Genomic DNA, 449,861 nt, shown 5'->3' with positions numbered 1-449,861 from the left:
TCGGCCTCCTCCTCGGCGCTTTCAAAACGCAGCCCGAATTCAACCGAAGGATCCACGAAAGTTCGGATCGCGTCATAGGGAATATAAAGCGGCTCCGGCGAGTCGCCGAAGTTCAGCGTGACTGCAAATCCGTCTTCATCGACGGTCAGATTGTCGAACCAATGCTGCATCACCACGGTCATTTCGCCAGGATAGCGGTCGGACAGCCAATCCGCCAGTTCCACGTCCGGGTGGGCGGTGTCGAAGGTGATGAAAAAGTGATGGTTGCCGGGCAAGCCATTCTCAGAAACGTCCTGCAGCACGGTCCGGATCAGGCCGCGCATGGCAGAGTGCATCAGGTTGCCATAGTCGATTTCACGGGACATGCAGTCACCCTTTGTTCATTTGCTGTTAAGCATAAGAGATTTTGCCGGAAACAAAAGGGCAGCCTTCTGGGCAGTTAAATTATTTTTGCCGCAGTGCGGGTCTGCCGGTCTGCCTCAGTCAGCTGATTGCAAACGGGAATTCCGCAATCGCCAATCCGCTTGCGGCCATGATCGCCAGCAGCAGCAGCATATTGCCGCGCACGGCCCAGGCGGCCAGCGGTGCGGCCAGCACCAGCGCTGCAGCAGCGCTGTTGAGGCTGCTCCAGACCGGCAGCGGAACATGCAGGATACCGGCCTCGAACACGCCAGTTTCTGCAAAGGCCACATGGATCAGAAACCACACCGAAAGATTCAGGATGACGCCGGCAACAGTGGCGGTCACCGCTTTCAGCGCCATGCCAAGCCGGGGGTGAGCCGCGATGCGTTCGACAAAGGGGGCGGCAGCAAAGATCCACAGGAAGCAGGGCATGAAGGTGGCCCAAAGCGCCACAGCGCCCGCGGCCATGAACTGGCTGAAGCCGCCGTCCAGAAGACCTGCCAGCATGGCAACAAACTGGGTGACCAGAATCAGCGGGCCCGGCGTGGTCTCCGCCAGCCCCAGCGCGTCGATCATCTGGCCTGCGCTGATCCAGCCGAACTGGCTGACAACCGTCTGGCTCATATAGGCCAGCACTGCATAGGCGCCGCCAAAGGTGACCACCGCCAGCTTGGAGAAGAACCAGCCGACATCTGCCAGGAAGCCCGCGCCAGAAATGCTCAGCGCGGCCAGCGGCAGCAGCCACAGCGCGCCCCAAACCCCTATCGTGCGCAGGGTGCTGCCATTGCGGGCGGGCGGGTTCTGCAGGGGGGCGGGGCCGCTGGCGTCCTTGCGCATCAGGCCAAAGCAGGCGGCCGCAAGCACCACCAGCGGAAACGGCAGGTTGAACAGGAACAGCGCGGCGAATCCAAATCCGGCCAGCGCCCAGTCCAAACTGTGTTTCAGTGCCTTGCCTGCCAGCCGCCGCAGCGCCTGCAGGATGATAATAACCACAGCAGCCTTGACCCCAAGAAAGGCGGATTGAACCGCGGGCAGGGTGCCGTATTGCGCATAAAGCCAGACCAGCGCCGCAATCACTGCCGCCCCTGGCAGAACGAACAGCAAGCCCGCCAGCAATCCGCCGACGGTACCGCGCATCCGCCAGCCGGTATAGGTAGCCAGCTGCATCGCCTCTGGTCCCGGCAAGAGCATGCAAAAGGACAGCCCCCGCAGAAAGCTGTCCTCGCTCAGCCAGTGGCGGTCTTCCACCAGTTCCTTGTGCATGACTGCGATCTGCGCGGCCGGGCCGCCAAAGCTCAGCACCCCTATGCGCCCAAAGACGCGCAGCATCTCTGTCCAGCTGGGATTGCTCATGCTTTCCGGTCCGCCGGCCAGTTGTGGCCTTCCCCCTGGCCGTCCCGGGCCCAGCGGTAAAGGGCGTCATAAAGTGCCATGCCTGCCTCAAGCTGCTGATGGTCGTCCTTGTACTGGCGCGACAGCCCCACCGAGATGGCCAGAAGACCCGCGGCCTCAGGGGCCAGTTCATGCCGGTTGGTGTCAGCGCCCCTCACAACACGGGCCAGGGCGTCCAGCGCCGGGGTCCTGAGGCCGAACTCATCCAGCATGGTGTCAAAGGTGCACAATTCACCGCGGTGCGACCAGAAAACACCCTCGGTATCAAACGGCGTGGCACCGAACCGCTCGGCAATGCCTGCGACCTCAGCGGGAGAGACAAACAGGAACCGGGCGTCTGTATCCACAAAACGGCGGATCAGCCAAGGGCAGGCAATGCGGTCGATCTTGGGCCGGTGCCGTGTCACCCAAAGGGTGCTGCCGCCCGCAGGGGCGGGCAGGGCGCCGGCTGGTATGCGCGGCCCCTTGAAGGCGCGCCAGCCGTACATGCCGCCCTGCAGGTACTCCGCTCCGATCCCGTCATTGCGCAGCCAGGCGGCCACGCCCTGCGACAGCTTGAGGCCCTGCTGGCAGATCACCACGCAGCGGCGCCCCTTGATCCGGGCTTTGAGGCCGTCGATATCCGTATGAGGATGCCGGAAGGATCCGGGGATCAGGTAAGGATCTTCTGCAAAGTCTTCGCTGGTGCAGATATCTGCGAGTACTGGCGTATTCGGGGTGCCGATCAGGCGCAAGAGCTGGGCGGGGGTGATTTCATTCGGGGCAGCCATAAGCATGTCTCCTCGCGGGCAAGCAAGATTAACATGCGAACCTTGGGCTGTCGCCTCACGGGGCGTTCGCGGAGGACCCCATACCCCTTAGAACCCTATTGCCTGCTGGATTGTCAAGCACCGGGGCGCCGGGTTACTTCAGCCGCTCGCCCGTCATGCAGATTGCCAGGGCTTCGGGTGGCAACTGGCCAAGCTTTTCGAACATGCGGAAGTAGTCCATGTTGGAATGCAGTTCCGTGATCTTGCCATCCTGAACCTGCGCCAGGATTTGACCGGAGATCTGAAAAGGCGCGCCGTCCCTCGGATCACTGGTGCTGACAAGCAGCCGCACGGACACCCATTCGGCGGTTTCCATCGCATGGGTGAAGGTCACGCGGAGCGGACCCAGCAGATTGCGCAGGGCTGACACCACTTCGCCGTAATCGCATTCAGGCTCGGCCAGCGCCGAAACCGCGCCGCTGATCACCGTGGCCGGGGTCATTACTTCTGCAACCGCATCCATGTTGCCTTTGCACCAAACTTCTTCGAACCAATAGTGCAGCAGGCGGGTCAGCGGCATGTCCGGTGCGGCCGCCGGGTCATAGGGCGCGGCCATGGCAGGCTGACGCATCCTGGGCAGCTTCTGATGGCTTTCTTCGGGCTGCCGGCGGCGCGGCGACACCTGGGCGGTTTGGACGGATTGCGGGGAGGTGAGAGTCTTGGTCATTGTCAGCGCCACATCAAGCCTTGCCCGGTCAGGCAGGCGGCAAATGTGTCCGGGGGCAGCTGGCCAAGCTGCTCGAACAGGGAAACATAGTCGAACTGGCTGAAGGTTTCTGCCATCTTGCCGTCTTCAAAGCGGATCATCACATGGCCCGTGGTGCTGACGGGTTGCCCGGTCGCGGCGCAATGGGCAGAAAATGCGGTTCTTGCCGCCAGCCAGCTGTTCTGCTCCACGCTGTGGGTGATGTGGATGCTGATTCGGTCCAGCCGGCTGCGCAGGGCGGTCACGAAATCCTCGAAATCCTCCCGGGACAGCTGCAGCGACGGCATCGCCCCGGTCGCCGTGGAACCAGACAAAAAGTAATCGTCAATTACACTTAGGTCGCCCTTGCTCCAGGCCTGGCTGTACCAGGATTGCAGTATTTCAGTTTTCGAATGTGAAGCAGTCACTGGCAATGGCGGTCTTTGTGCAAAGCGTTTTGTTTCGAGCCATAGCTGTATAAATGGCGCAGCCGGATTTGGAACCACCAAAACTAAAGTTTTAGCCGCAAGCCTGGCGGCGGGGGGCTGCGGTACCTGAAAAGGCGGGAAGTGCAGGTTTCTGTTGCCAGGTACCTGCGAACCCCGCCTTACGCGGCTAGGCGCAAGGGCTTAGATTTCGATTCCTCGAACTGCTTACGCAGCCAGAGCAACCGGAGCACGATTGTCGTTTGCAATTGTACTGTTTGGGCCGGTACGGTGGCACCCCGCCGAGACAAAGCAAAACCCCTTTAGACGTCCGTCGATCCTGTTTCGGCCCCATGATCCCCAAACGAAGGATTTTGGTGGAGCCGCCGGGTACCGCCCCCGGGTCCGATCCGCTTATTACGAGCGCGTTTATGTCCATAGTTCCGCAAGGGAACAGGGGTCATATAATCGGCTTCTGGCTGATTGCAAAGGGGGAACCGGAATCCTGCGAGGATTCCGGCCAGTTTTCCGGCGCGGAAAACTGGCGCCTGCGGCAACCGGTGCGCCATAAATCCTCGCAGGATTTATGGCCGTTTCCCGCGCCGGGAAACGGCGGTGCTAGCTTAGTATCCGGATCGGGGCGCTGTTACAGAAAACTACAACCTGCTCGCGGTTTTGAATGGCCTGGAAACCGCGGGCGCGGACTTCGGCCAGAAAGGCCTCCATCCCGGCATAGCGCTCGATGTCGCGGGTCTTGCGCCGCACGACCCCGCCGGTCTGCACCGCCTTGCAGGCGAAAATATCGCGCAGCCAGATGTCGGGTGAAAGGGCGGAACCGGGTTTGACCATGCCGCAGATGCTGACGGTTCATGGTTAACAAACTGTTATGACTTGGCCCGTGCCGCAAAAACGTCCGAGGCCAGCTTGCGGGTTTCGCTTTCCAGGTCCTGCAGCCCGGATGCGGCTGCGCCTCCGTTGCCAGCTTCGATTGCGTCGGCAATCCGGCTGTGGATTCCGGTGATCACTGCCCGGTCGCGGGCGGTGAAGGTGATCATGTTCATCAAGGGCTGCATCGCCTCCACCGCGCCGGCCAGCTGATAGGACAGCACTGGATTGCCAGCCCCGTCCACCAGAGCCCGGTGAAACGCCACGTCGGATGCGCAAAAGGCCACATCCGTCAACCCCGGCTGGCCCTGGCGGAAAATCTCCGCCCGCATTGTCGCCAGCTGATCCGCAGTCCGGCGTTCAGCCGACAGTGGCGCGCAGGCGCGCTCCAGCGCGTATCGTGCCTCGCAGGCAGTATCAAAGCTGACGGCGTTCATGCTCAAGAGCAACGTGGAGGTGGTGATCTGCTGTGAATAGGCGTCCTCAAAGCTGAGACGGTTCACAAAGGCCCCGCCCGAGGCGCCGCGCTGGGTGCGGATCAGCGACTGTGCCGCCAGCCGTTTCAGCGCTTCGCGGACTGTCGGGCGGGAGACCTGAAAGTGATCGGAAAGCTCCGCCTCCGACGGCAGCCGCTCGTCCACGTTCAGCTCGCCGGAAATGATGGCATCCTTGATCGCCTGGGCTATCTGAACCGAAAGATCGGCGGAACTGTTGGGGTCAATCTTCATGCCCGGGATCCTGACGCTGCGTTACGCCGGAGACGGCCCGGCGAGAAATCATTTGTCTGACATTTAAAAGTCTGACATTTAAAACTCAAGACGTGAGTCGCAGACCCTCTTACCCGGAGCGCGCCATGAAAGCCATTCTGGCACAACGGATCAGAACCATGGGAGGCTGGCATTGGCTGGGCCTGTTCGGGCTGATCCTGGGGGCGTGGGTTCTTCTCTATGCGATGTCGGTGCCGGCCGACCTGCGCCAGGCGGGGGCCATCTACGGCCCTGATTTCTGGCGCGACTTCTGCACACTGACACCGGATGCGGCGGGTTTTGGCAAGATGCTGATGATGTGGGCGCTGATGTCGGCGGCGATGATGGCGCCGACCGCGCTGCCCGCCTTCGCCACCTACGAGGACCTGTCCCACACCGCGCCGGACACCAGTTTCACCCGGCTGGTGGGGGGGTATCTGGCCGTGTGGCTGGGCTTTTCGGCGCTGGCCGCCGTGCTGCAGCTGGGGCTGTTTCAGGCAGATCTGCTCACCGCATTTGGCGACAGCAACTCGCGCTACCTGTCGGCAGGGCTGCTGCTGGTCGCGGGCGGCTACCAGTTCTCGCCAGTCAAGGAGGCCTGCCTCAGCAAGTGCCGCCGCCCGCTGGTGTTCTTCATGCAGCACTGGGACGAGGGCCCGCTGCGCAACGGGCTGCGGCTGGGACTGGTGTGCCTGGGCTGCTGCTGGGCGCTGATGCTGCTGGCATTCGCGGGCGGCACCATGAACATCGCCTTCATGGGACTGGCGACCGTGATCATGATTTTGGAAAAGCTGCCGGACCTTGGCCGCTTCATCACCAAACCGCTGGGTGCGGGGCTGGTGAGTGCGGCACTGGCGCTGGCAGCAGGAATTATCTGAGAGGGAGACTAAGACATGGCCTTGGACGGCGAAGTGGGCACCGTGCCCTGGACGATCAAAGGGGAACTGATCCTCAACTGCAATTGCACCGTGTTCTGCCCCTGTGTGGTGTCGCTGGGCAAGCACCCGCCGACCGAGGGCCATTGCCAGGCTTGGGCCGGGGTGCGTATCGACAGCGGCGAATACGGCGAAACCGACTTGTCCGGCCTGAACGTCGGCCTGTTCCTGGAGATCCCGGGAAACATGGGCCGCGGCAACTGGAAGGCGGCGGCCTATATCGACGACCGCGCCTCGGATGACGCCTATGACGCACTGGTTGCGATCTTCTCGGGCGCGGCGCGGGGCACCACCGGGCTGTTCTCGATGCTGGTGGGTGAATTTCTGGGCGCCGAACGGTCTCCGGTCAGCTTTGAAACCGAAGGCAAGGAACGCCGCCTCATGGTCGGCAAGAAGATCCAGGGCGCTGTGGTCCCGGTTGAGGGCAAGAACGGCAAGGATATCGTTGTCACCAACACTGAATACTGGATGGGCCCTGACATTACTGTCGCCACCGCCACCAAGGGCCGGGTGCGCGCCTTTGGCCGGGTCTGGGACTTCGATGGCCGCTCTGCCGAGATCTGCCAGATCGACTGGCACGGGCCGAAGTAATCAATGCTTGCAGGCCGGATCATCCCGGCTTGCCACCGACTGTTTCCGGAGACTGCCGCAATGGCACATATCTTCCCCTCGCGCCGCGTGCGCAGGACGCCCTTCAGCCCCGGCGTGGAGGCCGCGGGCGTCAAGGCCTATACCGTCTATAACCACACGCTGCTGGCCACTGTGTTTGACAGCCTGGAATACGATTGCGCCCATCTGAAGGAGCATGTCCAGGTCTGGGACGTGGCCTGCGAACGCCAGGTCAGCATCAAGGGCCCCGATGCGCTGCGGCTGATGAAAATGATCAGCCCGCGCGACATGGACAAGATGGCAGACGATCAATGCTATTATGTGCCGACCGTGGACCATAAGGGCGGTATGCTGAATGATCCGGTGGCAGTGAAACTGGCGGCGGATCACTACTGGCTGTCGCTGGCGGATGGCGACCTGCTGCAATTTGCGCTGGGGATCGCCATTGCCAAGGGGTTGGATGTGGAGATCGCCGAGCCTGACGTTTCGCCGCTGGCGGTGCAGGGCCCCAAGGCGGAGGACCTGATGGCCCGCGTCTTTGGCGAAGCGGTGCGCGGTATCCGCTTCTTCCGCTACAAGCGGCTGGCCTTTCAAGGGGTCGAGCTGGTGGTGGCGCGCTCCGGCTGGTCCAAGCAGGGCGGGTTTGAGGTCTATGTCGATGGCTCGGAATTGGGGATGCCGCTGTGGCATGCCTTGTTCGAGGCTGGCGAGGACATGCACGTGCGTGCAGGCTGTCCCAATACGATCGAGCGGATCGAAAGCGGGCTCTTGAGCTACGGCAATGACATGACCCGCGAAAACACGCCATATGAATGCGGCCTGGGCAAATTCTGCAATTCGCCCGAGGATTACATCGGCAAGGCTGCCCTGGCAGAGCAGGCCGTAAACGGCCCCGCCCGCCAGATCCGCCCGCTGGTGATCGGTGGCGAGATTCCGCCGTGTCTGGATGCCTGGCCGCTTTACGCGGCTGGGAAACAGGTGGGGCAGGCTGGCTCGGCCATATTCTCCCCCGAATTCGGGGTGAACGCGGCAATTGGCATGGTGGACCGGTCCCATTGGGCGCCGGGCACCGTGATGGAAGCAGAAACCCCGGCAGGGATGCGGCCCGTGACCGTGCAGGAGCGGTTCTGGCGCTAAGCGCAGGCGGGCAGGGGGCGCTGCCCCCGCCGCGGCAGGCCGCGGCTCCCCCGGGATATTTTTGGCAAGAGGAAAACACCTCTGGGAAAGGAAAGTTGAGATGTTCAATGCATTGGTCGTGAACAAGGACGAAGAGAGCGGCAAGACTTCTGCCGCGGTCCAGCAGATCGGCGTGGATCAGCTGCCCGAGGGCGAGGTGACCGTGGCGGTGGACTATTCCACTGTGAACTACAAGGACGGTCTGTGCATCGGGCCGGGCGGCGGGCTGGTACGCAAATACCCGCATGTGCCGGGCATCGACTTTGCCGGCACGGTCGAGGCGTCCAGCGATGACCGCTACAAGCCGGGCGACAAGGTGGTGCTGACCGGCTGGCGCGTGGGCGAGGCCCATTGGGGCGGCTACAGCCAAAAGGCCAATGTGCGCGCCGACTGGCTGGTGCCGCTGCCTGAGGGGCTGGACACCCGCCAGGCGATGGCCGTGGGCACCGCAGGCTTTACGGCGATGCTGGCGGTGATGGCGCTGGAGGATCACGGCCTGGAGCCGGGCCACGGTCCGGTTCTGGTCACAGGTGCTGCGGGCGGCGTCGGTTCGGTGGCCACCGCAATTCTGGCCAATCTCGGCTATGAGGTCGCCGGGGTGACCGGCCGCCCGGAAACGGCCGACTATCTGAAGTCGCTTGGCGCCACGCAGATCGTGCCCCGCGAGGAGATCAACGAGACCACCAAGCGCCCGCTGGAAAGCGAAACCTGGTCCGGCTGTGTGGACGCCGTCGGCGGCACCATGCTGGCGCGGGTGCTGGGGCAGATGAAATACGGCGCTTCGGTCTCGGCTGTGGGTCTGGCGGGCGGTGCAGGGCTGCCGGCCACCGTCATTCCGTTCCTGCTGCGCGGTGTGAACCTGCTGGGCATCGACTCGGTCATGCAGCCCTACGCCAACCGCGTCCGCGCCTGGCAGCGCATTGCCAACGATCTCCCCATGGAAAAACTGGAGGCAATGATCCAGCCCGCGGTGCTGAGCGACCTGCCGCAACTGGGGACGGACATCCTCAAGGGCCAGGTCAAGGGCCGGGTGGTGGTGGACGTCAACGCCTGAGTTCCTATATAGTCAGTTATCAAATGGAAGACGCGCGGCACTCCCGCGCGTTTTTCTTTATGGTCCAGGCTTCGGCTTGGCCCCGGGATGCGGGCAGCGCCGCCGCTGAGCGGTTTGGGCTTGCTCCGCCCCCGCCGGTGTCTGGCTGCATGTGCCGGAGGCCGGAAAAAACTGAAGCAGAGGTCAGGACGTCCGGGCGCAGACCCCCGGATGCCCCCCAATCCGCCCCTTGCACCGCAAGGGGCCGGCCTGCTGCTTTCTTTGACCGCGCAAGCCCCGGCTTGCAAAGCAAATACGAGTAGGGAAGGAGGCCGTTAATGGCTGACGAAACCACAAACCAGGGTATCCCCGCCCCGGAGGGCGAAGCGGATATCATTGATACTGACTATGAGATCGGACAGGACAATATCGAGACGCAGATCGGCCCGTTCGGGGTCGATATCCACAACCCGGTGTTCCATGTCTCCGGCCTGGTCATCGTGGCCTTTGTGTTCTACGCGCTGGCGCTGCCGGAGCAGGCGGCGGGGTTTTTCAACTGGCTGCGCCCGGCCGTGACCAGCAGCTTTGACTGGTTTTTCTTCGGCGCGGCAGATCTCTTTGTGCTGTTCTGCCTGTTCCTGATTGTCTCGCCCTGGGGCAGCGTGCGCCTGGGCGGCAATGAAGCCACGCCGGACTACAATTACTTGGGCTGGTTTGCGATGCTTTTTGCGGCCGGCATGGGCATCGGGCTGATGTTCTATGGCGTCAATGAGCCAATGAGCCATTACTCCACTGCATTCGGCGGCACGGCGGTTCCAGAAGGCGGCGGCGCCCGCACTGACTGGGCACCGCTGGGCGGTGCAGCCGGGGATCAAGCCGAAGCCGTGCGCCTGGGCATGGCCGCAACGATCTTTCACTGGGGGCTGCACCCCTGGGCGATCTACGCCATCGTCGCCCTGGCCCTTGCCTTGTTCACCTATAACAAGGGGCTGCCGCTGACCATCCGCTCTGCCTTTTACCCGCTGTTCGGCGAGCGCGTCTGGGGCTGGACCGGCCATGTGATCGACATCCTGGCGGTGTTTGCCACGCTGTTCGGCCTTGCGACCTCTCTGGGCTTCGGGGCAACCCAGGCCAACGCAGGCCTGAATGAACTGTTCGGCGTGCCGACCGGTGCCACTACTGAGGTGATCCTGATTTCCGCCATCACAGCCGTTGCCCTGATCTCGGTCCTGCGCGGCCTGGATGGCGGCGTCAAGGTTCTGTCGGAGATCAACATGGGGCTGGCCTTCCTGCTGCTGGTCTTTGTTCTGCTGGCTGGCCCGACGCTGAACATCCTGACCGGCTTCTTTGCCAGCCTGATGGCCTATGCGGAATACCTGCCGGCGCTTGCCAACCCGTTCGGGCGGGAGGATGTGAACTTCAGCCAGGGCTGGACCGCCTTCTATTGGGCCTGGTGGATCAGCTGGTCGCCCTTTGTGGGCATGTTCATTGCACGTGTCAGCCGCGGCCGCACCGTGCGTGAGTTCGTGATCTGTGTACTGCTGATCCCCAGCCTGGTCTGCATCCTGTGGATGAGCGTTTTCGGAGGCACTGCGATTCAGCAGGTGGTTTCGGACGGGTTCACTGGCGCCCAGGATGCCGCACTTGAGCTGAAGCTGTTCAAGATGCTGGGAGAGCTGCCGCTGGCCGGGATCACCTCCTTTATCGGGATTGTGCTGGTGATCGTCTTCTTTGTCACCTCGTCCGACTCCGGCTCATTGGTGATCGACACGATCACCGCGGGCGGCAAGGTGGACGCGCCGCTGCCGCAACGGGTGTTCTGGTGCATCTTCGAGGGCGCAGTGGCCATCGTGCTGCTGCTGGGCGGCGGCCTTGGGGCGCTGCAGGCGATGGTGATCTCTACCGGCCTGCCGTTCACGGTTGTTCTGCTGCTGATGTGCTGGGCGATTTTCCGCGGGCTCCAGACCGAAGCACGCTGAAACCTGCCCCCTGCGCGAGAGGCCCCGGTTTTTCACCGGGGCCTTTTGCCTTTTCAGCTGTTGTACTTGAAAAAACCCAGCGAATTGCCGTCCGGATCAGTGGCGTAAAAAAACCGACCGGGCGGAATTTCGATGGTCTCAGAGATCACTTTGCCGCCTGCATCCGTGACACGCTTCATGACGTCTTCCAGTTCACCCTCGGCGGTCAGATGCAGGGTGGGGCCGCGCCCGTCGCCCGCGGGCTGTCCGGGGTAGAGATGCAGCGCGATGCCAGTGGCCTCATCGGCGGGTTTGAACATCGCAACAGGGTTTGGCCCGCTATTGTCGATGCTGAGCGCGGCCCCGGTCACTTTGGAATAAAACGTCACCGCTGCATCCAGGTCGCTGACGGGCAGCTCGCCCCAGACCAGGAAATCCTTGGGGGTAAAGGCCATAACAAATCCTCCATGTTTGCCTGCCTGCAGTCTTGCACAGCCTCCTGACAGTTTCCGGCATGAGCGCAGTGCCGTGAAACGCGCTTCTCCGGCCCGTTTGCGCTTCTGCCTTCCTTGGAGTGATTCCGGCTTGCAGGGCCGCGGGTGATCCCTCAATCCTTGTGCGGGAAGGCGGTGAGGCCCGGGAAGCTGCCAAACACCGGCGATACCCGTAGCTGAGGAGAGGCAACAGAATGACTGCATTGGATATTGATTTCGTCCGGACCCAGTTTCCGGCCTTCAAAGAACCCAGCCTGCAGGGGCAGGCGTTCTTTGAAAACGCGGGCGGATCCTACACCTGCCGCCAGGTTATTGACCGTCTCACCCGGTTCTACACCCAGCGCAAGGTGCAGCCTTATGCGCCTTACGAGGCTTCCCGCCTGGCCGGCGCCGAAATGGACGAGGCCCGGTCCCGGCTGGCCGCGCTGATGGGCGTCACAGCAGAGGAGCTGAGCTTTGGCCCTTCGACCACCCAGAACACCTATGTGCTGGCTCAGGCCTTCCGCCGGTTCATGAAGCCGGGGGAGGCGATCGTCGTCACCAACCAGGACCATGAGGCCAACAGCGGCCCCTGGCGCCGCCTGGCGGAAGAGGGGATCGAGATCCGCGAATGGCAGATTGACCCGCAGACTGGCCATCTGGACACTGCCCAGCTGGAAAACCTCCTGGATGAAAACGTGCGCCTGGTCTGCTTCCCGCATTGCTCCAACGTGGTGGGGGAGATCAACCCGGTCTCCGAGATCACCGCCCTGGCCCATGCCGCGGGTGCCTTTGTCTGCGTCGACGGGGTTTCCTATGCGCCGCACGGGCTGCCCGACCTGGACGCGCTGGGCGCTGATATCTACCTGTTCTCCTCTTACAAAACCTATGGCCCTCATCAGGGCATCATGGTGATCCGCAAAGCGCTGGGCGAGTTGCTGCCAAACCAGGCGCATTATTTCAACGCGGATGTGCTCTATAAACGCTTTACCCCGGCAGGCCCCGACCATGCCCAGGTAGCGGCCTCGGCCGGGATGGCGGATTACTTCGAGGCGCTGGCCGCGCACCACGGGCACAGCGGCACCGCGGCAGAAACCGGTGCCTTTGTCCACGACCTGATGCGCGCGCATGAAATCCAGCTGCTGCAGCCGCTCCTGGACGCGGTGAAGGACCGCAACGACATGCGGCTTTTGGGGCCTTCTGCCGCGGAAAACCGCGCGCCCACTGTTGCCTTGGCGCTGAACCGTGCCGCCGCCCCGGTGGCTGCGGCCCTGTCAGAATACGGCATTATGGCCGGCGGCGGTGATTTCTACGCCGTCCGGGCACTGGAGGCGATGGGCGTTGATCCAAACCAGGGCGTGCTGCGTATGAGCTTTACCCACTACACCTCCAAGGCAGAGGTGGCAAAGCTGATCGAGGCCTTGGACCGGGTTCTGTAACGCGGACGGGATAAGGAAAACAGTATGAACAGACGTCCGGTGGTCTGGTGGATCCGGCGCGATCTTCGCCTGTGCGACAACCCGGCGCTGACGGCTGCTGCCGCCGGTGGTGCGCCTGTGCTGCCGGTCTATATCCTCGACGGGCAGGAGGAGGCGCTGGGCGCCGCGCCCAAGTTCCGCCTCGGCCTGGGGCTGGAGCATTTCGCGCGGGAACTGGAAAAGGCCGGATCGCGCCTGATCCTGCGCCGCGGCAAGGCGATGGAGGTGCTGCGGGAGCTTATCAGTGAAACCGGGGCAGGGGCTGTGCATTGGTCCCGCCTCTACGACCCGCAGGCCATCGCCCGCGACACTCAGGTCAAGCAGCTTCTGAAAGACCAGGGCATAGAGGCCAAATCCCACGGCGGACGCCTGCTGTTCGAACCCTGGACGGCAGAGACCAAGACCGGCGGCATGTTCAAGGTCTACACCCCGTTCTGGAAGGCGGTGCGGGGCCGCGATGTGGACAGCCTGCTGCCGGCTCCCGCCACTCTCCAGGCACCGGACAGCTGGCCAGCGAGCGCCGAACTGAAGGATTGGCACATGGCCGCCGCCATGCGTCGGGGCGCGGATGTGGTGGCCCGCTATTGCCGCGTGGGCGAGGCCGCGGCACGGGACCGTCTGGACGAATTCCTGGAGAACGCGGTTGATGCCTACAAGTCCCGCCGCGACTTCCCGGGCGAGGACGCGACCTCCGGCCTGTCGGAAAACCTGGCCTGGGGCGAAATCAGCCCGCACCGCATGTGGCATCTGGGCCGTGCCGCGCTGGAGCGCGGCAGCCAGGGCGCAGAACACTTCCTGAAGGAAATCGTCTGGCGCGAGTTTGCCTATCACCTGATGTACAACTCGCCGCATATCCTGGCGGACAGCTGGCGCGGGGAGTGGCAGGCTTTTCCCTGGTCGCAGGATATCACACCGCAAGTGCAGGCCTGGCAGCGCGGCCAGACAGGCTACGGCTTCATCGATGCCGCCATGCGCGAGCTTTACGTGACGGGCAAGATGCACAACAGGTCCCGGATGATCGTGGCAAGTTTCCTGACCAAGCATCTGATGACGCACTGGAAAACCGGGATGGACTGGTTTGCGGACACACTGGTGGACTGGGACCCGGCCTCAAACGCCATGGGCTGGCAGTGGGTGGCGGGGTCCGGCCCAGATGCCGCCCCCTTCTTCAGGATCTTCAACCCCAGCGGCCAGCTGGAGAAATTCGACCCCGCAGGCATCTACACCCGCCGCTGGATCGCCGAGGAGCAGGGACAGCAGCCGCAGACAGCGCTGGACTTCTTTGACGCGGCGCCGCTGTCCTGGGCGCTCTCTCCAAGTGATGCGCGGGCCTGTGCCATGATTGATCTGAAGGCGGGCCGCGAACGCGCGCTCACGGCCTATCACGAAATGCGCCAGAACCGCTAACGCACAGTTTTCTTGCCAGAAAGCCCCCTGCGGCCTAGCTTTTTCCCTGTAGCACGTCCTTGCCGCATACAGGGGGAAGCGAATGAAGCTCACGTCCGTTGAGGGCCAGAAAGACCTGCCGCGCTATTTTCCGGCAGTATTTGCCAAGGTCAGGGCCATGGAGGTCGGGCAGCTGGATATCCATCTGCCGGACGGGCGCATATTTACGGCCAAAGGCCGTAATCCCGGCCCGGCGGCCGATCTGCATATTCATAACCCGGAGTGTTTCGCCCGGCTGATCCGCGAGGGCGATCTGGGCTTTTCCGATGCCTACCTCGAAGGCTGGTGGAGCACCTCCGACCTGCAGGCCTTTATGGATCTTGTGCATATGGGGGCCAATACCGTCTATGACGGCTTCCCAGGACAGGGGCTGGCGCGCGCCTATGAGCGTTTCCGCTTCTGGCTGCACCGCAATCATCGCAAGCAGGCGAAAAAGAACATCTCTTATCACTATGATCTGGGCAATGATTTCTACGGCCTGTGGCTGGACGACACGATGACCTATTCCAGCGCTCTGTTTCGCAGCGGCCAGGACAGCCTGGAGAAGGCGCAGACCGCCAAATATGCCTCCATGGTGGATCAGATGGGCGTGCAGCCCGGCGATCACGTTCTGGAAATCGGCTGCGGCTGGGGCGGCTTTGCCGAATATGCCGCCAAACAGCGCGGACTGCGTGTGACCGGCCTGACCATTAGTGAAGAACAGCTTAACTATGCCCGCCAACGTATGGAAAAGGCAGGGCTTTCCGACCGGGTGGAGCTGCGCCTCCAGGATTACCGTGACTGCCGCGGCCAGTTTGACGGCATCGCCTCCATTGAGATGTTCGAGGCGGTTGGCGAAAAATACTGGCCCGCCTATTTCAGCACCATCCGCGACCGGCTGAAGCCCGGAGGTAAGGCCACGCTGCAGATCATCACCGTTGCCGACCGCCGCTGGGAGATCTACCGTAAAGGTATTGATTTCATTCAGAAACATATCTTTCCGGGCGGCATGCTGCCATCCCCAAAGATCCTGCGCGATCAGGTGGAGCGGGCAGGCCTGGGAGTCGTGCGCTCAATCGAATTCGGCGACAGCTACGACCAGACTCTGCGGCGCTGGCATGACACATTCAACGCCCGCTGGGACCAGATTGCCCGCATGGGCTTTGATGAACGTTTCCACAAAATGTGGAACTTTTACCTCACTTCCTGCGCCGCTGCCTTTAAGACTGGCAATTGCGACGTGACGCAGATTACAGTTGCTCATCGCTGATTGAACTGCCTGCACGGATCTAATCTGACATGCCCAACGGTGCCCGACTGACCGCCGCCATCTGCCTGGCACTGGTTGCGTTCTTCGTTTCTTTCCTGGTCATGCCGCTGATGCCCGAAGGCACCGATTTCGGCTATTTCGTGCATGTGAACGTGATCTTGGGCCTGCTCTGCGGCTGGATCTTCATGGGCAAGCGCGCCGGTCGCGGCCTGGTGCCCGCCATCAACAACGGGCTGACCGGCATGGTGGTCATGGTGCTGTGGGCGCTGTTCATCCAGGGCGCCTGGGAAATGTTCCGCCTTGCCATGCGCCACCGCTACGGCGGCCCGTTTGAGGCGCTGTCGCAGATTTTCGTCATTGCACTGGATTATTTCTTTGTTATCGCTGTGCCATCGGTGCTGGTGCCGCTGGTTGCCGGTGGTGTCCTGGCCGGGCTGGCGACCGAAAACGCCTCCCGCCGCTGGCGCTGAAAACATTCATTAACAACAGGTTGCATTCCGTGGCTGATCTTTTCTTCTTTGGCACGCTGCGCCATCGCCCCTTGCTTGAACTGGTGCTGGACCGCAGCGGCCAGGCACTGAACGCCCAGGACGCGATCCTGCCGGGCCATGGGATCTATCAGGTGGTCGGGCAGCCCTTTCCCGCCATCGAAGCACGCGAGGATGCCACCGCGCAGGGGCTGCTGGTGCAGGACCTGTCGCAGGCCGATCTCGATGCGCTGAACTTTTATGAGGGCGGTTTCGGCTATGCGCTGAAACCCGTCCGGGTGGAGCTGGCCGATGGCGGCACCGCCCCGGCTGAGGTCTATTTCCCGGAGCCCGGCCTGTGGCAAACCGGGGCGCCCTGGGATCTGGCGGACTGGGTGGATCAATGGGGCGCGCTGTCCCTGCGCGCGGCCGGGGAGGTGATGGCGTATTTCGGCCGGATGAGCGCGGCGCAAGTGGCCCAGTCCTTCCCTGCAATCCGCCGCCGGGCCGCCTCCTGGCTGGAAGCTCAGGCGCGGCCTGCAGATCAGACGCGCGACCTGTCCAGGGATGTGGTCGTCCACAGCCATACCCGCGCTTACTTGAACTTCTTCGCGATGGAGGAAATGGACCTCCAATACCGCCGCTACGACGGCAGCCTCAGCCCGGTTGTCAATCGTGGCGCGGCGATGGCAGCCCATGCGGCTGTGGTATTGCCCTATGATCCGGTCCGCGACCAGGTTCTCCTGGTGGAGCAATTCCGCGCACCGGTCTTTATGGCCGGCGACACCCGCCCGTGGATGTGGGAACCGGTGGCGGGCCTGATCGATCCGGGCGAAACGGCTGAGGACACCGCGGTCCGCGAGGCGCAGGAAGAGGCCGGCGTCAGCGTTCTGCGGCTGGAACCGGTGGCGCAGGTTTATCCTTCCAGCGGCGCGCTGACTGAATTTGTTCACGTTTTCATCGGGATATCGGACCTTTCTGATATCAATGGCGGTGGCGGACTGGCGGGGGAAGGCGAGGATATCCGCAGCCGGATCCTGAGCTATGATGAGCTGATGAAGGGCGTGGACGGGCAGGTTTACCAGGACATGCCGCTGGTCGCCGCAGCGCTGTGGCTGGCCCGGCACCGCGGGCGGCTGCGGCACAAGGGGTATTGAACGCTTCCCGCCTTGTGATCATCTGAACCCTTGGATACACCTTGGGGGAACGATCGAAAGGGATACCATGCGCATTGCACGCGATCTGGCTGATGCCATCGGCCACACACCTCTTATCCGCCTGAACCGTGTCAGCGAAGAGACCGGCTGCGAGATCCTGGGCAAGGCGGAATTCATGAACCCGGGCCAGTCGGTCAAGGACCGTGCGGCGCTTTACATCATCAAGGATGCCATCGCCCGCGGCGAGCTGAAGCCGGGCGGCACCATTGTCGAGGGCACCGCCGGCAACACCGGCATCGGCCTGGCGCTGGTCGGCGCTTCGATGGGTTTCAAGACGGTGATCGTGATCCCCGAGACCCAATCGGAAGAGAAAAAGGACATGCTGCGGCTGGCAGGCGCCCAGCTGGTCCAGGTCCCGGCGGCCCCCTACCGCAACCCTAACAACTACGTGCGCTATTCCCAGCGACTGGCGGATCAGCTGGCCAAAACCGAACCCAACGGTGCCATCTGGGCCAACCAGTTCGACAATGTGGCGAACCGTCAGGCCCACGTCGAAACCACCGGCCCGGAGATCTGGGAACAGACCGGCGGCAAGGTCGACGGTTTCGTGTGCGCGGTCGGCTCCGGCGGTACCCTGGCAGGCGTCGCCGAGGCGCTGCAGCCTAAGGGCGTCAAGATCGGCCTCGCCGATCCGCTGGGGGCGGCACTTTATTCCTATTACACCACGGGTGAGCTGGCCTCCGAGGGCAGCTCCATCACCGAAGGCATCGGCCAGGGCCGGATCACCAAGAACCTGGAAGGCTTCACGCCTGACTACAGCTATCAGGTTCCGGACGGCGAAGCGGTCCCCTATGTCTTTGATCTCCTGCATGAGGAGGGCCTGGTGCTGGGCGGCTCCTCTGCGATCAACATTGCCGGCGCTGTGCGTATGGCCAAGGATATGGGCCCGGGCAACACCATCGTCACCGTTCTGTGCGACTATGGCACCCGCTACCAGTCCAAGCTGTTCAATCCGGATTTCCTGCGGGAGAAGAACCTGCCGGTGCCGGAGTGGATGACCCACACGCCCGCGTCGATTCCCGGCGTATTTGAGGACGTATGACACCCATTATAACCGCTTTGCGGACTGTTTTTCTGGGGCTGGCCTTTATGGCCGGCCTCGCTTTGCCTGCTCTGGCGCAGCTGAACGCTGAATCCAGGGCGATTTATCAGGACTGGCTCAAGACCGCCAACCGGGCGGAGGAAGTGATTGACGCCAGACGGGCCTCCAGCGCCGCCTTGGAAGCGCTGCGCAAAGAGCTCACCACCTACCGGCAGAATTTCCTGGAGGCGCGCACCGATAACGGCGACCGCATCCAGACGCTGGAGGGCCAGCTGAACGCGCTTGGCCCGGCACCGGCCGAGGGCGAAAGCGAGCCTGAGGACATTGCCCAGCTGCGCCGCTCGCTGGAGCAGCAGTTGAAGGACCTCAAGGTGCCGCGCATCGTCTCCGAGGAGGCCTACAGCCGCGCCAACGGCCTGATCACCGAGATTGACAAGATCATCCGTGAGCGCCGCACCCGCAAGCTGCTTGAGCGCGGACCGTCGCCGTTCAATCCGGAAAACTGGGCGGGGGCCTGGCGCACTCTCAGCCGCTCCGGCAGCTCGCTGGTAAATGAAACCACGTCCCGCGTGGGCAGCGCGACCACGGCGGAACGGGTGCAAAACAGCTTGCCCGCGCTGCTGCTTCTGCTGCTGATTGCGGCGCTCCTGGTGTTCCGCGGCCGGCCCTGGGCCCATGCGGCAGGCGATTACCTGCGCCAATTCGGCAGCAGCGGCCGCGGTGTCTGGGGCTTTGTCGTGTCCCTGCTGGAGGTGATTCTACCCTTCATTGGCATCATCTGCCTGGTGGCAGCGGTGGATCTTTCGGGAATTCTGGGCATCCGCGGCTCCATCCTGCTGGATTTCGTGCCAGGCTGGGCGCTGCTGATCCTGTCGTTCCATTGGCTGGGCAACCAGCTGTTTTCCAGCCGCATCGAAAATGATCTGGTGCCGGTGCAGGAAGGCCGCCTGAACGAAACCCGGCTGATGGTCGATATCCTGGCGGTGATCCTGGTCCTGCAGGACGCGCTGTCTCAGCTGGAAAACATCGAAAGCATCCCGCCAGAGGCCCACGCCGTCGCCAGCTTCCCGCTGATCATGGGCGCCGCCCTGGTGCTGCTGCGGCTGCACCGCATCGGCGCCAAGCGCCGCCAGGTCAAAAGCGGAACCGAAGCCGAAGAAGACGGCGCCATTGCTGCCGGCGCCAACCGCATCATGACGCTGGTGCGCCGCGGTACCTACCTGCTGGGGTTTGTTTCTCCGGTGCTGGCGGCCTTTGGCTATGTAAACGCGGCTGAGGCGCTGATCTACCCGGCGGTCTCCACCCTGGCGCTGCTGGCGGCGCTGCTGGTGTTTCAGCGCTTCCTGGGCGACCTTTACGGCTGGCTGTCGGGCAAGGGGTCCGAGGCGCGGGAGTTTCTTTTTGCGGTGATGATCGGCTTTCTGCTGGCCGCTCTGGCGCTGCCGCTGCTGGCGCTGATCTGGGGCGCGCGGGTGGCGGATCTTACGGAACTGTGGTCGCGCTTTCTGGAGGGGTTCCAGGTTGGCGATACCCGGATTTCGCCAACCGCCTTTTTGACCTTCGCCATCGTGTTCGCAGCCGGCTACGCGCTGACGCGGCTGGTGCAGGGGTCCCTGCGCAATTCGCTGCTGCCTAAGACCAATATCGACCCGGGCGGCCAGAACGCCATCACTTCCGGGCTTGGCTATGTCGGTATCTTCCTGTCCGCCGTGGTCGCTATCTCCATGGCCGGCCTCGATCTGTCTTCGCTGGCCATCGTCGCCGGCGCCCTGTCGGTCGGTATCGGTTTTGGCCTGCAGACCATCGTGTCGAATTTCGTCTCCGGCATCATCCTGCTGATCGAGCGCCCGATCTCCAAGGGCGACTGGATCGAGGTCGGCGGGCTGATGGGTTATGTGCGCGACATCTCGGTGCGCTCCACCCGGATCGAAACCTTCGACCGCTCCGACGTCATCGTGCCGAACTCCGACCTGATCAGCGGAACCGTCACCAACTACACCCGCGGCAATACCGTGGGCCGGGTGATCGTGCCGGTGGGCGTGGCCTACGGCACCGATCCGCGCAAGGTGGAGGCGATCCTGAACGAGATCGCCAAGGCGCATCCTATGGTGCTGCTGAACCCTGCGCCCTCGGTGGTGTTCCAGGGCTTTGGCGCCGACAGCCTGGATTTTGAAATCCGCGCCATCCTGCGCGATGTGAACTGGGTGCTGTCGGTGAAATCCGACATGAACTATGAAATCGCCAAGCGGTTTGAGGAAGAAGGGATCGAAATTCCCTTTATGCAGCGCGATATCTGGATCCGGAACCCTGAGGCCCTGACCGCGTCCAAACCGGCCGCCTCGGGGCAGGCTGCAGCAGCCGCTGCGCCGCTGAAACCGGACCTGGAAGATCTGCAGCAGGACGCGGGCGATGATGCTGATGGAGATGGCGATGCCGACAAGTGATAAACTGTTCCTGAAAGACGCCTATGCCCGCATGACTGAGGCGCAGGTGCTGGCCCATACAGACCAGGGCGGGATCATCCTTGACCGCAGCCTGTTCTACGCCACAGGCGGCGGCCAGCCCGGCGACAGCGGCCAGCTCTTGTGGGGCGATGGCCAATGCACCATCGCCACCACCGTCAAGGGCCAGGACGGCGCTATCGTGCTGGTGCCGCATGAGGGTGAGGTACTTCCCGAAGAAGGCACCACCGTCACCCAGGTTCTGGACTGGGACCGCCGCTATGGCCACATGCGCATCCATACCGCGTTGCATCTGTTGTCGGTGGTGATCCCGCTGGAGGTCAGCGGCGGCTCCATCAGCGCTGAGAAGGGCCGGCTGGATTTCAATATGCCCGAGGCGCCGGAAGATAAACAGGCGCTGCAGGACCAGTTGCAGGCGCTCATCGACCGCGATCTGGAGGTGACAGAGGACTGGATCACTGACGCCGAACTGGATGCCAATCCGCAGCTGGTGAAAACCATGTCCGTCTCGCCGCCGCGCGGGGCAGGGCAGGTGCGCCTGGTGCGCATCGGCACAGCGGATGAACAGACCGACCTGCAGCCCTGCGGCGGCACCCACGTAAGGCGCACCGGCGAAATCGGCCGCATCCGCCTTGGAAAGGTTGAAAAAAAGGGCAAGCAGAACCGCCGCGTCTACCTGCATCTGGAGCCCTGAAAAAGAATAGGGGCCGAGGTGCATTTTTTGCCATTTCGGCCCTTGCAATTCCCCCGGCAATCCTTCAAAAGCCCCCTCAACGGAGAGGTGGCCGAGTGGTCGAAGGCGCACGCCTGGAAAGTGTGTAGGCGGGAAACCGTCTCCAGGGTTCGAATCCCTGTCTCTCCGCCATAATCACAGCATGACAAGTATTTTGCCGGATGTCGGCTGCATCGCGTTTGCCAGACAGTCTGTTCGCAGCCGCGTGCTCGTGATTGCCAGAAGCCTGTATCAGCGGACTGATGCCGGCGGATTGAATAAACTCTTCAGTGTTATTTACTTTCCGCTGCGGCTGCGATGATCTTCCGTACAGGCTGAGCGATTCGAATGCGCGCAGTCCTGTTTTGGCCTGGAGAGGAAACAAAGACTGCAAAAGCCTGTGATTGGCTGCAAATCCAGTCCATTTCCCCAAACGCTGACCCGGCGGCAAGCGGAAAGAAGGCGCTTTCGCCTTAATTTCCGGCTGTTTCAATTTTGTAAACAATTCCAGCGCGGAACGCCTTGTTTTCGGAGTTCGGCGCGGATTTTGTGCTTTTGCCTTCGGAATTGCCTGTGATTGTGGAAACAATTCTCCCCTCTCAACCTTTGTTTTGGGGACTGTTCCGCGGTCCGGTGTGCTCAATGCGGGGAATTTTAGGCAACTTTTTGGCTTTGTGGCCCGAGGTACCTAAAGTATGCATGTTTTAGCCCATTTGGGGGGGCGAGTTCTGCGAGCTGCTGGACTGTGGTGGACTGCTAAAATTTAACTTAAGTCCATGTGCTGCTGAGAAGCGCACACCGCTGATCCGATAGCTTTAGGTAATCGGCTGCGCGCTGTTTCGGTGCGCACTCCAGTCCGCTTGCGCGGTCTGGCCCTCTTCCCGCATGGGCAAGTGTATTGACTGCGGGGTTCCGCATTTCTGTGCGGCTGTCCGGCTGGCCCGAAAGTTGGGGCTTGGGGCCAGACCGGTGAGGAGAGGGTAAAGACAATGAGTGGCAATAATCCGAATCCGGGGCTGGACGGAATTGTAGAGGGCACCGCGGGCGACGACCTGATCGACGCGGCTTACACCGGTGATCCCGAGGGCGACATGGTCGACAACGGCGATGCCATCGACCCGGCTGCAGGCCCGGACGATGATGTCATCATCGCAGGCAGCGGCAACGACAGCATCTATGCCGGTTCGGGCGACGACACCGTCGACGGCGGCAGCGGCGATGACCTGATCCTCGGCGACGGCGTCTCCGGCGCTAATGAACCGGTCAAGATTACCATTTCCTCGACCAGCGCGACCTTCCAGAACCAGGTGTTTGCCTACATTATCGACCCGGAAACCGGCGCCATCAGCAATGTGGTTGTGCTGTCGCAGGATGCCAATTCGGATGTGGGCCAGACCTATACCTATGACGCGCCCGAAGGCGCGGTTGTCGGGGTCGGTATCATCAGCCCCCATGGCACCTACTATTCCTCCGGCTACGGCGCCAACGCCGGCTTGAACCCGGACGGGCTGGACCACACCAAGGGGATCTACCAGTTCCCGGACGGCTCTGTGCAGCTGGGTTTTGAAGACCTGCGCAACCTGGGCGACAAGGACTTCAACGACGTCAAGGTGATCGTTGATCTGGGCACCTCCGGCACCTCGCTGGACACTGCGCATTTCGACTATTCCTCCGACCCCTCCGATCCGGTTGTGCCCGGCGACGACAGCCTGACCGGCGGCGAGGGAGACGACACCATTCTCGGCGGCGGCGGTGAGGACACCATTGACGGCGGCGACGGCTCCGACTCGGTTGAGGGCGGCGAGGGCGATGATGTGATCGACACCTCCAAGGACAGCGGCATCCCGCTGCCCGACCGCGGCTTTCCGGGCTATACCGGCACCGATCCCGATATCCCGTTCATCCCGGCCGATGCCGATCCCTATGACGACCGCGACACCGTTCTGGGCGGCTCCGGCAATGACACCATTTCCACCGGGGATGATGCCGACCTGATCGACGGCGGCACCGGTATGGATGTGATCGACGGCGGTATCGACGACGACACCATCGACGGCGGCTCCGGCGCGGATGAGATCACCGGCGGCGAGGGCTCTGACTCCATTCTTGGCGGCGGCGGTGCCGACACCATCTATGGCGGTCTGAACCCGGCCTTCCCCGATGGGCTGAACATCACCGATGACGGCAGCGACGGCCGCCCGGCTGACCCGGACCCCACCAACGGGATGGACACGATCGACGGCGGCGCGGGAAATGACCTGATCTTTGGCCAGGACGATGACGACGATATCTCCGGCGGCTCCGGCGATGACACCATCGACGCAGGCATCGACGACGACATCGTCAGCGGCGGAGCAGGCAATGACCTGATCACCGGCGGCCAGGGCGCCGACACCCTGTCGGGCGGTGCAGACCGCGATACCTTCCTGGGCGGCAATGACGGCGATGTTGTGGACGGTGGCTCCACCGGCGACGACTTTGACACGCTGGACCTGTCCGGCACCGGCCCGTTTGAGCTGGCCGATGTGACCGTCGACGCCGATGGCAACAGCCTGTCGGGCACCGTCAACTTCCTCGACGGCGACGGCAATGTGACTGGCTCGATGCAGTTCGGCGAGATCGAGCAGATCATTCCCTGCTTCACACCGGGCACCCTGATCGCAACCCCGATGGGCGAGCGCAAGGTCGAAGACCTGAAAGCGGGCGACCGTGTGATCACCCGCGACAACGGCATCCAGGAGATCCGCTGGATCGGCACCCGCACCTTGGAAGGCAAGGCGCTGGCGTCTGCCGCACATCTGCAGCCGGTGCTGATCCGCCAGGGCGCCCTGGGCAATGGCCTGCCGGAGCGTGACATGATGGTCAGCCCCAATCACCGGGTGCTGGTCGCCAACGACAAGACCGCGCTCTATTTCGAGGACCGCGAGGTTCTGGTGGCGGCCAAGCACCTGACCGGGCTGGCCGGCGTCGACCGGGTGGAGACCTCCAAGGTGACCTATATCCACTTCATGTTCGACCAGCATGAGGTTGTGCTGTCCGATGGTGCCTGGACCGAGAGCTTCCAGCCTGGCGACCAGAGCCTGCGCGGCCTGGACAATGCGCAGCGCAACGAATTGTTCGAGCTGTTCCCGGAGTTGAAATCGGAGCAGGGCCGCGCGGCCTATTCCGCGGCGCGCCGCTCCTTGCGCAAACACGAGGCGCATCTGCTTGTGCATTGAGAGATGCAGCTGCTGTTTTGGGGGAAACGGCAGACAAGAGCGAAGCGCAGGAAGGCAGGGCCTTGTGCCCTGCCTTCTCTGTTTTTTGCAGGAGTCAGCGGCTGCGGCGCCAGGCGGCCCAGTCTTCAGGCGTATCCAGATCGGTCAGCGCGCGGCTGCCGGGCAAAGCCACGGTGCGGACCGTTTCGGATTTTAGGATACTCCGGGCGCCTTGATCGCCGCTGAGCGATTTCAGGGCGCCAAAACAGCGGCGGGGAAACAGGACCGGGTGGCCGGGGCTGCCGTCCTCTGCTGTGGCGCGCAGAACGGGGCTGTCCGGCCCGGAGAAATGCGCGGCGAGCGACAGCATGTCCTGGGTTGTGATTCCCGGCATGTCGGCAGGCAGGATCATCACCGCCTGTATTTGATCCGGCAGCGCCGCGGTGCCGCGGCGGATCGAGGCAGACATGCCATCCTGCGCGTCCGGAACCTCAACCGCAAGGGCCGTTCCGGTTGCTGCGGCCCGGGGGTGGGACAGGCTGGGCAGGGTCACATAGACCGGCAGTCCGGTCAGCGCCGCGCGGCGGCTCATCAGGGTAAGCAGGGGCTGGCCGTCTACATCCTCCATCAGCTTGTCGCGGCCCCGCATCCTGGATGAGGCGCCGGCGGCAAGGAGGAGAATGGCGATGGCGGTCATGACTGTTCGTACCTCGGCTTTTGCCGGGCTGATGGGTGCCTCCGGCGGGGATATTTTTAGCCAGAAGAAGAGGGGGATCCAGTGAAAGCCGCATAGGTCAGCAGGGTTGACCAAATGTTTCGCGCGCGAAACATTTGGGTGTGGTCGCTGACGTATGTGTTGCGCAAGTTCCGCGGCGTCAGCGTGCGCTGCTGTGGCAACGGGAGGGATTCAGGTCAGGCAGGCTGACCTGAATCCGGTGTTTTTTGGCTCAGCCGCGCATCCGGGCGCCATCGGCGTCAAACAGCGGGTCGCTGATCAGCCGGGCCTTGTACATCTTGCCGAGGATTTCGATCTCCACCTCCAGGCCAGCCTGGGCACGGTCCGTGGGGACAAACCCCAGCGCGATGGATTTCTGCGCGTGGTGCGAATAGCCGCCGGAGGTGCAGAACCCCACGACCGCGCCGTCGAGCCAGATCGGCTCATAGGCGACCACATCGGCGTCGTCTGCCGCGACCTCAAACGCGCAGAGCTGGCGGGCGGGGCCAGTTTCGCGTTCGGCCTCGGCGGCGGCGCGGCCGATGAATTCCGCCTCCTTCTTGAAGGAGATGAAGCGGTCGAGGCCTGTTTCCGCAGCTGTGTAGTCGGGCGAGAATTCCCGCAGCCAGGAGCCGAAGAACTTGTCCAGACGCAGGGACATCATTGCCCGCATGCCAAAGGGTTTCATGCCGTGCGGCTGGCCTGCGGTCCACAGCGCGTCCCAGAGGGCGCGCTGACTGGGAAGATCGCAGTAGATCTCATACCCCAGATCGCCGGTGTAGCTGACGCGCTGCACGATGCAGTCGGCCATGCCGACGGTGAGGCGGCGCACATCCATGAAGCGCATGTCCGAGATATCGGTGCGGGTGCAGGCCTGCAGCACCTCGCGGGCCTTGGGGCCTGCGATTTGGAAACCGTTACGGGTGTCGGAGATGTTTTCGAGGGCAACACCATCGTCCAGATTTTGCAGGAACCAGCGCATGTGGTAGGCCTGCGAGCCGTAGGAGGCAGTGAGCTGGAACTCCTCTTCCGAGAGGCAGGAGATGGTGAAATCGCCAATGAGGCGGCCCTTGGGGGACAGCATCGGAGTGAGCGACAGGCGGCCCGGCTGCGGCACCCGGCCTGCCATGATGCGGTCGAGCCAGGCGCGGGCGCCGGCGCCTTTGATCAGGTATTTGCCGAAGTTGTGGACCTCGTTGATGCCGACGTTTTCGCGCACGGCTTTTACTTCGCGTGCGGTGGCCTCGAACGCGTTGGAGCGGCGGAAGGACGGGGTCTCGTAGCGCGGCTCGTTCCCTTCGGCGAAGTAGTTCGGGACTTCCATGCCGTATTGCGCGCCCCAGACCGCGCCCATGCTGTCAAAGATGTCATACATCGGGGTGGTGCGGAACGGGCGGGCCGCGGGCAGCTCCTCGTTCGGGTAGGCGATGGAGAAGCGTTTCTGATAGTTTTCAATGACTTTGGGGCGGGTGTAGCCCGGGGTGATCCAGTCGCCGAAGCGGGCGCAGTCCATTGCGAAGGTGTCGCGCTCGCATTCGCCCTCGACCATCCACTGGGCCAGCATCAACCCGACGCCGCCGCCCTGGGAGAAGCCGGCCATGACGGCGCAGGCGGACCAGTAGTTGCGCATGCCGGGCACCGGGCCAACCAGCGGGTTGCCGTCAGGGGCAAAGGTGAAGGGGCCGTGGATCACGGATTTGACGCCTGCGGCCTCCAGCGCCGGGAAGCGTTTGTAGGCAAAGGCGATGGAATCCTCGATCTTATCGAAGTCATCGGGCAGCAGCTCGTGGCCGAAATCCCAGGGGGTGCCGTCCACCGCCCAGGGCTTGCAGGGCTGTTCGTAGAAGCCGATGCAGAGGCCGCGGCCCTCCTGGCGCAGGTAGCTTTCGCCGGCCGGGTCCATCACATGCGGATGCTCGCCGCCGCCGTCGATGATCTCGGCGATCATCGGCACCTCGTCGGTGACGATATACTGGTGTTCCATTGGGTGCAGCGGGAAGTAAACGCCGGCCATGGCGCCGACCTCGCGCGCCCAGAGGCCGCCTGCGTTGACGACGTGCTCGGCGTGGATGGTGCCCTTGTTGGTGACCACATCCCAGGTGCCGTCGGGGCGCTGGTTGGTCTCGATCACCTTGCAGTGGGTTTCAATTGTTGCGCCGCCCATGCGCGCGGCCTTGGCATAGGCGTGGGTGGTGCCGGAGGGATCGAGGTGGCCGTCGAGCGGGTCATACAACCCGCCGATAATGCCGTCCACGTTGGTGACAGGGGCGATCTTCTTGATTTCTTCGGGGGAGACGATTTCGGTCTCCAGCCCCATGAAGCGGTGCTTGGCGCGCTCCGCCTTCAGCATGTCGAAGCGTTCCTGGGTTTCGGCCAGGGTGACGCCGCCGACGTGGTGCAGCCCGCAGGACATGCCGGTGATCGCTTCCAGCTCTTTGTAGAGCTTGATGGTGTAGCCCTGCAGCGCCGCCATGTTGGTGTCGCCGTTGAGGGTGTGGAAACCGCCTGCTGCGTGCCAGGTGGAGCCGCTGGTCAGCTCTGAGCGTTCGATCAGCATGACGTCGGACCAGCCGAGCTTGGTCAGGTGGTAGAGGACAGAGCAGCCGACGACGCCGCCGCCGATCACTGCCACGCGGGTGGTGGTTTTCATGTGGGCCTCCCTGAATAGGTGTTTCCCGCATTCTGTACAGAAGTGAACAGTAGTCCAGAAGAAAAACGGCATGGCGTGCCGCTTATGGGCTGCGGGAGGGCTGCGGGGCTATTCAGAGGTGCGGAAGCGGCTGTTCTGGATGAGGAAAATTGCCGTCAGGGGGGCGGCCAGGAGAATGACGCCAACCGTGATCAGCAGCATGCCAAGCTGGGAATAGTCGGCGGCTGTAGTGACCGCGCCTGCCGAATTTGTGACTTCGCGGGTCACAACGAAGATCTCGTTCAGGTATTTGGTGCCGAGGCTGGAGGCCGAGAGCGCCAGGTTGGTGAAGGAGGCCATGACCGCAAAGAAGGTGGCCTTGAGGCCGGATGGCGCGTTGCGGGCGATCCAGGCGAGCATCGGGATCATCGCGATCTGGCCCAGCGGCGATTCCACTGCGGTGTCGACGATGGCGATGAAGCGGGCATCCACTACGCCGCCGGTCATCGCTGCGGTCCAGTGGTGGGCGCCGTAGTAGAGCGCGATGTTGGGCAGACTGAGGACGGCCTCGGTTATTGCCAGGAAGGCGACGATCCAGGCAATCGGGCGGCTGGCCATCAGCGGGCGGAAGATCAGCATACCCGCCAGCGTCAGCAGCGAGGTGATGAGGGACAGAACGGACAGGAACTGCTGGTCAAAGCCCAGCACGTCGATCTCAAACCAGGTGGCGCCGGGGCCGCGCAAGGGTGTGGCGCGGTAGACAAAGATGATGATGGCGGTGCCAATGAGGGCGCGGGCGTGGTCCACCGGCAGGACCGAGACCAGCTGGCGCATCAGAAACAGGACGATGGCCATGGAGCCTGCAAAGACGATTTCCTGCGAATAGGGCACGTCGCCCAGGCCCACGGCGAGGGACAGCGCCACAAAGGCGCCGCCGCCGATGAAATACCAGTGGTTCGGGGTGACTGGCTCCCGCGGGAGTTCGATGCGGGTGCGGATGTCGGCTTCGGACACACCGGCGCGGCGCAGCCGGGCGGCTTTGCGCCATTTCTGCCAGATTGCCAGGGCGACGCCGGACAGTGAAATCACCGGGATCAGCAGGGCGAGGGTGAAGACAAAGCCGTAAAGTGCGCCCTTGTCCGCTTGCGGCAGGGCATCCGCGCCGTCGAACAGCGCGACGTTCAGCGCGGCGGCGGCGCTGGAGCCGCCGATCAGCGCGATCCGCCCGAAGGTCTGCATGGTGGTGTGCAGGGACTTGGTTTCATCCTCGTGCAGGGCGCGGCCCTGGTGGTCGGTATGGGGCACGGCCTCCACCGACATCGCATCCGCCACCACATCCTGCAGCACAAATCCGCAAGGGGCCAGCAGGGCAGAGGTGACATACCAGGAGCCGAGCGGCATCACGGCCGCCATCATCCCGGGTTCCAGCACGATGGCGGCGAGGATGGCATAGCTGGCCGCCATCAGCCCGGCCCCTAGCAGAATCAGCAGGTATTTCCAGCGCCAGATAAGGTCGACCAGATGGCCCAGCGGCATCTTCAGCGCCCAGGGCAGGCCGACCCAGAACGCGAGGCCTGCAAGAAAAGCGGCGGATAAGTCGAGGTATTCCTTGACGAAAAAGGAGGCGGCAACGGTGGTGATCCCCTGCGCGCCATAAGCGAAATAGATCAAGAGCGGCGGCAGGAAGGACCAGCGGAGCTGACGGAACAGCTCCAGCACGATGCTGTCAAACCAGCCCCAGGCCAGCACCGCCGCACGGGTCATGAGAGCGGCCGGATTTTCAGTTCGGTCACGCGGTTGCCCTCGCGGGCGGTGACCTCGAACCGGAAGCCGTGGAAGGAGAACACCTGGCCCTTGACCGGGATCATCTGGGCCTCGTGGATGACCAGGCCCGCGACGGTGTTGGCCTCTTCATCCGGCAGGTTCCATTCGGTCGCGCGGTTCAGGTCGCGGATGGTGGTGGCACCTTCGACCAGATAGGCGCCGTCCGCGGTTTTCCTGGCGGCGTTTTCCTCTGCCGGGTCGAATTCATCGGTGATCTCGCCGACGATCTCTTCCAGGATGTCCTCCAGCGTGATCAGGCCCTGCAGGGCACCGTATTCGTCGACCACAAGTGCAAAATGCGAACGCATCCGCAGAAACTGGCGCATTTGCTCGTCGAGGGTGGTAGTTTCAGGCACGAAGTAGGGGGCCTTGGCGACGGAGGAGATATCAAAGGATTCCAGCCGCCCGGTATCGCCGCCGGCGCCGCCTGCCTGTTCATACATGGCCCGGAACAGATCCTTGGCATGGACAACGCCGATGATGTTCTCCTGCTCGCCGCGGAAGACGGGCAGGCGGGTGTGCGGGCTTTGCAGGCATTGCTCCAGAATGGTTTCCGGCTCAGCCTCGGCGTCGATCATCTCAATGTGGGAGCGGTGCAGCATGATCTCCTCGACAAAGCGGTCGGACAGATCAAGCGCGCCGAGGATACGGTCACGGTCTTCCTTTTCGACCACGCCTTCGGAGTGGCCCAACTGCAGGGCGCCGGCAATTTCCTCGCGCACCGCCATGATGTGGCTGTCGGGGTCGATGCGGACGCCGAAGACGCGCAGCACGCCGCGCACCAGCAGCCGCACGGTGCCCACAACCGGGGCCAGCAGGGTGACCAAGGCCGCAATTACTGGCGCAACGGCTGAGGCTGCTTTCTCCGCGTTGGAAATGGCGTAGGTCTTGGGCAGAACTTCGGCAAAGATCAGCACCAGAAGGGTCATCACCAGGGTGGCCAGCGCCACGCCGCCCTCGCCAAAGGCGCGGGTGAACAGCGCAGTGGCCAGCGAGGTCGCCAGGATGTTGACCAGGTTGTTGCCCAGCAGGACCGAACCGATCAGTTTTTCGTTGTCCTCAGTAACGGTCAGCGCCTTTTGAGCCCCGCGCGAGCCCTTGTCGGCCTGGGTCCTGAGCTTGCCGCGCGATGCTGCGGTCAGTGCGGTTTCAGAGCCGGAGAAGAAGCCCGAAAGGACCAGAAGCAGAACGATGGCCCCGGCAGTGGTCCAGAAGGCGCTGTCGAGTACGGTGGAGGCAGTGTCCATGAGGGTCCAGAGATCCGGTCTGTTGAATGTTCGCTGTATTTATGGGGTCTTGGCGCGTTTGCTTCAAGCGTTGCTCAGCGATCCTTGGCCAGGGGGTGATGCTCCAGCACCAGTTCCTGCAGGCGGGCGTCCAGAACGTGGGTGTAGATCTCTGTGGTGGCGATATCCGCATGGCCCAGCAGCGCCTGAATCGCCCGCAGATCGGCGCCATTGGCCAGCAGATGCGTGGCAAAGGCATGGCGCAGGGTATGCGGTGTCACCTTGTCCGGAGAGACACCGCCGGTGACCGCCAGTTCCTTGATCAAAAGGTAGAACCGGTGCCGGGTCAGGTGGCCGGACTTGCCGCGCGACGGGAACAGAAAGCGTGAGAGCGGATGGCCCTTGGTTTCGCGGGCTGCCTCGGCCTCGTCACGGGCCTGCAGCCAGACGGCCAGCGCGTCGCGGGCGGGCGGCGACAGCGGCACCATGCGTTCCTTGCCGCCTTTGCCCATGATCAGCAGCATCCGGGGATCGCCGCGGGCGGCAGAGACGGGCAGCGACACCAGTTCGGTGACCCGCATCCCGGTGGCGTAGAGCAGTTCCATCAGGCAGGTATTGCGCAGCCGGTCGGCGGTGGTGCGCCCGGTTTGGCGGGCGGCCTCCAGCAGGCGGTCGACCTCGATCACCTCCAGGGTCTTGGGCAGGCGTTTTTCGCGGCCCGGGCCGCGGATCTGGATTGCGGGGTTGTCCTCGCGCCAGCCTTCCTCAAAGGCAAAACGGTAGATCTGCTTGACCGCTGACAGGCGCCGCGCGCGGGTGGCACGTGCCAGGCCCTGGGCGTCGCAGTTGATCAGATAGGCCTCGATATCGTCCTGCCGGGCGCTGAGGAAATCCAGCGCGCGGTGCTCCAGCCAGGCGGTCAGGTCCTTGAGGTCGCGGCCATAGGCCAGCAGGGTGTTCTGCGAGGCGCCGGTCTCAGCCGCCTGGGCATCCAGAAAGGTGGAAATCCACTGAAGATTGTCGCGGGGCGGTGGCATATTACTGCGGCTCCAGCAGCATCAGCTGCAAGGCGGCGCGGCGGGCGGTGTCCTCCAGCCCGACGGCGCGGAAGGCCGCCAGCGCAGAGGTCAGATCGCCCAGGTTGCCATCGGCGCCCCGGGCAAACAGCACTATGCTGCGCAGGATTGCTTCGCCAAGCTGGCCATTGTCCAGCAGGCGGCGGATCTCCGGCGGCAGCGGGGTGCCCGGAGCAAAACCCAAGGCGATGGCCCCGGCCGCCGGCGCGGGTGCCGCTGCACTGCCGGGCCGGCCCTGGGCCAGGGCAGCCAGGAAGGCGGCGTCTTCGCCTGCGGGCTGGTTGTCATGCGCAGCCAGCTCATAGGCCGGTGACAACAGCCGGATGCGCCAGGCCAGGTCTGCGGTTTCACCGCTCAGCTCCGCCCGGGCCAGCAGCTCGGCAAAGAGGTCGGCAAAGACGGTTTCGGTTCCGGCCTGCTGCATGGCATCCCAGGCGCGGGGCAGGGATTTAGCGATAGCTTCGGCACTGCCGGAATTCAGATCGCTCTCCAGCTGCTGCACGGCTGCGACCCGGTCCCAGATGCCGCCGGAAGCCGCTGGTTTACGGGCGCTGAACAGGCCAAGATACTGGTTCGGATTGAGCGCGCCGCCGCGGGCCAGCCGTTCCGCCGCCTCCAGCTGTGCCTTCCAGCCGGAAATGTCGCGCAGGTCTGCCGCCGCAAAGGCAGGCGGCAGTGCGGCGGTTGGCATCGGCTCGCCAATAGTTTCAAACAGGCGGAACGTCAGCGGGTCTGGCGCAGACGGGCGGCGCAGCGGCGGCGCCAGCTCAAACAGGTCCGGGTTCAGGAAACGGTCCAGCAGATCCATTTCCGCCTGCGGCAGCAGTTCCAGCGCGTGGGCGGTTTCCAGCATCAGCGCGGCCGTTGGCCAATCGCTGCGCCGCGCCGCGCAAAAGATCCGGGCCGCGTAGCTGTCCGACAGATGCGGTGAGGCAGTCAGCGATGCGCAGGAGGCATCCTCGCTGCCGGTCAGCAGGGTTGCGTCGAACCAGCGGGCAAAACGCGCCTGGCTGGCGGTTGGTCCGGCCTGTTCAGCCAGCGCCTGGGCGGCATCGGTCGCCCCCAGCGCAAACAGCCGGTCAAGCCGTGCGAGCAGGATCTGGTCCTTAGAGGCCGAGGGCGGGCGGCTTTCAGAAAGCAGAAGCGTAAACAGCAGCGCCTGCATGGCGGGGCTGCCGCGCACTGGAACGGTTTCGATGAGATGGGCGATATCCGCGGCACTGCTGCCGCGCCACAGGTCGGCAGGAAGACCGGTCGCAGAGGCAGGCACCAGCCCGACCGGCGGCAGCAGCGCCTCTAGCGGGGTGACGGAGACTTGGGGCTGCGCGGCGGTACCGGCCACCGGCGGTTCCAGCAACACGGTGCCCGGCAGCCCGCTGCGGGCGGGGGGCTGGTTTAGCCACTCGATGGCGGCCAGCGGTTCATTGGCTAAGGCGCTGCCGGCCAGGGTCAGACCGGCGGCAGCGGCAGCGGCCTTAATCCGCATTCAGCACCACCGGCTTGCGCACCTCGGCGCTGGGGGCGCGGAAATCGGCGCCGAACCAGGGCCCGACATAGGCATAGCCCACCAGCCCGATACCAGCCAGAACCGTCAAATAGACCAAATACTTAATCAATCTTCCCATGGTTCATCCACTGCCTGTTTCCTGCTCTTTTGCCCAAGTTATATATTCCCTTTTCCGCAAGATCACGTCATTCACTGAAGAATGAGCGAAAAAGAGCAAAGCAGCGGCCAGGAGGCTGCAGCCCCGGTGCCGGGGAAACTGAAGAAGACCATCGTGATGGTGGGTATGATGGGGGCGGGCAAAACCGCCGTGGGCCGTGCCTTGGCGGCGCGGCTGGGTGTGCCGTTTCTGGACAGCGACCACGAGATCGAGGCCGCTGCCAATATGACAATTCCTGAGATTTTCGCCCGCGACGGCGAGCCTTTCTTCCGCCAGAAGGAGCGCCAGGTGATTGCGCGCCTGCTGGAGGAGGAGCGCGGCGTGCTGTCGACCGGTGGCGGTGCCTTTCTGGCCGGGGAAAACCGCGAGGTGATCACCGCCAAGGGGGTGTCTGTCTGGCTGCAGGCGGATCTGGAGGTGCTGTGGAACCGGGTGCGCCACCGCGACACGCGGCCGCTGCTGCGCACGGCGGATCCTCATGCGACGCTCAGTGCCCTGTACCGCGACAGGGTGCCGCTTTATGCCAAGGCGGACCTGACCGTCGTGTCTGACGGGCAGGCTGCGATTGAAACCATGGTTGACCGCGTGCTGGACGCCTTGAAGGCACGCCCCGATGTTTTGGAGTGGGAATGATGGAACGCAGGGTTCACGTGCCCTTGGGCGAGCGCGCCTATGATGTGGTGATCGGCCCCGGGCTGCTGGCGCAGGCGGGGGAACGGATCAAGCCGCTGCTGAAACGGCCGCAGGTGGCGGTGCTGACGGATGAAACCGTGGCGGCACGGCACCTGGAAACCTTGCGCGCCGGGCTGGCGGCGGCGGGGATCGGCATGGAGGCGCTGGCGCTGCCGCCGGGAGAGGCGACCAAGGGCTGGCCGCAATTCACCCGCTCAGTGGAGTGGCTGCTGGAGCAGAAAGTGGAACGCGGCGATGTGGTTGTCGCCTTTGGCGGCGGTGTGATCGGCGACCTGGCGGGGTTTGCCGCGGCGGTGCTGCGCCGGGGCGTGCGGTTTGTGCAGATCCCGACGTCGCTGCTGGCGCAGGTCGACAGTTCCGTGGGCGGCAAGACCGGCATCAACGCGCCGCAGGGCAAGAACCTGGTCGGCGCCTTCCACCAGCCTTCGCTGGTGCTGGCCGATACCTCGGTGCTGGAGACCCTAACTGCGCGCGACTTCCTGTCCGGCTACGGTGAAGTTGTGAAATACGGCCTGCTGGGCGATGCAGAGTTCTTTGCCTGGCTTGAACAGAACGGCCCTGCACTGGCCGCAGGCGATGTCGCAGCGAGAGTCGAAGCGGTGGCGCGATCGGTGCAGATGAAGGCGGACATCGTGGTGCGCGACGAGACAGAGCAGGGCGACCGTGCGCTGCTCAATCTGGGGCACACCTTCTGCCACGCGCTGGAGGCGGCCACCGGCTATTCCGGCCGGCTGCTGCATGGCGAGGGCGTGGCGATTGGCTGCGCGCTGGCGTTTGAGCTGTCGTCGAAGCTGGGCCTGTGCTCGCAGGAGGACCCGAGCCGGGTGCGGGCGCATCTGAAAGCGATGGGCATGAAGACCGATTTGGCCGACATTCCGGGCGAGCTTCCGGGCGCCGAGGCGCTGCTGGATTTGATGGGACAGGACAAGAAAGTGGTTGCGGGCCAGCTGCGGTTCATCCTGGCACGCGGTATCGGTGAGGCTTTTGTGACCGGGGATGTGCCGCCGGACGCGGTGCTGGAGGTGCTGCGCAGCGCGGGCGCCTGACGGATCTGCCTTGCGGGCCAAAACAGCCAGGGCCAGGGGCAAAACCAGTCAAACCAGAGGTGCAGGATGAACGGGTCCTGACCTTAAGGGCAGCCGGGGTGGCTGCCCTTTGTTTTTTGCAGGCGCTGGTGCGCCGGGTCAGGCGGCGGCGCTGCCGAAGCCGTCGTCCTCTGTGTCAAAGTCGATGGACAGCGGCGCCTCCGCCGGTTTGTCCGGAAGCCCCAGCGCAGCCGGCGTGCCAGTAACTTGTCCGACGGCAAACAGCCCGACCAGCTCGCGCAGCTCCTGCGCCTGATCCGACAGCGAAGTGGTTGCGGCAGTGGTCTGTTCGGCCATCGCGGCGTTCTGCTGCGCCATCACTTCCAGCTCGCCAACGGCATTGTTGACGTCATTCATTTGAGAAGATTGCGCCTTCATGCTGCCGGCAATTTCAACCACCAGGCCGGAGATTTCAGTCACCTGCTCGCTGACCTGGGCCATGGCGCGGCCGGCCTCATCCACCAGGGTGGCGCCGTTTTTGACCTGCTCAGAACTGCGCGCGGTCAGCTCGTCGATCTGCTGAACCGCATCCGCGCAGCGCTGTGCCAGCATCCGCACTTCGCTGGCAACCACCGCAAAGCCGCGGCCCGCCTCGCCGGCGCGGGCGGCCTCGACGCCGGCATTCAGCGCCAGCAGGTTGGTCTGGAAGGCAATGTCCTGGATCACCTTGGTGATCTGCGAGATTTCCTGCGAGGATTCCTGCAGCTTGCCCATCGCCTGGGTGGTATTGTTCATCACCTCGTCGCAGGATTGCACACCGTACTGGGCGCTTTCCGCCAGCTGTTCGGCACGGCCGGCATTTGCGGCCGACTGCTGCACATTGGTCGTCAGCTCGTTCACCGAATGGGTAGTCTTCTCCAGCGTCGCCAATTCCGCCTCAGTGCGGTGGGCCAGATCCATCGACGCCTCGGCAATGGATTTGGTGCTTTCATCCACGCTGCTGGCCAGTTCGCCAATCGAGGAGATGGCGCTGCTCAGGGCGTGGAGCGAGTCGTTGAAGTCCATGCGGATCGACTTGAACTCCTGCGGGAAAAACTCCTCAATCGGTTTGTCCAGGCGCTTGTGCTGCAGATCCATCAGCGCCTCGCCGATGCGGCGTGCAACGGTCATGATTTCCTCGCGGCGCTCTTTCTCCTCATGAACACGCTCTTCCTGCTTTCGCTGGGTCACCGTGCGCAGGTCGACAACATTGCGCGCAACAGCGCCGATTTCGTCGCGGCGGTTGGCGCCGGGCACCTCCACTTCGGTTTCGCCGCTGCCCAGTTTCTTCAGAGCCACATTCAGCACCGAAAGCCCCTTGGTCATGTCGCGGGAAATCGCCAGGCTGAGCGCCAGCACACCAGCCAGAAGCACGGCAGCAAAGATGGCCATTTCGGTCAGCAGCAGCTTGTTCCGGGCGTCATGGGCAGCCATGTCGCGCTCCAGGTGCTCGATCAGGATTTGCTCCTTGCCGCGCAGCACCTTGAGCATGTCTGTAGCCGTCGCAAACCAGGCTGCAGCATCGACACCGGACAGATCGCCGCCCGTCAGGATACCATGGCGCAGATCGTTGAATTTCTTCATTTCCTGTGTCTTTGCCAGGGCCGCCACGGCGTTGCGGTCTTCGAGGGTGGCAAAGTCAAGGAACCTGTCCAGGCGCTCTTGGAAACGTTCGTGCGTTGCCACGAAGACCTGAAAGTCCGCCGGCTGCCAGCCGTTCGTGAAACCAACGGCGCCCGCGGCGCGTTCCAGGCCTGCGGCGTCCTTGGCGCGCAGGAACAGTGAGAGGGCCACCGCCTCCTGGCTGATCAGCGGGTTGTCGATCTTCTGTGCCACCGACAGGCCGGATTGGATAAGAGCCGTATTCAGCTTGGTGTAGTATTCAACTGCATTGCGCACCGGGATGCTGCGGCTGGAAATCTGCTGGCGGATCGCCTTTTTCCGGGCTAGTTCCGATTGGGCCGTGCGGAAGGAATCCAGAGCGGTGTCGCTGAGGCCGCGGCGGTCAACCTGTTCCAGCTTGGCCAGGTAGGCAGCCATCGCCGTGTCATTGGACTGGCGGATCTTGACCAGCGCATCGGGCACCGTCCCGGCATCGCCGCCCAGGAAGGCCGCGCTCATCCCGCGTTCGACCTGGAGGCTGTGGACAAGCCCGCTCATGCTGTCCAGCAGTTCACCTGCCAGCGCGGTATTGACCTGGGCCTTTTCATAGAGCTCCAGCAGCTTGTTCCCCATGAACCAGATGCTGAGAAGCAGCGGCGCAGCCAGAAGCATGGCAAACTTGGCCTTGACCGGCAGATGCTGCAGAAATCGCATACCCATTTTCTATTCCTTGCTGCACAAAATTTCCGTGAGTTGAATTCAGCATATGTAATGTGTCTTAATTTTCGCCTACCCGGCAGAGCGCCGGTGCCTCTGAGTGTTTCTGCAGGCGGCATACAGTTTGGCCAGATGGGGCCCGCAGTATGTCGGTTTTTGCCTAGGGTGTTGAAAGTAAACGAAAAGATTAAGCTTATGAGCGGTGGGGCGGGCGTACTTTGAACTCTTGAAAATGCGTAAAGTTTTCCGCAAGCCAGGGAACAGCACCTGGCTGGGCTATCAGCAGATGGGAATGTTCCAAAAATGAAACCCCCGGAGCCAAGGGCGCCGGGGGCTGCAGGAGTAGGTGTTTGAAACCAGCGGCTGAGGATGCCGCCAGCGAGCGGTTCAGAACGGGATTTCGTCGTCGTCGATGTTATGCGAGGATCCGCCGCCAAAGCCGCCGCCGCCGCCTTGCGAGCCGCTGTCATAGCCGCCGCCACCGCCGTAGCCGCCGCCCTGGTTGCCGCCGCCATAGCCGCCGCCGCTCTGGCCGCCGCCGTAACCGCCGCCGCCGCCGCCTTCGCCACGGCCGTCCAGCATCGTCAGGGTGGAGCCGAAGCCCTGCAGCACGACCTCGGTCGAATAACGGTCCTGGCCGCTTTGGTCCTGCCATTTGCGGGTCTGCAGCTGGCCTTCGACGTAAACCTTGGAGCCCTTGCGCAGATACTGCTCGGCCACGCGGACCAGGCCTTCGTTGAAGATCGCAACCGAGTGCCACTCGGTCTTCTCGCGGCGCTCGCCGGTGTTGCGGTCCTTCCAGGTTTCCGAGGTGGCGATGCGCAGGTTGCAGACCTTGCCGCCGTTTTGGAAGCTGCGTACCTCAGGGTCGCGGCCCAGATTGCCGATGAGCATGACTTTGTTCAGTGAGCCGGCCATGAAGTTTCGTCCTTCTGTCCTGATTTTCTGTCCTGCGGCGGGAAAACCGAATCCGGCACGCCGCGTTTCAGGCACAGTACCGTTCCGGGAGTAGTGTGAAAAGCAGGCATCTGTGGATGGTTTCGGAGGTTTTTGCGCTCGCCGAACGGGAACTCACGTCCGTGTTGCTTTAAATTTGTTCTGCATTAGTTATATTTGCGCGAGTTGGGACAGTGGTGGGACAGCAGAGATGCGCAGAACCGTTGCGGGGCTGGTGATTGCGATGATCGGGGCAGGGCAGCCTGCCGCTGCCGATGTGCTGGGCACCAAGAGCCGGCGCGATCTGTTTGCGGCCCATACCAGGGTGCTGGATGGCCGGGCTGCGACCCAGTACAAGAACTCTGCCCGGCTGCAGCCCAAGACATACAGTATTCCTGAGGCATCGGGTACATTGCCTTACAGGGGCAAGTACCGGGGAGAGTATTTGCAGATGGCGCGGCAGGCCGCGCGCCAGCACGGGGTGCCGGAAGATCTGTTCTTGCGCCTGGTCCAGCAGGAGAGCAACTGGAACCCCAATGCCAAATCGCACAAAGGGGCGCTGGGGCTGGCGCAGCTGATGCCTGCCACCGCCCGGTCGCTGGGGGTGAACCCGGCAGTGCCGCAGCAGAACCTGGAAGGCGGCGCGCGCTATCTGGCGCGGCAGTTCCGCAAGTTCGGTTCCTGGCGGCTGGCGCTTGCGGCCTATAATGCCGGTCCCGAAGCCGTTCAGAAGTACGGCGGGGTGCCGCCATACAAGGAAACCCAGAACTACGTTAAAAAGATCTGGGGCAGCTGATGCGGCGGCAGGAATGGGGCTTGGCCTTAACCTGCGGGTAAGATCCCTTAATGCCCCGTTAACTCCGCCAAGCTGTCACGCATTTGCCTTAATTTTTCGTGAATCTGCCCTCGGGTTCTGGAGGGAAAGCCTTGTATATCAACAGTTTCGACGAGCGCATTGAGAGGCTCGACTGGCGGCCAAGCGAAATTCCAACGCGTCAGATGATCGACAGCATTATGGGCGCTCGCGCGCCGCGCAGTGCAGTGTTGAGCCTGGCGGGGGCCGTCAGCGGCATTCTGGTTGGTGTCGGGTTGAAAGGCATGATGCTGGCGGAGGCGCCTTGGGGGCCGGGCACCGGCCTGGCCGGCGCCATCGGCGGCAGCCTGTCGCTGGCCGGGCTGGCGCTGTCGCTGGCGGCTGCGGGTGCAGCTACTGTTCGCGGCAAGCAGGCCCCGCGGCTGATGCAGTTTGCCTCGATGAACCTGCTGATGATTGTGGTGCTGCTGCTGAGTTGACTTTTGCCGCCGGTGTGGGAGCGGGGGGCAACAGAGGCGCGCTGGCCTGAAGCCAGCGCGCCGTCACTGTGGGGGTTTCCCCGTATTTCCGGCGGCAAGTTGCAAATTGACCCCAGGCTTGACCGCCGTAAGCTAGGATGCACTGCTAGGCAGCCCGGCTGCAGGCCCTTTATCGGGCGTTTACCAATTTGCGCTTACCTGAAACTGTTCTCCTAGAGTGAGTGAGCAGATGAAGCAGATTTCGGGTATTTCTACTACTGGACCGGGCGCCGTGGAAAGCTTGCTGTCAAAAGCTGATCAGTTGCGGAATAAGGGTGACTATAAAGGGGCGCTCTCGATCCTGTCACCTCGCCTGAGAATGGGGGATCTGGACCCAAGGATACTTGAGCGCGCAGCTATGTGCTTTTTCAGCCTTGGAGACGCGGGGACAGCCATCTCGCTTTTGAAGATCATGCGGGAGCGTATGCCTGAGAACGCCGCAATCCCTGCAAAACTTGCGGGCATGCAGATGGCGGCTGGTGACAGCGATGCCGCTGTTAGGAACTTCAAGGATGCACTGGCACTGGACCCGTTTCTGGTCAGGGCGCTGTTTGGGCTGTACATGCTTGAGCCTTACGAAGCCGGCAGCGAATATGCTGCTAGGCTTTACGAATTGGAGAGCCGGGCCGGTCTTGCCCCTAAAGATGCGGCGGTGGTGTTCAATACCATAGGCGCGATAGAAAGGCAGCGGGGGAAACCGGCGGCCGCCATGCACTATTTCTCTAAATCCAAAGAGGTGCTTGGTGCCAAGTTTGACCCTGATGAAGCTGACTTGGCAATTGACCTTCAAACCGCAATCTTCTCGGCTGGAGATGCGGAGGAACAGCCGGTGGACGGGCCAAGGATGGTCTTTATCTGCGGGCTTCCCCGGTCTGGCACCACTTTGATGGAAACCATTCTGACGCGTCACTCCAAGATCGGAACGATTGGAGAAAGCAGAGCGCTGACAAATACTCTGAAGGAGATTAACAGATACTGTTCGGAAGTGGGACGCGGAGAAAATCTATGGTCTTGGTTCGGCAGCTTGAGCGACAAGGAAATTTCGGTTTTCCGCCAGTACTATTACGCCGCAGCTTTGCAAGGCAATGATAAGGGGGCCGTCGTTGTCGACAAAATGCCGATGAACTGTCTGCACCTTGGCCTTGCACATGTTTTGCTTCCGGGAGCAAAGTTCATCTTCATGTCCCGCCACCCGTTGGATGTCGGCTTGTCAATCTTCTCTATAGCCTTCGATGAACCCATGCCCTATGGAAGCCGCTTGGACTGGCTGGGCCGGATGACGGCAAGTGTTTTCAGGTCAGCGGCGGATTATCAGCAAAAGCTGGGCAGCCAAATGCGTGTGCAGTCCTTCGAGGCACTGCTCCGAAATCCGGAGACGCAAACCCGCTCCGTGCTGGAGCATTGCGGCCTGGAGTGGGAGGAGGCCTGCTTGACTCCCGGTGCCCCTACCGGCTTCGTTAACACCGCCTCACAGATTCAAGTGCGGAAAGAGATTAATTTTGAAGGACTTGGCAAGTGGAAATCATTTGAAAAGCAGCTGCAGCCGCTGGTCGAAGGACTAGGAGGGCAACGTTGGGTTGACGAGTGGCAGCAAATGGACAGAAACGCAGCCTACAGCGGGCAGTTCACAGCTGCCTAGGCATTTTCCAGGGGATTTAGGCCACAAGATCCTTAGAAAAAAAGCGCCGGATGCTACTCTGACGCTTTTATTTTTCCGGTTTTCCGGCTGATAATGCTAGGAGTTTATTCCGCCGCGATTTTGATCACCGGCTTCATCTGCTCCAGCACCTCGTCGCTGAGGTGGCATTTGATCTGGTGGCCGCCCTCCAGGGTGCGCACCGGCGGCACGTCGCGCTCGCACAGCCCGCCCGGCACTTCGGACTTCCAGCGGCAGCGGGTCTGGAACGGGCAGCCCGGGGGCGGGCTCATCGCCGAAGGGATGTCGCCTTCCAGAACGATATGCTCCTTCTCCACCGAAGTGTCGGCAATCGGCACCGCCGACAGCAGCGCCTCGGTATAGGGGTGGTAGGGCGGCGAGAACACCTGGTCGGTGTCGCCAAGCTCGACCACATGGCCGAGATACATCACCATGACGCGGTCGGATAGATAACGAACGATCGACAGGTCGTGGGAGATGAACAAGAGCGTTGTCTTCTCGTTACGCTGGATCTCCATCAACAGGTCGGTGACCGCCGCCTGCACCGACACGTCGAGCGCAGAGACAGGTTCGTCCGCCACCACGATGCGGGCGCCGCCGGCAAAGGCGCGGGCGATGCCCACCCGCTGCTTCTGGCCGCCTGACAGCTGCCGCGGCATCCGCTCGGCAAAGGCGCGGGGCAGCTTCACCAGGTCGAGAAGCTCCAGCATCCTTTTCTTGCGCTCGGCTTCGGAATTGCCGATGCCAAAGATTTCCAGCGCCCGCATGATCTGGCGGCCGACCGTCATCGAGGGGTTCAGCGTGTCAAACGGGTTCTGGAACACCATCTGCACGTCGGAGACGGTCCGGGTGTCGCGCTCCTCGATCGGGATCTGCTCGATATTGCGGTTGTCGAGCAGGATCTGGCCGTCGGTGGCGGTTTCCAGCCCCATCAGCACCTTGGCAAAGGTCGACTTGCCGCAGCCGCTCTCGCCGACGATGGCGAGGGTCTCGGATTCGCGGGCCTCAAAGCTCAGCGTTTCGTTGGCCTTGACCACCTTCTTCTCACCGCCGCCGAACAGCGCGTTGGCAGCAACCTCGTAGTATTTCTTGAGGTTGTCCATCTTGAGAACAACTTTGCCCGGCGCGGTCTTTTCCTTCTCTTCGCCCACGGTGATAGGTGCGTTCCAGTCGATTTCCTCGAACTTCAGACAGCGGGTCTCGTGGCGGTCGTTGCCGTGCACCGGCGACATCGGGATGACCCGGTCCTGATCGCAGCGCCCCTCCTCGAAATAGTCGCAACGCGGCCCGAAGTTGCACCCTGGCGGGCGTTCGTGGGGCAGGGGGAAGTTGCCGGGGATCGCAACCAGCGGGCGCGAGTTCTTGTCGGCGCCCGGCAGCGGGATCGAGCGGAACAGCGCCTGGGTATAGGGGTGCTGCATTTCGTCAAAGACATCCTTGATCGAGCCGCGTTCCACCGCCTCGCCGGAATACATCACACACAGCCGGTCGCAGGTTTCCAGCACCAGGCCAAGGTTGTGGCTGATGAACAGCATCGAGGTGCCGTATTTCTTGCCCAGGTCCTTGACCAGTTCCACCACTGCGGCCTCAACCGTCACATCAAGCGCCGTGGTCGGCTCATCCAGGATCAGCAGCGAGGGTTTCGACATCAGCGCCATCGCAATCACGATCCGCTGCTGCTGGCCGCCGGACAGCTGGTGCGGGAAGGAGTTCAGCATCCGCTCCGGGTCGGGCAGGCGCACGTCGGTCACCACTTCCAGCGCGCGGGCATAGGCCTCCTTTTCGCTGACGCCCTCGTGGATCATCGGCACTTCCATCAGCTGCTTGCCGATTTTCATCGCCGGATTGAGCGAGGCCATCGGCTCCTGATAGATCATGGCGATCTCGTTGCCGCGGATGTCGCGCAGCTCCTCGGCGCTCATCTCGCTGAGGTCGCGGCCCTTGAACTTGATGGTGCCGCCGACGATGCGGCCGTTCTTGCCAAGATCCTGCATGACGCCAAGCGCCACGGTGGATTTGCCGCAGCCGGATTCACCCACCAGGCCCACGGCCTCACCGGGCTGCACGGCCACAGAGAAATCCATCACTGCGGGGATTTCGCGCAGGCGGGTGAAGAAGGAGATCGACAGCTTGTCAATCTCGAGGATCGGGCCGTCATAGTCTGCCAGTTTGCTCATTTTTTGTCTCCCTGTTGAGGCTGGAAGGGACCGGATCCCTTTCTTCTGGCCTCAAGTATTCCGGGGGTCCGGGGGCTGGCCCCCGGTCCCGCCGGTTTGGATCAGTCTTTCAGGCTCTCTTCGCGCAGACCATCGGCCAGCAGGTTCAGACCCAGAACCAGCGTCAGCAGCGCAAAGGCAGGCGGCAGGGCCGGGTGCAGGTAGATCGACAGCAGCTTGCGGCCGTCATTGATGGTCGATCCCCAGTCCGGGCTTTCCGGCGGCAGGCCAAGGCCGAAGAAGCCGAGGGTACCCAAGAGGATGGTGGTGTAGCCGATGCGCAGGCAGAAATCGACGATCAGCGGCCCGCGGGCGTTGGGCAGGATCTCCCACAGCATGATGTACCAGGGGCCCTCGCCGCGGGTCTGGGCGGCAGCCACATAGTCGCGGGTTTTGATGTCCAGCGTCAGGCCGCGCACGATACGGAACACCGTGGGCGAGTTGACGAAGACCACCGACACAAAGACCACCAGGATACCGCCGGGAATGTCGAACAGATCCATCGCTTGGGGCAGGCCCCAGATCGCATAGGCCGGCGTGTTGATCAGGTAGCCGCCGTTGGAGACCAGCTGCAGGTAGAACCAGATGATCGTGCCCAGCACCACCGGCAGCAGCCAGTTGCGCAGCTTGGGCCGGGTGTAATAGCGCGAGTTCAGCAGAACGCCGACAAAGATGATCGGGAAGATGAACAGCACAATCGCCATATAGTTCGGCACGCCGGTCGCCACGATCTCGGGCGTTACCAGCAGGTAGAACAGCAGGATCACCGGGAAGGCCAGGATCAGGTTTGCCGCAAAGGACAGGGCAGTGTCCAGCTTGCCGCCGTAGTAGCCAGCGGGCAGGCCCAGGGTGATCCCCACCATGAAGGCGAACACAGCCGCCATCGGGGCAATCTTGATGACTTCCCAGGCGCCTTTGACCAGGCGGCTGAAGACGTCGCGGGCCAGGTTGTCGCCGCCCAGGAGGTAATAGGCATAGTCGCCTTCCTCGGCGCCGCGCAGCGGGGTGCCGGGGACCTTGTTCTTCATGCCCGAGACCTGGGTCAGCGGGTCATGGGTGATGATCATATCCATGGCGCCGTAGATGCCGGTGAACACCCAGAACATCACCAGGCCAAAGCCGATCATGCCGATGGGGCTGTCAAACAGTTTGCCGTAGAGGCCCAGCCGCCGTTTGAAGCCGATGGAGAAGGCGTAAAGGATCACCAGGGAAATCCAAACAGGGGACAGCTGGTAGATGATACGCCCGGTAATTTCGATACCGCTAAGAGGTTCCATGCTCTGCTGCCTTCCTTAAGAGATCCGGATACGCGGGTTCAGGTACACATAGCCGATGTCGGAAATCAGCTGTGTGATCAGCACCACGAAGACTGAGACCACAGAGACGGCCAGCAGCAGTTCAATGTCGTTGTTGCCTGCGGCTTCCACCAGCACCCAGCCGAAGCCCTTGTAGTTGAACAGGGTCTCGACGATCACGACGCCGTTCAGGAGCCAGGGGAACTGCAGCATGATGACGGTGAAGGGGGCAATCAGCGCGTTCCTGAGCGCGTGCTTCAGCACGATATTGTGGAAGCTTACACCCTTGAGGCGGGCGGTGCGGATGTATTGCGCGGTCATCACTTCGGTCATCGAGGCGCGGGTCATCCGGGCGATATAGCCCATCCCGTAGAGCGCAATGGTCAGCACCGGCAGGAAGAAGTTTTCAAAGTTCGGGTTGTCCATCGCCGAGGTGGCGGTGCCCTTGAACCACTTGAGGCCCACGGTGGAGGAGGTGAAGACAGCGATAAAGATCACGCCGGAGACATATTCAGGAGTTGCTGTTGTCAGGATCGAGGCGGTCGACAGGCTGCGGTCGGTGGCTGAGCCTTCGCGCATCCCTGCCAGCACGCCGATGATCAGCGCCGAAGGCACCATCAGCACCAGCACCCAGAACATCAGGCGGCCGGTGTTGCCGAGCCGTTCGGACACAATGGTGGAGACCTCATCCTTGAAGCGGGTGGAATAGCCCCAGTCGCCCTGCAGGATGCCGCAGAACGTGGCGGCGTTTGCCGCCTCTTCGGCGCTCACGGTGCCGGTCATGCAGCGGCCGGTAAATCCTTCTTCGGTTTCGCGGGTCCAGCCCGGCAGCACGCCCAGCCACTGGCCGTACTTGGACACCATCGACCCCCCATAGCCATTGGCGTCAAGCCAGCTGGCCACGGCCTCGTCCGACATCCGGAAGTTGCCTTGTGTCTTGGCGAGTTTCTCAAGGTTTGGGTAAAGGTTCGTCAGAAAGAACACGATGAACGTCAGGCACAAGGCCGTCAGCAGCATCACGCCCGAACGTCGGAGAATGAAAAGTCCCATTGGGGTCCCCTGTCAGTCTGGCGGATCGGACCCGGCTTTATGTGCGGGTCTCTTGATGTCTTAGCTGGAGTGCACCGCCCCAGCGGGGCGGTGCCTGACATTTTAAATGCCGGGTTGGTGCCGTTTAGGCAGCCCAGCCCCACTTGTAGTGGTGGTGCTCGAAGGAGATGTGCATGTCAGCACCGGCCACGCCTTCACGGGTGTGGCGGTAGAGCGAGCGCCAGTAGGGCTGAATGGTCACGCCTTCTTCCTGGATCAGGGCCTGTCCCTTGGCAGAGATCTCGCGGCGCTTGTCGGCGTCGGCGATCGACAGGGCCTCGGCAAGCAGGGCGTCGAATTCTGCGTTTTCCCAGCCGAATTCGTTCCAAGCCTCGCCGGACTTGTAGGCCAGCGCCCAGATCTGCACGCCCAGCGGACGGTGGTTCCAGTTGGTCGAAGAGAACGGGTACTTGGCCCAGTCGTTCCAGAAGGTCGACCCGGGCAGCACAGTCCGCTTCACCTTGAAACCGGCATCGCGCAGCTGCGCGGCGACGGCGTCGGTGGTGTTTCGGCGCCAGTCGTCGTCGATGGACAGCAGCTCGTGCTCGAAATCCATCATGCCTGCTTCTTCCATCAGTGCCTTGGCAGCAGCCGGATCGGCTTTTTGCTGAGGCAATTCGGCGTATTCCGGGTGAATCGGGCCGACATGGTGGTTTTCCGCAGGCGCGCCGCGGCCGCCATAGCCAAGTTCCAGGCAGACCGAGTTATCTACGGCTTTCTGGATCGCCTGGCGCACACGCTTGTCAGCATAGACTTTCTTGCCGTCGATTTCCGCCAGCTGGTTGGGGCGGATGACGATGGACGCCATGGTGACCACTTCGGAACGCTGGTAGCCGAGACCGTCCAGCACGTCGATGAATTCACCAACCGACTCGTGCAGCATGTCGACTTCGTCGGATTCCAGCGCCGCCATCCAGGAGGAGGGGTCGGTGCCAAAGTCGATGTATTCGATGCGGTCCAGTGCCGGCTTGCCGAATACCGACTCGCCCCACCAGGCATGGTCAGCATTGCGTTCCAGCGTTGCCTTCACGCCCACTTCCAGCTCGGTCAGCAGGTAGGGGCCGGTGCCGACGTTGCTCAGGAAGTCGTCGGTCTGGTAGCTGGAGTGCACGATGGCCGCCGGATAATCCGACATGCCTGCGATCAGCGAGATGTCCGAATTCGGCAGGTTCAGCTTCACGGTGTGGCTGTCGACCACCTCGATGGCGCCTTCGATTGCCTGGCCGGAGTTTGCATCCACCAGGGTGCCGAAACGGCCGGCCATGGAGTTGCCTTCCATCGACTTGTCGCACCAGCGGGCGATGTTGCGGGCGACATCCTCGGCGGTGAAATCGTCGCCGTTGTTCCATTTGACGCCCTGGCGGACGTTCAGGGTGTAAACGGTGGCGTCTTCGTTGATTTCCCAGCTTTCCAGCAGCATCGGGCTGAAGGAGCCGTCGCTGTTGTATTCGACGAGGTATTCCATGGTGCCACGGGTCTGGTTGCCCATTTCCGACCAGTCATAGGTGCGCGGGTCCTTCAGCGGGCGCACGCTCATCTGAACGCGCAGGGTGCCGCCGTCCTGCATGCCTTCGGCGGCTTTTGCCGGAGCGCTCATGCCGATCATGCCATAGGCCGCGGTTGCGGTCACACCCAGCGCGGTGGCGCGGGTCAGGAACTCCCGGCGGTCGAGCTTGCCGTCAAGCACTTCTTTCGCGTGCATCTTGGCTGCCCAGTGTACCGGTGCTCCGTTGATTGTGTCTTTGGTCATTTAGGTCTCCCTGTTGTACCGTTCGGTTCTTTGTTTTGCGAAACGGTTTTCGGCCCGGCGTCTGCCAGGCTCATGAATTTGGTGTTGCGGCTTAAAGTTTCCCCATGGCCTCATTCGGGCAGAGATACGCCGTTTCGTCAATGCACAGTTTCGGCGTTTAGGGGTAAAAATACGACATTTTTAGCGTCGCTTTTCTGTTTGGATACAGAATGCCGCTGCATACTGTTCAAAACTGCCCAGTGATCGCCGGATATCTGCACCCGGCGGAAAACATGCAAGAATTTGCAGGCGGCTGGTCTATTTCTGTTTCAGCCGGGCTGCCTTGCGCAGCGCGCTGGGGGTTTGCCCGGTGTGCTGGGAAATGAAGCGGGTGAAATAGGCTGCGCTGCGAAACCCGAGCTGGGCCGCAATATCACGGATCGGCAGCTCCGAGCCGATCAGCAGCGCCCGGGCGGCGTGGAGCTGGCGTTCGGTCAGCAAGGCGGCGGCTGTCTTGCCGGTCTGGGCTTTGCAGACCCGGGTCAAATGGGTGGGCGTCACATTCAGGGCTGCGGCGTGGCCTGCCATGCTGATCTGGCTGTCCTGAAGCGCGGCAACCCGGAGGCAATAGGCCTGGCACAGGCGTTGCGCGGCGGTTTGCCTGGTCGGCTGGCTGACGGTTTCAGTCTGCCGCTGCAGCAGGATCGCCGCCAGTTCGCAATGGGCCTGAACGGCGCGGCGCCAATGGTGTTCCTGCCCGGCCTGCTCCCGGCTGATGGATTCGAATATCGCGGTCAGCCGGGTCTGATCCTGCAAGCCGGTGATGCGCTTGTGGACGGGAGTATCGGGAAACGGCGGCGGCAGGGGACCTGAGACTGTCAGGACCTGGCCCAGGCATTGACGGGTAAAATCGGCGAACCACAGGGTGCCCGCCGGAATGAAGATGGCGCAATGGGGGCCAAAGCCGCGCTGCCCGCCGTTGACGCAGATCCGCCCCTGGCCGCGCGTGATCCAGATCAGCAGATGCTCGCGTCGGGTATGGGCCAGCCCGGTCTGCCAGGCACCGTCCGGCGCCAGTCTGAGCAGCGGGGCGGCGGCAATCCCGCCGGAAAGGTTCGGATCAAATGGCATCAGCTATCTTGGACTGCGGCAACATAAATTCCGGCGCAACAAGGCACGAAATGGCGATTCTGGCAAGTTTAAGTAAATTAAGGTGAAAACGGGCTGTCACTGCTGCAGGCGGACTTCAGCCCAAGGCGATCTGCTGCCAGTTTTTCATCCGGGCGCGGAACCAGCTGCGCTGGCGTTTGGCAAACTGACGGGTAGCAATGGCGGCACGTTCCTCTGCCTCTTCCAGGGTGAGCTGCCCCTGGATATAGCCTGTGAGTTCTGGCACGCCGATGGCCTTGCAGGAGGGCAGGGCCGGGTCATAACGGTCGCGCATTGCTTCAATCTCTGCCAGGGCGCCCTGGTCCAGCATCTGCCCGAAGCGTTTGCGGATCCGCGCCTCCAGCCAGGATTTGTCCGAGTTCAGAACCATCGCCGTGCAGTTCTGCAGCGGTAGCGCCGGATCCGGGGTTTCCTCCTGCCAGCTGGCCAAGGACCGCCCGGTGGCCTTCAGCACCTCCCAGGCCCGCTGCACCCGGGCGCGGTTCTGCAGGTCGATATGGGCGGCGGTCTGCGGGTCGAGGCCCGCCCGCAGCGCCTCCAGCGTAAGCGTGTCGCCTTCTGCCCTGATCGCAGGCGGGGTAGCGGGGATTTCCGCCATGCCTTCGGTCAGCGCCGTGAAATAGAGGCCAGTGCCGCCGACGATGATCGGCCGTTCAGGCCCGTGCAGCAGCGGCAGCACCTCGCGCAGCCAATGGCCGGCCGAATATTCGGCGTCATAGGCCACATGGCCATAAAGCGCATGGCGCGCCCGGGTTTCTTCATCGGCGGAGGGGCGGGCAGTGATCACCCGCCAGCATTCATACACCTGGCTGGCATCGGCGTTGACGATGACGCCGCCTTGGCGTTCTGCAATTTCCAGTGCCAGGGCGGATTTGCCCGAGGCTGTCGGGCCTGCAATCAGCACAGGCAGGTCCGGGTTGATGTCGGGCAGCGTCATTCAGGCGTCCGTCTATAAGGCCAGTTCCGCAAAACTGTGCGGAAACCGCGCTGCGCGGATTGAAACCGGCAGCGATTTATTCCATTTTGCGCGCAAATTAACCCTCACATCTTCTGGAGCGCAACATGCCTCAACCGCAAGACAAGCCGGAGCTGGATCCGGCCGCCGCCTATAAACGCGTCATGCTGAAAATTTCGGGCGAGGCATTGATGGGCGATCAGGGGTTCGGTCTGCATCCGCCGACCGTGCAGCGCATCGCCCGCGAGGTGAAGACCGTGCACGACATGGGGGTGGAAATCTGCATGGTAATCGGCGGCGGCAACATTTTCCGCGGCCTCTCTGGCTCGGCCCAGGGGATGGAGCGCACCACCGCCGACTATATGGGGATGATGGCTACCGTGATGAACGCGCTGGCGATGCAATCGGCGCTGGAAGGCCTGGGCGTCTTCACCCGGGTGATCTCGGCGATCCGCATGGATGAAGTGGCTGAACCTTACATCCGCCGCCGCGCCGTGCGCCACCTGGAGAAGAAGCGGGTCTGCATCTTTGCGGCGGGCACCGGCAACCCCTATTTCACCACCGATACAGCGGCGACCCTGCGTGCGAATGAAATGGCCTGCGAGGCGATCTTCATGGGCAAGAACGGGGTGGATGGTGTGTACGACAAAGATCCGGCACAGCATGACGACGCCGTCCGCTATGACGAAATCAGCTATGATGATGTGTTCGCCAAGCGCCTGAAGGTGATGGATGCCTCTGCCATTGCGCTGGCGCGTGACAACAACCTGCCGCTGATCGTGTTCCCGCTGGATGAGCCGGGCGGTTTCCGCGGTATTCTGGCCGGTGAGGGAACCTATACCAAAGTTCACGGCTGACCCAAGGTGCCGGATGAAGCTTTTATGTAAGCTGGCATTTGGCTGGCTCCTGCGGCTGCGGCCGCAGGAGAGGCCGAATTGATAGATTTCCTGCAATATGAGGGCTGCACCATCGGGGCACCCGTTATTGAAAAGGCTGCAAAGCACGGGTTCTCTGCTGTGGAGTTCGGCCAGTTGGCGGAAAACACCTTGTCCAGAGGGAAAGCGCAGCGGGAAGGTGTCTGGGTGGTGCTGGACCGCAGCATTTGCGAGATTCAGCTGCCTCGGATCGAGACGTCTTACAGCAGCAAGGACGCGTTTCTTGCGTCCAGCATCAAATCATTTGTTGTGGAGACTGAAGACGCGAGGCCAGGCTGCTACCTGCGGGACGGCTGGAAAGCGCTTCAAAACCTGCCCGGACTGACGGAGGACCAAGGGTTTCTAGCCTACATAGAGTTCCTTTCCGCAGAGATGATTGCAGGCAGGTTAGGCTTTTTTGACATTTCGCCATTGCGGTCAGCTTATGGCTTTACTGTTGTGCCCAGCGAGTTTTGCGCCAGCCTTCCCGCAGCACAGGACATGCGGGGCAATTTTCCGGCTTTCGAGAAGCACTTTGGCAGTGTCGTGCGCTACATGTTCGAAAATGTAACCTGCGAAGAACTGCCTTTGGGATGGATCTATGCTCAGGAGTAGATCGGGGAAATGAACAGAAATGCCTGGCTCTGGTTTGAATATAACATCATTGCTATGGCGGCAGGCTGGTATGAAGGCATTGGTGCCAACTCCAAAGGCGTAGCACGTCCGCCGTTCTGCCATTACCCGAAGGCAGGGTAAGCGGGAGGCGCTTTCTCTATTGCGGTGGCGGTGAAGGGCGCGATGTGCCTCCACCGCTGGCTGCAACCGGGACATTTGACGCCGCAGGGCTATTTACTTGCCTGATGGGGAAAGCTGTTTTCCGGCGCAATTTGCCGGGTTTGCCGCGGCAAATCCTCCGCAAGATCGCTATACATCGGCCCGCCAATGGCTTAAGAGCCAATGGAAGACCGCCTCAGATAAGGGGAGAGAGCAGCATGTCTGATGATTTCGAACTGGATACCGACGACCTGAAACGCCGCATGGAAGGCGCGATGGCCAACCTGCGCACCGAGTTTGCCTCGCTGCGGACGGGCCGTGCCTCGGCCTCGATGCTGGAGCCGGTGATGGTGGATGCCTACGGCTCAATGACGCCGATCAACCAGGTGGGCACCGTGAACGTGCCGGAGCCGCGCATGGTGACCATCAATGTCTGGGACAAGTCGCTGGTCGGCAAGGTGGAAAAGGCGATCCGCGAGTTTGGCCTGGGCATCAACCCGCAGCTCAACGGCACCATCATCATGCTGCCGATCCCCGAGCTGAACGAAGAGCGCCGCCGCGAGCTGGGCAAGGTTGCCGGCCAGTATGCCGAACACGCCCGTGTGTCGATCCGCAACGTGCGCCGCGACGGCATGGACCAGATCAAGAAGGCGAAAGCCGACGGCATGTCTGAAGACGATCAGAAGTTCTGGGAAGCTGAGGTTCAGGAACTGACCGACCAGATGATCAAGGTCGTGGACGAGGCGCTTGAGACCAAGCAAGCCGAGATTATGCAGGTCTGACGGCGCAGGATGCCCGGAGATATGAAACCGCAAGCGCGCGCTGCTGGAGAAGCTCCGGCGGCCCGCTCTGGCCCGCGCCATGTGGCCATCATCATGGACGGCAATGGCCGCTGGGCGCAGGCCCGGGGACGGCCGCGGCTGTTCGGCCACCATGCCGGCGCGCGGCGGGTGCGTGAAATTGTCGAGTGCTGCCCGGGTCTGGGCGTCGAATATCTGACCATCTTTGCCTTCTCGACTGAGAACTGGAAGCGCACACAGACCGAAGTGGCCGGTCTGATGAGCCTGTTCCGGCGTTATATTTCCAAGGAAATGAACGCTTTGGCAGAAAAGAACGTCCGGGTGCGTTTTATCGGTGACCGGGTGCGTCTGGATGCCAAGCTGATTGATCTGATGGACAAGCTGGAGCAGAAAACCGAAGGCAATGACGGAACCCAGCTGACCATTGCGCTGAACTACGGCGGCCGTGACGAGGTGGCGCGTGCCACGAAACGGCTGGCCCGGGATGTGGCTGAGGGGCGGCTGAATCCGGATGACGTCGATGAGGAAACTCTGCCGCGCTACCTGGACACCCATGTGCTGCCGGATCCGGATCTGGTGATCCGCACCAGCGGCGAGGCGCGGATTTCGAACTTCCTGCTGTGGCAGTCTGCTTACGCAGAGTATGAGTTCATCGACACGCTGTGGCCTGATTTTACCAGCGAAGAAATGGCGCGGCTGTGCAGCAGCTTCGGCCGCCGCGACCGGCGGTTCGGGGCCGTCAAGACATGAGCGGGGCCAAGGGCCGCTGGTCGGACCTGCTGCCGCGGGCCTTGTCTGCCGTGGTGATGGTGACCGCGGGCGGCTATGCTGTCTGGGCAGGCGGGCTGGTGTTCAACCTGCTGATTGCGCTCTGCTGCGGCGGCATGGTGTGGGAGCTGGTGCGGATGCTGGCGCCGGAGCGCAGCGGCACCGCGCTGCAGCTGGGCGCGATTTCGGCCGTTGCGGTTCTGCTGGCCTCGCTGCTACCGGTGATCTGGGTGCTGCCGTTGCTGGCCGCGCCGGTTGCGGCAGGCTTCGGCCAGTTCCGCGAGCGGCGGCGCCACTTTGTCAGCTTTGCCCTGTGGGTGATGCTGGCCGGTTTCGGCTTTATCTGGCTGCGCGGCCAGTTGGGCCTGGTGTGGATGCTGTGGCTGATCTGCATCGTGGTGGCCACTGACATCGCGGGGTATTTTGCGGGCAAGGCGATTGGCGGGCCGAAATTCTGGCCGCGGGTCAGTCCCAAGAAAACCTGGAGCGGCACTTTAGCGGGCTGGATTGCTGCGGTTATCGTGGGGGCTGTCTTTGCCGTGCGGATGGATCTGGGGTTCAGTTTCGTGCTGCTTTCGGTGCTTCTGTCAATGGCCAGCCAGGCGGGCGACGTTGCCGAGAGTGCGCTGAAGCGGAAGATGGGCGTCAAGGATTCCAGCGGACTGATCCCTGGCCATGGCGGTCTGTTTGACCGCTTTGACGGAATGCTGGGGGCGGCGGCCATGTTCCTGGCCGTGACCGCCATCTGGGGATAACCAGGCAGGAAAGAACATGCGGAAAGTTTCGATCTTCGGCGCCACCGGGTCGATTGGCCAGAACACCATCGACTTGATCCGCCGCGCGCCTGACGCCTACGATGTGGTGGCGCTGACCGGCGGTGCCAATATTGCGCGTCTGGCGGAAGACGCCATTGCGCTGCAGGCTGAGATCGCCGTTACCGCTTATGAGGACCGTTTGCCGGATCTGCGCGCGGCGCTAGAGGGCTCTGGCGTGGAAGCGGCGGCAGGGCAGGCGGCCCTGGTGGAGGCCGCGGCCCGCCCGGCGGACTGGATCATGTCGGCCATTGTTGGTGCGGCAGGTCTGGCGCCGGGGCTTGAGGCGCTGAAGCAGGGCACCACGCTGGCGCTGGCCAACAAGGAATTGCTGGTTTGCGCGGGGAAACTGCTGCTGGAAACGGCAAAGAAACATGGCGCCCGGCTGCTGCCGGTGGACAGCGAGCATTCAGCCGTGTTCCAGGGGCTTGCGGGTGAGGACAGCAGCGCGGTTGAACGGATCATCATCACCGCCTCTGGCGGTGCCTTTCGCGACTGGCCGCTGGAGGATTTGCCCAATGCCACATTGGCACAGGCGTCCTCGCACCCCAATTGGGACATGGGCCAGCGGATCACCGTCGACAGTGCGTCAATGTTTAACAAAGCATTGGAAGTTATTGAAACCCGGGAATACTTTGGGGTGCATCCGGATCAGATCGAGGTTCTGGTGCATCCCGAGTTGCTGGTGCATGCGCTGGTCGGCTTCAACGACGGCGCGATCATGGCGCATCTGGGGGCTGCGGATATGCGCCATGCCATCGGTTATGCGCTGCATTGGCCGGACCGGCAGCACCTGCCGGTGGAACGGCTGGATCTGGCGCGCATCGGCCAGCTGAACTTCCGCGCCCCTGATCCGGCACGCTATCCGGCGTTGCGGCTGGCCTATGAGGTGATGGCGCGGGGCGGGCTGATGGGGGCGGCCTTTAACGCTGCCAAGGAACAGGCGCTGGATGAATTCATCGCCGGCCGCATCCGCTTCACGGATATGGCGGCAGTGACGGAAACGGTTCTGGAGCGGTTTACGGCTGACGGCGGCCTCATAGATGCCGCAATGACACTTGATAACGTGACCCGTGTTGACCATCTGGCACGGAAACAGGCCGCCAGGGCCGCAGAAGAACGCATAGGGTAGATCTTTGGACATACTTGCTTTTGTCCCGCAGTTTGGCGGTTTTCTTTATACAATCGCCAGCTTCGTCATCGCGCTGTCGGTGATCGTCGCCGTACATGAATACGGCCACTACATCGTTGGCCGCTGGTCCGGAATCCACGCGGAAGTGTTCTCGCTCGGGTTCGGTCCGGTTTTGTGGAGCCGGGTGGACAAGCGGGGAACCCGCTGGCAGGTGGCAGCGCTGCCTTTTGGCGGCTTTGTTAAGTTCCTGGGCGATGCCGATGCGGCCTCGGGCAAGGATCAGCAGGCAATGCAGGCTGCGGCGCAGGATCCGGCGGCGCTGCGCCGGACCATGCATGGCGCACCGCTGTGGGCGCGTACGGCGACAGTTGCGGCGGGGCCGGTGTTCAACTTCGTGATGTCAGCGATCATTTTCACCGCAGTGGCCCTGTCGCAGGGCACCATGCGGGATCCGCTGACTATTGGCAGCCTGGCACCGCTGCCCGGGATCGAAAACGGTCTGCAAAGCGGTGACGAGCTGGTTTCCGCAGGCGGAATTGCAGTGCCGGACTATCTGGACGGCGATGCCTGGGATGTCTTCCGCGAAACGCTGCCGCAGGAGCAGGTGCTGGAGTATCTGGTGCGCCGCGACGGGGCGGAGATCCGCGTCAGCGGCCCCTATCTGTACCCGCCCTATGTGCGCGGAGTGGTGCCGCGCAGCGCGGCGTCGGATGCCGGGCTGGAGCCTGGCGATGTGATCGTCGCCATGGATGATGAGCCGGTTGTCTCCTTTGACCAGCTGAAGGCGCATGTTGAAGCGGCTGACGGCAAGGTTCTGGTGCTGGATGTCTGGCGCGAGGGCCAGATGGTCGAAATGGCCCTGGCGCCGCGGCGCACCGACGAGCCGCAGCCGGATGGCGGTTTTGCCACTCAATGGCGGATCGGGATCATTGGAGGGCTGGCCTTTGAGCCGGCCACCGAATCTGCAGGTTTCGGCGCCGCTGTGGCAGCAGGCACCTATCAGGTCTGGGCGGTGGTTGAGACGTCATTGTCCGGGCTGAAGCACATGATCACGGGCGCCATCAGCACCTGTAACCTGTCAGGGCCGATCGGCATTGCCGAAACTTCCGGCGCAATGGCAAGTCAGGGGGCAGAAAGCTTTATCCGCTTTATTGCGGTGCTGTCGACTGCTGTGGGCCTGCTGAACCTGTTCCCGGTTCCGGCGCTGGATGGCGGCCACCTGATGTTCTATGCCTATGAGGCCGTTGCAGGCCGCCCGCCCAGCGACCGTGCTGTGCGCGTGCTGATGTCGCTGGGCATCGCCATCGTGCTGTCGTTGATGGTGTTTGCGCTTGGCAATGACCTGTTCTGCTAAGATCGCAGCCATGTGAAACGGCACAGGGCGGCCACGCTGCCGCCCAAGTGCTGCCACATTCCCCCGTTAACGTTTTATCAATCCGCGCAGGCTGTCTCTGGCTGCCTTTGCGCGATGGTGGACCGAACTGGGGGAATATCCGATGCAGACACTTTCGCATTCCTATCGCGGGCTTGGCCTGCTGATCCGGCTGAACTGGGACCGGGCACTGACTGGTTTTGCCATTCTGGGGGCGCTGACTGCAGGCACTTGGCTCGCCACATTGTGATTCCTGCAACCGGCGCGCAAATCTGCCGCGCCGGTTGCTGCCAGAATGCGCTTTGTTGGTTTTGACAAGCGCTTGCAAACCCGGTACGCACATCCCAAAGCTGCTATAATAATCGGGTTCTGAAAAATGGTTTGGGGGAAGGTCGCAGGCAAGTCCTGTGGTGAGCGTAAATCGGGCATCAACATCTTGTACCGGAAGGTTTCTGCCATTTCTCTGGCAGTTGCGCTGGGTTTCGCGGTTCTGCCGCTGCCGGCAGGGGCGCAGAGCTTCCGCTTCAATTCGGTTCAGGTTGAAGGCAACCAGCGTATCCAGACATCGACGGTTGTCGCCTATACCGGCATTGAACGGGGCCAGTCTGTCAGCGCAGGCGAGTTGAACGATGCCTACCAGCGCATCCTTGACAGTGGCGTATTTGAAACAGTTGAACTGGTGCCGCGCGGCAGCACGCTGGTGATCAAAGTCACCGAGTTTCCGACCATCAGCCAGATCAGCTTTGAGGGCAACAAGCGGCTGAAGGACGATGCGCTGGAGCAGATTGTCGAATTTGCGCCGCGCCGGGTTTTCAGCCCTTCGCAGGCCGAACGCGATGCCGCGGCGATCGCAGAGGCCTACAGCGTGCAGGGGCGCCTGGCGTCCCGGGTGACGCCGCGGATTATCCGCCGCAGCAACAACCGCGTCGACTTGGTGTTTGAGATTTCCGAAGGCGACACCATCGAGGTGGAGCGCGTCTCCTTTACCGGTAACCGGGTGTATTCCGACCGCCGCCTTCGCCGCGTGCTGGAAACCAAGCAGGCCGGATTCCTGCGGGCGTTTATCAATGCGGATACGCTGATCGAGGACCGGCTGGAATTCGACAAGCAGGTTCTGCGCGATTTCTACCTGTCGCGCGGGTACGTGGATTTCCGGGTGAACAGCACCAACGCAGAAGTGACGCGGGAGCGGGACGCTGTGTTCCTGGTTGTGGATGTGACCGAGGGCCAGCAGTTCAAGTTCGGCGATATCTCTGTCACCAGCGAAATGCCTGAGGCGGATGCCGATCTGTTCCGGTCGGTGCTGAAAATCAAGCCGGGTGTGGTGTTTTCACCGACCCTGGTAGAGAACTCCATCGACCGTATGGAGGGCCTGGCTGTCCGCAACGAGATCGACTTTCTGCGGGTTGAACCGCGGGTGACCCGCAATGAAAGAGATCTGACCCTGGACATTGAGTTTGTGCTGAAGCGCGGACCGCGGGTCTTTGTTGAGCGGATCGACATTGAGGGCAACACCACCACGCTGGACCGGGTGATCCGTCAGCAGTTCCGCTCAGTTGAAGGCGACCCGTTCAACCCGCGTTCTATCCGCAACAGTGCGGAGCGGATCCGGGCGCTGGGGTATTTTTCCACTTCGGATGTGGAAACCCGCGAAGGCAGTTCGTCCGATCAGGTGATTGTCGATGTCGACGTCGAGGAACAAACAACCGGCTCATTGAACCTTGGTGGTGCCTATTCTGTGACTGATGGCTTTGGTGTCACGGTAGGCTTGTCCGAAAACAACTTTCTGGGCCGAGGCCAGCGTCTGTCGTTTAACATCGCGACCGCTACGGAGGCGGATTCCTATGTGCTGGGCTTCAGCGAACCATACCTGCTGGGGCGCGATTTGCGGTTCGATTTGGACCTGGGTCTGAACGAGACGGATTCCAGTTTCTCTGAATACCGGACCAAACGGATCTTCTTCCAGCCGGCGCTGACGTTCAATACCGGAGAGAATACCTCCCTGCAGGTCCGCTATACCTGGGATCAGGACGAGATGCTGTTCAGCGATAATGAGGATGATGATCCCTCTACATTCCTGGCCAGCCCGGTTATTCAAAGGGAAATCGCCCAGGGGGAGCGTTCCTCCAGCACAATTGGCTTTACCTACCGGTATGACAGCCGCCTGACCGGTCTGGATCCGAATGCCGGTTTTCTGGTGGAAGTCGGCGCCGACTATGCTGGCCTTGGCGGGGATTCCGAATACATCAAGGCGACAACCAAGCTGGTCGCTCAGAAGCGGATCTTGAATGAAGAGGTCACTCTGAGGGCAACGCTGGAGGCGGGCGCCTTCCAGTGGCAGGGCAGTGGTTTCAGCCGGTCGATCGACCGTTTCGTTCTGACCCCCTCCATCCTGCGCGGCTTCGAACCCGGCGGTATTGGCCCGCGGGATCAGTCCGAGGTGACAGGCGGGACAGGGAACTACAATGACTTCCTGGGCGGCAACTACTATGCTGTGGCGCGTTTTGATGCGGAATTCCCCTTGGGGCTGCCAGAGGAATTGGGAGTGCGCGGAGCACTTTTCTATGATGTCGGCAGCCTTTGGGGGCTTCAGGATGTCGATACGGCCGGTGTGAACACCGGCAACGGGATCGTTGGCCGCGGCAGGTCATTCCGCCACGTTCTTGGCGTCTCGGTTCTGTGGACCACGGGCATCGGCCCGCTGCGGTTCAACTTCTCCAAGGCGCTTCGGAAAGAAGACTTTGACCAGGAGCAAAGCTTCGACCTGACCTTGCAGGCGAGGTTCTGATCTGGTGCGGCAGCTGGCGCCCTGCCGGCGGGCTGCAATTGGCCTGTCCCTGATGCTGCCCTGCATCGGCGCCGCGCCTGCCGCCGCCCAGGAACCGGCGCCGCTGGCACCTAATCCGGGTGCCGAATTCCAGCTGGGGCTGCCGCAAAGCGGCATCCTCACCATTCAGCCGGACCGGCTGTTTTCAGAAAGCGCCTTTGGCAAGCGGGTCGAACGCGAGATCGAGGCCGAAGGGGCGGTGCTGACTGCCGAAAACCGCCGGATTGAAGCGGAGCTGCGCGCCGAGGAACTGGACCTGACAGAGCGGCGCAGCGAAATGGCGCCGGACGCGTTCCGCGCTCTGGCGGACGCCTTTGATCAGAAAGTTCAGGAAACCCGCCGCCGCCAGGATCAGAAGCTGCGCGAAATCAATCAGATGGGTGAAGACGCCCGGCGTGAATTCATTACGGCTTCGCTGCCGGTCCTGCAGCAGATCATGCGCGAAACCGGGGCCGGGGCGATTCTGGATCATGCCTCTGTGTTTCTAAGCGCTGATGCGGCAGATGTGACGGCGCTGGCAATCGCCCGGATTGACGCGGTTCTCGGTGACGGAGCCGGGGATGAGGACAGCGAGCGCTGAGCGCCCGAGCTTGCCGAAACGCTGCCCGCTTGCTAGGGACAGCGCAGTAATTTTGACGTAAATGGGAAACCACGCATGACCACCGAGCTGCAAAGCGCTGACATTCAACTGATCCAGCGGATCCTGCCGCACCGCTACCCGTTCCTGCTGGTCGACAAGGTGGTCGATATCGACAGTTACAAATCGGCCCGCGGCATCAAGAATGTCACCATGAACGAGCCGCATTTCCAGGGTCATTTCCCGGGCACGCCGATCATGCCGGGCGTGACCATTGTCGAGGCGATGGCACAGACCGCCGGCGTGATGCTGGGCGTCGGCATGGATATGGTCGACACCGATCTGCTGATCTACTTCATGAACATCGACAAGTGCAAATTCCGCCGCAAGGTGGTGCCGGGTGACGTGCTGGAGATGCATGTGGAAACTCTGCGCGGCAAGCCAGGCGGCAAGATTTTCAAGTTCTTGGGCCGTGCGACGGTTGAGGGCGAAGTGGCTGCAGAAGCTGAATTTACCGCAATGGTTGACCGCCAGGCCGAGGAAAGCTGAGATGAGCAAGATCCACCCCAGTGCAGTGATTGAAGAGGGTGCCAAGCTTGGAAAGGACTGCGAAATCGGTCCTTTCTGCGTGGTCGGCCCTGAGGCTGTTCTGGGGGACAGGGTTGTTCTGAAATCCCATGTAGTTGTCACCGGCGATACCGAAATCGGTGACGAGACAGTGGTCTTCCCCTTTGCCGTGCTGGGCGAGATCCCGCAGGACCTGAAGTTCAAAGGCGAGAAGTGCAAGACCGTGATCGGCAAGCGCAACCGCATCCGCGAGCATGTGACGGTGAATGCCGGCACTGAGGGCGGCGGCGGTGTGACCAAGATCGGTGATGACGGATTGTTCATGGCAGGCTGCCACATCGCCCATGACGCGCAGGTCGGCGACCGGGTGATCGTTGTGAATTCCGCCGCGGTGGCGGGCCATTGCGTGCTGGAAGACGACGTGATCATCGGCGGCTTGTCCGGCATCCATCAATGGGTGCGGATCGGCAAGGGTGCGATCATCGGTGCGGTCACAATGGTGACCAATGACGTGATTCCCTATGGCTTGGTGCAGGCGCAGCGCGGCGAGCTGGACGGTTTGAACCTGGTGGGGCTCAAGCGCCGGGGCGTCGCCCGCAGCGATATCACCGCCTTGCGCGCAGCGTTTCAGATGCTGGCCCAGGGCGAGGGCACCTTTCAGGAGCGCGCCAAGCGGCTTGGGGATGAGACCGACAGTGAATACGTCCAGCGTATTGTTGCCTTTATCACCGGTGGAAGCGACCGTTCTTTCCTGACCCCGGGGGGCTGACGCGATGCTGGCAGTTATTGCAGGCACCGGCGCGCTGCCGGCTGAGGTGGCCGCACACGCGCCGGGCCGTCCGCTGATCTGCGCGATGGCCGGGGCGGAGCCGGATATGGTCGATCCGGAGATCACCTTCCGTTTTGAACAGTTCGGCAGCTTTCTGGAGCGGCTGAAGGCGGCGGAGGTGACAGAAATCTGTCTGGCCGGAGCGGTGCGCCGTCCGCATATTGACCCTTCTTCGATTGATGCAGCCACGATGCCGCTGGTTCCAGTGCTGCAAGCGGCGCTGGCGGCGGGTGACGATGGCGCTTTGCGCGCGATTATCGGGATCTTCGAACAGGCAGGCTTTGCCGTCCGCGCCGCCCATGAGGTGGCGCCGGATCTGCTGATGGCCGCGGGCGTGCCGACTAAGGTGCAGCCGGGGGAGCTGGACAAGGCGGATGCAGAACGCGGCGCCGAGATCGTCGCTGCCATGTCTGCGGCTGACATCGGCCAGTCCTGCGCCGTGCGCAAGCAGCAGGCGATTGCGGTCGAGAACCTGTTTGGCACTGACTGGATGCTGACTTCGCTGAAAAATCGTCCAGACGGGCAGGGCGGCCTGTTGTTCAAGGCGCCGAAACCGGCGCAGGACCGCCGCGCCGACCTTCCCACGATTGGCGTGGGGACGGTTGAAGCGGCCGCCAAGGCCCGGCTTTCCGGTATCGTGCTGGAGGCGGGCGGCGTCATCGTGCTGGATCAGGATGCGGTGATTGCGGCCTGCGACCGGCTGGGGCTGTTCCTCTGGCTGCGCGAGGCATGAGCCTGCGGGTTTTCATCCTGGCCGGTGAGCCTTCGGGCGACCGGCTGGGCGGGGCGCTGATGGCAGGCCTTAAACAGCTGGAACCTGGCGTCAGCTTTGACGGCATCGGCGGCGCGCTGATGGCGGAGCAGGGGCTGGCTTCACGCTTTCCCATGGAAGAGCTGTCGGTGATGGGGCTGGCAGAGGTGCTGCCCAAGTACCGCCACCTGAAGCGCCGCATCCGGGAAACAGCTGATGCCGTGCTGGAGGCTAAACCGGATCTGCTGATCACCATCGACAGCCCGGACTTCAGCCTTCGCGTGGCACGGCTGGTCAAGGATCGCAGCAGCATCCGCACCGTGCATTACGTGGCGCCCTCGGTCTGGGCATGGCGGCCCAAGCGGGCGCAGAAGATGGCAGAGGTCATTGATCACGTTCTGGCACTGCTGCCGTTCGAGCCGCCCTATATGGAAGCCGCAGGCATGGACTGCGATTTCGCCGGCCACCCGGTGGTGGCGGAGCCGCAGGCGACGGAAGCGGAGATTGCCGCATTCCGCAGTGAATTCGGCTTGGGGGATGCGCCATTTGTGCTGGCGCTGCCGGGCTCACGCCGCTCAGAGGTTACCCGGCTGGCACCCGTTTTCGGCGGGGCGCTGCAGCAGTTTTGCCAGTCCCATCCGGATCACCGGATTGTTGTGCCAGCGGCAGCGCCGGTTGCGGATGCGGTGCGGGACGCCTTGCAGGATTGGCCTGAGGCCGCCGTGCTGGTGGATCCGAACCGGTTTGAGCCGCATGCCGCCAAAGGGCACAAGCGTGCGGCCTTTGCCTCGGCGGACATTGCGCTGGCGGCTTCCGGCACCGTGTCGCTGGAACTGGCGGCCTCTGCCACGCCGATGGTGATTGCCTACAAGTTCCAGTGGCTGACCTGGCAGATCATGAAACGCATGGCGCTGATCGACACGGTCACGCTGGTCAACCTGGTTAGCGATACAAGGGTGGTGCCGGAATGCCTGGGACCGGACTGCACGCCGGATAAGATTGCGGCGGAGCTGGAGAAGCTGGCGGCTGAGCCGCATGCGCAGCGCGGGGCAATGGCGCTGACCATGGAGCGTCTGGGGCAGGGCGGAGAAGCTCCGGGGCTGCGGGCGGCCCGTGCCGTTTTGGACCGTTTGCCCGGTATCTAGCGCGGGTTCTGGTGGCGCGGGTGCTGCGCACCCGCGCGAAGCCTGCCGCAACACCTGCGCAGAACATGGCTTTCAGGACAAGATGATCGGGGCGAAAGTGTTCTGCTGAGAAGCGCCTAAGGGCAGGTCTGCCCTTAGGCGCTTTTTCAATTTTGAACTGGAATTCCGCGTCAAGGACAAGCCGCGCGTGCCGCGCGGAGGCTGCGCCTCCCTTGACCCGGCGGCGCGGATGTTCTGCGCTTCAGTAGCCGCGCCAGATCCAGCCGCCGCCGAAAATGCGGCTGCCCTCATTTGCATAGAACACGCACGCCTGGCCGGGTGAGACGCCTTCCTCCGGCGTCAGCAACTCTACCTCGGCAGTGGTCTCTGTCAGCGGCCGGATGATCGCCTCCCGCGGCGGGCGGGTGGAGCGCACCTTGACTTTGAGGTGCCATTCCTCGCGTGAGGTAAAAGGCTCGTCGCCCAGCCAGTTGATTTCGCGCACCGGGATAGTGCGGGTGGCCAGCAGTTCCTTGGGCCCAACTACCACCTGTTTCTTGTCCACATCCAGCTTCACCACATAGAGCGGTTCACTGAGGCCGCCGATGCCCAGGCCGCGGCGCTGGCCGATGGTGTAATGGATGACACCCTCGTGGCTGCCCAGCACCCGGCCATCGGAATGCACGATCTCGCCCGGCTCTGCAGCCCCGGGGCGCAGTTTCTCGATTACAGAGGCATAGTTGCCGTCCGGCACAAAGCAGATGTCCTGGCTGTCAGGCTTGTCGGCCACCGCCAGACCGTATTGGGCCGCCATCTCGCGGGTGGCATCCTTGGACGGCAGATGGCCCAGCGGGAAGCGCAGGTAGTCCAGCTGCTCCGGGGTGGTGGAGAACAGGAAATAGCTCTGGTCGCGGTTGGCGTCCTCGGCTGAGTGCAGCTCCGGCCCGTGCTCACCCATTTTGCGCTGGATGTAGTGGCCGGTCGCCATGCAGTCGGCCTCCAGATCCTTGGCGGTTTCCAAGAGGTCCTTGAACTTCACCCGCTCGTTGCAGCGGATGCAGGGCACCGGGGTCGCGCCCGCCAGATAGCTGTCGGCGAACTCGTCAATCACCGCATCCTTAAAAATGTTCTCATAATCCAGGACGTAATGCGGAAAGCCGCGTTCCTCCGCGACACGCCTTGCATCATGGATATCAATGCCTGCACAGCAGGCGCCTTTTTTTGCCAGTGCTGCGCCGTGATCATAAAGCTGCAGCGTGACGCCGACCACATCATAGCCCTGATCGGCCAAATATGCAGCAACAACAGAGCTATCGACGCCGCCGGACATGGCCACAACCACCCGGGTTTCCGAGGGCGGTTTGGCAAAGCCGAGCGAGTTCAGTTCCAGGTCTTGGTCCAGCGCCATGGGGCAGCTCCTAAAGGCAAGGGGGCAGGCGCCGCAGAATATAGGAAAATCCTAAAGACTCTCAAGGGGCGTGGTTCACGCGCCGTTAAGCCTGATCGGAAATTCTTGGCGCACCCTAAGAAAGAAGACCGTCAAAGGGATGGCACTATGTTTTTGAAAAAAGTCGACGGGCCGCGGGCGGTGACCCTGCCGGACGGCACTATTATGACCCGGGCGGATCTGCCGCCGGAGACCACGCGGCGCTGGGTGGCCTCGCGCAAGGCGGCTGTGGTGCGCGGCGTGCTCTACGGCCTCTTGCCGCAGAAGGAGGCGATGCGCCGCTATGGCCTGAGCGAGGAGGAATTCCGAAGCTGGGTTGCTGCCGTCGCAGACCATGGCGAAGAGGCCCTGAAAACGACACAGCTGAAGAAATTCCGCAGCCCGGACGCAAAATAGATTGGGCCACCCTTGAGTTGCATTCGTAAATTAACCATCATGGTAACGAGGCATTAACTTTTTTCCACCAAGGTTAACGCGACCTGAGGGAAACAGTGTACAGGCGGAGAAAATAATATGCGCATTCTGCTGGTTGAGGATGATCCGACCACGGCCAAAAGCATCGAGCTGATGCTGACCCATGCCAACCTGAACGTTTATTCGACGGATCTGGGGGAAGAAGGCATCGATCTGGCGAAACTTTACGATTACGATCTGATCCTGTTGGATCTGGGGCTGCCCGATATGAACGGCCACGAGGTGCTGCGCCAGCTGCGCATGTCCCGCATCGAAACCCCCATTCTAATCCTGTCCGGCGCCGACGATACCGATAATAAAATCAAAGGGTTCGGCTTTGGTGCGGATGATTACCTGACGAAACCCTTCCACCGGGAGGAACTGGTGGCGCGGATCCATGCGATCATCCGCCGCTCCAAGGGGCATTCGCAGTCGATCATCAAGACCGGCAAGATTGCGGTCAACCTGGACGCCAAAACGGTGGAGGCCGATGGCAAGGCTGTGCATCTGACCGGCAAGGAATATCAGATGCTGGAGCTGCTGAGCTTGCGCAAGGGCACCACGCTGACCAAGGAGATGTTCCTGAACCATCTTTACGGCGGCATGGATGAACCTGAATTGAAGATCATCGACGTTTTCATCTGCAAGCTGCGCAAGAAGCTCAGCAATGCCACCGGTGGTGAGAACTATATCGAAACTGTGTGGGGCCGCGGGTATGTTCTGCGCGATCCGCAGGAAGATCACATGGCAGGCGGTCAGCGGATGGCTGTCGGCGCCTGAAAGGATGATGACCCGGGTGGCGCTTAGCCTGCGCCACCGGTTGCAAAGACCTGCCGTGGGGCGGGTCTTTTTGTTTAGGCGGCTTCCGCAAGCCCGCTGATGGATACGCTGGACGCGGCCTGCGCGGCACCTTATCACCGGAAGGGAGAACGAAGAGGGACCGCGCGTGGCAAGAATGACAGAAAAAGACGTGGCCAGCCTGACGGCAGAGGACGCAAGGGCAGAGTTTCTGAAGCTGGAGGAGCAGCTGCAGGCCGCGGACCTGGCCTATCATCAGGCGGATGCACCAGAGATCAGCGACGCGGAGTATGATTCGCTGAAACGGCGCTACCGGGCTTTGGCTGAAGCGCATCCAGACCTGGCATCTGAAGCCACCCGGCTGGAAACCGTCGGCGCGCCCGCAGCCTCGGGCTTTGGCAAGATCAGCCACGCCATCCGCATGCTGTCCCTGGGCAATGCCTTTGAAGACGAGGATGTCACGGATTTCGACCGCAGCATCCGCAAGTACCTAGGCCTTGCAGGCAGCGACAGCCTGGGGTTCACCGCAGAACCCAAGATTGACGGGCTCTCTCTGTCTTTGCGCTATGAGCAGGGCAGGCTGACCCAGGCTGCGACCCGCGGCGATGGCTCGGTTGGGGAAAATGTCACCGCAAATGCCATGACAATTGCCGATATCCCCCATCAGCTGGAAGGCGCGCCGGATGTGCTGGAAGTGCGCGGCGAAGTCTACATGAGCCACGCGGATTTTGAGGTGCTGAACGCGCGTCATGAAGAACGCGGGGGCAAGACCTTTGCCAACCCGCGCAATGCGGCGGCAGGCTCTTTGCGGCAGCTGGATGCAGAGATTACCCGCGCCCGTCCTTTGCGGTTCTTTGCTTACAGCTGGGGTGAGCTGAGCCAACCGCTGGCAAAAACGCAAATTGAAGCGATATCGCGGCTGCAGGCCCTGGGCTTTCAGACCAACCCGCTGACCCGGCTTTGCGCCACGGTGGCAGAGATGATCGCGCACTACCGCAGCATCGAGGAACAGCGGGCAACGTTGGGCTATGACATCGACGGTGTGGTCTACAAGGTCAACGACTTGGGGTTGCAAGCCCGGCTGGGGTTCCGCTCCACCACGCCCCGCTGGGCGATAGCGCATAAATTCCCGGCTGAGCTCGCCTGGACGCGGCTGGAGGCGATCGACATTCAGGTGGGCCGCACCGGTGCGCTGAGCCCGGTGGCGCGGCTTGCGCCGGTGACCGTGGGCGGGGTGGTGGTGTCCAATGCGACGCTTCACAATGAGGATTACATCCAGGGGCGCGATTCGAAGGGTGAGGAAATCCGTGACGGCAAAGACATCCGCATCGGCGACTGGGTACAGATTTACCGTGCCGGCGATGTGATTCCGAAGGTCGCGGATGTGGACCTGGCCAAGCGTCCGGATGCGGCTGAGCCTTACCAGTTTCCGCACATCTGCCCGGAATGCGGCAGCCCGGCGGAACGCGAGGAGGGCGATGCAGTGCGCCGCTGTTCCGGGGGCATCATCTGTCCGGCCCAGGCAGTGGAGAAACTGAAGCATTTCGTCTCTCGCGCGGCCTTCGACATTGAGGGGCTGGGGGCCAAGCAGGTGGAACAGTTTCACAGCGACAGCTGGATCAAGGAGCCCGCGGATATCTTTGATCTGAAAGCAAATTATGGCTCCGGTTTGCAGCAGCTGAAGAACCGCGAAGGCTGGGGCGATAAGTCTGCCGAGAACCTGTTTGCAGCGATTGAGGAAAAGCGGACCATCCCGCTGGCCAAGCTGATCTTTGCTCTGGGTATCCGGCACGCGGGTGAGGTCGCAGGCCGCGATCTGGCGCTGCACTACCGGGATTGGCAGATAATGACGGACGCTATCGACGCCGCCCGGCCGGCTGCCTTGGCGCAACGGGCCGCGGATGAGGCCGAAGAGGCGGAGCGCCAAAAAGCTGCCGCTGAGGGCCGGCGCGCGAAGATCTCGGAAACCCGGGCCGCAGCGGTGGCAGCCTGCGAGGTTCCGGCGGAGGCCTCTGCAGCCTGGGCGGACCTTATCGGCGTGGACGGGATCGGTGCGGTTCTGGGCTTGTCCCTGTCTGACGCCTTTGCCAACACAGAAGAGCGCGCAGCCTTCGACCGGCTGATCGCCAAGCTGACCATTGTGCCGCCAGATGCCCCCGCCGCGGACAGCCCGGTGGCCGGCAAGACCGTGGTTTTCACCGGAACCCTGGAGAAGATGACCCGGGCCGAAGCCAAGGCGCGGGCAGAGGCGCTGGGGGCCAAGGTCTCAGGCTCTGTCTCCAAAAAGACCGACATCCTTGTGGCGGGTCCGGGCGCTGGCTCCAAGGCCAAGAAGGCGGCGGAACTGGGCATCCGGACTATGGACGAAGACGGCTGGCTGGAGCTGATCGCAGAGGCATGAGCGGGCGTCCCGAGATCCTGTTTCCGTTGTTTGCCGGCGCCGAGACCGTGCAGGGTGTTGGCCCGAAGACGGCGCAGAACTTCAGTCAGATTGGCATAGAAACGCCGCGTGACCTGTTGTTCTCGCTGCCTTATTCTGTCGTGGACCGCCGCCGCCGCGACACCATCCGCGGGGTCGACCTGCCTGCCACGGTGACGGTGGAGGTGACCATTGGCCGCCATCGCCCGGCGCGCAACCGCGGCGGGGCCTATCGTATTCATGTGGAAGATGCAGAAACCGAGTTTCAGCTGGTCTTCTTCCACGGCCGCAGCCGGTACCTTGAGGCGCAGCTGCCCGAAGGGGCCCGCCGGGTGGTCTCGGGCAAGCTGGAACTGTTTGATGGCCTCGCGCAGATGGTGCACCCGGACCACATGCTGGCGGTGGAAGAGGCGCACGGGATCCCGGAGTTTGAGCCCGTCTACAGCCTGACCCACGGGGTCACGCAAAAGACCATGTATAAGGCGGCGCAAAGCGCGCTGTCGCGGATGCCGGAACTGGCCGAATGGATTGATCCGGCGCAGATGCTGCGGGAAAACTGGCCGGCCTGGCACGACGCGCTGCAGTCGGCCCATGCGCCGCAGGGGCCTGATGACCTCAGCCCGCAGGCGGCGGCGCGGGCGCGCCTTGCGTATGACGAGCTGTTTGCGCATCAGCTGACCTTGGCGCTGGCCCGCCAGAAAGAGCGTAAAGTCCGCGGCATCCAGAGCGCGGCCACAGGCCGGTTGCAATCCAAGGTGCTGCAGGCGCTGCCCTACCGCCCGACCAATGCGCAGGCCCGGGCGATCGAGGAAATCTCCGCGGATATGGCCTCGGACAGGCGTATGAACCGTCTGTTGCAGGGCGACGTGGGTGCTGGCAAAACACTGGTTGCTTTCATGGCCTTGCTGGTAGCAGTTGAAGCGGGCGGGCAGGGTGTAATGATGGCCCCGACCGGCATCCTGGCGCAGCAGCATATGGAAGGTCTTGCACCGCTGGCCGAAGACGCGGGCGTGGTGATCGAGATCCTGACGGGCCGCGACAAGGGCGCTGAGCGCAAGGCCAAGCTTGCGGCGCTTGCGCGCGGCGATATCCATATTCTGGTCGGCACCCATGCAGTGTTCCAGAATGACGTGGAATTCCGTGACCTGCGGCTTGCCATCGTTGATGAACAGCACCGCTTTGGTGTGCGCCAGCGGATGGAACTGGCAGAAAAGGGCAAGGGCGCCGATGTTCTGGTGATGACCGCAACGCCGATCCCGCGCTCGCTGGCGCTGGCACAATACGGCGACATGGACGTCTCGGTGCTGGATGAGAAACCGCCGGGGCGCAAGCCCGTGAAAACCGCCGTTATCAGCACGGAACGGATGCAGGAGGTGGTCGATCACCTGCGCAAGGCGATTGCCGAGGGGCGGCAGTGCTATTGGGTTTGCCCGCTGGTTGACGAATCCGAGCTGAGCGATCTGACCGCAGCGGAGGAGCGCTTCAAGCATCTGCGCGCCATTCTTGGTGATGGCACGGTTGGGCTGGTGCACGGCCAGATGCCGCCCGCCGAAAAGGACTCGGCGATGGCCGCCTTTGTCGCGGGTAAGACCAAGGTTCTGGTGGCCACCACGGTTATCGAGGTTGGGGTGAACGTGCCCAATGCCTCCATCATGGTTATCGAGCGGGCGGAGATCTTCGGCCTCGCCCAGCTTCACCAGTTGCGCGGGCGTGTGGGGCGCGGCAGTGCCGAGTCGACCTGTCTCCTGATGTATCAGCCGCCGCTGACTGAGGGCGGACGCAAGCGGCTGGAGGTGCTGCGCGAGACTGAGGACGGGTTCCGGATCTCGGAGACTGACCTGCAGATGCGCGGGGCAGGGGATATGATTGGCACCGCGCAATCCGGTCTGCCGCGATTCCAGATTGCCGATCTGGAACGCCAGGCCGGGCTGATGGCGGTGGCGCAAAGCGATGCGCGGGCGCTGCTGGCCGCTGATCCCAAACTGGAAGGCGCGCGCGGCGAGGCGGCGCGTGTTCTGCTGTGGCTGATGAAACAGGACCAGGCGATCCGTTTGATTTCAGTGGGTTAAGCTGCAGTCCCACGGCTGTTCCGTTAGGGTGTTCTTCTCCGTTCGCAAATGTTCTCAAAAAGTTCTTTACAGGTGTTCCTAAAAATGAGAACAAAGAGGCAACAAGATTGCCAGAGAGCAGCGAGACAGACTGGAGGAGGCCCGAGCCATGATTGCACAGATCAAGACCACCATGCAGAATGCCCATTCAACCCTGCTGCAGGACGCCATCGGCGCGGCCTCGCTGATGGTGATGCTGGTCGCGGCGCTGCACCTGCCGGGCCTGCTCTGACCCGCCGTCCGTTTTCCTGAATGCCTTTGCTGTGCCGGGCCGGCCCTTTCCTGTCCCGGACTGCCCCAGGGATCAACCGCCTGTCCCGATCCCCGAATGGATTGCCTCAAGATCCAGCCTGGCCTGCCCGGGTCCCGCACAGCAGAGCATGACTGCCGCCGCCATCCTGCCCGGATGTGCGGCGGTTTTTTCATGTTAAATAGGGAGTCAGGCGCTTGTTTTCCGTCCCGGCGCGGGACAGCGCACTACATTTTTTACAGCTGCGGCAGAGCCAGGCCTCAGGCGCATTGTTCCTTGGCGGCGGTCTGCATGGCTTCCAGGGTTGCTTCCAGCGCCAGCATGATCGAGGCGTGGCGGTTCTTGAACTCACGCGCGGGCTGCAGCACTTCCAGCCCGTCAAACGGCGCATCCGGCACCGGGCCGTCCTGGGTCAGCATGGCCTTCAGCTGATCGCGGGCGGTCTCGACCTCCTCCAGCGAGCGGCCGACCACATTGGCGCCGACCACCGCGGCCGACGCCTGCCCCAGTGCGCAGGCCTTCACGTCCTGGCCGAAATCCGCGATTCGCCCGTCCTCGACCTTGATGTCGATGGTCACCGCAGAGCCGCAGAGCGGCGAGCGTTTTTTGACGGTGGCGTCCGGGGCCTGCAGCCGCTCCAGATGCGGAATATCTGCCGCCAGCGCCAGAATGCGGGAGGAATAGAGCTTGATCAGATCGGAGTCGCCAGACATGTGCTTCCCGGGGTTTCCCTGTTTCACCGTTCCCCATACATAGGGAGCCAAACAGCAGATGCAAAAGGTTTTTAGCATGTCTTTCGATCCCGCCAGCCTGACGTATAACGATGCGGGCCTGATCCCGTGCATCGCGCAGGACGAAGCCTCAGGCGAGGTGCTGATGATGGCCTGGATGAATGCGGACGCGGTGGCGCGCACGCTGGAAACCGGCCGGGTCACCTATTGGTCGCGCTCGCGCCAGTCGTTCTGGATCAAGGGCGAAACCTCCGGCCATGTGCAGGAACTGGTGGACCTGCGGATCGACTGCGACCGTGACTGCCTGCTGGCGCTGGTGCGCCAGACCGGTGCGGCCTGCCACACCAACCGCCGGACCTGTTTCTATACCGCGGTGCGGGACGGGGAAGAGGTCGAGCTGATGAAGCCGATGGAATAACGGCCCTGGCGGGCCGTGCCTCCGGCGGGAGTATTTTTAACCAGAAAGAAGCGGAAGCCCGGCCATTTCGCGGATGTCTTGCGGGGTGGCGCCGTCGGCACGGTATTTGGCGATAGCGCGGGCGTCGTCGCGCTTGGCGAGGCGTCTACCCTGATCGTCGCGGATCAGGCGGTGGTGGTGGTAGACGGGCGTTGCCAGGCCCAGCAGGCTTTGCAGCAGCACGTGGATCTGGGTGGCCTCAAACAAGTCTGCGCCGCGCACCGCATGGGTGATGCCCTGGTCCGCATCATCGGTAACAACCGAGAGATGGTAGGAGCTGCCCATGTTGCGGCGCACCAGGATGATATCTCCGACTGTTGAGATGAGCCGGTCCGGGTCCAGCTGGTGCCGGCCTTCGAACTCCGGTCCGGTCTCGGTAAAGCCGGGAAGGTCAGTGGCGCGCACGGCCTTTTCCATGTTCAGCCGGATCACGTCCTGGCTGGCTGCTTCGGCCATCAGGCGGCTGCGGCAGGTGCCGGGGTAGATGCGGCCGTCGGGGCCGAATTGCGGCACCCCTTCCTGCGGTGCGCCGGCCGCAGCCTCGATATCGGCGCGGTTGCAGCAGCAGGGGTAGGTGAGGCCCATTGCGGTGAGCTGTTCCAGCGCGGCGCGGTAGCGCGTCAGCCGGTCTGACTGACGCATCACCGGCTGCGGCCAGGAGAGGCCCAGCCACTCCAGATCCTCATAGATCTGTGCTTCCCATCCGGGCCGCGCTCGGGATTGGTCGATGTCTTCGATGCGCAGCAGAAAGGTGCCGCCGTTAGCCACCGCCATGTCATGCGCCAGCATGGCGGAATAGGCGTGGCCCAGGTGCAGGGGGCCGGTTGGCGAAGGCGCAAAGCGGGTGGTGAATGTCACGCTTTCTCAATTACATAAACGGTGGACTTCAGGTTGATTCCGGGAAGGTGGTCCCCGTGTTCCCGAAATAGCAGCCGTGCCGCCGAACAGTCCAGCCATTCATTGAGCTTGCCGGTATAAGCATGGTCGGCCAAAGCGTGGTCGTTATAGGAAAAGGCGAACAATCCACCGCGCGGCAAGGCATGCATGATCGTGTCGAACACGGCAGGCGGCGCTGCACCCGTGCCCAGAACGCCGCAGCCGGTGATCAGGCGGTAGGCACCGCGCGGGATCGGCTGTTTCGCTGAGGCGGCGATCCGGGTCAGCCTGCGGTAAACGCCTTTGGTTCTGGCTTGGGACAGCATTTCCTCAGAGGGTTCCATACCGTCCACGGTTTCAAATCCCTGGAGCCGCAGCGCAAGGCCAGCCAAGCCGGTTCCGCAGCCGAAATCCAGCACGGGCTCGCTCATATCCGATTGGTATTGTGCCAATGCCTGGGCAATCCGCCCCGGTGTCGCGTAACCGTTTTCGGCAATCTCGGCGTCGTAGGAAGCGGCCCATTGGTCGTAGTGTTCAAGGGTCGCTTCCGGTGTTTCAAGGCCGTAGGCCTTGTCCAGAAACTTTTCGCTCATGGGAAAAGTTTAGGCGCGGGCAGGGCTTTCCGTCTAGGAAAAGTTTTTCAGCCACTCCTGCCAGACGTCCTTGGCGCGGTCGGTATAGGCCTTGTACCGGTCTTTGCGGCCGCGGCGGCCGCCCTTGAGACCTTCGACGGGGCGGAACAGGCCGAAGTTCACATTCATCGGCTGGAAGGTCTTGGCCTCGGCGCCGCCGGTGATGTGATGGATCAGCGCGCCCATGGCGCTGTCTTGCGGCACCTCCGGCAGCTCCCGGCCCAGGATCTCTGCCGCCGCCAGACGGCCAGCGAGCAGGCCCATGGCGGCGCTTTCCACATAGCCCTCAACCCCGGTGATCTGGCCGGCAAAGCGGATATGGGGCCGGGACTTCAGCCGCATCTGGCTGTCCAGCAGGGTGGGCGAGTTCAGGAAAGTGTTGCGGTGAATGCCGCCAAGGCGGGCAAAGCTGGCGTTCTCCAGCCCGGGGATCATCTTGAAGACTTCCGTCTGGGCGCCGTATTTCATCTTGGTCTGGAAGCCGACGATGTTGAACAGCGTCCCCAGCGCATTGTCGCGGCGTAGCTGCACCACCGCATGGGCCTTGATGTCGGGCTGGTGCGGATTGGTGAGCCCCACCGGCTTCATCGGCCCATGGCGCAGGGTTTCGCGGCCGCGTTCGGCCATCACCTCGATCGGCAGGCAGCCGTCGAAATAACCTGCGGTTTCGCCCTCGTGGAACTCGGTCTTGTCGGCGGCCAGCAGCGCGTCGATAAAGGCCTCGTACTGGTCCTTGTCCATCGGGCAGTTGAGGTAGGCGGTGCGCTCCTCCTCGGTTTCGCCCTTGTCATAGCGCGACTGCATCCAGGCCTTCGACATGTCGATCGACTCGGCGTAGACAATCGGCGCGATGGCATCAAAGAAAGCCAGCGCTTCGGCGCCGGTTTCCGCCTGGATCGCCTTGCCCAGCTCGGGCGAGGTCAGCGGGCCGGTGGCAAAGATCCAGTGGCCGTCTGCGGGCAGCTCAGTGATTTCTTCATAAGAAACAGTGACATTCGGATGCGCCTTCAGCTTGGCGGTCACCGTTTCGGCAAAGGGGTCGCGGTCCACCGCCAGGGCGCCGCCGGCGGGAAGGCGGTGCTCATCCGCTGTGGTCATGATCAGACCATTGGCGGCGCGCATTTCCCAGTGCAGCAGGCCTACGGCGTTCTGCTCGTCATCATCCGAGCGGAAGGAGTTGGAACACACCATTTCGCCCAGGTTGCCGGTCTGATGGGCAAAGGTCTCGACCTTTGGGCGCATTTCGTGGATCACCACCTTGACGCCCATGTTTGCCGCTTGCCAGGCGGCTTCGGACCCGGCCATGCCGCCGCCCACGATATGCAGTGTTTGTGCCGAATGATCTGTCATGCCCGCCACATAGGGCAGGGCGCGGGCCGGTGCAACAGATATGGGGGCAAAGGCGTGCCGCAGGGCTGCCGCAATGCCGCTGCAGTTCACGCAGTGCGGCAGCCTGACCGGGAGAGGGGGAAATTTGGGGCCGCCGCTGCGGGAATGGTACACCGGGGTGAGAGAACCGGTTGGAGGGACCCTTCCGCAGCAGCAGCCCAAATTGTGCCGGCCTGTGATTGCTCAGCGGCCGTGCCCAATCTTTGCCATCTTTCCGCCCGAATTGAAAGGCGGTTGATGCGCGTCTTGAGGAAACAATACGTTCCGATTGGTAAACAAAGACTAAAGCTTTCAAAAAATTTTCGGAAAACTTCAGTCCTGCCAATCAGGGGCGCGTTTTTCGATAAAGGCGGCCATGCCCTCGATGGTGTCGCGGTACATCAGGTTTTCGACAATCACGCCGCTGGTATAGGCGTAAGCCTGATCAATCGGCATCTGCAGCTGTTCATAGAACGCCTGCTTGCCGATCTTCACCGCGGCGCCGAGTTTGGAGGCGATGGTTTCGGCGAGCTTGGTGGTTTCTGCTTCCAGCGCCTCCAGCGGTACAGCCCGGTTGGCCAGGCCAAGGTCGACGGCGCGGGCGGCGTCGACGAACTCGCCGGTTGTGAGCAGCTCAAACGCCTGCTTGCGCGGGATGTTGCGGGACAAGGCCACCATCGGAGTGGAACAGAACAGGCCGATGTTGACTCCGTTGACGCCAAACCTGGTTCCTTCCGCCGCCACCGCCAGATCGCAGGAAGCAACCAGCTGGCAGCCTGCTGCCGTCGCGATGCCGTGCACCTGGGCGATCACCGGCTGGGGCAAGGACTGCAGCCCGGTCATCACGCTGGTGCAGCGGGCAAAGAGGTCCTGGAAATAGGCCTTGCCGCCGTCTTCTGCGGCGCGGCCAGCGGTCATCTGCTTGATGTCATGGCCTGCGCAAAAACCTTTGCCGGTGCCGGACAGGATTACCACCTTGATGCTGCTGTCTTCGCGCAAGGCATCGATCTGTTCCTGCAGTGCCGCCAGCATCTCGTCCGACAAGGCGTTCAGCTTCTCCGGCGTGTTCATTGTCAGCCGGGCGATGCCGCCTGTGTCGCAACGTTCCAGAATTGCCATCTTGCTCTCCTATCAAGGGTTGCGGCAACTCTAGGCGGGGTTAGCGGAAAGGAAAAGCATGGCGCTGGCATTTGATGCCGCAAGGCTGACGGAGTACCTGCACGAGATCTTCCCGCAGGTGCGCGAGGATTTTGCCATCGACCGGGTGGATGAACACGGGCTGCGGATGCGGCTGCTGACGGCGGAGCGGCACCTGCGGCCTGGTGGCACCGTGTCGGGCCCGTCGATGTTTGCGCTGGCCGATTGCGCGATCTATGCGCTGATCCTGTCGCGGCTGGGGCGCGAGGCGCTGGCGGTGACCACCAATTGTTCGCTCGATTTCATGCGCAAGCCGGTGGCAGGTGCCGATGTGATTGCCGAGGCGCGGCTGTTGAAACTGGGCCGGGTTCTGGCGGTGGCCGATGTGCTGATGTATTCCGTGGGCCAGGCGGAGCCGGTGGCGCGGGCCTCGATGACCTATTCGATCCCGCCCAAGCGTTAGAGCCCAGGTTTTTAAATTACGGTGGCAAAGGGCTGGCCAACCTTGACCAGGGTCTCCCGGCCCTTAGCGCTATTGGCCGCCAGATCCTCCGAGAAGCGGATCTTGCCGGGCTCGAACACCACCACCACGGTGGAGCCGCCGAACTTGAAATAGCCCTTCTCGTCCATCTTCCGCACCTCGCCGGAGGTGCGGGTGTTGACGATGGAGCCGACGCCGAAGGCGCCCACTTCGACAAAGCAGTAGGTGCCGAAGGTTTCGGTCTCGACCAGCGTCCAGGTCCGTTTGTTCTCGCCGAACACATCCGGGCCCGCTCCCAGCGCGATCGGGTTCACCGAATGCAATGCGCCGGAAATGTCCTGCGACGCTGTAATCCGGCCCGCGGCAGGAAAGTGGTAGCGGTGGTAATCGGCCGGGCACAGCCGCACGATGGCAAGGGCGCCGCCGATGAATCGCTCGGCAATGCCGGGCAGCATGGTGTTCACCGACATCGGGCAGCCCTTGACCGGGACAAAGACGTCCTCAGCCAGTTCCGGGAACACCAGCACCCTGCCATCGGCGGGCGAGACAATGTCCTGCGGATCTTCGCTGTAGGGGCGGGCTTCGGGCTTCAGGCTGCGCACAAAGAAGTCGTTGAAACAGCCATAGCTCTCCGCCGGCGCGGTGGCCTCCTCCATGTCGATGGACAGTTCGTCAATCACGGCGGAAATCTTGCCCTTGGAGAACCGCGAGTCGAACCAGGCGCCCATGCACCGGCTGACCAGAGCGGAGCGGAACAGCAGCTTTTCCACCGGCTTTGCGCTGGCGTTCTGATAGGCCCAGCGGATCCATTTTTCGCCCAGCACCACCTCTTCAAAGGTCTCGCCGGTCTCGCGGTCAACAACAAGGATCGGGTTGCGCTGCATGGGGCCTGCCGGGTTTGGTTTCGCTCCCGCCGCGCCTAGCAAGATGCGGCGCCCGGGCCAAGGGGGAATTGAGGCGCGATGCTCCGCATGCCGGAAGGGGGAGGGGCGCTGCCCCTCTTGGCCTTCGGCCAATTCACCCCGGAGGTATTTGAGACCAGAAAGAAGCAGGGGCCGGGCGTCGCCTGACGGTGGAGGAACTTTGCAGAAGGCGGCCTGTGCGGGTGATGGCCGGGCCACAAGCGTAAAAGAGGCCGCGTAAATGAAAAAGGGGGCCGCGGCCCCCTCAATCGGATGTTCCTTACGGGAACAGCTTTTTCACGTAGTTCGGCAAGGCAAAGGCCGCCTTGTGGATCTCCGGGTTGTAATAGCCGGTCTCGATCCCTGCGGCGGCAAAGCGTGCCTGGACATCGGCAAGATCGACGTTGCGGGCCTTGTCCGAGTGGCTGCCCCAGCCAAAGGCCATCGGCCCGCCGGCATAGGTCGGCACCGAAGCCAGATAGCAGGAGGCGTCCGTAAACAGCGCCTGGAACGCGCGCAGGGTGCCGGTCAGCTCATCGCCCTGCATGAAGGGCACGCCGTTTTGCGTCACGATGATGCCGTCCTCGGTCAGCGACCGCGCCGCGTGGCCATAGAAAGTGTCGGTGAACAGCACTTCGCCGGGGCCGATCGGGTCGGTCGAATCGACGATGATCACGTCGAACTTTTCGGTGTTCTCTTTCATGAAGAGCGCACCGTCGTTGATCACCAGGTTGAGGCGCGGATCGTCAAAGGCGCCGTCGCTCAGCATCGGCAGATACTCTTTCGAGAAATCCACCACGCCTGCGTCGATCTCCACCATGGTGACATGCTCGACCGAGGTGTGGCGCAGCGCCTCGCGGGCCATGCCGCCGTCGCCGCCGCCGATGATCAGCACGCGTTTTGCATTGCCATGCGCCAGGATCGGCACATGAGTCAGCATCTCGTGGTAGATGAAGTTGTCGCCTTCGGTGGTCTGCACCACGTCGTCCAGTGTCAGAATGCGGCCGAACTGGCCGTTCTGGAACACTTTCAGGCGCTGATGCTCGGTGTTGCTGTCATAGAGCATCTCATCCACGCGCAGGCGCTGCGCATAATGCGCGTGCAGGCTCTCGGTCACCCATTCCTGTTTCGTGGCATCGCTCATGCCGCAACCTCTTTGGCGATCAGCTCTTCGCCGCGCAGCAGTTCGCGGACTTCCACCATATCGGTGTTGAACGCCTCTTTCAGCACGCCGACAGCTTTCCACGGCTCTGCGTCGCCGCACATGAAGACGTCAAAGGCGCCATAGCCGATTTCCGGCCAGGTGTGGACCGAGATGTGGCTTTCCGCCAGCACCGCCACGCCAGAGACGCCTTGGGGCGAGAACTTGTGGGTGTGGATGTGCAGCAGGGTGGCGCCGCAGACCTCGACACATTTGCGGAAGGCGTTCTGGATGCGCTCTTCGCAGTCCAGGCCGGTGCCCTTCATCACCTCGATGATTAGATGGGTGCCGGCGAACACCTTGCCATCCTTGCGGATGAAATGGTCTTCGCGGTCGGAATCAGCAACAGCATCGAGATTCGCAGCAGTTACACCGCGGGCGGTATCTTCCTCATGGGCGCCTGTCTCCAGACCGATCCCCAGTTGGAAGAGGTTGGCGTCTTTCATGACACTCCCCTTCGTTCCAGTAGATGACAATCCAGCCGGCCCTTAGCGCCCCCCCGGATAAAGTCCGGGGTTGGGATCGGTACCGAAAGTGAGGGGCATGTAGGACCCATGAAAGATTCGATCAACCTTTAATTTCTGCATAGCAGGTAACACCCAGCCGGGTGCGTCCTGCGGGCCAGGGCGGCGCTTAAAAAAAGGGCCGGGGCGAACCCCGGCCGTCAGGTTGTTCTTTTGCCCAGGGGATCATGGGCGCCAGAACGGAAGAGTGGCTTCATAATGGGCGTCCTGCCTGCTCAGCCCGATGTCCTTCAGCTGCGCATCGCTAAGATGTTTCAGATGGGTTCGCGTGCGGTGGCGCAGGCTCCACTTGGTTACCAGAACGGCAAAGGCAACGGCCCACTGCGCCAGCACCGGCAGGGCCGGGCGGCTGTTCAGAAAGGACATGTTCGATTGTGCCATATGTGCGTGCTGTACCATGGGAGGCTTCCTTAGATTTTGTGTTGATACAATCCTGTTGATTTGTCGTGTTGTTTTGATACAAAGGGGGTGATCAATTGTCCAAGGATGGATTGTAATGGGTACAATTTGGCCGCAAAGTCTGGGTGAGGCAAAAGGTCCCAAGTATAAAAAAGTAGCAGATACAATCCGGTCTGCTGTCGAAACGGGCAGTTTGAAAATTGGTACAAAGCTGCCGCCGGTGCGGGACCTCGCGTATCAGTTGAGCATTACACCCGGCACAGTCGCCCGCGCCTACAGCATCCTGACCGATGAGGGCGTGCTGGAGGCCGAGGTCGGGCGCGGCACCTTTGTAGCCGAAAAGAAAAAGCCGGTGCCCGATGACGTATGGTCGCGGGAGCTGCATCTGCTGGAGGCGCGCGATCCCGGCCACGTCAGCCTGTTCAGCCCGCGGATTGCCGATATGGGGCAGGTGGCTGCGGTGCGCGAAGCCCTGCACAAGGTGGCTGAGAGCGAGGCGCGCAAATTCCTGAACTACCCGACCCGCGATGCTTATCTGCCGGTGCGCCGGGCCGCTGCTGCCTGGGTGGCGCAATCGCCGGTAGGTGCCGTGACAGAGAGTGACATTGTCCTGACCCACGGCGGACAGAACGGTTTGATGGTGGTGCTTCAGGCCATCCTGGAGGGGCCTCAGCCGGTGATCATGGTCGAGGATCTGACCTACGCCGGATTCCGCCGCGCGGCAGAGCTGCTCAGGGCGCAGGTGGTCGAGGTCGCCATGGACGAACAGGGCATCCGCCCGGATTCAATGGAACTGGCGATCCGCAAAAGCGGCGCCACTGTCCTGTGCACCAGCCCTGAGGTGCATAACCCAACCGGGCTTTTCACGCCGCTGGAACGGCGCAAGGAGATTGTGCGGATCGCCCGCCGCCACGGGGTGCAGATCGTCGAGGACGACTGCTACCGCCTGGGGGAGGCGCGGGCGCCCAGCTACCGCGCCCTGGCGCCGGAGCTGGCCTGGCATGTGTCTTCGATTTCCAAGATTCTGACCCCTGCGCTGCGGGTGGGGTTTGCCCTGGCGCCTGAGGGGCGGGCCGCGGACCTGCGCCGGGTTGCGGAATACGGCTATTTTGGCCTGGCGCAGCCGCTGGCGGAACTGGTGCGGATTCTGCTTACCGATCCCCGGCTGCCGGGGCTTGTAAAAGACGTGCGCGGGGAGATGGCCCGCTACGTGCGGGTGGCGGTCAATGCGCTTGGCGGGTTCGAGCTGACCTGGAACCCTGAGGTGCCTTTCCTTTGGCTGAAACTGCCGTCCGGCTGGCGCGCGGCCGCTTTTACCCGTGCCGCTGAGGCCAATGGGGTGCAGATCCGGTCCGCGGACGAATTCGCCCTGCGCGATGGGCGTGCGCCCCACGCGGTGCGCATCGCCATCAACGCGCATGTGCCGCTGAAGCAGTTTGAGGAAGCAATGCTGCGCCTGCGTGCGCTGTTGGACAACCCGCCAGAGCAGATCAGCGTGTAGTGTGATGGGGTATTATTATACCTATTTTTTAACCCATTGATTTGAAACGGTTTAATGTTGTTTGCCGGTGTTGACTGAAGCTTGGGTTGCCCGTAAACCCCCTCCATCGCATTCAGGCGTTTCCCGTCAGGGATTCTGCCTTCACGACAAACAGGATTGACCTGCCATGAAAACCTTCTCTGCTACTCCGGCAGACATCGAGAAGAAGTGGATCCTGATCGACGCCGAGGGCGTTGTTCTGGGCCGTCTTGCCTCGATCGTTGCCATGCGCCTGCGTGGCAAGCACAAAGCGTCCTTCACTCCGCATATGGACATGGGCGACAACGTCATCATCATCAACGCCGACAAGGTGCAGATGACCGGCAAGAAGCGCGACGAGCACTTCTACTGGCACACCGGCCACCCGGGCGGCATCAAGTCGCGCACCAAGCAGGAGATCCTGGAAGGTGCACACCCGGAGCGCGTTGTGACCCAAGCCGTCAAGCGCATGCTGCCGGGCAACCGCCTGTCGCGTCAGCAGATGACCAACCTGCGCGTTTATGCCGGTGCCGAGCACCCGCATGAAGCCCAGGCCCCTGAAGTTCTGGACGTCAAGTCCATGAACAAGAAAAACACCCGGAGCTGATACCGATGGCTGATCAGATCAACACTCTTGAAGAGCTCGCAGCTGCAACCGGTGTGGAAGCAGCGGCTGAGGAAACCATAGCGCGTGAGCCGGTTCGTGACGAACTGGGCCGCTCCTATGCCACCGGCAAGCGTAAAGACGCTGTTGCCCGCGTCTGGATCAAGCCGGGCTCCGGCAAGGTCGAGGTGAACGGCAAGGAAATCAACAAGTACTTCGCCCGTCCGGTGCTGCAGATGATCCTGCGCCAGCCGTTCCAGGTTGCCGGCGTCGAAGGCGAGTTCGACGTCTATGCCACCGTCAAAGGCGGCGGCCTGTCCGGTCAGGCCGGTGCGGTCAAGCACGGCATCTCCAAAGCCCTGCAGCTTTATGATCCCGCCCTGCGCGGCGCGCTGAAAGCCGCAGGCTTCCTGACCCGCGACAGCCGCGTTGTGGAACGTAAGAAATACGGTAAGGCCAAAGCCCGCCGTTCGTTCCAGTTCTCCAAGCGTTAAGCTTCGGAAACAGAGCTTTGGAAAGGCCGCCCAATGGGCGGCCTTTTCTGTTTGCTGGCTAAGGCAAACACCGCACCGTTAACTTTTCCGCAAAATTATCGTAACATGGGCGGCACTGTACCCGATAGGGGACTGCTGACATGCCGCAAACGATCTATGAAAAATACGGCGGGTTCAGCGCCATCAGCCGCGTGGTGATGACCTTTTACGAGATGGCGCTCGATTCCGATCAGATCGGCGATTACTTCGCCGATGTGGATATGGCCCGTCTGATCGACCACCAGACCAAATTCATTTCCTCGCTGCTGGGCGGGCCTGCGTCCTTCAGCGATGAGCGGCTGGAGGCGGTGCACCGGGCGCTTGGCATCACTCACGAGGATTTCGATGAAATGGGCGCGCTGCTGAAAGAGGCGCTGGAACAGCATGGGCTGTCTGAGCCGGACATCCGCACCACGCTCAGCGCTATCGAAGGCAAACGCAGCATCATCGTCACCCGGGATGCGGCATGAGCATTGCCGCCATCAACGAACAGCTGCTGCGGGCGATTGGCGTGGGGGTGGCGGTTGTGCGGGCCTCGGACCTTGGGTTTGTCTTTCACAACCAGCCCTTTGCGGAATGGTTCGGCACGCCCGGCCCGGATGCTGCACTGACCGATGCCATTGAGGGCTTGCAGCCTGAGGATCTTGGGCCGCTCTGCGATGAAGGGCTGCGCTATTCCGCTGAGCTGAAGATCAAGCGCAAGCGCCGCACGCTGGTCTTTGCCATCAACATCTCGCAGGCCAGCCATCTGGACGAGGCGCTTCTGGTGGTGGAATGCCAGAACATCACCCGCATCCGCGAGCTGGAAAGCATGATCGACAGCTACTCCGCCATGGTGGAGCGCAACACCCGCGAGCTGGAGCGCGAGAAGGAGCGGGTAGAGCGGCTGCTGCTGAACCTGATGCCGCGCACGGTCTATGAGGAATTCAAGACCTTCGGCGTGGTCACTCCGCAGCTATACCCCAAGGTGTCGGTGGTGATGCTGGATTTCGTGAATTTCACTGATTTCGCCTCCCGCACCGATCCTACTGTCACCCTGGGGGAGCTGAACGACATCTTCACCGCCTTCGACCGCATCGTCGAGCAATACGGCTGCGAGCGGATCAAGACCATTGGCGACGCCTACCTTGCGGTCGCGGGGATGCCTGAGCCAACGCCGGACCACGCCACCGCGGTGGCCCATTGCGCCACCCGCTTTCTGCGCTACCTGGAGCGGCGCAACCAAAGCCATCAGCACAAATGGGAGGCGCGGATCGGTCTGGGCACCGGGTCGGCTGTCGGCTCGGTGGTGGGGATCCAAAAGTACGTCTATGACGTCTTTGGCCCTGCGGTGAACCTGGCCTCCCGGCTGCAAGTTTTTGCCAGACCGATGAAAATCGTGGCGCCGGAGGAAATGAAAGACGCGCTGTCCGAAGAATTCCGCGTCACCGACATCGGCCTGGAAGACATCAAGGGCATCGGTGAGGTGTTCCTGGTCAATGTCGGCGACGAGCTCAGCACGCCGCAGCCGGCCAGCCGCTTTTAGGCGTACGGGGTCAGCTGTCCGGGGCAATCAGCCCCAGCCCGCGCAAATAGATGCCGATGCCGCTCTCCAGCAGATCCTCCGGCGGAAAGGGGGAGGCCGCACCGGGGGAATTGCGCGCATAAAGCTCGACCACGCCGTGGCTCATCGCCAGCACATGGGCTGAGAACATCGAGGCGGGCGGCCGTTTCTCCGCCGGGATATGCTGGCTGAGATCGGCCGCTGCGCGTTCCAGAATGGCGCGTGCGCGCGCGGCTGCATCGGCCAGTTCCGGTGTCCGGTTCACCGAAATTCCGCTTTCGAACATCGCGATGTAATGGCCCGGATGCTTGCGCGCAAAGGCCAGATAGGCACGGCCCGTGGCCTCAAACGCCGCCAGCGCCGAGGGCTGATACTTGTCATAGGCGTGCTGCATCAGGTCGGCAAACATCACATAGCCCTGGCGCCCGGCCTCCGCGATCAGGTCCTCGCGGCCCTTGAAGTGGCGGTAAACTGCGGCGGGTGTAACGCCTGCCTGCTTGGCCGCCTCCGACAGGGTAAAGCCGGTCGGGCCCTTGGCCTCGATCAGGTGCAGGGCGGCCTCGACCAGCGCCTGGCGCAGGTTGCCGTGATGATAACCGCGTTTAGGCATTCCAGATGTCCGGGCCTCCGCAAATTTCCGGATCCAGGGCGCCAATCGCCCCGACGTCCTTGTTGTCATACTCCACGGCGCTCAGCGCCCTGCGGATCGCCATCAGCCGGGCCCGTCTTTTGTCATCTGAGCGGATGATGGTCCAGGGGGCCTCTGCGCAATGGCTGCGCTCAAGGGTTTCGGAAATGGCGGCGGTGTACTGGTCCCATTTCTCTAGTCCTTTTACATCAATCCCGCTCAGCTTCCATTGCTTCAGCGGATCGGATTCACGGGCCAGAAACCGGCGCAGCTGCTCGGCCCGGCCGACGTTGAGCCAGAACTTGAACAGCTGCACGCCGTCCTCCACCAGCGCCTGTTCAAACCCCTGAACCTGATGAAAGAACCGCTCCCGCTGCGCATCGGTGCAGAAGCCGAACACCTTTTCCACCACACCGCGGTTGTACCAGCTGCGGTCGAAGAACACGATCTCACCGCCCGACGGCAGCTGCTGGACGTAGCGCTGGAAATACCATTGGCTTTGCTCCGCCTCGGTCGGCTTGGACAGCGCCACAATCCGGGCGCCGCGCGGGTTCAGATTCTCGCGGAACCGCTTGATGGTGCCGCCCTTGCCGGCCGCGTCGCGGCCTTCAAAGACGATGGCAATGCGGGCGCCGCTGGATTTCACCCAGGCCTGCAGCTTGACCAGTTCGATCTGCAGCGCTTCCAGCTCTTTCTCGTATTTCTTGCGCGCCATGCGTTTGCGGTGCGGATAGCTGGGGGAGAGGATTTCATCCTTGTCCGCACCTTTGATGGCCTTGCGGACTTCCTCCGGCGCGCCGGTTTCGAAAAACCGGCTGATGGCCCCGTCAAATGGCAGCGTCATAAGCAAAACCCTTCTGTCCTCAATCCCTTATATGGGAAGAGAGTATGGAATGTGAATCACCTTAACGCAAATTTGCGCGGGCTGCGGCGCGGCGGGTTGCGGCGGCCACATCTTCGGTGGCGGCGTGATGCGGCATATGCCCGATGCCGTCAAGCAGGGTGAGACGGGCGGTTGCCACATCACGGGCCAGCTGCCGGGCATGGATGTCCGGGCTTACGGTGTCGTCGGCGGTGCCGTGAATGATCTCCACCGGCACGGCGATGCTGCGGTAGAGCGGCGCCAGGGCCATTACCTCTGCCAGCAGATTGGCGCGCTGCCGGGCATTGGCCCGCAGCGAGCTGCGTCTCAGCGCCAGGCTGGCACCGAAATGCGCGGCATAGCCCTCCGGCACCTGCTGAGGGGCAAATACAGCCTCCAGCGTCTCTGCCACGGTGCGGGGCGGCACAAATGCAGTGAGGGCCGGGACGGCGGCCGCGCTTCCCGCCCAGGAAGAGGTCACCCGGTAGAGCAAGTCCAAAGGGGTGTCCCACGGATGTGAGACCCCGGCCACCTGTACCAGCGAAGACAGCCCCTCAGGGTGGTCAACAGCCCAGGCCAGCGCCACAGCGCCGCCATAGCTGTGCCCCAGCACAACGGGCCTGTCCGCTCCCATCTGCGCAGCGGCCTGGCGCAGCAGCGCGGCCTGCTGGCGAATGGTGGCCCCGGTCCGGTTGATGCGGCCTGAATAGCCCAGGCCGGGACGGTCGAAGATCAGGATGCGGAACTCATCCGCCAGCGCCGGCGCCAGCCGGAAGGTCATGTCGCGCGTGCTGCCATTGGAGCCGTAAATCAGCACAAGATCCGGCGCGCTGCCCCGCGGCTGGCCCATCTCGACCACATGCAGCCGATGGCCGCCAACCTCAAGAAACTTTCCTAGCGGCGGATAGGCAGCCTCGGCCCGCGCTTCGTTGACGGCCGCCTTCCATTGGGTGCCGCCCCAGGCCAGGGCGGCCAGCAAGAGCAGGGAAGCGCTTATTGCCACGGCTTTTCTCAGGCGCGCAGGTCCGTCATCTCGACGCCGATCCGGTTGATGTCATACGGCGTGGTTTCATAAATCTCGCTGATCCAGTTCGTGTACAGAAGATGCGCATGGCTGCGCCAGCGGTTCAGCGGCGGGCGGCTGGGATCATCGTTCGGGTAATAGTTGCCCGGCACGTTGATCGGGGTGCCATTGGCCACGTCGCGGTCGTATTCCTGCTTCAGCGTATCGTTGTCATACTCGAAGTGGTTGAAGATATAGAGCGCCCGGTGGCCGGGATCCTCAACCAGGCAGGGGCCGACCTCGTCGCTGCCCAGAAGCGTCGTCAGCCCCGGTGCAGCGTCGATTTCTTCCTGCTTCATCTCGGTCCAGCGACTGACCGGAATCACGAAATCATCCGAGAACCCGCGCAGATAGGGCGAGGCCGGCGCCAGGTTCTGGTGCCGGAAGCAGCCGAACGCCTTGTGGTCCAGCATGTGCTTCTTGACGCCATGGAAATGGTTGATCATCGCCATGCCGCCCCAGCAGACACCAAAGGTGGAATGCACGTTGGTCTGGGTCCAGTCCATCACCTCGCGCAGCTCCTCCCAATAGGTCACATCGGTGAACTCAAGATGCTCGATCGGCGCGCCGGTGATGATCAGCCCGTCGAACTTCTCGTGCTTCACCTCCTGGAAGGGGCGGTAGAATTCGGCCATATGCGCGGCGGCGGTGTTCTTGGTGCGGTGCTCGCTCATCCGGATCAGGTTCAGGTCGATCTGCAGCGGCGTGGCGCCGATCAGCCGGGCAAACTGGTTCTCGGTCTGGATCTTCTTGGGCATCAGATTGAGCAGCCCGATGCGGATCGGCCGGATATCCTGACGGGCCGCCTGATCCGGCGACATGACCATCACGCCTTCGTTCTTCAGAACGTCATAGGCGGGAAGGTCTGCGGGGATCTTGATGGGCATGTCAGTGTCCTGATTTGCGGAAAGTTGTGCGTTATGGCGGAAGCAGTCAGATAAGCCGGTTAGCTGCGCGCCTCAAGGGCTGTTGCGATCAAATCTATGAAACCGGCCTCATCCTTGACGGCTGAAATCTGGTCGGCGGTGACGGTGACGCCCCAATTGTCCGCCATCATCTGATAGCGCGGCTGGCGGTGCGCCAGCGCCTGGGCATAGGTCCAGCGGATAAAGGCATCAGGGTCCACATCGCTCTCGGATATCTTGTTTTCCTTGAGATACTCTTGCCAGACCCGGTCCAGGAACTCGGGCTGATAGGACATCGGCTTGGGGGCACGGTCGAACCGGCGCACCAGCTCCTCGGTGTGGGCCTCGCTGCCTTTGATCCAGACCATCAGCGTGTGCTTGCTGAGTTCCGACAGGATCTGGTCATTGGGATCGTTCGCATCGACCCATTCGCAGATCGACCCGCCGGTGTCGCAGATGAAATTGGGATAGCCATACAGCTGCTGCGCACGGCCCTCGAAATACTCGGTATCCAGCAGGGCGCGGATCTCGGCCACCCGGAACTGCTCCTGCCGGCGCTTGTATTCCGCGATCGGCAGCCCGCCCTTGGCCTCGTCGCCCGGCTTGCCCAGATAGGAGGCCACCGGGGTCAGGTTCTCGAACGTGATGTTGGAGCCGATGTAGATCGAATCCGTCAGCAGCAGCTCGCGCAGGAACGGCACCTTCATCGCCTCGGCCTTGGCGTTATCGGCGATGTATTCGCCCATGTAGCGGGTGCCGATGCGGTAATCGATCGAGTAGTGGAACCAGCTGCCCGCGCCGCGCAGGATATTGCTGACATAGGTTTTGCCAAGCCCGGACATGCCAAAGAACAGCACCCGTTTGCTGGGCGCATCGCGCCAGTCCTGAGCGGAAGAATAAAGCATTGGCGTTCCAAGTCCCTGTAGAGTTCACGCCTTGCTAATCGCCCGCGCGGGCTGGGTCAATTCCGTGCGCGCTTGGGCCGCAAGTTGGGCTTGCCGTTCAAAACCGCCAGCCCGGCGGCCAACAGGGCAAAGCCCGCATAGGCCTGCGGCCGCAAGGCTTCACCCAGCACCCAGGCCCCCAGCAGAATCGCCACCGGCGGGATGATCAGCGTGACCAGCATCAGATTGCCGCTGCCCGCCAGCGCCAGCACACGGTAATAGAGCAGATAAGCCCCCGCAGTGGCGATCAGCGAGAAATAGGCGATGGAGACCCAGGTGCTGGTTTCCAGGGCAAAGGAGACCGGCCCGTCGATCAGCAGCGCGGCTGGCAGCAGGCAAACCGCCGACCCCGTCAGCATCCCCGCCGCCGCCACCTGCGGCGCCAGGCCGGACAGCCTCAGCCGCGCCCAGGCGCTGGCCAGGGCATAAGACACCGTGCCCGCAAGAACCGCCAGCTGCGCCGTGCTGCGGATGTCGAAATTGGCAAATTGCTCCAGCCCGATGGCAGTGGCGACGCCCAGGAAGCCCAGGCCAACCCCCAGCGCCTTGCGTGCCGTCAGCCTCTCGTCGGCAAAGATCAGGGCTGCCACGACAACGCCGAAAATCGCGGTGGCCGCGTTCAGGATCGAGGTGAGACCGGTCTCGATGTAAAGCTGCCCCCAGGCCATCAGGCCGAACGGGATCACGTTGTTCAGCAGCCCCATCACCAGGAAGGCACCCCATATGCGCGGCTCTTTTGGCACCGGCAGCCGCATCATCCAGACCACTGCCCACAGAAGCAGCGCCGCCCAGCCGCAGCGGTGCAGAACCAGGGTGGCAACGGGAATTTCATCCAGGGCGATGCGGATCGACAGAAACGATCCGCCCCAGATCACGCCGAGCAGGATCAGCTCGGCCCAGGCGCGGGGGGATATGGTCTTTTGCGGGCTCATGCGCCTCAGCTAGCGCGGCCCCTGCAGGCAAGCGACCCGTTTCTTGCGGCAAAAGAAAACCCCGCCCTGAAACAGGGCGGGGCAGCAGAGGCGAAGGTCAGGCCGCCTTAGTAGTGATAGCCAACCTTGAAGCCGACCCCGACCGATGTGTTGTCCCCGAACTGCGAGGTGGCAAACGGCGCGCGGCTCACAACGGTTTGCGCACTGCCGACACGGGTGATGTTCACACCGCCCGACACGCTCATGTTGCCCTGCTTGTATTTGGCGCCGATGGTCAGGCCCAGACGCCCGTCCTGCGGGCTGAGGTTGGATTGGAAGCCGCCCAGGGTTTCCTCGTAGCTGACAGAAACCGAGCCGGACCAGTTCTCATTGAACTTACGGCCGACACCCAGGGTATAGGTGTAACGGTCGTCCGCAAAGGACACCAGCGGGGCGCCGATCAGGGTGCCGGTGTAAAAGGTCGGAGAGATGTTGAACTTGGACCATTCGACCCAGCGCACGCCGCCGAACAGCAGGGTGTCTTTGGCGATACCGGTCTGGAAATCAAGGTTCACCGCCTGCGGCGTGTTGATCGCAGTGGTCGAGGACAGGCCCGCAGGCAGGCCGCCACCGGTTTCCACTGTGCTGACATCGTGGTCGATCTCAGAGAAATAGGTCAGCGCAATCCGCAGGGCGATGTCGGGGCGTTCATAGGCGACGCCCACCAGGTAGCCAAAGCTCTCGTCCCGGTCGCCGGTTGCGGCATAGTTGCCGAACACAGGGATGGAGACCTCGGCCTCCATCGTCTGCAGCCGGACGCCGCCGTGGACGCTGAAATTCTCATTGAACTTATAGCGCAGCACACCGGTGATGGCATTCGAGTTGAGTTCTGCCGTCGCCCCCTGGAACACATAACCGGTGCCCGCCGGATATTCGACATCAGCACCAAAGGGCTGGTCAAAGATCAGTGCGAAACTCAGCCGGTCATTGATGTCGCGCTTATAGGCCGCGCCCAGTTGCAGATGCGAGCCAACCATGTCGCCCGAGCCCACGCCAAGCGCCGTTCCCGACACGTCCGGGCTCACATGGCCAAAGGAAAACTCCGCATAGCTGCCTTCTTCGAACAGCGCCCCAAGGGTCTGGCCGGAGCGGTCAACACCGCCTGCCATGGCAACACCGGGCAGCAGCGCCAGCGCCAGCGGCGCAGCGTGTATCTTTTTCATATGTTCCTCCCTGTACGAAAGCCTTTCCGGCTTCTTGTCACAGAACCGTAACCAGCAGAATTTCGGCAAATCAATGCTAACGATGGGGAAACCTGCGGGAATCGATCAATTTCCGGCAGTTTTCACAGGTCTTCCTGCAACTAGATTAAGATAATTTGCAATGCAGATGACCGCAGCCCCGCTCAGCACCCAGGCATCCAGCGGCTCGCCATAGATCACCATACCCAGGATCGCGATGGCCGGCAGGCGGGCAAAGTCCACCGGCACGACGGTGCTGGCAGGGGCCAGCGACAGGGCTGTGGTCAGGCAGAAATGCGCGGTGAGCCCGGCAATGCCGATCAGCACCAGCCAGGGCAGGGTGGCGGCGTCCGGCAGCGCTATGTCGCCGTCCCAGCCCGCCGCCAACAGGCCAAAGACAAGCTGCATCGAGGTCAGCCAGAACAGAATCGACCCGGTTTTCTCATGCACAGTCAGCCGCTTGGTCAGAATAGCTGTGAGTGCAAAGAAAATTGCGCAACTGGCGGCGGCGGTAAGTCCCAGGCTCAAGCTGTCCGGGCTGGGGCGGGCAACGATCAGGATCCCGGCAAACCCCAGCCCCACAGCCAGCAGCCGGCGCCGGGTCAGCACTTCCCCCAAGAGCAGCGGCGACAGGATGATCACCCAAAGGGGCGAGGTGAATTCCAGCGCAAAAACCTGTGCCAGCGGCACCAGCGTCACAGCCAGAAACCACAGGTTCTGGCCGGTGAAATGGAACAGGTTGCGCAGCAGGTGGACGCTGAGCCGGGACCGGCTCACCTGATGCCAGCGCCCGGTGGCCGTCAGCACTGCCAGCACGATCAGCAGCCCCACCAGGCTGCGGTAAGTCATGATTTCGAAGGTGTCCAGCGTCAGCCCTGCCTCGCGCCCGGCAATCGCCATCGCGGAAAAGGACACGATAGCGCCGACCATCCAAAGGGCTGCAAGCCCCGCGCGTGCTTCTTTGTCTGTCATGGCTGCCCCAAGGTTCCGCTGCAGGGAGAGAAAAGGGGCATTTGGCGGCGCAGGTCAAGCGAGCAGAAGCACCCCGGGTGGCTCCGGGGCGCCTGCTAGACAGGCTTGAGGCCGGCAGGGCCGGGTTCAGGCGGCAGCATGCGCCAACTGGGTCGTGATTGCAGGCGCGGCCAAGGATTTGCCGCTTTGGATATATCCTGCAGCCACTTTCTTTGCGTCAAAGCGCATCCGGGTCAGCAGGGTACGGATTTCCGCGGTCAGTGCCTGGATGACCTCCGGCTGGTTCCGGGTGGCGTTTTTCTTTTCTGGCAGCACAGGATCGCCGCTATGGCCCAGGGCCTCCAGCAGACGGGCTGCGCCTTCCGGCTTGGAGACCTCTTCCAGTTGCGCTTCTACAAAGTTGATGCGGTCCCCGTATTTCTGCTGGTAATAGGCATAGCGGGCTTCCATTTCCATCGCGTACCATATGGCCCAGCCAATCTGCCCCATCTGCTGGAAGGGCGCCGGGTTCACGATCTTGTTGCTGTAGCGCATGTCCAGATACCATTGCCAGGGAATGGTGATGTTCTGGAAATCGTTGCGGCCGACATAGCTGGCGCATTGCTTGGCCATGTCGCGCCGCAGAATGATGACGGTGCTGCGGCGGCGGAGACTGCTTTCGGACAAGGACTCAATCAGCCCGCATTTTCCCAGCGTGTGGTTGGATTCCGCATATGGGGCTTGCAGCGAGGCCAGCTTGGCCTCCCAGAAATCCCACATCACCCCGTCCATGCCAACGGTGTTGAAGGTGCGCATATGGCGGATTTCCGGCATAGCCGTGCCGAAATCATCAATGCCCAGCGGTTCGTGCACCGAATTGACCCCCAGGTTGTCGCCAAGAAATTGCGCCAGCCAGGCCGTGCCGGTGCGTCCGGCGGAGAGCGTAAAGATGAAGTCGCTTTTGCTTGGCTCTGCGGGGTTGACTGCTGCCGCGGCCACGATAGGAGACCGGTAGCCGAATTTACGGATTTCCTTGGCGCATTGCCGGGCCACGATGCCTGCGGCCTCGGGATGTTCTGTGTACATGGTTTTCGGATCGGCACCGGCTTTAGGGCGGAATGCCCCCTTAGTGCGCAAGCCGGAGAACCGTTCCCACAGCCCATCAATGCCTAAGGCAGCGATGTCCTCCTCAAGATGCTCATAGCGCAGGTAGACATCCAGCGCGTTAGGACCCGCCAGCGGCGCAATACGGCGGTTTTCGCACAGCATACTGCGGAAGCAGCTTACGAACTGTCCAAACGTGATCCCCCGCGCTTCCATCCTTTCCCAATAGTAGCGGGAGATCATCGCGTCATAGGGATCCCGGCAGATTGTGACCTTGGTGTAGCTGTCCCAGATCTCCTGTGGAATCTGCTCTTTGATCAGCGCGGCGGATACATGATTGTACAGATTCGCCTTGGTCTGCGAGCCGTCCGGCCAGGTTTGTTGCTGATGGTTTTGTGCACCTGGATAGCCAAGCAATTCGCGCAGGGCCTCATCTTCCGGAGAAATCGGCGTGATGACGCTGGCCTCGTCGCAGAAACTGGACAAGGCGATTTCAAATGAAGTGCCACCGACCTTTTTGGTCTTGATGAAGATGAGTTTCAGCGGGTGGCAAATGATCATTGGATTCTCCAATACCGGCGGTGTTTGAGGAATTATTTCAAAAACACCTGACGGATTGGTTAATCAAACGGGCAACGGCCTGAATTCGATGCCGGATTGCCTGAAAAGAAAACCCCGGCCGCTTGGGGCCGGGGCAGATCAATTGCCGGATCACTCCCACTCGATGGTGCCCGGAGGCTTGGAGGTGATGTCGTAGGTGCAGCGGTTGATGCCTTTGACCTCGTTGATGATCCTTGTGGCGGTCTCCCCCAGGAATTCATGGCTGAACGGGTAGTAATCTGCGGTCATGCCATCGACAGAGGTCACCGCGCGCAGGGCGCAGGCATAGTCATAGGTGCGGCCATCGCCCATCACGCCAACGGTGCGGACCGGCAGGATCGCCACAAAGGCCTGCCAGATATCGTCATACAGGCCGTGTTTGCGGATCTGGTCGATATAGATCGCATCCGCCTCGCGCAGGATCTCCAGCTTTTCGCGGGTGATCTCGCCGGGGCAGCGGATCGCCAGACCCGGCCCGGGGAAGGGGTGGCGGCCGATGAAGCTCTGCGGCAGGCCCAGTTCGCGGCCCAATGCGCGGACCTCGTCCTTGAACAGCTCGCGCAGCGGCTCGACCAGTTTCAGGCCCATCTTCTCCGGCAGGCCGCCCACATTGTGGTGCGATTTGATGGTGACCGAAGGGCCGCCCGAGAAGGACACGGATTCAATCACATCCGGATACAGGGTGCCCTGCGCCAGGAACTCGGCGCCGTCGATGGTGTCGGCGTGTTTCTGGAACACGTCGATGAACAGCTTACCGATGATCTTGCGCTTGGTTTCCGGGTCGCTTTGCCCGTCCAGCTCGCCCAGGAACAGATCGCTTTCATCGGCGTGGATCAGCTGGATGTTGTAGTTGTCGCGGAACATCGAGACGACTTCTTCCGCTTCGTTCTTGCGCAGCAGGCCGTGGTCCACGAACACACAGGTCAGCTGGTCGCCGATCGCCTCGTGGATCAGGATCGCCGCGACGGACGAATCCACACCGCCGGACAATCCGCAGATCACCTTCTTGTCGCCGACCTGCGCGCGGATCTTCTCGATCATCTGCTCGCGGTAGGCGCCCATGGTCCAGTCGCCTTCGAACCCGGCCAGACGCACAAAGTTCTCATACAGTTTGGCACCGTTCGGCGTGTGATGCACTTCCGGGTGGAACTGCACCGCATAGAAATTGCGGCTGACATCGGCAGTGATGGCATAAGGCGCGTTGGGGGAGGTGCCGTAAACCTCGAACCCCGGGGCGATCTTGCTGACGTGGTCGCCATGCGACATCCAGACCTGCTCGCGGTCGTTGTCATTGGCAAACCAGCCTTCCAGCAGCGGCGGCGTCTCCACCGTGGGGGTCACATAGGCGCGGCCGAATTCGGCGGTGCCATGGCCGCTTTCCACCTTGCCGCCCAGCTGGTGCATCATCACCTGCTGGCCATAGCAAATGCCCAGGATCGGCACGCCATAGTCGAAAATCTCCTGCGGTGCCCGGGGGCTGCCCTCGCGGGTCACACTGTCCGGCCCGCCCGAGAAGATCACCGCCTTGGGCGCCAGCTTGCGCACAAAGTCCATGGTGACATTCTGATAGGGGTGGATTTCGCAATAGACGTTCAGCTCGCGCAGGCGGCGCGCAATCAGCTGCGTGACCTGGCTGCCAAAGTCGATGATGAGAAGGCGGTCATGGGATGTCTCTGTCATGCACGCGCCATAGGGCAGGATCGCAATTTCTGCAAGAGGAATTGGGGGTTCAAGGGCAGGCGCTGCCGATTTTCACGGGGTCCCGCCTGTGCCCGCAGAAACGAAGCAGTTGTCTGCAGGCGCGGTGGAAAATGCCCCGCCAATGTCGCTTTTCAACTTGAATGGCCGTTATCCTGCGGCGCGGGGCCGTGCGCTGGCTATAATACCCATCGCAATGAAATGCCTGTGGTGAGGATAAACCATGACAGAAGCAGCACCGCGCCGTCGCGCCCGGGGCGGCGGCGGCGCAGCCCGCCGCGCCGAACGCACCAGCGTCAAGATCGAGACCGCCAAGTACATCCAGCGCAACATCCCGAACTTCGAAGTTCTGAACGATGAAGCGCTGGAAATCATCGAGTACAACGCGGACACCATCCTGGAAGAAGTCGGCGTCAACTTTGTTGACAACCCGGCCGCACTGGAGCGCTGGCGTGAAGCGGGTGCAGACGTTCAGGGCGAGCGCGTGCGCATTCCCCGCGGCCTGGCCCGCAAGCTGTGCGCCACAGCACCGTCGGAATTCACCCAGCATGCCCGCAACCCCGAGAAATCGGTGGTTATCGGCGGCAAGAACCTGGTGCTGGCACCGGTCTACGGCCCGCCGTTTGTGCGCGACGCCGCGGGCGGCCGCCGCTATGCCACCATGGACGACTTCAGCAAGTTCGTGAAACTGGCCTATATGTCCAAGTGGCTGCACCACTCCGGCGGCACCGTCTGCGAGCCCACCGACATCCCGGTCAACAAGCGCCACCTGGACATGCTGATGGCGCATATGACCCTCAGCGACAAGCCGTTCATGGGCTCTGTCACCGAACCCAGCCGCGCCCAGGATTCCGTCGATATGGCCGGCATCCTGTTCGGCAAGGAGTTCGTGCAGAACAACACCGTGATGACCTCGCTGACCAACATCAACTCGCCGATGACCTTCGACGACGTGATGATGGGCTCGCTGGAAGTCTACGCCAAGAACAACCAAGCCTGCATCATCTCGCCCTTCATCGTCGGCGGCGCGATGGCGCCGGTGTCGGTTGCGGGCACCCTGACGCAGGTGCTGGCCGAAGTGCTGGCAGGCGTTGCCTACAGCCAGCTGGTCCGCCCCGGCGCCCCGGTGATCTTTGGCGCCATGGTGACCTCGATCGACATGAACTCCGGCGCGCCGACCTTCGGCACCCCCGAGGCCTCGCACATCACCTATGGCGCAGGCCAGCTGGCCCGCCGCATGAACCTGCCGTTCCGTTCGGCCGGCTCCTTCTGCGGCTCCAAGCTGCCCGATGCGCAGGCAGCCTATGAAACCGCCAACTCGCTCAACATGGGCCTGCTGTCCGGCGTGAACTTCATGCTGCACTCCTGCGGCTGGCTTGAGGGCGGCCTGGTTGCCGACTTCGAGAAGTTCGTGATGGACGCCGACCAGCTGGGCGTGCTGCACGGCCTGGCCAAGGGGGTTTCGATGGACGAAAACGCCCAGGCGATGGGCGCCATCCGCGAAGTTGGCCCCGGCGGCCATTACCTGGGCTGCGAACACACCCAGGCGAACTTCAAATCGGCCTTCTGGAAAACCGACCTGCTCGACTACAAACCGTTCGAGCAGTGGGAAGAGGAAGGCGCGCGCGACACCTATGCGCTGGCCACCAACCGGGTTGAGAAACTGCTGGCCACCTATGAACAGCCGGCCCTTGATCCGTCGATCAAGATGGCGCTGGACGAATACGTGGCTGAGAAAAAGGCCTCGATGCCTGACGCCTTCATGTAATCGCAGCTGAAACGGAAACCGGGCAGGGGGACGCTCCCTCTGCCGGGGCGGAACGGCGGTCCTGGCGGGCCGCCGTTTTTGCTGGCGACCGGGTCCGCAGCAGCGCCGCTTCGCCTGCCAGCGCGATCAGAATGTCCACATGGCGGATCATCGAATACCCGGCCGCGCCGGATTTGCGCGCTGCGTTTATCTCCTCTTCCATCTCCAGCAGGCGCATGGCTGCCGCCGCGGGCTTAGGCAGCGTCCCATAGCCCAGGATCCGGCGCAGATCGCGCTGGCGGCAATAATTCTGTACGCCAAGCCGGGCAGCCCGGGACAGAATCCGCGGGCGCCGGAGCAACGTCAGCCGGGTGAATATGTCCTGCATTATGCTCTCCTTTCCTAACTCTGTGCCGGCTCTGCTATAACACAACTTATCGTGGTGTTGCGGGGAGGTCGCTACCGGCGAACGGTACGTTTTGTGATGATTATTTATTTTCTGGAAACAATACCGCCTGAACCGTTCTTTCGTTCACTTACAGTCAGGCGTTCTTGCACAAGCCTCAGGCGTATCTGATTGCGGCTGACCGGCGGCCTGGCTGACGACCGGGGTTGAAAAATGCAAAACATACCGCACGCGTCCCTGCCTGGCTGGGTGCCGCTTGAGACATGCCGCTATCTATTGCACACAGAGGCCGGCAGGCCGATCCGCCAGCTGGCGCGCAAGGCGGGGTGCCATCCCTCTACCATATTGCGGCAGGTGCGGCGGGTGGAAACCCTGCGGGATGATCCGCTGATAGACGAGGTGCTGACCTATCTTGCCGGACGCTACCAGACAGACTCTGCGGCGCCGGGCAAGCCGCCGGCCGGGCGGGGCGGCCGCGGGCTGGTTTCCGGCTTTGAGCAGGAGGCAGCCAGTGTCCTGACCCTGCTGAGCCGCGGCGGGGCGGTCCTGGCGGCGGCAGAGGGCATGGAAATGGCCGTTGTGGTCAGGGAAGGCGCAGAGGCAGACGGCCAGAAGGTCGCGGTCTCGCGGCCGCTGGCCGGGGCGCTGGCCCTGATGGGGTGGATTTCCTGCGCCCGCCGGGGCCGGATCAGCCGCTATGCCATCACCACAGCGGGGCGCAATGCGCTAAAGCGGATCATTGCCGATCAGGAGAACCGGCCCGCGCCCGGCTGGAAGGCGGATTCGCTGAAGCCCAGGCGCCGTTTATGCCTGCCGAGGACCCGGACAAGGCAGCCTATGGCCGCAGGGCGCGCTACAGCGGATCAGAAACGCCGCTGGAAATGCTGGCCCGCCTCTCGGACAAGGACGGGAAACCGTTTCTGACACCGGGGATGGTCCGGGCTGGCAAACGCCTGAGGGAAGATTTTGAACTGGCCCAGATCAGCAGCCATGTAATGCAGGAGAAACTCTATTTCTCCCCAGACCGCCAGGAGCTGCGCAGCAACAGCCACGAAGCCGCAGCCGCCGCGCATAAACGGATGACAGAGGCGCTGCAGGCGCTTGGCACCGGGCTGGGCGACATCGCCCTGCGCTGCTGCTGTCATCTGGAAGGGATGGAAACCGCCGAGCGCAACCTTGGCTGGCCGGCCCGTTCCGGCAAAGTGGTCCTGCGCATCGCGCTGCAGCATCTGGCGGACTATTACGGCGTCAGTGGCCCGCAGGAGACAGAGCTGATCGGCTGATCACGCAGGCCGCGCAACAAAAACGGGCCCGCACTTGGCGGGCCCGCAGAATGTCCGGAAGCTGCAGCCTGCCTTAGGCGGCGACTTCTGCCTTGGCTTCTTTCAGGTGCTTCAGCACGTTTTCCGGTGCCGAGACGCCATAGGGGTCTTCGCCGTGGTTGTCGGACAGGCCCGGCTCTTCGAACCATGCTTCGACCACGCCGTTGTTGACGATGGCCGCATAGCGCCAGGAGCGGTTGCCGAAGCCCAGGTTGTCCTTGGCGACCAGCATGCCCATCTTGCGGGTGAACTCGCCGGAGCCGTCCGGGATCACGTCCACGTTTTCCAGCTCCTGCGCGCGCGCCCAGGCGTTCATCACAAAGCTGTCGTTCACCGACATGCAGTAGATCGCGTCGATGCCTTCGGCCTGGAAGTCGGCAAAGCCTTTTTCAAAGCCCGGCAGCTGGTAGGTGGAGCAGGTCGGGGTAAAGGCGCCCGGCAGCGAGAACAGCACAACGCGCTTGCCTGCAAAGTAGTCAGCGGTGGTCTTGTCTTCCCAGCGGAACGGGTTCGGGCCCTCGATCAACTCGTCGCGAACGCGGGTGTGGAAGGTCACGTCGGGCAGCTTAACGCCAGCTTTCATTTCGGGATGCTCCTGAAGGTGGAATGTCATTCGGCGCGCAGGCTTAAAATGATTCTAAGCTGGTATCAACATTTGCGTGAGCTTGTTTTGAAGGTTCTGCACAAACGCCGCAGCGGGCGGCGCAAATGCGCCGCCGGTCCGGCGGAACGCGGCAGGCCATTGCTGCCGTAACCCTATGCCATGAGGGCTGAAATCTAGGCCGCAGCCTTCTTGATCGTCACCGTGGTGCCGCGGACCTTGCGCTCGGCGGCGGTGGTCAGATCGTTGAACTTCTTGAGGGTGGCCAGCAGCTTCTTCTTGTCCTTGGAGTCATTGATGGCGCCCGGGAATTTCTTCTTCACGCTCTGGTACTGGTCGTTGATCTTCTTCAGATCCTTGAACTTCGCCGCTGCCGCCTTCAGGTCCGGCGCGGCGGCCTTCAGATCCTCGCCGGCCTTCTCGATTGCCGCCACGCAATGGCCATTGATCGCTTTCACCAGCGCGCCCACCCGGTTGGTGTATTTCTTCAGGTTCCGGTCCACCAGCAGCTGCGGCAGCTCAGTCGCATCCAGCTTCTTGTCGTGGCTGCCGTCGCTTTCCTTGAGGATCTTGTCGGCCGTCTTCTGGAAGTTCGCGGCATAGAATTTCTGCGCCGCGTTCAGCTTGCCCTCATACTGGACGGCCTTCTTCACTTCGGCGGCTTCCTTGGCCAGGGTATCGCGCAAAGCCTCGATATCCTTCTTGGAAGCAGAGGATTTGGAGCGTTTCTTCAGGTCCTTGTCGATATCGCCGGCCAGTTTCTGGATCTTCGCCAGATGCGCCTGCGCCTCCTTGCAGAAGCCGAGCATCGCATCCAGCTCCTGCTGATGAATGTCCACCGCCTTGTTCCAGGTGGTCAGCCCGTCCTTGAAATGCTTGTTCTTCTGCAGGTCGGCCATCTTCTTGGACTCGACCCCGTCCTTGCGCGCCTTGGCCAGGCTTTCGCGGAAGTAATCCTCGCCCTCCCAGGCGTTGCCCAGCGAAATGCCGACACGTTTCTTCAGCTTTTCGCCCTCGGCGGTGGTGTATTTCTTGGCCCCGGCCGCCAGTTTCTTATGTTCCGCTTTGAACTTCTCCAGCTCCTTGGCCATGGGTCCCTCCCTGAACTCGTTAACGGCGCTTTTGCCTTGCACAGCTAGACTATGTGTTCCGCAGCGGCATTTTGGCAAAGGAAAACGGCAAAAATCCACGGTATGAGCCATGTCAAGGACGCAAGGCTGGGTTGCCGATAGCCGGGTGTCAATGGCCGGAACCTATGTTACACCTTGGCCAAGTCAGAAGCCGGAAGGGAAAAACCACGTGCGAGACCTGAAAATCCCGGAGCAGCGCCACCCCGAAAAGGCGCACCGTCCCGACAATGCTCAGCCGAAAAAGCCAAGCTGGATCCGGGTCAAGGCGCCGGGCGGGCAGGGCTATGCGGACACCCACAAGATCATGCGCGAGCATAAGCTGACCACGGTTTGCGAGGAGGCCGGCTGCCCCAACGTCGGCGAATGCTGGAGCCAGGGCCACGCCACCATGATGATCATGGGCGAGGTCTGCACCCGCGCCTGTTCCTTCTGCAACATCGCCACCGGCAAGCCGCCAGAAGCGCTGGATGTGTTCGAACCCGGCCGGGTGGCCGATGCGGTGCAGAAACTGGGCCTGAAACACGTTGTGATCACCTCCGTTGACCGCGATGATATTGAGGACGGCGGGGCAGAGCATTTTGCCCAGACCATCCGCGCGGTGCGCCACCGCTCGCCGGATACCACCATCGAAATCCTGACCCCGGATTTCCTGAAATGCGACCCCTCGGTGCTGGAAACCGTGGTCGAGGCGCGCCCTGACGTGTTCAACCACAATCTGGAAACCGTGCCGGGCCTTTACCCTGAAGTCCGTGCCGGTGCGCGCTATTTCCACTCCCTGCGGCTCTTGCAGCGCGTGAAGGAACTGGATCCCTCCATGTTCACCAAATCCGGCATTATGGTCGGCCTGGGCGAGGATGCACAGGCGGTCAAGCAGGTGATGGACGACATGCGTGCGGCGGATGTCGACTTCCTGACCATCGGCCAGTACCTGCAGCCGACGCCCAAGCACCACGCCGTGGACCGCTTCGTGACGCCCGAGGAATTCAAATCTTACGAGAAAGCCGCCTATGGCAAGGGCTTCCTGATGGTCTCGGCAACGCCGCTGACCCGTTCCTCCTACCACGCGGGCGATGACTTTGCCCGCCTGCGCGACGCGCGCAACAAGAAGCTGGGCCTGGCATGACGCCGGACCGTCTGGCACAGCTTACCGCGCTGCGCCACGCCCTGCACCAGATCCCCGAGGTGTCCGGCGCTGAGGAAAAGACCGCCGCCATGGTGGCGGATTATCTGCGGCACTATGAGCCTGACCAACTGCTGACCGGTCTCGGCGGCCATGGCGTTGCGGCGGTCTATGAGGGCAGGGAAGACGGCCCCGCAGTGCTGATCCGCTGCGAACTCGACGGCTTGCCGATCGAGGAGCTTTCCAGCCAGCCCTACCGCTCCACCCATGCAGGCCGCGGCCATCTTTGCGGCCATGACGGCCACATGACGATGGTGGCGGCGCTGGCAAAGGATCTGTCTGCCAGCCGCCCGGCCAAAGGCCGCGCAGTGCTGCTGTTCCAGCCGGCCGAGGAAACCGGCAAGGGCGCGCCTGCCGTGATTGCCGACCCCGCGTTCGCGCAGATCGCGCCGGACTATGCTTTTTCGCTCCACAACCTGCCGGGGCTGCCGGTGGGGCAGGTTGCCTTGTGCTCCGGCCCGGCCAACTGCGCCTCGCGCGGCATGCGGATCCGGCTCACCGGCAAGACTTCCCACGCTGCCGCGCCGCAGGACGGGGTGTCGCCTGCCGGTGCCATTTCCCAGCTTCTGCCAGGCCTGATTGCCTTGGGCGGCGGCGGTGACTTAGGCCCGGATTTTGCCCTGGTCACCCTGACCCATGCGCATCTGGGCGAGGCCACCTTTGGCATCGCCCCCGGCTACGGCGAGGTCTGGGCCACCCTGCGCACCGTCACAGACGCCCGCATGGATCAGCTGATTGCAGATGCCACGGGTTTGGCCGAACAGGTCTGCGCGGCGGAGGGGCTGGCTGTCTCAATCGAATTCGACGACGTCTTTGACGCCTGCACCAATCATCCGGAGGCGGTGGAGCTTTTGCAGGCGGCCTGTGCCGCGGCGGGGCATCCGGCGCAGATGCAGGACAGGCCCCAGCGCTGGTCCGAGGATTTCGGCCAGTTCGGCAAACAGGCCAAGGCGGCGATGTTCTGGCTGGGCTCCGGCACGGATCAGCCGCAGCTGCATAACCCGGATTTCGATTTTCCGGATGCAGCAATCCCGGCCGGGGCCGGGATCTTTTTGCACGTTCTCAAAAACTTGCTCGGCTGACCCTTACTGGGTCAGCGCATTGACCACGGCCACTGCGCCGATGATCGCCAGCGTGTCCTTGACCACCTCAAAGATCTTGTCGCCCTGGCGCACATAGCGGTGCCCCTCACGCGGCGGCTCCAGCCCCCAGCGGTGATAGTCATCCACATAAATCCAATCGCCGCCCTGGATATGGCCATGGTCATGGCCGTGTTTGGCGCGGTGGCGCTTCTTCACCTGGCCCGGCGCATAATGGGCCGCGCTGTTCTTGTGGCCCGGTGCCCATTTCGGCGGTCCGGCGTGCGAGGCTTCGGGGGCAAGGGCAAGGCTCATGGCTGCCGCTGCGGCTGCCGCCACTATCTTGTTCATCGCGGATGTCCTGTCGTCACTGCGTCTGCCCATCAGTTGATCGAGCCGGGCAGAAAAGGCAAATCCGCTACGCTGAAAAACGCCGGCGGCAGGCATCTGGCAAGCAAAGCTGCGCCGGTTTCCGCAAGTGCCCAGGTTTTTGATTTTTGTGGTATTTTTGCACAGCGCGGAACATCCGCTGCGCAGGGGGTGTACGGGGGGTGCACAGGGGGTGCACGCATGTCACCCCCGGTCTGTGGCCGCTTCAGCCCTCGCCGGTGAACCGCACCTTGCCGATATGGGGAAGGTTCCGGTTGCGCTGCGCATAGTCGATGCCATAGCCGACAACAAACTCATCCGGGATCTCAAAGCCGATCCAGTCGGCCCGGAAATCCACCTCGCGCCGCGACGGCTTGTCCAAGAGCGCAATGGACTTCAGCCGCGCGGGCTCACGGCTTTTCAGCAGGTTCACCACATGGTTCAGCGTGTGGCCGGTGTCGACGATATCTTCCACGACCAGCACGTCCCGCCCTTCAATGGCGCCGCGCAAGTCCTTGAGAATACGCACTTCCCGGCTGCTTTCCATCGAGTCGCCGTAAGAGGAGGCTTCCAGGAAATCGACCTCGATCGGCAGGTCCAGCTCGCGCACCAGATCAGCGATGAACACAAAACTGCCGCGCAACAGGCCGACCACAACCAGCTTGTCGGTATCGCCGAATTCGCGATGGATTTCCGCGCAAAGCTCCTCGATCCGCGCGGCAATCGCCTTGGCCGAGATCATCACATCAATGACATATGGACGCTGTGTCATGGCTGCCCCCTTGAATTTCCCGCGCGTACATAGGACATCACGCCCGGTAATTGTAGCAGAAAATCAGCGGACAGATGCCCACACACTCGGAAACCCGCCAGATGCCTTACTCGGCTCAGCAGATGTACGATCTGGTTGCCGACGTCGCGCAGTACCCGAAATTCCTGCCTTGGTGCGCCGCGGCCCGTATCCGCAGCCGTGCTCCGATGGGCGGGGCCGAGGTGATGGAAGCGGATCTGGTGATCTCCTTCAAGGTCTTCCGCGAGCGGTTCGGCAGCCGGGTAACCCTTTATCCTGGCGAGAGAAAAATTGACACCGAGTATCTGGACGGCCCGTTCCGCTACATGAAATCCCATTGGATTTTCACCCCGCGCGAGGACGGCACCTGCGACGTCGACTTCTTTGTCGATTTCGAGTTCAAGAACGCGGTGCTGCAGGGGATCATCGGCGTTGTCTTCAACGAAGCAATGCAGCGGATCGTGCGCGCCTTTGAACGGCGCGCGGCGGAACTGTATGGCTAAGGGGCCGCAGGCCGGAAACCGCTTGACCTAAAGCGGGCTTCAAGTCGTATCACCGCCGGGAACTGAGATTTCCAATGGAAGGAACGACCCGAGATGGAGCAGGAATTCTGGCAGGCGCGCTGGCGCGAGAACCGCATCGGCTTTCACGAGGCGGCGCCCAACTCTATGCTGACCAAGCATTTTTCCCGGCTGGACCTGAAAGCCGGCCAATCCGTCTTTGTCCCGCTTTGCGGCAAGGCGCTGGACTTGGATTGGCTGCTGGCGCAGGGGCTGCGGGTCACGGGGGCGGAGTTCAACCAGGGTGCTGTTGAAGAGGTCTTTGCCCGCCAGGGGCTTGAGCCGGAGGTCGTCCGGCAGGGGGACCTCCTGCGGTATCAGGCGGGTGCGCTGACGTTGTTTGCCGGTGACTTCTTTGCGCTCACCTCCGTGCAGGCCGGCGCCGCGGATGCAGTTTATGACCGGGCCGCGCTGGTGGCGGTAAAACCTGAGGACAGAATGGCTTATGCGGCGCATCTGAACCGGATCACAGGCACCGCGCGGCAGTTGCTGATCGGTTTCGATTATGACCAGTCGCTGATGCAGGGACCGCCGTTTTCCGTGCCTGGGAGTCTTGTGCAGACGCTCTACCGGGGCACACATGCGATCAATCTGGCCGGGGAGCGCCCCGCAGACGGCCGGATCGGCGAGCGCTGCAACGCGCTGGAGCAGGTCTGGTTGCTAACCCCGTTGACCTGAAACGTAAAACGGGTCCCCGAGGGGACCCGTCCGGTGCGAAATATGCACCTTCTGCCGTGAGTGGTGGCATTCGTCAAAGCCGGGGTCAGCTGTTCATGTCGTATGCGCGCTCACCATGAACAGAGAGATCGAGGCCGTTGGTCTCGCTTTCAAGATCCACGCGCAGGGATGTGATCAAAGCGGAGATCTTCACCAGCGCAATGGTTACCACCACGGTGAAGATGCCGACGATCACCAGCGCACCCAGCTGCGCAGCCCAGGCACCGGCGCCGAAGACGGCGATCATGATGGTGCCGAAGATGCCGCCGACGCCGTGTACTGCGAACACATCCAGGGTGTCGTCGATCTGCATCTTGTTGCGCACCAGGTTGACCATCTCCTGGCACAGCACGCCGGCAATGGCACCGATGATCAGCGCTTCCATCGGGCCGACAAAGCCGGACGCCGGGGTGATCGAGGCGAGGCCTGCAATGGTGCCGGTGACCAGGCCCACAAGGGAGGCCTTGCCGTATTTGATCTTCTCCCACAGCGCCCAGGTGAGCGAGGCGGTGGCGGCGGAGATATGGGTTACGGTCAGCGCCATTGCCGCGCCGCCGTCTGCGGCCAGCTGCGAGCCGCCGTTGAAGCCGAACCAGCCGACCCACAGCATCGCCGCGCCGATCATCACATAGCCGGGGTTGTGCGGCGGGATGGCGCGGTTTTTGCGCGGGCCCAGGAAGAAGGCGATGATGAGGGCTGCGAGGCCTGCGGTCTCATGCACCACGATGCCGCCGGCAAAGTCCTTGACGCCAACGTCACCGAAGATACCGCCATCCGCCAGAAAGCCGCCGCCCCAGATCCAATGCACCACCGGCGCGTAGCACAAGAGCATCCACAGGCCCGAGAACACGAGGACGAAGCCAAAGCCGACGCGCTCCACATAGGCGCCGACGATCAGCGCAGGTGTAATGATGGCGAATGTCATCTGAAAGGCAAAGAACAGAACCTCGGGCAGGGTGCCGGACAGGCTGTCAGCGGTGACGCCGTTCAGGAACATCTTGTCCAGACCGCCCCAGATGCCGGAAGTGCCGCTGCCGAAGGCAATCGTGTAGCCGAAAGCCAGCCATAGAACGCTCATCAAACAGGCAATGGCGTAGCAATGCATGAAGACGCTGAGCACATTGCGGGCACGCACCAGCCCGCCGTAGAACAGGGCGAGCCCTGGCAGTGTCATGAAGAGGACCAGGGCCGTGGCCACAATGATCCATGCGGTATCCGCTCCGTTCATCCGTTTGTTCCTTCCCCTAAAAAAACGGTGGCTATGGGGAAAGCGGAAAGGCGGCGCAGAAAAAAGAGGCAGCCGTGCGGAATGCGCCCAAAAACGGGGCTTTTTCAGGAGTGCTGAAATTTTGAGCGGGCTTTGGCGGGCGCTGCCCGGAATGCGGCCGGTTTACGAAACTGCCTGCATCAGCAACGAAAGCGCGTGGCCGCGGGCAGCTTCGCGCACCCTGGCGCGGCCCAGGGCGCCGAACTCGACAGTCTCGGTTGTGGCTTTTTGGCCTGCGCGGGCGAGGCCAAAGCAGACGCGGCCTTCGGGTTTGAACTCTGACCCGCCGGGGCCTGCGATGCCGGTGACCGAGACCGCCAGCGAGACGCCTGCTTTTTTCACCGCGCCCATTGCCATTTCCGCGGCAACCTCTTCGCTGACAGCGCCTTTGGTCGCCAGCGTTTCAGCGCGCACGCCCAGCATCTGCATCTTGGCGGCATTGGAATAGGTGACAAAGCCCCGGTCCACCACTGCAGAGGAGCCTGGTATGTCTGTCAGCGCCGCCGCGATCATGCCGCCGGTGCAGCTTTCGGCCGTGGCGATGGTGAGACCTGCCGCCTTGGCCTCAGCGATCAGCTTGGAGACGTTGATGCTCATAACCCCAGAACCCCGTGCGAGAAACCGGCCAGCAGGACGACGCCGATGGCGGCCAGGATGCCGGCGATGACATCATCCATCATAACCCCGAACGGACCCTTTTTGCGATCCGCCCAGCCGACGGGGCCGGGTTTCCAGATGTCGAACAGGCGGAACAGGGTAAAAGCGGCGATCCAGCCGGGCCAGAGCGCAGTGATCTCGATGCCCTTGCTCCAGGCCGGGTAGGAAATGGCCCAAAGCGCCAGCCACTGGCCTGCAACCTCGTCAATGACGATTTCCGAGGGGTCGTGGTTGCTGCTGCCTGCGGTCATCACCTTGGTCGCCCAGAGGCCTGCGGGGATGCTGGCCAGCGTTGCCAGCGCCAGCAGCGGGAAGCCGCCCAGCTGGTGCAGCGCATAGGCCAGCGGCAGCGCCGCCAGCGAGCCCCAGGTGCCAGGCGCGGGGCGCAGATAGCCGACGCCGCAGACGGTGCCGATTGCTTGGGCCAGTGTCATGCTTTTATCAGCGCCGCGGTGGCAATGGCTGCGATACCCTCGCCGCGGCCGGTGAAGCCGAGGCGCTCTGAAGTGGTGGCCTTGATTGACACCCGGTCTGCGCCGATGCCCAGGATTTCAGCCATCACCGCGCGCATTTTAGCGGCATGCGGGCCAACCTTGGGGTATTCGCAGACAAGCGTGCAGTCGACGTTCGACAGGGTGAAACCCATCTCCCGCGCGAGACTGGCGGCGTGGCGCAGGAAAATCTCGCTGGCGGCACCTTTCCATTGCGGGTCGGAGGGCGGGAAGTGCTGACCGATGTCGCCCTGTGCCAGTGCGCCATAGATGGCATCGGTGACAGCATGCATGCCGACATCAGCGTCGGAATGGCCCTGCAGGGTTTTCTCGTGCGGGATTTCCACCCCGCATAGGATCACGCTGTCGCCGGGGCCGAAGCGGTGCACGTCGTAGCCGTTGCCAAGCCTGATATCCATGTCTGCTCCCAGAATGCGCTCCGCCCGGGTGAAATCCTCGGGGCGGGTGATTTTGATGTTGTCCGGCTCGCCCGGAATGATGCGGACGTCAAGGCCTGCAGCGCGCGCCACCTCGACATCGTCAGCGGCCCCGCCCGGGTGGGCAAGATGAGCCGCCAGAATGTCCTGAAACCGGAAACCCTGGGGTGTCTGCGCGGCAAATAGCCCGTTGCGGTCCTGGGTACCGGTGACGCTGCCATCCGCACCGGTCCACAGCGCATCAGTCACCGCAAGCGCCGGGGCTGCGGCAGGTGTTTCGTCCAAGGCATTGAGAATGCTGTGGATCAGGGCAGGGCTGACACAGGGGCGGGCGGCGTCGTGGATCAGCACCTTGTCCACGCCGTGCGGCTCCAGCGCCTTCAACCCGTTCAGGACGGAGGCGGCCCGTTCAGCGCCGCCTTCAGCGAGGACCAGACTGGGGCTGCCGGAGAATTCTTCCCAGGCGGGGGCGTCATCCGGTGACAGCACCAGAACCGTGAGGTCCACACCTGCATTTGCAAAGGCTTCGAGGGTCCAGTCGATCACCCGGCGCCCTTTGAGCGAGCGCCATTGCTTGGGCGTTCCGCCGCCTGCGCGGGTGCCGCGTCCGGCGGCGACGATCAGGGCGGCTGTGGTCATGCGGTCCTCGTGCGGAAGTTCCCGCATTGTTTAGGAGGTGGCGCAGGAAGTGGCAATCACCCCGCGGAATGTGATTAAAAAATAGGCAAATGAAGTGCGGCAGCCGCTTGCAGAGGCGCAATTCATTGCTGCATAGCAGAAGCTTCGGGTAAAAACCTCTCAGTTGCACAAGGATTAGGCAGTTGTCCTTCACGCTTGGAACCACCTCCATGTCCCCGCCCATCGCGCTGGCGCCGATGGCGGGAATCACCGACCGGCCGTTCCGGGATCTGGTCCGCTCCTTTGGCGTCGGGCTGATGGTGAGCGAAATGGTTGCAAGCCAGGAAATGGTGCAGGCCAAGCCAGGCGTGCGCGAGCGGGCCGAGCTGAGCGCGGATGTGGAGAACACCGCGGTGCAGCTGGCGGGGCGGGACGAGTACTGGATTGCCGAGGCAGCGAAGCAGGTCGCCGGGCAGGGCGCACGGATCATCGACATCAACATGGGCTGCCCCGCCAAGAAGGTGACAAACGGCTATTCCGGCTCTGCCCTGCTGAAAACGCCGGACCACGCGCTGAAGCTGATCGAAGCCGTGGTGGGCGCGGTCGATGTGCCGGTGACGCTCAAGACCCGGCTGGGCTGGGACGACAACTGCCTGAATGCGCCGGATGTGGCGCGCCGGGCCTGCGAGGCCGGGGTGCAGATGGTGACGATCCACGGCCGCACCCGCTGCCAGTTCTATAAGGGCTCCGCCGATTGGGCCGCAATCCGGGGTGTGAAGGACGCGGTGACTGTACCGCTGCTGGCCAATGGCGACATCGTTGATACTGCCTCTGCGCGGCGGGCGCTGGAGCAGTCTGGCGCCGATGGTGTGATGATCGGACGCGGGGCCGAAGGAAAGCCTTGGCTGCTGGCAGAAGTGGCGCATCACCTGTGGGGCACACCGGCGCCGGATGTGCCTGCGGGAGATGCGCTTATTCAAATGGTTTCAGACCATTACCGGGCAATGCTCGACTTCTACGGGGAAGACTTGGGGGTGCGGGTCGCGCGCAAGCATCTGGGCTGGTACATGGATGAGGCCGGGACAGGCCCCGCCATGCGCCGTGCAGTGCTGACAGAGAAGAATCCGGCGGAAGTGCTGGCGCTGTTGCCGGAGGCGCTAAGCGTTGAAAGACCGGAGGCTGCCGCATGATGGACAGCGCCGCCCTCTGGGCCTCTCTTCCGGTGCCGGTGTTTCTGATCGACGTGCAGGACAGGATTGCCGATGTGAACGCGGCCGGTGAAGGGTTTCTCAATGCCTCCCGCAAGGCGCTGGTGGGGCAGCCGGTCTGGGACACGCTGGCCATTGATGCACCGATCGAGGAGGCTTTTGTGCGTGCCCGGGAGCAGAGTACGCCGCTTTTCGTGAATGATATCGACGTTGGCTCCGGCAACCGGGCGCCGCTGCAATGCGGGGTGCAGATCGCACCGCTGCAAGGGCAGGAGGGGGTGATGCTGCTTATGGTCACCCCGCGGGAGCTGGCCGGGCGGATGACGCAGACCCATTCCGCCAAATCCGCCGCCGCCTCAGCCATTGGCATGGCGGAGATGCTGGCGCATGAGATCAAGAACCCGCTGGCGGGCATCACCGGTGCGGCGCAGCTCCTCAGCATGGGGCTGGGACCGGAAGACCTGGAGCTGACTGACCTGATTGTCAGCGAAGGCCGCCGCATCGTGAAGCTGCTGGAGCAGGTGGAGCAGTTCGGCAACCTGACGGAGCCCGCATTCCAGCCGGTGAACCTCCATGATGTTCTGGACCGGGCGCGCCGGTCTGCGCTCTTGGGCTTTGGTGCCCACATGACCATCACCGAACAATACGACCCCTCTTTGCCGATGGCCTGGGGCGATGCGGATCAGCTGCTTCAGGTGGTGCTGAACCTGTTGAGGAACGCCTCGGAAGCTGCTGATCCGAAGGGCGGAAGCATTCATATCCGAACCTTCTACGAGCACTCCTTCCGGCTGCGCCGCAGTGACGGAACCGGCAAGTTGCTGCCCCTGCAGATCGAGATTACCGACGACGGGCCGGGGCTTCCTGACAAGATTAAGGATGACATTTTCGACCCGTTTGTCTCGGGCCGGGAGAACGGCACCGGGCTGGGCCTTGCTTTGGTGAGCAAGATCGTCTCGGAGCATAATGGCTGGATTTCTGTTAGCTCGGTTCCCGGGCGCACAGTGTTCCGGCTGTCGCTGTCGCGCGTGCCGCGTGACGCAAAGCAGGAGAGCTGATCCATGGACGGCACCGTTCTGGTCGCTGACGACGACCGCACCATCCGCACTGTTCTGACCCAGGCGCTGACCCGCGCGGGCTGCAAAGTGCATGCGACCTCTTCACTCACGACGCTGATGCGCTGGGTGGGCGAGGGTAAGGGCGATGTGGTGATCTCGGACGTGATGATGCCGGACGGGAACGGGCTGGAAATGCTGCCCAAGATCCAGGCCGACCGGCCCGGGCTGCCGGTGATCGTGATCTCGGCGCAGAACACAATTATGACGGCGATCAAGGCAGAGGAGGCGGAGGCCTATGACTATCTGCCCAAACCCTTTGACCTGCCGGAGCTGATGAAGCGCACGGCCAAGGCGCTTGCGGCCAAACGGGTGGCGCCGGCGCCGCGTTCCGACGCAAAGGAGCGTCCAGAGGAACTTCCCTTGATTGGCCGCAGCGAGGTGATGCAGTCGCTGTACCGGTTGATCGCGCGGGTTATGAACACCGATCTGCCGCTGCTGGTTACAGGTGAAAGCGGCACTGGTAAGTCGCTGATCGTGCAGGCAATACATGACTTTTCCGACCGGCGGACATTGCCGTTTGTGCATGCGGATGCGGCGGATCTGATTGCGCTGGAGGGCCCGTCCCGTCTGTTGGCGCAAGTGAAGGGGGGCACCCTGGTCGTCGACGAACTTGCCGACCTGCCGGAGGAAGCGCAGGCGCGGCTGGTGCGGATGATGGATGTGCCGGGGGATCATGCGCCGCGGTTCATTGCCTCCAGCCAGAAGGACCTGGCCAAGGCGATGGAAAGCGGTGCGCTGCGCCAGGATCTCTATTACCGGATCTGCGGATCGGAACTGCATGTTCCAGCGCTGCGGGAGCGGGTGGAGGACATACCGCTGCTGGCGGAGCATTTCCTGATCAAGGCCGAGAACGAAGGCGCGCCGCACCGGGAGCTGAGCGAAGCTGCGCGGGAAGTGTTGCGCCGTTTTGCCTGGCCGGGCAATGTCCGGCAGCTGGAAAACACCGTCCGCCGGCTGGCGCTGACCTCGCGCAGCGAGGAAATCACCCAGGCGGATGCCGAGGCTGTTCTGGGGCCGCAAGCCGGACCGCAGCCTGCGGCCGCCGGTCTCGCTAATGAGAAACTGTCCGAAGCAGTAGGGCGCCATCTGCAGCGTTACTTCGACCTGCATGGCGACATGCTGCCGCCGCCGGGCCTCTATATGCGGCTGCTGCGCGAGGTGGAGACGCCGCTGATCGAAATCGCCCTGGCTGCCACCGGCGGCAACCAGGCGAAATGCGCTGAACTTCTGGGGATCAACCGGAATACGCTGCGGAAGAAGATCACAGATCTGGATATTGAGGTGACACGCCGCCGCAAACTGATGTAATATCGCCACAGAAATGTGGCATTGCCGTGAATTTCCTAGGCAGGGCCACGAGATATGGCGGTGACTCGCAAAGAGTCGCACATCAGGATGAGGGCAGTAAGTGGCGCAAAAGTCACATCTGAGGGCGGCATACGGGCCATTTGCGGCCTTGGACCGGTGGCGGAGAACCCGCCGCGCGCGCAATATCGGCACCATTGGCCTGGTGTTGCTGGGTCCTGTTCTGGCCCTGGCAACCTTCCTGATTATCGGTCCGTTCGGGCAGGGGGTGTCATCCAGATCGCTGCGGCTGATTCTGCTGGCCGATTTGGTCTATATCCTGACAATCGCAGCGCTGGTGATGACCCAGATCGTGCGGCTGTTTGCGGCGCGGCGCTCCAAATCGGCGGGATCCCGCCTGCATTTGCGGCTGATCGGGGCCTTTGGCTTTCTGGCGCTGATCCCGACGGTGATCGTCGCGGTATTTGCCGTGCTGACGGTGAATGTGGGGCTGGAGGGGTGGTTTTCTCAGCGTGTCCGGCAGGTGATTGGCAGCTCATTGGCAGCGGCAGAGGCCTATCAGTCGCAGCAGAAGGGCGATCTGACAGAGGATGCCCGCGCGCTGGCGCGGTATCTGGACAACAGCCGCGCGCGCAGTTTCTTCATCAACGATGCCGAGCTTCGGCTGGTGCTGTCTCAGGGGCAGCTGCAAATCCAGCGCGGCCTGCGCGAGGCCTATATCGTTGACAGCGCCGGGCTGATTAGGGCCCGGGGCGAGCGCTCCTATGAGTTCGACTTTGAAAAGCCGAGCGACGGGCAGATCGGAACTGCACGCGACGATGGTTTTTTGCTGATCGAGGATTGGAACAACAGCGAGTTCCGCGCGCTGGTGCGGCTGGATGCCTTTGTTGACCGTTTCCTGTACATCAGCCGGGATGTGGATGGCGAACTGCTGAACCTGCTGGACGACACCCAGGAAACCGCACACCTGTATCAGCAGCTGGAGAGCGAGCGCGGCAGGGTTTTGTTCGAATTTGCGCTGCTTTATATCGGTTTTGCGGTGATCCTGATCCTGGCGGCGATGTGGCTGGGGATGTGGTTTGCCGAACGCCTGTCGCGCCCGGTCGGGCGGCTGACGGTGGCGGCGCAGCGGGTTGGCGCTGGCAATCTGGATGTGCAGGTGCCGGTTGAACGCGACGGCGACGAAATTGCCCAGTTGGGCCAGTATTTCAACCAGATGACGCGGGAGCTGAAGGCGCAGCACGGGCGGCTGATCGACAATACCCGGCAAATCGAACGCCGCCGCAGGCTGTTTGACTCGGTTCTGTCCTCGGTTACCTCCGGGGTCGTTGGCCTGGATGCAGAGGGGCGCGTGACCTTTGTGAACCGCTCAGCGGAGCGGCTTCTGGATTGGCGGGAGGATCAGCAATCCCTGGCGCTGGCCGTGGCCGTGCCGGAGTTCGGACCGCTGTTTGCCGAATTGATCGAGACCGGCGGCGAGGTCGTGCAGGAAGAGATCAAGGTGACCCGCCAGGGACAGCTGGAAAACCTGCTGGTCCGGATGTCGCCGCGCCGCTCTGAGGAGGGCGGGCTGGAAGGCTATGTGGTGGCCTTTGACGATGTGACTGATCTGGTCAGCGCCCAGCGGATGGCGGCCTGGGGGGATGTGGCCCGCCGCATCGCCCATGAGATCAAGAACCCGCTGACCCCGATCCAGCTGAGTGCTGAGCGGATCAAACGAAAATTCGCGCCCAAGCTGGGCGAAGAGAACAGCGATCAGCTGCAGTCCATGACGGATGTGATCGTGCGCCAGACCAATGATCTGCGCAGGATCGTGGATGAGTTTTCGAAGTTCGCCCGTATGCCGGAACCGGAGCGGCGCGAGGAGGATCTGGCCAAGCTGGTGCGGGACGCGGTGATCCTGCAGCAGCAGGGCCAGCCCGGCGTCCGGATCAAGGCCACGCTGCCAGAGGCGGCGATGCCCTCGGATCTGGATGCCACGATGATTGGCCAGGCCTTGACCAATCTGATCAAGAACGCAGGTGAAGCTATTGAAAGCCTGCAGAATAAAGAAAACCCGCAGGGGCTGGTGCCGGAAATCCGGGTGTCAGCGGAAAAGGCGGGGAATTTCTACGAAGTCCGGATTGCCGACAATGGCATCGGTTTGCCCGAAGACCGGGCGCGGCTGTTTGAGCCTTATGTGACCACGCGGGATGCGGGCACCGGGCTGGGGCTGCCGATCGTCAAAAAAATCATCGAAGAGCACGGGGGCACGCTGACGCTGGAAGATGCCCCGGTGTTTGAAGGGCACACGCATTTCGGCGCCATGGCGGTCATCCGCCTGCCGGCTGCGAACCGCATGGCGGCGCCAAACAAGAGCACAGTGAAAGCAGGTCTGACATGAGTGATATTCTGATTGTAGATGACGAGCGCGACATCCGCGAGCTGATCTCGGACATCCTGGAGGACGAGGGTTATGCCACCCGCAAGGCGGGCAGTTCCGATGAATGCATGGCGCAGCTGGAGGCGGGCGAACCCGCGCTGATGATCCTCGATATCTGGCTGAAGGACAGCCAGATGGACGGGATCGACATCCTGAAGGCAGTGAAGCGCGACACGCCGGATATTCCGGTGGTGATCATCTCCGGGCACGGCAATGTCGAGATCGCTGTGGCGGCGATCAAGCAGGGAGCTTATGACTTCATCGAAAAGCCCTTTAACATCGACCAGCTGATGGTGGTGATACGGCGTGCGATGGAAACTTCGCGCCTGCGCCGCGAGAATACCGACCTCAAACGCAAGGACACCGGCCCGGCCGAGATGATCGGCACCTCCGCGGCCTTCCGTACCCTGGTTGGCCAGCTGGACAAGGTGACCAAATCAAACGGCCGGGTGATGCTGACCGGCCCGGCAGGCAGCGGCAAGGAGATCGCTGCGCGTTACATCCACGCCAATTCCAACCGGGCGTCGGCGCCTTTTATCACGGTGAACTGTGCCAGCATCGAACCGGACCGGATGGAAGAGGTCCTGTTTGGCCGCGAGTCGGCTGAGCGCGGCGTGGAGCCGGGTCTGCTGGAACAGGCCCATGGCGGGGTGGTGTTCTTTGATGAGGTGGCGGATATGCCGCTGGGCACCCAGTCCAAGATCCTTCGGGTGCTGGTGGATCAGCAGTTCCAGCGGGTTGGCGGTTCGGACAAGATCCGCGTCGATCTGCGGGTGGTGTCCTCGACCAACAAGGATCTGGATTCGGAGATCGAGGCAGGCACTTTCCGCCAGGAGTTGTATCACCGCCTGAATGTCGTGCCGGTGGCGGTGCCGTCGCTGGCGGACCGGCGCGAGGATATTCCGCTGCTGGCGGGACATTTCATCGAACAATTCAACGAGGCCCAGGGCCTGCCTTTGCGCGAGCTGACCGAGGAGGCGGTGGCGCTGATGCAGACCATGCTGTGGCCGGGCAACGTGCGCCAGCTCAAGAACCTGGTGGAACGGGTGCTGATCCTGGGCGACGGCAGCGGCCCGATTGAGGCCAAGGACCTGCCGCGGGAGGAGGAAAAGCCGCAGGAAGAGGGCCGGGTGGTTCTGTCCGGCGCCCTGGCGACGCTGCCCTTGCGCGAGGCGCGGGAGGCATTCGAGCGGGAATACCTGCTGACCCAGATCAACCGCTTTGGCGGCAATATCAGCCGCACTGCGTCTTTCGTCGGCATGGAGCGCTCGGCGCTGCACCGAAAGCTGAAATCGCTGGGGGTGGTGACCTCCAACAAGGCAGGCGCCCGGGTGGCGCATGTGGAAGCCGAGGAAGAACAGGCCTGATCAAAGCCTGCCCGCACGCCCGGGAGGACCCCGGGCGGGGAGAGGTCAGAACAGGTCCTGACGGATCGGGTTCAAGGCGAAATGCACCTGGGCTGCCAGCCGCAACTGGCTGACGGCGTCCTGCGGGACCGTTGCCGGCAGCCCGGCCTGCCGCGCCCAATTGGCAAGCTGCTTGCGCGAAGCGGGGCCAAATTGCCCGTCAATTGCAATTGCAGAACCGAGTTGGCGCAGAATGTACTGGGTGCCTGCCGCAACGTCTTTCTGCGGCATGCCGGAGAGCAGATCCCGCGCAGCCGCGCGTGCCTCCGGATCGTTCAGTGCCATCGCCTTGCCCGCGCGGGCGGCTGCTGCATGGACAGGGATCCGGTCTGCCAGCCGGTTCAATGCCACCCAGGCACCGTTGGCGCCGCTCCAGGCATCGCCGCGGGACAGCCCCATGTCGTACCATTCCAATGCCTCTGCCGCATCGCTGCCAGGAAGATCGCCGTTCATGATCATCCGGCCAATCTCACCCGGGGCGTGCGGATGGCCCAGCGTTGCCGCCTCGGCAAACAGGGTACGGGCCTTTTCCTTGTCCACTGCCTTCCCAGCGCCGCCGTCGCGGTAAACATAACCCAGATTTGCGGTGCCATAGATGTCGCCGCGTCCTGCGGAGGCTTCCAGATAGGACAGCCCGCGTTCCGGCTGCGCCAGTTCATCGCCGCTCCACAGGAAAAACACGCCCAGCTCATTCAGCGCATACGTATGGCCCAGCTCCACCGCGCGGCTGAGCAGGTCAAAGCCGCGCTGTTTCTCTTCGGGCGTGCTGCTCTTGCGCAAAAGCCGCTTGCCGCGTGCGTGCATCGAGAAGGGGTCGCCAGCGTCTATTCCCCTGTCCCAGAGTGCAAAGGCCTTGTCGGGATCATAAGGGATCGGCACCGTTTCGCGGTCCACATTCGGTGTCACATGCAGATAGGCAACCGCGTTATAGGCGCGGACGTGGCCCAGTCCGGCCGCCTTTTCAAAGGCTTCATACGCCTCGATCAAGCGGCCCTGGCCCTGCAAGGCGCGGCCCAGCTGGTAATGCAGGCGGCCCAGGTCCGGGGCAGCCTGCACCGCCTCGCGGCAGGCTGTCTCTGCGGCATTAAGGTCAATTTCATTGGGGTAGCGGAACAGGCCGACCCCCTGCGGATCCAGCAGGTCACCGGCCTCAAGGTCGCATTGGCGGGCGATCATCTCCAGGTTCACAGTGACATCGCGCACCGTGTCCGCCTGGGCCAGCCGCAGCACCATCCGGTCGCGGCGCACCTGACCGCCATCCTTGCGGGCTGGCAGTTCTGCCAGTTTCGGAGCATAGCTGAGGCTGAGCGCGCTGCCGTCGCCGCTTTGCAGAGAGGTGACGCCGGAGGACGGCGTTTCAACAATCGTTACGGTGGTTCCGGAACGGATGTAGGGGCTGATCTCGGGCGCCAGTTCCAGTGACCGGCCCAGCGGAACCTTGACAGACAATTCTGCTGGCAACTGATCCAGGCTGGCCTGGGCAGAGGCCGGTGCCGCCTGGGCAATGTTCAGGGAGCGTTCCGGGGGCTGCAGGTAGATTTTCTGCATCAGGGTCGAGCTTTCCCAGGGAACCTGGGTGTTGCCGGTGGCAGCATAGACGTCGCCGCGGATCTCCGCGAGCACGGTCATCGCGTCCTCATCCGGGCGGTCGGGGAAATGGCGCACCACGGAGGCGGTATAGGGGCTGTTGCTGCCCGGCTCCCCGTCCAGCGCGGTGGCGCCGGGCGAGGTTGAGAAGGCCACCAGCGTGTTCAGCGGCGGGCGGAACACGTCAAATCCTTCGCGGGCCTCATACAGCTGCGCGCCAACCTCGGCGTTCAGCTTAACGTTTGGCACAGGATTGTCGCGGCAGGAATCCAGCATCAGGATCTGGCTCCCGGCCTTGCCGCCAATGATCGCGGATACCCGGTCCAATGTAACCGACTGGAAGGGCAGGTCGTGGATGCCGGACAGTTCTGCATCGCTGGTCAGCAGATAGTTGCGCCGCCCCAGCTGAATGCCATGGCCGGCATAGTAGAAGAACACCTGGCTGCCATCGCGGATATTGAGCGCGGCCTGGCGCAGCAGCGCCTCGAACCCGCGCTTGTCCAAGTCATAGCCTTCATAGACCGTATAGCCGAAGGACCTGAGCATATCCGCCATCGCCTCCGCGTCTTTGCGCGTGTTGGTCAGGTCGGTGACATGGTCATAATCTTGAATGCCAATAACGATGGCGGTTTCCGGGGCTGCCGTGCCTTCTCTGGTTTCATATGCGGCGAAGGCAGGCGGTGCCGTCAAGGATCCTGTGCAGGCCAGTATGGTGGCTGCGAGGAAAGCGGGTGTTCGGGGGGAGGAAGTCATGACGGTATCCCGGGTTTAACCCCAGCCTCCACCCCCGCCGGAGCCGCCGCCGCCGCCACCCGAACCGCCGCCGCCGCCTTGATACGCGGGTTCAGGCGCTTCTTCGGCTGGTATTACCGGTGCAGGCGCGGTGGATGCGGGACGCGTCACGGGAGCCGTGTACGTAGCTGGTGCCGGAGCTGCGGCTGGAGCCGGAGCAGCTGAGGGCGGCGGGGCAATCGGGGTCAACGGGTCGCATGCTGCCGTCGCTGCGGCCAGGGGCAGTGCGGCAAACAGGAAGTGTATCCGCATGGGGTACCTTTCTTTCGAAAAAACTGATCAACAAACAATCCGGAACCCAGTTTACTTGAAGGGGCGCCGCAAATCAAAGATATCCCGCCGCAAAATGGTTTCCAGCGGAAACGTCCGGTCTCAGCCGCCAGTGGCGATACTGACGGTCCCATCCCTGTTGCGCAGGGCGCAGGAGCTCTCTGACAGAGGAGCAAGGCGGGCGTTTGCCGGCACCGCCGGGCCGCGCTGCGTGCAGCGTTTCAGGGCAATCTGCTGGTAGCCCTTGGATGCCATACAGGATTTTTCCAGCCGCTGGCGCAGGGGCTTGTTCACATCCACCGTGTATATGTCGCCATCAACCCAATAGCCGGGCCGGTAGTAGCACTTGCCGCTGTGGCAAACTTGGCGTCCGGGATAGAAAACCGGCGGACGCTGGCGGATTTCATTGGCGACCGGCGCGTCCTTCAATGCCCAGGTCTGGCAGCCAAGCTCATCCGATTGCAGGCGGGAAACCTCCGCGCCCTGCTTGTAGTATACCGGCAGGGGGCCGCAGGCGGCCATACCCAGCATTAAAGCCAGGCCTGCGCGGAATTTGAGATGGCGGCGCATGGCCCAAGAATGGCCGCAAACTGAAGAAGTTACAATTAAATTGACCGTGAAAGCGGCTTCTGTCATTCACGTTGGACGAAACGCCGCCAGAGGAGCCTGCAGGGGATACGCAAATGAAGGTCATTATCTGCGGTGCAGGCCAGGTCGGCTGGCAGATTGCCCGGCACCTGTCCGGCGAGCACAATGACGTCACAGTTGTCGACAATAACCCGGAGCTGGTGCGGCGGGCGACCGATACGCTGGATGTGCAGGGGATCCATGGCTTTGCCTCTTATCCGGATGTTCTGGACCGGGCCGGGGCGCGGGATGCGGACATGATCATCGCGGCCACCCATTCGGACGAGGTCAACATGGTGACCTGCCAGGTGGCGCATTCGGTGTTCAAGATCCAGCGCAAGATTGCGCGCCTGCGGGCCAAAAGCTATCTGACGGCGATCTATTCCGATCTGTACCAGCGCGAGCATCTGCCGATTGACGTGGTGATCAGCCCGGAGCGCGAAGTGGCGGCGGCGGCGATGCAGCGGCTGTCGGCGCCGGCCGCCTTTGACACAGAGACTTTCATGGGCGGCAAGGCGCAGCTGCTGGGCATTCAGATTGACGCCGAATGCCCGGTGGTGAACACACCGCTGCGCCAGCTGACGGACCTGTTCTCGACCCTGCGCGCCATTGTGGTGGGAGTCCGGCGCGACGGAACCCTGTTTGCGCCGGAACCGGGCGACCAGCTGTTTGTGGGCGACAGCTGCTATGTGTTTTCCCATGCCGATGACGTGCCCCGCACCATCGAGGTTTTCGGCAAGCATGAAAAGCGCCAGGACCGGGTTGTTGTGGTGGGCGGCGGCAACGTCGGGCTGGAAGTGGCCAAGGCGCTGGAAAGCAGCACCGCGCGGATCCGGGCCAAGGTGATTGAACGGGACCGGGCTTGCGCTGAACGCGCCGCCGAAGAACTGGAGCGCACCATCGTGCTGAACGGCGACGGTCTGGACCGGTCGCTGATGATTGAAGCGGGCATCGACAAGGCAGACGCGATGCTGGCGGTCACCGACGACGACAAAACCAATATGCTGGCCGCTGTGCGCGCCAAGGCCGAGGGCTGCCCGCTGGCGATTGCGCTGATCAACGATCCGACCCTGGTGCCGCTGCTGCCGCACCTCGGCATCGACGCCTATATCAACCCGCGCTCAACCACCGTTAGCTCAATTCTGCGCCACATCCGCTATGGCCGGGTGCGGCAGGTCTATTCGCTGGGCGATGCGGAGGCGGAAATGATCGAAGCAGAGGTGCTGTCGACCTCGCCGATTGCCGGGCAGATGATCCGGGAAACAGATTTCCCCGAAGGCGTGCTGGTGGGCGGTGTGCTGAAGAATGGCGAAATGCTGCGCCCCTCGGGCCAGACGCGGATTGAAGAAGGCGATGTGATCGCGCTGTTTGCAATGGCGGATGACGTGCCGGAGGTCGAGCGCCTGCTGCAGGTGTCGATCGACTATTTCTAGATGCGCCGCCCGGTCCAAGCCTCCGCCGGCGTGCTGCGCCTGCCGCTGTTCTTGCTGATCTGGGGCATTGCCGCGCTGGCAATGTGGCTGCCGGCGGTGCACGCGCTGGTGCTGGATGATCACCACACCTCGCGCAGTTTCTTCTATGCCGGCTTGGCCGGGCTGATCCTGGTTGTGCTGATTGGTTTGTCGATGGGCAACAAGGTTCCCCGCTACGGGATGCCGGGACAGCTGCTGTCGCTGCTGGCAACCTTCACCGTGCTGCCGCTGTTCCTGGCCGTTCCGGTGCAGGATGCACTGGTCAGCACCCGGTTCTTGAACGCCTATTTCGATATGGTGAGCGCCATCACCACCACTGGCGCTGATATCTGGGCCGACCCCGGCCGCCTGCCGCCCAGCGTGCACCTGTGGCGGGCCATGGTGGGCTGGCTTGGCGGGCTTTTGATGTGGGTCGCGGCCTCGGCCGTGCTGGCGCCAATGTCGCTGGGCGGATTTGAAGTGACAGCCAAGGGCGAGCCGGGTGGCGGTTCGTTTGCCCCTGCGCAGATGGAGAAAGCCGACCCGCGGCGGCAGCTGGTGCTGGTCACCCGCACATTGGCACCGGTCTATGCCGGGCTGACACTGGTCCTGTGGCTGCTGCTGATGATCACCGGAGAGCAGGCGCTGGAGGGGCTCAGCCACGCGATGTCAGTGATGGCGACCTCGGGCATCTCCGCAACCGGCGGGGTGGAGAATGCAGCCAGCGGCATTGCCGGCGAAATGGTGATGTTCCTGTTCATGTTCTTTGCCCTGTCGCGGCTGACCTTCTCCAGCGACACCGTGACGGCCGGGCAGGGGCGGCTGGACAAGGACCCCGAGTTCCGCACCGGCCTGCTGATTGTCTTCGGTGTGCCGCTGCTTTTGTTTCTGCGTCATTGGTTCGCGGCCTATGAGGTGGATGCCGGCGAAGATATCCTGCAGGCCTTGCGTGCCTTTTGGGGAACCCTGTTCACCGTCTTGTCCTTTCTGTCCACCACCGGGTTCGAGAGCACTCATTGGGAAGCGGCACGGGCCTGGTCCGGGCTGGAAACGCCGGGCATGATCCTGCTGGGGCTGGCGGTGTTCGGCGGCGGAGTTGCGACCACGGCGGGCGGGGTCAAACTGCTGCGGGTCTATGCGCTGTACCTGAACGGGCTGCGAGAAATGGAGCGGCTGGTTCATCCCAGCTCTGTCAGCGGCGAAGGCGCGCGAACAAGGCGGCTGCAAAAGAACGGTGCCTTTGTGGCCTGGATCTTTTTCATGCTGTTTGCGCTGTCTCTGGCGGTGATCAGCACGGCATTGGCTGCGGTGGGCACGGATTTCGAACAATCCCTGGTTCTTGCTGTTGCAGCACTGTCGACAACCGGGCCTTTGACCGAAACCGCCAGCAGTGCGCCCATTGTGCTGGCACTGCTGACTGCGCCCGCCAAATTGATCCTTTGCGTTGCGATGGTTCTGGGGCGGCTGGAAACGCTGGCCTTCATTGCGCTGCTGTCGCCGAACCTTTGGCGGGCCTGACTGCCCTGACGGGAAAAAGTGTTTTTCTGGTGGAAACTTATTTTTTCTTTCTCCATACTGAATTTTAACGTGCGTGCTGGTCCGCAGCGCGTGGCAAGAACAAAGGCGAGATAATAAAAAATGGCTTCGGACAGACAGAATCTTCAGGATGCCTTCCTGAATCACGTTCGCAAAACCAAGGTTCCAGTTACAATCTTTCTGATCAACGGGGTCAAATTGCAGGGTGTGATCACCTGGTTCGACAATTTCTGCGTGCTGCTGCGCCGCGACGGACAGTCGCAGCTGGTCTACAAACACGCGATTTCGACCATCATGCCGGCCCAGCCGATCAGTCTCTATGAGGGTGAAGACTCCAATTGATGGAGCATGACAGGAAGCAGACCCGCGCCTGGGTCCTGCATCCGGAAATCAAATCAGACAGCGGGCGCCGCGAGGCTGCTCCCGCGCTAGAGGAGGCCGTTGCGCTGGCAGCGGCCTTGCCCGATCTTGACGTGATCGGTTCAAACGTGGTGCGCCTGCCCAAGGCGCATCCAGGAATGCTGTTTGGCTCTGGCAAGATCGAAGAGCTGGCGGGCACCCTGAAGGCGAATGAGATCGAACTGGTCCTGATCGACGGGCCGGTTTCCCCCGTGCAGCAGCGCAACCTGGAAAAGGCCTGGAAGGTCAAGATCCTCGACCGGACCGGGCTGATCCTGGAGATCTTCTCGGACCGGGCGGCGACGCGGGAAGGCGTGCTGCAGGTCGAGATGGCGGCGCTCAGCTATCAGCGGACGCGGCTGGTCAGGGCCTGGACCCACCTGGAACGCCAGCGCGGCGGCCTGGGGTTTGTCGGCGGACCCGGCGAAACCCAGATCGAGGCTGACCGCCGTGCCATTGATGACCAGCTGGTGCGGCTGCGCAGGCAGTTGGACAAGGTGGTGAAAACCCGGACGCTGCACCGCGCCTCGCGCGCCAAGGTGCCATACCCGATTGTCGCGCTGGTGGGCTACACCAACGCCGGCAAGTCGACGCTTTTCAACCGGCTGACGGGTGCGGAGGTGATGGCCAAGGACATGCTCTTTGCCACCCTGGACCCGACCATGCGCCGGGTGCAGATCCCCGACGGGCCGGAGGTGATCCTGTCCGATACGGTGGGCTTCATCTCGGACCTGCCGACTGAGCTGGTCGCCGCCTTCCGCGCCACTCTGGAAGAGGTGCTGGCTGCGGATGTGATCCTGCATGTGCGCGACATCAGCCATGACCAAAGCGAAGAGCAGGCCGAAGACGTAGAAGCGATCCTGGCCTCGCTGGGCGTGGATGAAAACCGGGCCCGGATCGAGGTCTGGAACAAGCTGGACCAGCTGCCGGAAGATGATGCTGATGCCCGCCGCCAGCGTGCCGCGCGCGAGCAGGGCATTCATGCGATCTCCGCCCTGACCGGCGAGGGGCTTGAGGCACTGCTGACTGATATTGCCGAGCAGCTTCAAGGCGTGCGTCACGAGGAGGTTTTGCACCTCACCTTCGCGCAAGGCAAGCAGCGCGCCTGGCTGTTCAAGGAGGACCTTGTGCAGCGCGAGGAGCAGACCGAGAGCGGTTTCGCCATCACCGTGCTATGGACGGAGCGGCAAAAGGCCAAGTTCCAAAAACTTTGAGTATTCCGGTCACTCACCAAGTGACCGGAACCATGCCCAGCTGTCCTCTGCAATTCTGGGGCCGATTTCATACACCCAGTGAGTGTGGCGGGGAATCAGCTGGAGCGTGAAACTGTGGCCGGCCCTGGCCATGGCCTTGCCTGCTGCGGCTGCGGCCTCGCTGCTGAAGATGTGGTCGCGATCCCCCAGGTACAGGCGGACGGGCTTGGGATCGGCAGCTGGTTTGAAAATCTGCGCATCGGCAAAGCCGCCGTGAAGAGCGGTCGCTTGCCAGGGGCCTTTGAAACGGTTCACCAGCATAGAGGCAAAGATCGCACCGTTCGAGTGGCCGAATAGATAGACAGGACCGGTTCGGCGGCCCAGTGCCTGTTCTGACAGCATCCTGTCCAGCAGGGATTGCGAAAAATCGTCCGGCTGCCAGTTCTTCGCCTTGGCGTTCGGTGCGATCAGGATCAGGCCGTGTTTTTGGGCTGTCTCCTTCCAGATGTCGATCATCGACTGGCCGGACCGTCCGGAGCCGTGCAGCAGGATGACAGTTGCCGCCGGCCCGTCGCCGGGAGGGGCAAAGCTGTACCAGGTTTGGCCAAGGTCCTTATGTTCGCGGGCCAGCTGCCGGGCCTGGGCTGAGGGAGCGTATTCGTAGCTGGCAGGGTCCGGATGCTGCAGACCTTGGCGCTGGACCCGGGCAAAGCCTCCTGCTGCGGGTGCGCCTTTTGGCGCGGGCATCGTTTGCAGGCTTTCAGTGGGGCGCTCTGCCGCTGGCTGCCGAGGAGACAGGAAATAGATGGCAGCGGCTGCAGCCAGCAGCGAGACGAAGAGGGTGTGAAATTTCATAATTATAATCTCTGATAACGGGTAAGCTGCCGGCCGGAAATGCGGCCGGAAACCGATGGATTAAATGCTGTCCCCCCTTTCCTGGTCAGCGTGGTGTGATCCTTGTTACGCCCACGGCAGCAGCGCGGGCCAGTTCTTCGTCCAGCGACATCGGAATGTACTCGCCGCGGCGCCAGAGCTGGGCCAAATCGTCATAATAACGCGATAGCGGGTGTCCGGACTGGCCGGTGGCGGTGATGAAAACAGAACTGTCGGGGTCGGCGAAATCATAGACCCCGCGGTAGCCGGCAGCATGGGTGTTTTGAAACGGATCCGGATCCTTGCCGGAGCTTTTGCCGCGCTGCAGGGTATTGTCGCTGCCGCTGGTGGACTGCCGGATATTCACGAAGTAGCGTAGGACCGGCACCTTGCCGAGCACAGGGTGGTCCTGTGTGGCCTGATGCGCGTCCCCCCATCGCAGGGATTCAAGCGCGGTGCCATAGCGTTCTTCGATCCAGATCAGCGCGTCATCCAGCGCCAGCCGGGCCATGTCCGTGCAGGTTTCCTGCGGCGCGCTTTGGCGTACGTCGCACCAGGCTGAGGCTCCGTCCACATCGCGGTAGACGCGCTCGATAAACAGGGGCTCCACATGGCGGAACGACTTGGCAACCGGACCCAGCTCATCGGTGATCAGCCGCGCCTGCAGCGCGCGCAGCCAGGCAGCGTAGATCAGCGGCTCCGGCAGGTGCTCGTTCATCTCGCCGTTCCATTCCGACAGCAGGGTCAGGGCGATCTGGCGCTGGCGCTCGCGGGTGCCTGCGGGGGCTGCCTCGCCGGTGAACCAAAGGTTGGCGCCGATCAGCGGCAGCAGGGTGCGGGCAGTATAGGACACGGTGTCCAGCTGGGCTTCGATGAAGCTGTCGCGGGTGTGAACTTCGCGGTTCTGCATCAGCTTCTGCCAGCGGTGGATGCGCTGGGTATCCCCCCAGTCAAAGGACACATGCTGCGGGAAGGGGCGGTCCAGGATCTTATTGTTGGTATTGCCGAGAATGCCGCCTGCGGGGCTGAGGAACTCCGGGTTTTCCGCATAAGGCGCACGTCCCTGCCAGCGGTTTTCCGGGTGCCAGCCCTGGCTGGGCATCCGGCCCTTGCTTTGATGGGCGGCATCGCGCAACGGAAAGGCGCCGACGGTCTTGAGCGCAATGGTTTCCTTGTCCACCAGTGTCAGGTTCTGCGAAGGCGCGATGAAACCTTCGCCTGCTGCAATGGCTTCCTGAACCGACGCGCTGCGCATCAGCTCCAGGGCTGCGCTCATCGACGTGTCTTTCGGGCTGAGCACCGTCCAGCTGAGCGACACCACGTGGCCCGGTGGCGTGATTTCCGCCAGCCGGAACATGGAGCCCGGCAGCACCGGCCCGTTATCGGTCCAGCGCAGGGTCAACGTGACGGGCGGCTCATCCTTGATCTTGATGATTGACGGTCGGGAGATGAATTTCTTGTACCCATCGGTGCCCAGGTATTCCTGCGGGTTTTCCGGGTTCAGCTTTTCAATGAAAAGGTCCTGATCGTCGAGGTAAGAGGAGGTGACCCCCCAGCCCAGCACGTCGGAGCGTCCGGTGATCACGGCAGGGATGCCCGGAATGGTGCCGCCGATCACCCCGCCTGTGCCCAGCTCCAGCCGCGCCAGATACCAGACGCCCGGGGCGCTGAGGCCGAGGTGCGGATCATTGGCCAGCAGCGTGCCGCCTGCCGCTGAGCGGCTGGGCGCGGCTGCCCAGGCATTAGAGGCCCCGGCCAGTCCGCGGGGGGCAACGGGAAACAGCAGGCTGTCTTCCTCTGCGAGGACCGCCGCCGCATAGTGCCGGGCGCCGGGCACCAATTCTGCGTATTCCGGCAATGCCGTCAGCCCTTTGCCGGGGGCATCCGGCAAAATGTCCCTGATGCGGTCCGCGTCGTTCAGCGCCAGCGAGGTCCGGGCACGCAGGATTTCTTCCCGCATATGGCCGGAGAGCTGCAGCGCCATCAGCTTCATGATCGCGATACTGTCGGCGGGCTGCCAGGGGGCAACCGGCATGTTGAACAGGAACATCTCCGGCGCACCGCGCCCCAGTGCCTCCTCGTTGATTTCCTGCAGCCGGGCGTTCACCCCGTCAGCATAGGCCTTGAGCGCGGTGATCGCCTCAGGCGTTTGCACGGCCACCGATTGCTGCGCCAGACGGTACAGGTCCAGACGGCGCAAATACGTGTCAGTCTCTATCGTGCGGGTGCCGAAGATCTCTGACAAGCGGCCCTGTGCCGTGCGCCGCATTACCGCCATCTGCCACAGCCGGTCCTGCGCATGGGCATAGCCGAGCCCGAAGTAGACGTCCTCGTCGCTGGCGCCGAAGCTGCCGAAAATATGCGGCACATTGGCGTTGTCGCGGACGATTTCCACCGGCGAGGACAATCCCGGCAAGGCGATCTCTTTGTCATACTCCGGAAGCGATTGAGAGGCGAGGTAGTAGACCAGCAGGGCAGCCATAAGGCTCAGCAGAATCAGCCCCGCAGCGAGGCGCAGCAGCCAGCGGAAAAGATGTCCCATCAGCGGTTGTTTTCCCTTGGGTTTTGTCATTTCCAGCCGCAAGGCAGATTGCGCCCGGCGGCGGCGGTGGTAGGGTTGCCGCCAACATATGCGAAGACAGATCAGGGGAAAAGCAGATGGCAAAAATCGCGTTTCTGGGGCTTGGCGTCATGGGCTATCCAATGGCCGGGCACCTGCAGGCCGCGGGCCATGAGGTCACCGTTTACAACCGCACTGAGTCCAGGGCTAAGGCCTGGACCAAACAGCATGGCGGCCACTACGCGGCGACACCGCGCGCAGCCGCGGCGGGTGCGGAGTTTGTGATGGCCTGTGTCGGCAATGATGACGACTTGCGGTCTGTCTGCCTGGGGCCGGACGGCGCCTTTGCCGGCATGGGGGAAGGCACCGTGTTTGTGGATCACACCACGGTCTCGGCGATCGTCACCCGGGAGCTGCACGCTGCCGCCGAACAGCGCGGTGTGTTCTTTGTTGATGCGCCGATTTCCGGCGGTCAGGCCGGGGCGGAAAACGGGGTTCTGTCAGTGATGTGCGGCGGTGAAGAAGGCGCCTATGCGCGGGCTGAGCCTGTGATCGGCGCCTACGCCAAAATTTGCCGCCGGATCGGCGAAAGCGGGGCAGGCCAGCTGACCAAGATGTGCAATCAGATTGCCATCGGCGGGCTGGTGCAGGCGTTGAGCGAGGCGCTGCATTTTGCGGAAAAGGCAGGGCTTGACGGGCGCGCGGTGGTGGAGGTGATCAGCCAGGGGGCGGCGGGCAGCTGGCAGATGGTGAACCGGCATGAAACCATGCTGGAGGATCATTTCGACCACGGCTTTGCGGTCGACTGGATGCGCAAGGATCTGGGCATTTGCCTGGATGAGGCAAACCGCAATGGTGCAACCCTGCCGGCCACGGCACTGGTCGACCAGTATTACAAGGACGTTCAGAAAATGGGCGGCGGGCGCTGGGATACGTCGTCGCTGTTCAAGCGCCTGCGCGCACTGGATGGGCTGTCATCTGATTGAGGGCGCAAGAAAAATGGCCTTTCCTAGTGGAAAGGCCATGCCTCCGGCGGGAGTATTTTTGATCAGAAAGAAGCCGGGGCGCGCGCAGAGGCCGGCCCCGCCTGCCCTTAGGGGATGATACGGGTGTATTTGGTGCCTTCCAGGGTCGCGCCGACGCGTAGGCCCGCCTGGCCGAATACCACGGCCAGGATCGGCGAGGTGAGCGTGTTTGTGTCAGCGGTCAGCGCGTTGCCTTCGTCGCGGATCACATATTCCACGTCCGCACCCGCAGCCCAGCCGGTGGAGCGGCGGAAACCTGCAAGCGCATCCTGGGTCATGAAGAACAGCACATGGGCGTATTGCTGCGCTCCGATCTGCAGGCCGGCATTGCCCTTGAGGGTGGAGTAATAGTCGACGGTGACGCCGTTGATCCGCAGCGCGCCGCGGCCGAAGGCACCGCCGAAGACAAAGCCGGCCTCAGTGACCAGCGGCATCACCAGCATGCCGGTGGCCTTGTCGGCCAGCGTGCGGGTGTTGGGATACTGGCTGAACATCTGATTCAGCGTCGCATCGACACGGGCGTCGATCTTGGCCGCATTGCTGTTGCCGACGCCATTGCCGCAGGCTGCGGTGACGCCCGCACCGGCCAGGGCGGCCAGGGCAAAGCCGCGGCGGGTCATGCGGGAAGAGGAAGAACTGCTCATTTCTCGGGTGCCTGTAATGGGTTGCTCCAAGGCCGGTATGCTCCGGCTCTGGCCTTGTGTATACGCGGAAAACCGCTGCCTGTCATCCGTTGCAGCGTGGATATTGGCGGCTTCCCGCTGACGTGACCGGGTTCCGGCGCGGCGGGGCTGTCAGCCGTTCAGCAGCTTGGCGGCAGCTGGCGCGAAATAGGTCAGGATGCCGTTGCAGCCCGCCCGTTTGAAGGCCATCAGGCTTTCCATCATCACCTTTTCGCCGTCGATCCAGCCGTTTTGCGCCGCGGCCTGGACCATCGCGTATTCGCCGGAGACCTGATAGGCATAGGTCGGCACGCCAAAGGCGGATTTCACCCGCTGGCAGATGTCCAGATAGGCGATGCCGGGCTTCACCATCACCATGTCTGCGCCTTCCATCAGGTCGCGTTCAATCAGCCGCAGCGCCTCGTCGCTGTTGGCCGGGTCCATCTGATAGGTCTTCTTGTCGCCCTTCAGCGCGCCCGACGCGCCAACCGCATCGCGGAACGGCCCGTAGTAGGCAGAGGCGTATTTGGCTGAGTAGGACAGGATCGCCACATTGTGATGGCCTGCCTGTTCCAATCCCGTGCGCATGGCGCCGATGCGGCCGTCCATCATGTCGGAGGGGCCGATGATGTCGGCGCCGGCATCGGCCTGGGCCAGGGTCATCTTGACCAGCGCTTCGACGGTGGCGTCGTTGACGATCTCGCCATCCACAACATAGCCGTCGTGGCCGTTGATATTATAGGGGTCCAGCGCCACGTCGGTCATCACCGCGATGTCCGGTGCCGCGTCCTTGATTGCGCGGATAGCGCGGTTGGTCAGGTTTTCGGGGTTCCAGGCCTCGGCGCAGTCCTCGGTCTTGAGCGCGGCATCGGTGTAGGGGAACAGGCAGATGGCCGGGATCCCCAGCGCCTGCGCCTCAATTGCGGCTTCGGCAATCCTGTCTACTGAGCGGCGCATCACACCAGGCATTGAGGCAATGGGTTCCTCCTGGCCTTCACCGTCGCGCACAAAGACAGGCCAGATGAAATCGGCGGGCGTCAGGGTGTTTTCCCGCACCAGATCGCGGATCGCCGGGGTGGCACGGGTGCGGCGCAGGCGGGCGGCGGGAAAGGGCGCAACGGTCGGTTTCATACGGGTCTCCGGGTTTCGTCTGGCCCATGGGTGGCATGGAAGCGGTCCCGGGAACAAGAGGCACATTCGCCGCGCCGGGAAAACCGCGCCGCAGCCGGGGCTTGCCTGCGCGGGCGTCCCGGTTGATATAGGGCCGGTTGAGGACTGAGGGTCTGCAATCGGGCAGGCGGTATAGGGGGCAGGTGTGGATCTACTTCACATAATCTATGAGATGATTGAACTGCGGTCATTCTCCAACCTGTGGTACTGGATCTCCCTGGCCGTGCTGTGGTCGACGGCCAGCCATTGGATTCTGGGCGTGCCGTATGACATGGTCCACCGGGCACAGCGCAAAGGCGGGCAGGCTGAGCGTGATCTGGAGGATATCGCCCGGGTCAATGTGAACCGGCTTTTGTATATTGCAGATGTGTCCGGCCCTTGGCTGGTGGCCTTGTCCTGCTTTTTGCTGTCTGCCCTGGCGACGCTTGGCTTTGTCTATTTGCTTGAGATTGCGCAGGCGGTGTTCCTGCTGGCATTCCCGATGTCCGTGGTCGGTCTGATCAGCTATTTGACCGCCCGGGGGATCGCACGGGAGGGCGCCTCGGGGGAAACCTTGCGCAAGCGTTTGGCATTTTGCCGCCTGTATGTGCAGTTTGTCGGTGTGATCTCCATTGTGGTCACGGCCTTCTGGGGCATGTATCAGAACCTCACGATCGGAGCCTTTTGACGGGCCGGAATACGGCCCCAGGAACTCTCCCGGAAAGGACAACGCATGGCACAGCGTGCAATCACCATGGGCGGCGCGCCCGAAGGGTTTGACGCCCGGCTGATCCTGAAGGAAGTGCAGAAATCCGGCGCGCCGGTTCTGCATGTAGCCCGCGATGACAAGCGGATGGAGGCGATGCGGGCAGCATTGGCCTTCTTTGCGCCGGACATGCCGGTGTTTGTGTTTCCCGGCTGGGACTGTCTGCCCTATGACCGGGTTTCGCCGAATGCGGACATCTCCGCGGCGCGGATGGCGACGCTGGCCGCGCTGGTCCATCAGATGCCCAGCCAGTTCGTGCTGCTGACCACGCTTAATGCCGCCAGCCAGCGGGTGCCGGCGCGCGAGGTGCTGCGCGAGGCGGCCTTTACCGCCCGTGTCGATCAAAGGGTGGATGAAGAGGCGCTGCGCAACTTCCTGGTCCGCATGGGGTTTTCCCAAAGCCCCACGGTGATGGAGCCGGGCGACTACGCCATTCGCGGCGGTATTATCGACATCTTCCCGCCGGGCGAAAGCGGCCCGGTGCGGCTGGACCTGTTCGGCGATGTGCTGGATGGCGCCCGCCGCTTTGACCCCGTCACCCAGCGCACCACCGAGAAGCTGGAAGTGGTGGAACTGGCGCCGGTTTCCGAGGTGATCCTGGACGAGGCGGCAATCACCCGGTTCCGCCAGAACTACCGGATCGAATTTGGCGCCGCCGGAACCGATGACCCGCTCTATGAGGCCGTCAGCGCCGGGCGCAAGCATCAGGGGATCGAACACTGGCTGCCGTTCTTCCATGAAAAGCTGGAGACGCTGTTCGACTACCTGCCGCAGGCGACCGTTACGCTGGATGACCAACTGACGCCTGCGCGCTTGGCGCGCTGGGACAGCATCGAGGACCAGTACGGCACCCGCAAACACGCGCTGGAGCAGAAAGGGCGGATTGACACCGTCTATAAGCCGACACCGCCGGGTTTGCTGTATCTGGATGATGCGGCTTGGGAGGCGGCGGTCTCGGATATGCGCGTTGTTCAGTTCCACCCGCTGCCGCAGGCCTCCGGCCCCGGTGTCGCGGATGCGGGCGGGCGCATCGGACGCAATTTTGCACCGGAGCGGCAACAGGAAAATGTCAGCCTTTTCGGCACCTTGGCGGACCACATTAAGGCCCGGATGCAAGAGGGGCCGGTCCTTATCGCCTCCTACTCCGAAGGCGCGCGGGAACGTTTGACCGGGCTGATCGAGGATGAGGGCCTGGCTGAAGCGATCCCGGTGATGGATGGCACCCGTATCGGCAAATCCGGCCTGCATCTGGCGGTCTGGGCGCTGGAGCACGGGTTCGAAGCCCCGGACATGACGGTGATCGCAGAGCAGGACGTGCTGGGCGACCGGCTGATCCGGGCACCTAAGAAACGCCGCAAGGCGGAGAACTTCCTCACCGAAACCCAATCGCTCAGCCCCGGCGACCTGGTGGTGCATGTGGACCACGGTATCGGCCGCTACAAGGGGCTGGAAGTGGTCACTGCCGCCGGTGCGGCGCATGAATGCATCCTGCTGGAATATGCCGAAGCAGCCAAGCTGTACCTGCCGGTCGAAAATATCGAACTCTTGTCCAAATACGGCCACGAGGAAGGACTTCTGGACCGGCTCGGCGGCGGCGCCTGGCAGGCCAAGAAGGCCAAGCTCAAGGAACGCATCCGCGAGATGGCGGACAAGCTGATCCGCATTGCCGCCGAACGCGCCCTGCGCAAGGCGCCGGTGATGGATCCGCCGCCGCACGCCTGGGAGGAGTTCTCGGCCCGTTTCCCCTATCAGGAGACCGACGACCAGCTGCGCGCCATTGAGGATGTGATGGAGGATCTGCACTCCGGCCAGCCGATGGATCGGCTCATCTGCGGTGATGTGGGATTTGGCAAGACCGAGGTAGCGATGCGCGCGGCCTTTGTTGCCGCCATGTCAGGCTTGCAGGTGGCGGTGGTTGCGCCAACCACGCTGCTGGCGCGCCAGCACGCTGCGTCCTTTGCTGAACGGTTCCGCGGTTTCCCGTTGCAGGTCAGGCAGTTGTCGCGCTTTGTTAGTGCCAAGGAAGCGAGCCAGACCCGCGAAGGGCTGGCCAAGGGCACCGTCGACATCGTGGTCGGCACCCATGCGGTGCTGGCCAAGAACATCAAGTTCCAGAACCTCGGCCTGCTGATCATCGACGAAGAACAGCACTTTGGCGTGGCCCATAAGGAGCGGCTGAAGCAGCTGCGCAGCGACATCCATGTGCTGACCCTGACGGCAACCCCGATCCCGCGGACCTTGCAGCTGTCCCTGACCGGCGTGCGCGACCTCTCGATCATCGGCACGCCCCCGGTGGACCGTCTGGCGATCCGCACCTATGTCAGCGAGTTTGATACCGTCACCATCCGCGAGGCGCTGTTGCGCGAGCATTACCGCGGTGGTCAGAGCTTCTATGTGGTTCCGCGGATCACCGACCTGCCGGACGTTGAAGAGTTCCTGAAGGCACAGCTGCCGGAGCTGACTTACGTGGTGGCGCACGGGCAGATGGCGGCGGGCGAACTCGACGACCGGATGAACGCCTTCTATGATGGCAAATACGATGTGCTGCTGGCTACCACGATCGTGGAAAGCGGGCTGGATATTCCGACCGCCAACACCATGGTGGTGCACCGCGCCGACATGTTCGGCCTGTCGCAGCTCTATCAGATCCGGGGCCGCGTCGGCCGCTCCAAAACCCGCGCTTATGCCTATCTCACCACCAAACCGCGCCAGCGCCTGACCCCGGCGGCAGAGAAGCGGCTGCGGGTACTCGGATCGCTCGACACGCTGGGCGCGGGCTTTACCCTTGCCTCGCAAGACCTTGATATCCGGGGTGCCGGCAACCTTCTAGGCGAGGAACAGTCGGGCCAGATGCGAGATGTTGGCTATGAACTCTACCAGTCGATGCTGGAGGAGGCGATTGCCAAGATCAAGGCGGGCGAGATGGAGGGCCTCTCTGATGCAGACGACCAATGGGCGCCGCAGATCAACCTGGGCGTTCCGGTTCTGATCCCGGAGGACTACGTGCCGGATCTGGATGTGCGCCTGGGTCTCTACCGCCGCCTGTCATCACTGTCGACAAAGGTGGAGCTGGAGGGCTTTGCGGCGGAGCTGATCGACCGTTTCGGCAAGCTGCCGAAGGAAGTGAACACGCTGATGCTGGTGGTGCGGATCAAGGCGATGTGCAAACGCGCAGGCATCGCGAAGATGGATGGCGGGCCGAAGGGCGCGACGATCCAGTTCCATAACGACAAATTCGCCTCGCCGCAGGGGCTGGTGGAGTTCATCCAGGGCCAGAACGGCCTGGCCAAGGTGAAGGACAACAAGATCGTCGTGCGCCGCGACTGGAAAAAGGACGCCGACAAGATCAAGGGCGCCTTTGCCATCGCCCGCGACCTGGCGGAAAAGGTCGTGGCCGAGAAGAAGAAAGCCAAGGCCTGATCCCGGGTGCCAAGGAAATTCGAACTTCCTTGGCAAATTTCTTCGCAAGAAATTTGCTCAGCCGCAGCAGGGGCTGGGCTTCATCGCTGCCTGAGCACAGAAACAGGAGGCGCCCACGGCCCGGTCGGCCCGCGCCAGCGCCAGGTCCAGCTGCTGTTTAATGTGACTGATTTCAACGCTTTCGCCGCGGGCCTTCAGGCAGTCGTGCAGCCCCTTCAGGCTCCAGATGTTACCCGGATGCACTGAAGCGCGCGACAAGGTATCGTCCAGGCCTAGATCGGCGCGGTAAACGGCTTCGGCTTCCGCAATATGGCCCTGCTCAAACAGCAGCGCCCCCAGCGCGTGGCGGGTCGGCTGCATCCAGCCCCAGGGCTCGTCATACGGCAGGTTGTCATCCAGTGCCGCCGAGCGGCGCAGGTGGGTGAAAGCCGCGCCATAGTTCTGCTTTCGGTATTCAATTTCCCCGCGCAGCATTTCTGATGCGATTTCAAGCAGGTCAAGGACCTTGTTGTTGTGCAGCCGCCGCGCTTTTGGCACCCGGGCCTTGGCGGCCAGGAACAGCTGCTCTTCGGCTTCAGCCTCTGCAACACAGCCGGTGGCGGCATAGGCGATGGCGCGGGCGTAATGGGTGTTGGCGGTCAGCGTGCAGTAAAGCTGCTGATCCTCGGGCAACTCCAGCGCCATTGCCTCTTCCCAGCGGCCGAAGCGGACCAGAATATGCGGGTGCATCGCCAGGTAGCTTTCAAAGAAATCCGCAATGGGCGGGCTTTCGACCAGCAGCATTTCCGGCGGGGTGGTGTCCAGAATCCCCTGATTGGCCGCCAGCGCCGGTTCCAGCTGGCCCAGGAACATCGCGCCGTAGATGACGAAGTGGTAATTGTGCTGGCGGTAGCCGGTGTAGATGTTGAACGCGCCTTCGCGCTCATAGAATTTCAGGTCCGCCTCAATCGCCTTCTGGTTCCAGTATACCACGCTGCGGTAATCGCCGCACAGAACGTCGATATGGGTCGGCATATGCACCAGATGGCCCGCATCCGGCACCAGCGTGCGCAGGGCATCCGCAGCCTTCAGTGCTTTCTCGGGTACTGGCGACATTTCCATCAGATGAACATATAGATGCAGCAGGCCGGGGTGCTGCATTGCGCCTGGAACATTGTCCATTGCCCATTCCAGCACCTCCTGCGCCTCCAGCGTGGCGGCACCGTCGGCGGGCTCACCGCTTTTCAGGTCCCACATCTTCCAGGGGGTCAGGTTCAGTAGGCTCTCGGCATAAACTGTGCGTAGGTCCAGATGATCCGGGCAGGCGGCGAAGGCCGTGCGCATCGCCTCGGCAAAGTCATAGTCCCAGACGTACATGTCCTCACCCGGCTCGCGCTGAGGATAGCGGGATTGGATGGCGCGGATTAGCAGATGTTCGGCCTCTGTACAGCCTTCTATGCAGGCCAGGGCGGATTGCGCTGCATCATAGGCCTCCGCCAGCGCCTCAGCCCGGCTTTTGGCGTCGCGCAGATCCCAGGGCAGGTTGTAATTCGGACCGGCCGCATAGGCTGCGCCCCAATGGGCCATGGCGCAGTCCGGGTCGTGTTCCAGAGCACGGCGGAAGCAGGCGATGGCCTCTTCGTGATTGTAGCCATAGGTCCAGACCAGGCCGCGGTCGAACCACAGTTGTGCATCTGGCGACGCCGTGGTCACCGGGCAGGAATGGCTGCCGAGATCGTAGTCGTAACCCATGAAAAACCTCCCCCGTTTCAGGGGAAGGTTATGCAGGGGGCATTATCCGGGCAAGGCCGTTATTCAGCAGGCAGCCTTGCCTCGGCCTTGGCCATCTGCAGCATCAGGAAGAATGCGATACAGGCCATGATCAAAAGCCCGGCAGCCAGCGGCACCAGTGAGCCGTCAAACAGCAATCCGACGGGTGCCGCAACTGCAGCGGCCAGAACGGTTGAGATCGCCCCGATCACCGATGCCGCCATGCCGGCGATATGGCCCATCGGCTCCATTGCCATTGCATTCAGGTTGCCGACGGTGGTGCCGACCATGAAAAACACGCTGGCCTGCCAGGCCACAAACAGGCCGAACATCCACGGATCCGGCAGGCTCCAGCCGCTGATCAGCAGCATGCCGCCAGTGATCACGATCTGGGCGGCCAGCGAAACGGTGACAATGCGGCGCATGCCAATGCGGACCACGATAGCCGCGTTCAGCAGGCTGGCGGTGCCGGAAATCACTGCGACCAGCCCGAACCACAAGGGAAAGCTGTCCGCGCGATCAAAGATGATGTCATAGACCGGCTGCACCATCGTCAGCATGGTGAACAGCATACCGAGGCAGAGCGTCTGTACCATGATCGACAGGCGCACCGTGGGGTGGGACAGCATCTCCTTGACCGCAGCCATCAGCAGTGGTGCGCGGAAGGCGCGGCGGTCTTCTCGTGCTAGCGTCTCCGGCAGGCGGAAGCTGGTCCACAGCACAATGATCGCGGCAAACAGGGCAAACAGCAGGAAGATGGCGCGCCAGCTGGACAGCGCGATAATGCCTGCGCCCATCAGGGGGGCAATGGCCGGAACAATCATGAAGATCATCATGGCAATCGACATCAGCCGCGCCATCTCACGACCCGAATAGAGATCGCGGACAACGGCAACCCCCACAATCCGCGGGCCGGCAGCCCCGATTCCCATCAGCACGCGCGAGATCAGCAGAACCTCCAGCGAGGGCGACAGCCAGGCGGTCAGCGCGGCCAGCACGTAGAGGGCGCAGCCCGCAGCCACTACAGGCTTGCGGCCAAAGGCATCGGACAGCGGACCCGTGAAGAAAGTGCCAAGCCCCATGCCCAGCACAAAGGACGTCAGCACCAGCTGTGCGCGGTTGATGTTGTCCGGGCTGAGCGTCTGGCCGATTTCCGGCAGGGCGGGCAGCATGGCGTCGATCGATAGCGCGATGGTGGCGAACATCATTGCAATCAGTGCAATGAATTCAGCCTTGGCCATGCCATGGGCGGGGGACTGTGACATTTGAAACCTCTAACAGCTCTTCAGAGGGTTCCGGTGAATGAGGCCGGTCTGGGAGCTGTCTGCTTCCGCTACCACAAAGCCGCTAGCCCTGCCAGCGCCCGGCTGCACAGGGTTCTGTGCATGGTTGCGATGCTAAGTAAATCGTGGCGGCCTATTCGGTCTCGGCAGCCTTCAGCTGCTGCATAATGTCTTCAATCACTTGCTTCCACAGCTCCGGCGGCTGGGCGCCCGGCACAGCATGCTGGTTGGCAACGATGAAAGTCGGGACTGAACTGACGCCCATATTTCGGGAATGCGCGTCACGGTCGCGGATCGCTTGCACATCGCTGTCGCCCTCCAGCAGGCGGGCGGCAACATCCGCCTCCATGCCTGCCTCTTGCGCGACGTCCGCCAGGATGGCGTGATCGCCAATATCCCGGGCGTCCACGAAATAGGCTTTGAACAGCGCGTCCACCACCTGCGTCTGCTTGCCTTCGACCCCGGCCCAATGGATCAGCCGGTGCGCATCCAGCGTGTTGGGGGTGCGCTGCATCGCTTCGAAATTGATCGTCAGCCCGGCTTTCTCCGCGTGCTCCACCACTGGCGCATAGGCCTTCACCGCGCCCTCCTTGCCGCCGAACTTGCGCTCCAGGTATTCGCGCCGGTCCATGCCCTCGCGCGGCATGTCGGGGTTCAGCTGGAAGGGGTGCCATTCAATGACGAATGGATGGTCCGGCACCTCCGCCAGCGCCTTGTCCAGATGGGTCTTGCCGATATAGCACCAGGGGCAGATCGGGTCGGACAGGATGTCGAGCTTGACAGTGGCCATTTGGGTCATCCTTTGAACAGGGCAGGCAGGGCGCGGCGCAGCAGTTTTCCGTTGGCGCCGGCGGGCAACGCGTCCACGTGGACATAAGCGCGGGGCTGCTTGTAACGGGCCAGGCGCCGGGATGCAAAGGCCTGCAGCTCTGCTGCGTTCAACTCTTCGGGACCGGTGTAGAAGGCGGCAATGATGTAAGTGTCCTCTTTCACCTCCACTGCAGCGGCGCCGGCCTGGGTGATGCCGGGATGGGCGGCGAGGGCCGTTTCGACCTCAATCGGTGAAACCCGGTAGCCGCCTGCATTCATCATGTCGTCGCTGCGCCCCAAATAGCGGATCTGGCCATCCTCAGACATTGCGCCCTGATCGCCGGTCAGGAACCAATCACCCTGATAGCGGGCCGCGGTTTCCTCTGGTGCGTTCAGGTAGCCCAGCATCAGCCCCGGGTCGGAGCGGTGGATGGCGATGGTGCCTTCCTGGCTCATCGGCACCGGGCCATCCGCGCCAGCAATCGCTACCCTGCGGCCCGGCTGCGGCCGGCCCAGAGCGCCGTCCTGCGCCGGGTGCGCAGGCGAGGAGGAAATGAAAGTCGAGCATTCCGACATCCCGAAGGCCTCATAAAGGCCGCGTCCCGTCGCAGCCTCCCAGGTCTCATGCAAGTGGCGGGAGAGCTTTTCACCTGCGCAAAGCCCGTGCCGCAGATCCGGCAGCACCAAGGCTCCGCCGCGCAGGACCTTGCGGTAAACTCCGGGGGCGGCGGCAAAGATCGTGGCGCGGTGGCTGCGCAGCAGGTCTGGCAGCGCCTCCGGCAGGGTTCCGGGGGCGGGGATCAATGCCGTTGCGCCCGCGGCCCAGGGGTCCATCAGGCCGGTGCCCAGGGTGTAGGTCCAATTGAACGCGCCGGCATGCAGCAGCCGGTCGTCCTCTGTCAGCCCGTACCATCCGTCAACCATCATCTGCCGCGCCCAGACAGCCCGGTGGGCATGGGCCACTGCACGCGGATTTCCGCTGGTGCCGGAAGTATAGACCACATAGGCAAGCCGTTCAGGATCACCAAAGGCGTACTCACAAGGGGGCAGTCCGTGCATGTCCAACAGGTCCGCCGTGCTGATCTGCAACCGGTGACTCGCGCAGGGGACAGCCGGGTCCCGCAGCACAGCCGCCGGTTCCAGATCGGCGATTATCCGGGCCGTTTCCGGCGCTGTCAGCTGGGCAGAGGTCGGCACTGGCACCAGGCCTGCGGCAATGGCGCCAAGATAGGCGATGGGAAACTCCACCGTGTTCCCTAGCCGCATCAGTACGATGTCACCCGGCCTGAGCCCGGCCTGCAGCAGCCCGGTGCCAGTGCTGCGGACGGCGGCCTCCAGCCGGGCAAAACTCCAATCCTCGCATCCATCGCCATCAAGCACAGACAGCGCGGTCTTGTCCGCCAGCCGCACAGCATGGCGCAGCACATGGGCCGCAAGATTGAAGGGGGCAGGGCAGGGCTCGAAAGGCCCCTGATCAAATATCGACAGCATGGCAATTGGCTATCCCGCACCGTCCTGCGTTGCAAGCGGCGCGGCTGCGGCTTATAGAGTGGCTATGAAGACCCGTGACCCGAAATCCCTGATCACCATTGCCCGTGCAAACGGTGGTGAGGATAACGCTGAACCCTTGGACCTTGGCGCGCGCGTGCGCGAGCTGCGCAAGGCGCGGGACTGGACATTGGAACATGCCGCCAACCAGGCGGGGCTGGCGCGTTCGACGCTGTCCAAGATCGAAAACGGCCAGATGTCACCGACTTACGAGGCGCTCAAGAAGCTGGCTGAGGGTTTGCAAATCTCGGTGCCGCAGCTGTTCACGCCGCCGCAGCGGGATCAGGTGAACGGCCGCATGACCGTGACCAAATCCGGCGATGGCTCTGCTCATGCCACTGCCACTTACGAGCATGAGCTGCTGGCCGATGGCCTGTCGCGCAAGCAGATGCTGCCCTACCGGGCGCGTGTGCGGGCGCGGTCGATGGAAGAATTTGACGGCTGGGTCCGCCATGACGGTGAGGAGTTCCTGTATGTGCTGACCGGCGTGGTCAAGCTCTATACGGAATTCTACGAACCAATCGAGATGCGCCGCGGCGACAGCGCCTATTACGATGCGGCCATGGGCCACAATGTCATCTCAACCAGCCCCGAGGACGCGATGATCCTCTGGGTCACGTCGCTTGCCTGATGTGATTGGCTAATGCTTGCGGCCGTCCAGTTCCCGCAGCAGGCTTTCGATATAGAGAAAATCGTCAACCTCTTCCTTGGCTTCATTCAAGGTGAGGTGGTGGGTGCGCGCCAGATAGGCGACGAATTTGTCCCGGTCATCCAATAGCGACGGCGCATTGGAGGCTTTCAGGTGCGGAAAGCGCTGTTTGATGCGGGGCATCCTGTCAATCCAGCTGGCAGCTGCTGTCTGTACAGGCATTGGGGGCCTCCCTGACAAACGGATTATGGTTTTCGGACCCTCATGGTAACACTTTCCGGGCATTTTTGTAACGGCGGCCAAGGGCACTGGACCCGGGGCCGCCTCCGTCGGCAGGATTTTGCCGGGTCTTACTGCCGCGCGAACAGGCGCGGCAGAACAAGATGGCCAATGCCAACTGCGATCACCTGCATCACGATGAACATCGGAATGTGGCCCGGGTAGATGCCGGCAAAGGTGTCGCTGAAGCCGCGGGCGATGGTGACAGCGGGGTTTGCAAAACTGGTTGAGGAAGTGAACCAATAGGCGCCGGTGATATAAAGGCCAACCAGCGCAGGCACCGCCTCGGGGCGCGAGCGCAGCCCCCCGAAGATCACGAACAATAGGCCGAAGGTGGCCAGAATTTCAGAAAACCACTGCGCGGTGCCGGTGCGGTGCATGGTGGTTGAGCTTTGCAAAATTGCAAGGTCAAACATCACATGGCAGGCCCAGACACCCAGGATGCCGCCGCCGATCTGAACCAGGACATAGGGCGCTGCAGCGCTCCAGGAATGATCCCCCCGCAGGGCAAAGGCCAGCGTGACCGCCGGATTGAAATGGGCGCCCGAGATGGGGCCAAGCGTGGTGATGATGGCATAGAGCATGCAGCCGGTGGCAATCGCATTTGCCAAAAGCGCCAGCGCCACATTCCCATCCGCCAGCGTCTCCGCCATGATGCCGGAGCCAACGACGCCAATCAGCAGCATGGCTGTGCCCAGCCCCTCGGCCAGCAGTTTCTGCGCGGTCATACGATTTCTCCAATCCGCTTGAGCTGCTGGGAGAGCTCGGCGGGGGACATGGTTTCAAATGGCAGTTCCAGCAGTGCCTTGGCGCGCTTTTCCAGCGCGGCATATGCGGTGCGGAATGCCTTGTCCCATTCCGGCTGATCTGCAGCTGCCGGATCTTCAACCCCCCAATGGGCGCGCACCGGGGCGCCTGGCCAGACCGGGCAGGTTTCACCAGCGGCAGAGGCGCAGACGGTAATTACCAGGTCCATCTCCGGGGCATCAGTTTCGGCGAACTCGTCCCAGCTCTTGGAGCGGGCGCCGGCCGTGTCGTGGCCCAGTTCCTCCAGCAGCATCAGCGACTGCGGATGCACCTTGCCGGTGGGGTTGGAGCCGGCAGAATAGGCGCGGGTGCGGCCGGCCCCCAGTGTATTGAAGATCGACTCCAGCAGGATGGAGCGTGCGGAATTGCCGGTGCAAAGGACCAGAATATTCATTTTATATGTCCGTGCTTTGGTTTAGTCGGATGAGTTCAAGCGGCCGATGCCGTCAACGCGGTGCTGAAGCGACAAGCGGTCGAGTGTTTCAAAGGGCAGCGCCGCAAAGGCCCTGATCCGGTTGCGCAGCAGCCCGTAGGCCTGCTGGAAGGCGAGCCGCCGTTCAGCGTCGGTGCCTTCGGCCTTGACCGGATCGGCCAGGCCCCAATGGGCGCTCATCGGCTGGCCGGGCCAGGCCGGGCATTCCTCGTTGGCGGCATGGTCGCAGACCGTGAAGATGAAATCCATCTGCGGCGCATCCGGCGCAGAAAATTCATCCAGGTCCTTGGAGCGCAGGCCGCTGGTGTCAATCTCCTTGGCTTGCAGCAGGGCCATCACCTCAGGCCGCGGCCCCGCAGACGGCTGCGTTCCGGCAGAGAAGGCGCGGAACCTGCCGCCGCCCTCCTGGTTCACAATGGCCTCGGCCAGCAGCGAGCGGGCAGAGTTTCCGGTGCAGATGAACAGGACGTTAAACGGGCGCTCAGGCGTTGGCATGATCTTCTCTTCACTCATGACCGGACTGCAGATACCGGGGCGGTTCCGGCAGCAGCCGGACAGCAGCCCGTCGAACATGCCGCGCAGGCCGGGCAAGTCCGCGGCATACATCAGCGAGGTGCCGGTGCGCTGCTGGGTGATCAGACCGGCTTTCTTCAGAGCTGACAGATAAGCAGAGGCGGTGTTTGCCTTGAACTCCAGTGCCTGCGCGATTTCGCCTGCCGGCACGCCGTCCGGATAGCGCCGCATCAGCAGCCGGAACAGCGCCAAACGGTTCGGGTGTGCCAGGGCGGCGAGTTTATCTGAAAGTTCTATTTCCATAATTCGCGAAATACGGAAATACATAGCTGCTGTCAACAGATCTTAACACAGATTGCAGCGCTGCCTCATCAGGTTAGTCGGCCTGATACCACCAGACGTCAGGCATGAAGCCGGTGCGATCTCCGTAAATCGGCAGCCTGTCCGGGAACCGCATTTCCTTGATATGGGCGATACGGCCGGTGTCGAAGCTCCAGAACGGAATGACATAGCGACCGGCGGTCAGCACCCGGTCCAGTGCCCGGACCGCGGCGGTGAAATCCTCCGGCTCTGTTGCCGTCAGCATGGCGTCAATCATCGCCTCGGCCGCCGGGCTGTCCATACCCATCAGGTTGCGGCTGCCGGGCTGAACCACGCCCTCGCTGCCCCAGTAGTAGCGCTGCTCGTTACCGGGGCTCAGCGACAGTTCCCGGCGGAACCGGGTAAGGTCGAATTCATAGGCGTTTTCCCGTTCGGCGTATTGCGCATTGTCCACGGTTTCAGCCGTCAGGGTGATGCCCAGCCGCTCCAGCGCGCGGGCGTAGATTTCGGTGACGGTCTTCATCTCGCCATCGCCCTGGCGGATCAGAACGCTGAGGTCCAGTGCGGTGTCCTCCGCATTGCGCAGCACGCCACCCTTGACGGTCCAGCCGGCCTCTTCCAGCAGTTTCATCGCCTTGCGCAGGTTGCCGCGGTTGCGCTTGCTGCCGTCGCCCTGGGGCAGGCTGTAACCTTCCAGCGTGCCGGGCAGCAGGCTGTCCGCAAAAGGTTCCAGCAGCGTGAGTGTCTTGCCCTCCGCCGGGCCGGGGCGCATTCCCAGCACCGAGCCTGAGAAATAGGAGGTGATGCGCTGCTGGGTGCCGCCGGTAACGGTGCCGTTGATGTACTCGAAATTAAATGCCAGCAGAAGCGCCTCGCGCACCCGCCAGTCGTCGAGCGGCGCGCGGCGGGTGTTCATGACCAGCCCGGTCATGCCTGACGGGCGCTGATGGGGGATCTCGCTTTTGACCACATCGCCGCGGGTTATGGCTGGAAAGCTGTAGGCGCTGTCCCATTTGTCGGCGTTGAACTCACGCACCGCGCTCAGCTCGCCTGCCTTGAAGGCCTCGAAAAGAACGGTTGCATCGCCAAAGAAGTCGATGCGCATTTCGTCGAAATTCTGGGTGCCGCGGCGCAAGGGCAGATCCTTGCCCCAATAGTCCGGGTTACGGGCGAGGGTGACATGGCGGCCCGGTTCAAAGGCGCTGACCACATAAGGACCGGTGCCGATGGGGGCACCTTCGATCTCGTCCGTACCGAAAACCTTGCCTTCCCACTGAGCCTTCTGAAGGATCGGGCGCAGGCCGGCGATAAGCGCCAATTCACGGTCTTCGACATTGAAGGCCAGGCGGATGCGGCGCGGTCCGGTCTGTTCAATCTTTTCAACCTTGGTCCAGAACACGCGGTACCGTGGATGGCCCTTGGTGCCCAGCGTTCTGTAGGACCAGACCACATCTTCGGCCGTCACCGGGCTGCCATCAGAGAATCGGGCCTCCGGCCGAAGGGTGAATTCGACCCAGGACCGGTCCTCAGGCACCTCAATCGATTCGGCCAAAAGACCGTAAAGCGCGAACGGCTCGTCCCAGGACCGGCCCATCAGGCTCTCGTATCCCCAGAACCGGAGCTGCCACGGGGAGGTCCCCTTAAGGGTGAACGGGTTGAGGCTGTCAAAACCTCCGGTATTGCCAAATACGACCTTGCCGCCCTTGGGGGCATCGGGGTTGGCATAGGGTAAAGACACAAAATCCGGTGGCAGGGCAGGGGCGCCATACATAGCTATGCCATGGGTCGATTCTGCTAGCGCAAAATTCGCGGCAAAAGCCAGGGTGATTCCAGCCAGCGCCGATCCCAGACTCCGGAAATTTTCTTTTCGCAATTTCACAACAATCCCGCTCTGCCCTTATTTTCTTGCTTCTGCACGCTACGTGCGCTTTTTCGTCTTTTCAAACTTTTAGCTTGGACGAAAGCCGGAAATTGCTTATAAAGGGGTCACTGCTCGATAGGTTTCTTGCCTGTATGAAACCTGCCTCAATAACTAACGCCCGCCTTGTGCGGGCGTTTTTTTCTGCAAAACTCTCCGCAGCCTCTGGATGATTGCGCCTGTGAAAACAAGGGCGGGTTATCCGTAGTCTTACGCGTTTCTTTTGCATCTGCAGCATGGCACAGTGGCGGCAGGTTCATTCAGCCATGGGATAGGAAGCGATGACATTGCAAGGCAAGACCGCCGTTATCACCGGATCGAATTCAGGCATCGGCCTGGGGGTGGCCCGCGAATTCGCGCGGGCAGGGGCGAACGTGGTGCTGAATTCTTTCACCGACCGGGAGGAAGATCACGCGCTGGCAGCAGAGCTCGCCCGTGAATTCAGCGTCAATGCCCAGTATGTCCAGGCCGATATGTCCAAGGGCGCGGACTGCCGGGCACTGATCGAGAAGGCCGGGGCCTGTGATATCCTGGTGAACAACGCAGGTATCCAGCACGTATCGCCGATTGATGAGTTTCCCGAGGATAAATGGGATGCGATCATCGCGATCAACATGAACTCAAACTTCCACACGATGGCGGCAGCACTGCCCAGGATGCGCGCGGCTGGCTGGGGCAGGATCGTAAATATTGCGTCAGCGCACGGGCTGACCGCCTCGCCCTACAAGGCCGCCTATGTGGCTGCCAAACACGGGGTGGTGGGCATGACCAAGACGGTGGCGCTGGAAACCGCGGAGGAGCCGATCACCTGCAATGCGATCTGCCCGGGCTATGTGCTGACTCCACTGGTGGAGGCGCAGATCCCCGACACCATGGAGAAATACAACATGGGCCGGGAAGAGGTGATCAAAAAGGTGATGCTGGAGCGCCAGCCGAGCCGCGAGTTTGCCACGGTGGAGCAACTGGGCGGCACGGCTGTGTTCCTGTGTTCGGACGCGGCAGCGCAGATCACCGGCACCTCCATCAGCGTCGATGGCGGCTGGACTGCGCTGTAGGCGTGTGCGGTGACGGCGGGAGGGGGCCAGCCCCCTCTTGCCCTGACGGGGCAATTCACCCCCGGAGTTTTTTCACAAAGGTGAAATAGGCAGGTGGCGTTTGGTGACACGGATTAATCTGGCCTTGCAGGGCGGCGGCGCGCATGGGGCGTTTACCTGGGGCGTGCTCGACCGGCTGCTGGAGGAGGAGGGGATCGAGGTTGCCGGGATCACTGGCACCTCCGCCGGGGCGCTGAACGGGGCTGCTTTCAAGGCGGGCATGGTGCAGGACGGGCACGCCGGTGCCAAGGCGGCGCTGGACGGGCTGTGGAAACGGATGGGCGCCGTGGGCGACATGCGGTTCAATCATTGGCTGACGCGGTTTGATGCGGTGGCCTGGGCGGGCGCGCTGGAGGCGGCAATGCCGTTTTCGCCGCTGGAAAACCTCAGTCAGGTAATCTCCCCCTATCACTACGGGCCGTTTTACAAAAACCCGCTGCGCGAGGTGGTCGAGCAGTTCAATTTTACCGAGGTATGTGCGGGCGAAGGCCCGGAGCTGTTCATCTGCGCCACTTGCGTGCGCAGCGGTAAGATCCGCGTTTTCGAGGGGGAGGAAATCAGCACCGATGCGGTCCTGGCCTCTGCCTGCCTGCCGGACCTGTTTCAAGCGGTGGAGATCGAAGACCCGGAAACCGGCCGCATGGAAGCCTATTGGGACGGCGGCTACACCGGGAACCCGGCGCTGTTCCCGCTGTTTCGCGACGCGCTGCCGGGCGATGTGGTGATCGTCAATATCAATCCGCTGGAGCGCGACGAGATACCCAAGACGCCGCAGCAGATCCGCAACCGGGTGAATGAGATCAGTTTTAACTCATCCTTGCTGCGGGAACTGAGGGCAATCAACTTCGTGCAACGGCTGCTGGCCGATGGCACCATTCAGCAGGGGCGGATGAAACAGGTGCGGGTGCACATGATCGCTGACGATGATCTGATGACTCAGCTGTCAGTCACCACCAAGCTGTTCCCGGTGCCGCAGATCCTGGCGCGGCTGAAAGAGGCAGGCCGGGACGCGGCCGAAGTGTTTCTGGCGCAGAACAGGGAAAACCTCGGCGTGCGTTCCTCAGCAGATCTGCCTGAAATGTTCGGCTAGGCGTCTTCTTTTTCAAGCTCCTTTGCGGCCTTGCCGTTTTCCAACGGTTTGGTCGGGTCCTTGGGGTTCGGGTAGACCAGACCTGCGGAAATCACCAGCTTGGCGGAATCCTCGACCGACATCTCCAGTTCGATCACGTCCTCCTCCGGCACGAAAAGCAGAAAGCCCGATGTGGGGTTCGGGGTGGTCGGAAGAAAGACACTGACCAGCCCGCCGCTGGTTTCGGCCCGCTTGGCAATCTCCCCCTTGGCATTGGTGGAGATGAAGCCGATCGCCCAGATGCCTTTGCGCGGGTACTGTACAAGGCAGGCTTTTTCAAAGCTGCGCTCTGATTGGGCAAAGACGGTTTCGGAAATCTGCTTGATGCCGGAATAGACCGTGCGCACCACCGGCATCCGGTCAACCAGGCTTTCGGCGAAGGTGATCAGCGAGCGTCCGATGATGCCCTTGGCGATCCAGCCCACGATGATGGTGAACAGCAGGAAGATGATCAGCCCGACGCCGCGCAGGTTGATGCCGATATACTGCTCAGGCCGGAAGGTATGCGGCACCAGCGGCAGCACCACGCTGTCGATCCAGCCCATCACCGACCACAACAGCCAGACCGTCAGCCCGACAGGGGCGATAACCACGATGCCGGTAAAGAAAGAAGCGCGCAGGCTGGCAAACAGTCCCGGGCGGCGGTGCGGTTCTTCGTCGAAAGGCGTGGTCATGTGTCTGCTTTGCGGAAATTTCGATTGGAACCTAGGCACTGTTTCGAGGCGGAGCAATGGCTTCCGCCCCTAATTTCAACTCATTGTGTCAGTTTGTTCAGTTCCTGTGCGATCTTTGCCGCCAGCCGGGCATTGTTGCGCACCAGCGCGATGTTCGCGGTGAGCGAGCGGCCTTCGGTCAGCTCGAAGATGCGGCTCAGCAGGAAGGGGGTCACATCCTTGCCCGCAACACCCTGGGCATCGGCTTCGGATTGGGCCTGGGCAATCACCGGCGCCAGATCCTCTGCCGCGATCTGGGCATCTGCCGGGATCGGGTTGGCCACCAGCTGGCCGCCGGGCAGATCCATCGCCTGACGGGTGGCGTGGGCGCGGGCGATATCAGCAGGGGTGTCCATGCGCAGCGGTGCTTTCAGCTCCGACTGGGCCGACCAGAAGGCGGGGAAACTGTCTTGCCCGTAAGCAATCACCGGCACGCCCTGGGTTTCCAGAACTTCCAGCGTCTTCGGCAGGTCGAGGATCGCCTTGGCGCCCGCGGCCACAACGGTCACCGGGGTCTGCGCCAGTTCCAGCAGGTCGGCGGAGATGTCGAATGTGGTCTCTGCCCCCTTGTGCACGCCGCCGATGCCGCCGGTGGCAAAGACGGAAATGCCCGCCAGCCGCGCCGCGATCATGGTCGCTGCAACCGTGGTGGCCCCGGTGCCGCCAGTGGCGATGCAGGCGGGCATATCCGCGCGGGAGATCTTGGCGACTCCTTTGGCCTGTCCCAGCGCCTGCAGCTGATCAGGCTCAAGCCCCACATGCAGCACGCCTTCGATCACCGCCATTGTGGCAGGCACGGCACCGGCATCGCGGATGTCTTGCTCCACCTGTGCGGCAACCTCGACATTCTGCGGATAGGGCATGCCGTGGGTGATGATGGTGCTTTCCAACGCAACGACAGCCTGTCCATCGGCCTTGGCGGCCTGGACTTCGGATGAATACTGAATGTCGATCACAGCGGGGGTTCTCCTGAAACGTAGGTTGCCGCAGCCTTGAGGGCTGAGGCCAAAGCGGTCTTGCGGTCTTCGCCCCGTGCCTCGGCAACGATATGGGCGGCCATGAAAGTGTCGCCTGCTCCGGTGACCCGGGCGACGGTAACGCGGGGCGGGACAAGGGTGATTGTGCCCTCGGCATCAGCAACAGTGGCAGAGGATCCGCCATCGGTGACCAGCACCCGGGCGGCGCCGCGGTCCAGCATTGCTTTTGCCGCGGTTTCGCTGTCGGTGAACTCCGCCTGGCACAGGATGTCGGCCTCTTCCAGGTTCACATAGAGCGTGCCGCGGGTGCGGGTCAGAAAGGGTCGCAGCCGTTCCGCCTTGCCCGGCGAGGCAGGCGCCACGCGCAGGTCCGCCTTGGCAAAGGCCGGGCTGGCAACGATGTCATCCAGCAGCGACAGGGTCAGGTTGCCATCCAGTGCTACCTGGCCCTCATAGGGCGCGGCCTCGGTTCCCAGTGAGCCGTCGGACAACGGCCGCAGGATCTTGTCGCCCGCGGCTTCCAGCGAATGCGCGTCGGCAATGGCGGCAATCAGCCCGTTGGCACCTTCCACCGCCATGTAACGGTCGGTGGGCAGATCCTCTGAGCGGTAGATGTGATCAGTAATGAGGCCGAAGTGGCCGCAGGCATGGATTAGCTCGTCGCCCTCGGGGTCGCGGCCCACGGCGGTCAGCAGCGCAGGTTTCACGCCAAAGCGCGACAAGGTCATGGCGATGTTCATGGCGACGCCGCCGGGCAAACGGGTGATGCGCCCGGGCATGTCCGAACCGCGCTGCATTTCACTGGTGCAGCGGCCGATGATGTCCCACAGGACCGATCCGATGCACAGGATGGCGGGTGTCTGAGAGTTAGGGGCTTGTGTCATAATGACCTATTGCCGCCTTTGACGGGCCTCTGCAAGCGGCATCACGGCGCGGGCACCGCGAAGGTCAAGGAAGCCCAAAGGCTTTCCCAAACGTAATCTTTGCCATCCGGGGCAGGGCGCAGGACCACCGCATCCAGCAGATAGGCATGGTCCGGGATGACGTTGACGACAGTCTCTCCATTGGGATCGGTCAATTGACTGCTTATGGTCACCGTGCCGTCCGGAGCCTTGGCAAAGACCTCAACCTGCGCCTTGGGACGCGGTGTCCCTTGATACAGCACCCGGACCGGAAGCCCCGCTGTCAGATCATCCGTGTAGGGATTGGTTAAGGCGATGATCTCCGTTTCCAAACCGGTGGCGCTGTCGGCCCCGCTGCCATCGCCAACTGCCACCAGTGCCTTGGCATAGCGCGTGTATTGCTCAATGAAACCCGCATCCGCCAGCCCGCGCGCCTGATGCGGTGTGCGAATATCGCCAAATGCTTTGTGGTCAATGAAAGCCTGGAACTCTTCCCAGCTGTCATAGGTGATGGTCTGCGGCTGCGTTTGGTGGATCAGCACGGCCAGACCATCCTGCAGTGTCTCGGCCGCAAAGGCGGGCATATCCCCCATCCGGCCGAGGTAGGGTAACTCCGCTTCCGCCTGGAACACCTCAAAGCGCGCGATACGGTGATCCAGGTAGGGCTGCTCCGCCCCGTTGAATTCCTGCCCGTTGCGCAGCCGCGCCACCACCTTGTTCCCGGAATCCACTTGATATTTCTGCGGCTCAATCCAAAACTCGTGGGATAACACCGGCGCGGGCCCCAGGGTCAGCCCGGCACAGAGAATTGAGCAGAACAGGCGGTATTGCATGAAGGGTTCCTTGGCTGTCGGGCGCAGTGTGACTTGGCTGCGGACACTATTTGCGCTGCTGTTCTGCGTGGTTGCAATAGCACCCGAACCTGCCTGCGCGCATGAGGTCACCCCGGCGATTGCCGATTTCATGGTGAAGGACGGCCAGATCACGCTGGAGTTGCGTCTGAACGTGGAGGCTTTTGTCGCGGGCATCAACCTCGATGGGCTCTCTGACACCAACCAGACCGCTCAAGCCGCGGACTATGACGAGCTGCGGGCCCTGGACCGGGGGGAACTGGAACCGATGGTGCAACTGTTTGCAGAGGACTGGCTGCAAACGTTCTCCATTCACGCAGGCGGCCCGGTTGCTCTGGAAGTCACCAGGGTCACTATCCCCGAAGTTGGCGATGCAAGCCTGCCGCGCGCCTCCTTTCTGGAACTGGCTGGCGAAGTGCCACCCGGATCACGCACCCTGCGCATTGCCTGGCCCAAAGGGTCCGGCAGTGTAGTACTGCGGCAGAACGGGGTGGCGGAGCCCTATACCGGCTATCTGCAAGGCGGGGAGACCTCTCCGCCGATCCCAGTGAATGGCGGCGCAGCCAAAACGCCGGTCGAGGCTTTTGTGGAGTACATCCCCGTCGGCTTCACCCATATCCTGCCCAAGGGGCTGGACCATATTCTGTTCGTATTGGGGCTGTTCTTTCTCAGCCCGCGGGTGAAACCGCTGCTCTTGCAGGTGAGCCTGTTCACCGTCGCCCATACCATCACCCTGGCGCTGGGCGCGCTGGGCATGGTCAAAGTGAACCCCGCGATTGTCGAGCCGCTGATTGCCTTGTCGATCGTCTTCGTTGCGGTGGAGAACATCTTTGCCCGCAAGCTGCACACCTGGCGCAGCTTTGTGATCTTTGGCTTCGGGCTGTTGCACGGGCTGGGCTTTGCCTCTGTGCTGGGGGCGTTCGGATTGCCGCCTAACCAGTTCCTGCCCGCGCTCATCGGTTTCAACGTCGGGGTGGAACTGGGTCAGCTGGCGGTGATTGCCGCCGCCTACGTGGGCGTGCGCCTATGGTTCGGGCGGCACCCGAAATACCGCGGCCGGGTGGCGATCCCGGCCTCTGTCACCATCGCGATGATCGGCGGCTACTGGTTTGTGGAGCGGGTGTTTCTGTAAACACCCGCTAGGGCATTAGTCCATCGCCCGCATCAGCACCTTGAGCGCCGCCAGCGGGTCTTCCGCGTGCCAGATCTCATCGCCGATGCCAAAAAAATCGGTAAAGGGTGCAATGCCACGCACCAAGTCCTCAGTGAGGCCACCCTCGGCCACAACCGGAACCTCAATCATCTGCGACCACCACTGGAACAGGTCCGCTTCCGCCTGCGCGCCGTCGCCCAGGCCGGAGGTGCCTACCGGGCCAAAACTCACGTAATCCGCGCCTGCTTCGCCGGCCACCATGCCGTCGTGCTGCGAGGCGCCGCAGAAACAGCCGACAATCGCATCCGGCCCCAGCGCTTTGCGTGCGGTGCGGATGGATTTTGACGCATCGGTCAGATGCACGCCGTCCAGCCCCAGCCGCTCTGCCAGGATCTGATGGTCAGAGATTACCAGCGCCACGTCACGCTCCATGGTCACTTCACGCAGCGCATCGCCCGCGCGGCTGAGCGTGTCCTGATCACGGCTTGCCAGGTCCAGGCGCACACAGGCTACGTCCACCTCATCCAGCACCCGGGCCAGCTGATCGGGGAATTTGCCCAGCTCGAAACTCGGCGGGGAGATCAGATAGATCTGCGGCTGCTCTGGTGTGTCAGCAGGGCTTCCCATGGCGGTGCTCCATTGTTCAGGCGATTGGACGGTGTTTAGCCGATTTCCGGCAGGACGCAAGGATTTGCGGGGGTGAAGCCCCGGTAAATGCAGCTCAAACCCGTACTGGACCTTGCCCCGCCGCCACGCGGGCAGTACAGCAGGGCCGATTTTGCCGGAGAACACGATGCCCACCGATACGCCCCAGCCTGCCTTTGTCCTTGTCCGCCCCCAGATGGGCGAGAATATCGGTGCCGCGGCGCGGGCGATGTGGAACTTCGGTCTCGACCGGATGCGCATCGTGGCGCCGCGCGACGGATGGCCGAACCCCAAGGCAGTGGCGATGTCTTCTGGCGCTGGGCGGCTGCTGGATGAGGCGCAGCTGTGCGCCGACGTGCCGGAGGCGCTGGGCGACTGCACCTATGTGTTTGCCACCACCGCCCGCCAGCGCGGGCTGACCAAGCCGGTCTACAGCCCCGAACGCGCCATGCAGATCGCGGCGGAGAAGATCGCAGCGGGCGAGAAGGTCGCGGTGATGTTTGGGCCGGAACGTGCTGGCCTTGAGAATGAGGATATCGCCAAGGCGAACGCCATCATCTCGGTGCCGGTGAACCCGCTTTACGCTTCCTTGAACCTGGGCCAATGCGTGCTGCTGACCGGCTATGAATGGATGCGCCAATCGGGCGAAGTCGTGCATGAAACAACCGATCTGGGCCGCAAGGGCGACTGGGCGAGCGGCGTTGAAGTCGAAAAACTGGTGGAACATTATGAGGATCGGCTGGACGAAGCGGGCTTCTTCTTCCCGCCAGAAAAGGCAGACAGCATGAAGACCAACCTGCGCAACCTGTGGTCCCGGATGCGGATGACCCGTTCCGACGTGCAGATGCTGCACGGCATCATGCGCCAGATGGTCCGCTGGAAAGAGCGCGGCGGCGAGTAAGCTGCTCTGGACCTTTGAATAACCCGCCCCTAGCTTGGCACCAGAGAAAAAGAGGCAAGCATGAGCAAGCGCAGCATTTTCGAAGAGGTTGAGGGCGAGAAGAAAGATGCCCCCGCGGTGCAGCCGGGACTGATCGACCGGGGCCGTGGCGGTGCCCGCAAGGCGATCCGCGCCTGGCTGATGGTGCTGTTTGCGCTGGTGGTTGCAATGATCGTGGTGGGCGGGCTGACGCGCCTGACCGACAGCGGCCTGTCGATTACTGAATGGCGCCCCGTGACCGGGGCCGTCCCGCCGATGTCCGAGGCGGAGTGGCAGGCAGAGTTCGACAAATACAAGGAAATCGACCAGTGGCGCATCCAGAACCAGTGGATGGAACTGGCTGATTTCAAAGAGATCTATTGGTGGGAGTGGGGCCACCGCCAGCTGGGCCGCTTCATTGGCGTGGTCTGGGCGCTTGGGTTCTTCGGCTTTCTGGCCGCACGCAAGATCCCGGCGGGCTGGGCTGGCCGGCTGCTGCTGCCGGGTGTCCTCGGCGGCGTTCAGGGCGCTATCGGCTGGTGGATGGTGGCCTCTGGCGTCACGCAGGGCGAAGGGATGACCGCCGTGGCCTCCTACCGCCTTGCTGTGCATCTGGGGCTGGCGTTTGTGATCCTCGGCTTCATTGCCTGGTATGTGCTGATGCTGGGCCGCGAGGAGCGCGAGCTGATGCAGGCACGCCGCGCCAAGGAGGCCAAGCTGTTCAGCCTGTCCACCGGCCTGATGCATTTTGCTTTCCTGCAGATCCTGCTGGGCGCGCTGGTGGCGGGCATCGACGCCGGACGCTCCTATACCGACTGGCCGCTGATGGGCGGGCAGGTGATCCCGCCAAACCCCTTCATGATTGAGCCGGTCTGGAAGAACTTCTTTGAAAACCCCGGTCTGGTGCAATTCATCCACCGGGTTGCGGGGTATCTGTTGTTTGCCTTTGGCGTGGTGGCCTGGCTGCGCGGGCGCGGCTCTGCCCACGCGCGCACCCGCTTTGCCTTCAACGCCGTTTTCGCAGCGCTGTCGGTGCAGGTGGTGCTGGGGATCATCACCGTGGTTTACGCCGCGCCGCTGCACGCCGCGATCACCCATCAGCTGGTGGCTATCGGTGTCTGGGTGCTGATTTTGCGCGCCCGCTTCCTGTCTGCCTATCCCATTGCAACCTCGATCAAGGATCACTGACCCATGAGCGCATTTGACGAATTGATGGCCTTCCAGCGCGAAACCCAGGCGCTGGGGCAGATTGCGGGCCGTCTGGGCTGGGATCAGGAAACCATGATGCCGCGCGGGGCGGCACCGCAGCGAGGAGAGGAAATGGCCGCGATCGAGGCGGTGCTGCACGCCCGCCGCAGCGATCCGCGGGTGGCGGAGTGGCTGGAGCAAGCGGTTGCCCCCAATGAGGCAGGAGACGCGCAGCTGCGCGAAATCCGCCGCAGCTATGAGCGCACCGTCAAGGTTCCCGCCGATCTGGCCAAGAAGATCGCACAGGTGACCTCCGAGGCGCAGGGCCAATGGGCCGCGGCGCGGGCGGATGAGGACGTGGCCGCCTTTGTGCCGGTGCTGGAGGAAGTTGTCGCGCTGAAACGCGAAGAAGGCCTGGCGCTGGCTGCGGGCGGTGACGTTTATGACGCCATGGTTGAGGATTATGAGCACGGCATGACCGGGGCCGCAATTGCGGAAATCTTCGATGCCATGCGCCCCGGTCTGGTGGAGCTGCGCGCGAAGGTGCTGGCGAAGCCCGCGCCGAAGGGGCTGAGCGGAAGTTTCGACGAAGCCGCGCAGATGAAGCTGACCCGCAAGATCGCCAAGGTCTTTGGCTATGACATGGCCCATGGACGGGTCGACAAGGCGGTGCATCCGTTCAGCTCTGGCTCTGGCCTTGACGTGCGGATCACCACGCGCACCAGCGAGACCGACCCGTTCAACTGCTTCTATTCCACCATTCATGAGGTCGGCCACGGCGCCTATGAACAGAACATCAGCCGCGATTACCTGCTGACTCCGCTGGGCAGTGGTGTGTCGATGGGCGTGCATGAAAGCCAGAGCCGGATCTATGAAAACCAGATCGGCCGCAGCCGCGCCTTTACCGGCTGGCTGTTTGAGGAGATGAAAGACGCCTTTGGCGATTTCGGGATTGCCGATGCGGATGCCTTTTATGCGGCCGTCAATTCGGTGCATAAGGGCTATATCCGGACAGAAGCGGATGAGCTGCAATACAACCTCCATATCATGATGCGGTTCGGCCTGGAGCGCGCGCTGATGAGCGGCGACCTGGCGGTGAAGGACCTGGAAGCGGCCTGGAATGACCGGTTTGAGGCGGACTTCGGTTATGCCGTGGACAAGCCGTCGAACGGCTGTTTGCAAGACGTGCATTGGTCGGTGGGCCTGTTCGGCTATTTCCCGACCTACACGCTGGGCAATGTCTATGCCGGCTGTCTCTATCAGGCGCTGCGCCGGGATGTGCCGGGGCTGGATGCAGAGCTGGCAGAGGGTGACACCAGCGGTGCAACCGGCTGGCTGAAGGACAAGCTGCAGCAGCATGGCGGTTTGCGCAGCCCGCGCGATACCATCGTGTATGCGGCGGGCATGGAGCCAAGCCACACACCGCTGCTGGCCTATCTAGAAGAGAAGTTCAGCCTGCTATACGATCTATAAGGTCTGGTTTAGCGCAAACCCTTCCAGGGGCAGGGGAAATTGCCTGCCCCGGAAATGCCGCATTTTAAGTTTATTCTCAGAAGCTCATGGGGATGTGAGTAAGTGAGTAAACTGATGCATACAGCCGTAGCCTATCTGATTTTTGCCAGCTTTGTTCTGGCCCCGACCCTGATCTGAAGCGGCAGGTCAACACGCTAGATCAGCGCCATCCGCTCTGCCCGTTCAGGATCCGGGAAGGGGCGGTAGAGGCCGATGTCGGCCGTGGCAATCAGGGCCGTGACGTGGGAGTAGAGCTTTTCGACCTCCTCGTCATGCTCGCCCAGAACGCGGAAGGCCTGATCCAGCTGAGTCATGTCCTTGAATTCGATTTCCAGCAGGAAGTCGCGGCAATTGTCACTGGCGAGGTTCAGCTTGCGCCGCAGCAGGCGCCAGCCCAGCACCACGCCGCGCTCTTGCAGATATACCATCCATTGATCGACCGCGCTGGCAAATGAAAGCGCCTTGGCTTCGTGCTGCAGGTCGATGGAGCAGTGGTACAAGTTCATGGGGCACACCCTTTCTGAGAAAACAGAACTTGACCGCAAGAATGGCAGACACCGGTTAGAACCCGGTTAATAATGCGAACGCCGCCCCGGCAACGGAGCGGCGTTCAATGTTTCCAATGGGATGCGGCTTATTCCTCGCCGCCGTCCTCATCCTCGCCGTTTTCAGCGATCCAAGCGACAGAGACCACTTCCTCACCCTTGCCGGTGTTGAACACCCGCACACCGCCAGCAGAACGCGAGCGGAAGGAGATGCCATCGACCGGCACCCGGATCGACTGGCCCTTGGAGGTCGCCAGCATGATCTGATCGTCCATCTCCACCGGGAAGGAGGCCACAATCTCGCCGCCGCGCATCGCCTTGTCCATCGCGGTAACACCCATGCCGCCGCGGCCGCGCACCGGGTAGTCATGCGATGAGGACAGCTTGCCCGAGCCGCCAGTGGTTATGGTCAGGATCAGATTCTCGGCTGCCGACATCTCTGAATAGAGCTCGGTGGAGAAGTTCGGATCCTCAACCGCATCCTCATCCGAAGCTTCGGCATCGTCGGTCAGACCGGCCATCGCCCGGCGCATCTTGAGGTATGCGGTGCGCTGCTCCGGGGTGTATTTTGAGTGGCGGATCACTGACATTGAGACAACGCTATCCTCGCCGGTCAGCTTGATGCCGCGGACACCGGTGGACTCGCGCGAGTTGAACACGCGCACGTCGGTAGAACGGAAGCGGATGGCGCGGCCCGAATTGGTGAACAGCATCACGTCGTCGTCTTCCGAGCAGATGCGCACGTTCACCAGTTGGACGGAGCCGTCCTCCGGCAGTTTCATGGCGATCTTGCCGTTGCGGCGTACATTGGTGAAGTCCGACAGACGGTTGCGGCGCACATCGCCGCCCGAAGTCGCAAAGACCACCTGCAGGTTTTCCCATTCCTCGTCCGGCACATCGACCGGCATGATGGCAGCAATGGATACCCCGGTCGGGATCGGCAGGATGTTGACGATCGCCTTGCCCTTGGAGGTGCGGCCGCCCTGCGGCAGGCGCCAGGTCTTCAGCTTGTAGACCATGCCGTCGGTGGTGAAGAACAGAAGCTGCGTATGTGTGTTGGCCACAAAGAGGGTGGTGATCACATCCTCTTCCTTGGTCTGCATACCCGACACGCCCTTGCCGCCGCGCTTTTGGGCGCGGAAGTCGGCCAGCGGCGTGCGCTTGATGTAGCCGCCGGAGGTCACGGTCACCACCATGTCCTCGCGCTCGATCAGGTCCTCGTCCTCCATGTCGCCGGACCAGTCGACGATCTGGGTGCGGCGCGGCACGGCGAAGTTGTCGCGGACTTCGCGCAGCTCGTCGCCGATGATGCCCATGATGCGTTCGCGCGAGGACAGGATTTCGAGGTATTCCTTGATCTTGGCCGCCAGTTCTTCCAGCTCGTCGGTGACTTCCTTGACGCCGATCTGGGTCAGGCGCTGCAGGCGCAGCTCCAGAATGGCACGGGCCTGGGTCTCCGACAGGTTATAGGTCCCGTCGTCGTTCATCTTGTGTGTCGGGTCGTCTATCAGGCGGATGTAGTCCGCGATGTCGGCGGCCGGCCAGCGCCGGGTCATCAGCTTTTCACGCGCTTCGGCCGCGTCCGCGGAAGAGCGGATTGTGGCGACGATTTCATCAACGTTGGAGACGGCAACAGCCAAACCGCACAGGATGTGGCTGCGTTCACGCGCCTTTCGCAGCAGATGCGCAGTGCGGCGGGCAACGACGTCCTCGCGGAAATCGATGAAGGAGGTCAGGAACTTGCGCAGGGTCAGCTGTTCGGGCCGGCCGCCGTTTAGCGCCAGCATGTTGCAGCCAAAGGAGGTCTGCATCGGGGTGAAGCGGAACAGTTGGTTCAGCACCACCTCAGGCGTTGCGTCGCGTTTCAGCTCGACCACCACCCGCACACCGTTGCGGTCGGATTCGTCCTGTACGTGGGCCACGCCCTCGATCCGCTTTTCGCGGACCTGCTCGGCGATCTTCTCGATCATCGCGGCCTTGTTCACCTGATAGGGAATCTCATCCACGACAATGGCATAGCGGTCCTTGCGGATCTCCTCGACGCGGGTTTTGGAGCGGATGATCACGCTGCCGCGGCCCTCGAGATAGGCCTTGCGGGCGCCGGAGCGACCCAGCATCACACCGCCGGTCGGGAAGTCGGGGCCAGGGATATACTCGATCAGCTGCTCGCTGGTCAGGTCCGGGTCTTCGATCAGTGCCAGTGTGGCGTCGACGACTTCGCCCAGGTTGTGCGGCGGGATGTTGGTGGCCATGCCGACCGCGATACCACCGGCGCCGTTGACCAGCATGTTCGGGAAACGGGCCGGGAGAACGGTCGGCTCGCGGTCTTTGCCGTCGTAGTTGTCCTGGAAATCGACGGTCTCTTTCTCGATATCCGCCAGGATCGCCGCGGCGGGCTTGTCCATGCGGACCTCGGTGTAGCGCATTGCCGCCGGGTTATCCCCGTCCATCGAGCCGAAGTTGCCCTGGCCGTCCAAGAGCGGCAGCGACATTGAAAAGTCCTGCGCCATCCGTACCAGCGCGTCATAGATCGCGCTGTCGCCGTGCGGGTGGTATTTACCCATCACGTCGCCAACCGGGCGGGCCGACTTGCGGTAGGCCTTGTCATGGGTGTTGCCGGATTCGTGCATGGCGTAGAGAATCCGCCGGTGAACCGGTTTCAGACCGTCACGCAGGTCCGGGATGGCCCGGCTGACGATGACCGACATCGCATAGTCGAGATACGAGTTGCGCATCTCGGTTTCGATGGAAACGGTTGGCCCGTCATAGGCCGGGCGTTCCGGCAGATTTTCGTCCATGTTTTCAGGAGTTTCCGGCGTATCGCTCACGTTGGCTGCCCGCTCTTTCTTCTGGGTCTATATATTGTGTTCGCACCCTATCAGAGACCGTATATGAGGCGCAAGCACACAGCCTCCGAAAGCCGGAAACCAACCGTTCACGCGGGGGTAACGCACTGTTTTTGAGGAAATTAACCAATTGCACCCTAGCATCAATCAGAGGGGGTAAGAATTGGAGGCTAGAGATGGAGACCAGCGAAACCGAGCTGATGCTCAAGGGATACGGGCTGACCACGGCAGAATTCACCTACCACATGCCGGACCACATCCATGTTTTGAACACCTTTGTCTGGCAGGAATACGACCTTGCGCCGGACCACCCGCGGCTGTTTGAGTTCATCGAATTCTGGCATCGCGAGATCGAAGGGCCGCTGCACTCGGTGCGGTTCAATCACCGCAAGATGATCGGCCCCGGCGAATGGCGCAATGTGGTCGGAGAGTTCCAGATCCACTGACCGGATCTTCTGAGCAGGATCAGCGCCAGGCGTAGACCGCGCAGCCGGTGGAGCCGCTGGAGGTGAAACTGCGCCCGTCCGCGGCAAGGCGGCCGCGCCAGGTAACGGTGATGCCGGGGAAATAATCCGTGCCGCTGATCTGCTGGCCGTTCAGGTAGACCTCTGTGTTGGCATTCTGGCCCAGGGAGTTGCTGAGCCGCCCATGATATTTGTTGCCGCCCGCATGGGTGTAATGGACGTTTCCAGTGACCTTGACCACCAGGGCACAGGTGGCCTTGAACTTCCAGGCGCCTGCCAGCGGCGCAGCGGCTTTTGTTGGTACAGGTGCCGGGGTAGAGGCAGTTCTGGGCGCAGGTTTGCAGACTTCCCCTGACTTTTGGCGCAGTTCCTCCAGTGCGTGGGCGGTGCCCAGATCATCGGCGCCGAGGGTGCTGTCTGACGCTGCCAGATAGGCAGCAAAGGCGCTGCGGGTGCGCGGGCCGGCAATTCCGTCCGGGCGGCAGGCCTGGCAGCCGATTTCGTTCAGCGCCGCCTGTGTGTCCCGCATCACCGCCTTTGAGTCCGGAATGACCGGAACGTCAGGGGTTTCGGGCGTTTCCCGGGAGGGTGGCTCCGCCTGCGCCTGTTCAGTTTCCAGCCCCTGCCTTAGCTGCAAGGCAACTGTATAGGTGTATTCGTCCTCACGGCCCGAATAGCGTTCAAGAAAGCTGTCGAGCGCCTGGGGAGTGCCGATGGAGCGTGCGAGTTCAAAATCTGATTGTATTGTGGGGGCTGGCGCCGGCGCAGGCTCCGCGGGGAGCACGGCCTGCGTGAAATAGAATTCCCCTAGCATTTCATCATAGTAGGCGGGCACTTGGCGGTGCTGAACTGTCAGAGCCAGATCGCGCACCTCGCGCCGGAGGCCTGCAACCAGCGTGCGCAGCTCCAGTCCCGGTTTGGACAGGAGCGGCAGCAGAGCGCGGGTGAAGACGGAGTTTTCTGCCGTGTCCGTCTCGTTCAGCCGGTCCAGCGCCAGCTGGCCTGCGCCAGCGGAGAAGATCACGAAGGTGCCTTGGGGCGCGGCAATCCGGCCAAGACCCCGGGTGGTTCCGATGCTGCGGCCCTCGACCAGCTCAAACGGGTTGTTGCGGCAGGCATCAATGACCACAACAGCAGAGCGCGCGCCGGTTTTGCGGACGCGGTCCAGAAGATCCGACAGGGCGATGGACTCGGACTTCACAAAGTCGCTGCCGCCGGCGCTGGGGGCGGCGATGTCCGTGGGCAGCAGGTAATTCTCGCCGTCGATTTCCACCCCGTGGCCGGCAAAGAAGATAAAGGCCGCATCGCCGGGTTCCAGCCGGGCTGTGAATTCTGAGATTTTCCGGTTCAGCCCGCGGCGGTCCTGATCCAGCGCGGTGGTGACGGTGAAGCCCAGCTCATTGAGCTTCGTGCCAATGGATTGCGCATCCGCGCGGGCCTTGGCCAGCTCAGGCACGTCGGAATAGGAGTTGTTGCCAATAACCAGCGCCATGCGGCTTTGCGCGGCGGCAAAGAAGGGGAGGAAACAAAGAAGCAGAGCAAAAAGAAAACGCATGACACAACACCTGACAGAGAATACTGCACCATGGTGCCATTCTGTCGCCGTCAGGTCAAAGCGGCTTCATCTCTGTGTAGCGTTCATGCTGAACAGCTGGCGCCGCCCAGAACGCAGAATTTGGCGCAGTGGGGGTGGTTCAGCTGGACGGGCCGCTCGGCCTCGGCCAGGGTTGTGCCCATTTCGAACTCTGGTTCGTAAGGCAGCAGGGTACAGGCCAGGACGGCGGGAGCATCCGCGCCCTTGCGTTTCACAACCAGGCGGGAGGTGGCGCACATCACGCTTTCAGGTGATTTGTTCAGAATGCCCCAGCACGCGGTGGTGATTTCAGGGACTTCCACGGTTTCGTCCATTTCCGGGAACAGCACGGTCTGGCCCGGGTTCTGTGCGTCGATGGCAAAGCCGTGGTTTTCAAACAGTGCGGCATAGCCCGCGCGGGCCTCTGCCTCGCTCTCGCCCCAGACTGTGCGGCCAGCAACGGCCATTGCAAAGCCGTTGTCGCGGAGCCATTCCATGCCTTCGATGGTCTTGGCAAAGCTGCCTGCGCCGCGTTCCTTGTCATGCAGCGCTTCGCTGTGGTGGTCGACCGATATGCGCAGGGTCAGTTTGCTGCCAAACTCCTTTTGCAGGGCCAGCAAGCCCGCCTTGACCGTCTTGCGCATCATTGGGCGCATGGCGTTTGTTAGGATAAGTACTTCGAACCCCCGCTCCAGCGCGGCGCGGGTCATGGCGATCATTTCGGGGTTCATGAAGGGCTCACCGCCGGTGAAGCCGATTTCCCGGACGGGCCAGTTGCGCTCCGCAATCTGGTCAAGGTAGTCCTTCACCTCAGCCGCGGTCAGATAGACCAGCGCGTCATTGGTAGGAGAGCTGAGGATGTAGCAATTGCTGCATTCGATGTTGCACAGGGTGCCGGTGTTGAACCAAAGGGTTTCCGGATGGCTGAGCGGCACGGAGGCGCGCTGCTGACCGTCTGCCGTCACAAAGGCGTCTTGGAACTTGCCTAGGTTTGCGGCAGATTTTTGCAGGTCTTTCATGCGGATGTCCTTCGGGGCAGTTCCTTTCGCGGCAAGCTACCTTATACTGGGCGGGAAATGAAAGCAGCCGGGCAGGCATATGACAGGGATGTGAGCGGCAGTGTGCCGTGCCTGCACCGGCGGTAACAGGAAGAAGAACACAAGATGGTTTCGCGCGTCATTCCGGTCGATCCGTTTGACCTGGTGATTTTCGGCGGCACAGGCGATCTGGCGCAGCGCAAGATCCTGCCGGCGCTGTTCCGCCGCCATTGTGCAGGTCAGCTGCCGGGCGGCGAGCGGATCATCGGTGCTGCGCGCACCAGCCTGACGGACAGCGAATACCGCGCCATGGTTGCAGATGCAGTGCGCGCCCATGCGGGTCCCAAGGCCTGCGGCGGCGGCGCGCTTGAGGCGTTTCTGGACCGGGTCAGCTATGCTGCCGTTGATGCCGAGGGGCCGGACGGCTGGCCTGAACTTGCCGAAGTGCTGCGCCCGGCCGGGGCTGCGCCGGTGCGGATTTTTTACTTTTCGGTCGGCCCTGGCCTGTTCGGCCCGCTGGCTGACCGCCTGCATGAGCACGGGCTGGCCAATGACGAAACAAGGATCGTGGTGGAGAAACCGTTTGGCCATGACCTGGGGTCGGCCCGGGACTTGAATCAGACGCTGGCCAGCCATTTCGACGAAAGCCAGATCTACCGGATCGACCATTATCTGGGCAAGGAAACAGTGCAGAACCTGATGGCGGTGCGGTTTGGAAACATGCTGTTTGAACCGCTTTGGAACAGCCAGTACGTCGATCACATCCAGATTACCGTTGCAGAGACTGTCGGGGTTGAGGGGCGCGAGGCGTATTACGAGCGCGCAGGCGCGATGCGCGATATGATGCAGAACCACTTGATGCAGCTTTTGTGCCTGATTGCGATGGAGCCGCCGGCCAAGTTCGACCCGGACGCGGTGCGCGACGAAAAGCTCAAGGTGATCCGCGCGCTGGATCCGGTGGAGCCGCATCACATCGTGCGCGGGCAGTATCAGGCGTCTCTGGACCCGGAAGCACCGCATCCGTCTTATCGTGGACTGGTCGGCAACCCGCGCAGCACGACTGAAAGCTACGTCGCGCTGAAGGCACATATCAGCAATTGGCGATGGGCGGGCACGCCGTTCTACCTGCGCACCGGCAAGCGGCTGGTGAACCGGTCCTCGGTCATTAATGTGATGTTCAAGGATGCGCCGCATTCGATTTTCGGTGCGGAAGCGGGCCGCCACGCCAACCACCTGAAAATCCGACTGCAGCCCAACGAGGGCATCACCCTCAGCGTGACGATCAAGGAACCGGGGCAGGGCGGCATGCGGCTGGTCGACGTGCCCTTGGACATGAGCTTTGCCGAAGCGCTGGGGCCCGAAGGCGGCGATCCGCCAGATGCTTATGAACGTTTGATCATGGATGTTGTGCGCGGCAATCAGACGTTGTTTATGAGAGGGGATGAGGTGGAAGCCGCCTGGGCCTGGACAGATCCCGTGATTGCGGGCTGGAAGTCCCGGGGAGATGTGCCTAAACCCTATGAAAGCGGCAGCACCGGACCCGGGGATGCCGATTTGCTGATGCGCCGGGATGGGCGTGAATGGAGAGGGATAAACCCATGAAATTCAACGAATACCCAGATCAGGATATGCTGGCGATAGAAGTGGCGAACGAAATTGCCGGCGATTTGAAGACCCATCTTCTGCATCACGAAAGCGCGTCTTTTGCTGTGGCTGGCGGCAGTACGCCCGGCGTGATTTTCGACGATCTATGCGCTGCGGATATCGAATGGGACCGGGTCCATGTGATGGCGACCGATGAACGCTGGCTGCCTGCAGATCATGAGCGCTCAAATGCGCGGATGATCCGGGAGCGGCTGCTACAGAACCGGGCTGGCGCCGCAAGGTTTTTTCCCTTCCACGTACCGGAACGGGAGCCGGAGCAGGTGCTGGCGGAATTGGAGAGCCTGGTGGTGCCGGAGTTGCCGCTGTCGGTCCTTCTCCTGGGCATGGGGGAGGACATGCACACTGCTTCGCTTTTCCCTGGCACAGCTGGCATTGAAGCGGCGCTGTCAGCGGATGCGCCGTCCCTGGCCGTGCTGCGGCCGGACAGCCAGCCGGAAGCCCGGATCAGCCTGACAGCGCGGGTGCTGGATGCCGCGATTGCTAAACATCTGGTCATCTTCGGGGACGCCAAGCGCCGGGCGCTGGAGCAAGCGATGACATTGCCGCCGGAAACAGCGCCGGTTCAGGCTGTGCTTTCTGAGGTGTCCGTGCATTGGGCGCCTTGATTTCAGGAAAAGATAATATGTTTGAAGCTTTGAAGGCGCTGCGCGCAAACACGTGCGGCGGCAGTATTGTTGACCTGTTCGAGCAGGATCCCGGTCGCGCAAAAGATTTCAGCGTGCGGTTTGAAGACCTGCTGTTCGACTATTCCAAGACGCAAATCACAGCCGGCGTGCGTTCGGAACTGGCGGCCTTGTGCGAGCGTCAGAACGTTGCAGACCGCCTCGCGGCGATGTTTCAGGGCGGCGTAATCAACGAAACCGAACAGCGGGCTGTATTGCACACCGCGTTGCGCGATCCCGGCGGGGCGGAGCTGCTGGTCGGTGGCGAAGACATCCGGGCACCATTGCGCGCAACGCTGGGCAGGATGGAGCGTCTGGCGCAGCGGGTCCGCTCTGGCAAGCAAACCGGGCCTGGCGGCAGGTTCACCGACGTTTTGAATATTGGCATCGGCGGCTCGGATTTGGGGCCGGTCATGGCTGCACTGGCTCTGGCGCCTTATCATGACGGGCCGCGCTGCCATTTTGTCTCCAATGTGGATGGCGCCCACATTCACGACATTCTGCAACGAATTGACCCTAAAACAACTTTGGTGATTGTTGCCTCCAAGACCTTCACCACGGCCGAAACCATGCTCAACGCGGCGACCGCGCGCCGTTGGGTCGAGGCCGGCGGCGGCGAGCCGGCACGCCAGTTTTTTGCCTTGTCCACATCGGAAAAGGAGACCGCGGCCATTGGCATCCCGCGCAACCAGGTGTTCGGGTTCGAAGATTGGGTTGGCGGCCGCTATTCCGTCTGGGGGCCGATCGGTCTCAGCCTGATGCTGGCGGTCGGGCCAGAGCGTTTTCGTGAGTTCCTTGACGGCGGCAAGTCTATGGACCGCCATTTCCAGGAGGCTCCCTGGCAGCAGAATATGCCGGTGATGCTGGCTCTGACAGGGATTTGGCACAATCAGGTTTGCGGATACCCGACGCGGGCCGTTCTGCCCTATGATCAGCGGCTGCGGCGGTTGCCGGCCTATCTGCAGCAGCTGGAGATGGAATTGAACGGCAAATCGGTGGCGATGGACGGCGCACCGCTGCCTTATCCGTCCGGGCCGATTGTCTGGGGCGAGCCGGGAACCAATGGCCAGCACGCTTTTTATCAGCTGCTGCATCAGGGCACATCTGTTGTTCCGGCTGAATTCATGGTGGCTGCCAAGGGCCATGAACCGGAGCTGGAACAGCACCACAGGCTGCTGGTGGTCAACTGCCTGGCGCAGTCCGAAGCGCTGATGCGGGGCCGAAGCCTGGAACAGGCACGCGCGCTCATGAGGAAGGCAGGTTACAATGGGGCGGAGCTGGAGCGGCAGGCGCGTCACCGGGTATTCCCTGGCAACCGCCCGTCCACTACCCTGATCTACCCGCAGCTGACGCCTTATATTCTGGGGCAGGTCATCGCGCTTTATGAGCATCGGGTGTTTGTTGAGGGCGTGATCCTGGGCATCAACTCCTTTGACCAATGGGGGGTAGAGCTGGGCAAGGAGCTTGCAAATTCGTTGGAGCCCTTGCTGGCCGGGGAGAAAAGCGCAGAGGGCAAGGATGGCTCAACCCGTGCTCTGCTGGATTTTGTGCGCGGGGCCGGGAACTGAGGCTGGTTTGAGAAGCGGCGGGGCGGGACCGCCCCGCGGCCCTGATCAGGGCAGCGTTACGCTGCTGGTGATCGTGTTGACAAAGTTTCCGCTTGCCGGGTCCGTTAGCGACGAAAACGTGCCGCCGCCTGCCGCCCCGGCCCAAGGCCCTGTGCCGCCGCTCAGCTTCCAGCTGCCTGTCAGGGCGCCGGATGAATCCATGCCCTCCGCGTGCCAATGCAGCACGACCTTGTCCCCGGCCTTGTCAGTGAAGGCACAAATACCGCCGCCGGTGACACCGGATGGGGCAGCCTCAACCGCGCCGAAACATGGCCCGGCGGCGCCGTTCATCGGGTGCTCCGCGTCTTCCATTTCGACATTCTCGTAGGAGCTGCTGGTTTGAATCACCATGTGGCCGTCGGCGATTTCCGTGGCTGAGTTGCTTGCAATGCCGGTTCCGGTACCGCCCTGTTCCCAGGTTGTGCCTGCAACTGCGGTTCCGGCGCTGAAGACGCACAGGAGTGCGGCGGCAAAATAGTGGCGTGTCATACTGGTACCCTCCCAAACTGGCAGCCCTAAACATGCGGGCCTGCCGGGGCAGTCTACCACAAACAGCAGGACAGCGCGCGGGTACAGCAGTCAGGAAGGAAGACCACCGCGTTGCGCGGTAACTGTCTGGAAAATATGGAAGGCTGGAGCGGGTAGCGGGAATCGAACCCGCGCCTTAAGCTTGGGAAGCTCGCATGATACCATTTCACCATACCCGCTTGTGCAGGCAGGAGTATGCCGCTGCGGCGCCAAGGTCAAGGGCGCCGCAGCGAAATTCTTGCCGGTTCCGGATCAGCCCCGGCGGCGCCGGCGGCGGCCGCCTCCGGCGCCTTCGCCTTCACCGCCGCCGGTGTTGAAGTTCACCTGCGGCAGAGTGACGACGGTTTCCAGGATCGGGAAGGGTTCAGCCGAGTTCGGAATTGCCGAGGCATTCACGAAATGCTCCTGGAAGCGGGGCTCAACCGCGGTCTCGATTTTCTCGATCCGGCGCACGGTTTCCTCAATCTCGCCGCGCGCCTCGGTGTTCAAAAGCGCAATGCGGGCACCGGTGCCTGCGGCGTTGCCGGCCGAGGTGACCTTATCCAGCACGCAGTCGGGAATCATGCCCAGCACCATGGCGTGCTTGGCAGAGATATGCGCGCCAAAGGCGCCGGCCAGGACCACGCGGTCCACGGTATCGACTCCGAATTTGTCCATCAAGAGGCGCGCACCGGAGTAGAGCGCCGCCTTGGCCATCTGGATCGCACGGATGTCCGGGTTGGTGACGGTGATCGTCGGGCCGCCCTCGGCGGAGCCGTCCCACAGCAGATAGGCATTGGTGCGCCCGTCCTGGATGCAGCGGGCGGATCCGGTCTGCTCCGCCGAGCCGATCAGGCCGGAGGCGTCCAGCACGCCTGCCAGACGCATTTCCGCAATCGCCTCGATGATGCCGGAGCCGCAGATGCCGGTGATGCCGGTGGTGGCGATGGATTCGGCAAATCCGACCTCATCCGACCAGATCTCGGAGCCGATCACCCGGAAGCGGGGTTCCTTGGTCTCTGGGTTGATTTCGACGCGTTCAATGGCGCCTGGGGCAGCGCGCTGACCGCTGGAGATCTGGGCGCCCTCAAACGCCGGGCCGGTGGGGGAGGAGCAGGCCAGCACCTTCTCCTTGTTGCCCAGCAGGATCTCTGCGTTGGTGCCGACGTCGACGACCAGCACCAAGTCTTCGGATTTGTCGGGGGCCTCCGACAGAGCCACCGCAGCGGCATCGGCGCCCACATGGCCCGCGATACAGGGCAGCAGGTAGACGCGGGCAGCCGGGTGGATATTCAGGTCCAGTTCCGCTGCGCGCAGTGCCAGCGCGTTGGAGGTCGCCAGCGCAAACGGGGCCTGGCCCAGCTCGAACGGGTCGATGCCCAGGAACAGGTGGTGCATCACCGGGTTGCAGACAAACACTGCATCCACGATCAGCGCCTTGTCGATCTCCGCCTCAGCCGCAATCTGGGTGAACAGCGCGTTCATGCCCTCGCGCACGGCGCGGGTCATTTCCTGGTCGCCGCCCTTGTTCATCATCGAATAAGAGACCCGGCTCATCAGATCTTCGCCAAAACGGATCTGCGGGTTCATGATGCCGGAGGAGGCAACAACCTCTCCAGATTTCAAGTCGCACAGATGCGCGGCAATGGTGGTGGAGCCGAGGTCGACCGCCAGCCCGTAGATCGAGCCTTCGTAGTAGCCGGGCCAGATATGCATGATCTTGGGCGGGTGGTTCTCGTCTCCCAGATGCACTGCGACGGTGACCTTCCAGCCGCCCTTGCGCAGGGCAGGCTGCAGCACATTCAGGATATGGAGGTCGGTCTTGACGCCCTTCAAGTCCCACTGGGCGTCCAGCGCTTCAATCAGCCGCTCCATATCGCCGGTGGGCTTGTGCATGTCGGGCTCTTCCACCTCGACGTAATACAGCCGGGTGGAGGGATTCATGGTGATGTCGCGGGCCTCGGCGCGCTTGCGCACCACCTGGCGGTGAACCTGGCTTTCCGGCGGCACGTCGATCACAACGTCGCCCTGCACGGTGGCCTGGCAGCCGAGGCGGCGGCCGTCGATCAGGCCGCGCTTGTCTTTGTAGCGCTGTTCGACCTTGTTCCACTCGCTTAACGCGCCGTCTTCAACGGTGACGCCATGCTTGGGGAATTCGCCGTATGAGGGTGTGATCTGGCATTTGGAGCAGATCCCGCGGCCGCCGCAGACCGAATTGAGGTCGACGCCAAGCTGCCGCGCGGCTGTCAGGATCGGCGTGCCCGCGGGGAAACGCCCGCGCTTGCCGGAGGGGGTAAACACAACGAGGGGTTCGTCAGTCATGCCTGTGGCCTTCTCATTCCGCAATTTAGGCGGAGCATATGGGCTTTTGCGGCAAGCGAAAGGCAATGGGCGGCATTTTCCCGCCTGCTGGCGCCATTTTTGAAGAATTGATGAATTTGAAATGCGGTTTAAGGCCTGGCGAACGGTCAGCCGTCCGCCTGTGCCTCAACTTCCTCAAGCCACGCCAGAATCTCTGCCCGGTTGCCGTCGAGCTGAGGGGCGGGGCGGCGGGTATCCGGGTCCGGCAGGCCGCTCATCTTGATCGGGTTGCCGGCCGATAAATTTTCCGGGCAGCCGTCCTCGTCCAGCACATCGACAACCATATTGCGGGCCAGGATCTGCGGGTCTTGCAGCACCTGATCCACGGTTTGGATCGGGCCGGTGGGAACGCCGGCCTCGCTCAGCAGGGCGATCCAATGGGCCTTAGGCTGATCCAATGTCGCCGCTTCGATCAAGCGCTTTAGAAGGCGCGCGTTTTCGCAGCGGGCCGGGTTGGTGGCAAAGCGCGGGTCGGCGGCCAGCGGCAGCTGCAAGGCATCGCAGAGCCGGGCAAACAGGGCGTCATTGCCGGCCGCGATCACGAACAGCCCGTCCGCAGCGTGGAAGGTTTCAAACGGAGTGATTGACGGATGCCGCGCGCCGGAGGGCTGCGGCGCTTCGCCAGTGACGGAGGTGATGGCGATGGCGTGTTCCAAGAGGGCCAGCTGGCTGTCCAGCATCGCAACGTCGATGAACCGGCCCTTGCCCGTTTTCTGGACGTCCAAAAGCGCGGCGAGGATGCCATGGCCGAGGAACATGCCCGCAACGATGTCCCCGATGGAGGCGCCGACCCGCACAGGCTCGCGGTTTTTCTCTCCGGTGATCGACATCACGCCGCCGCGCGCCTGAACCACCATGTCATAGGCCGGTTTCAACGCGTCTGGGCCGGTGTGCCCGAAGCCCGAGACCGCACCGTAGATCAGCTGCGGGAACCGGGCGTGCAAATCTTCCCAGCCGTAGCCAAGCCGCTGCATCACGCCGGGGCGGTAGTTTTCCAGGAGCACATCAGCCTGGCCCAGCAGGCGTTCGAACACCTGCCGGTCCTCAGTTGCTTTCAGATCCAGCGCGATGCTTTGCTTGCCATGGTTGATGGTGGCGAAATAGGCGCTGCAGCCGTTTTTGAAAGGCGGGAAGGCGCGGGTGTCGTCGCCTGTGCCGGGCCGTTCAACCTTGATCACCCTGGCGCCGAGGTCCGACAGGATCATCGAGCAGTAGGGGCCTGCCAGAACATGGGTCAGGTCCAGAATGGTGATGTTTTCCAAGGGGCCGGGCATGGCAAAATCCTGCATCATTGCTGCAGCTTTACTGATAGCCGCGGCAGCGCGCTTCGCATTGACCCAGATCAGCCTGCTGCCAAAGAATTGCTGCGCTGCAGGAATTCTTGGCGCCAGCCTCTTTCCACCCGCATGCTTCTGTGCCATAGGGTCACCGCCAAACGGGGTTATGCATGAGGACGACCAATGCAAATTCGTGAGGCTCTCACCTTTGATGATGTTCTACTGGTGCCAGGCGCGTCGAGCGTTCTGCCCAACACTGCGGATACGCGCACACGGGTGACCCAGTCAATCGCCCTCAATATCCCGCTCTTGAGCTCGGCGATGGATACCGTGACCGAGGCGCGGATGGCTATTGCGATGGCGCAGGCCGGCGGCATGGGCGTCATTCACAAGAACCTGAACACCGAAGAGCAGGCCCGCGAAGTGCGCCGGGTCAAGCGGTTCGTGTCCGGTATTGTTTACAACCCCATTACGCTGACCCCGGACCAGACCCTGGCCGATGCCCAGGCGCTGCAGGAGCGTTACCGCGTCACCGGCTTCCCGGTTGTTGATGGATCCGGCCGTGTCGTTGGCATCGTGACCAACCGCGACATGCGCTTTGCCACCGACGCCAGCACGCCTGTTTCAGTGATGATGACCTCGGACAATCTGGCGATGCTGCAGGAACCGGCTGATCTGGAAGAGGCCAAGTCCCTGATGAAGGCGCGCCGGATCGAGAAACTGCTGGTGTCTGACAAGGATGGCAAGCTGACCGGCCTGCTGACCCTCAAGGACACCGAACAGGCGGTTCTGAACCCCACCGCCTGTAAGGATGAGCTGGGCCGCCTGCGCGTTGCGGCCGCCAGCTCTGTCGGCGATAGCGGGTATGAGCGCTCGGAAGCGCTGATCGACGCAGGCGTGGACGTTGTGGTGGTGGACACCGCGCACGGCCATTCCGCAGGCGTGATCGACGCAGTGAAGCGGATCAAGGCGCAGTACAGCAACATCCAGGTGATTGCTGGTAACGTGGCCACCGGTGAAGCAACCCGCGCGCTGATCGACGCAGGCGCCGATGCGGTCAAGGTTGGCATCGGTCCGGGCTCCATTTGCACCACCCGCATGGTGGCAGGCGTCGGCGTGCCTCAGCTGACTGCGATCATGGACTGCGCCGGAGCTGCGGGCGATGTGCCGGTTATCGCGGATGGCGGTATCAAGTTCTCTGGCGACTTTGCCAAAGCGATTGCGGCGGGCGCATCCTGCGCCATGGTCGGCTCGATGATTGCCGGCACTGACGAAAGCCCGGGCGAGGTGATCCTCTATCAGGGCCGCTCCTTCAAATCCTACCGCGGTATGGGCTCAATGGGTGCAATGGCGCGCGGCTCAGCTGACCGGTACTTCCAGAAAGATGCGGCCAGCGACAAACTGGTGCCGGAAGGGATCGAAGGCCAAGTGCCGTATAAAGGCGGTGCAAACGCAGTGATCCACCAGCTGGTGGGCGGCCTGCGCGCGGCGATGGGCTATACCGGCTGTGCAACCGTGGATGAGATGCGCAAGAACTGCAACTTTGTCCGCATCACCGGTGCCGGGCTGAAGGAAAGCCACGTGCATGACGTTCAGATCACCCGCGAAGCGCCGAACTACCGGGTGGGCTAAGAACCATGATGGCTGCTCGTAAGAATGGGGCAGGGGCATGACCCCCGCCTCCCGCCTGCAGGCGGCCATCGAAATCCTGGACCGGGTGCTGGCGGGGGAACCCGCAGAGAAGGCGCTGACCTCCTGGGGGCGCCGCAGCCGCTTTGCCGGTTCCAAGGATCGCGCGGCGGTGCGTGATCACGTTTTTGACGCGGTGCGCTGCCTGAGGTCCCATGCGGCCCTGGGCGGTTCCCGCAGCGGCCGCGGCCTGATCCTGGGTGCGCTGCGCGAGGCGGGGCAGGACCCGGAACAGTTCTTTACCGGACAGGGCCATGCGCCTGCACCTCTGACAGATGCAGAACGGGTTCCGCCGCCCGCGCCGGCAGGGGCCGAGGCACTGGATATTCCTGATTGGCTGTGGCCGGACTTCAGCGCCAGCCTGGGAGATCAGGCCGAAGCGGCGGCAATGGAGATGCGCAGCAGGGCACCAGTGCATCTGCGGGTGAATACCGCGCGCGGATCCGTTGAACAGGCAGCGCAGGCCTTGGCTGGCGAGGGAATTGCCACCGTGCCGCATCCGGCGGCGGCAACGGCCTTGGAAGTGACAGACGGCGCGCGGAAGCTGCGCAACGCCAAACCGTATCGGGACGGCTTGGTGGAGCTTCAGGATGCGGCAAGCCAAGCGGTCGCTGAGCGGTTGCCCCTTCGGGATGGCATGAAGGTTCTGGATTACTGCGCCGGCGGTGGCGGCAAGACGCTTGCAATGGCGGCGAAGGCCGGAATCCGGAGTTTCGCCCACGATGCTGACCCCCGGCGGATGAAGGACCTGCCGGAGCGCGCCGCGCGGGCGGGGGCTGATGTCAGGCTGCTTGACACGGCGGACCTGGCCCGCAGCGGGCCGTTTGACCTGGTGTTGTGCGATGTGCCCTGTTCAGGCTCCGGCTCCTGGCGGCGTGCCCCCGAAGGTAAATGGCGTTTGACCGCGGAAGGGCTGGCCGGTCTGCAACGGGTTCAGGGTGAAATCCTGCGTAATGCCGCCCGGTTGACGGCGCCGGGCGGCGTTCTGGCCTATGCCACCTGCTCCATGCTGGATGGAGAAAACAACGCGCAGGTTCAACGGTTTACTGATGAAAACCCCGACTGGCACCTGGCGGATCAAAAAGGCTGGCAGGTGCAGGACGGAACCGACGGTTTCTTTGTTGCCGTGTTGACGCACGCAAAGCACGGTTGTTAGGGTCGCCGCCGGAAAACCTTTGTTTTTCTTAACGTGGTTTTAACCTAAACCGCCGCGTTATGGCGGCACTTTGCACTGTCCATGGAGCCGTAATGTCCGGTCGCCAAGAAACTTCCGTTCCGGAACTGCGCGTTTACGCCCCTGAGCACGCCCGGCTGGCGGCAACGCTGCTGCTGTCGGTTGTCCTGATGTTCGGTCCCTGGCTCTTGCCTCTGCCGGATTGGATGGGGCGCGGCTTCCTTATGGTTGGTTTGACACTGGCAGCTGTCGCCGTTCTGATGCTGATCCAGACCCGGATGCGGCTGAATGCCCGGGCGATGGCCGCCGACCTGCTGACTGGTTTTATCGAGAAAGACGCAACGCCCAGCTTTGTGGCCGATGAAGACGGTACAATCCACGCCTGTAACGGTGCGGCCGTGAAACGCTTCCAGGACGGCAGCCGGGAGACGCTGGCAGGCACATTGCGGTCGATCCTGGCCAACCCGTCTGCGGTTCTCTACCGGATGCAAAGCCGCGCCCGCCTGGATGGCGCCGCGCGCGAGGACATCGTGACGCGCCGCGGCCATGTCCGGCTGGCGGTTCACCAGATGAATGGCGGCAGTTTCTTGTGGCGTGTTGAGGATATCCTGGACCGCGGCGGCAACGGCCGCGGCGCGGAGACCATGCCGGTTCCGATGATCACCGTCGGCCGGACGGGCGCCGTCCTGTTCATGAACGAAGCTGCCCGCAGCCTGATCGGCGAACGGGTGAAGTCCACCGACCGGCTGTTCCCTGCGCTCCCGGTTATGCCGGGGCAGATCAACACGCTCAGCACCAGGAAAGGGCCGGTTCAGGTTCTGGTCAGTGAAAAGAACCGCACCCAGGGCCGCAGCGAGCTGTTCCTGATGGAGATGGATGAAGGCAGCTTTGACTCCGCGCAGGCCGGGCTGGAAGCGCTGCCTGTCCCCTTCCTCAAAGTGGCGCCGACCGGGGAGATCCTGACCAGCAACCGCATGGCTCTGCGCCTTCTGGGGGTGAAAAGCTGCGCCAATCTGAAGCTTGGTCAGCTGATGGAGGGGCTTGGCCGCCCGATGTCGGACTGGCTGCGCGACACCGCGGACGGGCTGGCGCCGAACAAGTCCGAATTCCTGAGGCTGTCGCGCGCCGACAAAGAGGTTTTTGTGCAGGTGACGCTGACCCGGGTGGTCGAAGAGGGCGCGCCGGTTCTGATTGCCGTTCTGAATGATGCGACAGAGTTGAAGACCCTGGAAGCGCAATTCGTGCAAAGCCAGAAGATGCAGGCGATCGGCCAGCTGGCGGGCGGTGTGGCGCATGATTTTAACAATCTGCTCACAGCGATTTCCGGCCATTGCGATTTGCTGCTGTTGCGCCACGATCAGGGGGATCAGGACTATGGTGATCTTATTCAGATCCATGAGAACGCCAACCGCGCGGCCTCGCTGGTCAGCCAGCTGCTGGCGTTCTCGCGCAAGCAGACTCTGCAGCCGGAAACCCTGGATGTGCGGGAAACGCTGTCTGACCTGACACATCTTCTGAACCGCCTGGTTGGTGAAAAAGTGACGCTGACACTCAGCCACGATCCGGTAATGAAGGCGATCCGCGCCGATAAGCGCCAGCTGGAACAGGTGCTGATGAACCTGGTTGTGAACGCACGGGATGCAATGCCGCAAGGCGGTGAAATCCGTGTTGAAACCGAAGTGGTGTCACTGGACAAACCGCTGGAACGCGACCGGGCCACGGTGCCTGCCGGCGATTGGGTGACGGTCAAGGTCTCTGACGAAGGTATCGGGATTGCCCCGGATAAGCTGCAGAAAGTATTCGAACCCTTTTATACAACCAAGCGGACCGGCGAGGGGACCGGCCTGGGGCTGTCGACGGCCTATGGCATCATCAAACAAACCGGCGGCTATATTTTCGTCAACTCGGTCAAGGGTCACGGAACCCAATTCACCCTGTTCTTCCCGGTCTTCAAACAGCAGGCAGAACAGGTCGCGGCAGAACAGCCTGCCGGGACCGCGGAAAAGCCGGTCGCCACGCAGCACGGCGAAGGCGTGGTTCTGCTGGTCGAGGACGAGGCTCCAGTGCGGGCTTTTGCCTCCCGGGCGTTAAGAATGCGCGGCTATACGGTGCTGGAAGCTGAATTGGCTGAGGACGCGCTGCGCACGCTGGAAGACCCGGGCCTGACAGTAGATGTCTTTGTGACCGACGTGGTGATGCCAGGCATGGATGGCCCCAGCTGGGTGCGCGAAGCGCTCAAGGAGCGCCCGGACACCCGCGTTGTGTTCGTGTCGGGCTATGCTGAGGGCGCCTTTGGCGAGGCGGAGCCGGATGTGCCGAATTCGGTATTCCTGCCGAAGCCGTTTTCACTGAACCAGCTGACAGAAACGGTCCACGCGCAACTGCACTGACAGGCCCTGGCGGCGGCCGGGCTCACCTGACCGGTATCAACTCGTACAGAGCGAACTCTTCCGGGCGCTTGCGCCGCAGGTGGGTCTCTGCCTTCGGGCTGAATGCGGCCTCCGCACGGGGGCTGACATTCCTGCGCTCCAGCTGGATCTCAGTGTTCAGGCGCTGTTCCAGAAAGCTGATGAGCGCGGATTGATCCTCATAGCGGAACAAATGGCTGACTTTACAGCCATTCGGCTGTCCTTTCAGGAATTTGGCCTGGCTGCCAACGTTTGCAAACGCTGGCGGCTTGCCCTTGCAATAGGCGTGAATGAATTCGTCAAACCCGATGCCCTTGGTCGAGTTCGGCTTGCCATCCAGGGCGGAACGCTGGCGGTATCTGTGCCAGCTTCCCAGCCAGCTGACCGGCTCCCGCATCACTGCGGCAAGCTCCAGCTCGGCGCTGCAAACCTTGTCGAACATGGGCCGGATCCAGCGGTTGTAGCGGTAGACTGGCGAATGCTTGAGCTCCGGAGGTCCTGAGATCACAAGGTCGGCCCGGTCCCTGAGCGCGGCGTTCAAGGCTGTGGTGCCGGTTTTGGGAACGGAGAGAAGTGCCAGCCGTTCCTTGAAAAATATCATCATTCCGTTAACTGCCCGGTAAAAATGCTTGCTTGTTCTTAACCATAAACCACTCATTAACATCCAGCTCCCGAAGTGGGTACACCAGAAACTTGTTGCAATGTTCTCTTTTTGATCTCATAAGGAACAAGAGGTGAACAAAGCAGTGATTGCCGCGCGCCCCGGTGTGTGACACATAGAAAAGGACAAGGGACTATGGCGGATCTTTTGACCATGAAAAATAAAGTAAGCGGTGACAAGCAAAAGGCGCTCGACAGCGCGCTTGCCCAGATTGAGCGGCAGTTCGGCAAGGGTTCGATCATGAAGCTCGGCGATGGTACTGCTCTGCAGGAGATTGAGGCGAGCTCGACCGGCTCTCTGGGGCTCGACATCGCGCTGGGGATCGGCGGCCTGCCGATGGGGCGGATCATTGAAATCTATGGCCCGGAAAGCTCCGGTAAAACGACTCTGACCCTGCATTGCATTGCGGAACAGCAGAAAAAGGGCGGCGTCTGCGCGTTTGTCGACGCAGAACACGCGCTGGACCCGCAGTATGCGGCCAAGCTGGGCGTCGATCTGGATGAGCTGCTGATTTCGCAGCCCGACACTGGCGAACAGGCGTTGGAAATCACCGACACGCTGGTGCGGTCCGGCGCGGTCAACATGGTGATCGTTGACTCGGTGGCAGCACTGACCCCGAAATCGGAGCTTGAAGGCGACATGGGCGACAGCAACGTCGGCGTGCAGGCCCGCCTGATGAGCCAGGCAATGCGCAAGCTGACCGGCTCCATCAGCCGCTCCAAATGCATGGTGATCTTCATCAACCAGATCCGAATGAAGATCGGCGTAATGTTCGGCTCGCCTGAAACCACAACTGGCGGCAACGCACTGAAATTCTACTCCTCCGTCCGTCTGGACATCCGCCGCATCGGCGCGATCAAGGACCGGGATGAGGTGGTCGGCAACTCGACCCGCGTGAAGGTTGTGAAAAACAAGGTGGCGCCGCCCTTCAAGCAGGTTGAATTCGACATCATGTATGGCGAAGGCATCTCAAAAATGGGCGAACTGCTGGACCTTGGCGTGGCGGCGGGGGTCGTGAACAAGTCGGGCGCCTGGTTCTCCTACGGGGATGAGCGGATCGGTCAGGGGCGTGAAAATGCCAAGGTGTTCCTGCGCGAGAACCCATCGGTTGCCTATGATATCGAAGACAAGATCCGCGCCGCGCACGGGCTTGAGTTCGAACGTCCGGATACGGGCGGTGCGGATGACATCCTGGAAGCTTAAGCGCCAGATAATCTGATCAAATTTTGAAATTGAAAGGGCGTGGCGAAGGCTGCGCCCTTTTTCGCAGGTGATGCCGCTTCCCGCTGTGGACAGCGCCCGGGTGCGGGGGTAAACCTGCCCGGAACGCTTGTTTTAAGCCCGCAAGAGATCCCGCATATGCCGACGCTCAACGATATCCGCTCTACCTTTCTGAACTACTTTGCCAAACAGGGGCATGAAGTCGTTGACTCCAGCCCGCTGGTGCCGCGCAACGACCCGACCCTGATGTTCACCAACTCGGGCATGGTTCAGTTCAAGAACTGCTTTACCGGGGTGGAAACCCGCGACTACAAGCGCGCCACCACCTCGCAGAAATGCGTCCGCGCCGGCGGCAAGCACAACGACCTTGACAACGTCGGCTATACCGCACGCCACCACACTTTCTTTGAGATGCTCGGCAATTTCTCCTTTGGCGACTACTTCAAGCACGAGGCGATCCCTTTTGCCTGGGAGCTGATTACCAAGGAATTCGATATTCCGAAGGACCGGCTGTATACGACCGTCTATCACACTGACGACGAGGCCTTTGAAATCTGGAAGAAACTGGGCGTGCCGGAGGAGCGGATCATCCGTATCGCCACCTCTGATAATTTCTGGCAGATGGGCGACACCGGCCCTTGCGGCCCCTGCACCGAGATCTTCTATGACCACGGCGACCACATCTGGGGCGGCCCTCCGGGCTCGCCGGAGGAAGATGGCGACCGGTTCATCGAGATCTGGAACCTCGTCTTCATGCAGAACGAGAAGTTTGCGGACGGCTCGATGGTAGATCTGGAGATGCAGTCCATCGACACCGGCATGGGGCTGGAGCGGATTGCAGCACTGCTGCAGGGCACCCACGACAACTATGAGACCGACCTGTTCAAATCGCTGATCGAAGCCTCGGCCAACGTTACCAACACCGATCCGTTCGGCGACCAGAACGTGCATCACCGGGTGATCGCCGATCACCTGCGCTCCTGCTCCTTCCTGATCGCTGAGGGCGTTCTGCCGTCGAACGAAGGCCGCGGTTATGTGCTGCGCCGGATCATGCGCCGCGCGATGCGTCATGCCTCGCTGCTGGGTGCCACCGATCCGGTGATGCACAAGCTGGTGCCGTCGCTGGTCCAAAAGATGGGCGCGGCCTATCCGGAGCTTGGCCAAGGCCAGGCCCTGATCGAGGAGACCTTCGAGCAGGAAGAAACCCGCTTCCTCAAGACCCTGGATCGCGGCCTGAAACTGCTGGACGAAGCTTCCTCGGATCTGGGCAAGGGCGATGTGCTGCCGGGTGAAACCGCGTTCAAGCTCTATGATACCTACGGCTTCCCGCTCGACCTGACCCAGGACGCCCTGCGCGCCAAGGAGATCGAGGTCGACACCGATGGGTTCGACGCTGCGATGAAAGAGCAGAAAGAGAAGTCCCGTGCGGGTGGCATTGGTCTGGGTGAAGCAGCGGATGTGAAAGTCTACTTCGACATCGTCGACGCAGCCGGCACCACTGACTTCCTGGGCTATGAAACCGAGAAGGCCGAGGGCCAGATCGTGGCCATCGTCAAGGACGGTGCGCAGCTGCAGTCTGCGGCCAAGGGCGACACGGTGCAGGTCATCCTGAACCAGACGCCGTTCTACGGCGAAAGCGGCGGCCAGGTGGGCGACACCGGTGTGCTGACCGTTGAAGGCGGCGCGGCCAGCATCACCGATACCAAGAAGGTGGAGGGCCTGTTCCTGCACATCGCCGAAGTGACCGAGGGCGAGATTGCCGTCGGCAAAGGCGCGGCGATGGAAGTGGATCACGCACGCCGCAGCAAGATCCGCGCCAACCACTCCGCCACCCACCTGCTGCACGAAGCACTGCGCAACGCGCTGGGGGAGCATGTAGCGCAGAAGGGCTCGCTCAATGCTGAAGACCGCCTGCGGTTCGACTTCAGCCACAACAAGGCGATGAGCACGGATGAACTGGCCAAGGTCGGCTCGGAAGTGAATGATTTCATCCGTCAGAACACGCCGGTCTCCACCCGGATCATGACTCCTGATGACGCGCGCGAGCTCGGTGCCCAGGCGCTGTTCGGCGAGAAATACGGCGAAGAGGTCCGTGTTGTCTCCATGGGCCGCGCAGCCACTGGCAAGGGCCACGATGGTGACACCTACTCGATCGAGCTGTGCGGTGGCACCCATGTGAAGCAGACTGGCGACATCGGCACCTTTGTTATCCTGGGCGACAGTGCATCCTCTGCCGGTGTGCGCCGGATCGAGGCGCTGACCGGAGCGGCGGCGGTTGAGCATCTGGAACGCGAAGCAGGCCGGATGGCGGAGGTCGCAGGCGCGCTGAAGGCGCAGCCTGCGGAAGTGCTGGACCGCCTTAAGGCGATGATGGACGAGCGCAAAGCGCTGCAAAACGAGATTTCCAATCTCAAGCAGCAGATCGCTATGGGCGGTGGCTCTGGTGGCGGTGCCGAAGCCAAGGACGTCAATGGCAAGCAATTCCTGGCCCAGGCGCTGCAGGGGGTTTCGGGCAAGGACCTGCGCGGTCTGATTGATAAACACAAGCAGAACCTTGGCTCCGGTGTGATCCTGCTGATCGCAGAGGACGACGGCAAGGTGGCTGTGGCTGCTGGTGTCACCGACGATCTGACGGGCGACATTTCTGCCGTTGACGTGCTGAAGGCCGCAGTTCCCGCCGTTGGCGGCAAGGGCGGTGGCGGCCGTCCGGATATGGCCCAGGGCGGCGGCAAGGATTTCTCCGGCGCCGAGGAAGCCATCAAGGCGGCAGAGGCGCTGCTGGCTGGCTGACCATTTGGTCAAAAAACACTTGGTCTTTCCGGCAAAAACCGTAGGCTTCCGGAAAGATCATAATACGGGGAGGCTCTGATGCCCGCACTTTGGATTGCTCATGTGACCGTTACCGACGCCGATGCCTATGGCAAATATGCCGAATTGGCCGGCCCGGCCATCGCCAAGCATGGCGGCGAGTTCATTGCCCGCGGCGGCCGGTTTGTGCAGCTGGAAGGCAAGGAACGCCCGCGCAATGTGGTTGCCAAATTCCCCAGCGTCGACGCCGCGGTGGATTGCTATCACAGCCCGGAATACCAGGAAGCGTTGAGCCATGCGCGGGGGGCGTCCGAGCGTGAACTGATGGTGGTGGAAACCTCCGAATAATGGTCACCGCCTTTGCGGAAATGCTGAAACGTCACGCGGCCACGGGCCGGGTGGCGTGGATTGGTTTGCGCCCCGGCCGGCGCGAGGATGTGCTGACGCCTGAAGCGGTTGATGTTTCGCTTGCCGGTCTCGACGGAGATCACGGCAAGGAAGGTAAACGCGCAGTCACCTTGATCCAGGCAGAACATCTGCCGGTGATTGCCTCTCTTGCCCGTCTGGAGGCAGTGCAGCCGGATCAATTGCGCCGGAATTTCGTGATTTCTGGGATCAACCTGGCTGCTTTGCGCAAAGCCAAGCTGCAAATCGGCGGCGTGGTTTTGCAGATTACCGGCCCGTGTCCGCCCTGCTCACGGATGGAGGAAGTGCTGGGCCATGGAGGATACAACGCGATGCGCGGCCATGGCGGCTGGTACGCTGAAGTGCTGCAGCCGGGCAGGGTGGCTTTGGGCGGCAACGTCACCCATTTGACGGATCCAGAATGAAAAACGGCGGCAGATATCTCTGCCGCCGTTTTCCGTTCGTCAGGCGCTGGCCTTGGACATCCGCTTGCGTTCATGCGGGTCCAGGTAGCGTTTGCGCAGGCGCACGTTGTTCGGCGTAACCTCGACCAATTCGTCGTCGTTGATATAGGCAATCGCCTCTTCCAGCGACAGGGTCATCGGGGTGGTCAGGCGCACTGCCTCGTCCGAGCCGGAGGCGCGCACGTTGGTCAGCTTCTTGCCTTTCAACGGGTTCACTTCCAGGTCGTTGTCGCGGGAGTGTTCGCCGATGATCATGCCGGTGTAGATGTCGGCCTGGGCACCGATCATCATTTTGCCGCGGTCTTCCAGGTTCCACAGCGCGTAAGCCACCGACTGGCCGTTCTCCATCGAGATCAGAACGCCCGCACGGCGGCCCGGGATGGCGCCCTTGTGCGGGGCCCAGCCGTGGAACACGCGGTTCAGAACGCCGGTGCCGCGGGTGTCGGTCAGGAACTCGCCGTGGTAGCCGATCAGACCGCGCGAGGGGACGTGAGCAATGATGCGGGTCTTGCCTGCACCTGCGGGCTTCATCTCAACCAGCTCACCCTTACGGGCGCCGGTCAGTTTTTCGATCACCGCGCCGGAGTATTCGTCATCGACGTCAATGGTGGCTTCTTCGATCGGCTCCATCTTCTGGCCGTTCTCTTCGCGCATGATCACCTGCGGGCGGGAGATCGACAGCTCGAAGCCTTCGCGGCGCATGTTTTCGATCAGAACGCCCATCTGCAGTTCGCCGCGGCCGGAAACCTCGAACGCTTCACCGCCAGGGGTGTCGGCGATCTTGATGGCGACGTTGGATTCGGCTTCCTTCATCAGGCGGTCGCGGATCACGCGGGACTGCACCTTTTTGCCGTCGCGCCCGGCCAGCGGGCTGTCGTTGATTCCGAAGGTGACGGTGATGGTCGGCGGGTCGATCGGCTGGGCGTCCAGCGGCTCGTCGACAGCAAGTGCGCAGATGGTATCAGCCACGGTGGCCTTGGACATACCGGCGATGGAGACGATGTCGCCTGCCTGGGCTTCTTCGATGTCCTGCTGGGCCAGACCGCGGAACGCCTGGATCCGGGTGACACGGAACTGTTCGATCTTCTGGCCGATGCGGGAGATCGCCTGCACGGTGGCGCCGACCTTGAGCGTGCCGGTCTCAACCCGGCCGGTCAGCAGGCGGCCAACAAACGGGTCGCTGCCCAGGGTCGTGGCCAGCATGCGGAAATCGTCGTCCTGCTTCTTGACCTGCTTGGGTTCGGGCACGTGGTTCACGATCAGGTTGAACAGCGCGCTCAGGTCCTTGCGGGGGCCGTCCAGCTCATTGTCGGCCCAGCCGTTGCGGCCCGAGGCATACATATGCGGGAAGTCCAGCTGGTCCTCGGTGGCGTCCAGCGAGGCAAAGAGGTCAAAACACTCGTCCAGCGCCCGGTCGGGTTCGGCGTCCGGCTTGTCGACCTTGTTCAGCACCACGATCGGGCGCAGGCCCAGGGCCAGCGCCTTGGAGGTCACGAATTTGGTCTGCGGCATCGGGCCTTCAGCCGCGTCCACCAGCAGCACCACGCCGTCGACCATCGACAGGATCCGCTCCACCTCGCCGCCGAAATCGGCGTGGCCGGGGGTGTCGACGATGTTGATACGGGTGCCGTTCCACTCGACCGAGGTCGGCTTGGCAAAAATGGTGATGCCGCGCTCGCGCTCCAGATCGTTGCTGTCCATGGCGCGTTCCGCCACAGCCTGGTTTTCGCGGAAGGCGCCGGATTGTTTCAGCAGCTCGTCGACCAGGGTGGTTTTGCCGTGGTCAACGTGAGCAATGATCGCAATGTTGCGCAAGTCCATGACGTTCGCCTTTGTAAGGAAGTTGGGCCGCGCATAGCCCGAACCCCGCGCAAAGGCCAGAGGAAAACCGCCGCAAAGCCCTGCAAATGCGGATCAGTGGCCGGAAGACTTGGAAAACAGGTGGATGATGACGATGCCGGACATGATCAGCACCATGCCAATGACGGCGGGGAAATCCAGCTTCTGGCCGAAGACAATGAAGGCAATGACCGCGATCAGCAGAATGCCAAGGCCGGACCAGATGGCGTAGACTATACCAACCGGCATGAACTTGAGGGTCAGGCCCATCATGTAGAAAGAGAAAGCATAGGCAACCAGCACGATCAGCGACGGGCCAAGCTTGCTGAACTGCTGGCTGGCCTGCAGTGCCGTGGTGCCGATGGTCTCTGCTGCCACCGCAATGATCAGGTAGACGTAGTGAACCGGCATCTCAGCCTCCCTCAAGCGCTTGCCGCGGGCAAACCCGCAGCTCTAACTCCCGCCTATCCGATCTATGAAGGCCGGGGAAGTCCCGAAGCGGCATCGTCAGGGCGGAATCCGCATGCCGCCTGATGTGAACACGTCAATGTGCGCAGGCACACTGGACTGTGAATTGGAGAATAATTAGGAGAACATCCTAATAATGGTAGTCAGATTGAAATAATGGTCTGATTCCCGGAAACGGAATGGGGATTTCCACATGTGCCGCTGGGCTGCCTACACGGGTGCCGACGTCTTCTTGGAGGACATCATATCAACACCTGCGCATTCGCTGATTGCGCAAAGCCAAAAGGCGGTGGAATGCAAGACAGCCACCAATGGCGATGGCTTCGGGATTGCCTGGTACGGGCAGCGGACTGAGCCGGGGCTGTACCGTGATGTCTACCCGGCCTGGTCGGATTGCAACCTGCGGGCGCTGGTGCATCAGGTGCAATCCGGGTTGTTTCTGGCTCATGTGCGGGCCTCAACCGGGTCCGCCACCAGCCGCAACAACTGCCACCCGTTCACGGCCGGGAAGTGGAGCTTCATGCACAACGGCCAGGTCGGGGGGTTCGAGAGGTTCCGCCGCCACGCGGACATGTGCATCCCGGATGAGCTGTATGAGCACCGCAGGGGCGCAACCGACAGCGAGGTTCTGTTCCTGCTGGCCCTGCGGGAGGGGCTGGATGCGGACCCTAAAGGGGCGCTGGAACAGGCTGTGGCCCGGATGGAAGGCTTGTCGCGGGCGCGGGGCACAACGCCGCACATGCGGCTGTCGGTGGCGATGTCGGATGGGCAGACATTGTATGCCGCGCGTTATTCTTCCGACAGCATCGCGCCGTCGGTCTACTATCGCTGGAGCCAAAGCATGCAAGGCTGGGCGGTGGTGTCGGAGCCGCTGGAAGACACTGGAGAGGCCTGGAACGAACTGAAGCCGGGCGAGTTTTTGACGCTGAAACCGAAAGGCGCGGAAACTCAGCCGTTTCAACCGTTTCTGGGGTGAAATGCAGCCCCGCGGCGGGGCCGCTAAAATGTCTACAAGCGGCCTGCTTCGCGGAACCAGGGCTCAATCTGCGCTCGAACATAGGTCCAGACGTCAGGCGCGCCTCGGGCGACCTTGCCGCCGACGCGGGAGTCGAGCTGCGGCAGGCTCACGTCATAATCGACCCAGCTGCCACCGCCGTTCAGCAGGTTCAACAGCACTGGCTGCACCCGGTCGATGGATTTGGCAAAGACTGCATCCGGGCTTTCGGCTGCCTCGAACTCTTCCCAGACCGCGCGCATAGGCTGTCCTTGTTCTGCGGGAAGCAATCCGAACAGCCGGTCCGCAGCAGCCAGTTCCTTGGCCGCCAGGGCAGCAAGCGCTGCGGGGGCAATCACACCGTGGATCGGGGCGTCTCCTGCGTCGATCTCAACCAAGTCGTGCAACAGCAGCATCTGCAGCACCTGGTCTGTGTTCACTGGCAAAGCGCTGTGCTCTGACAACACCCAAGCGTAAAGCATGATGTGCCAGCTGTGCTCGGCCGAGTTTTCGTGCCGCGAACCGTCCCCAAGCTTGGAGGCGCGGTTGATCAGCTTCAGCTTGTCGGCCTCATTCAGGAAGGGCAGGCGGGCGGTCAGCCGGCTGCAGTCATACCCTGTATCCTCACCCAGTAGCGACAGCGCTTGGTGGAATGCCTCCGGCAAGTCCTGTTCCAGAGCCGCTGCCCGTCCGCCAAACAGGTTCTGCCGGACCACATCGACATGCCAGTCGAGCGGGTTGACGCCGTAGAGCGTTTGAAAAATCGGCTGACAGTGGTCCACCCGCTTGGCAAACTGCGCGTCCGGGCTCTCGGATGCCTCAAATTCCCGCCATAGGGACAGAAACTCTGCGCTCTGATCCGCTGGCAGTAGACCGAACAGCCGCTGGGCCGCCGCCTGCTCGGCCTTGGCCACCGCGTTCCAGTCGACCTCATCGGTAATCGGGTGGTCGCCTGCGTCGATTTCAACGAGGTCGTGCAGCAGCAGCATCCGGATAACGCGGAACACATCCACGTCCGGCGCTGCAAAAGGGGCCAGAACCAGCGCATACAGCGCCAGATGCCAGCTGTGTTCAGCTGAGTTTTCACAGCGGCTGCAATCGAGGATCAGGTTTTGCCGCTCAACACCGCGCAGCTTGTCGGCTTCCAGCAGAAAGGCGAACTGGGCTTGCAGGCGGGCGCTCACGCCTCACCTTTGGCGCCAAGTTGGGCCTGCAGCCCGGCAACTTTTTTGTTGAGAAAGTCGCGCGCCTTGCGTTCTGCCAGGCGCACGCGCATTTCCGTCAGGAAGGCTTCCTCTAGCGATTGGGAGGCGGCGCCAAGAACCTGGCCCACCTCCACATAAAGACGCTCCTCGCCGGAAGCGTCCTGCACCTTGAGTGTATCGACCGCCAGTTTCTGGGCCAGCGCCTCGATAGTATTGCTCATCAGCGGGTGTTCTCCGTCAGGCGGCGCTTCACGTAATCGGAAACTGTGCCGATCATTGTGTCCATATGCGGCTCCTGGAAGAAGTGATCCGCACCTTCCACCTCAGTGTGGGTGATGGTGATGCCCTTCTGCTCATGCAGCTTGCCGACCAGGCTGGCTGTGTCCGCAGGCGGTGCCACGCGGTCGGCGGTGCCGTTGATGATCAGGCCTGAGGACGGGCAGGGCGCCAGGAAGGAGAAGTCATACATATTGGCGGGCGGCGCAACAGAGATGAAACCGGTGATTTCCGGGCGGCGCATCAAGAGCTGCATGCCGATCCAGGCGCCAAAGGAGAATCCCGCAACCCAGCAATGCTTGGAGTTGGAGTTCATCGACTGCAGGTAATCCAGCGCTGAAGCGGCATCGGACAATTCGCCCACGCCTTGGTCGTATTCGCCCTGGCTGCGGCCGACGCCGCGGAAATTGAACCGCAGGACGGTAAAGCCCATGTTGTAGAACGCATAGTGGAGGTTGTAGACCACCTTATTGTTCATAGTGCCGCCAAACTGCGGATGCGGGTGCAGGACGATGGCGATCGGGGCGTCTTTTTCTTTTTGCGGGTGATAGCGGCCTTCGAGGCGGCCTTCGGGTCCAGGAAAGATGACCTCGGGCATGGGCGGTTAAAATCCTACTCTCGTTTTCGGGGCTGCCCCCAGAATACTTGACGGGTTCCGTCAGGCATCTTAGAACAGTTCTAATCAAGGGCGCTGGCCAAGCCACACACCGTCAGGCTGAGATACGCACAGTCGCGGGGAAGGTCAATGTTTTCGCACTCGCGCCCTGGTTTCGAGGGGTAAATTATGAAGCTTTCCACCAAAGGGCGCTATGCGATGGTTGCGCTGGCGGATATTGCGCTGCAGCCAGAGGGCGATCTGGTGCCGCTGGGAGACATTTCCAAGCGGCAGGATATCTCGCTGCCGTATCTTGAGCAGTTGTTTGTCAAGCTGCGCCGCGCCGGGCTGGTCGAGTTGGTGCGCGGGCCTGGCGGCGGTTACCGGCTGGCGATAGTGCCTTCTGAAATCAGGGTGGTGGATGTGCTGTCTGCCGTAGATGAAACTGTGGATGCGATGCACAAGGGCGCAGGGGCTTCCGGGGCGCTGTCCGGCAGCCGGGCGCAATCGCTGACCAACCGACTTTGGGAGAGCCTGAGCGCGCATGTCTATGTGTTCTTGCATCAGACCCGCCTGTCGGATGTGATCAAGAACGATCTGGCGCCATGCCCGGCAGTGCCGAGCTTGTTTGCGGTCGTGGACGACTGAGGTGGAGCGCAGGCGGCTCACGTCCAACTTTCCGGAAGGAGCGTATTCCGCACAAAAACTGCGCGGAATCTTTGCCAATTGCTGCAAGGCGGCTTATGACGCGGCAGCGATCCGCAAAAAGATGTATCTATGAAACGCGTTTACCTCGATCATAATGCCACCGCCCTTCTGCGGCCTGAGGCGAAGGCCGCGATGATTGCCGCAATGGACGTCTGCGGCAACCCGTCCTCAGTCCATGCCGAGGGGCGGGCTGCGAAGTCTCTGATTGAGAAGGCGCGGGCACAGGTTGCTGCGGCCTTTGGAGCGGATGGCGCCGACATCGTGTTTACCTCCGGTTCTACTGAAGGCGCGGCGCTGGCGTTATCGGGACGCGGCTTGCACGGGGCTCCGGTGGAGCATGATGCGGTGCGGGCCTGGACGGTTGAGGACTTGGCCGTGACCAGTGACGGCGTAGTAGGCATACCCGAACCGGGGCGCTCTGCTGTGCAGCTGGCCAACTCAGAAACGGGCATTGTGCAGAAACTGCCGGAGGGGCTGGCGGTAACAGATGCCACCCAGGCCTTTGGCAAACTGCCGGTGGCCTTCAACTGGCTGGGCGCTGAAATCGCGCTGATTTCGGCCCACAAACTGGGCGGCCCTAAGGGCATCGGCGCTGTGGTTATGAAACGCGGAACCGATCTGACTGCACAGATCAAGGGCGGCGGACAGGAAATGGGGCGCCGCTCCGGAACCGAAAATGTTATTGGAATCGCTGGCTTCGGCGCCGCAGCTGAAGCTGCGGCCAAGGATCTGGCAAATGGTGTCTGGGATAGGGTTGCGGAACTTAGAAATATTCTAGAAAAGGCGCTTGTGTCTGGCGCAAGCCATACTATTTTTGTCGGGAAGGATCAGAAGCGGCTGCCGAACACTTTGTGTTTTGCGACACCGGGCTGGAAGGGCGAAACCCAGGTCATGCAGATGGACCTTGCGGGGTTTGCCATCAGTGCGGGCAGCGCCTGTTCCAGCGGCAAGGTGCGTGCCAGCGCGGTGCTGACCGCCATGGGATATGACGAGGCTACAGCCCAAGGCGCAGTGCGTGTGTCGCTGGGGCCTGAGACGACAGAAGAAGATGTGCTGCGCTTTGCCGAGGCGTGGCTGCAAAAAGAAAAGAAACATCGCGCCCGCGCGGCGTGAATGAGGAGATGACAATGGCCGCTTTGGACCAGACCCAAGTCAAAGAAGGTGTTGACCAGGAAACCGTGGACGCCGTCCGCGAGGTTGGCGGTGCTTATAAATACGGCTGGGAAACCGATATCGAGATGGAATACGCGCCCAAGGGCGTGAACCCCGATATTGTCCGGCTGATCTCGGAAAAGAACGAAGAGCCTGAGTGGATGACCGAATGGCGCCTGCAGGCCTTTGAACGCTGGGAGCAGATGGACGAGCCGAACTGGGCGATGGTCAGCTACCCGGAAATCGACTTCCAGGACCAGTATTACTATGCCCGTCCCAAGTCGATGGAAGTGAAGCCGAAGTCGCTGGATGAGGTCGACCCCAAGCTGCTGGCCACTTACGAAAAGCTCGGTATCCCGCTGAAAGAGCAAATGATTCTGGCAGGCGTCGAAGGCGCAGGCGAGACCCCGGAAGAAGGCCGCAAGGTCGCGGTGGACGCAGTGTTCGACTCTGTTTCCGTCGGCACCACCTTCCAGAAGGAACTGAAGGAAGCAGGCGTCATCTTCTGCTCGATTTCCGAAGCGATCCGCGAGCATCCCGAGCTGGTGAAGAAATACCTCGGCTCCGTTGTTCCTGTTTCCGACAACTTCTATGCGACGCTGAACTCGGCCGTGTTTTCGGACGGCTCCTTTGTCTATGTGCCGCCGGGCGTGCGCTGCCCGATGGAGCTGTCCACCTATTTCCGCATCAACGCGGAAAACACCGGCCAGTTCGAGCGTACCCTGATCATTGCGGACAAAGGCTCCTACGTCTCTTACCTCGAAGGCTGCACCGCACCGCAGCGCGACACTGCGCAGCTGCATGCCGCGGTGGTGGAAATCATCATCGAGGAAGACGCCGAGGTGAAATACTCCACCGTCCAGAACTGGTATCCGGGCGACGAGAACGGCAAGGGCGGCATCTACAACTTTGTGACCAAACGCGCCGACTGCCGCGGCGACCGCGCCAAGGTGATGTGGACTCAGGTGGAAACTGGCTCTGCCGTGACCTGGAAATATCCGTCCTGCATTCTGCGCGGCGATGAAAGCCAGGGCGAATTCTACTCGATCGCCATCGCCAACAACATGCAGCAGGCCGACACCGGCACCAAGATGGTGCATCTGGGCAAAAAAACCAAGTCGCGCATCGTGTCCAAGGGCATCTCGGCCGGCAAGGCGCAGAACACCTACCGCGGTTTGGTGTCGATGCACCCGAAGGCCAAGAATTCGCGCAACTACACCCAGTGCGACAGCTTGCTGATCGGCGACAAATGCGGGGCGCACACGGTTCCCTACATCGAGGTCAAGAACAACTCCTCCCGCGTGGAGCATGAGGCGACCACTTCCAAGGTGGACGACGACCAGCTGTTCTACTGCCGCCAGCGCGGCATGGACGAGGAAGAGGCGGTGGCCCTGGTGGTCAACGGCTTCTGCAAGGACGTTCTGCAGGCGCTGCCGATGGAGTTCGCCATGGAAGCCCAGCAGCTGGTTGCGATCTCGCTGGAAGGGTCTGTGGGGTAATCATGACGACCGATCAGTTGGCGGAAATCCTCAAAGATCGCTACCAAAATGCCGAACAGCGTGAAATGGTTACGGCCATCCACTTGTTCGGAATTGAATTTGCAGCCGAACTTGAAGGGCATTCCGCCAATGATGTTGCGGAACTTGGAACGGGAAAGCGATCCTACGGAACTGAAGTTCGCAAAGGAATGCGTCTGTCGAAGTTTGTGCAGGTTAAATCAGGGGCAAGAGCATGATCGTCACAACCACAAACTCTGTCGAAGGCTACCAGATTGCCGAATACAAGGGAATCGTGGTGGGTGAGGCGATCATGGGCGCCAATGTGGTGCGCGATGTCTTTGCCTCCATCACCGACATCGTCGGCGGCCGCTCCGGCGCTTATGAAAGCAAGCTGCAGGATGCGCGCGAAACCGCGCTGGCAGAGCTGGAAGACCGCGCCCGGGCCAAGGGCGCAAACGCCGTGGTGGGCGTTGATCTGGATTACGAAGTGGTCGGGCAGTCCATGCTGATGGTCTCGGCCAGCGGCACCGCAGTGGTGCTGGGATAAGAATGAAACGGCCCCGATGGGCCATGGGAATATCGCGGGCCGCAGGCCTGCACGACATATGAGACGAGGAAAAAATGCTCGAAATCAAGAACCTGCACGTCAAACTGGAAGACGAGGAAAAGCAGATCCTGAAAGGCGTCGATCTGAAGGTCGAAGCCGGCAAGGTGCATGCCATCATGGGGCCGAACGGTTCGGGCAAATCCACCCTGTCTTATGTGCTGTCGGGCCGCGACGGTTATGAAGTGACCGAAGGCTCGGCGGAGCTGGAAGGCGAAGACATTCTGGAGATGGAGCCGGAAGAGCGCGCTGCGGCGGGCATGTTCCTGGCGTTCCAGTACCCGGTGGAAATCCCCGGCGTCGGCAACATGACCTTCCTGCGCACCGCGGTGAACGCGCAGCGCAAGGCCCGCGGCGAGGAAGAGCTGTCGGCGTCTGACTTCCTGAAGGAAGTGCGCGCCAAGGCCAAGACGCTGAAGATCGACGCCGACATGCTGAAACGCCCGGTCAACGTCGGCTTTTCCGGCGGTGAGAAGAAGCGCAACGAGATCCTGCAGATGGCGATGCTGGAGCCGAAGCTGTGCATCCTGGACGAAACCAACTCCGGCCTCGATGTGGACGCGATGAAGCTGGTGGCCGATGGCGTAAACGCCCTGCGCGACGAAGGCCGCGGTTTCCTGGTGATCACCCACTACCAGCGCCTGCTGGACCACATCAAACCGGACGTGGTGCACATCCTGGCAAACGGCCGCATCGTCAAGACCGGCGGCCCCGAGCTGGCGCTGGAAGTTGAGAACAACGGTTACGCCGGCATCCTGGCAGAGGAGGCGTAAATGGCCCTGCCCGAAGCGAAATTGACCGCAACCGAGGCGCGGTTGTCCGGCCTTGCGCTGCCCGAGGGCGGCTGCCTCAAGGCGGCCCGTCAGGCCGCGCTGTCGCGGGTCCAGACAATGGGCCTGCCGTCGCGCCGCGACGAATACTGGAAATACACCCGCCCCGACACACTGGTGCAGGCTGAGGCCCCCAAGGCCGCGGTTTTTGCAGCGGATGAAGCACCGATGTTCAACGCATTCGAGCGTTTGAACATCGTATTCGTCGATGGCGTGTTTGATGCCGAGGCGTCGGACGATCTGACTCTGGAAGGTGTGACCATCGACCGGATTGAGGATATCTGCTGCAAGGATATTCATTGGGCCAAGGACTTGTACGGGGTTCTTGAAGCGCGGGGGCAAACCCCGGTGGAACGTCCGCTGGCAGCGCTGAACACCGCCTTTGCTAGTGATGGCGTGGCGATCCGGGTGACTGGCAAGGTCGCCAAGCCGATCAACTTCACCTATGTGCATTCGGATGAAAACTCCGACGCGATCCTGCACCACGTGATCCGTGTCGAAACCGGCGCCGAGGCAACCATTCTGGAAAACGGCCCGGCTGCGTCCCGTTTTAACAAATGCATGGAAATCGACGTTGCAGACGGCGGCAAGCTGCATCTGGTGCGTGCCCAGGGCCGCGACCACGAGCGCCGCGCCGCCACCCATCTGTTTGCCCGCCTGGGCACCGAGTCGGTGTTCAAGTCCTTCACCTTGACCGTGAACGGCGTGCTGACCCGCAACGAGGCGGTGATTGAACTGACCGGCGACGACGCTGTGGCCCATATCGCAGGCGCCTGCGTGGGGGATGGCGACTTCCACCACGACGACACCGTGTTCATCACCCATGATGCGGTGAACTGCGAAAGCCGCCAGGTGTTCAAGAAGGTGCTGCGCAACGGGGCCACTGGTGTGTTTCAGGGCAAAATCCTGGTGAAGGAAGGCGCGCAAAAGACTGACGGATATCAGATTTCCCAGTCGCTGCTGCTGGATGAGGACAGCCAGTTCCTGGCCAAGCCTGAGCTGGAAATCTACGCCGACGACGTGGCTTGCTCGCATGGCTCCACTTCCGGCGCGATCGACGAGGAAGGCCTGTTCTACCTGCGCTCCCGCGGTGTCCCGCACGCAGAGGCAACCGACCTGATGACGCTGGCCTTCCTGGCCGAAGCGGTGGATGAGATCGAGGACGCGGAGATCGCCGCTGATATCGTCTCCCGCCTCGAAGGCTGGCTGGCCCGGCGCCGCTGATGTCCGTTACCACGGATATCCCGGCAACCTACAAGGGGCCGCGCAAGGTGTTTGCGCGGCTTCTGAGCATGGGTGCCCGCGAAGACAGGCTGCTGGTGTTTCTGCTCAGCGGTTGTGTGCTGACCTTTGTCGCGCAGATGCCGAAATTGGCGCGCGAGGCGCATCTGACCGGCCAGGAGCTGAACATGCTGCTGGGCGGATCGCTGCTGGCGCTGGTCTTCATCGCGCCGCTTTTGCTGTATGTGCTGGCCCTGGTGTCGCATTGGATCGCCCGGGCCGTTGGCGGGCAGGGCGATGCCTACCGGGCGCGGCTGGCCCTGTTCTGGGCGTTCCTGGCCGCCAGCCCGCTGATGCTGCTGAATGGCCTGGTCGCTGGTTTCATTGGCCCCGGCGCGGCATTGAACCTGGTGGGGGCACTTTGGTGCGCCGTTTTCTTTTGGTTCTGGCTGTCCGGCATGATCCAAGGATATTGGGCAAAACCATGAACGCATTGGCTGCCTTTGCCCTTCTTACGGTGAAATCGCCGCGCGATGCCGCGATGCAGATCCTGGCGCGCGACTGGCCGCGCGAAGCGCTGTGGACTGCCTTCCTGCTGTCTGTGGTGCTGAACACTTGCGTCTACACTTTGCAGCAGGTGCTGTTTCCGCTGCCGCCAGAGGTGCTGCTGCCGCGGTTCTCGCCCGGCGCCTATTTTGCAGTGGTGCTGGTATTGCAGATCGGGTTCATCGCCATGCTGGCCACAACGGGCCGCTGGCTGGGCGGCCAAGGCAGCCTGGCATCGCTGCTTGCGCTTGTCACCTGGCTGCAATTGCTGCAAGCCGGGTTGAACGGCGCCATTGTTGGGATGTTTCTGATCCTGCCGTCTCTGGCTGGCCTGCTCAACATTGCAGCGAACATCCTAGTGTTCTTTATCCTCTTGCACTTTGTCAACGCGGCGCACAGGTTCGGTTCCGTATGGCGGTCGCTTGGCGTGGTCTTAATGGCCAGTATGATCCTGGTGTTCGCCCTTCTCTTTATCGTGGGTCTGATCGGCCCAGCCAATCTGGGACTTCCCGAAAATGTATGACCTGGACAAAATCCGCGCTGACTTTCCGATCCTGTCGCGGGAGGTGAACGGCAAGCCGCTGACCTATCTCGACAACGGCGCCTCGGCCCAGAAACCGCAGGTGGTGATTGATGCGGTGACCAAGGCGTATGCTGAGGAATATTCCAACGTTCACCGCGGCTTGCACTTTCTTTCCAATCTCGCAACGGAGAAGTATGAGGCGGTGCGCGGCATTATTGCGCGCTTCTTGAATGCCGGGGATGAAAACACCATCGTGCTGAACTCCGGCACCACCGAGGGCATCAATCTGGTTGCCTATGGCTGGGCGATGCCACGATTTGAAGCAGGCGACGAGATTGTCCTGTCGGTGATGGAGCACCACGCCAACATCGTGCCCTGGCACTTCCTGCGCGAACGCCAGGGCGTGGTACTGAAATGGGTCGATGTGGCCGATGACGGCAGCCTGGATCCGCAGAAGGTGATCGACGCGATTGGGCCCAAGACCAAGCTGGTGGCCGTCACCCAGTGCTCCAACGTGCTGGGCACCGTGGTGGACGTCAAGGCAATCACCCAAGGCGCCCATGCCAAGGGCGTGCCGGTGATGGTCGACGGCTCGCAGGGTGCCGTGCATATGCCGGTCGACGTTCAGGACATCGGCTGCGACTTCTACGCGATCACCGGCCACAAGCTCTATGGCCCCTCTGGCTCTGGCGCGATCTACATCAAGCCCGAGCGGATGGCCGAGATGCGCCCCTTCATCGGTGGCGGCGACATGATTAAGGAGGTCTCCAAGGAGGGGATCATCTACAACGATCCGCCGATGAAATTCGAGGCCGGCACGCCGGGCATCGTGCAGACCATCGGTCTGGGTGTCGCGCTGGAATACATGATGGATCTTGGCATGGACAACATCGCCAAGCACGAAGGCGGCCTGCGCGACTATGCACTGGAGCGGCTGACCGGCCTGAACTGGATCAATGTTCAGGGGCAAGCGCCTGGCAAAGCAGCGATTTTCAGCTTTACCATGGAAGGTGCCGCACATGCGCATGACATCTCGACGATCCTTGACAAAAAAGGCGTGGCGGTGCGGGCTGGGCATCACTGTGCCGGGCCGCTGATGGACCATTTGGGGGTCTCCGCCACCTGCCGCGCGTCCTTTGGCCTCTACAACACCAAGGATGAAGTCGACACGCTGATTGATGCGCTGGAACTGGCGCACGAATTGTTCGCCTGATCCTGGACAGCAGCCAAAAGGAAAACGGCGCCTCGAGGGCGCCGTTTTTTGTTTTTGTACAGTGCGTTAGCCCTGGATCTTGTCCGCCCGCATCGGGCAGGACAGGTAAACTCCGAACTCCTGCCCCACATCGCAGCTGACCCGCGCGTGCACTTTGCCCTGGCGGTCCAGGAACCGCTGGCTGTCCTCCACCGGAAAGATGCCTTCGTGCCAGATGTTCGGATGGATATAGAGCCCCTTGGAGCCATCGCACCAGAAGGCCACAACCTTCTCCGGTTTCAGATCATCCCCGGGCAGCGCCGCGGGAATGATGAAGGGTTTGTTGTCCAGCGGATAGAACAGCTGGCCGCCGTCGGGGTGGTAGTTCATGTGCCACAGCAGCACCTGATCCCGCGGTGCACTCTGCGCCTCCACCTGCGCATTCTGCGGGTCGGTGGACCAGCCCAGCACATAGTTGCCGTTGACCGCTTCGTTCTCGCCATACAGAACATCTCCGCGCCAGTCGCCGCGGAAGGTGCCCTCGACCCAGCCTGCCTCGTCCCCGGTGCCATCGTCGATCGGGCGCCAGCCTTGCGCGGGCCATTGCACGATCTCGATCTCGAAGTTCTCCGGATCATCCACCAGGCAGCCGTAGCCCTTGACGCTTTCCTCGGTGGCCCGGATCAGCGGCACCTCGTGCCAGGGCAGCGAAGGTTTGCTGCTGGCTTCAAAGATATACTCGGGCGCGCTCACTTTGCGGAATCCCCCGCAGCCATATGCTTGTCGACCATGCGTTGCACCATCGGTGCAAAATGCCAATAGTCCGGCGTTTCCATATCCGCCCGCTTTCCGGCCTCATCCAGATAGCGCACCGCGATGATCTGCTTGAGGTTCGGGTTCTTCTCCATCTCAGCCACTTCTTCGGCGTTCATCGGTCCGCCTTGCAGGTTCAACGAATGGATGGAAGCCTCTGACAAACGGTTGAAATATTCCGGTTTGGTGGCGCAGAGATAGCGTTTCGCCGCCACGTGGTAGCGCACGCAATCGGTGATAACCGAGGGGAAGAACTGTTCCAGAACCTCGGCGCCGGCCTCCTCATGAAACCGGTCCTCGGTGTCATCCATGCTGAAAGTGCCGAACTCGCTGGTGAAATGGCCGATATCGTGCAGAAGCGCCCCCACGATGATCTCTTCCGGCTGCTTGTTCTGCTCGGCAATGGTGGCGCCCTGCAGCATGTGTTCGGTCATGGTGACCGGCTCGCCCAGGTATTCCTCATCACCGCGGCGGTCGAAGATGTCGCCGATGAAGGCGACAATGTTTTCTTGGGTCAGCTTGCTGAAATCCGGCTTGCTCATGGCTCAGCCCTCCAGTTGGTCGTTCAGCACGTTCAGGGTCGAAAGCAGCCCGTCCTTGTCGGCGTAGCAGCCCTGCAGCCAGCGCGAACCGGACCCGGAATACCCAAGGCGCGCGTGCATCACACGGGTGTTGTCGACGATAAAGCTTTCGCCCGGCTCCAGCTTAAAGGAGACGCCCATGTCCGGATCGTCGATGAACTCACCCAGGCGGCGGTAGGCCGCGTAATAGGCCTCCATCTTGTCGAACGGAATGTCGACAAAAGGCGCCGAGGAGCGGTTGTTGAAGCGCATGCCGACCATCTCACCATCCGGCGACAGCTCGATCATCGGGCGGCGCGATTTCAGGTGCACGCCGTCGGAGCCCTTGTATTCGAACCGCGCCGGGTAGCCTGCCAGCAGGGCAAACCCTTCGGGGTTTTCCGCCTTCAGGCGCTCAGCCGCGCGAAAGCCGTCGACCACGATGCTCTCGCCGCCTTCTGCCGAGTTTTCCAGGCAATAGAGGATCTGCAGCGACGGTACCGGGTCGCGATAGGGGTTGTCGGTATGCGCCTGCAGCCCCAGGCCGGTATAGGCGAGGTTGGTCGGGTTCACCTCGGTGCGGACCTCAAAATACTTGCCGTAGTTGGTTTCGCGGACAAAGCCGAACATTTCGGCGTTCTCAATCAGCGCGCCTTCTGTCACCGGGCCGTTCACCAGTTTGGCAAAGCCGAGGCGGGCAATCGCGTCCAGCCAGTCACGTTTGACCTTCGGGTCGGATTTAACGTCGTTCCAGTCAAAGGCGGGGGCGGGCTGGCTGCTGTTCCAGGTCTCGATACCCGGCGCCATGCGGCCGAATTCAGACGCCTGATCAACGTCATAGGCGTGTGCCTTCAACCAGTCTCCCGGGAAGGTGACGGTCTTGCCTTCCGGCGCAAAGGTAACGGTCAGCGCGCCGTTTTCCACCAGTGCGGTGCTGATCCTGGTGTCTGCCGGAATGTCACCGATGGTAATCAGACGCTGGCCGTTACCGGGCGAGCGGGTCTCAGGGTCCAGCGCGTTGTCACGCAGCCAGATCGCGTGAAAGCGGCTGTCGCTGCCGTCTTCGAATGTCAGGGTCAGAAAGCTGCCGGATGCGTCGGCGGATACGGAACGGGGCATAGGGGTCTCTCCGGTTGGCCTGGTTCTTGCTTGCCTTGCTATCGCGGCTGAGCCATCAAGAGAACGACGGAAATCGGGGTAAGAGAGTTAGGTTTTCTAATGTCCAGGAAAATCACGCGGAAAGGCCTGCCGCCGCTCGATTGGCTCAAGGTCTTCGAAGCCGCGGGTCGGCATGGCAGCTTTACCGCGGCCGCAGAGGAATTCGGCGCCACACAGGCCGCGGTCAGCCAGCGGATTCGCAATCTTGAATCCTGGCTTGGCCGGCAATTGTTCATCCGGTCTGCGCGTGGCGTGTCGCTGACAGTGGAGGGGGAAAGCTATCTGCCGCTGGTTCACGATTCCTTGCGGGCATTGGAGCAGGGCACTGAGAACCTGTTCGGCCACAGCGTCCGGGAACTGCGGATTGCGGCCCAGCCTTCGCACCTGGAAATGCTGCTGCTGCCGCAGCTTGCAGCATTTTCCGAGGCTCACCCCGAGTTGAGGCTGGTCACGGAAACCGTGCCAAAGCGGCTGGATTTTGAGGCTGCGGACGGAGCATTGCACATCCGCTACGGGCGCGGCGGCTGGCAAGGACGGGAGGGCATTCTTCTGGCCAATGAGGTGCTTCAGCCCATGGCCGCCCCCGAAACTGCTGCTGACTGGCGCAACCTGCCAGCTATCGAACTGCGTGGCGAACGCCCGGGCTGGGCCGAATGGGCGCGGGTCACGGGAGAGGCTCCGCCAGAGACCGGGCCGGTTTCGGTGGATTCCATGGCCCATGCCCTGCGGGCGGCCCGGCTGGGAATGGGCGCCGTTCTAGGATCTCAGGCCCTGGCCGCCAATCTGCTGCAATCCAGGCAATTGATCTGCCTGCCGGCTGCTGAGCTTGTGAACATTGACGGCTACTGGCTGACCTGGCCGCCAAGCCTGGGCAAAACGCCGCGCCAGATGGCCCTGCTGAACGCCCTTGCGGACGTCATCAGACAGCAGCTGCCTGATGCAGTAAGGGGCTGAAACATAAGAGAATTGGCGCACCTGAGAGGATTCGAACCTCTGGCCTCTGCCTTCGGAGGGCAGCGCTCTATCCAGCTGAGCTACAGGTGCGTTGTTACAGCGGGGTATAACCGTGGTTTGCCACCGCTGCAACGGGAAAAAACCGGCTGTTTCCAATTTCATGCCCGCATGCGCGATTGAACGGGCAGAAGCTGTCTCAGAACAAAAAAGCCTGCACCGGGACGTGCAGGCTTGCATTCTTGCAATGGCTGGCAGGTTTATCCTCGCCAGGTGCGGACAACACCGCAGTCCATATGGACGAAATTCGACCGGTGATATTTGCCGACACCGCCAGCACGGCAGGCTTCGGCTGCCTTGGCCATCTGCGAGACTGAGCGTGACGCAAGACGCAGATCCGCCGCCTGGCCGCGCATGTGGAGCGAGTTCTTGGCAACCCCGCGCGAGCGGCTGCGCAGCATGGCGTTGGTTTTGGGGCTGCGGTAGCCGGACAGCAGCATATAGGGTTCGTTCACGTCCAGCAGATTGTGCGAGGCAGCCATGATGTCGATGGTGCGCAGGTCCATGTCCTTGACCTGATCGGTCCGCCAGTCCCGCATGAAGTGGTTGATTTCCTTGACCGCGTCCTTGATGTAGTCGCCGTCGATCCAATACACCATATCCAGACGCTCGCCGGTGCGGCCGGAATACATGCGGATCCGGCGGATATCACCGCCCCCGCGCAAGAAACCTGCTGCATTGGAGAAAGTCGGGGCCGCTGCCACTGCGGTTGCAGCAAATACACCCAAAATAGAACGCCGGGAGATCCCCGTGCCCGCGGTTTTTGCCATTGTCACTGCGCCGTCCCGTACGCTTTTAGTCCTGCCTGAGCGCCCGATGTTACGGGCTCGCCAACTGTCCTAGTTGACGTGCGGCTTGTATGGCATAGCCTGAATCAGGTTCCAACATTTCTTTGCCGCTCTGTAACGTTAGGGGCGTTTTTCGGCAATTTCTTGCGCAAAAGGGGAGGCGGACGGTGCTTTTCCCCGCGACTGTTGCAACCGGGTTTCATAGACGCGGCAACAGTGCATCAAAGTTAACTTTTCGCGATTGTGAATGGACAACGAAGGCTGGCATTTACCAGAATTTCAGGTAGGCACTGCCAAAATTGAAAAAATCGTCTCGAGGACCGGATATTATGACGCGCGCTTCTGCAGCTCCTTTTTTGCCAGGACTAAAAGCAGGCCTGTTTGCCTTGGCATTGAGCAGCCTGACCGCCGGGGCAGGTGCCGGTTCCGCCCAGGCCGAAGTATCGGCAGCTTTCCGCCAGGCCGTGGCTGAGGCAGCCTCCACCAGCGATGCGGTGGCCCGGTTTTACCGGGAAACCGGCTATGAGGCGATCTGGACCGGCAGTGATGAGGCGGCACGGCAACGCCGCAGCGCGCTGCTCGCGGCGCTGAGCGAGACTCAGGCCCACGGCCTGCCGGACCGCTCTGCCCAGGTCGGCGCGCTTATGCAGCAGATGCGCAATGCACGCACTACCCGCGACGTTGGCACGGTCGAGGCCGCGCTCAGCCAGGCGATGGTTGATTACGCCACCGACTTGCAGACCGGTTTGCTGGTGCCGTCGCGGATCGACGATGGCATGGTGCGCAAGAAACACACCGTCGATGGCTCCGCTTTCCTGGCTGGGATCCGGGACGCGCAGCCCCATGCATATATGCGCAGCCTCGTGCCGGCCTCGGCCCAGTACCGCGGCCTGATGCGGGAAAAGCTGCGGCTTGAGAAAATCCTGGCCGGCGGCGGCTGGGGCCCGGTTGTAACGGCCAAAAAGCTGGAACCGGGTGACCAGGGGGCAGCGGTGGTTGCGCTGCGGAACCGTCTGATGGCGATGGGTTATCTCCAGCGCAGCGCCTCTGGCAGCTATGACGCTGCCATGGAAACGGCGGTTCAGAATTTCCAATCGGACCATGGGCTGGAAACTGATGGCGTTGCCGGTGCCGGCACGATTGCAGAAATCAACAAGCCAGTGAGCGAGCGGCTCAAATCCATCATCATCGCGATGGAGCGGGAGCGCTGGCTGACCCCGGACCGGGGCGAACGCCATGTTCTGGTCAACCAGACCGATTTCACCGCCAAAATCGTCGACAACGGCGATGTGACGTTTGAGACCCGCTCGGTGATCGGCAAGAACACCCACGACCGCCGCAGCCCGGAATTTTCTGACGAGATGGAGCATATGGTGATCAACCCGAGCTGGTACGTGCCGCGCTCGATCATCACCAAGGAATACCTGCCCAAGCTGCGCAATAACCCGAATGCGGTCGGCCATATCCAGATCACCGACCGGCGCGGCCGGGTGGTAAACCGCAGTTCTGCCGACTTTTCGCAATATACTGCGCGCAACTTCCCCTATTCCATGCGCCAGCCCCCCAGCAGCCGCAACGCGCTGGGACTGGTCAAGTTCATGTTCCCGAACAAATACAACATCTACCTGCACGACACCCCTCAAAAGAGCCTGTTTGCCCGCGAGGTGCGCGCTTTCTCGCATGGCTGCATCCGCCTGGCGCAACCGTTTGAGTTTGCCTATGCGCTGCTGGCCAAACAGACCGAGAACCCCAAGGATTTCTTCCACCGAATCTTGAACTCCGGCAAGGAGACCAAGGTTGAGCTGGAGCAGAAGGTGCCGGTGCATATCATCTACCGGACCGCGGTTGTCTCGGGCAAAGGCCGCGCGGAGTTCCGCCGCGATGTCTATGGCCGCGACGCCAAGGTCTGGGCTGCGCTGGAACGGGCAGGGGTGGTGCTGCCCAGCGTTCAGGGGTAAATATCAGGCCCATACAGGATAATTCTGAAAGGGCCTGCCATGTTCACAATCCGCCAGATCGCCGAGTCCCTGGGTGCAGAAGCCCAGGGCGACCTGGACCTGCAGATCGCGGGCGCGGCCGAGCCGCAGGATGCTGACGCCAGCCAGATCGCTATGGCTATGGCGCCCAAGTACGCTGACGGGTTGCAGTCCGGCCTGGCGCAGGCCGCCATCCTGTGGGAAGGGGCGGACTGGCAGTCCTTTGGATTGAAAGCAGCCATTTTTGCGCCGCGCCCGCGCATGACCATGTCCGGCGTAACCGCGATGCTGGACAAGGGGCAAGGGTATTCCCAGGGCATTCACCCTTCCGCTGTTGTCGATCCGGCGGCTGTTCTGGGCGAAGGCGTCTCAGTGGGGCCGCTGACGGTAATTGCGGCAGGCGCAAAAATCGGTGCGGGCTCGGTGATCGGCCCGCATTGCTATATCGGCGCGGATGCTGAAATCGGTGAAGGCGCATTACTGCGGGAAATGGTTTCAATCGGTGCCAGGGCCGTTATCGGAAACCGGTTCCGGGCACAGCCCGGCGCACGTGTCGGCGGCGATGGATTTTCCTATGTGACCCCAGAAGTTTCCGGTGCCGAAAACGCCCGCAAAACCATGGGGGATCAGGGCGGCGCGCAGGCGCAATCCTGGGTCCGGATCCACTCCTTGGGCGCCGTTACCATCAGCGATGATGTTGAGATCGGCTCCAATTGCACCATTGATAACGGCACAATCCGCAATACGGTGATCGGCAACGGGACCAAGCTCGACAACCTGGTTCATGTCGGCCACAACACCCGCGTCGGAAACGATTGCCTGCTGTGCGGTCAGACCGGCGTCTCCGGTTCTGTGGATATCGGAAACAATGTGGTTCTGGGCGGCCAGTGCGGCGTGGTGGACAACATCTTTATCGGTGACGGGGTGATTGCTGGCGGCGGCACCAAGATTTTGTCCAACGTGCCTGCAGGCCGCGTCATCATGGGATACCCGGGCGTCAAGATGGAAACCCACACCGAGATGTATAAGGCGCAGCGCCGCCTGCCGCGGTTGATGCGTGACATCGAATTGTTAAAAAAGGCTGTTTTCAAGTAACCGACGAGTTACTACATCTGCCTCAGCCTAAACGATCGGGGATCGCTACATGAGCATTCAGGACAAGGTCATCGCAATCATTGCCGAACAGGCGGTTCTGGAACCGTCGGATGTGACCCTCGACAGCACGCTGGAAGACCTTGGGATCGACAGCCTGGGGCTGGTCGAGAGCATCTTTGCCATTGAGGAAGAGTTCGACATCTCGGTCCCTTTCAATGCCAACGAACCGGAAAAGAGCGATTTCAGCATCGCCAATGTTGCTGCAATCGTGGACGGCATCAGCAAGCTGGTTTCGGAAAAAGCGTAATCTGCAATGAAACGAGTCGTGATCACCGGGGCGGGAACCATCAACGCTCTGGGCCATTCGGTGCCTGCGACGCTGGAGGCCATGCGCGAAGGGCGTTGCGGGATCGTGGAGCTGGAGTTCCGCGATGTGGAACGGCTGGCGATCCGCATTGGCGGCCAGGTCCGCGGCTTCGAGGCCGAAGGCCGGTTCAACCGCCAGCAAATGAGCCTCTACGACCGCTTCACCCAGTTCACCCTGACCGCCGCCAAGGAGGCGATAGATCAGTCCGGACTGGAATTCCATGGTGAGCTGTCGGCCAAGGCCGGCGTTGTGCTGGGCAACTCCGGCGGCGGTATGCAGACGCTGGATGAGAACTACCGCAGCGTCTATGAGGACGGTAAAAACCGGGTGCACCCCTTTGTGGTTCCCAAGCTGATGAACAATGCAGCTGCCGGCCATGTCTCTATGCAGTTCAACCTCAAGGGGCCAAGCTTTACCGTCTCGACGGCCTGCGCCTCTTCGAACCACGCCATGGCACAGGCGTTCCAGATGGTGCGTTCCGGCATGAGCCCGGTGATGATCACCGGCGGCTCAGAGTCCATGCTGTGCTTTGGCGGCGTGAAGGCCTGGGAAGGCCTGAGGGTCATGTCCAAGGATGCCTGCCGCCCCTTCAGCGCCAATCGCAACGGGATGGTGCAGGGCGAAGGGGCCGGCGTTTTCGTATTCGAGGAATACGAGCACGCCAGGGCCCGCGGCGCAGAGATCCTCTGTGAAGTGATCGGATTTGCCATGTCCTCCGATGCGGCAGATATCGTGATGCCCAGCAAGCAAGGCGCGGCGCGGGCCATCTCCGGTGCGCTGCGGGATGCGCGCATAGACGGCTCTGAAGTAGGCTATATCAATGCCCATGGCACCGGTACGGCCGCAAATGACAAAACCGAATGCGCCGCGGTGGCGGATGTCTTCGGGCCGCATGCCGACAGCCTGATGATCTCCTCCACCAAATCGATGCACGGCCATCTGATCGGCGGCACCGGGGCGGTGGAGCTGCTGGCCTGCATCATGGCGCTGCGCGACGGCGTGATCGCCCCGACAATCGGCTATCAGGAACCGGACCCGGAATGCGCGCTGGACGTGGTGCCGAACGAAGCCCGGGAAGCCCGGGTTGATGTCGCGCTGTCCAACGCCTTCGCCTTCGGCGGGCTGAACGCCGTGCTTGCGCTGCGCAAAGTCTGACACTGGAAAGAAAAACGCCGCGGCGCTAAACGGCCGCGGCGTTTTATCTACAGACTTCAGCCTGCGGTTACTGTTTGACGACGTCCACCACGTCATAGCCTGCGGTGAAACCGCTGAGAGACAGTTTCATCTGCACAACCTGATCCGGAGCCGGAGCCGGGCGCAGCGACAGAACCGCTTCGTTGCCCTTTTTGAAGGCATCAATGTCGCCTTGGGTCAGGCCGATCTGCGCCACGCAGCCCAGCTGGTTGCAGAAGGAATAGTTGTACCGTTTGGCCGGCGCGCCATCAATGGAGATGGTCAGCGCTGCAGGCAGCAGCGTTTCCAGCGGCACAATCACAGTGGCGCCGGCAACAGCCTGGCCGCCCTGCTGGTCAATGCGGAACAGCGAGACTTCGGCGATCGGATTGCCCTGCGGGCCGGACAAGACCTGCAGCAGCGAACAGGGGTCGGTGCCGCCTTCGGTGCGGATGCAGGCCAGATCCCAGTCGCCATGGGTTTCCTTGGAATACCGCTCGCCCAGCTGCGGGCCGTCAGCAACCGGTTCGCCAAGGTCCAGCAGCTGATCCGCGGTGGAGCCTGCCTGCTCTGAGGTTTCTTCCCCGGCGGCCTCTTCTGCTGCGGTTTCCTGCGCAGCCAGGGGCGCGGTCATGGCCAGCACAGCGGCAAGCGTGATCGGGGTCAGGGACTTCAACATGAATGCCTCATTTATCTAAAGACGCTGTTATGGCGTGTACCACGGCGCTGGGTCACTGTCAGGTCAATAACAAATGATTGGCGGGGAATTCCGCGCAAAAGGGTTCAATCCCTGAAGTTGCTGGAATAAAACCAAAAAAGGGAACCCGATGGTTCCCTTTTTCGTGTTTGCGTCTCCCCGTCGGACTGGCCGACTTAGTTATTGCGTAGGACGTTACGAAAGGGTTGGCCATCGGTCAACATGCAAGTTCAAAAAAATGCAATGAGGCGGGATTTTAAGGAAAATTGGCGTGGTTCAGGGCAGGGGCCGGGGCAGAACGCCCGTTCTTCGGGCGGCTGCGGCAAAAAGAAGGCCGTGCACAAGGCACGGCCAGTCTGACAGGGAGGAAATGTCCGCCACGGCAACCGCATTTGCAGGGGCGGGCAAGTTTGACTATCGCACGCAAAAGTTAACGTTGTATTGTTATCCACAGGAAATAAAGGCAGGGGCGGATATGGCAGACAGCATTTTTTTGGGCGGCGGCGGCGAAGGCTACGGCGCGCCGCAAGCACTGGATTTGAAATATGCAAACCGGCACGGGCTGATTGCCGGGGCCACGGGCACAGGCAAGACGGTCACGCTGCAGATCCTGGCGGAAGGGTTTTCCAACGCGGGCGTCCCGGTGATTTTGGCCGACGTCAAAGGGGACCTTTCCGGCCTGGCAAAACCTGGCAGCGAAAGCCACAAGCTGCATGAGGCCTTCACGGCACGGGCGCGGAAAATCGGATTCACGGACTACCGCTATCATTCCTGTCCGGTCACATTCTGGGACCTTTACGGACAGCAGGGGCATCCTGTGCGAACCACGGTGGCCGAAATGGGCCCGCTCTTGCTGTCGCGGCTGCTGGAGCTGAGTGAAGCGCAGGAAGGCATTCTGAATATCGCGTTCCGGCTCGCGGATGAGGAAGGCCTGCCGCTGTTGGACCTCAAGGACCTGCAGGCGCTGCTGGTTTGGATCGGCGAGAACCGCAGTCAGCTGTCCTTGCGGTATGGCAATGTGTCGCCTGCGTCCATCGGAGCCATTCAGCGCCGTTTGCTGGTGCTGGAAAACCAGGGCGGTGCCGGCCTGTTCGGCGAACCGGCGCTGGCGCTGAGCGACCTGATGCGCTGCGACGCCCAAGGCAGGGGGATGGTCAATATCCTGGCAGCGGACAAACTAATGGCCGCGCCGGGGCTTTACTCCACCTTCCTTTTGTGGCTCCTCAGCGAGCTGTTCGAGGAACTTCCGGAAGTCGGCGATCCAGACAAACCTAGATTGGTCTTCTTCTTCGACGAAGCCCATCTTTTATTTGAGGACGCACCCAAAGCCCTGATCGGCAAAGTGGAGCAAGTCGCCCGTCTGATCCGCTCCAAGGGGTTGGGTATCTATTTTATTACCCAGAACCCTGCTGATGTGCCTGAGGATATCCTTGGCCAGCTGGGCAACCGCATTCAGCACGCGCTGCGGGCCTTTACCGCCAAGGACCGCAAAAACCTGAAACTGGCCGCCGAGACCTACCGCGAAAACCCGCGGTTCTCGACTGGGGATGCCATCCGCGAGGTTGGGGTTGGCGAAGCCGTGACCTCGATTTTGCAGAAGAAGGGGGTGCCGGGCATTGTGGAGCGGACATTGATCCGTCCGCCCAGTTCCCAGCTTGGGCCGCTCACCGCGCAGGACCGCGCGGCCATTCTGAAATCTTCTGACATGGCGGGAAAATACGACACACCCGTGGACAGGCGCTCAGCCTATGAGATTCTGGCGCAACGCACGCAGACTGCAGCGCAGCAGGCGGAGGCATCCGAGGCTGCGGCAGAGGACGCACCGCAGCCGATGGCGCGGGAATTCAATGCGGCGCGGCGTTTCTCCGGCTCGCGGGTCAGCCGGTCGTCCTCCAGGACCTACCGCAAAAAGGACACGTTCGCCTCTGCCATGTCCGAAGCGGTGATCAAGGAGCTGAAAGGCACCACCGGCCGCCGCATCGTGCGCGGTATCCTCGGCAGCCTGTTCAAGGGGCGCTAAATCCAAAACGGGGCTGGCAGCAGCCAGCCCCGTGCCTCCGGCGGGAGTATTTTCCACCAGAAAGAAGCAAAAACGCCGCCCGGTCAGGGGCGGCGTCTTAGGTTACTTTTCAGGGATCAGGCCGCGCGGGCTGAACCTGAGCACCAGAAGCAATATCAGCCCCATGGTGAACAGCCGCATATGCGAGGCGCTTTCCAAGAGATGCGCCTTCAGAGCGCTGCCTTCTGCCATGCCGGAGGTGACTGCCTCCATCAGCAGAATGCCCATCGGCTCCACCTTGATCCAGAAGAACCAGATCAGCATGCCGCCCAGCACAGCGCCAAAGTTGTTGCCGGAACCGCCAACAATCACCATCACCCAAATGAGGAAGGTAAAGCGCAGCGGGTTGTAGGTGCCCGGCGTCAGCTGGCTGTCGAGCGTGGTCATCATCGCACCGGCAATGCCGCAGATGGCAGAGCCCAGCACAAAGATTTGCAGGTGGCGGCGGGTCACATCCTTGCCCATCGCCTCTGCCGCGGTCTCGTTGTCGCGGATCGCACGCATCATCCGGCCCCAGGGGCTTTTGAGGGCCATCTGCGCCATCCACAGGAAGGCCAGCAGAACCGCAGTAAACAACAGCGCATAGCCCGCCTTGACATAGATAGTGGAGGCCAGAACCGGATCCAGGCCAAAGCCCGCAGCGCTTTCCACAAAGGCGGGATCGTTTTGCAGATCGACCTCATAGGGCAGCGGACGGGGCAGGCCGACGACGTTTTTCACACCGCGCGACAGCCAGTCCTCGTTCTTCAAGACCGCCAGGATGATCTCTGCAATCCCCAGCGTGGCAATCGCCAGGTAGTCAGAGCGCAGCCCCAGTGCAGTCTTGCCGATCAGCCAGGCCGCACCCGCGGCCAGCAGCCCGCCCGCAGGCCAGGCCAGCAGCACCGGCAGGCCCAAGCCGCCGATATTGCCCTGCAGCGCCGGGTTGATCGCTTCAACCCTGCCAACTGCCGGATCAAAGATCGCGCGGTAGACGAAAAAGCCGGCAACCAGGACAGCCAGCAGCACCAGCGTTCTGAATTTGCCCGCGGGCATGTTCTTGGTGATCATCACTGCGGCCACGATCGTCAGTGCCCCCATGACCAAGGCCATTACGATGCTGACACCGCCCGACGACCAGGCCGCCGGGATCACCGGGGTCGAGGTCAGCACCACGGCCAGCCCGCCAAGCGCGGTAAAGCCCATGATGCCGACGTTGAACAGCCCGGCAAAGCCCCACTGGATGTTCACTCCGATGGCCATGATGGCTGAAATCAGCCCCATGTTCAGGATCACCAGCGCCGAATTCCAGGAGCCTGAGAAGAACAGGAAGTCGGTCATGCCCTCTGCGAGGATCATCACGCCGACAAAGACGAAAAGAAGGGTATGTTTCATGGTCTCACTCATACCGCTTTCCCTTTGAAGAGGCCGGTGGGCTTGAACAGGAGGACAACAATCAGGATCGCAAAGGAAACCGCGAACTTGTAGTCAGTGCTGAGGAGCTGAACCAGCCCGTCAGGCGCCAGGGCATCCGGCAGCGAGTAATTCAGCACCTTTTTCCAGGCATAGGTGATCGTCACCTCGGAGAAGGCGATGATGAACCCGCCGGCAATCGCGCCAATCGGATTTCCAAGGCCGCCCACGATGGCAGAGGCAAAGATCGGCAGCAGCAGCTGGAAATAGGTGAAGGGTTTGAAGGATTTGTCGAGGCCATAGAGAACCCCGGCAATGGTCGCCAGCGCCGCCACGATCATCCAGGTGTACATCACCACGCGCTCCGGGTTGATGCCCGACAGCAGTGCCAGATCCTCATTGTCCGAATAGGCCCGCATGGATTTGCCGGTGCGGGTCTTGTTCAGGAACCAGAACAGCACTGCCACCACGATGATCGCGGTGATCACGGTGATGCCCTGGGTGGTCTTGATGGCCAGGCCTTCGTTCAGGCCGGTCATCTGCTTGAAGGTGCGCGCCTTGATGATGAAGCGTTCACCATCAGCAAAGCGCTGGTCGCCGGGGCCGATGATGAAACGGACAAGGCCGTTCATCATGAACATCACACCCAGCGAGACCATCACGAAGATCACCGGTTTTGCCTTCTGCGCGCGGTAAAAGCTGTAGACAGTCCGGTCGGTAAACAGGGCCAGCGCAATTGTGCCTGCAATGCCAAAGGGCAGGGCGAGCAGCGCCGTCGGCAGCACGCCAAAGCTGATTCCCATGGACTGGAACAGCCATGTGACCAGGATCGTCACCATCGCGCCAAAGGCCATGGTGTCGCCATGAGCAAAGTTCGAGAACCGCAGAATCCCGTAGATCAGCGTCACCCCCAGCGCGCCGAGCGCCAGTTGGCTGCCATAGGCCAGCCCGGGGACAACAACAAAATTGGTAAGCGCCACAAGGGCGTTGAGAAGATCCATCAATCTTGCTCCTCACAGAAGCCAGTTCCCGAAATCCAAATGGGCTTGGGATCGGCCTCTAAAGATGTGTGTGACGAGAATGCGGCGTTGCCGTTCGAAAACACGGTTAGCATGTGTACAGCACCCCCTTCGTTTCTTGTAACGAAGTTGGTAATTTGAGTGGTTTCGTCGCTATGCATTGTTGCCTTGAAGGGGCGCGGTCCAGGTGAATGGACTATTGCCGTTTCACCCTTGACATCCACTTCGACAGTGACCTCATCCTCCTTGGCTTTGCAGCCTCCAATTGAGTAGCAGTTTTGAAACTTGCAACTCAGCGTGAGCGCTAAACTCTGGGAGCTTGCTGTCATCAGCGCCACCGTGGCGAACATTGTCGCAGCGAGACCGCGCCTAGCTTGCGCAAGCCGCGAGGCATAAAACAGTTCAGCCCGCATCCTCACCCCCCCAAGAACGACTTGCGCACTTCGGGATCGGCCAGCAGTTCCTTGCCGGTGCCGGTATAGGCATTACGCCCCTGCACCAGAACATAGCCTTTGTCCGCGATCTCAAGCGCTTGTTTGGCGTTCTGCTCCACCATCAGGATCGGCAGCCCGGTGCGGGCGACCTCGATGATGCGATCAAACAGCTCATCCATCACGATGGGAGAGACGCCAGCCGTCGGCTCGTCCAGCATCAGCACCTTCGGCTTGGTCATCAGTGCGCGGCCCACCGCCACCTGCTGGCGCTGGCCGCCGGACAGCTCGCCCGCGGGCTGGTTGCGTTTATCGCGCAGGATCGGAAACAGGTCATAGACCTGCTCCATCGTGTCCCGGATGTCATCGGTGCGGATAAAGGCGCCCATCTCCAGGTTTTCCTCAACTGTCATCGAGGTGAAGATATTGCTGGTCTGCGGCACAAAGCCCATGCCCTTGACCACCCGGTCCTGCGGTGACAGCGCGGTGATATCCTCGCCACCCAGCCGCACCGCGCCGGAACGCACGTTCAGCATCCCGAACACCGCCTTCATCGCGGTGGATTTACCGGCCCCGTTCGGGCCCACGATCACGGCGATTTCGCCGGGGTTCACGGCGATGGTGCAGTCATGCAGGATGTCCGGCCCCTTGCCGTATCCGCCTGTCATGGTGTCGCCAATCAAAAAGGGTTCAGACATCAAAGGCCTCCCTTGTTCTTCTGGCTGAAAATATCCCGGGGGAGCCGCGCAGCGGCGGGGGCAGAGCCCCAAAAACCAACAACTCTGCCCATCATGCTTCCAGCTTGTCTTTGTTCTTGAGACCAGTGCCCAGATAGGCTTCGATCACATGCTCGTTCGCCTTGATCTCGTCCAGCGTGCCCTCGGCCAGCTTCTTGCCCTCGGCCATACAGATCACCGGATCGCAAAGGCGGCCGATGAATTCCATGTCGTGCTCGATCACGACAAAAGTATAGCCGCGCTCTTCATTCAGGCGCTTGATGGCATCGGCAATGGTATAGAGCAGGGTTCGGTTCACACCGGCGCCCACCTCATCCAGGAAGACGATCTTGGCATCCACCATCATGGTCCGGCCCAGCTCCAGCAGCTTCTTCTGACCGCCCGACACCTGGCCTGCCTTCAGGTCCGCGATGTGGCTGATGGTCAGGAACTCCAGCACCTCATCGGCCTTGGCCCGCAGCGCGCGTTCCTCATCAGCAATCCGCTTGCGGCCGAACCAGGTGTTCCACAGGGTCTCGCCTGATTGCGCGCCCGGCACCATCATCAGGTTCTCCCGGCACGTCATAGAGGAGAACTCATGCGCGATCTGGAAGGTGCGCAGCAGACCTTTATGGAACAGCTCATGCGGGGGCAGGCCGGTGATATCCTCACCATCCATGGTGACACGGCCGGAGGTCGGCGGCAGAACACCCGCGATTACATTGAACAAAGTGGTTTTGCCGGCACCGTTCGGGCCGATCAAACCGGTTATGGACCCCTTTGCGATTTCCAGCGAAGCGCCGTCCACCGCGTGGAACCCGCCGAAGTGCTTATGCAAGTCCTCGACGACGATCATGTCATTTCATCCCCTGCCGCGATTTTGCGGCGTTTTTAACTTGGAACAGCCCGGGCGGAACCCGGGCTGCTCTTTTTCGGTTAGATTTCTGATGGTTATCAGCGGAAGCGCAGGGTTTCGTTCTTGCCGCCCTTCACTTCGATCTCGCGGTAGGAGCCAGCGCTCTCACCCGGGCCGATCAGCTCAACGCCGGTCGCGCCCTGATAGTCAACGTCGCCGCCAGCGGCGAGGATTTCCAGCGCCTTGCCCAGCTCGCCCGGGTTGATCGGCTCGCCCGGGGCGTTGGCCACGTCCAGGATCTTGCCGACATAATCCGCCGGGTTGGTGGAGTTGGCAGCCTGCATTGCCAGCAGGAACAGCGCCGCCGCGTCATAGGATTCAGACGCATAGGCCGAGGTGCCGTCAAAGCCGCGCTCTTTTGCCATTTCGGCAAAGATTTCCGCGCCCTTGCTGTCGGAACCCGCGATCTGGCCGAAGGAGCCGTCCAGGTCCGGGCCGACGTTGGCCGGCAGGGTGTCGCCGATCATGCCGCCGGGCAGGCCAAAGGTGTCAAACGCACCGGAGTCCAGCGCGCCCTGGATGATGCCCAGGCCGCCCTGGTCCAGGTAGCCTGCAACCACCAGGATGTCGCCGCCGGCCGATGCCAGCGCGCCGACTTCTGCGGAATAGTCGCCCTTGCCGTCTTCATGCGCGGTCACGATGGTGACTTCGCCGCCAACACCTTCAAAGGAGGACTGGATCGCGTCCGCCAGGCCCTTGCCGTAGTCGTTGTTGGTATAGGTCAGCGCGATCGAGTTGATGCCGCGCTCTTTCAGGATCTCGGCCATCACCTGGCCTTCGCGTGCATCCGACGGCGAGGTGCGGAAGAACAGCCCGTTGTCTTCCATGGTGCTGAGGCCGGGCGAAGTTGCGGACGGCGAAATCATTACCATGCCGTTCGGGATCGCCACGTTCTGCAGGATGGCGCCGGTCACGCCGGAGCAGTCGCCGCCGATGATGCCGTTCACGCCTTCAGCGACCAGTTTCTCGCCGTTGGCCACAGCCAGGCCGTTGTCGATGCAGCCGGTGTCGGCACGGACCGGGGTCACGGTGGCGCTGTCCAGCAGCTTGCCAGACTTGGTGACTTCTTCCATGGCCAGCTCGGCGCCGTCGCCCATGGCCGGGGCCAGCAATTCAATCGGGCCGGTGAAGCCGAACAGCACGCCCAGTTTCACTTCCTTGGCGTGGCCGCCGGCAAATGCGGTGCCAGCCGTCAGCGCAGCGGCCGCAGTGGCCATCAGCAGTTTCTTCATTTGAAAACTCCCATTGTTGGAACAAAAATGTTCACATCGGACCCTAGGCAAGCCGGTAGAAAAAGAAAAGTCTTATCGAACCGGAACATTTGTCCTTGGGCCGCTTGGTTTAAGCTGCACCTCCATAAGATCCCCGGATGCAGCGCGGGCGAGCCTCTACAGGGGAATCAGAGAAAGGAAAAGACCTCAATGCCGCGAAAATCCCTGCTCTTGACGGTTGCCCTTGCGTTCCTGACGGTTTTCACGGCAGCGCGGGCAGAAAACCTGCCCAGCAGCCTGGGCGATCTCAAGGTGGCACGCATGGCTGAGGGCTTTGATGTGCCCTGGGCCTTCGGGTTTTTGCCGGATGGCGGCCTCCTGGTGACTGAACGGGACGGTCAGCTTTACTATGTCCGGGACGGCAGGCGGCAGCGGATCAGCGGAACGCCTCCGGTGGCTGCCGAAGGGCAGGGCGGCTTGCTGGATGTCATGATCCCGCGGGATTTTGCCCGCAGCCGGGAGGTGTTTTTGACCTTTTCCAAACGGCAGGGCCGCGGTGCCGGAACGGCGCTGGCTGTTGGGCGCCTAAATCCTGCCAATTCCCGCCTGTCCAATCTGCGTATCCTGTTTGAGGCCGCCCCAGGCGCATTGGGCGGGCGTCACTTTGGCTCCAGAGTGGTGGAGGCGCGGGACGGCACCTTGTTCCTGTCCCTAGGAGAGCGCGGCGACCGGCCCAGCGCCCAGAACCTGCGGCTGCATCAGGGATCGGTGGTGCGGATCAACCGCGACGGCATGGTTCCGGCGGACAATCCCTTTACCGGCCGCGAGGATGCCCAGCCGGAAATCTGGTCCTACGGCCACCGCAACCCGCAAGGCATGGCATTGGACCTGCAAGGCAGCCTATGGGTTGCCGAACATGGCGCCAGAGGCGGCGACGAGGTGAACCGGGTCCGCAAAGGGCGCAATTACGGCTGGCCCGTTATCTCCTACGGCCGCCACTATTCCGGCGCCCGGATCGGCGAAGGCACCTCGAAACCCGGGATGGAGCAGCCGGAATGGTATTGGGACCCCTCAATCGCCCCCTCCGGCATGATGATCTACTCCGGCAGGATGTGGCCCGAATGGCGCGGGGATATCTTCGTCGGCTCGCTCAAGTTCGACTATATCTCCCGCCTGTCCGGAGCGCCGCTCAAAGAGGTCGAGCAATTGCGCAGCAGCGAGACAGGCCGCATCCGCGATGTGCAGGAGGCGCCCGATGGCAGCATCTGGTTTGCCTCGGAGGGGGAAGGGGCGATCTTGCGGATCGCCCGCTGACAACCGGGGCCTCAAGCCTTATACGTCGCCGCCTTGCTGCCGCGTTCGCGGTAGGGGGTGGTGTCGTAATGCGCCCGGTAGCATTTGGAGAAATGCGATGGCGAGGCAAAACCGCAGGCCAGCGCCACATTGATCACGCTCATATCGGTCTGCATCAAGAGGTTGCGCGCCTTCTGCAGCCGCAGCTCCATATAATAGCGCTTGGGCGAGCGGTTCAGGTAGCGGCGGAACAGCCGCTCCAGCTGCCGGGTGGACATGCCCACATCCTGCGCCAGAACCGAGGGGCTGATCGGCTCTTCGATATTGGCTTCCATCATCTGGATCACCATCGACAGCTTCGGGTGCCGCACACCGATGCGGGTAGGGATCGACAGCCGCTGGGTGTCCTGGTCGGTGCGGATCGAGGAATAGATCAGCTGATCCGCCACCGCATTGGCCAGCTCTTCGCCGTGGTCGTTGGCAATCAGCTTCAGCATCAGGTCGATCGAGGACGTCCCGCCCGCGGTGGACACCCGGTTGCCGTCAATGACAAAAACCGATTTGGTCAGGTCGACCTCGTCGAACTCCTCAGCAAAACTGTCGGCGTTCTCCCAGTGGATGGTGGCGCGCTTGCCGTCCAGCAGCCCGGCCTTGGCCAGGGTATAGGAAGCCGTGCACAAACCGCCCACGGTCAGCCCTTTGCGGGCCTCCCGGCGCAGCCAGGCCAGCAGTTTCTTGGTGGTAGCTTCCTGCACGTCAATGCCGGAACACAGCATCATCACGTCGTCGCGGCGCAATTCGATCAGATCGCTGTCCAGCTGAAAGGTTGTTCCGGCCGAACAGGTTACTGTCTCGCCGCCTTCGCCGATTAGAGTCCAGGAATAGGTATCATCGCCATTCATACGGTTGGCGATCCGAAGGCATTCGACAGCCGATGCGTAAGACAGCATCGTGAACTTGTCGAGAAGCACAAAAACGAACCTTTTCGGCTGGCCGGCTTCAGCTCCAGAATCAGCAGGCTTGCGTGTCGTCTGCATGGCGCGCGTCCTTCAAGAAACAGATCGGGCCGCGGCAGCTTGCTGCGCGGCGGGTCGGGAAACCGTGCTCACAGCTTGAAGCCGGGGTCAAGTAGGCGCATTTCTAAACTGGCCTCCGCGGAGCGGATTTTGTATAGAGCACGCAGGATATACTAAAGACCTCTGATGCGGAGATAAAGTCATGAGCGAATGGCAAAAATCGGACTGGCGCAACAAGCCGCGGGTGCAGATGCCGGACTACACCGATGCCGCAGCGCTGAACGCTGTCGAGGCTCAGCTTTCCAAGTTCCCGCCGCTGGTCTTCGCCGGCGAGGCGCGCCGCCTGAAACAGCACCTGGGCGCGGCAGGCCGCGGCGAGGCGTTCCTGCTGCAGGGCGGCGACTGCGCTGAAAGCTTTGACCAGTTCAGCGCCGACGCAATCCGCGACACCTTCAAGGTGATGCTGCAGATGGCGATGGTGCTGACCTATGGCGCCAAGGTGCCGGTGGTGAAGGTGGGCCGGATGGCCGGCCAGTTCGCCAAGCCGCGCAGCGCGGCGACCGAAACCATTGATGGTGTCGAACTGCCCAGCTACCGCGGCGACATCATCAACGAACTGGATTTCACCGCCGCAGCCCGTATCCCGAACCCGCAGAAGATGCTGCAGGCCTATACCCAGGCCGCGGCCACGCTGAACCTGCTGCGCGCCTTCTCCACCGGCGGCTTTGCCGATATGAGCCGGGTGCATTCCTGGACCCTGGGCTTTACGGACGAGCAGGAAGTTCAGAAATACAGCGAAATCGCAACCCGCATTCAGGACACCATTGATTTCATGAACGCGGCCGGTATCAGCGCCGACACCACGCATGAATTCTCCACCGTCGAATTCTATACCAGCCACGAAAGCCTGCTGCTGGAATATGAGGAGGCGCTGACCCGCCTCAATTCGACTTCCGGCAAATGGCTGGCCGGTTCCGGCCACATGATCTGGATCGGCGACCGCACCCGCCAGCCGGACGGCGCCCATGTTGAATTCTGCCGCGGCGTGCTGAACCCGATCGGCCTCAAGTGCGGCCCGACCACCACCGCTGAGGATCTCAAGGTGCTGATGTCGCGCCTGAACCCGGAAAACGAAGAGGGCAAGCTGACCCTGATCGCCCGCTTCGGCGCCGGCAAGGCAGGTGAGCATCTGCCGCGTCTGGTTAAGGCGGTGAAGGAAGAGGGCGCCAGCGTCACCTGGGTCTGCGACCCGATGCACGGCAACACCATCAAGTCCTCCACCGGCTACAAGACCCGCCCCTTCGACAGCGTGCTGCGCGAGGTGCGCGATTTCTTCGGCGTCCACAAGGCCGAGGGCACCATCCCCGGCGGCGTGCATTTCGAGATGACCGGCCAGGACGTGACCGAATGCACCGGCGGCGTGCGCGCTGTGACCGAAGAGGATCTGAGCGACCGCTACCACACCGCCTGCGATCCGCGGCTGAACGCCAGCCAGTCGCTGGAACTGGCCTTCCTGGTGGCCGAAGAACTGTCCGCCCTGCGCGCCAGCCAATCCGCACGCCAGGCCGGCTGACCCCGGCAGGGGCCGCCGGTTGCGGCGGCCCGCTTCAGACATGCGAAGAAAAAAGGCGCCCCGGAGTTCTCTCTCGGGGCGCAGTCAATTCAAGTGCTATGACCTTGTACTTGAATGATAAGATTTGACCTAAGGGCCCGTCAGTCGCGGCTGACCACCAGGCGCAGATGCGGTGCGCCTGTGCGTTTGCCGGCAGCCTGGGTATCTTTCGTTGCATCGGTTTCGGGCTGCGCAGGCTGCGGCCTCCGGCTGCGGTCCAGCAGCGCCTTGGCTTCGTCCAAAAGCGAACGCTCAGGCTTGAACCGGGCCTGGGTTTCCGCAAAGCCAGGATTGGGCTGGTTCACCTCCGGGCGCTCCTCCTTAGCGTCAGCGCGCGGCTTGGCGGCGTCAGCGCGCGGCTTGGCCTTGAATTCCCCGCTGTCCGAAGACTTGCCAACGGTGCGCATTTCAATCGAGCTGATTGAGAAACGCTGGGACGTCGCAGCGGTTCCGTCTTCTGCCACCAATACCCCCAGCACCCGGCTGATGTCCCCCAGATCGCTGCGCAGCGGCATCAGCAGCATCCGGGCTTCGCGCGGCGTGCGCTGGCGCGGGGCCTCGATTTGCAGCTCCAGTTCGACGATGGCAGGCGTTTCAAACATATGCTCCATGGCGGAGCTCAGCTGTTTGCGCGCTTCGGTGGTGAAGAAGGCCGTGACCGGCATCCCGCGCACTTCCATCCCTGCCATTTCATTGACCAGGGAGCCAGCCAGGCGGAACCGCGCGATACCTGGTGCGATCCGTTCCAGAATAAACGTGTTGCTCAGGATGTTTTCCAGGCCGCGCGGGTCGATCTGCGACCGGCTGGGCACGTCGTCGCCGCGGCGAAGCGCGGTCCAATAGGCCTCCGCCTGGCGCAGCGGCGACTGCGCGCCGCCCTTGCGGAAGCGGCTCATGGATACAACCTTGTTCTGGCTTGTCTGCATGTCAGTTCCGCTGCGGCTGCCAAAAATCATCTTCTCATCCCCTTGACCCCCGGACGCCCCTTGGTCTCCAGCAGCCTGTGGCTGTGTTAACTCTTAGGGCCGGTATGGTTACCCTGAAGTTAAGATGACACAATCTAATTCAAATTTGGACTACTTCTTTAAGCAATGGTTAACGCGTCGGGATGGGGGAGTTTATGCGATTGCGCTTGCACCCTATACTTTTGAGACAGTAGAGCAGACCAATCACCAGCGAAACGAGGGTTCTATCCATGACGATCCGCAGTATGACGGCCTTTGCCTCGGCGCAGGGCAGCCTGGGACCGCACAGCTGGAGCTGGGAACTGCGCTCTGTCAACGCCAAGGGGCTGGACCTTCGCCTGCGGGTGCCGGATTGGCTGGAAGGCCTTGAAAATCAGGTCCGTTCCGTTCTGGGTAAATCGCTGGCGCGGGGCAATGTTTCCCTGTCGCTGCGTATCTCCCGGTCCGAGGACAGCGCCGGCCAAGTGCAGGTCAACACCAATGTTCTGCAATCGGTGGTCAAGGCCCTGGCCGAAGCGCAGTCGGTTGCCAAGCAGAACCGGGTGGAGGTGCAACCTGCCTCAGCGGCAGAGCTTCTGGCGTTCAAGGGCGTGCTGGAACAGTCTTCGGGCGACGATGATCCGGCGCCGCTGGTTGCCGTGCTTGGCAAGGAACTGGAAACCCTTGTGGCGGAATTCGTTCAGATGCGCGAGGCCGAGGGGGCCGCGCTTGCCGTAATCCTTAACGGCCAGCTGGAACAGGTGGCCGCCCTGACCGCCCAGGCGGCAGAACGTGCTGAAGAGCGCAAGGTGAAAATGGCCGAAACGCTGAAGGCCAACCTGGCCCGCGTCATGGACAATGCAGAGGGCGCCGACCCCGACCGGGTGGCGCAGGAACTGGCGCTGATCGCAGTCAAGGCCGATGTGACAGAGGAACTGGACCGCCTTGGCGCCCATGTGGCCGCCGCCGCCGATTTGCTGGTCAAGGGCGGTGCCATGGGGCGCAAGCTCGATTTCCTGATGCAGGAGTTCAACCGCGAGGCCAACACGCTGTGCTCCAAGGCGCAGCATGCCGGGTTGACGGCAGTGGGGCTTGAGCTGAAAACCGTGATCGACCAGATGCGCGAGCAGGTCCAGAACATAGAATAAGAAAAGGAGTGCTTTGATGGCGGACCGCCGCGGCCTTTTGATCATCCTCTCGTCGCCTTCGGGCGCAGGCAAATCCACCCTGGCCCGCCGCCTGATGGCTTGGGACCCGGGTCTTGCCTTCTCTGTCTCCGCCACCACCCGCGCCCCGCGCCCGGGCGAGGAGCACGGACGCGAGTACTACTTCATGTCGGAAGACGAATTCAAAACCAAGGTGGCCGAGGGCGGCATGCTGGAACACGCCCATGTGTTCGGCAATTTCTACGGCTCGCCCGCAGGCCCGGTGAAGGACACCATCAAGGCCGGCCAGGACGTGCTGTTCGACGTCGATTGGCAGGGCGAAATTCAGATCCGCAACTCCGACCTGGGCAAGCACGCGCTGTCGATCTTCATCCTGCCGCCTTCGATCACCGAATTGCGCCGCCGCCTGGAAACCCGGGCCCAGGACAGCGACGAGGTGATCTCCAAGCGGATGATGAAAAGCTGGGACGAAATCAGCCACTGGGGCTATTATGACTATGTGCTGGTCAACGACGACCTGGACGAAACCGAGGCCAAGCTGAAAACCATCGTCGAGGCAGAGCGGATGCGGCGCATCCAGCAGCCCAAGCTGCAGGACCACGTCCGCGCCCTGCAGACCCAGTTCGAGGAACAGTCATGACCCTTTTTGCCCTTTGCGCCGACTGCCCGCAAATCCACGAAGACACCTGGGTTGCTCCTGATGCCAACCTGATCGGCAAGGTGGTGATGGAGGCGGGGTCTTCGGTCTGGTTCGGTGTCACCATCCGCGCCGATCACGAGGAAATCCGCATCTGCGAAGGCACCAATGTGCAGGAAAACGTGGTGATGCATATTGATGCAGGCTACCCGCTGACCATCGGCAAAAACTGCACCATCGGACACAAGGCGATGCTGCACGGCTGCACCATCGGCGAAAACTCTCTGGTCGGCATGGGCGCAACCATCCTGAACGGTGCCAGGATCGGCAAAAACTGCCTGATCGGGGCAGGGGCGCTGATCACCGAGAACAAGGAAATCCCCGACAATTCTCTGGTGATGGGCAGCCCCGGCAAAGTGGTGCGCGAGGTCGACGCGGCCCTGGCCGAAAAGCTCACACAAAGCGCGCTCCTCTATCAGGACAACATGCGCCGGTTCCGGGCGGAACTGAAACCGCTGTAGCCGGCGCCGCAGGCAGCACGGTTTTGCGCTGATTGAACGGTTTCTGCCACAACAGGTTTACAGAACGGCAGTAGGCAGGCCGGACTGGTCAACAGCGGGGAACAGATGACGAGCGAGCTGATAGAAGGATTTCTGGCGGCCATTCCGCTTCCGGCGGTGATGGTGGATCAGACCGAACGTTTCATCGCCGTAAACAGCGGTGCGGAGGCGCTGCTGGGGCAGGGCGTGCAGGGCCGCCACTTCGCCACCATCCTGCGCCAGCCCAGCGTTGCCACCGCGATCGAGGCCTGTCTGCACGACAAGCAGCCCCGCACTGCCCGGCACCTGTCCAACGACGGCGCCCAGGACACCACCTACACGGTCACCCTGCGCTATGTGCCCGGCATCGGCGCGGTGGGCGGCGGCGCGGTGCTGGCCTGTTTCGACGACATCACCGAACGCCAGCAGGCCGGCCAGATGCGCCGCGACTTTGTTGCGAATGTCAGCCATGAGCTGCGCACGCCGCTGACGGCCCTGATCGGCTTTATCGAAACCCTGCGCGGCCCGGCCCGGGACGACGCCGCTGCCCGCGACCGGTTCCTGACGATCATGGAAGGCGAGGCCAGCCGGATGAACCGCCTAGTCGGGGATCTTCTGTCACTCAACCGCGTGGAAAGCGAGGAACGGGTCCGCCCCAAGGAGGAGGTGGATCTCACCGGCCTTCTGTGCTCCACCCTGAAAACTTTGTCGCCGGTGGCAGAGGCCCGCGGCACTGCGATGACACTGGAGGCACCGGAAGATCCGGTCGGTGTCACCGGCGACCCGGATCAGCTGCAGCAGGTCTTCACCAACCTGGTGGAAAACGCGGTGAAATACGGCGGCGATCAGGTGCGGGTCGTGCTGACGCATTCAGAGCGCGATCCGTCGGTGCGTGCGCCCGCCGCGCTTGTCCAGGTGATCGACAACGGCCCCGGAATCGCTGCCGTCCACCTGCCGCGGCTGACAGAGCGCTTCTACCGCGCCGACAGCCACCGCTCCCGCGAGATGGGCGGAACCGGGCTGGGTCTGGCGATTGTAAAACACATCATCAACCGCCACCGCGGCCGTCTGCGCGTCGAAAGCAACGTTGGCGAAGGATCTGTTTTTACAGTCGTTTTGCCGGATTGATCTGCACAGGAACACGCGCCGGAAGCACGCCGCAGCCGTAAAACCACGGCGGCGGCGTTGCCGTTTGCGACCGATTTTTTTCGCCGCAAACCGGCTTTGTCATACGGCTGTTACACAGCTGTCACAAAAGCCTCATCACCACCCCATAGGAGAGGCGGCAAGATCATCGAGGGGGTGATCGACATATGAAACTCTTGGAGACACAAATGTCCTTTGTGAAACTGACCGCATCCACCCTGGCAATCGCCGCCGTTTCCGCAACCGCAGCTGCTGCGCGCGACCAGGTCCAGGTTGCCGGTTCGTCCACCGTTCTGCCCTACGCCTCCATCGTGGCAGAAGCCTTTGGCGAGAACTTCGACTTCCCGACCCCGGTTGTGGAATCCGGCGGCTCCTCCGCTGGCCTCAAGCGTTTCTGCGAAGGCGTGGGGGAAAACACCATCGACGTCGCCAATGCATCGCGCCAGATCAAAGACAAGGAAATCAAGGCCTGCGCCGAAAACGGCGTGACCGACATCATCGAGGTCCGCATCGGCTATGACGGCATCGTCTTTGCCTCCGACATCAACGCCAACGGTTTCGAATACACCCCGTCCGACTGGTTCCTGGCGCTGTCCGACAAGGTGCTGGTTGACGGCCAGCTGGTCGACAACCCGAACCAGACCTGGGCAGACGTGAACGCCAACTTCCCGGCGGTCGATATCCAGGCCTTCGTTCCGGGCACCAAGCACGGCACCCGCGAAGTGTTCGAAGACAAGGTAATCCTGGCCGGCTGCGAAGCCACCGGCGCGTTTGAGCACCTGCTGGCCAACGCCGAAGGCGACACCGACAAGGCCAAGCACAAAGCAGCTGAGAAAGCCTGCATTGCGCTGCGCACCGACGGCAAATCGGTCGACATCGACGGCGACTACACTGAGACCCTGGCCCGGATTGAGTCCAACAAAGACGGCATCGGCGTCTTTGGCCTGGCCTTCTACGAGAACAACACCGACAAGCTGCAGGTTGCAACCATGTCCGGCGTGGTTCCCTCGACCGAAAGCATCGCAACCGGCGAATACCCGGTCTCCCGCCCGCTGTTCTTCTACGTCAAGAAAGCCCACATCGGCGTGATCCCGGGCCTGAAGGAATACGCTGAGTTCTTCGTCGCAGACGAGGTTGCCGGCGAAGACGGCCCGCTGGCCGAATACGGCCTGGTTGCCGACCCGGAACTGGCGGACACTCAGGAAGCGGTTGCCAACGAAGCCGTGATGGGCGGCAACTCCTAAGCTGTCCCGCCTGTGATCTGATCCTTGCCGGGGCGGAGCCAACCTCCGCCCCGGCGCTTCTTCCGCGGCAGGGCTGCCGCAGCCAATACGCCACCGCCAATACCGGAGCTTTTCATGCCCACTTTCTGGCTTGTTGCCCTCCTGCTTGCGCTCTCTGCTGCGGGCTACTACGGCGGCCGCCGCCGCGCGATTGCCACCGCTGCGGGCAATGTCAAAGACCTGCATTCGCTGCCATCTTATTACGGCTACCACGTGGCGCTTGCGGCCTTTGTTCCGGCCATCGGCGCGCTTGCGATCTGGCTGCTGGCTCAGCCCATGTTCATCGAGACCCGCGTCTCCAGCATGATCCCGGCGGATGCAGTTCCGGAAAGCTCCTCCATCGGCCTGGTGATGAGCGATGTGCGCCGGGTGGCCGAGGGCCTGGACCTGGCGGTGGAGCAGGGGCTGCTGACCGCCCGCGAGGCCCGCAATGTCGCCGGCGGCGGCCAGGACGTCCGCGCCCTGATGGGCGAGGTGGGCGTGGCCCTGGGCGACGACGTGCGTCCGGAAGTGCTGAATGCCGCGCAGGCCTACCGCAACCTCTCGAACACTGGCCGCACCGCGATGACCGTGGTTGTGGCGCTGCTGGCGCTTGGCGGCTTTGCATGGGCTTACAGCCGCACCCACAAGGATTTCCGCGCCCGCAACGTGGTGGAACGCGCGGTGCTGGCGCTCTTGATCCTGGCCGCCTCGCTGGCGATCCTGACCACCGTTGGCATCGTTCTGTCGATGCTGTTTGAAACCAAAAACTTCTTTGGCCTGCACAGCTGGACGGACTTCTTCTTCGGCTCCACCTGGGCGCCGAACTTCCGCGGCGGCAGTGAACTGTCGATCCTGCCGCTGCTGTGGGGCACGCTCTATATCTCCTTCATCGCGCTGCTGGTGGCGGTGCCTGTCGGCCTTTTTGCCGCCATCTACCTGTCTGAATACGCCAGCGGCGCCGTGCGGGCCTTTGCCAAGCCGCTGCTGGAAATCCTCGCGGGCATCCCCACCATCGTCTACGGCCTGTTTGCGCTGCTGACCGTCGGCCCGGCACTGGCAGACCTCTTTGGCAAGGGCGGCCTCCTGGGCGTTGAATGGATGGCAGGCGCCACCTCGGTCCTGACCGCGGGCCTCGTGATGGGCATCATGCTGATCCCCTTCGTCTCCTCGCTGTCCGACGACATCATCAACGCGGTGCCGCAGGCGATGCGCGACGGCTCGCTGGGCCTTGGCGCCACCAAATCCGAGACCGTGCGCCAGGTGGTGATGCCGGCAGCACTCCCGGGCATCGTCGGCGCGGTGCTGCTGGCCGCCTCCCGTGCCATTGGCGAGACCATGATCGTGGTGATGGGGGCAGGGGCGATTGCCAAGTTCTCTGCCAACCCGCTGGAGTCGATGACCACAATCACCACCCGTATCGTCAGCCAGCTGACCGGCGACACCGATTTTGCCAGCCCCGAAACGCTGGTTGCCTTTGCCCTGGGCCTGACCCTGTTTGTCCTGACCCTCGGCCTGAACGTCCTGGCGCTCTACATCGTGCGCAAATACCGGGAGCAGTATGAATAATGACTGACCTCAGCCAATCCCCCGCAGGCGCCGCGCCCCGCAAACACGGCGGCTCGCTGCTGGAAAAATCCGCGCAAACCCGCAAACGCAACGCTGCGGAAACCCGGTTCAAGGCTTATGGCATCGCCGCCATCACCGCGGGGCTGATCATGCTGCTGGTGCTGGTGACCACCATCGTCGGCAAGGGCACCGGCGCCTTTCAGCAGACCTTTATCACCCTGCAGGTGGAGCTGCTGGAGAAGAAGCTCGACAAGAAAGGCAACCGCGACCTGGCTGATATCAAGAAGGTCACCACCTTCGGTTACGCCCCGATCATCAAGGGCGCCATGACCGCGGCGGTTGAGGATCTGGGCATTGAAACCGGTCTTAAGGCCAAGCAGCTGGCCGGTATCCTGTCCAAGGACGCCGCGGCGCAGCTGCGGGCGTATGTTCTGGCGAACCCGGACCAGATCGGCCAGACGGTGGAGTTCCGCTTCCTCGCCTCCAGCCGCGTGGATGGCTACCTGAAGGGCCGCGTCACCCGTGACAGCATTGCCAACGACAAGAACATCTCAGCGGAACAGCTTGATCTTGTTGATGCTTTGGCCGCTGCCGGTGTGCTGGAGAAGACCTTCAACCTCGACTTCATCTTTGGCGCGGATGCCTCCGACGCCCGCCCGGAGGCGGCCGGTATCGGCGTCTCAATGCTGGGCTCGCTGTTCATGATGTTCGTGGTGCTGGCGCTGGCGCTGCCGATCGGCGTCGCAGCCTCGATCTATCTTGAGGAATTTGCGCCGCAGAACTGGCTCACCGATCTGATTGAGGTGAACATCTCCAACCTTGCCGCCGTTCCCTCCATCGTGTTCGGCATCCTGGGCCTGGCGGTCTTCATCAATTACATGCACCTGCCGACCTCGGCGCCGCTGGTGGGCGGCCTGGTGCTGACGCTGATGACCCTGCCGACCATCATCATCTCCACCCGCGCCTCGCTGAAATCGGTGCCGCCGTCGATCCGCGACGCCGCCCTGGGCGTTGGTGCGTCGAAAATGCAGGCGGTGTTCCACCACGTGCTGCCGCTGGCCGCCCCCGGCATCCTGACCGGCACCATCATCGGCCTGGCGCAGGCGCTGGGAGAAACCGCGCCGCTCTTGCTGATCGGCATGGTCGGCTTCATCGCCTCCAACGCGCCGGAAACACTGGCCGACGGCCTGCTGGCTCCGAACTCCGCCATGCCCGCCCAGATCTACGAATGGGCCAAACGCGCCGACCCGGCATTCTACGAACGCGCCTGGGGCGGCATCATCATCCTTCTCATCTTCCTGGTGACCATGAACACGCTTGCCGTGATCCTGCGCCGCCGCTTTGAACGCCGCTGGTAAAAGGGGCATAGTGCTATGAACGACATGACCGTGATGGAAAACACCGTGGACACGCAAGCAATCAAAATCGCCGCCAAAGACGTCAACGTCTACTACGGCGACTCCCACGCGATCAAAGACGTGAATGTCCAGATCGAGGACAAAACCGTCACCGCCTTTATCGGCCCTTCGGGCTGCGGCAAATCCACCTTCCTGCGCTGCCTGAACCGGATGAACGACACCATCGACATCTGCCGCGTCAAGGGCGACATCCTGCTGGACGGCGAGGATATCTATGACAAGCGCGTCGACCCGGTGCAGCTGCGCGCCAAGGTCGGCATGGTGTTCCAAAAACCCAACCCGTTCCCCAAGTCGATCTACGACAACGTGGCCTATGGGCCGCGGATCCATGGTCTGGCCAAGAACAAGGCGGAACTAGATGAAATCGTGGAGAAATCCCTGCGCCGCGGCGCCATCTGGGATGAGGTGAAAGACCGCCTGGATGCGCCCGGCACCGGCCTCTCCGGCGGCCAGCAGCAGCGCCTGTGCATTGCCCGCGCCGTCGCGACGGAGCCTGAGGTGCTCTTGATGGACGAACCCTGTTCGGCGCTGGACCCCATTGCCACCGCGCAAGTCGAGGAACTGATCGACGAGCTGCGCAGCCAGTATTCCGTGGTGATCGTCACCCACTCGATGCAGCAGGCCGCCCGCGTCAGCCAGAAAACCGCCTTTTTCCACCTTGGCAACCTGGTGGAATTCGGACCGACCGGCCAGATCTTCACCAATCCCGAAGACAAGCGCACCGAAAGCTACATCACCGGCCGGATCGGCTGATTTCAAGGAAAATCAAATGACTGCACAGCATATTGCATCTGCATTCGACCGCGATCTGGAGGCAATTCAGGCCCGGATCATGAAAATGGGCGGTCTGGTCGAAGACGCCATCCGCGAGGCCGCGCGTGCCCTGGAGACGCGAGACGAGGAACTGGCCCTGACTGTGCGCCAAGGCGACAAGGCCATCGACGGGCTGGAAGAGCTGATCAACGAGGAAACCGCCCGGCTGATCGCTCTGCGCGCGCCAGCCGCCTCCGACCTGCGGCTGGTGCTGTCGGTGATGAAGATTGCCGGCAACCTGGAACGCATTGGCGACTATGCAAAAAACATGGCCAAGCGTACCGGTGTCCTGGCCCAGGGTCCGAACATCAGCGAAGGCGCTGCCGCCCTGCGCCGCATGGCGCGCGAGGTGGAGAGGATGCTGAAGGACGCGCTGGACTCCTATATCCAGCGCGACCCTGAGCTGGCGGCCGACGTGATTGCCCGCGACCGTGACGTGGACCAGATGTACAACGCCCTGTTCCGCGAATTCCTGACCCATATGATGGAAGACCCGCGCAACATTTCGGCCTGTATGCACTTGCATTTCATTGCAAAAAACACCGAACGCATGGGCGATCATGTGACCGCGATCGCCGAGCAGGTGATCTATCTGGTCACCGGCGAAAAGCCGGAAGAAGACCGCAAAAAAGCCGACACCACCTCGACCACACCGCAGGAGATCTGACCGATGGCTGCCGACCAGCCCACCGTTCTGGTTGTAGAAGACGAAATGGCCCAGCGGGAAATGCTGGCCTACAATCTCGAAGCTGACGGCTTCCGCGTGCTCAGGGCCAAAGATGGCGAAGAAGCGCTGCTGGTGGTCGAGGAAGACATGCCCGATATCATCATCCTCGACTGGATGATGCCCAACCTTAGCGGTATCGAAGTCTGCCGCCGCCTCAAGACCCGCGCCGAAACCCGCAACATCCCGGTGATCATGCTGTCCGCCCGGTCCGAGGAAGTGGACAAGGTGCGCGGCCTGGAAACCGGCGCCGATGATTACGTGGTGAAACCCTATTCGGTGGTGGAACTGATGGCCCGCGTGCGCAGCCAGCTGCGCCGGGTCCGGCCCTCCACGGTCGGCGTGCGGCTGGAATACGGCGACATCGTGCTGGACGCCGAAACCCACAAGGTCAGCCGGGGCGGCAACCCGCTCAAGCTGGGGCCGACCGAATTCCGTCTGCTCTCCACCTTCATCGAGAAACCGGGCCGGGTCTGGAGCCGCGAGCAATTGCTGGACCGGGTCTGGGGCCGCGACATCTATGTCGACACCCGCACCGTCGACGTTCACATCGGCCGCTTGCGCAAGGCGCTGACCCAGCATGGCGGCGACGATCCTGTCCGCACTGTGCGCGGCGCGGGCTACGCCCTGGGCTGAAGCCTGGCTGAAACGGCACCAGGGGGTGCACAAGGGGTGTACAGGGGGTGCACGCATTTCACCCCCTGATTTTCACTCTTTGAACATCACCGCGGCAACGGATCCTCCGGCTGCGCCTTGCCAGCCAGCCAGCCGCGGAATTTCGCCAGCGCCGGCGCATTGGATTTCTGCTCCGGCCAGACCAGGTAATAGGCGCCTGCGCTCTCCACCGGCACCGGATGCAGTGCCATCAATCGGCCTGTGGCCAGATCTTGCTCCACCAGGTAATCCGGCATCAGCGCGACGCCCAGCCCGTGCAGTGCAGCCTGCGTGATGGTTGCGAATTGATCATAGATCGTGCCGCTCAGGTCCGCGCCTGCCTCTATGCCTTGCTGTTCAAACCAGTCCTTCCAGGCGGTTGTCCGGGTCTGGATGTGCAGCAGAGGCAGCTTCAGAATTTCCCTCGGCTCATTAATCCTGCGCCCCTCCAAAAGCTGCGGGGCGCAGACCGGCAGCAACTGTTCATGCTTCAGCAGCAATGACTGGGTTCCCGGCCAGGACGCATCTCCAAAATGTATTGCCGCATCAAACGGTTCAGTGGCAAAGTTGAATGGCACCAGCCGGGTCGCCATGTTAATGGTCACATCCGGGTGCAACCGGGAAAACTCCGGCAGCCGGGGCATCAGCCAGCGCATCCCGAAGGCCGGAAGGATCGCCAGATTCAGCGTGCCCGCCAGCGGTGCCGCCTGCAGGCGCAGGGTGGATTGCACGATCTGGTTCAGGGCTTGGCGGATCTCCGCCGCGTAATCCCGCGCCTCAGTGGTCAGCGCCAGCCGCTTTTGGTCCCGTTGCACAAGCTCCATCCCCAGCTGCCGCTCCAGCGTTTGCAGCTGTCTGCTGACCGCGCCTTGCGTCAGCGACAGTTCCTCCGCCGCGGCTGAGGCGCTGCCAAGCCGGTCCAGCGCTTCCAGCGCGCGCAGGGAGGGAATTGAAGGCAGGAATTTGCGTGGCACTGTCATGTATGAGTGTTTGTCATGCTTTATTGCCAAAGTCTCGCTGTTTTTTCCGTTCACCTCCCGTTAGGGTTTGGCCAAATCGCGAACCACTGAGGTGACAAGATGACCGACAAACCCGCCCTGCGCGCCAAGGATGCCCCGGATCTGGGCCGTTTCAATTGGGAAGACGCGCTGCGTCTGGAGGATCAACTGACCGACGACGAGCGGATGATCTCCGCCTCGGCCCGTGCCTATGCCCAGGAAAAACTTCAGCCGCGCGTGCTAAGTGCCTATGAAAACGAAGAAACTGACCCGGAGATTTTCCGTGAGATGGGCGAAATGGGCCTCCTTGGCACCACCATTCCGGAAGAATACGGCGGGCTTGGCGGCGGCTATGTGTCCTATGGCCTGGTCGCCCGCGAGGTGGAACGCGTCGACAGCGGCTACCGCTCGATGATGTCGGTGCAAAGCTCGCTGGTGATGTATCCCATCTACGCATACGGAAGTGAGGACCAGCGCCGGAAATACCTGCCGAAACTCGCCTCGGGCGAATGGATTGGCTGCTTTGGCCTGACCGAACCGGATGCCGGCTCAGATCCCGCCAGCATGAAGACCCGAGCGGAAAAAACTGATGGAGGCTATAGACTTACAGGCTCCAAGATGTGGATCTCCAACGCGCCGATTGCCGATGTGTTTGTGGTCTGGGCCAAGTCCGAGGCGCATGGCGGCAAGATCCGCGGCTTTGTCCTGGATAAAGGGCTGAAGGGCCTCAGCGCGCCGAAAATCGAAAACAAAGCTTCCCTGCGGGCCTCGATCACCGGTGAGATTGTGATGGATAGCGTGGAAGTCGGCGAAGACGCGCTGCTGCCGCATGTCGAAGGGCTGAAGGGACCGTTCGGCTGTTTGAACCGCGCGCGCTATGGGATCAGCTGGGGCGCCATGGGCGCTGCTGAGGCCTGCTGGCACTCCGCCCGTCAGTACGGATTGGACCGCACGCAATTCGGCCGGCCGCTGGCAAACACCCAGCTGTTCCAGCTGAAACTGGCGAATATGCAAACCGAAATTACCCTGGGACTGCAGGCTTCCTTGCGCGTCGGCCGGTTGATGGACGAGGCCAATGCCGCGCCCGAGATGATTTCGATCATCAAGCGCAACAACTGCGGCAAGGCGCTGGAGATCGCCCGGATGGCCCGTGATATGCACGGCGGAAACGGTATCAGCCTGGAGTTCAACGTGATCCGGCATATGGTGAACCTGGAGACCGTGAACACTTACGAGGGCACTCATGATGTCCATGCGCTGATCCTGGGCCGTGCTCAGACTGGATTGCAGGCGTTCTTCTGATTGCAGAGCTGCAGCGCGGAGCTTGCTTCGCGCTGCATTTTTGCAATTTGAGTTTGCGTTCTTGCGGCCATTGGCCGAACGGAGATTTTTGCAAAGATAGTTGAACAGCGGCATCACCGCGTAAAGCGTCCTGGGGCCGGAAATCTGGTTAATGAGTTTTCTGACTGATGCAGCGCATTTTCACGCCTGCTGCATTTTGAGGCGGTAAATCAGATTAACAAGACCAGGCTGATTTGCGCATTCTCTGTTGCGATGGGGCAGAGTCAAAACTTTCCTCTGCAAAATTGCAAAACGTCTTCAGAAGAGAAAATTGAAGGCCGCGTCTTGCGTTCGTGCAAAATGAGCGCGTCTCGCCTTTCCCAATAACTGCAAGCTATGCAAAAATGCATGTTCGTTTTGCGCATCTGCAAGTGATAATGCGCAAAACTATGCCGCTTGGATTTAGCGCACTATTGCGTTTTTTAACCGCATTTACAGTAGGTTAACTTTATGCGCTGGTGGGTTCAAGGCGAAAGTTAAGAAGACTTTAATGAAGTTGGCGGGCGCAGCAAGGCAAGCCGGCTGAAGGTGCAAACCTTTCAGTCACAAAAAAAACGGACCGGCAAAACCGGTCCGTTTCTGAACTGATCCGCGTGGCCTTATGCGGGCAGGTGAATATTGAACTTCTGGCGGATGCCCATGTCCGTTTCCGCGTCAAAGCGGGCAGAGGCACGCTCTGACAGGATCTTTTCCTTTTTAGCAATCGCCTTTTCGATCAGATCCGGCTTTTCCAGCTCGGCCCATTCCTTGGGGGAGGTCCGGTCGCCAAGTTCCGGGTAGACATAATCCACCTGCATCCGGCTGAGGGTCTGGTCCGTACCCAGGTAATGACCAGGGCCGCCAAGGCAGGTTGCGCGCATCTGATCCAGCGCCAGCGTTTCGTCGTTCACTTCGATACCGCGGACACAGCGCTGTGCCTGTCCGAGCAGATCGTTGTCGAGGATCAGCGACTCGTGGCAGAACCCCAGCAGCGACGCATGCATGCCTGCGGCCTCGTAAACCATGTTGAGCCCGGAAAGCCCTGCCATGACTGCGGAGCACATCTGCTCCCAGCCTGCCTGCATGTCGGGCAGTTTCGAGTCGGATGCCCCGGCTGCGGCACCGCCCGGCAGGTTGTAGAATTTATGCATTTGCGCGCAGCCCGCAGACAGCAGAGCCTGCTCGCCGGACCCAACGCTCATGGCGCCGGTGCGCAGGTCCAGACCGAAGGGCCAAGTGCCAAAAACCGCGGGAGCTCCAGGCTTTACAGCGTTTACATAAACCAGCCCGGCCAGGCATTCTGCAACCGCTTGTGTGATTGCCCCGGCGATTGTCGAGGGGGCCGTCGCGCCCGCCATGCCCGCGGAAAGCAGAAGCACTGGCATGCCGCCCTTGATGCATTCTTCCATCACTTCGCAGGATTCCGTCGCGAATTTCATCGGCGGAACCACGAAGCAGTTCGAGTTCGACACAAAGGGGCGCTCCCGCCACTTGTCCTCGCCGCCGGCAATCATATGCAGCAGTTCCAGTCCGGGCTTGACGAAATCCGGTTCCGTGAAGGAGACGCCAACATGCTTGGTTGTGCCTGCGGTCGTTGCGTAGATGGAATTCAGGTCCATCTCGCAGTTGTCGGGGATGTCACGGCAGACCATAGGTCTCTGGACGAAGTGGATATTGTCCAGCTGATCACAGATGCGGGCTGCATCATGGAGATCCTGTACGGTGGAATTGCGGTATTCCTTGCCGTGGACATCGACCATGCTGACAGCTGCGCCGGCAGTGCCGTAGTGGACGCGGCCGCCCGACAGCTCCAGATCGGTCTTGCCGTCCCGGCTGAACAACGTGACGGAGCGGTTGGCCTTGGCGATTGTGTCTTCGACAAGCGCGCGGGGGAAGCGGATGCGGCCGTCATCGCCGAGAACAGCGCCGGCGCCAGTCAAATATTCGATACCGCTTTGCGGCGCGTCGGCGAGGCCGATCTCTTCCAGTGCTGTCAGTGCGGCCTCGTGGATTTTTTCCATATCCGCCTGGCTGAGCAGTTTCAGGGCGGTGGACTCCATGCCGGGGCGTACCGGGCGCAGATGTTCCGGCAGGGCTGCTGCACGGGCGGCGCGGCGTGCATTGCGCCCGCCGCTGCGGCCAGCGCGGGAGGAGGAGGCTTGTTCGTTCATTTTGGTGCCTTTCAGGGGATGTGAGTGTGAGGTTTCGAAACGTTCAACTCACTGCGGCCGTCCCCTGGCTGCACGGCCGCGCGCCGCACCAATGGTGCGGTAGATAAGGCTGACGTGGCAGCGTTCTCCCTGCATGCGGACTCCTGTTCCTTTTGCCGCAAATTGGCACGCTGGCGTGCAGTTTCTATCACATTAACGACGCCGGTGAAAAAAGCGACACATTTTTCATCTGACCGCAGAGAGCAACCCCGGCTGGGAGATGGAGACCATTTTGTCTAAAATCTCATTATTTTTAATGGTGTAACTTCTATTTTTAACGCTTCCCGCGGAATGTTATTGTTGGCAAAGTGGCGGAGGGAACCAAATATTAAGCATTAATGGGTATACTGGGTCTCCTGGGGATGGAGCGCTGGAACAGCGCATTTCAAAAGGGCACTGCCACATGCCGATGGTTAAGAAAGCCAGAAACTGCCTCGCCCTTGCCGCGATTGCCTGTGCGGCCTGCGGTCTTGCTCAGACATCCTATGCTCAAGAATGGCGGAACGTTTTGGCTGGAAACCCTCAGTCCTCCTCCGGGCGGCTGTCTGGCATTTCCACTGACGCCGGGTCGTTCCAATTTGCCTATGGCCGTGAAATTGGCGGGATGCTCCTTGCCGGGACCGTTGCAAGAGAGCAGTCCGGATTGCTGCCGCAAGCGGTGCAAGCTGATGAAACCCGGCAGTTGCGGCTGCACGCAGGATATGATTTCGGGCCAGCGACCGGCTTTGTGAGTTTGGGCGGCCTCCAGGCAGAAACCTCTGAGGGGTCGCGCCGGGGGGCAATATTCGGCCTGGGGATGCGGGTGTCCCTGAACCGCGCCCTGCAATTGACCGGCGAGTTGCTGCACCACGAGGCGGGTCCGGAGAATGGAAGCGCCAGCGCGCGCGGTGAAACCCTGTCAGTGAGCGCAGCCTTCCGCTTCTAACCCGAATATCCGGTCAGGCGCCGTGTCAGTCGCTAGGGAAGCGGCAGCATCTTTTCAATGGCTTGGCGGATTTTTGCCTGAGTTTTCCGGCGGAAAGGCGCAGACGCCCGGTAGAATTCGGCCGGTCACCGCCAGTTTAGAGCGTGTGAAGATTCCGCCTCTGGAAGTTTGCATGCAAAGGTCTTTTGTAGCTCTCACCGGCGCACAGCCTGCGCCGGGACTGCAAAAGGAGAAGTCTGAATGACTCGTTTCGTAGCTATGACAGCCATCGCAGCCGTAATGGGCAGTGCGGCCTTTGCCGGCAACATCAGTGAGCCGGTGGTCGAACCTGCGCCAGCTCCGGCGCCTGTGCCGGTGGCAAATGATGGCGGCGACTGGACCGGTTTCTATCTGGGTGGCCAGGTTGGCCAGCTGGATGCCGATGCAACCAATGGCGCCTCGGGTGACGATACCTCTTACGGTATCCACGGCGGCTACAATCATGACTTTGGCCGCTTTGTCCTGGGCGGCGAATTGGAATATGACAGCACCGACCTGGACCTGGGCGGCGGCGCAACGGTGGATTCCGTGGCACGGGCCAAGGTGAAGGCCGGCTATGACTTTGGCAACGTCCTGGCCTATGTCACCGGCGGCGTGGCAGAGGCAGACAGCTCGCTGGGCAGTGAGACCGGGGAATTCTACGGTGTTGGCCTCGCGTATCAGATCACGGATCAGTGGCAGATTGGCGGCGAAGTGCTGGAGCATGAGTTTGACCAGTTCGGCAACTCCGGCGTTGGCGCCGATGCGACCTCTGTTTCGCTGCGCGCTTCGTTCAAGTTCTAAGCTTGCCTGAATACGGGCGCGGCACTCCTGTTCCGCCGCGCCCCTGGCCGTCCGGTCTGTGCCCAAGACCGGCCGGGCGGCCGTTGCGCCCCTATCGCAAAACCCTTGGCGGACGTGCAGACCCGTGCTAAGCAGCCTGCATGAACCAGAATTGCACCACCATTATCTGCTGCATTACCTGCTGACATATCAGCGGGCTGGTTTCTGTCGTTTTCATTTCCCTGACAAGTTGCTAAGCCCGCGCTGCGCGCAAAGGGTAGTGCTGGCCGTATCGGGCTGGGCACGGAAAAGGAGCCGGGCATGGGAACCAAGGACAGAGTGATCAAGCTGCAGAATACGAAGACCCGCAAGAAAGAGGTCTTTGAGCCGATCGACGCCAGCAACGTGCGGATGTATGTCTGCGGTCCTACTGTTTATGACCGTGCGCATCTGGGCAACGCACGCCCGGTTGTGGTGTTCGACGTGCTGTTCCGGTTGCTGCGCGAAGTTTATGGTGCAGATAAAGTGACTTATGCCCGGAACTTCACCGACGTCGACGATAAGATCAACGCCCGCGCCGCAGAAAGCGGACGCCCGATCGGCGATATCACTGCGGAAACAACGCAGTGGTTCCTGGATGATATGGGCGAACTCGGCGCGCTGCAGCCCAACCATATGCCGCGCGCGACCCAGTACATCCCGCAGATGGTGGCGATGATCGAAGACCTGATCAGCAAAGGCCACGCCTATGCCGCCGAAGGCCATGTGCTGTTTGCTGTCGACAGCTGGAAAGAGCTTTATGGCAAGCTGTCGGGCCGTTCGGTGGACGACATGATTGCCGGCGCCCGGGTCGAGGTTGCGCCTTACAAGAAGAACCCGATGGATTTCGTGCTGTGGAAGCCATCCAGCGATGATCTGCCGGGCTGGGACAGCCCCTGGGGCCGCGGGCGGCCAGGCTGGCATATCGAATGCTCGGCAATGTCCTATGAGCTGCTGGGTGAGACCTTTGACATTCACGGCGGCGGCAACGATCTGATGTTCCCGCACCACGAGAATGAAATTGCGCAAAGCTGCTGCGCCAACGGCGACGACAGCTTTGCACGGTATTGGCTGCACAACGAGATGCTGCAGGTCGAGGGCAAGAAAATGTCCAAGTCCCTGGGCAATTTCTTTACCGTGCGCGACCTGCTTGATCAGGGCTATCCCGGTGAGGTGATCCGGCTGGTGTTCCTGCAGACCCATTACCGCAAGCCGATGGACTGGACCGACAAGAAGGCCAAGGAAGCTCAGGAAACCTTACGAAAGTGGTGTCAAGTTGCCGATAACGATGAGAGCGGTTCCATTGATGAAATGGTTCTTGAAGAATTGGCTGACGACTTGAATACTTGGGGGGCCATTGACAGGCTTCACGAGTTGTTTGATGCCGACAATCGTACGGCATTGACTGCTTCGGCGAAACTACTTGGCTTTGACCTTAACGAAATTGCCCAAAGTGCTTGGGCAAAACCTTTTGCAATTGAGACCGTCGATGGTTCATTTTTGGAAGAGGGAATTGACTACCAGCCAACTGTGGCGGTTATTGGCTGGGGTGAGATTCCGGAGGAACTCACGGATGCAGCGCTTTTTGTAGTAAGAAAATGGCTGCGTTATCGTCGAGAGAAAGACTGGGAGAGTGCCGACAACCTCAAAAATGCCGCTTTGAGCCAAGGGCTTGAGTTGCGCGCCACGCGCTCTGCCAATGGTGTTAACGGTGGAACTGCAAATTTGGTTGGGGAGCCCAAGGCTGCAAACTTGGAGGCGCTTTGATGGCCAGGGAACGCCTCTATCTTTATGACACCACTCTGCGTGACGGGCAGCAGACCCAGGGGGTGCAGTTCTCCACCGCCGAGAAGAAGCAAATCGCAACGGCTCTGGACGCCTTGGGCATCGACTATATCGAGGGCGGCTGGCCGGGTGCCAACCCGACTGACAGCGCGTTTTTCGGGGAGGTGCCGGATACCCGCGCCATCATGACCGCCTTTGGCATGACCAAACGGGCAGGCCGGTCGGCGGAAAATGACGACGTTCTGGCGGCGGTGATGAACGCGGGCACTCCGGCGGTTTGCCTGGTCGGCAAGAGCCATGATTACCACGTGACCCATGCCTTGGGGATCACGCTGGAGGAAAACCTGGAAAACATCCGCGCATCGGTTGCTCATATCGCGGCACAGGGGCGTGAGGCGTTGTTTGATGCCGAGCATTTCTTTGACGGCTACAAGGACAATCCGGAGTACGCGCTGGCGGCCTGCCGTACGGCGCTGGAGGCCGGGGCGCGCTGGGTGGTGCTGTGCGATACCAATGGCGGCGCGCTGCCGGCAGAGGTGCACCGGATCGTCAGTGAGGTGGTTGCAGCAGGAATTCCGGGTGAGAAGCTGGGCATACACACCCATAATGACACGGAAAATGCCGTGGCTTGCTCCTTGGCAGCGGTGGATGCCGGGGCGCGGCAGATCCAAGGAACCTTGAACGGTCTGGGGGAGCGCTGCGGCAATGCCAACCTGACTGCGCTGATCCCGACGCTGCTGCTGAAGGAACCCTATGCCAGCCAATTCGGCACCGGGGTGAGCCTGGACGCGCTGGCGGGGCTGACCCGGACCAGCCGGATGCTGGACGATATCCTGAACCGGGTTCCGGTGCGGCAGGCGGCCTATGTGGGGGCCTCGGCCTTTGCCCACAAGGCGGGGCTGCATGCCAGCGCGATCCTGAAAGACCCGTCGACTTACGAACACATCGAGCCGGGCAAGGTTGGCAATGCGCGGGTGATCCCGATGTCGAACCAGGCCGGGCAGTCGAACCTGCGCAAGCGTCTGACAGATGCCGGCCTGAGCGTTGAAAACGGCAACCCGGCGCTGGCGCGGATTCTGAAACGGATCAAGGAGCGCGAAGCCGAGGGGTATTCCTATGACACCGCGCAGGCGTCGTTTGAGCTGCTGGCGCGCAAGGAACTGAGGCAGCTGCCGGACTTTTTTGAAGTCAAGCGCTACAAAGTCACCGTGGAGCGGCGGAAGAACAAGTATAACCGCATGGTCAGCCTGTCCGAGGCGGTTGTTGTGGTGAAGGTCGATGGCGAGAAGCGCCTGTCTGTCAGCGAGTTTTTGGATGAAACCGGCAGCGACCGCGGACCGGTGAATGCGCTGGCGCGGGCGCTGAGCAAGGATCTGGGGCGCTATTCCGCGCAGCTTGAGGACATGCGGCTGGTGGATTTCAAGGTGCGGATCACCCAGGGCGGCACCGAGGCCGTCACCCGCGTTATCATCGACAGCGAAGACAGCCAGGGCCACCGCTGGTCCACCGTCGGTGTCAGTGCGAACATAATCGACGCCTCATTTGAGGCGCTGCTGGACGCAATCCGTTGGAAGTTGATCCACGACGGGCAGGCGGATGCAGTTTGACGCCGATCTGACCGCCTGCGCGGAGCTGGTTCAAAAAGCCGACCCGGACCGGTTCCTCGCCACCATGGCGGCGCCGGTCCAGGCCCGTCCGTTGCTGTTCTCGCTATACGCCTTCAATATCGAGCTGGCTCGGGCGCCCTGGGCCAGCCAGGAAAGCATGATTGCCGAGATGCGCGTCCAGTGGTGGCGCGACGTGGGCGCAGAGATTGCGGAGGGTAAACCGGTTCGCCGCCACTATGTGGCAACACCCTTGGCGCGGCTTCTGAAGCCGGAACTGGCGGCTTGCATCGACGGCATGGCCGAGGCGCGGCGTTGGGACATTTACAAGGATCCGTTTGAGGATGAGGCGGAGTTCGACAGCTACATTGACCGCACCAGCGGATCGCTGATGTGGATGGCGGCAGCATCCTTGGGGGGGGCGGATGAAGCTGTGGTCAGGGACTTCGGCTATGGCATGGGTGTTGCCAGCTGGCTGCGCGCAATTCCTGAGCTGGAAGCGCAGAAGCGGATCCCGCTTCTGGACGGCACCGTTGAAGGTGTGCAAGCTTTGGCGCGTAAGGGATTGGAAAGGCTGATTAAAGCGCGCAGCCATAGGGGGACGGTCGCGAAATCTGCCGGGGCGGCTCTGCTGGCTGGATGGCAGGCAGAAGCGGTTTTAAGACAGGCGATCCGGGAGCCGGAGCGGGTTGCGCAGGGCGCACTTGGCCTAAGCGAATTCCGGCGCCGGGCAGGGTTGATCCGGCGCACGGTCTCCGGGCGCTGGTAAGAGGTCACGGTAAAGCCGCCTGTTTGGGCGCCTTTATTCTTCTGTCCTGACCTCTCAAGCCTCCTTGGGACGCATCACCAGCCACATCAGCGCGCCGCCCGCCAGCACCAGGAAGGGCGCCATGGCCATATTGACCGCATTCCAGCCGTCCACCGGATTGCCGCCGGAGCAGTTCATCAACCCGCCGGAGGCTAGCGACGCCATGGTGACACCGCCAAAGACCAGCAGGTCGTTCAAACCCTGCATCCGGCCTTTCTCTTGGCTGTCATGGGCGCCGGCCAGCATGGTGGTGGCGCCGATAAACCCGAAGTTCCAGCCAAGGCCAAGCAGCACAAGCGCGATGAAGAAGTTTTCCAGTTCAACGCCTTGCAGCGCAACGGCGCCGGCGCCAGCAAGTATGATCAAACCCGCAGCGACAATCTTCTCCACGCCGAAGCGGGTAATCAGGTGTCCGGTGAAGAAGGACGGCACATACATCGCCAGAACGTGGAACATCACCACATCGGAGGCATTGCCCTGTGTGAAACCGCATCCCACAACAGCCAGCGGGGTCGAGGTCATGACAAGATTTATCAACGCATAGGAAACCATTGCACAGATGACAGATACGGCAATAACCGGCGTTTTCAGCAGCTCAAGGCGGCTGCGGCCCCTAGGGCTGTCTTGGCTGGGCGCTGGTGGTTTGGGAATATCCAGAAGCAGGAACAGCGCCGCGCCGAACACATTGACGGCAATCACCGTCAGATAGGTGCCAAGAAACGGAATAACAAAGGCTTGGCTGGTCAGCTTAACCAGTTGCGGGCCGATCAGCGCGGCTGCCAGTCCACCCGCCATCACATAGGAAATCGCCTTGGGGCGGAACGCCTCTGAGGCGGTGTCGGCTGCTGCGAAACGGTAGAACCCATGTGCGCTCATGTAGACGCCGGTGAGCAGGCTGCCGAACAGAAAGATCGGGAAGGAGCCCAGATACAGACCGTAAGCGCCAATCAGGCCGCCCATGGCGCCAAAGGCAGCACCGGTGAAGAAACCGGCACGGCGGCCCCAGCGCTGCATGATCGCTGAGATCGGCGTGGCCGCCAGCATCGAACCGCCCACGATCAGCGAGATCGGCAGCGTCGCAAAGCACGGGTTGGACGCCAGCGACTGACCCGCGAGCCCGCCAACGATAAAGATCATCGGCATCTGCGCGCCGAGGATCGCCTGGGCCAGCACCAGGATGGCAACGTTTTTCTTGGCGACCGCGTCGCTGGGGGTAGTCATGGTCATGCTCATATGGGATGCGTAGCGGTGAACCGGGAGCGGGGCAAGGCGCTTGCCGCGCTGGAGGGCCGCCCATTTGCCGCGGCCAAAGGGGGTGACGTGGCGTCAGAACAGAAACTGTTCCTGCCTGGAGTTGGCCGGATCATTCAGTGTAGCGACTGCGTCTCCGAAGGCGCGGACTGGCTGGCGGCGCAGGACCGCCGGTTTGCCGAAGCGCTGGAACAGACTGGTCCGCTGCCGCTGAGGCGCAAGCCCGAAGGCTTTGCCGAGCTGCTGAGTGCAATTGTCAGCCAGCAGGTGAGCGTGGCCTCTGCCAGTGCCATCTGGAAGCGGATGAAAGAGGCCAAGCTGACCGGGCCGCGTAAGATCCGATGGGCGAGCGATGAAGAATTACGCGCAGCGGGCCTTAGCCGCCAGAAGATCCGCTATGCCCGGGCTTTGGCGGAGGCGCGTATTGATTTCAAGGCGTTGCGCACTGCGCCTGATGCGGAGGTGATTGCTACGCTGGTGCAGGTGCCGGGGATTGGCGTCTGGACCGCTGAAATTTACGCGATGTTTTCGCTGGGCCGCGCTGACGTGTTTGCCCATGGCGATCTGGCCCTGCAAGAGGCTGCACGTGTGCTGTTCGATCTGCCTGCGCGCCCGAAGGAGCGGGAGATGCGGCAAATCGCGGAGGCCTGGTCACCGTGGCGGTCGGTTGCGGCGCGCATTCTGTGGGCCTATTACCGGGTGGCGAAGGACAGGGAAGGAATCCGATAACTCGTGTACTGAATGCCGGCCGCAAGGAGCCGCTCTCCGGCGAAACCCGCTCCGTTGTGGTGTTCCTGCATGGCTATGGCGCCAATGGCGCGGACCTGCTGGGGCTGGCCGATCCGCTGGGCGAACATCTGCCGGATACGCTGTTTGTCGCGCCTGACGCGCCAGAGTCCTGTGCCGGTGCGCCGTTTGGATTCCAGTGGTTCCCGATTCCCTGGATCGACGGTTCCTCGGAAGAGGAAAGCATGCGCGGGATGCAGGCCGCGGTCGAGGATCTGAACGCCTTCCTTGATGCGCTGATGGTGGATGAGGACGTGCTGCCGGAACAGGTGGTGTTGTTTGGTTTCAGCCAGGGCACAATGATGAGCCTTCATGTGGCACCGCGGCGCGAAGATGCGGTTGCCGGGATCGTTGCCTTCTCCGGCCGTCTGCTGGCACCGGAGCTGCTGAAGGATGAGGCGGTGTCCAAGATGCCGGTTCTGCTGGTGCATGGCGATCAGGACGACGTGGTGCCGGTGCAATCGCTGCCCGAGGCTGCTGAGGCGCTGCAGGAGGCCGGTTTCCAGGATGTGTTTGCCCATATCCAGAAGGGCACGGCCCATGGCATCGCACCGGATGGGTTGAGCGTCGCACTGGCCTTTATGCGGGATAAGTTAAGTCTGTAACAGATTGAAAAATTTGGGTTTTGGAGCACCCTTGCGGATCAGTAGGACCACAGGTGCGGCTCCGCAATCTCAATTGAATTTCCTGCCGGGTCCCGGAAGTAAACGGACCGGGGCCCATGCGGCCAATCAAATTCCGCCTCAATTTCAACTCCTGCTGCCTGCAGCCTGCCGCGCATTTTCAGCAGGTCGTCGCGCGACATGGCAAAGCAGACGTGCCCTGGCCCCCTGGTCCCATGCGGAGGGACCGGCAATCGGGGATTGCCTGGCGGCTTAACTGTTTCTGCCGCATTGAACAGCAGCAGAACGGAATTGCCGCAGCGGAAGAACACATGGCGGTTGCCGGCACGTTGGACCTGCTCCAGCCCGAGGATGCCGCCGTAAAACTCTTCAGCCGTATCCAGATCATCCACATAGAGCGCGGCTTCGAGGATGGCTTGCGGTGCAGGGGCTTGGGGCAGCATAGCCCGCAGGCTATCAGCGGCGGCGGGGCCTGTCACCTTTTGCCGGGCGCGCGGATGCGGCCTTGGGCCTGCGCAGCGGTTTTTGCGAGGGTTTGGGCGGGCCGGGTACGCGGGGCGGCTCCAGGTCCTCCCAGGCGCCCTGCGCCAGCCTGTCCAGCGTCCAGGCGCCAATGCTGTAGCGGATCAGCCGCAGGGTCGGATGCCCGACAGCCGCAGTCATGCGCCGCACCTGGCGGTTGCGCCCCTCGCGGATGGTGAGCGCGATCCAGCTGTCCGGAACCGTCTTGCGCACCCGGACAGGCGGCGTGCGCGCCCAGAGCCCGGGCGGTTCAGGGATCCTCCGGGCCTGCGCGGGCCGGGTCATCCCGTCTTTTAATTCAACACCTTCGCGGAGCAGGTTCAGAGCTTCGTCACTGGGGACCCCCTCAACCTGCACCCAGTAGGTCTTCTCAAGCTTGTGCTTGGGATCGGTAATCCAGGATTGCAGCCTGCCGTTGTCTGTCAGCAGCATCAGCCCTTCGCTGTCCCGGTCAAGCCGTCCGGCGGCATAAACACCGGGGCAGTCGATATACTGGCTGAGCGTTGCGCGCGGGCTGTCCTGACTGCCCCGGTCAGTGAACTGAGGCAGAACATCATACGGTTTGTTGAAACGGATCAGGCGGGTCATGAAATGGCAATAGGCGCGCAGCCGCGGCAGGGCAAGAGGAACGGATCCAGCCGCACTGGGGTTAACTGTCACGGGCATGTCATGGAATCGCGGCAGCGTACTCCCGACATATTGTAGGTTGTCAGGGCTTGTCAGGCGCTAACCACGATATATAGTCAATGTTAGGCTGGGGCGGGTTCCCCGCTCTGGTTCCGGAAATCGGAAGATCAGGGCGAGGAAGACGTTCAAAAATGGATGGCGATTTCAGAGCAGAGTTTGTCAGATCTCCGGGGGCGCTGAAACAGCACCCCGCGCTGGTGTTGAATGCGGACTACCGGCCACTGTCCTACTACCCATTGTCCTTGTGGTCCTGGCAGGATGCGGTGAAGGCTGCCTGGCTGGACCGGGTGGCGATCGTGGCCGAGTATGACGAGGTGGTGCACAGTCCGAGCACTGAGATCCGAATACCGTCTGTGGTGGTTCTGAAAGATTATGTAAAACCTCAAAAGCGCGTGGCCTTCACGCGCTTTAATTTGTTTCTGCGGGATGAATTCCGCTGCCAGTATTGCGGCAGCAAGGGTGAGCTGACCTTTGACCACGTTGTGCCGCGCGCCGCAGGCGGGGTGACCAGCTGGGAGAATGTGGTCGCGGCCTGCAGCCCCTGCAATCTCAAGAAAGGGTCCAAGTCACTGCACCGGGCCGGCATGTCGCTGCGCAAACCGCCGCGGCGGCCAGGGGCAGAAGAGCTGCGCAATACAGGCCGCAAGTTCCCGCCGAACCATCTTCACGAGAGTTGGATGGATTTTCTGTATTGGGATACCGAACTGGACGCCTGAAAACGCCAACACTGGGGCGCGAAGGGTTTCGGCCTTTCCACCTGCAAAGGGCGTACTGCTGAGAGAGCAGCAGTTCCGATCCCCAGGAATGCCGCGTGCAAGCCCCGTTAAACTGATGCAGGTGAAAAGGCCGAAGATGCAGGCGGCCTCGTTTAGGGCGTGCCGCCTTGCATTCTGCTTAAGTGACTTCAGCTTTTGGCGCGCTGAAGCATTCCGAACAGATCACGCGGATCATCCGGGTCTGCCAGCATGTCCAGGTCGATGAAATAATCGGTGCCCTTGATGCGGTCGCGGATGTAGCGCAGTGCCGAGAAATCCTCGATCGCAAAGCCAACGCTGTCAAACAGGGTGATCTGGCGGTCGCCAGTGCGGCCCTGTTTCTGGCCCGTGATGACTTCCCACAGCTCAGTCACGGCAAAATCCTCCGGCATCTGTTGGATTTCGCCCTCGATCCGGGTTTGCGGCGGGTATTCGACAAACACGTCTGAGCGGCTGAGAATGCCTGCCGCCAATTCGGTCTTGCCGGGACAGTCGCCGCCGATGGCGTTGATATGCACCCCGCTGCCGACCATGTTGTCCGTTAGGATAGTGGCATATTGTTTGTCCGCGGTGCAGGTGGTAAGAATCTGAGCGCCTTCAATGGCTTCTTCCGGTGTCTTGCAGCTGACCACCTCAATTCCCAGGCCTTGCAGATTGCGCGCGCATTTCTCGGTGGCTGCAGAATCCTTGTCATACAGGCGGACGGATTTAAGGCCGATGATTGCCTTCATCGCCAGGGTTTGGAATTCAGACTGGGCACCGTTGCCGATCATCGCCATGGTGGTTGCGCCTTTGGGTGCCAGATACTTGGCTGCCATTGCTGAGGTCGCCGCAGTACGCAGGGCGGTCAGCATGGTCATTTCGGTCAGCAGTACCGGATAACCGGTATAGACGTCCGCGAGCAGGCCAAAGGCGGTGACAGTCTGCAGCCCCTCGGAGGTGTTCTTAGGGTGGCCGTTCACATATTTGAACCCGTAAGCCTCCCCATCCGAGGTCGGCATCAGTTCGATCACGCCGACTTCGGAGTGGCTGGCTACGCGCGGGGTCTTGTCGAACAGCTCCCAGCGCTTGAAGTCCTCTTCGACATAGTCCGCCAAGTCGCGCAGCATCTGCTCGATGCCAACGTGATGAATGAGGCGCATCATGTTATCGACGCTGACAAAAGGCACCAGTGCCTTGTCCGAAGGCTGTGTCATGCGGATTTCCTTTCACGGGGGCTGAGGTGGATGCCTGCCAGCATGCAGCGCACCGACCCGCCTGCGGTTTCGATGGTTGGAATGGTCAGGGGCAGCGGCTCGGCGCTCTGCTCAATGGCCGATATCTGGTCTGACCGCAGCGCCCGCAGCGCTTTGGCAGAGAGAGCCAAAATGCGGCTGCGGCCAGTCAGTTCCAGGGCATTGCCGGCAAAGCTGGCGATTTGCGCTGGCGTCAGGTCAATGACGCGGCGGCCGGTTTCCTCCAGCCGTGCCGCAACTTCGGCACGGCGGGCGCGATCTACGATCATATCCAGGCAAATCAGCGCGTAGTCGGTGCCGATGCCCATCAGAACATTGGTGTGGTAAACGTCCCGGCCCGCATCATCTTTGGCTTCGAACACCATGGGTTCAAAGTTGAAATGGGTGCAGAAGCGTTCCAGCAGCACCGGGTCGGCACGATTGGATTTAACCGTGTAAGCAATGCGCCCGATATGGTCGAGCACCATTGCGCCGGTGCCTTCCAGCGACAAACCGTCCTGCTCCAGACCGGAATAGTCGATCACATCCTGCACGCGGTAGTCGTGCTTCAGAAGTTCGATCACATCCCAGCGCCGTTCCTTGCGCCGGTTTTCGGCAAACATCGGGTAGACTGCAACGTGGCCGCCAGCATGGGTGGAGAACCAGTTGTTGGGAAACACGCTGTCCGGTGTATCGGTGGTGGTGTCGTCGAATACATGCACCTTAACGCCGGCGTCGCGCAGGGCTTTCACCGCACCGTCAAACTCCGCCAGTGCTTGGGCAGAGGTTGCTTGAGCCGAGGTATTTGCGAGCGATTGAAAGGCGTTATCACCCTTTGTTTCCGGGTTGGAGCAAAAGTGGTGGGGCCGGATCATCACCACTGCTGAGGGGGCTTGCAGGCTGCTCACTGGTAGCTCCGTGTCGGGCGGTCAAAGACGCGGCGTCCAAGCGCTGAGGCGCAGAGGTCGACCATCAGGTGCGCGGTGCGGCCGCGCTCGTCCAGAAACGGGTTCAGCTCAACGAGGTCCAGCGAAGTCATGAGGCCGGAATCATGCAGGATTTCGCAGACCAGATGCGCCTCCCGCACGGTTGCGCCGCCGGGCACGGTGGTGCCGACGGCAGGAGCCACGGAGGGGTCCAGGAAGTCGACGTCTAGCGAGACATGCAGCATGCCGTTGGCCTGGGCCACTTGCTCCAGGAAGCGGTTCAGCGGTCCGGCGATGCCGTTTTCGTCAATATGGCGCATGTCGTGGGTGAGGATGCTGCTGCCTTCCAGCGCCAGGCGCTCCTGGGTGTCGACAGAGCGCAGGCCGATCATGCAGACATTTTCCTGCGGCACCGGGTTGGCAACTTCAGGAAAGCCCTCGAAACCATTGCGGCCAGTGAAATATCCAACCGGAGTACCGTGCAAGTTTCCGCTGTCTGTCGTTGCTAGCGTGTGAAAGTCGGTATGCGCGTCGAGCCACAGGACAAACAGCGGCCGGCCGGATTTGGCCGCATGGTTGGCGGCACCGGCGACGGATCCCAGCGACAGCGAATGATCGCCGCCAAGAAAGATTGGCATGCCGCACTCCAGCGCATCCTCGGCCGCCTGCGCCAGGCGAGAGGTCCAGCCGATGGTTTCGTTGCGGGCAAAGATCAGCCCGTCATTTGTGTCCGCAGCGTGGCTGTCCGGGGCCAGATTGCCGAGATCTTCGACGGTGTGGCCGAGGCTTCGCAATGCGTCTGCGATACCGGCAGTGCGGTAGGCATCGGGCCCCATCAGGCAGCCGGCTCTGCGTTTGCCGCTATCTACCGGGGCGCCAATCAGGATGCAGTGTTGTGCGGTCACTGTTTTGATCTCCCAAATTCTCAGGTTTAGTACTAGAAACTTCCGAAACGTGATGGATTCCAGCAAACAATTTGCTCATAATGGGCTGCAATTGATCATTGTGGGGCAGGGTATGGACAAAACGGATGAGCGGCTGGTGTCAGCGCTTCGGCACAATGCACGGGCGTCGCTGTCGGACCTTGCGTTGGAGTTGAACCTGTCGCGCACGACGGTGAGAGCGCGGATAGAACGGCTGCAGGCGCGGGGTGATATTCTAGGTTTCACCGTTGTGCTGAAGGAGGACGTGCTGCGCGATCCGGTGCGCGGGCTGATGATGATCGGGATCGAAGGGCGCGGCACCAGCCGGATCACCCGGCAATTGCAGGGGTTGCCGGAGGTGCGGGCGATCCACACCACCAACGGGCGCTGGGACCTGATTGTCGAATTGGGTACCGAGACGCTGGAAACTCTGGATGCGGCCTTGGCCAAGATCCGGACGTTCGAAGGTGTGGTGAGCAGCGAAACCAATCTGCTGCTGGCAACCAAGAAGGACACCTGACACGGTTCAGGTTTCTCAATGCGGCCAGTGTCTTGACGGACGCATTGAAGCTTGCTGGAAGGTTAAGGCTGTTTGCGGATGTGATTGGCCGCAGCGATCCACAGCAGCGCAAGGCCAAAGGACGCGATGGCGTTCCAGCTGGCCATGGAAAGCGACAGCATCTCCCACGGAACCTCGTCACAGCGCACCAGCGGCGCGGCCATGATCTGCTCCATCAGCTGGTCCGGCGACAGCCCGCCAATCGGTCCGGAGGTGCAGGTGGAGGGGCCTTCCCACCAGCCGCGCTCCACCCCGGTGTGATAGGCGCCGGCTGCGGCGGTCGCCAGTGCAGCCAGTGCGCCCAGATACGGCAGCAGCGCGCCAGGGATGATCAGCGCAAGGACGCCGATGCCAGCCGCAGCGGCATGGGGATAGCGTTGCCAATAGCAGAGTTTGCAGGGGGCCATTTCGCCAATGTACTGGAACCCCAGCGCCCCCAGCAAAAGCGCAGCGGACCCGGCGGCGGCCAATACGATCAGAAGCCTGTGCATGATCAGATGAACCTCACCATCAGGAAGCCGCCGAACAGGATCACCATAAAGACGGTGAACACCAGTCCCAGGCGGCGTTCAATGAAATCGCGGACCGGGGCGCCGAATTGCCACAAAAGGCCCGCCACGATGAAAAAACGCAATGCCCGTGCAAGGATAGAGGTGGCAATGAAAGTGCCAAGCGGCATTCCGGTCCAGCCCGACATGATAGTAATCACCTTGTAGGGGAATGGTGTGATGCCCGCACCCAGCACCGCCCAGAACCCGAAATCGTTAAAGCGGGTGTTGAACTCCGTCATGGCGCCGCCCTTGCCCATGGCCTCCAGTACCGGCTGCCCGATGCCTTCATAGAAGAAGGCGCCGATGGCATATCCCAGAACACCGCCGGCCACTGAAGCGATCAGTGCCACAAGTGCGATCAGCCATGCACGCGATGGACGGGCCAGGATCATCGGGATCATCAGCACGTCTGGCGGAATCGGAAAGACAGAGCTTTCAACAAAGGCCACAACCGCCAGGCACCACAGCGCCTTAGGGTGATCGGCGAGCGCCATTGTCCGGTCGTATAGCGGTTTCAGCATGCGGCGCCCTGTGTCCTCAACGGGTTTTGCCAAGGGAGGTGGCATGTGCATAGCGCCTCGTCAACCGTTGAGGCCTGTGAATTTGCCACAGCTGCTTTTTTCGGAAGCCAAAGCCCGTTTTGCCTATGGACCTTGGCCGCGAGCTTGGCTAGGAACAGGGCGCGGCCCAAGTGGCGGAATGGTAGACGCAGGGGATTCAAAATCCCCCGCTGGTGACAGCGTGCCGGTTCGAGTCCGGCCTTGGGTACCAATAAAAACAAAGGCCTGCAGCGTGTTTTTGCTGTGGGCCTTTGTTTTTTCTTTCACCAGCTGCCGCTACCGCCGGGCTTGGCCCGGCAGACTTTGCAAAGACGCAAGATTAACGGCTGTCTTTCAGTCCGTAATCGGCAAAGGCCGCTATCACCTCGGCCATTTCGCCCTGGCTCAGGATATGCGGATTGCCTATCGTTAGGCTTGCCACGTAACTCTTTGCCAGGGTTTCCAATTCCCCCATTCGCCAAAGCGCCCGCTGCAAGCTTTCGCCGGTGGCAACCGCACCGTGGTTTGCCATCAGGCAAGCACTGCGGTTCTGCAAAGCCTGAGTGATGTTGTCCGAAAGCTGCTTGCTGCCAAACAGCGCGTAATCAGCGACCGGGACGTCGCTGCCGCCAAAGGCTGCCACCATGTAGTGGCACGCGGGAATAACCCGGCGGTTCATGGCCAATGCGCAGCAATAGACAGGATGGGCATGGATCACCGCATTCACGCCCGGCTTGGACTGCAGAATGGCCAGGTGAAACGGCCACTCAGTCGAGGGCTTCAGCTGTCCGTCTGGTGCCGGGCTGCCGTCCAAAGGCAGGCAAACCAGGTCTTCGGGCGCCATATTCCCGTAGGGGACACCGGACGGCGTGATCAGCATGTTGCCGCCTGCGCGCACGGAAATGTTTCCAGACGTGCCCTGGTTGATGCCGGTTGCATTCATTTCCAGGCAGGCGCTGATCACAGCCTGCCGTACCTCAAGGCAGTCCTGGTACGGAGGTTTCACGCAATGCTCTCCCGCAATCAGGCTGATTGTACTGCGGCCATTTCCGGAAACAGGCTGGCAAGCCCGTCTTCGGAAGCTTCGCAGATGCCGCGTTCCGTGATCAGCCCTGTAACCAACCGGTTCGGGGTCACGTCAAAAGCCGGGTTTCCGCCCGGGGTTCCATCGGGTGTCACCTGAACCACACCGATTTCCCCGGCGCCGGTCTTCCCCTGAACATGAGTGATCTCGCGGTCGCTGCGCTCTTCAATCGGGATCTCGGCAACGCCGTCGGAGACTGTCCAGTCGATGGTCGGCGAGGGCAGGGCAACATAGAAGGGCACGCCGTTGTCCTTGGCTGCCAGCGCCTTCAAGTAGGTGCCGATCTTGTTGCAGACATCGCCGCGGCGGGTGGTGCGGTCTGTGCCGGTAATCACCAGATCCACCTGGCCGTGCTGCATCAGATGGCCGCCCGCATTGTCAGTAATATAGCTGTGGCTTATCCCATGGCTTCCAAGCTCCCAGGATGTCAGCGCGCCCTGATTGCGCGGGCGGGTTTCATCGACCCAAACATGGATCGGTATGCCGGCATCATGTGCCTGATACATCGGGCTGGTGGCCGTGCCCCAATCAACCGTTGCGATCCAGCCGGCGTTGCAATGGGTCAGCAGCCGGACCGGTTCTCCGGCGGGCTTTGCTGCGGCAATTTCTTTAATAAGCTCAAGCCCATGCGCACCTATGCTGCGGTTGATGCCGACGTCTTCGTCCGCGATCTCATGGGCCAGTGCCAATGCGGCGGCTGCCCGGTCCTCCGCCTTGAGAGGGCGCAAATGGCTGCGGCAGCGGTCCAGCGCCCAGCGCAGGTTGATCGCTGTCGGCCGGGTCGCGTTGAGGAAGCTCCAGGCGTTATCCATTGCCGTATCTGATGGGTCCAGCCGCATTGCCAGCGCCATGCCGTATGCGGCCGTCGCTCCGATCAGCGGCGCACCGCGCACCCGCATTTCGACAATCGCATCGGCAAATTCCTGCAGTGTGTTCACTTGCTGAATGCGAAAGTCATGCGGCAGCCAGCGCTGGTCGATGATTTGCAGCGCGTCTTTGTCGTGATCCCACCACAGAGAGCGGTAATGCGTACCATTCACTTTCATCGGAAAACCCCTTCGTGTTGCGGCGCAGCCTCTGAGGCCAATAGTCCGGAAGATTGGCCTCTGGTTTCTCTGAAATGCGGCCAGCACGCAAGGTTTCGTTGCGTCAGGGGGCGGATTTCCAGGATTATTCCCGGCGGAATGGCCAGCGCCCGGCGTGTGCAGCTTGCAGATGTGCGCTGGCGCGGTATTCAATAGGGTAACTTTATGGTTACCGGCCGGTTTTCCGGGAAATCCTGCCGTGTGGAATTCTTCTGATAAATTGAAAGGCTCAAGGATGATGTGTTTCTGGAACAAGGGCCTGGCCGGCGGGGCCGGACTGGCGGTAGCGGCGGCCCTAAGCCTGGCAGGCGCCGCTCCTGTATTTGCGCAGCAACAGGGGGCAGCCCCAAAGGTGTCCGTCTCTGAGGCGGTGATCAAGCCGGTCAAAGACACCGCGACATTCATCGGCCGCGGCGAGGCGATCGACAAGGCTGACATTATGGCGCGGGTCAGCGGCTACCTGGAGGAAGTACTGGTCAAGGACGGCGCCGAAGTCGAAAAGGGCGATGTCCTGTTCCGGATTGAACGCAGCGCTTACGAGGCCGTGCTGGAAAGCCGCCGGGCGGAACTGGCGCAGGCTGAGGCCAGCTTGGAACTGGCATCGCTGGACCTGGCACGCAAACAGGAACTGTTTGAGCGCGGATCCGTGCCGGAAGCAGACCGGGATACCGCGCGCGCCAATGAACTGGTGGCTGAGGCGCAGGTGAGGGCCGCGGCGGCCGCAATCCGGCAGGCGGAACTGGACCTCAGCTATACCGAGGTCCACGCACCGTTTTCGGGCCGCGTCGGGCGGGTGCAGGTCAGTACCGGCGATGTGGTCAGCCCCAGCGGATCGCCTTTGGTCAACATCGTGCGCGAAGCTCCTGTCTATGTGTCGTTCTCGCTGAACGAAAAGCAGTTTGTCGAAATACTTCAGGAATTGGAGGCAGAGGGCATCGACCGCTCCAACACTGAAACTGCGCCAGAGGTCTTTGTTGTGCTGCCCAATGGGGCTGAGCTGGAAGAAAAGGGAAAGATTGCCTTTGCCGGCAACCGCGTTGATCCCGCCACCGGCGCTGTAACGGTGCGGGCAGAGTTTCAGAACGGCGATGGCCTGATCCTGGATGGCGCCTTTCTGACTGTGGGCCTTCAATCGCAGGAGGCTGTCGACCGCATCATCATCAGCCAGGCAGCAATCCAGCGTGATCAGCAGGGGCCGTTTGTGCTGGTGGTGGATGCGCAGAACCAGGTGCAGCAGCGCTATATCGTCACCGGTGATGTTCAGGGAACCGGCATCATCGTTCTGGACGGGCTGACCAAGGGGGAAACCGTTGTGGTCGAAGGGCTGCAGAAAATCCGCCCCGGCGTCGAGGTCGACCCGGTGATGGCCGCGCAGGCTGGAGAATAAGCGATGTTTTCCTCCACTTTCATATCCAGGCCGAAATTCGCGATCGTCATCTCCTTGGTGCTGACGGTCATGGGGGTGATCGGTTACTTTGCACTGCCAGTTGCGCAGTTTCCAGAGATCACGCCGCCGGTGGTCAATGTCACCGCAAGCTACCCCGGTGCCAATGCTGAGACGGTTGAAAAAAGCGTCGCTGCACCGATTGAGGCGCAGGTCAACGGGGTGGACGGGATGCTCTATATGTCCTCCACCTCCGCTGACAACGGCAGCTACTCGCTGGCGGTGACGTTTGAGGTCGGGACCGACCCCGATATCGCTTCAGTCAACGTGCAGAACCGTGTCGCACAAGCGGTCGCTGCTCTGCCTGCTGAAGTCACGGCAAATGGCGTCGTCACCCAGAAAAGCTCCTCCAACATGCTGCTGGTTGCGGCGCTGACGTCCCCTAAGAGGTCATATGACAGCGTGTTTCTGTCGAATTATGCCGCGATCAACATCAAGGATGCGCTGGCGCGTGTGAACGGGGTCGGCAAGGCGGATATCCTGACCAACTTCGAATATGCCATGCGGGTCTGGCTGGACCCGAACAAGATGGCTGGTTTGGGGATTTCACCTGGCGACGTGATCAACGCCGTGCGCGAGCAGAACATCGAGGTGTCCGCAGGGCAGGTGGGCGCGCCGCCGGTTCCTGGCGACCAGGTGTTTCAATACACGATCAAATCCAAGGGTCGCCTGACCGAGGTCAGCGAGTTCGAGGACATCGTGATCCGTACAGGCGATGGCGGCAGCACGGTACGCCTGAGGGATATTGCCAAAGTGGAACTGGGGGCCTCCAACTACAGCTCCTCCGGCTACTTTGACGGCGTGCCGGCGACTATTCTGGCAGTCTATCAGGCGCCGGGTGCCAATGCGCTAGCGGTGTCCGAAAATGTCCTGGCAGAACTGGACCGGCTGTCGCTGGATTTCCCCGACGACGTTTCCTATTCGGTGCCTTTCAACACGACTGATTTTGTCGAGCAGTCGCTGAATGATGTGATCTCCACCCTGATGATGACCTTTGTTCTGGTGATCTCCGTGGTTTTCATTTTCCTGGGCTCCTTCCGTGCCACTATCATTCCAGCAGTGGCCATTCCCGTCTCGCTGATCGGCACCTTCGCATTCTTGCTGGCGTTGGGGATGTCCCTTAACACCATTTCTCTTTTTGCGCTGGTGCTGGCGATCGGGATTGTGGTCGATGATGCCATCGTGGTCGTGGAGAACGTCGAGCGTATCATCGCAGAGGAGGGGCTGCCCCCGGCGGAGGCCACGCGCAAGGCGATGGGCCAGATCACCGGACCGGTTATTGCCACGACCCTGGTGCTGCTGGCAGTGTTTGTGCCGGTCACCTTTATGCCGGGCATAACCGGCAGGCTGTATTCGCAATTTGCCGTGACAATTTCGGTCGCAGTGGTGATTTCCTCGGTCAACGCTTTGACGCTGTCGCCTGCCTTGTGCGCAATCGTGCTGAAAGCCCGTTCCGGCCCGCCCAAGGGGCTGCTGGCGATGTTCGAGAACATGATCGGCGGTGTGCGCAGCGGCTATCTCAGCATCGTTACCAGGCTGCTGCGGCTTCCAGTCATTGGCCTTGCGATCATCGCGGCCGTGGCCTTTGGCACCGGAACGGTCTTCAACTCCACCTCCAAGGGCTTCCTGCCAGCTGAGGACAACGGATACCTGTTTGTCGATGTTCAGCTGCCGGACGCAGCGGCGCTGGGGCGGACAGAGGCCGTGACGCGCAGGATTGATGAGCAGATCCGCCAGATTCCGGGCGTGCAGGGCACCGTACTGGTCAACGGGTTCAGCCTGCTGAACGGAGCCAGCGCCAATGGTGCGATGATCATTGCCAACCTGGCCCCTTGGGATCAGCGGCAGGAGGAGGCATTGCAGCCAAATGCGATCCTGGGTCAGATCTATGGCATCGCCAATGGCGAGGCTGCGGCCAGCATCGTTGCCTTCAACCCGCCGCCGATTTCCGGTCTGGGCATGTCCGCAGGTGTGGAGATGGCGGTGCAGCAGACCGCAGGCGGCACCCCGCAGGATCTGGCGCAGTCGGTGGGGTCTTTGGTTTACTCCGCCAATCAGCGGCCTGAGATCGCCCAGTCCTACACCACCTTCCGCGCCAATGTGCCCCAGGTCTTCGTCGATCTGAACCGGGAAAAGGCCAAGACGCTGAACGTGCCGATTGCCGAGGTGTTCCAGACCATGCAGGCGCATCTGGGGTCTTATTATGTCAACGACTTCAACCTGTTCGGCCGCGTTTACAAGGTGATGCTGCAGGCGGAGGGCTCCTACCGGGACAAGATCGAGGATATCGGCGGTCTTTATGTGCGGGCCCAGTCAGGTGAGATGGTGCCGCTGTCGACCCTGATCGACGTCGAGAACGTGCTGGGGCCGGTGCTGCTGAAGCGGCACAACATCTTCCGTTCGGCTACCGTCACTGCAGTTCCAGGGGCAGGCCTGTCTACGGGCGATGCTATCCGCGTGATGCAGGAAGAAGCCGCGACAGCGCTGCCGCCGGGCTATGCCTTTGAGTGGACCGGCACCGCGCAGCAGCAGCTGGATTCGGCTGGTCTGGTGACCGTGATCCTGGCGATGGCGGTGCTGTTTGGCTATCTGTTCCTGGTGGCGCAGTATGAGAGCTGGACAATGCCGGTTGCCATTCTTTTGTCGGTGATCGTGGCGCTGTTCGGGGCGGTGGCTGCTGTTGCCATAGCCGGAAATGACATCAATCTTTACACACAGATCGGGATGATCATGCTGATCGGCCTGGCGTCCAAGAATGCCATTCTGATTGTGGAATTCGCCATGGAGCAGCGGGCCGCCGGCCTCAGCATTCGCGAAGCTGCGCAAGAGGCCGCGAAACAGCGCTTCCGTGCGGTGATGATGACAGCCTTGTCCTTCCTACTTGGTGTGGTGCCCCTGCTGATCGCATCGGGCGCCGGCGCGGCCAGCCAGCGCGCAATCGGGATCGCGGTCTTTGGCGGCATGCTTGCAGCAACCGTGCTTGGCGTCATTGTTGTGCCGGTTCTATATGCGATGATGCAAGGCCTGCGGGAACGGGTCAAAGGCGCGCCCGCAGCCAGTCCGGCAGAATAACGTCAATCGCTCCGCCAGGTGAAATACTGGCGGAGCACCTGTCTTCTGTGCGGAACAGGTTGAGCCGGCAAGGCTCAGGCTTCAGGCCCGGACACAACGCGCCCGCAGCCCGCGTTCATGCGCTGCAGACAGGATCAGCTGCCATTTCCGCGGAGTGGAGCGGAATTCCGGCTCTACATCACAGGTCAAGGGCGCATTCGCATCGCCGGGTATTCTACGGGCGGCAGCGGAAACACAGCGTTCCAGCGCCCAGAAATCCGTCAAAGACGGGTTGTCGGTAATCACTTGGCTCAGCAGCATTGCCGCAGCCTCCCTGTAAATTCTGTCCGCCAAATTAATTCTTGAACAGCGGATCAATTTTTTATGTGCAGCGTATTAGCGTCATTTTCTGCAATTGTCACCAGCGGGTGTTGGGAAACGGCTGAAAATCGCCGGAAATCATTCAAAATGCTGCGGAACGGGGAAGGGTGCCTTCGCAGGCGGAGTGGCTGCAAAGAACCGGCGAAAGAATTTTTTCCTGGCAAGAAAAATCTTTGTGTCCTGAGCCCCGATCCGCCAGCCACCTGGCGGGGAAAAATCTGTAACTTGCGTCAATATCGTGTAAAAACACGCTTCACCGGGTGCGTCAATAAATCTCACTCTTGACTTGGGGAGGTGCCGGTGAAACCCTTCTGCGCGTGCAAAATAAACGGCACGCGCCCTGCCTGGCAGGCCGGAAACAATGGCAGCAAAGAGACTGCTAATCCAGGTCGCTGCCTCTCAGGCGGGCTGCAAATCATAAGACAAGTGGGAGAGACTTGATCATGAAACACACCAAGTTTGCTATCGGTGCATTGGTGGCGGCGTCCTTTGCGGCACCCGCAGCATTTGCTCAGGAATACATCACCATCGGCACCGGCGGCGTGACCGGTGTATATTACCCGACCGGCGGCGCCATCTGCCGTCTGGTGAACAAGGGCCGCAAGGAGCACGGCTTCAAATGCGCCGTCGAATCCACCGGCGGCTCGGTCTACAACGTAAACACAATTAAAGAAGGTGAACTGCAGTTTGGCGTGGCTCAATCCGACATTCAGTTCAACGCTTACAACGGCGTAGTTCAATTCGAGGGCCAAGCTTTTGAAGGTCTTCGTGCAGTGTTCTCGGTGCACCCGGAACCCTTTACCGTCGTGGCCCGTGCTGACGCTGGTATTTCCTCCTTTGATGACCTCAAAGGCAAGCGCGTCAACATCGGCAACCCGGGTTCCGGCCAGCGCGCAACGATGGAAGTTTTGATGGGTGCAAAGGGCTGGGGCATGGAAGAATTCGCCCTGGCGACAGAGCTGAAGGCGGCGGAGCAGTCCGCGGCGCTCTGCGATAACCAGATCGACGCGATGATCTACACCGTTGGCCACCCGTCCGGTTCCATCCAGGAAGCCACCACCGCCTGTGACTCGGTGCTGGTGACCGTTGACGGCGAAGCGGTTGAGAAACTGGTTGCCGACAATTCCTTCTACCGCACCGCAACCATCCCGGGCGGCATGTACCGCGGGTCCGACAATGACACCAGCACCTTTGGCGTCGGCGCGACCTTCGTGACCTCCGCCGACGTTTCTGAGGATGCTGTATACGCGGTGGTCAGCTCGGTCTTTGAAAACTTCGAAGCCTTCCAGAAGCTGCACCCGGCATTCGCCAACCTGAAGCCGGAAGAGATGATCGCAGACGGCCTGTCAGCGCCGCTGCACCCGGGCGCTGCCAAATACTACAAAGAAAAAGGCTGGATCGAGTAATTCGCCAGAGAATAGGAACGGGGCGCACCACGCGCCCCGTTTTCGCCTGAGGCCAAAGGCCCGGGCTTGACTATACCGGCCCCGGGAAACGGCGGCCGCAGGGGAGATTATCCATGACATCCGATGCTCAGGGAAATCGGCCGCTCAGCGAAGAAGAGCTTCAGGAACTTGTCGCGTCCTCCGACGCCGGCGCCCGCAACCCGGTGGGGAGCGTGGGTCTTTTCCTGGCGATCGTCGCCGTCATCTGGTCCGTGTTCCAAGTCATCCTGGCCTCGCCGGTGGCCAACCTGCTGCTGCCTGGCAGCGTAATCAACAACTCACGCCAAATCCATTTGGCCTTTGCTATTTTTCTGGCCTACGCGGCCTATCCTGCTTTTAAAACCAGCCCGCGAAATTACATCCCAGTACAGGATTGGATGTTCGCGCTGGCCGGTACTGCAATCGCGATGTATGGCTACATCTTCTACCAGAAAATCGTCGACTCCGGCGGACTTGCCGATGATATGGACAAGTGGTTTGCTCTCGCAGGCTTGCTCCTTCTGTTCGAAGCCGCCCGCCGCGCGCTTGGCCCGGCAATGGCGATCATCGCGACGATTTTCCTGCTCTACGTGTTCTTCGGCTCCTCCGAATGGGTACCTGAGGTTATCCGCTGGAAAGGCGCCAGCCTGAAAAAGGCGATGAGCCATATGTGGATCACCTCCGAGGGCGTGTTTGGCATTGCCCTGGGTGTCTCCACCAAGTTCGTTTTCCTCTTCGTGCTGTTCGGCGCGCTGCTGGATAAGGCAGGGGCTGGCAACTACTTCATCAAGATGGCGTTCGGCGCGCTTGGCCACCTGCGCGGCGGCCCGGCCAAGGCGGCTGTTGTGGGCTCTGCCGCAACCGGCCTGATTTCCGGCTCGTCCATCGCCAACGTGGTCACAACTGGCACCTTCACCATCCCGCTGATGAAACGGGTGGGCTTTACGTCGGAACAAGCCGGCTCGGTTGAGGTCGCGTCTTCGGTCAATGGCCAGATCATGCCGCCGGTCATGGGCGCTGCCGCCTTTTTGATGGTGGAATACGTGGGTATCTCCTACGTCGAGGTGATCACCCATGCCTTCCTGCCGGCTGCGATCTCTTACATCGCGCTGGTCTACATCGTGCACTTGGAAGCGGTGAAGCGGAACATGCCGACGCTCGGCAACCGCGTCGTCTCCATGGGCCGCACCATCGGCGGTATGGCTCTGTTCTTCGCGGGTTTTGCGGCGCTCTGCTATGGCGTCCAGTATCCAGTGAAATGGATCATCGCAGCGATGCCCGGTGCCTCTGGTTTGACCCTGTCGGCGCTGGTTGTAGCCGCTTACATTGCGCTGCTGTGGCTGGCTTCGGGTGTTGATGACTTGGTGCCGGATGATCCGAACGCCAAGGAGGTCGAACTGCCGGTGGTCGCCGAGATCTACAAGGCGGGTCTGCATTACCTGCTGCCGATCATCGTGCTGGTCTACTTCCTGATGATCGAACAGAAGTCTCCGGGCCTGTCGGCCTTTTGGGCAACCGCGCTGCTGTTTGTGATCCTGCTGACCCAGAAACCGCTCAAGGCGATCTTCCGCGGCCAGAGCAACATGGCAAACGCTTTCGCCGAAGGCGTGCATGACTTCTGGAACGGCCTGATTGACGGCGCCCGCAACATGATCGGCATCGCGCTGGCAACCGCCACGGCTGGCGTGATCGTGGGCACGGTGACCCTTACCGGCGTGGGCCAGGTGATGGCTGACCTGGTCGAATTTGTCTCGGGCGGAAACTTGATCCTGATGCTGGTGATGGTCGGCCTCTTGTCGCTGGTTCTGGGCATGGGCCTGCCGACCACTGCCAACTACATCGTTGTCAGCTCGCTGATGGCGGGTGTGGTGGTAGAACTGGGTGCGCAGTCCGGCCTCATCGTGCCGCTGATTGCCGTGCATCTGTTTGTGTTCTACTTCGGGATCATGGCTGACGTGACGCCGCCTGTGGGGCTTGCCAGTTTTGCCGCGGCGGCGGTGTCGGGCGGCGATGCGATCCGCACCGGTTTCACCGCCTTCTTTTACAGCTTGCGAACTGTGGCGCTGCCGTTTGTGTTCATCTTCAATACGGATCTTCTGCTGATCGACGTTGGCTGGACCCAGGGCATTCTTGTGGCCATATCAGCCACAATTGCGATTCTGGTCTTCACCGCCGGCACCATGGGCTACTTCGTCAGCCGCAACCGGATCTATGAGAGCGTTCTGCTGATCTTTGCAGCCTTTGCGCTGTTCCGCCCGGATTTCTTTATGGACCGGGTGATGCCGCCCTTTACCCAGGTGCCGCCCGCCCAATTGGCACAGGCGCTGGGAGAGGCTGAACCGGGGGCAGAGATCCGGATAACCGTGGAAGGCCCGGATTTCGACACCTCTGAGATCAAGAGCACAACAATGATCATAACCGCCGATGGCAGTGATGGTCAGGCTGCAGTGGACGCCTTCGGCCTGCTGCTGCTGGAGGAAGGCGGCGCTATCAAGCTGGAAGAGCCGATGTTCGGCACCCCGGCAGCCCCCAGCCTGGAGAGCTTCGATTTCTACGCAGATGAACCCGTGCAGATTGCCGCAATTCAGGCGCCAGCCAGCCAGCTTCCGAAGGAGCTGATGTTCCTGCCGGCGCTCCTGCTGGTGGCGTTAATTGCCTTGATGCAACGCGGCCGCGCGCGTGAAGAAGAAGGAGTAACAGCATGAGCAAACCCGTTCTTTGCGCCCTGGAGCTGAATGACCCGGTGCTGGACGAACATGTCCTGTCCCAGGCTGCCCGGCTTGCTGATCTGGATGGCGCCCAATTGGATGTCGTCAACGTATTGCCGGATTTCGGGGAAAGCTGGGTCTCGGGATTCTTCGAAGAGCACCACCACGAAAAGGCAGTCAAGGACACCACCCAACGGTTGACGGATCTGTGCGCCAAGGTTCTGGGCAAGGACCGTAACGCCAGCGTCCGCCATGTTGTTGCAACCGGCACCGCCTATCAGGAGATTCTGAAGGTCGCGGAGACCGCTGGCAGCGGACTTATTGTGATCGGTGCGCATAAGCCTGACCTCAAGGACTACCTGCTCGGGCCAAACGCGGCCCGGGTGATCCGGCATTCGGATTGCTCGGTCTTTGTGGTGCGCTGACACGGATTGGGGCGCCTACGGGCGCCCTAGTCGTATCCGGTCATCTCCAAATAGCCTTTGCCGCTGTGGCTGCCTGTGACCTTGACCGGCCCTTCCCAATAGGAAAAGGATGCACCGATCCAGCTTTGGGTGTTAAGTGATTGCACTTCCACAGAAACATCCCGTTCAGGCAAAACAACGCGCCAGCGGGTCGGGACGGTTCTGCCCTGAACTTCGCTGAACTCCAGCGGTTCTGCAATGAACGCCCCGGGTTCCAGCGAAGCAACGGTTCCGTCAGCGGAGATCCAGGTGCCGGAGGTGAAGTCCCCGGCATCACCGCGCAGGACAAATCCCATCAGCTTTTCACCGCTGGCAAAACTGAGCGAGAACCAGTCCCAGCCGCTTTGATCCTCCGCCAGGGGCTGGCTAGACCACTCCCGGTCCAGCCAGCCATGGCCGGTAACCTCAACTGGCCCATCAGGCAGCCTTAGTGTTCCTGCGACCCGGTATCGTGGCTGCGAATAGTAATAGCTCGCCTGTCCGCTGTCAGATTTGACGGAATATCCGTTGTTTCCATGAAGGACCAAGGGGCCCTCGGCGGTTAGATCCAGGGCGTAGGAAAACGCAGAAGACGACGCGGAAAGTGACAGGTTGTCAAGCGTTTGCCCTTCCGATTTCATCTCCCACTCGTCGATCCAGGCAGTGAAGGGATCCGGGCTTACACCAGCTTGACCCACGCCGCCCCGGGCGATGCGTTCCGCGAACATATGCGTCTCTGCCGAGGTCACTGCAGCATGCGCCATCCAGATTTGCGGGCTTTGCCAGCTCTCTGCCTCACCAGGAGAAAGTGCAGAGCGGAACAGGGTCCATTGGATCCCGTACTCCTCGCCGTCAGCGCTTTGAAGATTGGCGGTTAAGTACCACCATTCAATGCGGAAATCCGGATGGGGGGCATGATCTTCAGGAAAGGAAAGCTGTGTGCCGGTTTGCGGAACTGCAAAGCCTTCCGCATCTGTGCCCAATCCAGCATACCCTTGTGCAAAGGCCTCAGTGGACGTGAAAGCCGCAAACAACAGGGGGATGATCTTAACGTTCATTGGTAAAAACCCTGAGCAGATCCGACGGGTCCAGCCGGCCCAGACGGCTGGCCGGGAAGGCGGCTGCTGCCGCTGCAGCCAGCAGAGCCAGGAGCAGCAAGCGCAGCCATTCATAGGGAAACAAATGCATCGGCAGTCTCCAGCCAAACGCCTCCACATTGATCACCGCAAGCAATGCCCAGGCCAGAACCAGCCCAAGCGGCAGGGCCAGAACAGCGGTGAATGCAGCCAGCAGCAGGCTGCGCAGGACTTCGGCCGCAGCCAGTTGCCGGCGGCTTAGCCCCATCGCCCAAACCGGAGCAAGCTGCGGCAGCCGCTGGTTCCAAAGCGTCAGAAGGCTGGTCAGCATGGCAAAGGCCGCGACGCCCAGTGTCAGCACGTTCAACGCAGCAGTGATTGTGAAAGTGCGGTCAAACACAGCCAAGGACCGGGCTTTGATGCTGGCTTGATCCACGATGTTTTCCCGTGGAATGTCAAAGTCTTCCTTGATGGACTTGATCATTTCGGGAACCTCCCCGGGCGGCAGCCTCAATCCGAACTGGCGGTTGGGAATATCCGGCGTCCGCGCGAGCAGCGCCTGCAAGGACAGGATGGCCTGTGCATTTGGGTTGCCATAGTCAGAGTAGATGCCAGCAACCGTCAGCTCCCAACCAGGGGCGAGCGGCAGTTTCTGTCCAGGAGACAAGCTGTGGCGGCGGGCAAACTGCTCATTGATCAGCAGGGCCTGGCCTGATGCGATCCGCTCCCAAACTTGCGGCAACGCCTGCAGAAGCGGCCAGTTATCACGGTATGTGGCATGATCCACAATCCCGTAAACACGCAATGGGGCACCCTTATAGCGCAAGTCGCTGCGGCGGATGGGCAGGGCAGTGATCCCGCGGTCCTTTAACCAAAGCGCCAGTTGCTGCCCTTGCGCGTCGCTTGCTGCGGTAACATAGACCTCTGCCGCCAGGCGCTGATCCAGCCAGCCGGAAAAGGTGAGCCTGAAGCTGTAAACCATTGTTCCTACGCCAATGTTTGCGGCCAATGCCAGCAACAGCGCCATCAGGGACAAGGACATGCCCGGCAATTGCGCCCGGGTGTCCGCCCAAAGCCATTCTGAAAACGGGCGGGTGCTTAGCCTTGCGCCCGCCCTCAAGCCTATGGAGATAAGCAAGGGCAGCATCAGTGCTGTGCCCAGCATGATGCCTGCCAGAAAGGCAAATCCGGCGATCAGACCATCAAACAACTGCAACACCGCGCTGCCAAGCAGGATCAGGCAAAAGCCTGCGATGGCACCGAGCACATGTGTGCGCCCTGCCTGCTGCCCGCGGGCATGGGTTGCCGGGGCAGCCAGCAACGGCATCCGCCACAGGGCAAAAAGAGACTGCGCCGCCGCAAGGAATGTTCCACCCAGCGCCATTGCCAGGCCGGATGCGACCCATTGCAGGCGCAATGACAGGCTTCCGTCGATGTCCGCACCATAAAGGCCGGACAAGGTTGCCCTCACGTCCGGCAGCAGCGCCGCGGCCACCAGATAGCCACCCGCCAGCCCCAGGACGGCAGAAATTAGTGCGATGGCAGCAAGCTCTGCCGCCAGCAGCATCGCCAGCAGCCGCAGCGGCACACCCAGGCCGCGCAAGGTTCGGATCATGCCCCTGCGCTGCTCCAGGCTGAGGCTGATGGCACCCTGCACAATAAACAGCCCAACAGCAAAGGAGAGTAACCCGAAGGCGGTGAGGTTCAAATGAAAGCTATCGGTGAGGCGGGCGGTGTCTGCGGCAGCCGTTTGCCCGGACACCAGCGTAAGATCCGGCGCCAGTTCCGCAATCGGCAACACACCTGGGAGCTGATCGGGCATGACCACGAGATAGCTCAGCTCAGCCGGGCGGTTCAGCAGGCGGCTGACCAGGCTCAGATCAGCGATCAGGATGCCGTGCGGCAAAGTATCCGTGCTGGACACAGGTATGCCGCTCTGAGCGGCAGCGGCCAAGGCTGCGGTTTCTGGATGGGCGAACAAGCGCCCCGGTGGTGTCAACGCCTCCAGGGCCGGCACTTGTTCTTGTTCAGCCGCCGCGGCAAGCGTTGGAACCAAGGGGTGACTCAGAAGGTCAACCCCCATGATATCAAAGCGTTGCTGCCCGAACCTGACAGTGCCTTCAAGAACAGGGGAAACCTGCCATCCCGCCCGGCGCAGCGCCGCATACTGGCGCAGCGGGATGCTGCCGCTCTGCGGTGACAAACGGTCAAGGGACGCGGTGCCAAGCTGCTCAGCAGCCCTTGCATAGCTGGCACGCGCCTCTCCATTGATAGCCTGGACCGCCGACCATAGCCCCGTAGCCAAGGCCAATCCGGTGATCAGAACAGCAAGCTGCAGCGGATGGCGCCGCCAATGCGAAAGCATGGCAAGAAGCGCCGTGCGGGTCATGCTATCGTTCCCTGCCGTAGATGCAAGCGCCGGTCCAAGAGGCCGGCTATTGCAGCAGAATGTGTCACTAGAAACAGCGCTGTACCGCTTTCGCGCACGAGGTCCAGCATTAGCTCCATAACAGCCGCACTGGCGGTTTCATCGAGATTGCCGGTCGGCTCATCCGCCAGCAGCAGCTTGGGTCGCACAGCCAGCGCCCGCGCGATCGCAACTCTTTGCTGCTGACCGCCGGACAGCTGCTCCGGATAACGGCTCAGCAGCCCGGCAAGCCCCAGCCTGGCGGCCAGGGCCTGCCCCCAATTGGCGTCCCAGCGTCCGCCAAGCCGCGCATGAAGCGAAATATTCCGCGCGACGTCGAGTGAAGGGATCAGGTTAAACTGCTGAAAAACAATCGAAACCTTTTTCCTGCGGAGATCTGCGCGCTGGCCGTCGCCCAGGCCGGACAAAGGGGTGCCATCAATCTCGATTTCGCCGCTGCCAAAACGGTCCAGCGCGGCGGCAAGATGCAGCAGGGTGCTTTTTCCAGAGCCGCTGTCACCGGTCAGTGCGAGGCTGCGTCCGCCGGCAAGATCCAGCGAAATCCCGCGCAGAACCGCGGTTTCCTGAGTTTGGCCGGGATAGGCCTTGGTCACATTCCGGATCTTCAGAACCATCTTGAGGCTCCCTCCAGCGCCGTTGCGGTGTCTGCTTCGCAAGGGAACTCAATACTGCAAGCCTCAGAATGTCCAGCGTGGCAGAATGACGGAGGATTTCCACGGAACTGCAGTTGAGGGTTGGCGAGTGAATTTCTATGGTGCAGCCATGGCTTGAATAGGCAGTGCCGGGCAGGAGGGCTGGAATGACATTATGGAACCAGCTTCTTTGGGGCTCGATCTATCTCAGCGTTTGCCTGGTTTTGGAAATCTCTGTGCTGGTCTGGTGCTCGTCAGTTCTGAACAAACTGGCAGCGGGTTTTGCCAAACCCTTCAGACCCTGGCAAATCGGTATCATGCTCGTGGTGGCCATTTTCATCATTCTGGGCAGCCACACGGCACAGGTTTGGATATGGTCTGCGGCCTTTGTTCTGGTTGGGGCGATTGCGGACTGGAACACCTCAGTCTATTTTTCCTTGGCCACCTATACGACGCTGGGGTACGGCGATGTCGTTCTGGGCCCCGCGCTGCGGATTTTTGCCGCCTTTGCCGCTGTCACCGGACTTTTTGGCTTTGGCATCAGCACGGCCTTTCTGGTCAGCGCCATGGGCCGCCTTTTTTCCCTGAATGGTGAGAAAGCTGAGGCGATAGATTAAAGCACAGGAGCCAGCAACCGGGCCACTGGCGCCAGCAGGCGGACAGTGCTTGTTTGCTGTTCCAGCGGCTGGCTGAGTTCCGTGGAGTTATCGAAATCCTGGCTCAGCATTTGCGCTATTTCTTTCGCTGACCGCGGATCAAAAAACAGCGCCATGGTTTCAAAATTCAGGCGGAAGGACCGGTTGTCGAGATTGGCAGTCCCAATTCCGGACACCGTGTCATCAATCACAAAGCACTTTTGATGCATGAAACCATGCTGGTAGCGCAGGATCCGGACACCGGCCTCCCGCAGCTCATCAAAAAATGCAAAGGCCGCCAGCCATGGCAGGTAATGGTCAATGGAATCCGGCAAAAGGATACGTACATCAAGCCCGCGCAGCGCAGCGTGCTTCAGGGCAGCGGAGACCTCCTGGTCCGGAACAAGATAGGGAGAGGCCAGCCAAACGCGGTGCCGTGCGGCGCTGATGGCGGAAAAATACATCATGGAGCCATTGCCAAAGGCATTGCCGGGACCCGTCGAAACAATCAGCGCGGGCCGGTCCTGCGGCGAGGGTTCAGGTTCCCAGTTCAAAAGATCAATGATCTGTTCCTGCGTGCGCCAGTGCCAGTCCTCCGCAAAGGACAGCTGCAACTGCTGAACCACCGGACCTGTCAGCCTCACATGGGTGTCCCGCCAGCGGCCCAGGACCGGGTCCAGGCCGAGATATTCATCACCGGCATTCAAGCCGCCGGTAAATCCTATTCGCCCGTCGGCAATCACCGTTTTCCGGTGATTGCGGAAGTTGATCCGCAGCCGGCGCCATGGACGCCGCCGGGCTGCGGGATCGATCAGGTTTACGCCCGCGTCTTCCAGCTCCCGAAGGAAGCTTTGCGGCAGTTTGCGGCTGCCGATACTATCGGCCATGAACCAAACCGTTACGCCCCGCGCGGCTGCATTGATCAGCTTGCTCTGCAGTTTCCTGCCCAAACCATCTGCGCGAAAGATGTAGTATTGGACAAGTATATATTCCTGCGCATTATCAATCGCCTGGAAGATGGAGTTGAATGTGTTTTCGCCATTGGTCAGCAGTTCCATTCCATTGCCCCGGCACACAGCCATCCCGGCAATTGCTTCAAACACAGCAGAATCGACCGGCAGTTCCTTCGCATCTTCAGTCTGCGCGATTGTATAGGTCCTGATCGAGGCCACGGCTTGTTCCGCTTCGTGGCGGGCTTTCCAGTATCCTCTGAAGCGGTGGTCGCCAAAGACGGCATAGGCGGGCAGGGCGGCAACCGGGGCCGCCAGCAGGAACACAACCCAGCCAATGGCGCCCTGCGGCGTACGCGCCGTGCGGGCAGCGCTGAGCGCTGCAAGCCCCGCTGCAATCCAGGTTGCGGCCAGCGCCGCTGAGCTTAGAACAATCCAGAACATTCCAGGCCTTGGTGGCTGCCTCTATTGCAACCTAGCCCTGCAATCGCGCTGCCGCTACACCCGGTCGCGGCATCCGGGGAACAATATGAGAGTTTTTCCTGCAGATGCTGGCGTTTGCGCAACCTGTGTGGAACTCTGCCTCAATGCCGATTTTACCACCTTTCCGGCTTTGGCAGGCCGCCCTGATCACCGCCGCCCGCCGTTTCGGCCAGAAGAACGGATGGGTGATGAGCAGCCATATCGCGATGTCGATGATGCTGGCGCTGTTTCCATTTGTGCTGTTCACGGTGGCCCTGGCCGGTACGCTGGCGGGCTTGTTTTCCCAGAATGTCGAGTTGGACAGCATGACGGAACTGGTGTTCGGCGCCTGGCCCGAGTCGGTGGCCCGGCCGATCCTGGCTGAGGTCGAAGCCGTTTTGCAGACCTCCAGCACCCAGCTGGCGACATTGGGGGGGCTGTTTGCTCTCTATTTTGCATCAAATGGCGTGGACGCTGTTCGCATCGCTTTGGTGCAGGCCTATCACGACACTGACTCCCGGCCATTCTGGAAGACCCGCGGCCTGTGCATCGGGCTGGTGATCCTGGGCGGGGCAGGGATCCTTGCAGCTGCGGTTTTCGAACTTTTCCTGCCGCTGTACGTGCGTTACCTGGCGGACCTGCTGCCATTCGGACAGCTGCCCGGCCAATGGGAGCAGGGCTTGAGCGGCCTGTTTGCGGCTTTGCTGCCGGTTGGTGCCGTTCTGGCGTTTCACATCCTGCTGCCCGGCCGGGTCCACAGGCTGCGCCGGATACTTCCCGGGGTAATCCTGACACTGGTCCTGTGGCTGGCCGCGGGCAGCGGCTTTGCCGTCTATGTCGGTTCGTTTGCCCAGTATTCAGCCACCTATGCGGGGCTTGCCGGGGCAATGGCGGCGATGATCTTCCTCTACTTGAATGCCGCGATCCTGATCCTTGGGGCAGAATTCAACGGTGCGCTCATCGACATGGCTGACAGCCTGGGGCGGAAATAACAGCTGCGGCTTTGCGGCAACTGTTTCCTAATCTTGAACAATAAGGCAGCCTTGCCACAATTGAGCCTCCGTTCCGGCCCAATCCTCTTTTACCTACGCAGCATAGCAGCTGAACCAGAAGGGGCCATCATGACAAAACTGCAAAACAAACTGCGCCACATGAGGCTTTTTGAACTGATGCGCCAGCGTGAGATGGCCAGCCACGTCAGCCGCAAGCTGCGGGTGTCGCGGCTGACCGACGATGACGCGGAAGAGGCGATCCTGCTGCGCGAGCTGGCGGCGCGATCACTGACCACCCCGCACAGCCGCCGGGTCTAACCGGGCCTAGCCGCGGAACCCGGTGGCCACCACGAATTTCTCAGAGCTGTCCGACCGCGATGAGGGCGGCTTGATATTCATCACCTTGGTGAACTTCTGCTTCAGCAGCTTCTGCAGCTCCCCCTCGGCGCCGCCTGCCAGGACCTTGGCGACAAAGGTGCCGCCTTCCTCCAGAACATCAAAGGCGAAATAGGCCGCGGTTTCACACAGAGAGATGATCCGCAGGTGGTCGGTTTGCTTGTGCCCGGAACTCGCGGCCGCCATATCCGACATCACCACATCGGCCTTGCCGCCCAGCCAGCCCTTGACCAGCTCATCTGCGCCATCGTCCATGAAATCCAGCTGGTGGAACTCAGCCCCCGCAAGCGGTTCAACCTCCTGCAGGTCGACGCCAATGATGCGGCCCACGGCCTTGCCCGGTTTTTCACCTAATGCGTTGATCCGTTTCACCGCAACCTGCGCCCAGCCGCCCGGGGCGCACCCCAGGTCCACCACCCGGGCGCCGTTCACCAGGAAACGGAATTTATCGTCGAGCTCCATGATCTTGTAGGCCGCGCGGCCGCGGTAGCCTTCGGCCTGGGCGCGTTTGACGTAGGGGTCGTTCAACTGCCGCTGCAGCCAGCGGGTCGAGCTGAGCTTGCGGCCGCGGGCCGACTTTACCTTGACCTTGAGGTCGCGCTGTCCGCGGCCCGATGTGTTCTTACCAGTTGGTGTCTTAGCCATTTCCGCCACCGTATGCCCCGGGAGCGCGGAATTCTGCAAAAACTCCGGCCCGGAAAAATCCAATTTTCCGGCCCCGCCTAGTAGGGGCCGTCTTCCAGAACGCCATCCGCGCTCATCTGCGCATAAAGCAACCCCTCGCGCAGGCCGCGGTCCGCAACTGACAGCCTGTCTGTGGGCCAGCAGCGCAACAGCGCCTGCAGGATAGCGGATCCGGACATGATCAGGGCCTGCCGGTCCTCGCCGATGCGGGGGTCGCGGCGGCGGCCCTGGGGGCCGAGTTCTAGATAACCGCGGATCACTTTGTCAATCTGATCGCTGGTCATCCGCAGCCCATCCACCTTGGTGCGGTCATAACGCTTCAGCCCCAAATGCGAAGCGGCAACCGTAGTCACGGTGCCCGAGGTGCCCACGATCTGGAAGCCAGCGCGTGTTTGCTCGTCCTTATAGGGGGCGAAATCGGCCAGGTTTTCCTCAAAAAACCAGCTCATCAGAGCAAAACGTGCCGCGTCATCCTCCACATCATTAAATTGGTCGCGCAGGGTTGCGACGCCCAGCGGCACAGAGATCCAATCCACCACCTTGGCCGCGGGAAAGGGGCTTTCGGCTGTATGAAACCCGTTGTGCAGCCGCATGATCGCCGAGGGCCGGTCGCGCCGCAGCACCGAGGAAATGTCGATCCATACCAATTCCGTGGATCCGCCGCCGATGTCGACCACCAGAAGCTGTTCTGTCTTGGTGGACACCAGCGGCGCGCAGGAGATCACGGCCAGCCGTGCCTCTTCCTCCGGCTGGATGATTTCCAGCGTCAGACCGGTTTCCCGTTTCACCTGGCGGATAAAGTCGCGCGCGTTCTTGGCGCGGCGGCAGGCCTCAGTGGCCACCAGCCGCATCCGCCTGACCTTGTTGCGTTTCAGTTTCTGTTGGCAGATCCGCAGCGCCTGAATGGTGCGCGCCATTGAAGACCGTGACAGCCGCCCGGTCCGCTCCAGCCCGGCGCCGAGCTGCACCGACTTGGAGAAACTGTCGACCACATGAATACCGCTGCCCTTAGGCTGGGCGATCAGCATGCGGCAGCTATTTGTACCCAGATCCAGCGCGGCATAAAGCGCATCAGGATCGGGACGGGCCGGTGCAGGGGTCTCAACCGCTTTGGGAAACGCGCCCGCACCTTTCGAGCGCCTGGGCGCCATGATTCACGCCCTCCGATTATCGTGTTAACAACGACAATAGGTGCCCAGTTGCTGCGGCGCAAGCGTCAGGCGCCAGAAGTGGAGCAATTTCCACCGCTTCGAGGAAATCTCATAATTCACATGAATATTTTGGCGGTTTGGCCCGGTGGCATTCGCAGGTGTACAAAGCTAGTGTCGCGGCAGCAAAACGTCGCTCAATCCCATCGTGTTGTCGAAAATCGACCAACCTGCGGCGCGCCACCGCACTAGAACGTGGTCTATCCAGGCTAGGAGGAAATCAAGGCATGCCCGACGTAACGATCGTATACTGGCGCGATATCCCCGCGCAGGTCATCGTTGGCAAAGGCCGCCGCGGGGCCAAACGGCAGCTCGAAGAGCGGTTTGAGCAGGCCATCGACCGCGCGGCTATGAAGGTGAACGCCAAGGACAGCGACGCCTATCTTGCCGAATGGCGCAAGGCCGCGCCGTTTGCCGCAGACGGCGACGCAGCCGAGATTGCCGAAGCTGAGGCAACCCGCCTGGAAACGGAATACGATCAGGACCGCCTGAAGGCGCTGATCGCAAACGACGGATGGGCGTGAGCCTGACACCACTATGGGAGGCCGTGATGGCTTTGCTGAACTTTAAAAAACGCGATTCTGGCGCTGGCCAGGCTGCCACCCCCGAAATGGAAGCTTTCCTGAAAGGCTATTCCATCGAGGTGATGCCCCGTACCGCTGCCAAGGTCGAAGATTTCCGCGACCTGCTGCCCGCCGGCACCCGCGTCTACATCGCGCACATCGAAGGCACCCCGATCGAGGATATGGTCGAGACCGCCAAGCGTATCGCTGGCGAAGGCTACGATGTGATGCCGCACTTCCCGGCGCGTATCATCAAGGACAAGGCGACCCTGGGTGATTGGATCAACCGTTACCAGGGCGAAGCCGGCGTCAAGCAGGGCTTGATCCTGGCAGGCGGTGTTGCCAAGCCGCATGGTGATTTCGACAGCTCCATGCAGTTGCTGGAGACGGGCCTGTTCGACCAGGCGGGCTTTACCAACCTGCACGTTGCGGGCCATCCCGAGCCGAACTTGGATATCGATCCGAACGGCGGCCGTGCCAACACCTACGCGGCACTGGACTGGAAACAGGAATTCTCCAAGCGCACCGATGCGCAGATGGCGCTGGCAACCCAGTTCTGCTTCGAAGCTCAGCCGGTAATCGACTGGGTGAACGAGCTGAAAGAGCGCGGAATGAACCTGCCGGTCCACATCGGCATCGCAGGCCCGGCCAAGCTGCAGACCATGATCAAATTCGCCATTGCTTGCGGCGTGGGCCCGTCGCTGAAAGTGCTGCAGAAGCGCGCCAAGGACGTTTCCAAGCTGCTGCTGCCGCATGAGCCGGGTGAAATTCTGGCGGATCTGGCAGCCCATAAGGCCGCCAACCCGGACTTCCAGATTGAGAAGGTCCACTTCTTCCCGCTGGGTGGCATCAAGACCAATGCCACCTGGGCCATCAACAACGGCGGCGATTCCGCCAAGCCGGTTAACTCCTAAGGATCCACAATGACCCGTACAGTCGTAAATCAAAAACAAAAACCGCGGTCCTGGGCTTTGATGAGCCGTTCTGCGTGATCGGTGAGCGCATCAACCCGACCGGCCGCAAGAAACTGGCGGCCGAGCTGGAAGCCGGCGATTTCTCCACCGTTGAAAAGGACGCTGTGGCCCAAGTTCTGGCCGGGGCAACCGTGCTCGATATCAACGCGGGCGTGGTCTACAACTCCAACCCGAACCCGAACGAAACCGAGCCCCCGCTGATGAAGAAGATCGTCGAGCTGGTGCAGGGCCTGGTCGACGTGCCGCTGTGCATCAACTCTTCGGTTCCCGGCGCGCTCGAAGCCGGTCTGGAAATCTGCGAAGGCCGTCCGCTGCTGAACTCTGTCACCGGCGAAGAAGAGCGCCTGGAACAGATCCTGCCGCTGGTCAAAAAATACAACGTGCCGGTCGTGGCGATCTCCAACGACGACACTGGCATCTCGGAAGATCCCGATGTGCGTTTTGCCGTCGCCAAGAAGATCGTCGAGCGTGCTGCCGACTTTGGCATCCCGGCGCATGACATCGTGGTTGACCCGCTGGTGATGCCGGTTGGCGCAATGGCAACTGCCGGCCTGCAGGTTTTTGCCCTGGTCCGCCGCCTGCGCGAAGAGCTGGGCGTGAACACCACCTGCGGTGCGTCCAACATCTCCTTCGGCCTGCCGAACCGCCACGGCATCAACAACGCCTTCCTGCCGATGGCAATGGGCGCGGGCATGACCTCTGCGATCATGAACCCGGTAGCGCTGCCGGTGACCCAAAAGGCAATCGCCGAGAAAAAAGCTGCGGTGGAAGCCGCCGGCATCATCCTGCCGGAAGGCATGGACGATGAGGCATTTGTCACCATGTTCGGCCTCGGCTCCACCAAGCCGCGCGCCGGTAAGGAAATGGAAGCCATCCGCGCTGCCAACTTCCTGACCAACAACGACCCGCATGGCGGTGAGTGGATCAAGTTCAACAAGGCGCCCGCCGCTGAAGGCGAAGAAGGCCGCGGCCGTGGCGGCCGCGCCGGCGGACGCCGCCGCCGCGCCTGATCCGCGCAGCAGCAAGACCTTTGAAAGCCGGGCCAAGTGCCCGGCCTTCTTTTTGACCGCAACAGGTTGCTGTGGAAACTGCTCTTAACGCGCGGCAGCGGCCCGCAAGGGTAGGTTGAGTCAGCGGAACGGCAGGAAGCGCCATTTGCTGCGTGGAACGGCGGCAATTCGAAGCGGTCTGCAATGGGAAAAGTGGCGGAGAGACAGGGATTCGAACCCTGGGTGGGCTTGCACCCACAACGGTTTTCGAGACCGCCCCGTTCGACCACTCCGGCACCTCTCCGCGGGGGGTGAGGCGCGGTTTAATGTTGATTCCGGACCGGCGCAAGGGGCGAATTGCAGCTTTGGCAAAAAAAGCCGGTTTCCCGTTGTCAGCCAAAGGTTTTTGCCTAGATTTGCCCTATGCGTATGATCCTCAATTCCGCCATGCTTCTTTTGCGTGCCCTTGCTTTTCTGGGGCTTTCCTTTGCTTTACTCGCGCAGCCGGGCGGCGCCGCGGACCGGGAGCGGGTCGCTGCGTTTCTCGAAGTGACCGGCTTTGACGTGGCGCTGGACAGTATCGCCCTGTCAGCCTCAAGCGCGCCGGAGATGCTGGGCGTTGATGCGGGAGCCTTTGGCAGTCAGTGGACCCGCCTGTCTGAGGATGTGTTTGATACGGCCGAAATGCGCAGCCTTGCGCTGGAAATCCTGGAAAACACCCTGGACGATGCTGCGCTGGACCATGCCGCATCGTTTTACGCCAGCGACCTGGGCCGCCGCCTGGTACGGGCGGAAAACGCGTCCCACTTGATAGAGGATGACGAAGTTAAGCAACTTGCCGGGAATCGGATCATTTCCGATCTGGTCAAGGCAGGCAGCACGCGCGTTGCCCTGTACCAGCGGATGGGGGCGGCAATTGATGCCGCAGGCACTGGCGTCAGGGCGCTGCAACAGATCCAGTTCCGGTTCCTGATGGCTGCTGCGGCTGCCGGTGTGATCAAGCTGGAACTGGATGCGGACAGGCTGCAGGCGCTGATGAAGGAGCAGGAGGGCGAGTTGCGCCTCAGCCTGCAGGCCTCCAGCCTTGCCGCTTCTGCCTATACGTATCAGGAGTTCACGGACGCCGAGGTGCAGGCCTATGTCGAGGCCCTGGAGGAGGCGCCGATGCAACGGGTGTATGAGCTGCTGAACGCGGTCCAGTACGAGATTACCGCCAACCGTTTTGAGGAGCTGGCGCATCGCATGGCAGAGCTCACACCGGGACAGGATATCTGACCCAGAGGGCATTCCGCCCGGCCTGTGGAAAACAGGTTGACACAGCAGGAATTCCGAACCATAAGCCCGCATCCCGGCCCGGATTCCGCGTGCCGGGGTTCATTTGTAATACGCCCCGCAAAGGGGCGCGCTGTTCGAGGCGGCATCTGCCGAAACACCCGCAAGGGGGCCGTAGGACGCGGTTGGAAAAGGAAAGACGCACATGTTTGCGGTCCTCAAGACTGGCGGCAAGCAGTACAAGGTTCAGGCGGGCGACGTGCTCCGCGTTGAAAAACTGGCTGCTGATGCTGGCGAAACCATCCAATTCGACGAAGTTCTGATGCTGGGCGGCGACGCACCGGTTGTTGGCGCTCCGCTGATCGAAGGCGCTGCTGTCAAAGCGGAAGTCATCGACCAGATCAAAGGCGACAAGGTCATCAACTTCGTCAAACGCCGCCGGAAGCACTCCTCCAAGCGCACCGTCGGCCACCGTCAGAAACTGACCCTGGTCCGGATCACCGAGATCCTGGCATCCGGCGCAACCAAATCTGCTCCGAAAGCCGCCGCCAAAGCTGCACCCGCTGCTGCCGAAGCCGCCGGTTCGGACGATCTGACCCAGCTGACCGGCGTCGGCCCCGCCGCAGCCGCGAAACTGGCAGACGCAGGCCTCACCAGCTTTGCCCAGATCGCAGCCTTGTCCGAAGACGACATTGCTGGTATCGAAGCAATCAAAGTGAAGCCCGAGTGGGTTGAGCAGGCCAAAGAGCTGGCCAAAGGCTAAGGAGAGAGAGAATGGCACATAAGAAAGCTGGCGGTTCCTCACGCAACGGCCGCGACTCCGCGGGCCGCCGCCTTGGCGTGAAACTCTACGGTGGCCAGGCGGCCATCGCAGGGAACATCATCGTGCGTCAGCGCGGCACCAAGTTCTGGGCCGGCGAAGGCGTGGGCATGGGCAAGGATCACACCCTGTTCGCAACTGCCGACGGTGCTGTAAGCTTCCGCAAAGGCCTGAAAGGCCGCACCTTTGTATCGGTTCTCCCAGTGGCGGAGGCCGCTGAGTAAGCCGACCCGAAGGGTAAAGAAATCTTTAGGGGGATCGGCTATACGGCCGGTCCCCCTTTCTGTTTCCGGATGCGAGTTTAAGATGATCTTTTCTGCCAGAACTGAAGGCCGGTATATTTTGGCGCAAAAACTGCGCGCTCACGCCGTGCCAACGGAAATTTTTGAACGAATTGAACCCTGTATGCCTTGCCTGACAGGCCTGGCACACACATCTGAGTTAAACCGCGCAGCCAGCCGCGGATCGTGCGGATGCCCGGCATCCGGCAGAGGAGGAGCACAGAAATGAACCTGGAACAGATCGTGTGCCAGCAAGTGATTGAAACGGAACGTTTTATCCTGCGCCCTTTGCGCAAATCCGACGCTGGGCTGATTGAGCATTATGTCAGTGATGAACGTGTCGCCCGTATGACCCGCTCAGTGCCGCACCCTTTGCCGCCCGGAGCAGCTGAGGCCTTTGTGGCGCGCGCCATGGCGGAAGAGCGGGACGAGGATGTCTGGGTGATTGATGGCACTGTTGAGGGTGACTCCGAGCTGAAAGGTGTTATCGGTCTCAAGCGGATGGACCGCAATCAGTCCGAGGTCTCTTATTGGACGGCGCCGCCGTTCTGGAACACCGGGCTGGCCTCTGCGGCTCTGAAGGCGCTGGTTGATGCCAACCCGCAAGGGAACGATGCGATGTTTGCCTCTGTTTTTCAGGACAACCCGGCCTCGGCCCGGGTGCTGATCCATTGCGGCTTTGATTATCTGGGCGACGCCGAAAGCTATTCGGTGGCGCGCGACACCTCTGTTCCAACATGGACTTACAGCCGAAAACTGTGATTGGCGCGGCGCGCGCTTTGCGGTAAGGCAATCGAAACAGTCCCGCCATGGCCCCGGGCCTTGGCGGGACACTTGTACTGCGCGGTTGGGCAGGGGCCTGCCGCATTAAGGAGCTGTCATGAAATTCCTCGATCTGGCAAAGGTCTATATCCGCTCGGGCGCCGGCGGGAACGGCTGCGTCAGCTTCCGCCGTGAGAAATACATCGAATACGGCGGCCCGGACGGGGGCGACGGCGGCAAGGGCGGTTCGGTCTGGGCTGAAGTCACCGAAGGGCTGAACACCCTGATCGACTTCCGTTACCAGCAGCATTTCTTTGCAAAGAACGGCCAGTCCGGCATGGGCCGCCAGCGCACCGGCAAGGATGGCGACGACATCATCCTGCGCGTGCCTGTCGGGACGGAGATCCTGGACGAGGATCAGGAAACGGTGCTGGCCGACCTCACCGTGCCCGGCGAGCGTGTGCCGCTGGCCAAGGGCGGCAACGGCGGTTTCGGCAACCTGCATTTCAAATCCGCCACCAACCAGGCGCCGCGCCGGGCCAACCCGGGTCAGGAAGGGGTTGAGCGCACCATCTGGCTGCGGCTCAAGCTGATCGCAGATGCAGGTCTGCTGGGCCTGCCCAACGCTGGCAAATCGACCTTCCTGTCGGCCACTTCCAATGCCCGGCCCAAGATTGCGGATTACCCGTTTACCACGCTGCACCCGAACTTGGGCGTGGTCGGCATTGACAACACCGAATTTGTGGTCGCGGACATCCCTGGCCTGATCGAAGGCGCACATGAGGGTAAAGGGATCGGCGACCGCTTCCTGGGTCATGTGGAGCGCTGCGCGGTGCTTCTGCACCTGATCGACGGAACCTCTGACACTGTGGTTGAGGACTACGAGACCATCATTGGTGAACTGGAGGCCTATGGCGGCGTTCTAGCCACCAAGACCCGGATCACCGCGCTCAACAAAGTTGATGCGATTGATCCGGAGGAGCTGGAAGATAAGCGTGCCGCTTTGGAGGCGGCTGTGGGCGGCCCGGTGCATCTGATGTCCGGTGTCAGCCGACAGGGGGTGAATGAGATCCTGCGCGCCCTGCGCAATGAGATCGACGACGACCGCCTGCGGATGAAACCCGCCGAGGAGGAAAAGCCTTGGCAGCCCTGACGTCGGCAAAACGGATTGTTGTCAAAATCGGCTCGGCACTGCTGGTTGACCGGGAAACCGGCGAGCTGCGCGCGGGCTGGCTGCATTCGCTGGCCAATGATGTTGCCTGGCTGAAATCCCGCGGCACCGATGTTGTGCTGGTATCTTCCGGCTCTATCGCTCTGGGCCGCGGTGTGCTGGGCCTGCCGCGTGCCGATCTGCCGCTGGAGCAGTCCCAGGCCGCCGCTGCAGTCGGCCAAATCCGCCTGGCCCGCGCCTATGAGGAGGCACTGGCCCCCCACCGTATCACCACTGCGCAGGTGCTGGTGACGCTGGAAGACAGCGAAAACCGCCGCCGGTACCTGAATTCCCGCGCGACGCTTGAAACACTGCTGGGCATGGGCGCGGTGCCCATCGTCAACGAAAACGACACCATCGCAACGGATGAAATCCGCTATGGCGACAACGACCGTTTGGCGGCGCAGGTTGCGGTAACGGTCGGGGCGGATGCTTTGATCCTGTTGTCTGATGTCGATGGCTTCTACAGCGCCAACCCGGCCTTGGACCCGGACGCCAAGCGCTATGACCGGATTGACGAGATCACGCCCGAGATTGAGGCGATGGCGGGCGATGGCGTTTCCGGCCTGTCCAAGGGCGGCATGATCACCAAACTGCTGGCGGCCAAAATGGCAACCGCCGCAGGCTGCGCCATGGCAATTACTGAAGGTTCACCTTTGAACCCGTTGAAAACGCTTGAGGAAGGCGTGCCTTGCACCTGGTTCACCGGGCAGGGGGATCCGCAGGCCGCGCGCAAGCGCTGGATTGCGGCGATGAAGACCCGCGGCGTTCTGACCATCGACGAAGGCGCGGCCCATGCGCTGATGTCCGGCAAAAGCCTGCTGCCCGCAGGCGTCCGTCATGTGGAGGGTGACTTTGGCCGCGGCGATCCGCTGGCCATCCTTGGCCCAGACGGGCGCAAACTGGGGCAGGGGCTGTCGCGCTATACCGCCGATGAGGCCCGTGCCATCCAGGGGCGCCAATCGCAGGAGATCGAGGCGACGCTGGGCTATCCCGGCCGCGCTGCACTGATCCACCGCGATGATATGGCGCTTTGAACGCACCACCTGATAGTTTATTCCAGCCGGGACGGCACCCAGTGCCAGACAGGGACCGGCAAGGGCACGAGACATATGAAAGACAATGAAAACATCCCCGCCGTGATGGCGGAGCTTGGCAAACGTGCAAAGCAAGCGGCGCAAATCCTGGCGACGGCCAGCGCTGAACGCAAATATGCAGCGCTGATTGGTGCTGCAGAAGCGGTCTGGAGCCGCCGGGCAGAGATCATCGCAGCAAATGCCAAGGATCTGGAGTTCGGCCGGGGCAAGGGCCTTTCGGACGCGATGATGGACCGGCTGATGCTGGACGAGGCGCGTATTCAAGGCATCGTTGATGGTCTCCGCGCTGTGGCGGAGCAGCGCGACCCGGTCGGGGAGGTGATGGAGGAGTGGGAACAGCCCACCGGCCTCAAGATCCAGCGCGTCCGCACCCCGCTGGGCGTGATTGGCGTGATCTACGAAAGCCGCCCCAATGTGACCGCTGACGCCGGCGCGCTCTGCCTGAAATCGGGCAACGCGGTGATCCTGCGCGGCGGCTCCGAAAGCTTCCATTCCTCGCAAGCGATCCATGCCTGCCTGGCTGAAGGATTGAAGTCAGCCGGTCTGCCGGAAGACGCCGTGCAGCTGGTGCCGACCCGCGACCGCGCCGCGGTGCAGGAACTGCTGACCATGACGGATTATGTGGACGTCATCGTTCCGCGCGGCGGCAAAGGGCTGGTGGGCCTGGTACAGCGCGAGGCGCGCGTGCCGGTCTTTGCCCATCTTGAAGGCATCGTGCATATCTACCTCGACAAAGCTGCCGATCCGCAGAAGGCGCTGGATGTGGTGCTGAACGCCAAGACCCGCCGCACCGGCATTTGCGGCGCTGCGGAATGCCTGCTGATCCACCAGGACATCGCGCCCACACTGGGCAAGACGGTGCTGGATGCCCTGGCCTCTGCCGGCGTTGAAATCCGCGCCGAGGCAGGGCTGCCCGGACCGGACGGCATGACCGCAGCCACGGCCGATGACTGGGGCAAGGAATACCTGGATTCCATTATTGCAGCCAAGCAGGTAGCGGACATAGATGAAGCGATCCAGCACATCCGCGCCCATCATTCCCAGCACACCGATTGCATCATTACTGAGGACGACGCGGCTGTTCAGAAGTTTTTTGCGGAACTCGACAGCGCCATCCTGATGCACAATGCCTCAACTCAGTTTGCCGACGGCGGCGAGTTCGGGATGGGGGCTGAAATCGGTATCGCCACCGGCAAGATGCACGCGCGCGGTCCGGTCGGTGCAACCCAGCTCACCAGCTTTAAATATCTGGTGCGCGGCAACGGCACCACCCGCGCCTGATACCTATGAAACGCCAAACGCCGGGCAGATTGCCCGGCGTTTCATACCAAAAGAAGTGGCGCAGTTCAAAACTGCAGCGTGATCTTTTCCAGGTTCAGCTCCAGACGCACCGTGCGGCCTGCCTCTTTTGCCGCTTCCGGCAGGAGCGCAAATTGGACCAGTGCCGGAGTGATTTCAGCGTTCGAATTGCCGCCACTGATCCGTGCCCATAATTCGTCATCCACCGTAACTTTGCGGCCTTCGCCCACCACGGTCCATTTGCCGTCGGCGCAGAAAATTTTGACCGTTCCGCCATAGGGCAGGGCACTTTCCAGGCACAGCGCGGACAGCAGTGCCAGCCGTGCCTCGCTGCGGGTGCAGCCTTCCAGCGGGGACCATTGGTATTGGATGCGTCCGCCTTTGCTGACGTCTTCGAGCACCGAAACCACCTCAGTCCGCGGTGTCTGCTGATCGCCTGCCGCACCAAAAGCGATGCGGAAAAAACGGATGCGCGCATTGGCATTTGCAACACTGTCGGAGATCAGTTCCAGCTCCGGTCCGGACATGCTGCCGGCCATGCCAAGCAGTTCCAGACCGTTGTTAATGGCGCCGACCGGGCTGATCAGGTCATGACAGATCCGCGACCCTACCAAAGCCGCAAGATTGGCGTTATCTACACCCATAACGTATACTTCCTCCGAACTGGGCCATCCGCAGATGAATGACCTCAACGCTATATTAGCCCCCGGCATGTTTGTCCGGCATCCTGACCACCCGGAATGGGGAACCGGTCAGGTCCAGTCAAACGCGGGCGGCAAGATCACTGTAAACTTTCCCGATCAAGGGAAGCTGGTGATTGACGGAGCGCGTGTCTCCCTTATTCCCGTCTTTGATCCATAACGGTTTATGAAGGGTTAACGAACTCCCTCAAATTAGCCTGAATTTCTGCGCGTTCTTTGCCCTATCGGGGCGGTGCGCTCAAGCCTGAACTACGCAAGGGTTTCAAATGCCAGACAGCTCTCCGGTATTTTCCGTCAAGATTGCCGACAGCGAAGAGGAACTGCGCGCGGCCCAGTCTTTGCGGTACGAGGTTTTTGTGCGGGAGCTTGGCGGCAGCGGCGAAATGGTCGACCACAGCGCCGGCTTGGAACGGGACCGCTTTGACCCGTTTTTCGACCACATGCTGGTCACCGATGACAGCAATGGCCGGGTGGCAGGAGTTTACCGGCTGCTGCGCGATGATCAGGCGGCCCAGGCCGGGCAGTTCTATTCCGAGGCGGAATTTGATCTTAGCATTCTCAAGTCTTCGGGACGCAAGCTGCTGGAACTGGGTCGTTCCTGTCTGCACGCCGACTACCGTGGCGGAATGGCGATGTTTCACCTTTGGTCCGCGCTGTCAGACTATGTCGAAGACCATCAGATCGAGGTTCTGTTCGGCGTGGCCAGTTTCCACGGCACTGACCCGCAGCAGCTGGCCACACCGCTGGCAATGCTGCATCACAACCATCTTGCGCCAACAGACTTGCGGGTGAGATCAAAGTCGTTTCAATCCATGGATTTGATCACCAAAGATGATCTGGACCGGAAGCAAGCCATGGTTGAAACACCTGCCTTGATCAAGGCCTATCTCCGCCTTGGCGGCTATGTCGGCGAGGGCGCATTTGTGGATCATGCTTTCAACACCACGGATGTCTGCCTGATCCTGGACACAGCCCGGATGAACGAGCGCCAGCACAGGATCTATGCCGGAGGCAGGAAGCGGGCATGAGCGTCAGCTGGCACAGCAGCGAAGCGCCGGATCCGGTCCGGATTTCGGCCTTGGGCTGGGGGCTGGTGCTGCTGCGCGGGCTGCCGCTGGCAACGCTGGTCTTTGGTGGGCTGCTGCTGCTGCTGACAATACGGCTGGCCGAGCGGCCGCTTTGCGGTGTGAACCGGCCGGTGACCCCCTTTATCACCCAGTTTGTGTGCCGCAATGCCTTCCGCATTCTGGGGATCACCTACAAGACCCGGGGCAGCTTGATGCGGGCGCGCGGCGCCGTCGTGGCCAATCACGCCTCATGGCTGGATATCTTTGCGCTGAACGCACGCAAACGGATCTATTTTGTTTCCAAGGCCGAGGTCGCCAAGTGGCCGGGGATCGGCTGGCTCGCCCGTGCTACCGGCACTGTCTTTATCGAACGCAACCCGGCGCGGGCCAGGGAACAGGCGGCGGTCTTTGAACAGCGCTTGCAGGCCGGCCATAAACTGCTGTTCTTTCCCGAGGGCACCTCCACCGATGGGTTGCGGGTTCTGCCCTTTAAAACAGCACTTTTTGCAGCGTTTTTTAACGAGCATCTGCGGGACGGGATGCACATCCAGCCGGTTACCGTCATCTACCGGGCTCCCAAGGGGGCGCCCGCGCGGTTTTACGGCTGGTGGGGCGACATGGATTTTGGTCCTCATCTCCTCAAGGTTCTGGCAGCGCCGCGCCAGGGAGAGGTTGAGCTGATCTATCATCCGCCCCTGAAAGCTTCAGATTTCCCGGACCGGAAATCGCTCGCCGCGGCGGCCGGAAGCGCGGTCCGCGAAGGCCATCACAGCGGGCTTCCCTGCTGAAATCCGGACCAGGCGCCGATTTCTGTGGATCAACTATTGTCAGCTGGCAATTTCTGCTCTATGAGCGCGCCTACGAACCCGCAGGCGGGGTTTGGCCTGATCAGGGGAGACATCCCTGACGGACCCCCGGTTGGAGCATCTGCTCTGAACCCCCGCCGAGGATTGAAACCGGAAAGGAAAGAATAGCATGGCTCTTCCCGAGTTCACCATGCGTCAGCTGCTGGAAGCTGGCGTACACTTCGGCCACCAAACTCAGCGCTGGAACCCGCGCATGTCGCCCTTCATCTACGGCGCGCGCAACGGCATCCACATCATGGACCTGACCCAGACTGTTCCGATGCTGGACCAGGCACTGCAGGTTGTCCGCGACACCGTCGCCAAAGGCGGCCGTGTTCTGTTCGTCGGCACCAAGCGCCAGGCAGCCGGCCCGATCGCCGAAGCCGCTGAGAAATCTGCGCAGTACTACATGAACCACCGCTGGCTGGGCGGCACCCTGACCAACTGGAAAACCGTTTCCCAGTCGATCAACCGCCTGAAGGAAATCGACGAGAAGATGTCCTCCGGCGCCGAAGGCCTGACCAAGAAAGAGCGTCTGGGCATGGAACGCGACCAGGAGAAGCTGCAGGCCTCCCTGGGCGGCATCCGCGAAATGGGCGGCGTGCCGGACCTGCTGTTCGTCATCGACGTGAAAAAAGAAGCACTGGCAATCGCCGAAGCCAAGAAACTGGGCATCCCGGTTGTGGCTGTTGTCGACACCAATTGCTCCCCCGATGGCGTGGACTTCATCATCCCGGGCAACGACGACGCATCGCGCGCCATCTCGCTGTACTGCGATCTGGTGGCCCGTGCGGCTCTGGACGGCATGTCGGCTCAGCTGGGCGCAGCAGGCGTTGACCTGGGCGCGCTGGAAGAAGCACCGGCAGAAGAAGCCGTTGCTGAAGAAGCAGCCGCCGAAGCCTGATCCGTCCTGTCACGGAACTGACATGCGGGGCAGGGTATCACCTGCCCCAAATCCGTTTTTGAATTGAGGAGAGCCTAAGATGGCAATCACTGCAGCAATGGTGAAAGAACTGCGCGAATCCACCGGCGCAGGCATGATGGATGCGAAGAAAGCACTGGTCGAAAACGATGGCAACATGGAAGCCGCCGTTGACTGGCTGCGCACCAAAGGCCTGGCGAAAGCCGCCAAGAAATCCGGCCGTACCGCTGCTGAAGGCCTGGTGGCCGTGGTCGTCGAAGGCGGCAAAGGCGTTGCGGTTGAAGTGAACTCCGAAACCGACTTCGTTGCCAAGAACGGCGAATTCCAGGAAATGGTTGGCAAGATCGCAACCGCTGCTCTGGGCGTGTCCGATGTCGAGGCGCTGGCCGCAGCTGATCTGGGCGGTAAGTCCGTCGCCGACACTCTGACCGACAAGATCGCCACCATCGGCGAGAACATGTCGCTGCGCCGCATGGCGTCGCTGGAAGGCGAGACCGTCGTTTCCTACGTCCACAACGCAGCAACCGCAGGCATGGGCAAAATCGGCGTTCTGGTTGCGATGACCGGCGGCGACGAAGCCATCGGCAAACAGGTCGCAATGCACATTGCAGCCGTGAACCCTGCCGCTCTGTCCGAAGCGGACCTGGACGCTTCCATCGTTGAGAAGGAAAAGCAGGTTCAGATCGACATCGCCCGCGAATCCGGCAAGCCGGAGCAGGTGATTGAGAAAATGATCGAAGGCCGGATGAAGAAATTCGTGGCTGAATTGACCCTGCTGAACCAGCAGTTCGTGGTGAACCCGGATCTGACCGTGGAAGCAGCTGCCAAGGAAGCTGGCGCCACCATCACCGGTTTTGTCCGCGTGGAAGTCGGCGAAGGCATCGAAGTCGAGAAAGAAGACTTTGCTGCAGAAGTGGCCAAGGCCGCTCAGGGCTGATCTGCCTTACAGCCTGAGGATTGGAACCGGCGGGGCAGCCCGCCGGTTTTTTTGTGCGCAGGCAACGGGAAAAGACCCATCGCTGGCGGAATATCCGGCCGGATCTGGGTCTGTTCCGATTGTTGGGAAGGAAAGGCGAGGGGCCTCACTGATGGGGATGGATGAGGCCCCTCTGATATCGGAATAGACGCGGATCAATACGCGCCTATTCCCGACCAGGTAGGAGAGCCTTGAAATCGCAAGGGTCGTTACCCAAAGGTTCCTAGGCCAAAGCCACCACTCACGGAACAAGTGAAACATGCAGCGAATTAACCTATAACGGTAGTATAGTATTCCTTACTTTTTAGTAGATGCTCCTTGGCACGGTCAGGCCTGGTTTTCCGGCTAGGCCGCTGCCAGATTGAAATCGAGAAACCGATCAATTAATCTTTGAAATTCAATGCATTAATGCAGGCTTCTCGCACCCGCCTATGCATCCATAACATACATTTGATTGTGCAGCGCAGCCTTCAGGACAGCCTGGGCGGTTGTTTCAACTGACAAAGATTCACGCGCAAGACGAAGGTGTTTTTCAATCGTAGCGGGAGTGAGCCCCATCAATAGCGCAATGTCCTGAGTGGTTTTTCCGTCACCCACCCATTGCAGCACTTCGCGCTGGCGTTTGGTCAGGCTGCGGTTTGGCGCTGTGTAGGGCAGGGTAAGGATTTTCAGATGCGCGACATTGTTCATCAGCACGATGTCTTCGCCCGCCTCCGCCCACAATGCGTCCACTTCATCCTGACCCATCTCCGGTTTGGCCGCCAGAGAAATGGCCCCCTTGTAGCGCGGCGATGCGGAATAGAAACTGATAGTATAGCCTGCGGTCAAATCCAGCTTCTTGTTAAACTCATGCACCTTTTGCGCTTCCGGCCCCAGCATGCCGTCAGCAGCCATCTCCTGGACGATACGCCAGCTGCCGGCGCCTTCATTCTCCAGCGCCCAGCGGAGCATCGGCGCATGAAAATACAGGCCCTTGTGCAGGAACCCGTTCAGATATTCGCTGTTGTGGTTCGACAGGATCACAAAATCATCCGGATCCCCCAGCGAGGTCTCCGTCTTATAGCGGGTATAGCCGTAGATCAGCCTGTCAAAGCCGAATTTGCCCATCTGCTGAACATGGCCGTGCCAAAGCTCCTCCAGGCTTTGCGCGCCGCAGACAAAGCTGAGGTAGTCCTTTAAATTCATGCGCTTCCGGCCTCTTTCAGATGCGAATCCAGGGCTTGCAGCGCCAGCAGGTAGCCTTGGGCGCCAAAGCCGCAGATCTGCCCCAGCGCAGCCCTGGAGATATAGGAGGTGTGCCGGAACGCCTCCCGCGCATGGATGTTGGAGAGGTGGACTTCGACTGCCGGGATTTCAACGGAAATCAGGGCGTCCATGAGGGCAATGGAGGTATGGGTATAGGCACCGGCGTTCAGGACAATACCATCATGCACGCCCTTGGCGGCATGGATGGCGTCAATCAGCGCACCTTCATGATTTGACTGCAGGCACGTTACCTCCAGCCCCAGGGTTTGCCCATGCTCTGCACAGGCGGTCTCCACCATTTTCAGCGTGACCGAGCCATAGACCTCAGGCTGCCGGGTGCCCAGCAGGTTCAGGTTGGGGCCGTTCAAAACCAGAATACTCGTCATCGCCTGTCTGTCCTTATCTTCCTTCCCCCTGAACTTCTAAGACAATTCCAATCAGAATGCGAATACACAAATGCGCGCGAATTGGAAAATTTCTCCTACCTGAATTAGCAGCCTGGCTTTCCTGCGCAGCGCATAGAGAAACCTGCGCTTGTTTATTTTTGCTTATTAGAATTCAGAAAGGTTGTTATTGCAGCCGGAATTGGCTCGACCTGGCTGCCACAGCAGCGCAGTATGCCCAGGCAGAAACCGCTGAGGGGCAGGGCAATGGACAAGAAACGTCTGCAGCGCATCAAAACCTGGCAGCAGCGGTATGTGAACCAACGGAAATACGCTGGCAGTGCGCTTCTGATCAACCGCGATGGCAGGGAATGCTTCTTTCACGCAGCAGGTCTGCGAAATATCGAAGAAAACCTCCTCTTCACCCGCGACACGCTGGTCCGGCTTTATTCAATGACCAAACCAGTGACGTCCACCGCGCTCATGATTCTTCTGGAACGGGGGGAGCTTCAACTCGACGCCCCCGTCAGCGCATTTCTCCCTGAATTCAGCGCTCCGCAGGCCCTTGTTGAGACGGCAGCGTCAATTACCCACACGGAACCCTGTGCGCCGCCAACACTGCACCAGCTGCTGACGCATACCAGCGGGCTCAGCTATCCTTTCAACCCAGGCATCCTGCCTGAGGCCATGGAGAGCGCAGATCTGATGTTCAAGCCGGATCAGGGTCCCTTGGCACAGGCTGTCCGTGATCTTGCGGAGCTGCCTCTGGCCTTCAGGCCCGGCTCCCGGTGGGAGTATTCGGTTGCTACGGATGTGCTTGGCCGGGTGATTGAGGTGGTGTCCGGCAAACCGCTTGGCTGTTTCCTAGCCGAGGAGATTTTCGAACCGCTTGGCATGTCCGAGACAGGCTTCCAGCTGCCAAATGGGGCAGGGAACCGGTTTGCCTCTCTCTATACACCTCTCGCCGGGGATGCCTTCGCGCTGAATTCAGAGGCAGAGAACACGGACAGCCTGCGCCTGACGGACAGCTACCGGCATTCACCATTTGAAGGCGCACAGATGCAGTCCGGCGGCGGCGGGCTGATCGGAACGATCGACGACTACATGAAGTTCGCCGAGATGCTCCGCAATCGGGGGCGATACGCCGACGGCTTCATCTTGAGTCCGCAAACTGCTGATTTTATGATGAGAAACCATTTGCCCGGTGAAATCGCGTCGATGGGTCCGCAGAGCTTTGCCGAACAGCCGATGGAAGGCATGGGCTTTGGCCTTGGCGGCGCGGTGGTTCTTGACCCTGCGCGTGCCCGCTGCCCGGGATCCGCTGGCGACTTCAGCTGGGGCGGTATCGCCTCGACCTTCTTCTGGGTGGACCGCACGCTGGGCCTGTCGGTGGTTTTCCTGACCCAGCTGGCCCCGTCCAGTTCCTATCCCTCCCGGCCGGAGCTCAAGGCGCTGGTGCATGGGGCTATTACGGGATGACTTCCAACTGGCTGCTTTGCGGCTAAACTGCCTGCGCTGCAAGCCAAACAACGAAAGCGCTCAAAATGCCCGATACCGCCAAGATCCTCCTTGATCTCCTGGATCTGGAAACACTGGACAGCAATCTGTTCCGCGGTTCCGGATCTGGCGGCGAAACGCCTACTCGGATTTATGGCGGCCAAGTAATCGCTCAGGCGCTCACCGCTGCTTATGCCACTGTTTCCGGGCGTTTATGCCATTCTCTTCATGCTTATTTCATCCGCCCTGGCGATCCCTCGCGACCGGTTATCTATGAAGTCGACCCGGCACGGGACGGCCGCAGCTTTACCACGCGGCGGGTGGTTGCCATTCAAAACGGAAAGCAGATCCTGAACTTGGCGGCCTCGTTTCACGGCCAGGAACCCGGCTGGAGCCATCAGCACCCGATGCCGGATGTGCCTGGACCTGCCGGGCTGGAGCCGCGTCATGAAATCCTTCTGCGAAACGCATTCCGCGTCGATCCGGACAAACGCCGCGAATTCACCAGGCCGCGGCCGTTTGAAATCCGCGAGGTTGAGCCAAGGGATCCGCTGGCACCGGAAAAGACCAGTGACATCAACAGTATGTGGATCAGAATGGAAGCCGCCAAAGGGGCTGGACCGGAGCTTCAGCATATCCTGTTGGCTTATGCCTCCGACTTTGGACTATTGGGATCATCCATGCGGCCGCATGGGCTGACATTTCATAAACCCGGCGCCATGACAGCCAGCCTGGATCACGCGATGTGGTTCCATGCACCGGTGCAGCTGGAGAATTGGCACCTCTATTCAATGGACGCACCATTCACAGGAAATGGCCGCGGCTTCAATCGCGGATCAATCTACACAGAGAGCGGTGAGTTGGTAGCAAGCGTTGCCCAGGAAGGTTTGCTGCGGCCTGTAGATCGTTGAAAATTAATGCTTTCATCCGATCCCCGAGGTGTCAGTCCTGCATTAGTTTAACATAATTCTGATTATAAGACTACAAAAGCCGCTTTGGGTGGATTCACAAACGAAGTGCAAATTCTGTACGAATACAAAGAGTTGCATGGAGTATGAAGAATGGGAAGCCACTACTGTCACCTGAAGCTGGTTGAACGACGCAAGCTCGCTAAGTGGCTTGAAGCCAAAATGCCGATAGCGGAGATCGCTGATCGCTTGGGCCGCGCGCCCTGCACGATCTACCGGGACATCAAGCGGAACCAATATACGGACGACGAACTGCCGGAGCTGAACGGCTACCACGCGCTTGTCGCTCAGGACAAATACGAGGCGCGCCGCGCGATCCATCGCAAGATGATCGTTTATCCTGAACTGAAGGAAGCCTTCGAAGACAGGCTCAAAGCTGGCTGGCCGCCGGAACAGATCGCAGGCCGAATGCGTTTGGAACGTCATCCGATCCGCGTCAGCCATGAGACGATCTATCGGTTTGCCTATTCCAAGGACGGCCGCGACGAGCAGTTCTATCGCCACCTGCCCGAGCACCGCTGCCGTCGCAGGCCGCGGGGTTATCGCAGGCACAACAGGACACACATCTTCGACGTCCAAAGCCTGTCCCACAGGCCTGAGCGCATCTCTGAGCGTGCCGAGTTTGGCCACTGGGAATGCGATCTGATGATGTTCCGCAAGGAACATGGGAAGGTCAACGTAACCTCCCTGGTCGAGCGCGTCAGCCGGTATGCTGTCGTCAAGCGCAACGAGGATCGCCAGTCCAAGCCGATCATGGAAGCGCTAATCCAAGGCCTGGCTCCCCTGCCCGCCGATGCGCGCAAGTCGATCACCTTTGATCGAGGTACGGAGTTCTCAGCCTGGCGGCACCTCAAAGCCGGGATCGGTGCGGATGCGTGGTTCTGTGACCCGCAAGCGCCGTACCAGAAAGGCACGGTTGAGAACACCAATAACAGGCTGCGCCGATATCTGCCCAGACCAACCGAACCGACGGCGCTGACAAATCGGTATTTGAGGTCGATTTGCCATCGCCTCAATTCCACACCGCGCAAGTGCTTGGGCTATCATACCCCTGCTGAGATCTTCGAAAACGAGCTGATGGAAATCCAAAACCGATTGGAATAGAACGGCATATCAGAAATTGCGCTTCAGCGTGAGTTCACATATACGCGCACTCCGGCCTTTGCCTTACGGGAAAAGAAAATGGCTTCCTCTGAAACCAGAGGAAGCCAGTTATCACCGATCAGGCTCCTTCATTGACTGCCCGATTGTATTCTTACCTGGGCCTTCTCAGTGTTCAGAACGGGCGCACCCGTCCCGGATCGTATCGGAAGCGGATAATTCCGCTTCCAGCTGCCGTCTGCGCCGCCGAGGGAAATTCGCAGGCGCAGACGGTATTCCGTTAGCTGCAGCCGGAGGTCCCGCCGCAGGTGTTGCACTTCATGCAGGTGCCGTTGCGCACCAGCGTGTAGTTGCCGCATTCACCGCAGGCTTCGCCTTCGTAGCCTTGCATCTTTGCCTTGGTGCGCGCGTCCATTCCGCTCGTGTTTTGCGCCGGTGCTGCGCTGGTTTCAGGAACCAGGGTCTGCAGCGCTGCGACCGGATCGGTTCCGGTGTCCAGCACCCCTGCATCGGTCTGGCCGCCTTGCAGCACCACCAGATCCTGCGGCAGCCGCTTGCGCAGATAGCCGGTCGAAGAGATTTGCTTGAGAACTTCCAGCGACCGGGTTGCTGCGCTTTCACTCAGCTCCGACAGGTTGGACACGCCTTCTTCCTCGCCACGGCCCAGATCGTCGAACGTCGCGCCTTCCGGTTTAACATGCGCCAGATCGGTGCGGTCGAGATAGCTAACAGCCAGTTCGCGGAACACATAGTCGAGGATTGAGGTCGCGTTCTTGATCGAGTCGTTGCCCTGGACCATGCCTGCGGGCTCAAACTTGGTGAAGGTGAAGGCGTCGACAAACTCCTCCAACGGCACGCCGTACTGCAGGCCGACCGACACCGCGATGGCAAAATTGTTCATCATCGCCCGGAAGCCTGCGCCTTCCTTATGCATGTCGATGAAGATTTCGCCCAGATTGCCGTCCTCATACTCGCCGGTGCGCAAGTACACCTTGTGGCCGCCGACAACCGCCTTTTGGGTATAGCCCTTGCGCCGCTGCGGCATCTTGGTGCGGTGCGACTTCAGCACCTCTTTGATGACCACTTTTTCGACGATTTTCTCAGCCAGAACAGCTGCCTTCTCCTGCGGCGCGCCGCTTTCCAGCACCTCGGCCGCATCGTCATCGTCTTCGACCAGCGCCGCCGCCAGCGGCTGGCTCAGCTTGGAGCCGTCGCGATACAGTGCATTGGCCTTAACCCCCAGGCTCCAGCTCAGCTCATAGGCCTTTTGGCAGTCTTCGATAGTGGCCGAGTTTGGCATGTTGATTGTCTTGGAGATCGCTCCGGAGATGAAGCTCTGGGCTGCTGCCATCATGCGGATGTGGCTGTCAACGCTCAGGAAACGCTTGCCCTTCTTGCCGCAGGGGTTGGCGCAGTCAAAGATCGCGTAATGCTCTTGCTGCAGATGCGGTGCGCCTTCCAGGGTCATGGTGCCGCAGACGTGGTCATTGGCCGCCTCGATGTCCGCCTTGGTGAAGCCAAGGTGGCGCAGCAGGTCGAAGGTGGGATCGTTCAGCTTGGTTGCCGGGATTCCCAGCACGCCGGTGCAGAAGTCCTCGCCCAGGGTCCACTGGTTGAACACAAAGCGGATGTCAAAGGCCGATTCCAGCGCCGCATCCACCTTGGCCAGCTCATTGGGGCCAAAGCCGTGGCCAGCCAGCGAGGTGTGGTTGATGCCCGGCGCATTACCGATAGAGCCGTGGCCCACCGCGTAAGAGACGATTTCCTCGATCTGGGCAGAGCTGTAGCCCAGTCCCTCCAGCGCCGAGGGCACTGAGCGGTTGATGATCTTGAAGTAACCGCCGCCTGCGAGTTTCTTGAACTTCACCAGGGCAAAGTCCGGCTCAATCCCTGTGGTGTCGCAGTCCATCACCAGGCCGATGGTGCCGGTGGGTGCAATCACCGTGGTCTGAGCGTTGCGGTAGCCATGCTTTTCACCCAGTTCCAGTGCTTCGTCCCAGGCGCTGGCGGCCAGATCGGTCAGTAGTGCATCGGGGCAATTGGCGATGTCCAGCGGCACCGGCTTCACCGAAAGGTTTTCGTAGCCTTCAGCGCTGCCTTTTGCAGCATTGCGGTGGTTGCGGATCACACGCAGCATATGGTCTGCGTTTTTTGCATAGCCAGGGAAGGGCCCCAGCTCCGAGGCAATCTCGGCGGAGGTCGCATAGGACACACCGGTCATCAGCGCGGTCAGCGCCCCGCAAAGCGCCCTGCCCTCGTCCGAGTCATAGCCAAAGCCCATGTTCATCAGCAGGCCGCCGATGTTGGCATAACCCAGCCCCAGGGTGCGGAAGTCATAGGACCGCTGTGCGATTTCCTTGGACGGGAACTGCGCCATCATCACCGAGATTTCCAGCGTCAGCGTCCACAGGCGGCAGGAATGCATGAAATCATCCGCCTGGAACAGCCCGTCCTTCAGGAAGCTCAACAGGTTCAGCGACGCCAGGTTGCAGGCGGTGTCGTCCAGGAACATGTATTCCGAACAAGGGTTTGAGCCGCGAATTTCACCGTCTTCCGGGCAGGTGTGCCACTCGTTCACGGTGTTGTGGAACTGGATGCCCGGATCGGCGCAGGCCCAGGCCGCATGGCCGACCTTCTCCCACAGGTCGCGGGCTCTGATTACCTTGGCGACCTTACCGTCGGTGCGGTTGAACAGCTCCCAATCGGCATCTTTTTCGACCGCGTGCAAGAAGGCGTTTGTCACCCGGATTGAGTTGTTGGAGTTCTGCCCGGAGACAGAGCTGTAGGCCTCCGAGTCCCAATCGGTGTCGTAGGTCGGAAACTCGATCGAGGTATGGCCCTGTTTGGCATAATCCAGAACCCGCTTGATGTAGGTTTCCGGGATCGCAACTTTCTTGGCCTCGCGGACCGCCGATTTCAGCCCGCCATTGACCGCCGGGTCATAGGCGTCCGCCTCGGCACCATCCCAGCCGCGGATCGCCTCGAAGATGCCGTTCAGCATTTTCTCGTGCATTTTGGAGCCCGCGACAATCGACGCGACCTTTTGCTCCTCAAGCACCTTCCATTCGATGAACTGCTCGATATCCGGGTGATCGGCGTCCACGATCACCATCTTTGCTGCCCGACGGGTTGTGCCGCCTGATTTGATGGCGCCCGCCGCGCGGTCGCCGATTTTGAGAAAGCCCATCAACCCGGAAGATTTGCCGCCGCCGGACAGCGGCTCGCCCTCGGCGCGTAGATGGGAGAAATTGGTGCCGGTGCCAGAGCCGTATTTGAACAGCCGCGCCTCGCGCACCCACAGGTCCATGATGCCGCCGTCCTTGACCAGATCATCCGAGACCGACTGAATGAAGCAGGCATGCGGCTGGGGGTGTTCATAGGCGCTGTCCGATTTGGTCAGCTTGCCGGTCTTGTAGTCGACATAGTGATGCCCCTGTGCCGGGCCGTCGATGCCATAGGCCCAATGCAGGCCGGTGTTGAACCACTGGGGCGAGTTCGGTGCCGAGCGCTGGGTCGCCAGCATGTAGCGCATCTCGTCGTAATAGGCGCGCGCATCCTCCTCAGAAGAGAAATAGCCGCCTTTCCAGCCCCAATAGGCCCAGGCGCCGGCCAGACGGTCAAACACTTGCTTGGAGGAGGTCTCGCCGCCAAACTCTGCGTCCTTACAAGGAACAGAGCGCCACAGGAATTCGGGCACGTCTTTCTCGCGCACTTTCTTCAGCTGCGAAGGGACGCCGGCCTTGCGGAAGTACTTCTGGGCGATGACGTCGCTGGCAACCTGGCTCCAGGACGCGGGAATTTCGATATTGTCGAGACGGAAAACGATGGTCCCGTCCGGGTTGCGGATCTCCGATGTGGCGGAGACAAAGGCCAGATCGGCATAGGCATCCTGTCCGGGTTTTGTGTATTTCCGTTCGATCTTCATGCTCTGCCCCTTCTCAAGCACACGTCAGTCAACTGTCCGGTGCCCCCGCACCTGCCATTTCCGGCTGCACAGCACGCAAAATGCCTGTGTCCGCCGCATTTGGCGCACTTGCGGCCCTCGCCGGCCATTCTTCCAGGACTGTCTGCTGTTTTCAGCGTTGTTGCTGCGGCCCCTTAACCCACCAGATTTAGTGCCGTCGCAACCGGTGTCCACAATTTGGCGTATTCTGACACAAGGGGTCAACGTAAAATTTACCCCTTGGCAACGATCTTTGCTGTTGACGCTTTCTGCCGTTTGCAGGGTCCGATTCCGGGCATTGATTCATCCACAGGCAACCGGACGGAACAGGCAAGCCGGCTACGGTGGCGTGAACCCGGATTTCTTATGGGAACCAAGTGACTTGCTGCTCCGCCGCCCAACTGCGGCTTGTGCTGCCGTCTGAGTGAACTGTGCAAAACCGCGCGTCTGAACCGGCCACCGGCGCTGGAGCAACTTTATGGTGATGTTGCCGTGGCCTCACGCCGCTCAAAGCAGAGGACCGCGCGCCGGGTTAACCTTCTGATGCCCCTCAGCGGCAGTTGGTTAAGGGTGTGTTAACAGGAGGTTAATGAAGTATTAACACTCAGGCGAGAATGTCGGGACACGTTTGCATCTTGCAGCGGAAACGAATCTCCAGGCGGTTCCGCCCGGCTTAAGATTCGCTGCATTTTATGCTGAGAAGTGGTCGGGGCGGCGAGATTCGAACTCACGACCCCCTGTACCCAAAACAGGTGCGCTACCAGACTGCGCCACGCCCCGGACCGTGCGCCTTCCTATCTCTGCCAAACTGATTTGAAAACCCCTAACAGGGCCAAACTGCACCGCTGCCGGAAAAAATTTCATGGCGCAACTCCGTGCCTGCAGAAATGCCATAGCGGCGGGCCAGCCCACCGTTAATTTCCAGCACCGCAAAGACCCTGTCACCGCCAGGGATCGGGGTCAGGTCGTGGGGTTTTGCGTTCTCATGAACCGATGTGACCCGGCCGTGCTCATCCAGGAAAATGATGTCCAGCGGGATCAGCGTGTTTTTCATCCAGAAGGCAGCCCTTTGCGGCCTGTCGTAGACAAACAGCATCCCTGCCCCGCGCGCCATAGTTTCGCGGAACATCAGCCCCCGGGCCCGCTCTTCTTCTGAATCGGCGATTTCCACGCTGAATGCGGTCTGCCCCCAGGCGCCGCGCAAGTCCACGCTTCCGGGCCGGCAGTCCGAAGCCAGGGCCGCACCAGCGGCCAAAGCCAAACAGGCGCCCAGGCTCCAGGGAAGCAGGCGCCGGATCATGGAATTAATCCTGATCGCCGGGCAACAGTGCGGCCTCCCAGGCCAGCACCTCAACGGCCATCCGGCCGCGCTTGCCATCAATCACCCGCATCGCCAGCGCTTCGCCCGGCTGCAGATCCGCAAGGCCCGACTGGCGCAGGACCTCGACATGCAGGAACACGTCTTCGCCGCGGCCGAATACATTGGCAAAGCCAAAGCCCTTGCCCTTGTCGAACCATTTGACACGGGCAGGCTCCAGCGGTTCGTTCTGCAGACTGACCATGTCCAGATCGGCAAAGTCACTCAGCACTGGCGCATCTTCGCGTTCCGGCGGCTGAATGGAGATCACTTCGACAGCTTGAACACCGCGGCCGGTCTGATGGGTGACAATCTCAATCCGAGCGCCGTCTGCAACGGAGCTTTGGCCGAAATTGCGCAGCACATTAACATGGAGAAGAATGTCAGGACCGCCCTCGTCGGAGACAACAAAGCCGTAGCCTTTGGCCGGGTCGAACCACTTCACCAGCCCCTGAACTTGCTGCAAGCTGCTGAGATCTTCTGCCACTTACTTATTCCCACCGCGTTTTTTTTATTTTGATGACGCCCTGATGCGCGATTCTGACCTTGGAATTCAAGCTAAAAAGACTTGAAATTGTCACGAAACTGCTATTGACCCTAGGTAAACCTTTGCCATTCCGGTCAGGGATTAAGCCGCAGAATTTCCCATTCTGCAGCTGCATTATTGCGCCGCCAGCGGAAGCGGTCATGCAACCGGAACGCGCCATCTGCCCAGAATTCAATCTCAACCGGAACCAGCCGGTAACCGCCCCAGAACGGCGGCCGCTCCGGGTTCGGGCCCTTCATGGCCGTCACCTTGGCCACTTCGGCCATCAGCGTGCCGCGGCTGTCCAGCGGCTGAGACTGTTTCGACGCCCATGCCCCGAGGCGGCTCTTGAGAGAGCGGGACTTGTAATATTCATCGGCCTGCGGCCCTTCCTCGCGGGTGATGGTGCCGCGCACCCGGATCTGGCGGCGCAGCGATTTCCAATGCATGACAAAGGCCGCCTTGCCCGCGTGATCCAGCTCCTGCGCCTTGGCGCTGCCGTAGTTGGTATAAAAGACAAAGGCGCTGTCTTCGATCTCTTTCAGCAGCACCATGCGGCTGTTGGGCAGTCCGTTTTCGTCCACGGTCGCCAGCGCAATGGCGTTGGGATCATTGGGCTCGGACTGTTCCGCTTCTGCCAGCCAGGACCTGGCAATGGCAAAGGGATCATCGCCTGCGAAAATACCTGTACGGTCGGACATGGGCACCTCTCGTGGGAATTCTGATGCAACCTAGGCAGCTTCCTTTGTGCCGGCAAGGGCGTGAACCCTTGAAGCGCCCCGCGCGGCATTATAAACACCGCTAAATTATCAGATCACAGGCGGAGAACCTGCATGTCTAGTCAACTGATGGCCGGTAAGCGCGGCCTCATCATGGGCCTGGCCAACGACAAATCCATTGCGTGGGGCATTGCTAAGGCCTGCGCCGATGCCGGCGCTGAGCTCGCCTTTTCTTATCAGGGCGATGCGCTGAAGAAGCGGGTCGACCCGCTGGCCGAACAGCTGGGCAGCAACATTGTCCTGCCTTGCGACGTGTCGGACGAAGCGTCCATCGACGCTCTGTTCGCCGAGCTTGAGGCCAAATGGGGCAAGCTGGACTTTGTCGTTCACGCCATCGGCTTTTCCGACAAGAACGAACTGCGCGGCCGTTATGTCGACACCAGCCGCAGCAACTTCCAGATGACCATGGACATCTCGGTGTTCTCGTTTACCGCGGTTGCAAACCGGGCAGAGAAAATGATGAGCGAAGGCGGCTCGCTGCTGACCCTCACCTATTACGGCGCTGAGCAGGTGATGCCTCACTATAATGTGATGGGTGTGGCCAAGGCGGCGCTGGAAGCCTCGGTCAAATACCTGGCCGAAGACCTGGGCAAGGACGGCATCCGCGTCAACGCGATCTCGGCCGGCCCGATCAAGACCCTGGCCGCTTCCGGCATCGGTGATTTCCGCTACATCATGAAGTGGAACGAATACAACTCGCCGCTGCGCCGCAACGTGACCATCGACGATGTGGGCAAGTCCGCACTGTACCTGCTGTCCGATCTCAGCTCCGGCGTGACTGGTGAAAACCTGCATGTGGACGCCGGCTACCACGTCGTTGGCATGAAGGCGGTGGATGCGCCGGATATTTCCAAGTAACTGAACAGGCGGAGCCCCGGACAACGGTCCGGGCTCCGGCAAGCTGACGCGACTTCGCGGGGAGCAATGAACATGACCGATCGTCTGCCGCACGAAAAAGGCTTTCACATCAGCTGGGACCAGATCCACCGCGACAGCCGGGCGCTGGCCTGGCGCCTGGACGGCCAAGGCCCCGATGACGGCGCCTGGCGCGCTGTTGTGGCGATCACACGCGGCGGCATGGCGCCCGCGATGATCGTCAGCCGCGAACTGGACATCCGCACCGTCGATACCATCTCGGTGCGCTCTTACCACCACCAGGCCCAGGGCGAGGCCGAGGTGCTGAAGGCACCTGATGCCCAGCTGATGGGTGACGGCGAGGGCGTGTTGATCATCGACGATCTGGTCGACAGCGGCAAAACCCTGGAACTGGTGCGCCAGATGTACCCCAAGGCGCATTTCGCCACTGTCTATGCCAAGCCCAAGGGCCGACCGATGGTCGACACCTTCATCACCGAGGTCAGCCAGGACACCTGGATTTTCTTTCCATGGGACATGGCCCTGCAATATGTGGAGCCCTACCGCGGCAAGGATTGATCCGAACCCGGTTCCGGCCTTCAAGGGCGCGCGTCACAGCGCGCCTTTTTCTTTGGCCCTTTCCAGCTTGAGCCGGGGCGGGCACCGTGCCAGACATAGGCCGGCGCGCCTGTGTGTGCGCCTAAGATTTCGTAGCAGCCCGGAGCCGCCCATGCCCCTGTCCCGCACCCAAGCCACCTTTGTCTCGCCCATCGTCGAATCGCGCCGCTGGGTGGCCGGAGCGGAGTTCCCCCCGGACCGTCCGCTGCTGAATGTGAGCCAGGCGGCCCCGGCCGAAGCCCCGCCCGAAGGGCTGCGCCAGGCGCTGGCAGAGGCCGCTCTGAACGACGTCAGCGCTCATCTTTACGGTCCTGTGCTTGGCAACGAACCGCTGCGCCAAGCCCTGGCGCGGCAGATGTGCCGCCACTATCAGGCAGAGATCCTGCCGGAACAGGTCGCCATCACCTCCGGCTGCAACCAGGCTTTTGCCGCCGCCATCGCCGCCCTGTGCGGTGAAGGGGATGAGGTGATCATCCCGGTCCCCTGGTACTTCAATCACAAAATGTGGCTGGACATGGCGGGCGTCACTGCAGTGCCGCTGCAGGTTGGCGACGGTATGCTGCCGGACCTGGCCGCGGCGGAGGCCCTGATCACGGAGCGCACCCGCGCCATCGTGCTGGTCACCCCCAACAACCCTTGCGGCGTCGAATATCCGGCGGGCCTCGTGCAGGCGTTCTTCAGCCTGGCCCGCGCCCGAGGCCTGGCGCTGATCGTGGATGAAACCTACCGCGACTTCGACAGCCGCGGCGGCGCGCCGCATGGGCTGTTCCGGATGCCGGATTGGGACAGCACCCTGATCCACCTCTATTCCTTCTCCAAAGCCTACCGGCTGACTGGCCACCGCGTCGGCGCCATTGCCGCCTCCACAAACCGCCTGTTCGAGATGGAGAAGTTTCTGGATACGGTCACCATCTGCCCCTCCCAGCTGGGGCAGGCCGGCGCGCTGTGGGGGATCGAAAACCTGCACCATTGGCTGGCTGGCGAACGCCTGGAAGTCCTCGACCGCCGCCTCGCGATTGAGGAGGGCTTTCCGGTGCTAGCGGCAAAAGGCTGGAAACTGCTCGGCTGCGGCGCCTATTTCGCCTATGTCGAACACCCGTTCGATCAGCCCTCGGAACAGATCGCCCGCAAGCTGGTCGAACAGGCGTCAATCCTGATGCTGCCCGGCTCCATGTTCATGCCAGAAGGCGACCCGGAAGGCGCCCGCCAGTTCCGCATCGCCTTTGCCAATGTGGATCGCGCGGGCATTCGGACCCTGTTTGAACGCCTGGCGGCCTTTAATCCCTGATCATCCAGCAGTTTGCGCTGCATTCATCTTGCCCCTCTGCGGGCAGCCGCGTATTTAGTCAGCGGCATTTCCCGCTGCAAGGCACTCCCTTGCGCAGCAGAACAATAAAGAGGGCATCATGGCCGCAGGCATGAAACATCTATCCAAAACCTTTGTCTGGATCCTGATGGGGATGCTGATTGTCGGCCTTGCCGGATTTGGCGCGGTGAACTTCACCAGCTCCGCGTCTTCCGTCGCGCGCGTCGGAGACGGGGAAGTGACCATTGGCGACTACGTGCGCGAACTGCAGCGCGAGCAGCGCGCCCTCCAGGCGCAGACCGGACAAGCCATGCCAATGTCGCAAATGACCGCCTTTGGCCTTGACCGCGTGGTTCTGGGCCGCCTGATCTCGCTGGCCGCGCTGGACCACGAGGCCAGGGAACTGGGCCTGTCGATCGGCGACGGGAACCTGATCGCGGAACTGGCCGCCATCGACGCTTTCCAGGGAGTGAACGGCGAATTCGACCGCGAAGCCTATGCCTTTGCGCTCAGCAATGCGGGACTGTCGGAAAAGCAGTTCGAAGAGGACCTGCGCCGCGAGGCCGCCCGCACCATCGTGCAAAACGCAGTGCTGTCCGGCACCGAAATGCCGCAAACCCTGACCGAAACCCTGACCGGGTTCATCGGCGCCCGCCGCAGCTTCTCATACGTGCAAGTCAACGCGTCAGACATCGCCCTGACCGCCCAGACCCCCGCAGATTTAGAGTTGCAGGCCTTCTACGAGGCCAACCAGGGCCAGTTCATGCTGCCGGAAACCAAGCTGATCACCTACGCCGCGCTGCGCCCATCCATGCTGCTGGACGAGGTCGAGGTGGATGAAGCTGCCCTGAAACAGCTGTTCGAGGACCGCGCCGACCAATATCAGGTCCCCGAACGCCGCCTGGTCGAACGCCTGGTCTTTGCCGATCAGGACGCTGCAGCCAGCGCCAAGGCACAGCTGGAAACCGGCGGTGCGACCTTTGAAAGCCTGGTTGACGCCCGCGGCCTGACCCTGCAGGACATCGACATGGGCGACGTCACCATGGGCGATCTCGGCGCGGCAGGCACTGATGTGTTTGCCGCTCAGGTCGGCGATGTGGCAGGCCCCCTGCCCTCTGACCTCGGCCCGGCACTCTTCCGTGTGAACGGCCGCCTGGAGGCACAGATCACCACCTTTGAAGAGGCTGAGCAGGATCTGCGCGAAGAAATCGCCTCCGGCCGCGCCAGCCGCTTGGTCGAAGCCCAGGCCGAGGATATCGACGACCTGCTGGCAGGCGGCGCCACCCTCGAGGAACTGGCCACGGAAAGCGGTCTGGAGCTGGCACAGATCAACTGGACCGATGAGGCCAGCGACGGCATCGCTGCCTATGAGGGGTTCCGCTCCGCGGCAGCAGCAGTCACTGCCGAGGACTTCCCCGAAGTGGCCTTTCTGGACGATGGCAGCCTGTTTGCCCTGCGCCTGGATGAGGTCCTGCCTGAACGTCCGCAGCCCTTTGCCGATGCCAGGGACAAGGTTCTGGCAGCTTGGAACGCAGATCGCCTGGCAAATGCGCTTAAGACCCAGGGCGAGGGCCTGCTTGCCCAAGCTGAAGCCGCAGGCGGTTTTGCAGAAGGCGCTGAGGTGAAAACCGAAACCGGCCTGACCCGCACCGCCTATATCGACACGGTTCCGGCCGATCTGGTCACCCAGGTATTCACGATGGAGACCGGCGCCTTCCGCTTGGTGCAGGACGCGGATTCCGCCGTGGTTGTCCGCCTCGACGCCATCCTTCCGCCCGAGGCAAGCGACGACATGACCCTGCTCACCCAGGCGCTGCAGGCACAGCTCAACCAGGCCCTGGCCTCCGAGCTGTTCCAGGCCTATGTGCAGGACGTCCAGACCCGCGCCGAACCCCGTGTTGACCAGCAGGCGCTGAACGCAGCGCAAGCAAACTTTCAGTAATCAAGGCAAGCACCCATGGCCCTGACCCCCGATTTCGACACGTTCTCCAAGGCTTACGAGGCCGGAGAAAATCAGGTCGTCTACACCCGCCTTGCCGCCGACCTCGACACGCCGGTGTCGCTGATGCTCAAGCTCACTGGCGCCCAGAAGGACGCCTTCATGCTGGAATCCGTCACCGGCGGCGAGGTGCGCGGGCGCTATTCGATCATCGGCATGAAACCGGATCTGGTCTGGCGCTGCCACGGGGAACAGTCGGCCCTGAACCGCTCGGCACGGTTTGATGCGGATGACTTCACTCCGCAGGACGGCAACCCGATGGACAACCTGCGGGCGCTGATTGCCGAAAGCAAAATCGACCTTCCGGATGATCTGCCCCAGGCCGCGGCCGGCCTCTTCGGCTACCTCGGCTATGACATGATCCGGCTGGTGGAGCATCTGCCGGACGTGAACCCGGACCCCCTCGGCCTGCCCGACGCGCTGATGCTGCGCCCCTCGGTCATTGCGGTTCTCGACGGCGTCAAGGGCGAGGTCACTGTGGTGTCCCCCGTCTGGTCCAGCGACGGCCAGACAGCCAAGGCCGCCTATGCCCAGGCGGCGGAACGGGTGATGGACGCGGTGCGCGATCTGGAACGCGCCATGCCCGCCGAAAGCCGCGATCTGGGCGACGCGCACGAAGTCTCCCCGCCGCAGTCGAACTTCACCAAGGACGGCTATATGGCTGCGGTGGAAAAGGCCAAGGAATACATCCGCGCGGGCGACATCTTCCAGGTAGTGCCGGCACAGCGCTGGACCCAGGAATTCCGTCAGCCGCCTTTTGCGCTCTACCGCTCGCTGCGGCGCACCAATCCGTCGCCCTTCATGTTCTATTTCAACTTCGGCGGCTTCCAAGTGGTCGGGGCGTCACCGGAAATCCTTGTCCGCGTTTTCGGGCAGGAGGTCACCATCCGCCCGATCGCGGGCACCCGCCCCCGCGGTGCGACACCGGAAGAGGACAAGGCGCTTGAACTGGATCTGCTGGCCGACAAAAAAGAGCTGGCAGAGCATCTGATGCTCTTGGACCTGGGCCGCAACGACACTGGCCGGGTCGCCAAAATCGGCACGGTGCGCCCGACCGAAAAGTTCATCATCGAGCGCTACAGCCACGTGATGCACATCGTCTCCAACGTCGTGGGTGAGCTGGCAGAGGACAAGGACGCACTGGATGCCTTCTTTGCCGGCATGCCCGCAGGCACCGTTTCCGGCGCCCCCAAGGTGCGCGCGATGGAGATTATCGACGAGCTGGAGCCGGAAAAGCGCGGCATCTACGGCGGCGGCGTTGGCTATTTTTCAGCCGGCGGCGACATGGACATGTGCATCGCGCTGCGCACAGCCATCGTCAAGGATCAGAACCTATATATCCAGGCTGGCGGCGGCGTTGTCTATGACAGCGACCCTGAGGCGGAGTATATGGAGACCGTTCATAAATCCAACGCCATCCGCCGCGCAGCCGCTGACGCGGCCCGTTTCACCGGCAACGGCAACAGCTGACCTTCTTCCAGGCGCGCCCTCACCGGGCTTCTTTCTGGTTTCAAATACTCCTGTCCCTCTGCCCGGCAGGCGGCTTCGCCGCCGGGAGGGGGAGGCAACGGCGCCCGCTCAGGGCGCCGTTTTACTTTTCAGGCAGCTTTGCTTCCAGGCTGGCAGAGACCGGCGCCAACGCCACCCGCTCCGCCCGGTCTTGAAGCCCCCACAGCAGCAGCGCTGAAATCGTATCGGGGCGCAGCCGGCCCAGCATGATCACGGCGCCCTCCTGCCCGGCACGGAACGCGGCCTGATCCAGGAAACGGCGGATCGCCCGCGGATTCTGGCCTGCGCCGTCAAAGTCGCGGAACACCACCCCGGCGGGCACCCCGTCGCGCAGCGCCAGCTTCTGGACCGTGTTCAGCCCGCTGTTCTGGGTAACCAGCCCATAGCCCGCTGACGCCGCCATGGCCGCCACTTGATCCGCCAGCGGCCGGTTGCCCTGCACGCCGGTTTCGATCCCCTCCAGGATCGCCACCGCCTCGGGCAGGTTACCGCGCCAGACCTCCAGCGCGGTTTCGGCATCCTGCGGTGACGCGCTGCGCGGCAAATCGGCCAGCATCAGAACCTCGAACCCGGCGGCGCGGCGGGCCGCCATTTTCTCCGCCGCCTGCGGATCATCCGGATCAATCGCAAAGCTCAGCGGATAGGGAAACTCCGCCAGCGCCTCGGCCCCGACTGCGCCCGCATCGTCGATCAGCACAATCGACATCAGCGGGCGGCCAGTGGCGTTGTCAAACGGCTCGGAATGCGCCGCAAAGGGCATCTCGTCAGACGAGGCTGCTTCCGCAAAACTTGCCGCCTGGGGCTTGTCCCGGTCGGTCAGCGGCACAACCGGCGTTCCGATGCGCGGACTCAGTTCCCCCTGCCCGGCTTCTGCAACAGCGGTGTCTTCTTCGGCCGGTTCATTTTTCGTCCCGTCAGCGGGCGGAAGAACCGGGGCCGCGCTGATCACCGGCAAGGTTGTGGCCTGCGGCGCACTGCCAATATCCGGTGCTAGGACCGCCGCTGTGGCGGGCGCCTCATTCGGTGTCTCCGCACCAGGCGCGTCCGGCTGAACAGGGTCAGACACCGGGAATTCCCCCTCAGCCGGGCTGCTGTCATCCGGCAAAGGCGCAGGCTCAGTGGCGGCGACAACCACCTCCTCAGCGCCGGGGGCTGCAGGGACCCCGGGCTGCACCGCCTGCGGCTGATCTTCTTGCGATGCCGCCGACACGCCCGGCGCCAGTGCGGTTTCCAAAGATCCGGAGGAGACCACGGAGGCCGTCAGCCCAACCTCGGGCTTTTCCGCTGGCGCGGTGTCAGCACCGGCCAGCGCGCTCAGGTCATCGCTGCCGCTGGCAGAAGCAGGGGCGGCGGGTTGGGCCTCGACCAGATCCGCATCCGGTCCTTGTTCGCTGGCCGGCGCATCGGTTGCCTTGCCGCCGCCGTTGGGCAGCTGCGGCGCGTCACCCGGCTCATGCGCAACCGGTTCGGGTGTTGCGGCCTGCGGCTCTTGCGCACCGGGCCCGGGTTCAGGTGCCCGCCCCCCCGCCATGCGATCACCAGGCTCCGGCAAAGGAACCGACAATGACAGCATCGCCAGCCCGCCCGCGGCCAGCAATGCCCCGACACTCACGCCGCCCAGAAATCCACGCATGCCTGTTTTGCCTCTCAATCCGTTGTGCCGTGCTGCGCCATTCTGGCCTGCCCGGCGGAGACAATCCCTGTTCCGCCCTGCATTCGCCTATCCTGCCCTTGACGCTGCCCCGTATCCCTGAACATGTATGTTGCGACCACTATACTGCGGCGCGCACCCCGCCCGCCACCCTTAAAAGAGCCCGCCACGATGCTGCTGCTGATCGACAACTACGACTCCTTTACCTACAACCTGGTCCACTACCTGGGCGAGCTGGGCGCGGAAATGGAAGTGCGCCGCAACGACGCCATTGATGTGCAGGAAGCGATGGCAATGAAGCCCGCAGGCATCCTGCTGTCGCCCGGTCCCTGCGACCCGGATCAGGCTGGCATCTGCCTGGCGCTGACCGAAGCAGCAGCTGAGACGAAGACACCGCTGCTGGGCGTCTGTCTCGGTCACCAGACCATTGGTCAGGCGTTCGGCGGCAAGGTGGTGCGCTGCCACGAGATCGTGCATGGCAAAATGGGTATGATGCACCACAAGGATATGGGCGTTTTCAAAGGCTTGCCGACGCCTTTTGAGGCAACCCGCTACCACTCCCTGGTGGTGGAGCGCGAAAGCCTGCCGGACAGCCTGGAAATCACTGCGGAGCTGGAAGACGGCACCATCATGGGCCTCCAGCACAAGGAGCTGCCAATCCACGGTGTCCAGTTCCACCCGGAATTGATTGCCTCCGAACACGGCCACGCACTGCTGAAAAACTTCCTCGACGTGATGCAGGTGCCCGCATGAGCGACCGCCTGAAGCCGCTGATCGGCGCCGCCGCCGAACGTTCCCTGACCCGCGAAGAAGCTGAAACCGCCTTCACCCTTCTGTTCGAAGGCGAGGCCACGCCAAGCCAGACCGGCGGCCTCTTGATGGCGATGCGCACCCGCGGTGAGAGCGTCGATGAATACGCCGCCGCCGCCGCCGTCATGCGCGCCAAATGCAACCCGGTAAAGGCGCCCGCCGGCGCTATGGACATCGTCGGTACCGGCGGCGACGGCAAGAACACCCTGAATATCTCCACCGCCACCGCCTTCGTCGCGGCAGGCGCCGGCGTGGTTGTGGCCAAGCACGGCAACCGCAACCTCAGCTCGAAATCCGGCACTGCCGACATGCAGTCGCAGATGGGCATCAACGTGATGGTTGGCCCGGAAGTTGTTGAAAAAGCAATCAATGAGGCAGGCATCGGCTTCATGATGGCGCCCATGCACCACCCTGCAGTGGCCCATGTGATGCCGACCCGCCAGGAACTTGGCACCCGCACTATCTTCAACATCCTCGGCCCCCTCACCAACCCGGCCGGCGTCAAACGCCAGCTCACCGGCGCCTTCAGCCGCGAAATGATCCGCCCGATGGCGGAAACCCTCAAGGCGCTTGGCTCCGAGCGCGCTTGGCTGGTGCATGGCTCTGACGGCACCGATGAGCTGACCATCACAGGCGTCAGCTGGGTCTCTGCGCTGGAGGAAGACGGCACAGTCCGCGATGTCGAATTGCACCCGGAGGACGCAGGCTTGCCGGTACATTCCTTTGACAAGATCATCGGCGGAACACCTGAGGAAAACGCCATGGCCTTCCGGGTTCTGCTGCAGGGAACGCCCTCGGCCTACCGCGACGCAGTGCTGCTGAACGCCGCCGCCGCGCTGGTCGTGGCGGGCAAAGCGGCAGACCTCAAGGAGGGCGTCGCGCTCGCCGCCGAGTCGATCGACAGCGGCGCCGCCAAGGCCAAAGTCGAGGCGCTGGCCCGGATCACCTCAGCCGCATGACCGGTCTGCCCGCGGGGCTGGGTGCCTGGTCCAGCCTGCCCTTTTTCACCGACCAATGGCCCGGGATATCCGCTGCAATCGCTGCGGATACCCGCGACATCCTGCCGCCCGCTCACCAGCGGTTCGCGGCGCTGGAACTGACACAGCCGGCCGACACCCGCGTGGTGATCCTCGGCCAAGATCCTTATCCGACGCCGGGCCACGCCCATGGGCTTGCCTTCTCTGCGGAACCGCATGTGCGCCCCCTGCCCCGATCTTTGTCCAATATTTACAAAGAACTGCAGGAGGATCTTGAAGTCACCCGCTCCAACGCAGACCTGCGCGGCTGGGCAAACCAGGGCGTACTTTTGCTAAACACAGCCCTGTCTGTCCCAGCGGGTGAGGCAAACGGCCACAAGCATCTGGGCTGGCATCATCTGGTGCATCAGGTGCTGGAGCTGACGTCCGAAACCCCAACCGCCTACATTCTCTTGGGCAATGCGGCGCAAAAGCTTGAAAAACATATCAAACCGGGCGATCACCTGATCCTGAAAACAGCCCACCCCTCGCCCTTGTCGGCGCGGCGCGGCTTCTTTGGGTCCCGGCCCTTTTCAAAAGTGAACAATTGGCTTACCGCCCGCGGCGAGGATGCCATAGACTGGAACGCAGGAACGGAGGCCCAGGCATGAGTGGAACTGGTATGACCGAAAACGTGCTCGACAAGATCAAGGCCTACAAGCTCGAGGAAGTGGCTGCAGACAAGGCCGCCAAACCGCTTGAGGCGGTCGAGGCCGAGGCGCGCGAGGCTTCCCCGGTGCGTGGCTTTGCCGAAAGCCTTATGCAAGCCAACCGCACAGGTTACGGCCTGATTGCCGAGATTAAGAAGGCCAGCCCTTCCAAGGGTTTGATCCGCCCGGATTTCGCACCGGCGGAGCTGGCCAAGGCTTATGAGGACGGCGGCGCCACCTGCCTGTCGGTGCTGACCGACACCCCCAGCTTCCAGGGCGCCAAGGACTTCCTCACCCAGGCCCGCGCCGCCTGCTCCCTCCCCGCGCTGCGCAAGGATTTCATGTACGACACCTACCAAGTCGCTGAGGCCCGCGCGCTGGGGGCAGACTGTATTCTGATCATCCTCGCCTCTGTCTCCGACGCCCAGGCGCAGGAGCTGGAGCAAAGCGCCTTTGAATGGGGCATGGATGTGCTCTTGGAGGTGCATGACGCCGAAGAGCTGGAGCGCGCCTGCAACCTGAAATCGCCGCTGATGGGCATCAACAACCGTAATCTCAAGACATTTGAAACCACGCTGGACACCACCCGCACCCTATCGCGCATGGTGCCTGCCGACCGTACCATCGTCTGCGAAAGCGGCTTATTCACGCCTGAGGACCTCAGCGATATGGCCCGCTACGGCGCCCGCACCTTCCTGATCGGCGAAAGCCTGATGCGTCAGGAGGACGTCGCCGGTGCGACCCGCGCGCTGCTGGCCAACCCGCTGATGCCGGGCATGATGTAAGGAGGGCGCCATGAGCCTCACACATTTCGACACCAAGGGCGACGCCCATATGGTTGATGTCTCGGACAAGGCGGTAACGTCGCGCGTCGCCACCGCCGAGGGCCACATCGTCATGGCACAAGAAACCTTTGATATCATTGCCGAAGGCCGCGCCAAGAAGGGGGACGTGCTGTCCGTGGCCCGGCTGGCCGGCATTATGGGCGCCAAGAAGACTCCGGATCTGATCCCGCTTTGCCACCCGCTGCCGGTGACCAAGGTCGCGGTGGAGCTGACGCTGGACCCGGACCTGCCCGGCGTTCGGGTCGAGGCCACGGTCAAGACCACCGGCCAGACCGGGGTCGAGATGGAGGCGCTCACTGCCGTCTCCACCGCCGCGCTCACTGTCTATGACATGGCCAAGGCCGTGGATAAGGCGATGCAGATCGGCGGCATCCGCGTCACGCTGAAAGATGGCGGGAAATCAGGCAGGTACGAGGCTTAGATGAACACTCAGGGCCGGTCATTGGAATTGTACTTTGTAGACGGCAACCCTGACGGGATGTTAACAGCAGAAATGTTCAATTGGACAGGCCACGTTCTTCGCATCCCGCGAACCCGTTTAGCAGAAGGCCTCGTGCGAGCTGAAGCCAAGCAAACCGGAGTTTATCTTCTATTGGGGGAAGATGACACTGGTCCACTCGCCTACATTGGTGAAACCGAAAATATGGCGCAGCGCTTGTCTCAACACGCTCGCGAAAAGGATTGGTGGGAAGTCGCTGCACTTATTACAACTCACGGTGATGCTCTTCACAAGGCGCACGTAAAGTATTTGGAAAACCGGCTGGTGGAAGCTGCGAGAAGCTCAGGCTCAAGACGACTTGAAAATGGAAATAATCCCTCTGGTGCAAGTTTGAATGAAGCTGCAACTGCGAATATGGAAAGCTTTTTGGAAACTTTGCATATGGTGTTGCCTGCTATTAAGATTGACTTGTTCCAAACTGGTCGCCGCAGCCTTTTTGTAGAGGGCGAGCGCTCACCTCAAGGCGCTAGCTATCCAGAGTTTGTATTGCGCCTACCCAGGCATGACCTTGAAGCTCGTGCTTTTCTGATAAACCAGGAAATAGTTGTTCAAGCGGGTTCACAAATTCGGGCAGATTGGGTTGGGGACCGAAGGCACAATACACATTACTGGAAGATACACGACGATCTTAAGAGAAACGGGCTAATAACTCCTTCGGGCCAGTCGGCGGTTTTGACCGAAGACTATGCATTTTCCAGTCCTTCGGCAGCAGCCGCAGTAATTTCTGGCCGCGCAGCAAATGGCAGAACTGCTTGGAAAACACTCCAAGGACAAACCTACGCAGATTGGGAAGCCGAACGCATTTTCAGAGGTAGTAAATGATCCCCGTCAGCGAAGCCCGCGCACATCTTCTGGCTCTGGTCTCCCAGCTGGAGACCGAAGAGGTTCCCTTAACTGAAGCCTCGGGCCGGGTCCTGGCTCGCGACGTGCAAGCCCGCCGCGACCAGCCGCCGTTCTCCGCCTCCGCCATGGATGGCTATGCGGTCAACGCCGCCGAGGTTGAGCTGCACGCCATGTTCAAGGTGATTGGCGAGGCCGCTGCCGGCCACGCTTTCGCTGGCCGTGTGGGCGCGGGTCAGGCAGTGCGGATCTTCACGGGCGCCCCGGTTCCGGAAGGCGCAAGTTTCGTTGCTATCCAAGAGGATGTGACCCGCAGCGGAGATCTCATCACCATCACCGATGCGCCTGGCAGCAACCACAATATCCGCCCCCGCGGCGGTGATTTCACCGATGGCCAGACCGTCAGCGCACCGCGGCTGCTAACGCCTGCAGACATCGCCCTGCTGGCAGCGATGAACATCCCTGCGGTCCCCGTCACCCGCCGGCCGGAGGTCGCGCTGATCTCCACCGGCGACGAGCTGGTGATGCCCGGCGGAACGCCTGGCCCGGATCAGATCATCGCCTCCAACACATTTGGCCTCAAGGCGATGCTGGAGGATCTCGGAGCCCGCGCCCGCATCCTGCCCATCGCCCGCGACACCGAATGCAGCCTGCGCACCGCGTTTGAGCTGGCAGAGGGCGCAGATCTTGTCGTTACCATCGGCGGTGCCTCTGTCGGCGATCACGATCTGGTCGGCAAGGTGGCTCAGGATCTTGGGATGGAGCGCAGCTTCTACAAGGTCGCCATGCGCCCCGGCAAACCGCTGATGGCGGGCCGGATGGCAGGCGCCGCGATGGTCGGCCTGCCCGGCAACCCGGTTTCGGCCATGGTCTGCGGCCACGTCTTCCTGGCGCCGATGATCCGCACCATGCTGGGCCTGCCGGCCGCGGCCCAGCAACTGCAGGAAGCAACCCTTGCTGAGCCGCTCGGCGAAAACGGCCCGCGGGAACATTACATGCGGGCACGGGTCGAAAACGGTCAGCTGACGGCCTTTAAAAACCAGGACAGCTCGCTTCTCACCATCCTGGCGGGCGCCAATGCCCTGCTGGTGCGCCCGCCAAACGGCCGCGCCCAGCAGGCAGGCGAAACCGTGCAATACTTCGCCGTCTGACCCCTTCGTCTTCTTTGCGCAAACACTCAAACCGGAGGCCCAGGCCTCCGGCCTTGCTGCTGCCATTCTTCAGATAGATCCATGTTGACACAAAACGTGAACATGCGTAGAACAAAAGAAAACACGAGGCACGGAGGGAGCGGCGATGCTCACAAAGAAGCAACTTCAACTGCTGGAATTCATTCACAAACGCCTGCAGCGTGACGGCGTGCCCCCCAGTTTTGACGAAATGAAGACCGAATTGGATCTCCGGTCGAAGTCCGGCATCCACCGGTTGATCACAGCGCTGGAGGAACGCGGCTTCATCCGTCGCCTTCCGCACCGTGCCCGCGCCATCGAAATCATCCGCCTGCCCGAAAGCCTCGGCGGCACAGCTGAGCCGCAAGGCTTCGCGCCCAAGGTGATCGAGGGCGGCCAGGCCAAGACTGCCGTGCCTGCACCCGCGGCGGCAGATCCGCTGCGACAGGCAGCGGTCGAACTGCCTGTTATGGGCCGCATCGCCGCCGGCGTCCCGATCGAGGCGATCAGCCAGGTTTCGCATCACGTGGCGGTGCCCGGCGGCATGATTGCCCCGACCGGCCAGCACTACGCGCTGGAGGTCAAGGGCGACTCGATGATTGAGGCCGGTATCAACAACGGCGATATCGTGGTGATCCGCGAAACCTCTGCAGCCGACAACGGCGATATCGTGGTGGCCTTGGTTGAAGGTCAGGAAGCAACCCTGAAACGCTACTTCCGCGAGGGGTCCATGATCGCGCTGGAGGCTGCCAACCCAGCCTATGAAACCCGCCGCTATCCTGAGAATATGGTTCAGCTGCAGGGCCGCCTGGTTGGCCTGATCCGCACTTACTGACCGCGCCCGCCCTTCAGCAGCAGCCGAAGGCGGCGGATGTCCCGTCCCTCAGGCTGCCAGTCTGTCCACGGGCGCTCACCCGCCGCTTCCCGCACCGTGAGCAAGTTCCCGCCGCGGCTCAGGGCAAGGCTTCCGGTCTGCCGCATCACCTCTGGTGTGAGCAGCAGGCAGCTGGCTGATCCAGGCACGGTTGAAATGATGATATCCCCGTCTTTGCAACCACTTGCCGCTGCAAGCTTACGCTTTCCCGGTGCGTGAACCAGCCGCAACCCCGCGCCCTGCCAGACCGGCAAACTGCCCAGTCCGTTTTCCCAGCGGGCCGCCGCGGCGGGCTGCAGCGCCGGATCGCCGTCATTCTCCAGCCAGATCTGCGCGGTGAACCCCTGCCCCTTGGCGCGTGACAGCGCCCGGCCGTCGGCCCCCATCACGCCGATCAGCCCGCCGGAATCGGCGATCAGAATGTGCGGGCGCTCTGCTATCGACCAGATCCCAAACGCGGCAGCGCAAGGCAGCAACCCGGCCAGACGGAGCCGCCCCCGCCAAACCACCGCAAAAACAAACCCGGCGGCCAGCAGCGGCAGTACCCAAGCCCCCGGCGATGCCACATGCGATACAGACCCGTCAAAGCCGGAGACGGTCCGGGCCGCCATCAGGATCCACTCCATGCCCCATTGCATCACTGTCAGCCCGATCCACTCCAGCCCTAGCGGCGCAAGGCACAGGGCCAGCACGGCGGCAGGGATCACAACCGTGCCCATCACCGGCACCGACAGCAGGTTCGCCAGCAGCCCGTAATGGGGAATGGTGTTGAAATGCGCCGCCGCAAAGGGGGCCGTTGCCGCCCCCGCCACTGCGGAGGAGATCACCAGCGCCAAAACAGGCCGCAGCCAGCGGGGGCCCAGCGGCACCGCCCCGTCCCTTAGCGCGGCAAACACCGCCACAAGCGCGGCTGTGGCGGCAAAACTCATCTGAAAACCGGGGCTCAGCAGGCTTTCAGGCCGCCGCAGCAGCACAATCAGCGCCGCCACAGCCACCGCCCGAAGGGTGATCGCCCGCCGGTTCAGCAGCACCGCGCCAAACATCACCGCCACCATGACAAAGGCGCGCTCTGTCGCCACATTGCCACCCGACAGCAGCAGATACCCGGCCCCGGCCGCCAGCGCCGCGGCGGCGGCCAGTTTCTTAACCGGCCAGCACAGCGCAATCCAGGGGACCAGGCACATCAGGCAGCGCAGAGAAGTGAAGACAAACCCCGTCAAGAGACCCATGTGCAGACCGGAGATCGCCAGCAGATGCGCCAGGTTGCTTTGCCGCAGCGCGGTTAGCGTCTCCTCGCCCGCACCGCTGCGGTCACCGGCCGTTACAGCGGCCGCAAACCCGCCGGTCTCGCCCGGCAAAGCGTTTTGAAGATACTGCGCCAGCGCTCTGCGCAGCTGCTCGACCGGCACTTCACTGCCCGGCGCGTCCGCCAGCAGCACCGGTACCCTTGTATACCCCAGCCCGCCCAGCTGCTTGAACCAGGCGTGGCGGCGGAAGTCGAAGCCGCCGGGCTCCACCGGCCCCTGCGGCAGCAGCAGATGCGCAGTGGTCATCACCCGCGCGCCGGGCGGCGGTACATCTGTGTGTCCCTTCAGCGATATCCGGACCCGCTCAGGTGTATCCTCCGGCGCAACCCGGCCCAGCCGCACCCGGTCCAGCGTCAGCCGCAGCGCATCGGTGGGCGAGCGGTCTACCACCGCTACACGTCCCTCAACCGGGCCGTAATAGCGGAAGTCCAGAACCGGGGCGGCCAGCAGATGCGCCCGGGCATAAGACATGCACAACCCGGCTGCCAGCAGCGCCGGTCCCCAGCACAGAAACGCCAGCGGCCGCCGCATCAGCCCGCAGGCACCAAGAAGAAGCGTGAAAACAGCCAAACCGGCAATAACCACGATGCCTGGTTCAGTTTTCAGGTTGAAATAGAGGCCGATCCCCGCACCCAAAAACACCGGCACCCAAGGAAACAGGTTGCCGCGCTGGCCTTGCAGAACGTTGCTGGTTGCAGTTCCAAGCCCCATGCTTGCCCCCCGCCTTCTGGCCCGGTAGACAGGCGGAAACTCTACGCCTCACATGGTTTCCAAAAGGTAAATCCTGCACATGACCCAACCGGTTGTCACCCGTTTCGCGCCTTCTCCCACCGGCTATCTGCATATCGGCGGCGCCCGTACTGCGCTGTTCAACTGGCTCTATGCCCGCGGCCGCGGCGGCAAGTTCCTGCTGCGGATTGAGGACACCGACCGCGAGCGCTCCACGCCGGAGGCCACCGCCGCCATCCTGCAGGGCATGGAGTGGCTGGGCCTGGACCACGATGGCGAGGTGATCAGCCAATTCGAACGCGCAGACCGCCACGCCGAGGTGGCGAAACAGCTCCTGGCGGAAGGCAAGGCTTACAAGTGCTTTGCCTCCCAGGAAGAAATCGCCGCCTTCCGCGATCAGGCCAAGGCCGAGGGCAAGTCCACTCTCTACCGGTCGCCCTGGCGCGATGCCGATGAAGCCAGCCACCCGGACGCGCCTTACGTGATCCGCATCAAGGCGCCGCAGGACGGCGCGACCGTGATCCAGGACGAGGTCCAGGGCGATGTGACCATCCGCAACGACCAGCTGGACGACATGATCCTGCTGCGCTCCGACGGCACCCCGGTCTATATGCTGGCGGTGGTGGTTGATGACCATGACATGGGCGTCACGCATGTCATCCGCGGTGACGACCACCTGAACAACGCTGCCCGCCAGATGATGATTTACCAGGCGATGGGCTGGGAGGTTCCGGTCTGGGCGCATATCCCGCTGATCCACGGGCCGGACGGCAAGAAACTCTCCAAACGCCACGGTGCGCTTGGCGCGCAGGAATACCAGGCAATGGGCTATCCCGCGGCCGGCATGCGCAATTACCTGGCCCGTCTCGGCTGGTCGCACGGCGATGACGAATTTTTTACAGACAGCCAGGCCAAAGAGTGGTTTAACTTTGACGGCATCGGCAAAAGCCCGGCGCGGTTCGACACCAAAAAGCTGGAGAACCTCTGCGGCCAGCACATTGCCGTCAGCGATGATGCTGCGCTGCGGCAGGAAATCTGCGCCTACCTGGCTGCTGCTGGGGAAACCGCCCTGACTGACGCGCAGTCACAGGGGCTGGAAACTGCGATGTATTGCCTCAAGGACCGCGCCCGCACCTTCCCCGAACTGCTTGAAAAAGCGCATTTTATCCTTGCTTCACGGCCTATTGAACGGGATGCGAAGGCGGAAAAGGCGCTCACTTCTGTATCCGATGGTATACTGGAAGAATTGACGCCGCAGTTGCAAAATGCTAGCTGGGTCCGTGACGATCTGGAGGCGCTTCTGAACACATTTGCAGAAGCCCATGATACCAAGTTCGGCAAACTGGCAGGCCCGTTGCGGGCAGCGCTGGCAGGCCGGGCGGTAACGCCTTCGGTGTTCGACATGATGCTGATTCTGGGCCGCGAGGAAACCATCGCCCGGCTCAAAGACGCAGCAGGCTGAGACCGGTCCTTAACTCCCGGGTAAGCCTGTTTTGATACGACAACCCCTGCGCAACTCCGCGCAGGCGCTGCCCCGCATGAAGACGCCCGAGCGGCAGCTTTCGTGCCTGTAACAGGAAGGGACATCCATGACCGAGACACAGAAATCTGCCACGCTCAGCCTGAATGGCGAAAACTACGAGCTGCCCATTTTCTCGCCAACGGCCGGGCCGGATGTTCTCGACATCCGCAAGCTTTATGCGCAGGCAGGTGTGTTCACCTATGACCCGGGTTTCACCTCCACCGCCAGCTGCGACAGCACCATCACCTATATTGATGGCGGCAAGGGCGAACTGCTGCACCGCGGCTACCCGATCGACCAGCTGGCCTCTAAATCCCACTACCTGGAGGTGTGCTACCTGCTGCTTTACGGTGAACTGCCCACCGTCACCCAGCTGGAGGATTTTGAGACCCGTGTGACCCGCCACACCATGGTGCATGAGCAGATGCTCAACTTCTTCCGCGGCTTCCGCCGCGACGCGCACCCGATGGCAACCCTTGTGGGTGTGGTCGGCGCCATGTCGGCCTTCTACCACGACTCGCTGGATGTGACCGATCCCTGGCAGCGCGAGGTCGCCGCCGTGCGCCTGATCGCCAAACTGCCGACCATCGCCGCGATGGCCTATAAATATTCGATCGGCCAGCCCTTCGTCTATCCGCGCAACGATCTGGATTATGCGGCGAATTTCCTTCACATGTGCTTCTCGGTCCCGGCTGAGGAATACCATGTGAACCCGATCCTCAGCCGCGCGATGGACCGGATCTTTATCCTGCACGCCGACCACGAGCAGAATGCCTCGACCTCGACCGTGCGCCTGGCGTCTTCTTCCGGTGCCAACCCGTTTGCCTGTATCGCGGCCGGCATTGCCTGCCTCTGGGGCCCGGCCCACGGCGGCGCCAACCAGGCCTGCCTGGAGATGCTCAAGGAAATCGGCTCGGTTGACCGCATTCCCGAATTCATTGAACGCGCCAAGGACAAGAACGACCCGTTCCGCCTGATGGGCTTTGGCCACCGGGTGTATAAGAACACCGACCCGCGCGCCAAGGTGCTGAAACAATCCGCGGACGAGGTGCTGGAACTCTTGGGTGTCGAGGACAACCCGCTGCTGCAGGTCGCCAAGGAGCTGGAGCAGACCGCGCTCAACGACCCCTACTTCATCGAGAAGAAACTGTTCCCGAACGTCGACTTCTACTCCGGCATCATCCTGGAGGCGATGGGCTTCCCGACCTCAATGTTCACCCCGATCTTTGCGCTGTCGCGCACCGTGGGCTGGATTTCGCAGTGGAAGGAAATGATCGCCGATCCGCAGAACAAGATCGGCCGCCCGCGCCAGCTTTACCTGGGCGAGACCCTGCGCGACTACGTCGACATCGAAAAGCGCTAAGCACTGTCCAGGAAAAAACAGAAACGCCCCGCCCCGCGCGGGGCGTTTTCCTTTTCTGGAACCTCTGGAAACCGGCACGGTCCCGATCACGCACGCCAGTTTCCAAACGCATTTTGGAAACAATTCCATTGCCGGCCGCCGCAAGTTTCAAAGGTGTAAATAGTAACTGGGAGAATTTGACTCAATTTCTGCAGCCGAATAGGAGAAACTGTTAACGCCTTTTGCAACCACCAGACTTTGGGGCCTAGCCCTTGCTGTTCTGGCCGGCTGAAACTTTAGGATGCTTTTATGGAACTTCTTCTTTTGCTTGGCTTAGGCCTCACTATCGGTGCTGTAGTGTTGAATGATAACGACGATGACACCGCTGTTGAAGGTGAGGCCATCACGGGAACTGATGGTCAGGATGTGTTGAACGGAACCAGCCAGAACGACACGATTCAAGGCGGTTCCGGAGATGACGCAATCAGCGCTGGCAACGGAGACGATTGGCTGCGCGGCGGCTCAGACCGGGATGTTGTTCTTGGAGGCAGCGGTGATGATTCAATTTCGGGCAGCCTTGGAGCAGACTGGCTGCAAGGGGACCAGGGCAATGACACCCTGACAGGCGGTTTCGGCGCCGACGGCCTTTATGGCGGTGCCGGGGCCGACAGCATCGACGGCGGTGCCGGCGATGACCTCCTGTCCGGCGGCCTGATGTATGAAGTTCCGCAGGACCAGGCGGCAGATGCTCTGGATGATTTCCAAAGCGGACTGGATGTCAGATTCACACCTGAGTTTTCATCGGTATCTGATGATGGTGTCAGCGACACTCTCGCCGGTGGAGACGGCCATGACACCTTGATTGCCGGCGATGGTGATATCCTGACCGGCGGCGGCGGCAGCAATGATTTCGTGACCGGCTACTGGGCAGAGGGAAACTCAGCTGCGGCAGTGACTGACTTTGATTTGGACGAAGACGCGCTGTTCTACTATTTCCCGGAAGGTGAGCAGCCCCCGGAGCTGACTGTAGAAACCGAAGGCAACGGTACAGGCGGCCAGGACTCCATCTTGTATGCCGATGGTGATGCCGTCATGCGGATCAATGACACAGGTGGCCGCTTTACTGTGCAAGCACATGTCAGGCTGGTTGCTTCGCAAGCGCTCCTGTAGCAGCTATTGCCCCGTCCCGGTTTCTCCGAAACGAGGCAAAGCTCGTCAGCGCCCCTCGAATTTCGCTGGGCGCTTTTCCATGAAGGCGGTGACGCCTTCCAGGAAGTCCCGGGTCTTGCCGCATTGGCCCTGCAAATGCGCCTCTTCCGACAGCTGCTCTGCCAGGCTCCGGCCATAGCTTTCGCGCAGGGCGGATTTGGTGGCGGCAAAGGCCTTGCTGGGGCCGCTCGCCAGATAGGCTGCACGCGCGCGCCAATGGGCGTCGAACTCCGCGTCCGGCACCGCTTCCCAGATCATGCCCCAGTCGCTCGCCTGCTGCGCGCTGATGCGGTCGGCAAACAGCGCTGCCCCCATCGCCTTGGCCAGGCCGATCTGGCGCGGCAGGAACCAGGTGCCGCCGGCGTCGGGGATCAGCCCGATCCTAGTGAAGGCCTGCATGAAAAACGCACTTTCGCAGGCAATCACCACATCCGCCGCCAGCGCCAGGTTAGCCCCTGCCCCGGCGGCAGCGCCATTGACAGCGGCCACTACCGGCACCGGGCAATCATAAATTGCTTGCAGCATCGGCAGGTATTCATCGCGCAGCGTGCGCTCCAGATCCAGCGCGCCACCGGTGCTGCCTGCATCGCTCAGGTCCTGGCCGGAGCAGAAAGCATCGCCCGCGCCAGTCAGCACCACCGCCCGCGCCTCGCCCGCAGCCAGCCGCATGGCGTGGGTGATCTCCGCCCGCATCCGGCTGGTCAGCGCGTTCTTGCGCGCCTCCCGGTTCAGCGTGATAACCGCCAGTCCGTCCTGCAGCGAAAACAGGATTTCTTTGTATTCCATGGGAGAGCCCTATCTAAAAACAGCCTTGGGCCGCACGATCTGTCCGCAAGCGCAGCCGGTTGGCAGGCATGGTGACGCAAAGCGCGCGGGCCGGAAAGCCAGACCCGGCGTCAATCCTCCAGGATTTTCCTGAGACGTTCCTGCTCGTCGGCGCTCAAAGTCTGTTCTGACGCCCTTGGCGTACGAGCCCGGCCGCGGACATAGAAGACACCGATCACCAGAGCCGCCAGCAGCATCAAGGGACCCGCCGCCCAAAGCAGCAGGTTGGCACCGTAGGCTGTGGGTTTCAGCAGCACATACTCGCCATAACGGTCGACGATGAAGTCAATTGCCTCACGGTCGCTGTCACCGGCCACCAGCCGCTCTCGCAGCAGGACGCGCAGGTCGCGGGCCAGGTCAGCGTTAGATTCATCAATGCTCTCGTTGCGGCAGACCAGGCAGCGCAAGCCCTCGGACAGGTCGCGGGCGCGGGCCTCCAGCGCCGGGTCCTCCAGCACCTCATCCGGTTCCACCGCCAGCACAGGCGCCGGGGAGAACACGGCCGCAGCCATCAGCGCCGCAAGGGCCAGGATCAGAAGACGCATCTGTTTCATTCCGCTGGCACTCCCGCCGATGGTGTCTTGCGCGCCCCTGCCGCCACCCGGAAGCGCCGGTCGCTGAGGCTGAGGAGACCGCCAAGCGACATCAGTATGCAGCCCGCCCAGATCCAGTTGGCAAAGGGCTTGATATAGGTCCGCATGGTCCAGCTGCCGTCCGCTTGCTGGTCGCCCAGCACCACATAAAGGTCACGGGTCACGCGGTAATCAATCGCCGCCTCGGTGGTGGGCATCTTGGCAACCGGATAGTCGCGTTTTTCCGGGAACATCACCGCCTCGGGCTTTCCGCTGCGGGTGACTTCAACCCGGCCCTTGGTGGTGAAATAGTTCGGCCCCTGCTCGCGGCTGACGTCCTGCAGCACCAGGGTAAAGGCGCCCACGTCGAAGGGTTCGCCGATACGGGCGACGCGGATGTCCTCTTGTTCCCAAGCGGTCAGGCCCGCGATGGCAAAGATGGTGATACCCAGGCCGCCATGGGCCACGGCCTTGCCCCAGTCCGCCCGCGGCAGCCGCAGCATACGGCCAAGGCGGTTCGACTTACCGCTGCGCAGCCACAGGTCAGCCAGCGCACCAAAGACCATCCAGGAGCCGAGGAACAGCCCCACCGGACCCAGTGCGGAACGGCCTGTCTGCAGTGCCCAGGCCAAGACACCCAGCGACACCGCCAGCAGGAACACATAGCGCAGCTGCCAGGCCACCCGGCCGATCCGCCCGCGTTTCCAGGGCAGCATGGCACCCACCGGCAGCAGCAGCCCCAGCACCACCATGAACGGCGTGAAGGCGGAGTTAAAGAACGGCGGGCCGACGCTCAGTTTCCGGGCAAAGACCATCTCCGCGACGATCGGCCAAACGGTGCCGAAGAACACCACAAAGCAGCTGACCGCCAGCAGGATGTTATTGGCCACCAGTGCCGTTTCGCGGCTGACCATGCCAAACAGCCCCTTGGCCTCCATCGCCTGGGCGCGGGCGGCAAACAGCGTCAGTGCGCCGCCGGTGAAGAACGCCAGGATGAACAGGATGAACACGCCGCGCTCCGGGTCGTTGGCAAAGGCGTGCACGCTGGTGATGATACCGGAGCGCACGATGAAGGTGCCAATCAGCGAGAATCCGAAGGCCAGGATCGCCAGCAGGATGGTCCAGCTCTTCAGCGCCTCGCGCTTCTCCACCACGATGGCGGAGTGCAGCAGCGCAGCCGCCAGCAGCCAAGGCATGAAGGAGGCGTTTTCAACCGGGTCCCAGAACCAGAAACCGCCCCAGCCCAATTCGTAATAGGCCCACCAGGACCCCAGCGCGATGCCGATGGTCAGAAACACCCAGGCCGCCAGCGTCCAGGGCCGCACCCAGCGGCCCCAGGCGGCGTCCACTCGACCCTCGATCAGGGCAGCAACGGCAAAGGAAAACGCCATGCTGAGGCCCACATAGCCAAGGTAGAGAAACGGTGGGTGGAACGCGAGGCCCGGATCTTGCAGCAGCGGGTTCAGGTCCTGGCCGTCAAACGGCGGCACCGTCAGCCGCAGAAACGGGTTGGAGGTGAACAGGATGAAGGCAAAGAACGCCACGCCGATGGCGGCCTGAACCGACAGCACCCGTGCCTTCAGCGTCGGCGGCAGACCGCCGCCAAAGACCGAGGCCATGGCGCCGAACAGGCTGACGATCAGAACCCACAGCAGCATCGAGCCCTCATGGTTGCCCCAGGTTCCGGAGATCTTGTACAGCATCGGCTTGGCCGAATGGCTGTTCAGCGTCACCAGCTTCAGCGAGAAGTCGGAGGTGATGAAGCCCCACATCAGCGCACCGAAGGCAAAGGCAGTGAACAGGAATTGCGCCTGTGCAGCCGGTTCCGCCACGGCCATCCAGCCGGGCCAGCGTTTATGGGCGCCGATCAAGGGGATAACCGCCTGCACGATGGCAATCATGAAGGCGAGAATTAGGGCGAAATGTCCGAGTTCTGTGATCATGTGCCGGTCTGTCCATGCATGGGCTTCAGGGATGGGTCTTCCTATACGCCTGTCTGGTGGCAGGGCCAATGGCAAACGCCGCGCCACGCCGCCGCAGAGGGCAAATTGTGATCAGCCGCGGCGGGTTTTCCAGGCCCTCAGCGCTGGATTGACCTCCGGTTCGGTGGCATCCAGCTGCGCGGCTGCATCGGTGCTGGTTGCGGCAGCAGCAGGCGAGTCTGCCCGCATGCCTTCCAGTGCTTCGATGTTGCTGGCCACCTGCGGCACCCGGGCCAAACTGGCGGCCAGCCCCTGCTGGAACTCATGGCTTTTCATCTGGTGGCGTGCACCAAAGTAAAAGGAGACAATGACTCCCAACAGCCACCACAGGGGTTCCGGCACCAGCGCCAGCCCTTGCATCCGGGCGGCAAACCACACCGGATCGCTAAGGGCCGAGATCAGCAGCGCCAGGGTGCCGAGCGCCAGCAAGGGCCGCGGCAGCCGGTTAATACCGTCCATGAACCGGTCGAACCTGCTTTTGCCGCCGTACTGAAACTCCGCCGCCAATTGCTGCAGCGCGGCGTCCTGCATCTCATGCGCCCGCGCGGCACCGGCCTCGGCATTTTCCCGGAACACCTCAACAGTTTCCCGCAACGCGTTACGCTGGCTTCCGAAAATCAATCCCAGAATATCCGTGATCAGCCCCATTCTGCTGTCCTCCGCTGAAACGCCTGGCGGCTCAGGTGGTATTGGGCAGAGATGAACTCCTCTGCCCGTTTGATCCAGCCCCCCTTGGTGCCGTCACGGGCGCGGGCGAATTTGCGGCTGGCGGCGCAGTGGTCGGCGAGGCGGAAGTAGTAATTCCGGCGGGCAATCCCGTAGGCGTCGCGCAGCGCCTCCGCGTCGACCAATGCCGCCTGCTCTGCTGCCGAGGCGGTCTGCGGGCCGATGGCGCCGTCCACGGCCACGCCAAATCCCATTTCGTTCAGCAGCCGCTGAAGGATGCGCACCGCATTGCTGCCTGCATTCACATACATGTCGAAGACAGTCGCCTGCAGGCAGGGTGGCAGGCTGGCGATGCGGGGCGCCTCGTAATAGTGGCGGATGAAAATCTCCACCGCCTGCGCCCGGCTGAGCGCCCGCACATCCGCGATCCCGACCCGGCCGTCGCCGGTCAGGTCCAGCCCCAGCCGCCGCAGGGTTCCAATGGTCACCCCGTGTTTGGTGGCGCCGCCCGGGTCAGCCGGGTCATTCACAAAGCCGCCTTCGCGCGCCACGATCTGTTCTGCAATCTCAGTCACTGTCTGCATGTCACCTCACCACTTTCCGGTTTGGCTCATATTGCCGCAAGGCGCCTAAGATCCCCTGACACCACCGTACGCAGGGTACGCAACACCTGCCAAACGCGCTGCTGCGCAGCGCACCGCGCGGCGCTTGGCCCAACGCAAAACGCCTCCCCGAAGGGAGGCGTCATTTGGGGCGGGAGTGCACCGTTCCTTAACGGGAAATCAGGTTTCGGGTTCCTGATAGACCCCCTGTTCCTTCAGCGCGTCCATGACTTCCTTGGGCATATAGGTCTCGTCATGTTTTGCTAGGATTTCAGTAGCTTCAAAGACACCATTGACGTAGCTGCCGGTGCCGACCATGCCCTGGTTCTCCTCAAACAGATCGGGCAGAACGCCGGTATAGGCCACCTGCACCGTGGCGCCGCCGTCGGTGACGGCAAAGCGCACGGTCTCGCCCTGGCCGCGCTGCAGCGAGCCTTCGGCCACCAGCCCGCCAATGCGGAAGACCTCAGACGGTTTCGGCGGTTCCTCTGCCACCTGGCTGGGCGAGCGGAAATAGTTGATCCCGTCCTGCAGGGCATAGCCGATCAGGGCGGTAGCCACGATCAGGGCCACCGCGGCAACCGCGATGACCTGGATACGGCGCTGTTTCTTCAGGTTCTTCATGGTGTCCTCAATTCAAGCCCAATACAGCGCCGCCCCTGTTTACGGGAACAGCGGCGCCATCATCAGGCCTTTGGTCTCTTCCTCACCTAACATCAGGTTTGCGTTCTGCAAGGCCTGGCCGCTGCTTCCTTTTGTCAGGTTATCCAGTGCCGCAATGACAATGGCGCGGCCTTCGATCCGGTCCTGCGCCACGCCGATATGGCAGAAGTTGGAGCCGCGCACGTGATGGGTGCTCGGCGCCTCGCCAAACGGCAGCAGTTCGATGAAGGGCTCACCGGCGTAGGCCTTGGCAAAGGCCTCGTGGATCTCTTGCGCGTCGCCCTTCACATAGACGGTGGCCAGGATGCCGCGGTTGGCGGGCAGCAGATGCGGGGTGAATTGCACCTTCACGGGCCGCCCGGCGATCTTGCTGAATTCCTGGTCGAACTCGCCCAGGTGCCGGTGGGTGCCGCCAATGGCATAGGCGTTGTAACCCTCGCTCAGCTCCGCGTGCAGCAGATTTTCCTTGAGCGACCGGCCGGCGCCGGAGACGGCGCATTTCAGATCCAGGATGATATCGTCCAGATCAATGACGCCCGCCTCGATCAGCGGCCGCAGGGCGAACTGGCCGGTAGCAGCGTTGCAACCCGTGCCCGCAACCAGGCGCGCGGATTTGATATCCTCCCGGTAGAATTCGGTGAGGCCATAGACCGCCTCCTCCTGCTGCTCCAGCGCGGCGTGGGGGTTGCCATACCACTTCTCGTATTCCGCCGGGTCGCGCAGCCGGAAATCCGCGGACAGGTCAACGATCTTGAGGGTCTTGGGCAGTGCCGCGATCACTTCCTGGCTGGTCTTATGCGGCAGCGCGCAGAAGCACAGGTCAATGCCGGCAAAGTCGATCTCATTGATCTTGCACAGCACCGGCAGCTCCATATGGCGCAGGTGCGGGAACACCTCGGCCATGGTCATGCCGGCCTTGCGATCGGCGGAGAGCGCCGCGATCTCGATACTCGGGTGCTGGGCAATCAGCCGCACCAGTTCGGCGCCGGTATAGCCGGAAGCGCCAAGGATAGCCACTTTATGGGTCATGTCAGACCTCGTCTTTCGATGTGATATGCCGGTTCCGCAGCCATCTGCGGAGAGAAATATTGGGAATCGCGGCGGCGCACTTTGACCTGGAACAAGGTTCCGGGGCGTTTGCGATCAGGCCGCCTGAAAGGTGATTTCCCGTCGGAGAAACTGGGTCGCGCGGTCGCTGACGCGGCGGGGTTCGCCGGTGGTATAGTAACCGCCGCCGCCATTGCCGTACATGTCCGGGTGGCGGCTCAGATAGTCCGCCAGGCTGTCGGCCACCAGGCTGCCCTGGCTGAACACCTTGACGTCCGGGCCCAGTGCTTCCTGGAAAGTCTGCTCCATCAGCGGGTAATGGGTACAGCCAAGGATCGCGGCCTGCGGATGCGGCATCTTGCGTTTCAGCGCATCGACGTGAGAGCGCACCAGCGCCTCGGCCAGGATCATGTCGCCGTCTTCGATCGCGTCAACAACGCCGCCGCAGGCCTGCGCCTCGACATCGACGCCGATGGCGCGGAACGCCAGTTCCCGCTGGAAGGCGCGGCTGGCGACGGTGGCCGGTGTCGCAAACAGCGCGACGTGTTTTACCTCGACCTCGCGCGGGGGGGAGTTGTCGCCCCACTGCCGTTCGGTCAGCGCCTCGATCAGCGGCACAAAGACGCCGAGCACCCGCTTGCCCTGGGGCAGCCCGCCCTCCTGCATCCGGCGCAGCGCGGCGGCAGAGGCGGTGTTGCAGGCGAGGATCACCAGATCGCAGCCCTTGTCCCACATGTCCTGCACGGCGGATTTGGTCAGCTGATAGACATCCTCGGCATCGCGCACACCATAAGGCGCGCGGGCGTTGTCGCCGTAATAGAGGAAATCCACATCCGGCAGGCGCTTTTGCGCCGCGTCCAGGACGGTCAGCCCGCCCAGGCCTGAATCAAAGATGCCTACAGCCATGTCGCCTTCTCACGCGCGGTGTTTCTCTTCGAACTCAAACCCGTACGCATAGGATTTGAGAGGTTCTGGAGAAAGCTCATACGTCGCTTTGCGCAAGAAATCCATAAGGGCTTTTGTGTCTTTGGCCAGTGGCGCCAGAGTGCCACGGTCAATTGGCGCGCCAATCACCACCCGGACCGGCGTGTCGACCCGCTTGCGGAACTCCTGGATCAGCAGCCCCATGCGCAACGTCGCGTGCAGGTGGCTGGCAATCTGAAACAGGCGCGAAGTGTGGCCGTCGAAAAACACTGGCACCACCACGGCGTCGGATTTGGCGATCATCCGGGCGGTGAAGCCGCGCCAGCCGGGATCCATCGGATGGCCCATCGGGTGCGCCGCGGTGGACACGGTGCCGCCCGGGAAGATGCCGATGGCGCCGCCCTGCCCCAGGTAGCTAAGCGCCTCCCTGCGGGTTTGCAGGTTGGTTTGCATTGCTTGCCGGGTTTCGGTGAAATCCACTGGCAGGATGACCTTGTTCAGATCCTCGGCCTTGCGGAACACATGGTTGGCGAGGATGCGGAAATCGCCCCGGGTCCGGGACAGGATTTGCCCCATCATCTGCCCATCAAGAATGCCATAGGGGTGATTGGCGATCAGGATCACCGGCTTGTCCTGGGGGATGTTCGACAGCGCGCCGCCCGCAATATCCAGCGTCAGCCCGTAGCGGTCTGCCATCACCGACCAGAAGTCGCGGCCTGCCGCCACCTCCTGCTCATATCCGGCGGCGCGGCGGATCAGGTTGAGGCGTCCGGTGGCGTTCTCCATCACCCGGATCATTGCGCGGCCTGCGCGGGTGGAGGCGGAATGAGCATAGGAGATGTCACGGGCGATATGGCGCTGGGCCTGCATTGGGGAGGGTCTCCGTCTGGTCACTGCCTGATCACTGCGGCCAGATAAGGCCGGAAAGGGAATATGCAACCGGCCCGTAACAGCTGTGTGACGCATTGCTGCCGCGCAATGCCGGGGCTCTGCCCCGGACCCCGGAGAATTTTCGAACCAGAAAGAAGCCATGGAACGTCAGGCGCCGCGCGTCAGCGCGGCGCTGGGCCCAACGGTCTTGACCCTTTCTTAGAATGGGTCAAGGCGGGCGGGAGTGCTCCGCCCTGCCCGGTTTGAACCGCGGCTTACTCTGCCGCCTGCTTCAGCGGCACACCGCCCTGGCGCAGGGCCGCCAGCAGTTCCTCGCGGCGCTTTGCGGCTTTCTGTTCATTGGCCAGTTTGACCGGGCCGAAACCGCGGATCTGCAGCGGCAGTTCGGCCAGAGCGATGAGCGGTTCCATAATCTCAGGCGCGGCTTTGGGCAGCCATTCCTTCATGTCAGCTTCATACTGTTTGATCAGCGCCCGCTCCATCTTGCGTTCCGCGGTGTAGCCGAAGATGTCCAGCGGCGTGCCGCGCAAGCGTTTCAGCTTGGCCAGCAAGCGGAAGCCGCGTTCCATGCCGGCGCCGAATTTGCGTTTCTTGGGGCGGCCGTCCGGATCGGTGCCGCCCAGCATCGGCGGCGCCAGGTGGTAGGAGAGCTTGAGGTCGCCCTCGAACTCCGCTTCCGCCTTGGCGCGGCTGTCGAGCAGCAGGCGGGCAACCTCGTATTCATCCTTGTACGCAAGCAGCTTGTGATAGCCCTTTGCCACTGCCTCTTTCAGCGCGGGATCGCTGATGCCGTCCAGCAGCTTGGCATAGCGTTTCGCCAGCCCTTTGCCCTGGTAGGCCACCAGGTGATCGGCGCGGAAGGCGATTTTCTCCTCCAGCGTCTTGGGCTTGTCCACCGCCTGGGGCTGGATCAGTTTGGCGGCCTCTTCCGGGTGCAGCACCGCCCAGCGGCCGATATCGAAGGCGCGCTTGTTGCGCTCTACCGCGGCGCCATTCATCTCGATCGCCTGTTCGATGGCCTCAAAGCTGACGGGCACCAGGCCCTTTTGCCAGGCGCCGCCGAACACCATCATGTTGGAAAAGATCGAGTCGCCCATGGTGGCGCGGGCCAGTTCAGAGGCGTCGAACAGGTCCAGCCGGTTGCGCAGGCGGGCCTGCAGGGCCAGTTCCAGGCGGTCGGTGGGCACCTTGAACTCGGTGTTCTTGGTGAATTCGCCGGTGATGATCTCGTGGCTGTTCACCACCGCACCGGTCTTGCCTGTGGTGGTCAGGCCCAGGGTCTTGGCGCCCGCGCTGACCACCAGGTCGCCGCCGATCAGGGCGTGCGCCTCGCCGGTGGCGACGCGGATGGCGGAGATGTCATCGGGCTCATTGGCGATGCGGCAGTGAATATGTACCGCACCGCCCTTCTGGGCGAGGCCGGCCATTTCCATCAAGCCTGCGCCCTTGCCGTCAATCTGCGCCGCCTGCGCCAGCACCGCGCCGATGGTCACAACACCGGTGCCGCCGACGCCGGTGATCACCACGTTGTGGGTGCCGTCAATGGCGGGCAGTTCCGGCTGCGGCAGATGCGGCAGATCGAGGCCTGCGGTGGCCTCCTTGCGGATTTTGGCGCCCTCAACCGTCACGAAGGACGGGCAGAAGCCGTTGAGGCAGGAGAAATCCTTGTTGCAGGACGACTGGTCGATGGCACGCTTGCGGCCCAGTTCGGTGTCCTTGGGCACGATTGAGACGCAGTTCGATTGCACGCCGCAATCGCCGCAGCCTTCGCAGACGTCGGTGTTGATGAACACCCGCTGGTCCGGGTCCGGGAACTGCCCCTTCTTGCGGCGGCGGCGTTTTTCGGCGGCGCAGGTTTGGATATAGATGATGGCGGAGACGCCCTCGACCTGTTCGAATTCGCGCTGGATCTTCATCATCTCGGCGCGTTCATGCATCCGCATGCCCGCCGGGAACTGTGCAGCGTCGACGTCTTCCTTCTCGTCATAGACCACGGCCATGGTCTTGACGCCCATCGCCTTCAGCTCATGCGCGATCTGCTGCGCGGTCAGCCCGCCCTCGGCCTGTTGGCCGCCGGTCATCGCCACCGCGTCGTTATAGAGGATCTTGTAGGTGATGTTGGTGCCCTCGGCCAAGGCCGCACGGATCGCCTGCACGCCGGAGTGGTTGTAGGTGCCGTCACCGAGGTTCTGGAACACATGCTTGCGGGTGGAGAATGGCGCCTCGCCCACCCAGTTGACGCCTTCACCGCCCATATGGGTGAAGCCCACCGTCTCGCGGTCCATCCACTGCACCATGAAGTGGCAGCCGATGCCGGCATAGGCGCGGGAGCCGTCGGGCAGGCGGGTGGAGGAATTGTGCGGGCAGCCGGAACAGAAATACGGCAGGCGGGTGGCGATTTCCTCGGCGTTGTCGGCGCGGCGGGCCTCCGCCAGCGCTTCCAGCCCGGCCTTGATTGCCTCGGTCTCGCGGCCCTCCTCGATCAGGATGCCGCCCAGTTTCTCGGCGATCATGATCGGATCGAGTGCAAACTTTGTCGGGAACAGCTCCTCGCGGTGCATGCCGCCGGCGCCGCCCTTATACCAGCCATAAACCCGGCGGCCCTGGCGGTCGTCAAAGATCGCTTCCTTGATCTGGATCTCAATGAGCTTGCGCTTTTCCTCGACCACGACGATCAGGTCCAGCCCCTCGGCCCAGTCGTGGAATCCCTTCATGTCCATCGGGAAGGTCTGGCCCACCTTGTAAGTGGTGATGCCCAGCCGCTCTGCCATGTTTTCGTCGATGTTCAAGAGCTTCAGCGCGTGCACCAGGTCAAGCCAGTTCTTGCCCGCGGCGACAAGGCCGATCTTGGCGCCGGGCTTGCCCCACATACGCTTGTCCATCTTGTTGGCGTGGCTAAAGGCCTCTGCCGCAAAACGCTTGTAGTCAATGATCCGGGTTTCCTGGCGGAAGCGGTCGTCATCCAGGCGGATGTTCAGCCCGTCCGGCGGCATGTCGAATTCCGGGGTGACGATGTTCATCCGATCCGGGCGGGCATCGACGACCGAGGTTACCTCGATCGTGTCCTTCATGGTCTTGAGGCCGGTCCAGAGGCCGGAGAAGCGGCTGAGCGCATAGCCGTAGATGCCGTAATCCAGGATCTCCTGCACGCCTGCCGGGCTGACGATCGGCAGGTAGCAGTCCAAGAGCGACCATTCCGACTGGTGCAGCACGGTGGAGCTTTCGCCGGTGTGGTCGTCGCCCATCGCCAAGAGCACACCGCCGTGTTTGGAAGAGCCTGCCATATTGGCGTGACGGATTGCGTCGCCGGAGCGGTCAACGCCCGGGCCCTTGCCGTACCACAGGCCAAAGACGCCGTCATACTTGCCCTCGCCGCGCACCTCTGCCTGCTGCGCCCCCCACAGCGCGGTGACGGCCAGGTCTTCGTTCAACCCGTACTGAAAGGTGACGTCGGCCGCTTTCAGCTGCTTTTCAGCCTTGCTCATCTGCAGGTCGACTGCCCCAAGGGGCGAACCGCGGTAGCCGGTGACAAGCCCGGCGGTATTAAGACCTGCGGCAACATCGCGCTGCTTCTGCATCAGCATCAGCCGCACCAGCGCCTGGGTGCCGTTCAGCAGCACCGTCGATTTGGTCAGGTCGTACTTGTCATTGAGTGTGATCTTCGGCGTGCTCATCATGGCCTCCTCAACCGGGATTAGCTTGCACTTTCTAACCCAAAGAATAGGTCATAATTGCTGACCTGAATAGCCGCATTTTTTTCGATTTTGCTCGCTTGCGCCGTGAAAACTGATACATAACTAAGATTTCATACAGTCGGCCCCAAACGGACAGAAAGTAACACATATGGATTGGGACAAGCTCAGAATATTTCACGCGGTGGCCGATGCGGGCAGTCTGACCCATGCGGGCGACAAGCTGAATCTGTCGCAATCGGCGGTCAGCCGCCAGATCCGGGCGCTGGAAGAAAGCCTGAATGCGACGCTTTTCCACCGTCATGCGCGCGGACTGATTCTTACTGAGCAGGGTGAACTGTTGTTTGACGCCACCCAATCCATGTCCGCGCGTCTGGAAGCAGCCTCTGCCCGCATCCGCGACAGTGAAGAGGAAGTGTTCGGCGAACTGCGCGTTACCACCACTGTGGGCTTTGGCACCCTGTGGCTGGCGCCGCGGCTGACCAAATTGTATGAGCAGTACCCCAACCTCAAGATCGACCTGATGCTTGAGGAACGGGTGCTGGACCTGCCCATGCGCGAGGCTGACGTGGCGATCCGCATGAAGGAGCCGAGTCAGGCCGATCTGGTGCGCAAACGGCTGATGACCGTTCGGATGGGGCTTTATGCAACGCCGGCCTATCTGGAAAAGCATGGCTCGCTCGAAACCGCTGAGGATATCTCTAAACACCGGCTGATCTGCCAGAACCAGCGTTCGGCGCAGGTTGGCTCTGCCGCTGTTCTGGGCAAAAAGCTGATGGCCAGCAACCCGGGCTCGCTGCTGACCGTCAACAATTACTTTGGGGTGCTGCAAGGGGTATTGCATGACCTGGGCGTCGGGATCCTGCCGGATTACGTGACCGAGGAATTCCCCGAGCTGGTAGAGGTTCTGCCGGAAGAGGATCAGAACGGCGTTCCTGTCTACCTCGCCTATCCTGAGGAATTGCGCCATTCCCAGCGTGTGGGCGCGTTCCGGGACTTTGTCCAAAGCGAGATCATGGCGCACCGCAAGCATATGAAAGAACTGGGCAAGCTCTGACCGCCTGCCCGGCACGCGGCCGCCGCATCGCAGCGCCGGCTGCGGTTTTGGAATGGGCAAAGCGGCACCGTGCCGCAAGCCATGCATTCACCGCATAGCAGCCTTGACGTTCATTTAGCATTAATCCCCTTGAAGGGGCAGGCCCGGCGCCCTAAATGATCCTCATGAAGGCGGCGGCCTTGCCCCCCTTCATACCTCCCTGTTGGACTTCGGCCGAGCTTAGTGCTCGGCCTTTTTTTTTGGCGTTCAACCTTCTGATATTAATCAGTTTAACCGGCCAGCCCCAAAGCCCCTAGGGGCAGGATGCAAATCAAAGCCCGGCGCTGCCCTAGCGCTGAAGCCACCTTGGCAAGAGGCTGGCAGGCGCGACATCTTCAGAAGGCTAAAATTTTTTCCATTTCCGACGCAACTTTCGCAATGCTTGTAATTTCAGCGCCCGGACGGGCCCATGCCTGCGCAAGCATCACTTTGAAAAGCCTGCATGTTCGCGGCGTAACCGGCGATCTCTGCTGCGGCGCAAAGACGCCAGGAGGCAGAACTGGCGGGGAATCCTCTAATTCCACTTCCCCCGCGCCCCTCCTTGCCCTAAAAGGCGCGCAATCGCAGCCATTGGGGACGTTTACGGATGCAGGAACCCGCCATCACGCCTGAATTGATTGCAAACCACGGGCTGAAGCCCGAGGAATACGATCTGATCCTGGAAATCATCGGGCGGGAGCCGACTTTCACCGAGCTGGGCATTTTCTCGGCGATGTGGAACGAGCACTGCTCCTATAAATCCTCCAAGAAATGGCTGCGTACCCTGCCGACCGATGGCCCGCAGGTGATCTGCGGCCCCGGCGAGAACGCGGGCATCGTGGACATCGGCGATGGCGACGCTGTGGTGTTCAAGATGGAAAGCCACAACCACCCCTCCTACATCGAGCCCTACCAGGGCGCGGCAACCGGGGTTGGCGGTATTCTGCGCGACGTTTTCACCATGGGTGCGCGGCCCATCGCCTCGATGAACTCGCTGTCCTTTGGCGAAACCTCCCACCCCAAGACCCGCCAGCTGGTCAACGGCGTCGTTGAGGGCATCGGCGGTTACGGCAACTGCTTCGGCGTGCCTTGCGCAGGCGGCGAAGTCCGCTTCCATCCGGCCTACAACGGCAACTGCCTGGTGAACGCTTTTGCCGCGGGCCTGGCCAAGACCGACGGCATCTTCTATTCCGCCGCGTCGGGCGTGGGCATGCCGGTTGTGTACCTGGGCGCCAAGACCGGCCGTGACGGCGTGGGCGGCGCCACCATGGCGTCTGCCGAATTCGACGACACCATCGAGGAAAAGCGCCCCACCGTTCAGGTCGGCGACCCCTTCACCGAGAAACGCCTGATGGAAGCCACGCTGGAGCTGATGCAGACCGGCGCGGTGATCTCGATCCAGGACATGGGCGCGGCTGGCCTCACATGCTCCGCCGTGGAAATGGGCGACAAGGGCAAGCTGGGCGTGCGTCTGGACCTGGAAAACGTGCCGCAGCGCGAAGAGAACATGACAGCCTATGAAATGATGCTGTCAGAATCTCAGGAACGCATGCTGATGGTGCTGAAGCCGGAGCTGGAATTTGAGGCCCGCGCCGTGTTCGAGAAATGGGACCTGGATTTCGCCATCGTTGGCGAAACCATCGCCGAAGACCGCTTCCTGATCATGCACAACGGTGAAGTGAAGGCGGATCTGGTGCTGTCGAAACTGTCTTCCACAGCGCCTGAGTACGACCGTCCGTGGGTTCCGACCCCAGCGGCAGAGCCGCTGACCGATGCTGATGTGCCGACCATTGACCCGATTGATGGCCTCAAGGCGCTGCTGGCCTCGCCGAACTATGCCGGCAAGCAGTGGGTCTATGAGCAGTACGACACCACCGTGATGGGCGACACTCAGCGCCGTCCGGGCGCAGGCTCCGGCCTGATCCGGGTGCATGGCACCGACAAGAAACTGGCCTTCACCTCCGACGTGACCCCGCGCTACGTCAAGGCAAACCCGTTTGAGGGCGGCAAGCAGGCGGTGGCCGAGGCCTACCGCAACCTGACCGCCGTGGGTGCCAAGCCGCTGGCAACCACCGACAATCTGAACTTCGGCAACCCCGAAAAGCCGGAAATCATGGGCCAGTTCGTCGGCGCCATCAAAGGCATAGGCGAGGCGGTTGCTGCGCTGGACATGCCGATCGTCTCTGGCAACGTGTCGCTGTATAATGAAACCGATGGCAAGGGCATTCTGCCAACCCCGACCATCGGCGCCGTCGGCCTGATTGCCGCAGACGAAGAGCCGATCATCGGCGAGGCCCGCGACGGCCACATTGCCCTGCTAGTGGGTGAAACCATCGGCCATCTGGGCCAGTCGGCGCTGCTGGCCGAGGTCTTCAACCGCGAGGACGGCGACGCGCCGGCGGTGGATCTGGCAGCTGAAAAACGCAATGGCGAATTCATCCGCGCCAACCGCGACTTCATCAAGGCCTGCACCGACCTGGGCGATGGCGGCCTGGCGCTGGCAGCGTTCGAGATGGCCGAAGAAGCCGGCGTTGGCGTGCAGATCGACGCGGGCGATACCCAGACCCTGTTCGGTGAGGACCAGGCCCGTTACCTGATCGCCTGCAACTTCGACCAGGCCGAAGCACTGATGCTGGCCGCGGGCCAGGCCGGCGTGCCGCTGGCCACCGTCGGCAAGTTCGGCGGCGACATGGTCAAGATCGGTGGTGCTGAGGCGCCGCTGGAGGAGCTGAAAGACATCTTCCGCTCCAGCTTTGCAGCAGCCGTGGCCTGATTGCTGGCCCTGGCGGGCAGCGATTGATAGATGAAGATTGGCGGGATGGCACAGCCGTCCCGCCTTTTTATTTGACCCAGGGGCGGCCCATGATCTTGCCTGAACTGACAGAGGATTGCAGCCGCTGCGCGGGCCTTTGCTGCGTGGCCTATCCGTTTGAGGCGCACGAAGATTTCGGTCTGCTGAAACGGGCAGACACCCCCTGCCCCAACCTCGCCGCGGATTTCCGGTGTTCCATTCACGCCGATCTTGCCAAATGCGGCTTTGGCGGCTGCGTCGCCTATTCTTGCGCCGGAGCCGGCCAGCGGGTGACGCAGCAGTTGTTTGACGGCGAAACCTGGCGCGATGATCCGGACTTGCTGACACATATGACCCATACGCTGCGGGTGCTGCGCCCGATCCACGAGGCGCTTCTGGTGCTGCGGGAGGCTGCTGTCCTGCCCCTGCCCAAAGACCTGCAAAACCGCTGCGCCGAACTGACCGCCGCGCTGTGCCCGGACGACCCGTCGTCCATCTGGGACTTTGAGGAAGACAGCGTGCAGGAAGCCCTGGCGGCAGTGCCAAAATTCGTCGACGCCATCGCGCCTTTTGCGCCGGGCCGGCCCTAATCCTGCTTGCACAGCTCCCGGCGCCCACCTACATTTTTACCAAACAAGACAAAGGACTTCTCCGGATGCCCATGCAAGCCCACGAAATCGAAGAACTGCTGCGCGAAAGCTTTCCCGACGCCGAAATCCAGGTGGCTGGCACTGACGGCGTGCATATGTCGGCCATGGTTGTCGACGAAAGCTTCCGCGGCAAGAACCGCGTCCAGCAGCAGCGCGCTGTCTATGCCGCGCTGAAAGGCAAGATGGACGGTCCCGACGGCGAGCTGCACGCGCTGGCGCTGACCACCAAGGCGCCGGAATAACTCTCTGAACTGGCTGCTTGAGTTTGCGGGAGAGCAAGTTTCTGCGTCCGCGGCCCTTTTAATGCTGCCCATTGTGACGTATCTCGCACTCAAAGACTTCCTGCCGGTACATCCTCGGCGGCACGACGAAAAGGACACCGACACATGACCGACGCAAAGACCCGCATCGACGAAACCGTCAAAGCCAATGACGTGGTGCTTTACATGAAAGGCACCAAGGACATGCCGCAGTGCGGCTTTTCCTCGCGCGTGGCAGGCGTACTGAACTACATCGGTGTGGATTACACCGATGTGAACGTTCTGGCGGATGAGGAAATCCGTCAAGGCATCAAGGATTATTCCGACTGGCCGACCATCCCGCAGCTCTATGTAAAGGGCGAATTTGTCGGCGGCTGCGACATCATCACCGAAATGACCCTGTCCGGCGAGCTGGACGGCATGTTCGAAGAAAACGGCATCACCTTCAACAAGGAAGCTGCCGACAAGATCCGCGAAGCCAACGCCTGAGCCGGCCGCTTCCGGTAAAGTGCAAAGCCTGCTGCAGAGCTGTCTGCAGCAGGCTTTTTCTTTGCACAGGCCCCACATGTTGGGAGGGCCCCGGCATCAGGCCGCGTCGATCAAGACCAGGTCATCTGCGGTGAAGGTCGCCGCAGCGCCCTCAATCCGGGCCACCAACTGGCCCTGCTGAAGGATCAGCGCATCCCCCGTGGCGGCATCGCTTTCGACCGTGAAGTCCTCCGTGTTCACAGTCTCGCTGCTGTTGTTGAACACAAGCTGGATCAGGTCGTCGCCCGGCGTGTAATCCGTGATCGTAGCAACGCCGCCGCCCTCCTGTGTCATGTACAGGGCAAAGCTGTCCTGACCCAGGCCGCCGGTGCCGGTGTCGCCAGCCCCCAGCAGCAGGAAGTCGTTGCCAATGCCGCCGTCCAGCGTGTCGGCTCCGTCTGCCGTATTGGCAAAATCCACGTCCTGCAGGGTAAAGCCCTCTTCCTGATCGCGCAGGCTGGCGATCTCTTCCGGTGTCAGGTCGCGGGTCAGGTTCACGCCGCTCAGCGCATCGTTGCCGCTGCCGCCGTTCAAGACATCCGCCCCGTTGCCGCCGATCAGATCATCATTCCAATCTCCGCCGTCCAGCGTGTCGTCTCCATCGTCACCGAAAAGGACATCAATTCCGCCGTCACCGGCCAGCACATCGTCACCTGCACCGCCATAGGCGATGTCGTGCCAATCACCGCCGGACACAGTGTCGTTGCCCTCACCGCCAAAGGCCACGTCCTTGCCTTCACCGCCGTTCAGAAGGTCATTGCCAATGCCACCCGTCAGGCTGTCGAAACCTTGGCCGCCATCCAGCGTGTCGTTCCAATCGCCGCCGTCCAGAGTGTCGTTGCCGCCCTCGCCAAAGAGCCTGTCGATGCCGCCGTCGCCGGACAGAACATCGTCGCCCTCACCGCCGTAAACAAGATCGTGAAAGCTCCCGCCGGACACCGTATCGTCGCCTTCGCCGCCCAGCAGAGTGTCCTGGCCGTCGCCGCCGGAAATCTGGTCGTCGCCGCCGCTGCCAAACACCCGGTCTGCCCCCCTGCCTGCATCCAGCACGTCGTCCTCATCGCCCAGAACCAGATCATCCGGCCCATCGGTGGGAAGGTTGTCCGGAACGACAGGAACCGGGTTTTCGTCAACCGGATCGGGCTCTGCGCCGTTATCAACATCATCATCGTCCAGGCTGATCGCCAAGCCTGCGACCGCCAAGGTGCCAAGAACAAATGCTCCGATCATTATTTCCCCCAAAAGTAGAAAGCTGAAATACGCCTCAACCTCATTAAGGAAAGGCTCGGAGTTTGACTATAAGTTTCCCGAATTTTGCCTAAAAATGGTCATAAACGAACTGTTACCAGCCGGGAAACAATACCCGGCACGGTCAGGAAAGGCATATGGATGGGCTGATTTGACCAGCCTCCGGGCCGCTATTGCAGTGCGACGCCCTCGCCCGCACCAACCAGCCGCGCCACCACCACACCGTCTTGCAGCAGCACTGAATCGCCGGTCTCTGCGTCTATTGCGGCGGTGATCCCCGCTGGGCTGTCCGCAGCCAGCCGCAGGATGTCCTCGCCCGCCTGATAGTCTTCGATCCGGATTTCCGCCCCGGCTGTCCCGCCAAAATAGAGTTCGAAAACATCCTTGCCAGCGCCGCCGCGGGCCGTATCACCTGCACCGATTGCCAGGTAATCGTTGCCGTCACCGCCGTCCAGTGTGTCGGCCTCTGTGTCTTCGGACAGGGTAAAGATGTTTTCGGCCTTCTCACCGTTGCGCAAAGTGTCGAGCGTTTCGGCATCCGGTTCATCGGATAGCAGGCCAACCCCAATGAGAGTGTCGTTGCCGATGCTGCCAAAGAGCTGATCCGCCCCTTCGCCGCCGGCGATCACATCATCCCAGTCGCCGCCAAGCACGGTGTCGTCGCCGATGCCGCCGAACAGGATATCCTTGCCGCCGCCGCCGTCGAGCAGGTCGTTGCCGCTGCCGCCCAGCAGAATGTCGTGAAACTCACCGCCAGCAAGCTGGTCGTCGCCACCCTGCCCGTCGAGCGTGTCCATCCCCGGCCCGCCGGATACTGTGTCATCGCCCGCGCCTGCAATCACCTGGTCGAAACCGCGCCCCGCGTCCACTTCATCAGGACCATCGCCAAGCTGCAGCCGGTCGGCCCCGTCCGTCGGTTCCGTGTCCGGCGTGTCCGGCGCCGTTTCCGGAACATCGAACCCATAAGACCCCAGCGAACCGCCGGCCAGCACCAGAACTGCCAGGATCATTGCTTCGTACATTCTGCCGCTCCGCTGCCCAAGGACTTCTTCCCTGGCAGCGATCCTATCGCACAGGACGGTCAAGCACGAGGCGGCACGGCGGTTAACAAAGGAATAACAGTGTTTCCCGGCAGTCGCGTAAAGGTCTGATTAAGGTCAGAATTCTGCCGCTTTCCGGACCCGCCAGTACAGGTTGCCGGCCCCGGAAAGGCGCCGGCAAGAGCCGTCATCCGGCAGGCTGGGCCTGTTCCTCAATATCCTGTGCCAGCGCCTCGGTACGGGCCGCCAGTTCGGCCAGGCTTTCGGTCACTTGCGGCGGCACCACCGGGATTTCGATGCGTTCAGGCTCAGGAGCCGGCGCGGCTTTCAGCGCCTCCAGCTCCTGCTCTCGCTCGGCCAGCTGCGCCTCAACTTCCTTGATCCGGTCTTCTACTGCGGCGGTTTTGTCCGCCAGCATCAGACCGGCCATCAGCAGCATCCGCGCCTCGGGCATCCGTCCGATCTGGTCCGACAGCACCTGCGCCTCGTCATCCAGCATCTTGGCGGCGGAATGCAGATAGCTTTCCTCGCCCTCCTGGCAGGAAACCTCAAAGCCGCGGCCGCCGATATGAATGGTCACTTCGGGCATCAGACTTCCTCTCCCTCGGGCAAGTTGCGGGCATTGGCCAGAAGCGGCTCCAACTTGGCCAGAACCGCGTTGACCTGGGCCTGATCACTGGCCTGCGCGGCGCGCAGCCCTTCGATTTCGGCTTCCATCGCGGTGTTGATCAGCCCGGCATCCCCCAAGCCTTGCGCGTTAGCTTCGCGCAGGGCCGCGTTGGAGGCTCGCAATTCCTCATTGGCCTGGCGCAGCTGCTGCAATTCGGTGTCAAGCCGCACCAGCGTTTCATTCTGGCGCTCAATCTCAGCGCTCATATCCTGGGGCTGAGGCGCTGCTGCATCATCAGCGGGCTGCGCCGCCTCAAGCTGGGCCTTCAAACTGTCCAAGGCGGCCTGCGCCTCAGACAGCTGATCCTCCAGCATTTCCTTTTCGCTGGCTGCGGTATTGGCCGCGGCCTCCAGTTCCCCTTTCAGGCGGGCGACCTCGGCGCGCAGCGCCTCTTTCTCTGCCGGATCGCCGGCCTCATTCCGCAACAGCTGCAGTTCGGCTTCCATCGCCGCAATATCTTCGCTGCTGGCAGAGCTTGCGGGCGCATCGCCCTCAACCTCTTTGAGGCGGGCGTGCAGAACCTTCACCCGCTCTTCCAGCTGGGCGTTAGCGGTTCTTTCCTCATCCAGCGCCTGCTCTAGCTCTTCATTGGCGGCACCTGCGGCGGCGGCCTCTGCTGCTTGCGCGGCTGCGGCTGCGGCTTCTTCGGCGCGGGCCTGGTCTGCCGCGCGTGCCTGCTGCAGCGCTGCGGAGCCTGCGCTGATGCGCTCCAGCGCAGCCTGGATGCGGCCTTGCAATTCTTCAATCTGGTTCATGCCTGTCCCTCACCCGGGCCCATCCGCTCCATTATCGTTCCGCCGCCTGTCCGAATCGGACCACCGGCGGCGGCATGGGCCAGTTCTTCCCCTTCAGGAATAAATCACCCCCCTTTGCGTTTCAACCACTTGCCGCGCCAACTTCGCGCAACATAGCAGAGTTGCGCGCAACCATGCTTGATCTTTGGCTCATCGCTGTTATTGAGCGCAGCAAATGCCTGTTAACGCCAAAGGACAATCCAAGTGGACCTGACAGCCCTGCGCACCGCAAACCCTGAGCATTGGAACAAGGCCGCCGCCATCCGCGCGCTGGCGCTGGACGCCGTAGCCGCCGCCAACTCCGGGCACACCGGCATGCCGATCGGCATGGCCGATGTGGCAACCGTTCTGTTCGAAAAACACCTCAAATTCGATGCATCCAACCCGCAGTGGCCGGACCGCGACCGCTTCATCCTGTCGGCGGGCCATGGCTCGATGCTGATCTATTCGCTGCTGTACCTCACCGGCGACAAGCAGGTCACCCTGGACCAGATCAAGAACTTCCGCCAGTCCGGCGCGCTGACCGCGGGCCACCCGGAAAACTTCCTTCTGGACGCGGTTGAAGTCACCACCGGCCCGCTGGGCCAGGGTATTTCCAATGCCGTCGGCTTTGCCATGGCTGAGGAAATGCAGCGTGCCCATTACGGAAAGAAGGTTGTGGATCACCACACCTATGTGATCGCAGGCGACGGCTGCCTGATGGAGGGCATCAGCCAGGAGGCCATCGGTCTTGCCGGCCGCCACTCGCTGGGTAAGCTGATTGTCTTCTGGGATAACAACAACATCACCATTGACGGCACCGTTGAACTGTCCGACCGCACCAACCAGGTGCAGCGTTTCAAGGCGTCGGGCTGGCAGGTTCTGGAAATCGACGGCCATGACCCCAAGGCCATCGATGAGGCCATCGAGGCGGCGAAGAAATCGAAAAAACCGTCGATGATCGCCTGCAAGACCCACATCGCCCTGGGCCACGCCGCGCAGGACACCTCCAAGGGCCACGGCGCGCTGACCGATCCTGCGCAGCTGCAGGCAGCAAAGGACGCCTACGGCTGGACCGGCGGAGCGTTCGAGGTGCCGGCAGAGATCAAATCCCAGTGGGAAGAGATCGGCGCCCGCGGCAAGTCCGAGCGTGAAGCCTGGGAAGCCCGCTTTGCCGAGCTGTCGCAGCAGAAGCAGGACCGCTTCACCCGCGCCTACAACCTGGACGCGCCCAAGAAACTGTCCGCAGCCATCAAGGCGCTGAAAAAGCAGGTGAGCGAGGAGCAGCCCAAGGTTGCCACCCGCAAGTCTTCGGAAATGGCGCTGGCCGTCATCAACCCCTTGATGCCGGAAACCGTGGGCGGCTCCGCCGACCTCACCGGTTCCAACAACACCAAGACCGGCGACCTGGGGGTGTTTGACACCGACAACCGCAAGGGCCGCTATGTCTATTGGGGCATCCGCGAGCACGGCATGGCAGCCGCGATGAACGGTATGGCGCTGCACGGCGGCATGCGCCCCTACGGCGGCACCTTCTTCTGTTTCACCGACTATGCCCGCCCGGCGATGCGTCTGGCGGCCCTGTCGAAAATCCCGTCGGTCTTCGTGATGACCCACGATTCGATCGGCGTTGGCGAGGATGGCCCGACCCACCAGCCGGTTGAGCATCTGGCGATCTGCCGTGCGACCCCGAACACCTATGTGTTCCGCCCCGCCGACACCGTGGAAACCGCCGAGGCCTGGGAGATCGCCCTGACCGCCAAGGAAACCCCCTCGGTGATGACCCTGACCCGTCAGAACCTGCCGACCGTCCGGACCGAGCACAAGCTGACCAACATGGTCGAGAAAGGCGCCTATGTTCTGGCCGAGGCCGAAAACAAGCGCCAGGTGATCCTGATCGCCACCGGCTCTGAGGTCTCCGTTGCGATGGAAGCCAAGGCCAAGCTGGAGGCCGAAGGCATCGGCACCCGCGTGGTTTCCATGCCCTGCATGGAACTGTTTGCAGCGCAGGACGAAGCCTACCGCCGCAAGGTCCTGCCCGCAGGTCCGGTGCGTGTGGGTATCGAGGCCGCTGTACGTGACGGCGGCTGGGACCGCTGGCTGCTGGGCGAGCGCGGCCAGGAGAAGAAAGCCGCATTTGTCGGCATGGACCGCTTCGGCGCCTCCGCCCCGGCAGGCGAGCTGTTCGAGCGCTTCGGCATTACGGCTGAGGGCACAGTGGCCAAGGTGAAAGAGCTGCTGGGCTGACTCACTGTTAGCCAACAAACCTTTCTAAGGGGCGCTATCCACAGCGCCCCTTTTCATATCAGGACCAACACTTTACCCTGTCAGAATTGAATTTCTTAAAGTGATTACCTAACATGCTCGACACTGGCTTAGCCTCGGCAGAAAGCAATCCGTTTTACCTGTTGGCTACAACACACGGAGAACATGCGGCTGGCTTCGATGGGAGTTTCGAAAAGAAAAACCGCCGTATCTGGAACGGCTTCATGGCTCATACCCTGCAGCAGGAATTCAGGGAAAACCTTGCTAAAGCACTTGAGGTTGACCCTGAGGAGATGCGCCCATTATCTGATAGAGAAATTCAGCACATTGAAGACCGCTTCAAACTAGCAAACATTCCATTTGACAGGCTACCCGACCCAGATGCTATGCACGGCTTTTCCACAATTTCTTTTCGCGAGCTGGTGTTTGAGAAGTCTGTTCTGTTTTCCAACAGGGTCTTCCCGTTCGTGATTGATTTCAGCAGGTCAAAATTTAGCATGAATTTTTCAATGCAAAAATCTATTCTGACGGCTGCGCATTTTTCAGACACCCACTTCCAACGCTTTGCTTACTTTAGTGAGGCTAAGATGGGTAACATCGGGTGGATTGGTAACGCTGTTGAATTCAGAAATGCTAGGTTCTGTCGGCAAGCAAGTTTCTCTAAAGCCCAGCTTAAGAACGCTGACTTCACCAAGGCCAAGTTTGAAGAAGCCGCTCGGTTTGACGACACTATTTTCTATGGTGGTTGCCCGAAATTCTATGAAGCGACACTGCCAGAAGACACTGTCTTTCCGTTGAAACCAGAGAACTGGGGTTTCCCAACACCTTCCATTGATCGCTTTGGGACACACGAACCCTACACCCTGCTTCAGTTAAAAATTGAAAGCAATAGCTTCACGGCGTTGCGACGCCGGATGGAGGAATTGCAGCGCCCAGAGGACGCCCACTTCTTTACGAGGTTGGAGTTCAGAGCCAAGGGGCAACCCAAGGGATGGTATAGTCTCTTAGTAAAGCTTTACGGTTGGTTTTCTAACTACGGTTATTCTATTGGCCGTCCGCTCGCCGCGTTGGGTTTTCTCGTAAGCCTCGGCTGTGCTGCCTACCTTGGCTATTTTGTAAGCTCTTCCGCAGCCCTTGATTACCCACCAGAAACTCCATTTTGGACAGGGCTGGGATATTCATTCAGCAATACTTTCAGTTTTTTTGGCTTAGGAAAGCTGGTGGAGCAGAAGTTGGTGGAGCAACTTCCTTCCGTCCTGAAATTGTTCGCGGGGATACAAACCGTCTTTGGTCTTATCTTTTCGTTTCTACTCGGGTTAGGGCTGCGGAACCACTTTAGGGTTGGGTAAACTTGCCAATTGCCGGCCCAATCACCTTCGTCGCCAGCGGGATCAGCACCAGCCCCCAGGCCACGCCAAACACCCCGTCCATAGCCGCCTTGGCCGTCCACTCGGCAAAGCCTTCCCAGGCGGCAGGCACCGCGTGGCCCACCGCATAGGCCCAGTCGTGAATCAGATGGCCCAGCCAGCCAAAGCCCAGCACCTCCAGCCCGTGGATGATAATGGAGCCCCCGACCCACAGCATCGCCGCGGTGCCAACCACGGACAGGATCTTCATCAGCACCGGCATGAACTTGACCAGCCCGCGCCCCAGCCCGCGCCCCACCGGCGTCGGTGCGTTCTGCGCCAGGTACAGCCCCACATCATCCATCTTCACGATCAGCGCGACAGAGCCGTAGACCGCCAGCGTCACACCAATCGCCACAACCGCCAGCGTTGCCGCCTGCATCCAGACGTTCGGCGCCTCGATGGCAGCCAGCGCAATGGTCATAATCTCCGCCGACAGGATGAAGTCGGTTTTGATCGCGCCCTTGATCTTCTGCTCTTCCAGATGGCTCGGGTCCTTGATGCTCATATCATCGTCGATGGCGTGGCTCGCGTGGGGGAACAGCACGTGAAAGACCTTCTCAGCCCCTTCGAAGCACAAGTATGACCCGCCCAGCATAAGCAAGGGGGTGATCAGCCACGGCGCAAAGTTCGCCAGCAGCATCGCCACCGGCAGCAGCAGGATAAGCTTGTTGAACAAGGAACCGCGGGTGATGCGCCAGATGATCGGCAGCTCGCGGGCGGGCGCAAACCCTTGCAGGTACTTCGGCGTCACTGCCGCATCGTCGATGATCACCCCCGCGGTCTTAGCACCGGCCTTGCCCGCTGCTGCGGCCACATCGTCAACCGAGGCCGCCGCCACCTTGGCAATCCCCGCCACGTCATCCAGAAGCGCCAGCAAACCGCTCATGCCAAATCCCTCAAATCCTGTCCGCGTTTGAGGGGCAATCTGCCTGCTTCCGCGCCGCAGCACAAGCGTTAGCGCCACCGTGCTGTGGAGGCAAAAATCCGTTACCGCCACCGCACCGAACCGTTAGCGCCACCGCTCACATTTTGCGCTAACAGTTTCATTTAATGACGCTTTTACCCCTTTAGACCACATCCGCCCCGGTCTATATGGCGGCCAAAGGTTTTGCTCGCTTGGAGACGTACTCATGACCATCAAAGTCGGGATCAACGGTTTTGGCCGCATCGGCCGCTGCACCCTGTCTCACATCGCCGCCTCGGGGCGCGACGACATCGAAGTGATCAAGGTGAACGCCACTGGTCCGCTGGACACCGCAGCACACCTGATCAAATACGATTCCGTGCATGGCCGTTTCCCCGGCGAAGTCACCATCGGCGAAGGCACCATGAACCTGGGCCGCGGCGACATGCAGATGTTCTCCACCTACGACATGGGTGAGCTGGACTGGTCCGGCTGCGACGTGGTCCTGGAGTGCACCGGCAAGTTCAACGACGGTGAGAAAGCCAAGGCGCATCTGGAGCGCGGCGCCAAGAAGGTTCTGCTGTCCGCCCCCGGCAAAAACGTCGACAAGACCATCGTTTACGGCGTCAACGATGACCAGCTGGAAGCCGGCGACACCATGATCTCCAACGGCTCCTGCACCACCAACTGCCTGGCGCCGCTGGCCAAGGTGCTGGACGAGGCCTTCGGCATCGAGCACGGCATCATGACCACCATCCACGCCTACACCGGCGACCAGCCGACCCTGGACCGCCGCCACAAGGACCTGTACCGCGCGCGTGCTGCCGCCATGTCGATGATCCCGACCTCGACCGGCGCTGCCAAGGCCCTGGGCGAAGTGCTGCCGAACCTGAAAGGCCGCCTGGACGGCTCCGCCATCCGCGTGCCGACCCCGAATGTCTCCGCCGTGGACCTGACCTTCCGCGCAGGCCGCGACGTGACCGCCGAGCAGGTCAACGCTGCCGTTAAGGAAGCCGCTGAAGGCCCGATGAAAGGCGTGCTGGGCTATGAGCCGGCACCGCTGGTCTCCACCGACTTCAACCACACCCCGGAAAGCTCGATCTTTGCACCGGACCAGACCCGCGTGGTCGAAGACCGCATGGTGCGCGTGCTGGCGTGGTACGACAACGAATGGGGCTTCTCGGTGCGTATGGCCGATGTGGCTGTTGCGATGGGCAAGCTGGGCTAAGCCAGCCTTAACCGCTTGAGAATTCACGCCCGCTCAGGTTATCTGGGCGGGCGTTTTCTTTGCGGCGGAGCCTTCATGACCAACCGGATTGCCATCTTCCTCGGCCTGTTCCTGATTGCCGCTGCCATCATAGACATTGCGCTGTTCGGGGATCAGCACATGATCTTCCTGGGAAAGAAACTGTTTGCCCTGATCGACTGGGTCGCCTTCTGGCGCTGACCCGCGACCGCCAGCCAGTTGCATGCGCTTCAGCCTGCCGCTGGCGGAGTTGCTTCTTTCTGGTTGAAAATACTCCGGGGTGAATTGGCCGCAAGGCCAAGAGGGGCAGCACCCCTGCCCCTTTCCCCTGTCAAGCGCATTCCGCTGCGAGTTTGCCTGCCGCTTGTTCAGCCCGTCTTGCCCAGCCGTTCCAACAGCCGTTCCTTGACCAGGGGCGTCACGAATTTCGACACATCCCCGTCCAGCCGGGCGATCTCCTTGACCAGTTTCGAGGCAATCGCCTGATGCCGGGCCTCTGCCATCAGGAATACCGTCTCGACCGAACTGTCCAGCGCACGGTTCATGCCGACCATCTGGAATTCATACTCGAAATCAGCCACCGCCCGCAGGCCGCGGACGATGATCTGGGCGCCGACGTCGCGGGCGCAGTCGATCAGCAGGTTTTCGAACGGATGCGCAACGATTTCGGTGCCGGTCTCGGCACTCAGCTTGGCGCATTCCGCCTCGATCATCTCCACCCGCTCTTCCAGGTTGAACAATGGCCCTTTGTCGCGGTTGATGGCGACGCCGATCACCAGCTTGTCCACCAGCGCGCTGGCGCGGCGGATGATGTCGATATGCCCGATGGTGATCGGGTCAAAGGTGCCGGGATACAGACCCACACGCATGGGCGGCCTCCTGCCTAGTCAGAATTTCTGCACAGGCAAACATATCTGATGCTGCGAATGCAATAGGGCAGAAATACGGATCCTGCCCCTGCGGCTCAGTGCCCCATGATCATGTCCTGCAGCGCATCCTTCTCCATCGCAACCTGCGCCAATTGCGCCTTGACCGCATCGCCAATTGTTACGATTCCAATGAGTTTTCCGTCCTCGACCACCGGCATGTGGCGGAACCGCCCGTCTGTCATCTGCTGCAATATCTCGCCCACATTGGACTGGCTGGTGCAGGTGACCAGCTCGCGCGTCATATAGCCGCTGACAGGCTGGTCCAGGCAGCCGGAACCGCCCTTGGCCAGTTCCCGCACAATATCGCGTTCGGACAGGATTCCGTCCGGGTATTCGCCGTCAGCAGAAACCACCACGGTGCCAAAACGGTTGTCCGCCATCACTTTTGCAGCCTCAGCAACGCTCGCATCCAGAGGAACGGTGACAACACCGGAGCCGGCCTTTGACTTCAAAATCTCTTGAACAAGCATTCTGCACACACCTCCGTAATATTATTGCGTAATTCAGAGGTTTGCCGCAATGCAGCTTCAAGTCAAGGCTTCCAGGCGGGCCACCTCGTCGCGGATACCCTTGGACAGCGCCTGGGCAAAGCGGTTCAGACGTTCGCTGCGCTGGTCGCCCTGGTGCCGCACGAGGTGGAAACTGCGGCTGAGACTCACCTTGTCGGTCAGGATTTTGCGCAGCATCCGGTGCGCGGGCAGGCTGAAATCATGCGCTACGCAAATCGCGGTGCCCTGTGCCGCCATCTTGATCTGCACCGACACCGAATTGGAGGCCAGCGCCACCCGCTCAATGCCGATGTCATTGAGGTAATCCAGTTCCTTGTCAAAGATCATATCCGGGATATAGCCGATCATTTTATGGCCCTTCAGGTCCTCCAGGCTGGTGATCGGCGCGTGGTTCTTCAGGTAATGCCGTGAGGCCACCAGATGCAGCTTATAATCGCAGATCTTCTGCACCAGAAGTTTGCCCGCGGTGGGGGCGCTGACCGTGACTGCCATATCGGCCTCGCGGCGGCTGAGGTTGATTACCCGCGGCAGCGCCACGATCTGGATATCCAGGTCCGGGTTCTCCTCGGCAATCTGGGCGCAGACCTGCGGCAGCAGGTAATTGGCGCTGCCGTCCGGGGCGCCGATCCGGATCTGCCCGGACAAAGTGTCGCTGGGCCCGGTCAGCGCTTCGGTGCCCGCCCGCATTGCCTGCTCGGCCGCCTCCGCATGAACCAGCAGCCGGTCGCCGGCGGCGCTTAGGGCATAGCCTTGCGGCGATTTCACAAACAGCGGGGTTTCCAGCGCAGCCTCAAACCGGGCAATACGGCGTCCAACGGTGGCGGGGTCCATCTTGAGAATGCGGCCGGCGCCCGACAGGCTCGCCTCCCGCGCCACCGCCAAAAACACTTTCATATCATCCCACTGCGGATCCATTGGCCCCGGGTCCTCCGTTCTGCTGCTAACCTGACGTTAACCTTTTGCGTTCCTGCAAAGCCTCTTTGAAATGTTTCCTCTTTTCCGATGTTTTTTGCAAGCCTACGATATGGGCAAGATGAACAGAGGAGGATCCGATGAAAGAACTCGGCCACTTTATCAACGGCAAACTGGTCTCCGGCACCTCAGGCCGTTTTGACGATGTTTTCAACCCCGCAACCGGCGAAGTGCAGTACCAGTGCCCGATGGCCAGCGTGGCGGAAACCACTGACGCTATCGAAAAAGCCGCGGCAGCGCAGCCCGCATGGGGCGCCACCAACCCGCAAAAGCGTGCCCGCGTGATGATGGCCATGGTTGGCCTGATGAACCGCGACATGGACAAGCTGGCAGAGGCGCTGAGCCGCGAGCACGGCAAGACCATCCCGGACGCCAAGGGCGACCTGCAGCGCGGCCTGGAAGTGATCGAATACTGCATTGGCGCGCCGCAGATGCTGAAGGGTGAATTCACCGACAGCGCAGGCCCTGGCATCGACATGTACTCCATGCGCCAGCCGCTGGGTGTTGTCGGCTCCATCATGCCCTTCAACTTCCCGGCCATGATGCCGCTGTGGCACGTCGGCCCGGCCCTGGCCTGCGGCAACGCCGTGGTGCTGAAACCGTCCGAGCGCGACCCCTCCGTGCCGCTGATGCTGGCTGAGCTGTTCGTTGAGGCCGGCCTGCCGGAAGGCGTGTTCCAGGTGGTGAACGGCGACCGTGAGGCGGTTGACACCATTCTGGACAGCGAGATCATCCAAGGCGTGTCCTTCGTGGGCTCCACCCCGATCGCGCAGTACATCTATTCCCGCGCCACTGCCAACGGCAAGCGCGCCCAGTGCTTCGGCGGTGCCAAGAACCACATGATCGTGATGCCCGACGCCGATCTGGACCAGGCCGCTGACGCGCTGGTCGGTGCAGGCTTTGGCGCGGCCGGCGAACGCTGCATGGCGATCTCGGTTGCAGTTCCGGTTGGTGAGGAAACCGCCGACAAGCTGATCGAAAAACTGATCCCGCGCATCGAGAAACTGAAAGTCGGCCCCTACACCGCCGGCGACGACGTCGACCTGGGCCCGGTTGTAACCGCGGCCGCCAAGGAACGCATCCTGGGCCTGATCCAGTCCGGCGTTGATCAAGGCGCCAAGCTGGTGGTCGACAACCGCGACTTCAAACTGCAGGGCTACGAGGACGGTTTCTTTGTCGGCGCCCACCTGTTCGACCATGTCACCACCGACATGGACATCTACAAGCAGGAGATCTTTGGCCCGGTGCTTTCCACTGTGCGTGCAGGCACTTACGAGGAAGCCTTGAAGCTGGCGATGGATCACGAGTACGGCAACGGCACCGCGATCTTCACCCGTGACGGCGACACCGCGCGTGATTTTGCAAGCCGTGTGAACATCGGCATGGTGGGCATCAACGTGCCGATCCCGGTGCCGCTGGCCTACCACACCTTCGGCGGCTGGAAGAAGTCGATGTTCGGCGACCTGAACCAGCACGGCCCGGACAGCTTCAAATTTTACACCCGCACCAAGACCGTGACCTCCCGCTGGCCCTCGGGCATCAAAGAAGGCGGCGAGTTCAACTTCAAGGCAATGGACTAAACCTCTGCCTCTTAACAGGAAAAGGCCCCGGATTTTCCGGGGCCTTTTTCTTGGGCGGCCACCTTGCCCACGCAGAGCCGTTTCGTCTGATGGCGTTTTTGCCGGCACGGCGCCACGTAAAATAAGCGTTTTGGCCAGTTTTTGCTTGTTCCGCGGCGTAACTCGTCTATCCGGTCAGCAACAGACAGACAAACGGCAGGCGCATGAGCAAGACAGAAGAACAGAACCAGCCGCAGGCGGCTGCAAAGACCGCCCGCGACTGGGTCAAGATCCTGGCCCAATACCGCGACCCCAATCCGTTGCGCAGCAGCTTTGAGCTGGCAGTGACAATTGTGCCCTTTCTGCTGCTCTGGGCGCTGGCCTGGTGGTCGCTATCGGTCAGCTACTGGCTGACGCTGGCAATCTCGGTGCTGATCGCAGCCTTCCTGTTGCGCCTGTTCACTATCCAGCACGATTGCGGCCATGGGTCCTTCTTTGCCAACCGGCATGTCAGCGACTGGGTGGGCCGCATCATCGGCGTTCTGACGCTGACCCCCTATGACGTCTGGCGCCGCACCCATTCGATTCACCACAGCACCCACGGCAACTTGGATAAGCGCGGCATGGGCGACATCCACACAATGACGGTGGCCGAGTACCGCGCCGCCAGCCGCTGGGACCGGCTGATGTACCGGCTGTACCGCCATCCGGTCACGCTGTTTGCCATTGGCCCCGGCTATCTGTTCTTCCTCCAGAACCGTATTCCCTACGGTCTGACAGGCCAGGCCCGCTACTGGATCAGCGCGATGGGCACCAATGTTTCGATCCTCGGGGCGCTGGGGCTGATCTGGTATTTCGGCGGCCTTATGCCGCTTTTGCTGATCTTCCTGCCCGCCACCCTGATCGCCGCCACCGCCGGGCTGTGGCTGTTTTATGTGCAGCACCAGTTCGAGACCACCCAATGGGAGAGTGAAGAAGACTGGCAGCTGCATGACGCCGCGCTGCACGGCAGCTCGCATTACGTGCTGCCGCCGGTGCTGCAATGGCTCAGCGCTAATATCGGCATCCACCATGTGCACCACCTCTACAGCCGCATCCCGTTCTACCGGCTGCCGCAAGTGCTGCGGGACCACGCGGAACTGGCCGAAGGCAACCGGATGACCATCCGCGAAAGCCTGGCCAATGCGCGCCTGCACTTGTGGGATGAGGACAGCAAGCGCCTCTTGTCCTTCGCCCAGGCCCGCAGCCTCTATTCCTGACCCCGGCACAGCCCTCAGGCGGCGGTCTTCCGCCGCCCTGGGCAACACAAGCCTGTGAGCCGCCGTAAAACCGCTCTGCCGCCCCTAGGAAATTCCGCCAGCCTGCTTATCTTGCTGCGGAGTTTTCGAGCAGCACGGTTGAGGAATAATGACCAAACTCCGTATCACCCGCCGCGCCACCCTGATGGGCCTTGGCGCCTCTCTTGCCGCGCCGGCGGTCCTGCGCGCGCAATCCACTGACGCGTTTCCGCAGAATGAACAGGCGATCCGCGAACAGGTTCCCGTGCAGCGCAACATCTCTGCCTTCTCGCAGCAGAACTGGCAGGATCACTTTGACGAGCTGGGTGCTGGCTGCCTGCTGGCCGACATCAGCTCCCGCGCGCTGCATTACTGGGGACCGGACGGTGAGACCTACCGCCTGTTCCCGTCGTCGGTTCCAATGACCGAAGACCTGACCAAACGCGGCTACACCAAGGTTGTGCGCAAACGCGAGAACCCCAGCTGGACGCCCACCGCCTCTATGCGCGAGCGCGACCCGACGCTGCCGGTCCGTATCGAGGGCGGCGTGTCCGGCAACCCGCTGGGCACCCGTGCAATGTATCTGGACTGGCCCGCCTATCTGGTCCACGGCACCCACGACACCCGCAAGATCGGGCGGCAAAGCTCCTCGGGCTGTATCGGCCTTTATAACCAGCACGTCGAAGAACTGTATGAGATGGTGCAGATCGGCACCCAGGTGCGGCTGGTGTAGCACTGGCAGAAACGGTGTTATGAAAAAGGGTGCGGCATTGGCCGCACCCTTTTCTTTTTTGGAACCTGGCTACTGGGTCAGGCTGATGTGATCAGGTTCGAGGCCCGCGTTGTAGCGCTCCAGCGCCTTTTCCATCAGCACCTCGAAATTGCGGGTGAATTTTTCGGTGTCATAGAGCGGCCCATCGGCGATCCCCTGTTTCACCCGCGCCTTTACATCCGCCAAATACTCCGGATCCCGGGCCAGTTTCAGTGCAAGAGCCTGATACTGCGTAACCGACCCGGCGGCCAATTCACTCACCCCGACAGCACTCAGCAAGCTGCTGGCAACGCGTGCGGCAAATTGTTTGCCTGTCTTGGTGACGACCGGAACCCCGGCCCACAAAGCGTCACTGGCGGTGGTATGCGCATTGACGGCAAAACAATCCAGGAAAACATCGGCCAGCGGCAGACGAGCCAGGTGGTCTTTTTGCTCGGCAAAGCCGGCAAACACGATCCGCTCCGCTCCAATCCCCCTTTTCTGTGCTTCCTTCAACAGGTTCTCCCGGATCTCTGAACGTGTTGCGTACAACCAAAGAACACTGCCAGGAACCAGTTTGAGAAGCTTCATCCAGACATCAAATTCTTTTGGCGAAATTTTGTAAGGGCTGTTGAAGGAACAGAAGACAAAGGCGTCCTCAGGCAGTCCGGCCTCTGCCCGTGCCGGACGGTTCTGCGATGCGGAACGCTGATCGTCGTTTGCCTGGTAACAGTCCGGCATGTAGAGGATCTTTTCAGAATAGTGCTTGCGGTAGCGGGCTGGGATAGTCACAGGATCAGCGACCATGTAATCCATTCCAGGCAGGCCTGTTGTTCCGGGGTAGCCCAGAAAAGACACATGGACAGGAGCGAGTCTCCGGTTGAAAATGTTCAGCCGGTTGTCTTTCGTATACCCTTTAAGGTCGACAGCAATATCCAGATCATCTTCCCGGGCAATCCGAATGATCTCCCCGTGCTCTTTGCCAGCTACAAACCGATAGGTATCAGCTGTTTCCCGGGCTTTTTTGCGGCCTTCCTCATCGCCCTTGACACCATAGTCATAGAGAAAAATCTCAAACTTGCTGCGGTCATGCAGTGCCAGCTGGCGCCCCATAAGAAACATCGTTGCATGGGTGTGGAAATCTGACGAGAAATACCCGATCCGGATTTTCCGGTCCTCCGCTCTGGGCCGGTCAAAAGTGAATTGGTCTATTTCTGTTTTCAATACCGCTGCAGCCGTTTCCGACACTTTCTTCTGCATGGCCGGATCATCTGCAAGGTTCAGTAGCGCAAAGGGGTCCGAATAGTGCCCCCCCTTTTTGAACAGCGGAACACGTTTTTCAGTATTCGCCAATTTGGTCCAATTGCAGTGCTGACGCTGCAGAAAGAACAGCCGCGACCACGCGTTCCCGTTCTTCGGATCAAACTTGACTGCGGCTTCGAAGTACCCGATTGCCTCTTCTTCCTGCTTCAAACGCATCAGGAAGCTGCCAATCTTCTCCAGACTCTTGGAGTTTGTCGGATCCAGTCTCAAAGCGTCGATGTGGGCAAGAATTGCTTGCTCAGGTTTGTTCATCATTTCAAGAACTTCACCTAACGCGGTGTGAATCATCCGGTAAGCACCGTCCAGCTCCAGAGCTTTGCGGAACAAAAACTCTGCGTCTGTGTATCTGCGTTTGAGCGCTAGCTTCCGGCCTTCTCGATACAGAGATGAAGCTTGTTCTTCGGGCGTGCCGACTACAGATCGGATCATTCCGTGCCTCTGGGACAAGGCAAACTCCGCCATTGCGCGGCCTCTTTCAGCCTTCAAAAGCTCTGATTTGGCATATGCTGCATCACCTGACCTTTTTGAACCTTGGGACGCCAAAAAGTGCGGGGCACCTGAATTCGACACTGATAAAACTCCTTTTGGAATGCTTGCGGCAGGTTTCCCCCGCAATCGGACAGTTTGAGACAGAGTTTCTCCGAAGTTTCTTAATATTCCCCTCACCCGCCGCCCCGCTGGCGCGGCATTGCTGCACGGCGGCTTTGCATTTGCGCAGCTTGCCTCAGCGCCCCCTGGCCGCTATTAAATAAACAACTGTTCAATTCATCTGAGCGACGGGAGGCGCGGCTCATGGATTTCGCACTGACAGAGGAACAGCAGGCCATATTCGACATGGCCCATGCATTCGGCCAGGAAAACATCGCACCGCATGCCCGCCAGTGGGAAAAGGACGGCACCATCCCCAAAACATTGTGGCCGCAGCTGGCGGAACTGGGGTTCGGCGGGCTTTACGTGTCCGAGGAATACGGCGGTTCCGGCCTCAGCCGCCTCGATGCCACCCTGGTGTTCGAAGCGCTGGCGATGGCCGACCCCGCGACCGGCTCCTTTCTGTCGATCCACAACATGTGCGGCGGCATGATCGACAAATTCGGCTCGGAGGAGACCAAGCAAAAATGGCTGCCGAGCCTGTGCACCATGGAAAAGGTGTTTTCCTACTGCCTGACCGAACCCGGCTCCGGTTCCGATGCCGCGGCGCTGAAAACCCGCGCCGAGCGCAGCAATGAGGGCTATGTGCTGAACGGAACCAAGGCGTTTATCTCCGGCGGCTCCTACTCCGACGCCTATGTCGTGATGTGCCGCACCGGCGAGGACGGCCCCAAAGGCATCTCCACCGTGGTGGTTGAGGATGGCACGCAGGGCCTGTCCTTCGGTGCGTTGGAGGACAAGATGGGCTGGAAGGCGCAGCCCACCTCGCAGGTGCAATTCGATGATTGCGCGATCCCCGCGGACAACCTGATCGGCGAGGAAGGCAAGGGCTTTTCCTATGCGATGGCGGGCCTCGACGGCGGCCGCCTGAATATCTCCGCAGGAGCACTTGGCGGCGCCCAGGCGGCGCTGGACCAGACCGTGCAGTATATGTCCGAGCGCAAGGCCTTTGGCAAATCCATCAACCAGTTCCAGGCGCTGCAGTTCCGGCTGGCGGAGTATGAAACCCGCCTTCAGGCCGCCCGCACCTTCCTCCGCCAGGCAGCGTGGAAGCTGGACATCGGCGCCCATGACGCTACCAAGTTTTGCGCCATGGCCAAACTGATGGTCACCGACACCGCTTTTGATGTGGCCAACGGCTGCCTGCAGCTGCACGGCGGCTACGGCTATCTGGCCGACTACGGTGTCGAGAAGATTGTCCGCGACCTGCGGGTGCACCAGATCCTGGAAGGCACCAACGAGATCATGCGTTTGATCGTCTCGCGTCAGCTGATTGCAGGTTGAACCGCCCTGCCCCAGACTGCCCGCACTATCCATTGATGGAGCACGCCCAATGAGTGACATCCATATCCGCAAGACTGGCCAGGCCGGCCGCATTACCTTCACCCGCCCCAATGCGCTCAACGCGATGAGCTATGAGATGTGCATGGCGATCGACTCCGCCATGCGCGGCTGGGCCGAGGACGACACCGTCAAGCTGGTGGTGATCGACGCCGAGGGCGAAAAGGCGTTCTGCGCAGGCGGCGACATTGCTGAACTTTATGACACCGGGACCAAGGGCGACTACTCCTATGGCCGTACCTTCTGGCGCGATGAATACCGGCTGAACGCGCGGATTTTCGAGTACAAGAAACCGGTGGTCAGCTTCATGCAGGGCTTCACCATGGGCGGCGGTGTCGGCATCGGCTGCCATGGCACCCACCGGGTTGTCGGCGAAAGCAGCCAGATCGCCATGCCGGAGGTCGGCATCGGCCTGGTACCGGATGTCGGCGGTTCGCTGATGCTGGCGCTGGCACCGGATCACCTGGGTGAATACCTCGGCATGACGGCGGCGCGGATGGGCGCGGATGACGCCATCCTCGCAGGCTTTGCCGACTATTTCATTCCTCAGGATCAATGGCCTGAATTGATTGCCGGGCTGGAAGAGACCGGCTCCCCCAAACTGGTCGAGGACACCGCCAAACCCGCCCCCGAAGGCAAACTGCGCGGGGCCCGCGAAGATGCCGCCAAGCATTTCGGCAAAGACAGCCTTGAGGCCATCCAGGAAAGCCTTGAGGCAGACGGCAGCGAGTTCGCCGCCGCAGCGCTGAAATCCCTGAACCGCAATTCTCCGCTGTCGATGGCCTGCACGCTGGCGATGCTGCGCCGCCTTCGCTCCGATGGCCCTGCCATCCGCCGGGCGCTGGACCTGGAATACCGCTACACCTTCCGCGCCATGGCCAAGGGGGATTTCCTGGAAGGCATCCGGGCCCAGATCATTGACAAGGACCGCAATCCGCAGTGGCAATATGCGGGCCAGACCGTGCCTGCACAGGCGGTCGAGGATATGCTGGCGCCCTTGGGCGCCGATGCGCTGACATTTGAGGAGGAACTCACATGAAGATCGGATTTATCGGGCTGGGCAATATGGGCGGTCCGATGGCCGCCAATCTGGCCAAGGCCGGCCATGAGGTCACCGGTTTCGACATGGCCGATGTCAGTATCGAGGGCGTGACCATGGCCGCCTCCGGCCCCGAGGCCGCAGCAGGCGCCGATGCGGTGATCACCATGCTGCCCAACGGCGCCATCCTGCGCCTTGTTGCGGCAGAGGTTATCCCGGCCATGGCCAAAGGCGCCGCCTTTATCGACTGCTCGACTGTCGATGTGGATTCCGCCCGCGCGGTTGCGGAACAGGCCGAGGCCGCTGGTTTGCTGTCCGTCGATGCGCCGGTCTCCGGCGGTATCGGCGGCGCTGCGGGCGGCACGCTTACCTTCATGGCCGGCGGCTCTGCAGAGGCCTTTGCCGCAGCAGAACCGCTGTTCGGTATCATGGGCCAGAAAGCCGTGCATTGCGGAGAGGCAGGCGCTGGACAAGCCGCCAAGATCTGCAACAACATGATTCTGGGCGTCACTATGATCGCCACCTGCGAGGCTTTTGCCCTGGCTGACAAGCTGGGCCTTGACCGGCAGAAGATGTTCGATGTGGTCTCCACCTCCTCTGGCTACAGCTGGACCATGAACGCCTATTGCCCTGCCCCCGGTGTCGGCCCGCAGTCGCCCGCCGACAACAGCTACCAGCCGGGTTTCGCCGCGGAGCTGATGCTCAAGGATCTGGGCCTCAGCCAGCAAGCGGCGGAAAGCGCAGACGCGGACACGCCGATGGGCGAGCTGGCAATGGCGCTGTACAGGAAATTCGTCGAGGACGAAGACGGCAAGGGCATGGATTTCTCTGCAATGCTGCCCCGGTTTGAGCAGCGCAGCCGCGGCGGCTGACCGCGCGCAGCCTCAGAAATACCTGTTTAAGGCGGCCCGTTGCAGGCCGCCTTTTTCATCCGCCTTCTCTGAAAATACCCGTAAAATTCGAATAAACTCCAGGATTTTGGCACCAGCCTGCCACAGTTCCGTCCAAGTTCAGCAGCATTCCGGTAAGCGAATATTAACGACGCATTCCCGGAGGCTTGCTGCCCGATATGGCCACGGCAACCGAACTGAACATCAACTCTTCCGCCACCGCCACCCAAATGGCGGAGGAGATTTTTGGCGACGGCGTTACTGTAAACAGCGCCAGCTACAGCGGCGACAACCTGTCATCGGGCATCTACACCGGCGCCGATACCACCACCCCGGGCGTGGCGCCTGCGGATTCGGGTGTGATCCTGTCTACCGGCTATGCCCGTGACTTTACCAACAGCGACGGCTCCACCAACACCAACGTCCGCGGCAACACCAGCACCAATACCAGCGGTGCGAACAACGACGCCGACTTTAACGCGCTGGCAGGCGCCGCAACCCGCGACGCCGCGTTCCTGGAAATCGACTTCACCCCGGACGGCGACACGCTGACCATCGACTTCGTGCTATCCTCAGAGGAATATCCGGAATTCTCCAATTCCCAGTACAACGACGTGGTCGGCGTCTGGGTGAACGGGGTTGAGGCACAGGTTTCTATCGGTAACGGAACCGCCTCCATCGGCAATATCAATGATGGCACCGAAAACATCTATGTCGACAACACCGGCGACCAGTTCAACACAGAGATGGACGGGTTCACCATCACCCTGACCTTTGTCGCACCGGTGAATCCAGGTGTCATCAACACCCTGAAAATCGGTGTCGCCGATACCGTAGACAGCAGCTATGACACCAACCTGCTGATTGCCGGCGGGTCGGTGCAAACGGCCGTGGTTGCGCAGGACGACCAGGAAGACATCGCGATCAACAAGACCCGGGTGATCGACGTGCTGGACAATGACAGCTCCACGGCCGGCACGCTGACCATCACCCATATCAACGACCAGGCGGTCTCAGCCGGCGACACTGTCACCCTGACGACAGGCCAGCAGGTCACCCTGAACGCCAACGGCACCCTGACCGTGGTCACCGACGGCGACCTGGAAACCGTCTATTTCAACTACACGGCGGACAATGGCCTTGGGAACTCCGACACCGGCCTGGTCGAGATCAACCAGACCGTGCCCTGCTTCCTGCGCGGCACCCTGATCCGCACACCCGGCGGCGACGTTGCGGTCGAGGACCTGCGCCCGGGCATGGAAGTGCTGACCTATGACAACGGCCCCCAGGTGCTGAAATGGGCCGGAAGCCGCCGCACCCGCTGCACTGCTGACACCGCCCCGGTCCGTTTTGCCGCTGGCAGCTGCGGCAATAGCCGGGACCTCTATGTCTCGCCCCAGCACAGGATGGTTGTCTCCGGCCCGCTGGCGGTGTTGCTGTTCGGCGAGGAGGAAGTCCTGGTCAAGGCCAAGGATCTGGTCAACGACAAGACCGTCCGCCCGGCGCTGGAAATGCAGGAGGCGGAGTATTTCCACCTTCTGTTTGGCAGCCATCAGATTCTCTGGGCCAACGGCGCCCTCAGCGAAAGCTACCAGCCCGGCCCTGAAACCGCCGCGGGCTTTGATGCCGGCACACAAGCGGAAATCCGCGAGTTGTTCCCGGACCTCTGCGCAGAAACCGGCCGCGGCTATGGAAATGCCGCCCGGCTGTCGCTTCGCAGCTTCGAAGCGCGGGTTCTTGCCGCTGCGTAATCCGCCGCAGGCGGGCCGCCGCCGGCCGCTTTCGAGGGCTCTTGGAATCTCCGCCGGGCCGGTTATGTCAAAGACCGTTCAAAAGAGGATCCGCGTAAATGGTGCGCCGTTTTTTAGTTCCCGCAGTTGTTCTCGCCTCGGCCAGCGCCGTGGCCATCCCGCTGGCCGCAGGCAGCGGCCAGGACAAAATGAAACCCGCCAGCTTTGACTGCCCGCCGGGCCTGACCCGGCAATCGGCGCGATGCGTGCCGCCGGGCTACGCCAAAAAATTCTACCGCCGCGGCGATCACATCCTGGATGATTATGTCTGGATCGGCGATCCGGGCGGCTGGGCGCCGGACCCCTATGGCACCTATGTGCAGGCCGGCGGCTATGTCTATCAGGTGAACCGCGAAACCCAGAAGGTGCTGCGCCTGATCGGCGCTGCGGACACGCTCTCTCAGTAATAGCCGGGCAGCGCAGTCAGAGAGCGGCCATTGCCGCCAACGCCTGGCCTGTCTCCTCATCGGCAGGAAACAGCATCTCGATCCTCAGCTCCGACATGGCCAGATCACCGGTGCCGCCGAACTGGGTGATGGCGGAGAAGAAGGACAGTACTAGCCCGCCCAGCCGGTAGCGGGCCGGGATCACCGCTGGCAGCACGCTCTCCTGGGGCGCCGCATGGGCCGCAGTGTTTTCTTGCAGCCGGGCCACCGCCTTCTCAAGCACCGGGTCAGCCCCGAAATACACAAGCTCTGTCCTGAGCCGTGCCAGGCTGTGCCGCTCCACCTCCTCCAGATTGTCCAGCGCCGCCCGCAGCGCCGCATTCTCCAGGAGCGCCTCGATCAGGCTGCTGCCCTTCTCCACCCCTGCACCGCTGAGCATTTTCTCCATCGGCGGGTTCATCTCCAGCAGCCGCCAATGCCGGTCGATCATCATCGCCGGAAAAGGCGCATGCGCCGCCAGCATCCGCTCCGCCGCCTGCCTCAGCGGCGCCAGCGCTGCATCCTCCAGATCCCGGCTCGCATAGGCAGGCGCCAGCCCCGCTGCCGTAAGAAACTGGTTCTGCGCCCCGCCTGGCAACTGCAGCGCCTCGCTCAGCCGCAGCACCATACCCCGGCTTGGACGCGCTCGGCTGCTCTCCAGAAACGACAGGTGCCGGGCTGAGACCCCAGCCTCCAGCGCCAGCTGCATCTGGCTCATCCGCCGCAGGCTGCGCCATTTCTTCAGAACCGCGCCAAAGCTCTCCGCCATCCACTGCCTCCCTTTTCAACAGCATAAGGGCTTGCGGCCGGGAATTCACTTACCCCACAGGTAATTGTTTTGCCTCCCTTCGCCACTGCACCCTGCAACGGAGATTGTACAGGAGCCCCCAATGACCCACACCGCCGCCATCCGCATCCTCAAGACCGCCTCCATCCTTTCAGCAGCCTTTGGCCTCGCCATGGTGCTGGCCCTGGCCACGCCCTTGGCCCTTCCGCTGAGCCTGTTCATCGACCTCGCATTCCTGCCGGTGGACGGCGCCCAGGCGCTGGCGCCCGGCGCGGCCTCACTGATGACAGCCATCAGCGGCGGGCTGATGTGCGGATTCTGTGTGCTGATCTATCTGTTGACAGAGCACGTCTACAGCACCGATCCGGCCCTCGGCCGCCGCCTGCTGATCCCGGCGCTGCTGGCCTGGTACATCCCTGACAGCCTCGGCTCCCTCGCCGCCGGTGCCTGGTTCAACGTGGTGATGAACACGGCCTTCCTGGCGCTGTTCCTGGTTCCGCTGCTTCTGGCCCGCCCAACTGCCGTGCAACCCGCATAAGAAAGGGGGCGCCATCGCCCCCTGTTCACCTTTGCAGAAATACTCCGGGGTGAATTGGCCAACGGCCAAGAGGGGCAGCGCCCCTCCCACCTCAAACGCTTCCCCTACTCCGCAGCCACCTTCCGCGCCGCCAGAATGTCCTTCAGATAGCGCCCGGTATGGCTGCGCGGTTCGTCCGCCACTGCTTCGGGCGTACCGGCCGCAACAATCTCGCCGCCGCCGTCACCGCCCTCGGGGCCAATGTCGATAATCCAGTCGGCGGTCTTGACCACATCCAGGTTGTGTTCAATCACCACCACCGAATTGCCCTGCTCCACCAGCTCGTGCAGCACCTCCAGCAGCTTCTTCACATCCTCGAAATGCAGGCCGGTGGTCGGTTCATCCAGGATGTACAGCGTCCGCCCGGTGGAGCGTTTCGATAGCTCCTTGGACAGTTTCACCCGCTGCGCCTCGCCGCCCGACAGCGTGGTCGCCTGCTGGCCCACCTTGATATAGCCAAGGCCAACCCGCATCAGCGCATCCATCTTGTCGCGGATCGCCGGAACTGCCTGGAAAAACTCCTGCGCATCCTCCACGGTCATATCAAGCACATCGGCGATGCTCTTGCCCTTGAACTTGATTTCCAGCGTTTCCCGGTTATAACGCGCGCCCTTGCAGGTCTCGCAGGTCACATAAACGTCGGGCAGGAAGTGCATTTCGATCTTGATGACCCCGTCACCCTGGCAGGCCTCGCAGCGGCCGCCCTTGACGTTGAAGGAAAACCGCCCGGGTTTATACCCCCGCGTCTTGGCCTCCGGCAGGCCGGCAAACCAATCGCGGATCGGGGTGAAGGCACCAGTGTAAGTGGCTGGATTCGACCGCGGCGTGCGCCCGATCGGGCGCTGATCGATGTCGATCACCTTGTCCAGATGCTCCAGCCCCTTGATGCTCTCGCAAGGCGCTGGTGTCTGGCGCGCGCCATTAAGCCGCATCGAGGCGGTTTTGAAAAGCGTCTCGATGGTCAGCGTCGACTTGCCGCCGCCGGACACGCCTGTCACACAGACAAACTTGCCCAGCGGGAACTCGGCCGTCACCTCTTTCAGGTTGTTGCCGGTGGCCTTCACCACCTTGATTTTCTTCTTGTTGCCCTTGCGGCGCTTGGGGGGCACCGCGATTTCCCGTGTGCCCGCCAGATACTGGCCGGTGATCGACCCGGTGTCCGACGCAATGGCTTGCGGCGTGCCGTGGCTCACCACCTCACCGCCATGCACACCGGCGCCGGGGCCGATGTCGAACACATAATCTGCTTGGCGGATCATGTCCTCGTCATGCTCCACCACGATCACGGTGTTGCCCTGGTCGCGCAGGTTCTTGAGCGTGCCGATCAGCCGGTCGTTGTCGCGCTGGTGCAGGCCAATCGACGGCTCATCCAGCACATACAGCACCCCGGTCAGGCCAGACCCGATCTGGCTCGCCAGACGGATCCGCTGGCTCTCGCCGCCGGACAGGGTGCCGGAATTGCGGCTTAGCGTCAGATACTCCAGCCCCACGTTATTCAGGAAGCCCAGCCGCTCGCGGATCTCCTTGACGATGGCGCGGGCGATCTCCTGCTTCTGCTGGCTCAGATGGTTCGGCACATCCTCGATCCAGGCCAGCGCCTCGCGGATCGACAGCTGCACCACATGGCCCACATGCCTCTCTGCGATCCGCACCGCCAGCGCTTCCTCGCGCAGCCGGTGTCCGCGGCACGCACCGCAGGAGCGGTTGTTCTGATAGCGTTCGAACTCTTCGCGGATCCAGTTCGAATCCGTTTCGCGGTATCGCCGCTCCATGTTCGGGATCACGCCCTCGAACGTGCGCTCCACCTGATAGACCCGGCCGCCCTCGTCATAGCGGAACAGGATTTCTTCGTCGCCCGACCCATAGAGAAACACCTGCTGCACCTTCTCGGGCAGGTCTTTCCAGACTGTGTTCTTGTCAAACTCATAGTGTTTGGCGATGGCCTCGATGGTCTGCAGGAAATAGGGTGACTTGCCCTTGCGCCAGGGCGCCAGTGCGCCGTCATAAACCTTCAGGCTCTGATCCGGCACCACCAGCCGCTCGTCAAAGAACAGCTCCACCCCCAGGCCGTCGCATTCCGGGCATGCCCCGAAGGGCGCGTTGAAGGAGAACAGCCGCGGCTCGATTTCCGGGATGGTGAAACCGCTGACCGGGCAGGCAAAGTTTTCGCTGAAGGTGATCCGCTCCGGCTCGCCCTCGCGCGGGGCGGTCTCAAGAATGGCGATGCCGTCGGCCAGATCCAGGGCCGTGCGCAAGCTGTCAGCCAGCCGCGTCTCCATGCCGGTCCGCACCACCAGACGGTCGACTACCACGTCAATGTCATGGCGGAACTTCTTGTCCAGCACCGGCGGTTCGTCCAGTTCATAGAACTCCCCGTCCACCTTCACCCGCTGGAAGCCCTGCTTGCGCAGCTCCAGGAATTCCTTCTTGTACTCGCCCTTGCGGTCGCGGACGATCGGCGCCAGCAGATAGCCGCGGGTGCCCTCCTCCATCTCCATGATCCGGTCGACCATGTCCTGCACCTGCTGCGCCTCGATGGGCAGCCCTGTGGCCGGCGAATAGGGCGTGCCGGCACGGGCAAACAGCAGACGCATGTAGTCATAAATCTCGGTCACCGTGCCGACGGTGGAGCGCGGGTTTTTCGAGGTGGTCTTCTGCTCAATCGAGATCGCCGGAGACAGCCCGCTGATGTGATCCACATCCGGCTTTTCCATCATGTCGAGGAACTGGCGCGCATAGGCACTGAGCAATTCCACATAGCGGCGCTGGCCCTCGGCATAGATGGTGTCGAACGCGAGGCTGGACTTGCCCGAGCCCGAAAGGCCGGTGATCACCACCAGCTCATCGCGCGGAATATCCACGTCGATGCTCTTCAGATTGTGCTCGCGCGCGCCGCGCACTTCGATGGATTTCAGCTCAGCCATAATGCCCCCGTGCCCGCGCCGCCGAACCCATGGCGGACGCCCGCCCTACAGATAGGGAATGCGGTGGAAAACGCCAAGCCCCAAAAGAGAACAATGCGCGAACAGGATGAAACTTGCTGACAGCAGCTGGCAGCAGCCGGAAAACCTGCGTTTTCCGGCCCGGAATTCGCCGCGAATTCCGCCGCGCCGCGCCCGGCGCGGCGCTTGGCCCAACGGGCAACGGTCCCCTTCGGGGACCGGTGACGGGCGGGAGCGGCTGCTAGGCCCAGGCCCTCCGCCGCGCCGCCAGCAGCTGGTGCACCAGAATGCCCGCCAGGAACAGCGCGCAAACCACCATCATCATGCCGCCGTAACCCGCCACCCCCAGAGCCGCCAGCAGCAGCGGCGTGCCGATCACATTGCCAGCATTGCCCGCCTGCGACATGGCACCGTTTGCCTCGGCCTGATCCGCCGCAATGATGTTCAGCTGCGGAACACAGGCAAAGCTTCCGCTCTGCACCAGGCCAAAGGCCGCCGCCAGCGCAAAGCACGCCAGCCAGTCCCCCGGCATCGCCCACAGCCAAAGCCCGCCCGCCGCACAGAGGGCAAAACCAACCTGGATCAGCTGCACCGCCGGCATCACCCGCAGCAGCGCCACCCCGATCACCATAGACGACGCGATGGAGATCAGCGGAAACGCCCCCATCACAAACCCCCGCTGCCCCTCTGGAAGATGCGGCGGCAGCACCGTCAGCAGCGCCACAAAGCAGGTGGTGTAAAACAGCCAGCCCGCGGCCGGCGCCAGCTTGAACGGCGAGCGGTAGATCTGCAAATGCAGCGCTGGCAGCTTGGCAAGCTGCGGCATCGGCTGGCGCGGCGGCACCGGCAGATCCCGCATCGCCCAGTGCAGCAGCACCGCCAGTGCGGCCATCAGCACCGCATGGGCGGCAAACAATGCCAGCAGGCCATACGCAGCCACCAGGGGCAACCCCAACCAGTTCAGCAGCGTAAAGGCGACGCCAAAGAAGGTGCTCCACACCGTCAGCGCTGTGCCCCGTTGCCGGTCATTCGCCAAGAGCGCCATCAGCGTCGGCCCCGCCACCACGATGCCCAAGTGAGACAGGCCCTCGGCCACACGGGTGACCAGGAACAGCCCATAGGGCAGATGAAGCACCTGCAGCGCTGACATCGCAGCGCCAGTCCACAGCGCCCAGACCAGCGCCCGCCGGTAGCCAAAGGCAGAAACAAACAGCCCGGCCACCGCCCCCAGCAAAATTCCCAGCACGCCGGTCATCGACACGCTCAGGCTCAAGCCTGCGCCGGCCTCCGGATACAGCGCGCCAAGCTGATCAAAGACAACCGACACCTTGCCGTATTGCGCCGCTGCACCCAGCCCCGCGGCCCAGACCGCCAGTATCGCGCCCCAGCGGCTCGCTGTTTCTGCCATGTGACTTCCTTTCGGCCTTTGCCCTTGCAACAGAATGTGCCGACGCCCGGCCTGTTCCTCATAAGGATGCCGCCGCTCTCCGGCCAGCCGCCAATTGCAGCGATCAAGGACTTGAATAAAAGGGCGGAGCCCCCTTCTATACCCGCAGCCTTGCAACCAAACGTTCCGAGCCCCGATGCGCTACATGCCCTATGACCCGGACTTCGACGCCCATGCACTCAACCCGTTCGAAGCAGAGAAAGCCCGGCTGTTTGACACTGGCCTGACACTGGACAAAGACAGCGGAACAGACAGCGGCACACAATGCCACGGCACCCTGGTTCTGCGCGGCTTTGATCAGGACGCGGCTGAGGCAACGCTGGCACGCCACCGGCCCCGCCACCTGCTGCTGGCAGGCGGAAAAATCACCAGCCTCGCCTGCCTGGACTGCCTGCCGGATCTGAAAACGCTGGCCCTGATGGACCTCCCCCGGCTCGAAACGCTGGCGTCCGCTGACTGCCTCAGATCCCTTGAAACCCTGATCGTGGAAAGCTGCAGCCGGCTGCTGGACATATCCGCCCTTTGCGCCATGCCGCACTTGCAGACCCTGCGCCTCAGCGGTCCTGCACTGGGCGGCGGTTGGAAGAAGATCGCCCTGCAACCGCTTAAAACTCTTCACAGCTTGCGAAACTTGTCGCTGGCCGGGCTGCGCACACCGGATGAGTCGCTGGACTGCTTCCATGCCCTGCCCGCGCTGGAAACGCTGGAGCTGGACGGCGCCTGGCCCGCCCGCGAATTGGCCCGGGTGGCGGCATTGCAGCCGCATCTGGTGCGCCGCACCACCTTCCTAAAACCGTTGGTCGCCAGCGCCCATGGCAGCAGCATGAGCTTCTTTGACGTGGATCCGGCTGCCTACCCAGTGGAAAAGATCTCTTATATGGCCAGCGGCAAACGCCGCCCCTCAGACCTGCGCCCCGGGCGTGATGACCGCAAGATCGGGAAAATCACCCGGGAGTGGCAGGCCTGGGTTGAGGAGTTTTCTTCAGGCTGTTCAGCGTCTTAACAGCGCTTCTTCAAAATTAAAAGGCGGCCCGCACAGGACCGCCTTTCGAAATCCGCCGCCCGGGCAGCCTACATATGGATCACACGGCCATAGGCGTCGAGCACCAACTCATGCATCATCTCGCTCAACGTCGGGTGCGGGAAGACGGTGTTCATCAGGTCTTCCTCGGTGGTCTCCAGCTGGCGGCCCACCACATAGCCCTGGATCATCTCGGTCACCTCGGCGCCAACCATATGGGCGCCCAGCAGCTCGCCGGTCTTGGCATCGAAGATGGTTTTCACCATACCCTCTGCCTCTCCCAGCGCAATTGCCTTGCCGTTGCCGATGAAGGGGAAGCGGCCGACCTTGATGTCGTAGCCCAGTTCCTTGGCCTTTGCCTCGCTATAGCCGACGGAGGCGACCTGCGGATGGCAATAGGTGCAGCCGGCAATGCTCTCGGGCTTCACCGGATGTGCGTGCTTGCCCGCGATCAGCTCGGCCACCATGACGCCCTCGTGCGACGCCTTATGCGCCAGCCAAGGCGCGCCGGCGATGTCGCCGATGGCATAAAGGCCGTCGACGCCGGTGCGGCAGAATTCGTCAGTGATCACATGGGTGCGGTCGACTTTGACGCCCAGTTCTTCCAGTCCCAGCCCCTCGACATTGCCGACGATACCCACGGCAGAGATTACGGTGTCGAAGTCGTGCTTCTCGACCTTGCCGCCGACCTCGATATGAGCGGTTACCTTGCCCTTGCTGCGGTCCAGCTGCTTGACCATGGCTTTCTCCATGATCTTCATGCCCTGTTTGACAAAGGCCTTCTTAGCAAAGGCAGAGATTTCAGCGTCCTCGACCGGCAGCACCCGGTCCATGACTTCGACAACGGTCGTGTCAGCACCCAGCGTGTTGTAGAAGCTGGCAAATTCGATGCCGATGGCGCCGGAGCCAATCACCAGCAGCTTTTTCGGCATCCGCACCGGCTGCAGCGCGTGCTTGTAGGTCCAGACCAGATCGCCGTCGGCTTCCAGCCCCGGCAGCTCGCGCGCACGGGCGCCGGTGGCCAGCACAATGCTTTTGCCGGTCAGCTCCTGCACGCCCTTGTCCGTCTTGACCGACACTTTGCCTTTGGCCGGAATGGACGCCTCGCCCATCACCACGTCGATCTTGTTCTTCTTCATCAGATGGCCGATGCCGGAAGACAGCTGTTTCGCCACCCCGCGCGAGCGTTTCACTACCGCGTCCAGGTCATAGCCGATGTTCTCGGCCTTCAGGCCGAAATCCTTGGCCCGCTCCATCAGGTGGAACACTTCCGACGACCGCAGCAGCGCCTTGGTCGGGATGCAGCCCCAGTTGAGGCAGATGCCGCCCAGGTGCTCTCGTTCAACCACGCAGGTTTTCAGCCCCAGCTGTGCGGCACGGATGGCGGCAACATAGCCCCCCGGCCCGGCGCCGATTACGATCACGTCATAGGATTGTGCGGCCATGGTGTCCCCTCGCCTCGAACAGGTTCCAAAAACTAGTTTACCGTTAAACTAGTTTTTTCTGCACTGCAATCATCCTGTGCTGCAGGATAGCAGGCCGGCAGTTTCCGGCCATTTTTGCAACACCAGCCCAATCAGGCTATGCCGCGGGCGGGCGTCCCGCCAGCACAAATTTCCGCCAAGACCGTGAAAACGCAGCGTTGCGCCTGCCGCAACGGAAAACGCCGCGCCCCGGTCAGGGCGCGGCGTTTCCAATCCGGTATCAGGAGCCGGGCGTCAGCCGGCCGCTTGCACCTGCCGCACGGTTTCGCCATAGCCGCCCGCCATTACATAGTCGAGCTCAGGCCCGGTGCTGGCGCGGTGCAGCGCCTCGTTGCGGTAGGGGAAGCGGCCGAACTGGCGGATCACTTCGCGGTGCGCGCGCGCGTGCAGCAGATTGCTGGTGCCGGTCTTCGGCATCCGCTCCATCATCAGGCGGATGCAGCGTTCCTGGTCGCACAGGTTCTCAGAATGCATCAGCGGCAAGTAGAAGAACTGGCGCGCCGGTTCGTCGATCTTCATGTCCCATTTCTTGTTGATGGCCACTTTGGCCGCCGACATCGCCGCCCGGTCAGAAGCGAAGGCCTTGCCCTCGCCGCGGAACATGTTGCGCGGGAACTGATCCATCAGGATGATATAGGCCAGCGTGCCGCTGGGGTAAGTCAGCCAGAAAGAGAACCTGCCTTCGCAGGCCTCTTCCCAGGTTTTTTGAAACGTCGCGCGGATCTCCTCATCCAGCGCGTCATCCTGCAGATACCATCCCTTCTCCCCGACTTTGTCGAGCCAGAATGCAAGTATCTCTTCGGGACCAGCCATCGGTCGTAACTCCAAGTTTCTCCTGACCCTATCTTCAGGCCATTTTACATTACCTTTACAAGTAAGCTTGGGTCACAAATTGCAACAGGCAAGGGTCCTGTGTGAAATAATCCTCACAATTCCCGCTAGTTAGCGCAATCAGCCTGTTTCCTGGGCAGTTTCTTGCTCCTCCAGCTCTGTCTCGATGGCGTATTCCTGTGCAAACTCCACAGCCACTGGGGTCGCGGTGGGCGACATAGCGGTAAAGCTGCCGGTTTCTTCCACCGGGGTGGAGGCCCGCTGCGTCGCGCGGTAAGCGGCATAGGCAGCCATCACGAACATCAGCGCCGCGATGAAGCTAAAGAACCCCGGAGGCCCCAAAACCGCATCGCTCATCAGCCAGCCCGTGATCACCGGGCCGGCAATGGCGCCCAGCCCGTTGATAAACACCAGCCCGCCCGACGCTGCAGCCATGTCGTCATGGTCCAGGTAATCGTTGGTATAAGCGATCAGCAGCGAATAAAGCGGGTTCGACAGGCCCCCGATAAAGAAGGCCGCCACCAGAAGCATCTTGAAATCGGCGCCGAACAAGAAGCCCGCAACCGCGCCGCAGGCGCCAAACAACGCCACAAACAGGATCAGCACCCGGCGGTCCATGCGGTCGGACAGCCAGCCCAGCGGATACTGCAGGATGGTCGCCCCGACATAGAAAGTGGCGACAAAGATCGACAGCTGGGTCAGCGTCAGGCCTGCGGCGGCGCCGTAAACCGCGCTCATGCCGAACTGGGCCGAGAACACCCCGCCCAGCAGGAACATGCCAACGCAACCCAGCGGCGAGATTTTCATCAGCTGCTTCAGCGACATCGGCTTGGTGGTGTCAAAGGCCGGGGTCGGCGAAATCGACAGTAGAATCGGGCCAAAGGAGATCGAAACCAGGATCGACGCAATGATGAACGCCTCATAGCCCGCCGGATCGCCGATCTGGATCAGGCCCTGCGCCGTAATGATGCCGATCATCTGCACGATCATGTAAAGCGACAGCGCCTTGCCCCGGTTGGTGTTGTCGGCGGCATTGTTCAGCCAGCTTTCCGCCGTCACATACACACCGGAAAAGCAGAAGCCGATGACCACCCGCCCCAGGCCCCAGGCAAGGGTGTTGGGCAGGATCGGATAGAGGATCATCACAGCGGAAATGAACGACGCCAGCGCCGCAAAAACGCGCACATGGCCGACGCGGCGGATCATCTCCGGCGCCAGCCGCGACCCGCCCAGGAAGCCGACGAAATAGGCCGCCATCACCAGCGACATCTCAAAGGAGGAAAACCCCTCCAGGTCGCCGCGGACCCCCAGCATGGTGCCCTGCAGGCCGTTGCCCACCATCAGCAAGCATACCCCCAGCAACAGCGCCCATGCGCTCGACAGCACCTGCAGCATTTTATGCCTCCTTCGAAAGCAAAGCAGCCCTCCACAGGGGACGGGCTGCCAACACATTTGAATGTTATGTCCTGGCGATCAAGGCTCAGGCGCCTTGTATCGCCGATTCCGGTTTCAGTTTCGTGACTCTGTTTGCGCTGTCAGAGCCCGCAGTTGCGGCGCTTGTCTATGATTCCGCGCCGCTGTTCTCAGATGTATTCGCCTTGGCCGGGATCAAAAGCGACGCATCGCCGTAAGAGAAGAACCGGTAGCGGTATTCAACTGCATGGGTATAGATCCGCCGGATCTCCTCCTGTCCCATCAGCGCCGAGACCAGCATCAGCAGGGTCGACTTGGGCAGGTGGAAATTGGTCATCAGCGCATCTGCCGCCTGAAATTCAAACCCCGGGTAAATAAAGATGTCGGTATCGCCTTCCCAGGGACGGATCTTCCCGTCCCTGGCGGCGCTTTCGATCAGCCGCAGCGCCGTGGTGCCAACCGGGATCACCCGGCCGCCCGCCGCCTTGGTCGCCGCGATTTCCGCCGCGGCCTCCCCGCTCACCTTGCCCCATTCCGCATGCATCCGGTGGGTGGTCACATCCTCCACCTTGACCGGCAGGAAGGTGCCCGCGCCCACATGCAGCGTGACATAGGAAATCTCCACCCCTCGCGCCTGCAGCGCCGCCAGCAGCGGCGCGTCGAAATGCAGCGAGGCCGTCGGTGCCGCCACCGCGCCCGAGTTTTTGGCCCAGACGGTTTGATAGTCGGTCTTGTCCTGCTCATCCGCCGCGCGTTTGGCGGCAATATAGGGCGGCAGCGGCATCGCGCCGGCCTCGGCCAGCGCCGCGTCGAAATCGGTGCCGCTCAGGTTAAAGCGCAGATGCCCCTGGCCATCGGCGATTTCTTCCAGCCTGGCGCTCAGATCTTCGGAAAAGACGATCTCCTCTCCTGCTTTGATCTTTTTCAGCGGCTTCAGCAGCGCCGCCCAGCTGCCATCGGCGCGCGGCTCCAGCAGGGTTGCCTCGATTTTCGCCGCAACCGGCCCTTGCGCACTGTCCCGGTGGCGCAGGCCGCTGAGGCGCGCGGGGATCACCTTGGTGTCATTCAGCACCAGCCGGTCGCCAGGCTGCAGCCAGTGGACCAGATCGGTCACCTGGCCGTCGTGCAACGCGCCGCCCTCTGCCACCAGCAAGCGGGCCGAACTGCGCGGATTGGCAGGCCGGGTTGCAATCAGATCGTCGGGCAGGTCAAAGTCGAAATCGCTGAGTTTCATGCCGCGCGATATAAGGCCCGCCGCAGCGGAAATCCATGGGGTTTCCGCGGTTTTTGGCGCGTTACTTGTCCGCGCCGCGCGGTTCGCGGTACTGCCGCCGCTCTTCCTGCGCGGCCTCTTCTTCGGCCGTAAAGGCGCGCTGCTGGCCCGGCACCTCAGGTGCTGGCCCGCGAAAGATTTCCCGCAGGAACCCCGGCGCCAGCCCGGCCAGCGGGTTGACCGACACATCCGGGTTTTCCGCGGTGCCGCGCAGGGTAAAGGTGAACCCGATCAGCCCCTCGCCATCGCGCGGCGCCAGCAGCCGGCCGATGGCGTTGACCAGATAGATCGGCGAAATCACCCCCCGCATGTTCAGCGCAGTGCTGTTCAGGTCGAAATTGCCGTCCAGCGACAGCCCCATCGACGGACCAACCGCGCTGCTTTGATGCAGGATCAGATGCGAGGCGCCCAGCCGGAACCGTCCGTTCATGCTGGTGAACAGGATGCCCTGGCCAGTCATCTCGTCCAGCAGGCCGACCAGGCTTATCGCGTTCAGGATCGCTGCCATCGACGGGGCATTGCGGACCCGGATATTGCGCACCTCAACCCTGCCGTCATATTCGCCCGGCTTGTCTGCCGGAACCAGCGTCATGTCAAAAGACCCGCCGCGCCCATGTTCGAACACCCCGGCAGAGCGGAACACCCCGCCCGCATCATTAGCCCGGATCCGCGCCGCAGTGCCGCCGTTCTGCGGCACCACCGTGCCAGCCACCGGCGTCTGCCCGTTCAGCCGCGCGGTAAAGTCGCCGTTCATGCCGCCCTGGGTCGAGAACCGGCCCTGGAAGTTCTGCAGGCCGATGCTGTCGGTGACCTGCAGGTTCTGCAGACGCAGCGATACCGGCACCGACGCGCCGCCGCTGCTGGCGCCGCCGCCGCTTTCCGCGGTTGCGGAAAAAGGAGAGCGGTAGAGGTCCAGCCGCCCGCCCGTTACCTCAATGGCCGGCGGCGCATTGCCCCGGCCGCGGAAGGTGACCGCCCCGCGGAACCAATCGCCAGCCTGAACGCTGCTGAACACGGCCTGATCCAGCCCGCCGCCCTGGCGCGTGGTCACCCTTCCTGCGGCCGTCAGCCCTGGCGCTTGCAGTTCCAGCCGCTCCACCGTTGCCGTTTGCCCCAGCGTGGCTGTCAGCGACAGCTTGCCGGCGGCCGCTTCGCTCTTGCGCCAGCTGATTTCCGGAATGCGCAGGCTCACACCAGCCAGATCCGACTCCAGCTCCAGCCGCGGCGGCACGCCCGGCGCCAGATGCACCGCATAGCGCCCCTGCCCCGTGCCGGAAACGGCACCGCGCGGCAGGCCGATATTGAAGGCCTCCACCGCCGCCTCCGACAGCTCGATGCTGCCTTCGGCGCTGCTGTCCTGCGGCGCGTCCTTGCCGATCTTCTGCGACCAGCTGGCCGTCAGCGGCACCCCGGACAGTCTGCCCGCACCGCTGATGCGCACCTGGCTCTGATCACCGGTCACCTCCAGCACCTCTGCTCCCGCCACATGGCCGGGCACCAGCTTGCTGCTTTCGACACCGCGGATCTGCCCGCGGTAATGATAGAGGATCTCCTCCACCGGCACCTCTTTCTGCAACGGCAGCGCCAGGGTGCCTTCGGCCTCCACCTGCCCCTCGGCCAGCGCCACCGGCAGGCCGGCCTTGTCCATCACACGCAATGGTTCACGGTTCAGCAAGGACAGCGCAGCCGTGGCAGAGCCCTTTGCCCGGATCCGCGCAATCCCCGGCGTGCCGTCCTTGGCCGAGACATCCGGTATGATGAAGGAAGTGCCGGCAACATCCACCCCGCCGCCCTGCTCCGGCGTCACGGTGCCGGCCGATGCCGTTACCACGAACCGCTGGCCGTAAAGGCTCAGCTGCCCGGCGGCCTGTCGCACCGGCGGCATGAACTTCTGAAACAGCACCTCGGCCCCGGTGAAAGCCAGGTCCAGGCTGACAAAGGGTTTGCCGCTGCCGCGCCCGCGCATGTGAAAGCCAACATCCTGCACCTGTCCGGAGCGCAGATTATCACGCACCCATTCGCGCGGCTTGGGCGCCAGCACCTGCGGCCACAACGCCTTGACCCGCTCCACGCTCACCCGGTCGACACTTCCGTTCAGATCGTAGTTCCAGCCCTCAGCCCCGGCCCCGACGGAGCCATCGAAATGAATGCGGCTTCCGCCGTCGCGCACCAGCATCTCCCCCAGCCGCAGCCGGAAGGGCCTGAGCCGCAGATCGAAATCCGCGTCCACCGCGGGGAATTTCACCGGCGTTTCAAACAGCCGGCGCGGGTTCAGCTCCAGATCAGAGAACCGCAGCTGCCCCACCAGCCCGCTCAGCTGGCCGTTCTCCACCCCGGCCAGGCGCGCCTGCCCCTGCATCACCCCGGAGCCCCAGCCGCTTTGCACTGCCAGCTCAGAGAATTCCAGCAACTCCCGCGCCGGATCAAAGGTGAAATAGCTGCGCGCACCGCTGATCGGCACCGGGCGGGTCTGCGCCGCGGGCTGGATCACCCCTTCGCCGATCCGCAGGCTCGCCTGCACCGGCTCCAGCACGCCGCCCTCAGCAATCCCGCCCCGCAAAGAGCCGGAGATCGGCGCCCGCAGCACCCCCAGCCAGCCAAGCGCAGGGCTTTGCAGCGCAATATCCTCGCTGGCGATATCCGAAACCAGCACCCCGAAATCTGCCTCCGCGCTGCCAATCTCCGAGCTGTAGCTGGCTTCAACCGTGCCCACATCGCCGCGGCCGCTGAGAACGGAAAACACCGCCGACAGCGACACGCTGCCGCCGTCCTTCTGCAACCCGATCCGGCCGCCGTCCAGGGTCCAGCCCCGGCCCAGCCGGTCATCGGTATAAGACAGCGTCAGGGCGCTGGTCTCCAGCTCAGTCAGCGCCGCCAGCACCGGCTTTTGCAGCTGGCTGTCCCATTGCTCGATCAGCTGCGCCAGATTGCCCGCCTGCCGGTAGGGCAGCGCCCCTTCGCCGAAACTCAGCGCAAAGGATCCGTCCTTGTTTCGCCGCAGCGCCGCGAACAAGCCGCTGAGCGCGATCCGCTTGGGCTGCACCTGGCCGCGCAGCAGCGGCCGCATCGCCAGGCTTGCTTGGGCATCGGCCAGCTGCGCAAACACCGCCCCGTCCGGATGGCGCAGCACCACGTTCTGCAGGCTCACCCGCGGGCGCCAGCCCTTGTTGACCACCACATGGATGGCGCCGAATTCAATCTGCAGCCCGTTCAGATGCCGCTCAATCCGCGTCTCGACCCGGCTGCGCACCCACTCCGGCGCGTCCAGCCGGGTGCCGATGCCGAAGTAAACCGCGCCCGCGCCCAGAAAACACAGCAGCGCCAGCAGCCAGATGCAGCCGCGCAGCAGCCGCCAGGGCCAGCGCCGCTGCCGCGCCGGCGCGACTACGCCGCCGCTCTGCGCAACCGGCTCCGGGCCGCGGACAGGCACCGCCTCGGCGGCTGGCCCCTTATTGTCGCCAGCAGGTTTGATCTCAGCTTTCCCTTTGCTGCTCATGGGTTATGTTGGCCGCGCAGTGATTTGCGCAGATGACAGGAGACAGGCCAATGCTCGACGTTTCAGATCCCGCCCCTTCCTTTACCCTGCCCCGCGGCGGCGGCGGAGAGGTCACATTGTCCAGCCTCAAGGGCGCGCCCGTGGTGCTGTTCTTCTATCCCCGCGATAATACGCCCGGCTGCACCAAAGAATCCATCGCCTTTTCAGAGGCTTTGCAGGCATTTGCCGATGCCGGCGCTCACGTTTTCGGGATTTCAAAGGACAGCCTCAAGAAGCATGAGAATTTCACCGCAAAATACGGGCTGACCACGCCGCTTCTGTCGGATGCGGACAGCGCCGTCTGCGAGGATTACGGCGTGTGGAAAGAAAAGAGCATGTACGGCAAGAAACACTGGGGCATTGAGCGCTCTACCTTCCTGATTGGCGCCGACGGCCGCATCGCCCGCGTCTGGCGCAAGGTAAAGGTCGACGGCCACGCCGAGGAAGTGCTGGAAGCGGTCCGCGCCCTCTGAAGTCTGCGCTGTTCAAACACTGCGGGAGCGCTCCCGCCAGCCCCGCCCGCGCCCTGACGGGCACAATCCGCCCTGTTGGGCCCGGCGCCGCCCGTCCGGGCGGCGCGCAGCGCGCGGAACGCGCGCTGCCACGCCCAAGGCTGCCAGGGCGATTAGCCTGCTAATCGCCCGCAGGCGCGGGAGCGTTCCGGTTTCCGCTCTGGACTCCGCCGCAGAAATCAGGTGAACCCGCCCCTGCGATGGCCCAGCCGCCCCGCCGCACCAGGAGAGACGCATGACTGATCAGCCCCTTTCGCTTGCCGAACGCGCCGCAGAGGTGCTGACCACCGCTGACGGGCGTGCCAAGACCGCCCTGTCGCGCCAGCATGCGGCTGAGTGGTTCGCCAGCCGCAAGGGCGAGATGCCGCAGATCCCCACCGGCACCGCCTCCCCTCCGATGCACCCGGCACGCCCCCAGCTACCCGAACTCCTGAACCCGCGCGACGTGCCCAAGCGCAAGCCCGGGTCCGAGGCCGGGCGCCTCGCCCTCCTGCACGCGGTGGCCCATATCGAACTCAATGCCGTCGATCTGCACTGGGACATCATCGCCCGCTTCTCACATGTGCCGATGCCGCTGGGGTTCTTTGACGACTGGGTTAAGGCTGCAGATGAGGAATCCAAGCATTTCAACCTGATGTGCGACTGCCTTGAAGCGCTGGGCAGCCACTATGGCGCCCTTCCCGCACATGCCGGAATGTGGCGCGCCGCAGAGGACACGGCAGACGACCTGATGGGCCGCCTTGCCGTGGTGCCAATGGTGCTGGAAGCCCGCGGCCTCGACGTGACCCCCGGCATGATCGAGGTTTTCCGCAAAGCAAACCTCCCCCAGGCCGTCGAAGCGCTGGAGCTGATCTATGCCGAGGAAGTCAGCCATGTCGCTTATGGCTCCAAATGGTTCAACTTCCTTTGCGGCCGGGACAACCTGGACCCCAAAGAGACGTTCCACGCCCTGGTGCGCAAATATTTCCGTGGCGCTCTGAAGCCGCCCTTTAACGAGGAAAAACGCGCCGACGCCGGCCTGCCGCCCGATTTCTACTGGCCGCTGGCAGATCAGGTGAAACCGCTGCCCGGCTGGTGAGCGCGGCAGCCGCAGCGCCTGCCGCTGCCGGCCTGTAACAATTCTCACGACGTCCCGGCGGCCGGATCACCTGCCGGTGAGATCCTGCTACAGCGGATTGAAGATGCGTCTGGCATCCCGATGTTCGGCGGCAACACAGCCCGCACAGGAGACCGAACCAAATGACAACTGCCAGCCGCAGCGCCCTTCCCGCCCTGAACACCCAAACGCTGGGCCTCATGTTCATATCCGGGTTCTTCGCCACCAATGCCTTTGACCTCTGGGGGCAGCTCATCAGCCCCGGCTTGGGCTTTGCCAATCTGTCGCCGCATGGGCTGGCACGCAGCCTGCTGGGCAGCCTCGGCCTGCCCAACGGCGATTTTGCCGGCTATTTCGTGCATTTCTACCTGGTCGGGCTGATCGGCTACCCGGCAGGCTGGCTGTTCCTGTTCAAACCGGCCTGGTCCCGGGTGACGGGCCGCGGCGGCTGGCTCCTGCCTTCTGCCCTTTACGGCTTTGGCCTGTGGCTCTTTGCCATTGGCGGCATCACCGCCATTGCCGGGCTGCCGTTCTTTCTGAACTTCACCGGAATCGCCTGGGTCGCCCTGGCCGGCCATGTGCTCTACGGGATCGTCATGGCCTGCGTCCTGCGCCTGGTTGCACGCTCCGCCAGTTGACCCAGTCAGCCCCCGGCCCAAGCCCCGGTATCTTCGGCAGAATTCCGCCTATACCGGGGCCGCATCCGCCGCATCTGCGGCGGATGGGTCAACAGGCTTGCCCAAATGGCCCGCCCTGTCTATTCACTTCGCCCAAGGCACCGGCACCGCCCTGCGGCACCGGCACTGGACGGGATGGAACAGGGACCAGACATTGCGCACACGGCTCGCGATCAGAATTCACAGCTTTCTCGAACGCCGCTTCCCGGAACGGCGGGTCTTCCTGAAATCCGACAGCGACACGCGCTTTATCCGGCTGCGCTCAGAAACCCAGCTGGTTGCGGTGGCCGGCATCACGCTGTTCGTGGCCTGGGCCATCGTTGCCACCGCTATTGTGCTGATGGACAGCATTGGCGCCGGCAACTTCCGCGAACTCGCCAAACGCGACCAGCAAACCTACCGCGAACGCCTGAATGCGATCTCTGCCGAACGCGACGCCCGCGCCGAGGAAGCCCTGGCCGCGCAGGAGAGGTTCAACGCGGCGCTGACCCAGATTTCCATGATGCAATCCGAGCTGCTGGCTTCTGAGACCCGCCGCCGCGAGCTGGAAACCGGGATCGAGGTGATCCAGTCCACCCTGCGCGATACCATGACCCAGCGCGACACCGCCCGCAAATCGCTGGCCCAGCTGAAACAGGACACCCAGGACGAAAACGCCGCCCATGCCGCCATGGCCAGCGCCTCGGCCCAGATGGATCTGCTGGCAGGCGTGCTGACCGACACCGCGGCAGAACGCGACCAGATCATGGCCGACGCCCGCGACGCGATCGGCCAGCGCGACGAGCTGGAGCTGGAACTGCAGCTGATGAATGAGCGCAACGGCCAGATCTTCCGCCAGCTGGAGGAAGCGGTGGCGGTTTCCGTCACCCCGCTCGACAAGATGTTCCGCAACGCAGGAATGCCGCCCGACCGGATCCTGGAACAGGTGCGCCGCGGCTACAACGGCCAGGGCGGCCCGCTGGAACCGCTGGCGATGTCCACCCGCGGCGAGGAGCCCAGCCCCGAAGCGCTGCGCGCCAACGCCATCCTGGCCAAGCTGGACCAGCTGAACCTCTACCGGCTGGCGGCGCAGCAGGCGCCCTTTGCCACGCCGGTGAACCTGGGCCAGGTGCGCCAGACCTCCGGCTTCGGCTACCGCCGCGACCCCAAGACCGGCGGCCGCCGCCTGCATAAGGGATCGGATTTCGCAGGCGGCACCGGCACAGATATCTTTGCCACCGCGGACGGCGTCGTCACCCACGCCGGCTGGCAATCCGGCTATGGCCGGCTGGTCACCATCCGCCATGCCTTCGGCATCGAAACCAGATATGCCCATAACTCGAAACTCCGCGTGACAAAGGGCCAAAGGGTCTCGCGCGGGGATCACATTGCTGATATGGGTAACTCCGGACGGTCCACCGGGACCCACCTCCATTACGAGGTCAGGGTCAACGGGCAACCTGTAAACCCCATGATCTACATCAAGGCTGCGAGAAATGTTTTCTAAGAGCAAAATCAACGAGCCCGGGCCGAAGCAGGCCGACGCAACCCCGGCACCCGCGGCGGCCCCGGCAGCTGCGCCTGCGGCCAGCGACTACAAATCCAGCGCGCCCAAGGCCAAACCCGCTGCGTCGCTGCTCAGCTCTGACCTGCACATCACCGGCAACGTCAAGACCACTGGCGACATCCAGGTCGAAGGCACCGTCGAAGGCGACATCCGCGCGCATCTGCTGACCGTCGGCGAAACCGCCACCATCAAGGGTGAAGTCACCGCCGATGACGTGGTCATCAACGGCCGCATCGTCGGCCGCGTGCGCGGCCTCAAGGTCCGCCTGACTGCCACCGCGCGGGTTGAGGGCGACATCATCCACAAGACCATCGCCATTGAGTCCGGCGCCCATTTCGAAGGCTCCGTGCAGCGCCAGGACGACCCGCTGAACCCGGGCGGCCGCAAGGCAGCTCCGGCCGCTCCGGCACCCGCCGCCGCTCCGGCCCCCTCGGCCGCCGTGCAGGCCGCGACCGCCGCGCACAAGGCCGAAGGCTGATCCGCCGGGCTTGCCAGCCCGCATCTGACACAAGCAGCGCCGCGGGCCTCCCCGCGGCGTTTTTCGTGGGCAAGGCCCCTTAGGCAACGGGACTGATACCTCCCGCCCGCCTCACGCTATGAGCAACCGCCGCCGCCCCCGGCCAAAGCCACCTATAAACATTCCCAGCTTCCACGCCGTCCAGCCCTGCCGCAAACCTCTATTCACCAATACTTTCAAGCAATTTAGGAGGCTGATATGGCAGGGCTTGGCGAACCGATTACGGAACCGGATGAAACCCTGGCGCCGGATCCTGTCTACCTGACCGAGGGAAAAGATCGATTTGTCCCTCTCTCCGATGCGCCCTTGGCAAAAAGAGACTGGGTGCACGGCCAAGCCGGCGATGATGAAATTTACGGTGGAGGCGGCTACGACACACTAATTGGCGGCACCGGCGATGATACGCTTTCAGGCGACAACGGCCACAATTCCCTGGTTGGCGGCGAAGGCAATGACTGGCTGATCGGCGGCAATGGCAATGGCTTTGACGAGGATACCCTCTATGGCGGCGCCGGCAGTGACACGCTGGAAGGCGGCGAAGGCTCCGACTATTTCGACGGCGGCGCCGGCGATGATCTGATCATAACCGGTTATCGCAATCCTTATACGCTCCTTGAGGACCGGTATGCCTTCGACGACACCGTCTTTGGCGGCGACGGCAACGATACCATACGAGTTACAGATCATTTTTTTGGTGGAGACGTTCTGATCCGTGGCGGCGAGGGCACCGACATGCTTCAGGCTGGATACAACAATGGCGCATTGCTAGGCGCCATCGAAAGCCTGGTGTTGCGGGAAGAAGAATTTATCGAAATTCTCGCAATAAACTACGGAACATTGTACGGGACAGAAGCAGACAACTTGATTGATGTTTCAGGTGTACAGGAAGTCTGGAGAAGCAGCACATGGGACCAATATCCGCACCAAGGCGTGAGACTACACACTTACGGGGGCAACGACAGCTTCATCGGCTCCCGCGAGGATGACACAGTCCAGGGTGGCGATGGCAATGATACCCTGAAAGGCGGCAGCGGCGCCGACGTCTTCTATGGCGAAGCGGGCGATGACATCCTGCTCGGCGAAAACGGCGAAGCGCGCCTTTATGGCGGAAGCGGCAATGACAGCCTGGAAAGCGATCTGCGGTCTGACGCAGCCTTCATTGATTACCTCGATGGCGGCGTCGGCCATGACATCTTGTCTTCCGGCAACGGCAACGATCAGCTGTTCGGCAAAAATGGCGAAGACACCCTGCTCGCAGGCGGTGGAAACGACAAACTGTCCGGCGGTGCAGGCGCAGATTCGCTGGCTGGCGGCGATGGCAAGGACCGGCTCTCCGGCGGCGCGCAAAACGATACCCTGATTGGCGGCGCAAACGGCGACAAGCTGCATGGCGGCGGCCACAATGACCGGCTGCTGGGCGAGAGCGGGCGCGACCGTCTCAAAGGCGGCAGCGGCGATGACTTCCTTGACGGAGGATCAGGACGCGACCGCCTGCTCGGCGGCGCAGGCAACGACATTCTGCAAGGCGGCCGCAAAGCAGATGTTTTTGTGTTCAGCCAAGGCGATGGCAACGACACGATCACCGATTTCACAGAGAACCGGGACCGGATCCAGATCAGCAGCGGCGCGTCCAGTCTGGAGCAGCTTGGCTTTGAAACCCAGGGCGGTGATGTTCTGGTCTCCTTCGATGATGTGACCATTCTGGTCGAGAACATCACCCTGGAGCAGCTTCAGGACACGGACAACTTCCTGTTTTGAACCCTGCCGCCGGCCAAATTCCCAGGCGCGTCCCGCGGCGCGCCTGTTTTTCCCGTTTAAGCAGTTCTCAAAGCCTGCTGCCGCCTGTCCGCAATTCCGCCCCCCGCATTTTCTCTCGACTTCGGAAACTGCAATTCTAGTTGGTTTCCTCGACACCAAAATACCCGCAGCACGCGGGCGTAATGCCATACCGGGGGGAAAACTATGGCACAGTTCACTGTATTTGATTCCAAATTCGCCTGGGGAAAACAGCTGCCGGAAAGCTTCTGGGACCTTACCGGCACCAGCATGGTCGCTGACAGCTGGGTCTCTGAAACAACTGCAAGCCAAGTGATTATCGCAGGCGAACTCAGCGGCGGGGGCAGCTTTCTGCTGACCTTAGATGGCAGTTTTTCCTCGTCCAGAAAACAGGTTAGCGGCACAGTTACAGGGTTCAGTCTGCAAAAGGACGGCTCAGATGCCGTCACTGCGACCGGCCTGGCCTTGTCCTATGAGGCCGGCAGAAGCGGCCATCTTAATGCCTTCCTCACCAGTTTTGCCGCAGACGGGCTGAAAGGCGATGATTTGATAGAAGGCCCCAAAGGCAGCAGTCTCTGGGCGGCCGGGCGCGGAAATGACACCATTGATCCGGGCCGTGGAAATGACACCGTCCTCGGCGGCCGCGGCACCGATACGCTCATTATTAATTCTGATTTGGCGGACGCCAAAACAGGGGCCTGGGAGGGCAGTCTCGGGGTCAAACATGCAGGCGGCCGGGACAGTTTCAAATCTGTGGAATTCCTTCAATTCAACGACCGGACAATTGCCGTCACCAAAGCCAAGGCGGACGCGGCAGAAACCGAAGGCGATACCTACGCAGAGGAAAACCGGGACGTGATGGCCGGCTCCGGTGCCGCCGACAATCTGCTGGGGCTTACCGGACGGGACACGCTCTACGGCGCCGCAGGCGACGACACGCTGGACGGCGGCGCCTCAGGCGACCTTCTGATCGGCGGCAGCGGCCGCGACAGCCTCAGCGGCGGCAAGGGCGGCGACAAGCTGCGCGGCGATGCTGGAAAGGACACGCTGGAAGGAGGCGCCGGCCAGGACCGCCTGCAGGGCGGCGGCGGCGATGACAGCCTGTCCGGCGGAAGCGGCACCGATGTGGTGAAGGGCGGCAAGGGCGCCGACACGCTGAACGGCGGCGACGGCAACGACACGCTGTCCGGCGGCGCAGGCAAAGATCTGCTGCTCGGCAATCAAGGCGACGACGTGCTGACCGGCGGCGCCCATGCGGACGTGTTTGTCTTCCTTAAAGATCATGGCAACGACACGATCACCGACTTCACTGCAGGCCTTGACCAGATCGGCATCGGCCGCGGCGCCTCTGGCCTGGAACAGCTGGAATTCGAACAACAGGGCGAAGACGTTCTGGTCTCCTTTGCAAATGTGACCATCCTGGTTGAGAACATCACCGTGGAGCAGCTCCAGGACGCGGACAACTTCTTGTTCTGAAACTGCCACCAGCCCGCTGGCCTGGCGCGCCCCGCGGCGCGCCATTTCCCTTTCCCATCCACCGGCCAGCGGCCGGCGGGCGGGAAGGACACGCAGCGTGCTAGGCTGCCGGCCTGGCCAACCGGGTCCCAGGCAGGCACCGCGCCATCCGGATCGCGTATTAGCTTCCTACTTTCCTTACCTTGCAAGTAGGAGTTGACAACGCTAATGAACCGTTAAAGACGCGGCAGCCCCGCCAGCGTGTTGATCAAAACAGGAATTCACGGAATGGCGACAATTACCGTAAACGATCTGAACGGAAGCTGGTCCCTGGCGGACCTGAACTCCCCGGACTTCGCAAATGCGCAGATCACCACGCAAACCTCCAGCCTGATCGTGTTCACCGGCACCAACGGCGCCGGCTTCAACCTCACCGGGGATTTTTCCTCGGCGTCCCGCTTTTCCTGGACCATAACCGGGATCAACATCACCTCGCACGGCACATCGGTGATGTCCCTGACCGGGTTCTCGATGAACCTCTTTACCTTCTCCACCCTGTCCGGTGCACAGGCAGAAGCCCGTATTCTCGCCAGCAGCGACACGATCACTTCCAACATGTCGCAGGGCCAGCTGTGGCAGGCCTATGGCGGCGATGACACCATCTCGCTGGGCACCGGCGATGACACGGTTAACGGCGGCACCGGCACCGACCGGCTGATCATCAGCGACCGTTTCGCCGATGCAGAGCTGTCTTCCAGCTTTGGCAGCGTGACCATCAGCTCCGCCGATGGCCGCGACCGGATTTCCTCCATCGAACAGCTGGAATTCTCTGACCGCACCTTCGCCTTGCAGGCCGGCTCCTCCCTCAGCAACAGCCTGTCCGGCAACTCCTCTTCCCCTTCCAGCGACCTGATCCTTGGCGGCCGCGGCGGCGACACGATCTCCGGCCACTCCGGCAGGGATCTGCTGCTGGGCGAAGAGGGCGATGACCGGATCCTGGGCGGCGGCGGCCGGGATACCCTCAAGGGCGGCGACGGCAACGACGCTTTGCTGGGCGGTGCTGCCCGCGACCGCCTGTTCGGCGGCTTCGGCGATGACAGCCTCGACGGCGGCCGCCACGGCGACCAGCTGCTGGGCGAAGGCGGCAATGACACGCTCAAGGGCGGGTCCGGCAAGGACCGCCTGGAAGGCAACTCCGGCAATGACCAGCTGTTCGGCGGCAGTGGCAGCGACACGCTGTCCGGCGGCTCCGGCCGCGACACCCTGCTGGGCCACAAAGGCAATGATCAGCTGACCGGCGGCAGCCAGGCCGACATCTTTGTCTTCCACAAGGGCCACGGCAACGACACGATCACCGATTTCACCGCAGGCGAGGATCACATCCAGATCGGCCGCGGCGCCAACCGGCTGGCACAGCTGGAGTTCGAAAGCCAGGGCGATGATGTCCTGGTCTCTTTTGCAAATGTCACCATCCTGGTGGAAGACATCACCGTGGCGCAGCTGCAGGACGCCGACAACTTCCTGTTCTGACCCCTGCCCGGCCACCGGTTCCAAGGCGCGCCCTGCGGCGCGCCTTTTTTCATTGCAGCAGCGGAACAAGACCGCAGCTTTTACGTTGCGGTTTTACGCGCCTCAACCGGCGAATTCCTCTTAAAATCCCAAACTCCCTTTAAACTGCCCGTCGGCTTTGATGCTGTAACCGCTCCCCTGACGGCATCAAGCCTTGACAAACCTTATGAGGCGTTCACTAATCCAACATTGCAATCTGCAAGTGTAAGCCGCTTCAGACGCATCATGCACCTCTAATTTTCAAGCAGCACTTTCAACTTCAAAATACAGGAAAATAAAATGGGGAACTTTATTGTCCACGATGCCAGAATTGTACCCAGTTCATTTTCGGCAAAACCATCGGGTGACGGCTGGATTTACCACCCCACGGGGAAAGCTTTCAGCAACACAAAAATCCTTTCCAAATCGCATGACGCAATCGTCATCACAGGAAATTACAAAAACCCTCAACGGCTCGATCCGGAAAAAGCATTTGTAATCACCCTTGAGGGAAATTTTCTTTATTCTGGAGACTACGACAGCGGAGTAGTATCCACTTTCACCTTCTCCCTCGACGATAGTCTTGCGTTGACGGCGACAGATCTGAACCTTCCTTTCTCGTCCAGCGGCGACTACCTCCGCGACTTCACTGAGAGCCTTTTGCTCAACGGTTTAAGTGGAAACGACTTTGTCAGAAACACCGGCGGCGAAGATGCGCATTGGCTGGCGGGTGCTGGCGATGACACTATTGATCCGGGGACAGGAGACCAGAATATTGAAGGCGGAGACGGGGTCGACACGCTGATCATCAATGCCGATTTTAATGAGTCCAGTATTTTCATTTTTTATGGCTCTGCGGCGCTGGAAACCAGCAGGCATGAAATTACTTTTCAAGAAATTGAATTCATCCAATTCCAAGACTGGACAATTCCCGTCACAAACGTGCAAAAATCTGACGGTGCTGTGTCTGGAGACTCCATGCCCGGAGAACTGCGCGATCTCATGCATGGCTCAACCTCGCATGATCAAATGGCGGGCCTCTATGGGGCGGATACAATTCTTGGCTTTCGCGGCCGCGATACCTTGGACGGCGGCGCCGGGGACGACGTTCTGTTCGGCTCCAGAGGCAGCGACCAGTTGCTTGGAAATACCGGCGACGACCGGCTTTTCGGCGGGCTGCGCGACGACACTCTGTCCGGCGGTGACGATGACGACCGGCTTCATGGCAATTGGGGCGAAGATGTTCTGAACGGGAACAAGGGTGATGACTGGCTGCGTGGCCACTCTGGCAACGACACTCTGGTTGGTGGAAATGGAAACGACACGCTCAAGGGCTCCTGGCAAGGGGATCTGCTGCGCGGCGGGGCTGGAAATGACAGCCTGAATGGCGGCTTGGACAACGACAGGCTGACAGGCGGTTCCGGAAAGGACATATTTCTTTTCCGCAAGACGTTCGGCAACGATACCATCACTGATTTCTCTGCCGGAACAGACCTGATCCGCATCCGCCGTGACCTGTCATCCATCGACCAGCTCAGCTTCGAACAGCTGGACAGTGATGTGCTTATCTCTTTTGAAGAGGCCAGCATTCTTGTTCAGAATATCAGTTTGCCGGACCTGCAGGACACGGACAACTTCCTGTTCTGAACCAGGGGCCTGCGGCCAGTTGCAAAGGCGCGCCGCGGGAAGCGCCTTTGTCATTGCAGCATCCACTGCCCCTTGGGCCAGAAGGCATGAAAGGCAAAGGCGAACATCACGTCATGCGGCACGTCCAGACCGCTGCTGTCGCGCACCCGCACCGATCCGATGTCGCGCCCGGCGGCCAGGCTGGCCGTATCCAGCGCCGAGGCCTGCCCTTCCCGCCAGCTCAGCACCAGCCCGGCCTCGCGGATTTCACCCGCTGCCGCCAGCCGTGCCAGCGGCCAGGCCCGGCTGCCGGCCCGCACCACCCGGTCCAGCGGCGCCAGCCCGTGCGGCGGCGGCGTGCCGTCATACAGAAACGGCCAGTCTGAGCTGTCGTAATTCACATAAGGGTTCTGCCCATAGCGGCGGTTGAACCCCGGCTGCGCCATCACCAGCCCGTCCGGGTTGCGCGCGGTGAACGCTTCCCAGCTTTCCACCCAGGATGGCAGGCTCGCCAGTTTCTGGCCGCTCATTTCACCGGCAATGCCGGTGCCCAGGGCCTGCTGCCACCAGCTTTGGGTCTCGCGGTCATACATCACCATGTCAGAGAACCGCAGCTTGCCGCTGACCCCGAAACTCAGCACCCCCGCCCGGGTGCGCCGGTCAAATGTCATCGCCGAATTGCAGAGCGGGCAATAGGTCACCGCAACCGGCACCCCCGCCACCACATCGTTCACGATCTCATGCCAGGTCAGATACCGCAGTGGATAGGCCCGCGGCCGGGCGCCCTCTAACTCCAGCGCGATCACCGGCTCGCGGGGCTTGATCCGGCGGTCCTTCGCCGCCTCCACGAACTGAGGCGCATCAAGCGCCGGAATACCGTCCTTGGGTACCCCGCCTGAGCGGATCTGCCCCCAGTCCGGAATGCTGGTCCGGCTAAAATCCGTCCTTGGCCATTCCCGCTGCCACTGTCCCGGTTCGGCCTGCGCCATCCAGGGCAGCAATACAGCGGCACTCATCAACACGCGTTTCAACATACCTGGTTCTCCGCTGACCCCAGGGTACGGAAGAGCACAGCCTGCTGAACAGCGGGAAACACGGGCTTGTGACGTCATGTCAGAGGACTGGCGCAAGCCGTGGCTGAAACGGCAAAGGCCCGCCACCGGAAACCGGGAGCGAGCCTCTGCGATCCGTCTGCCGGACCGTTTATTCTGTCACAGTCACCTTGGTCATGGTGTCGGGCTGGCCGACCACCGCGCCATTGGGGCCTGCGCCGCGCTTGATCGCATCAACCACATCCATGCCTTCGGTCACCTGACCGACAACCGTATACTGGCCGTCCAGGAACGGACCCGGCTCAAACATGATGAAGAACTGCGAGTTGGCGCTGTTCGGGTCCTGCGCCCGGGCCATGCCCACAACACCGCGGCCATAGGTGATGTCCGAGAACTCGGCAGGCAGATCGGGACGGTCAGAGCCGCCCTGCCCGGCCCGGCGCATGTCGCCGCCAGCCTTGCCGAACTGCACGTCGCCGGTCTGCGCCATGAAGCCCTCGATCACCCGGTGAAACACCACCCCGTCATACTGGCCTTCACCGGCCAGCGCGGTGATTTGTGCCACATGCGCCGGCGCCACGTCCTCGAACAGGTCGATCTTGATGGTGCCGATTGCTTCTCCCGCAACCTGGATTTCCAGGCCGGAGGCGAAAGCAGGCCCTGCTGCCAGCAGGGCCACCAGGCTCAGCGCCTTACGCATCCGCAGCTACCTTGACAGAGATCATCCGGTCCGGGTTCGCAGGCGGCTCGCCGCGGGTGATCGCGTCCACATGCTCCATGCCTTCGATGACACGGCCGTAAACGGTGTACTGGCCGTTCAGGAAGTGGTTGTCCTTGAAGTTGATAAAGAACTGCGAGTTGGCGCTGTCCGGGTTGGCGGAGCGTGCCGCACCCAGGGTGCCGCGGTCATGCGGCAGCTTGGAGAACTCGGCCGGCAGGTTCGGCAGGCTGGAGCCGCCAGTGCCCGCCATGCGGATGTTGAACCCGTCTTCCATGTCGCCGTTGGCCACGTCGCCGGTCTGCGCCATGAAGCCGTCGATCACCCGGTGGAAGCACACGTTGTCATACTCACCGGCACGGGCCAGTTCCTTCATCCGCTCGCTGTGCTTCGGCGCCACGTCAGGCAGCAGCTCGATAACAACATTGCCGTCCTTCAGCTCGATGATGACGGTGTTTTCGGGATCTTTAATCTCGGCCATCTGGCCCTCCTGTCGTCGAAATTTGCAACGATAGTTAAGGGTAGCGCCACCAAATGCCAAGGGAGCATTGACTGATACGCAAAAACCCCCGAAACAGCGCCCGGATTTGACTGCATTTTCACCATAAGGGGGCTCTCAAGATGGGCTGGAAAACACTCGACGACATGGATCTGAACGGCAAGCGCGTGCTGGTGCGCGTGGATATCAACGTGCCGATCGTCGACGGTGTGGTGACCAACTCCACCCGCATCCGCCGCATCGCCCCCACCGTGCGCGATATTCTGGCGGCCGGCGGCAAGCCGATCCTGCTCGCGCACTTCGGCCGTCCCGGCGGCGAGCGCCGCGAGAACCTGTCGCTCAATCAGCTGGTGCCGACGCTGGAACGCGCCTTTGAAACCAAGGTCCTGTTTGCCGCCGATTGCGTCGGCGCCGGGGCTGAGGCCGCCGCAGATGCGCTGCAGCCGGGCGAAGTCCTGCTCTTGGAAAACACCCGCTTCCACGCTGCCGAAACCAAGAATGACCCGGATCTGGCCGCTGGCATGGCGCGCCTGGGCGAGGTCTACTGCAACGACGCCTTTTCCGCTGCCCACCGGGCGCATTCCTCGACCGAGGCCATTGCGCGCCTGCTGCCCGCCTGTGCCGGCCGCCTGATGCAGGCCGAACTGGAAGCTCTGGAAAGCGCCCTGGGCCAGCCGCAGCGCCCGGTGACTGCCGTGGTTGGCGGCGCCAAAGTCTCCACCAAGCTGGAGCTGCTGGGCAACCTGATCGAGAAAGTTGACCACCTGGTAATCGGCGGCGGCATGGCCAACACCTTCCTGGTCGCCAAGGGCCTGCCGGTCGGCATCTCGCTGGCCGAACGCATCATGAAGGACACCGCAGCAGAGATCCTCGCCAAAGCCGAGGCCGCAGGCTGCGAGATCATCCTGCCCTCCGACATCGTGGTCGCCAAGAAATTCGAAGCCCACGCCGATCATGAAACCCTGCCCGCCGATCAATGCCCCGAGGACGGCATGATCCTGGACGCAGGCCCCGACAGCCTGGCCCGCATCAACGAAGTGTTCGAGAACAGTAAGACGCTGATCTGGAACGGCCCCTTGGGCGCCTTTGAGCTGGAGCCCTTCGACACCGCCACCAACGCCGCCGCGCTCAAGGCCGCCGCCCTGACCCGCGCCGGCCAGCTGATTTCGGTCGCAGGCGGCGGTGACACCGTGGCCGCGCTGAACGCTTCAGGTGCTGCGGGCGATTTCAGCTATATCTCCACCGCCGGCGGCGCCTTCCTGGAATGGATGGAAGGCAAAGAGCTCCCTGGCGTTGCGGCGCTGGAACAGTAAGTCTAACCCGCACTCGGCATGACCGCGCCCCGGCCTTCCCGCCGGGGCGTTTTCTTTGTCACGGGACAATAAAGCCTTTGCCGCGAGTCACTGCCTGCCCCTAGCGTCTTCCGCAGATATCCGGAACAAGGAGGCACAGGGATGTTTCAGGAGCGCATGACCCGCCTGCGGCAGAAGATGGCAGAGGCCGAAATCGGCGTGGCCCTGATCACCGACGACGACAATGTCTATTACCTGACCGGCTACTACGACTACCTGCATATGGAGTTTGGCCGCCCCACCATCCTGGTGGTTCCCTGCGACGGCCCTTCCCTGCTGATCACCCCGGTGATCGACGTGGTGATGGCCGAGGAGGCCGCCCAAGTGGACCGCATCGCTGCCTGGAACGACGGCGACGGCGCCGAGTGGCGCGCCGAACTGCCAGACGCCTTGGCAGGTGCTAGCCGCATCGCCATCGAGCCGGACCACATGCCGCCAATGGTGCGCGCTTGTGTCGATGAACTCGCGGGCAGCACTGAAATCGCCAGCATCACCCCGGCGCTCTCCGACCTCAGGATGATCAAATCGGCGGAGGAGCTGCAACTGGCCCGGCACGCTGGCCAGGTGGCCGGCGCCATGATGTCCGCAGGCCGCGGCGCCATTGCCGCCGGAGTGCCGGAATACGAGGTCGCCATCGCCACCTCCCAGGCCGGCACCCGCACCGCGGCGGAACTGCTCAGCACCCACTACAGCGATGCCAACATGTCGCCCAGCACCCATTTCCTGCAGATCATGGCCTCAGGCCGGGACATCACCAAGACCCACCACCGCGCCTCCACCCGCATCATGCAGCACGGCGAGCCGGTGTTCCTGTGCTTCTGCGGCATGACCAATTTCCACCGCTTCAAGCTGGGCTTCGACCGCACCTTCTGGATTGGTGAGGCGGACCCGGAACAGGCCCGCATCTATGAGGTGGCGGTGGCCAGCCAGCAGGCGGCGCTGGAGGTGCTTGGCCCCGGTATTGAAGCGCAGGAGGTTCACCGCGCCTATGCCGAGGTGATCCAGGACGCAGGCTTCAGCTATCCGTTCCGCTGCGGCCGCGCCACCGGCTTCAGCTTCCTCGAAAGCCCGCAGCTGGTCACCGGCGACGAAACCGTGCTGAAGCCCGGCATGGTCTTTGCTGTCGACGGCTCGGTCTCCACCGATACATTCCGCGCCCAGGTCGGCGACAGTTTCATCATCACCGAAGACGGCTATGAACAGATCACGTCCCACCCCAAGGCACTGCAAGAGGTGATCTTGTGACCGGAAAAAGTCCGCAACTAGTCCGGCGCCGCAAAAAATGCACCCTGTGGACAGTTTTGGGATTCACAAGCCGATTCGGTTGTGGCATAGTCACTTTAGACGCCGGGAAACGGCGCAAAATCAAAAACTTGAGCAGTATCATACAGGCACTCCAAACGTGACCCGAAGCAACCGGCCCTCCCTCGGCGCCATCGCCTTCTTTGCTATCGCCTTCGCGCTCAGCGCGTATTTCACCTTTGCGGCGGTGCAGGGCGACTTCGGTCTGTTCCGGAGGGTCGAGATCCAGGCCGAAGCGGAAGAACTGCGGCTGGATCTCGGCCGTCTCCAATCTCAAATCGGCGAGATGGAGAACCTGACACAGCGCCTGTCCGACGACTACCTCGACCTCGACCTCCTTGACGAGCAGGCGCGCTCGGTTCTCGGTCTCGTCCGCGCGGACGAGATCGTGATCCGCTGATCTTTCCCTGACCCGCCCCAGCGAAACCGTTCTCCTGCAAGGAAAACGGTTAGGAATATTTGCAATTTTCCTGGCCGGAATTTTTCAACTTCCTGAACGCCACCGCCCGTGCCGCAGCCCCCAAGCGTGGCATTTTTGCGCTGCCTGAGCGGAATTTTACGCGGCGGAAACCCCGCGGCAGAATAACACTATCCAGCCGGGTCAAAACCGGTTATGAATTTGTTTAACACTAAACTATCTAGCCTTCAGGGGGAGCTGACCACCATGGCCGCTAGAAAAAGCGCAAAGAAACCAAACGTTTCTGCCGAAGAACTGACCAAACACTACCGCGAGATGCTGCTGATCCGCCGATTCGAGGAGAAGTCGGGCCAGCTTTACGGCATGGGCCTGATTGGCGGCTTCTGCCACCTCTATATCGGCCAGGAAGCGGTTGTTGTGGGCCTGGAGGCCGCCGCCGAGGAAGGCGACAAGCGGATCACCTCCTACCGCGACCACGGCCATATGCTGGCCTGCGGGATGGACCCGGACGGCGTTATGGCCGAACTGACCGGGCGCGAGGGCGGCTACTCCAAGGGCAAGGGCGGCTCCATGCATATGTTTTCCAAGGAGAAGCATTTCTACGGCGGCCACGGCATCGTCGGCGCCCAGGTGCCGCTGGGTGCGGGCCTCGCCTTTGCCGATAAATACAAGGGCAACGGCCGCGTCACCTTTACCTATTTCGGCGATGGCGCCGCCAACCAGGGCCAGGTCTACGAGACCTTCAACATGGCCGCCCTGTGGAAACTGCCGGTGATTTTCGTCATTGAGAACAACCAGTACGCCATGGGCACCGCCCAGCAGCGCTCCACCTCCAGCGCCGAGATCTGGGAACGCGGCAAGGCCTTCGGCATCCCGGGCGAGGCGGTGGACGGCATGAACGTGCTGTCGGTGAAGGAAGCGGGCGAGCGCGCCGTGGCCCACTGCCGCAGCGGCGACGGCCCCTACATCCTCGAAGTGAAGACCTACCGCTACCGCGGCCACTCGATGTCGGACCCGGCCAAGTACCGCACCCGCGAAGAGGTCCAGAAAATGCGCGAGGAGCGCGACCCGATCGAGCAGGTCCGCGAGATGCTGCTGACCGGCAAGCACGCCACCGAAGAGGATCTCAAGGCGATCGACAAGGAGATCAAGGAGATCGTCAACAAATCCGCAGACTTCGCCAAGGAGAGCCCCGAGCCCGCCCTGGACGAACTCTGGACCGACATCTACGCCTGAGAGGGAAGAACAAGACATGGCAACTGAAATTCTGATGCCCGCCCTGTCGCCGACCATGGAGGAAGGCACCCTGGCCAAATGGCTGGTCAAGGAAGGCGATACCGTAAACTCCGGCGATATCCTCGCCGAGATCGAAACCGACAAGGCGACGATGGAGTTCGAAGCCGTCGACGAAGGCACCGTCGGCAAGATCCTGATCGGTGAAGGCACCGAAGGCGTCAAGGTCAACACCCCCATCGCGGTGCTGGTCGAAGACGGCGAAACCTACGACGCCTCCGCCGCCCCTGCCCCCGCGGCTGAAGCCCCGGCACCCGCAGCTGAGGCACCCGCAGCCCCCGCTGCTGCTGCTGCCGCGCCTGCACCGGTCGAAAGTCGCGTGCTGGAGCCGGATTACCCGGAAGGCACCGAAATGGTCCAGACCACCGTGCGCGAAGCGCTGCGCGACGCCATGGCAGAGGAAATGCGCCGCGACGAAGACGTGTTCCTGATGGGCGAGGAAGTCGCCGAGTACCAGGGCGCCTACAAGGTCTCCCAGGGCCTGCTGGATGAATTCGGCTCCAAGCGCGTGATCGACACCCCGATCACCGAACACGGCTTTGCCGGCATCGCCACCGGCGCGGCCTTCGGCGGCCTGCGCCCGATTGTCGAGTTCATGACCTTCAACTTCGCCATGCAGGCGATTGACCATATCATCAACTCTGCAGCCAAGACGCTCTATATGTCCGGCGGCCAGATGGGCGCCCCGATGGTGTTCCGCGGCCCCAACGGCGCTGCTGCCCGTGTTGGCGCCCAGCACTCCCAGGACTATGCTGCCTGGTACATGCAGATCCCGGGTCTGAAGGTGGTGATGCCCTATTCCGCCGCCGACGCCAAGGGCCTGATGAAGACCGCGATCCGCGACAACAACCCGGTGATCTTCCTGGAGAATGAAATCCTCTATGGCCAAAGCTTCGACGTGCCGAAACTGGACGATTTCACCGTGCCCTTCGGCAAGGCCCGGATCTGGCGCGAAGGCTCGGACGCCACCATCGTCTCCTTCGGCATCGGCATGAAATACGCGCTGGAAGCAGCTGACAAGCTGGCTGAGGACGGCATCTCAGCCGAGGTCATCGACCTGCGGACGCTCAGGCCCATGGACCTGCCCACGGTGATCGCCTCTGTCCAGAAGACCAACCGCCTGGTCACCGTCGAGGAAGGCTGGCCGCAGGGCTCCGTCGGCAGCTACATTGCCTCCGAGGTGATGCAGCAGGCGTTCGATTATCTCGACGCCCCGGTTGTGACCTGCACCGGCAAGGACGTGCCCATGCCCTATGCCGCCAACCTGGAACGCCACGCGCTGATCACCACGGACGAGGTGGTCGAGGCCGTCAAGCAAGTGACCTACCGCTAAGGACGAAGATGGACATCAGGGGCCGCGATCCCGAAACCGAATGCTACCGCGTCACGCTGACCGTCGACGGGCGCACAGTCACCGCACTGGTTCCCGAACGGCTGGCAGCAGACACACGGCTGATCGGCTCGCGGCCCTCCCATCAGGAAGCCTACGTCTGGATGGCGGAGAAGAAAGACAAGATCGAAGCCGCGATTACCCAACTGGCCCGCGGCACCCGGCGCCCCAGGGCGCCCTATGACCAAATTGTTCTGATTGAGGAGCGCTGACATGCCCACCGAAATCCTGATGCCCGCGCTTTCTCCCACCATGGAGGAAGGCACCCTTGCCAAATGGCTGGTCAAGGAGGGCGACACCGTCTCCTCCGGCGACCTGATCGCCGAGATCGAAACCGACAAGGCCACCATGGAATTTGAAGCCGTGGACGAAGGCGTGGTCGGCAAGATCCTGATCGCCGAAGGCTCCGAGGGCGTGAAGGTCAACACCCCCATCGCGGTGCTGCTGGAAGACGGCGAAAGCGCCGACGACATCCAGTCCTCCAGCGGCGGCTCTGCTGAACCGGCCAAGGAAGAATCCCCTGCGGCCAAAGCTGAAGCCCCCGCAGCCGCGCCCAAGGAAGAGGCCAAAGCCGCCCCCGCCGCGCCGCAGGGCGCCGACGGCAGCCGCATCTTCGCCTCGCCCTTGGCGCGCCGCATCGCCGCCGACAAGGGTCTGGACCTGAGCCAGATCACCGGTTCCGGCCCCAAGGGCCGCATCGTCAAGGCCGACGTCATGGACGCCAAGCCGCAGGCCGCCGCAGCGGCTAAGGCAGGCGGCACCGACACTGGCCCCGCCGCAGCAGCCCCCGCTGCCGCAGCAGCCCCGGCCGCCCCCTCCGCCGACATGGTTGCCCGCATGTACGAGGGCCGCGACTATGAGGAGGTCAAGCTGGACGGCATGCGCAAGACCATCGCCGCCCGCCTGACCGAGGCCAAGCAGACCATCCCGCATTTCTACCTGCGCCGCGATATCCAGCTCGACGCGCTGCTGGCATTCCGCGCCCAGCTCAACAAGCAGCTCGAGGGCCGCGGCGTGAAGCTCTCGGTCAACGATTTCATCATCAAGGCGGTGGCGCTGGCGCTGCAGGCCGTGCCAGACGCCAACGCGGTCTGGGCCGGCGACCGGGTCTTGCAGATGAAAGCCTCCGACGTGGCGGTTGCCGTCGCCATCGAGGGCGGTCTGTTCACCCCTGTGCTGCAGGACAGCGACACCAAATCGCTCTCCGCGCTGTCGGCAGAGATGAAAGACCTCGCCTCCCGCGCCCGCGAGCGCAAGCTGGCGCCGCATGAATACCAGGGCGGCAGCTTCGCGATTTCCAACCTCGGCATGTTCGGCATCGACAATTTCGACGCCATCGTGAACCCGCCGCACGCGGGCATCCTGGCGGTCGGCTCCGGCGTCAAGAAACCGGTTGTGGGTTCGGACGGCGAATTGAAGGTCGCCACCGTGATGAGCGTCACCATGTCGGTCGACCACCGCGTCATCGACGGCGCCCTCGGCGCGGACCTCTTGAAGGCGATCGTCGACAACCTGGAAAACCCGATGGTGATGCTGGCCTAAGAGCTTGCAGCATTGGAGAAATGAATAAAGCCCCGGCGACACCCGGGGCTTTTCCTTTACGTTCCGCACCCGGCGCGGGATCAGGCCAAAGGCCGCCGCGACCCAGGCAGCGGCGATATCCAGCGCCGTTCAATAAGGCAGCGCAACCGTTTCCTTCATCTTTCCCAAAATACTCATCTGCGCCACAGCCGCCGCCAGCACCCCGCCAGCGGCGGCGCGCCGGTCAGTACTGATAGCCGGGGGTCGAGGCCGACAGCGCCTGCTCCGCCGCATCCATCTCCGCCGGAATATCCTCGAACAGCGGCGTCGACAGATAGCGCTCGCCGGTATCTGGCAGCACCGCCAGCAGCACAGAACCTTCCGGCGCGCTCTCAGCCACCTTCATTGTCGCAGCCAGGCTGCCGCCGCTGGAAATTCCGGCAAGGATGCCTTCCTCCGCCGCCAGCCGCCGGGACCACTTGATGCTGTCCTCGCCGCTCACCGGTTCCAGCGCATCGAAATGCCCCTCGTCTAGCGCCTCCTGCAGTACCAGCGGGATGAAATCCGGGGTCCAGCCCTGGATCGGGTGCGGATTGAAGGCCGGATGGGTCGCCGCAGGCTCACCCTCACCGTTGCGCGCCTGCGCCTCGCCGGACTGAACCAGCGCCGCATTCGACGGCTCGCTGAGAGTAATCTTCAGATCCGGCCGCGCGCCCTTCAGCACCCGGCCCAGGCCGGACACCGTGCCGCCGGTGCCATAGCCCAGCACCACGTGATCCAGCCGTTCACCCTCGAAATCTCCCAGGATCTCCCGCGCGGTGGTGGCCTCGTGAATATCGGCGTTGTCCTTGGTCTCAAACTGATGCGCCAGGAACCAGCCGTTGGCCTCTGCCAGCTCCTTGGCCTTCACCACCATGCCAACCGCCTTGTCCTCCTTGCGGGTCAGCACCACCTTGGCGCCCAGCATCCGCATCAGCCGCCGCCGCTCGACCGAGAACCCGTCGTGCATGGTAATGACCAGCGGATAGCCCTTGGCGGCGCAGACCATCGCCAGGCCGATGCCGGTATTGCCGCTGGTGGCCTCCACCACGGTCTGGCCCGGGCTCAAGCGCCCCTCGCGCTCCGCCGCTTCGATGATGTTCAGCGCCAGCCGGTCCTTCACCGATCCCGCCGGGTTGAACGCCTCGAACTTCACATACATGGTGACATGGGCCGGCGCGATATTGTTCAGCCGGATCGCAGGCGTATTGCCCACCGTCTCCAGGATCGAACCAAACAGCCGCCCGCAGCCTTCTGTTGTGTAAATCAAGATCTGTCCCCCAAATCGAAACTGCCGAAAACTATCGTGTTGCAAGGCAATATGCGCCCCGGCACGGCCGGGTTCAAGCCAGCCGGCGCCCGCAGACGGCGATTAAGACCAGCCTCCGCCGGAACCCGGAAATTGCGGAACCAAAAGCCGTTCAGCCTGAGCGCAGAAGATGAACTTCCGCCCGCAACCCCTTCCCTCAAAACAAAATTCGCCGCACATCCAGACAGTAAAAAGGGGCGGAACCCGCCCCTTTCATCTTTCCCAAAATACTCAAAGTCCCAGGCCCGCGGCCCGGCGCCTCACTTGGCTGAGGGAGACCCGGCCGGCACCACCTGGTCCATATTGATCGACGGCTGATCACAGCCCGCTTCGCCAACGATCTTCGCAGGCACGCCCGCGACCGTGGTGCAGGGCGGAACCTCTGACAGCACCACGGACCCGGCCGCAATGCGGCTGCAATGGCCGACCTTGATGTTGCCCAGAACCTTGGCGCCCGCGCCGATCAGCACCCCGTCGCCGATCTTCGGATGGCGGTCCTGCTCTTCCTTGCCGGTGCCGCCCAGCGTCACCGAATGCAGCATCGACACATTGTCGCCGACCACCGCGGTTTCACCGATCACGATGGAATGGGCATGGTCGATCATGATCCCTTTGCCCAGGCAGGCGCCCGGGTGGATGTCGATCCCGAAAATCTCCGAGGTGCGCATCTGGAAGAAATAGGCCAGATCCTTCTGCCCCTGGTCCCACAGGTAGTGGCTGACCCGGTAGGCCTGCACCGCCTGAAACCCCTTGAAGTACAGGATCGGCTGCAGCAGCCGGTGGCTGGCCGGGTCGCGCTCGTTTATCGCCATCAGGTCGGCACGCGCGGCTTCCACCAGTTCCGGGCAGCCGGCATAGGCGTCGTCAACAATCTCGCGCAGGATCACCATCGACATTTCGTTGGACGAAAGCTTCGCGGAAATCCGGTAGGACAGCGCCTTCTGCAGCGACTTGTGGTGCAAGATACAGGCGTGAATCAGCCCGCCCATCAGCGGCTGGGTGGCAACGGCCTCCTCAGCTTCGCGGGTGATGCGGTCCCATACGGGATCCACTGGCGTAACGGCTTGCTGTGTTTTTGCCATGGGTCAACGTCCTTTCTCCGCTCAGACTACCCATCTAAGGTGGTTTGCAGCAAACGCAAACCCGTGATGAGGCATATTTTTGAATTGAATGAGTCCGGTCAGGCGCGGCTCAAGCAACAGATGGCCTGGGGGCGCTCAACTGCATTTCCGGCGACTTGGGGCCGGCCGGAGGTGAGGTTTTTCGCTTCGGGCTGTACCCGAAACGACCCGCGCCGCGCGCCGCAGGCGCGCGGCGCTGCCGCTTGGCAGCCACTGGAACGTGCAAGCAGCCGGCCGGGAAATGCGCAGCATATGGTGGAAAGGGTGTTTTGCTGAGAAGCGCTTGAGGGCGCATCCTGCTTCCTCAAGACGCCTTCCCAAGTGTAAGGCCAGCCTGACAGCCTCAAGGACAAGCCGCGCCCAGGCGCGGGGGCCTGCGGCCCTCCTTGACCCCGCCAGACTGGCGGGCGGACGCCGCCCCGTCTGTTTCCAGCACGAACGCCAGTTCCCGCAGCACCAGCCGGGTGCACTGCAGATATTCCGGATCATCCAGAAACGGTTCCTCCGCCAGCGCATACCGCCGGGCAGCGGCGCTCAAACTCCCGTCGCCCCAGCGCGGATGCAAACGGCCAAAGAGACGGCCATGCGCCGCGGCCTCCGCGGCAGCGCCGAAAATGCGGCGGCACAAGGCAAGGCGCGCGCCCTCCGGCACCATCAGCAAGGCCCGCGCCGCTGCGGACACATCGCCGGGCAGCACCGGGCGGATCATCCCAGCACAGCCTTCGCCGCAGGTCCGGCGCCAAACCGGGCCGAGCGCTGCGCCACTTCCAGCACGTCGCCTGCCTGCACCCCGTCGCCGACCTGCGCCGCTGCCGGATAGGCCCAGGATGGCGTGGCAGAGGTTTCCTCCCGCAGCACCGTTGCGCCGCGCATCACCCGGATGCGGTAGCTCTCGATCTCCTCGCCCAGCGGCACCTCGTCCAGCTCCCAGCTGTCGCCTTCGATCCTGGTCCGGCGTATCCATGTGGTGCTGATATCCTGTCCCAGCGCACCATTCAGCCGCAGGTGCACCGGCGCATAAGGCCTCAGGCCATTGCCCTCAAAAGCTTCCTGCAGGTGCACATAGGACGGATCCTCCAGCGCGCGGCGCGCCGGGCCGATCCGGTAATGCCGCACCCTGCGGCGCTGCTCCGGCGCCAGTTCCATCTGCACCGGCGTGCCATCCAGCAGCACCACATAAGCCCCTGCAGGCCAGACATCCGGCATCACCGCATCCGTGCCTTGCTGGCCGCGCAACCTGCCCCGCAGCAGGTAGGTCTGCGGTGCAATCAGCTCCGCCTCGCGGAACTGGAACAGCTCCCAGTTGCCGGCTGAGCCGTCGCCGATGGCGGCCGCATTGGCGCCGTTCAGCACCGCCTCCACCGTGCGGCTCTCCAGCGAGCCGGAAATCAGCTTGACCTGCAAGTCCGCGCCCAGATCCCAGCGCCCCGGGCCTGCGACAAACAGCGGTGTTTCCGTGACGCCCACCACCTGCCGCGCCGCAACCACCTGTTCCAGCGCGTAATTTTCATCCGCTTCTGATCCGTAAACTGCCACGCTGCCGGGCCAGGCGGCGGCGGTCAGCGCCAGATGCGGCGCGTGCGGCACCTCATCGCCGCGCATTAGGGGCAGATCCATGAACAAGGGCAGCACCGGCCCGGGTGCGGCAAATGCGTTGACCCCCGGCAGTTCCTCTGCCACCGCGGCCAGATCATAGGTGCCCGGCTCGATCCTGACCGCCTCCACCATCTGCGCCTCCGCCTGCTCCACCCGGTCGATGCGGTAGAGCTGATCCTTGCCCTCCACCGGGACTGAGACCACGTCGCCTGCCCCCAGATGCAGCAGCGAGGGCGGCAGCGCGAACCGCGCGGTGTCGCGCGAAACCCGCGCTTCCGCCAGCCAGCGGGCGACGGTCTGGCGCGCCTCCGCCCGGGTCATGGCCAGCGGCAGCTCGTTCTGGCTGACACTATGCGTTGCTTCATTGGGCAGCACCGCCTCGACCGAGCCCGCAGCATGGTCGCCGCCCCATTCGGTGAACCGCAGCCGCACCCGGCCCGCCAGTTCCGCCTCGCTGGCGCGGGACAGCTCCAGCCTGCCGTCCATCTCGTCATTGTGGGCCAGATGCTCCAGCTGCAGCGCTTCCGTCTCGATGCCCTTGCGCATCCGGAACCTCAGCACCCCGTCGCGCTCCACCGCGTCAAACCCGTGCCGCAGCATCAGCGGCTGCAGCACCGCACGGGCGTCCGCGACATCCGGGTTCACAAACCCGTGCACCACGCCATAAAGACCCGTGGCATCAATGTCATACAGCCCCGCACGGTGGCAGACTTCCTCCACCACAGAGGCCAGCGTCCGCTGCCCTGCACGCCCGTTCAGCCAATGGCCGCGCAGGTAGTTCTCGCCGTCGTTCCAGATCTCCACCCGCGCCGGAAAGGCCGGAAACGGCCGCGCGTCCCAGGCCCAGACATAGGCGTTGGACATATCCAGCATTGGCCCGCCGTATTCCTCTGACACGGGATTATTGGCCGCCTCACCCCAATAGCCCAGAAAGGCGCGCAGGTACTGGATCTGCATCAGATCGTCTCGCAAACCGTTGGAATAACGCGGCAGTTTTGACTCCGAGCTTTTCGGGTCCAGGAACTTGTTGGGCTGGTTGGTGCCCTTGTCGATGGCGGCGCAGCCCAGTTCGGTGAACCACACGGGCTTTGATTGCGGCACCCAGTCGGTCGGCGCAGCCTGCCGCACCCCACCGATGCGCTCGTGATGCTCCTGCATCCACCAGCTGCGGATATCCTTGTAGCGCCAGATCCAGGGCTCATCATGCGCGCCATCGGTGATCGGGGTGCGGATCTGCGCCTCGCGCGCCTCGGGGGAATGGTAATACCAATCAAACCCCTCGCCGCCCTCCATATTGCCGCTAAGGTATTCGAGGTCATAGATCGACGGCACGCCCGCCTGCGCGTCCAGATGATCATCACCCTCGCGCCAATCGGACAAAGGCATGTAATTGTCGATGCCGACAAAGTCGATGTTTTCATCCGCCCACAGCGGGTCCAGGTGGAAATACCGGTCGCCCTCCGGCGACGTATAGCCCCAGTATTCCGACCAGTCGGCGGCATAGCCGATCTTGGTCTCCACCCCCAGCAGGCTGCGCACCTCCGCCGCCAGCCCTTTCAATGCCTGCACAGCCGGGAAGCCACCGGCCCCGCGGATCTGCGTCAGCGCCCGCATCTCGGAGCTGATGCAAAAGGCCTCCACCCCGCCCGCCGCCGCGCAAAGCGCCGCATTATGCAGGATGAACCGGCTGAGGCTCCATTCCTCCGGCCCGCTGTAAGCGACGGTGCCGTCGCCCACCGTGAAATCCGCCGCGGTGACCGTGCCGAAGAACGCTGCCACCTCCGCATCCGCCGCCGCGGTGCCATCCGGCGATCCAGGCCGGCCCGGCGCCGCCGACAGGGTAATCCGCCCTCGCCAGGGAAGATGCGGCTGGCTGGCACCGCCGGTCCAGGGATCAGCCAATGCGTTGCCCTCTGCCTGATCCATCAGGATGAAGGGGTAGAACATCACCCGAAGGCCGCGCTCCTGCATTTCCCGGATCGACTGCACCACCGACGCATCCGCAGGCGTGCCGCCGTAAAGCGGCTCGCCATCTTGCATCAGCACCTCTTCGGCTGCATCGCGGGTCACGCCGCTGACGGACCAGACCATGTTCCCCTCAGCGGTCTTGTGTTCCACCTTGGGCTTCAGCGTGCAGCTGCCGCAGCGCAGGTCATCCCCAAACCACGACACAATCAGCGAGGCCGCGCCGCAGGACGGCAGCTCCTCCTGCAGGGCATTCAGCGAGGTTTTGAGATCGGAAAGCCCTGAGGGCGTATGTTCATTCGCCGCTTTTGAATCCCCCGGCCCGCCGGAATACTGCACCACATCCGCGGCCAGCGCATATTCCCCGGTGCCGGGCATCAGCGCCACCCCCTGCACGATCCGGCCCAGGTCCAGATCATAAGTGCTGCTGGCCGGCTGTTCCGGCCGCAAGACATCGAATGAAAACTGCGGCACCCGGTTGCCGAACCGTCCCAGTTCCAGGTTCTCCATCACCACGTAAGCCGTGCCGCGGTAGGCAGGCACCTGCCCTGCGCCTTCGATCGCTTCCATCACTGGGTCCGGCAGCTGGTCCGCAGTGCCGCGGTAGACAGTCATGTTCAGGTCCTTGGGCGCCACTTCCTCGCCATCGGCCCAAACCCGCGAGACGCTGGCAATTTCACCCTCGCACAGCGCCACCGCCAGCGAGACCGAATAGCTGTAGCTGGTCACCTGCGGCTGGCTGGGGCGGCCCTTGCCGCCGCCGCCGCTGTTCTGCGAGGTCTCCAGAAAACGCGAGGACCAGATCACCTGCCCGCCCAGCCGCATCCTTCCATAGAGCTGTGCCACCGGCGCGCCCTCGCTGGCCTGGGTCAGCCGGAAGCGGTCAACCTTGCCGGTCTCCACCGGATCAGCGCCGGAACCCAGCAGACGCTCATCTATCATGTGGCCCAGAGAGGCGCCCACCGCGCGGCCGATAACAGCTGAGGACAGCCCCGCCACGGTGCCGCCAATTGCGCCGCCGACCGCCGCGCCGGCGGCCGAGAGAAGAATGGTTGCCATCAGATCTGCTCCTTTGTCAGGACGTGCCGGGGAAGTGAAACCGCGCCACGATGCGGCGCTGCCAGGGCGGGCTCAGCGGGCTTTCGACAACCCCGTGGCCGGCATAGGCGTGGATGAAGGCGGGTTCCGGATTACGAGCGTTCCGCCCGACGGCACGCCGGGCTGCGCCTGCCTGCGCCCTGGCAGGCGCATTCGCGCCCGCCCAGGCAGACGCAGCCCTCATTTCTAATTCGGACTGCACCCCCAGATGCTTGGCCACCGATCCTTGGCGCATCCGGAACAGGATCACGTCACCGGGGGCGGCCTCATCCAGCGGCTTTGCCGCCAGATGCCGCGCTGCGGCCTGCCACAGCGCCTCAGCCCCCTGCGGCTCCGACCAGTCCATTGTATAGGCGGGCGGCAGCTCCGGCTCGGCGCCCAGCAGCTCGCGCCACAGCCCCCGGATCAGCCCCAGGCAATCGCAGCCCGCACCCTTGCAGGACGCCTGATGCACATAGGGCGTGCCGATCCAGCCGCGCGCGGCCTCTACCACCCGGCTCATCGCCGGCTTCCCCGGTGTTCATGCCGGACTGGCGCGGCACCGCCATGATCCAATCCTCGCCCGGAATATCCGGGAACCCTTGGAAATTCATCAGGTTGTTGAACTTCAGCCGGCAGGCCTCCATGCGCTTGTCGCAGCCCGCTACCAGCCGCACCGTATCACCCGGAGACACAACCGCACGGACCGGCTCCCACAGGGTGATCCTGCGCCCCGCAGCATTGGACTGGTCGGACTTCACCGCGGCCCACAGCCCCGCTGCCGCACCGCTGAGAACCGTCAGCCGGCCATCCGCAAACCAGCCTGGCTCAAACCCCGGTAACGCGTCCCAGCGGAAATCCTCGCTGCGCTCTACGGTGTCCACCGCAGTTTCAACGGCATAGCCGGGCGTGTTCAATTCAAACCCGCACGCCCGGTCGCCCAGAACCGCGGTGCAGGGCTTCTGATAGATCCGCCCCTGCGGCTGGTTCAGCTGCTCGGTCAGCCCGCGAAGCTCTGCCTCAAAAGCGCCGCCGGCGCGGCGGATCTCGCCAATCGTGCCGCGGAACTGCAGCCAGCGCATGGAGACATCCTGCCAATTGACCAGCCAGCAGCGCACCTCGGCACCGTCGAACCGGCCTGCCTCGATGTCTTCCTCGCGCACGGCCGCGTCGCTCAGCACCCCCAGCGCTTCGGTGTTGTCGACCGACAGGCCGGTGGCCTGGCTCACCGCCCGCGCGGTGAGACCGCTGCCGGGCTGGAAGGTGATGCCATCAAAGGACAGCACGCAGTCATGATCGGTGAACCCCAGCACCGTGCCGTCCTGCCGGGTCAGCGCCCAGGCGCGGCAGACCGTGGTGATGCCGGATTGAAGATGGCCGCGCAATGCACTGGAAACGCTGGTCATACCCGCACCTCCACCACAGGCACAGCGGGCGCTTCACCCGCTTGAAAGGACGCCACACTGGTCTGGATGCTGGCGGTGTCGAACCGCACCGGCACATCGAACTCAAAGCCCGCATTAATGCTGAGGCCCACCTCCGGCGGATGCGCCAGGGTGATCAGGCCGGTGGCTGTATCCAGCTCATAATCCACGCTCTCGCGCAGCTCGTCCTGCTCAATCCCCACCCGCACCGTTCCCGCCACCGGCTTAGCAATCGGGCGCTGATATGTGAAGGCCCCGGAGCGGTAGGTCTTGGCCAGCTGAAACGCCACCGTGCTGCCGTCGCCCATGGCAATCACCTGATCGTCAAAGGCCACTTCCGCGCTGGGCCGGGCAGATTTATAGTCGCTCCAATCCTTCCAGCGGAAGCCGTAAAGCTGCCCCTGACGGGCCTCGAAGAAGGCAATGAGGGTTTCGATATCCTCCAGCGCGCGCAGGCCAAGGCCTGCGTCATAGCGGCGGCGGGAGTGCGCCCAGGGGGTGTTGCGCTCCTCAAACCCGTTGGCGAGCGTCACCACATCGGTGCGCCGCTCCGGGCCCCCGACGGAGCCGAAGCTGAGCGAAGCGGGAAAGCGGACTTCGTGGAAATTCATAGTGTTACCCTCCATCCTTAACGGTTGCGCCCGCCGCGCGACAGCGCGCGCGACAGCTGTGCGGCGATCTGGCTGCGGCTGCGTTCAAAACCTTTGACGTCGGGGGTGGAGACATTCATCACCACATTCACAGCGCCGCCGCCCTGGCTGCGCACCCCCAGCGATCCATCGGCGCCGCGGGTCAGCGGCAGGATCGCCTCCGGCCCCGCTTCCCCCATCAGTCCGGTGGCGCCCCGCATCGGGAAGGTTGTGGGGCCAGTGACCACGCCGCCCTTGGCAAAGGGCATCACCTTGCCCTGGCTGAAGGCGGCGCCATTGGCAAAAGGAAGAATGCTGCCGATGAGGCTGCCGAAACCGTCGGAAATCAGCCCGCCCACATGGCTGGTGACCGGTTTCATCGCCGCGTTATAGGTGGTGCGGATCATTGAGCGCGCAAGCGTGTCCATCGCCTCCGACAGGCTGGCGCCGTCAAACAGAAGATCATCAAAAGAACGGCGCAAGCCCTTGGAAAGACTGCGATCCAGGATCTGGGCATCGCGGCCGGTCTCGGAGAACCCCTCCTTGACCCGCCCCAGCACTTCTGCAAAGGCAGCCGCCATTCCAGAGGCACCGTCCAGCGCTTCTCCCAAAGCCTCGCCCTGAAGTTCCAGTTCCGCCATAGAGGATGAGTCAGTCATCTGTTGTCTCCTTGTTCTTCGGGCCGGCGGCGTCCGGGAAGGCCTGCATCAGCGCCGCCAGCCGGTCACGGCCCAGCGGCTGCGGCGCAGCCTGGTCACCCAGCATCAGCCGCAGCTCGGCAGGTGTCAGCTGCCAGAAATCGCGCGGCAGCAGTTTCAGCCCCGCCATCCCGGCGCGCATCAGGGCGGGCCAATCGAGCGCACTCATGGGCCGTCCGGCACGGCAAAGCTGCGCACCAGCAGTTCCGCCGCCACCCGTGCCGCCTGCAACGGGCCGCCGGTGATGGTGGCCGCAGCCAGGTCTTCGCGGCTGAGATCATGGCCGCCGCCCTGCAATCCTGCCGCCAGCAGCGCCAGCACATCACGGGCGGAAAACCGGCCCTGTTCGAACCGCTGCACCAGGTCGACCAGCGTGCCTTCCTCCAGCGCGGCCTCAAGGCCTGCCAGCGCGCCTAGGGTCAGCTTCAGTGCGTAAGAGCTTCCATTTACGAGCAATTCTGCCTCGCCTGCGTGCGGGTTCACCATTGGATCAAACCGCCGCAAAGCTGAGCTGGCCGGCGCTGGCGAGCGACAGCTCATAGGTTGCCTCGCCATTGTGGCTGCCTGCGTATTCCAGTGCGGTGACCTGGAACGGACCCTGCACGATGCCGAAGTCCGGGATGATCACCTGAAACTCCGGCGTGAGGCCGTCAAAGAACAGCTGCCGGGCGCGTTCGTCCGTCGCCTCATCCCGGAAGATGCCGGAGCCGGAAATGCTGGCGGAGCGCACGCCGGCGCCGGCCAGCAGCTCGCGCCAGCCGCCCTGGCTTTCGAGGCTGGTCACATCGACGCTTTCGGCGTTGAAGCTGATGCGCGTGGCGCGCAGGCCGGCGATGGTCTTGATCCTCCCCCAATGAAGTGGTCCGCCGTTATGTTTAGGAAAACGGAGGATCAGAATGGGAACGAAGCGACACAAGCCGGAAGAGATTGTCACGAAGCTGCGGCAGGTTGAGGTGCTTGTCGGTCAGGGATTGCAGCGCGTGGATGCGATCCGCGAAGTGCGCATCACCGAGCAGACCTACTACCGCTGGCGCAAGCAATACGGCGGGATGGGAACCGACCAACTCAGAGAGCTCAAACGGCTGCAGAAAGAGAACGAGCGGCTGCGTCGCGCCGTTTCGGATCTGACCCTGGACAAGCTCATCCTGTCGGAGGCCGCAAAGGGAAACTTCTGAGCCCCGCTCGCCGCCGGGCCTGCATAGATCATGTGCGCAGTCGGTTCAGCGTGTCGGAACGGAAGGCCTGCCGTGTCCTGGGGCAGCACCGTTCCACGCAGAGAAAATTGCCACGAGGCCGGGTCGACGAGGCGCGCCTGATCGCGGACATGATTGAGCTGGCGCGCCAATACGGCCGCTACGGTTACCGGCGGATCGCGGCCCTGCTGAGGGATGCAGGCTGGCAAGTGAACGACAAGCGTGTCGAACGCCTGTGGCGGCGTGAGGGGCTGAAAGTGCCTGCGAAACAACCGAAGAAAGGACGGCTCTGGCTGAACGACGGCTCCTGTGTCCGGTTGCGGCCCGAATATCGCAACCACGTCTGGAGCTACGACTTCGTGCATTGCCGGACCGATGATGGGAAGGCCTTCCGCACGCTGAACATCCTCGACGAACATAGCCGGGAGTGCCTGGCTATCCGGGTGAAGCGGAAGCTGAACTCAGGTGACGTAATCGATGCCTTGAGTGACCTGTTCATCCTGCGGGGCGTCCCGGCCTACATCCGGTCCGACAACGGTCCTGAGTTCGTGGCACAGGCTGTCCGGGACTGGATTGCTGCGGTCGGCTCCAAGACCGCCTACATTGAGCCGGGATCCCCCTGGGAGAACGGATACTGTGAAAGCTTCAACGCCCGGTTCCGCGATGAACTGCTCAACGGAGAAATCTTCTACAGCCTGCGCGAGGCTCAGATCCTGATCGAACAATGGAGGAAGCACTACAACACAAAAAGACCACACAGCGCCTTGCGCTATCGCCCACCGGCTCCGGAAACACTCGTCCCGATGGACCCGAGGCCGGTCATGCACTAACAATCAAACCGGACCACTCAGGTGGGGCTGATCAGGGCACCTACTTCTGCACTGGCCCTTAGTTCGAAGCTCCAGCCCGGGTAGTGGCATGAGAGCCACTCGAAAAATTGATGATAGCGATGAAGCACTTCGCCGTTGCGAATGGGAAGCCAATTGGTTCGCCTCTGCTTTTCTCATGCCTAGTGAAGCATTTATGAAGGCCTACGCTGACGGCAGTGCTGAAGACAAATTTGGTGTTACACGATCCGCCGTTGAGGTGCGCGCTAAGGCCTTGGGATTGAAATGACTGAAAACCCTGAGGCAAGGTACCGAGCAGCTGACTTTCGAGTTAGACTTTTTCTTTCTGTTGACTTAAGTGGCTCAACGGCATTCAAAAACTCAGACGATGGAAAGGCCCGGGACCGTGCAAGCCCAAAGTGGGTTACGACTTTCGAGACCTTTTACAGAGATTTTCCAGCTCAATTTCGCTCCACTTATGAAGGCATCAAGACAGCGCAATCTGGGTCAGACAGTTGCCCTCGCCTTTGGAAAGCAGTTGGAGATGAACTGATTTTTTGTGGACGGGTAAACAACCGCAAGGCGGTTATGACGGCACTTATGGCCTTCATTCAAACCCTTCATGACTATCGCAAGCTACTGTCTGATGACCGAATTTCCTTGAACTTGAAAGGTGCTGGCTGGGTCGCATCTTTTCCCGAGCCCAATCGGGCCGTTCAACTAAGGAGTCCTCAAGAGGGTGAAAGCTTTCTGACTGCCTCGGAAGCATTGGAAACCGCTGCTGATGAGCAGCCGTTCGAGTACGATTTTCTCGGAAAAGCAATCGATACGGGTTTCCGCGTCGCTGGTTTCTCAAAGCCAGAGCGTTTTTCCCTAAGCGTCCAATTAGCGCGCCTTCTTGTCAGCTGCGCCGAAGGAAGCGGCTTCGACTACCCGATCAGATTTGATCAGCCGTCTGTATTGAAAGGTGTAAACGGCGGTGAAGCATACCCAGTTCTGTATATCGATACTATGTCTCACTTGACCGTGAAAAGTATTCGGGAAAAGGAGCGCCAACTACTAAAGCAAAGTGACGCACCGAGCAGGGATGAACTCAACAGTTATCTCGAAGACTATTGCCAGGTTGTTGGAACGGAAGAAATCAACCTGCCGCTTACAACCAACGGCCCAACCTGCCCTCCCCCCGCAAGCTACATCGATCACAAAGACAAAATCTCTGAACACCTGAATGCGGAGAAGGACCGTGTAATGGGTGAAACCGAAATTGAAGAACCTGTGGACGAGGAAAATGGCGGCGAAATTCCAGAGGGAGAAGGTTTGACACCGCTGGATTAGGGCAGATGACTGTTTGAAGGTTCTTTGATTCCATACGCAAGCGAATCTCCCGGCTCGCTAAACTTGGCGGGTTGCGACCTAATCGATATTTTCACAATTCACTAAAATCAAAAAAAGGGCGCCAACCGGCGCCCTTTCCTGTTTCGGCCCTGCCCCGAAAACCGTATTCTGGGCCGGAATTTTTGCAAAACTCCGGCGCCCGGTCAGTTGTTCTGCTGTTGCTGGGCTTCGATCTCGCGCCATTTGGCGACGTTGCGGTTGTGCTCCTGCAGGGTCTCCGCAAAGGCATGGCCGCCGGTGCCATCGGCAACAAAGAACAGATAGCCGGTGCTGTCCGGGTTCACCGCCGCCTCCAGGCTTTCAAGCCCCGGGTTGGCGATGGGGGTGGGCGGCAGGCCCTCGATCACATAGGTGTTCCAGGGGGTTGCCCGGCGCAGCTCGCTTTGGCGCAGGCCGCGGCCAAGAACGCCCTCGCCCTTGGTGACGCCATAGATCACCGTCGGGTCCGTCTGCAGCCGCATGCCGCGGTTCAGGCGGTTGGTGAAGACCGAAGCCACCACGCCGCGCTCGGAGGCGACACCGGTTTCCTTCTCGATGATCGAGGCAAGGATCAGCATTTCCTCAGGGGTTTGCACCGCTGCATCGGAGGAGCGGCTTTCCCAGGCGGCGTTGATGCGCAGCTGCTGGCGCTCTTGCATCTCGGCCAGCACCGCGGCGCGCTCTGTGCCCGGGGTGACCTCATAGCTGTCTGGCGCCAGAAGGCCCTCGGCGGGGCGCTCGCCCGGGTCGCCGGCCAGCACATCCATCGCCTTGAGCGCCTCGACCACCTGCCAGCTGGTCACGCCTTCGGCCAGCGCGATACGGTAGCGGGTGTCGGCGTCCTGGCGGGTTTCGGTGTACTCAGCCGGGACGTCATCCTCGCCCAGAATGAACTCCGCCTTCTCCGCAAACCTGTTGGTCGCCGGGTCCAGCTCGCGCACCTCTGCCTGAGTGCGGGTCACACCGATGCGGTAGACGATCTCAGTGCCGCAGGTGGAAGCGCCGGAAGTGGTGATCCGGCTGATGATCTGCTCCATTGAGGCGCCCGGCTCCACCAGGAAGCTGCCGGCCTTCAGCTGGCTCGTCTTCTCACTGTATTTGGCACCAAGGCGGAACAGCGTGCCGGAGGCCACAGCCCCCTGCTCTTCCAGATCGCGGCTGACACGGGCCATGTTGGAGCCCCGCTCCACCCGCAGGCAGATCGCCGTCTCCAGCGGGCCTTCGGCGGTGTATTGCGACTGGCCCCACAGGATGAGGCCGCCCAAGAGGAATAGGGCGGCGATCAGGACCGTCAGCATATTAGAGGCGAGGCTGCGCCACATCAGCTGGTTTTCCCGAAGATCACCGAGGCGTTGGTGCCGCCAAAGCCGAAGGAGTTCGACAGCGCTACGTTGATTTCCCGTTCGCGCTTGGCGTTGGGGGCCAGGTCGACCGGGGTTTCAACCGCGGGGTTGTCGAGGTTGATGGTCGGCGGCGCCACTTGGTCGCGGATCGCCAGGATCGAGAAGATCGCCTCAATCGCGCCGGCCGCGCCCAAGAGGTGTCCGGTGGCGGATTTGGTCGAGGACATGGTGACATTGCCCGCGTGACCGCCGAGCAGCCGTTCGACAGCGCCCAGTTCGATGGTGTCGGCCATGGTCGAGGTGCCATGAGCGTTGATGTAGTCGATGGCGGTTGCGTCAAGACCTGCGTTGGCAAGCGCCGCCTTCATCGAGCGTTCGCCGCCCTCGCCGTCCTCGGACGGCGCGGTGATGTGGTAGGCGTCGCCGGAGAGGCCGTAGCCCAGCACCTCGGCGTAAATCTTGGCACCGCGGGCCTTGGCGTGTTCATAGTCTTCCAGCACCACGATGCCGGCACCCTCGCCCATGACAAAGCCGTCACGGTCGGCGTCATAGGGGCGCGAGGCCTTGGCCGGATCATCGGCACGTTTGGTCGACAGCGCCTTGCAGGCGTTGAAGCCGGCAATGCCGATTTCGCAGATCGCGGCTTCGGCGCCGCCTGCAATCATCACGTCGGCGTCGCCGGATTTGATCAGCCGGGCAGCATCGCCAATGGCATGGGCGCCGGTTGAACAGGCTGTCACGACGGAGTGGTTCGGGCCCTTGAAACCGAAGCGGATCGAGACCTGGCCGGAAATAAGGTTGATCAGCGCGCCGGGGATAAAGAACGGGGAGACCCGGCGGGGGCCCTTCTCCTTGATCATCACGGCTGTGTCGGCGATCGAGCTGAGACCGCCGATGCCGGAGCCGATCATCACGCCGGTGCGCAGGCGGCTTTCCTCATCCTCTGGCGTCCAGCCGGCGTCGCGCACGGCCATGTCGGCGGCTGCGATGCCATAGAGGATGAAGTCGTCGATCTTCTTCTGCTCTTTCTTGATCACCCAGTCGTCCGGGTTGAAGGTGCCATCCGCACCATCGCCGCGCGGCACTTCGCAGGCATAGGTGGTGGCGACACCGCTGGCTTCGGCGTCAAACAGGGTGATGGGGCCGGCGCCCGACTGTCCATCCAGCAACCGGGACCAGGTTTCCTCGACTCCGCTGGCCAGAGGGGTAACCAGGCCCAGACCGGTGACAACTACTCGACGCATTCCTTGCTCTCCTTTGCCTCGGCAATCCGTCCGTCCAGATAGCTTGGAATGGCCTGAAGGTGCAAGAGCGCGGTGACAGCCTGTGTCACGCAGCGTCAGCTGGTTTTTTACGGAGGAATTGCGCAGCAGGAATATTCCGTTAACCAATCACCCCTAAGTTGAAGATGAAGTCAACAACCATACTCGGCATCCGTCCTCACGACATGCCAACGCAGGCTGGAGCTCTGGGCCATTTTGTCTCCAGCCTGCTTTTTTCTTTCCTTTTTCCGATATCCTAGGTTTCCTGCCCTTTTGCGGGTGGCAGGATCGGCCTGCCGCGGCAAGCGGCCCGCGGGCAGATGCCGGGCGGCAAGCGGCCATTTGCCGGCACCGGGCTCCGTGTTAACCGCAAATTCGCTTATTTGCGCGATCCTGTCAGGCGGAAGGAACCAAAGAAAGACCCCTGCCATGCGCCAATGGCTTCCGATTGCTGTTCTTTTGCTGATGATTGGCCTGCTGCCTGCCCGCGCAGGCGCCACTTGCGCAGTGCATCAGGATTTGTCGAATCTGCACCGCGCCAGCAAGGGCTTCCTGTCGTATCTGAGTTCCGGCCAGGGCGGTTACTATGTGCAGGATCTGCAGGCCTGGATGCTCATCCATCCGCCCGCGCCGCTGCTGCAGCGGATGCGGGCCGTTGGCATTCAGACGGTTGAGGCAAACACCCTGGCGCTGCTGAAACAGCAAAAGGTTCTGCTGCAGATCCTCAGCAGCCAGGGCCGCGGCGCCGCACAGGACAGCGCACGGCAGTTCGGCACCGCCGATCTGGCCCGGGACTTTGGCATCCAGGTGGAGGCGCTGCCCTGCGACCAGGTCAAGGAAGAGGGTTTTGGCAGTAAACTGGTGGCGGTGGCGGCCTCGGACGCCCGGCAGCGCCAGCAGATCATCAATGCTGCCATCGCCTGGGTGTCCTTTCTGGTTCTGGGCGGCAGCATCCTGTATTTTCTGGACCGGATCGGCATCCGCAAGATCCGCCGCACCAAACGTTATCCCTGCGCGGTGCCCTGTGCCGTTCTGGCCGGCGGCCGCAGCTTTCAGGCGCATCTGGTTGACCTCAGCCGGGCCGGCGCCAAGGTGCGCCCGGACCATGCCTGCAGCGTTTCCGGCCGGGTCACGCTCAATTTCGGCGGCCACACGGTCGAGGCGCAGATCCGCTGGCAAACCGCCGACTACTTTGGCGTGGAATTCACCAAGGACTTCAACTTCCTGCAACTGCACCGCCTGCTGGAGGCCTACCCGCTGGAAGGCGAAAGCCTGCGCGAGGAAATGCGGCTGGCGCGCTGAGCCCTGCCGCGCTGCCCTGCCCTTCGCCGCCGCTGCCAAACTCTGCGGCATGCAGCGGGACGTCTTGCGACTCTGATCAGTTCTGCCCAGCCCGGCGCGTGCCGGCCTGCGGTGCTGCGGCTTTTGCGGAGAATTAGCTGCCCGGCCGCTTCTGATTAACAGGCAAATCAACACTCTTTGACAAACTCGCTCCGATAGACTCAACCCCTGTTTGTCTGGAGCCAAGCCTGACATGAAGCAATGGCCGATACTCATAGCGACGATTTTCCTGCCTGCCGCAGTATTCAGCACCGCTTTGCCTGCACAGGCTTCAAGGAACACCTGCCTGCTGCAATCGGACCTGGCGCTGATGCAGCATGAGATGCGCGCGTTTCTGGAATACCTGGACACCGGCAAGGACCTGGGCCAGGCCCGTTATCTGCGCCACTGGCTGGCAGACCACCCGCCGGTGGATCTGCGGGTGCGCATGCGGCGGGCCGGCATGGGCGGTTATGAGGCGCAGACCCTCACGCTGATCGCCCGGCACAAAGCGCTGCTGGAAGTGCACCGCCGCAAGGGCCGCCGCAAGGCAGCGGCCAGCGCGCAGCGGCTGGGGGTGGCCGCCCTGCTGGACGACTACGCAGGCCGGATCCTGCCGCTGCCCTGCGATTTTGCGCCGCAAAAACAGCTTGCGGCAAGCGCGCGGACAGGGATCGGCCCCCTGAAGCTGCTGCCGCGCAGTGCTGCCATTGCCAGCGGTCTGCTGGCGCTGGCGCTTGGGGTGGCCGGCTTTGTGGCCGCGGGGTATTTTGCGCGCAGGCAGCGGCGGCGCCGGAAACGCCACCCCTGCGCCCTGCCTGCCTTGTTGCGGTCCGGTCCCGCGCACCTGCCAGCCTTGTTCGTCGACATCAGCTGCACAGGCGCCAAGCTGAGGATCTGGGAGGAGATGGAAGGGGATGAGCTGTCCAAAGGGCAGGCTGTAACCGCCGTGATCACGGGCTTTCAGCCGATAGAGGCGCAGGTGAGCTGGCAGAATGCCGATTATACCGGTATTAAATTCAGCAGCCGGCTGACGCGGGAGGAGCTGAACAGGCTGCTGCGGTTCAGTAAGTCGAAAGCCGCGCCTTTGCTGGAACAGACAGAACCGGCCTGACAACCGGCCTGACAACCAGCCCCGCAGACCGTTCAGGCAATGGCTGCAGAATGCCCGCCCCGCCTGCCGGTGCCTCCTGTGGTATTGCGCCGGCCCGTCAGGGCCGCCGCAGGTATGTTCACAATCCAGCCGCTTGCGTCCCGCCGCTGCCGCTGAGGCCGCGCCGGGACATGCGGATCACTGGAACTCTGCAACCGCCTCCGGCTCGGGCCGGGCAACGTCCAGCACTTCTTCGACCGAAACGGATTTGCGGAACAGCGCACGGCCCACCATGGCCCCGGAGATGTTGTAGATATACTTGAGCCGGGACACGTCGTCGGCTGTCCGCACAACACCATTGGCGATCACCGGCGTGCGGGCTTTTTCCGCCAGGCCGGAAATCAGGCCCAGCTGCGCCTCAAGGTCCGACATGTCGCTGTCGATATCCGTGACAATGATCCCGGCCAATGGCGCGGACTGGAAGGCGGCAATGAAATCCTCGGGCGCAATGGCGCCGGACTGGCGCCAGCCGTCTGTCATCACCTGGCCCTGGTAGACATCCACAGACAGCACGATCTGGTCCGGGTGGTGCTTGGCAAGCTCCTGCACCAGATGCGGATCACGTGCGGCCAGAGTGCCGATCACGATGCGCCCGGCGCCCTTGTCGATCCAATGCTCCACATGTTCCCGCGAGCGCATGCCGCCGCCCAGCTGCACCGGAATGCCGGCGCCGCGGATGATTTCGGTGATCAGCTCTTCGTTGCTGTAGTCGCCTTCAATGGCGTTGAAATCGGTGACATGCATCCACTCCGCGCCGGCAGCGGCAAATCCCTTGGCCGTTTCCACCGGATCCACATGCCAGATCATCGGCTCGTCCAGGCGGCCTTTCTCGAGGGTCACGCAGCGGCCGTTCTGAATTTCCATCGTGGGGTAAATCATCATAGTGCCTATCTCCTCTCTGTTGCCTCTTGGGGTCACAGTAGCACGGATTTTTCCCGGCTGAACGGCGTATCATGACGATTTATGGAACAATTGCGGCGCGGAAATGCGCACCGCATGATAGCGCAAACAAACAAGGCGGCGGATCGCCGCAGCGCCAGATTCGCACCGCCCTGCCGGACAAAAGAAAACGGCGCCCTCCGCTGGGGAGAGCGCCGCTCAATCCGGTCTTCCGGAAGCGTGGCTTAGGACGCTTCGGAGATGAATTTGACCGCGTCGCCGAAGGTCTGGATGGTTTCGGCTGCGTCGTCCGGGATCTCGATGCCGAACTCTTCTTCAAACGCCATCACCAGTTCCACGGTGTCCAGGCTATCTGCGCCCAGATCGTCGATGAAGGAGGCGTTTTCGGTGACTTTGTCTTCTTCAACACCCAGGTGCTCAACAACGATCTTCTTAACGCGATCTGCGACGTCGCTCATGTCTCTTCCTCGTCTTTCAGGGCACTCTGCCCGGTTCTGCCCTTGCCCGTTCGGGCGGCGTGGTTATTGCCCGGTGCGGGCGGTGTGGTCCCCGCCGGGCGGGGCTGTGCGGCGTTTCCGTTAGGAAATGCCGGCGGATACGGGCCGCCTATAGCATAGACCGCGGCCAAGGCAAACGGTTTCGCTTGGTCACAGCGGCCGGGGCCGGACGGCCTACGGGCGCTATGAAGCGTGCAGATGGCGCTCTGATCAAGAGCTTGCAAGGCCCGAGCGGAATTTTTTTCGCATTTCCGCCGCATTTCAACGGCTTGACGGCGCGAAACAGCCGGGAGGCTGTGCTGTCCAGGCGGGCGCCGGGAAAAAGAAAGCCCCGCAGCAGGCTGCAGGGCTGACAGAGCGCTGCGGCCCGGGGGCGGCTCAGATCATCGCCATGCCGCCGTTCACATGCAGGGTGGTGCCGGTGACATAGCCTGCCTCCTGGCTGGCCAGGTACAGCACGGCAGAGGCGATTTCCTTTGATTCCCCCATGCGCCCGGCCGGGATCTGCGTCAGGATCGCGTCTTTCTGGGTGTCGTTCAGCTTGTCGGTCATGGCGGTGGCGATGAAGCCAGGCGCCACCGCGTTCACGGTGATGCCGCGGTTGGCGACCTCATAGGCCAGCGATTTGGACATGCCGACCATGCCGGCCTTCGACGCTGCATAGTTGCCCTGGCCCGGGTTGCCGGTGGCGCCCACAACCGAGGAGATGTTGATGATGCGGCCCCAGCGCGCCTTCATCATGCCGCGCAGCACGCCGCGGCACAGGCGCATGGTGGAGGTGAGGTTCACGTCCAGGACGCTCTGCCATTCCTCGTCCTTCATACGCATGAACAGGTTGTCGCGGGTGATGCCCGCGTTGTTGACCAGGATATCGACAGAGCCCATTGCCTCAGCCGCCTGTTTCGGCAGCGCCTCAACCGCCTCGGCATCAGACAGGTTGCAGGGCAGCACATGGGCGCGTTCACCCAGTTCGGCGGCCAGCGCCTGCAGCGGCTCTTCGCGGGTGCCGGACAGCGCAACGGTGGCGCCGGCGGCATGCAGGGCGCGGGCGATGTCGCCGCCGATGCCGCCAGAGGCGCCGGTGATGAGGGCGGTCTTGCCAGTCAGATCAAACATATCATTTCCTTTGTGAACGCTCCGGCCCGCCAGGGGCGCCGTTTTCCGGCGCGGAAAACGGGCCGGAATTTTTGCAAAATTCCGGTTAGCCTGCGGCGGCGGCCTGGGCCTCTTCCGGAGTGCCGGCCTGGCGGCAGGCCAAGTTGCGGTCGATCTTGCGGATCATGCCCGACAGCGCCTTGCCTGCACCAATTTCCCAGAATTCGGTGACGCCCTTAGCGGCCATCGCCTGCACGCTTTCGCGCCAGCGCACGGAGCCGGTGACCTGCTCGACCAGAAGCTGGCGGATTTCATCGGGGCTGGTGACGGCATCGGCGCGCACATTGGCAATCAGCGGCACTGCGGGGGATTTGATATCAACGCCTGCCAGAGCTTCGGCCATCGCGTCCGCCGCGGGCTGCATCAGGGCGCAGTGGAAGGGGGCGGACACCGGCAGCATCACCGCGCGCTTGGCGCCTTTTTCCTTGGCGATCACGGCCGCGCGTTCGACCGCGGCCTTGGCGCCGGAGACCACAACCTGGGTGGGGTCGTTGTCGTTGGCGGCCTGGCAGACCTCGCCTTGCGCGGCTTCTTCAGCTACCGCACGCACGTCGTCGAGACCGAGGCCGAGGATCGCAGCCATGGCGCCCTCGCCCACCGGCACCGCGCTTTGCATCGCGAGGCCGCGGGTGCGCAGCAGGCGGGCGGTGTCAGCGACCGAAATGGCGCCGGCCGCGGCCAGTGCGGAGTATTCGCCCAAGGAGTGGCCGGCCACAAAGGCGGCTTTGCCGATGGTGACGCCTTCGGCCTCCAGCGCGCGCATGGCGGCCATGGAGGTGGCCATCAGCGCAGGCTGGGCGTTCTGGGTCAGGGTCAGGGTTTCGATGTCGCCCTCCCAGATCAGCTGGCTCAGGCTTTCCCCCAGGGCGCCGTCGACCTCGTCAAAGATGGCCTTGGCGGCCGGATAGGCCTCGGCCAGCGCCTTGCCCATGCCGATGGTCTGGGCGCCCTGCCCTGGGAACACAAATGCGATCGTCATTGATGACCTCGTCTGTTTTAGCGTTTTGCCTGATGTACCCGCCCTTTCCCTAACGTACAAGCAAAGGTGCATCTTGCGCACGCAAGCTGTGCATGGGCGGACAGCCCCATGCGTTGCATCCCGGGTGCGCGCAGTTAGGTTAAGGTCAACCCGACCCTGACCAGGAAATGCGCTTTATGTCACGCTCCAACACGTTTTCGTCTTATGGCTCTGTTGCCAAAGGCTTTCACTGGCTGACCGCCCTCTTGATCTTCTCGGCCTTTCCGCTGGGCTATTTTGCCAATGAGCTGGCGCATGAGATCCAGAGCCCCGGATTTGACGGCAGCCAGGCGGTAATTGAGCGGGCAACGCTGCTGTTCTCTTTGCACAAGACCATCGGCGTCGCGGTGTTCTTTACCGCGCTGCTGCGGATCCTGTGGGCGCTGAGCCAGCCGAAACCCGGGCTGCTGCATCCGGACCGCAAGGCAGAGGCGCTGGCGGCAGAAATGGTGCATTGGCTGCTCTATGGCTCGCTGGTGGCGGTGCCGCTCACGGGCTGGATCCACCATGCGGCGACCACAGGCTTTGCGCCGATCTGGTGGCCGTTCGGGCAGAACCTGCCGTTTGTTGCGAAGTCGGAAGCGGTTGCGGGTTTGTTTGGCAGCCTGCACTGGCTGCTGGTCTGGACGCTGGCGGCGGCGCTGGGACTGCATATTGCAGGAGCACTGAAGCACCATGTGATTGACCGCGACGCCACCCTGCGGCGGATGCTGCCGGGCAGCGGCACCCTGCCCAAGCCGCCTGCGCAGGCGCACAGCGTCCTGCCCTTGCTGGCGGCGCTGGCAGTCTGGGGCAGCGTGCTGGGCGGCGGTGCAGCGCTGGGCCTTCTGGGCGGCCATGATCATGGCACAGAAGGCACCGCGGCCCCGGTTGTGGCCGCGGCACCTGAAGCTGCGGGCAGCTGGGCGGTGCAATCCGGCAGGCTGGGGATTTCCGTCACCCAGATGGGCAGCGTCATCAATGGCAGCTTTGGCGAATGGTCGGCGATGATCAGCTTCGAAGAACCTGCCGCCCCCGGCCCTGCGGGCGACGTGGAGGTGACCATCGTGATCCCCTCGCTGGAGCTGGGCTCCGTCGCGGGCCAGGCGATGGGTGCGGATTATTTCGACAGCGCCAATTTCCCCACCGCACTGTTCAAGGCGGAGATCGAGAAACTGGCAGAGGGTTATCAGGCCGTGGGCACGCTGACCATCAAAGGGGAAACCGTGCCGGCCACCCTGCCCTTTGATCTGGAGCTGACCGGCGACAGCGCCAAGATGCGCGGCGGGCTGACGCTGAACCGGCTGGATTTCGGGGTCGGCAAGAGCCTGCCGGACGAAAGCTCGCTGGCCTTTGCTGTGGATGTCGCGGTGGAGCTGGAGGCGAAACGGGCCGAATAGCCAAGGCCAGCGGGGGCTTCCGGCTGCGCCGGCGCCTCCTTTCAGCCTAGGGGCAGTCTTTGCCCTGGCGCCGCGCTGACGCGCGGCGCTGTTGCTTTTGGCGGGCCGCTTCTGCCTGGCGCGGCCCGCGCTCCTGCTGCTCAACAGGTGCCCGGCAGGTCTGGCAGGTCAGTGGCTGTGCCGGTAGTAGCCGCCGTGACGGGTGCGGTGCCGGTGGATACCGTGGTAACGGTGCCGGTGCTGCCTGACATGCCGGCGCCCGCCGTGGGGCCGGTAATAGGTGCGCGGCTGATAAGAATGCGTGTAGCCGTAGTGCCGGTCCTTACGGTCATCCAGGCTTTTGGCGATGAGGCCCAGGGCGATCAGCCCGGCAATGGCACGGGCGGCGTCGCGGCTGGAATCATGGGCGGCGGCTGGCGCTGTGAAGGCCAGATTGGCAGCGAGGGCCAATGCCGCGCTGGCTGAGGTCAAAAAGCCGAAGCGAAACATGGTGCCTCCTTTCCGAGGTGGCCGGAGGGGCCATCCTCAGCCTGCCGCAGCGGGCGGGGAAAGGCCAATGAACTCCTGTCACGCTTTGGGGAGGCAGATGACGGCAGGCCGCAAAAAACCGCCAGCCCCATGAGGCGCTGGCGGCAGCGTTTTCAGACTGTGCAGGCTGGCTTAGCTGTCGGCCTTCATTGCCTCGATCGAGATCTTGATGTTGACCTCATCGCTGACGAAGGGCGCGAACTGGCCCAGGTTGAAGTCGGAGCGCACCACGGTGGCTGTTGCGTCAAAACCGGCCCAGGGCTTTTTCGCCATCGGGTGGTCGCCTGTCTGGTTCAGCTTGGCGTCCAGCACCACCGGCTTGGTCACGCCGTTGAGGGTCAGGTCGCCGGTGATCTTGGCGGTGCTGTCGCCGGTCACTTCGATGCCGGTGGAGGTGAAGCTGATGGTCTCATCCTCGGTGGCGTCAAAGAAATCTTTGGTCATGAAGTGGTCGAACCGGGCCTGCCAGCCGGTGAACATCATGCTGAGCGGCATCGAGACGGAGACGGAGGAATTCGCCGGGTTTTCCTGGTCGAACATGATCTCGCCTTCAAAGCCGGAGAACAGGCCGTAGGTGGTCGAATAGCCCAAATGGTTGTAATCGAACAGGATCTGGCTATGGCTGGAATCCAGCACGTATTTCTCAGGTGCTGCGGCGGCACCGGTTGCAGCAGCGGCAGCAAGGGCGGCGGCAAGCAGGGTCTTTTTCATGGGAAAGCTCCGTCTGAATAAATCTTGTGGCAAAAGATGCGGCATTAGGCCTGCAAAAGGAAAGCCCGCAAATTCCAACACTATCTGTGAGCGGGCGAACACAAAACCCGGCGGGGGCACCGCCGGGAAATCCTCGCGCAGACGTGATGGCGGTTCAGGTCAGGATCCGAACCGCGCCGCTGAGCTGGTCGCGCAGCTCGCTGCGCATGGCGGCAGAGCCGATGGGGAGCTCGATCAGCAGGCTGCCGTCTGTTTCGAACATCTGCACAGTGGAGGCCGTCAGCCGTGCACCGCCGAGCGTGTCGTAGCTGCGGCGCAGCACGGTGCGCGGACGGCCGCGGCTGTCGCGCTGCAGCACCCGCAGCTCGCGGCGGACCGGGTCGAAACAGGCCTCAGGCCTGTTGCCCGGCTCATGGGTGGTCATCAGCACCAGGCCGGTCAGCAGGAAGGCCACCGAGATGCCGAAGCGGATCAGGTTCATGTCCGGGTCGGCGCCCGCGCCAGGCACCAGCCACAGGCCGGTCGAACTGAGGATCATGGCGGCGCCCAGCAGCCGCAGCACGGCAACCCGAAGCTTCCAGTTGGCCTCCAGCCGCAGGCTGAGCGGCACCACACCGGCCACCACGCCAAAGGCGGCAGCGCCCGGGGTTCTTGTTGCCTGCGGCGGGGTTTGATCTGTCACTGCCATCTGTCTGCCCTTTCTCAAGCTGCCCATGCCGGGTTTCCGGCCCTGCGGTCTTCTGTCCGCGTTAAGGCTTCGTTAAGGAGTGAAGACCCGCATTGGGGCATGAATGGGGCGGGCTTGCGGTTTTGCCGCGGCGGGCGGCCGCAGCATAGGCAATATGCCCTTTGGCCTTGCTCTTTTAGCCGCAGCCTGTATAGGAGGCCCTGCTTCCGCGACATCTTCGATCCGCGCAGCCTCTCGTGACCGGGCAGCGGAAGTGCGACATGCCCTGTCTATGAAATGCGCCTAGACACAAACAGGAGTTCGCATGCCACTCTATGAGCATGTCATGATTGCGCGTCAGGACCTGTCCAACTCGCAAGCTGAAGGCCTCATCGAACATTTCGGTGCTGTTCTGTCCGACAACGGCGGCAAGCTGGTCGACAATGAGTACTGGGGCGTCAAGACGATGGCCTACAAGATCAACAAGAACCGCAAGGGCCACTATGCCTTCCTGCGCACCGACGCCCCTGCGTCTGCCGTGCAGGAAATGGAGCGCCTGATGCGTCTGCATGATGACGTGATGCGCGTCCTGACCATCAAGGTCGACGAGCACGCCGAGGGCCCTTCGGTCCAGATGCAGAAGCGCGACGAACGCGACGGCCGTCGCGAGCGCCGCTGATCAACGCTTGAGAAAAGGACGCTAAATCATGGCAGCCAAACCGTTTTTCCGCCGCCGCAAGGTTTGCCCGTTCTCGGGTGAAAATGCGCCGAAGATCGACTACAAAGACACCCGTCTGCTGCAGCGCTACATCTCTGAGCGCGGCAAGATCGTGCCTTCGCGCATCACTGCCGTTTCGGCCAAGAAGCAGCGTGAGCTGGCCCGTGCTATCAAGCGCGCCCGCTTCCTCGCCCTGCTGCCCTACGCCGTGAAGTAAGGAGAAAAGCAGATGCAAGTTATCCTTCTTGAGCGCGTTGCAAAGCTGGGCCAGATGGGCGACGTCGTCGACGTGAAGCCCGGTTACGCCCGCAACTTCCTGCTGCCGCAGGGCAAGGCAAAAACCGCTTCTGAGGCCAACATCGCCTCTTTCGAGGCCCAGAAAGCGCAGCTGGAAGCGCGCAACCTGGAGACCAAGAAAGAAGCCGAGGCCCTGGCAGAGAAGCTGGACGGCCAGCAGTTCATCGTGATTCGCTCCGCTTCGGACGCGGGCGCGCTGTACGGCTCCGTCACCCCGCGCGACGCGGCAGATGCTGCAACTGCGGACGGCTTCTCGGTCGACAAGAAACAGGTCGCCCTGATCGCACCGATCAAGGAACTGGGCCTGCATTCCGTCGCCGTGAAACTGCACCCGGAAGTGGAAGTCGAAATCAAGCTGAACGTGGCCCGCTCCCAAGAGGAAGCCGAGCTGCAGGCAACGGGCAAATCAATCCAGGAGCTGGCCGCCGAAGAGGAAGCCGCTGCTGAGTTCGAAATCTCCGAGCTGTTCGACGACATCGGCTCCGCGGCGTCTGACGACGACGACGCACCGGCCGAAGCCGCTGGCGAAGAAACCAACTGATCCTTATTGGGACAGTGAGACATGGGAAAGGCCGCCTGTCCGGGCGGCCTTTTCTGTTTTTGCAGAGTGCTTTGATAAAGCGCCTCAAACTGCCGGCAGAATGCCCCTGCCCGTAAACCTTGCCTTTGCCCTGCCGCGCCAGACTGGCGGCGGGAGAAACGGAAAGGGATGAGGATGCAAACTGCATTGGACCGTGAAGAGCTGGCGTTGCGGCGTCGGCTGCTGTTCCGCCTGTTGCGGGGCCACAAGTTCGACCGGCCGGCCTTTAAGACAGAGGCGGTCTCGGACCTGGTGCCGCAGGGGCTGATCGTGCCGGGGCGGGAGCTGTTCCGCCAGCCCAGCGTGCCCCGGCGGACGGTCTGAGCGCCGCCGCCTGCCCCGGTTCAGGCTACCGCTGCCCGGTTTGCACGGGTAAGGTCGCGCTGCCGGACAATCAGGACAGGCCCGCCGATGCAGCATCTTGCGCCCCTCACCCGCCAGGATATTTTCCCGGATGATAGCCTGCCGGACGGGCACAGCCTGCTGCAGGAAGGCCGGTCGATGGCGGCGGTCTGGCAATTGGGCCGCAGCGCGTTTCACACGGCTCAGGGCTGCAGCAGCGAAGCGGAGTATAAACGGCGGATGATGGCCCGGGGCCGGGTGATGCGGCACGCGCATCTTGGCTTCCGGGATCTGGAGCAAACGGTTGCGGCCACCGCCGAAGTTTATGAGGCCTGTGCGGCACGCGGTGCCCGGATCGACCGGTTCGGCATGTGCCTGGACTGGTCCATGGGCTATCCGCGGGCGCAGCGCAGCGCGCAGACGCGTGGCACAGGCATTCTGCTGCAAGACTGCGAGGATTTTGCCCGGCTCACCCAGGCGGCGCCGGCCGCGATGCATTTCGGCGACTTCATGCTGGGCTTTCCGGCAGCGCTGGAAAACACCCGCAGCGCCCTGGCGGCCGGGGCCACGGCAATCGGCAACCTGGGGCAGTATTTCACCTTCCGCCTGCCGGGCTGCACCGATGACGCGGCCGCCACCGCCGCCACCGTGCAGGCCCTGGGGCTAATCGCGGCACAGCCTGCCGAGGTGCTGGTGCATTCCAACCTGGATGACGGTTATGCCGCGGTCTATGAAGATCTGACCAGCGCCCTGGGCCAGGCGATGCTGGAGAAATACATCGTGGCGGATCTGATCGGCGCGCCCTATGCGGTGTGTTACGGCCATCATTTCACCGACCCGCTGTCCCGGATTGCGTTCCAGCGAGCGCTGGCGGCGGTCTGCGAGGGGGTTCCCGGCTCCCAGGTCTATGGCGCCACGGTGCTGTACAAGGGCAGCCGCGCGGAAAACTACGCCGGGCTGTCGTCTTATCTGCTGGCAGATATTGCGGCGCAAAAGCTGCTGCCCAGCGGCCATGCTGTGAACCCGGTCCCGGTGAGCGAGAATGAGCGGATCCCCGACGCCAAGGAAATCATCGACGCGCAATGCCACCTGAACCGGCTGGAGGAATTGGCAGAAGGATATCTGCCGCTGCTGAACCTGGAGGCGGCAGACAGGCTGCGCGCCGCCTTGCTGGCCGAAGGGGCCGGATTTTGCAACCGGGTTCTGCGCGGGCTGGAGGCGGCCGGGGTCGACATCACCGATCCATTTCAGATGCTGCTGGCGCTGCGCCGCATCGGCGGCCGCGCGCTGGAGCAGCGCTTTGGCGCCGGCCGGGCGCGCGCGGATATGCCCCAGCGGCGCCAGCCGGTTGTGCCCGCCACAACGTTCACGGAAATCGAAGCGGAGGCCGCGGCCTTTCTTGCCAGCAGCGGCGGGCAGATGCTGACGGCGCTGGCCCGGCCGGACCTATGCATCCTGACCGCGGCCTCCGACGTCCATGAGCATGGCAAGATGCTGCTGGACAGCGTCTTTGCCGGGGCCGGCTTTACGCTGGCCGATGGCGGCATCTCCAGCGACCCGCCGCAGGTCGCTGCTGCGGCCATTGCCAGCGGCGCCGATGCCATTGCGCTGAGCACCTATAACGGTGTGGCGCTGCGCTATGCCCGGCAGCTGCTGCAGGCGCTGCAGGACCAGGGCGCGGATATTCCGGTGCTGATCGGCGGCCGCCTGAATGAAATCCCCGAGGCCAGCAACACTAGCCTGCCGGTCGATGTCAGCCGCGAGCTGGCTGCGCTGGGGGTCTTTCCCTGTGCCGATCTGGATGCAGCTGCGGACTGCTTGCAGCAGCTGCTGAACCGTTCGCCGGCCTGGGCCGGGGCCTGCCGCGGGCGGCGCAAAGCCGGGCAGCAGGCATGGATTATAGGGACCGCGGAAAATTGGGAAACAGCCGCGGCCCCCTCTGCCCGAGTTGGTCAGCTGCCCCACAGGCGTGAGGGGCAAACTGCCCTGAGGGTTGTTTCTGCCTCAATGCGCACCCCCAATATGTAGTGGGAAACCATATTTAACAAATGTCTAATGATTAAAGTTTGATGCACCCGTCCCCATGCCGTCGCGGCCCGGGGTCCGGCGGGTTTCCCGCCCGGGTTTGGCGGTTCCCTGCCGGTTGCGCAGCATTTGAGGAACGGCAGCGTTGCGGTGCCGGGCCAGGCGGCTAAGCTGTCCGCAGGAAACTGATTTCGGAGGCTGCATGACGCGCCGGACCACTTGGATTATGTTCTTTGCTGCCGCTGTTCTGGCGGCCTGCAGCAGCACCGCTTCGCCGCCAGAAGCCCCTCGGATCAGCCCGCCGCTCTATCCCAATGAAACACCCGAACTGCGCCAGCAGATCAACTACTGGGCGGATCATTACGAGGTGCCGCGCAGCCTGGTGCACCGGCTTGCGGTGCGTGAAAGCACCCACCGCCCCTGGGCAGTGAACCGGCCCTATTACGGGCTGCTGCAGATCCTGCCGGCCACGGCGCGCTCGATGGGGTTTGAGGGCGAACCGAAGGACTTGCTGGATGCCGATACCAATCTTCAGTTTGCGGTGAAATACCTGCGCGGGGCGTGGCTGATTTCCGACGGCAGCCAGGATATGGCGGTCAAGCATTACTCCCGCGGTTATTACCACGAGGCCAAGCGGCGCGGGATGCTCAAGGAAACCGGCCTGCGCCCGTAACCCCTGGGAGTGCCGCCGCAGGCGGCGGCAGCGCCCCGCAGGGGCGCTGCCGGGCCCAACGGGACGCGGCGGTATCCGCAGGATGCGCCAAGGCCGGGCGGGAGCGCCCCGGTGCTCCATGCCGCGGATTTTAGGGAAATTCTAACCGCTGCCGGCCTTTACTGGCCCCATGCTGAGCCTGTTCAAACTTCTTCTGCCTGCGCTGATGCCGTCCTGGCAGTTCTTCAAATCGGTTGATCCCTCGCCCCGGGTGGAATGGGCGATGCTGGCCAGCGCCGCCAGCGCACCGCAGAGCTGGCGGGAATTCCGGCCCCGGCCGCAGCACCTGTCCGGGCTGGCGGTCGCGCGCCGGATGCTGTGGAACCCGCGCTGGAATGAAAGCCTGTTCCTGGTCTCCTGCGCGGAGCGGCTGACGCTGGAGCCAACAGAGCACAGTGAGCAGGAGATCCTGCGCCGGATCACTGCCGAGCTGCAGCGCAGCCTGCCGCCCGGCGCCCGCCTGCCCTATGTGCAGTTCCGCCTTGTCTTTCTGGACCGGGAAGAAAACGGCCAGCTGGTCCAGGCCGTCACCTATAAGTCAGAGCCGCATCTGATGGCCGGGCTGGCGGCGCCGTGACCCTGGAAATCGCCCTGCGCGCAACCGAGGTTCTGCTGGCACTGGCGTTCCTGCAGCAAAGCGCCGAGCATCTGGCCGGCTTCCGCGATGAGCAGCTTATTTACGGGCCGCGGCTGGTCCTGGCCGGGCTTCTTCTGTTTGGGATTGCCACGCCCTGGGTACTGCTGGGGCTGACTGGGCTTGGGCTGCTGATCCTACAGCGGTTTCAGGGGCCGTATAATGGCGGCAGCGACAAGATGAGCCTGCTGATCCTGTGCTGCCTGACCGCGGCGCAATGGCTGCCGTCGGAGCAATGGCAGGAATACGCTTTTGCCTATCTCGCCGGTCAGCTGGTGATCTGCTACTTCATCTCGGGCCAGGTCAAGATCGTGAACCCGGAATGGCGCTCCGGCCGGGCGTTACAGGATGTGTTCCGCTTTTCAGCCTACCCCGTTAGCGAGGGTCTCCGCAGCCTTGCAGACCGCCCCAGGCTGCTGTGGATGATGGGCTGGGCGGTGATGCTGTTTGAGGTGGCGTTTCCGCTGGCCCTGTTCAGCCGGGAGGCGCTGGTGGTGGCGCTGTTCACCGCGGCGCTGTTTCATCTTGCCAATGCCTGCCTGTTCGGGCTGAACCGGTTTTTCTGGATCTGGCTGGCGGCCTACCCGTCGCTTCTGTGGCTGCAAGAGCGGGTTATTCTGTAAACGCCCGCAAGCAAAAAGGCCGCCCACTGGGCGGCCTTTCCGTAACATGCTGAGCGGAGGCGATTATTCCTCTTCCAGCTCCTCAACGGCTTTCTGCAGATCGTCCTTGGAGATCTCTTTCTCAGTGACTTTGGCCTGCTCGACGATGTGGTCGACAACCTTGTCCTCGAAGATCGGCGCGCGCAGCTGCTGCTGCATCTGGGCGTTCTGCTGGATGAACTCGAAGAACTGGCGTTCCTGGCCCGGGTACTGGCGGGCTTGCGCCATGATGGCCTGGGTCATTTCGGCGTCGGTCACTTCGACCTCGGCTTTCTGGCCCAGCTCGGCCAGCAGCAGGCCCAGGCGGACACGGCGCTCAGCCAGTTTGTTGTGCTCGTCGGTGGCTTCGATCTCACCGTGGTCGTGGCCCTGCACGTCCGGGTTTTCCTCGTGCCACAGCTGATGCGCGATCTGCTTGGCTTCTGCCTCAACCAGCGACGGCGGCAGGTCGAAGGAGACCAGGGTGTCTAGCTTGTCCAGCAGCGCGCGCTTCATCACCGCGCGGGCGGCACCGGCATATTCGGCTTCCAGGCGCTCGGTGATCTGGGCCTTCAGGCCGTCCAGATCTTCGGCGCCGAATTTCTTGGCCAGCTCGTCGTCGATCTCAGCCGCTTTCGGGGCTTTGACTTCCTTGACGGTGCAGGAGAACACGGCCTCTTTGCCTGCCAGGTGCTCTGCGCCGTATTCCTCGGGGAAGGACACGGTCACGTCTTTTTCTTCACCTGCCTTGGTGCCGACCAGCTGTTCCTCAAAACCAGGGATGAAGGAGTTGGAGCCCAGGGTCAGCGGGTAGTCGTCGCCTGCGCCGCCGTCAAAGGCTTCGCCGTCGATGCGGCCCACGAAGTCGATCACGACCTGGTCGCCGTCTTCGGCAGCAGCGCCCTCTTCGCGGGCTTCGAATTCCTTGGCGGTTTCGGCCAGGTTGTTCAGCGCCTCGGTGACGGCTTCTTCTTCAGCCTTCACAACCAGCTTTTCCAGCTCGACGCCGGAGAAGTCGACCTCAGGGATTTCCGGCAGTGCCTCATAGGACATCTCGACGTTGACGTCGTCGCCTTCTTTCCAGTCTTCGTTGGTCATCTTGACGTCGGGCTGCAGCGCCGGGCGGTCGCCGCTGTCCTCGAAATGCTTGTTCATGGCGCCGTCGACGGCTTCCTGCATGGCTTCGCCCATCAGGCGCTGGCCGAACTGCTTTTTCAGCAGCGCCATCGGCACCTTGCCCTTGCGGAAACCTTTCATTTCGATTTCCGGCTGTGCTTCGACCAGCTTTTCGTTGACCTTCTCGTCCAGCTCCGCCGCGGTGACGGTGATGGCGTAGCCGCGTTTCAGACCTTCGTTCAGCGTCTCGGTGACCTGCATCCTATTCCCCATAGAGATTCGGGGCGCCTTCGCGAGGTGCCCCCAGACAATTTGCGGTCTTCTATTTCCCCCGGCGCCCCGGCGCAAGGGGCATTGCCCGATTGTCGCGCAATCGCGCGGATTTCCCGGGCCGCAAACGAAAAAACACGCCCGCAAAGGGGCGTGTTTCCGATCTGAAGACCAAGGGAGTTGCGGCTCAGAACTTCCAGCGGGCACCAGCCAGGATCACATTTGCGTCCTGGTAGGTAGTGGCGCTGGTGTCGTCGTAGGAATAGTCGCGGTAGGCCAGATAGGTCTCGACATTATAGGCGTCGATTTTCTGAACCGCGGCCAAGCCCCAGGATTGTGCGCTGTCGCCTGCGGCAACCATGTCGGAGCCGTCGTAGTAATCAACCGACACCGAGGTGGAGCCTGCTGCGATCAGATCCGCCTTGTAGCCCAGCTTGGCATAGGCATAGGTGCCTGCGATGTCGCGTTCGCCCGCGGCCAGGTTCAGCGACACGCCCGTCGCCTTGTGCAGCACCGCGAAGGAGCCGGAGATGTCGCGGCGGTCTGCCTCGCCGGTCTCTTCGGTCCAGGACGCGCCGATGCCGGTGTCGATGGCAAAGCCCGCGGCATCGTCAGCGGCCCAGCGGACGGCCACGTCATAGCTTTCGCGGTCGTTTGCGTCGCGCAGGATATCGGTGCCGTAAGACGTCGACAGGGTAAAGCCCGCCAGTTCCGGCGAATTGTAACGGATACGGCCCAGGCGGCTGCCATCCAGATCGGTGAAGGCATCGCCGATATCAATGCCGCTGAGCGCGCCGGCACCGGTACGGAACGCATAGCCGCCCGCGGAGTTGGCCACGGAGTTCGAGGCGCCAAGGCCGGTTCCTGAGAAATCCGCACCGGTGATGCCATCGGTCGCCATTGAGCCCTGACCGGCTGAGAAACGGCCAAAGCTTGCGGTGTCGAACTGGAAATCGACATGGCGGATGTTGGTGCGGTCCCAGCTGAGGTTGTCGCCGGTGGTCAGCTGGCTGACGCCATCCGAGGCGCGCAGCCCGAACGCGGTTTCAAAGCGGAACCGCAAGGTGTTTTCGCCATAGGCCTGTTCCAGTTCGAACCCGATCCGGGAATTCGAAGCTTCGTTGTCGACCAGGCGGTTGAAATCCTCCTGCCCGTCGTCAAACGACTGGAAGGCAGGGTTGAACTGCCCGTACCAGCGGAAGCTGCCGCCGGTATCATTGGTGTAGCTCGGGCCGGCAACGGCGGGGGCGGCCAGCAGGGCCGCAAGCGACGCCAGACCCGCGCGGGACGCGACTGTGATGCTCATTATTGTGAGTCTCCTGTTCCACAGGCAGCACGCCTCTCCATCCCTGAGACCGCTGCCTGAACCGGGAGGTATCACGCTGCTTTTTGCGCCTTCAGGGTTGAAAAACAGAGAGACTCACAGGGGGGCCGAATAGGCGGATTTCCGCGCAACCAGAAAGCAGACAAGCAGCAAACCGCGCAATTACAGAGCGTTAGGTGATGAAGTTCACATTCCACAAGGCGCGGGCGGCAGAGGGGCCATGCAGCTGCTGCAACCCTGCGCTGGCGCGCAGATTTCCGCGTTTTTGCGCACATCCGCCGCGCGGTTCAGAAGGAGCAGCCGGCCAAAGCACCCGCCAGCCCGGTCCGTCCCTCAGAACCGCCAGCGCGCACCCAGCACCCAGGTGGTCAGATCCTGATAGGTTGCCGCGCCATCCTCGTAATCGTATTCCTGATAAGTGAGATAGATGTCGGTATTGAGGCGCTCTACCTTCTGCACCGCGCCGATGCCCCAGCCCTTGGAGCTGGACCCGGTGACGTTGAAATCCTCGCCGTCATAGTAATGCAGGCCAAACCCGGTTTTGCCCCAGGGCAGCCACTCATCCTCATAACCGATCTTGGCGTAGTAATAGCTTGGATCGGTTGCGCCTGCGGCATCATTATCCCGTGTGCCCGCAGCAACCGTCAGGCTAAGGCCATTGTCCAGCAGAACTGACGCCGCCCCCAGCACGTCGGACCGTTCGGCCCCTGCATCGTCACGGACCTGGTAGGCCAGCGAGGCGTTAAAGGCAGCGGAGCCGATTTCCTGGCCATAGAACAAGCCTGCATCATAATAGTCGGCGTCATCCCCAGAGGAGAGCACGTTCTGCCCCCAGGCCACGCCTGCCGAGAACCCGTTGAAATCCGGGGTATCATAGCGGATGCGCCCGCGCCGGGAGCCGTCGAGGTTATCATAGGCATTCACCAGCGCTGGCCCGCTGAGTACGCCGCCGGTGTCGCGGATCAGAAAGCCCGCATTGGCATCAGCGGTATAAGAGTAGAGCGCGGTGCCGACATAGGACAGATCGGTTTCCGCCGCCCCGTCAGCCACCATGCTGCCCTGCCCGGCAGAGAATTTGCCCCAGCTGCCCTCCAGCCAGAAATCCACATGCCGCAGATCCGCCCGGGTCCAGCCGCTGTAGTTGGAGCCGAACTGGTTCACTTCGGTCGAGTTCGGAAAGCCCAGCCCGGTTTCAAAGCGGAAGCCGAAGGTATTGCTGCCAAAGGGCTGGATCAGCCGCAGGCCGACACGGGAGCGGGACAGGTCATTGTCCAGCAGGTTGGTTTCGGTCTGCTGCCCGTCGTCAACCGAGATGATGGCCGGATTGAACTGTCCATAGATCTCCACATAACCGCCGGAGCTGTTGTTGTATTTCAGGTCGGCCTCGGCAGGCTGGCCAATGGCGCACAGCCCGGCCGCAGCCGCTGACGAGAGGGAAAGAAGACGATTTATGACCATCCTCCTTTGCAACTGATGACTGGTGAACAAACACGGCAGCCCTGTCCGCAGGCTGCGGCGGCAAGCATAGCATATTTTCCGCCTGAAAGGGGAAAACAATGCCTCTGGACCCAGTGCTGAACCGGACCTGCGCCTGGCAGAAATCTTTGGGAAGTGGTGCGGGTGAAGGGACTTGAACCCCCACGCCTTGCGGCGCCAGAACCTAAATTTCACGCAGATCCTTTGCGGCCAATATCTTAGCCGAAAAATTCTGCGAGACATATGCAGAACAGGTCGTGAATACGGGAAACTAACAGGAGCGAGCAGAGAACGGAAAGCGGATCAATGCGAAGGGACTTCCTCAGGGCCATGTCAGTGCCTGCAAAGGGTCACTGCACAACGTGTTCCCTTGCAAAAAAACGAACTCCAAGAGTGTCACTCAAGGCCCTTGATTACGGGCCGGAACGATTGCAACATACCCCTTGTGGTGGCGTGTTTGCCAGTTTTTCAACTTATGTAATCGGTACGGGGTGTATTCATGGCAATCGTTGATATCCAGAAATTGACCGCTATAGAGGACTTGCTCGTTTCCGGAGCAGGCGATCAGTTGATACCCTGGTTCCCGAGACGCATTTCTTCCATGAAAGATGATGGCAAGACCTATTTGCTAATGGGCGGCGACTCCCCCGGAGGACTGGGCATTGCAACTCTGGCCAAGAACGGGCAGCTGGATTTTATTGACGCTTACGGCACATCCTTTTCCCAGCTGGATGCACAATCTCTTTTTGGCCAAGGAATCGCCATCCACAAAATCGGGGGCGCAAATTTCGCCTATTCGATAGGACTGGCAACGCATGATACACTCGGAAGAGCGTATTCCGTATCAGTTCTGAATTTTGACGACCCTGGCAAGCCAACGCTTGTTCAAAAATTCACTGATTCAGAAGCAATTGGTGAATTCGGAATTAACGGCGGAACCGATCCTATCGTTGCAAGCAAAGACGGACGCGACTTCCTAATCTTTTCCAGCGGCAGATCCAGCGAATTCCACAGTTACAGAATCCGCGATGATGGCACGCTAGGGCAACTGAAAGTATCGCAAGCCTCAGAACGGCTCTCCGACGGGTTTACGGAGGCGCAAATCGGAAACAAAACGTTTGTCGTCTCGTTCGGTGGCTACGACACAGCCCCTATGCAAGTTCTGAAGCTCAACAAGAAAGGCATCCTAAAGCCAGTCTACGACCTCTCCCCGGATGAACCAGCGATCTTCAATCAGCAGACCAAAGGCATCGTATCAGCAAACATCAATGGGCAGACTTTTGTGTTTGCTTCAGAAGTGACTAGGGGGGCGATACTAGCCTTCAAAATGAAAAGCTCAGGCGAGCTACAACTTGTCGATAAGATCTTTCCTGGCTCAGGTGACCAATGGGGTTCGCCGGAAGGGTTGGAAACCTTCGACCACAATGGCCAGACTTACATCCTCTCCGGCGGCTATGGCCGATCAATTGCCATTTTCAAAGTGTCGGACGGTGGCACGTTGATTGAGGTCGACGAGTTCGAAATGCAGCACCCCCACCTCGGCCGGGTAGCTGACATCGAAGTCGTGCAATTCGGGTCTAGTACCTATTTCACGGCTTCAACACTTAGCTCTGCGCCACTGACCTCATATCGCTTTGTTCCAACGGACACGCCAATTACCGGAGGAAAAAACGCAAACAAAATCACCGGAACTGACGAGGATGACCAAATCTTATCAAGAAACGGCAACGACAGAGTGTTCGGAGCACTCGGCGATGACTTGATAGAAGGTGGAAATGGCAACGACCGCCTTTTGGGCCAGGAAGGTCACGATGACCTTTTCGGAGGTGAGGGGCGAGATACGCTTTTGGGCGGCTCCGGCGACGATTTTATGTTTGGTGAAGCTGGAAATGACTTGCTCAAGGGCGTCGACGGCCACGACTACATCGTGGGCGGAAACGGCCGGGACCGCGTCTTTGGGAACAATGGAAACGACCGCTTGTTCGGAGGGGCAGGTATTGACATCCTGAAAGGAGGGGATGGCAATGACCGGATTTCCGACGGCAGCGGAAAAGGCGACCGCCTAACAGGCGGCGACGGTGCAGATATTTTTATTTTCGAAGACGATGGTCAACGTGATGTGATTACGGATTACGAAGATGGACTGGACATTATTGATCTGCGAGCCGAAGGCCCTCTGATCTACGCGGATCTGAAAATCCGGGAATCCGGCGAAGGTCTTGTTATCCGCTATGGCAATGATGTGATTGACCTCAAGGCTCGTGACGGAAAAATCTTTCAGCACGAGCTCACCGACTCCGACTTCCTGTTCACCTGAAATAGGACCAGCGTTTCACATTTTTCTTAGAGTGTTTCCCGCTCCGGCAAGCTCTCCTTAGTTGGACTGAACCTTTAGAATTTCACCGACACCGAAACACTCAGTGCAGGCCTGCGTTTTATCGCTGCCTATCACTGGTATTTCACGCGCTCCAAGACAGATCGGGCATGGTGTGAAGCCGCCAACATTGCGTTCTTCTTCCTGAGAATCATTTTCAGCAACCGGCCTTTTCTCTTCCAATGACATAGGAGTTCTCCATTTTCGAAAAGTTGACGCGCTCGAACTTATTTTTTTCGAACGGTCTATTCGCGGCATAGATACGGCCCGCGAAAACTAGGACTTCAAAAATCAGCATTGCGGGCCGCACTGGTCACTGCCTAGCTACGATCGTTGGGACTACCACTGGGTTGAGCTTGTCATCGGGAGGTATTGGCACACTAAGGATGCAGTCAGCAACGCATGCGGCATGCGTGATGTTGGCTTCAACACATGCGAAACACGGCCAACTGCAATCTTCTGTTACCCCGCATCCAACCCTGCAAAGCAACCAATCGCGCTCCATCGAGCACTTAAGGGAACACGATGCCCCTTCAGGATAGTTCGGGGCGGTCCCGCACCTATCATCCACACTTTGACCCTTGCCCTTTTTTTGGTACATGACGCCCGTCGCATCATGAAAACCAATATCCCAGCCGACATCCAAGGCGCCCAAAGTTGCGTCAAAAAACATCACAAACTGACGGCTTCGATCAAGATCCCAGTGTTCTTTTTGGGCTAATGTGCCTGCTTCCAACTGAGCACGGAAGTTTGCCAGCAAAGTTCTGGCTGAGTTGTTCCAGTGCCTTTCGATTACAGCCGCCGGCGGCATTCTCTCCAGGACTTCGACCGATTTCTTGGAGATAACCTCGCGTACTTCTTCTGCACGTTTCATCGAAGTGCTCATGAAACTTCTCACACTGCCATCACCCGCAGTCGTCACTTTGGTTCCCGAACAGCCACAATCTTCTTTTGCTCTACCTTTGGACACAACACCCTCCACTCGTACGCGCAAACAATTCCCCACTCCCTCACTGAGCGAGTAAGATCGAGAGCCTCAACCTATCATGATTTGCCAATCCTCACTACCTCCACACGCGAGTAGGCGAGAATTGGCCTGCATCACCCTGTTGATTTCCTCCTTTTGCGGACCTTTGACGATGCGTCAACACTTCAGCAGGAAATCGCACGCATAAAGGGCGGGAGAGTAATGACGCTCTCGTTCCTTCCTTCTAAGCCGTGCAGGCCCGGCAGCCCCATAATCGCTTGCCGGGCCTCGCTCTTAGGTAGCGAGAACCTTTGCGAGCCCTGAAAGCTGAACACGCTGCTTCTCCGGAATGCTATAAAAAGCCCTGACGAGATCAGCGGCCTCCTTGGCTTCCAGAACTTCCGACGTAAGGTGGCTACCGGCCGAGGAACTTCTTGTCTTCTCCAAACCCTCGAAGAAGTGTGTGACGTCCACGTCAAGAGCTACCGCAATTTCCCACAGTCGAGAAGCACTGACACGATTTGCCCCAGTTTCGTACTTCTGGATCTGCTGAAATCTCACGCCGACTACAGACGCTAGATCTTGCTGGGTTTTTCCAATCAGCCAGCGCCGGTGGCGAATTCTCTTGCCGACATGGACGTCAACGGGATGAGGCATGATGCCCTCCTATGCAATCAACTTAAGGCGCATCTACGATACAAAAAAATTCTTATTAATCTATGAGACCGTTAACTCGCAGCCTCTCAATCGTTGGTGCTGCCCCACTGCACCACGCTTATGCTCTGGATTTGCTTGAGCGAAGCTTAGTCAAATTTCCGTGAATTCCTAGTCATGAATACAACCAGCAAGGATGACGCCCTTTCGGCCTACCATAGGGAACCCTGTTGGTTTCCTCATGCAGGGGGTGAGCAACCCGCGTTTTACCAGTGTCTTGTTTCCGGTTCTGCGGGTTGCTCCGCCCCCTTGTTGAATCATTCCCAATAGCTAATCAAACCCCGGAAATATGAGGAACATTTCCTCCAAAGGTGTAAGCCTTAAGTGCCAGTGAATCCTATAGGCGTTTCTGCTAGAGTTGATTTGCCAGCCACACGCTCCTCTAAGAGGTTTCCTATGGCCGATACCGCACAATGTCCGTTTTGCAAAGAAGAAGTCATGGCTGACGCGGTACTATGCAAGCATTGTCATTCTCAGCTGGCGCCCGAGCGGCCACCACATGGTGGCACCTGTCCGTGGTGCAAAGAAGCAATCCATCCCGAGGCAATCAAATGCAAGCATTGCAAATCGGATGTGAGTGACCTGCGTGGATCTGCGACACGCTTCTCACATCAAGAGTGTCACAGTGGGCATCCTCCATCGAAGCAAGAGATTTAGCTCATAGCTAGAGGTACTGGACAGTTTGCAAAACCTGGAGGCTACTCAGGCGCATGCGAATTTGCGTGCCTCGCTTGTGGCCTAACTGGGAATGAAACGCTGTGCGACTATTGCTGGAAATGTTGGCTGGAGGGACCGAAGGACGATGTGGTCGCCCTTCGCTAGGCTTTAGAACAAATTTTCCTTCAGCTTGAATATATGCCTATTTCCGCACCAACAATTTCCTTTTCCGACACGACCGTTAGTAAATCCGAGGATTATGGAGGGTGAAATGGAAGAAACGATCTGCCCGTATTGTAAAGAGGATATTCTGGAAGGCGCAATAAAATGCAAACACTGCGGTTCTTCGCTCAAAGCGGAAGGCCCCGGGCATGAGGGGAATTGCCCTTACTGCAGGGAAAAAATTCAACCAAAGGCGGTGAAGTGCAAACATTGCAAATCTGATTTGCGTGGAGCAGCCAATCCAACACAGCAATCGCCACCTCAAACCACCGGTTGTGGCTGTGACTGCATCAGTGGGGTGACTGCGGATGAACAATATGGACCCATGATGAATATAGGGGCTGATGTCGGGCATAGCATGGGGCCTCAGCTGGGGGTGATCCACAAATTCGCGGACGAGCAACCTCTTGGCACACAGGCCATGATGGCGGGTCTAAGCCCGGGCTTCGGAGTAGGGATGCCCGAATTTGGCGGAAGTGGGTCGCTGAATGCGTGGGGATGTTGGCGACCTTGCAAACGCTGGGGGCGGTGCTGCATTCCAACGCCGCGGGGTATCCGTTGCTGGACATGTTGCTTAGAAAAAGAGGATTACGAACGCTGTATTTGGCCTTGGTAAGCTTGGAAACCTACCAATGTAATTCAACTGTGGCCGGTCACATAAACGACAAAAGCCCCGGCTCTCACCTGGGCTTTCTACCTGACAGGGTCTCAACCTTGCCGCCGCAATCCAGCAGCGCGCGGCGGTCCCTGCCCCATAGAATTTCGATCTGCTGATCGCTCAGCCACCCCGCCGGCACATGCACCGGGGCGGCGCATTGGTCCGCCGCATCATCGGATGGCGTTAAGCCGCCGCACCCGGTCAGGGCCAAGGCAACGCTCCACAGCAACAGGCTCCGCATAGGCTTGCTCCTCCAGCTTTCGGGATAGTTGGTCGCGTTCACGCGCGATCCGGCGGCGGGCCTGTTCCAGCATCCGGCCGGCCTTGATCCGGGCCAGGCGCTCCGCCCGATGCGCGGCCGCACAGTCGCCCGCGCCACGCTGGTAGCCCTGCCAGCCGCAGAACGCCGCAAAGAGCGCCGCAGCCAGCAGAGGCCACAGACGGGCCATCAGGCCGTATCCTCAAGCGATTTGAGACACATGGCGCGCTCTGACGTCCGCCGGTTCGTCAGCCCGCGGATTACCCGCCCTCCGGCCCGGTTCCAGCGCGGCAACTCGCGGCAGGCGCCCGCCAGATCCCCCGCATTAGCTTTGCGCACCAGCGTGGAGCGGCAGGCCGCACCCGGCCCCACATTGTAGGTCCAGGACACCAGAGCGATTTTCATGCCCACTGGCACTGCAGCCTTCAAACAGCGGTCAAGCTGCGCCTCGTAGCTGGTAACCTCCGCCGCAAGCATCGCATTGCATTCAGCCTTGGTGTAGCTGTCGCCTGGCTGCACGCCCTTGGTCTCGCCATAGCAAACTGTCCAGACGCCCACGATATCGCGATAGGCCTCCGTCCGCAGCCCCTCCCAGCCACCGATAAAGGTGACGGCCGAGGCCAGGGCGATTGACGATCCGGCAATCATCCCGACACCGCGCCGCGAGACAGCGCCGCTGGTATCCGCCCGGAGGCGGCCAAGCCCCGCCTGCAGCACCAGGCGCGCAGGAACCGCAAGCACCTGAAAAGCGGCAGCAGCGGCCGCAAACCAGACCGGGTTCCAGCCGAGCTGTTCAGCGGTCACCAGGGCAAAGAAAAAGCCGCCCAGCGAAACAAGGCCAGCAATAATAAGCAGCACAGACCAGGAGCCGGTCAGCACCTCTTTCCAGTTCGGGATAAGCTTCATGTCAATCTCCACGACAAAAGAGCCCGCAGGCGGGCCAGATAGGTTAGAATTCGGGGATGATTAGTCTTTGCGGAGGGCCTGCTCGATGCCGTCCAGCTTGTTCATGATGTGCGAATACTGCTCTGCATTCGCTGCCGCCTTGGTCTGCAGGACCGCAATGTCCGTGGTCATCTTGCCCTGCCTGCCGTGAAGGTGCCAAAGCCAACCTAGCAGGGGCAGCACGATCCAGTTCATGATCGGGGTGAGCCAGTCGGGGATGCCGTTCATCACCGCCCCCTCAGAAGGCTGCGGCGAGTTCGACCACGCCCGGCGGAACGTCAGGCCAGTTGCCGTCAACCTTCGCCGCGCGCATGGCGTGGATCCAGGCCACGCCAGAGCGGAAAATTTGCAGCTGAGTTTCATCCAGAGCCCCCGCTGCCGCCGCAGCCGCAAGGTTCATCTGCGCGGTTTCATCTGCCACAGCCAGGATGCGCTGCCGGCACTCGGCCTTGCGCTCCCGGGCCAGCCCCGTTGCCGCCGCTGCCGCCTTTGCCTCTGCCGTGATCACCTGCGAAAAGTCGATGTTGCTCATTCTGCCTGCTCCTCCTGCGGGGCTTGTTCATCCTCAGCGTTCAGTTTGATGAGCGGCAGCTGAGGAACACTGTAACTGTGCAGCGGCACCGGCACCGGCCCATCGGCGCTGACAGTCAGCGGCTGCGGGAACTTGGTCTCCTGCGGGGCATTGGCGCCGTGCGGCAGGATCAAAGTCAGGCTGATCACATCGCCGTTGCGCTCCACATCCGAGACCAGCCATTCGCACGGCACCGCAGAGAGCGGCAGCGTTGCGCCATCGGGCAAAGGACCGAAGTCAAAGTCCTCGCCGTTTATGGTCAAGGCATCGTCTTGCCTGGAAACAGTCAGCACATCATCCCGGCGTACCGGGGACCAATTGATTTCGAACATGGGAGCCTCCGTTATTTCCAGCGGCCAATTGCCATCAATGACACGCCCAATCCGTCCAACCTTGCGGCGCTGGTGTTCCAAAGGTTGAAGCTGACGCTTGAAACGGAGGGCGGACGAACAGAGCAAAAGCACGCATTAGCGCTGGAGCGCGGCGCAGCCGTTACCGCAAGCCCGGCAGTTGTTGAGAAAGGCGCCGGGAAGGTCCAAGAGCTATCCACCGTGTCGCTGGTAGTTGAAGTGACTTTGGTGCAAATCAGCGTCCCGTCCGGGAATTTCACATATTCGCCGTTGGCGTTACTGTCCCGCTCCGGCTCGAAGCTGATCCAGTCAGTGGGCACCCCGTTAGCGAACCGCCGGTAAAGCAGCGGGCCATCGCCACGCTGCCAAAGCTGAAACGCTCCGGGGTTTCCTGTGCCCCCGCCCCGCTGCACATGCAGAAGCGCGCCGTTCGCGGGAGTCTCAGACCCGGTTCCGGCGGTATTGACATCGGTTGTATAGAAACCGCTTGGAATACCATCAGAAATGTCATTCCCGGGCGGCGGTGAGGTGCTTTTGGCACCAAGCCCGAAGGCCCCAACCGGCATTAACTTTCCAGCGGTCGCATCTGTCAGGCTCGCCATCACCTGGAAGAAGTCCTCAGCGGACAGCCCTTCAAGGAAACCAGGCATCGTGACCGCGCACCAGGTGAACATATCCAGCACGCGCTGATTGAAGCTGTCCGGCTGGTTGAGGTCCGGCTGTGGCGGGTTGGCTGGAAAATTAAGCCCCATAGGTTGCTCCCAGGATTTTGAGGTTCATGTCTGAGCTGGTTGGGCCGGAGAGGATGGTGGACAGCCTTTCGTAGCGCCCATAGACGGTTGTGCCGTAGTCGCTCTGGCCCGTGGTGAAGTAGTAGAGGGCGAACTTTGCCCGGATGGAGTTCAGCCGTTTCTTGATGCGGCCGACGTCGGAGGTGAGCACCGCAACCGGGAAATCGGTAAAATCCCTGTAGCCGCGCTCGGTGATATCCACATTGCCAAACTGATCCTCATCGAAGACGCTGAAGTCTTCGGTGCCGACTTCCGTGTCGTACAGCGCGGTTCCGATCTGGAGCACATCCCCCAGCACCACCTCGGACACTTCAGCCTGGCCGGTTCCGTCGCCGATGACGATTTCGACCTGGTTTCCCGGCTGGCAGATGATGTCTTCAAAGATGGCGAATTCGCGGGTCTCCGGCGGGGTCAGAACCATCGCCAGTGCGTCGATCATCTCGCTGTAGTCTGCGAGCATTTGCGTGCGCTCAACCAGCGTGTCGCCATTCTGGTTTTTCACTTTGACGGTCGCGGAAGCGGCTTTTGCCCCAACCAGCCCCACCGCCCGGACAAGGGACGTGGGCTCTACCACGAAGGTAATCTGCCCTGCCTTCGTAGTCGGGGCGGACAGGCGGCGGTCAAAGGCCCGGTAGCCGTTGGTTTTCCCGACCTCCAGCCAGTTAGCGGGGCTTTCCCGGGGGTCCGCCCCCGTATTGCTGGCAACCGCAGATTTATAGACTTTGTGATCTGCGCTGATTATCACGCGCTCTTTCAAGCCGTAGGTTGTGCCGGCATCCCACTCCGGGCCGTCGTCTTCCGGCACATTGGAACTGACCAGCAGCGCCTCGGTCACGGTGACCGGAACGATCGCTCTCAGCATTACGCCTGCTCCTCCTGAATTTTGACCCCAACCACGTCCTGCTTCTGGGCAAGCCGTTTGATCTCTTGGGCTTCGCGGAGCTTGTGGAAATCGGCTCGGCGCTTGTCACTTTTCAGCTCGGCCAGCTCCCGCCTCAGCTCCCGCAGCTCCCGGACAACATCCCCATTGTCGAGCATGGCACGGCTCTGAGAATAGGGATGGACCGTGGAGCCTCGCGGCAGATCCACAATCTCCGGCCCTTCTTCGCCGACCAGAGCACTTCCTCCCGGCGCGTAGTTTGTACCCCTGGCAAATTTCGGCAGGCCACCTAGATCCCGAACCTGTTTGCGCAGTGCTGCAACACGCGCCTCCGCCTTCCCGACGCTCGTGTTGGTCGAGCGAAACACCGAGCCGATGGCATCCGTGCCAAACTCGGTGCGCAGGGCTTTCTTGAAGCCAGCAACATCGCCGCCGCTGTAGTAGTCGAAGGAGGAGACAATGCGCCCCGCATCGTTGACGGATAGGCCTCGCCTTTCGAACGCATGGCATCCGTGCCGCCCATGAGCGCACGGCCCTTGGCAGCCGCCTTGACCATCGCTTCGACAGCCTCTGTGCGTTGGGCAGGGTCATCCATCGACCGGCAAATGGTGGTGCCGTAGTAGGACCTGCCGCGGTAAAGCTCGACCTCCTTGTCGCTGGTCCTGATCCTGGTTGTGAACCCTAGCGTGAAAGCCGCCTCGTCCATGGTCGGCCAGAAGGTATCCCGAATGTCCCGGTAAGTCGGAGCGAAGTACCCTTGCACTGTCTTCGGGTGCTTGCCTGCGAAGAGGCCAAGATCCAGGCAGCCGACATAGGTCTTGCCGGATCCAAAGCCACCGACATAGGCGCGGAACTTGGTATTCAGCCCGGAGAGAAAGATCCCCTGCGGCGCGCTAACTGTCAGATCGTGTGACACGCACGTCACCAACCGGAGCGGCCGTATTGATGTTGATGTTCAGCGCGGGAGCCTCGTCTTCCCCTGCCCCGGATCCGTTCAGCATGCCAAGGTGCCGGGCGATCTTGTCCAGCGCGCTGAGCTTGTCGTGCATCTTCAGCTTCACCCCCTGGGCAGTCAGAGAAACCTCCGAAATGGCCGCGGCGGTGTCGTTGTCCACCTCGCTGCTGGGCAACAGCTCAACCGGATACAGAACCGGATTGCCCTCTTCATCTACCGCGCCATCAGGTGCGCTACCCCAGGCAACGGCCTTGCGGATGTCAGCAAAACCGATCCGCGCCAGCTCCTGCAGAACCCGCTCTTGGGTAATTCCTGTCTTCTCTGAACGCTTCGCCTGGGCCTCTTGGATCGCAGCTTGAACCTTAACATTACTTAACAGGCGCGACGCCTGCTGCTCTGCCGTTTTCTCGCTGTATCCCGCCCGGATTGCTGCCTGCTTTCCGTTCAGGTCGATGAGGTATTCCGCAACGAAACGCTCCTGCTTTGCAGTGAGCGCCATGATCGACTTCCCGTCTGTTGTGGAGATTGTTGGGCATCCCGCCCGGTATTGTCAGATTTCGGCAACTGATCCGCCCCGATCCCGGTATCCCACCGGTGAGCGATGTTGCCTTTGTGCTATTTCTGCGCTGCTTTACCTGCAGCATCGCTCAGCTTGGCGATTTGCATGGGGCTTGGGTCATCCCGCCAGCCCGCCGGCTGATTGCCGCCGCGGCGAGCGATATCGGCCAGATAGCTCTGGATCATGTCAGGCATTGTGTCACCTCGGTATGGGAAAGCGCAACGGCCCGTGCCCGGACAACGCAGGTGTTCAAGCTCTGGATGCAATGGAAGCGTCAGCGACGAAGCCCTTTAGCTCCGCCTGTTCCTGATTATCCCGTCAGGTACGCCACGCGGCCGGCCCGGAGCCATGCGATACACGCGCAATTCGGTTCTCTACTGCAACATACCACATCTTGTGGTCGCATCAAGAGAACAACTATCCGAAACCACAGCCATTAAAAAATAATAGCGCCAAGCCTAGCGATTGAAGTCAATAAATCAAAACGAATCCAGACCGTTAACTTCCCATCCCCGCCAATTAAGACTTTTGCACCTCCACTCACTACCCGTTTGGGTGATGTCGCAACCTGCAGGCATCTTTTAATCTAAGAGCGCGCCGGGGAGTGATTAGTCATAAGATTTAGGTTACCCATGATGTCATGGGAATGGGGGAGAAATGTCTAAATGGGTGCGTATCGAATATAGTGTGCGAACTGAAAGCTTGGTCGTTGACAGCTCACTTTCAGGTTCCGCTGCGCTGGGAGAACTGGAGGACAACTTTGGGCTGGCTGGCAACAGACTACTCGTCAACGGCGATGAGATTGCCATACCCTATTTACGGCTATCACCGAGCCTCGACCTAGGCTCTTCTCTGACTTACGGACCATCCGAAACATTTGATTTCGTTCTTGAATCCGCGTTGATGCGATCTTCACGAGAGGACATCAACTCCGAAAGTGATCTAATCACAGCTTACTGATCCTCCCCCAATGAAGTGGTCCGCCGTTATGTTTAGGAAAACGGAGGATCAGAATGGGAACGAAGCGACACAAGCCGGAAGAGATTGTCACGAAGCTGCGGCAGGTTGAGGTGCTTGTCGGTCAGGGATTGCAGCGCGTGGATGCGATCCGCGAAGTGCGCATCACCGAGCAGACCTACTACCGCTGGCGCAAGCAATACGGCGGGATGGGAACCGACCAACTCAGAGAGCTCAAACGGCTGCAGAAAGAGAACGAGCGGCTGCGTCGCGCCGTTTCGGATCTGACCCTGGACAAGCTCATCCTGTCGGAGGCCGCAAAGGGAAACTTCTGAGCCCCGCTCGCCGCCGGGCCTGCATAGATCATGTGCGCAGTCGGTTCAGCGTGTCGGAACGGAAGGCCTGCCGTGTCCTGGGGCAGCACCGTTCCACGCAGAGAAAATTGCCACGAGGCCGGGTCGACGAGGCGCGCCTGATCGCGGACATGATTGAGCTGGCGCGCCAATACGGCCGCTACGGTTACCGGCGGATCGCGGCCCTGCTGAGGGATGCAGGCTGGCAAGTGAACGACAAGCGTGTCGAACGCCTGTGGCGGCGTGAGGGGCTGAAAGTGCCTGCGAAACAACCGAAGAAAGGACGGCTCTGGCTGAACGACGGCTCCTGTGTCCGGTTGCGGCCCGAATATCGCAACCACGTCTGGAGCTACGACTTCGTGCATTGCCGGACCGATGATGGGAAGGCCTTCCGCACGCTGAACATCCTCGACGAACATAGCCGGGAGTGCCTGGCTATCCGGGTGAAGCGGAAGCTGAACTCAGGTGACGTAATCGATGCCTTGAGTGACCTGTTCATCCTGCGGGGCGTCCCGGCCTACATCCGGTCCGACAACGGTCCTGAGTTCGTGGCACAGGCTGTCCGGGACTGGATTGCTGCGGTCGGCTCCAAGACCGCCTACATTGAGCCGGGATCCCCCTGGGAGAACGGATACTGTGAAAGCTTCAACGCCCGGTTCCGCGATGAACTGCTCAACGGAGAAATCTTCTACAGCCTGCGCGAGGCTCAGATCCTGATCGAACAATGGAGGAAGCACTACAACACAAAAAGACCACACAGCGCCTTGCGCTATCGCCCACCGGCTCCGGAAACACTCGTCCCGATGGACCCGAGGCCGGTCATGCACTAACAATCAAACCGGACCACTCAGGTGGGGCTGATCAGAGGCAGAGGGGCCGACGACATCCGAGGCGGGCAAGACTTGGATTTCATCTATGGTCGCAAGGGTTCTGACACACTTAGTGGCGGACGCGGTGCGGACAGTCTAGTTGGAGGCAAAGGCAATGACTTGCTCTTCGGTGGCGGTGGCTCTGACACACTTGTCGCAGGCAAAGGCATTGACACACTCTTCGGCGGTCACGGATCGGACGAGTTCTTCTTCCGCCAAGGCTTTGGCGGCAACGAAATCGAAGACTTTGACCTTAGCGCAGACCTTATTTCGATAGGAGCAGGAGCGAACAGATTTGAAAAGCTTGAGATAGAGAGCGAAAAGAATGGTGCGATGATCTCTTTCAAAGACGTTTCTGTTCTGCTGAAAGGAGTGGATCCGCTTGGACTTACAGAGGACCACTTTGTCTTCTAGTCAGCTCAGTCGTAACTTTTCCGCCCGGCAACCGAAGGCGCTTTCTAACTAAGGAACATGCGCGCAGAGCACACAGATTTTCTGTCTTGCATGCTCCTTTCTGCACGAATGGAGCGCAGCTTGTGCAGTTTTTTTCTAGAAGCTGCCACCGCACAAACTTCTGGTCAGATCTTCTTGGCGAATTACTCGAAACGGGAGTGGTCAAAAAAAAATCAGGAATGCGCCCTCTAGAACAGATCGCTACCGTAAATGACATAATCCTGGGCATCCGACAGCATGACTCGAATATCGTCGAATCCATCGTTGTTCATATCTCCTGCAGCGGCAGCGGTTGAGTTTACTAGGGGCTCAGTTGTTTCATCTTCAGGAATGATGAGAAAACCACCGTCGCCGTTAGCAATGTCTGACAAATAAATTTTTTCCTTCGACTTCGTACCAAGAATTACGAACACGCCAAGTGCTCTACCCACTTCTGTGTCAGCACCGGTTACGGCAAAGTCGTCTAAACCATCCCCATTGACGTCTCCCAGGAAAGATATAGAGCTGCCAATTCTAGTCTCAGCATCAATCCCTACAATTTCCACCCCACGATCGTCCAAGTTTCCGAGTGAAACGCTTTCTACCTCTGCACTTCCGAACACGACATAAACCCGACCGACATTATGAGCTTGCGGAGACCCGGCATAGGGTAGGCCCCAAAAGATATCGTTCAGTCCGTCGCCGTTGAAGTCTCCTCCGCCCGATAGCTGCATGCCGCTGCCAAGCGCAAGTTCCAAGTCACTCTCATAGGCGTGATGAGAAACAATTTCAAAGCCGCCTTCAGAGAAACCTTTACCCAGTTTTACTGCACTCCCGCCTTCCTTGCCATGGATGACAAATGCTCTTTCGGTGCGTGCCGCAGCGTCGGATAAAGCAACAACCATATCGTCAAGCCCATCGCCATTTACGTCGCCAAGCCCAGCGGCGTTTAACCCTGGAAAAAGCTCGAGGCCGGCATCAACCACAAAACCTCCATTGCCTGCCTCAATCTCCCTGATCTCGCCAACAGAAGGGTCTGTAACTATATAACCGAAAGGGTGATCAAACTCCGTGTCACTTGCCGCGCGAAGAATATCAGTGACAAAAAAATCACCGCGGCCATCGCCGTTGATATCTCCAAGAGACGCGCCAGTGTTTCCAAGCAGGCCCAGTGACATGCTTGAGCTTTCTAAGAAGCTTGCCCCTTGCTCAGTGAATTCATTTAGACTGATATCCATATTTCCGGTATACGTGAATACGGCACCCACCCCCAGCAGTGAGGACACGCCCAATACTAGATCAGAACGATCATCCCCGTTCAGGTCGTCCACAGCAGAAGTGAAATTGAATATTGCTAATGGATCGCTTGCTTCGAGAGCAACAGTAAAGCTTTCTCCCCCTTCTCCAACTGCGATTGTGTCCGGCAAGGACGATGCCCCATAAACTACATGAACTTTATTTACCTCTCGGATATCGTGTAGAATGAGATCGGAGTATCCATCATTATTGAAATCACCGTGCAAAATACCACCTGAGTTCAGGCCTACATTAGGCAAAACCCCCGTCAGTTTAAAGCCCTGAAAATTCCCGGCGACCCCAACAACTCTGTCTTCGTGCCCCCCCCCACCACTGCCTGGCGTATCCGTTCCAAAGCTGCTTAGAGTTACACTTGAAAGGTATTGATGCTGACCTGTCGCTGTTGATCCATTAAGCACAACAACACGTTGAATATTGTAGTGAATGATCGTGTCAGTTCCAAGGTTTCCCTGGCCTGTCTCTATCCATATTTCCGAACCATCATGCGTGCGGTTATCACGGATCATCTCGCGCAGAGATTCCGCCGAGTAAGAACTGCTGCCGATCGTCAATGTGTCGTCTTCATCAAAATGGCTAATCGTATCATGACCATCGGCACCAAAGACTCCCTGCAAATGGTTAAACCCCCAATATTCATTTGACGCACGGTACTCTGAACCGACGTGATGCAAAACGAAGTGGTCTGCTCCTAATCCACCTTCATAGTAATCGTTGCCACTATATCCGGAGATCGTGTCGTCGCCATCACCACCTATTAGCGAGTCGCCCCCCCACCCACCTCTTAAAAGATCATTGCCGAGCCCACCGCGCAGAGTGTCGTCACCAGAATCCCCATACAGAAAATCATTGCCAGCCCACCCCCAAATACTGTCACCTCCAACTCCACCTACGATCGTGTCTCGCCCTGTCCCACCATCCAAAGTATCAGAGCCAAGGCCCCCGATCAGCAAGTCGTTGCCACTCATACCGCTCACGCTGTCATCGCTGCGGCCTCCGCTCAAGAAGTCGCTTTGCCTGCCGCCAAATAGGGTATCCTCACCGCGCCCGCCAACGATCCGATCCCGGCCGTTTCCTCCCCAAATTTGATCCTTTCCGGAGTCGCCAAACAACCGGTCGCTGCCTGCTTTTCCAAAGATGCGATCATTTCCGGTGCCGCCTTTCACAAGATCACGACCTTCGTCACCCGAAAGGAAATCGTGGCCACCTCCTCCAACAAGCGTGTCTTTCCCAGATCCTCCCCTAAGAGTATCTTCGCCATTGCCACCATTCAATTTGTCAAACCCGTTGTGGCCCTTCAGCACGTCATTCCCGGCTCGCCCTTTCATGACGTCGCCTATGGCGCTTCCCACAGCCCGATCATTGCCTCCTCCGCCGGAAAAGCTGACAGAACGAGGAAGTGACTCTACAATCGCTCCAAAGCTTGCTTGAAAATCAAAATCTGTCTGGCTGCGAGAAACGACTTCAACACTCTTCGAAGTTGCGAGTAGATCTCGCATCATCTCGGGCCAATCTACCGAGGGTGCGGTGCTGGCGGCTATGAGAGTAGACAAGCTCCAGTCGACGTCTTCTATTCTGGCCTCTAACGAGCCATCGGACGAAAAAAACTCTAGGATACTTATCCGCCCGTCGACTGGTTGCGATTGAGCGTCATACGCGACCTGTTGCGTAATCAGCTCGACTCGCCGCCCTTGACTATCAGAAAACTGAATTGGTGTGCCGGGTGCCCAGGGCTGCAAACCGCCTGAACGCAGAACATCAAAAAAACGGCTACTGCCCCCCAGAAACGTTAAGCGCACTCGAGTAACTCCCACTGTTAGAAATCATCATTATAAAAATTCGGGTTACAAGCAGCATGCTAAGTCCAAAGGACAAGAACAACGATAAATTTTCATAGGTAGGAAAATGAACTGCGTTCCGAATTTGTGTTCTGATCCCCCCCAACACCTGCTTACCCGGAAAAATTATCCTTTTTGGTACTCGCCCGCACAACTGCGCCACAACTTGACTGAAGGCTTACGCGAGGAAGTTTCATGACGCCCTCTTCACATCCAGCGGGTCGATCTTCACACTCACAGATTGCCCGAACATTTCAGAACGCGCCTCAATCAAGGGATGCATGTCGTGTGCAGCTTGAACCATGTCAGTGAAGTTGACAACGCGCCCCCATGAACGGCCCGGCCAGAATCTTCAGCGCGGCACCAGGCTCAAACTGGCACATCACAGCCCTGTCGCGGCTATCGATGATCCGCTGAGCCTCTGTATTTGCCGCGGCAACCTTGATCAGAAAGAGCTTCACGTGTCTACGGGCCTCCTGCCCGCTGTCCATTATCAGCAAACAGTTACGATCTGGATCCTGGAAAGTGCTGGAAAGACCAAATGAGCAGCTCCGATGACGCCCGCCCTCTCAGGTAAGCCATGTGGTAGGCCCGGAGCCATGCGATACACGCTCAATTCGACAATGGGTGCACAGCACCAAATTTCGCCAAATCTTCAAGTAGTTGCGCAAGGCATCTGCTAAAACAGAAAACCACCTGAGCCCATTGGCACTTTGAAAAAGCATTTGCAGGCCGGGTTAGCGGCTATTGCAGCGGTCTCACACGAGAACCAGCGTGTCGGCCAACCCGTCAAGGCTGCTGACACCATCCAAAACCAGGATATCACCGCGGCCGAAATCGAACTCAACCCGGTCACCAATGACCTCGGCAAAGCGATTTACAACGCGGTCTGGGTCATCACGGCCTTGCAGCAATCTGCTTTCCAACTCGATTTTGTCACGCTCGACGTCGAAGTCGGTAACGGTGTCGATGTCATACCTGCGCGCGAAAACAAATGTATCACGTCCTGCGCCGCCAGTGAGAGTATCGTTACCTTCTCCACCATCCAATGTGTCCTTTCCCCGGCGCCCGTCCAACTCGTCCTGACCGGCCTGACCTGAGAGAACGTTGCCCCTATTGTTCCCATAGATGCTTTCGTTGATGGCGCTGCCGGAAATATTTTCAACACTGCTCAAGGTAATTTGCGTTGCGAACCCAGTGCTGTTGTTCCGGTCCATCAAGTCAAACACATGAGGCTCAAATGTTTGATTTGCATTGAAAATCTGAAAAGTATCTTTTCCCTTGCCACCAGAGAAAAAGAAGTTATCGGACGTGAGGCGCCCCGACCGGTCGGTTGGAAACACCAAAAATGTATCATCTCCGCTACGGCCGAATACATCCGTGTCTGCTCCTATTCTGGTCGCAGGTGTAACCACGACAGTTTCGCCTGTAGATGATCCTTTGAAAGTGCTTCCGCCAATCAGTGAAAACTCTTCCAGATCGACAAGCTCAAGCTTTCGGGCTTCACCGCGATTAGCGGACTGCTTGTTCAAATTTATTTTCACCTCACGCGAAAACGTCACGGTGTCATAGCCTGCACCGCCATCGAACAAAGCCCGCTCAAAGCCATTGGCGAAAAACTCGTCGTTGCCTCTTTCACCAAAGTACTTGTTCTGGCTCAGATTTTTCGTACCGTCACCCATGCGCTGGAAACTGTCGTTCCCGTCGCCCCCGTGAAAGGTGTGACCGCCGCGCCGGTTGCTCGTGGCAATGTCAAAGATATCAGCGCCGCCTTCTCCATAAATCGTGAGCGTGTCCCCAAATCTTGCCGTAAACCGGTCAGGCAGCTGGCTTCCTATAACATTTACTGTCTCTGCCCTGAATGTGGCGCTCTGGGTGGTGGTTGTCTGGGAATTGGTACCGCCGCTTAAAATTGACAGGCCCGATGAGTTGATTGTGTGCAAACCGCTTGGAAGCCCATCGCCACCGGTTGCTCCAAAGGCGCCACTATTGGACTGGTCAAAATCGGAAAAGTCGACCGTGATCACTGAACCCTTGTTGTAGCTGGAAAACTCGAAGTCTCTTCCTGCGCCGCGCCCTTCATCCAAAGGGATCAGTTTCAGATTAACATTCATAACTGTGTCGACGGATGAAATCCTGAGGCTTTCAATATCGATCAATTGAACGTTGCCAATCGTCAAATCAAAGCTGTATTCGGGGTTAAGGTCCAGAGACAGGCTTCCGCTTGAAGTTTGCCTGATTGCGACACTGTCTATTCCTGCGCCTCCATCGAAGGAGAAACCGGCTCCTGTGAAAAAATCATGGCCAGAGTAGTTAAAGTTTCCCCGGGTCGGTCCGACACTCAGGTGATCACTGCTGTTCTCGCCGAAGTAACTGTCACCAACTTGAGTACCATCGTAGGCAAAGACAACATCACCACCATCCCCCAGCCTGATTACGTCATTCAGCTCGGTCGCAATAACAGAATCGCTGCCAGAAGTGCCTGTAATAATGTTCTCGTTCATAAAGGTGTCCCAAAAATACAGTTATTCAGATGCTTCTCTGCTCACAAAGAGAATGTCTTAGTGGTCCGTTATATTAATAGTGCATAAAGTTGTTAGGTTCTCAAGAGATCAGCGATGCGGTGTATTCCGCTCCTAGCCTCTCACACCGCCCCCTTCACATCAAGTGGATCAACCTGGACCCGCACTGACTGTCCAAACATCTGCGTTTGCGCTTCAATCATTGGGTGCACATCGTGGGCCGCCTGGACCATGTCTTTGAAGCTCACAATGCGTCCCATGAACGGCCCGGACAGCACCTCCAGCGCAGCCCCCGGCTCAAACTGGCACATCGCAGCCCTGTCGCGGCTATCAATGATCCGCTTCGCGTCTGCGTTCTCCTCCTCGACTTTGCTCAAGAAGGGCTGCACGTGTTTCTCCACTTCCTTCGGCGCCACCATCATCAGTGAGGGGTTCAGGCCGCGACTTTGGATAGCCTGGGCGAAAAGCTCAGGCGGGATGTCCACGAAGATGTAGCCCGGCAAGTAGGCGCTGGTCACCGGCTCTGCATGGCGCTTCTTGCCCTGGCGCTTGAACTCGATCTTGCGCGGGGCGAACGCCTCGATGCCGAGAGCCCGCAGCTGGCGCTCGACGGCAAACTCCCCGCGTTCCTGGCTCACGGTTTCTGCCCCCTCTCCCGTCTCCGCCTCGAAATGCAGGTGGCGCGGGAGGGTGACTTTCTTGGTGGTGGTAATGCCCAGGTACCAGGTCATTCTGCAGCGCTCCGGTGCTGGGTGCCAGGCATTGCCTTCAGCAGCTTGCCGGCCAAAGCCGCGCGGGTCATGCCCTCCTCCTCGAGGATCTCCTGCATCCGCTCAGGCGTCACGGGCGGCTCCTTCGGTGCCTCAGGCTCCGAACGCACCAGCCGCGGCCGGACAGCGCGGGCCTTCATGATTTCCGCCCGGACATGTCCCTCGTTCGGCATCTTGTTCGGGTTCGCCAGCACGGCGGCCTGGCAGGCGGCCTGAACCTCACCCAACGGGAAATCCTGCAGCGCGTTCATCCAGTCGATCAGCATCCGGTCATGGGCCGCGGAGCCGCGGTCACGCTCCCAGCCAAACCGGTCGAACTTCTTGGCGAGCACCTCAAGCTCGACCGCAACCATGGCCCGGTGCTTGGCCAAGTCCTGCGAGCCGAGCGATCTGCTCAAGGGCAGCGTCAGGCCGGTGTTCGGGTCGGTCGGGAGCTGCTGGGCGGCGGGAAAAGTCATCGGAGGCTCCTTTCAAAACTTCGGTGATGTACGGGATTGGGTCTTCGGTTCCGGCCCGTTGGGCCGCGTCGATTGCTAGGAGAACGGCAGGCGGCCCGGCTTCCTTGATCCACTTGCCGATCATCGGGCCTGGGTTCTTCACGCCCATTGCGGCCAAGGCGGGCTTGCCGATTTTCCACACGGCCTGCGTGGTTGCCGAGACAACCACCACCTCGCCGGACTGCTCAGTCGGCGGCGCAGCCGCATCCTCTCCGTCAGGAGAGGTTGTTTTATTGTTTACTTGTTCTTTATTGGGTTGCTGCTGGGTTGCTGGCGGGTTGGCACTTGGGTTTTCACCCTCGCTGGCGGCTTGATTTTTCTCATAATTACAAATGGTTATTATGGTGCGCCTTTGGGTTGCCTTGCCGGTTACCTTTTGGGTTATCGCGCCGCTGTCCTCCAGCAGCTGCAAGAAGGTGCGCAGAGCCTGCCGGCCCATGCCGGTTGCAGCCTCCATTTGCCGCTGGGAGATACAGACCTGGCCGCGCTGGATCTCGATCATCCTGCCGCCCACATTGAAGGGGGTCGGCTTCCATGCCGCCTTGTGCAGCAGCCAGTGCCACGCGCCAACGCGCAGGGCGTTGTTCTCGAAAATGGGGTGCTCCCAGATTCTCCGGTGCGAACAAACCCAGCCAGTCATGAGATTTCACCTCTGAATTCTATGCCGCAGGCGTCCAGCGCCTGCGCGACGGTCTCCACAACGGCTTTCTGCCCGCGCCAGGCGGCGTGCCATTCCCGCTGATCTGGCGTCAGCTTACGGCCGCTGGGCGGCTTGGCGCCGTCCTTGACCTCCAGGAGGAAGTTCACGCCCCGGTATCCGACAACCAGGTCAGGGAAGCCCTCGCCCGCTGCGTAGGTGGGCGTGACGGTTGCCCCGGCACGCCGGAGAGCAGCCACGATCTGGGGCTGGTTGGCATCTACCTTGGCGGCGCGGCGGCGTGTCATGGATCAATCCTTCCCAGCTGCCCGGCGCATCCGGCGGATACAGCGCTTCATGATCTTGGTGCGCTCCCCCACATCGTCGGCCAGGATCAGCTTGCGGCGCTCGATGCGCACATGCAGCTTTGCCAGTCGGGCCACCTCTTCCGCGTTGGCGAACTGAAACCACGGGGCGTCTATCCCGAAGGGCTCGACCAGCGGCGGGCCGCCATTGTCACCGATCATGGCAGCGAGGTGTTCGGCCGCCCGGTCCTGGGCCGCCTCCTCGGCCCGCTGCTGCCGCTGAAGGCGCAAAAAGAGCAGGTCCAGCGGGTCAGCCTGTACACCGGCTGGTGGTGTACAAGCACTAGCCGCGTCGGCTGCATGAAAGGAGGTCGGGCGGATCAATGCAGTCATTTGCGGAGCCACCCCATCTGAGAGGCGCCAGCAAAGAATGCGCCGTCTACCCGGTCCTTCGCTTGCTTGAATGTGCCGGCGTCGTCAGAGCGCGCCGGAGCCGACCGCTTCAGCAGCCGCTCAAACAGCTCATAGCCCGCCCGATCCATCTGGAAGGTGAGCAAGCCGCTTTCGGCGCTGGGAATGGCTTTCAGATGTTCGTCGGCCATCAGTGCTTGCTCGCAAACTGACCGCAGGCCCAGGCTGCAACCCCATCGAACAGCTTGCCCCTTTTCTTGGTATGAACCTTCACCAGAGCGCAGAACCCGAAACCCTGGTTCTTGCCTTTGGCCACCTCGCCGTCGCGGTAGTGAGCGCAGGCGGTGCAACGCTTGTTCAGATCCGGCCGTGCCCAGGTGCACTGGCCCGCCTTTGTCGCAGCGATGCGCGCGGTCAGGTCGCCACCATCAAGGTTCTGGTGAGTTGGATCTTTCATAGGCATAGGCATTCCTCCTGTGCTTAAGGACGGGTTCACTCGTTGAGAGGGTCTGGCGCCGCGCGCCGATCAGGCGAAAATCTCGCCGTCTTCAGTTCAAATTCAGGGGGTCAATCTGGGCCGGTAAAAGTCACGCTCCGGCTCTTTAACTACTGCTCGACTGACCACTGCCTCTGTTGGGGAGAGAGATAGGATGGGTGCTGCTTCACGGCGGAACCCAAACTTTTACGAGGAATTTACCGCCCTTCCGGTAGTGTGGTGCAGGCGAGTTACGCCAGAAGTTGAGGTAAGCGGTTTCGATGTCCGACAATTCAAGCATCGGCATCTCCATCAATGGAGTGGAACACCCGGTTCTTTGCGGTATCTGCGAGGCGCCGGTATCTTTCGTTGGATGTACGAACGGCAAGAGCAGGGACGCTGGATGCCCTCAGTGCGCAAACGTCGCTGATATCCTGGCGGTAATGGCACTGGCCGCGGAGTACACTAAAGACAAGGAGATGCAGCATCTCAGCCAAATAGCCCGGGGAGTGCCACGCAGTCTTAGAGCCATGAGAATTGATGGTCAGACCACGCACGATCAGGTCTATCGCTTCATTGTCGATCTCAACCTTTGAAAAACCGCGAGCTGGAGAGTTGCTCGCGTCACCGTCCAAGGCAGCGAAAGCGAAACCGCAAGAAACCTCGCTCATGTCCCCGGCTTGTTGGGGTCGCCTTAAGGAATACTGGCCTATGATCCCCCCGCTTTGGTTTCGAAGGATTTGAGAATGAGTGACAACATTGTGTACTTCGACGGATGCACGACTTTCGGAAAAGCCGGCGGATCCATCCAGGTCGAGCTGGAAGCAAATATGCTCGACCCCGCGCCCAATGGCAGCGTCGAAGTAAGGCGCGCAGTGACGGCCCGCCTCAGATGCAGCAGCGCCGCCGCCATGCAGCTGGTCGAGGCCTTGCAAAGAGCAATCGCGATGGCAAACAAAGAGCCGAGCGATACCCCCGTCACTAAGAACTGACATCACCCCTGCCCCCTCTCGTGAACGGCTGCCCTGCTTATCTGGAAAACGTTGCCCGCCACCTGAGCCTCGAAGTGCTCCGCCATCTTGGTGAATTCCGCGGCGGCCTCACGTGACTCGACAGCCGCGGAGGCATGATCCCCGGCCTTGCCTGACTGCGCGGCCCGGATGCCGGCGGCGACGGCCTGACCACCCTCCTCCGACGCCCGCCCCGACAGTGCGAACAAGCACACATCCATGTTCGGGACCGTGGTGGCGGTCCGGTAGCTGTCAAAGCAGTGGTTGCCGGTGGCGTCCATCAGCGCCCAGGCCCAGAGCAACGGAACCTCGGCGCTGCCGCCCTTGATCTTGGAGAGGGTACCAATGCTGATCGGGTGCCCGACTGCTGAGGAGATGACCGAGGCAGCGGCTTCCTTGCCGCCAGCTTGCGTCACCAGGTTGTCAAACATTTGCGCGGCGATCTTCGGCTGCATGGAAAGGCCTTTTCCTTGGGTTTCGGACCTCCCGCTTCCATAGTGTGAGCATGGATGCAGGCGGATTTGGTTTTGCTAAGAGAATGGAGGGAGGCGGCTGGTCACTGGCGCACCGTCGGGCGCGGAGAAGATCTTTCAGCCCAAAACGCCGCGATGGAGGCGCTAATTTTGCTTGCGGTTTCAGGCCAAACACGCCCACCAGACCGCAGCCTTTCAAGCAGTCGGCCATTGTTGGCGATCAGAATGCCGATCCTGTGATCGGAAAGGCCCGTCTCGCTCTGAATTTGCTCAAGTTCGGTAAGGAGATCATGGGTCATGCGCCACAATATGCACGCTATTGCGTGCAAGTCAATGCACGCTATTGCGTTGAGACGTGCGTGCAACGCGGTGATAGGCTTAAGCCTATGAAAAACGGTTGGTTTGATCGATTGTCAGAAGTGATTGCGGATGACCCCAGGTCTATGCGCGCCTTAAGCCTTGAGGCGGGCCTGGGGCCAAACTTCATCTCCCAAATGCTGAAGAACAAGAAGGATCCGGGGGGCGACAAACTCTTTTCGATCCTGAGCAAATTGGATCAGTCCGCCATAGCCTTCATCTTCTTGGGCATCCGCATTAGCGCCGAGGACCTTGAGATGCTTGGCCTCTATTCTGAACTTCCAGAGCGGGCCCGTGGTCAGTTCCGCGAGCTTCTGGGCTCACTGTCTCACGGCGCAGATAATCCATAGCGATACTCTTTGCTGACGGCGACAGCTTTGACCACAGCTCCAAAACCTCAATCAGCTCGCTAACTTCAAGCATACATCCCCCACACTATCATACTGACATAGCCGCAGCAGACTTGCGGCCAACTTCCCGCCAATGCGGTATGGGAGCGTGAGGGGCACTGCGAGGCCTGGGGCCGAGGCTCATCCTGCACTTTGCAGTATTCTGATAAGAACAAATGGGGAACACTGCAAGCCGCAAGATGTAGCACAGGCGAAGAGTGAGAAACGTGGTAGTATCGCAGTGCGAGCGCTAGATGTGGTGGAATCACCCGTTCACTCTATACTCTCACAGCGACAGCAGCGGGCCAGCTATGGACGCGCTAGAAGGGTTGGCCTGAGCCCTTTGCGGTCACTGA

General features: G+C 61.8%; 422 protein-coding genes, 6 tRNA genes, 1 other RNA gene and 2 pseudogenes (1 of these 431 running past the window's edge). 221 read left to right on the top strand and 210 right to left on the bottom strand.

From position 1 onward, the window contains the following. The 8 genes from ACXAEK_RS16640 to ACXAEK_RS16605 form a co-directional block, all read right to left on the bottom strand. Positions 1 to 365, bottom strand: the 5' portion of a protein-coding gene (locus ACXAEK_RS16640; RefSeq protein ID WP_475043573.1) for an SspB family protein. The gene continues 109 nt to the left of window position 1, outside the view; the window shows 365 of its 474 coding nt (coding positions 1-365); it begins with the start codon at positions 363 to 365; its stop codon lies beyond the left edge, outside the window. 118 nt (positions 366 to 483) lie between these two features. Continuing rightward, positions 484 to 1,755: a chromate efflux transporter gene (chrA, locus tag ACXAEK_RS16635; protein WP_475043572.1), complete on the bottom strand. Its 1,272-nt coding sequence runs from the start codon at positions 1,753 to 1,755 to the stop codon at positions 484 to 486. Then, complete coding sequence (locus tag ACXAEK_RS16630) at positions 1,752 to 2,564, bottom strand: chromate resistance protein ChrB domain-containing protein (RefSeq protein WP_475043571.1); 813 nt, start codon at positions 2,562 to 2,564, stop codon at positions 1,752 to 1,754. Before ACXAEK_RS16630 ends, chrA begins: the two co-directional genes overlap by 4 nt. A gap of 133 nt (positions 2,565 to 2,697) precedes the next feature. Further along, entirely contained in the window at positions 2,698 to 3,270 is a 573-nt protein-coding gene (locus ACXAEK_RS16625; RefSeq protein WP_475043569.1) for a nuclear transport factor 2 family protein, read from the bottom strand. Positions 3,271 to 3,272: 2 nt separating this feature from the next. Continuing rightward, on the bottom strand, positions 3,273 to 3,716 hold the full coding sequence (locus ACXAEK_RS16620) for an ester cyclase (protein WP_475043568.1): 444 nt from the start codon (positions 3,714 to 3,716) through the stop codon (positions 3,273 to 3,275). Positions 3,717 to 3,856: 140 nt separating this feature from the next. Next, positions 3,857 to 4,207, bottom strand: a transfer-messenger RNA (tmRNA) gene (gene ssrA, locus ACXAEK_RS16615). Between the two features lie 124 nt (positions 4,208 to 4,331). Further along, on the bottom strand, positions 4,332 to 4,562 hold the full coding sequence (locus ACXAEK_RS16610; protein ID WP_475043566.1) for an aspartate aminotransferase: 231 nt from the start codon (positions 4,560 to 4,562) through the stop codon (positions 4,332 to 4,334). Positions 4,563 to 4,597: 35 nt separating this feature from the next. Further along, positions 4,598 to 5,326, bottom strand: coding sequence for a FadR/GntR family transcriptional regulator (locus tag ACXAEK_RS16605; RefSeq protein ID WP_475043565.1), 729 nt, complete (start codon positions 5,324 to 5,326; stop codon positions 4,598 to 4,600). Positions 5,327 to 5,451: 125 nt separating this feature from the next. On the opposite strand from ACXAEK_RS16605, the gene ACXAEK_RS16600 reads away from it, so the two are divergent. From ACXAEK_RS16600 to ACXAEK_RS16580, 5 genes are all read left to right on the top strand, one after another. Beyond that, positions 5,452 to 6,222, top strand: a complete 771-nt coding sequence (locus ACXAEK_RS16600) for a DUF2182 domain-containing protein (RefSeq protein ID WP_475043564.1) — start codon at positions 5,452 to 5,454, stop codon at positions 6,220 to 6,222. A 15-nt stretch (positions 6,223 to 6,237) separates the two neighbouring features. Further along, on the top strand, positions 6,238 to 6,870 hold the full coding sequence (locus tag ACXAEK_RS16595; RefSeq protein ID WP_475043562.1) for a DUF1326 domain-containing protein: 633 nt from the start codon (positions 6,238 to 6,240) through the stop codon (positions 6,868 to 6,870). A gap of 60 nt (positions 6,871 to 6,930) precedes the next feature. Further along, positions 6,931 to 8,025 carry a dimethylsulfoniopropionate demethylase gene (locus ACXAEK_RS16590; RefSeq protein WP_475043560.1) on the top strand — a complete coding sequence of 365 codons (1,095 nt, stop codon included), beginning with the start codon at positions 6,931 to 6,933 and terminating at the stop codon, positions 8,023 to 8,025. Between the two features lie 100 nt (positions 8,026 to 8,125). After that, a complete protein-coding gene (gene acuI, locus ACXAEK_RS16585; protein WP_475043559.1) occupies positions 8,126 to 9,118 on the top strand; it encodes an acryloyl-CoA reductase in 993 nt (330 codons plus the stop codon). A 317-nt stretch (positions 9,119 to 9,435) separates the two neighbouring features. Continuing rightward, positions 9,436 to 11,076 (top strand): BCCT family transporter, encoded by a 1,641-nt coding sequence (locus ACXAEK_RS16580; protein WP_475043557.1) that lies wholly within the window; start codon positions 9,436 to 9,438, stop codon positions 11,074 to 11,076. 53 nt (positions 11,077 to 11,129) lie between these two features. Here the strand turns inward: ACXAEK_RS16580 and ACXAEK_RS16575 are convergent, their stop codons facing one another. Beyond that, a complete protein-coding gene (locus tag ACXAEK_RS16575; protein WP_475043556.1) occupies positions 11,130 to 11,510 on the bottom strand; it encodes a VOC family protein in 381 nt (126 codons plus the stop codon). Between the two features lie 233 nt (positions 11,511 to 11,743). Between ACXAEK_RS16575 and ACXAEK_RS16570 the strand changes: the two genes are divergently transcribed. The 10 genes from ACXAEK_RS16570 (at position 11,744) to ACXAEK_RS16525 (ending at position 24,819) form a co-directional block, all read left to right on the top strand. Continuing rightward, the gene (locus ACXAEK_RS16570; protein ID WP_475043554.1) at positions 11,744 to 12,967 is read left to right on the top strand and encodes an aminotransferase class V-fold PLP-dependent enzyme; all 1,224 of its coding nucleotides are present in this window, start codon (positions 11,744 to 11,746) and stop codon (positions 12,965 to 12,967) included. A 24-nt stretch (positions 12,968 to 12,991) separates the two neighbouring features. Continuing rightward, positions 12,992 to 14,413: a cryptochrome/photolyase family protein gene (locus tag ACXAEK_RS16565; RefSeq protein WP_475043552.1), complete on the top strand. Its 1,422-nt coding sequence runs from the start codon at positions 12,992 to 12,994 to the stop codon at positions 14,411 to 14,413. 82 nt (positions 14,414 to 14,495) lie between these two features. Continuing rightward, entirely contained in the window at positions 14,496 to 15,701 is a 1,206-nt protein-coding gene (locus ACXAEK_RS16560; RefSeq protein WP_475043550.1) for a class I SAM-dependent methyltransferase, read from the top strand. 29 nt (positions 15,702 to 15,730) lie between these two features. Then, a complete protein-coding gene (locus ACXAEK_RS16555) occupies positions 15,731 to 16,171 on the top strand; it encodes a TrgA family protein (protein WP_475043549.1) in 441 nt (146 codons plus the stop codon). 29 nt (positions 16,172 to 16,200) lie between these two features. Further along, positions 16,201 to 17,325, top strand: a complete 1,125-nt coding sequence (locus ACXAEK_RS16550) for an NUDIX domain-containing protein (protein WP_475043547.1) — start codon at positions 16,201 to 16,203, stop codon at positions 17,323 to 17,325. A 67-nt stretch (positions 17,326 to 17,392) separates the two neighbouring features. Further along, entirely contained in the window at positions 17,393 to 18,427 is a 1,035-nt protein-coding gene (locus ACXAEK_RS16545) for a cysteine synthase A (protein ID WP_475043545.1), read from the top strand. Beyond that, positions 18,424 to 20,871, top strand: a complete 2,448-nt coding sequence (locus ACXAEK_RS16540; protein WP_475043543.1) for a DUF3772 domain-containing protein — start codon at positions 18,424 to 18,426, stop codon at positions 20,869 to 20,871. The genes ACXAEK_RS16545 and ACXAEK_RS16540 overlap by 4 nt, the downstream gene beginning before the upstream one ends. Further along, positions 20,858 to 21,583 carry an alanyl-tRNA editing protein gene (locus tag ACXAEK_RS16535; RefSeq protein WP_475043542.1) on the top strand — a complete coding sequence of 242 codons (726 nt, stop codon included), beginning with the start codon at positions 20,858 to 20,860 and terminating at the stop codon, positions 21,581 to 21,583. The genes ACXAEK_RS16540 and ACXAEK_RS16535 overlap by 14 nt, the downstream gene beginning before the upstream one ends. A gap of 81 nt (positions 21,584 to 21,664) precedes the next feature. Continuing rightward, a tRNA-Ser gene (locus ACXAEK_RS16530) sits at positions 21,665 to 21,754 on the top strand. Positions 21,755 to 22,590: 836 nt separating this feature from the next. After that, on the top strand, positions 22,591 to 24,819 hold the full coding sequence (locus tag ACXAEK_RS16525) for a Hint domain-containing protein (RefSeq protein WP_475043540.1): 2,229 nt from the start codon (positions 22,591 to 22,593) through the stop codon (positions 24,817 to 24,819). Positions 24,820 to 24,913: 94 nt separating this feature from the next. Here the strand turns inward: ACXAEK_RS16525 and ACXAEK_RS16520 are convergent, their stop codons facing one another. The 7 genes from ACXAEK_RS16520 to ACXAEK_RS16490 form a co-directional block, all read right to left on the bottom strand. Next, positions 24,914 to 25,495 carry a nucleotidyltransferase family protein gene (locus ACXAEK_RS16520; RefSeq protein WP_475043538.1) on the bottom strand — a complete coding sequence of 194 codons (582 nt, stop codon included), beginning with the start codon at positions 25,493 to 25,495 and terminating at the stop codon, positions 24,914 to 24,916. 250 nt (positions 25,496 to 25,745) lie between these two features. Then, complete coding sequence (locus tag ACXAEK_RS16515; protein ID WP_475043537.1) at positions 25,746 to 28,163, bottom strand: GcvT family protein; 2,418 nt, start codon at positions 28,161 to 28,163, stop codon at positions 25,746 to 25,748. Positions 28,164 to 28,271: 108 nt separating this feature from the next. Further along, positions 28,272 to 29,906: an MFS transporter gene (locus tag ACXAEK_RS16510; RefSeq protein WP_475043536.1), complete on the bottom strand. Its 1,635-nt coding sequence runs from the start codon at positions 29,904 to 29,906 to the stop codon at positions 28,272 to 28,274. Further along, entirely contained in the window at positions 29,903 to 31,213 is a 1,311-nt protein-coding gene (locus ACXAEK_RS16505) for an HlyC/CorC family transporter (protein WP_475043534.1), read from the bottom strand. Before ACXAEK_RS16505 ends, ACXAEK_RS16510 begins: the two co-directional genes overlap by 4 nt. Before the next feature lie 74 nt (positions 31,214 to 31,287). Beyond that, positions 31,288 to 32,229: a site-specific tyrosine recombinase XerD gene (locus ACXAEK_RS16500; RefSeq protein WP_475043532.1), complete on the bottom strand. Its 942-nt coding sequence runs from the start codon at positions 32,227 to 32,229 to the stop codon at positions 31,288 to 31,290. Position 32,230: 1 nt separating this feature from the next. Then, positions 32,231 to 33,754: a hypothetical protein gene (locus ACXAEK_RS16495; protein ID WP_475043530.1), complete on the bottom strand. Its 1,524-nt coding sequence runs from the start codon at positions 33,752 to 33,754 to the stop codon at positions 32,231 to 32,233. Then, entirely contained in the window at positions 33,744 to 33,893 is a 150-nt protein-coding gene (locus ACXAEK_RS16490) for a hypothetical protein (RefSeq protein WP_475043528.1), read from the bottom strand. The genes ACXAEK_RS16495 and ACXAEK_RS16490 overlap by 11 nt, the downstream gene beginning before the upstream one ends. Before the next feature lie 81 nt (positions 33,894 to 33,974). On the opposite strand from ACXAEK_RS16490, the gene ACXAEK_RS16485 reads away from it, so the two are divergent. Then, positions 33,975 to 34,565 (top strand): shikimate kinase, encoded by a 591-nt coding sequence (locus ACXAEK_RS16485; protein ID WP_475043526.1) that lies wholly within the window; start codon positions 33,975 to 33,977, stop codon positions 34,563 to 34,565. Beyond that, complete coding sequence (gene aroB, locus ACXAEK_RS16480) at positions 34,565 to 35,671, top strand: 3-dehydroquinate synthase (protein ID WP_475045294.1); 1,107 nt, start codon at positions 34,565 to 34,567, stop codon at positions 35,669 to 35,671. Before ACXAEK_RS16485 ends, aroB begins: the two co-directional genes overlap by 1 nt. Positions 35,672 to 35,809: 138 nt before the next feature. On the opposite strand, the gene ACXAEK_RS16475 is transcribed toward aroB, so the two are convergent. After that, positions 35,810 to 38,011, bottom strand: coding sequence for a methyl-accepting chemotaxis protein (locus tag ACXAEK_RS16475; protein ID WP_475043525.1), 2,202 nt, complete (start codon positions 38,009 to 38,011; stop codon positions 35,810 to 35,812). Between the two features lie 384 nt (positions 38,012 to 38,395). Beyond that, positions 38,396 to 38,926, bottom strand: a complete 531-nt coding sequence (gene ssb / locus ACXAEK_RS16470; RefSeq protein WP_475043524.1) for a single-stranded DNA-binding protein — start codon at positions 38,924 to 38,926, stop codon at positions 38,396 to 38,398. Positions 38,927 to 39,155: 229 nt separating this feature from the next. Here ssb and ACXAEK_RS16465 point away from each other — a divergent pair, with 229 nt between their 5' ends. The 3 genes from ACXAEK_RS16465 to ACXAEK_RS16455 all read left to right on the top strand — a co-directional run bounded on the left by ACXAEK_RS16465 (position 39,156) and on the right by ACXAEK_RS16455 (position 41,915). After that, on the top strand, positions 39,156 to 39,740 hold the full coding sequence (locus ACXAEK_RS16465; RefSeq protein WP_475043522.1) for a lytic transglycosylase domain-containing protein: 585 nt from the start codon (positions 39,156 to 39,158) through the stop codon (positions 39,738 to 39,740). Positions 39,741 to 39,871: 131 nt separating this feature from the next. After that, positions 39,872 to 40,237: a hypothetical protein gene (locus tag ACXAEK_RS16460; protein WP_475043520.1), complete on the top strand. Its 366-nt coding sequence runs from the start codon at positions 39,872 to 39,874 to the stop codon at positions 40,235 to 40,237. 229 nt (positions 40,238 to 40,466) lie between these two features. Further along, positions 40,467 to 41,915 (top strand): sulfotransferase family protein, encoded by a 1,449-nt coding sequence (locus ACXAEK_RS16455; RefSeq protein WP_475043518.1) that lies wholly within the window; start codon positions 40,467 to 40,469, stop codon positions 41,913 to 41,915. A gap of 104 nt (positions 41,916 to 42,019) precedes the next feature. Here ACXAEK_RS16455 and ACXAEK_RS16450 read toward each other — a convergent pair whose 3' ends face one another. From ACXAEK_RS16450 to miaA, 6 genes are all read right to left on the bottom strand, one after another. Further along, positions 42,020 to 44,110, bottom strand: a complete 2,091-nt coding sequence (locus ACXAEK_RS16450; RefSeq protein ID WP_475043517.1) for a dipeptide ABC transporter ATP-binding protein — start codon at positions 44,108 to 44,110, stop codon at positions 42,020 to 42,022. A 101-nt stretch (positions 44,111 to 44,211) separates the two neighbouring features. Next, positions 44,212 to 45,426, bottom strand: coding sequence for an ABC transporter permease (locus tag ACXAEK_RS16445; RefSeq protein WP_475043515.1), 1,215 nt, complete (start codon positions 45,424 to 45,426; stop codon positions 44,212 to 44,214). A gap of 15 nt (positions 45,427 to 45,441) precedes the next feature. After that, positions 45,442 to 46,494 (bottom strand): ABC transporter permease, encoded by a 1,053-nt coding sequence (locus ACXAEK_RS16440; protein WP_475043513.1) that lies wholly within the window; start codon positions 46,492 to 46,494, stop codon positions 45,442 to 45,444. A gap of 124 nt (positions 46,495 to 46,618) precedes the next feature. Beyond that, positions 46,619 to 48,283 (bottom strand): ABC transporter substrate-binding protein, encoded by a 1,665-nt coding sequence (locus tag ACXAEK_RS16435; protein ID WP_475043511.1) that lies wholly within the window; start codon positions 48,281 to 48,283, stop codon positions 46,619 to 46,621. Between the two features lie 297 nt (positions 48,284 to 48,580). Next, a complete protein-coding gene (locus tag ACXAEK_RS16430) occupies positions 48,581 to 49,393 on the bottom strand; it encodes a helix-turn-helix transcriptional regulator (protein WP_475043509.1) in 813 nt (270 codons plus the stop codon). 115 nt (positions 49,394 to 49,508) lie between these two features. Then, positions 49,509 to 50,369: a tRNA (adenosine(37)-N6)-dimethylallyltransferase MiaA gene (miaA, locus tag ACXAEK_RS16425; protein ID WP_475043507.1), complete on the bottom strand. Its 861-nt coding sequence runs from the start codon at positions 50,367 to 50,369 to the stop codon at positions 49,509 to 49,511. A 125-nt stretch (positions 50,370 to 50,494) separates the two neighbouring features. Here miaA and pyrH point away from each other — a divergent pair, with 125 nt between their 5' ends. The 14 genes from pyrH to lpxB all read left to right on the top strand — a co-directional run bounded on the left by pyrH (position 50,495) and on the right by lpxB (position 63,655). Then, positions 50,495 to 51,244 (top strand): UMP kinase, encoded by a 750-nt coding sequence (gene pyrH, locus ACXAEK_RS16420; protein ID WP_475043506.1) that lies wholly within the window; start codon positions 50,495 to 50,497, stop codon positions 51,242 to 51,244. A gap of 78 nt (positions 51,245 to 51,322) precedes the next feature. Then, entirely contained in the window at positions 51,323 to 51,916 is a 594-nt protein-coding gene (locus ACXAEK_RS16415) for a hypothetical protein (RefSeq protein WP_475043504.1), read from the top strand. A gap of 377 nt (positions 51,917 to 52,293) precedes the next feature. Beyond that, on the top strand, positions 52,294 to 52,857 hold the full coding sequence (frr, locus tag ACXAEK_RS16410; protein WP_475043503.1) for a ribosome recycling factor: 564 nt from the start codon (positions 52,294 to 52,296) through the stop codon (positions 52,855 to 52,857). 9 nt (positions 52,858 to 52,866) lie between these two features. Then, the gene (locus ACXAEK_RS16405) at positions 52,867 to 53,625 is read left to right on the top strand and encodes an isoprenyl transferase (protein WP_475043502.1); all 759 of its coding nucleotides are present in this window, start codon (positions 52,867 to 52,869) and stop codon (positions 53,623 to 53,625) included. Continuing rightward, positions 53,622 to 54,398 (top strand): phosphatidate cytidylyltransferase, encoded by a 777-nt coding sequence (locus tag ACXAEK_RS16400; protein ID WP_475043500.1) that lies wholly within the window; start codon positions 53,622 to 53,624, stop codon positions 54,396 to 54,398. Before ACXAEK_RS16405 ends, ACXAEK_RS16400 begins: the two co-directional genes overlap by 4 nt. A gap of 16 nt (positions 54,399 to 54,414) precedes the next feature. Beyond that, positions 54,415 to 55,587 (top strand): 1-deoxy-D-xylulose-5-phosphate reductoisomerase, encoded by a 1,173-nt coding sequence (gene dxr, locus ACXAEK_RS16395; RefSeq protein ID WP_475043499.1) that lies wholly within the window; start codon positions 54,415 to 54,417, stop codon positions 55,585 to 55,587. Positions 55,588 to 55,591: 4 nt separating this feature from the next. Next, positions 55,592 to 56,941 carry an RIP metalloprotease RseP gene (rseP, locus tag ACXAEK_RS16390; RefSeq protein WP_475043497.1) on the top strand — a complete coding sequence of 450 codons (1,350 nt, stop codon included), beginning with the start codon at positions 55,592 to 55,594 and terminating at the stop codon, positions 56,939 to 56,941. 142 nt (positions 56,942 to 57,083) lie between these two features. Beyond that, positions 57,084 to 57,209: a hypothetical protein gene (locus ACXAEK_RS16385; protein ID WP_475043496.1), complete on the top strand. Its 126-nt coding sequence runs from the start codon at positions 57,084 to 57,086 to the stop codon at positions 57,207 to 57,209. Positions 57,210 to 57,335: 126 nt separating this feature from the next. Continuing rightward, on the top strand, positions 57,336 to 59,747 hold the full coding sequence (gene bamA, locus ACXAEK_RS16380) for an outer membrane protein assembly factor BamA (RefSeq protein ID WP_475043495.1): 2,412 nt from the start codon (positions 57,336 to 57,338) through the stop codon (positions 59,745 to 59,747). A gap of 52 nt (positions 59,748 to 59,799) precedes the next feature. Next, positions 59,800 to 60,366 (top strand): OmpH/Skp family outer membrane protein, encoded by a 567-nt coding sequence (locus tag ACXAEK_RS16375; RefSeq protein ID WP_475043493.1) that lies wholly within the window; start codon positions 59,800 to 59,802, stop codon positions 60,364 to 60,366. 75 nt (positions 60,367 to 60,441) lie between these two features. Then, positions 60,442 to 60,912 (top strand): 3-hydroxyacyl-ACP dehydratase FabZ, encoded by a 471-nt coding sequence (fabZ, locus tag ACXAEK_RS16370; RefSeq protein ID WP_019296164.1) that lies wholly within the window; start codon positions 60,442 to 60,444, stop codon positions 60,910 to 60,912. Between the two features lies 1 nt (position 60,913). After that, positions 60,914 to 61,699 carry an acyl-ACP--UDP-N-acetylglucosamine O-acyltransferase gene (gene lpxA, locus ACXAEK_RS16365; RefSeq protein WP_475043492.1) on the top strand — a complete coding sequence of 262 codons (786 nt, stop codon included), beginning with the start codon at positions 60,914 to 60,916 and terminating at the stop codon, positions 61,697 to 61,699. 4 nt (positions 61,700 to 61,703) lie between these two features. Continuing rightward, positions 61,704 to 62,492 carry an LpxI family protein gene (locus ACXAEK_RS16360; RefSeq protein ID WP_475043491.1) on the top strand — a complete coding sequence of 263 codons (789 nt, stop codon included), beginning with the start codon at positions 61,704 to 61,706 and terminating at the stop codon, positions 62,490 to 62,492. Continuing rightward, the gene (gene lpxB, locus ACXAEK_RS16355; protein ID WP_475043490.1) at positions 62,489 to 63,655 is read left to right on the top strand and encodes a lipid-A-disaccharide synthase; all 1,167 of its coding nucleotides are present in this window, start codon (positions 62,489 to 62,491) and stop codon (positions 63,653 to 63,655) included. Before ACXAEK_RS16360 ends, lpxB begins: the two co-directional genes overlap by 4 nt. A gap of 241 nt (positions 63,656 to 63,896) precedes the next feature. Here the strand turns inward: lpxB and mnmA are convergent, their stop codons facing one another. Beyond that, positions 63,897 to 65,042, bottom strand: a complete 1,146-nt coding sequence (gene mnmA, locus ACXAEK_RS16350; protein ID WP_475043489.1) for a tRNA 2-thiouridine(34) synthase MnmA — start codon at positions 65,040 to 65,042, stop codon at positions 63,897 to 63,899. Positions 65,043 to 65,189: 147 nt separating this feature from the next. Between mnmA and sciP the strand changes: the two genes are divergently transcribed. The 5 genes from sciP (at position 65,190) to ACXAEK_RS16325 (ending at position 71,091) form a co-directional block, all read left to right on the top strand. Then, a complete protein-coding gene (gene sciP, locus ACXAEK_RS16345; RefSeq protein ID WP_475043487.1) occupies positions 65,190 to 65,477 on the top strand; it encodes a CtrA inhibitor SciP in 288 nt (95 codons plus the stop codon). Between the two features lie 117 nt (positions 65,478 to 65,594). Continuing rightward, complete coding sequence (ctrA, locus tag ACXAEK_RS16340; protein ID WP_475043485.1) at positions 65,595 to 66,314, top strand: response regulator transcription factor CtrA; 720 nt, start codon at positions 65,595 to 65,597, stop codon at positions 66,312 to 66,314. A gap of 175 nt (positions 66,315 to 66,489) precedes the next feature. Continuing rightward, positions 66,490 to 68,733 carry an NAD-dependent DNA ligase LigA gene (ligA, locus tag ACXAEK_RS16335; protein WP_475043483.1) on the top strand — a complete coding sequence of 748 codons (2,244 nt, stop codon included), beginning with the start codon at positions 66,490 to 66,492 and terminating at the stop codon, positions 68,731 to 68,733. Continuing rightward, positions 68,730 to 70,820 (top strand): ATP-dependent DNA helicase RecG, encoded by a 2,091-nt coding sequence (gene recG, locus ACXAEK_RS16330; RefSeq protein WP_475043482.1) that lies wholly within the window; start codon positions 68,730 to 68,732, stop codon positions 70,818 to 70,820. Before ligA ends, recG begins: the two co-directional genes overlap by 4 nt. 148 nt (positions 70,821 to 70,968) lie before the next feature. After that, positions 70,969 to 71,091, top strand: coding sequence for a hypothetical protein (locus ACXAEK_RS16325; RefSeq protein WP_475043480.1), 123 nt, complete (start codon positions 70,969 to 70,971; stop codon positions 71,089 to 71,091). Between the two features lie 278 nt (positions 71,092 to 71,369). Here the strand turns inward: ACXAEK_RS16325 and ACXAEK_RS16320 are convergent, their stop codons facing one another. Next, the gene (locus tag ACXAEK_RS16320; protein ID WP_475043479.1) at positions 71,370 to 71,822 is read right to left on the bottom strand and encodes an iron-sulfur cluster assembly scaffold protein; all 453 of its coding nucleotides are present in this window, start codon (positions 71,820 to 71,822) and stop codon (positions 71,370 to 71,372) included. 58 nt (positions 71,823 to 71,880) lie between these two features. Between ACXAEK_RS16320 and hisI the strand changes: the two genes are divergently transcribed. Further along, positions 71,881 to 72,258 (top strand): phosphoribosyl-AMP cyclohydrolase, encoded by a 378-nt coding sequence (gene hisI, locus ACXAEK_RS16315; RefSeq protein WP_475043478.1) that lies wholly within the window; start codon positions 71,881 to 71,883, stop codon positions 72,256 to 72,258. A gap of 36 nt (positions 72,259 to 72,294) precedes the next feature. Here the strand turns inward: hisI and gluQRS are convergent, their stop codons facing one another. The 4 genes from gluQRS to ACXAEK_RS16295 all read right to left on the bottom strand — a co-directional run bounded on the left by gluQRS (position 72,295) and on the right by ACXAEK_RS16295 (position 76,292). Continuing rightward, positions 72,295 to 73,155: a tRNA glutamyl-Q(34) synthetase GluQRS gene (gene gluQRS / locus ACXAEK_RS16310; RefSeq protein WP_475043477.1), complete on the bottom strand. Its 861-nt coding sequence runs from the start codon at positions 73,153 to 73,155 to the stop codon at positions 72,295 to 72,297. After that, the gene (locus ACXAEK_RS16305; RefSeq protein WP_475043475.1) at positions 73,152 to 73,766 is read right to left on the bottom strand and encodes a class I SAM-dependent DNA methyltransferase; all 615 of its coding nucleotides are present in this window, start codon (positions 73,764 to 73,766) and stop codon (positions 73,152 to 73,154) included. The genes gluQRS and ACXAEK_RS16305 overlap by 4 nt, the downstream gene beginning before the upstream one ends. 33 nt (positions 73,767 to 73,799) lie before the next feature. Beyond that, positions 73,800 to 75,155, bottom strand: a complete 1,356-nt coding sequence (gene trmFO / locus ACXAEK_RS16300) for a methylenetetrahydrofolate--tRNA-(uracil(54)-C(5))-methyltransferase (FADH(2)-oxidizing) TrmFO (protein WP_475043473.1) — start codon at positions 75,153 to 75,155, stop codon at positions 73,800 to 73,802. A gap of 351 nt (positions 75,156 to 75,506) precedes the next feature. After that, a complete protein-coding gene (locus tag ACXAEK_RS16295; protein ID WP_475043471.1) occupies positions 75,507 to 76,292 on the bottom strand; it encodes an enoyl-CoA hydratase in 786 nt (261 codons plus the stop codon). Positions 76,293 to 76,350: 58 nt separating this feature from the next. Here ACXAEK_RS16295 and ACXAEK_RS16290 point away from each other — a divergent pair, with 58 nt between their 5' ends. After that, positions 76,351 to 76,773 (top strand): PaaI family thioesterase, encoded by a 423-nt coding sequence (locus ACXAEK_RS16290; protein WP_475043469.1) that lies wholly within the window; start codon positions 76,351 to 76,353, stop codon positions 76,771 to 76,773. Between the two features lie 11 nt (positions 76,774 to 76,784). Here ACXAEK_RS16290 and asd read toward each other — a convergent pair whose 3' ends face one another. The 4 genes from asd to ACXAEK_RS16270 form a co-directional block, all read right to left on the bottom strand. Continuing rightward, positions 76,785 to 77,675, bottom strand: a complete 891-nt coding sequence (gene asd / locus ACXAEK_RS16285; protein ID WP_475043467.1) for an archaetidylserine decarboxylase — start codon at positions 77,673 to 77,675, stop codon at positions 76,785 to 76,787. 298 nt (positions 77,676 to 77,973) lie between these two features. Beyond that, positions 77,974 to 78,837: a polyamine aminopropyltransferase gene (gene speE / locus ACXAEK_RS16280; protein ID WP_475043465.1), complete on the bottom strand. Its 864-nt coding sequence runs from the start codon at positions 78,835 to 78,837 to the stop codon at positions 77,974 to 77,976. Continuing rightward, positions 78,834 to 79,340: an adenosylmethionine decarboxylase gene (gene speD, locus ACXAEK_RS16275; RefSeq protein ID WP_475043463.1), complete on the bottom strand. Its 507-nt coding sequence runs from the start codon at positions 79,338 to 79,340 to the stop codon at positions 78,834 to 78,836. The genes speE and speD overlap by 4 nt, the downstream gene beginning before the upstream one ends. Before the next feature lie 243 nt (positions 79,341 to 79,583). Then, on the bottom strand, positions 79,584 to 79,817 hold the full coding sequence (locus ACXAEK_RS16270; protein ID WP_475043461.1) for a DUF1127 domain-containing protein: 234 nt from the start codon (positions 79,815 to 79,817) through the stop codon (positions 79,584 to 79,586). A 97-nt stretch (positions 79,818 to 79,914) separates the two neighbouring features. On the opposite strand from ACXAEK_RS16270, the gene ACXAEK_RS16265 reads away from it, so the two are divergent. The 5 genes from ACXAEK_RS16265 (at position 79,915) to ACXAEK_RS16245 (ending at position 83,998) form a co-directional block, all read left to right on the top strand. Beyond that, complete coding sequence (locus tag ACXAEK_RS16265; RefSeq protein WP_475043460.1) at positions 79,915 to 81,318, top strand: aminotransferase-like domain-containing protein; 1,404 nt, start codon at positions 79,915 to 79,917, stop codon at positions 81,316 to 81,318. Between the two features lie 166 nt (positions 81,319 to 81,484). After that, complete coding sequence (gene rplM / locus ACXAEK_RS16260) at positions 81,485 to 81,943, top strand: 50S ribosomal protein L13 (protein WP_039133077.1); 459 nt, start codon at positions 81,485 to 81,487, stop codon at positions 81,941 to 81,943. A gap of 5 nt (positions 81,944 to 81,948) precedes the next feature. Beyond that, positions 81,949 to 82,434: a 30S ribosomal protein S9 gene (gene rpsI, locus ACXAEK_RS16255; RefSeq protein WP_475043458.1), complete on the top strand. Its 486-nt coding sequence runs from the start codon at positions 81,949 to 81,951 to the stop codon at positions 82,432 to 82,434. Positions 82,435 to 82,574: 140 nt separating this feature from the next. Beyond that, positions 82,575 to 82,943, top strand: coding sequence for a group I truncated hemoglobin (locus ACXAEK_RS16250; protein ID WP_475043457.1), 369 nt, complete (start codon positions 82,575 to 82,577; stop codon positions 82,941 to 82,943). Beyond that, a complete protein-coding gene (locus ACXAEK_RS16245; RefSeq protein WP_475043456.1) occupies positions 82,940 to 83,998 on the top strand; it encodes an adenylate/guanylate cyclase domain-containing protein in 1,059 nt (352 codons plus the stop codon). The genes ACXAEK_RS16250 and ACXAEK_RS16245 overlap by 4 nt, the downstream gene beginning before the upstream one ends. 10 nt (positions 83,999 to 84,008) lie before the next feature. Here the strand turns inward: ACXAEK_RS16245 and ACXAEK_RS16240 are convergent, their stop codons facing one another. The 10 genes from ACXAEK_RS16240 to guaA all read right to left on the bottom strand — a co-directional run bounded on the left by ACXAEK_RS16240 (position 84,009) and on the right by guaA (position 94,905). Continuing rightward, positions 84,009 to 84,626 (bottom strand): TetR/AcrR family transcriptional regulator, encoded by a 618-nt coding sequence (locus ACXAEK_RS16240; protein ID WP_475043454.1) that lies wholly within the window; start codon positions 84,624 to 84,626, stop codon positions 84,009 to 84,011. Then, on the bottom strand, positions 84,619 to 85,488 hold the full coding sequence (gene ppk2 / locus ACXAEK_RS16235; protein WP_475043453.1) for a polyphosphate kinase 2: 870 nt from the start codon (positions 85,486 to 85,488) through the stop codon (positions 84,619 to 84,621). The genes ACXAEK_RS16240 and ppk2 overlap by 8 nt, the downstream gene beginning before the upstream one ends. A gap of 61 nt (positions 85,489 to 85,549) precedes the next feature. Beyond that, the gene (locus ACXAEK_RS16230; RefSeq protein WP_475045292.1) at positions 85,550 to 86,503 is read right to left on the bottom strand and encodes an alpha/beta fold hydrolase; all 954 of its coding nucleotides are present in this window, start codon (positions 86,501 to 86,503) and stop codon (positions 85,550 to 85,552) included. A 14-nt stretch (positions 86,504 to 86,517) separates the two neighbouring features. Next, positions 86,518 to 87,456, bottom strand: coding sequence for a homoserine O-acetyltransferase MetA (gene metA / locus ACXAEK_RS16225; protein ID WP_475043452.1), 939 nt, complete (start codon positions 87,454 to 87,456; stop codon positions 86,518 to 86,520). Between the two features lie 59 nt (positions 87,457 to 87,515). Beyond that, a complete protein-coding gene (locus ACXAEK_RS16220) occupies positions 87,516 to 88,379 on the bottom strand; it encodes an ATPase (RefSeq protein WP_475043450.1) in 864 nt (287 codons plus the stop codon). Positions 88,380 to 88,435: 56 nt separating this feature from the next. Continuing rightward, on the bottom strand, positions 88,436 to 89,350 hold the full coding sequence (locus tag ACXAEK_RS16215) for a DMT family transporter (protein ID WP_475043449.1): 915 nt from the start codon (positions 89,348 to 89,350) through the stop codon (positions 88,436 to 88,438). A 107-nt stretch (positions 89,351 to 89,457) separates the two neighbouring features. Then, a complete protein-coding gene (locus ACXAEK_RS16210) occupies positions 89,458 to 90,552 on the bottom strand; it encodes an OmpP1/FadL family transporter (RefSeq protein ID WP_475043448.1) in 1,095 nt (364 codons plus the stop codon). A gap of 105 nt (positions 90,553 to 90,657) precedes the next feature. Beyond that, a complete protein-coding gene (locus ACXAEK_RS16205) occupies positions 90,658 to 91,542 on the bottom strand; it encodes a DMT family transporter (protein WP_475043447.1) in 885 nt (294 codons plus the stop codon). A gap of 126 nt (positions 91,543 to 91,668) precedes the next feature. Then, positions 91,669 to 93,186 (bottom strand): hypothetical protein, encoded by a 1,518-nt coding sequence (locus ACXAEK_RS16200; RefSeq protein ID WP_475043445.1) that lies wholly within the window; start codon positions 93,184 to 93,186, stop codon positions 91,669 to 91,671. Between the two features lie 150 nt (positions 93,187 to 93,336). After that, the gene (guaA, locus tag ACXAEK_RS16195; RefSeq protein WP_475043443.1) at positions 93,337 to 94,905 is read right to left on the bottom strand and encodes a glutamine-hydrolyzing GMP synthase; all 1,569 of its coding nucleotides are present in this window, start codon (positions 94,903 to 94,905) and stop codon (positions 93,337 to 93,339) included. Between the two features lie 241 nt (positions 94,906 to 95,146). Here guaA and ACXAEK_RS16190 point away from each other — a divergent pair, with 241 nt between their 5' ends. Further along, a complete protein-coding gene (locus ACXAEK_RS16190) occupies positions 95,147 to 96,691 on the top strand; it encodes a trimethylamine methyltransferase family protein (RefSeq protein ID WP_475043441.1) in 1,545 nt (514 codons plus the stop codon). On the opposite strand, the gene ACXAEK_RS16185 is transcribed toward ACXAEK_RS16190, so the two are convergent. Continuing rightward, positions 96,684 to 97,058: a DUF6477 family protein gene (locus tag ACXAEK_RS16185; RefSeq protein ID WP_475043439.1), complete on the bottom strand. Its 375-nt coding sequence runs from the start codon at positions 97,056 to 97,058 to the stop codon at positions 96,684 to 96,686. The two genes, ACXAEK_RS16190 and ACXAEK_RS16185, sit on opposite strands and share 8 nt — an antisense overlap. A 381-nt stretch (positions 97,059 to 97,439) precedes the next feature. Between ACXAEK_RS16185 and ACXAEK_RS16180 the strand changes: the two genes are divergently transcribed. Both ACXAEK_RS16180 and ACXAEK_RS16175 read left to right on the top strand, forming a co-directional pair. Continuing rightward, complete coding sequence (locus tag ACXAEK_RS16180; RefSeq protein ID WP_475043437.1) at positions 97,440 to 98,000, top strand: hypothetical protein; 561 nt, start codon at positions 97,440 to 97,442, stop codon at positions 97,998 to 98,000. Beyond that, complete coding sequence (locus tag ACXAEK_RS16175) at positions 97,958 to 98,359, top strand: DUF6456 domain-containing protein (protein ID WP_475043435.1); 402 nt, start codon at positions 97,958 to 97,960, stop codon at positions 98,357 to 98,359. Before ACXAEK_RS16180 ends, ACXAEK_RS16175 begins: the two co-directional genes overlap by 43 nt. A 73-nt stretch (positions 98,360 to 98,432) precedes the next feature. Here the strand turns inward: ACXAEK_RS16175 and ACXAEK_RS16170 are convergent, their stop codons facing one another. After that, positions 98,433 to 98,981: a redoxin family protein gene (locus ACXAEK_RS16170; protein ID WP_475043434.1), complete on the bottom strand. Its 549-nt coding sequence runs from the start codon at positions 98,979 to 98,981 to the stop codon at positions 98,433 to 98,435. A 194-nt stretch (positions 98,982 to 99,175) separates the two neighbouring features. Further along, a complete protein-coding gene (locus ACXAEK_RS16165; protein ID WP_475043433.1) occupies positions 99,176 to 100,090 on the bottom strand; it encodes a hypothetical protein in 915 nt (304 codons plus the stop codon). Positions 100,091 to 100,298: 208 nt separating this feature from the next. On the opposite strand from ACXAEK_RS16165, the gene lipA reads away from it, so the two are divergent. Next, positions 100,299 to 101,252: a lipoyl synthase gene (gene lipA, locus ACXAEK_RS16160; protein WP_475043431.1), complete on the top strand. Its 954-nt coding sequence runs from the start codon at positions 100,299 to 100,301 to the stop codon at positions 101,250 to 101,252. Beyond that, positions 101,249 to 102,391, top strand: coding sequence for an amidohydrolase (locus tag ACXAEK_RS16155; protein ID WP_475043430.1), 1,143 nt, complete (start codon positions 101,249 to 101,251; stop codon positions 102,389 to 102,391). The genes lipA and ACXAEK_RS16155 overlap by 4 nt, the downstream gene beginning before the upstream one ends. 3 nt (positions 102,392 to 102,394) lie before the next feature. On the opposite strand, the gene ACXAEK_RS16150 is transcribed toward ACXAEK_RS16155, so the two are convergent. Continuing rightward, positions 102,395 to 102,739 (bottom strand): hypothetical protein, encoded by a 345-nt coding sequence (locus tag ACXAEK_RS16150; RefSeq protein WP_475043429.1) that lies wholly within the window; start codon positions 102,737 to 102,739, stop codon positions 102,395 to 102,397. Positions 102,740 to 102,983: 244 nt separating this feature from the next. Next, positions 102,984 to 103,529, bottom strand: a complete 546-nt coding sequence (hpt, locus tag ACXAEK_RS16145; protein WP_475043428.1) for a hypoxanthine phosphoribosyltransferase — start codon at positions 103,527 to 103,529, stop codon at positions 102,984 to 102,986. A gap of 74 nt (positions 103,530 to 103,603) precedes the next feature. On the opposite strand from hpt, the gene ACXAEK_RS16140 reads away from it, so the two are divergent. Together ACXAEK_RS16140 and ACXAEK_RS16135 are read left to right on the top strand one after the other, a co-directional pair. Continuing rightward, positions 103,604 to 104,050, top strand: a complete 447-nt coding sequence (locus tag ACXAEK_RS16140) for a type II toxin-antitoxin system RatA family toxin (protein ID WP_475043426.1) — start codon at positions 103,604 to 103,606, stop codon at positions 104,048 to 104,050. Positions 104,051 to 104,143: 93 nt separating this feature from the next. Then, a complete protein-coding gene (locus ACXAEK_RS16135) occupies positions 104,144 to 104,785 on the top strand; it encodes a class I SAM-dependent methyltransferase (protein WP_475043424.1) in 642 nt (213 codons plus the stop codon). An 85-nt stretch (positions 104,786 to 104,870) separates the two neighbouring features. Here ACXAEK_RS16135 and ACXAEK_RS16130 read toward each other — a convergent pair whose 3' ends face one another. The 4 genes from ACXAEK_RS16130 to ACXAEK_RS16115 form a co-directional block, all read right to left on the bottom strand. Next, positions 104,871 to 106,052, bottom strand: coding sequence for an ammonium transporter (locus ACXAEK_RS16130; RefSeq protein ID WP_475043423.1), 1,182 nt, complete (start codon positions 106,050 to 106,052; stop codon positions 104,871 to 104,873). Positions 106,053 to 106,214: 162 nt separating this feature from the next. Continuing rightward, entirely contained in the window at positions 106,215 to 106,688 is a 474-nt protein-coding gene (locus ACXAEK_RS16125; protein ID WP_475043421.1) for a CinA family protein, read from the bottom strand. Beyond that, positions 106,685 to 107,182: a phosphatidylglycerophosphatase A family protein gene (locus ACXAEK_RS16120; protein ID WP_475043419.1), complete on the bottom strand. Its 498-nt coding sequence runs from the start codon at positions 107,180 to 107,182 to the stop codon at positions 106,685 to 106,687. Before ACXAEK_RS16120 ends, ACXAEK_RS16125 begins: the two co-directional genes overlap by 4 nt. Then, entirely contained in the window at positions 107,179 to 108,315 is a 1,137-nt protein-coding gene (locus tag ACXAEK_RS16115; protein WP_475043417.1) for a bifunctional 2-C-methyl-D-erythritol 4-phosphate cytidylyltransferase/2-C-methyl-D-erythritol 2,4-cyclodiphosphate synthase, read from the bottom strand. The genes ACXAEK_RS16120 and ACXAEK_RS16115 overlap by 4 nt, the downstream gene beginning before the upstream one ends. A 182-nt stretch (positions 108,316 to 108,497) precedes the next feature. On the opposite strand from ACXAEK_RS16115, the gene dusB reads away from it, so the two are divergent. The 5 genes from dusB (at position 108,498) to ntrX (ending at position 115,711) form a co-directional block, all read left to right on the top strand. Further along, the gene (gene dusB, locus ACXAEK_RS16110; RefSeq protein WP_475043416.1) at positions 108,498 to 109,484 is read left to right on the top strand and encodes a tRNA dihydrouridine synthase DusB; all 987 of its coding nucleotides are present in this window, start codon (positions 108,498 to 108,500) and stop codon (positions 109,482 to 109,484) included. Further along, positions 109,481 to 110,557: a two-component system sensor histidine kinase NtrB gene (locus ACXAEK_RS16105; RefSeq protein ID WP_475043415.1), complete on the top strand. Its 1,077-nt coding sequence runs from the start codon at positions 109,481 to 109,483 to the stop codon at positions 110,555 to 110,557. Before dusB ends, ACXAEK_RS16105 begins: the two co-directional genes overlap by 4 nt. Positions 110,558 to 110,560: 3 nt before the next feature. Next, positions 110,561 to 111,925: a response regulator gene (locus ACXAEK_RS16100; protein ID WP_475043413.1), complete on the top strand. Its 1,365-nt coding sequence runs from the start codon at positions 110,561 to 110,563 to the stop codon at positions 111,923 to 111,925. A gap of 100 nt (positions 111,926 to 112,025) precedes the next feature. Continuing rightward, positions 112,026 to 114,305 carry a sensor histidine kinase NtrY-like gene (locus ACXAEK_RS16095; protein WP_475043412.1) on the top strand — a complete coding sequence of 760 codons (2,280 nt, stop codon included), beginning with the start codon at positions 112,026 to 112,028 and terminating at the stop codon, positions 114,303 to 114,305. Next, the gene (gene ntrX, locus ACXAEK_RS16090; RefSeq protein WP_475043410.1) at positions 114,302 to 115,711 is read left to right on the top strand and encodes a nitrogen assimilation response regulator NtrX; all 1,410 of its coding nucleotides are present in this window, start codon (positions 114,302 to 114,304) and stop codon (positions 115,709 to 115,711) included. The genes ACXAEK_RS16095 and ntrX overlap by 4 nt, the downstream gene beginning before the upstream one ends. 45 nt (positions 115,712 to 115,756) lie before the next feature. On the opposite strand, the gene ACXAEK_RS16085 is transcribed toward ntrX, so the two are convergent. Further along, positions 115,757 to 118,090 carry a caspase family protein gene (locus ACXAEK_RS16085; protein WP_475043408.1) on the bottom strand — a complete coding sequence of 778 codons (2,334 nt, stop codon included), beginning with the start codon at positions 118,088 to 118,090 and terminating at the stop codon, positions 115,757 to 115,759. Between the two features lie 411 nt (positions 118,091 to 118,501). Then, positions 118,502 to 118,969, bottom strand: coding sequence for a hypothetical protein (locus tag ACXAEK_RS16080; RefSeq protein ID WP_475043407.1), 468 nt, complete (start codon positions 118,967 to 118,969; stop codon positions 118,502 to 118,504). 113 nt (positions 118,970 to 119,082) lie between these two features. Between ACXAEK_RS16080 and trkA the strand changes: the two genes are divergently transcribed. The 4 genes from trkA to hflX all read left to right on the top strand — a co-directional run bounded on the left by trkA (position 119,083) and on the right by hflX (position 123,626). Continuing rightward, the gene (trkA, locus tag ACXAEK_RS16075; RefSeq protein ID WP_475043405.1) at positions 119,083 to 120,459 is read left to right on the top strand and encodes a Trk system potassium transporter TrkA; all 1,377 of its coding nucleotides are present in this window, start codon (positions 119,083 to 119,085) and stop codon (positions 120,457 to 120,459) included. Continuing rightward, on the top strand, positions 120,460 to 121,995 hold the full coding sequence (locus ACXAEK_RS16070) for a TrkH family potassium uptake protein (protein WP_475043403.1): 1,536 nt from the start codon (positions 120,460 to 120,462) through the stop codon (positions 121,993 to 121,995). A 120-nt stretch (positions 121,996 to 122,115) separates the two neighbouring features. Next, the gene (hfq, locus tag ACXAEK_RS16065; RefSeq protein WP_005611588.1) at positions 122,116 to 122,355 is read left to right on the top strand and encodes an RNA chaperone Hfq; all 240 of its coding nucleotides are present in this window, start codon (positions 122,116 to 122,118) and stop codon (positions 122,353 to 122,355) included. Further along, complete coding sequence (hflX, locus tag ACXAEK_RS16060) at positions 122,355 to 123,626, top strand: GTPase HflX (RefSeq protein ID WP_475043402.1); 1,272 nt, start codon at positions 122,355 to 122,357, stop codon at positions 123,624 to 123,626. Before hfq ends, hflX begins: the two co-directional genes overlap by 1 nt. Before the next feature lie 9 nt (positions 123,627 to 123,635). On the opposite strand, the gene ACXAEK_RS16055 is transcribed toward hflX, so the two are convergent. Both ACXAEK_RS16055 and ACXAEK_RS16050 read right to left on the bottom strand, forming a co-directional pair. Beyond that, positions 123,636 to 124,460 carry an alpha/beta hydrolase gene (locus tag ACXAEK_RS16055; RefSeq protein ID WP_475043401.1) on the bottom strand — a complete coding sequence of 275 codons (825 nt, stop codon included), beginning with the start codon at positions 124,458 to 124,460 and terminating at the stop codon, positions 123,636 to 123,638. An 85-nt stretch (positions 124,461 to 124,545) separates the two neighbouring features. Further along, on the bottom strand, positions 124,546 to 127,020 hold the full coding sequence (locus ACXAEK_RS16050) for a penicillin acylase family protein (RefSeq protein WP_475043399.1): 2,475 nt from the start codon (positions 127,018 to 127,020) through the stop codon (positions 124,546 to 124,548). 86 nt (positions 127,021 to 127,106) lie between these two features. On the opposite strand from ACXAEK_RS16050, the gene ACXAEK_RS16045 reads away from it, so the two are divergent. Next, on the top strand, positions 127,107 to 128,024 hold the full coding sequence (locus ACXAEK_RS16045) for an NAD(P)-dependent oxidoreductase (RefSeq protein ID WP_475045290.1): 918 nt from the start codon (positions 127,107 to 127,109) through the stop codon (positions 128,022 to 128,024). 107 nt (positions 128,025 to 128,131) lie between these two features. Here the strand turns inward: ACXAEK_RS16045 and ACXAEK_RS16040 are convergent, their stop codons facing one another. Next, positions 128,132 to 128,707 (bottom strand): lipid-binding SYLF domain-containing protein, encoded by a 576-nt coding sequence (locus ACXAEK_RS16040; RefSeq protein ID WP_475043397.1) that lies wholly within the window; start codon positions 128,705 to 128,707, stop codon positions 128,132 to 128,134. 150 nt (positions 128,708 to 128,857) lie between these two features. Next, a complete protein-coding gene (gene hemB, locus ACXAEK_RS16035) occupies positions 128,858 to 129,856 on the bottom strand; it encodes a porphobilinogen synthase (protein ID WP_475043395.1) in 999 nt (332 codons plus the stop codon). 184 nt (positions 129,857 to 130,040) lie between these two features. Between hemB and ACXAEK_RS16030 the strand changes: the two genes are divergently transcribed. Both ACXAEK_RS16030 and mfd read left to right on the top strand, forming a co-directional pair. Next, positions 130,041 to 130,562 carry a component of SufBCD complex gene (locus ACXAEK_RS16030; RefSeq protein WP_475043393.1) on the top strand — a complete coding sequence of 174 codons (522 nt, stop codon included), beginning with the start codon at positions 130,041 to 130,043 and terminating at the stop codon, positions 130,560 to 130,562. Between the two features lie 45 nt (positions 130,563 to 130,607). Then, entirely contained in the window at positions 130,608 to 134,060 is a 3,453-nt protein-coding gene (gene mfd / locus ACXAEK_RS16025; protein WP_475043392.1) for a transcription-repair coupling factor, read from the top strand. Between the two features lie 57 nt (positions 134,061 to 134,117). Here mfd and ACXAEK_RS16020 read toward each other — a convergent pair whose 3' ends face one another. From ACXAEK_RS16020 to ACXAEK_RS16005, 4 genes are all read right to left on the bottom strand, one after another. Beyond that, entirely contained in the window at positions 134,118 to 135,791 is a 1,674-nt protein-coding gene (locus ACXAEK_RS16020; RefSeq protein WP_475043391.1) for a tetratricopeptide repeat protein, read from the bottom strand. Between the two features lie 59 nt (positions 135,792 to 135,850). Beyond that, positions 135,851 to 137,074, bottom strand: coding sequence for a multidrug effflux MFS transporter (locus tag ACXAEK_RS16015; protein ID WP_475043390.1), 1,224 nt, complete (start codon positions 137,072 to 137,074; stop codon positions 135,851 to 135,853). A 151-nt stretch (positions 137,075 to 137,225) separates the two neighbouring features. Continuing rightward, complete coding sequence (locus tag ACXAEK_RS16010) at positions 137,226 to 137,891, bottom strand: DsbA family oxidoreductase (RefSeq protein WP_475043389.1); 666 nt, start codon at positions 137,889 to 137,891, stop codon at positions 137,226 to 137,228. Beyond that, a complete protein-coding gene (locus tag ACXAEK_RS16005; RefSeq protein WP_475043388.1) occupies positions 137,888 to 139,393 on the bottom strand; it encodes a class I adenylate-forming enzyme family protein in 1,506 nt (501 codons plus the stop codon). The genes ACXAEK_RS16010 and ACXAEK_RS16005 overlap by 4 nt, the downstream gene beginning before the upstream one ends. A gap of 64 nt (positions 139,394 to 139,457) precedes the next feature. Between ACXAEK_RS16005 and ACXAEK_RS16000 the strand changes: the two genes are divergently transcribed. Next, a complete protein-coding gene (locus ACXAEK_RS16000) occupies positions 139,458 to 140,081 on the top strand; it encodes a helix-turn-helix domain-containing protein (protein ID WP_475043386.1) in 624 nt (207 codons plus the stop codon). A 9-nt stretch (positions 140,082 to 140,090) separates the two neighbouring features. Here the strand turns inward: ACXAEK_RS16000 and ACXAEK_RS15995 are convergent, their stop codons facing one another. The 5 genes from ACXAEK_RS15995 to ACXAEK_RS15975 form a co-directional block, all read right to left on the bottom strand. Next, on the bottom strand, positions 140,091 to 140,321 hold the full coding sequence (locus tag ACXAEK_RS15995) for a hypothetical protein (RefSeq protein WP_475043385.1): 231 nt from the start codon (positions 140,319 to 140,321) through the stop codon (positions 140,091 to 140,093). A 128-nt stretch (positions 140,322 to 140,449) separates the two neighbouring features. Further along, complete coding sequence (locus ACXAEK_RS15990) at positions 140,450 to 141,106, bottom strand: aquaporin (protein WP_475043384.1); 657 nt, start codon at positions 141,104 to 141,106, stop codon at positions 140,450 to 140,452. Next, positions 141,103 to 141,579: an arsenate reductase ArsC gene (locus ACXAEK_RS15985; protein ID WP_475043383.1), complete on the bottom strand. Its 477-nt coding sequence runs from the start codon at positions 141,577 to 141,579 to the stop codon at positions 141,103 to 141,105. Before ACXAEK_RS15985 ends, ACXAEK_RS15990 begins: the two co-directional genes overlap by 4 nt. A gap of 21 nt (positions 141,580 to 141,600) precedes the next feature. Further along, positions 141,601 to 142,434 carry an arsenate reductase/protein-tyrosine-phosphatase family protein gene (locus tag ACXAEK_RS15980; protein ID WP_475045289.1) on the bottom strand — a complete coding sequence of 278 codons (834 nt, stop codon included), beginning with the start codon at positions 142,432 to 142,434 and terminating at the stop codon, positions 141,601 to 141,603. Between the two features lie 73 nt (positions 142,435 to 142,507). After that, positions 142,508 to 144,325 carry an extracellular solute-binding protein gene (locus tag ACXAEK_RS15975; protein WP_475043381.1) on the bottom strand — a complete coding sequence of 606 codons (1,818 nt, stop codon included), beginning with the start codon at positions 144,323 to 144,325 and terminating at the stop codon, positions 142,508 to 142,510. 326 nt (positions 144,326 to 144,651) lie between these two features. Here ACXAEK_RS15975 and ACXAEK_RS15970 point away from each other — a divergent pair, with 326 nt between their 5' ends. Together ACXAEK_RS15970 and ACXAEK_RS15965 are read left to right on the top strand one after the other, a co-directional pair. Next, a complete protein-coding gene (locus tag ACXAEK_RS15970; RefSeq protein WP_475043379.1) occupies positions 144,652 to 145,425 on the top strand; it encodes a 3-hydroxybutyrate dehydrogenase in 774 nt (257 codons plus the stop codon). A 100-nt stretch (positions 145,426 to 145,525) separates the two neighbouring features. Continuing rightward, positions 145,526 to 146,554: a patatin-like phospholipase family protein gene (locus ACXAEK_RS15965; protein WP_475043377.1), complete on the top strand. Its 1,029-nt coding sequence runs from the start codon at positions 145,526 to 145,528 to the stop codon at positions 146,552 to 146,554. On the opposite strand, the gene ACXAEK_RS15960 is transcribed toward ACXAEK_RS15965, so the two are convergent. From ACXAEK_RS15960 to ACXAEK_RS15945, 4 genes are all read right to left on the bottom strand, one after another. After that, entirely contained in the window at positions 146,551 to 147,267 is a 717-nt protein-coding gene (locus ACXAEK_RS15960) for a DUF502 domain-containing protein (protein ID WP_475043376.1), read from the bottom strand. The two genes, ACXAEK_RS15965 and ACXAEK_RS15960, sit on opposite strands and share 4 nt — an antisense overlap. Before the next feature lie 80 nt (positions 147,268 to 147,347). Then, positions 147,348 to 148,262 (bottom strand): pseudouridine-5'-phosphate glycosidase, encoded by a 915-nt coding sequence (locus ACXAEK_RS15955; protein WP_475043374.1) that lies wholly within the window; start codon positions 148,260 to 148,262, stop codon positions 147,348 to 147,350. Then, positions 148,259 to 149,167 carry a PfkB family carbohydrate kinase gene (locus tag ACXAEK_RS15950; protein WP_475043373.1) on the bottom strand — a complete coding sequence of 303 codons (909 nt, stop codon included), beginning with the start codon at positions 149,165 to 149,167 and terminating at the stop codon, positions 148,259 to 148,261. Before ACXAEK_RS15950 ends, ACXAEK_RS15955 begins: the two co-directional genes overlap by 4 nt. A 41-nt stretch (positions 149,168 to 149,208) precedes the next feature. Further along, a complete protein-coding gene (locus ACXAEK_RS15945; RefSeq protein WP_475043371.1) occupies positions 149,209 to 150,018 on the bottom strand; it encodes a DUF4198 domain-containing protein in 810 nt (269 codons plus the stop codon). Here ACXAEK_RS15945 and ACXAEK_RS15940 point away from each other — a divergent pair. Beyond that, positions 150,017 to 151,168 carry a HupE/UreJ family protein gene (locus ACXAEK_RS15940; protein ID WP_475043370.1) on the top strand — a complete coding sequence of 384 codons (1,152 nt, stop codon included), beginning with the start codon at positions 150,017 to 150,019 and terminating at the stop codon, positions 151,166 to 151,168. The two genes, ACXAEK_RS15945 and ACXAEK_RS15940, sit on opposite strands and share 2 nt — an antisense overlap. Positions 151,169 to 151,183: 15 nt before the next feature. On the opposite strand, the gene ACXAEK_RS15935 is transcribed toward ACXAEK_RS15940, so the two are convergent. Then, a complete protein-coding gene (locus ACXAEK_RS15935; protein ID WP_475043369.1) occupies positions 151,184 to 151,816 on the bottom strand; it encodes a thiamine phosphate synthase in 633 nt (210 codons plus the stop codon). A gap of 166 nt (positions 151,817 to 151,982) precedes the next feature. Between ACXAEK_RS15935 and ACXAEK_RS15930 the strand changes: the two genes are divergently transcribed. The 3 genes from ACXAEK_RS15930 to ACXAEK_RS15920 are packed head-to-tail and all read left to right on the top strand — an operon-like array spanning position 151,983 to position 155,414. Further along, positions 151,983 to 152,735 carry an RNA methyltransferase gene (locus ACXAEK_RS15930; protein ID WP_475043367.1) on the top strand — a complete coding sequence of 251 codons (753 nt, stop codon included), beginning with the start codon at positions 151,983 to 151,985 and terminating at the stop codon, positions 152,733 to 152,735. A gap of 60 nt (positions 152,736 to 152,795) precedes the next feature. After that, on the top strand, positions 152,796 to 153,941 hold the full coding sequence (gene ctaA / locus ACXAEK_RS15925) for a heme A synthase (RefSeq protein ID WP_475043365.1): 1,146 nt from the start codon (positions 152,796 to 152,798) through the stop codon (positions 153,939 to 153,941). Positions 153,942 to 153,944: 3 nt separating this feature from the next. Then, positions 153,945 to 155,414, top strand: a complete 1,470-nt coding sequence (locus ACXAEK_RS15920; RefSeq protein ID WP_475043363.1) for a carboxypeptidase M32 — start codon at positions 153,945 to 153,947, stop codon at positions 155,412 to 155,414. Between the two features lie 194 nt (positions 155,415 to 155,608). On the opposite strand, the gene ACXAEK_RS15915 is transcribed toward ACXAEK_RS15920, so the two are convergent. Together ACXAEK_RS15915 and gyrA are read right to left on the bottom strand one after the other, a co-directional pair. Beyond that, positions 155,609 to 155,959: a DUF6614 family protein gene (locus tag ACXAEK_RS15915; protein WP_475043361.1), complete on the bottom strand. Its 351-nt coding sequence runs from the start codon at positions 155,957 to 155,959 to the stop codon at positions 155,609 to 155,611. 128 nt (positions 155,960 to 156,087) lie between these two features. Further along, a complete protein-coding gene (gene gyrA / locus ACXAEK_RS15910; RefSeq protein ID WP_475043359.1) occupies positions 156,088 to 158,796 on the bottom strand; it encodes a DNA gyrase subunit A in 2,709 nt (902 codons plus the stop codon). Positions 158,797 to 159,020: 224 nt separating this feature from the next. Between gyrA and ACXAEK_RS15905 the strand changes: the two genes are divergently transcribed. After that, positions 159,021 to 159,290, top strand: coding sequence for an usg protein (locus ACXAEK_RS15905; protein WP_019296257.1), 270 nt, complete (start codon positions 159,021 to 159,023; stop codon positions 159,288 to 159,290). A 19-nt stretch (positions 159,291 to 159,309) separates the two neighbouring features. Here the strand turns inward: ACXAEK_RS15905 and ACXAEK_RS15900 are convergent, their stop codons facing one another. Both ACXAEK_RS15900 and ACXAEK_RS15895 read right to left on the bottom strand, forming a co-directional pair. After that, positions 159,310 to 160,800: a caspase family protein gene (locus ACXAEK_RS15900; protein WP_475043358.1), complete on the bottom strand. Its 1,491-nt coding sequence runs from the start codon at positions 160,798 to 160,800 to the stop codon at positions 159,310 to 159,312. A gap of 146 nt (positions 160,801 to 160,946) precedes the next feature. Continuing rightward, entirely contained in the window at positions 160,947 to 161,900 is a 954-nt protein-coding gene (locus ACXAEK_RS15895; RefSeq protein WP_475043357.1) for a radical SAM protein, read from the bottom strand. A gap of 144 nt (positions 161,901 to 162,044) precedes the next feature. On the opposite strand from ACXAEK_RS15895, the gene zwf reads away from it, so the two are divergent. Genes zwf through pgi form a run of 3 tightly spaced genes read left to right on the top strand, consistent with a single transcriptional unit; the run spans position 162,045 to position 165,813 of the window. Then, a complete protein-coding gene (gene zwf / locus ACXAEK_RS15890) occupies positions 162,045 to 163,520 on the top strand; it encodes a glucose-6-phosphate dehydrogenase (protein WP_475043355.1) in 1,476 nt (491 codons plus the stop codon). Continuing rightward, positions 163,517 to 164,188 carry a 6-phosphogluconolactonase gene (gene pgl, locus ACXAEK_RS15885; RefSeq protein ID WP_475043353.1) on the top strand — a complete coding sequence of 224 codons (672 nt, stop codon included), beginning with the start codon at positions 163,517 to 163,519 and terminating at the stop codon, positions 164,186 to 164,188. The genes zwf and pgl overlap by 4 nt, the downstream gene beginning before the upstream one ends. Before the next feature lie 17 nt (positions 164,189 to 164,205). After that, complete coding sequence (pgi, locus tag ACXAEK_RS15880; protein ID WP_475043351.1) at positions 164,206 to 165,813, top strand: glucose-6-phosphate isomerase; 1,608 nt, start codon at positions 164,206 to 164,208, stop codon at positions 165,811 to 165,813. Positions 165,814 to 165,858: 45 nt separating this feature from the next. Here pgi and ACXAEK_RS15875 read toward each other — a convergent pair whose 3' ends face one another. The 4 genes from ACXAEK_RS15875 to ACXAEK_RS15860 form a co-directional block, all read right to left on the bottom strand. Next, the gene (locus ACXAEK_RS15875) at positions 165,859 to 166,341 is read right to left on the bottom strand and encodes a hypothetical protein (RefSeq protein WP_475043350.1); all 483 of its coding nucleotides are present in this window, start codon (positions 166,339 to 166,341) and stop codon (positions 165,859 to 165,861) included. A 144-nt stretch (positions 166,342 to 166,485) separates the two neighbouring features. After that, positions 166,486 to 166,559, bottom strand: a tRNA-Gly gene (locus ACXAEK_RS15870). Between the two features lie 73 nt (positions 166,560 to 166,632). Continuing rightward, positions 166,633 to 168,681 (bottom strand): ASKHA domain-containing protein, encoded by a 2,049-nt coding sequence (locus ACXAEK_RS15865; protein ID WP_475043349.1) that lies wholly within the window; start codon positions 168,679 to 168,681, stop codon positions 166,633 to 166,635. A gap of 146 nt (positions 168,682 to 168,827) precedes the next feature. Next, positions 168,828 to 169,994: a CaiB/BaiF CoA transferase family protein gene (locus ACXAEK_RS15860; RefSeq protein ID WP_475043347.1), complete on the bottom strand. Its 1,167-nt coding sequence runs from the start codon at positions 169,992 to 169,994 to the stop codon at positions 168,828 to 168,830. A gap of 192 nt (positions 169,995 to 170,186) precedes the next feature. On the opposite strand from ACXAEK_RS15860, the gene guaB reads away from it, so the two are divergent. The 3 genes from guaB to ACXAEK_RS15845 all read left to right on the top strand — a co-directional run bounded on the left by guaB (position 170,187) and on the right by ACXAEK_RS15845 (position 175,250). Continuing rightward, the gene (guaB, locus tag ACXAEK_RS15855; protein WP_475045288.1) at positions 170,187 to 171,629 is read left to right on the top strand and encodes an IMP dehydrogenase; all 1,443 of its coding nucleotides are present in this window, start codon (positions 170,187 to 170,189) and stop codon (positions 171,627 to 171,629) included. 37 nt (positions 171,630 to 171,666) lie between these two features. Then, a complete protein-coding gene (locus ACXAEK_RS15850; RefSeq protein ID WP_475043346.1) occupies positions 171,667 to 172,842 on the top strand; it encodes an RsmB/NOP family class I SAM-dependent RNA methyltransferase in 1,176 nt (391 codons plus the stop codon). Between the two features lie 92 nt (positions 172,843 to 172,934). Next, positions 172,935 to 175,250, top strand: coding sequence for an ATP-binding response regulator (locus ACXAEK_RS15845; protein WP_475043345.1), 2,316 nt, complete (start codon positions 172,935 to 172,937; stop codon positions 175,248 to 175,250). 22 nt (positions 175,251 to 175,272) lie between these two features. Here ACXAEK_RS15845 and ACXAEK_RS15840 read toward each other — a convergent pair whose 3' ends face one another. Further along, positions 175,273 to 175,872 carry a gamma-glutamyl kinase gene (locus ACXAEK_RS15840; protein ID WP_475043344.1) on the bottom strand — a complete coding sequence of 200 codons (600 nt, stop codon included), beginning with the start codon at positions 175,870 to 175,872 and terminating at the stop codon, positions 175,273 to 175,275. 192 nt (positions 175,873 to 176,064) lie between these two features. Between ACXAEK_RS15840 and recA the strand changes: the two genes are divergently transcribed. The 4 genes from recA to ACXAEK_RS15820 all read left to right on the top strand — a co-directional run bounded on the left by recA (position 176,065) and on the right by ACXAEK_RS15820 (position 180,788). Then, positions 176,065 to 177,132: a recombinase RecA gene (gene recA / locus ACXAEK_RS15835; protein ID WP_475043342.1), complete on the top strand. Its 1,068-nt coding sequence runs from the start codon at positions 176,065 to 176,067 to the stop codon at positions 177,130 to 177,132. A 156-nt stretch (positions 177,133 to 177,288) separates the two neighbouring features. Next, positions 177,289 to 179,940, top strand: coding sequence for an alanine--tRNA ligase (alaS, locus tag ACXAEK_RS15830; RefSeq protein WP_475043340.1), 2,652 nt, complete (start codon positions 177,289 to 177,291; stop codon positions 179,938 to 179,940). Between the two features lie 78 nt (positions 179,941 to 180,018). Continuing rightward, a complete protein-coding gene (locus ACXAEK_RS15825) occupies positions 180,019 to 180,306 on the top strand; it encodes a DUF1330 domain-containing protein (RefSeq protein ID WP_475043339.1) in 288 nt (95 codons plus the stop codon). Continuing rightward, positions 180,306 to 180,788 (top strand): MOSC domain-containing protein, encoded by a 483-nt coding sequence (locus ACXAEK_RS15820; RefSeq protein ID WP_475043337.1) that lies wholly within the window; start codon positions 180,306 to 180,308, stop codon positions 180,786 to 180,788. The genes ACXAEK_RS15825 and ACXAEK_RS15820 overlap by 1 nt, the downstream gene beginning before the upstream one ends. A gap of 39 nt (positions 180,789 to 180,827) precedes the next feature. On the opposite strand, the gene typA is transcribed toward ACXAEK_RS15820, so the two are convergent. Next, the gene (typA, locus tag ACXAEK_RS15815) at positions 180,828 to 182,648 is read right to left on the bottom strand and encodes a translational GTPase TypA (RefSeq protein WP_475043335.1); all 1,821 of its coding nucleotides are present in this window, start codon (positions 182,646 to 182,648) and stop codon (positions 180,828 to 180,830) included. A 93-nt stretch (positions 182,649 to 182,741) separates the two neighbouring features. Further along, complete coding sequence (locus ACXAEK_RS15810; protein ID WP_475043333.1) at positions 182,742 to 183,077, bottom strand: DMT family transporter; 336 nt, start codon at positions 183,075 to 183,077, stop codon at positions 182,742 to 182,744. A 250-nt stretch (positions 183,078 to 183,327) separates the two neighbouring features. On the opposite strand from ACXAEK_RS15810, the gene ACXAEK_RS15805 reads away from it, so the two are divergent. Further along, the gene (locus tag ACXAEK_RS15805) at positions 183,328 to 184,110 is read left to right on the top strand and encodes a class II glutamine amidotransferase (protein ID WP_475043332.1); all 783 of its coding nucleotides are present in this window, start codon (positions 183,328 to 183,330) and stop codon (positions 184,108 to 184,110) included. 32 nt (positions 184,111 to 184,142) lie between these two features. On the opposite strand, the gene ACXAEK_RS15800 is transcribed toward ACXAEK_RS15805, so the two are convergent. The 3 genes from ACXAEK_RS15800 to ACXAEK_RS15790 are packed head-to-tail and all read right to left on the bottom strand — an operon-like array spanning position 184,143 to position 186,207. Then, complete coding sequence (locus ACXAEK_RS15800) at positions 184,143 to 185,312, bottom strand: HD domain-containing protein (protein ID WP_475043331.1); 1,170 nt, start codon at positions 185,310 to 185,312, stop codon at positions 184,143 to 184,145. Beyond that, entirely contained in the window at positions 185,309 to 185,554 is a 246-nt protein-coding gene (locus ACXAEK_RS15795) for a hypothetical protein (protein ID WP_475043329.1), read from the bottom strand. Before ACXAEK_RS15795 ends, ACXAEK_RS15800 begins: the two co-directional genes overlap by 4 nt. After that, entirely contained in the window at positions 185,554 to 186,207 is a 654-nt protein-coding gene (locus ACXAEK_RS15790; RefSeq protein WP_019296279.1) for an alpha/beta hydrolase, read from the bottom strand. Before ACXAEK_RS15790 ends, ACXAEK_RS15795 begins: the two co-directional genes overlap by 1 nt. Before the next feature lie 186 nt (positions 186,208 to 186,393). Between ACXAEK_RS15790 and iscR the strand changes: the two genes are divergently transcribed. The 10 genes from iscR (at position 186,394) to ACXAEK_RS15740 (ending at position 194,500) form a co-directional block, all read left to right on the top strand. Next, the gene (iscR, locus tag ACXAEK_RS15785) at positions 186,394 to 186,852 is read left to right on the top strand and encodes a Fe-S cluster assembly transcriptional regulator IscR (protein WP_475043328.1); all 459 of its coding nucleotides are present in this window, start codon (positions 186,394 to 186,396) and stop codon (positions 186,850 to 186,852) included. Between the two features lie 129 nt (positions 186,853 to 186,981). Beyond that, positions 186,982 to 188,025 carry a cysteine desulfurase family protein gene (locus ACXAEK_RS15780; protein WP_475043326.1) on the top strand — a complete coding sequence of 348 codons (1,044 nt, stop codon included), beginning with the start codon at positions 186,982 to 186,984 and terminating at the stop codon, positions 188,023 to 188,025. 14 nt (positions 188,026 to 188,039) lie between these two features. Beyond that, positions 188,040 to 189,563 (top strand): Fe-S cluster assembly protein SufB, encoded by a 1,524-nt coding sequence (sufB, locus tag ACXAEK_RS15775; protein ID WP_475043324.1) that lies wholly within the window; start codon positions 188,040 to 188,042, stop codon positions 189,561 to 189,563. Between the two features lie 2 nt (positions 189,564 to 189,565). Next, a complete protein-coding gene (locus ACXAEK_RS15770) occupies positions 189,566 to 189,799 on the top strand; it encodes an HTH-like domain-containing protein (RefSeq protein WP_475043322.1) in 234 nt (77 codons plus the stop codon). After that, entirely contained in the window at positions 189,796 to 190,110 is a 315-nt protein-coding gene (locus ACXAEK_RS15765; RefSeq protein WP_039123659.1) for a YbjQ family protein, read from the top strand. Before ACXAEK_RS15770 ends, ACXAEK_RS15765 begins: the two co-directional genes overlap by 4 nt. A 74-nt stretch (positions 190,111 to 190,184) precedes the next feature. Then, the gene (gene sufC / locus ACXAEK_RS15760; RefSeq protein WP_475043320.1) at positions 190,185 to 190,940 is read left to right on the top strand and encodes a Fe-S cluster assembly ATPase SufC; all 756 of its coding nucleotides are present in this window, start codon (positions 190,185 to 190,187) and stop codon (positions 190,938 to 190,940) included. Then, the gene (locus ACXAEK_RS15755; RefSeq protein ID WP_475043318.1) at positions 190,941 to 192,221 is read left to right on the top strand and encodes a SufB/SufD family protein; all 1,281 of its coding nucleotides are present in this window, start codon (positions 190,941 to 190,943) and stop codon (positions 192,219 to 192,221) included. After that, positions 192,221 to 192,706, top strand: coding sequence for a YIP1 family protein (locus ACXAEK_RS15750; protein ID WP_475043316.1), 486 nt, complete (start codon positions 192,221 to 192,223; stop codon positions 192,704 to 192,706). Before ACXAEK_RS15755 ends, ACXAEK_RS15750 begins: the two co-directional genes overlap by 1 nt. Further along, entirely contained in the window at positions 192,703 to 193,287 is a 585-nt protein-coding gene (locus ACXAEK_RS15745) for a YIP1 family protein (RefSeq protein ID WP_475043314.1), read from the top strand. The genes ACXAEK_RS15750 and ACXAEK_RS15745 overlap by 4 nt, the downstream gene beginning before the upstream one ends. Continuing rightward, on the top strand, positions 193,280 to 194,500 hold the full coding sequence (locus tag ACXAEK_RS15740) for a cysteine desulfurase (protein ID WP_475043312.1): 1,221 nt from the start codon (positions 193,280 to 193,282) through the stop codon (positions 194,498 to 194,500). Before ACXAEK_RS15745 ends, ACXAEK_RS15740 begins: the two co-directional genes overlap by 8 nt. Positions 194,501 to 194,566: 66 nt before the next feature. On the opposite strand, the gene ACXAEK_RS15735 is transcribed toward ACXAEK_RS15740, so the two are convergent. Genes ACXAEK_RS15735 through tmpA form a run of 3 tightly spaced genes read right to left on the bottom strand, consistent with a single transcriptional unit; the run spans position 194,567 to position 196,971 of the window. Then, positions 194,567 to 195,232, bottom strand: a complete 666-nt coding sequence (locus ACXAEK_RS15735; RefSeq protein WP_475043310.1) for an ureidoglycolate lyase — start codon at positions 195,230 to 195,232, stop codon at positions 194,567 to 194,569. Beyond that, positions 195,229 to 195,834, bottom strand: a complete 606-nt coding sequence (gene tmpB, locus ACXAEK_RS15730) for a (R)-1-hydroxy-2-trimethylaminoethylphosphonate oxygenase (protein WP_475043308.1) — start codon at positions 195,832 to 195,834, stop codon at positions 195,229 to 195,231. The genes ACXAEK_RS15735 and tmpB overlap by 4 nt, the downstream gene beginning before the upstream one ends. Positions 195,835 to 195,837: 3 nt before the next feature. After that, complete coding sequence (gene tmpA / locus ACXAEK_RS15725; protein WP_475043307.1) at positions 195,838 to 196,971, bottom strand: 2-trimethylaminoethylphosphonate dioxygenase; 1,134 nt, start codon at positions 196,969 to 196,971, stop codon at positions 195,838 to 195,840. Positions 196,972 to 197,070: 99 nt separating this feature from the next. Between tmpA and ACXAEK_RS15720 the strand changes: the two genes are divergently transcribed. Further along, complete coding sequence (locus tag ACXAEK_RS15720; protein ID WP_475043305.1) at positions 197,071 to 197,964, top strand: LysR family transcriptional regulator; 894 nt, start codon at positions 197,071 to 197,073, stop codon at positions 197,962 to 197,964. A 13-nt stretch (positions 197,965 to 197,977) separates the two neighbouring features. On the opposite strand, the gene ACXAEK_RS15715 is transcribed toward ACXAEK_RS15720, so the two are convergent. Next, positions 197,978 to 198,054: transfer RNA gene (locus ACXAEK_RS15715), tRNA-Arg, on the bottom strand. A gap of 167 nt (positions 198,055 to 198,221) precedes the next feature. After that, complete coding sequence (mepK, locus tag ACXAEK_RS15710) at positions 198,222 to 198,791, bottom strand: peptidoglycan L,D-endopeptidase MepK (RefSeq protein ID WP_475045287.1); 570 nt, start codon at positions 198,789 to 198,791, stop codon at positions 198,222 to 198,224. A 347-nt stretch (positions 198,792 to 199,138) separates the two neighbouring features. Between mepK and ACXAEK_RS15705 the strand changes: the two genes are divergently transcribed. The 4 genes from ACXAEK_RS15705 to ACXAEK_RS15690 are packed head-to-tail and all read left to right on the top strand — an operon-like array spanning position 199,139 to position 203,402. Beyond that, positions 199,139 to 200,767: a L,D-transpeptidase family protein gene (locus ACXAEK_RS15705; RefSeq protein ID WP_475043303.1), complete on the top strand. Its 1,629-nt coding sequence runs from the start codon at positions 199,139 to 199,141 to the stop codon at positions 200,765 to 200,767. A 39-nt stretch (positions 200,768 to 200,806) separates the two neighbouring features. Next, entirely contained in the window at positions 200,807 to 201,880 is a 1,074-nt protein-coding gene (gene lpxD / locus ACXAEK_RS15700; RefSeq protein WP_475043302.1) for a UDP-3-O-(3-hydroxymyristoyl)glucosamine N-acyltransferase, read from the top strand. A gap of 49 nt (positions 201,881 to 201,929) precedes the next feature. Then, on the top strand, positions 201,930 to 202,187 hold the full coding sequence (locus ACXAEK_RS15695; RefSeq protein ID WP_475043301.1) for an acyl carrier protein: 258 nt from the start codon (positions 201,930 to 201,932) through the stop codon (positions 202,185 to 202,187). A 6-nt stretch (positions 202,188 to 202,193) separates the two neighbouring features. Next, entirely contained in the window at positions 202,194 to 203,402 is a 1,209-nt protein-coding gene (locus ACXAEK_RS15690) for a beta-ketoacyl-[acyl-carrier-protein] synthase family protein (RefSeq protein ID WP_475043299.1), read from the top strand. 67 nt (positions 203,403 to 203,469) lie between these two features. On the opposite strand, the gene ACXAEK_RS15685 is transcribed toward ACXAEK_RS15690, so the two are convergent. Next, positions 203,470 to 204,099 (bottom strand): invasion associated locus B family protein, encoded by a 630-nt coding sequence (locus ACXAEK_RS15685; RefSeq protein WP_475043298.1) that lies wholly within the window; start codon positions 204,097 to 204,099, stop codon positions 203,470 to 203,472. Between the two features lie 493 nt (positions 204,100 to 204,592). Between ACXAEK_RS15685 and ACXAEK_RS15680 the strand changes: the two genes are divergently transcribed. Beyond that, entirely contained in the window at positions 204,593 to 206,137 is a 1,545-nt protein-coding gene (locus ACXAEK_RS15680; protein ID WP_475043297.1) for a helicase HerA-like domain-containing protein, read from the top strand. 102 nt (positions 206,138 to 206,239) lie between these two features. On the opposite strand, the gene ACXAEK_RS15675 is transcribed toward ACXAEK_RS15680, so the two are convergent. The 6 genes from ACXAEK_RS15675 to ACXAEK_RS15650 all read right to left on the bottom strand — a co-directional run bounded on the left by ACXAEK_RS15675 (position 206,240) and on the right by ACXAEK_RS15650 (position 211,882). Then, positions 206,240 to 207,562 carry a branched-chain amino acid ABC transporter permease gene (locus ACXAEK_RS15675; RefSeq protein ID WP_475043296.1) on the bottom strand — a complete coding sequence of 441 codons (1,323 nt, stop codon included), beginning with the start codon at positions 207,560 to 207,562 and terminating at the stop codon, positions 206,240 to 206,242. After that, entirely contained in the window at positions 207,559 to 208,569 is a 1,011-nt protein-coding gene (locus tag ACXAEK_RS15670; RefSeq protein ID WP_475043294.1) for a branched-chain amino acid ABC transporter permease, read from the bottom strand. Before ACXAEK_RS15670 ends, ACXAEK_RS15675 begins: the two co-directional genes overlap by 4 nt. Next, a complete protein-coding gene (locus ACXAEK_RS15665) occupies positions 208,569 to 209,000 on the bottom strand; it encodes a hypothetical protein (RefSeq protein ID WP_475043292.1) in 432 nt (143 codons plus the stop codon). The genes ACXAEK_RS15670 and ACXAEK_RS15665 overlap by 1 nt, the downstream gene beginning before the upstream one ends. Positions 209,001 to 209,002: 2 nt before the next feature. Next, positions 209,003 to 209,716 carry an ABC transporter ATP-binding protein gene (locus ACXAEK_RS15660; RefSeq protein WP_475043289.1) on the bottom strand — a complete coding sequence of 238 codons (714 nt, stop codon included), beginning with the start codon at positions 209,714 to 209,716 and terminating at the stop codon, positions 209,003 to 209,005. Positions 209,717 to 209,807: 91 nt separating this feature from the next. After that, positions 209,808 to 210,590: an ABC transporter ATP-binding protein gene (locus ACXAEK_RS15655; protein ID WP_475043287.1), complete on the bottom strand. Its 783-nt coding sequence runs from the start codon at positions 210,588 to 210,590 to the stop codon at positions 209,808 to 209,810. Between the two features lie 98 nt (positions 210,591 to 210,688). Continuing rightward, on the bottom strand, positions 210,689 to 211,882 hold the full coding sequence (locus ACXAEK_RS15650; RefSeq protein ID WP_475043285.1) for an ABC transporter substrate-binding protein: 1,194 nt from the start codon (positions 211,880 to 211,882) through the stop codon (positions 210,689 to 210,691). 189 nt (positions 211,883 to 212,071) lie between these two features. Here ACXAEK_RS15650 and ACXAEK_RS15645 point away from each other — a divergent pair, with 189 nt between their 5' ends. Continuing rightward, on the top strand, positions 212,072 to 213,175 hold the full coding sequence (locus ACXAEK_RS15645; RefSeq protein ID WP_475043283.1) for a PQQ-dependent sugar dehydrogenase: 1,104 nt from the start codon (positions 212,072 to 212,074) through the stop codon (positions 213,173 to 213,175). An 11-nt stretch (positions 213,176 to 213,186) separates the two neighbouring features. Here ACXAEK_RS15645 and ACXAEK_RS15640 read toward each other — a convergent pair whose 3' ends face one another. Next, positions 213,187 to 214,191 carry a GlxA family transcriptional regulator gene (locus ACXAEK_RS15640; protein WP_475043281.1) on the bottom strand — a complete coding sequence of 335 codons (1,005 nt, stop codon included), beginning with the start codon at positions 214,189 to 214,191 and terminating at the stop codon, positions 213,187 to 213,189. Positions 214,192 to 214,372: 181 nt separating this feature from the next. Between ACXAEK_RS15640 and ACXAEK_RS15635 the strand changes: the two genes are divergently transcribed. Next, positions 214,373 to 215,743 carry a class II 3-deoxy-7-phosphoheptulonate synthase gene (locus tag ACXAEK_RS15635; protein WP_475043279.1) on the top strand — a complete coding sequence of 457 codons (1,371 nt, stop codon included), beginning with the start codon at positions 214,373 to 214,375 and terminating at the stop codon, positions 215,741 to 215,743. 140 nt (positions 215,744 to 215,883) lie between these two features. Here the strand turns inward: ACXAEK_RS15635 and ACXAEK_RS15630 are convergent, their stop codons facing one another. Beyond that, a complete protein-coding gene (locus tag ACXAEK_RS15630; RefSeq protein WP_475043278.1) occupies positions 215,884 to 216,738 on the bottom strand; it encodes a PAS domain-containing protein in 855 nt (284 codons plus the stop codon). A gap of 239 nt (positions 216,739 to 216,977) precedes the next feature. Between ACXAEK_RS15630 and ACXAEK_RS15625 the strand changes: the two genes are divergently transcribed. The 10 genes from ACXAEK_RS15625 (at position 216,978) to phoB (ending at position 226,636) form a co-directional block, all read left to right on the top strand. Then, entirely contained in the window at positions 216,978 to 217,874 is an 897-nt protein-coding gene (locus tag ACXAEK_RS15625; RefSeq protein WP_475043276.1) for a YicC/YloC family endoribonuclease, read from the top strand. Between the two features lie 16 nt (positions 217,875 to 217,890). Further along, positions 217,891 to 218,532: a guanylate kinase gene (gmk, locus tag ACXAEK_RS15620; RefSeq protein WP_475043275.1), complete on the top strand. Its 642-nt coding sequence runs from the start codon at positions 217,891 to 217,893 to the stop codon at positions 218,530 to 218,532. Next, positions 218,529 to 219,050 (top strand): gamma carbonic anhydrase family protein, encoded by a 522-nt coding sequence (locus ACXAEK_RS15615; RefSeq protein ID WP_475043274.1) that lies wholly within the window; start codon positions 218,529 to 218,531, stop codon positions 219,048 to 219,050. The genes gmk and ACXAEK_RS15615 overlap by 4 nt, the downstream gene beginning before the upstream one ends. 105 nt (positions 219,051 to 219,155) lie before the next feature. Next, on the top strand, positions 219,156 to 220,196 hold the full coding sequence (locus tag ACXAEK_RS15610; RefSeq protein ID WP_475043272.1) for a sensor histidine kinase: 1,041 nt from the start codon (positions 219,156 to 219,158) through the stop codon (positions 220,194 to 220,196). 206 nt (positions 220,197 to 220,402) lie between these two features. After that, positions 220,403 to 221,458, top strand: coding sequence for a substrate-binding domain-containing protein (locus tag ACXAEK_RS15605; protein WP_475043271.1), 1,056 nt, complete (start codon positions 220,403 to 220,405; stop codon positions 221,456 to 221,458). 114 nt (positions 221,459 to 221,572) lie between these two features. Beyond that, positions 221,573 to 223,045 (top strand): phosphate ABC transporter permease subunit PstC, encoded by a 1,473-nt coding sequence (gene pstC, locus ACXAEK_RS15600; protein WP_475043270.1) that lies wholly within the window; start codon positions 221,573 to 221,575, stop codon positions 223,043 to 223,045. Then, a complete protein-coding gene (gene pstA, locus ACXAEK_RS15595) occupies positions 223,045 to 224,403 on the top strand; it encodes a phosphate ABC transporter permease PstA (protein WP_475043268.1) in 1,359 nt (452 codons plus the stop codon). Before pstC ends, pstA begins: the two co-directional genes overlap by 1 nt. Before the next feature lie 15 nt (positions 224,404 to 224,418). Then, on the top strand, positions 224,419 to 225,216 hold the full coding sequence (pstB, locus tag ACXAEK_RS15590) for a phosphate ABC transporter ATP-binding protein PstB (RefSeq protein WP_475043267.1): 798 nt from the start codon (positions 224,419 to 224,421) through the stop codon (positions 225,214 to 225,216). Between the two features lie 16 nt (positions 225,217 to 225,232). After that, positions 225,233 to 225,943 (top strand): phosphate signaling complex protein PhoU, encoded by a 711-nt coding sequence (gene phoU / locus ACXAEK_RS15585; RefSeq protein WP_475043266.1) that lies wholly within the window; start codon positions 225,233 to 225,235, stop codon positions 225,941 to 225,943. A gap of 3 nt (positions 225,944 to 225,946) precedes the next feature. Next, the gene (gene phoB / locus ACXAEK_RS15580) at positions 225,947 to 226,636 is read left to right on the top strand and encodes a phosphate regulon transcriptional regulator PhoB (RefSeq protein ID WP_475043265.1); all 690 of its coding nucleotides are present in this window, start codon (positions 225,947 to 225,949) and stop codon (positions 226,634 to 226,636) included. Between the two features lie 86 nt (positions 226,637 to 226,722). On the opposite strand, the gene ACXAEK_RS15575 is transcribed toward phoB, so the two are convergent. Then, a complete protein-coding gene (locus ACXAEK_RS15575; RefSeq protein ID WP_475043263.1) occupies positions 226,723 to 227,634 on the bottom strand; it encodes a LysR family transcriptional regulator in 912 nt (303 codons plus the stop codon). Positions 227,635 to 227,733: 99 nt separating this feature from the next. Here ACXAEK_RS15575 and ACXAEK_RS15570 point away from each other — a divergent pair, with 99 nt between their 5' ends. Then, positions 227,734 to 228,954 (top strand): acyl-CoA dehydrogenase, encoded by a 1,221-nt coding sequence (locus ACXAEK_RS15570; protein ID WP_475043262.1) that lies wholly within the window; start codon positions 227,734 to 227,736, stop codon positions 228,952 to 228,954. A 638-nt stretch (positions 228,955 to 229,592) separates the two neighbouring features. Here ACXAEK_RS15570 and ACXAEK_RS15565 read toward each other — a convergent pair. Further along, positions 229,593 to 231,143 carry a trimethylamine methyltransferase family protein gene (locus ACXAEK_RS15565; protein WP_475043261.1) on the bottom strand — a complete coding sequence of 517 codons (1,551 nt, stop codon included), beginning with the start codon at positions 231,141 to 231,143 and terminating at the stop codon, positions 229,593 to 229,595. A 547-nt stretch (positions 231,144 to 231,690) separates the two neighbouring features. Between ACXAEK_RS15565 and ACXAEK_RS15560 the strand changes: the two genes are divergently transcribed. The 5 genes from ACXAEK_RS15560 (at position 231,691) to ACXAEK_RS15540 (ending at position 237,105) form a co-directional block, all read left to right on the top strand. After that, entirely contained in the window at positions 231,691 to 232,107 is a 417-nt protein-coding gene (locus tag ACXAEK_RS15560) for a hypothetical protein (RefSeq protein WP_475043259.1), read from the top strand. A gap of 240 nt (positions 232,108 to 232,347) precedes the next feature. Then, complete coding sequence (locus tag ACXAEK_RS15555) at positions 232,348 to 232,929, top strand: outer membrane protein (protein WP_475043258.1); 582 nt, start codon at positions 232,348 to 232,350, stop codon at positions 232,927 to 232,929. A 300-nt stretch (positions 232,930 to 233,229) separates the two neighbouring features. Beyond that, a complete protein-coding gene (gene cysS / locus ACXAEK_RS15550) occupies positions 233,230 to 234,714 on the top strand; it encodes a cysteine--tRNA ligase (protein WP_475043256.1) in 1,485 nt (494 codons plus the stop codon). Further along, positions 234,714 to 236,339, top strand: a complete 1,626-nt coding sequence (cimA, locus tag ACXAEK_RS15545) for a citramalate synthase (protein ID WP_475043254.1) — start codon at positions 234,714 to 234,716, stop codon at positions 236,337 to 236,339. Before cysS ends, cimA begins: the two co-directional genes overlap by 1 nt. Beyond that, on the top strand, positions 236,329 to 237,105 hold the full coding sequence (locus ACXAEK_RS15540) for a squalene/phytoene synthase family protein (protein ID WP_475043252.1): 777 nt from the start codon (positions 236,329 to 236,331) through the stop codon (positions 237,103 to 237,105). Before cimA ends, ACXAEK_RS15540 begins: the two co-directional genes overlap by 11 nt. Positions 237,106 to 237,159: 54 nt before the next feature. Here the strand turns inward: ACXAEK_RS15540 and ACXAEK_RS15535 are convergent, their stop codons facing one another. Beyond that, positions 237,160 to 238,377, bottom strand: coding sequence for an MFS transporter (locus tag ACXAEK_RS15535; RefSeq protein ID WP_475043251.1), 1,218 nt, complete (start codon positions 238,375 to 238,377; stop codon positions 237,160 to 237,162). Here ACXAEK_RS15535 and ACXAEK_RS15530 point away from each other — a divergent pair, their 5' ends adjacent. Further along, the gene (locus ACXAEK_RS15530; protein WP_475043250.1) at positions 238,378 to 239,124 is read left to right on the top strand and encodes a DNA-3-methyladenine glycosylase family protein; all 747 of its coding nucleotides are present in this window, start codon (positions 238,378 to 238,380) and stop codon (positions 239,122 to 239,124) included. After that, a complete protein-coding gene (locus ACXAEK_RS15525; protein WP_475045285.1) occupies positions 239,121 to 239,786 on the top strand; it encodes an alpha/beta hydrolase in 666 nt (221 codons plus the stop codon). The genes ACXAEK_RS15530 and ACXAEK_RS15525 overlap by 4 nt, the downstream gene beginning before the upstream one ends. Before the next feature lie 38 nt (positions 239,787 to 239,824). Here the strand turns inward: ACXAEK_RS15525 and ACXAEK_RS15520 are convergent, their stop codons facing one another. Together ACXAEK_RS15520 and ACXAEK_RS15515 are read right to left on the bottom strand one after the other, a co-directional pair. Beyond that, complete coding sequence (locus ACXAEK_RS15520; RefSeq protein WP_475043248.1) at positions 239,825 to 240,247, bottom strand: VOC family protein; 423 nt, start codon at positions 240,245 to 240,247, stop codon at positions 239,825 to 239,827. Positions 240,248 to 240,260: 13 nt separating this feature from the next. Next, positions 240,261 to 240,914 carry a pseudouridine synthase gene (locus ACXAEK_RS15515; RefSeq protein ID WP_475045284.1) on the bottom strand — a complete coding sequence of 218 codons (654 nt, stop codon included), beginning with the start codon at positions 240,912 to 240,914 and terminating at the stop codon, positions 240,261 to 240,263. A 230-nt stretch (positions 240,915 to 241,144) separates the two neighbouring features. On the opposite strand from ACXAEK_RS15515, the gene ACXAEK_RS15510 reads away from it, so the two are divergent. After that, positions 241,145 to 241,729 (top strand): HNH endonuclease, encoded by a 585-nt coding sequence (locus ACXAEK_RS15510; protein WP_039123724.1) that lies wholly within the window; start codon positions 241,145 to 241,147, stop codon positions 241,727 to 241,729. 188 nt (positions 241,730 to 241,917) lie between these two features. Here ACXAEK_RS15510 and ACXAEK_RS15505 read toward each other — a convergent pair whose 3' ends face one another. The 3 genes from ACXAEK_RS15505 to rocF are packed head-to-tail and all read right to left on the bottom strand — an operon-like array spanning position 241,918 to position 244,813. Further along, positions 241,918 to 242,964: an ornithine cyclodeaminase gene (locus tag ACXAEK_RS15505; protein ID WP_475043246.1), complete on the bottom strand. Its 1,047-nt coding sequence runs from the start codon at positions 242,962 to 242,964 to the stop codon at positions 241,918 to 241,920. Further along, positions 242,961 to 243,890, bottom strand: coding sequence for a citrulline utilization hydrolase CtlX (ctlX, locus tag ACXAEK_RS15500; protein WP_475043243.1), 930 nt, complete (start codon positions 243,888 to 243,890; stop codon positions 242,961 to 242,963). The genes ACXAEK_RS15505 and ctlX overlap by 4 nt, the downstream gene beginning before the upstream one ends. Then, the gene (rocF, locus tag ACXAEK_RS15495; RefSeq protein WP_475043242.1) at positions 243,887 to 244,813 is read right to left on the bottom strand and encodes an arginase; all 927 of its coding nucleotides are present in this window, start codon (positions 244,811 to 244,813) and stop codon (positions 243,887 to 243,889) included. Before rocF ends, ctlX begins: the two co-directional genes overlap by 4 nt. Positions 244,814 to 244,925: 112 nt before the next feature. On the opposite strand from rocF, the gene ACXAEK_RS15490 reads away from it, so the two are divergent. After that, on the top strand, positions 244,926 to 245,351 hold the full coding sequence (locus ACXAEK_RS15490; protein ID WP_065267363.1) for an Lrp/AsnC family transcriptional regulator: 426 nt from the start codon (positions 244,926 to 244,928) through the stop codon (positions 245,349 to 245,351). 62 nt (positions 245,352 to 245,413) lie between these two features. Here the strand turns inward: ACXAEK_RS15490 and ACXAEK_RS15485 are convergent, their stop codons facing one another. After that, the gene (locus ACXAEK_RS15485; RefSeq protein WP_475043240.1) at positions 245,414 to 245,881 is read right to left on the bottom strand and encodes a disulfide bond formation protein B; all 468 of its coding nucleotides are present in this window, start codon (positions 245,879 to 245,881) and stop codon (positions 245,414 to 245,416) included. Between the two features lie 2 nt (positions 245,882 to 245,883). Then, positions 245,884 to 246,462 carry a YqaA family protein gene (locus ACXAEK_RS15480; RefSeq protein ID WP_475043238.1) on the bottom strand — a complete coding sequence of 193 codons (579 nt, stop codon included), beginning with the start codon at positions 246,460 to 246,462 and terminating at the stop codon, positions 245,884 to 245,886. Positions 246,463 to 246,626: 164 nt separating this feature from the next. On the opposite strand from ACXAEK_RS15480, the gene ACXAEK_RS15475 reads away from it, so the two are divergent. Further along, positions 246,627 to 246,712 (top strand) — tRNA-Leu (locus tag ACXAEK_RS15475). Between the two features lie 108 nt (positions 246,713 to 246,820). Here the strand turns inward: ACXAEK_RS15475 and ACXAEK_RS15470 are convergent. Further along, on the bottom strand, positions 246,821 to 247,486 hold the full coding sequence (locus ACXAEK_RS15470) for a class II aldolase/adducin family protein (protein WP_475043236.1): 666 nt from the start codon (positions 247,484 to 247,486) through the stop codon (positions 246,821 to 246,823). A 17-nt stretch (positions 247,487 to 247,503) separates the two neighbouring features. Continuing rightward, on the bottom strand, positions 247,504 to 248,610 hold the full coding sequence (mtnA, locus tag ACXAEK_RS15465; protein WP_475043235.1) for an S-methyl-5-thioribose-1-phosphate isomerase: 1,107 nt from the start codon (positions 248,608 to 248,610) through the stop codon (positions 247,504 to 247,506). A 274-nt stretch (positions 248,611 to 248,884) separates the two neighbouring features. On the opposite strand from mtnA, the gene ACXAEK_RS15460 reads away from it, so the two are divergent. Further along, on the top strand, positions 248,885 to 250,036 hold the full coding sequence (locus ACXAEK_RS15460) for an efflux RND transporter periplasmic adaptor subunit (protein WP_475043233.1): 1,152 nt from the start codon (positions 248,885 to 248,887) through the stop codon (positions 250,034 to 250,036). 3 nt (positions 250,037 to 250,039) lie between these two features. Continuing rightward, complete coding sequence (locus tag ACXAEK_RS15455) at positions 250,040 to 253,165, top strand: efflux RND transporter permease subunit (protein ID WP_475043232.1); 3,126 nt, start codon at positions 250,040 to 250,042, stop codon at positions 253,163 to 253,165. Positions 253,166 to 253,246: 81 nt separating this feature from the next. Here the strand turns inward: ACXAEK_RS15455 and ACXAEK_RS15450 are convergent, their stop codons facing one another. Next, positions 253,247 to 253,465 carry a hypothetical protein gene (locus ACXAEK_RS15450; protein WP_475043230.1) on the bottom strand — a complete coding sequence of 73 codons (219 nt, stop codon included), beginning with the start codon at positions 253,463 to 253,465 and terminating at the stop codon, positions 253,247 to 253,249. Between the two features lie 503 nt (positions 253,466 to 253,968). Here ACXAEK_RS15450 and ACXAEK_RS15445 point away from each other — a divergent pair. From ACXAEK_RS15445 to ACXAEK_RS15435, 3 genes are all read left to right on the top strand, one after another. Beyond that, entirely contained in the window at positions 253,969 to 254,931 is a 963-nt protein-coding gene (locus ACXAEK_RS15445; RefSeq protein ID WP_475043228.1) for a TAXI family TRAP transporter solute-binding subunit, read from the top strand. Between the two features lie 113 nt (positions 254,932 to 255,044). Beyond that, positions 255,045 to 257,654, top strand: coding sequence for a TRAP transporter permease (locus ACXAEK_RS15440; protein ID WP_475043225.1), 2,610 nt, complete (start codon positions 255,045 to 255,047; stop codon positions 257,652 to 257,654). Beyond that, a complete protein-coding gene (locus ACXAEK_RS15435; protein WP_475043223.1) occupies positions 257,651 to 258,082 on the top strand; it encodes a universal stress protein in 432 nt (143 codons plus the stop codon). Before ACXAEK_RS15440 ends, ACXAEK_RS15435 begins: the two co-directional genes overlap by 4 nt. 26 nt (positions 258,083 to 258,108) lie before the next feature. Here ACXAEK_RS15435 and ACXAEK_RS15430 read toward each other — a convergent pair whose 3' ends face one another. Genes ACXAEK_RS15430 through ACXAEK_RS15420 form a run of 3 tightly spaced genes read right to left on the bottom strand, consistent with a single transcriptional unit; the run spans position 258,109 to position 262,218 of the window. Next, positions 258,109 to 259,158, bottom strand: coding sequence for a lipocalin-like domain-containing protein (locus ACXAEK_RS15430; protein ID WP_475043222.1), 1,050 nt, complete (start codon positions 259,156 to 259,158; stop codon positions 258,109 to 258,111). Beyond that, positions 259,148 to 261,565, bottom strand: a complete 2,418-nt coding sequence (locus tag ACXAEK_RS15425; RefSeq protein WP_475043221.1) for an FtsX-like permease family protein — start codon at positions 261,563 to 261,565, stop codon at positions 259,148 to 259,150. The genes ACXAEK_RS15430 and ACXAEK_RS15425 overlap by 11 nt, the downstream gene beginning before the upstream one ends. Further along, complete coding sequence (locus tag ACXAEK_RS15420; RefSeq protein ID WP_475043219.1) at positions 261,562 to 262,218, bottom strand: ABC transporter ATP-binding protein; 657 nt, start codon at positions 262,216 to 262,218, stop codon at positions 261,562 to 261,564. The genes ACXAEK_RS15425 and ACXAEK_RS15420 overlap by 4 nt, the downstream gene beginning before the upstream one ends. A gap of 185 nt (positions 262,219 to 262,403) precedes the next feature. Here ACXAEK_RS15420 and ACXAEK_RS15415 point away from each other — a divergent pair, with 185 nt between their 5' ends. After that, positions 262,404 to 262,853, top strand: a complete 450-nt coding sequence (locus tag ACXAEK_RS15415) for an ion channel (RefSeq protein WP_475043217.1) — start codon at positions 262,404 to 262,406, stop codon at positions 262,851 to 262,853. Here ACXAEK_RS15415 and cls read toward each other — a convergent pair. After that, complete coding sequence (gene cls / locus ACXAEK_RS15410) at positions 262,850 to 264,265, bottom strand: cardiolipin synthase (RefSeq protein ID WP_475043214.1); 1,416 nt, start codon at positions 264,263 to 264,265, stop codon at positions 262,850 to 262,852. The genes ACXAEK_RS15415 and cls overlap by 4 nt on opposite strands. 143 nt (positions 264,266 to 264,408) lie before the next feature. Between cls and ACXAEK_RS15405 the strand changes: the two genes are divergently transcribed. Further along, complete coding sequence (locus ACXAEK_RS15405; RefSeq protein WP_475043212.1) at positions 264,409 to 265,275, top strand: YihY/virulence factor BrkB family protein; 867 nt, start codon at positions 264,409 to 264,411, stop codon at positions 265,273 to 265,275. Positions 265,276 to 265,404: 129 nt separating this feature from the next. Then, positions 265,405 to 265,593 (top strand): hypothetical protein, encoded by a 189-nt coding sequence (locus tag ACXAEK_RS15400; protein WP_475043211.1) that lies wholly within the window; start codon positions 265,405 to 265,407, stop codon positions 265,591 to 265,593. A 6-nt stretch (positions 265,594 to 265,599) separates the two neighbouring features. On the opposite strand, the gene ACXAEK_RS15395 is transcribed toward ACXAEK_RS15400, so the two are convergent. Next, a complete protein-coding gene (locus ACXAEK_RS15395) occupies positions 265,600 to 266,316 on the bottom strand; it encodes an RlmE family RNA methyltransferase (RefSeq protein WP_475043209.1) in 717 nt (238 codons plus the stop codon). 77 nt (positions 266,317 to 266,393) lie between these two features. Next, entirely contained in the window at positions 266,394 to 267,506 is a 1,113-nt protein-coding gene (locus tag ACXAEK_RS15390; RefSeq protein ID WP_475043207.1) for a Ppx/GppA phosphatase family protein, read from the bottom strand. 284 nt (positions 267,507 to 267,790) lie between these two features. On the opposite strand from ACXAEK_RS15390, the gene ACXAEK_RS15385 reads away from it, so the two are divergent. The 3 genes and pseudogenes from ACXAEK_RS15385 (at position 267,791) to ACXAEK_RS15375 (ending at position 270,110) form a co-directional block, all read left to right on the top strand. After that, the gene (locus ACXAEK_RS15385; protein ID WP_475043205.1) at positions 267,791 to 268,087 is read left to right on the top strand and encodes a virulence factor; all 297 of its coding nucleotides are present in this window, start codon (positions 267,791 to 267,793) and stop codon (positions 268,085 to 268,087) included. Positions 268,088 to 268,113: 26 nt separating this feature from the next. Then, positions 268,114 to 269,040, top strand: a complete 927-nt coding sequence (locus tag ACXAEK_RS15380; protein WP_475043203.1) for a methylenetetrahydrofolate reductase — start codon at positions 268,114 to 268,116, stop codon at positions 269,038 to 269,040. A 9-nt stretch (positions 269,041 to 269,049) separates the two neighbouring features. Next, positions 269,050 to 270,110: pseudogene (locus tag ACXAEK_RS15375) on the top strand (methyltetrahydrofolate cobalamin methyltransferase). 193 nt (positions 270,111 to 270,303) lie between these two features. On the opposite strand, the gene ACXAEK_RS15370 reads toward ACXAEK_RS15375, so the two are convergent. Beyond that, positions 270,304 to 270,393, bottom strand: a tRNA-Ser gene (locus ACXAEK_RS15370). A gap of 119 nt (positions 270,394 to 270,512) precedes the next feature. Here ACXAEK_RS15370 and ACXAEK_RS15365 point away from each other — a divergent pair. The 7 genes from ACXAEK_RS15365 to ACXAEK_RS15335 all read left to right on the top strand — a co-directional run bounded on the left by ACXAEK_RS15365 (position 270,513) and on the right by ACXAEK_RS15335 (position 276,812). Further along, the gene (locus ACXAEK_RS15365; RefSeq protein ID WP_475043201.1) at positions 270,513 to 271,364 is read left to right on the top strand and encodes a DUF2059 domain-containing protein; all 852 of its coding nucleotides are present in this window, start codon (positions 270,513 to 270,515) and stop codon (positions 271,362 to 271,364) included. 202 nt (positions 271,365 to 271,566) lie between these two features. Then, on the top strand, positions 271,567 to 272,124 hold the full coding sequence (gene rplU / locus ACXAEK_RS15360; RefSeq protein WP_475043200.1) for a 50S ribosomal protein L21: 558 nt from the start codon (positions 271,567 to 271,569) through the stop codon (positions 272,122 to 272,124). Positions 272,125 to 272,135: 11 nt separating this feature from the next. Next, positions 272,136 to 272,405, top strand: a complete 270-nt coding sequence (gene rpmA, locus ACXAEK_RS15355; protein WP_019297807.1) for a 50S ribosomal protein L27 — start codon at positions 272,136 to 272,138, stop codon at positions 272,403 to 272,405. Between the two features lie 282 nt (positions 272,406 to 272,687). Then, on the top strand, positions 272,688 to 273,224 hold the full coding sequence (locus tag ACXAEK_RS15350) for a GNAT family N-acetyltransferase (protein WP_475043198.1): 537 nt from the start codon (positions 272,688 to 272,690) through the stop codon (positions 273,222 to 273,224). A gap of 118 nt (positions 273,225 to 273,342) precedes the next feature. Then, complete coding sequence (obgE, locus tag ACXAEK_RS15345; RefSeq protein ID WP_475043197.1) at positions 273,343 to 274,377, top strand: GTPase ObgE; 1,035 nt, start codon at positions 273,343 to 273,345, stop codon at positions 274,375 to 274,377. Further along, positions 274,365 to 275,471: a glutamate 5-kinase gene (gene proB / locus ACXAEK_RS15340; RefSeq protein ID WP_475043195.1), complete on the top strand. Its 1,107-nt coding sequence runs from the start codon at positions 274,365 to 274,367 to the stop codon at positions 275,469 to 275,471. The genes obgE and proB overlap by 13 nt, the downstream gene beginning before the upstream one ends. A gap of 75 nt (positions 275,472 to 275,546) precedes the next feature. Next, positions 275,547 to 276,812, top strand: a complete 1,266-nt coding sequence (locus tag ACXAEK_RS15335) for a glutamate-5-semialdehyde dehydrogenase (protein ID WP_475043193.1) — start codon at positions 275,547 to 275,549, stop codon at positions 276,810 to 276,812. Positions 276,813 to 276,877: 65 nt separating this feature from the next. Here the strand turns inward: ACXAEK_RS15335 and ACXAEK_RS15330 are convergent, their stop codons facing one another. Beyond that, positions 276,878 to 277,474 carry a histidine phosphotransferase family protein gene (locus ACXAEK_RS15330; protein WP_475043191.1) on the bottom strand — a complete coding sequence of 199 codons (597 nt, stop codon included), beginning with the start codon at positions 277,472 to 277,474 and terminating at the stop codon, positions 276,878 to 276,880. 34 nt (positions 277,475 to 277,508) lie between these two features. Between ACXAEK_RS15330 and ACXAEK_RS15325 the strand changes: the two genes are divergently transcribed. The 5 genes from ACXAEK_RS15325 (at position 277,509) to tsf (ending at position 281,302) form a co-directional block, all read left to right on the top strand. Further along, positions 277,509 to 277,691, top strand: coding sequence for a DUF3553 domain-containing protein (locus tag ACXAEK_RS15325; protein WP_475043189.1), 183 nt, complete (start codon positions 277,509 to 277,511; stop codon positions 277,689 to 277,691). Between the two features lie 106 nt (positions 277,692 to 277,797). Then, positions 277,798 to 278,559 (top strand): L-ornithine N(alpha)-acyltransferase, encoded by a 762-nt coding sequence (gene olsB, locus ACXAEK_RS15320; protein WP_475043187.1) that lies wholly within the window; start codon positions 277,798 to 277,800, stop codon positions 278,557 to 278,559. Beyond that, positions 278,556 to 279,386, top strand: a complete 831-nt coding sequence (olsA, locus tag ACXAEK_RS15315) for a lyso-ornithine lipid O-acyltransferase (RefSeq protein WP_475043185.1) — start codon at positions 278,556 to 278,558, stop codon at positions 279,384 to 279,386. Before olsB ends, olsA begins: the two co-directional genes overlap by 4 nt. Before the next feature lie 187 nt (positions 279,387 to 279,573). After that, positions 279,574 to 280,347, top strand: coding sequence for a 30S ribosomal protein S2 (rpsB, locus tag ACXAEK_RS15310; RefSeq protein WP_027237674.1), 774 nt, complete (start codon positions 279,574 to 279,576; stop codon positions 280,345 to 280,347). 79 nt (positions 280,348 to 280,426) lie between these two features. Beyond that, positions 280,427 to 281,302: a translation elongation factor Ts gene (tsf, locus tag ACXAEK_RS15305; protein ID WP_475043183.1), complete on the top strand. Its 876-nt coding sequence runs from the start codon at positions 280,427 to 280,429 to the stop codon at positions 281,300 to 281,302. Between the two features lie 468 nt (positions 281,303 to 281,770). On the opposite strand, the gene ACXAEK_RS15300 is transcribed toward tsf, so the two are convergent. Together ACXAEK_RS15300 and aroQ are read right to left on the bottom strand one after the other, a co-directional pair. Further along, positions 281,771 to 282,526, bottom strand: a complete 756-nt coding sequence (locus ACXAEK_RS15300; protein ID WP_475043181.1) for a LuxR family transcriptional regulator — start codon at positions 282,524 to 282,526, stop codon at positions 281,771 to 281,773. Beyond that, positions 282,523 to 282,972, bottom strand: a complete 450-nt coding sequence (aroQ, locus tag ACXAEK_RS15295) for a type II 3-dehydroquinate dehydratase (protein ID WP_475043180.1) — start codon at positions 282,970 to 282,972, stop codon at positions 282,523 to 282,525. The genes ACXAEK_RS15300 and aroQ overlap by 4 nt, the downstream gene beginning before the upstream one ends. A gap of 264 nt (positions 282,973 to 283,236) precedes the next feature. Between aroQ and ACXAEK_RS15290 the strand changes: the two genes are divergently transcribed. The 3 genes from ACXAEK_RS15290 (at position 283,237) to ACXAEK_RS15280 (ending at position 286,538) form a co-directional block, all read left to right on the top strand. Next, the gene (locus ACXAEK_RS15290) at positions 283,237 to 284,448 is read left to right on the top strand and encodes a serine hydrolase domain-containing protein (protein WP_475043178.1); all 1,212 of its coding nucleotides are present in this window, start codon (positions 283,237 to 283,239) and stop codon (positions 284,446 to 284,448) included. Between the two features lie 65 nt (positions 284,449 to 284,513). After that, positions 284,514 to 285,377, top strand: a complete 864-nt coding sequence (locus ACXAEK_RS15285; RefSeq protein ID WP_475043176.1) for an acyl-CoA thioesterase — start codon at positions 284,514 to 284,516, stop codon at positions 285,375 to 285,377. 150 nt (positions 285,378 to 285,527) lie between these two features. Next, the gene (locus ACXAEK_RS15280; RefSeq protein WP_475043174.1) at positions 285,528 to 286,538 is read left to right on the top strand and encodes an IS30 family transposase; all 1,011 of its coding nucleotides are present in this window, start codon (positions 285,528 to 285,530) and stop codon (positions 286,536 to 286,538) included. Positions 286,539 to 286,815: 277 nt separating this feature from the next. On the opposite strand, the gene ACXAEK_RS15275 is transcribed toward ACXAEK_RS15280, so the two are convergent. The 5 genes from ACXAEK_RS15275 to pdxH form a co-directional block, all read right to left on the bottom strand. Continuing rightward, entirely contained in the window at positions 286,816 to 290,460 is a 3,645-nt protein-coding gene (locus tag ACXAEK_RS15275) for a vitamin B12-dependent ribonucleotide reductase (protein WP_475043172.1), read from the bottom strand. 721 nt (positions 290,461 to 291,181) lie between these two features. After that, positions 291,182 to 291,258: transfer RNA gene (locus ACXAEK_RS15270), tRNA-Pro, on the bottom strand. A gap of 43 nt (positions 291,259 to 291,301) precedes the next feature. After that, positions 291,302 to 291,778: a DUF192 domain-containing protein gene (locus ACXAEK_RS15265; RefSeq protein ID WP_475043170.1), complete on the bottom strand. Its 477-nt coding sequence runs from the start codon at positions 291,776 to 291,778 to the stop codon at positions 291,302 to 291,304. A 4-nt stretch (positions 291,779 to 291,782) separates the two neighbouring features. After that, positions 291,783 to 292,322 (bottom strand): cold-shock protein, encoded by a 540-nt coding sequence (locus ACXAEK_RS15260; RefSeq protein WP_475043168.1) that lies wholly within the window; start codon positions 292,320 to 292,322, stop codon positions 291,783 to 291,785. A 134-nt stretch (positions 292,323 to 292,456) separates the two neighbouring features. Further along, positions 292,457 to 293,062, bottom strand: a complete 606-nt coding sequence (pdxH, locus tag ACXAEK_RS15255) for a pyridoxamine 5'-phosphate oxidase (RefSeq protein ID WP_475043166.1) — start codon at positions 293,060 to 293,062, stop codon at positions 292,457 to 292,459. A 132-nt stretch (positions 293,063 to 293,194) separates the two neighbouring features. Here pdxH and fabI point away from each other — a divergent pair, with 132 nt between their 5' ends. The 5 genes from fabI (at position 293,195) to trpE (ending at position 299,388) form a co-directional block, all read left to right on the top strand. Then, positions 293,195 to 293,998 carry an enoyl-ACP reductase FabI gene (gene fabI, locus ACXAEK_RS15250; RefSeq protein ID WP_039182935.1) on the top strand — a complete coding sequence of 268 codons (804 nt, stop codon included), beginning with the start codon at positions 293,195 to 293,197 and terminating at the stop codon, positions 293,996 to 293,998. A 72-nt stretch (positions 293,999 to 294,070) separates the two neighbouring features. Beyond that, on the top strand, positions 294,071 to 294,574 hold the full coding sequence (gene gpt / locus ACXAEK_RS15245) for a xanthine phosphoribosyltransferase (RefSeq protein WP_475043164.1): 504 nt from the start codon (positions 294,071 to 294,073) through the stop codon (positions 294,572 to 294,574). A gap of 151 nt (positions 294,575 to 294,725) precedes the next feature. Further along, positions 294,726 to 295,901: an aminotransferase gene (locus ACXAEK_RS15240; protein WP_475043162.1), complete on the top strand. Its 1,176-nt coding sequence runs from the start codon at positions 294,726 to 294,728 to the stop codon at positions 295,899 to 295,901. A 118-nt stretch (positions 295,902 to 296,019) separates the two neighbouring features. Further along, a complete protein-coding gene (locus ACXAEK_RS15235) occupies positions 296,020 to 297,861 on the top strand; it encodes a peptidyl-prolyl cis-trans isomerase (RefSeq protein WP_475043160.1) in 1,842 nt (613 codons plus the stop codon). Between the two features lie 15 nt (positions 297,862 to 297,876). After that, positions 297,877 to 299,388: an anthranilate synthase component I gene (trpE, locus tag ACXAEK_RS15230; protein WP_475043159.1), complete on the top strand. Its 1,512-nt coding sequence runs from the start codon at positions 297,877 to 297,879 to the stop codon at positions 299,386 to 299,388. Between the two features lie 121 nt (positions 299,389 to 299,509). Here the strand turns inward: trpE and ACXAEK_RS15225 are convergent, their stop codons facing one another. Then, on the bottom strand, positions 299,510 to 301,060 hold the full coding sequence (locus ACXAEK_RS15225; RefSeq protein WP_475043157.1) for a divergent polysaccharide deacetylase family protein: 1,551 nt from the start codon (positions 301,058 to 301,060) through the stop codon (positions 299,510 to 299,512). 189 nt (positions 301,061 to 301,249) lie between these two features. Here ACXAEK_RS15225 and ACXAEK_RS15220 point away from each other — a divergent pair, with 189 nt between their 5' ends. The 8 genes from ACXAEK_RS15220 (at position 301,250) to lexA (ending at position 307,742) form a co-directional block, all read left to right on the top strand. Beyond that, on the top strand, positions 301,250 to 301,831 hold the full coding sequence (locus ACXAEK_RS15220; RefSeq protein WP_475043155.1) for an anthranilate synthase component II: 582 nt from the start codon (positions 301,250 to 301,252) through the stop codon (positions 301,829 to 301,831). Further along, entirely contained in the window at positions 301,828 to 302,847 is a 1,020-nt protein-coding gene (trpD, locus tag ACXAEK_RS15215; RefSeq protein WP_475043153.1) for an anthranilate phosphoribosyltransferase, read from the top strand. Before ACXAEK_RS15220 ends, trpD begins: the two co-directional genes overlap by 4 nt. Beyond that, positions 302,844 to 303,515, top strand: coding sequence for a uracil-DNA glycosylase (locus ACXAEK_RS15210; RefSeq protein ID WP_475043151.1), 672 nt, complete (start codon positions 302,844 to 302,846; stop codon positions 303,513 to 303,515). The genes trpD and ACXAEK_RS15210 overlap by 4 nt, the downstream gene beginning before the upstream one ends. Positions 303,516 to 303,526: 11 nt before the next feature. After that, entirely contained in the window at positions 303,527 to 304,339 is an 813-nt protein-coding gene (gene trpC / locus ACXAEK_RS15205) for an indole-3-glycerol phosphate synthase TrpC (RefSeq protein ID WP_475045283.1), read from the top strand. Positions 304,340 to 304,349: 10 nt separating this feature from the next. Next, positions 304,350 to 304,820, top strand: coding sequence for a cyclic pyranopterin monophosphate synthase MoaC (moaC, locus tag ACXAEK_RS15200; protein WP_475043149.1), 471 nt, complete (start codon positions 304,350 to 304,352; stop codon positions 304,818 to 304,820). Continuing rightward, positions 304,821 to 305,720, top strand: coding sequence for a GIY-YIG nuclease family protein (locus tag ACXAEK_RS15195; protein ID WP_475043148.1), 900 nt, complete (start codon positions 304,821 to 304,823; stop codon positions 305,718 to 305,720). Further along, a complete protein-coding gene (locus ACXAEK_RS15190; protein ID WP_475043146.1) occupies positions 305,717 to 306,889 on the top strand; it encodes a molybdopterin molybdotransferase MoeA in 1,173 nt (390 codons plus the stop codon). Before ACXAEK_RS15195 ends, ACXAEK_RS15190 begins: the two co-directional genes overlap by 4 nt. A 145-nt stretch (positions 306,890 to 307,034) precedes the next feature. Next, the gene (gene lexA, locus ACXAEK_RS15185) at positions 307,035 to 307,742 is read left to right on the top strand and encodes a transcriptional repressor LexA (RefSeq protein ID WP_475043144.1); all 708 of its coding nucleotides are present in this window, start codon (positions 307,035 to 307,037) and stop codon (positions 307,740 to 307,742) included. On the opposite strand, the gene ACXAEK_RS15180 is transcribed toward lexA, so the two are convergent. Continuing rightward, positions 307,736 to 309,799: a ComEC/Rec2 family competence protein gene (locus ACXAEK_RS15180; RefSeq protein WP_475043143.1), complete on the bottom strand. Its 2,064-nt coding sequence runs from the start codon at positions 309,797 to 309,799 to the stop codon at positions 307,736 to 307,738. The two genes, lexA and ACXAEK_RS15180, sit on opposite strands and share 7 nt — an antisense overlap. 79 nt (positions 309,800 to 309,878) lie before the next feature. Between ACXAEK_RS15180 and gltX the strand changes: the two genes are divergently transcribed. The 3 genes from gltX (at position 309,879) to ACXAEK_RS15165 (ending at position 313,851) form a co-directional block, all read left to right on the top strand. Then, on the top strand, positions 309,879 to 311,279 hold the full coding sequence (gltX, locus tag ACXAEK_RS15175) for a glutamate--tRNA ligase (RefSeq protein ID WP_475043141.1): 1,401 nt from the start codon (positions 309,879 to 309,881) through the stop codon (positions 311,277 to 311,279). Between the two features lie 127 nt (positions 311,280 to 311,406). Further along, on the top strand, positions 311,407 to 312,702 hold the full coding sequence (gltA, locus tag ACXAEK_RS15170; RefSeq protein ID WP_475043139.1) for a citrate synthase: 1,296 nt from the start codon (positions 311,407 to 311,409) through the stop codon (positions 312,700 to 312,702). Positions 312,703 to 312,990: 288 nt separating this feature from the next. Further along, entirely contained in the window at positions 312,991 to 313,851 is an 861-nt protein-coding gene (locus ACXAEK_RS15165; RefSeq protein ID WP_475043137.1) for a calcium-binding protein, read from the top strand. Positions 313,852 to 313,896: 45 nt separating this feature from the next. On the opposite strand, the gene ACXAEK_RS15160 is transcribed toward ACXAEK_RS15165, so the two are convergent. The 10 genes from ACXAEK_RS15160 to ACXAEK_RS15115 all read right to left on the bottom strand — a co-directional run bounded on the left by ACXAEK_RS15160 (position 313,897) and on the right by ACXAEK_RS15115 (position 325,736). Continuing rightward, positions 313,897 to 314,676, bottom strand: coding sequence for an enoyl-CoA hydratase-related protein (locus ACXAEK_RS15160; protein ID WP_475043135.1), 780 nt, complete (start codon positions 314,674 to 314,676; stop codon positions 313,897 to 313,899). Positions 314,677 to 314,786: 110 nt separating this feature from the next. Continuing rightward, positions 314,787 to 315,260, bottom strand: a complete 474-nt coding sequence (locus tag ACXAEK_RS15155) for a cytochrome c-type biogenesis protein (RefSeq protein ID WP_475045281.1) — start codon at positions 315,258 to 315,260, stop codon at positions 314,787 to 314,789. Between the two features lie 5 nt (positions 315,261 to 315,265). Beyond that, a complete protein-coding gene (locus ACXAEK_RS15150; RefSeq protein ID WP_475043133.1) occupies positions 315,266 to 317,230 on the bottom strand; it encodes a heme lyase CcmF/NrfE family subunit in 1,965 nt (654 codons plus the stop codon). Between the two features lie 111 nt (positions 317,231 to 317,341). Then, positions 317,342 to 317,917 carry a holin family protein gene (locus ACXAEK_RS15145; protein ID WP_475043131.1) on the bottom strand — a complete coding sequence of 192 codons (576 nt, stop codon included), beginning with the start codon at positions 317,915 to 317,917 and terminating at the stop codon, positions 317,342 to 317,344. Next, positions 317,908 to 318,519, bottom strand: coding sequence for a holin-associated N-acetylmuramidase (locus ACXAEK_RS15140; RefSeq protein ID WP_475043129.1), 612 nt, complete (start codon positions 318,517 to 318,519; stop codon positions 317,908 to 317,910). Before ACXAEK_RS15140 ends, ACXAEK_RS15145 begins: the two co-directional genes overlap by 10 nt. 198 nt (positions 318,520 to 318,717) lie before the next feature. Next, the gene (gene ccmE / locus ACXAEK_RS15135; RefSeq protein WP_475043128.1) at positions 318,718 to 319,161 is read right to left on the bottom strand and encodes a cytochrome c maturation protein CcmE; all 444 of its coding nucleotides are present in this window, start codon (positions 319,159 to 319,161) and stop codon (positions 318,718 to 318,720) included. 39 nt (positions 319,162 to 319,200) lie between these two features. Continuing rightward, the gene (argC, locus tag ACXAEK_RS15130; RefSeq protein ID WP_475043126.1) at positions 319,201 to 320,229 is read right to left on the bottom strand and encodes an N-acetyl-gamma-glutamyl-phosphate reductase; all 1,029 of its coding nucleotides are present in this window, start codon (positions 320,227 to 320,229) and stop codon (positions 319,201 to 319,203) included. Positions 320,230 to 320,343: 114 nt separating this feature from the next. Then, positions 320,344 to 321,153 carry a glutamate racemase gene (locus ACXAEK_RS15125; RefSeq protein ID WP_475043124.1) on the bottom strand — a complete coding sequence of 270 codons (810 nt, stop codon included), beginning with the start codon at positions 321,151 to 321,153 and terminating at the stop codon, positions 320,344 to 320,346. A gap of 9 nt (positions 321,154 to 321,162) precedes the next feature. Next, complete coding sequence (locus ACXAEK_RS15120; RefSeq protein WP_475043122.1) at positions 321,163 to 322,041, bottom strand: lysophospholipid acyltransferase family protein; 879 nt, start codon at positions 322,039 to 322,041, stop codon at positions 321,163 to 321,165. A 275-nt stretch (positions 322,042 to 322,316) separates the two neighbouring features. After that, the gene (locus ACXAEK_RS15115) at positions 322,317 to 325,736 is read right to left on the bottom strand and encodes an indolepyruvate ferredoxin oxidoreductase family protein (RefSeq protein WP_475043120.1); all 3,420 of its coding nucleotides are present in this window, start codon (positions 325,734 to 325,736) and stop codon (positions 322,317 to 322,319) included. 169 nt (positions 325,737 to 325,905) lie between these two features. On the opposite strand from ACXAEK_RS15115, the gene ACXAEK_RS15110 reads away from it, so the two are divergent. The 5 genes from ACXAEK_RS15110 to grxD all read left to right on the top strand — a co-directional run bounded on the left by ACXAEK_RS15110 (position 325,906) and on the right by grxD (position 331,019). Beyond that, the gene (locus ACXAEK_RS15110; protein WP_475043118.1) at positions 325,906 to 326,811 is read left to right on the top strand and encodes a LysR family transcriptional regulator; all 906 of its coding nucleotides are present in this window, start codon (positions 325,906 to 325,908) and stop codon (positions 326,809 to 326,811) included. A gap of 625 nt (positions 326,812 to 327,436) precedes the next feature. Next, a complete protein-coding gene (gene purL, locus ACXAEK_RS15105) occupies positions 327,437 to 329,602 on the top strand; it encodes a phosphoribosylformylglycinamidine synthase subunit PurL (RefSeq protein WP_475043116.1) in 2,166 nt (721 codons plus the stop codon). Positions 329,603 to 329,691: 89 nt separating this feature from the next. Next, complete coding sequence (locus tag ACXAEK_RS15100) at positions 329,692 to 330,210, top strand: hypothetical protein (RefSeq protein ID WP_475043114.1); 519 nt, start codon at positions 329,692 to 329,694, stop codon at positions 330,208 to 330,210. Between the two features lie 65 nt (positions 330,211 to 330,275). After that, on the top strand, positions 330,276 to 330,512 hold the full coding sequence (locus tag ACXAEK_RS15095) for a BolA/IbaG family iron-sulfur metabolism protein (RefSeq protein WP_019297755.1): 237 nt from the start codon (positions 330,276 to 330,278) through the stop codon (positions 330,510 to 330,512). A 144-nt stretch (positions 330,513 to 330,656) separates the two neighbouring features. Next, the gene (grxD, locus tag ACXAEK_RS15090) at positions 330,657 to 331,019 is read left to right on the top strand and encodes a Grx4 family monothiol glutaredoxin (protein WP_475043112.1); all 363 of its coding nucleotides are present in this window, start codon (positions 330,657 to 330,659) and stop codon (positions 331,017 to 331,019) included. 96 nt (positions 331,020 to 331,115) lie between these two features. Here the strand turns inward: grxD and ACXAEK_RS15085 are convergent, their stop codons facing one another. From ACXAEK_RS15085 to ACXAEK_RS15070, 4 genes are all read right to left on the bottom strand, one after another. Further along, complete coding sequence (locus tag ACXAEK_RS15085) at positions 331,116 to 332,288, bottom strand: calcium-binding protein (RefSeq protein ID WP_475043110.1); 1,173 nt, start codon at positions 332,286 to 332,288, stop codon at positions 331,116 to 331,118. Between the two features lie 188 nt (positions 332,289 to 332,476). Next, positions 332,477 to 333,328 (bottom strand): calcium-binding protein, encoded by an 852-nt coding sequence (locus tag ACXAEK_RS15080; protein ID WP_475043108.1) that lies wholly within the window; start codon positions 333,326 to 333,328, stop codon positions 332,477 to 332,479. A gap of 205 nt (positions 333,329 to 333,533) precedes the next feature. Continuing rightward, entirely contained in the window at positions 333,534 to 333,935 is a 402-nt protein-coding gene (locus ACXAEK_RS15075) for a cell division protein ZapA (protein WP_475043106.1), read from the bottom strand. Then, the gene (locus ACXAEK_RS15070; RefSeq protein WP_475043105.1) at positions 333,935 to 334,771 is read right to left on the bottom strand and encodes a coiled-coil domain-containing protein; all 837 of its coding nucleotides are present in this window, start codon (positions 334,769 to 334,771) and stop codon (positions 333,935 to 333,937) included. Before ACXAEK_RS15070 ends, ACXAEK_RS15075 begins: the two co-directional genes overlap by 1 nt. A gap of 243 nt (positions 334,772 to 335,014) precedes the next feature. Between ACXAEK_RS15070 and tkt the strand changes: the two genes are divergently transcribed. Both tkt and ACXAEK_RS15060 read left to right on the top strand, forming a co-directional pair. Then, entirely contained in the window at positions 335,015 to 337,036 is a 2,022-nt protein-coding gene (gene tkt / locus ACXAEK_RS15065; protein WP_475043102.1) for a transketolase, read from the top strand. A gap of 113 nt (positions 337,037 to 337,149) precedes the next feature. Then, positions 337,150 to 338,403: a pentapeptide repeat-containing protein gene (locus ACXAEK_RS15060; protein ID WP_475043100.1), complete on the top strand. Its 1,254-nt coding sequence runs from the start codon at positions 337,150 to 337,152 to the stop codon at positions 338,401 to 338,403. On the opposite strand, the gene ACXAEK_RS15055 is transcribed toward ACXAEK_RS15060, so the two are convergent. Further along, positions 338,390 to 339,349, bottom strand: a complete 960-nt coding sequence (locus ACXAEK_RS15055) for a DUF808 domain-containing protein (RefSeq protein WP_475043098.1) — start codon at positions 339,347 to 339,349, stop codon at positions 338,390 to 338,392. The genes ACXAEK_RS15060 and ACXAEK_RS15055 overlap by 14 nt on opposite strands. Before the next feature lie 244 nt (positions 339,350 to 339,593). Between ACXAEK_RS15055 and gap the strand changes: the two genes are divergently transcribed. Both gap and ACXAEK_RS15045 read left to right on the top strand, forming a co-directional pair. After that, complete coding sequence (gap, locus tag ACXAEK_RS15050) at positions 339,594 to 340,595, top strand: type I glyceraldehyde-3-phosphate dehydrogenase (RefSeq protein WP_475043096.1); 1,002 nt, start codon at positions 339,594 to 339,596, stop codon at positions 340,593 to 340,595. A gap of 75 nt (positions 340,596 to 340,670) precedes the next feature. Continuing rightward, the gene (locus ACXAEK_RS15045) at positions 340,671 to 340,814 is read left to right on the top strand and encodes a hypothetical protein (protein WP_475043094.1); all 144 of its coding nucleotides are present in this window, start codon (positions 340,671 to 340,673) and stop codon (positions 340,812 to 340,814) included. Between the two features lie 167 nt (positions 340,815 to 340,981). Here ACXAEK_RS15045 and coaD read toward each other — a convergent pair whose 3' ends face one another. From coaD to ACXAEK_RS15030, 3 genes are all read right to left on the bottom strand, one after another. Next, entirely contained in the window at positions 340,982 to 341,482 is a 501-nt protein-coding gene (gene coaD / locus ACXAEK_RS15040; protein ID WP_475043092.1) for a pantetheine-phosphate adenylyltransferase, read from the bottom strand. Between the two features lie 95 nt (positions 341,483 to 341,577). Then, positions 341,578 to 342,012, bottom strand: coding sequence for a CBS domain-containing protein (locus ACXAEK_RS15035; RefSeq protein ID WP_475043090.1), 435 nt, complete (start codon positions 342,010 to 342,012; stop codon positions 341,578 to 341,580). Positions 342,013 to 342,069: 57 nt separating this feature from the next. After that, positions 342,070 to 342,966, bottom strand: a complete 897-nt coding sequence (locus ACXAEK_RS15030; protein WP_475043088.1) for a LysR family transcriptional regulator — start codon at positions 342,964 to 342,966, stop codon at positions 342,070 to 342,072. A gap of 137 nt (positions 342,967 to 343,103) precedes the next feature. Between ACXAEK_RS15030 and ACXAEK_RS15025 the strand changes: the two genes are divergently transcribed. The 3 genes from ACXAEK_RS15025 (at position 343,104) to ACXAEK_RS15015 (ending at position 346,592) form a co-directional block, all read left to right on the top strand. Next, entirely contained in the window at positions 343,104 to 344,603 is a 1,500-nt protein-coding gene (locus ACXAEK_RS15025; RefSeq protein ID WP_475043086.1) for a CoA-acylating methylmalonate-semialdehyde dehydrogenase, read from the top strand. A gap of 203 nt (positions 344,604 to 344,806) precedes the next feature. Further along, positions 344,807 to 345,841: a fatty acid desaturase gene (locus tag ACXAEK_RS15020; RefSeq protein ID WP_475043084.1), complete on the top strand. Its 1,035-nt coding sequence runs from the start codon at positions 344,807 to 344,809 to the stop codon at positions 345,839 to 345,841. A 148-nt stretch (positions 345,842 to 345,989) separates the two neighbouring features. Further along, positions 345,990 to 346,592, top strand: coding sequence for a L,D-transpeptidase (locus ACXAEK_RS15015; protein ID WP_475043082.1), 603 nt, complete (start codon positions 345,990 to 345,992; stop codon positions 346,590 to 346,592). A gap of 69 nt (positions 346,593 to 346,661) precedes the next feature. Here ACXAEK_RS15015 and ACXAEK_RS15010 read toward each other — a convergent pair whose 3' ends face one another. Beyond that, positions 346,662 to 348,395 carry an O-linked N-acetylglucosamine transferase, SPINDLY family protein gene (locus ACXAEK_RS15010; protein WP_475043080.1) on the bottom strand — a complete coding sequence of 578 codons (1,734 nt, stop codon included), beginning with the start codon at positions 348,393 to 348,395 and terminating at the stop codon, positions 346,662 to 346,664. A 330-nt stretch (positions 348,396 to 348,725) separates the two neighbouring features. On the opposite strand from ACXAEK_RS15010, the gene ACXAEK_RS15005 reads away from it, so the two are divergent. From ACXAEK_RS15005 to ACXAEK_RS14985, 5 genes are all read left to right on the top strand, one after another. Then, positions 348,726 to 349,865, top strand: coding sequence for an acyl-CoA dehydrogenase family protein (locus tag ACXAEK_RS15005; protein ID WP_475043078.1), 1,140 nt, complete (start codon positions 348,726 to 348,728; stop codon positions 349,863 to 349,865). Positions 349,866 to 349,914: 49 nt separating this feature from the next. After that, complete coding sequence (locus ACXAEK_RS15000) at positions 349,915 to 350,961, top strand: enoyl-CoA hydratase/isomerase family protein (RefSeq protein ID WP_475043076.1); 1,047 nt, start codon at positions 349,915 to 349,917, stop codon at positions 350,959 to 350,961. Beyond that, complete coding sequence (gene mmsB, locus ACXAEK_RS14995; protein ID WP_475043074.1) at positions 350,958 to 351,833, top strand: 3-hydroxyisobutyrate dehydrogenase; 876 nt, start codon at positions 350,958 to 350,960, stop codon at positions 351,831 to 351,833. The genes ACXAEK_RS15000 and mmsB overlap by 4 nt, the downstream gene beginning before the upstream one ends. 197 nt (positions 351,834 to 352,030) lie before the next feature. Then, a complete protein-coding gene (locus ACXAEK_RS14990) occupies positions 352,031 to 353,602 on the top strand; it encodes a choice-of-anchor L domain-containing protein (RefSeq protein WP_475043072.1) in 1,572 nt (523 codons plus the stop codon). A 98-nt stretch (positions 353,603 to 353,700) separates the two neighbouring features. Beyond that, complete coding sequence (locus ACXAEK_RS14985; RefSeq protein ID WP_475043071.1) at positions 353,701 to 354,048, top strand: hypothetical protein; 348 nt, start codon at positions 353,701 to 353,703, stop codon at positions 354,046 to 354,048. Positions 354,049 to 354,064: 16 nt separating this feature from the next. Here the strand turns inward: ACXAEK_RS14985 and ACXAEK_RS14980 are convergent, their stop codons facing one another. Beyond that, positions 354,065 to 354,835: a helix-turn-helix domain-containing protein gene (locus ACXAEK_RS14980; RefSeq protein ID WP_475043069.1), complete on the bottom strand. Its 771-nt coding sequence runs from the start codon at positions 354,833 to 354,835 to the stop codon at positions 354,065 to 354,067. Positions 354,836 to 354,956: 121 nt separating this feature from the next. Between ACXAEK_RS14980 and ACXAEK_RS14975 the strand changes: the two genes are divergently transcribed. Then, on the top strand, positions 354,957 to 355,391 hold the full coding sequence (locus ACXAEK_RS14975; protein WP_475043068.1) for an excinuclease ABC subunit A: 435 nt from the start codon (positions 354,957 to 354,959) through the stop codon (positions 355,389 to 355,391). 104 nt (positions 355,392 to 355,495) lie between these two features. Here the strand turns inward: ACXAEK_RS14975 and uvrA are convergent, their stop codons facing one another. Further along, positions 355,496 to 358,354, bottom strand: coding sequence for an excinuclease ABC subunit UvrA (gene uvrA, locus ACXAEK_RS14970; RefSeq protein ID WP_475043066.1), 2,859 nt, complete (start codon positions 358,352 to 358,354; stop codon positions 355,496 to 355,498). Between the two features lie 259 nt (positions 358,355 to 358,613). Then, entirely contained in the window at positions 358,614 to 359,780 is a 1,167-nt protein-coding gene (locus ACXAEK_RS14965; RefSeq protein ID WP_475043064.1) for an MFS transporter, read from the bottom strand. Positions 359,781 to 359,955: 175 nt separating this feature from the next. Here ACXAEK_RS14965 and ACXAEK_RS14960 point away from each other — a divergent pair, with 175 nt between their 5' ends. Then, complete coding sequence (locus ACXAEK_RS14960) at positions 359,956 to 360,822, top strand: leucine-rich repeat domain-containing protein (protein WP_475043062.1); 867 nt, start codon at positions 359,956 to 359,958, stop codon at positions 360,820 to 360,822. A 68-nt stretch (positions 360,823 to 360,890) separates the two neighbouring features. Here the strand turns inward: ACXAEK_RS14960 and lpdA are convergent, their stop codons facing one another. The 5 genes from lpdA to ACXAEK_RS14935 all read right to left on the bottom strand — a co-directional run bounded on the left by lpdA (position 360,891) and on the right by ACXAEK_RS14935 (position 369,337). After that, positions 360,891 to 362,285 carry a dihydrolipoyl dehydrogenase gene (gene lpdA / locus ACXAEK_RS14955; protein WP_475043061.1) on the bottom strand — a complete coding sequence of 465 codons (1,395 nt, stop codon included), beginning with the start codon at positions 362,283 to 362,285 and terminating at the stop codon, positions 360,891 to 360,893. A gap of 273 nt (positions 362,286 to 362,558) precedes the next feature. Beyond that, positions 362,559 to 363,137, bottom strand: a complete 579-nt coding sequence (locus ACXAEK_RS14950) for a DUF924 family protein (RefSeq protein WP_475043059.1) — start codon at positions 363,135 to 363,137, stop codon at positions 362,559 to 362,561. A gap of 138 nt (positions 363,138 to 363,275) precedes the next feature. Continuing rightward, positions 363,276 to 364,550 (bottom strand): MFS transporter, encoded by a 1,275-nt coding sequence (locus ACXAEK_RS14945; RefSeq protein WP_475043057.1) that lies wholly within the window; start codon positions 364,548 to 364,550, stop codon positions 363,276 to 363,278. A gap of 166 nt (positions 364,551 to 364,716) precedes the next feature. Then, a complete protein-coding gene (gene queA, locus ACXAEK_RS14940) occupies positions 364,717 to 365,802 on the bottom strand; it encodes a tRNA preQ1(34) S-adenosylmethionine ribosyltransferase-isomerase QueA (RefSeq protein WP_475043055.1) in 1,086 nt (361 codons plus the stop codon). Positions 365,803 to 365,863: 61 nt separating this feature from the next. Further along, on the bottom strand, positions 365,864 to 369,337 hold the full coding sequence (locus ACXAEK_RS14935) for a YhdP family protein (protein ID WP_475043054.1): 3,474 nt from the start codon (positions 369,335 to 369,337) through the stop codon (positions 365,864 to 365,866). Positions 369,338 to 369,387: 50 nt separating this feature from the next. Here ACXAEK_RS14935 and ACXAEK_RS14930 point away from each other — a divergent pair, with 50 nt between their 5' ends. The 9 genes from ACXAEK_RS14930 (at position 369,388) to ACXAEK_RS14890 (ending at position 380,150) form a co-directional block, all read left to right on the top strand. Beyond that, on the top strand, positions 369,388 to 369,849 hold the full coding sequence (locus ACXAEK_RS14930; RefSeq protein ID WP_475043052.1) for a peroxiredoxin: 462 nt from the start codon (positions 369,388 to 369,390) through the stop codon (positions 369,847 to 369,849). Between the two features lie 274 nt (positions 369,850 to 370,123). Continuing rightward, positions 370,124 to 370,966, top strand: a complete 843-nt coding sequence (locus tag ACXAEK_RS14925; protein WP_475043050.1) for a ferritin-like domain-containing protein — start codon at positions 370,124 to 370,126, stop codon at positions 370,964 to 370,966. 161 nt (positions 370,967 to 371,127) lie between these two features. Further along, entirely contained in the window at positions 371,128 to 371,622 is a 495-nt protein-coding gene (locus ACXAEK_RS14920; RefSeq protein WP_475043048.1) for a hypothetical protein, read from the top strand. Between the two features lie 193 nt (positions 371,623 to 371,815). Then, positions 371,816 to 373,147 (top strand): DUF5930 domain-containing protein, encoded by a 1,332-nt coding sequence (locus ACXAEK_RS14915; protein WP_475043045.1) that lies wholly within the window; start codon positions 371,816 to 371,818, stop codon positions 373,145 to 373,147. Next, positions 373,137 to 373,685: a bactofilin family protein gene (locus tag ACXAEK_RS14910; RefSeq protein ID WP_475043043.1), complete on the top strand. Its 549-nt coding sequence runs from the start codon at positions 373,137 to 373,139 to the stop codon at positions 373,683 to 373,685. Before ACXAEK_RS14915 ends, ACXAEK_RS14910 begins: the two co-directional genes overlap by 11 nt. A 237-nt stretch (positions 373,686 to 373,922) precedes the next feature. Continuing rightward, the gene (locus ACXAEK_RS14905) at positions 373,923 to 375,482 is read left to right on the top strand and encodes a calcium-binding protein (RefSeq protein WP_475043041.1); all 1,560 of its coding nucleotides are present in this window, start codon (positions 373,923 to 373,925) and stop codon (positions 375,480 to 375,482) included. 204 nt (positions 375,483 to 375,686) lie between these two features. Beyond that, a complete protein-coding gene (locus ACXAEK_RS14900) occupies positions 375,687 to 376,976 on the top strand; it encodes a calcium-binding protein (RefSeq protein WP_475043039.1) in 1,290 nt (429 codons plus the stop codon). A 267-nt stretch (positions 376,977 to 377,243) separates the two neighbouring features. Further along, positions 377,244 to 378,485, top strand: a complete 1,242-nt coding sequence (locus tag ACXAEK_RS14895) for a calcium-binding protein (protein WP_475043037.1) — start codon at positions 377,244 to 377,246, stop codon at positions 378,483 to 378,485. Between the two features lie 318 nt (positions 378,486 to 378,803). Beyond that, a complete protein-coding gene (locus ACXAEK_RS14890; RefSeq protein ID WP_475043036.1) occupies positions 378,804 to 380,150 on the top strand; it encodes a calcium-binding protein in 1,347 nt (448 codons plus the stop codon). Between the two features lie 50 nt (positions 380,151 to 380,200). Here ACXAEK_RS14890 and ACXAEK_RS14885 read toward each other — a convergent pair whose 3' ends face one another. The 3 genes from ACXAEK_RS14885 to ACXAEK_RS14875 all read right to left on the bottom strand — a co-directional run bounded on the left by ACXAEK_RS14885 (position 380,201) and on the right by ACXAEK_RS14875 (position 382,380). Beyond that, positions 380,201 to 381,163 carry a DUF3179 domain-containing protein gene (locus ACXAEK_RS14885; RefSeq protein ID WP_475043034.1) on the bottom strand — a complete coding sequence of 321 codons (963 nt, stop codon included), beginning with the start codon at positions 381,161 to 381,163 and terminating at the stop codon, positions 380,201 to 380,203. Between the two features lie 169 nt (positions 381,164 to 381,332). Continuing rightward, on the bottom strand, positions 381,333 to 381,881 hold the full coding sequence (locus ACXAEK_RS14880) for a peptidylprolyl isomerase (RefSeq protein WP_475043033.1): 549 nt from the start codon (positions 381,879 to 381,881) through the stop codon (positions 381,333 to 381,335). Next, positions 381,874 to 382,380 carry a peptidylprolyl isomerase gene (locus ACXAEK_RS14875; protein ID WP_475043031.1) on the bottom strand — a complete coding sequence of 169 codons (507 nt, stop codon included), beginning with the start codon at positions 382,378 to 382,380 and terminating at the stop codon, positions 381,874 to 381,876. Before ACXAEK_RS14875 ends, ACXAEK_RS14880 begins: the two co-directional genes overlap by 8 nt. 140 nt (positions 382,381 to 382,520) lie before the next feature. Between ACXAEK_RS14875 and ACXAEK_RS14870 the strand changes: the two genes are divergently transcribed. The 7 genes from ACXAEK_RS14870 (at position 382,521) to ACXAEK_RS14840 (ending at position 389,695) form a co-directional block, all read left to right on the top strand. Further along, on the top strand, positions 382,521 to 383,711 hold the full coding sequence (locus ACXAEK_RS14870) for a phosphoglycerate kinase (RefSeq protein WP_475043030.1): 1,191 nt from the start codon (positions 382,521 to 382,523) through the stop codon (positions 383,709 to 383,711). A 141-nt stretch (positions 383,712 to 383,852) separates the two neighbouring features. Then, the gene (locus ACXAEK_RS14865) at positions 383,853 to 384,995 is read left to right on the top strand and encodes a M24 family metallopeptidase (RefSeq protein WP_475043028.1); all 1,143 of its coding nucleotides are present in this window, start codon (positions 383,853 to 383,855) and stop codon (positions 384,993 to 384,995) included. Between the two features lie 157 nt (positions 384,996 to 385,152). Further along, on the top strand, positions 385,153 to 385,452 hold the full coding sequence (locus ACXAEK_RS14860; protein ID WP_475043026.1) for an FtsB family cell division protein: 300 nt from the start codon (positions 385,153 to 385,155) through the stop codon (positions 385,450 to 385,452). A gap of 264 nt (positions 385,453 to 385,716) precedes the next feature. Continuing rightward, positions 385,717 to 386,706: a pyruvate dehydrogenase (acetyl-transferring) E1 component subunit alpha gene (gene pdhA / locus ACXAEK_RS14855; protein ID WP_475043024.1), complete on the top strand. Its 990-nt coding sequence runs from the start codon at positions 385,717 to 385,719 to the stop codon at positions 386,704 to 386,706. Positions 386,707 to 386,722: 16 nt separating this feature from the next. Next, positions 386,723 to 388,096 carry a pyruvate dehydrogenase complex E1 component subunit beta gene (locus ACXAEK_RS14850; protein ID WP_475043023.1) on the top strand — a complete coding sequence of 458 codons (1,374 nt, stop codon included), beginning with the start codon at positions 386,723 to 386,725 and terminating at the stop codon, positions 388,094 to 388,096. Positions 388,097 to 388,104: 8 nt separating this feature from the next. Continuing rightward, entirely contained in the window at positions 388,105 to 388,365 is a 261-nt protein-coding gene (locus tag ACXAEK_RS14845) for a hypothetical protein (protein ID WP_039146173.1), read from the top strand. A gap of 1 nt (position 388,366) precedes the next feature. Next, positions 388,367 to 389,695 carry a pyruvate dehydrogenase complex dihydrolipoamide acetyltransferase gene (locus ACXAEK_RS14840; RefSeq protein ID WP_475043021.1) on the top strand — a complete coding sequence of 443 codons (1,329 nt, stop codon included), beginning with the start codon at positions 388,367 to 388,369 and terminating at the stop codon, positions 389,693 to 389,695. 223 nt (positions 389,696 to 389,918) lie between these two features. Here the strand turns inward: ACXAEK_RS14840 and ACXAEK_RS14835 are convergent, their stop codons facing one another. From ACXAEK_RS14835 to ACXAEK_RS14785, 11 genes and pseudogenes are all read right to left on the bottom strand, one after another. Next, a complete protein-coding gene (locus ACXAEK_RS14835) occupies positions 389,919 to 390,983 on the bottom strand; it encodes a PLP-dependent cysteine synthase family protein (protein ID WP_475043019.1) in 1,065 nt (354 codons plus the stop codon). 299 nt (positions 390,984 to 391,282) lie between these two features. Next, a complete protein-coding gene (gene cysE / locus ACXAEK_RS14830; RefSeq protein ID WP_475043017.1) occupies positions 391,283 to 392,104 on the bottom strand; it encodes a serine O-acetyltransferase in 822 nt (273 codons plus the stop codon). A 382-nt stretch (positions 392,105 to 392,486) separates the two neighbouring features. Further along, entirely contained in the window at positions 392,487 to 392,852 is a 366-nt protein-coding gene (locus tag ACXAEK_RS14825; protein WP_475043016.1) for a DUF7742 family protein, read from the bottom strand. Continuing rightward, positions 392,849 to 396,763, bottom strand: coding sequence for a baseplate multidomain protein megatron (locus ACXAEK_RS14820; RefSeq protein WP_475043015.1), 3,915 nt, complete (start codon positions 396,761 to 396,763; stop codon positions 392,849 to 392,851). The genes ACXAEK_RS14825 and ACXAEK_RS14820 overlap by 4 nt, the downstream gene beginning before the upstream one ends. 16 nt (positions 396,764 to 396,779) lie before the next feature. Next, the gene (locus ACXAEK_RS14815) at positions 396,780 to 397,304 is read right to left on the bottom strand and encodes a C40 family peptidase (RefSeq protein WP_475043014.1); all 525 of its coding nucleotides are present in this window, start codon (positions 397,302 to 397,304) and stop codon (positions 396,780 to 396,782) included. 10 nt (positions 397,305 to 397,314) lie between these two features. Further along, positions 397,315 to 398,187: pseudogene (locus tag ACXAEK_RS14810) on the bottom strand (DUF2163 domain-containing protein); the annotation flags it as partial. Beyond that, complete coding sequence (locus tag ACXAEK_RS14805; protein ID WP_475043013.1) at positions 398,184 to 398,816, bottom strand: phage distal tail protein, Rcc01695 family; 633 nt, start codon at positions 398,814 to 398,816, stop codon at positions 398,184 to 398,186. The pseudogene ACXAEK_RS14810 and the gene ACXAEK_RS14805, both read right to left, overlap by 4 nt. Before the next feature lie 17 nt (positions 398,817 to 398,833). Then, positions 398,834 to 399,493 carry a phage tail tape measure protein gene (locus tag ACXAEK_RS14800; protein ID WP_475043011.1) on the bottom strand — a complete coding sequence of 220 codons (660 nt, stop codon included), beginning with the start codon at positions 399,491 to 399,493 and terminating at the stop codon, positions 398,834 to 398,836. After that, the gene (locus tag ACXAEK_RS14795) at positions 399,486 to 399,701 is read right to left on the bottom strand and encodes a rcc01693 family protein (protein ID WP_475043009.1); all 216 of its coding nucleotides are present in this window, start codon (positions 399,699 to 399,701) and stop codon (positions 399,486 to 399,488) included. Before ACXAEK_RS14795 ends, ACXAEK_RS14800 begins: the two co-directional genes overlap by 8 nt. Then, positions 399,698 to 400,018: a gene transfer agent family protein gene (locus ACXAEK_RS14790; RefSeq protein ID WP_475043007.1), complete on the bottom strand. Its 321-nt coding sequence runs from the start codon at positions 400,016 to 400,018 to the stop codon at positions 399,698 to 399,700. The genes ACXAEK_RS14795 and ACXAEK_RS14790 overlap by 4 nt, the downstream gene beginning before the upstream one ends. Positions 400,019 to 400,022: 4 nt before the next feature. Then, a complete protein-coding gene (locus tag ACXAEK_RS14785; protein WP_475045280.1) occupies positions 400,023 to 400,430 on the bottom strand; it encodes a phage major tail protein, TP901-1 family in 408 nt (135 codons plus the stop codon). Between ACXAEK_RS14785 and ACXAEK_RS14780 the strand changes: the two genes are divergently transcribed. The 3 genes from ACXAEK_RS14780 to ACXAEK_RS14770 all read left to right on the top strand — a co-directional run bounded on the left by ACXAEK_RS14780 (position 400,429) and on the right by ACXAEK_RS14770 (position 402,887). Beyond that, positions 400,429 to 401,555, top strand: a protein-coding gene (locus ACXAEK_RS14780) for an IS3 family transposase (RefSeq protein ID WP_475038988.1) whose coding sequence is annotated in 2 segments (ribosomal slippage) — positions 400,429 to 400,693 and positions 400,693 to 401,555 — 1,128 coding nt in all. Because the reading frame shifts where the segments join, the coding sequence is not laid out codon by codon here. The genes ACXAEK_RS14785 and ACXAEK_RS14780 overlap by 2 nt on opposite strands. Positions 401,556 to 401,643: 88 nt before the next feature. Further along, on the top strand, positions 401,644 to 401,841 hold the full coding sequence (locus ACXAEK_RS14775; protein WP_475043005.1) for an ImmA/IrrE family metallo-endopeptidase: 198 nt from the start codon (positions 401,644 to 401,646) through the stop codon (positions 401,839 to 401,841). Continuing rightward, the gene (locus ACXAEK_RS14770; protein WP_475043003.1) at positions 401,838 to 402,887 is read left to right on the top strand and encodes a hypothetical protein; all 1,050 of its coding nucleotides are present in this window, start codon (positions 401,838 to 401,840) and stop codon (positions 402,885 to 402,887) included. The genes ACXAEK_RS14775 and ACXAEK_RS14770 overlap by 4 nt, the downstream gene beginning before the upstream one ends. Positions 402,888 to 403,090: 203 nt before the next feature. Here ACXAEK_RS14770 and mltG read toward each other — a convergent pair whose 3' ends face one another. Continuing rightward, a complete protein-coding gene (gene mltG, locus ACXAEK_RS14765) occupies positions 403,091 to 404,248 on the bottom strand; it encodes an endolytic transglycosylase MltG (protein ID WP_475043001.1) in 1,158 nt (385 codons plus the stop codon). Further along, positions 404,248 to 405,513: a beta-ketoacyl-ACP synthase II gene (gene fabF / locus ACXAEK_RS14760; protein ID WP_475043000.1), complete on the bottom strand. Its 1,266-nt coding sequence runs from the start codon at positions 405,511 to 405,513 to the stop codon at positions 404,248 to 404,250. The genes mltG and fabF overlap by 1 nt, the downstream gene beginning before the upstream one ends. Before the next feature lie 447 nt (positions 405,514 to 405,960). On the opposite strand from fabF, the gene ACXAEK_RS14755 reads away from it, so the two are divergent. Beyond that, positions 405,961 to 406,833, top strand: a complete 873-nt coding sequence (locus ACXAEK_RS14755; protein WP_475042999.1) for a PilZ domain-containing protein — start codon at positions 405,961 to 405,963, stop codon at positions 406,831 to 406,833. A 232-nt stretch (positions 406,834 to 407,065) separates the two neighbouring features. Further along, positions 407,066 to 407,965, top strand: a complete 900-nt coding sequence (locus tag ACXAEK_RS14750; protein WP_475042998.1) for a PilZ domain-containing protein — start codon at positions 407,066 to 407,068, stop codon at positions 407,963 to 407,965. Between the two features lie 177 nt (positions 407,966 to 408,142). Here the strand turns inward: ACXAEK_RS14750 and ACXAEK_RS14745 are convergent, their stop codons facing one another. The 4 genes from ACXAEK_RS14745 to fabD form a co-directional block, all read right to left on the bottom strand. Next, entirely contained in the window at positions 408,143 to 408,886 is a 744-nt protein-coding gene (locus ACXAEK_RS14745; RefSeq protein ID WP_475042996.1) for a 1-(5-phosphoribosyl)-5-[(5-phosphoribosylamino)methylideneamino]imidazole-4-carboxamide isomerase, read from the bottom strand. A gap of 242 nt (positions 408,887 to 409,128) precedes the next feature. After that, the gene (locus ACXAEK_RS14740) at positions 409,129 to 409,362 is read right to left on the bottom strand and encodes an acyl carrier protein (protein WP_005982462.1); all 234 of its coding nucleotides are present in this window, start codon (positions 409,360 to 409,362) and stop codon (positions 409,129 to 409,131) included. Positions 409,363 to 409,779: 417 nt separating this feature from the next. Continuing rightward, positions 409,780 to 410,517 carry a 3-oxoacyl-ACP reductase FabG gene (gene fabG / locus ACXAEK_RS14735; RefSeq protein ID WP_475042994.1) on the bottom strand — a complete coding sequence of 246 codons (738 nt, stop codon included), beginning with the start codon at positions 410,515 to 410,517 and terminating at the stop codon, positions 409,780 to 409,782. Positions 410,518 to 410,602: 85 nt separating this feature from the next. Next, positions 410,603 to 411,535 carry an ACP S-malonyltransferase gene (gene fabD / locus ACXAEK_RS14730; RefSeq protein WP_475042992.1) on the bottom strand — a complete coding sequence of 311 codons (933 nt, stop codon included), beginning with the start codon at positions 411,533 to 411,535 and terminating at the stop codon, positions 410,603 to 410,605. Positions 411,536 to 411,711: 176 nt separating this feature from the next. Here fabD and ACXAEK_RS14725 point away from each other — a divergent pair, with 176 nt between their 5' ends. Further along, positions 411,712 to 412,953 carry a cytochrome b/b6 domain-containing protein gene (locus ACXAEK_RS14725; protein WP_475042990.1) on the top strand — a complete coding sequence of 414 codons (1,242 nt, stop codon included), beginning with the start codon at positions 411,712 to 411,714 and terminating at the stop codon, positions 412,951 to 412,953. Between the two features lie 168 nt (positions 412,954 to 413,121). Here the strand turns inward: ACXAEK_RS14725 and ACXAEK_RS14720 are convergent, their stop codons facing one another. From ACXAEK_RS14720 to ACXAEK_RS14710, 3 genes are all read right to left on the bottom strand, one after another. Next, on the bottom strand, positions 413,122 to 413,442 hold the full coding sequence (locus tag ACXAEK_RS14720; RefSeq protein WP_475042988.1) for a hypothetical protein: 321 nt from the start codon (positions 413,440 to 413,442) through the stop codon (positions 413,122 to 413,124). 171 nt (positions 413,443 to 413,613) lie between these two features. Next, the gene (locus tag ACXAEK_RS14715) at positions 413,614 to 414,192 is read right to left on the bottom strand and encodes a YceI family protein (RefSeq protein WP_475042987.1); all 579 of its coding nucleotides are present in this window, start codon (positions 414,190 to 414,192) and stop codon (positions 413,614 to 413,616) included. Positions 414,193 to 414,346: 154 nt separating this feature from the next. Continuing rightward, on the bottom strand, positions 414,347 to 414,880 hold the full coding sequence (locus ACXAEK_RS14710) for a hypothetical protein (protein WP_475042986.1): 534 nt from the start codon (positions 414,878 to 414,880) through the stop codon (positions 414,347 to 414,349). Positions 414,881 to 415,184: 304 nt separating this feature from the next. Here ACXAEK_RS14710 and rpsF point away from each other — a divergent pair, with 304 nt between their 5' ends. From rpsF to ACXAEK_RS14670, 8 genes are all read left to right on the top strand, one after another. Continuing rightward, positions 415,185 to 415,538, top strand: coding sequence for a 30S ribosomal protein S6 (gene rpsF, locus ACXAEK_RS14705; RefSeq protein ID WP_475031250.1), 354 nt, complete (start codon positions 415,185 to 415,187; stop codon positions 415,536 to 415,538). A gap of 28 nt (positions 415,539 to 415,566) precedes the next feature. Beyond that, positions 415,567 to 415,794: a 30S ribosomal protein S18 gene (rpsR, locus tag ACXAEK_RS14700; RefSeq protein WP_005608650.1), complete on the top strand. Its 228-nt coding sequence runs from the start codon at positions 415,567 to 415,569 to the stop codon at positions 415,792 to 415,794. A 12-nt stretch (positions 415,795 to 415,806) separates the two neighbouring features. Beyond that, complete coding sequence (gene rplI, locus ACXAEK_RS14695) at positions 415,807 to 416,415, top strand: 50S ribosomal protein L9 (RefSeq protein ID WP_475042984.1); 609 nt, start codon at positions 415,807 to 415,809, stop codon at positions 416,413 to 416,415. 174 nt (positions 416,416 to 416,589) lie between these two features. Then, entirely contained in the window at positions 416,590 to 416,778 is a 189-nt protein-coding gene (locus ACXAEK_RS14690; protein WP_475042982.1) for a hypothetical protein, read from the top strand. 87 nt (positions 416,779 to 416,865) lie between these two features. Beyond that, entirely contained in the window at positions 416,866 to 418,824 is a 1,959-nt protein-coding gene (locus ACXAEK_RS14685; protein WP_475042980.1) for a cobalamin-dependent protein, read from the top strand. A gap of 199 nt (positions 418,825 to 419,023) precedes the next feature. Beyond that, positions 419,024 to 419,494, top strand: coding sequence for a transglycosylase SLT domain-containing protein (locus tag ACXAEK_RS14680; RefSeq protein WP_475042978.1), 471 nt, complete (start codon positions 419,024 to 419,026; stop codon positions 419,492 to 419,494). Between the two features lie 169 nt (positions 419,495 to 419,663). Then, a complete protein-coding gene (locus ACXAEK_RS14675; RefSeq protein ID WP_475042976.1) occupies positions 419,664 to 420,110 on the top strand; it encodes a hypothetical protein in 447 nt (148 codons plus the stop codon). Next, positions 420,107 to 420,790 (top strand): HTTM domain-containing protein, encoded by a 684-nt coding sequence (locus ACXAEK_RS14670; protein ID WP_475042974.1) that lies wholly within the window; start codon positions 420,107 to 420,109, stop codon positions 420,788 to 420,790. The genes ACXAEK_RS14675 and ACXAEK_RS14670 overlap by 4 nt, the downstream gene beginning before the upstream one ends. 63 nt (positions 420,791 to 420,853) lie before the next feature. On the opposite strand, the gene tig is transcribed toward ACXAEK_RS14670, so the two are convergent. The 3 genes from tig to ACXAEK_RS14655 form a co-directional block, all read right to left on the bottom strand. Continuing rightward, a complete protein-coding gene (gene tig, locus ACXAEK_RS14665; protein WP_475042973.1) occupies positions 420,854 to 422,185 on the bottom strand; it encodes a trigger factor in 1,332 nt (443 codons plus the stop codon). Between the two features lie 196 nt (positions 422,186 to 422,381). Further along, positions 422,382 to 423,500: a porin gene (locus tag ACXAEK_RS14660; protein ID WP_475042971.1), complete on the bottom strand. Its 1,119-nt coding sequence runs from the start codon at positions 423,498 to 423,500 to the stop codon at positions 422,382 to 422,384. A gap of 351 nt (positions 423,501 to 423,851) precedes the next feature. After that, on the bottom strand, positions 423,852 to 424,976 hold the full coding sequence (locus tag ACXAEK_RS14655; protein ID WP_475042969.1) for a porin: 1,125 nt from the start codon (positions 424,974 to 424,976) through the stop codon (positions 423,852 to 423,854). Between the two features lie 517 nt (positions 424,977 to 425,493). Between ACXAEK_RS14655 and ACXAEK_RS14650 the strand changes: the two genes are divergently transcribed. Continuing rightward, positions 425,494 to 427,311: a calcium-binding protein gene (locus ACXAEK_RS14650; RefSeq protein ID WP_475042967.1), complete on the top strand. Its 1,818-nt coding sequence runs from the start codon at positions 425,494 to 425,496 to the stop codon at positions 427,309 to 427,311. Positions 427,312 to 427,368: 57 nt separating this feature from the next. On the opposite strand, the gene ACXAEK_RS14645 is transcribed toward ACXAEK_RS14650, so the two are convergent. The 3 genes from ACXAEK_RS14645 to ACXAEK_RS14635 form a co-directional block, all read right to left on the bottom strand. Next, on the bottom strand, positions 427,369 to 427,557 hold the full coding sequence (locus ACXAEK_RS14645; RefSeq protein WP_475042965.1) for a hypothetical protein: 189 nt from the start codon (positions 427,555 to 427,557) through the stop codon (positions 427,369 to 427,371). A gap of 124 nt (positions 427,558 to 427,681) precedes the next feature. Continuing rightward, complete coding sequence (locus tag ACXAEK_RS14640) at positions 427,682 to 428,254, bottom strand: hypothetical protein (RefSeq protein WP_475042964.1); 573 nt, start codon at positions 428,252 to 428,254, stop codon at positions 427,682 to 427,684. Between the two features lie 375 nt (positions 428,255 to 428,629). Beyond that, positions 428,630 to 428,992 carry a helix-turn-helix domain-containing protein gene (locus ACXAEK_RS14635; protein ID WP_475042963.1) on the bottom strand — a complete coding sequence of 121 codons (363 nt, stop codon included), beginning with the start codon at positions 428,990 to 428,992 and terminating at the stop codon, positions 428,630 to 428,632. 453 nt (positions 428,993 to 429,445) lie between these two features. On the opposite strand from ACXAEK_RS14635, the gene ACXAEK_RS14630 reads away from it, so the two are divergent. Together ACXAEK_RS14630 and ACXAEK_RS14625 are read left to right on the top strand one after the other, a co-directional pair. Beyond that, a complete protein-coding gene (locus ACXAEK_RS14630) occupies positions 429,446 to 429,706 on the top strand; it encodes a double zinc ribbon domain-containing protein (RefSeq protein ID WP_475042961.1) in 261 nt (86 codons plus the stop codon). A gap of 259 nt (positions 429,707 to 429,965) precedes the next feature. Then, positions 429,966 to 430,544 (top strand): double zinc ribbon domain-containing protein, encoded by a 579-nt coding sequence (locus ACXAEK_RS14625; protein ID WP_475042959.1) that lies wholly within the window; start codon positions 429,966 to 429,968, stop codon positions 430,542 to 430,544. Positions 430,545 to 430,756: 212 nt separating this feature from the next. Here the strand turns inward: ACXAEK_RS14625 and ACXAEK_RS14620 are convergent, their stop codons facing one another. From ACXAEK_RS14620 to ACXAEK_RS14570, 11 genes are all read right to left on the bottom strand, one after another. Next, positions 430,757 to 431,035: a hypothetical protein gene (locus ACXAEK_RS14620; RefSeq protein WP_475042957.1), complete on the bottom strand. Its 279-nt coding sequence runs from the start codon at positions 431,033 to 431,035 to the stop codon at positions 430,757 to 430,759. Then, a complete protein-coding gene (locus tag ACXAEK_RS14615; RefSeq protein WP_475042955.1) occupies positions 431,035 to 431,751 on the bottom strand; it encodes a lysozyme in 717 nt (238 codons plus the stop codon). Before ACXAEK_RS14615 ends, ACXAEK_RS14620 begins: the two co-directional genes overlap by 1 nt. A gap of 60 nt (positions 431,752 to 431,811) precedes the next feature. Then, a complete protein-coding gene (locus tag ACXAEK_RS14610) occupies positions 431,812 to 432,018 on the bottom strand; it encodes a hypothetical protein (protein WP_475042953.1) in 207 nt (68 codons plus the stop codon). A gap of 10 nt (positions 432,019 to 432,028) precedes the next feature. Further along, positions 432,029 to 432,322, bottom strand: a complete 294-nt coding sequence (locus tag ACXAEK_RS14605; protein ID WP_475042951.1) for a hypothetical protein — start codon at positions 432,320 to 432,322, stop codon at positions 432,029 to 432,031. Then, positions 432,319 to 432,693 carry a hypothetical protein gene (locus ACXAEK_RS14600; protein ID WP_475042949.1) on the bottom strand — a complete coding sequence of 125 codons (375 nt, stop codon included), beginning with the start codon at positions 432,691 to 432,693 and terminating at the stop codon, positions 432,319 to 432,321. The genes ACXAEK_RS14605 and ACXAEK_RS14600 overlap by 4 nt, the downstream gene beginning before the upstream one ends. An 11-nt stretch (positions 432,694 to 432,704) precedes the next feature. Then, positions 432,705 to 433,463, bottom strand: coding sequence for a hypothetical protein (locus ACXAEK_RS14595; protein WP_475042947.1), 759 nt, complete (start codon positions 433,461 to 433,463; stop codon positions 432,705 to 432,707). Next, positions 433,453 to 434,364, bottom strand: a complete 912-nt coding sequence (locus tag ACXAEK_RS14590; RefSeq protein ID WP_475042946.1) for a hypothetical protein — start codon at positions 434,362 to 434,364, stop codon at positions 433,453 to 433,455. The genes ACXAEK_RS14595 and ACXAEK_RS14590 overlap by 11 nt, the downstream gene beginning before the upstream one ends. Next, complete coding sequence (locus tag ACXAEK_RS14585; protein ID WP_475045353.1) at positions 434,364 to 434,750, bottom strand: hypothetical protein; 387 nt, start codon at positions 434,748 to 434,750, stop codon at positions 434,364 to 434,366. The genes ACXAEK_RS14590 and ACXAEK_RS14585 overlap by 1 nt, the downstream gene beginning before the upstream one ends. After that, positions 434,672 to 435,298, bottom strand: a complete 627-nt coding sequence (locus ACXAEK_RS14580; RefSeq protein ID WP_475042944.1) for a terminase large subunit domain-containing protein — start codon at positions 435,296 to 435,298, stop codon at positions 434,672 to 434,674. The genes ACXAEK_RS14585 and ACXAEK_RS14580 overlap by 79 nt, the downstream gene beginning before the upstream one ends. Then, positions 435,276 to 435,836 (bottom strand): terminase small subunit, encoded by a 561-nt coding sequence (locus tag ACXAEK_RS14575; RefSeq protein WP_475042943.1) that lies wholly within the window; start codon positions 435,834 to 435,836, stop codon positions 435,276 to 435,278. The genes ACXAEK_RS14580 and ACXAEK_RS14575 overlap by 23 nt, the downstream gene beginning before the upstream one ends. Before the next feature lie 116 nt (positions 435,837 to 435,952). Beyond that, the gene (locus ACXAEK_RS14570) at positions 435,953 to 436,090 is read right to left on the bottom strand and encodes a hypothetical protein (protein ID WP_475042941.1); all 138 of its coding nucleotides are present in this window, start codon (positions 436,088 to 436,090) and stop codon (positions 435,953 to 435,955) included. Between the two features lie 819 nt (positions 436,091 to 436,909). Here ACXAEK_RS14570 and ACXAEK_RS14565 point away from each other — a divergent pair. Further along, positions 436,910 to 438,036, top strand: a protein-coding gene (locus ACXAEK_RS14565; protein WP_475038988.1) for an IS3 family transposase whose coding sequence is annotated in 2 segments (ribosomal slippage) — positions 436,910 to 437,174 and positions 437,174 to 438,036 — 1,128 coding nt in all. Because the reading frame shifts where the segments join, the coding sequence is not laid out codon by codon here. 21 nt (positions 438,037 to 438,057) lie between these two features. Continuing rightward, positions 438,058 to 438,489, top strand: coding sequence for a calcium-binding protein (locus tag ACXAEK_RS14560; RefSeq protein ID WP_475042939.1), 432 nt, complete (start codon positions 438,058 to 438,060; stop codon positions 438,487 to 438,489). 227 nt (positions 438,490 to 438,716) lie between these two features. Here ACXAEK_RS14560 and ACXAEK_RS14555 read toward each other — a convergent pair whose 3' ends face one another. The 11 genes from ACXAEK_RS14555 to ACXAEK_RS14505 all read right to left on the bottom strand — a co-directional run bounded on the left by ACXAEK_RS14555 (position 438,717) and on the right by ACXAEK_RS14505 (position 447,947). Further along, positions 438,717 to 441,620: a hypothetical protein gene (locus tag ACXAEK_RS14555; protein WP_475042938.1), complete on the bottom strand. Its 2,904-nt coding sequence runs from the start codon at positions 441,618 to 441,620 to the stop codon at positions 438,717 to 438,719. A 344-nt stretch (positions 441,621 to 441,964) separates the two neighbouring features. Continuing rightward, positions 441,965 to 442,120 (bottom strand): hypothetical protein, encoded by a 156-nt coding sequence (locus ACXAEK_RS14550; protein WP_475042936.1) that lies wholly within the window; start codon positions 442,118 to 442,120, stop codon positions 441,965 to 441,967. Between the two features lie 297 nt (positions 442,121 to 442,417). Then, the gene (locus tag ACXAEK_RS14545; RefSeq protein ID WP_475042934.1) at positions 442,418 to 444,163 is read right to left on the bottom strand and encodes a calcium-binding protein; all 1,746 of its coding nucleotides are present in this window, start codon (positions 444,161 to 444,163) and stop codon (positions 442,418 to 442,420) included. Positions 444,164 to 444,303: 140 nt separating this feature from the next. Then, positions 444,304 to 444,912, bottom strand: coding sequence for a transcription termination/antitermination protein NusG (gene nusG, locus ACXAEK_RS14540; protein ID WP_475042932.1), 609 nt, complete (start codon positions 444,910 to 444,912; stop codon positions 444,304 to 444,306). After that, complete coding sequence (locus ACXAEK_RS14535) at positions 444,909 to 445,304, bottom strand: hypothetical protein (RefSeq protein ID WP_475042931.1); 396 nt, start codon at positions 445,302 to 445,304, stop codon at positions 444,909 to 444,911. The genes nusG and ACXAEK_RS14535 overlap by 4 nt, the downstream gene beginning before the upstream one ends. Then, entirely contained in the window at positions 445,285 to 446,088 is an 804-nt protein-coding gene (locus tag ACXAEK_RS14530; RefSeq protein ID WP_475042929.1) for a hypothetical protein, read from the bottom strand. The genes ACXAEK_RS14535 and ACXAEK_RS14530 overlap by 20 nt, the downstream gene beginning before the upstream one ends. Beyond that, positions 446,085 to 446,393, bottom strand: coding sequence for a hypothetical protein (locus tag ACXAEK_RS14525; protein WP_475042928.1), 309 nt, complete (start codon positions 446,391 to 446,393; stop codon positions 446,085 to 446,087). Before ACXAEK_RS14525 ends, ACXAEK_RS14530 begins: the two co-directional genes overlap by 4 nt. 3 nt (positions 446,394 to 446,396) lie before the next feature. Further along, on the bottom strand, positions 446,397 to 446,783 hold the full coding sequence (locus tag ACXAEK_RS14520) for a hypothetical protein (protein WP_475042926.1): 387 nt from the start codon (positions 446,781 to 446,783) through the stop codon (positions 446,397 to 446,399). Beyond that, positions 446,780 to 446,992 (bottom strand): hypothetical protein, encoded by a 213-nt coding sequence (locus ACXAEK_RS14515; RefSeq protein WP_475042925.1) that lies wholly within the window; start codon positions 446,990 to 446,992, stop codon positions 446,780 to 446,782. Before ACXAEK_RS14515 ends, ACXAEK_RS14520 begins: the two co-directional genes overlap by 4 nt. Next, complete coding sequence (locus ACXAEK_RS14510; protein ID WP_475042923.1) at positions 446,992 to 447,258, bottom strand: hypothetical protein; 267 nt, start codon at positions 447,256 to 447,258, stop codon at positions 446,992 to 446,994. Before ACXAEK_RS14510 ends, ACXAEK_RS14515 begins: the two co-directional genes overlap by 1 nt. 311 nt (positions 447,259 to 447,569) lie before the next feature. After that, the gene (locus ACXAEK_RS14505) at positions 447,570 to 447,947 is read right to left on the bottom strand and encodes a hypothetical protein (protein WP_475042922.1); all 378 of its coding nucleotides are present in this window, start codon (positions 447,945 to 447,947) and stop codon (positions 447,570 to 447,572) included. Positions 447,948 to 448,022: 75 nt separating this feature from the next. On the opposite strand from ACXAEK_RS14505, the gene ACXAEK_RS14500 reads away from it, so the two are divergent. Next, the gene (locus ACXAEK_RS14500; protein WP_475042920.1) at positions 448,023 to 448,268 is read left to right on the top strand and encodes a hypothetical protein; all 246 of its coding nucleotides are present in this window, start codon (positions 448,023 to 448,025) and stop codon (positions 448,266 to 448,268) included. A gap of 2 nt (positions 448,269 to 448,270) precedes the next feature. Here the strand turns inward: ACXAEK_RS14500 and ACXAEK_RS14495 are convergent, their stop codons facing one another. Continuing rightward, positions 448,271 to 448,741 carry a hypothetical protein gene (locus ACXAEK_RS14495; protein WP_475042918.1) on the bottom strand — a complete coding sequence of 157 codons (471 nt, stop codon included), beginning with the start codon at positions 448,739 to 448,741 and terminating at the stop codon, positions 448,271 to 448,273. A gap of 50 nt (positions 448,742 to 448,791) precedes the next feature. Here ACXAEK_RS14495 and ACXAEK_RS14490 point away from each other — a divergent pair, with 50 nt between their 5' ends. Then, positions 448,792 to 449,466 carry a hypothetical protein gene (locus ACXAEK_RS14490; protein ID WP_475042917.1) on the top strand — a complete coding sequence of 225 codons (675 nt, stop codon included), beginning with the start codon at positions 448,792 to 448,794 and terminating at the stop codon, positions 449,464 to 449,466. The last annotated feature ends 395 nt before the right edge of the window (positions 449,467 to 449,861 follow it).

The organism is Leisingera sp. ABM4_101 (genome assembly GCF_056158725.1).
This window is presented reverse-complemented; position numbering and strand designations above follow the sequence as displayed.

Bases quoted from the DNA above. Each gene is read 5' to 3' on its own strand.
- guaA (WP_475043443.1), bottom strand. From the start codon at position 94,905: ATGACAGAGACATCCCATGACCGCCTTCTCATCATCGACTTTGGCAGC.
- ACXAEK_RS15670 (WP_475043294.1), bottom strand. From the start codon at position 208,569: ATGGATCTTCTCAACGCCCTTGTGGCGCTTACCAATTTTGTTGTTGTC.
- fabF (WP_475043000.1), bottom strand. From the start codon at position 405,513: ATGCGTCGAGTAGTTGTCACCGGTCTGGGCCTGGTTACCCCTCTGGCC.
- ACXAEK_RS15555 (WP_475043258.1), top strand. From the start codon at position 232,348: ATGACTCGTTTCGTAGCTATGACAGCCATCGCAGCCGTAATGGGCAGT.
- ACXAEK_RS16495 (WP_475043530.1), bottom strand. From the start codon at position 33,754: ATGCGGATTAAGGCCGCTGCCGCTGCCGCCGGTCTGACCCTGGCCGGC.
- ACXAEK_RS14850 (WP_475043023.1), top strand. From the start codon at position 386,723: ATGGCAACTGAAATTCTGATGCCCGCCCTGTCGCCGACCATGGAGGAA.
- ACXAEK_RS15210 (WP_475043151.1), top strand. From the start codon at position 302,844: ATGACCGGTCTGCCCGCGGGGCTGGGTGCCTGGTCCAGCCTGCCCTTT.
- ACXAEK_RS16290 (WP_475043469.1), top strand. From the start codon at position 76,351: ATGGCGCTGGCATTTGATGCCGCAAGGCTGACGGAGTACCTGCACGAG.
- ACXAEK_RS15180 (WP_475043143.1), bottom strand. From the start codon at position 309,799: ATGGGGCTTGGAACTGCAACCAGCAACGTTCTGCAAGGCCAGCGCGGC.
- ACXAEK_RS16105 (WP_475043415.1), top strand. From the start codon at position 109,481: ATGATGGACAGCGCCGCCCTCTGGGCCTCTCTTCCGGTGCCGGTGTTT.
- chrA (WP_475043572.1), bottom strand. From the start codon at position 1,755: ATGAGCAATCCCAGCTGGACAGAGATGCTGCGCGTCTTTGGGCGCATA.
- ACXAEK_RS14795 (WP_475043009.1), bottom strand. From the start codon at position 399,701: ATGAGTGCGCTCGATTGGCCCGCCCTGATGCGCGCCGGGATGGCGGGG.
- pgl (WP_475043353.1), top strand. From the start codon at position 163,517: ATGAAATTCAACGAATACCCAGATCAGGATATGCTGGCGATAGAAGTG.
- ACXAEK_RS15510 (WP_039123724.1), top strand. From the start codon at position 241,145: ATGGATGGCGATTTCAGAGCAGAGTTTGTCAGATCTCCGGGGGCGCTG.
- hemB (WP_475043395.1), bottom strand. From the start codon at position 129,856: ATGAAACCGACCGTTGCGCCCTTTCCCGCCGCCCGCCTGCGCCGCACC.
- ctrA (WP_475043485.1), top strand. From the start codon at position 65,595: ATGCGCATTCTGCTGGTTGAGGATGATCCGACCACGGCCAAAAGCATC.
- ACXAEK_RS14965 (WP_475043064.1), bottom strand. From the start codon at position 359,780: ATGGCAGAAACAGCGAGCCGCTGGGGCGCGATACTGGCGGTCTGGGCC.
- ACXAEK_RS15190 (WP_475043146.1), top strand. From the start codon at position 305,717: ATGATCCCCGTCAGCGAAGCCCGCGCACATCTTCTGGCTCTGGTCTCC.
- ACXAEK_RS15140 (WP_475043129.1), bottom strand. From the start codon at position 318,519: ATGCAGACAGTGACTGAGATTGCAGAACAGATCGTGGCGCGCGAAGGC.
- ACXAEK_RS15435 (WP_475043223.1), top strand. From the start codon at position 257,651: ATGAGCAAACCCGTTCTTTGCGCCCTGGAGCTGAATGACCCGGTGCTG.
- ACXAEK_RS16250 (WP_475043457.1), top strand. From the start codon at position 82,575: ATGCCGCAAACGATCTATGAAAAATACGGCGGGTTCAGCGCCATCAGC.
- ACXAEK_RS14950 (WP_475043059.1), bottom strand. From the start codon at position 363,137: ATGGCTGGTCCCGAAGAGATACTTGCATTCTGGCTCGACAAAGTCGGG.
- ACXAEK_RS14825 (WP_475043016.1), bottom strand. From the start codon at position 392,852: ATGATCCGCCCGGTGCTGCCCGGCGATGTGTCCGCAGCGGCGCGGGCC.
- ACXAEK_RS15895 (WP_475043357.1), bottom strand. From the start codon at position 161,900: ATGAAAGACCTGCAAAAATCTGCCGCAAACCTAGGCAAGTTCCAAGAC.
- cls (WP_475043214.1), bottom strand. From the start codon at position 264,265: ATGTTCTGGATTGTTCTAAGCTCAGCGGCGCTGGCCGCAACCTGGATT.
- hpt (WP_475043428.1), bottom strand. From the start codon at position 103,529: ATGACACAGCGTCCATATGTCATTGATGTGATGATCTCGGCCAAGGCG.
- ACXAEK_RS14820 (WP_475043015.1), bottom strand. From the start codon at position 396,763: ATGGCAACCATTCTTCTCTCGGCCGCCGGCGCGGCGGTCGGCGGCGCA.
- ACXAEK_RS14925 (WP_475043050.1), top strand. From the start codon at position 370,124: ATGACTGATCAGCCCCTTTCGCTTGCCGAACGCGCCGCAGAGGTGCTG.
- ACXAEK_RS16240 (WP_475043454.1), bottom strand. From the start codon at position 84,626: ATGCCTAAACGCGGTTATCATCACGGCAACCTGCGCCAGGCGCTGGTC.
- ACXAEK_RS16580 (WP_475043557.1), top strand. From the start codon at position 9,436: ATGGCTGACGAAACCACAAACCAGGGTATCCCCGCCCCGGAGGGCGAA.
- gpt (WP_475043164.1), top strand. From the start codon at position 294,071: ATGACCGATCGTCTGCCGCACGAAAAAGGCTTTCACATCAGCTGGGAC.
- ACXAEK_RS15115 (WP_475043120.1), bottom strand. From the start codon at position 325,736: ATGAGCACGCCGAAGATCACACTCAATGACAAGTACGACCTGACCAAA.
- ACXAEK_RS15520 (WP_475043248.1), bottom strand. From the start codon at position 240,247: ATGCTGCCCCAAGCCCCTGCACCGCAAGCCATCCTCGAAGCCGCGCTC.
- ACXAEK_RS15060 (WP_475043100.1), top strand. From the start codon at position 337,150: ATGCTCGACACTGGCTTAGCCTCGGCAGAAAGCAATCCGTTTTACCTG.
- cysS (WP_475043256.1), top strand. From the start codon at position 233,230: ATGGGAACCAAGGACAGAGTGATCAAGCTGCAGAATACGAAGACCCGC.
- ACXAEK_RS14515 (WP_475042925.1), bottom strand. From the start codon at position 446,992: ATGGCCGACGAACATCTGAAAGCCATTCCCAGCGCCGAAAGCGGCTTG.
- ACXAEK_RS15120 (WP_475043122.1), bottom strand. From the start codon at position 322,041: ATGCAGGCCCAGCGCCATATCGCCCGTGACATCTCCTATGCTCATTCC.
- aroQ (WP_475043180.1), bottom strand. From the start codon at position 282,972: ATGACGAGTATTCTGGTTTTGAACGGCCCCAACCTGAACCTGCTGGGC.
- ACXAEK_RS15385 (WP_475043205.1), top strand. From the start codon at position 267,791: ATGCCCGACGTAACGATCGTATACTGGCGCGATATCCCCGCGCAGGTC.
- ACXAEK_RS14620 (WP_475042957.1), bottom strand. From the start codon at position 431,035: ATGGCCCGTCTGTGGCCTCTGCTGGCTGCGGCGCTCTTTGCGGCGTTC.
- pdxH (WP_475043166.1), bottom strand. From the start codon at position 293,062: ATGTCCGACCGTACAGGTATTTTCGCAGGCGATGATCCCTTTGCCATT.
- ACXAEK_RS14495 (WP_475042918.1), bottom strand. From the start codon at position 448,741: ATGCAGCCGAAGATCGCCGCGCAAATGTTTGACAACCTGGTGACGCAA.
- ACXAEK_RS15610 (WP_475043272.1), top strand. From the start codon at position 219,156: ATGACGAGCGAGCTGATAGAAGGATTTCTGGCGGCCATTCCGCTTCCG.
- ACXAEK_RS16215 (WP_475043449.1), bottom strand. From the start codon at position 89,350: ATGAGCCCGCAAAAGACCATATCCCCCCGCGCCTGGGCCGAGCTGATC.
- ACXAEK_RS14545 (WP_475042934.1), bottom strand. From the start codon at position 444,163: ATGAACGAGAACATTATTACAGGCACTTCTGGCAGCGATTCTGTTATT.
- ACXAEK_RS14890 (WP_475043036.1), top strand. From the start codon at position 378,804: ATGGGGAACTTTATTGTCCACGATGCCAGAATTGTACCCAGTTCATTT.
- ACXAEK_RS14885 (WP_475043034.1), bottom strand. From the start codon at position 381,163: ATGTTGAAACGCGTGTTGATGAGTGCCGCTGTATTGCTGCCCTGGATG.
- ACXAEK_RS15030 (WP_475043088.1), bottom strand. From the start codon at position 342,966: ATGGATCCGCAGTGGGATGATATGAAAGTGTTTTTGGCGGTGGCGCGG.
- ACXAEK_RS15920 (WP_475043363.1), top strand. From the start codon at position 153,945: ATGAGCGCATTTGACGAATTGATGGCCTTCCAGCGCGAAACCCAGGCG.
- ACXAEK_RS15535 (WP_475043251.1), bottom strand. From the start codon at position 238,377: ATGAGCATGACCATGACTACCCCCAGCGACGCGGTCGCCAAGAAAAAC.
- ACXAEK_RS14535 (WP_475042931.1), bottom strand. From the start codon at position 445,304: ATGGTTGCGGTCGAGCTTGAGGTGCTCGCCAAGAAGTTCGACCGGTTT.
- ACXAEK_RS14960 (WP_475043062.1), top strand. From the start codon at position 359,956: ATGCGCTACATGCCCTATGACCCGGACTTCGACGCCCATGCACTCAAC.
- ACXAEK_RS15705 (WP_475043303.1), top strand. From the start codon at position 199,139: ATGACGCGCGCTTCTGCAGCTCCTTTTTTGCCAGGACTAAAAGCAGGC.
- ACXAEK_RS14980 (WP_475043069.1), bottom strand. From the start codon at position 354,835: ATGGCGGAGAGCTTTGGCGCGGTTCTGAAGAAATGGCGCAGCCTGCGG.
- ACXAEK_RS14770 (WP_475043003.1), top strand. From the start codon at position 401,838: ATGACTGAAAACCCTGAGGCAAGGTACCGAGCAGCTGACTTTCGAGTT.
- ACXAEK_RS16080 (WP_475043407.1), bottom strand. From the start codon at position 118,969: ATGCGCCGCCATCTCAAATTCCGCGCAGGCCTGGCTTTAATGCTGGGT.
- ACXAEK_RS16485 (WP_475043526.1), top strand. From the start codon at position 33,975: ATGAGCGAAAAAGAGCAAAGCAGCGGCCAGGAGGCTGCAGCCCCGGTG.
- obgE (WP_475043197.1), top strand. From the start codon at position 273,343: ATGAAATTCCTCGATCTGGCAAAGGTCTATATCCGCTCGGGCGCCGGC.
- ACXAEK_RS16140 (WP_475043426.1), top strand. From the start codon at position 103,604: ATGCCCACACACTCGGAAACCCGCCAGATGCCTTACTCGGCTCAGCAG.
- ACXAEK_RS15930 (WP_475043367.1), top strand. From the start codon at position 151,983: ATGCCCACCGATACGCCCCAGCCTGCCTTTGTCCTTGTCCGCCCCCAG.
- ACXAEK_RS16190 (WP_475043441.1), top strand. From the start codon at position 95,147: ATGACAGAAGCAGCACCGCGCCGTCGCGCCCGGGGCGGCGGCGGCGCA.
- ACXAEK_RS14570 (WP_475042941.1), bottom strand. From the start codon at position 436,090: ATGCCTGACATGATCCAGAGCTATCTGGCCGATATCGCTCGCCGCGGC.
- rpmA (WP_019297807.1), top strand. From the start codon at position 272,136: ATGGCACATAAGAAAGCTGGCGGTTCCTCACGCAACGGCCGCGACTCC.
- tsf (WP_475043183.1), top strand. From the start codon at position 280,427: ATGGCAATCACTGCAGCAATGGTGAAAGAACTGCGCGAATCCACCGGC.
- ACXAEK_RS15805 (WP_475043332.1), top strand. From the start codon at position 183,328: ATGTGCCGCTGGGCTGCCTACACGGGTGCCGACGTCTTCTTGGAGGAC.
- ACXAEK_RS14895 (WP_475043037.1), top strand. From the start codon at position 377,244: ATGGCGACAATTACCGTAAACGATCTGAACGGAAGCTGGTCCCTGGCG.
- ACXAEK_RS14745 (WP_475042996.1), bottom strand. From the start codon at position 408,886: ATGATGATTTACCCCACGATGGAAATTCAGAACGGCCGCTGCGTGACC.
- ACXAEK_RS15330 (WP_475043191.1), bottom strand. From the start codon at position 277,474: ATGGGTGTAGATAACGCCAATCTTGCGGCTTTGGTAGGGTCGCGGATC.
- speE (WP_475043465.1), bottom strand. From the start codon at position 78,837: ATGAGCGATGCCACGAAACAGGAATGGGTGACCGAGAGCCTGCACGCG.
- ACXAEK_RS15035 (WP_475043090.1), bottom strand. From the start codon at position 342,012: ATGCTTGTTCAAGAGATTTTGAAGTCAAAGGCCGGCTCCGGTGTTGTC.
- ACXAEK_RS15995 (WP_475043385.1), bottom strand. From the start codon at position 140,321: ATGCCTGTACAGACAGCAGCTGCCAGCTGGATTGACAGGATGCCCCGC.
- rpsB (WP_027237674.1), top strand. From the start codon at position 279,574: ATGGCTCTTCCCGAGTTCACCATGCGTCAGCTGCTGGAAGCTGGCGTA.
- olsA (WP_475043185.1), top strand. From the start codon at position 278,556: ATGAGCGTCAGCTGGCACAGCAGCGAAGCGCCGGATCCGGTCCGGATT.
- fabI (WP_039182935.1), top strand. From the start codon at position 293,195: ATGTCTAGTCAACTGATGGCCGGTAAGCGCGGCCTCATCATGGGCCTG.
- frr (WP_475043503.1), top strand. From the start codon at position 52,294: ATGTCTGATGATTTCGAACTGGATACCGACGACCTGAAACGCCGCATG.
- ACXAEK_RS14900 (WP_475043039.1), top strand. From the start codon at position 375,687: ATGGCACAGTTCACTGTATTTGATTCCAAATTCGCCTGGGGAAAACAG.
- tmpB (WP_475043308.1), bottom strand. From the start codon at position 195,834: ATGAGCAAGCCGGATTTCAGCAAGCTGACCCAAGAAAACATTGTCGCC.
- ACXAEK_RS14650 (WP_475042967.1), top strand. From the start codon at position 425,494: ATGGCAATCGTTGATATCCAGAAATTGACCGCTATAGAGGACTTGCTC.
- ACXAEK_RS15440 (WP_475043225.1), top strand. From the start codon at position 255,045: ATGACATCCGATGCTCAGGGAAATCGGCCGCTCAGCGAAGAAGAGCTT.
- ACXAEK_RS16375 (WP_475043493.1), top strand. From the start codon at position 59,800: ATGCTGCCCTGCATCGGCGCCGCGCCTGCCGCCGCCCAGGAACCGGCG.
- ACXAEK_RS16205 (WP_475043447.1), bottom strand. From the start codon at position 91,542: ATGACAGACAAAGAAGCACGCGCGGGGCTTGCAGCCCTTTGGATGGTC.
- ACXAEK_RS16135 (WP_475043424.1), top strand. From the start codon at position 104,144: ATGGAGCAGGAATTCTGGCAGGCGCGCTGGCGCGAGAACCGCATCGGC.
- ACXAEK_RS14720 (WP_475042988.1), bottom strand. From the start codon at position 413,442: ATGTTTCGCTTCGGCTTTTTGACCTCAGCCAGCGCGGCATTGGCCCTC.
- ACXAEK_RS15630 (WP_475043278.1), bottom strand. From the start codon at position 216,738: ATGATTTTTGGCAGCCGCAGCGGAACTGACATGCAGACAAGCCAGAAC.
- ACXAEK_RS16120 (WP_475043419.1), bottom strand. From the start codon at position 107,182: ATGACACTGGCCCAAGCAATCGGCACCGTCTGCGGCGTCGGCTATCTG.
- cysE (WP_475043017.1), bottom strand. From the start codon at position 392,104: ATGGCAAAAACACAGCAAGCCGTTACGCCAGTGGATCCCGTATGGGAC.
- ACXAEK_RS15960 (WP_475043376.1), bottom strand. From the start codon at position 147,267: ATGACCACGCCTTTCGACGAAGAACCGCACCGCCGCCCGGGACTGTTT.
- gyrA (WP_475043359.1), bottom strand. From the start codon at position 158,796: ATGGACGAAAATCTGCCGGAACGCCCGGCCTATGACGGGCCAACCGTT.
- ACXAEK_RS15390 (WP_475043207.1), bottom strand. From the start codon at position 267,506: ATGGCGCCCAGGCGCTCGAAAGGTGCGGGCGCGTTTCCCAAAGCGGTT.
- ACXAEK_RS14645 (WP_475042965.1), bottom strand. From the start codon at position 427,557: ATGTCATTGGAAGAGAAAAGGCCGGTTGCTGAAAATGATTCTCAGGAA.
- bamA (WP_475043495.1), top strand. From the start codon at position 57,336: ATGGTTTGGGGGAAGGTCGCAGGCAAGTCCTGTGGTGAGCGTAAATCG.
- ACXAEK_RS15765 (WP_039123659.1), top strand. From the start codon at position 189,796: ATGATCGTCACAACCACAAACTCTGTCGAAGGCTACCAGATTGCCGAA.
- rpsI (WP_475043458.1), top strand. From the start codon at position 81,949: ATGGCTGATCAGATCAACACTCTTGAAGAGCTCGCAGCTGCAACCGGT.
- ACXAEK_RS16265 (WP_475043460.1), top strand. From the start codon at position 79,915: ATGGGTACAATTTGGCCGCAAAGTCTGGGTGAGGCAAAAGGTCCCAAG.
- ACXAEK_RS14715 (WP_475042987.1), bottom strand. From the start codon at position 414,192: ATGAAAAAGACCCTGCTTGCCGCCGCCCTTGCTGCCGCTGCTGCAACC.
- ctaA (WP_475043365.1), top strand. From the start codon at position 152,796: ATGAGCAAGCGCAGCATTTTCGAAGAGGTTGAGGGCGAGAAGAAAGAT.
- ACXAEK_RS15905 (WP_019296257.1), top strand. From the start codon at position 159,021: ATGGAGACCAGCGAAACCGAGCTGATGCTCAAGGGATACGGGCTGACC.
- ACXAEK_RS14865 (WP_475043028.1), top strand. From the start codon at position 383,853: ATGTTTCAGGAGCGCATGACCCGCCTGCGGCAGAAGATGGCAGAGGCC.
- ACXAEK_RS15860 (WP_475043347.1), bottom strand. From the start codon at position 169,994: ATGCCCGGCCCCTTGGAAAACATCACCATTCTGGACCTGACCCATGTT.
- purL (WP_475043116.1), top strand. From the start codon at position 327,437: ATGCAGGAACCCGCCATCACGCCTGAATTGATTGCAAACCACGGGCTG.
- mtnA (WP_475043235.1), bottom strand. From the start codon at position 248,610: ATGAAAGTGAATGGTACGCATTACCGCTCTCTGTGGTGGGATCACGAC.
- ACXAEK_RS15720 (WP_475043305.1), top strand. From the start codon at position 197,071: ATGTCCAGGAAAATCACGCGGAAAGGCCTGCCGCCGCTCGATTGGCTC.
- trmFO (WP_475043473.1), bottom strand. From the start codon at position 75,155: ATGACAGATCATTCGGCACAAACACTGCATATCGTGGGCGGCGGCATG.
- ACXAEK_RS15275 (WP_475043172.1), bottom strand. From the start codon at position 290,460: ATGAAGATCGAACGGAAATACACAAAACCCGGACAGGATGCCTATGCC.
- ACXAEK_RS16385 (WP_475043496.1), top strand. From the start codon at position 57,084: ATGCAGACACTTTCGCATTCCTATCGCGGGCTTGGCCTGCTGATCCGG.
- ACXAEK_RS16565 (WP_475043552.1), top strand. From the start codon at position 12,992: ATGAACAGACGTCCGGTGGTCTGGTGGATCCGGCGCGATCTTCGCCTG.
- ACXAEK_RS15020 (WP_475043084.1), top strand. From the start codon at position 344,807: ATGAGCAAGACAGAAGAACAGAACCAGCCGCAGGCGGCTGCAAAGACC.
- ACXAEK_RS14600 (WP_475042949.1), bottom strand. From the start codon at position 432,693: ATGTTCGAAATCAATTGGTCCCCGGTACGCCGGGATGATGTGCTGACT.
- ACXAEK_RS15395 (WP_475043209.1), bottom strand. From the start codon at position 266,316: ATGGCTAAGACACCAACTGGTAAGAACACATCGGGCCGCGGACAGCGC.
- ACXAEK_RS15085 (WP_475043110.1), bottom strand. From the start codon at position 332,288: ATGATCGGAGCATTTGTTCTTGGCACCTTGGCGGTCGCAGGCTTGGCG.
- rpsF (WP_475031250.1), top strand. From the start codon at position 415,185: ATGCCACTCTATGAGCATGTCATGATTGCGCGTCAGGACCTGTCCAAC.
- ACXAEK_RS15565 (WP_475043261.1), bottom strand. From the start codon at position 231,143: ATGAACGAACAAGCCTCCTCCTCCCGCGCTGGCCGCAGCGGCGGGCGC.
- ACXAEK_RS15685 (WP_475043298.1), bottom strand. From the start codon at position 204,099: ATGTTGAAGTCCCTGACCCCGATCACGCTTGCCGCTGTGCTGGCCATG.
- ACXAEK_RS15485 (WP_475043240.1), bottom strand. From the start codon at position 245,881: ATGCACAGGCTTCTGATCGTATTGGCCGCCGCCGGGTCCGCTGCGCTT.
- ACXAEK_RS16220 (WP_475043450.1), bottom strand. From the start codon at position 88,379: ATGCTTTATTCTTCCGCTCAGGACTGGCGCGATGCGCCCAGCAAACGG.
- trkA (WP_475043405.1), top strand. From the start codon at position 119,083: ATGAAGGTCATTATCTGCGGTGCAGGCCAGGTCGGCTGGCAGATTGCC.
- ACXAEK_RS16560 (WP_475043550.1), top strand. From the start codon at position 14,496: ATGAAGCTCACGTCCGTTGAGGGCCAGAAAGACCTGCCGCGCTATTTT.
- ACXAEK_RS15150 (WP_475043133.1), bottom strand. From the start codon at position 317,230: ATGATCACAGAACTCGGACATTTCGCCCTAATTCTCGCCTTCATGATT.
- ACXAEK_RS15530 (WP_475043250.1), top strand. From the start codon at position 238,378: ATGGGATGCGTAGCGGTGAACCGGGAGCGGGGCAAGGCGCTTGCCGCG.
- ACXAEK_RS14660 (WP_475042971.1), bottom strand. From the start codon at position 423,500: ATGAGCATCACAGTCGCGTCCCGCGCGGGTCTGGCGTCGCTTGCGGCC.
- pdhA (WP_475043024.1), top strand. From the start codon at position 385,717: ATGGCCGCTAGAAAAAGCGCAAAGAAACCAAACGTTTCTGCCGAAGAA.
- ACXAEK_RS15005 (WP_475043078.1), top strand. From the start codon at position 348,726: ATGGATTTCGCACTGACAGAGGAACAGCAGGCCATATTCGACATGGCC.
- ccmE (WP_475043128.1), bottom strand. From the start codon at position 319,161: ATGAAGAACCTGAAGAAACAGCGCCGTATCCAGGTCATCGCGGTTGCC.
- ACXAEK_RS14595 (WP_475042947.1), bottom strand. From the start codon at position 433,463: ATGGGGCTTAATTTTCCAGCCAACCCGCCACAGCCGGACCTCAACCAG.
- ACXAEK_RS15055 (WP_475043098.1), bottom strand. From the start codon at position 339,349: ATGAGCGGTTTGCTGGCGCTTCTGGATGACGTGGCGGGGATTGCCAAG.
- ACXAEK_RS16055 (WP_475043401.1), bottom strand. From the start codon at position 124,460: ATGAAATTTCACACCCTCTTCGTCTCGCTGCTGGCTGCAGCCGCTGCC.
- ACXAEK_RS15110 (WP_475043118.1), top strand. From the start codon at position 325,906: ATGGATTGGGACAAGCTCAGAATATTTCACGCGGTGGCCGATGCGGGC.
- ACXAEK_RS14725 (WP_475042990.1), top strand. From the start codon at position 411,712: ATGTCACGCTCCAACACGTTTTCGTCTTATGGCTCTGTTGCCAAAGGC.
- ACXAEK_RS14680 (WP_475042978.1), top strand. From the start codon at position 419,024: ATGACGCGCCGGACCACTTGGATTATGTTCTTTGCTGCCGCTGTTCTG.
- ACXAEK_RS15940 (WP_475043370.1), top strand. From the start codon at position 150,017: ATGAAGGGTTCCTTGGCTGTCGGGCGCAGTGTGACTTGGCTGCGGACA.
- gltX (WP_475043141.1), top strand. From the start codon at position 309,879: ATGACCCAACCGGTTGTCACCCGTTTCGCGCCTTCTCCCACCGGCTAT.
- pstC (WP_475043270.1), top strand. From the start codon at position 221,573: ATGCCCACTTTCTGGCTTGTTGCCCTCCTGCTTGCGCTCTCTGCTGCG.
- mmsB (WP_475043074.1), top strand. From the start codon at position 350,958: ATGAAGATCGGATTTATCGGGCTGGGCAATATGGGCGGTCCGATGGCC.
- ACXAEK_RS15675 (WP_475043296.1), bottom strand. From the start codon at position 207,562: ATGAGTGAGACCATGAAACATACCCTTCTTTTCGTCTTTGTCGGCGTG.
- sufC (WP_475043320.1), top strand. From the start codon at position 190,185: ATGCTCGAAATCAAGAACCTGCACGTCAAACTGGAAGACGAGGAAAAG.
- ACXAEK_RS14945 (WP_475043057.1), bottom strand. From the start codon at position 364,550: ATGCTGCAGGTGCTGTCGAGCGCATGGGCGCTGTTGCTGGGGGTATGC.
- ACXAEK_RS16525 (WP_475043540.1), top strand. From the start codon at position 22,591: ATGAGTGGCAATAATCCGAATCCGGGGCTGGACGGAATTGTAGAGGGC.
- ACXAEK_RS14985 (WP_475043071.1), top strand. From the start codon at position 353,701: ATGGTGCGCCGTTTTTTAGTTCCCGCAGTTGTTCTCGCCTCGGCCAGC.
- ACXAEK_RS16115 (WP_475043417.1), bottom strand. From the start codon at position 108,315: ATGACCACAGCCGCCCTGATCGTCGCCGCCGGACGCGGCACCCGCGCA.
- trpD (WP_475043153.1), top strand. From the start codon at position 301,828: ATGAGCGACCGCCTGAAGCCGCTGATCGGCGCCGCCGCCGAACGTTCC.
- ACXAEK_RS14740 (WP_005982462.1), bottom strand. From the start codon at position 409,362: ATGAGCGACGTCGCAGATCGCGTTAAGAAGATCGTTGTTGAGCACCTG.
- ACXAEK_RS16325 (WP_475043480.1), top strand. From the start codon at position 70,969: ATGATTGCACAGATCAAGACCACCATGCAGAATGCCCATTCAACCCTG.
- ACXAEK_RS15575 (WP_475043263.1), bottom strand. From the start codon at position 227,634: ATGACAGTGCCACGCAAATTCCTGCCTTCAATTCCCTCCCTGCGCGCG.
- ACXAEK_RS16435 (WP_475043511.1), bottom strand. From the start codon at position 48,283: ATGACCAAAGACACAATCAACGGAGCACCGGTACACTGGGCAGCCAAG.
- ACXAEK_RS15650 (WP_475043285.1), bottom strand. From the start codon at position 211,882: ATGAAGAAACTGCTGATGGCCACTGCGGCCGCTGCGCTGACGGCTGGC.
- ACXAEK_RS14930 (WP_475043052.1), top strand. From the start codon at position 369,388: ATGCTCGACGTTTCAGATCCCGCCCCTTCCTTTACCCTGCCCCGCGGC.
- ACXAEK_RS14505 (WP_475042922.1), bottom strand. From the start codon at position 447,947: ATGAGCGAGGTTTCTTGCGGTTTCGCTTTCGCTGCCTTGGACGGTGAC.
- ACXAEK_RS15865 (WP_475043349.1), bottom strand. From the start codon at position 168,681: ATGACTGACGAACCCCTCGTTGTGTTTACCCCCTCCGGCAAGCGCGGG.
- ACXAEK_RS14675 (WP_475042976.1), top strand. From the start codon at position 419,664: ATGCTGAGCCTGTTCAAACTTCTTCTGCCTGCGCTGATGCCGTCCTGG.
- ACXAEK_RS15195 (WP_475043148.1), top strand. From the start codon at position 304,821: ATGAACACTCAGGGCCGGTCATTGGAATTGTACTTTGTAGACGGCAAC.
- ACXAEK_RS15985 (WP_475043383.1), bottom strand. From the start codon at position 141,579: ATGAATATTCTGGTCCTTTGCACCGGCAATTCCGCACGCTCCATCCTG.
- ACXAEK_RS16520 (WP_475043538.1), bottom strand. From the start codon at position 25,495: ATGACCGCCATCGCCATTCTCCTCCTTGCCGCCGGCGCCTCATCCAGG.
- ACXAEK_RS14990 (WP_475043072.1), top strand. From the start codon at position 352,031: ATGGCCACGGCAACCGAACTGAACATCAACTCTTCCGCCACCGCCACC.
- ACXAEK_RS16455 (WP_475043518.1), top strand. From the start codon at position 40,467: ATGAAGCAGATTTCGGGTATTTCTACTACTGGACCGGGCGCCGTGGAA.
- ACXAEK_RS15680 (WP_475043297.1), top strand. From the start codon at position 204,593: ATGGCAGACAGCATTTTTTTGGGCGGCGGCGGCGAAGGCTACGGCGCG.
- ACXAEK_RS15450 (WP_475043230.1), bottom strand. From the start codon at position 253,465: ATGCTGCTGAGCCAAGTGATTACCGACAACCCGTCTTTGACGGATTTC.
- typA (WP_475043335.1), bottom strand. From the start codon at position 182,648: ATGGACTTGCGCAACATTGCGATCATTGCTCACGTTGACCACGGCAAA.
- speD (WP_475043463.1), bottom strand. From the start codon at position 79,340: ATGAAAGACGCCAACCTCTTCCAACTGGGGATCGGTCTGGAGACAGGC.
- ACXAEK_RS15625 (WP_475043276.1), top strand. From the start codon at position 216,978: ATGACGATCCGCAGTATGACGGCCTTTGCCTCGGCGCAGGGCAGCCTG.
- ACXAEK_RS14530 (WP_475042929.1), bottom strand. From the start codon at position 446,088: ATGACTGGCTGGGTTTGTTCGCACCGGAGAATCTGGGAGCACCCCATT.
- argC (WP_475043126.1), bottom strand. From the start codon at position 320,229: ATGACCCATAAAGTGGCTATCCTTGGCGCTTCCGGCTATACCGGCGCC.
- metA (WP_475043452.1), bottom strand. From the start codon at position 87,456: ATGCCCATCAAGATCCCCGCAGACCTTCCCGCCTATGACGTTCTGAAG.
- mltG (WP_475043001.1), bottom strand. From the start codon at position 404,248: ATGTGGCGCAGCCTCGCCTCTAATATGCTGACGGTCCTGATCGCCGCC.
- ACXAEK_RS15155 (WP_475045281.1), bottom strand. From the start codon at position 315,260: ATGCGTCTTCTGATCCTGGCCCTTGCGGCGCTGATGGCTGCGGCCGTG.
- moaC (WP_475043149.1), top strand. From the start codon at position 304,350: ATGAGCCTCACACATTTCGACACCAAGGGCGACGCCCATATGGTTGAT.
- ACXAEK_RS15015 (WP_475043082.1), top strand. From the start codon at position 345,990: ATGACCAAACTCCGTATCACCCGCCGCGCCACCCTGATGGGCCTTGGC.
- ACXAEK_RS14590 (WP_475042946.1), bottom strand. From the start codon at position 434,364: ATGCTGAGAGCGATCGTTCCGGTCACCGTGACCGAGGCGCTGCTGGTC.
- ACXAEK_RS14935 (WP_475043054.1), bottom strand. From the start codon at position 369,337: ATGAGCAGCAAAGGGAAAGCTGAGATCAAACCTGCTGGCGACAATAAG.
- ACXAEK_RS15640 (WP_475043281.1), bottom strand. From the start codon at position 214,191: ATGCAGACGACACGCAAGCCTGCTGATTCTGGAGCTGAAGCCGGCCAG.
- ACXAEK_RS14910 (WP_475043043.1), top strand. From the start codon at position 373,137: ATGTTTTCTAAGAGCAAAATCAACGAGCCCGGGCCGAAGCAGGCCGAC.
- ACXAEK_RS16400 (WP_475043500.1), top strand. From the start codon at position 53,622: ATGAGCGGGGCCAAGGGCCGCTGGTCGGACCTGCTGCCGCGGGCCTTG.
- hfq (WP_005611588.1), top strand. From the start codon at position 122,116: ATGGCTTCGGACAGACAGAATCTTCAGGATGCCTTCCTGAATCACGTT.
- ACXAEK_RS15695 (WP_475043301.1), top strand. From the start codon at position 201,930: ATGAGCATTCAGGACAAGGTCATCGCAATCATTGCCGAACAGGCGGTT.
- ACXAEK_RS15415 (WP_475043217.1), top strand. From the start codon at position 262,404: ATGACATTATGGAACCAGCTTCTTTGGGGCTCGATCTATCTCAGCGTT.
- ACXAEK_RS15780 (WP_475043326.1), top strand. From the start codon at position 186,982: ATGAAACGCGTTTACCTCGATCATAATGCCACCGCCCTTCTGCGGCCT.
- ACXAEK_RS14520 (WP_475042926.1), bottom strand. From the start codon at position 446,783: ATGACTGCATTGATCCGCCCGACCTCCTTTCATGCAGCCGACGCGGCT.
- ACXAEK_RS15160 (WP_475043135.1), bottom strand. From the start codon at position 314,676: ATGGAATACAAAGAAATCCTGTTTTCGCTGCAGGACGGACTGGCGGTT.
- ACXAEK_RS14840 (WP_475043021.1), top strand. From the start codon at position 388,367: ATGCCCACCGAAATCCTGATGCCCGCGCTTTCTCCCACCATGGAGGAA.
- ACXAEK_RS16405 (WP_475043502.1), top strand. From the start codon at position 52,867: ATGCCCGGAGATATGAAACCGCAAGCGCGCGCTGCTGGAGAAGCTCCG.
- mfd (WP_475043392.1), top strand. From the start codon at position 130,608: ATGGCACAGCGTGCAATCACCATGGGCGGCGCGCCCGAAGGGTTTGAC.
- ACXAEK_RS16200 (WP_475043445.1), bottom strand. From the start codon at position 93,186: ATGATCATTTGCCACCCGCTGAAACTCATCTTCATCAAGACCAAAAAG.
- acuI (WP_475043559.1), top strand. From the start codon at position 8,126: ATGTTCAATGCATTGGTCGTGAACAAGGACGAAGAGAGCGGCAAGACT.
- hflX (WP_475043402.1), top strand. From the start codon at position 122,355: ATGGAGCATGACAGGAAGCAGACCCGCGCCTGGGTCCTGCATCCGGAA.
- ACXAEK_RS15280 (WP_475043174.1), top strand. From the start codon at position 285,528: ATGGGAAGCCACTACTGTCACCTGAAGCTGGTTGAACGACGCAAGCTC.
- nusG (WP_475042932.1), bottom strand. From the start codon at position 444,912: ATGACCTGGTACCTGGGCATTACCACCACCAAGAAAGTCACCCTCCCG.
- ACXAEK_RS14870 (WP_475043030.1), top strand. From the start codon at position 382,521: ATGGGCTGGAAAACACTCGACGACATGGATCTGAACGGCAAGCGCGTG.
- phoU (WP_475043266.1), top strand. From the start codon at position 225,233: ATGACTGCACAGCATATTGCATCTGCATTCGACCGCGATCTGGAGGCA.
- ACXAEK_RS16085 (WP_475043408.1), bottom strand. From the start codon at position 118,090: ATGACTTCCTCCCCCCGAACACCCGCTTTCCTCGCAGCCACCATACTG.
- ACXAEK_RS16245 (WP_475043456.1), top strand. From the start codon at position 82,940: ATGAGCATTGCCGCCATCAACGAACAGCTGCTGCGGGCGATTGGCGTG.
- ACXAEK_RS16010 (WP_475043389.1), bottom strand. From the start codon at position 137,891: ATGACCCAAATGGCCACTGTCAAGCTCGACATCCTGTCCGACCCGATC.
- cimA (WP_475043254.1), top strand. From the start codon at position 234,714: ATGGCCAGGGAACGCCTCTATCTTTATGACACCACTCTGCGTGACGGG.
- ACXAEK_RS15075 (WP_475043106.1), bottom strand. From the start codon at position 333,935: ATGCCCGAAGTGACCATTCATATCGGCGGCCGCGGCTTTGAGGTTTCC.
- ACXAEK_RS14525 (WP_475042928.1), bottom strand. From the start codon at position 446,393: ATGACACGCCGCCGCGCCGCCAAGGTAGATGCCAACCAGCCCCAGATC.
- tmpA (WP_475043307.1), bottom strand. From the start codon at position 196,971: ATGCCCCGTTCCGTATCCGCCGACGCATCCGGCAGCTTTCTGACCCTG.
- ACXAEK_RS16605 (WP_475043565.1), bottom strand. From the start codon at position 5,326: ATGAAGATTGACCCCAACAGTTCCGCCGATCTTTCGGTTCAGATAGCC.
- ACXAEK_RS14815 (WP_475043014.1), bottom strand. From the start codon at position 397,304: ATGAGCCGGGTGGTAGAGGCCGCGCGCGGCTGGATCGGCACGCCCTAT.
- hisI (WP_475043478.1), top strand. From the start codon at position 71,881: ATGCAAAAGGTTTTTAGCATGTCTTTCGATCCCGCCAGCCTGACGTAT.
- phoB (WP_475043265.1), top strand. From the start codon at position 225,947: ATGGCTGCCGACCAGCCCACCGTTCTGGTTGTAGAAGACGAAATGGCC.
- gltA (WP_475043139.1), top strand. From the start codon at position 311,407: ATGACCGAGACACAGAAATCTGCCACGCTCAGCCTGAATGGCGAAAAC.
- ACXAEK_RS16295 (WP_475043471.1), bottom strand. From the start codon at position 76,292: ATGGCAATTCTGGAACGTTGCGACACAGGCGGCATCGCCCGGCTGACA.
- ACXAEK_RS15850 (WP_475043346.1), top strand. From the start codon at position 171,667: ATGACCCCCGCCTCCCGCCTGCAGGCGGCCATCGAAATCCTGGACCGG.
- ACXAEK_RS16040 (WP_475043397.1), bottom strand. From the start codon at position 128,707: ATGAGCAGTTCTTCCTCTTCCCGCATGACCCGCCGCGGCTTTGCCCTG.
- ACXAEK_RS16175 (WP_475043435.1), top strand. From the start codon at position 97,958: ATGCTGGCCCGCCTCTCGGACAAGGACGGGAAACCGTTTCTGACACCG.
- ACXAEK_RS15095 (WP_019297755.1), top strand. From the start codon at position 330,276: ATGCCCATGCAAGCCCACGAAATCGAAGAACTGCTGCGCGAAAGCTTT.
- ACXAEK_RS15635 (WP_475043279.1), top strand. From the start codon at position 214,373: ATGAGCGAATGGCAAAAATCGGACTGGCGCAACAAGCCGCGGGTGCAG.
- ACXAEK_RS14615 (WP_475042955.1), bottom strand. From the start codon at position 431,751: ATGAAGCTTATCCCGAACTGGAAAGAGGTGCTGACCGGCTCCTGGTCT.
- ACXAEK_RS14750 (WP_475042998.1), top strand. From the start codon at position 407,066: ATGAAGCAATGGCCGATACTCATAGCGACGATTTTCCTGCCTGCCGCA.
- iscR (WP_475043328.1), top strand. From the start codon at position 186,394: ATGAAGCTTTCCACCAAAGGGCGCTATGCGATGGTTGCGCTGGCGGAT.
- ligA (WP_475043483.1), top strand. From the start codon at position 66,490: ATGACAGAAAAAGACGTGGCCAGCCTGACGGCAGAGGACGCAAGGGCA.
- ACXAEK_RS16270 (WP_475043461.1), bottom strand. From the start codon at position 79,817: ATGGTACAGCACGCACATATGGCACAATCGAACATGTCCTTTCTGAAC.
- ACXAEK_RS15770 (WP_475043322.1), top strand. From the start codon at position 189,566: ATGACGACCGATCAGTTGGCGGAAATCCTCAAAGATCGCTACCAAAAT.
- ACXAEK_RS14655 (WP_475042969.1), bottom strand. From the start codon at position 424,976: ATGGTCATAAATCGTCTTCTTTCCCTCTCGTCAGCGGCTGCGGCCGGG.
- rpsR (WP_005608650.1), top strand. From the start codon at position 415,567: ATGGCAGCCAAACCGTTTTTCCGCCGCCGCAAGGTTTGCCCGTTCTCG.
- ACXAEK_RS16440 (WP_475043513.1), bottom strand. From the start codon at position 46,494: ATGGGACTTTTCATTCTCCGACGTTCGGGCGTGATGCTGCTGACGGCC.
- dxr (WP_475043499.1), top strand. From the start codon at position 54,415: ATGCGGAAAGTTTCGATCTTCGGCGCCACCGGGTCGATTGGCCAGAAC.
- ACXAEK_RS15750 (WP_475043316.1), top strand. From the start codon at position 192,221: ATGTCCGTTACCACGGATATCCCGGCAACCTACAAGGGGCCGCGCAAG.
- ACXAEK_RS16020 (WP_475043391.1), bottom strand. From the start codon at position 135,791: ATGGGTTACGACTACGATCTCGGCAGCCATTCCTGCCCGGTGACCACG.
- queA (WP_475043055.1), bottom strand. From the start codon at position 365,802: ATGAAACTCAGCGATTTCGACTTTGACCTGCCCGACGATCTGATTGCA.
- ACXAEK_RS15000 (WP_475043076.1), top strand. From the start codon at position 349,915: ATGAGTGACATCCATATCCGCAAGACTGGCCAGGCCGGCCGCATTACC.
- pstB (WP_475043267.1), top strand. From the start codon at position 224,419: ATGAACGACATGACCGTGATGGAAAACACCGTGGACACGCAAGCAATC.
- ACXAEK_RS16570 (WP_475043554.1), top strand. From the start codon at position 11,744: ATGACTGCATTGGATATTGATTTCGTCCGGACCCAGTTTCCGGCCTTC.
- ACXAEK_RS15490 (WP_065267363.1), top strand. From the start codon at position 244,926: ATGGACAAAACGGATGAGCGGCTGGTGTCAGCGCTTCGGCACAATGCA.
- ACXAEK_RS15225 (WP_475043157.1), bottom strand. From the start codon at position 301,060: ATGCGTGGATTTCTGGGCGGCGTGAGTGTCGGGGCATTGCTGGCCGCG.
- ACXAEK_RS16515 (WP_475043537.1), bottom strand. From the start codon at position 28,163: ATGAAAACCACCACCCGCGTGGCAGTGATCGGCGGCGGCGTCGTCGGC.
- ACXAEK_RS16070 (WP_475043403.1), top strand. From the start codon at position 120,460: ATGCGCCGCCCGGTCCAAGCCTCCGCCGGCGTGCTGCGCCTGCCGCTG.
- ACXAEK_RS16125 (WP_475043421.1), bottom strand. From the start codon at position 106,688: ATGAGCATCAACGTCTCCAAGCTGATCGCTGAGGCCAAGGCGGCAGGT.
- ACXAEK_RS15645 (WP_475043283.1), top strand. From the start codon at position 212,072: ATGCCGCGAAAATCCCTGCTCTTGACGGTTGCCCTTGCGTTCCTGACG.
- ACXAEK_RS15840 (WP_475043344.1), bottom strand. From the start codon at position 175,872: ATGATGATATTTTTCAAGGAACGGCTGGCACTTCTCTCCGTTCCCAAA.
- ACXAEK_RS15265 (WP_475043170.1), bottom strand. From the start codon at position 291,778: ATGATCCGGCGCCTGCTTCCCTGGAGCCTGGGCGCCTGTTTGGCTTTG.
- ACXAEK_RS15845 (WP_475043345.1), top strand. From the start codon at position 172,935: ATGTCCGGTCGCCAAGAAACTTCCGTTCCGGAACTGCGCGTTTACGCC.
- ACXAEK_RS16555 (WP_475043549.1), top strand. From the start codon at position 15,731: ATGCCCAACGGTGCCCGACTGACCGCCGCCATCTGCCTGGCACTGGTT.
- ACXAEK_RS16490 (WP_475043528.1), bottom strand. From the start codon at position 33,893: ATGGGAAGATTGATTAAGTATTTGGTCTATTTGACGGTTCTGGCTGGT.
- grxD (WP_475043112.1), top strand. From the start codon at position 330,657: ATGACCGACGCAAAGACCCGCATCGACGAAACCGTCAAAGCCAATGAC.
- ppk2 (WP_475043453.1), bottom strand. From the start codon at position 85,488: ATGACGCTGCCATTTGACGGGGCCATCAGCCGGTTTTTCGAAACCGGC.
- ACXAEK_RS15425 (WP_475043221.1), bottom strand. From the start codon at position 261,565: ATGACCCGCACGGCGCTTCTTGCCATGCTTTCGCATTGGCGGCGCCAT.
- tig (WP_475042973.1), bottom strand. From the start codon at position 422,185: ATGCAGGTCACCGAGACGCTGAACGAAGGTCTGAAACGCGGCTACGCC.
- ACXAEK_RS14710 (WP_475042986.1), bottom strand. From the start codon at position 414,880: ATGGCAGTGACAGATCAAACCCCGCCGCAGGCAACAAGAACCCCGGGC.
- ACXAEK_RS15380 (WP_475043203.1), top strand. From the start codon at position 268,114: ATGGCTTTGCTGAACTTTAAAAAACGCGATTCTGGCGCTGGCCAGGCT.
- ACXAEK_RS15165 (WP_475043137.1), top strand. From the start codon at position 312,991: ATGGAACTTCTTCTTTTGCTTGGCTTAGGCCTCACTATCGGTGCTGTA.
- sciP (WP_475043487.1), top strand. From the start codon at position 65,190: ATGTTTTTGAAAAAAGTCGACGGGCCGCGGGCGGTGACCCTGCCGGAC.
- ACXAEK_RS16305 (WP_475043475.1), bottom strand. From the start codon at position 73,766: ATGAGCGAAAAGTTTCTGGACAAGGCCTACGGCCTTGAAACACCGGAA.
- ACXAEK_RS16625 (WP_475043569.1), bottom strand. From the start codon at position 3,270: ATGACCAAGACTCTCACCTCCCCGCAATCCGTCCAAACCGCCCAGGTG.
- ACXAEK_RS16210 (WP_475043448.1), bottom strand. From the start codon at position 90,552: ATGAAAAAGATACACGCTGCGCCGCTGGCGCTGGCGCTGCTGCCCGGT.
- fabZ (WP_019296164.1), top strand. From the start codon at position 60,442: ATGACCACCGAGCTGCAAAGCGCTGACATTCAACTGATCCAGCGGATC.
- ACXAEK_RS15690 (WP_475043299.1), top strand. From the start codon at position 202,194: ATGAAACGAGTCGTGATCACCGGGGCGGGAACCATCAACGCTCTGGGC.
- lpxB (WP_475043490.1), top strand. From the start codon at position 62,489: ATGAGCCTGCGGGTTTTCATCCTGGCCGGTGAGCCTTCGGGCGACCGG.
- pgi (WP_475043351.1), top strand. From the start codon at position 164,206: ATGTTTGAAGCTTTGAAGGCGCTGCGCGCAAACACGTGCGGCGGCAGT.
- ACXAEK_RS14685 (WP_475042980.1), top strand. From the start codon at position 416,866: ATGCAGCATCTTGCGCCCCTCACCCGCCAGGATATTTTCCCGGATGAT.
- ACXAEK_RS16445 (WP_475043515.1), bottom strand. From the start codon at position 45,426: ATGGAACCTCTTAGCGGTATCGAAATTACCGGGCGTATCATCTACCAG.
- fabG (WP_475042994.1), bottom strand. From the start codon at position 410,517: ATGTTTGATCTGACTGGCAAGACCGCCCTCATCACCGGCGCCTCTGGC.
- ACXAEK_RS15420 (WP_475043219.1), bottom strand. From the start codon at position 262,218: ATGGTTCTGAAGATCCGGAATGTGACCAAGGCCTATCCCGGCCAAACT.
- ACXAEK_RS16150 (WP_475043429.1), bottom strand. From the start codon at position 102,739: ATGAACAAGATAGTGGCGGCAGCCGCAGCGGCAGCCATGAGCCTTGCC.
- ACXAEK_RS15515 (WP_475045284.1), bottom strand. From the start codon at position 240,914: ATGACCCGCCTGATCCGTTTCAACAAACCGTATGATGTTCTGCCTCAG.
- ACXAEK_RS16000 (WP_475043386.1), top strand. From the start codon at position 139,458: ATGAAGACCCGTGACCCGAAATCCCTGATCACCATTGCCCGTGCAAAC.
- ACXAEK_RS16320 (WP_475043479.1), bottom strand. From the start codon at position 71,822: ATGTCTGGCGACTCCGATCTGATCAAGCTCTATTCCTCCCGCATTCTG.
- ACXAEK_RS15125 (WP_475043124.1), bottom strand. From the start codon at position 321,153: ATGGCTGTAGGCATCTTTGATTCAGGCCTGGGCGGGCTGACCGTCCTG.
- ACXAEK_RS14905 (WP_475043041.1), top strand. From the start codon at position 373,923: ATGGCAGGGCTTGGCGAACCGATTACGGAACCGGATGAAACCCTGGCG.
- ACXAEK_RS16015 (WP_475043390.1), bottom strand. From the start codon at position 137,074: ATGTCACAGTCCCCCGCCCATGGCATGGCCAAGGCTGAATTCATTGCA.
- fabD (WP_475042992.1), bottom strand. From the start codon at position 411,535: ATGACGATCGCATTTGTGTTCCCAGGGCAGGGCGCCCAGACCATCGGC.
- pstA (WP_475043268.1), top strand. From the start codon at position 223,045: ATGACTGACCTCAGCCAATCCCCCGCAGGCGCCGCGCCCCGCAAACAC.
- asd (WP_475043467.1), bottom strand. From the start codon at position 77,675: ATGCAGCGCAACCCGATCCTTGTTGTTGACCGCGAGACCGGCGAGACC.
- ACXAEK_RS15970 (WP_475043379.1), top strand. From the start codon at position 144,652: ATGACATTGCAAGGCAAGACCGCCGTTATCACCGGATCGAATTCAGGC.
- ACXAEK_RS14755 (WP_475042999.1), top strand. From the start codon at position 405,961: ATGCGCCAATGGCTTCCGATTGCTGTTCTTTTGCTGATGATTGGCCTG.
- ACXAEK_RS15950 (WP_475043373.1), bottom strand. From the start codon at position 149,167: ATGACACAAGCCCCTAACTCTCAGACACCCGCCATCCTGTGCATCGGA.
- ACXAEK_RS16630 (WP_475043571.1), bottom strand. From the start codon at position 2,564: ATGGCTGCCCCGAATGAAATCACCCCCGCCCAGCTCTTGCGCCTGATC.
- ACXAEK_RS15665 (WP_475043292.1), bottom strand. From the start codon at position 209,000: ATGCGGGCTGAACTGTTTTATGCCTCGCGGCTTGCGCAAGCTAGGCGC.
- ACXAEK_RS14490 (WP_475042917.1), top strand. From the start codon at position 448,792: ATGGATGCAGGCGGATTTGGTTTTGCTAAGAGAATGGAGGGAGGCGGC.
- ACXAEK_RS15365 (WP_475043201.1), top strand. From the start codon at position 270,513: ATGCGTATGATCCTCAATTCCGCCATGCTTCTTTTGCGTGCCCTTGCT.
- recG (WP_475043482.1), top strand. From the start codon at position 68,730: ATGAGCGGGCGTCCCGAGATCCTGTTTCCGTTGTTTGCCGGCGCCGAG.
- ACXAEK_RS16360 (WP_475043491.1), top strand. From the start codon at position 61,704: ATGCTGGCAGTTATTGCAGGCACCGGCGCGCTGCCGGCTGAGGTGGCC.
- ACXAEK_RS14805 (WP_475043013.1), bottom strand. From the start codon at position 398,816: ATGAATTTCCACGAAGTCCGCTTTCCCGCTTCGCTCAGCTTCGGCTCC.
- ACXAEK_RS16600 (WP_475043564.1), top strand. From the start codon at position 5,452: ATGAAAGCCATTCTGGCACAACGGATCAGAACCATGGGAGGCTGGCAT.
- ACXAEK_RS14690 (WP_475042982.1), top strand. From the start codon at position 416,590: ATGCAAACTGCATTGGACCGTGAAGAGCTGGCGTTGCGGCGTCGGCTG.
- lpxA (WP_475043492.1), top strand. From the start codon at position 60,914: ATGAGCAAGATCCACCCCAGTGCAGTGATTGAAGAGGGTGCCAAGCTT.
- ACXAEK_RS16475 (WP_475043525.1), bottom strand. From the start codon at position 38,011: ATGGGTATGCGATTTCTGCAGCATCTGCCGGTCAAGGCCAAGTTTGCC.
- rplM (WP_039133077.1), top strand. From the start codon at position 81,485: ATGAAAACCTTCTCTGCTACTCCGGCAGACATCGAGAAGAAGTGGATC.
- ACXAEK_RS15900 (WP_475043358.1), bottom strand. From the start codon at position 160,800: ATGGCGCTGGTTATTGGCAACAACTCCTATTCCGACGTGCCTGAGCTG.
- ACXAEK_RS16450 (WP_475043517.1), bottom strand. From the start codon at position 44,110: ATGAGCAAACTGGCAGACTATGACGGCCCGATCCTCGAGATTGACAAG.
- coaD (WP_475043092.1), bottom strand. From the start codon at position 341,482: ATGCGTGTGGGTCTGTATCCCGGCACCTTTGACCCGATCACCATCGGG.
- ACXAEK_RS15070 (WP_475043105.1), bottom strand. From the start codon at position 334,771: ATGAACCAGATTGAAGAATTGCAAGGCCGCATCCAGGCTGCGCTGGAG.
- ntrX (WP_475043410.1), top strand. From the start codon at position 114,302: ATGAGTGATATTCTGATTGTAGATGACGAGCGCGACATCCGCGAGCTG.
- ACXAEK_RS15935 (WP_475043369.1), bottom strand. From the start codon at position 151,816: ATGGGAAGCCCTGCTGACACACCAGAGCAGCCGCAGATCTATCTGATC.
- ACXAEK_RS15045 (WP_475043094.1), top strand. From the start codon at position 340,671: ATGACCAACCGGATTGCCATCTTCCTCGGCCTGTTCCTGATTGCCGCT.
- ACXAEK_RS15325 (WP_475043189.1), top strand. From the start codon at position 277,509: ATGAATGACCTCAACGCTATATTAGCCCCCGGCATGTTTGTCCGGCAT.
- ACXAEK_RS15875 (WP_475043350.1), bottom strand. From the start codon at position 166,341: ATGACACGCCACTATTTTGCCGCCGCACTCCTGTGCGTCTTCAGCGCC.
- uvrA (WP_475043066.1), bottom strand. From the start codon at position 358,354: ATGGCTGAGCTGAAATCCATCGAAGTGCGCGGCGCGCGCGAGCACAAT.
- ACXAEK_RS15810 (WP_475043333.1), bottom strand. From the start codon at position 183,077: ATGCCGGTTCACTACGTCTACCTGATCATTGCGGTGGCAGCAGAGACC.
- ACXAEK_RS15290 (WP_475043178.1), top strand. From the start codon at position 283,237: ATGGACAAGAAACGTCTGCAGCGCATCAAAACCTGGCAGCAGCGGTAT.
- pyrH (WP_475043506.1), top strand. From the start codon at position 50,495: ATGCCTCAACCGCAAGACAAGCCGGAGCTGGATCCGGCCGCCGCCTAT.
- ACXAEK_RS15460 (WP_475043233.1), top strand. From the start codon at position 248,885: ATGATGTGTTTCTGGAACAAGGGCCTGGCCGGCGGGGCCGGACTGGCG.
- ACXAEK_RS16500 (WP_475043532.1), bottom strand. From the start codon at position 32,229: ATGCCACCGCCCCGCGACAATCTTCAGTGGATTTCCACCTTTCTGGAT.
- ACXAEK_RS16170 (WP_475043434.1), bottom strand. From the start codon at position 98,981: ATGAAAGCTGGCGTTAAGCTGCCCGACGTGACCTTCCACACCCGCGTT.
- ACXAEK_RS15980 (WP_475045289.1), bottom strand. From the start codon at position 142,434: ATGGAAATAGAACTTTCAGATAAACTCGCCGCCCTGGCACACCCGAAC.
- sufB (WP_475043324.1), top strand. From the start codon at position 188,040: ATGGCCGCTTTGGACCAGACCCAAGTCAAAGAAGGTGTTGACCAGGAA.
- lpdA (WP_475043061.1), bottom strand. From the start codon at position 362,285: ATGGCCGCACAATCCTATGACGTGATCGTAATCGGCGCCGGGCCGGGG.
- ACXAEK_RS14605 (WP_475042951.1), bottom strand. From the start codon at position 432,322: ATGAGCAACATCGACTTTTCGCAGGTGATCACGGCAGAGGCAAAGGCG.
- ACXAEK_RS15655 (WP_475043287.1), bottom strand. From the start codon at position 210,590: ATGATCGTCGTCGAGGACTTGCATAAGCACTTCGGCGGGTTCCACGCG.
- lexA (WP_475043144.1), top strand. From the start codon at position 307,035: ATGCTCACAAAGAAGCAACTTCAACTGCTGGAATTCATTCACAAACGC.
- ACXAEK_RS15945 (WP_475043371.1), bottom strand. From the start codon at position 150,018: ATGCAATACCGCCTGTTCTGCTCAATTCTCTGTGCCGGGCTGACCCTG.
- ACXAEK_RS15025 (WP_475043086.1), top strand. From the start codon at position 343,104: ATGAAAGAACTCGGCCACTTTATCAACGGCAAACTGGTCTCCGGCACC.
- ACXAEK_RS14875 (WP_475043031.1), bottom strand. From the start codon at position 382,380: ATGGCCGAGATTAAAGATCCCGAAAACACCGTCATCATCGAGCTGAAG.
- ACXAEK_RS14790 (WP_475043007.1), bottom strand. From the start codon at position 400,018: ATGGTGAACCCGCACGCAGGCGAGGCAGAATTGCTCGTAAATGGAAGC.
- zwf (WP_475043355.1), top strand. From the start codon at position 162,045: ATGGTTTCGCGCGTCATTCCGGTCGATCCGTTTGACCTGGTGATTTTC.
- ACXAEK_RS15605 (WP_475043271.1), top strand. From the start codon at position 220,403: ATGTCCTTTGTGAAACTGACCGCATCCACCCTGGCAATCGCCGCCGTT.
- ACXAEK_RS14510 (WP_475042923.1), bottom strand. From the start codon at position 447,258: ATGAAAGATCCAACTCACCAGAACCTTGATGGTGGCGACCTGACCGCG.
- ACXAEK_RS15350 (WP_475043198.1), top strand. From the start codon at position 272,688: ATGAACCTGGAACAGATCGTGTGCCAGCAAGTGATTGAAACGGAACGT.
- ACXAEK_RS16595 (WP_475043562.1), top strand. From the start codon at position 6,238: ATGGCCTTGGACGGCGAAGTGGGCACCGTGCCCTGGACGATCAAAGGG.
- miaA (WP_475043507.1), bottom strand. From the start codon at position 50,369: ATGACGCTGCCCGACATCAACCCGGACCTGCCTGTGCTGATTGCAGGC.
- ACXAEK_RS16545 (WP_475043545.1), top strand. From the start codon at position 17,393: ATGCGCATTGCACGCGATCTGGCTGATGCCATCGGCCACACACCTCTT.
- ACXAEK_RS15795 (WP_475043329.1), bottom strand. From the start codon at position 185,554: ATGAGCAATACTATCGAGGCGCTGGCCCAGAAACTGGCGGTCGATACA.
- ACXAEK_RS14775 (WP_475043005.1), top strand. From the start codon at position 401,644: ATGAGAGCCACTCGAAAAATTGATGATAGCGATGAAGCACTTCGCCGT.
- ACXAEK_RS14845 (WP_039146173.1), top strand. From the start codon at position 388,105: ATGGACATCAGGGGCCGCGATCCCGAAACCGAATGCTACCGCGTCACG.
- ACXAEK_RS14610 (WP_475042953.1), bottom strand. From the start codon at position 432,018: ATGAACGGCATCCCCGACTGGCTCACCCCGATCATGAACTGGATCGTG.
- ACXAEK_RS16005 (WP_475043388.1), bottom strand. From the start codon at position 139,393: ATGCTGTCGATATTTGATCAGGGGCCTTTCGAGCCCTGCCCTGCCCCC.
- ACXAEK_RS16575 (WP_475043556.1), bottom strand. From the start codon at position 11,510: ATGGCCTTTACCCCCAAGGATTTCCTGGTCTGGGGCGAGCTGCCCGTC.
- mepK (WP_475045287.1), bottom strand. From the start codon at position 198,791: ATGGCAAAAACCGCGGGCACGGGGATCTCCCGGCGTTCTATTTTGGGT.
- ACXAEK_RS15010 (WP_475043080.1), bottom strand. From the start codon at position 348,395: ATGGCGGAGTTTGCCTTGTCCCAGAGGCACGGAATGATCCGATCTGTA.
- ACXAEK_RS15570 (WP_475043262.1), top strand. From the start codon at position 227,734: ATGACCGACAAACCCGCCCTGCGCGCCAAGGATGCCCCGGATCTGGGC.
- ACXAEK_RS15235 (WP_475043160.1), top strand. From the start codon at position 296,020: ATGGCCGCAGGCATGAAACATCTATCCAAAACCTTTGTCTGGATCCTG.
- ACXAEK_RS15240 (WP_475043162.1), top strand. From the start codon at position 294,726: ATGCCCCTGTCCCGCACCCAAGCCACCTTTGTCTCGCCCATCGTCGAA.
- ACXAEK_RS15400 (WP_475043211.1), top strand. From the start codon at position 265,405: ATGACAAAACTGCAAAACAAACTGCGCCACATGAGGCTTTTTGAACTG.
- ACXAEK_RS15430 (WP_475043222.1), bottom strand. From the start codon at position 259,158: ATGAACGTTAAGATCATCCCCCTGTTGTTTGCGGCTTTCACGTCCACT.
- mnmA (WP_475043489.1), bottom strand. From the start codon at position 65,042: ATGGCGCTGGACCAAGACCTGGAACTGAACTCGCTCGGCTTTGCCAAA.
- ACXAEK_RS16465 (WP_475043522.1), top strand. From the start codon at position 39,156: ATGCGCAGAACCGTTGCGGGGCTGGTGATTGCGATGATCGGGGCAGGG.
- ACXAEK_RS16165 (WP_475043433.1), bottom strand. From the start codon at position 100,090: ATGGCCAAGGAGCTGGAGAAGTTCAAAGCGGAACATAAGAAACTGGCG.
- ACXAEK_RS16430 (WP_475043509.1), bottom strand. From the start codon at position 49,393: ATGCCATTTGATCCGAACCTTTCCGGCGGGATTGCCGCCGCCCCGCTG.
- gmk (WP_475043275.1), top strand. From the start codon at position 217,891: ATGGCGGACCGCCGCGGCCTTTTGATCATCCTCTCGTCGCCTTCGGGC.
- gap (WP_475043096.1), top strand. From the start codon at position 339,594: ATGACCATCAAAGTCGGGATCAACGGTTTTGGCCGCATCGGCCGCTGC.
- ACXAEK_RS15790 (WP_019296279.1), bottom strand. From the start codon at position 186,207: ATGCCCGAGGTCATCTTTCCTGGACCCGAAGGCCGCCTCGAAGGCCGC.
- ACXAEK_RS15505 (WP_475043246.1), bottom strand. From the start codon at position 242,964: ATGACACAGCCTTCGGACAAGGCACTGGTGCCTTTTGTCAGCGTCGAT.
- ACXAEK_RS15285 (WP_475043176.1), top strand. From the start codon at position 284,514: ATGCCCGATACCGCCAAGATCCTCCTTGATCTCCTGGATCTGGAAACA.
- ACXAEK_RS15540 (WP_475043252.1), top strand. From the start codon at position 236,329: ATGCAGTTTGACGCCGATCTGACCGCCTGCGCGGAGCTGGTTCAAAAA.
- ACXAEK_RS16100 (WP_475043413.1), top strand. From the start codon at position 110,561: ATGGACGGCACCGTTCTGGTCGCTGACGACGACCGCACCATCCGCACT.
- trpC (WP_475045283.1), top strand. From the start codon at position 303,527: ATGACCGAAAACGTGCTCGACAAGATCAAGGCCTACAAGCTCGAGGAA.
- ACXAEK_RS15480 (WP_475043238.1), bottom strand. From the start codon at position 246,462: ATGCTGAAACCGCTATACGACCGGACAATGGCGCTCGCCGATCACCCT.
- ACXAEK_RS15825 (WP_475043339.1), top strand. From the start codon at position 180,019: ATGCCCGCACTTTGGATTGCTCATGTGACCGTTACCGACGCCGATGCC.
- ACXAEK_RS15740 (WP_475043312.1), top strand. From the start codon at position 193,280: ATGTATGACCTGGACAAAATCCGCGCTGACTTTCCGATCCTGTCGCGG.
- lpxD (WP_475043302.1), top strand. From the start codon at position 200,807: ATGTTCACAATCCGCCAGATCGCCGAGTCCCTGGGTGCAGAAGCCCAG.
- olsB (WP_475043187.1), top strand. From the start codon at position 277,798: ATGCCAGACAGCTCTCCGGTATTTTCCGTCAAGATTGCCGACAGCGAA.
- ACXAEK_RS15405 (WP_475043212.1), top strand. From the start codon at position 264,409: ATGCCGATTTTACCACCTTTCCGGCTTTGGCAGGCCGCCCTGATCACC.
- ACXAEK_RS14920 (WP_475043048.1), top strand. From the start codon at position 371,128: ATGACAACTGCCAGCCGCAGCGCCCTTCCCGCCCTGAACACCCAAACG.
- ACXAEK_RS16540 (WP_475043543.1), top strand. From the start codon at position 18,424: ATGACACCCATTATAACCGCTTTGCGGACTGTTTTTCTGGGGCTGGCC.
- ACXAEK_RS15615 (WP_475043274.1), top strand. From the start codon at position 218,529: ATGACCCTTTTTGCCCTTTGCGCCGACTGCCCGCAAATCCACGAAGAC.
- ACXAEK_RS15445 (WP_475043228.1), top strand. From the start codon at position 253,969: ATGAAACACACCAAGTTTGCTATCGGTGCATTGGTGGCGGCGTCCTTT.
- ACXAEK_RS15300 (WP_475043181.1), bottom strand. From the start codon at position 282,526: ATGAATTTAAAGGACTACCTCAGCTTTGTCTGCGGCGCGCAAAGCCTG.
- ACXAEK_RS15660 (WP_475043289.1), bottom strand. From the start codon at position 209,716: ATGTCTGAACCCTTTTTGATTGGCGACACCATGACAGGCGGATACGGC.
- ACXAEK_RS15220 (WP_475043155.1), top strand. From the start codon at position 301,250: ATGCTGCTGCTGATCGACAACTACGACTCCTTTACCTACAACCTGGTC.
- ACXAEK_RS14500 (WP_475042920.1), top strand. From the start codon at position 448,023: ATGAGTGACAACATTGTGTACTTCGACGGATGCACGACTTTCGGAAAA.
- ACXAEK_RS15335 (WP_475043193.1), top strand. From the start codon at position 275,547: ATGAAAGACAATGAAAACATCCCCGCCGTGATGGCGGAGCTTGGCAAA.
- ACXAEK_RS16130 (WP_475043423.1), bottom strand. From the start codon at position 106,052: ATGAACGGAGCGGATACCGCATGGATCATTGTGGCCACGGCCCTGGTC.
- ACXAEK_RS15145 (WP_475043131.1), bottom strand. From the start codon at position 317,917: ATGGGGCTGATCACGGATATTCTGGGATTGATTTTCGGAAGCCAGCGT.
- ACXAEK_RS16535 (WP_475043542.1), top strand. From the start codon at position 20,858: ATGCCGACAAGTGATAAACTGTTCCTGAAAGACGCCTATGCCCGCATG.
- ACXAEK_RS14880 (WP_475043033.1), bottom strand. From the start codon at position 381,881: ATGCGTAAGGCGCTGAGCCTGGTGGCCCTGCTGGCAGCAGGGCCTGCT.
- ACXAEK_RS15100 (WP_475043114.1), top strand. From the start codon at position 329,692: ATGATCTTGCCTGAACTGACAGAGGATTGCAGCCGCTGCGCGGGCCTT.
- ACXAEK_RS16185 (WP_475043439.1), bottom strand. From the start codon at position 97,058: ATGCAGGACATATTCACCCGGCTGACGTTGCTCCGGCGCCCGCGGATT.
- ACXAEK_RS16050 (WP_475043399.1), bottom strand. From the start codon at position 127,020: ATGGGACATCTTTTCCGCTGGCTGCTGCGCCTCGCTGCGGGGCTGATT.
- ACXAEK_RS16610 (WP_475043566.1), bottom strand. From the start codon at position 4,562: ATGGTCAAACCCGGTTCCGCCCTTTCACCCGACATCTGGCTGCGCGAT.
- ACXAEK_RS14575 (WP_475042943.1), bottom strand. From the start codon at position 435,836: ATGGCGCTCACTGCAAAGCAGGAGCGTTTCGTTGCGGAATACCTCATC.
- rplU (WP_475043200.1), top strand. From the start codon at position 271,567: ATGTTTGCGGTCCTCAAGACTGGCGGCAAGCAGTACAAGGTTCAGGCG.
- ACXAEK_RS15745 (WP_475043314.1), top strand. From the start codon at position 192,703: ATGAACGCATTGGCTGCCTTTGCCCTTCTTACGGTGAAATCGCCGCGC.
- trpE (WP_475043159.1), top strand. From the start codon at position 297,877: ATGGCCCTGACCCCCGATTTCGACACGTTCTCCAAGGCTTACGAGGCC.
- ACXAEK_RS14625 (WP_475042959.1), top strand. From the start codon at position 429,966: ATGGAGGGTGAAATGGAAGAAACGATCTGCCCGTATTGTAAAGAGGAT.
- ACXAEK_RS15455 (WP_475043232.1), top strand. From the start codon at position 250,040: ATGTTTTCCTCCACTTTCATATCCAGGCCGAAATTCGCGATCGTCATC.
- ACXAEK_RS15755 (WP_475043318.1), top strand. From the start codon at position 190,941: ATGGCCCTGCCCGAAGCGAAATTGACCGCAACCGAGGCGCGGTTGTCC.
- ACXAEK_RS14640 (WP_475042964.1), bottom strand. From the start codon at position 428,254: ATGAGCACTTCGATGAAACGTGCAGAAGAAGTACGCGAGGTTATCTCC.
- ACXAEK_RS16510 (WP_475043536.1), bottom strand. From the start codon at position 29,906: ATGACCCGTGCGGCGGTGCTGGCCTGGGGCTGGTTTGACAGCATCGTG.
- rplI (WP_475042984.1), top strand. From the start codon at position 415,807: ATGCAAGTTATCCTTCTTGAGCGCGTTGCAAAGCTGGGCCAGATGGGC.
- ACXAEK_RS14635 (WP_475042963.1), bottom strand. From the start codon at position 428,992: ATGCCTCATCCCGTTGACGTCCATGTCGGCAAGAGAATTCGCCACCGG.
- ACXAEK_RS14975 (WP_475043068.1), top strand. From the start codon at position 354,957: ATGACCCACACCGCCGCCATCCGCATCCTCAAGACCGCCTCCATCCTT.
- ACXAEK_RS14630 (WP_475042961.1), top strand. From the start codon at position 429,446: ATGGCCGATACCGCACAATGTCCGTTTTGCAAAGAAGAAGTCATGGCT.
- ACXAEK_RS14800 (WP_475043011.1), bottom strand. From the start codon at position 399,493: ATGACTGACTCATCCTCTATGGCGGAACTGGAACTTCAGGGCGAGGCT.
- alaS (WP_475043340.1), top strand. From the start codon at position 177,289: ATGCCGACGCTCAACGATATCCGCTCTACCTTTCTGAACTACTTTGCC.
- ACXAEK_RS15820 (WP_475043337.1), top strand. From the start codon at position 180,306: ATGGTCACCGCCTTTGCGGAAATGCTGAAACGTCACGCGGCCACGGGC.
- ACXAEK_RS15080 (WP_475043108.1), bottom strand. From the start codon at position 333,328: ATGTACGAAGCAATGATCCTGGCAGTTCTGGTGCTGGCCGGCGGTTCG.
- ACXAEK_RS16505 (WP_475043534.1), bottom strand. From the start codon at position 31,213: ATGGACACTGCCTCCACCGTACTCGACAGCGCCTTCTGGACCACTGCC.
- ACXAEK_RS15990 (WP_475043384.1), bottom strand. From the start codon at position 141,106: ATGACCGCGCAGAAACTGCTGGCCGAGGGGCTGGGCACAGCCATGCTG.
- ssb (WP_475043524.1), bottom strand. From the start codon at position 38,926: ATGGCCGGCTCACTGAACAAAGTCATGCTCATCGGCAATCTGGGCCGC.
- ACXAEK_RS16590 (WP_475043560.1), top strand. From the start codon at position 6,931: ATGGCACATATCTTCCCCTCGCGCCGCGTGCGCAGGACGCCCTTCAGC.
- aroB (WP_475045294.1), top strand. From the start codon at position 34,565: ATGGAACGCAGGGTTCACGTGCCCTTGGGCGAGCGCGCCTATGATGTG.
- ACXAEK_RS15915 (WP_475043361.1), bottom strand. From the start codon at position 155,959: ATGAACTTGTACCACTGCTCCATCGACCTGCAGCACGAAGCCAAGGCG.
- ACXAEK_RS16155 (WP_475043430.1), top strand. From the start codon at position 101,249: ATGACGCCGGACCGTCTGGCACAGCTTACCGCGCTGCGCCACGCCCTG.
- recA (WP_475043342.1), top strand. From the start codon at position 176,065: ATGGCGGATCTTTTGACCATGAAAAATAAAGTAAGCGGTGACAAGCAA.